The 461,373-nt window shown below is 44.7% G+C and carries 382 protein-coding genes, 5 tRNA genes and 1 pseudogene (1 of these 388 cut by a window edge); 228 read left to right on the top strand and 160 right to left on the bottom strand.

The features are described 5' to 3' along the window. Both tsf and pyrH read left to right on the top strand, forming a co-directional pair. Nucleotides 1-4 carry the final stretch of a translation elongation factor Ts gene (gene tsf / locus F3J22_RS02175; protein ID WP_167013843.1) on the top strand. 821 nt of this gene lie to the left of the window's left edge, so the window shows 4 of its 825 coding nt (coding positions 822-825); its start codon lies beyond the left edge, outside the window; its stop codon occupies nucleotides 2-4. Nucleotides 5-173: 169 nt separating this feature from the next. Further along, nucleotides 174-884 (top strand): UMP kinase, encoded by a 711-nt coding sequence (gene pyrH, locus F3J22_RS02170; protein WP_167013841.1) that lies wholly within the window; start codon nucleotides 174-176, stop codon nucleotides 882-884. Nucleotides 885-960: 76 nt separating this feature from the next. Here the strand turns inward: pyrH and F3J22_RS02165 are convergent, their stop codons facing one another. Beyond that, nucleotides 961-2,067: a DUF3298 and DUF4163 domain-containing protein gene (locus tag F3J22_RS02165; RefSeq protein WP_167013839.1), complete on the bottom strand. Its 1,107-nt coding sequence runs from the start codon at nucleotides 2,065-2,067 to the stop codon at nucleotides 961-963. Between the two features lie 74 nt (nucleotides 2,068-2,141). Here F3J22_RS02165 and pdxH point away from each other — a divergent pair, with 74 nt between their 5' ends. Continuing rightward, nucleotides 2,142-2,789 carry a pyridoxamine 5'-phosphate oxidase gene (pdxH, locus tag F3J22_RS02160; RefSeq protein WP_167013837.1) on the top strand — a complete coding sequence of 216 codons (648 nt, stop codon included), beginning with the start codon at nucleotides 2,142-2,144 and terminating at the stop codon, nucleotides 2,787-2,789. Between the two features lie 80 nt (nucleotides 2,790-2,869). Here pdxH and F3J22_RS02155 read toward each other — a convergent pair whose 3' ends face one another. The 6 genes from F3J22_RS02155 to F3J22_RS02130 form a co-directional block, all read right to left on the bottom strand. Then, complete coding sequence (locus F3J22_RS02155; protein ID WP_167013822.1) at nucleotides 2,870-2,986, bottom strand: 30S ribosomal protein THX; 117 nt, start codon at nucleotides 2,984-2,986, stop codon at nucleotides 2,870-2,872. A 150-nt stretch (nucleotides 2,987-3,136) separates the two neighbouring features. After that, the gene (locus tag F3J22_RS02150; protein ID WP_167013820.1) at nucleotides 3,137-3,406 is read right to left on the bottom strand and encodes an HU family DNA-binding protein; all 270 of its coding nucleotides are present in this window, start codon (nucleotides 3,404-3,406) and stop codon (nucleotides 3,137-3,139) included. 316 nt (nucleotides 3,407-3,722) lie between these two features. After that, nucleotides 3,723-4,025: a DUF4286 family protein gene (locus F3J22_RS02145; protein WP_167013818.1), complete on the bottom strand. Its 303-nt coding sequence runs from the start codon at nucleotides 4,023-4,025 to the stop codon at nucleotides 3,723-3,725. A gap of 31 nt (nucleotides 4,026-4,056) precedes the next feature. Next, nucleotides 4,057-4,827 carry an exodeoxyribonuclease III gene (locus F3J22_RS02140; RefSeq protein WP_167013816.1) on the bottom strand — a complete coding sequence of 257 codons (771 nt, stop codon included), beginning with the start codon at nucleotides 4,825-4,827 and terminating at the stop codon, nucleotides 4,057-4,059. A 14-nt stretch (nucleotides 4,828-4,841) separates the two neighbouring features. Beyond that, nucleotides 4,842-7,601 carry a methionine synthase gene (gene metH / locus F3J22_RS02135; RefSeq protein WP_167013814.1) on the bottom strand — a complete coding sequence of 920 codons (2,760 nt, stop codon included), beginning with the start codon at nucleotides 7,599-7,601 and terminating at the stop codon, nucleotides 4,842-4,844. A 30-nt stretch (nucleotides 7,602-7,631) separates the two neighbouring features. Continuing rightward, nucleotides 7,632-8,648, bottom strand: a complete 1,017-nt coding sequence (locus tag F3J22_RS02130; protein ID WP_167013812.1) for a homocysteine S-methyltransferase family protein — start codon at nucleotides 8,646-8,648, stop codon at nucleotides 7,632-7,634. A 401-nt stretch (nucleotides 8,649-9,049) separates the two neighbouring features. Here F3J22_RS02130 and F3J22_RS02125 point away from each other — a divergent pair, with 401 nt between their 5' ends. Next, the gene (locus F3J22_RS02125) at nucleotides 9,050-9,250 is read left to right on the top strand and encodes a hypothetical protein (protein WP_167013810.1); all 201 of its coding nucleotides are present in this window, start codon (nucleotides 9,050-9,052) and stop codon (nucleotides 9,248-9,250) included. A 148-nt stretch (nucleotides 9,251-9,398) separates the two neighbouring features. Here the strand turns inward: F3J22_RS02125 and recR are convergent, their stop codons facing one another. Together recR and F3J22_RS02115 are read right to left on the bottom strand one after the other, a co-directional pair. Further along, the gene (recR, locus tag F3J22_RS02120; protein ID WP_167013808.1) at nucleotides 9,399-10,019 is read right to left on the bottom strand and encodes a recombination mediator RecR; all 621 of its coding nucleotides are present in this window, start codon (nucleotides 10,017-10,019) and stop codon (nucleotides 9,399-9,401) included. Between the two features lie 27 nt (nucleotides 10,020-10,046). Beyond that, the gene (locus F3J22_RS02115) at nucleotides 10,047-11,534 is read right to left on the bottom strand and encodes an Ig-like domain-containing protein (protein ID WP_167013807.1); all 1,488 of its coding nucleotides are present in this window, start codon (nucleotides 11,532-11,534) and stop codon (nucleotides 10,047-10,049) included. Nucleotides 11,535-11,738: 204 nt separating this feature from the next. Here F3J22_RS02115 and F3J22_RS02110 point away from each other — a divergent pair, with 204 nt between their 5' ends. After that, complete coding sequence (locus tag F3J22_RS02110) at nucleotides 11,739-12,206, top strand: SRPBCC family protein (protein ID WP_167013805.1); 468 nt, start codon at nucleotides 11,739-11,741, stop codon at nucleotides 12,204-12,206. A 1-nt stretch (nucleotide 12,207) separates the two neighbouring features. Here F3J22_RS02110 and F3J22_RS02105 read toward each other — a convergent pair whose 3' ends face one another. From F3J22_RS02105 to F3J22_RS02090, 4 genes are all read right to left on the bottom strand, one after another. Next, nucleotides 12,208-12,738, bottom strand: a complete 531-nt coding sequence (locus tag F3J22_RS02105; protein WP_167013803.1) for a hypothetical protein — start codon at nucleotides 12,736-12,738, stop codon at nucleotides 12,208-12,210. 18 nt (nucleotides 12,739-12,756) lie between these two features. Beyond that, on the bottom strand, nucleotides 12,757-13,773 hold the full coding sequence (locus F3J22_RS02100) for a lipid A deacylase LpxR family protein (protein WP_167013800.1): 1,017 nt from the start codon (nucleotides 13,771-13,773) through the stop codon (nucleotides 12,757-12,759). A gap of 127 nt (nucleotides 13,774-13,900) precedes the next feature. Beyond that, nucleotides 13,901-14,920, bottom strand: coding sequence for a lipid A deacylase LpxR family protein (locus tag F3J22_RS02095; protein ID WP_167013798.1), 1,020 nt, complete (start codon nucleotides 14,918-14,920; stop codon nucleotides 13,901-13,903). Between the two features lie 84 nt (nucleotides 14,921-15,004). Next, nucleotides 15,005-16,276 carry an acetyl-CoA hydrolase/transferase family protein gene (locus F3J22_RS02090; RefSeq protein WP_167013796.1) on the bottom strand — a complete coding sequence of 424 codons (1,272 nt, stop codon included), beginning with the start codon at nucleotides 16,274-16,276 and terminating at the stop codon, nucleotides 15,005-15,007. 153 nt (nucleotides 16,277-16,429) lie between these two features. Here F3J22_RS02090 and F3J22_RS02085 point away from each other — a divergent pair, with 153 nt between their 5' ends. The 7 genes from F3J22_RS02085 (at nucleotide 16,430) to F3J22_RS02055 (ending at nucleotide 20,657) form a co-directional block, all read left to right on the top strand. Next, nucleotides 16,430-16,936, top strand: coding sequence for a GNAT family N-acetyltransferase (locus F3J22_RS02085; RefSeq protein ID WP_167013794.1), 507 nt, complete (start codon nucleotides 16,430-16,432; stop codon nucleotides 16,934-16,936). 148 nt (nucleotides 16,937-17,084) lie between these two features. Then, complete coding sequence (locus tag F3J22_RS30780; RefSeq protein WP_167013792.1) at nucleotides 17,085-17,558, top strand: sigma-70 family RNA polymerase sigma factor; 474 nt, start codon at nucleotides 17,085-17,087, stop codon at nucleotides 17,556-17,558. Further along, complete coding sequence (locus F3J22_RS02075) at nucleotides 17,549-18,043, top strand: hypothetical protein (RefSeq protein WP_167013790.1); 495 nt, start codon at nucleotides 17,549-17,551, stop codon at nucleotides 18,041-18,043. The genes F3J22_RS30780 and F3J22_RS02075 overlap by 10 nt, the downstream gene beginning before the upstream one ends. A 128-nt stretch (nucleotides 18,044-18,171) precedes the next feature. Further along, complete coding sequence (locus F3J22_RS02070) at nucleotides 18,172-18,654, top strand: hypothetical protein (RefSeq protein ID WP_167013788.1); 483 nt, start codon at nucleotides 18,172-18,174, stop codon at nucleotides 18,652-18,654. A 131-nt stretch (nucleotides 18,655-18,785) separates the two neighbouring features. Next, nucleotides 18,786-19,277 carry a lipocalin family protein gene (locus tag F3J22_RS02065; protein WP_167013786.1) on the top strand — a complete coding sequence of 164 codons (492 nt, stop codon included), beginning with the start codon at nucleotides 18,786-18,788 and terminating at the stop codon, nucleotides 19,275-19,277. A gap of 90 nt (nucleotides 19,278-19,367) precedes the next feature. Next, a complete protein-coding gene (locus F3J22_RS02060; protein ID WP_167013784.1) occupies nucleotides 19,368-20,117 on the top strand; it encodes a metal-dependent hydrolase in 750 nt (249 codons plus the stop codon). A 24-nt stretch (nucleotides 20,118-20,141) separates the two neighbouring features. Next, nucleotides 20,142-20,657 carry a GNAT family N-acetyltransferase gene (locus tag F3J22_RS02055; protein ID WP_167013782.1) on the top strand — a complete coding sequence of 172 codons (516 nt, stop codon included), beginning with the start codon at nucleotides 20,142-20,144 and terminating at the stop codon, nucleotides 20,655-20,657. 5 nt (nucleotides 20,658-20,662) lie between these two features. Here the strand turns inward: F3J22_RS02055 and F3J22_RS02050 are convergent, their stop codons facing one another. The 3 genes from F3J22_RS02050 to ispG all read right to left on the bottom strand — a co-directional run bounded on the left by F3J22_RS02050 (nucleotide 20,663) and on the right by ispG (nucleotide 24,106). Next, entirely contained in the window at nucleotides 20,663-21,556 is an 894-nt protein-coding gene (locus F3J22_RS02050) for a LysR family transcriptional regulator (RefSeq protein ID WP_167013780.1), read from the bottom strand. A 105-nt stretch (nucleotides 21,557-21,661) separates the two neighbouring features. Beyond that, nucleotides 21,662-22,075, bottom strand: a complete 414-nt coding sequence (locus tag F3J22_RS02045) for a hypothetical protein (protein ID WP_167013778.1) — start codon at nucleotides 22,073-22,075, stop codon at nucleotides 21,662-21,664. A gap of 63 nt (nucleotides 22,076-22,138) precedes the next feature. Then, nucleotides 22,139-24,106 (bottom strand): (E)-4-hydroxy-3-methylbut-2-enyl-diphosphate synthase, encoded by a 1,968-nt coding sequence (gene ispG, locus F3J22_RS02040; protein ID WP_167013776.1) that lies wholly within the window; start codon nucleotides 24,104-24,106, stop codon nucleotides 22,139-22,141. 140 nt (nucleotides 24,107-24,246) lie between these two features. On the opposite strand from ispG, the gene F3J22_RS02035 reads away from it, so the two are divergent. From F3J22_RS02035 to F3J22_RS02020, 4 genes are all read left to right on the top strand, one after another. Further along, the gene (locus F3J22_RS02035) at nucleotides 24,247-25,107 is read left to right on the top strand and encodes a helix-turn-helix domain-containing protein (RefSeq protein ID WP_167013774.1); all 861 of its coding nucleotides are present in this window, start codon (nucleotides 24,247-24,249) and stop codon (nucleotides 25,105-25,107) included. A 101-nt stretch (nucleotides 25,108-25,208) separates the two neighbouring features. Continuing rightward, nucleotides 25,209-26,624, top strand: a complete 1,416-nt coding sequence (locus F3J22_RS02030) for a TolC family protein (protein WP_167013772.1) — start codon at nucleotides 25,209-25,211, stop codon at nucleotides 26,622-26,624. 21 nt (nucleotides 26,625-26,645) lie between these two features. Further along, nucleotides 26,646-29,891 carry an efflux RND transporter permease subunit gene (locus F3J22_RS02025; protein ID WP_167013770.1) on the top strand — a complete coding sequence of 1,082 codons (3,246 nt, stop codon included), beginning with the start codon at nucleotides 26,646-26,648 and terminating at the stop codon, nucleotides 29,889-29,891. Nucleotides 29,892-29,918: 27 nt separating this feature from the next. Then, complete coding sequence (locus tag F3J22_RS02020) at nucleotides 29,919-31,043, top strand: efflux RND transporter periplasmic adaptor subunit (RefSeq protein ID WP_167013768.1); 1,125 nt, start codon at nucleotides 29,919-29,921, stop codon at nucleotides 31,041-31,043. Nucleotides 31,044-31,176: 133 nt separating this feature from the next. On the opposite strand, the gene F3J22_RS02015 is transcribed toward F3J22_RS02020, so the two are convergent. The 4 genes from F3J22_RS02015 to kbl form a co-directional block, all read right to left on the bottom strand. Continuing rightward, the gene (locus F3J22_RS02015; protein ID WP_167013766.1) at nucleotides 31,177-32,001 is read right to left on the bottom strand and encodes a tetratricopeptide repeat protein; all 825 of its coding nucleotides are present in this window, start codon (nucleotides 31,999-32,001) and stop codon (nucleotides 31,177-31,179) included. A 12-nt stretch (nucleotides 32,002-32,013) separates the two neighbouring features. Next, nucleotides 32,014-33,039: a VWA domain-containing protein gene (locus F3J22_RS02010; protein ID WP_167013764.1), complete on the bottom strand. Its 1,026-nt coding sequence runs from the start codon at nucleotides 33,037-33,039 to the stop codon at nucleotides 32,014-32,016. 178 nt (nucleotides 33,040-33,217) lie between these two features. Then, on the bottom strand, nucleotides 33,218-34,024 hold the full coding sequence (gene blaOXA / locus F3J22_RS02005; protein ID WP_240154984.1) for a class D beta-lactamase: 807 nt from the start codon (nucleotides 34,022-34,024) through the stop codon (nucleotides 33,218-33,220). Nucleotides 34,025-34,163: 139 nt separating this feature from the next. Then, nucleotides 34,164-35,351 (bottom strand): glycine C-acetyltransferase, encoded by a 1,188-nt coding sequence (gene kbl, locus F3J22_RS02000; RefSeq protein WP_167013762.1) that lies wholly within the window; start codon nucleotides 35,349-35,351, stop codon nucleotides 34,164-34,166. A 381-nt stretch (nucleotides 35,352-35,732) separates the two neighbouring features. Between kbl and F3J22_RS01995 the strand changes: the two genes are divergently transcribed. The 6 genes from F3J22_RS01995 to F3J22_RS01970 all read left to right on the top strand — a co-directional run bounded on the left by F3J22_RS01995 (nucleotide 35,733) and on the right by F3J22_RS01970 (nucleotide 42,432). Next, nucleotides 35,733-36,218 (top strand): RNA polymerase sigma factor, encoded by a 486-nt coding sequence (locus tag F3J22_RS01995; protein WP_167013760.1) that lies wholly within the window; start codon nucleotides 35,733-35,735, stop codon nucleotides 36,216-36,218. 67 nt (nucleotides 36,219-36,285) lie between these two features. Then, entirely contained in the window at nucleotides 36,286-37,308 is a 1,023-nt protein-coding gene (locus tag F3J22_RS01990) for a hypothetical protein (RefSeq protein ID WP_167013757.1), read from the top strand. 19 nt (nucleotides 37,309-37,327) lie between these two features. Then, nucleotides 37,328-38,272 carry an outer membrane beta-barrel protein gene (locus tag F3J22_RS01985; protein ID WP_167013755.1) on the top strand — a complete coding sequence of 315 codons (945 nt, stop codon included), beginning with the start codon at nucleotides 37,328-37,330 and terminating at the stop codon, nucleotides 38,270-38,272. Between the two features lie 28 nt (nucleotides 38,273-38,300). Then, entirely contained in the window at nucleotides 38,301-38,657 is a 357-nt protein-coding gene (locus F3J22_RS01980) for a hypothetical protein (RefSeq protein WP_167013753.1), read from the top strand. Nucleotides 38,658-38,815: 158 nt separating this feature from the next. Continuing rightward, nucleotides 38,816-41,758, top strand: coding sequence for a pitrilysin family protein (locus F3J22_RS01975; RefSeq protein ID WP_167013749.1), 2,943 nt, complete (start codon nucleotides 38,816-38,818; stop codon nucleotides 41,756-41,758). Nucleotides 41,759-41,868: 110 nt separating this feature from the next. Beyond that, nucleotides 41,869-42,432, top strand: a complete 564-nt coding sequence (locus F3J22_RS01970; protein ID WP_167013747.1) for a murein L,D-transpeptidase family protein — start codon at nucleotides 41,869-41,871, stop codon at nucleotides 42,430-42,432. 194 nt (nucleotides 42,433-42,626) lie between these two features. On the opposite strand, the gene F3J22_RS01965 is transcribed toward F3J22_RS01970, so the two are convergent. The 3 genes from F3J22_RS01965 to F3J22_RS30665 form a co-directional block, all read right to left on the bottom strand. Then, entirely contained in the window at nucleotides 42,627-43,577 is a 951-nt protein-coding gene (locus tag F3J22_RS01965; protein WP_167013744.1) for an alpha/beta hydrolase, read from the bottom strand. Nucleotides 43,578-43,653: 76 nt separating this feature from the next. Continuing rightward, entirely contained in the window at nucleotides 43,654-45,567 is a 1,914-nt protein-coding gene (gene acs / locus F3J22_RS01960; RefSeq protein WP_167013742.1) for an acetate--CoA ligase, read from the bottom strand. Between the two features lie 198 nt (nucleotides 45,568-45,765). Beyond that, entirely contained in the window at nucleotides 45,766-45,891 is a 126-nt protein-coding gene (locus F3J22_RS30665) for a hypothetical protein (protein ID WP_255492026.1), read from the bottom strand. 616 nt (nucleotides 45,892-46,507) lie between these two features. On the opposite strand from F3J22_RS30665, the gene F3J22_RS01955 reads away from it, so the two are divergent. Continuing rightward, complete coding sequence (locus F3J22_RS01955; RefSeq protein WP_167013740.1) at nucleotides 46,508-47,113, top strand: helix-turn-helix transcriptional regulator; 606 nt, start codon at nucleotides 46,508-46,510, stop codon at nucleotides 47,111-47,113. Between the two features lie 304 nt (nucleotides 47,114-47,417). On the opposite strand, the gene F3J22_RS01950 is transcribed toward F3J22_RS01955, so the two are convergent. Beyond that, nucleotides 47,418-47,957 carry a 5'(3')-deoxyribonucleotidase gene (locus F3J22_RS01950; protein ID WP_167013739.1) on the bottom strand — a complete coding sequence of 180 codons (540 nt, stop codon included), beginning with the start codon at nucleotides 47,955-47,957 and terminating at the stop codon, nucleotides 47,418-47,420. 23 nt (nucleotides 47,958-47,980) lie between these two features. Between F3J22_RS01950 and F3J22_RS01945 the strand changes: the two genes are divergently transcribed. Next, the gene (locus F3J22_RS01945; RefSeq protein WP_240154983.1) at nucleotides 47,981-48,787 is read left to right on the top strand and encodes a DeoR/GlpR family DNA-binding transcription regulator; all 807 of its coding nucleotides are present in this window, start codon (nucleotides 47,981-47,983) and stop codon (nucleotides 48,785-48,787) included. 10 nt (nucleotides 48,788-48,797) lie between these two features. Further along, the gene (locus F3J22_RS01940; RefSeq protein WP_240154982.1) at nucleotides 48,798-49,955 is read left to right on the top strand and encodes an MFS transporter; all 1,158 of its coding nucleotides are present in this window, start codon (nucleotides 48,798-48,800) and stop codon (nucleotides 49,953-49,955) included. Nucleotides 49,956-49,960: 5 nt separating this feature from the next. On the opposite strand, the gene F3J22_RS01935 is transcribed toward F3J22_RS01940, so the two are convergent. After that, the gene (locus F3J22_RS01935) at nucleotides 49,961-50,563 is read right to left on the bottom strand and encodes a hypothetical protein (protein ID WP_167013737.1); all 603 of its coding nucleotides are present in this window, start codon (nucleotides 50,561-50,563) and stop codon (nucleotides 49,961-49,963) included. Nucleotides 50,564-50,770: 207 nt separating this feature from the next. Between F3J22_RS01935 and carB the strand changes: the two genes are divergently transcribed. The 5 genes from carB to F3J22_RS01910 all read left to right on the top strand — a co-directional run bounded on the left by carB (nucleotide 50,771) and on the right by F3J22_RS01910 (nucleotide 59,696). Beyond that, nucleotides 50,771-53,587 (top strand): carbamoyl-phosphate synthase large subunit, encoded by a 2,817-nt coding sequence (carB, locus tag F3J22_RS01930; RefSeq protein ID WP_167013735.1) that lies wholly within the window; start codon nucleotides 50,771-50,773, stop codon nucleotides 53,585-53,587. 636 nt (nucleotides 53,588-54,223) lie between these two features. After that, the gene (locus F3J22_RS01925; protein WP_167013733.1) at nucleotides 54,224-56,272 is read left to right on the top strand and encodes a ComEC/Rec2 family competence protein; all 2,049 of its coding nucleotides are present in this window, start codon (nucleotides 54,224-54,226) and stop codon (nucleotides 56,270-56,272) included. Between the two features lie 12 nt (nucleotides 56,273-56,284). After that, the gene (purH, locus tag F3J22_RS01920; RefSeq protein ID WP_167013731.1) at nucleotides 56,285-57,799 is read left to right on the top strand and encodes a bifunctional phosphoribosylaminoimidazolecarboxamide formyltransferase/IMP cyclohydrolase; all 1,515 of its coding nucleotides are present in this window, start codon (nucleotides 56,285-56,287) and stop codon (nucleotides 57,797-57,799) included. A 159-nt stretch (nucleotides 57,800-57,958) separates the two neighbouring features. Next, nucleotides 57,959-58,510 carry an RNA polymerase sigma factor gene (locus tag F3J22_RS01915; protein WP_167013729.1) on the top strand — a complete coding sequence of 184 codons (552 nt, stop codon included), beginning with the start codon at nucleotides 57,959-57,961 and terminating at the stop codon, nucleotides 58,508-58,510. After that, the gene (locus tag F3J22_RS01910; RefSeq protein ID WP_167013727.1) at nucleotides 58,503-59,696 is read left to right on the top strand and encodes an energy transducer TonB; all 1,194 of its coding nucleotides are present in this window, start codon (nucleotides 58,503-58,505) and stop codon (nucleotides 59,694-59,696) included. Before F3J22_RS01915 ends, F3J22_RS01910 begins: the two co-directional genes overlap by 8 nt. Here the strand turns inward: F3J22_RS01910 and F3J22_RS01905 are convergent, their stop codons facing one another. The 6 genes from F3J22_RS01905 to mutY all read right to left on the bottom strand — a co-directional run bounded on the left by F3J22_RS01905 (nucleotide 59,697) and on the right by mutY (nucleotide 65,567). Further along, on the bottom strand, nucleotides 59,697-61,073 hold the full coding sequence (locus F3J22_RS01905) for a LutB/LldF family L-lactate oxidation iron-sulfur protein (RefSeq protein ID WP_167013725.1): 1,377 nt from the start codon (nucleotides 61,071-61,073) through the stop codon (nucleotides 59,697-59,699). A 67-nt stretch (nucleotides 61,074-61,140) separates the two neighbouring features. Then, nucleotides 61,141-61,710 (bottom strand): DUF3109 family protein, encoded by a 570-nt coding sequence (locus F3J22_RS01900; protein WP_167013723.1) that lies wholly within the window; start codon nucleotides 61,708-61,710, stop codon nucleotides 61,141-61,143. A 78-nt stretch (nucleotides 61,711-61,788) separates the two neighbouring features. Continuing rightward, complete coding sequence (gene gldD, locus F3J22_RS01895; RefSeq protein WP_167013721.1) at nucleotides 61,789-62,391, bottom strand: gliding motility lipoprotein GldD; 603 nt, start codon at nucleotides 62,389-62,391, stop codon at nucleotides 61,789-61,791. 25 nt (nucleotides 62,392-62,416) lie between these two features. Then, entirely contained in the window at nucleotides 62,417-63,760 is a 1,344-nt protein-coding gene (gene gldE, locus F3J22_RS01890) for a gliding motility-associated protein GldE (protein ID WP_205195131.1), read from the bottom strand. Between the two features lie 144 nt (nucleotides 63,761-63,904). Continuing rightward, nucleotides 63,905-64,366, bottom strand: a complete 462-nt coding sequence (locus F3J22_RS01885; protein ID WP_167013719.1) for a single-stranded DNA-binding protein — start codon at nucleotides 64,364-64,366, stop codon at nucleotides 63,905-63,907. A 127-nt stretch (nucleotides 64,367-64,493) separates the two neighbouring features. Beyond that, the gene (gene mutY / locus F3J22_RS01880; RefSeq protein ID WP_167013717.1) at nucleotides 64,494-65,567 is read right to left on the bottom strand and encodes an A/G-specific adenine glycosylase; all 1,074 of its coding nucleotides are present in this window, start codon (nucleotides 65,565-65,567) and stop codon (nucleotides 64,494-64,496) included. A 221-nt stretch (nucleotides 65,568-65,788) separates the two neighbouring features. Between mutY and F3J22_RS01875 the strand changes: the two genes are divergently transcribed. The 4 genes from F3J22_RS01875 to F3J22_RS01860 all read left to right on the top strand — a co-directional run bounded on the left by F3J22_RS01875 (nucleotide 65,789) and on the right by F3J22_RS01860 (nucleotide 70,713). Next, a complete protein-coding gene (locus F3J22_RS01875) occupies nucleotides 65,789-66,076 on the top strand; it encodes an HU family DNA-binding protein (protein WP_073084475.1) in 288 nt (95 codons plus the stop codon). A 25-nt stretch (nucleotides 66,077-66,101) separates the two neighbouring features. Further along, nucleotides 66,102-66,944 (top strand): tetratricopeptide repeat protein, encoded by an 843-nt coding sequence (locus F3J22_RS01870; RefSeq protein WP_167013715.1) that lies wholly within the window; start codon nucleotides 66,102-66,104, stop codon nucleotides 66,942-66,944. 457 nt (nucleotides 66,945-67,401) lie between these two features. Then, the gene (locus tag F3J22_RS01865; RefSeq protein ID WP_167013712.1) at nucleotides 67,402-68,952 is read left to right on the top strand and encodes an Rne/Rng family ribonuclease; all 1,551 of its coding nucleotides are present in this window, start codon (nucleotides 67,402-67,404) and stop codon (nucleotides 68,950-68,952) included. A 168-nt stretch (nucleotides 68,953-69,120) separates the two neighbouring features. Beyond that, nucleotides 69,121-70,713 carry a murein L,D-transpeptidase gene (locus F3J22_RS01860; RefSeq protein ID WP_167013710.1) on the top strand — a complete coding sequence of 531 codons (1,593 nt, stop codon included), beginning with the start codon at nucleotides 69,121-69,123 and terminating at the stop codon, nucleotides 70,711-70,713. A gap of 78 nt (nucleotides 70,714-70,791) precedes the next feature. Here F3J22_RS01860 and F3J22_RS01855 read toward each other — a convergent pair whose 3' ends face one another. Further along, nucleotides 70,792-71,172 (bottom strand): RidA family protein, encoded by a 381-nt coding sequence (locus F3J22_RS01855; protein WP_167013708.1) that lies wholly within the window; start codon nucleotides 71,170-71,172, stop codon nucleotides 70,792-70,794. 74 nt (nucleotides 71,173-71,246) lie between these two features. Here F3J22_RS01855 and F3J22_RS01850 point away from each other — a divergent pair, with 74 nt between their 5' ends. From F3J22_RS01850 to F3J22_RS01825, 6 genes are all read left to right on the top strand, one after another. Further along, a complete protein-coding gene (locus F3J22_RS01850) occupies nucleotides 71,247-71,909 on the top strand; it encodes a 3-hydroxyacyl-CoA dehydrogenase family protein (protein ID WP_205195130.1) in 663 nt (220 codons plus the stop codon). A 4-nt stretch (nucleotides 71,910-71,913) separates the two neighbouring features. Then, nucleotides 71,914-72,591, top strand: a complete 678-nt coding sequence (gene tsaB / locus F3J22_RS01845; RefSeq protein WP_167013706.1) for a tRNA (adenosine(37)-N6)-threonylcarbamoyltransferase complex dimerization subunit type 1 TsaB — start codon at nucleotides 71,914-71,916, stop codon at nucleotides 72,589-72,591. 213 nt (nucleotides 72,592-72,804) lie between these two features. Further along, complete coding sequence (locus F3J22_RS01840; RefSeq protein WP_073084462.1) at nucleotides 72,805-73,164, top strand: helix-turn-helix transcriptional regulator; 360 nt, start codon at nucleotides 72,805-72,807, stop codon at nucleotides 73,162-73,164. Between the two features lie 149 nt (nucleotides 73,165-73,313). Then, nucleotides 73,314-74,717, top strand: coding sequence for a rhodanese-like domain-containing protein (locus F3J22_RS01835; protein WP_167013704.1), 1,404 nt, complete (start codon nucleotides 73,314-73,316; stop codon nucleotides 74,715-74,717). Nucleotides 74,718-74,876: 159 nt separating this feature from the next. Then, nucleotides 74,877-75,368 carry a BON domain-containing protein gene (locus F3J22_RS01830; protein ID WP_167013702.1) on the top strand — a complete coding sequence of 164 codons (492 nt, stop codon included), beginning with the start codon at nucleotides 74,877-74,879 and terminating at the stop codon, nucleotides 75,366-75,368. Between the two features lie 20 nt (nucleotides 75,369-75,388). Continuing rightward, entirely contained in the window at nucleotides 75,389-75,763 is a 375-nt protein-coding gene (locus tag F3J22_RS01825) for a LysM peptidoglycan-binding domain-containing protein (RefSeq protein ID WP_167013700.1), read from the top strand. Between the two features lie 37 nt (nucleotides 75,764-75,800). Here the strand turns inward: F3J22_RS01825 and F3J22_RS01820 are convergent, their stop codons facing one another. The 5 genes from F3J22_RS01820 to F3J22_RS01800 are packed head-to-tail and all read right to left on the bottom strand — an operon-like array spanning nucleotide 75,801 to nucleotide 81,792. Beyond that, a complete protein-coding gene (locus F3J22_RS01820; RefSeq protein WP_167013697.1) occupies nucleotides 75,801-76,688 on the bottom strand; it encodes a lysophospholipid acyltransferase family protein in 888 nt (295 codons plus the stop codon). Between the two features lie 51 nt (nucleotides 76,689-76,739). Next, on the bottom strand, nucleotides 76,740-78,338 hold the full coding sequence (gene nadB / locus F3J22_RS01815) for an L-aspartate oxidase (protein ID WP_167013695.1): 1,599 nt from the start codon (nucleotides 78,336-78,338) through the stop codon (nucleotides 76,740-76,742). 57 nt (nucleotides 78,339-78,395) lie between these two features. After that, the gene (locus tag F3J22_RS01810) at nucleotides 78,396-79,079 is read right to left on the bottom strand and encodes a lysoplasmalogenase (protein WP_167013693.1); all 684 of its coding nucleotides are present in this window, start codon (nucleotides 79,077-79,079) and stop codon (nucleotides 78,396-78,398) included. A 14-nt stretch (nucleotides 79,080-79,093) separates the two neighbouring features. Beyond that, on the bottom strand, nucleotides 79,094-80,434 hold the full coding sequence (locus F3J22_RS01805) for a PAS domain-containing sensor histidine kinase (RefSeq protein WP_167013691.1): 1,341 nt from the start codon (nucleotides 80,432-80,434) through the stop codon (nucleotides 79,094-79,096). 2 nt (nucleotides 80,435-80,436) lie between these two features. Beyond that, complete coding sequence (locus tag F3J22_RS01800; protein ID WP_167013689.1) at nucleotides 80,437-81,792, bottom strand: sigma-54 dependent transcriptional regulator; 1,356 nt, start codon at nucleotides 81,790-81,792, stop codon at nucleotides 80,437-80,439. Between the two features lie 210 nt (nucleotides 81,793-82,002). Here F3J22_RS01800 and F3J22_RS01795 point away from each other — a divergent pair, with 210 nt between their 5' ends. The 6 genes from F3J22_RS01795 (at nucleotide 82,003) to F3J22_RS30775 (ending at nucleotide 88,917) form a co-directional block, all read left to right on the top strand. Continuing rightward, entirely contained in the window at nucleotides 82,003-83,250 is a 1,248-nt protein-coding gene (locus tag F3J22_RS01795) for an efflux RND transporter periplasmic adaptor subunit (RefSeq protein ID WP_167013687.1), read from the top strand. Nucleotides 83,251-83,284: 34 nt separating this feature from the next. Beyond that, nucleotides 83,285-83,974, top strand: coding sequence for an ABC transporter ATP-binding protein (locus F3J22_RS01790; RefSeq protein ID WP_167013685.1), 690 nt, complete (start codon nucleotides 83,285-83,287; stop codon nucleotides 83,972-83,974). Between the two features lie 142 nt (nucleotides 83,975-84,116). Then, the gene (locus F3J22_RS01785; protein WP_167013683.1) at nucleotides 84,117-84,782 is read left to right on the top strand and encodes an ABC transporter ATP-binding protein; all 666 of its coding nucleotides are present in this window, start codon (nucleotides 84,117-84,119) and stop codon (nucleotides 84,780-84,782) included. A gap of 40 nt (nucleotides 84,783-84,822) precedes the next feature. Next, a complete protein-coding gene (locus F3J22_RS01780; RefSeq protein WP_370459399.1) occupies nucleotides 84,823-86,382 on the top strand; it encodes a TolC family protein in 1,560 nt (519 codons plus the stop codon). Nucleotides 86,383-86,405: 23 nt separating this feature from the next. Next, nucleotides 86,406-87,785: an efflux RND transporter periplasmic adaptor subunit gene (locus F3J22_RS01775; protein ID WP_167013679.1), complete on the top strand. Its 1,380-nt coding sequence runs from the start codon at nucleotides 86,406-86,408 to the stop codon at nucleotides 87,783-87,785. A 103-nt stretch (nucleotides 87,786-87,888) separates the two neighbouring features. Next, nucleotides 87,889-88,917: an NAD(P)H-dependent glycerol-3-phosphate dehydrogenase gene (locus F3J22_RS30775; RefSeq protein ID WP_167013677.1), complete on the top strand. Its 1,029-nt coding sequence runs from the start codon at nucleotides 87,889-87,891 to the stop codon at nucleotides 88,915-88,917. 247 nt (nucleotides 88,918-89,164) lie between these two features. On the opposite strand, the gene F3J22_RS01765 is transcribed toward F3J22_RS30775, so the two are convergent. Next, nucleotides 89,165-89,443, bottom strand: a complete 279-nt coding sequence (locus F3J22_RS01765; protein WP_167013675.1) for a hypothetical protein — start codon at nucleotides 89,441-89,443, stop codon at nucleotides 89,165-89,167. Between the two features lie 553 nt (nucleotides 89,444-89,996). Here F3J22_RS01765 and F3J22_RS01760 point away from each other — a divergent pair. From F3J22_RS01760 to F3J22_RS01750, 3 genes are all read left to right on the top strand, one after another. Next, entirely contained in the window at nucleotides 89,997-92,270 is a 2,274-nt protein-coding gene (locus F3J22_RS01760; RefSeq protein ID WP_167013673.1) for a glycosyltransferase, read from the top strand. Further along, nucleotides 92,215-92,640: a response regulator transcription factor gene (locus tag F3J22_RS01755; protein ID WP_167013671.1), complete on the top strand. Its 426-nt coding sequence runs from the start codon at nucleotides 92,215-92,217 to the stop codon at nucleotides 92,638-92,640. Before F3J22_RS01760 ends, F3J22_RS01755 begins: the two co-directional genes overlap by 56 nt. A 66-nt stretch (nucleotides 92,641-92,706) precedes the next feature. Beyond that, complete coding sequence (locus F3J22_RS01750; protein WP_167013669.1) at nucleotides 92,707-94,140, top strand: sigma-54 dependent transcriptional regulator; 1,434 nt, start codon at nucleotides 92,707-92,709, stop codon at nucleotides 94,138-94,140. A gap of 103 nt (nucleotides 94,141-94,243) precedes the next feature. Here F3J22_RS01750 and F3J22_RS01745 read toward each other — a convergent pair whose 3' ends face one another. Both F3J22_RS01745 and F3J22_RS01740 read right to left on the bottom strand, forming a co-directional pair. Further along, on the bottom strand, nucleotides 94,244-95,683 hold the full coding sequence (locus F3J22_RS01745) for a hybrid sensor histidine kinase/response regulator (protein ID WP_167013667.1): 1,440 nt from the start codon (nucleotides 95,681-95,683) through the stop codon (nucleotides 94,244-94,246). Nucleotides 95,684-95,749: 66 nt separating this feature from the next. After that, nucleotides 95,750-97,201: an ATP-binding protein gene (locus F3J22_RS01740; protein WP_167013665.1), complete on the bottom strand. Its 1,452-nt coding sequence runs from the start codon at nucleotides 97,199-97,201 to the stop codon at nucleotides 95,750-95,752. Between the two features lie 231 nt (nucleotides 97,202-97,432). Between F3J22_RS01740 and F3J22_RS01735 the strand changes: the two genes are divergently transcribed. From F3J22_RS01735 to F3J22_RS01720, 4 genes are all read left to right on the top strand, one after another. Next, on the top strand, nucleotides 97,433-97,639 hold the full coding sequence (locus F3J22_RS01735; protein ID WP_167013663.1) for a hypothetical protein: 207 nt from the start codon (nucleotides 97,433-97,435) through the stop codon (nucleotides 97,637-97,639). A 163-nt stretch (nucleotides 97,640-97,802) separates the two neighbouring features. Next, complete coding sequence (locus F3J22_RS01730; RefSeq protein WP_167013661.1) at nucleotides 97,803-98,597, top strand: Ku protein; 795 nt, start codon at nucleotides 97,803-97,805, stop codon at nucleotides 98,595-98,597. Beyond that, nucleotides 98,594-99,196, top strand: coding sequence for a DNA polymerase ligase N-terminal domain-containing protein (locus tag F3J22_RS01725; protein WP_167013659.1), 603 nt, complete (start codon nucleotides 98,594-98,596; stop codon nucleotides 99,194-99,196). The genes F3J22_RS01730 and F3J22_RS01725 overlap by 4 nt, the downstream gene beginning before the upstream one ends. 80 nt (nucleotides 99,197-99,276) lie before the next feature. Further along, a complete protein-coding gene (locus tag F3J22_RS01720; RefSeq protein ID WP_167013657.1) occupies nucleotides 99,277-100,620 on the top strand; it encodes a sigma-54 dependent transcriptional regulator in 1,344 nt (447 codons plus the stop codon). On the opposite strand, the gene chrA is transcribed toward F3J22_RS01720, so the two are convergent. The 4 genes from chrA to asnS form a co-directional block, all read right to left on the bottom strand. Further along, nucleotides 100,612-101,772, bottom strand: coding sequence for a chromate efflux transporter (chrA, locus tag F3J22_RS01715; protein WP_370459418.1), 1,161 nt, complete (start codon nucleotides 101,770-101,772; stop codon nucleotides 100,612-100,614). The genes F3J22_RS01720 and chrA overlap by 9 nt on opposite strands. Nucleotides 101,773-102,155: 383 nt before the next feature. After that, nucleotides 102,156-103,112, bottom strand: coding sequence for an isopenicillin N synthase family oxygenase (locus F3J22_RS01710; protein WP_167013652.1), 957 nt, complete (start codon nucleotides 103,110-103,112; stop codon nucleotides 102,156-102,158). 108 nt (nucleotides 103,113-103,220) lie between these two features. Continuing rightward, the gene (locus F3J22_RS01705) at nucleotides 103,221-103,742 is read right to left on the bottom strand and encodes a biopolymer transporter ExbD (RefSeq protein ID WP_167013650.1); all 522 of its coding nucleotides are present in this window, start codon (nucleotides 103,740-103,742) and stop codon (nucleotides 103,221-103,223) included. 238 nt (nucleotides 103,743-103,980) lie between these two features. Further along, a complete protein-coding gene (gene asnS, locus F3J22_RS01700; protein ID WP_205195128.1) occupies nucleotides 103,981-105,420 on the bottom strand; it encodes an asparagine--tRNA ligase in 1,440 nt (479 codons plus the stop codon). A 469-nt stretch (nucleotides 105,421-105,889) separates the two neighbouring features. On the opposite strand from asnS, the gene rho reads away from it, so the two are divergent. Then, nucleotides 105,890-107,608, top strand: a complete 1,719-nt coding sequence (gene rho, locus F3J22_RS01695) for a transcription termination factor Rho (protein ID WP_370459398.1) — start codon at nucleotides 105,890-105,892, stop codon at nucleotides 107,606-107,608. A gap of 234 nt (nucleotides 107,609-107,842) precedes the next feature. On the opposite strand, the gene F3J22_RS01690 is transcribed toward rho, so the two are convergent. The 7 genes from F3J22_RS01690 to trmB form a co-directional block, all read right to left on the bottom strand. Then, nucleotides 107,843-108,448 carry an outer membrane beta-barrel protein gene (locus tag F3J22_RS01690; RefSeq protein WP_167013648.1) on the bottom strand — a complete coding sequence of 202 codons (606 nt, stop codon included), beginning with the start codon at nucleotides 108,446-108,448 and terminating at the stop codon, nucleotides 107,843-107,845. A 285-nt stretch (nucleotides 108,449-108,733) separates the two neighbouring features. Then, nucleotides 108,734-109,480, bottom strand: a complete 747-nt coding sequence (locus tag F3J22_RS01685) for a LytTR family DNA-binding domain-containing protein (RefSeq protein ID WP_167013646.1) — start codon at nucleotides 109,478-109,480, stop codon at nucleotides 108,734-108,736. Between the two features lie 32 nt (nucleotides 109,481-109,512). Then, nucleotides 109,513-111,597 carry a histidine kinase gene (locus F3J22_RS01680; RefSeq protein ID WP_167013644.1) on the bottom strand — a complete coding sequence of 695 codons (2,085 nt, stop codon included), beginning with the start codon at nucleotides 111,595-111,597 and terminating at the stop codon, nucleotides 109,513-109,515. A gap of 19 nt (nucleotides 111,598-111,616) precedes the next feature. After that, complete coding sequence (locus F3J22_RS01675; RefSeq protein WP_167013642.1) at nucleotides 111,617-111,847, bottom strand: 4a-hydroxytetrahydrobiopterin dehydratase; 231 nt, start codon at nucleotides 111,845-111,847, stop codon at nucleotides 111,617-111,619. A gap of 86 nt (nucleotides 111,848-111,933) precedes the next feature. Further along, on the bottom strand, nucleotides 111,934-112,377 hold the full coding sequence (locus tag F3J22_RS01670) for an IPExxxVDY family protein (RefSeq protein WP_167013640.1): 444 nt from the start codon (nucleotides 112,375-112,377) through the stop codon (nucleotides 111,934-111,936). Between the two features lie 208 nt (nucleotides 112,378-112,585). Then, complete coding sequence (locus F3J22_RS01665) at nucleotides 112,586-112,786, bottom strand: DUF5522 domain-containing protein (protein WP_167013638.1); 201 nt, start codon at nucleotides 112,784-112,786, stop codon at nucleotides 112,586-112,588. After that, nucleotides 112,758-113,468: a tRNA (guanosine(46)-N7)-methyltransferase TrmB gene (trmB, locus tag F3J22_RS01660; RefSeq protein ID WP_167013636.1), complete on the bottom strand. Its 711-nt coding sequence runs from the start codon at nucleotides 113,466-113,468 to the stop codon at nucleotides 112,758-112,760. The genes F3J22_RS01665 and trmB overlap by 29 nt, the downstream gene beginning before the upstream one ends. A gap of 550 nt (nucleotides 113,469-114,018) precedes the next feature. Here trmB and F3J22_RS01655 point away from each other — a divergent pair. Further along, nucleotides 114,019-114,486: an Lrp/AsnC ligand binding domain-containing protein gene (locus tag F3J22_RS01655; protein ID WP_029465139.1), complete on the top strand. Its 468-nt coding sequence runs from the start codon at nucleotides 114,019-114,021 to the stop codon at nucleotides 114,484-114,486. A gap of 114 nt (nucleotides 114,487-114,600) precedes the next feature. Further along, nucleotides 114,601-115,476: a tryptophan 2,3-dioxygenase family protein gene (locus tag F3J22_RS01650; RefSeq protein ID WP_240154981.1), complete on the top strand. Its 876-nt coding sequence runs from the start codon at nucleotides 114,601-114,603 to the stop codon at nucleotides 115,474-115,476. Here F3J22_RS01650 and F3J22_RS01645 read toward each other — a convergent pair whose 3' ends face one another. Continuing rightward, entirely contained in the window at nucleotides 115,477-116,184 is a 708-nt protein-coding gene (locus tag F3J22_RS01645; RefSeq protein ID WP_167013632.1) for an alpha/beta fold hydrolase, read from the bottom strand. Nucleotides 116,185-116,550: 366 nt separating this feature from the next. Between F3J22_RS01645 and F3J22_RS01640 the strand changes: the two genes are divergently transcribed. The 15 genes from F3J22_RS01640 to F3J22_RS01570 all read left to right on the top strand — a co-directional run bounded on the left by F3J22_RS01640 (nucleotide 116,551) and on the right by F3J22_RS01570 (nucleotide 133,638). After that, the gene (locus F3J22_RS01640) at nucleotides 116,551-117,273 is read left to right on the top strand and encodes a DUF4290 domain-containing protein (RefSeq protein ID WP_167013630.1); all 723 of its coding nucleotides are present in this window, start codon (nucleotides 116,551-116,553) and stop codon (nucleotides 117,271-117,273) included. Beyond that, nucleotides 117,273-118,580, top strand: coding sequence for a UDP-N-acetylglucosamine 1-carboxyvinyltransferase (gene murA / locus F3J22_RS01635; RefSeq protein ID WP_167013628.1), 1,308 nt, complete (start codon nucleotides 117,273-117,275; stop codon nucleotides 118,578-118,580). The genes F3J22_RS01640 and murA overlap by 1 nt, the downstream gene beginning before the upstream one ends. Nucleotides 118,581-118,673: 93 nt before the next feature. Further along, nucleotides 118,674-119,243: a guanylate kinase gene (gene gmk, locus F3J22_RS01630; protein WP_167013626.1), complete on the top strand. Its 570-nt coding sequence runs from the start codon at nucleotides 118,674-118,676 to the stop codon at nucleotides 119,241-119,243. A gap of 42 nt (nucleotides 119,244-119,285) precedes the next feature. Further along, nucleotides 119,286-120,548, top strand: a complete 1,263-nt coding sequence (locus F3J22_RS01625) for a hemolysin family protein (RefSeq protein WP_167013624.1) — start codon at nucleotides 119,286-119,288, stop codon at nucleotides 120,546-120,548. A 778-nt stretch (nucleotides 120,549-121,326) separates the two neighbouring features. Continuing rightward, entirely contained in the window at nucleotides 121,327-122,193 is an 867-nt protein-coding gene (gene tatC / locus F3J22_RS01620; protein ID WP_167013622.1) for a twin-arginine translocase subunit TatC, read from the top strand. Nucleotides 122,194-122,241: 48 nt separating this feature from the next. Beyond that, a complete protein-coding gene (gene rpiB / locus F3J22_RS01615; protein ID WP_167013620.1) occupies nucleotides 122,242-122,700 on the top strand; it encodes a ribose 5-phosphate isomerase B in 459 nt (152 codons plus the stop codon). 108 nt (nucleotides 122,701-122,808) lie between these two features. Further along, entirely contained in the window at nucleotides 122,809-124,341 is a 1,533-nt protein-coding gene (locus F3J22_RS01610) for a M28 family peptidase (RefSeq protein ID WP_167013618.1), read from the top strand. Between the two features lie 632 nt (nucleotides 124,342-124,973). After that, the gene (locus F3J22_RS01605; protein WP_167013616.1) at nucleotides 124,974-125,504 is read left to right on the top strand and encodes an HdeD family acid-resistance protein; all 531 of its coding nucleotides are present in this window, start codon (nucleotides 124,974-124,976) and stop codon (nucleotides 125,502-125,504) included. A 279-nt stretch (nucleotides 125,505-125,783) separates the two neighbouring features. Further along, nucleotides 125,784-126,284 carry an RNA polymerase sigma factor gene (locus F3J22_RS01600; protein ID WP_111591376.1) on the top strand — a complete coding sequence of 167 codons (501 nt, stop codon included), beginning with the start codon at nucleotides 125,784-125,786 and terminating at the stop codon, nucleotides 126,282-126,284. Nucleotides 126,285-126,685: 401 nt separating this feature from the next. Further along, a complete protein-coding gene (locus F3J22_RS01595) occupies nucleotides 126,686-129,031 on the top strand; it encodes an ATP-dependent helicase (protein ID WP_167013614.1) in 2,346 nt (781 codons plus the stop codon). Between the two features lie 4 nt (nucleotides 129,032-129,035). Next, complete coding sequence (locus F3J22_RS01590; protein ID WP_167013612.1) at nucleotides 129,036-129,500, top strand: regulatory protein RecX; 465 nt, start codon at nucleotides 129,036-129,038, stop codon at nucleotides 129,498-129,500. A gap of 62 nt (nucleotides 129,501-129,562) precedes the next feature. Continuing rightward, nucleotides 129,563-130,360 carry an amidohydrolase gene (locus F3J22_RS01585; protein WP_167013610.1) on the top strand — a complete coding sequence of 266 codons (798 nt, stop codon included), beginning with the start codon at nucleotides 129,563-129,565 and terminating at the stop codon, nucleotides 130,358-130,360. Nucleotides 130,361-130,435: 75 nt separating this feature from the next. Next, nucleotides 130,436-130,834 carry a VOC family protein gene (locus tag F3J22_RS01580; protein ID WP_167013608.1) on the top strand — a complete coding sequence of 133 codons (399 nt, stop codon included), beginning with the start codon at nucleotides 130,436-130,438 and terminating at the stop codon, nucleotides 130,832-130,834. A 4-nt stretch (nucleotides 130,835-130,838) separates the two neighbouring features. After that, a complete protein-coding gene (nagA, locus tag F3J22_RS01575; RefSeq protein ID WP_167013606.1) occupies nucleotides 130,839-131,936 on the top strand; it encodes an N-acetylglucosamine-6-phosphate deacetylase in 1,098 nt (365 codons plus the stop codon). Continuing rightward, nucleotides 131,911-133,638 carry a glycosyltransferase family 39 protein gene (locus F3J22_RS01570; RefSeq protein WP_167013604.1) on the top strand — a complete coding sequence of 576 codons (1,728 nt, stop codon included), beginning with the start codon at nucleotides 131,911-131,913 and terminating at the stop codon, nucleotides 133,636-133,638. The genes nagA and F3J22_RS01570 overlap by 26 nt, the downstream gene beginning before the upstream one ends. Nucleotides 133,639-133,696: 58 nt before the next feature. Here F3J22_RS01570 and thiL read toward each other — a convergent pair whose 3' ends face one another. Together thiL and F3J22_RS01560 are read right to left on the bottom strand one after the other, a co-directional pair. Further along, on the bottom strand, nucleotides 133,697-134,731 hold the full coding sequence (thiL, locus tag F3J22_RS01565; protein WP_167013602.1) for a thiamine-phosphate kinase: 1,035 nt from the start codon (nucleotides 134,729-134,731) through the stop codon (nucleotides 133,697-133,699). A gap of 2 nt (nucleotides 134,732-134,733) precedes the next feature. Beyond that, on the bottom strand, nucleotides 134,734-135,504 hold the full coding sequence (locus tag F3J22_RS01560; RefSeq protein ID WP_167013600.1) for an inositol monophosphatase family protein: 771 nt from the start codon (nucleotides 135,502-135,504) through the stop codon (nucleotides 134,734-134,736). Between the two features lie 110 nt (nucleotides 135,505-135,614). Here F3J22_RS01560 and F3J22_RS01555 point away from each other — a divergent pair, with 110 nt between their 5' ends. Both F3J22_RS01555 and F3J22_RS01550 read left to right on the top strand, forming a co-directional pair. Continuing rightward, complete coding sequence (locus F3J22_RS01555; RefSeq protein ID WP_167013598.1) at nucleotides 135,615-137,153, top strand: GH3 auxin-responsive promoter family protein; 1,539 nt, start codon at nucleotides 135,615-135,617, stop codon at nucleotides 137,151-137,153. 30 nt (nucleotides 137,154-137,183) lie between these two features. After that, nucleotides 137,184-137,822: a LysE family translocator gene (locus F3J22_RS01550; RefSeq protein ID WP_167013596.1), complete on the top strand. Its 639-nt coding sequence runs from the start codon at nucleotides 137,184-137,186 to the stop codon at nucleotides 137,820-137,822. A 77-nt stretch (nucleotides 137,823-137,899) separates the two neighbouring features. Here the strand turns inward: F3J22_RS01550 and F3J22_RS01545 are convergent, their stop codons facing one another. Further along, nucleotides 137,900-138,934, bottom strand: a complete 1,035-nt coding sequence (locus F3J22_RS01545) for a 2-oxoacid:ferredoxin oxidoreductase subunit beta (protein ID WP_167013594.1) — start codon at nucleotides 138,932-138,934, stop codon at nucleotides 137,900-137,902. A gap of 67 nt (nucleotides 138,935-139,001) precedes the next feature. After that, nucleotides 139,002-139,346: a carboxymuconolactone decarboxylase family protein gene (locus tag F3J22_RS01540; protein WP_167013592.1), complete on the bottom strand. Its 345-nt coding sequence runs from the start codon at nucleotides 139,344-139,346 to the stop codon at nucleotides 139,002-139,004. Between the two features lie 233 nt (nucleotides 139,347-139,579). Here F3J22_RS01540 and F3J22_RS01535 point away from each other — a divergent pair, with 233 nt between their 5' ends. Beyond that, a complete protein-coding gene (locus F3J22_RS01535) occupies nucleotides 139,580-141,790 on the top strand; it encodes a transferrin receptor-like dimerization domain-containing protein (RefSeq protein ID WP_167013591.1) in 2,211 nt (736 codons plus the stop codon). 59 nt (nucleotides 141,791-141,849) lie between these two features. On the opposite strand, the gene F3J22_RS01530 is transcribed toward F3J22_RS01535, so the two are convergent. Together F3J22_RS01530 and F3J22_RS01525 are read right to left on the bottom strand one after the other, a co-directional pair. Then, entirely contained in the window at nucleotides 141,850-143,589 is a 1,740-nt protein-coding gene (locus F3J22_RS01530; RefSeq protein WP_167013590.1) for an N-acetylmuramoyl-L-alanine amidase, read from the bottom strand. 115 nt (nucleotides 143,590-143,704) lie between these two features. After that, on the bottom strand, nucleotides 143,705-145,498 hold the full coding sequence (locus F3J22_RS01525) for an acyl-CoA dehydrogenase family protein (protein WP_167013589.1): 1,794 nt from the start codon (nucleotides 145,496-145,498) through the stop codon (nucleotides 143,705-143,707). A gap of 188 nt (nucleotides 145,499-145,686) precedes the next feature. Between F3J22_RS01525 and F3J22_RS01520 the strand changes: the two genes are divergently transcribed. The 23 genes from F3J22_RS01520 (at nucleotide 145,687) to F3J22_RS01410 (ending at nucleotide 166,832) form a co-directional block, all read left to right on the top strand. Beyond that, on the top strand, nucleotides 145,687-146,463 hold the full coding sequence (locus tag F3J22_RS01520) for an alpha/beta fold hydrolase (protein ID WP_167013588.1): 777 nt from the start codon (nucleotides 145,687-145,689) through the stop codon (nucleotides 146,461-146,463). Nucleotides 146,464-146,469: 6 nt separating this feature from the next. Next, nucleotides 146,470-147,612, top strand: a complete 1,143-nt coding sequence (locus tag F3J22_RS01515) for a glycosyltransferase (protein WP_167013587.1) — start codon at nucleotides 146,470-146,472, stop codon at nucleotides 147,610-147,612. Nucleotides 147,613-147,623: 11 nt separating this feature from the next. After that, nucleotides 147,624-148,754 carry an ABC transporter permease gene (locus tag F3J22_RS01510; RefSeq protein WP_167013586.1) on the top strand — a complete coding sequence of 377 codons (1,131 nt, stop codon included), beginning with the start codon at nucleotides 147,624-147,626 and terminating at the stop codon, nucleotides 148,752-148,754. A 54-nt stretch (nucleotides 148,755-148,808) separates the two neighbouring features. After that, nucleotides 148,809-149,243: a hypothetical protein gene (locus F3J22_RS01505; RefSeq protein ID WP_167013585.1), complete on the top strand. Its 435-nt coding sequence runs from the start codon at nucleotides 148,809-148,811 to the stop codon at nucleotides 149,241-149,243. Between the two features lie 92 nt (nucleotides 149,244-149,335). Then, the gene (locus tag F3J22_RS01500) at nucleotides 149,336-150,484 is read left to right on the top strand and encodes a glycosyltransferase (RefSeq protein ID WP_167013584.1); all 1,149 of its coding nucleotides are present in this window, start codon (nucleotides 149,336-149,338) and stop codon (nucleotides 150,482-150,484) included. 30 nt (nucleotides 150,485-150,514) lie between these two features. Further along, entirely contained in the window at nucleotides 150,515-150,871 is a 357-nt protein-coding gene (gldC, locus tag F3J22_RS01495) for a gliding motility protein GldC (protein WP_167013583.1), read from the top strand. 18 nt (nucleotides 150,872-150,889) lie between these two features. After that, nucleotides 150,890-151,339 carry a GatB/YqeY domain-containing protein gene (locus tag F3J22_RS01490; RefSeq protein WP_167013581.1) on the top strand — a complete coding sequence of 150 codons (450 nt, stop codon included), beginning with the start codon at nucleotides 150,890-150,892 and terminating at the stop codon, nucleotides 151,337-151,339. 43 nt (nucleotides 151,340-151,382) lie between these two features. Beyond that, a complete protein-coding gene (locus F3J22_RS01485) occupies nucleotides 151,383-151,925 on the top strand; it encodes a CvpA family protein (protein ID WP_167013579.1) in 543 nt (180 codons plus the stop codon). Nucleotides 151,926-151,997: 72 nt separating this feature from the next. Beyond that, nucleotides 151,998-152,774 carry an alpha/beta fold hydrolase gene (locus F3J22_RS01480; RefSeq protein ID WP_167013577.1) on the top strand — a complete coding sequence of 259 codons (777 nt, stop codon included), beginning with the start codon at nucleotides 151,998-152,000 and terminating at the stop codon, nucleotides 152,772-152,774. Between the two features lie 119 nt (nucleotides 152,775-152,893). Beyond that, nucleotides 152,894-153,556, top strand: coding sequence for a CBS domain-containing protein (locus F3J22_RS01475; protein ID WP_167013575.1), 663 nt, complete (start codon nucleotides 152,894-152,896; stop codon nucleotides 153,554-153,556). 48 nt (nucleotides 153,557-153,604) lie between these two features. Continuing rightward, nucleotides 153,605-155,014: a POTRA domain-containing protein gene (locus F3J22_RS01470; RefSeq protein WP_167013573.1), complete on the top strand. Its 1,410-nt coding sequence runs from the start codon at nucleotides 153,605-153,607 to the stop codon at nucleotides 155,012-155,014. A gap of 12 nt (nucleotides 155,015-155,026) precedes the next feature. Then, entirely contained in the window at nucleotides 155,027-155,923 is an 897-nt protein-coding gene (locus tag F3J22_RS01465; RefSeq protein WP_167013571.1) for an NAD kinase, read from the top strand. A gap of 64 nt (nucleotides 155,924-155,987) precedes the next feature. Further along, nucleotides 155,988-156,854: a DUF6089 family protein gene (locus tag F3J22_RS01460; RefSeq protein WP_167013569.1), complete on the top strand. Its 867-nt coding sequence runs from the start codon at nucleotides 155,988-155,990 to the stop codon at nucleotides 156,852-156,854. Between the two features lie 217 nt (nucleotides 156,855-157,071). Next, nucleotides 157,072-157,833 (top strand): isoprenyl transferase, encoded by a 762-nt coding sequence (locus F3J22_RS01455; RefSeq protein WP_167013567.1) that lies wholly within the window; start codon nucleotides 157,072-157,074, stop codon nucleotides 157,831-157,833. Continuing rightward, entirely contained in the window at nucleotides 157,814-160,573 is a 2,760-nt protein-coding gene (locus F3J22_RS01450) for an outer membrane protein assembly factor (RefSeq protein WP_167013565.1), read from the top strand. Before F3J22_RS01455 ends, F3J22_RS01450 begins: the two co-directional genes overlap by 20 nt. 69 nt (nucleotides 160,574-160,642) lie before the next feature. After that, nucleotides 160,643-161,158: an OmpH family outer membrane protein gene (locus F3J22_RS01445; protein WP_167013563.1), complete on the top strand. Its 516-nt coding sequence runs from the start codon at nucleotides 160,643-160,645 to the stop codon at nucleotides 161,156-161,158. A gap of 55 nt (nucleotides 161,159-161,213) precedes the next feature. Then, a complete protein-coding gene (locus tag F3J22_RS01440) occupies nucleotides 161,214-161,723 on the top strand; it encodes an OmpH family outer membrane protein (protein WP_167013561.1) in 510 nt (169 codons plus the stop codon). A 193-nt stretch (nucleotides 161,724-161,916) separates the two neighbouring features. Next, complete coding sequence (rpmH, locus tag F3J22_RS01435) at nucleotides 161,917-162,072, top strand: 50S ribosomal protein L34 (RefSeq protein ID WP_012788729.1); 156 nt, start codon at nucleotides 161,917-161,919, stop codon at nucleotides 162,070-162,072. An 11-nt stretch (nucleotides 162,073-162,083) separates the two neighbouring features. After that, complete coding sequence (locus F3J22_RS01430; RefSeq protein WP_370459417.1) at nucleotides 162,084-162,515, top strand: ribonuclease P protein component; 432 nt, start codon at nucleotides 162,084-162,086, stop codon at nucleotides 162,513-162,515. 19 nt (nucleotides 162,516-162,534) lie between these two features. Further along, nucleotides 162,535-162,765: a membrane protein insertion efficiency factor YidD gene (gene yidD, locus F3J22_RS01425; protein ID WP_167013559.1), complete on the top strand. Its 231-nt coding sequence runs from the start codon at nucleotides 162,535-162,537 to the stop codon at nucleotides 162,763-162,765. A gap of 42 nt (nucleotides 162,766-162,807) precedes the next feature. Further along, a complete protein-coding gene (locus F3J22_RS01420; protein WP_167013557.1) occupies nucleotides 162,808-164,490 on the top strand; it encodes a S41 family peptidase in 1,683 nt (560 codons plus the stop codon). Between the two features lie 152 nt (nucleotides 164,491-164,642). After that, a complete protein-coding gene (locus F3J22_RS01415; RefSeq protein ID WP_167013555.1) occupies nucleotides 164,643-166,022 on the top strand; it encodes a Gfo/Idh/MocA family protein in 1,380 nt (459 codons plus the stop codon). Between the two features lie 18 nt (nucleotides 166,023-166,040). Continuing rightward, entirely contained in the window at nucleotides 166,041-166,832 is a 792-nt protein-coding gene (locus F3J22_RS01410) for a DUF1080 domain-containing protein (protein WP_167013553.1), read from the top strand. A gap of 68 nt (nucleotides 166,833-166,900) precedes the next feature. Here F3J22_RS01410 and F3J22_RS01405 read toward each other — a convergent pair whose 3' ends face one another. Further along, the gene (locus F3J22_RS01405; RefSeq protein WP_205195127.1) at nucleotides 166,901-167,620 is read right to left on the bottom strand and encodes an FkbM family methyltransferase; all 720 of its coding nucleotides are present in this window, start codon (nucleotides 167,618-167,620) and stop codon (nucleotides 166,901-166,903) included. 75 nt (nucleotides 167,621-167,695) lie between these two features. Next, the gene (locus F3J22_RS01400) at nucleotides 167,696-168,298 is read right to left on the bottom strand and encodes a superoxide dismutase (RefSeq protein WP_167013551.1); all 603 of its coding nucleotides are present in this window, start codon (nucleotides 168,296-168,298) and stop codon (nucleotides 167,696-167,698) included. 264 nt (nucleotides 168,299-168,562) lie between these two features. Between F3J22_RS01400 and F3J22_RS01395 the strand changes: the two genes are divergently transcribed. From F3J22_RS01395 to F3J22_RS01385, 3 genes are all read left to right on the top strand, one after another. Beyond that, nucleotides 168,563-169,267, top strand: a complete 705-nt coding sequence (locus F3J22_RS01395; RefSeq protein WP_167013549.1) for a LuxR C-terminal-related transcriptional regulator — start codon at nucleotides 168,563-168,565, stop codon at nucleotides 169,265-169,267. 295 nt (nucleotides 169,268-169,562) lie between these two features. Continuing rightward, nucleotides 169,563-169,772, top strand: coding sequence for a hypothetical protein (locus F3J22_RS01390; RefSeq protein WP_167013547.1), 210 nt, complete (start codon nucleotides 169,563-169,565; stop codon nucleotides 169,770-169,772). Nucleotides 169,773-169,948: 176 nt separating this feature from the next. Then, nucleotides 169,949-170,884, top strand: a complete 936-nt coding sequence (locus F3J22_RS01385) for an SPFH domain-containing protein (protein ID WP_167013545.1) — start codon at nucleotides 169,949-169,951, stop codon at nucleotides 170,882-170,884. A 71-nt stretch (nucleotides 170,885-170,955) separates the two neighbouring features. On the opposite strand, the gene F3J22_RS01380 is transcribed toward F3J22_RS01385, so the two are convergent. Next, nucleotides 170,956-171,393, bottom strand: coding sequence for a nucleoside deaminase (locus F3J22_RS01380; RefSeq protein ID WP_167013543.1), 438 nt, complete (start codon nucleotides 171,391-171,393; stop codon nucleotides 170,956-170,958). Nucleotides 171,394-171,405: 12 nt separating this feature from the next. Then, complete coding sequence (ligA, locus tag F3J22_RS01375) at nucleotides 171,406-173,511, bottom strand: NAD-dependent DNA ligase LigA (RefSeq protein ID WP_167013541.1); 2,106 nt, start codon at nucleotides 173,509-173,511, stop codon at nucleotides 171,406-171,408. Between the two features lie 178 nt (nucleotides 173,512-173,689). Here ligA and F3J22_RS01370 point away from each other — a divergent pair, with 178 nt between their 5' ends. From F3J22_RS01370 to F3J22_RS01320, 11 genes are all read left to right on the top strand, one after another. Beyond that, nucleotides 173,690-174,400 carry an NUDIX domain-containing protein gene (locus F3J22_RS01370; RefSeq protein ID WP_240154980.1) on the top strand — a complete coding sequence of 237 codons (711 nt, stop codon included), beginning with the start codon at nucleotides 173,690-173,692 and terminating at the stop codon, nucleotides 174,398-174,400. Nucleotides 174,401-175,172: 772 nt separating this feature from the next. Further along, a complete protein-coding gene (locus tag F3J22_RS01365; protein WP_167013539.1) occupies nucleotides 175,173-178,574 on the top strand; it encodes a methylmalonyl-CoA mutase family protein in 3,402 nt (1,133 codons plus the stop codon). Between the two features lie 228 nt (nucleotides 178,575-178,802). Next, nucleotides 178,803-180,236, top strand: a complete 1,434-nt coding sequence (locus tag F3J22_RS01360) for a glycoside hydrolase family 125 protein (RefSeq protein WP_167013537.1) — start codon at nucleotides 178,803-178,805, stop codon at nucleotides 180,234-180,236. Between the two features lie 90 nt (nucleotides 180,237-180,326). Next, on the top strand, nucleotides 180,327-182,108 hold the full coding sequence (locus tag F3J22_RS01355) for a hypothetical protein (protein ID WP_167013535.1): 1,782 nt from the start codon (nucleotides 180,327-180,329) through the stop codon (nucleotides 182,106-182,108). A 73-nt stretch (nucleotides 182,109-182,181) separates the two neighbouring features. Continuing rightward, nucleotides 182,182-183,264 carry a PA0069 family radical SAM protein gene (locus F3J22_RS01350; RefSeq protein WP_167013533.1) on the top strand — a complete coding sequence of 361 codons (1,083 nt, stop codon included), beginning with the start codon at nucleotides 182,182-182,184 and terminating at the stop codon, nucleotides 183,262-183,264. A 576-nt stretch (nucleotides 183,265-183,840) separates the two neighbouring features. Beyond that, complete coding sequence (locus tag F3J22_RS01345) at nucleotides 183,841-184,407, top strand: DinB family protein (protein WP_167013531.1); 567 nt, start codon at nucleotides 183,841-183,843, stop codon at nucleotides 184,405-184,407. Nucleotides 184,408-184,548: 141 nt separating this feature from the next. Then, complete coding sequence (locus F3J22_RS01340) at nucleotides 184,549-186,432, top strand: transglutaminase family protein (protein WP_167013529.1); 1,884 nt, start codon at nucleotides 184,549-184,551, stop codon at nucleotides 186,430-186,432. Between the two features lie 17 nt (nucleotides 186,433-186,449). After that, entirely contained in the window at nucleotides 186,450-188,693 is a 2,244-nt protein-coding gene (locus tag F3J22_RS01335) for a DUF3857 domain-containing protein (RefSeq protein ID WP_167013527.1), read from the top strand. A 705-nt stretch (nucleotides 188,694-189,398) separates the two neighbouring features. Next, nucleotides 189,399-190,475, top strand: a complete 1,077-nt coding sequence (locus F3J22_RS01330; RefSeq protein ID WP_167013525.1) for an AAA family ATPase — start codon at nucleotides 189,399-189,401, stop codon at nucleotides 190,473-190,475. 18 nt (nucleotides 190,476-190,493) lie between these two features. Continuing rightward, entirely contained in the window at nucleotides 190,494-191,912 is a 1,419-nt protein-coding gene (locus F3J22_RS01325; RefSeq protein WP_167013523.1) for an RtcB family protein, read from the top strand. 221 nt (nucleotides 191,913-192,133) lie between these two features. Then, complete coding sequence (locus F3J22_RS01320; protein ID WP_167013521.1) at nucleotides 192,134-193,342, top strand: sterol desaturase family protein; 1,209 nt, start codon at nucleotides 192,134-192,136, stop codon at nucleotides 193,340-193,342. Here the strand turns inward: F3J22_RS01320 and F3J22_RS01315 are convergent, their stop codons facing one another. Then, nucleotides 193,343-194,506, bottom strand: a complete 1,164-nt coding sequence (locus F3J22_RS01315; RefSeq protein ID WP_167013519.1) for an acyltransferase — start codon at nucleotides 194,504-194,506, stop codon at nucleotides 193,343-193,345. It abuts the gene before it with no gap. A gap of 192 nt (nucleotides 194,507-194,698) precedes the next feature. On the opposite strand from F3J22_RS01315, the gene F3J22_RS01310 reads away from it, so the two are divergent. The 4 genes from F3J22_RS01310 (at nucleotide 194,699) to F3J22_RS01295 (ending at nucleotide 199,621) form a co-directional block, all read left to right on the top strand. Continuing rightward, nucleotides 194,699-195,760 (top strand): DUF1972 domain-containing protein, encoded by a 1,062-nt coding sequence (locus F3J22_RS01310; RefSeq protein ID WP_167013517.1) that lies wholly within the window; start codon nucleotides 194,699-194,701, stop codon nucleotides 195,758-195,760. A 97-nt stretch (nucleotides 195,761-195,857) separates the two neighbouring features. Then, nucleotides 195,858-196,976, top strand: coding sequence for a GDP-mannose 4,6-dehydratase (gmd, locus tag F3J22_RS01305; protein ID WP_167013515.1), 1,119 nt, complete (start codon nucleotides 195,858-195,860; stop codon nucleotides 196,974-196,976). Between the two features lie 3 nt (nucleotides 196,977-196,979). Then, nucleotides 196,980-197,912 (top strand): GDP-L-fucose synthase, encoded by a 933-nt coding sequence (locus tag F3J22_RS01300; RefSeq protein WP_167013513.1) that lies wholly within the window; start codon nucleotides 196,980-196,982, stop codon nucleotides 197,910-197,912. 113 nt (nucleotides 197,913-198,025) lie between these two features. Beyond that, the gene (locus F3J22_RS01295; RefSeq protein WP_167013511.1) at nucleotides 198,026-199,621 is read left to right on the top strand and encodes a hypothetical protein; all 1,596 of its coding nucleotides are present in this window, start codon (nucleotides 198,026-198,028) and stop codon (nucleotides 199,619-199,621) included. 92 nt (nucleotides 199,622-199,713) lie between these two features. Here F3J22_RS01295 and F3J22_RS01290 read toward each other — a convergent pair whose 3' ends face one another. Then, nucleotides 199,714-200,214, bottom strand: a complete 501-nt coding sequence (locus tag F3J22_RS01290) for an RNA polymerase sigma factor (RefSeq protein ID WP_167013509.1) — start codon at nucleotides 200,212-200,214, stop codon at nucleotides 199,714-199,716. A 400-nt stretch (nucleotides 200,215-200,614) separates the two neighbouring features. Between F3J22_RS01290 and F3J22_RS01285 the strand changes: the two genes are divergently transcribed. The 15 genes from F3J22_RS01285 to F3J22_RS01215 all read left to right on the top strand — a co-directional run bounded on the left by F3J22_RS01285 (nucleotide 200,615) and on the right by F3J22_RS01215 (nucleotide 217,844). Beyond that, a complete protein-coding gene (locus F3J22_RS01285; protein WP_167013507.1) occupies nucleotides 200,615-203,119 on the top strand; it encodes an SLBB domain-containing protein in 2,505 nt (834 codons plus the stop codon). Nucleotides 203,120-203,154: 35 nt separating this feature from the next. Beyond that, nucleotides 203,155-204,243, top strand: a complete 1,089-nt coding sequence (locus tag F3J22_RS01280) for a lipopolysaccharide biosynthesis protein (RefSeq protein WP_167013505.1) — start codon at nucleotides 203,155-203,157, stop codon at nucleotides 204,241-204,243. A gap of 37 nt (nucleotides 204,244-204,280) precedes the next feature. Beyond that, nucleotides 204,281-205,564, top strand: coding sequence for a nucleotide sugar dehydrogenase (locus F3J22_RS01275; protein WP_167013503.1), 1,284 nt, complete (start codon nucleotides 204,281-204,283; stop codon nucleotides 205,562-205,564). Nucleotides 205,565-205,569: 5 nt separating this feature from the next. Then, nucleotides 205,570-206,700, top strand: a complete 1,131-nt coding sequence (locus F3J22_RS01270) for a DegT/DnrJ/EryC1/StrS aminotransferase family protein (protein ID WP_167013501.1) — start codon at nucleotides 205,570-205,572, stop codon at nucleotides 206,698-206,700. A 6-nt stretch (nucleotides 206,701-206,706) separates the two neighbouring features. Further along, complete coding sequence (locus tag F3J22_RS01265; protein ID WP_167013499.1) at nucleotides 206,707-207,279, top strand: acyltransferase; 573 nt, start codon at nucleotides 206,707-206,709, stop codon at nucleotides 207,277-207,279. 33 nt (nucleotides 207,280-207,312) lie between these two features. Then, on the top strand, nucleotides 207,313-208,335 hold the full coding sequence (locus tag F3J22_RS01260; protein WP_167013497.1) for a Gfo/Idh/MocA family protein: 1,023 nt from the start codon (nucleotides 207,313-207,315) through the stop codon (nucleotides 208,333-208,335). Beyond that, on the top strand, nucleotides 208,332-209,582 hold the full coding sequence (locus F3J22_RS01255) for an oligosaccharide flippase family protein (protein ID WP_370459397.1): 1,251 nt from the start codon (nucleotides 208,332-208,334) through the stop codon (nucleotides 209,580-209,582). The genes F3J22_RS01260 and F3J22_RS01255 overlap by 4 nt, the downstream gene beginning before the upstream one ends. Before the next feature lies 1 nt (nucleotide 209,583). Beyond that, nucleotides 209,584-211,428 carry an asparagine synthase (glutamine-hydrolyzing) gene (gene asnB / locus F3J22_RS01250; RefSeq protein ID WP_255492025.1) on the top strand — a complete coding sequence of 615 codons (1,845 nt, stop codon included), beginning with the start codon at nucleotides 209,584-209,586 and terminating at the stop codon, nucleotides 211,426-211,428. Nucleotides 211,429-211,433: 5 nt separating this feature from the next. Next, nucleotides 211,434-212,075: a PIG-L deacetylase family protein gene (locus tag F3J22_RS01245; protein WP_167013491.1), complete on the top strand. Its 642-nt coding sequence runs from the start codon at nucleotides 211,434-211,436 to the stop codon at nucleotides 212,073-212,075. A gap of 6 nt (nucleotides 212,076-212,081) precedes the next feature. Then, nucleotides 212,082-213,068 carry a UDP-3-O-(3-hydroxymyristoyl)glucosamine N-acyltransferase gene (locus F3J22_RS01240; protein ID WP_167013489.1) on the top strand — a complete coding sequence of 329 codons (987 nt, stop codon included), beginning with the start codon at nucleotides 212,082-212,084 and terminating at the stop codon, nucleotides 213,066-213,068. Between the two features lies 1 nt (nucleotide 213,069). Continuing rightward, the gene (locus F3J22_RS01235; RefSeq protein WP_167013487.1) at nucleotides 213,070-214,359 is read left to right on the top strand and encodes a glycosyltransferase; all 1,290 of its coding nucleotides are present in this window, start codon (nucleotides 213,070-213,072) and stop codon (nucleotides 214,357-214,359) included. Nucleotides 214,360-214,463: 104 nt separating this feature from the next. Then, a complete protein-coding gene (locus F3J22_RS01230) occupies nucleotides 214,464-215,735 on the top strand; it encodes an O-antigen polymerase (RefSeq protein WP_167013485.1) in 1,272 nt (423 codons plus the stop codon). Beyond that, nucleotides 215,704-216,561 (top strand): glycosyltransferase family 2 protein, encoded by an 858-nt coding sequence (locus tag F3J22_RS01225; protein WP_167013484.1) that lies wholly within the window; start codon nucleotides 215,704-215,706, stop codon nucleotides 216,559-216,561. Before F3J22_RS01230 ends, F3J22_RS01225 begins: the two co-directional genes overlap by 32 nt. A gap of 23 nt (nucleotides 216,562-216,584) precedes the next feature. After that, nucleotides 216,585-216,827 (top strand): acyl carrier protein, encoded by a 243-nt coding sequence (locus F3J22_RS01220; RefSeq protein WP_167013482.1) that lies wholly within the window; start codon nucleotides 216,585-216,587, stop codon nucleotides 216,825-216,827. A gap of 15 nt (nucleotides 216,828-216,842) precedes the next feature. Beyond that, entirely contained in the window at nucleotides 216,843-217,844 is a 1,002-nt protein-coding gene (locus F3J22_RS01215; RefSeq protein WP_167013480.1) for a 3-oxoacyl-ACP synthase III family protein, read from the top strand. 114 nt (nucleotides 217,845-217,958) lie between these two features. Here the strand turns inward: F3J22_RS01215 and F3J22_RS01210 are convergent, their stop codons facing one another. Next, nucleotides 217,959-222,623: a T9SS type A sorting domain-containing protein gene (locus tag F3J22_RS01210; protein WP_167013478.1), complete on the bottom strand. Its 4,665-nt coding sequence runs from the start codon at nucleotides 222,621-222,623 to the stop codon at nucleotides 217,959-217,961. A gap of 683 nt (nucleotides 222,624-223,306) precedes the next feature. Between F3J22_RS01210 and F3J22_RS01205 the strand changes: the two genes are divergently transcribed. Next, nucleotides 223,307-224,569 (top strand): hypothetical protein, encoded by a 1,263-nt coding sequence (locus F3J22_RS01205; protein ID WP_167013476.1) that lies wholly within the window; start codon nucleotides 223,307-223,309, stop codon nucleotides 224,567-224,569. Between the two features lie 381 nt (nucleotides 224,570-224,950). Further along, nucleotides 224,951-226,852, top strand: a complete 1,902-nt coding sequence (locus F3J22_RS01200; protein ID WP_167013474.1) for an ABC-F family ATP-binding cassette domain-containing protein — start codon at nucleotides 224,951-224,953, stop codon at nucleotides 226,850-226,852. Nucleotides 226,853-226,896: 44 nt separating this feature from the next. Here the strand turns inward: F3J22_RS01200 and F3J22_RS01195 are convergent. Then, nucleotides 226,897-226,968, bottom strand: a tRNA-Arg gene (locus F3J22_RS01195). A gap of 48 nt (nucleotides 226,969-227,016) precedes the next feature. Then, entirely contained in the window at nucleotides 227,017-227,583 is a 567-nt protein-coding gene (locus F3J22_RS01190; RefSeq protein ID WP_167013472.1) for a MarC family protein, read from the bottom strand. 97 nt (nucleotides 227,584-227,680) lie between these two features. On the opposite strand from F3J22_RS01190, the gene F3J22_RS01185 reads away from it, so the two are divergent. From F3J22_RS01185 to F3J22_RS01170, 4 genes are all read left to right on the top strand, one after another. Continuing rightward, the gene (locus F3J22_RS01185) at nucleotides 227,681-228,265 is read left to right on the top strand and encodes a helix-turn-helix domain-containing protein (RefSeq protein ID WP_167013470.1); all 585 of its coding nucleotides are present in this window, start codon (nucleotides 227,681-227,683) and stop codon (nucleotides 228,263-228,265) included. Between the two features lie 113 nt (nucleotides 228,266-228,378). Further along, nucleotides 228,379-231,594, top strand: coding sequence for a SusC/RagA family TonB-linked outer membrane protein (locus F3J22_RS01180; RefSeq protein WP_167013468.1), 3,216 nt, complete (start codon nucleotides 228,379-228,381; stop codon nucleotides 231,592-231,594). Between the two features lie 10 nt (nucleotides 231,595-231,604). Further along, entirely contained in the window at nucleotides 231,605-233,185 is a 1,581-nt protein-coding gene (locus F3J22_RS01175) for a SusD/RagB family nutrient-binding outer membrane lipoprotein (protein WP_167013466.1), read from the top strand. Nucleotides 233,186-233,477: 292 nt separating this feature from the next. After that, the gene (locus F3J22_RS01170) at nucleotides 233,478-234,803 is read left to right on the top strand and encodes a DUF5690 family protein (protein ID WP_167013464.1); all 1,326 of its coding nucleotides are present in this window, start codon (nucleotides 233,478-233,480) and stop codon (nucleotides 234,801-234,803) included. Nucleotides 234,804-234,889: 86 nt separating this feature from the next. Here F3J22_RS01170 and tatA read toward each other — a convergent pair whose 3' ends face one another. The 13 genes from tatA to F3J22_RS01105 all read right to left on the bottom strand — a co-directional run bounded on the left by tatA (nucleotide 234,890) and on the right by F3J22_RS01105 (nucleotide 246,898). Then, entirely contained in the window at nucleotides 234,890-235,093 is a 204-nt protein-coding gene (gene tatA / locus F3J22_RS01165; protein ID WP_167013462.1) for a twin-arginine translocase TatA/TatE family subunit, read from the bottom strand. A gap of 125 nt (nucleotides 235,094-235,218) precedes the next feature. Continuing rightward, complete coding sequence (gene cobC, locus F3J22_RS01160) at nucleotides 235,219-235,776, bottom strand: alpha-ribazole phosphatase (RefSeq protein ID WP_167013460.1); 558 nt, start codon at nucleotides 235,774-235,776, stop codon at nucleotides 235,219-235,221. After that, nucleotides 235,761-236,537: an adenosylcobinamide-GDP ribazoletransferase gene (locus F3J22_RS01155; protein ID WP_167013458.1), complete on the bottom strand. Its 777-nt coding sequence runs from the start codon at nucleotides 236,535-236,537 to the stop codon at nucleotides 235,761-235,763. The genes cobC and F3J22_RS01155 overlap by 16 nt, the downstream gene beginning before the upstream one ends. Then, on the bottom strand, nucleotides 236,534-237,565 hold the full coding sequence (gene cobT, locus F3J22_RS01150; RefSeq protein ID WP_167013456.1) for a nicotinate-nucleotide--dimethylbenzimidazole phosphoribosyltransferase: 1,032 nt from the start codon (nucleotides 237,563-237,565) through the stop codon (nucleotides 236,534-236,536). The genes F3J22_RS01155 and cobT overlap by 4 nt, the downstream gene beginning before the upstream one ends. Before the next feature lie 41 nt (nucleotides 237,566-237,606). Further along, entirely contained in the window at nucleotides 237,607-238,128 is a 522-nt protein-coding gene (locus tag F3J22_RS01145) for a bifunctional adenosylcobinamide kinase/adenosylcobinamide-phosphate guanylyltransferase (RefSeq protein ID WP_167013453.1), read from the bottom strand. Between the two features lie 8 nt (nucleotides 238,129-238,136). Then, nucleotides 238,137-239,468: a DUF5074 domain-containing protein gene (locus F3J22_RS01140; protein WP_167013451.1), complete on the bottom strand. Its 1,332-nt coding sequence runs from the start codon at nucleotides 239,466-239,468 to the stop codon at nucleotides 238,137-238,139. Nucleotides 239,469-239,676: 208 nt separating this feature from the next. After that, on the bottom strand, nucleotides 239,677-240,273 hold the full coding sequence (locus F3J22_RS01135) for a DUF6580 family putative transport protein (protein ID WP_167013449.1): 597 nt from the start codon (nucleotides 240,271-240,273) through the stop codon (nucleotides 239,677-239,679). Nucleotides 240,274-240,288: 15 nt separating this feature from the next. Next, nucleotides 240,289-242,226 carry a TonB-dependent receptor gene (locus F3J22_RS01130; RefSeq protein ID WP_167013447.1) on the bottom strand — a complete coding sequence of 646 codons (1,938 nt, stop codon included), beginning with the start codon at nucleotides 242,224-242,226 and terminating at the stop codon, nucleotides 240,289-240,291. Between the two features lie 113 nt (nucleotides 242,227-242,339). After that, nucleotides 242,340-242,990: a hypothetical protein gene (locus F3J22_RS01125; protein ID WP_167013445.1), complete on the bottom strand. Its 651-nt coding sequence runs from the start codon at nucleotides 242,988-242,990 to the stop codon at nucleotides 242,340-242,342. A 102-nt stretch (nucleotides 242,991-243,092) separates the two neighbouring features. Further along, complete coding sequence (locus F3J22_RS01120; protein WP_167013443.1) at nucleotides 243,093-244,001, bottom strand: DMT family transporter; 909 nt, start codon at nucleotides 243,999-244,001, stop codon at nucleotides 243,093-243,095. Nucleotides 244,002-244,046: 45 nt separating this feature from the next. Beyond that, complete coding sequence (locus tag F3J22_RS01115) at nucleotides 244,047-245,279, bottom strand: MFS transporter (RefSeq protein ID WP_167013441.1); 1,233 nt, start codon at nucleotides 245,277-245,279, stop codon at nucleotides 244,047-244,049. Nucleotides 245,280-245,354: 75 nt separating this feature from the next. Further along, entirely contained in the window at nucleotides 245,355-246,026 is a 672-nt protein-coding gene (locus F3J22_RS01110; RefSeq protein WP_240154979.1) for a FadR/GntR family transcriptional regulator, read from the bottom strand. 56 nt (nucleotides 246,027-246,082) lie between these two features. Then, nucleotides 246,083-246,898 (bottom strand): hypothetical protein, encoded by an 816-nt coding sequence (locus tag F3J22_RS01105; RefSeq protein WP_167013439.1) that lies wholly within the window; start codon nucleotides 246,896-246,898, stop codon nucleotides 246,083-246,085. A gap of 163 nt (nucleotides 246,899-247,061) precedes the next feature. On the opposite strand from F3J22_RS01105, the gene F3J22_RS01100 reads away from it, so the two are divergent. From F3J22_RS01100 to F3J22_RS01090, 3 genes are all read left to right on the top strand, one after another. Next, a complete protein-coding gene (locus F3J22_RS01100) occupies nucleotides 247,062-249,455 on the top strand; it encodes a prolyl oligopeptidase family serine peptidase (RefSeq protein ID WP_167013437.1) in 2,394 nt (797 codons plus the stop codon). 143 nt (nucleotides 249,456-249,598) lie between these two features. Further along, a complete protein-coding gene (locus F3J22_RS01095; RefSeq protein ID WP_167013435.1) occupies nucleotides 249,599-250,477 on the top strand; it encodes an AraC family transcriptional regulator in 879 nt (292 codons plus the stop codon). A gap of 145 nt (nucleotides 250,478-250,622) precedes the next feature. Next, complete coding sequence (locus F3J22_RS01090) at nucleotides 250,623-250,961, top strand: hypothetical protein (RefSeq protein ID WP_240154978.1); 339 nt, start codon at nucleotides 250,623-250,625, stop codon at nucleotides 250,959-250,961. Nucleotides 250,962-251,070: 109 nt separating this feature from the next. On the opposite strand, the gene F3J22_RS01085 is transcribed toward F3J22_RS01090, so the two are convergent. Together F3J22_RS01085 and F3J22_RS01080 are read right to left on the bottom strand one after the other, a co-directional pair. Beyond that, nucleotides 251,071-251,382 carry a hypothetical protein gene (locus tag F3J22_RS01085; protein WP_167013431.1) on the bottom strand — a complete coding sequence of 104 codons (312 nt, stop codon included), beginning with the start codon at nucleotides 251,380-251,382 and terminating at the stop codon, nucleotides 251,071-251,073. Nucleotides 251,383-251,632: 250 nt separating this feature from the next. Beyond that, a complete protein-coding gene (locus F3J22_RS01080; RefSeq protein WP_167013429.1) occupies nucleotides 251,633-252,220 on the bottom strand; it encodes an SMI1/KNR4 family protein in 588 nt (195 codons plus the stop codon). Nucleotides 252,221-252,372: 152 nt separating this feature from the next. On the opposite strand from F3J22_RS01080, the gene F3J22_RS01075 reads away from it, so the two are divergent. Together F3J22_RS01075 and F3J22_RS01070 are read left to right on the top strand one after the other, a co-directional pair. Further along, nucleotides 252,373-252,654, top strand: a complete 282-nt coding sequence (locus F3J22_RS01075; RefSeq protein ID WP_167013427.1) for a hypothetical protein — start codon at nucleotides 252,373-252,375, stop codon at nucleotides 252,652-252,654. Nucleotides 252,655-252,741: 87 nt separating this feature from the next. Continuing rightward, a complete protein-coding gene (locus F3J22_RS01070) occupies nucleotides 252,742-253,455 on the top strand; it encodes a hypothetical protein (RefSeq protein WP_167013425.1) in 714 nt (237 codons plus the stop codon). Here the strand turns inward: F3J22_RS01070 and F3J22_RS01065 are convergent. Then, nucleotides 253,452-254,747, bottom strand: a complete 1,296-nt coding sequence (locus tag F3J22_RS01065) for an erythromycin esterase family protein (protein ID WP_167013423.1) — start codon at nucleotides 254,745-254,747, stop codon at nucleotides 253,452-253,454. The two genes, F3J22_RS01070 and F3J22_RS01065, sit on opposite strands and share 4 nt — an antisense overlap. 137 nt (nucleotides 254,748-254,884) lie before the next feature. On the opposite strand from F3J22_RS01065, the gene F3J22_RS01060 reads away from it, so the two are divergent. The 6 genes from F3J22_RS01060 to F3J22_RS01035 all read left to right on the top strand — a co-directional run bounded on the left by F3J22_RS01060 (nucleotide 254,885) and on the right by F3J22_RS01035 (nucleotide 264,725). Next, entirely contained in the window at nucleotides 254,885-255,907 is a 1,023-nt protein-coding gene (locus tag F3J22_RS01060) for an aldo/keto reductase (RefSeq protein WP_167013421.1), read from the top strand. 293 nt (nucleotides 255,908-256,200) lie between these two features. Further along, nucleotides 256,201-258,183, top strand: coding sequence for a hypothetical protein (locus tag F3J22_RS01055; protein WP_167013419.1), 1,983 nt, complete (start codon nucleotides 256,201-256,203; stop codon nucleotides 258,181-258,183). Between the two features lie 486 nt (nucleotides 258,184-258,669). Then, nucleotides 258,670-261,774: a TonB-dependent receptor gene (locus tag F3J22_RS01050; protein ID WP_167013417.1), complete on the top strand. Its 3,105-nt coding sequence runs from the start codon at nucleotides 258,670-258,672 to the stop codon at nucleotides 261,772-261,774. Nucleotides 261,775-261,792: 18 nt separating this feature from the next. Next, the gene (locus tag F3J22_RS01045) at nucleotides 261,793-263,280 is read left to right on the top strand and encodes a RagB/SusD family nutrient uptake outer membrane protein (RefSeq protein WP_167013415.1); all 1,488 of its coding nucleotides are present in this window, start codon (nucleotides 261,793-261,795) and stop codon (nucleotides 263,278-263,280) included. A 144-nt stretch (nucleotides 263,281-263,424) separates the two neighbouring features. Then, nucleotides 263,425-263,898, top strand: a complete 474-nt coding sequence (locus F3J22_RS01040) for an SRPBCC domain-containing protein (RefSeq protein ID WP_167013413.1) — start codon at nucleotides 263,425-263,427, stop codon at nucleotides 263,896-263,898. Nucleotides 263,899-263,999: 101 nt separating this feature from the next. Then, entirely contained in the window at nucleotides 264,000-264,725 is a 726-nt protein-coding gene (locus F3J22_RS01035; protein ID WP_167013411.1) for a carboxypeptidase-like regulatory domain-containing protein, read from the top strand. A 96-nt stretch (nucleotides 264,726-264,821) separates the two neighbouring features. Here F3J22_RS01035 and F3J22_RS01030 read toward each other — a convergent pair. The 11 genes from F3J22_RS01030 to F3J22_RS00980 form a co-directional block, all read right to left on the bottom strand. Next, nucleotides 264,822-264,893, bottom strand: a tRNA-Arg gene (locus F3J22_RS01030). 57 nt (nucleotides 264,894-264,950) lie between these two features. Then, entirely contained in the window at nucleotides 264,951-266,765 is a 1,815-nt protein-coding gene (locus tag F3J22_RS01025; RefSeq protein WP_167013409.1) for a long-chain fatty acid--CoA ligase, read from the bottom strand. A 30-nt stretch (nucleotides 266,766-266,795) separates the two neighbouring features. Continuing rightward, nucleotides 266,796-267,068, bottom strand: coding sequence for a 2TM domain-containing protein (locus F3J22_RS01020; protein ID WP_167013407.1), 273 nt, complete (start codon nucleotides 267,066-267,068; stop codon nucleotides 266,796-266,798). Nucleotides 267,069-267,156: 88 nt separating this feature from the next. Next, nucleotides 267,157-267,822, bottom strand: coding sequence for a YceI family protein (locus F3J22_RS01015; RefSeq protein WP_167013405.1), 666 nt, complete (start codon nucleotides 267,820-267,822; stop codon nucleotides 267,157-267,159). A 71-nt stretch (nucleotides 267,823-267,893) separates the two neighbouring features. Then, the gene (gene paaN / locus F3J22_RS01010; protein WP_167013403.1) at nucleotides 267,894-269,549 is read right to left on the bottom strand and encodes a phenylacetic acid degradation protein PaaN; all 1,656 of its coding nucleotides are present in this window, start codon (nucleotides 269,547-269,549) and stop codon (nucleotides 267,894-267,896) included. Between the two features lie 26 nt (nucleotides 269,550-269,575). Next, nucleotides 269,576-270,634, bottom strand: coding sequence for a lipopolysaccharide assembly protein LapB (locus F3J22_RS01005; RefSeq protein WP_167013401.1), 1,059 nt, complete (start codon nucleotides 270,632-270,634; stop codon nucleotides 269,576-269,578). A 293-nt stretch (nucleotides 270,635-270,927) separates the two neighbouring features. Beyond that, complete coding sequence (locus F3J22_RS01000) at nucleotides 270,928-271,797, bottom strand: hypothetical protein (protein ID WP_167013399.1); 870 nt, start codon at nucleotides 271,795-271,797, stop codon at nucleotides 270,928-270,930. Nucleotides 271,798-271,868: 71 nt separating this feature from the next. Then, complete coding sequence (locus tag F3J22_RS00995) at nucleotides 271,869-273,113, bottom strand: DUF1015 domain-containing protein (protein WP_167013397.1); 1,245 nt, start codon at nucleotides 273,111-273,113, stop codon at nucleotides 271,869-271,871. A 125-nt stretch (nucleotides 273,114-273,238) separates the two neighbouring features. Continuing rightward, nucleotides 273,239-274,309, bottom strand: coding sequence for a 3-phosphoserine/phosphohydroxythreonine transaminase (gene serC, locus F3J22_RS00990; protein WP_167013395.1), 1,071 nt, complete (start codon nucleotides 274,307-274,309; stop codon nucleotides 273,239-273,241). Nucleotides 274,310-274,512: 203 nt separating this feature from the next. Further along, nucleotides 274,513-275,481, bottom strand: a complete 969-nt coding sequence (locus F3J22_RS00985) for a zinc dependent phospholipase C family protein (RefSeq protein ID WP_167013393.1) — start codon at nucleotides 275,479-275,481, stop codon at nucleotides 274,513-274,515. 96 nt (nucleotides 275,482-275,577) lie between these two features. Continuing rightward, the gene (locus F3J22_RS00980; RefSeq protein ID WP_167013391.1) at nucleotides 275,578-276,186 is read right to left on the bottom strand and encodes a DUF502 domain-containing protein; all 609 of its coding nucleotides are present in this window, start codon (nucleotides 276,184-276,186) and stop codon (nucleotides 275,578-275,580) included. Between the two features lie 172 nt (nucleotides 276,187-276,358). Between F3J22_RS00980 and F3J22_RS00975 the strand changes: the two genes are divergently transcribed. From F3J22_RS00975 to F3J22_RS30475, 6 genes are all read left to right on the top strand, one after another. Then, nucleotides 276,359-276,970 carry a TetR/AcrR family transcriptional regulator gene (locus F3J22_RS00975; RefSeq protein ID WP_167013389.1) on the top strand — a complete coding sequence of 204 codons (612 nt, stop codon included), beginning with the start codon at nucleotides 276,359-276,361 and terminating at the stop codon, nucleotides 276,968-276,970. Between the two features lie 3 nt (nucleotides 276,971-276,973). Further along, nucleotides 276,974-278,326 (top strand): TolC family protein, encoded by a 1,353-nt coding sequence (locus F3J22_RS00970; protein ID WP_167013387.1) that lies wholly within the window; start codon nucleotides 276,974-276,976, stop codon nucleotides 278,324-278,326. Nucleotides 278,327-278,346: 20 nt separating this feature from the next. Continuing rightward, a complete protein-coding gene (locus F3J22_RS00965) occupies nucleotides 278,347-279,477 on the top strand; it encodes an efflux RND transporter periplasmic adaptor subunit (RefSeq protein WP_167013385.1) in 1,131 nt (376 codons plus the stop codon). A 20-nt stretch (nucleotides 279,478-279,497) separates the two neighbouring features. Continuing rightward, complete coding sequence (locus tag F3J22_RS00960) at nucleotides 279,498-283,046, top strand: efflux RND transporter permease subunit (protein ID WP_167013383.1); 3,549 nt, start codon at nucleotides 279,498-279,500, stop codon at nucleotides 283,044-283,046. Nucleotides 283,047-283,475: 429 nt separating this feature from the next. Further along, entirely contained in the window at nucleotides 283,476-284,744 is a 1,269-nt protein-coding gene (gene kynU / locus F3J22_RS00955; protein WP_167013381.1) for a kynureninase, read from the top strand. A gap of 9 nt (nucleotides 284,745-284,753) precedes the next feature. After that, nucleotides 284,754-286,124, top strand: a complete 1,371-nt coding sequence (locus tag F3J22_RS30475) for a 2'-5' RNA ligase family protein (protein ID WP_240154977.1) — start codon at nucleotides 284,754-284,756, stop codon at nucleotides 286,122-286,124. Between the two features lie 797 nt (nucleotides 286,125-286,921). Here the strand turns inward: F3J22_RS30475 and F3J22_RS00940 are convergent. Then, nucleotides 286,922-287,665: a Bax inhibitor-1/YccA family protein gene (locus tag F3J22_RS00940; RefSeq protein ID WP_167013379.1), complete on the bottom strand. Its 744-nt coding sequence runs from the start codon at nucleotides 287,663-287,665 to the stop codon at nucleotides 286,922-286,924. A gap of 296 nt (nucleotides 287,666-287,961) precedes the next feature. Between F3J22_RS00940 and F3J22_RS00935 the strand changes: the two genes are divergently transcribed. From F3J22_RS00935 to F3J22_RS00925, 3 genes are all read left to right on the top strand, one after another. Further along, complete coding sequence (locus F3J22_RS00935; RefSeq protein ID WP_167013377.1) at nucleotides 287,962-289,812, top strand: 2-oxoacid:acceptor oxidoreductase subunit alpha; 1,851 nt, start codon at nucleotides 287,962-287,964, stop codon at nucleotides 289,810-289,812. A gap of 217 nt (nucleotides 289,813-290,029) precedes the next feature. Further along, complete coding sequence (locus F3J22_RS00930) at nucleotides 290,030-290,572, top strand: DUF6134 family protein (protein WP_167013376.1); 543 nt, start codon at nucleotides 290,030-290,032, stop codon at nucleotides 290,570-290,572. 10 nt (nucleotides 290,573-290,582) lie between these two features. Then, complete coding sequence (locus tag F3J22_RS00925) at nucleotides 290,583-290,969, top strand: hypothetical protein (RefSeq protein ID WP_167013374.1); 387 nt, start codon at nucleotides 290,583-290,585, stop codon at nucleotides 290,967-290,969. Nucleotides 290,970-291,042: 73 nt separating this feature from the next. On the opposite strand, the gene F3J22_RS00920 is transcribed toward F3J22_RS00925, so the two are convergent. The 7 genes from F3J22_RS00920 to gldA form a co-directional block, all read right to left on the bottom strand. Then, nucleotides 291,043-292,233 (bottom strand): Gfo/Idh/MocA family protein, encoded by a 1,191-nt coding sequence (locus F3J22_RS00920; RefSeq protein WP_167013372.1) that lies wholly within the window; start codon nucleotides 292,231-292,233, stop codon nucleotides 291,043-291,045. 5 nt (nucleotides 292,234-292,238) lie between these two features. After that, on the bottom strand, nucleotides 292,239-293,462 hold the full coding sequence (locus tag F3J22_RS00915) for a nucleoside permease (RefSeq protein WP_167013370.1): 1,224 nt from the start codon (nucleotides 293,460-293,462) through the stop codon (nucleotides 292,239-292,241). Between the two features lie 125 nt (nucleotides 293,463-293,587). Beyond that, nucleotides 293,588-294,235 (bottom strand): endonuclease III, encoded by a 648-nt coding sequence (gene nth, locus F3J22_RS00910; protein WP_167013368.1) that lies wholly within the window; start codon nucleotides 294,233-294,235, stop codon nucleotides 293,588-293,590. 82 nt (nucleotides 294,236-294,317) lie between these two features. Continuing rightward, nucleotides 294,318-294,533 carry a hypothetical protein gene (locus F3J22_RS00905; RefSeq protein WP_167013366.1) on the bottom strand — a complete coding sequence of 72 codons (216 nt, stop codon included), beginning with the start codon at nucleotides 294,531-294,533 and terminating at the stop codon, nucleotides 294,318-294,320. A 108-nt stretch (nucleotides 294,534-294,641) separates the two neighbouring features. After that, the gene (locus tag F3J22_RS00900; protein WP_167013364.1) at nucleotides 294,642-294,953 is read right to left on the bottom strand and encodes a septum formation initiator family protein; all 312 of its coding nucleotides are present in this window, start codon (nucleotides 294,951-294,953) and stop codon (nucleotides 294,642-294,644) included. Nucleotides 294,954-295,043: 90 nt separating this feature from the next. Then, a complete protein-coding gene (gene eno, locus F3J22_RS00895) occupies nucleotides 295,044-296,336 on the bottom strand; it encodes a phosphopyruvate hydratase (protein WP_167013362.1) in 1,293 nt (430 codons plus the stop codon). Nucleotides 296,337-296,419: 83 nt separating this feature from the next. Continuing rightward, a complete protein-coding gene (gldA, locus tag F3J22_RS00890) occupies nucleotides 296,420-297,328 on the bottom strand; it encodes a gliding motility-associated ABC transporter ATP-binding subunit GldA (protein WP_167013360.1) in 909 nt (302 codons plus the stop codon). Nucleotides 297,329-297,612: 284 nt separating this feature from the next. Here gldA and F3J22_RS00885 point away from each other — a divergent pair, with 284 nt between their 5' ends. The 7 genes from F3J22_RS00885 (at nucleotide 297,613) to bcp (ending at nucleotide 305,012) form a co-directional block, all read left to right on the top strand. Further along, the gene (locus F3J22_RS00885; RefSeq protein ID WP_167013358.1) at nucleotides 297,613-298,266 is read left to right on the top strand and encodes a hypothetical protein; all 654 of its coding nucleotides are present in this window, start codon (nucleotides 297,613-297,615) and stop codon (nucleotides 298,264-298,266) included. Between the two features lie 4 nt (nucleotides 298,267-298,270). Then, nucleotides 298,271-299,257, top strand: coding sequence for a PspA/IM30 family protein (locus F3J22_RS00880; protein WP_167013356.1), 987 nt, complete (start codon nucleotides 298,271-298,273; stop codon nucleotides 299,255-299,257). Nucleotides 299,258-299,304: 47 nt separating this feature from the next. Next, nucleotides 299,305-301,071, top strand: a complete 1,767-nt coding sequence (locus F3J22_RS00875) for an OmpA family protein (protein WP_167013354.1) — start codon at nucleotides 299,305-299,307, stop codon at nucleotides 301,069-301,071. A 77-nt stretch (nucleotides 301,072-301,148) separates the two neighbouring features. Beyond that, nucleotides 301,149-301,949 carry an ABC transporter permease gene (locus F3J22_RS00870; protein ID WP_167013352.1) on the top strand — a complete coding sequence of 267 codons (801 nt, stop codon included), beginning with the start codon at nucleotides 301,149-301,151 and terminating at the stop codon, nucleotides 301,947-301,949. Further along, the gene (locus tag F3J22_RS00865) at nucleotides 301,949-302,758 is read left to right on the top strand and encodes an ABC transporter ATP-binding protein (RefSeq protein ID WP_167013350.1); all 810 of its coding nucleotides are present in this window, start codon (nucleotides 301,949-301,951) and stop codon (nucleotides 302,756-302,758) included. Before F3J22_RS00870 ends, F3J22_RS00865 begins: the two co-directional genes overlap by 1 nt. Before the next feature lie 83 nt (nucleotides 302,759-302,841). After that, nucleotides 302,842-304,536: a M23 family metallopeptidase gene (locus F3J22_RS00860; RefSeq protein WP_167013348.1), complete on the top strand. Its 1,695-nt coding sequence runs from the start codon at nucleotides 302,842-302,844 to the stop codon at nucleotides 304,534-304,536. Between the two features lie 11 nt (nucleotides 304,537-304,547). After that, nucleotides 304,548-305,012 (top strand): thioredoxin-dependent thiol peroxidase, encoded by a 465-nt coding sequence (gene bcp / locus F3J22_RS00855; RefSeq protein WP_167013345.1) that lies wholly within the window; start codon nucleotides 304,548-304,550, stop codon nucleotides 305,010-305,012. Between the two features lie 118 nt (nucleotides 305,013-305,130). Here bcp and F3J22_RS00850 read toward each other — a convergent pair whose 3' ends face one another. After that, entirely contained in the window at nucleotides 305,131-306,681 is a 1,551-nt protein-coding gene (locus F3J22_RS00850) for an SUMF1/EgtB/PvdO family nonheme iron enzyme (protein ID WP_167013343.1), read from the bottom strand. Nucleotides 306,682-306,906: 225 nt separating this feature from the next. Here F3J22_RS00850 and porU point away from each other — a divergent pair, with 225 nt between their 5' ends. From porU to F3J22_RS00810, 8 genes are all read left to right on the top strand, one after another. Then, nucleotides 306,907-310,299 carry a type IX secretion system sortase PorU gene (gene porU / locus F3J22_RS00845; protein ID WP_255492022.1) on the top strand — a complete coding sequence of 1,131 codons (3,393 nt, stop codon included), beginning with the start codon at nucleotides 306,907-306,909 and terminating at the stop codon, nucleotides 310,297-310,299. Between the two features lie 106 nt (nucleotides 310,300-310,405). Continuing rightward, the gene (gene porV / locus F3J22_RS00840) at nucleotides 310,406-311,584 is read left to right on the top strand and encodes a type IX secretion system outer membrane channel protein PorV (RefSeq protein WP_167013340.1); all 1,179 of its coding nucleotides are present in this window, start codon (nucleotides 310,406-310,408) and stop codon (nucleotides 311,582-311,584) included. A 117-nt stretch (nucleotides 311,585-311,701) separates the two neighbouring features. Beyond that, on the top strand, nucleotides 311,702-312,190 hold the full coding sequence (gene ispF / locus F3J22_RS00835) for a 2-C-methyl-D-erythritol 2,4-cyclodiphosphate synthase (protein ID WP_167013339.1): 489 nt from the start codon (nucleotides 311,702-311,704) through the stop codon (nucleotides 312,188-312,190). Nucleotides 312,191-312,227: 37 nt separating this feature from the next. After that, on the top strand, nucleotides 312,228-312,671 hold the full coding sequence (gene dut, locus F3J22_RS00830) for a dUTP diphosphatase (RefSeq protein WP_167013338.1): 444 nt from the start codon (nucleotides 312,228-312,230) through the stop codon (nucleotides 312,669-312,671). Between the two features lie 3 nt (nucleotides 312,672-312,674). Further along, the gene (locus tag F3J22_RS00825; protein WP_167013337.1) at nucleotides 312,675-314,402 is read left to right on the top strand and encodes a tetratricopeptide repeat protein; all 1,728 of its coding nucleotides are present in this window, start codon (nucleotides 312,675-312,677) and stop codon (nucleotides 314,400-314,402) included. 51 nt (nucleotides 314,403-314,453) lie between these two features. Beyond that, nucleotides 314,454-315,269: a DUF4292 domain-containing protein gene (locus F3J22_RS00820; protein ID WP_167013336.1), complete on the top strand. Its 816-nt coding sequence runs from the start codon at nucleotides 314,454-314,456 to the stop codon at nucleotides 315,267-315,269. A 108-nt stretch (nucleotides 315,270-315,377) separates the two neighbouring features. Continuing rightward, nucleotides 315,378-316,847: a murein hydrolase activator EnvC gene (locus tag F3J22_RS00815; RefSeq protein WP_167013335.1), complete on the top strand. Its 1,470-nt coding sequence runs from the start codon at nucleotides 315,378-315,380 to the stop codon at nucleotides 316,845-316,847. A gap of 50 nt (nucleotides 316,848-316,897) precedes the next feature. Beyond that, nucleotides 316,898-318,280, top strand: a complete 1,383-nt coding sequence (locus F3J22_RS00810; RefSeq protein WP_167013333.1) for a murein hydrolase activator EnvC — start codon at nucleotides 316,898-316,900, stop codon at nucleotides 318,278-318,280. Here the strand turns inward: F3J22_RS00810 and bshA are convergent. Continuing rightward, complete coding sequence (gene bshA / locus F3J22_RS00805; RefSeq protein ID WP_167013331.1) at nucleotides 318,277-319,422, bottom strand: N-acetyl-alpha-D-glucosaminyl L-malate synthase BshA; 1,146 nt, start codon at nucleotides 319,420-319,422, stop codon at nucleotides 318,277-318,279. The genes F3J22_RS00810 and bshA overlap by 4 nt on opposite strands. Before the next feature lie 197 nt (nucleotides 319,423-319,619). On the opposite strand from bshA, the gene F3J22_RS00800 reads away from it, so the two are divergent. Both F3J22_RS00800 and F3J22_RS00795 read left to right on the top strand, forming a co-directional pair. Beyond that, a complete protein-coding gene (locus F3J22_RS00800) occupies nucleotides 319,620-320,999 on the top strand; it encodes a M20/M25/M40 family metallo-hydrolase (RefSeq protein ID WP_167013329.1) in 1,380 nt (459 codons plus the stop codon). Nucleotides 321,000-321,022: 23 nt separating this feature from the next. Further along, complete coding sequence (locus F3J22_RS00795) at nucleotides 321,023-321,418, top strand: hypothetical protein (RefSeq protein ID WP_167013327.1); 396 nt, start codon at nucleotides 321,023-321,025, stop codon at nucleotides 321,416-321,418. Nucleotides 321,419-321,454: 36 nt separating this feature from the next. On the opposite strand, the gene F3J22_RS00790 is transcribed toward F3J22_RS00795, so the two are convergent. From F3J22_RS00790 to F3J22_RS00770, 5 genes are all read right to left on the bottom strand, one after another. Beyond that, nucleotides 321,455-322,162, bottom strand: a complete 708-nt coding sequence (locus F3J22_RS00790; protein WP_167013325.1) for an SAM-dependent methyltransferase — start codon at nucleotides 322,160-322,162, stop codon at nucleotides 321,455-321,457. Further along, nucleotides 322,162-322,926: an EI24 domain-containing protein gene (locus tag F3J22_RS00785; protein WP_167013323.1), complete on the bottom strand. Its 765-nt coding sequence runs from the start codon at nucleotides 322,924-322,926 to the stop codon at nucleotides 322,162-322,164. Before F3J22_RS00785 ends, F3J22_RS00790 begins: the two co-directional genes overlap by 1 nt. Nucleotides 322,927-323,068: 142 nt before the next feature. Continuing rightward, the gene (locus F3J22_RS00780; RefSeq protein ID WP_167013320.1) at nucleotides 323,069-324,082 is read right to left on the bottom strand and encodes a PorP/SprF family type IX secretion system membrane protein; all 1,014 of its coding nucleotides are present in this window, start codon (nucleotides 324,080-324,082) and stop codon (nucleotides 323,069-323,071) included. 166 nt (nucleotides 324,083-324,248) lie between these two features. Further along, on the bottom strand, nucleotides 324,249-324,902 hold the full coding sequence (upp, locus tag F3J22_RS00775) for a uracil phosphoribosyltransferase (RefSeq protein WP_167013318.1): 654 nt from the start codon (nucleotides 324,900-324,902) through the stop codon (nucleotides 324,249-324,251). Between the two features lie 45 nt (nucleotides 324,903-324,947). Then, a complete protein-coding gene (locus F3J22_RS00770) occupies nucleotides 324,948-326,777 on the bottom strand; it encodes a VWA domain-containing protein (protein ID WP_167013316.1) in 1,830 nt (609 codons plus the stop codon). A 107-nt stretch (nucleotides 326,778-326,884) separates the two neighbouring features. On the opposite strand from F3J22_RS00770, the gene F3J22_RS00765 reads away from it, so the two are divergent. Beyond that, nucleotides 326,885-327,979, top strand: a complete 1,095-nt coding sequence (locus tag F3J22_RS00765; protein WP_167013314.1) for an anhydro-N-acetylmuramic acid kinase — start codon at nucleotides 326,885-326,887, stop codon at nucleotides 327,977-327,979. Nucleotides 327,980-328,048: 69 nt separating this feature from the next. On the opposite strand, the gene ade is transcribed toward F3J22_RS00765, so the two are convergent. Further along, complete coding sequence (gene ade / locus F3J22_RS00760; RefSeq protein ID WP_167013313.1) at nucleotides 328,049-329,686, bottom strand: adenine deaminase; 1,638 nt, start codon at nucleotides 329,684-329,686, stop codon at nucleotides 328,049-328,051. Nucleotides 329,687-329,784: 98 nt separating this feature from the next. Between ade and F3J22_RS00755 the strand changes: the two genes are divergently transcribed. Beyond that, the gene (locus tag F3J22_RS00755) at nucleotides 329,785-330,588 is read left to right on the top strand and encodes a hypothetical protein (RefSeq protein WP_167013312.1); all 804 of its coding nucleotides are present in this window, start codon (nucleotides 329,785-329,787) and stop codon (nucleotides 330,586-330,588) included. A gap of 54 nt (nucleotides 330,589-330,642) precedes the next feature. Here F3J22_RS00755 and F3J22_RS00750 read toward each other — a convergent pair whose 3' ends face one another. Then, on the bottom strand, nucleotides 330,643-331,647 hold the full coding sequence (locus tag F3J22_RS00750; RefSeq protein WP_167013311.1) for a WYL domain-containing protein: 1,005 nt from the start codon (nucleotides 331,645-331,647) through the stop codon (nucleotides 330,643-330,645). Nucleotides 331,648-331,785: 138 nt separating this feature from the next. Between F3J22_RS00750 and F3J22_RS00745 the strand changes: the two genes are divergently transcribed. Beyond that, on the top strand, nucleotides 331,786-332,139 hold the full coding sequence (locus tag F3J22_RS00745) for a hypothetical protein (protein WP_167013310.1): 354 nt from the start codon (nucleotides 331,786-331,788) through the stop codon (nucleotides 332,137-332,139). Nucleotides 332,140-332,456: 317 nt separating this feature from the next. Continuing rightward, nucleotides 332,457-333,092, top strand: coding sequence for a peroxiredoxin (locus F3J22_RS00740; RefSeq protein WP_167013309.1), 636 nt, complete (start codon nucleotides 332,457-332,459; stop codon nucleotides 333,090-333,092). A 243-nt stretch (nucleotides 333,093-333,335) separates the two neighbouring features. Here F3J22_RS00740 and F3J22_RS00735 read toward each other — a convergent pair whose 3' ends face one another. The 3 genes from F3J22_RS00735 to rlmN form a co-directional block, all read right to left on the bottom strand. Then, complete coding sequence (locus F3J22_RS00735; RefSeq protein WP_167013308.1) at nucleotides 333,336-334,058, bottom strand: RluA family pseudouridine synthase; 723 nt, start codon at nucleotides 334,056-334,058, stop codon at nucleotides 333,336-333,338. A gap of 16 nt (nucleotides 334,059-334,074) precedes the next feature. Next, nucleotides 334,075-335,679 carry a pseudouridine synthase gene (locus F3J22_RS30470; RefSeq protein ID WP_167013307.1) on the bottom strand — a complete coding sequence of 535 codons (1,605 nt, stop codon included), beginning with the start codon at nucleotides 335,677-335,679 and terminating at the stop codon, nucleotides 334,075-334,077. Between the two features lie 67 nt (nucleotides 335,680-335,746). Then, a complete protein-coding gene (gene rlmN / locus F3J22_RS00725; protein WP_167013306.1) occupies nucleotides 335,747-336,790 on the bottom strand; it encodes a 23S rRNA (adenine(2503)-C(2))-methyltransferase RlmN in 1,044 nt (347 codons plus the stop codon). Between the two features lie 269 nt (nucleotides 336,791-337,059). On the opposite strand from rlmN, the gene F3J22_RS00720 reads away from it, so the two are divergent. Beyond that, entirely contained in the window at nucleotides 337,060-338,259 is a 1,200-nt protein-coding gene (locus tag F3J22_RS00720) for an acetyl-CoA C-acyltransferase (protein WP_167013305.1), read from the top strand. A 207-nt stretch (nucleotides 338,260-338,466) separates the two neighbouring features. Here the strand turns inward: F3J22_RS00720 and F3J22_RS00715 are convergent, their stop codons facing one another. Then, nucleotides 338,467-339,048 carry an RNA polymerase sigma factor gene (locus F3J22_RS00715; RefSeq protein WP_370459396.1) on the bottom strand — a complete coding sequence of 194 codons (582 nt, stop codon included), beginning with the start codon at nucleotides 339,046-339,048 and terminating at the stop codon, nucleotides 338,467-338,469. A gap of 329 nt (nucleotides 339,049-339,377) precedes the next feature. Between F3J22_RS00715 and uvrA the strand changes: the two genes are divergently transcribed. Together uvrA and F3J22_RS00705 are read left to right on the top strand one after the other, a co-directional pair. Further along, complete coding sequence (gene uvrA / locus F3J22_RS00710) at nucleotides 339,378-342,194, top strand: excinuclease ABC subunit UvrA (RefSeq protein WP_167013301.1); 2,817 nt, start codon at nucleotides 339,378-339,380, stop codon at nucleotides 342,192-342,194. A 112-nt stretch (nucleotides 342,195-342,306) separates the two neighbouring features. After that, nucleotides 342,307-342,660, top strand: a complete 354-nt coding sequence (locus F3J22_RS00705; protein ID WP_167013299.1) for a DUF6717 family protein — start codon at nucleotides 342,307-342,309, stop codon at nucleotides 342,658-342,660. Between the two features lie 72 nt (nucleotides 342,661-342,732). Here the strand turns inward: F3J22_RS00705 and F3J22_RS00700 are convergent, their stop codons facing one another. Further along, the gene (locus F3J22_RS00700) at nucleotides 342,733-343,176 is read right to left on the bottom strand and encodes a DUF4293 domain-containing protein (protein WP_167013297.1); all 444 of its coding nucleotides are present in this window, start codon (nucleotides 343,174-343,176) and stop codon (nucleotides 342,733-342,735) included. A gap of 146 nt (nucleotides 343,177-343,322) precedes the next feature. Here F3J22_RS00700 and F3J22_RS30770 point away from each other — a divergent pair. The 7 genes and pseudogenes from F3J22_RS30770 to F3J22_RS00670 all read left to right on the top strand — a co-directional run. Continuing rightward, nucleotides 343,323-344,549, top strand: a pseudogene (locus F3J22_RS30770) (malic enzyme-like NAD(P)-binding protein); the annotation flags it as partial. Further along, nucleotides 344,532-345,641 (top strand): phosphate acyltransferase, encoded by a 1,110-nt coding sequence (locus F3J22_RS30765; RefSeq protein WP_370459416.1) that lies wholly within the window; start codon nucleotides 344,532-344,534, stop codon nucleotides 345,639-345,641. The pseudogene F3J22_RS30770 and the gene F3J22_RS30765, both read left to right, overlap by 18 nt. 117 nt (nucleotides 345,642-345,758) lie before the next feature. Next, nucleotides 345,759-346,790, top strand: coding sequence for a hypothetical protein (locus F3J22_RS00690; protein ID WP_167013292.1), 1,032 nt, complete (start codon nucleotides 345,759-345,761; stop codon nucleotides 346,788-346,790). 50 nt (nucleotides 346,791-346,840) lie between these two features. Further along, complete coding sequence (locus tag F3J22_RS00685; protein ID WP_167013290.1) at nucleotides 346,841-347,584, top strand: ABC transporter permease; 744 nt, start codon at nucleotides 346,841-346,843, stop codon at nucleotides 347,582-347,584. A 16-nt stretch (nucleotides 347,585-347,600) separates the two neighbouring features. Beyond that, nucleotides 347,601-348,410 (top strand): ABC transporter ATP-binding protein, encoded by an 810-nt coding sequence (locus F3J22_RS00680; protein ID WP_167013288.1) that lies wholly within the window; start codon nucleotides 347,601-347,603, stop codon nucleotides 348,408-348,410. A 132-nt stretch (nucleotides 348,411-348,542) separates the two neighbouring features. After that, the gene (sucD, locus tag F3J22_RS00675) at nucleotides 348,543-349,430 is read left to right on the top strand and encodes a succinate--CoA ligase subunit alpha (RefSeq protein ID WP_167013286.1); all 888 of its coding nucleotides are present in this window, start codon (nucleotides 348,543-348,545) and stop codon (nucleotides 349,428-349,430) included. Nucleotides 349,431-349,605: 175 nt separating this feature from the next. Beyond that, on the top strand, nucleotides 349,606-355,611 hold the full coding sequence (locus F3J22_RS00670; protein ID WP_167013284.1) for an alpha-2-macroglobulin: 6,006 nt from the start codon (nucleotides 349,606-349,608) through the stop codon (nucleotides 355,609-355,611). A gap of 78 nt (nucleotides 355,612-355,689) precedes the next feature. On the opposite strand, the gene F3J22_RS00665 is transcribed toward F3J22_RS00670, so the two are convergent. Both F3J22_RS00665 and F3J22_RS00660 read right to left on the bottom strand, forming a co-directional pair. Next, nucleotides 355,690-357,912: a hypothetical protein gene (locus F3J22_RS00665; RefSeq protein ID WP_205195126.1), complete on the bottom strand. Its 2,223-nt coding sequence runs from the start codon at nucleotides 357,910-357,912 to the stop codon at nucleotides 355,690-355,692. Nucleotides 357,913-357,998: 86 nt separating this feature from the next. Next, nucleotides 357,999-358,117 (bottom strand) — tRNA-OTHER (locus F3J22_RS00660). A 249-nt stretch (nucleotides 358,118-358,366) separates the two neighbouring features. On the opposite strand from F3J22_RS00660, the gene F3J22_RS00655 reads away from it, so the two are divergent. The 6 genes from F3J22_RS00655 (at nucleotide 358,367) to F3J22_RS00630 (ending at nucleotide 366,330) form a co-directional block, all read left to right on the top strand. Next, entirely contained in the window at nucleotides 358,367-359,425 is a 1,059-nt protein-coding gene (locus tag F3J22_RS00655; protein WP_167013280.1) for an FAD-binding oxidoreductase, read from the top strand. A 128-nt stretch (nucleotides 359,426-359,553) separates the two neighbouring features. Then, on the top strand, nucleotides 359,554-361,308 hold the full coding sequence (aspS, locus tag F3J22_RS00650) for an aspartate--tRNA ligase (protein WP_167013278.1): 1,755 nt from the start codon (nucleotides 359,554-359,556) through the stop codon (nucleotides 361,306-361,308). Between the two features lie 281 nt (nucleotides 361,309-361,589). Then, entirely contained in the window at nucleotides 361,590-362,126 is a 537-nt protein-coding gene (locus F3J22_RS00645) for a glucosaminidase domain-containing protein (protein ID WP_167013276.1), read from the top strand. A 60-nt stretch (nucleotides 362,127-362,186) separates the two neighbouring features. Next, nucleotides 362,187-363,617, top strand: a complete 1,431-nt coding sequence (locus F3J22_RS00640; RefSeq protein WP_167013274.1) for a hypothetical protein — start codon at nucleotides 362,187-362,189, stop codon at nucleotides 363,615-363,617. Next, nucleotides 363,586-364,839, top strand: coding sequence for a GDSL-type esterase/lipase family protein (locus F3J22_RS00635; RefSeq protein ID WP_167013272.1), 1,254 nt, complete (start codon nucleotides 363,586-363,588; stop codon nucleotides 364,837-364,839). Before F3J22_RS00640 ends, F3J22_RS00635 begins: the two co-directional genes overlap by 32 nt. Nucleotides 364,840-364,845: 6 nt before the next feature. Then, nucleotides 364,846-366,330, top strand: a complete 1,485-nt coding sequence (locus tag F3J22_RS00630) for an MBOAT family protein (RefSeq protein ID WP_167013270.1) — start codon at nucleotides 364,846-364,848, stop codon at nucleotides 366,328-366,330. On the opposite strand, the gene F3J22_RS00625 is transcribed toward F3J22_RS00630, so the two are convergent. Beyond that, nucleotides 366,327-367,256, bottom strand: coding sequence for a helix-turn-helix transcriptional regulator (locus F3J22_RS00625; protein ID WP_167013268.1), 930 nt, complete (start codon nucleotides 367,254-367,256; stop codon nucleotides 366,327-366,329). The genes F3J22_RS00630 and F3J22_RS00625 overlap by 4 nt on opposite strands. A gap of 120 nt (nucleotides 367,257-367,376) precedes the next feature. Here F3J22_RS00625 and F3J22_RS00620 point away from each other — a divergent pair, with 120 nt between their 5' ends. Then, entirely contained in the window at nucleotides 367,377-368,747 is a 1,371-nt protein-coding gene (locus F3J22_RS00620; RefSeq protein WP_240154974.1) for a porin, read from the top strand. A 75-nt stretch (nucleotides 368,748-368,822) separates the two neighbouring features. Here the strand turns inward: F3J22_RS00620 and F3J22_RS00615 are convergent, their stop codons facing one another. The 3 genes from F3J22_RS00615 to F3J22_RS00605 form a co-directional block, all read right to left on the bottom strand. Next, nucleotides 368,823-369,938, bottom strand: coding sequence for a cell wall metabolism sensor histidine kinase WalK (locus tag F3J22_RS00615; RefSeq protein ID WP_240154973.1), 1,116 nt, complete (start codon nucleotides 369,936-369,938; stop codon nucleotides 368,823-368,825). Nucleotides 369,939-370,112: 174 nt separating this feature from the next. Continuing rightward, the gene (locus tag F3J22_RS00610; RefSeq protein WP_167013266.1) at nucleotides 370,113-370,796 is read right to left on the bottom strand and encodes a response regulator transcription factor; all 684 of its coding nucleotides are present in this window, start codon (nucleotides 370,794-370,796) and stop codon (nucleotides 370,113-370,115) included. A gap of 161 nt (nucleotides 370,797-370,957) precedes the next feature. Continuing rightward, nucleotides 370,958-371,701: a DUF1003 domain-containing protein gene (locus tag F3J22_RS00605; protein ID WP_167013264.1), complete on the bottom strand. Its 744-nt coding sequence runs from the start codon at nucleotides 371,699-371,701 to the stop codon at nucleotides 370,958-370,960. A gap of 193 nt (nucleotides 371,702-371,894) precedes the next feature. Here F3J22_RS00605 and F3J22_RS00600 point away from each other — a divergent pair, with 193 nt between their 5' ends. The 10 genes from F3J22_RS00600 to F3J22_RS00555 all read left to right on the top strand — a co-directional run bounded on the left by F3J22_RS00600 (nucleotide 371,895) and on the right by F3J22_RS00555 (nucleotide 396,441). Beyond that, nucleotides 371,895-374,090 carry a hypothetical protein gene (locus F3J22_RS00600; protein ID WP_167013262.1) on the top strand — a complete coding sequence of 732 codons (2,196 nt, stop codon included), beginning with the start codon at nucleotides 371,895-371,897 and terminating at the stop codon, nucleotides 374,088-374,090. A gap of 124 nt (nucleotides 374,091-374,214) precedes the next feature. Then, nucleotides 374,215-375,882, top strand: a complete 1,668-nt coding sequence (locus F3J22_RS00595) for an ABC transporter ATP-binding protein (protein WP_167013260.1) — start codon at nucleotides 374,215-374,217, stop codon at nucleotides 375,880-375,882. Nucleotides 375,883-376,110: 228 nt separating this feature from the next. After that, nucleotides 376,111-377,238 (top strand): F0F1 ATP synthase subunit A, encoded by a 1,128-nt coding sequence (gene atpB, locus F3J22_RS00590; RefSeq protein ID WP_205195125.1) that lies wholly within the window; start codon nucleotides 376,111-376,113, stop codon nucleotides 377,236-377,238. 41 nt (nucleotides 377,239-377,279) lie between these two features. Then, nucleotides 377,280-377,552, top strand: a complete 273-nt coding sequence (atpE, locus tag F3J22_RS00585) for an ATP synthase F0 subunit C (RefSeq protein ID WP_167013256.1) — start codon at nucleotides 377,280-377,282, stop codon at nucleotides 377,550-377,552. Nucleotides 377,553-377,632: 80 nt separating this feature from the next. Then, nucleotides 377,633-378,127: a F0F1 ATP synthase subunit B gene (gene atpF / locus F3J22_RS00580; RefSeq protein ID WP_167013254.1), complete on the top strand. Its 495-nt coding sequence runs from the start codon at nucleotides 377,633-377,635 to the stop codon at nucleotides 378,125-378,127. 58 nt (nucleotides 378,128-378,185) lie between these two features. Next, the gene (gene atpH, locus F3J22_RS00575) at nucleotides 378,186-378,743 is read left to right on the top strand and encodes an ATP synthase F1 subunit delta (protein WP_167013252.1); all 558 of its coding nucleotides are present in this window, start codon (nucleotides 378,186-378,188) and stop codon (nucleotides 378,741-378,743) included. An 81-nt stretch (nucleotides 378,744-378,824) separates the two neighbouring features. Beyond that, a complete protein-coding gene (gene atpA, locus F3J22_RS00570) occupies nucleotides 378,825-380,402 on the top strand; it encodes a F0F1 ATP synthase subunit alpha (protein WP_167013250.1) in 1,578 nt (525 codons plus the stop codon). A 150-nt stretch (nucleotides 380,403-380,552) separates the two neighbouring features. Next, nucleotides 380,553-393,398, top strand: a complete 12,846-nt coding sequence (locus F3J22_RS00565; protein WP_167013248.1) for a gliding motility-associated C-terminal domain-containing protein — start codon at nucleotides 380,553-380,555, stop codon at nucleotides 393,396-393,398. A 210-nt stretch (nucleotides 393,399-393,608) separates the two neighbouring features. Next, the gene (locus F3J22_RS00560) at nucleotides 393,609-395,765 is read left to right on the top strand and encodes a TonB-dependent receptor (RefSeq protein WP_167013246.1); all 2,157 of its coding nucleotides are present in this window, start codon (nucleotides 393,609-393,611) and stop codon (nucleotides 395,763-395,765) included. A gap of 28 nt (nucleotides 395,766-395,793) precedes the next feature. Beyond that, entirely contained in the window at nucleotides 395,794-396,441 is a 648-nt protein-coding gene (locus tag F3J22_RS00555; RefSeq protein WP_167013244.1) for a hypothetical protein, read from the top strand. 87 nt (nucleotides 396,442-396,528) lie between these two features. Here F3J22_RS00555 and pdxA read toward each other — a convergent pair whose 3' ends face one another. After that, on the bottom strand, nucleotides 396,529-397,575 hold the full coding sequence (gene pdxA / locus F3J22_RS00550; RefSeq protein WP_167013242.1) for a 4-hydroxythreonine-4-phosphate dehydrogenase PdxA: 1,047 nt from the start codon (nucleotides 397,573-397,575) through the stop codon (nucleotides 396,529-396,531). 122 nt (nucleotides 397,576-397,697) lie between these two features. On the opposite strand from pdxA, the gene rsmA reads away from it, so the two are divergent. The 4 genes from rsmA (at nucleotide 397,698) to F3J22_RS00530 (ending at nucleotide 400,505) form a co-directional block, all read left to right on the top strand. Next, a complete protein-coding gene (rsmA, locus tag F3J22_RS00545; RefSeq protein ID WP_167013240.1) occupies nucleotides 397,698-398,450 on the top strand; it encodes a 16S rRNA (adenine(1518)-N(6)/adenine(1519)-N(6))-dimethyltransferase RsmA in 753 nt (250 codons plus the stop codon). Continuing rightward, nucleotides 398,447-399,376, top strand: coding sequence for an NAD(P)-dependent oxidoreductase (locus F3J22_RS00540; protein ID WP_167013239.1), 930 nt, complete (start codon nucleotides 398,447-398,449; stop codon nucleotides 399,374-399,376). Before rsmA ends, F3J22_RS00540 begins: the two co-directional genes overlap by 4 nt. Before the next feature lie 183 nt (nucleotides 399,377-399,559). Beyond that, on the top strand, nucleotides 399,560-400,033 hold the full coding sequence (gene greA, locus F3J22_RS00535) for a transcription elongation factor GreA (protein ID WP_167013236.1): 474 nt from the start codon (nucleotides 399,560-399,562) through the stop codon (nucleotides 400,031-400,033). Nucleotides 400,034-400,115: 82 nt separating this feature from the next. Continuing rightward, complete coding sequence (locus F3J22_RS00530) at nucleotides 400,116-400,505, top strand: HIT family protein (protein ID WP_167013234.1); 390 nt, start codon at nucleotides 400,116-400,118, stop codon at nucleotides 400,503-400,505. Here the strand turns inward: F3J22_RS00530 and F3J22_RS00525 are convergent, their stop codons facing one another. After that, the gene (locus F3J22_RS00525; protein ID WP_167013232.1) at nucleotides 400,506-401,201 is read right to left on the bottom strand and encodes a response regulator transcription factor; all 696 of its coding nucleotides are present in this window, start codon (nucleotides 401,199-401,201) and stop codon (nucleotides 400,506-400,508) included. Between the two features lie 179 nt (nucleotides 401,202-401,380). Continuing rightward, nucleotides 401,381-401,941 carry a crossover junction endodeoxyribonuclease RuvC gene (ruvC, locus tag F3J22_RS00520; RefSeq protein WP_167013230.1) on the bottom strand — a complete coding sequence of 187 codons (561 nt, stop codon included), beginning with the start codon at nucleotides 401,939-401,941 and terminating at the stop codon, nucleotides 401,381-401,383. 76 nt (nucleotides 401,942-402,017) lie between these two features. On the opposite strand from ruvC, the gene F3J22_RS00515 reads away from it, so the two are divergent. The 3 genes from F3J22_RS00515 (at nucleotide 402,018) to F3J22_RS00505 (ending at nucleotide 404,610) form a co-directional block, all read left to right on the top strand. Further along, entirely contained in the window at nucleotides 402,018-402,962 is a 945-nt protein-coding gene (locus F3J22_RS00515) for a lysylphosphatidylglycerol synthase domain-containing protein (RefSeq protein WP_167013228.1), read from the top strand. A gap of 9 nt (nucleotides 402,963-402,971) precedes the next feature. Continuing rightward, the gene (locus F3J22_RS00510) at nucleotides 402,972-403,763 is read left to right on the top strand and encodes a DUF3108 domain-containing protein (protein WP_167013226.1); all 792 of its coding nucleotides are present in this window, start codon (nucleotides 402,972-402,974) and stop codon (nucleotides 403,761-403,763) included. Between the two features lie 145 nt (nucleotides 403,764-403,908). Beyond that, nucleotides 403,909-404,610, top strand: a complete 702-nt coding sequence (locus F3J22_RS00505) for a response regulator transcription factor (protein ID WP_167013224.1) — start codon at nucleotides 403,909-403,911, stop codon at nucleotides 404,608-404,610. Nucleotides 404,611-404,704: 94 nt separating this feature from the next. Here F3J22_RS00505 and ruvB read toward each other — a convergent pair whose 3' ends face one another. Beyond that, complete coding sequence (gene ruvB, locus F3J22_RS00500; RefSeq protein ID WP_167013222.1) at nucleotides 404,705-405,733, bottom strand: Holliday junction branch migration DNA helicase RuvB; 1,029 nt, start codon at nucleotides 405,731-405,733, stop codon at nucleotides 404,705-404,707. A 94-nt stretch (nucleotides 405,734-405,827) separates the two neighbouring features. Between ruvB and F3J22_RS00495 the strand changes: the two genes are divergently transcribed. The 3 genes from F3J22_RS00495 (at nucleotide 405,828) to F3J22_RS00485 (ending at nucleotide 410,167) form a co-directional block, all read left to right on the top strand. Next, entirely contained in the window at nucleotides 405,828-407,933 is a 2,106-nt protein-coding gene (locus tag F3J22_RS00495) for a TlpA disulfide reductase family protein (RefSeq protein WP_167013220.1), read from the top strand. Nucleotides 407,934-407,942: 9 nt separating this feature from the next. Then, nucleotides 407,943-409,265 (top strand): M28 family metallopeptidase, encoded by a 1,323-nt coding sequence (locus F3J22_RS00490; protein WP_167013218.1) that lies wholly within the window; start codon nucleotides 407,943-407,945, stop codon nucleotides 409,263-409,265. Nucleotides 409,266-409,411: 146 nt separating this feature from the next. Further along, nucleotides 409,412-410,167 (top strand): hypothetical protein, encoded by a 756-nt coding sequence (locus F3J22_RS00485; RefSeq protein WP_167013216.1) that lies wholly within the window; start codon nucleotides 409,412-409,414, stop codon nucleotides 410,165-410,167. 59 nt (nucleotides 410,168-410,226) lie between these two features. Here F3J22_RS00485 and F3J22_RS00480 read toward each other — a convergent pair whose 3' ends face one another. The 3 genes from F3J22_RS00480 to leuS all read right to left on the bottom strand — a co-directional run bounded on the left by F3J22_RS00480 (nucleotide 410,227) and on the right by leuS (nucleotide 414,776). Beyond that, nucleotides 410,227-411,078: an endonuclease/exonuclease/phosphatase family protein gene (locus F3J22_RS00480; protein ID WP_167013214.1), complete on the bottom strand. Its 852-nt coding sequence runs from the start codon at nucleotides 411,076-411,078 to the stop codon at nucleotides 410,227-410,229. A 62-nt stretch (nucleotides 411,079-411,140) separates the two neighbouring features. After that, nucleotides 411,141-411,827 carry a peptidoglycan DD-metalloendopeptidase family protein gene (locus F3J22_RS00475; protein WP_167013212.1) on the bottom strand — a complete coding sequence of 229 codons (687 nt, stop codon included), beginning with the start codon at nucleotides 411,825-411,827 and terminating at the stop codon, nucleotides 411,141-411,143. A 183-nt stretch (nucleotides 411,828-412,010) separates the two neighbouring features. Beyond that, nucleotides 412,011-414,776, bottom strand: a complete 2,766-nt coding sequence (gene leuS, locus F3J22_RS00470) for a leucine--tRNA ligase (RefSeq protein ID WP_167013211.1) — start codon at nucleotides 414,774-414,776, stop codon at nucleotides 412,011-412,013. A gap of 258 nt (nucleotides 414,777-415,034) precedes the next feature. Here leuS and F3J22_RS00465 point away from each other — a divergent pair, with 258 nt between their 5' ends. The 3 genes from F3J22_RS00465 (at nucleotide 415,035) to F3J22_RS00455 (ending at nucleotide 417,132) form a co-directional block, all read left to right on the top strand. Beyond that, nucleotides 415,035-415,907, top strand: coding sequence for an ABC transporter permease (locus F3J22_RS00465; RefSeq protein ID WP_167013208.1), 873 nt, complete (start codon nucleotides 415,035-415,037; stop codon nucleotides 415,905-415,907). Between the two features lie 33 nt (nucleotides 415,908-415,940). Then, on the top strand, nucleotides 415,941-416,249 hold the full coding sequence (locus F3J22_RS00460) for a DUF3098 domain-containing protein (RefSeq protein ID WP_167013207.1): 309 nt from the start codon (nucleotides 415,941-415,943) through the stop codon (nucleotides 416,247-416,249). Between the two features lie 82 nt (nucleotides 416,250-416,331). Next, nucleotides 416,332-417,132, top strand: coding sequence for an undecaprenyl-diphosphate phosphatase (locus F3J22_RS00455; RefSeq protein WP_167013204.1), 801 nt, complete (start codon nucleotides 416,332-416,334; stop codon nucleotides 417,130-417,132). 98 nt (nucleotides 417,133-417,230) lie between these two features. On the opposite strand, the gene F3J22_RS00450 is transcribed toward F3J22_RS00455, so the two are convergent. Together F3J22_RS00450 and tsaE are read right to left on the bottom strand one after the other, a co-directional pair. After that, nucleotides 417,231-418,448 (bottom strand): alanine dehydrogenase, encoded by a 1,218-nt coding sequence (locus F3J22_RS00450; protein WP_167013202.1) that lies wholly within the window; start codon nucleotides 418,446-418,448, stop codon nucleotides 417,231-417,233. Nucleotides 418,449-418,497: 49 nt separating this feature from the next. Continuing rightward, nucleotides 418,498-418,935, bottom strand: coding sequence for a tRNA (adenosine(37)-N6)-threonylcarbamoyltransferase complex ATPase subunit type 1 TsaE (tsaE, locus tag F3J22_RS00445; RefSeq protein WP_167013200.1), 438 nt, complete (start codon nucleotides 418,933-418,935; stop codon nucleotides 418,498-418,500). Nucleotides 418,936-419,106: 171 nt separating this feature from the next. On the opposite strand from tsaE, the gene F3J22_RS00440 reads away from it, so the two are divergent. Both F3J22_RS00440 and F3J22_RS00435 read left to right on the top strand, forming a co-directional pair. Then, on the top strand, nucleotides 419,107-421,212 hold the full coding sequence (locus F3J22_RS00440; RefSeq protein WP_167013198.1) for a cation-translocating P-type ATPase: 2,106 nt from the start codon (nucleotides 419,107-419,109) through the stop codon (nucleotides 421,210-421,212). Between the two features lie 48 nt (nucleotides 421,213-421,260). Further along, nucleotides 421,261-423,159, top strand: a complete 1,899-nt coding sequence (locus F3J22_RS00435) for an ATP-dependent DNA helicase RecQ (protein WP_205195124.1) — start codon at nucleotides 421,261-421,263, stop codon at nucleotides 423,157-423,159. A gap of 52 nt (nucleotides 423,160-423,211) precedes the next feature. Here F3J22_RS00435 and F3J22_RS00430 read toward each other — a convergent pair whose 3' ends face one another. The 10 genes from F3J22_RS00430 to F3J22_RS00385 all read right to left on the bottom strand — a co-directional run bounded on the left by F3J22_RS00430 (nucleotide 423,212) and on the right by F3J22_RS00385 (nucleotide 433,870). Further along, nucleotides 423,212-424,261: a Gfo/Idh/MocA family oxidoreductase gene (locus tag F3J22_RS00430; RefSeq protein ID WP_167013196.1), complete on the bottom strand. Its 1,050-nt coding sequence runs from the start codon at nucleotides 424,259-424,261 to the stop codon at nucleotides 423,212-423,214. Nucleotides 424,262-424,295: 34 nt separating this feature from the next. After that, nucleotides 424,296-425,843: a helicase HerA-like domain-containing protein gene (locus F3J22_RS00425; protein WP_167013194.1), complete on the bottom strand. Its 1,548-nt coding sequence runs from the start codon at nucleotides 425,841-425,843 to the stop codon at nucleotides 424,296-424,298. A 143-nt stretch (nucleotides 425,844-425,986) separates the two neighbouring features. After that, on the bottom strand, nucleotides 425,987-426,367 hold the full coding sequence (locus tag F3J22_RS00420; RefSeq protein WP_205195123.1) for a co-chaperone GroES family protein: 381 nt from the start codon (nucleotides 426,365-426,367) through the stop codon (nucleotides 425,987-425,989). 83 nt (nucleotides 426,368-426,450) lie between these two features. Continuing rightward, nucleotides 426,451-427,290, bottom strand: coding sequence for an MBL fold metallo-hydrolase (locus F3J22_RS00415; RefSeq protein ID WP_167013192.1), 840 nt, complete (start codon nucleotides 427,288-427,290; stop codon nucleotides 426,451-426,453). Nucleotides 427,291-427,292: 2 nt separating this feature from the next. Further along, entirely contained in the window at nucleotides 427,293-428,588 is a 1,296-nt protein-coding gene (locus tag F3J22_RS00410) for an MFS transporter (RefSeq protein WP_167013190.1), read from the bottom strand. A gap of 43 nt (nucleotides 428,589-428,631) precedes the next feature. Next, entirely contained in the window at nucleotides 428,632-429,252 is a 621-nt protein-coding gene (locus F3J22_RS00405) for an ATP-binding cassette domain-containing protein (protein WP_167013188.1), read from the bottom strand. Further along, nucleotides 429,252-430,046, bottom strand: a complete 795-nt coding sequence (gene lpxA, locus F3J22_RS00400; protein ID WP_167013186.1) for an acyl-ACP--UDP-N-acetylglucosamine O-acyltransferase — start codon at nucleotides 430,044-430,046, stop codon at nucleotides 429,252-429,254. The genes F3J22_RS00405 and lpxA overlap by 1 nt, the downstream gene beginning before the upstream one ends. Before the next feature lie 5 nt (nucleotides 430,047-430,051). After that, on the bottom strand, nucleotides 430,052-431,470 hold the full coding sequence (locus tag F3J22_RS00395) for a bifunctional UDP-3-O-[3-hydroxymyristoyl] N-acetylglucosamine deacetylase/3-hydroxyacyl-ACP dehydratase (protein WP_240154972.1): 1,419 nt from the start codon (nucleotides 431,468-431,470) through the stop codon (nucleotides 430,052-430,054). A gap of 36 nt (nucleotides 431,471-431,506) precedes the next feature. Next, entirely contained in the window at nucleotides 431,507-432,556 is a 1,050-nt protein-coding gene (gene lpxD / locus F3J22_RS00390) for a UDP-3-O-(3-hydroxymyristoyl)glucosamine N-acyltransferase (protein WP_167013184.1), read from the bottom strand. 69 nt (nucleotides 432,557-432,625) lie between these two features. Continuing rightward, a complete protein-coding gene (locus tag F3J22_RS00385) occupies nucleotides 432,626-433,870 on the bottom strand; it encodes an HD domain-containing protein (protein WP_167013182.1) in 1,245 nt (414 codons plus the stop codon). 343 nt (nucleotides 433,871-434,213) lie between these two features. On the opposite strand from F3J22_RS00385, the gene F3J22_RS00380 reads away from it, so the two are divergent. The 5 genes from F3J22_RS00380 to F3J22_RS00360 all read left to right on the top strand — a co-directional run bounded on the left by F3J22_RS00380 (nucleotide 434,214) and on the right by F3J22_RS00360 (nucleotide 439,215). Beyond that, a complete protein-coding gene (locus tag F3J22_RS00380) occupies nucleotides 434,214-435,767 on the top strand; it encodes a response regulator (RefSeq protein WP_167013180.1) in 1,554 nt (517 codons plus the stop codon). Between the two features lie 34 nt (nucleotides 435,768-435,801). Continuing rightward, complete coding sequence (locus tag F3J22_RS00375; RefSeq protein ID WP_167013178.1) at nucleotides 435,802-436,122, top strand: hypothetical protein; 321 nt, start codon at nucleotides 435,802-435,804, stop codon at nucleotides 436,120-436,122. Between the two features lie 22 nt (nucleotides 436,123-436,144). Next, nucleotides 436,145-436,906 carry an MBL fold metallo-hydrolase gene (locus F3J22_RS00370; protein ID WP_167013176.1) on the top strand — a complete coding sequence of 254 codons (762 nt, stop codon included), beginning with the start codon at nucleotides 436,145-436,147 and terminating at the stop codon, nucleotides 436,904-436,906. A gap of 182 nt (nucleotides 436,907-437,088) precedes the next feature. Further along, nucleotides 437,089-438,033 (top strand): helix-hairpin-helix domain-containing protein, encoded by a 945-nt coding sequence (locus F3J22_RS00365; protein ID WP_167013174.1) that lies wholly within the window; start codon nucleotides 437,089-437,091, stop codon nucleotides 438,031-438,033. A 42-nt stretch (nucleotides 438,034-438,075) separates the two neighbouring features. Next, nucleotides 438,076-439,215 carry an acyl-CoA dehydrogenase family protein gene (locus tag F3J22_RS00360; RefSeq protein ID WP_167013172.1) on the top strand — a complete coding sequence of 380 codons (1,140 nt, stop codon included), beginning with the start codon at nucleotides 438,076-438,078 and terminating at the stop codon, nucleotides 439,213-439,215. Nucleotides 439,216-439,719: 504 nt separating this feature from the next. On the opposite strand, the gene F3J22_RS00355 is transcribed toward F3J22_RS00360, so the two are convergent. The 4 genes from F3J22_RS00355 to tig all read right to left on the bottom strand — a co-directional run bounded on the left by F3J22_RS00355 (nucleotide 439,720) and on the right by tig (nucleotide 443,535). After that, complete coding sequence (locus F3J22_RS00355) at nucleotides 439,720-440,013, bottom strand: hypothetical protein (RefSeq protein ID WP_167013170.1); 294 nt, start codon at nucleotides 440,011-440,013, stop codon at nucleotides 439,720-439,722. A gap of 35 nt (nucleotides 440,014-440,048) precedes the next feature. After that, nucleotides 440,049-441,293 (bottom strand): ATP-dependent Clp protease ATP-binding subunit ClpX, encoded by a 1,245-nt coding sequence (clpX, locus tag F3J22_RS00350; RefSeq protein ID WP_167013168.1) that lies wholly within the window; start codon nucleotides 441,291-441,293, stop codon nucleotides 440,049-440,051. Between the two features lie 165 nt (nucleotides 441,294-441,458). Further along, nucleotides 441,459-442,163, bottom strand: a complete 705-nt coding sequence (clpP, locus tag F3J22_RS00345) for an ATP-dependent Clp endopeptidase proteolytic subunit ClpP (RefSeq protein WP_167013166.1) — start codon at nucleotides 442,161-442,163, stop codon at nucleotides 441,459-441,461. Continuing rightward, a complete protein-coding gene (tig, locus tag F3J22_RS00340; protein ID WP_167013164.1) occupies nucleotides 442,153-443,535 on the bottom strand; it encodes a trigger factor in 1,383 nt (460 codons plus the stop codon). Before tig ends, clpP begins: the two co-directional genes overlap by 11 nt. Before the next feature lie 422 nt (nucleotides 443,536-443,957). On the opposite strand from tig, the gene F3J22_RS00335 reads away from it, so the two are divergent. Next, the gene (locus F3J22_RS00335) at nucleotides 443,958-444,533 is read left to right on the top strand and encodes a hypothetical protein (RefSeq protein WP_167013162.1); all 576 of its coding nucleotides are present in this window, start codon (nucleotides 443,958-443,960) and stop codon (nucleotides 444,531-444,533) included. Nucleotides 444,534-444,572: 39 nt separating this feature from the next. Here the strand turns inward: F3J22_RS00335 and F3J22_RS00330 are convergent. From F3J22_RS00330 to F3J22_RS00300, 7 genes are all read right to left on the bottom strand, one after another. Beyond that, nucleotides 444,573-444,654 (bottom strand) — tRNA-Leu (locus F3J22_RS00330). A gap of 145 nt (nucleotides 444,655-444,799) precedes the next feature. After that, the gene (locus F3J22_RS00325) at nucleotides 444,800-445,705 is read right to left on the bottom strand and encodes a DUF1501 domain-containing protein (protein WP_167013160.1); all 906 of its coding nucleotides are present in this window, start codon (nucleotides 445,703-445,705) and stop codon (nucleotides 444,800-444,802) included. Continuing rightward, nucleotides 445,702-446,937 carry a sugar MFS transporter gene (locus F3J22_RS00320; RefSeq protein WP_167013158.1) on the bottom strand — a complete coding sequence of 412 codons (1,236 nt, stop codon included), beginning with the start codon at nucleotides 446,935-446,937 and terminating at the stop codon, nucleotides 445,702-445,704. The genes F3J22_RS00325 and F3J22_RS00320 overlap by 4 nt, the downstream gene beginning before the upstream one ends. 2 nt (nucleotides 446,938-446,939) lie before the next feature. Continuing rightward, the gene (locus F3J22_RS00315; RefSeq protein ID WP_167013156.1) at nucleotides 446,940-448,136 is read right to left on the bottom strand and encodes an AGE family epimerase/isomerase; all 1,197 of its coding nucleotides are present in this window, start codon (nucleotides 448,134-448,136) and stop codon (nucleotides 446,940-446,942) included. A gap of 11 nt (nucleotides 448,137-448,147) precedes the next feature. Beyond that, a complete protein-coding gene (locus F3J22_RS00310) occupies nucleotides 448,148-449,080 on the bottom strand; it encodes a DUF4434 domain-containing protein (protein ID WP_167013154.1) in 933 nt (310 codons plus the stop codon). A gap of 68 nt (nucleotides 449,081-449,148) precedes the next feature. After that, on the bottom strand, nucleotides 449,149-449,841 hold the full coding sequence (locus F3J22_RS00305; RefSeq protein WP_167013152.1) for a GDSL-type esterase/lipase family protein: 693 nt from the start codon (nucleotides 449,839-449,841) through the stop codon (nucleotides 449,149-449,151). 8 nt (nucleotides 449,842-449,849) lie between these two features. Next, a complete protein-coding gene (locus F3J22_RS00300; protein ID WP_167013150.1) occupies nucleotides 449,850-451,718 on the bottom strand; it encodes an FAD-dependent oxidoreductase in 1,869 nt (622 codons plus the stop codon). 203 nt (nucleotides 451,719-451,921) lie between these two features. Between F3J22_RS00300 and F3J22_RS00295 the strand changes: the two genes are divergently transcribed. After that, entirely contained in the window at nucleotides 451,922-453,145 is a 1,224-nt protein-coding gene (locus F3J22_RS00295) for an ROK family protein (protein ID WP_167013148.1), read from the top strand. Between the two features lie 61 nt (nucleotides 453,146-453,206). Further along, nucleotides 453,207-453,620, top strand: a complete 414-nt coding sequence (locus F3J22_RS00290) for a VOC family protein (RefSeq protein WP_167013146.1) — start codon at nucleotides 453,207-453,209, stop codon at nucleotides 453,618-453,620. A gap of 59 nt (nucleotides 453,621-453,679) precedes the next feature. Here the strand turns inward: F3J22_RS00290 and F3J22_RS00285 are convergent, their stop codons facing one another. The 8 genes from F3J22_RS00285 to F3J22_RS00250 form a co-directional block, all read right to left on the bottom strand. Then, nucleotides 453,680-454,270 (bottom strand): YdeI family protein, encoded by a 591-nt coding sequence (locus F3J22_RS00285; RefSeq protein WP_167013144.1) that lies wholly within the window; start codon nucleotides 454,268-454,270, stop codon nucleotides 453,680-453,682. Between the two features lie 109 nt (nucleotides 454,271-454,379). After that, nucleotides 454,380-454,452: transfer RNA gene (locus tag F3J22_RS00280), tRNA-Ala, on the bottom strand. Nucleotides 454,453-454,510: 58 nt separating this feature from the next. Continuing rightward, on the bottom strand, nucleotides 454,511-454,930 hold the full coding sequence (locus F3J22_RS00275) for a two-component system response regulator (protein WP_167013142.1): 420 nt from the start codon (nucleotides 454,928-454,930) through the stop codon (nucleotides 454,511-454,513). Beyond that, complete coding sequence (locus F3J22_RS00270; protein ID WP_167013140.1) at nucleotides 454,914-456,011, bottom strand: ATP-binding protein; 1,098 nt, start codon at nucleotides 456,009-456,011, stop codon at nucleotides 454,914-454,916. The genes F3J22_RS00275 and F3J22_RS00270 overlap by 17 nt, the downstream gene beginning before the upstream one ends. A 22-nt stretch (nucleotides 456,012-456,033) precedes the next feature. Further along, entirely contained in the window at nucleotides 456,034-458,208 is a 2,175-nt protein-coding gene (locus tag F3J22_RS30650; protein ID WP_167013139.1) for a 7TM diverse intracellular signaling domain-containing protein, read from the bottom strand. Nucleotides 458,209-458,221: 13 nt separating this feature from the next. After that, entirely contained in the window at nucleotides 458,222-459,340 is a 1,119-nt protein-coding gene (locus F3J22_RS00260) for a ThiF family adenylyltransferase (protein ID WP_167013137.1), read from the bottom strand. 15 nt (nucleotides 459,341-459,355) lie between these two features. Continuing rightward, a complete protein-coding gene (locus tag F3J22_RS00255) occupies nucleotides 459,356-460,078 on the bottom strand; it encodes a hypothetical protein (protein ID WP_167013135.1) in 723 nt (240 codons plus the stop codon). 58 nt (nucleotides 460,079-460,136) lie between these two features. Further along, entirely contained in the window at nucleotides 460,137-460,301 is a 165-nt protein-coding gene (locus tag F3J22_RS00250; protein WP_167013133.1) for a hypothetical protein, read from the bottom strand. Nucleotides 460,302-460,573: 272 nt separating this feature from the next. Here F3J22_RS00250 and F3J22_RS00245 point away from each other — a divergent pair, with 272 nt between their 5' ends. Beyond that, the gene (locus F3J22_RS00245; RefSeq protein WP_167013131.1) at nucleotides 460,574-461,311 is read left to right on the top strand and encodes a superoxide dismutase; all 738 of its coding nucleotides are present in this window, start codon (nucleotides 460,574-460,576) and stop codon (nucleotides 461,309-461,311) included. Nucleotides 461,312-461,373 lie beyond the last annotated feature (62 nt).

The raw sequence follows: 461,373 nt of genomic DNA, 5'->3' as shown, positions 1-461,373 counted from the left end.
TTAATACTATTATATCTTTAAAAAGGAGAGAATGAAAATTTCTCTCCTTTTTTTTGCGCATGAATTTTCAACACCACCGAAATTTCGGGAAATGCATTTTCTGCGTTTATGTTGTATCTTAGAATACCGTAGTAACAAAAGGAAATCACAATCTTACAATATCTTTAAGCGTCATGTTGCCAAAGTATAAGCGAATTTTGCTCAAATTGAGCGGTGAGGCCCTCATGGGGGAAGGAAATTATGGAATTGATCCAAAGGTGATACAACAATATGCCTATGATATCAAAGCTGTTACCGACCTCGGTGTACAGGTTGCTATCGTAATCGGCGGTGGTAACATCTATCGTGGAATGAACGAAGCCGAAACCGGTATCGAAAGAGCTCAGGGGGATTATATGGGAATGCTGGCCACAGTGATCAATGGAATGGCTATGCAAAGCGGCCTCGAGAAAATCGGGCTCTACACCCGCCTGCAATCGGCTATTAAAATGGAACAAATCGCAGAACCTTACATCCGCCGCCGCGCCATCCGCCACGTGGAAAAAGGTCGCGTAGTAATCTTCGGCGCCGGTACCGGTAACCCGTACTTTACTACTGATACAGCTGCCTCCCTTCGCGCAATCGAAATTCAGGCAGATGTTATCCTCAAAGGAACACGTGTAGATGGTATCTACACCGCAGATCCTGAAAAAGATAAAACCGCTACCAGATACGAAACTATCACCTTCTCTGAAGTTTACCAGAAAAGCCTGAACGTAATGGATATGACAGCTTTCACCCTTTGCCAGGAGAATAAACTGCCAATCATCGTTTTCGACATGAACAGACCAGGTAACCTCCTGAACGTCATCATGGGTAAAAACGTTGGTACCCTCGTTCACTAATTTCTTTATACATATTATTAAAAAGGCCCGTTTCTACAGCGTAGAAACGGGCCTTTTCATTAGCATACTGCCTTAATTATTTAATCCACTGCCTGATAGCGGTAAAAGGCAAATAAAGCGTTACCTGCCCCAAACTATACGGCCCTATCTCATAAGGCACATAACTGAAGGCAACTCCCTTATCTGTAAATATGAAATTATCATTGGGTACAATCGTAGGGGTCAGTAAACTCTGACTCAGTACTTCATCCCCATCAATACTATATTTTTCCCGGAAAGCCTTATCCAGTAAAGGGCTGAAGGCTTCCTTGTAGCCCGGCTTGAATACATCCGCAGGTTTTAATACCTTCTTTTTCGCCGCGTCAATCGTTATAAAAGTACTACCCCAGTTGCCATGCGCACCACCTGTATAGGCATAGCCATATTTTTCCAATACGAGCAATGGCCAGTGGTTATACACCACCTTCATATCATTTTCGGTGGTCCAGGTCCACGAACCTGCACTGGAAGGGTCCAGTAACTCTGCCGTATCTACAGTGCCGCCAGCAGTGGAATAACTGGTGATGAAAGAATCGATCGTCCGCTTCATGAATTGCTTCGGGTCCTGGATATTGCTGCCCGTAATGACCTGTTTCAAAAAGGCAGAAAGTTCAGGCTGTATGTCTTTTGCCGGCCATAAAATACTGGTGGAAGCCAGTCCCAATGGAGATTTAGTATTCCCTGGAATCATATAGGCAGAGTCCGTTGCGTAGTATACAACCAGCGGTACGGCATCTTTAAAATCTGTGTGGAAATTGAAATGATAGGAGGTGCCATTGCCATGCCACACACCGGTGAGGTGCCCGGAATCGTCGAGCATACCACTGAAAAACCGCTCGTTCTCCGGATCTATATTCTCCTCATATAACTTGATATACCCTGAATCTCCTGTTCCCCAGATGGTGATAGGCTGACCGGAAGTATCAAATGAATAGTAGCCACGGTACACACTTGGTGTGGTCTTTAATAATTGCATGGTAACAGGCTTATCGCCCATAGTGCCTTTCAGCAATGTATAGAAATAGGGAGCACTGACTAAGGGAATAATGCCGGCATTTTCGTCCTGCTGCGAACTGCCTGGCTTCTGTTTACAGGAGAAGAGTACGATTCCTGCCAGCAATAGCAATAAGGATATTCTTTTCATAGATGATTTATATCAGGTCGGCCAAAATTACTATTATCCTTCCATACCTTTGTTATTAGTTAAAACCCATGACCATGTTAAATCAGAAAATAGCGGACCTGCGTAAAGACTATATCATGGCTTCCCTGGATGAAAAAGATGTAGCAAAACATCCCCTGGAGCAGTTTGGAAAATGGTGGAAAGAGGCGACCAGCGGTGAGCTGGATGAACCCAATGCCATGACACTGGCTACCAGCACCCCGGATGGACTTCCATCTGCAAGGATTGTATTGTTAAAAAGTTTCGATGAAGATGGGTTCCTTTTTTTTACGAATTATGAAAGCCAGAAAGGACAGGAGCTTGCCTTGAATCACCATGTATGCCTGCTGTTTTTCTGGAAAGAACTGGAGCGTCAGGTGCGGATCACAGGCATCGTGAGCAAGGCAGATAAGGCGACAAGTGATGCATATTACAATAGCCGCCCGCATGGCAGTAAAATAGGTGCTATTGCTTCTCCGCAAAGTAAGGTGATTGCAAACCGTGGATTCCTGGAACAGGCAGTTGCCAAGGTGGAAGAAACTTTTGCCAATCGTGAGCCTGAAAGACCCGATTACTGGGGTGGTTATGTGGTGAAGCCTTCTAAGATAGAATTCTGGCAGGGTAGAAGCAGCCGTTTGCACGACCGGATATTATACGTACTGGAGCCGGATAGCAGCTGGCTGATAGAGCGGCTGGCTCCCTGATAAAGCATATTAAACACAACAAAGGCGCAAAATATCGTGAAGATGATTTGCGCCTTTAATTTTGTATCTCTGCGAGAAAACTAAGCTTTCTTTTCTGCTTTTGGAGCAGCAGTTTTTTTAGTTCTTGCTGGTCTTGCTTTACCGAAAGAAGAATTGAAGATCTTACCTCTTTTGGTTTTTACATCTCCTCTACCCATAACAAATGATTTGTAGTTTGTTTTTTAATATGATGTTATAACAGCCGCAAATTAATTCAAATCGCTGAAATTCTACACTACTGGCGGTTTGATATAAAAAAAAAGCAAGAAACATAATTGTTCCTTGCTTGAATAAGTTGTGCTAACTGATTAGAGCTTGTCAGACAGAGCTTTACCAGCTTTGAATTTAGCAACTTTCTTAGCTTTGATCTTGATGATCTGACCGGTCTGTGGGTTTCTACCGTTACGTGCAGCACGTTTAGATACGGAGAAAGTACCAAAACCAACCAAAGTTACTTTACCACCTTTTTTCAGGGTATCAGCAACAGCTTTGGTGAAAGAGTCTAAAGCATCGTTAGCCTGGGTTTTTGTAACGCCAGCATCTTTGGCAATTTTGTCGATTAATTCGGCTTTGTTCATAGTTAGTAAGATTTAACTAGTGAAGAAATGTTTGATGTGAGCAAATATAGCGCGTTTTATCAGATTACCAAATTTTTTGCAACTTTTTTATACATTTTTTTATCGGCTGAAAAACGCTACAGGTAACGGTTACAGCAGATTGCTGCTTTCCCCGATTTGGTCACGCAAAAATGTGTAATCTTTTGAAACGCCGTGCTGTAGCTTGTTTCAATGGTTTTTTAGCATTGTTCAGCACTTTTCGCAACTTTCGTACCTAACTCCCGACCCCCTGAAAACAGTGGATTTCCTGTGGATAAGTTTACAATTTTATGATGTTTCAGACGCTCTTCATCACCGTTCCAAAGGCAATAAACTGGTCGCCAAAGAGGTCATAACCCCGTTGTCTTAATCCGCCGGAATACTCTGCCATAAAGGTATTATAGTTCTCCATGGTATCTGTGAAGTACTGAATGGCATATGTCGGGCCTTCACTATCATCCTGCTCTAATAGCCGGCACATGCGGTAGTCATGGAAAAGACCTGTCTGCAACATGGCCGGAATCTGCTCGTTACGCATCCAGTGCATCCACTCGGGATGTATGCTGGTGGCTACTTTTACTGTAATATTATAAATGATCATGTATGCTGCTAACTATATAGGTATACTGTAATCAGGCATTGCTGGCCAGTTCCAGGTATACCGGACAATGATCTGAGTGTTTAACGTCCTGGTAGATGGCGGCATGTTTCAGCCTTTCTTTCAGGGGAGATGTTACGTTGATATAATCGATACGCCAACCCTTGTTATTGTTCCGCGCATTCGCCCGGAAGCTCCACCAGCTGTACTGATGCGGGTCCGGATTGAAATGACGGAAGGTATCCACGAAGCCGCTGGCAAATAACTTGTCCATCCAGGCCCTTTCTTCAGGAAGGAAACCGGTGGAATTCTTGTTACTTACGGGATCATGAATATCTATAGGTTTATGGCAAATGTTATAATCGCCGCAAACAATAAGATTAGGGCGGGTTTTACGTAATTCGCTCAGGTAACTGAAAAACTCTTCCAGCCACTGATATTTATACGTCTGACGCTCATCACCGCTGGTTCCGGAAGGAATATAGGTGTTGATGAGTGTCAGGTCCCCGAAATCCAGCCTGATAAAACGACCTTCGGCATCACTTTGTGAGTTGCCATTGCCATATACAACGTTATCCGGCTTGAATTTCGTCAGTACGGCCACTCCGCTGTAACCCTTTTTCTGGGCACTAAACCAGTAGTGATCGTAGCCTAATTCGTCGAACTTACGGAAGTCAACATTATCCTTATTGGCCTTGATCTCCTGCAAACAGATAATGTCAGCAGGATTGTCGGCCAGCCACTCGGTGAAACCTTTAGTCATGGCTGATCTCAGCCCATTCACATTATAGGAAACAATTCGCATGATGTGCTAATCTTTTACATATCATATTCCAGGTTAGGACGAAGCCATTTCTCTGCTTCTTCTATCGTCCAGCCTTTACGGGCGGCATAGTTGTTAACCTGGTCTTTCTCTATCTTACCTAAACCAAAATATTTCGCTTCAGGGTTGGCAAAATACCATCCGCTAACGCTGGAAGCCGGATACATCGCCAGTGATTCTGTGAGTGTAATACCGGTATTTTCTGTGGCATTTAACAGGTCGAAAAGTTTGTACTTCTCTGTGTGCTCCGGACAGGCAGGATAGCCTGGCGCCGGGCGAATACCCATATATGCCTCTTGTATCAGCTGTTCGTTGGAAAGATGTTCTTCGCTTGCATATCCCCAGAACTCCTTACGCACTCTTTCGTGCATCAGCTCTGTAAAGGCCTCTGCAAGCCTGTCTGCCAGCGCCTTCAGCATAATGCTGCTGTAGTCGTCCAGCTCTTCTTTGAACTTATCCAGCCATTTTTCTATACCCGCGCCTGCCGTTACAGCGAAGCCGCCGATATAATCCTGTTTACCGGTTTCCTGTGGCGCGATAAAGTCGGCCAGGGAAAGGTTTGGCTGCCCCGGCGCCTTCTTGATCTGCTGGCGCAGGAATTCAAGATTAACAGGTTCGCTGCCGGATTGTTCAGGAGTTACGCGAATAGTATCGGCTGCTACTGCGTTTGCCGGGAAAATCCCGATAACCGCATTGGCGTCCAACCATTTCTCCTCGATGATCCTTTTCAGCATGGCCTGTGCATCGTGATACAGATGCGTAGCCTGTTCTCCCACTACTTCATCCGTCAGGATTGCAGGGAATTTACCATGCAGTTCCCAGGAGATGAAGAATGGCTGCCAGTCTATATACGCGGCTATCTCTCCCAGATCATAATTTTCAAACTTCTTTATACCGGTAAACTTAGGTTTAACAGGGGAGAAGCCATTCCAGTCAATAGCTGTCTTGTTTTGCTGCGCTGTTTCGAAGGGCAGATATTGCTTTACCGGTTTTTTATTCCGGAAAGATTCATTGAGTTTGTTGTATTCTGTATTGATGGTGCTGAGGAAGTTCTTCTTCAGGGCTTTGTTGAGCAGACTACCGGTAACCGTCACGCTACGGGAGGCATCCAGTACGTGTACTACGCCATGTTCATACTCCGGCGCAATTTTCACGGCGGTATGGGTACGGGATGTAGTAGCGCCACCGATGATCAGCGGTACCTCAAATTGCTGCCTTTTCATTTCGCGGGCTACGTGTACCATTTCATCCAAACTAGGCGTAATCAGCCCGCTAAGGCCGATAATGTCCACCTTTTCCTGTTTAGCTGTCTGCAGAATCTTTTCTGCTGGCACCATAACACCCATATCGATGATTTCGTAGCCATTACAAGCTAATACCACACCCACGATATTTTTACCGATATCGTGTACATCTCCCTTAACGGTAGCGAGTAATATTTTACCGGCAGATTTTATTTCTCCGCCAAACTCCGCCTGCATTCTCAGCTTTTCTTCTTCGATGAACGGCGTAAGAACGGCTACGGATTTTTTCATCACACGGGCACTCTTTACTACCTGCGGCAGGAACATTTTACCACTGCCGAAGAGGTCACCCACGACGTTCATGCCATCCATTAACGGACCTTCAATAACGTCCAGCGGGCGAGGGTATTTCTGGCGGGCTTCTTCTGTATCAGCCTCGATATAATCAGTGATACCGTTCACAAGAGAGTGGCTCAGTCGTTCTTCTACTGTGCCTAATCTCCAGGTTTCATCTTTTTCAATGACCTTGCCTTTAGCCTTTACGGTATCTGCAAAAGCGACCAGTCTTTCCGTTGCATCATCCCGGCGATTCAGGATGGCATCCTCACAAAGTTCTCTCAGCTGTGGTTCTATGTCATCATAGATCTGTAACTGACCTGCGTTAACGATACCCATATCCATACCTGCTTTGATGGCATAGTACAGGAATACGGAGTGCATGGCTTCACGCACAGCTTCATTACCTCTGAAAGAGAAAGACACGTTACTTACACCACCACTTACTTTGGTGAGTGGCATCAGTTCTTTCACACGACGGGTAGCTTCAATGAATTCTACCGCGTAGTTATTATGTTCTTCGATACCGGTGGCGATAGCGAAGATGTTGAGATCGAATATAATATCCTGTGGGTCGAATCCTACCTGTTCAGTAAGGATTTTGTAGGCGCGGTAACTGAATTCAACACGTTTTTCCAGGGTATCTGCCTGGCCGTTTTCGTCGAATGCCATTACCACCACAGCAGCACCGAATGCCTTACAGGTTTGTGCATGTTCGATAAACTTCTCTTCCCCTTCTTTAAGGGAGATGGAGTTTACGATACATTTACCCTGTACGCATTTCAGACCTGCTTCAATTACGCTGAACTTACTGGAGTCGATCATGATAGGGATACGGGAAATATCCGGTTCTGCTGCCAGGAGGTTCAGATAGGTGGTCATTGCCTTTTCACCGTCGAGGAGGGCGTCGTCCATGTTTACGTCCAGGATCTGGGCGCCGTTTTCTACCTGCTGACGCGCTACTGAAAGTGCTTCTTCATACAGGCCTTCACGAACAAGGCGGGCAAATTTTTTGGAACCGGTAACGTTGGTACGTTCGCCGACGTTGATAAAGTTGGCTTCCGGGCGGATAACCAGCGGTTCAAGACCACTCAGCCTCATATAGGGCGGAATAATTCTTTGTTCACGCTCAGCTGCCGCAGATGCCGCTTCATTATTTATTGTAGATACGCTCATTGTTGCTGTAAGTCGGAATAAAATGATAAACTATGCCAGAGTGGTTGTCTGTACAGGTTTAAGACGTGGTGGAATATTTTTCACATGTTCTGCAATGTGTCGGATATGGTCTGGGGTAGTACCGCAGCATCCACCAACTATATTTACGAAACCGGAGCTTGCAAAGTCTTCAATAATGCAGGCGGTATCTTCCGGCTCCTCATCATATTCCCCAAAGGCATTTGGTAAGCCGGCATTCGGATAGCAGCTTACGTAGCAGCTGGCGATGTTGGACAGCTCTTCTACATAAGGACGCATCTGTTGTCCGCCCAATGCACAGTTCAACCCAATAGAAAACGGATTGGCATGCATTACCGAGATATAGAATGCTTCCAGCGTCTGGCCACTCAGGGTACGGCCGGAGGCATCTGTAATCGTACCGGAAATCATGATAGGTAATGGTGGCTTACCTGATTCACGGAAGTATTTTTTGATGGCGTAGATCGCAGCTTTACAGTTTAATGTATCGAAGATGGTCTCAATCAGGAGGATGTCCACACCACCTTCCACAAGGCCATGGATCTGCTCCTGGTAGGCAGCTGCCACTTCGTCGAAGGTGACCGAACGATACCCGGGGTTGTTAACGTCCGGAGATAAGGACAACGTTTTATTCAACGGCCCGATAGCACCAGCCACAAAACGCGGCTTGTCAGGGTTTTTAGCGGTATACTCCACCGCCGCCCTTTTAGCAATGCTGGCAGCAGCGATGTTGAGCTCAAATGCTAATTCCTGCATATCATAATCGGCCATTGCAATAGAAGTACAACTGAAGGAGTTGGTTTCGATAATATCGGCACCAGCTTCCAGGTACTCTTTGTGAATAGCTTCTATAATCTGTGGCTGCGTGAGGTTGAGGAGGTCATTGTTTCCTTTGAGGTCGCTTGGGTAATCCGCAAAACGAGTGCCTCTGTAATCAGCTTCTGTAAGCTTGTATCGTTGAATCATGGTACCCATGGCACCATCGATGATGAGCACGCGCTCATTTGCACAGTCTTGTAAAGATTTCATGTCTGTAAAGGCGTTTATTAGTTTCGGTTTAAACCAGGGTCGAACAATAAACAAATCCACCCTGTATATCCTTGCAAATATACAATATTCCCTAGTATTTATAGCCCTTTTAAGGACACTGTGGTTATTAGTCAGTGGTGATATTATGGGTCTGTGAAATAGATTTTGTTTATATGTTATAAAAAATTTTGGAAGAAGTCTATAAAGTCTACTATATTTGTAGGGTAATAATAAAGCACATGCAATCAGAATATTTAAAGACAATGCAACAATCGGCCTCGGCTCCCCACCAGCCCGGTATTTGCTGTAACCCGGCATCCCGATGTATCTGCCTCTGATATTATCTGTCATTCATTAACGCTATTATCTTATTACATCTTTACAACAAAATTTAACCAGTCATGTCGATATCTCAGCATATCCATACCCTCCGTGAACACCTGGCAAGGTTGGGGCTTCAGCCAGTACCAGATCAGGAATCAGGTAGTCAGGAGGTATTTAAAATCTGTTTCCTGAATAAGGTTGAAATGCAGCGCTGGAAAGAGCTAAAGGAAAAAGAAAAATCAACGACCAACCATAACATCATTGAAGGAGAGCAATAGCAATCCCGATAAAATTTTCATAACGTGGAATTACAGGTTAAACGAAGACGGGTACTATTCAGTACCCGTATTTTTTTGTGTTATACCCTAAACTAAAAAGCCGGCCTCTACTCAGTAGAGACCGGCTTTTTAACTATAAAAAAACTTGTTATCGTTGCTGTACATAGCTTTCCAACGGTAACCTGTTGGAAATAGACCTGGCCAATGTCATCTCATCGGCATACTCCAACTCTCCCCCAAAAGCAATACCACGCGCAATAGTAGTGATCTTTACCGGCGATTCCTTCAGCTTTTTGGAGAGATAATAAATGGTAGTATCTCCTTCAATAGTAGGATTCAGGGCCATAATCACTTCTGTAACCCCTTTCTGCTTTACCCGCTCTACCAGCGAATGTATATTCAGCTGGTCTGGCCCAACACCATCCAATGGAGAGATAATGCCGCCCAATACATGGTACAGGCCATTATACTGTTGGGTGTTCTCGATCGCCATCACATCCCGGATGCTCTCTACCACACAAACGACCTGCCTGTTCCGGGTATGACTGCCACAAATGCTGCAAATCTCTTCGTCGGAAACATTATGGCAATCTTTACAGAATTTAATCTGCTCACGCATTCTTGCAATTACATCACTAAACTGCTGTACCTGGGCCGGCTCCTGTTTCAGCAGGTGCAATACCAGGCGCAGTGCGGTCTTCTTCCCGATACCGGGAAGCCGGGAAAATTCATTTACCGCGTTTTCTATCAGTGCAGAAGAAAATACCATGTTACAAAGGTAGGCAATCCTGTACGCCTAAATTTTCAGTGTTTTTAAGTTGTTCCAGCCCGCTTTCAGGTTGTATTTGTCAGGAAGCAGAATCACGCGCTCCGGTTGACGCTTGGGCTCGGTATAATAGCTCCCGCGGTCCCATTTACCATTACCATTCCTGTCTAAAAGTATGCGTACTTCATATTCTCCCGGTGTGATAAGCTCCTGGGTCCATTTACCATTTACGGTGGTGCCTGAATACTTAATCGTCTTATCCTGAACGAGTTGCACCACATAATGCATCGTGCTATCATCAATCGCCTCCCTGGTACTATCCGTAATAATCAGGTCTGCCTTGAAAATGCTATAATCTACCAGCTTCTTGGACACAAAGTTAACGGTGTCATTCTTGACAAGGGCCTGTCCAAGCGTATCCTTGACCGCTTCTTTAGGAATGATCAGCCGGTAAGGGGTATTCTCTTTCCACTTATAGTAGAAAGAAAGATCCTTTTTGGTAGTGGTGTCCAGCGAAGCATGGAAAGTTACCGGCGAAAATACCGAGTCTTCCAGCAGCTGTATACGGTTGCTGTCCACATACTTTAGCGGCATGGTGAAAGTCAGCAGTAAAGGCAGTGGCAATTCCTGCTTATTATTCTCCAGCTTCGGCTGTGCGGTCAGTTTGGGTAATTTCTTTATTCTCTCTTCTCTCTCTTTCGCCGTTTCTTCTACCTTCTCCGCCTGATCAAGAGAATCTGTACCAAATTCAGAAGGCTTTTTAACAGTACTGTCGTTTTCCATAAACAACAGCATGTTCACATCCGATATATTCTTCTCTTCCAGCACGATTGGCTTGTCCAGAAAGGCGATCAGCTCAGAAGAAGAGGTATATAAGAGGTCTTTGTCTTCTTCCTTGAGCGCAAAAACTTTATAGGTGCCCGGCGCCAGGTTCTTAAAACGATAAGAGCCATCTCCCTTGCTTTTAGCGTAGTACAAAGGCTTTTCCTTCGACACGATGGAGTCTTCAGACGGATAAGGATACAGCATTACAGCAATGTTACTATCCAGTTTGCCGCTTTCAGCATCAATGATACGACCGGTTACCTGCAGACTATCCAGGTAATTACCGGTAGAAAATACATACTGAAAATCAGGGATGGCGTTACGTTCGTTGATGTCGCGCACACCATCTGCAAAGTTGAAAGTATAGGTGGTGTTAGGTTTCAGTGTATCCTTGAAGGTAACGGTCACGGTATGCAGCTTGGCGGTTGCTACCGGCTGACGCTTAAGGGTAGGGGATACGATCAGTTTATCATTGATGTTATCCAGCTCCACATATTCATCAAAAACAAAGGAGATCTTCTGCCCGGTAAAGTGCAGCGACGAATCCTGTGGCCTCGCCTGTAATAATACCGGTGGCAATGTATCCTTAGGACCACCCCCCGGTGGCACTATATTGGCGCAACGTGAAAATGATAATACAGCTACTGTTATAAATATCAGCCAGAAGGCCCAGTTCCGGAAATGTCGAATCATGAATTAAAAATATTTGGCAAACTTACGAAATGCCCGGAAAGCGGCTACTATATTTAAGCTACCTCCCCAGTCAGCTATAAGTAAAAATATAAGACTCTGTAATTCAAATAGTTATTTGATGGTGCGCTGGCCCCATCTCCATATATAAAGTACGAAAATACATTAAGTTGTACGATCTTGCAGTGACTACTTGATCGATACCTTATGTCAAGAATTTATTCTCTCCAACGGATACAGGTAATTCCCGCTTCTCTGCAAGCGGTATGGAATTATTTTTCTTCTCCGGCAAACCTGATCGACCTGACACCAGCGTATATGAATTTCCGTGTTACTTCTCCTCCCCACCAGGGACAGATTTACGCAGGACAAATCATTACCTATAAAGTGAGCCCTGTAGCAGGAATCCCGCTGACATGGGTCACAGAGATAACGCATGTCCACCCACAGCAATATTTTGTGGATGAACAACGCACAGGCCCTTACAGTATGTGGCATCACGAACATCACTTTGAAGTAGTGGCAGGAGGTGTACGAATGACAGACCTGGTGCACTACAGGATGCCACTGGGCATATTGGGAACACTGGCCCATCAGGTATTTGTAAAGAAACAGCTGGAAGATCTTTTTAACTACAGGTCAGGCAAGGTTTCCGGCCATACATTTATGGAATAGGCTACTCTTTTTCTTTCACTTCACTCACCAGCTGTCCGCCGTTATAGAGCTTTATCACCGTTTTGCCATTTTTCGGAATGCTGCCCAGCCACAATGGAACGATGGAACTGGAACTTTTGCTGTCCTGGCCATTGGCCGAAAAATACAGCGAAGCGCTGTTATCGTTTGTATTGACATAGGAAGAATCCAGTGAGATCTGCGTCTGGTAATAAGTTGCCGGCATGGTAGCAGCTATTACTACCTGTGTACCAAGATCTGGATTTGGAATATCATTCTTCATCGTTTTCGCCATTCCAAAAATACTATCAAACTGTTGTTGATTGTCGATTACCCAAAAGGTCAGGCTATCGGAAACGGTGATATTGTTTTTCACAAAATAACCGGGTAGCGGGTTTACATTCAGCTGTGCGATAGGATCTGGTGTGTCTGCAAAGGCAGTGTCCTGGTCGTTGTGTTGTTTTTTGTCCTCAGATTCCTGGCAGGCATAGGCAAATACACAGCAGAAGGCAATAAATAGCAGATACTTCAACATACTATATTTTTTAAAGGTTTACCGAATAGAAGGTGGCGGCACCGGGCGTTTAGACAAGGATATTAACAGGGTAATATTACCAACGCTATGCTTGCCGGTACCACTCATCCAGGCTGTTCTGGATTGTTGTGTATAGATAAACGAACAACGATTTATGCCAAATCCCATACCATAGTCTATACCCCAGGTGAAATGGCGCATATGGGTCAGCTGTTCAGAATTATAATCAACGAATTGCTGATCTCTTGAGCGAAATATACCGCCCTGCAGCAGCGCATTATACATAGTTATGTTAAACATGGGGTTACCAAAAATATACACCTGAAATTTCCTTTTGGTGGCTTTGGCCATATCAGGATCACCAAAGTAGGGGTTGAAAAGACCTACGCGCACGGATGCTTTTGCCTGTAATGCCGTGGTCATGGTGCCTGCCTGGGCAGTTCCCGAACCGCGAATGTCCAGGTAATTCACCGGGTTCCATAACATCCGTTCATAAGTGAAATTATAGTTGAGTAGCGGTGCATTAGGTACCTGATGTCCCCAGCCTTGCGGCGTCTGATAGTGTATGAGTTCATGGAAAAAGGTCTGCGTTTGTTCTGCAAAGGCCCATGGCCCCATTACCCCAAAGAGAATCTCCGAATGAAGACTATATTTTTTCACTGCATTATAAGAGGTTAGCTCATGTCGGGCGAATAATGCACCTGCATAATAGTAATCATTCGCAATAAAGCCGGTATCAGAAATATTGTTGGGGGTGATCATGATCTGCATGATATTCCATTCCCATACGTTAACAGCAATTTTTCCGGCCTTGGGCATCAACCATTTATCTACAAATTTTGAATTTTTTTTCTTCATGTAGAGATAACCGATACTCGTTCCATTACTATACGCCTTGTCTGTTCCACGGCCCCAGACATTGAAGAAATCATCATCTTCATAAATTTTCAGAAGGCTGGTGGCATTCTGAGTAAGCTGTGCCTGTGTGATCAGAGATAATATGCAAAGGATTAAACAAAGTAAAGTTTGCTTCATTGTCAGTATTTATGCTGCCTTTCCTCCTGAAATCTATCCATAAATAACCGGCGACTATCTGGTATTGTTGACCACAGCCTGATTAAAAATGCTTTCAGAGGTCTATTCCGACAGCCCTCCTGATATGCTATTGGCCAGATGATGGTGATGGTACCGGGCGTTTCGACAGGGCAATCAGCACCATGATATTACCAACACTATGTTTGCCGGTACCACTCATCCAGGCAGTAGCTGTTTGCTGGGAATAAATAAAGGAGCACCTGTTGACGACAAACCCCACACCATAGTCATATCCGGCAATAAAAGGGTTCATGCGGGTTACCTGCGCCGCGGATTGTTCACGGAATTGCTGACTTTGGGAGCGAAACAGGCCTCCCTGGAGCAGGGCATTATACATTACGTAACTGGCCGTAGGGTTGAAGAATGCGTAGACTTGAAACTTATGCCTGGTAGCCTTTTGAAGGTCTTCGTCGCCAAAGTAGGGATTGAATAGTCCCACTCTGATAGTGGCCATTGCATTTAAGCCGTCTATCATCGTGCCTCCCTGTGCCGTTGCGGCGCCTACAATTTCCAGGTATTTTTTCGGGTTCCACAGCATGCGCTGAAACGTAAAATTATAGTTGAGCAGTGGCGCATTGGGAAGCTGATTGCCCCAACCTTGTGGCTTCTCATCGCCAAGGGCCGAATGCATCATTTTCTGGAGCTCGCCGCCTAGTGCCCATGGCCCCATAAAGCCAAATACAATTTCAGAATGCAGGCTGTATTTTTTCTGCGGATTATAGGAGGTGAGTCCATGAATAGCAAAAAAAGATCCTGCATAGTAAAAATCATTGGGTATGTAATTACTGTCTTCCAGGTTGTTGGGTGTCATCATCATTTCCATGAGACTCCAATCCCATACGTTAATAGCGGATTTACCGGCTTTTGGCATTACCCATTTATCCAGAAAGCGGTCATCCTTTTTTTTCATGTAGAGATATCCTATACAGCTTCCATTGGTATATGCTCTGTCTGTTCCTCTTCCCCAGAGATTGAAATAATCATCAATCTCATTTAGTTTCAGAATGCTGGTAGCGTTCTGTGTGATCTGTGCCGTTGATGTCAGGGATAATATGCAAAGGATAAAACAAATTAACGAATGCTTCATTGTTAATATTTATGCTGCCTCATTTCTTCTGAAACCTATGCATAAATAACCGAAGGGCATCTGGTATTGTTGACAATATCAAGATTAAAAAACTTTAAAGATTTCGAAGGCATCTTTCGACAGCTGTTCCTGGTGATCGGGGTGTGCGATATCTATCAGTGCCTGTGCTCTTTGTTTCAGGTTTTTCCCGCGTAGATAGGCAATACCGAACTCTGTTACTACATAGTGTACATGCGCTCTGGTAGTAACAACGCTGGCGCCTGGGTGTAGCCTGGATACGATCCGGGAAATGCCCTTTGAAGTGGTGGCAGGAATGGCAATGATGGGCTTGCCCCCTTCTGATAGTGCGGCTCCGCGCATAAAGTCCATTTGTCCGCCTACTCCGCTATATTGCCTGAAACCGATAGAATCAGCACATACCTGGCCGAAGATATCGATCTCTATTGCACTATTTATAGCAGTTACTTTGGGATTTTTACGGATGATGGAAGGGTTATTCACAAATTCCACGTCCAGCAGCCGTAGTATGAGGTTGCTGTCCATGAAATCGTATAGCCGCCGGGAGCCTATCGCAAAACTGGATATCAGGAGTTCCGGCTGAATGGTCTTTTTACGCCCGTTGATGACGCCTTTTTCCACCAGGTCGATAATGCCGTCAGAGAACATTTCTGTATGAATGCCCAGGTTTTTATGATTATGGAGACATTGCAATACTGCATTCGGAATACCGCCAATACCCATCTGCAGAGTGGCGCCATCGTCTATGAGTGAGGCTACATGCTGTCCGATGGCGAGTTCTGTAGCCGTGGGGGCCTTTACTGGCTGTTCATAAATCGGATAATATACCTCCACGCCGGCACTGATACGGGATATGTGAATAACGCCATCTCCCAGTACCCTTGGCATAAAAGGATTTATCTCTGCTATAATCGTTTTTGCCAGGCTGATGGCAGATCTGGAAACATCGCAGGAAACACCTAGCGTACAGTAGCCGTTTTTGTCAGGAGGAGAAACAGAAATCAGCGCAACATCTATCGGATGATCAAGTGAACGGAAATATTTCGGTATCTCTGACAGGAACATCGGAACATAATTGGCCCTGCCTTCATTTACCGCCTTGCGTATATTTTTACCTACGAAAAAAGAATCTACATGAAAAGCGTGAACGTGCTCCGGTTCTGCGTAATCTGCGTCCCACTCGGTATGAATACTTACCAGTCGCACGTTTTGTAACTCATTGCTACGCTCAGACATCGCTTTTACGAGGGTTTTGGGTGTAGCGGCGGCAGTATGGATAAATACGGTATCTCCGGAGCTGATAAGTTTTACGGCATCAGTAGCTGCTAAATAGCGCATATGATCAGGTTTGTTGTATGACTAAGTTATCGTGCGGGAAGATTACAAACTATGAATAATATCATGTTGTACTTTAACACGATAGATATTTAAAAAAAGAGGAACAAGAAAAGAAGGGCATTTGTTGTAAAATCATCCTTATCACTAACGCAGATGGCTATATTAAAATACAGAACAGGTACAGTGGCGGATACTGAAGCGATTTGCAGATTGCTGCTGAAGAGTTATGAACAGTTCAGGTTTCTTTTTCCGGGAGATAATGGCCCGCGTTTGCTGGAAAACCTGGCAGACAGCGATCGTCTGCGGGAGATTATCTTGTCAGGTACTGTTTTTATATGTTTTCAGGAAGATGATAATACATTTGCCGGGGTTGTTTTCCTGGTGCCATCGGGTAATCCGACGGCGATTTATCCGGCAGACTGGAGTTATATCCGTTTGCTGGGGGTGGATCCGTCTTTTCGGGGAGCAGGGATAGGGGAGCAGCTGATGCGGATGGCCATATCGGCGGCGAAGGCCTCCGGAGAAAGGGTACTTGGATTACATACCAGTACGGAAATGCCCACTGCCAGGCGACTTTATGAACGACTCGGCTTCCGGCTGATCAGGGAACTGGACCCGATTTTTGGGGCACAATACTGGCTTTACCGAATGGATTTATGAAAAGTTGTCCATTTTAGTTATTTATGTGCATAAAAAATGATGGGCTTACTTGTTCGCTTTCAGAGACAAATGTTATATTTTAGCAATCTAAACGAGTACACTACAACTTTTGCGTAGAGATCTGTCAAATATTACCGAGGATGGATTGGTGGATCGACTATTAGCAGGGGATCCGCAGGCAAGGGAGTTTTTGTATGATCGTTTTTCAGGGGCCCTGTACGGTGTAGTATTGCAGCTGGTCCCGATTGAAAGAACAGCAAATGATGTGATAGTCCGGGTATATATCTGGGCATTTCAAAATATCGGAACATTCCGCAACTCCGGGTATCATACTCTTTTCGCCTGGATGTTACGTAAAACCAGGGAACTGGCAATCAAAGAAGCGATTCCTGAGACAGCGCTAACCGGCGCAGAGCTTATGAAACAGGAAGAAGGAATGTTACAAAGATTTTATCTCGAGTTACCCATAAAAGAACAACAAGTTTTCCGACTATGTTATTTTAAAGGATTATCCATCACAACGATAGCCCGAATGCTGGCTTTGCCGGATGAACAGGTAAATGAACTGCTCAGCTCAGCCATGAAGGCTTTCAGAAAATACATTAAAGAATCGTGGAACTAAAGTTTTACATAGAAACAGGGATAATTGAATCCTATGTAATGGGTCTGATCTCAGAAGATGAAGCTGAAGAGTTTCAGCTGATGAGAAAGCTCTATCCGGAGCTGGAAACAGAAATCGAGATCGTAGAGCGCCGCATTCACCGTGCCGCTTACGCTGATGCTGTGCTTCCTCCGATGGAGACACGAGAAAGAGTTTTACAGGCATTCAGATGGGATAATGGCAATGGTGGCGGTTCCGCCAATGACGTACCCCCGAACTATACTTTTATCAACATTCAGCCAAAAGATGGCGACCAGATCATGGTTCACAAAAACTGGCGCATCTTTATTTTTATGCTCATCATTCTGGCGAAGATATTTCTCTTCTTCAGTATCTTTTATTATCTCAAATATGCCCAGATGAAGGAAAAAACCGGGCAACTCATCATTACTCCACATTCGATTAGTACTCCTGACACTACGCCATACAATATCAGTCGGAGCTAACACGTTTTGAGGGGAATAAAAAATATTATTTTATCAGGAATCCATTTCCTGCTGTAGAATCGTAAATAGACTTATAGTATATTTTAATAAAATATATTCTCCTTTTATTCCTATTTAATTAGATCAAATTGAATATCAGACATTACATCGATGAAGGCAATATCGAACGTGTGCTGCTCAATTTGGCAACTCCGGATCAGGTAAGGGAATATCATTTTCTCCGAATGATATCTCCAACCGTGGATGTGGAGGCTGCCAATACTGAACTCACGTTTGAGCACCTGTTCCTGGAAGATGCCGTCATGCCACCCGCCAGCGTAAAGCATGAAATCATGCAGCGTATCCGCGATGACGATACCAACAGGCGCCCGCCTCATAACAAAAACGGTTATACGAATTCCGGAAATGGTAACGGTAACGATTATCTGGAAATCAAACAGGGCTGGAAACGTGATATTACTGTCAGCATCTGGTGGCGCTGCGCCTTTATCGCCCTTTGTGTATTAGTAATGGCCCTTGCCGCTTCTACCTGGTATCTCAATAACCAGGTTAATCATCTTCAGGACGCACTCATCCGCCTGAAAGTTCCTTCTTCCTCAACTACCCATTAGAATTTAGGGATTTCATTTGGTACGTTTATTGTAAATGCTGAACTTGCCAGCGATTTATACAGTTGTAAACCTTAGCGGTTAACAGTTGTTGAATACAAAAGAGCATTTAAAATAAACAAACAAAACTTCCCATGAAAAATTTGTCATTTGCTGCTGTTCTGCTTGCAATGATCGCTATTTTCGGATCATCCTGCGCGCCTAAACAAGGAGTAACCACCGACATTAACAAGGCTTCCGTAAAAGGAAACTGGATACTCACCGATATCAAATATGAAGGGATTCCAGACAACGCCAAAGTAACCGTATTCGACCAGGCTGCAGCTAAATGTTTCATCGGAAGCAAATGGGTACTGCCTGACAACGCTGCTATGGGTACTTTCACACTCAACCCAACCGACAATAGCTGCGCTCCTGCAACACAGAAAATAGTATGGTCTATCTTCAAAAATGGTGGCACCACTCAGTTCCAGTTCAAATATCTGTACCCTGGCGAAAAAGCTAAAAACATCACCGAAGGTTACCGCGTTGATATCCTCGGCGCCGGTAGCACCATGACCTGGAGAGCGAACGTTAATTTCGAAGGAAATAACGCCGCCATCATTTATACACTGCAACGCCAGTAATAACTTTCTATAATAACTTATATGAGCCGGCTCTGCTTAGCAGAGCCGGTTTTTTTTATTATATTTAATTACAAAGAAAGCAGCATCATTATGAGCATCCAGCACACCAAAATCCAGTTCCTTGCCCATGCTAGTTTTAAAATAACTACCCCGGAAGGCCGTACCATTCTGATTGATCCATGGTATACTGACAACCCGTTCCTCCCCGCCGGAACAACTTTTCCGGAAAATGTTGACCTGATCCTCCAGAGCCACGGACATGGTGATCATCTCGATAAAAAAATAATCGAATATATACGTACTTACTCGCCTAAAGTCATTGCAAATCCGGCAGTTAGAGCCTATCTGATGAACAACAGCGTGCCCGATCATGTATTCGATGCCATGAATGTAGGTGGTACGGTTTCTCTCATGGATCTCAAGATTACAATGACTAACGCCGTTCACCTGGCTCATGTCAACCAACCAGATGGGAAAATGGGTTACCTGCACGGTACCGTTGGATTCATCATCTGGCTCAGTGATGATGTTTCTATCTACTATTCCGGCGATACTGCCGTGTTCAGCGATATGGGCCTTATCGGAGAAATCTATGAGCCGGATATCGCCATCCTTCCCATTGGCGACAGATTTACCATGGGCCCACTGGAAGCAGCTTTCGCTACCAGACTGCTCAAAGTAAACCACGTAATTCCATGTCACTACGGTTCCATGTCTTATCTCTCCGGAACACCAGAACGATTGAAAGAACTGACACAAGACCTTAATAAACTGGAAATTCACGCACTGAAGCCTGGAGAAGAATTAGATACTTCTTCGCTCAAACTCAAACAGTGGTAAGCTGTTTGTCCTAATATTTATTTCATGTTACCCCTTCAGACTGACCGACTATTCGTATATCCATGTCGTTTACCCTTGCTGACGGAAATATACCTTAGGCATCCGCATGCGACAGAAACACTGGAGGCTGTCATCCCGAATGAATGGCCCCCGGAAGAAATTAAAGAACTGCTACCATATTTTCTGGAAATGCTACAGCATGATCCAAAGTCATTCCCATGGCTGGTTTGGATTATAGTAGCTGCAAAAGAAAGAAAGGTAATCGGCAACGTCGGCTTCAAAGGCCGCCCCGATAAAGATGGAATGGTGGAGATAAGTTATTACCTGATACCAGGTTACAGGAGTCGTGGCTTCATGTCTGAAGCCGCGGCAGCCCTTATTAAATGGACATTCACGGAATCACCCGTACGAAAAATCGTTGCTGAGTGCGATGCTACCAACGTACCATCCCTGAGAGTATTACAGAAACTAGGTATGCGACTGACACACAAATCGGGAGAAATGCTGCACTGGCAAATCAGCAGGCCAGCCAAAATATAGGCCGCCTATTCAGTGAAATTATTGCGTGTAAAACGAATGAACAACTGTGCCAGCTTGTCCTGCTGACCTTGCAGGTACGTAAAATGAAGCTTTCTTACCAACTTGAAATTCTTCACCGGCAGCACAACAAATTCCCCGGCCTCAATTTCCCGGTGAACTGCATGCAGCGAAATAAAGGCTGCACAAGGGGCATGATGCAGGTAGGATTTAATACTTTCTGTGCTGCCCATATACATGGCTATATTAAGGTCGGTGATTTTTAGCTTCAGCCGTTTCAGCTCCTCCGTGATCACTTCCAGGGTACCACTTCCATGCTCACGCATTAATAATGGAATGGTTTTTAATTCAGCAGCAGATAGCGGTTCGCCATTGCCATAGATATGTTTTGGATTTCCTACCAGTACAATTTCATCTTTGGCAAACTCCACATACTTCAACTGTGGGTTCTTGGAACTTCCTTCTATAATACCCAGCTGTATGCTTTTCTCAAATAATGCCTGTTCTATCTGCTCAGTATTACCGGTAGACAGGGATGTTTTTACATCCGGATATCGCTGGTTGAATTTCGCCAGCAGCGGCGGTATCAGGTATTGCGCAATGGTAGTGCTGGCGCCAATGGGCAACATGCCGCCCTGCGTATGCTTCAGTTGATTGATATCGTATTCCAGATTGCGGTAATCAGCAAAGATGATCTCTGTATGATGCATCACCAGCTGGCCTGCGCGGGTAAGTTTAATTCTGTTCCCTATACGCTCAAACACCGCCATGCCCAGTTGCTGCTCCAGCTCGTGGATATGTTTGGTCACCGCAGGTTGAGAAATGTATAATTCTTCTGCAGCCTTCGTAAAGCTCAGTCGCTTGGCAACAGTATGAAATACTTTAAGTCTGAAATCGAACATGCATTAAAAGTAATCAAAATCAGATAAATGTAGTATCAGGCTATATTTCGGGGCATAAAAAAAGGAGCCTCGCCGAGGCTCCTTTTAACTATGTTTACTCACTAATTAGCTTTTCTTCTTTCCTGCATTTGGGTTATTGGCTTTGTAACGCATGTCAGGAGTACCGTCTTTTTTGGTAGGACCTGCTGCTGGCGTGGTGGTAGCACCTTTGGTGTCTTTGTAACGTTTGTCAGGGGTACCATCTTTTTTTACATGCTCAGCAGAAGCGGTTGCAGGTGCTGCTTTAGCTTTAGCTTCAGCTTCAGGTTTTGCGGCCTTTGTTTTAGCATCTGCTTTAGCAGCTTTAGTGTCTGCCTTAGCGGAGGTTTTAGCGTCTGCTTTAGCTTCTTTAGCGTCAGCTTTAGCTTTAGCTTTCGCTTCTTTAGCATCTTTCTTAGACGGAGCAGTTGCAGGTGTTTGCGCCATGGCTACAGTCATACCCAGAAACATAGCCAGAACAGCGGTGAGGAACTTTTTCATAAGAAAATATGTTTTAGAAAAATTAAGACATTTTTCGATTCGTTCCGTCATTTTAAGGGAGATTTAATTTTTCTCTACCCACATGCCATTCTCCCTGATCAGGTTGATGAGTTCGTTAACGGCCACGTCGCTGTTGAGTCCGCGTTTAACGATCTCTTTACCTCTGTAGAGCGTAATTTTACCCACACCACTACCTACATATCCGAAGTCTGCGTCAGCCATTTCACCAGGGCCATTTACGATACAACCCATAATGGCAATTTTAACACCTTTCAGGTGGTGAGTAACTGCCCTGATACGTGCTGTTGTTTCCTGTAAATCGAACAGGGTACGGCCACAGGAAGGACAGGAGATATATTCTGTTTTGGAAATACGTGTACGGGTAGCCTGCAGGATACCAAAGGCAATGTTATTCAGCGTAGTGCGCTGACTGGCAACATCGGCACTGTTGGCAAGCCATAATCCATCACCGAAACCATCCAGGAGCAGGGCGCCTGCTTCGGTAGCGTGGTGGATCAGGTGTTCATCTGCTGTTTCATTTTTGCTGATACTGTGGATGATCACCGGTATGTCGATATTTCTTTCCAGCAGCAGCGTAAAGAAGCGGCGTATGTTAGCCATAGCGGTAGGGCCGCCGGCATAGGTTGCCAGTACGGTCTGCGCCGCAAATGCCTTTTCTGTAGCTGCTTCCAGCAATGCTGTGATAGCAGGTGCATCCAGGTTATCGCAGTTTACCGCTACAAAATTTTCTTTGGCTGTCTGTCCGGCTTTATAAGCTGTCAGATAAGCTGCTGTATCGAAGTAAGGAATGTAATCCGCTTTGTCTGCCAGAGAAGCCCGGTTGCCGGCGTTGGTAACAACGCGCAAAGTGCCTGGTAGTCCGAAAGACGGCAGGTTATCGCCAGTATATATATAATCGGCGGCAGCATCTGCAATATTCCATTTGTCGCTGGGCTCATCGTAGGTATAACCGATGGCTACAAGATCCGTTGGTTGCAGGTTGGTGGCTGCGCTATAGTCTGCCACTACTACCGGTACCTGTTTGGCGCCGATATTTTCTACCTGTTCCGTTTCACGGCGTTTGTAGTTGAAAGGAGAGTAAAGTACCTGGATGAGCGGAGCGGAAGTAGCTTCCGGCGTTGCGGTTCTGTTAGTATAACGTTTAACGATGTCGCGGCAAACAGGTAATTCAAATTCCGGGTCTTCTGTGAGCGACACGCGGATGGTATCGCCGACACCATCTTCGAGGAGTGTACCGATACCGATAGCGGATTTGATACGGCCATCTTCACCGTCGCCGGCTTCTGTAACACCGAGGTGGAGCGGGTAGCAGTGGCCTAATTCCTGTTGCATGGTTTGCACCAGGAGTCGGTAGGCCTGTACCATTACCTGTGGGTTACTGGCTTTCATGCTCAGTATAATATTGCGATAGCTGAGGTCTTCTGCGATACGCAGGAATTCCATAGCGCTTTCCACCATTCCCATTGGGGTGTCGCCGTAGCGGCTCATGATACGATCGCTGAGCGAGCCATGGTTGGTGCCTATACGCATGGCAGTTCCATGATCCTGGCAGATTTTTACCAGCGGTGTAAATCGTTCGCGGATGCGGTCAATCTCTTCCTGGTATTCAGCATCAGTGTAGTCTAAAGTTTCAAATTTCTTTTTATCTACATAATTTCCCGGGTTAATACGAACCTTTTCTACTATACGTGCGGCTATTTCGGCGGCATTAGGCGTAAAGTGAATGTCCGCAACCAGCGGTGTATGATATCCCTGCCGGCGGAGTTCTTTTTTGATCTCCAGCAGGTTTTCTGCTTCTTTTTTACTTGGAGCGGTGATCCTTACCAGTTCAGCACCTGCTTCGATACAACGGATAGTTTGCGCCACTGTGGCCGCTGTGTCCATGGTATCAGTGGTAGTCATCGTCTGAATACGAATAGGGTGGTGGTTGCCAATCAACAGATCCCCAACTTTTACCTCCAGGGTATCCAGGCGTTTGTACGATGTTAATGAATTGCAATAAAGCTGCATGCGATTATGTTTTCCTGCTGATGCAAAGTTAATAAACAGGTGCTCAATTTTAACGGGCTTAAAGCTACATTAAATTCCATGAATGGAATCCTCAGCGTATGCTAAATAAAGGACGAAAGGCGTATTTTTGAATTATTATTATGTTACCGAACAAAAGAGCTGATATTCCGTACCAGGAGCTACCTTTTGATGGACAGTTTTCCATTTTCCCACTGGGGACCTTTTCCCACGAGCTAACCCAGCAGCCACACCGACACGATCATTTCCAGATAATATGGTTCACAAAAGCCGCCGGCCGTCATATGGTAGACTTCGTCTGGTATGAGCTGGAAGATAATATGCTCTTTCTGTTACGCCCCGGTCAGGTACACCAACTGGATTGTGTGAGAGACGGAATTTCTATCATCTTCACAGAAAAATTCTATTTCACCAACAAAAATGATAAGGAGACTTTGTACGATTTCTCCAACCTCTTCGACAGCTGGCATGGTTACGGGCCGGTACGACTAGGAACGTGTGTATCGGAATCTTTTCGCCTTTTGTCTGACCTGATGTCCAGGGAGATGAAAAGCTCCCTTAGCAACAGTAGTATCATTAAGCATTACCTCAATGCCTTCCTGCTGCTGGCGGAAAGAGAGAAGAGACGGAATGCCGCAGAGATCATGATGCCTCATCATCACGACAGCAGGGTAGTTCAGCTTCGTCGTCTGATCGAAAAGCACTTCCAGTGCGAACATCAGGTAACCTTTTATGCCAACGTCTTTGCCCTTACGCCCAAGCGCCTGAACGAAATCACCAAAGAAACCACCGGCCGTACTATCACAGAGCTGCTGCACGACAGGATCGTGCTGGAAGCCAAGCGCAACCTCGCTTTCAGCCATAAGAGCGTGAAAGAGATCTGCTATGAGCTTGGCTTCGAAGATCCGGCCTACTTCTCCCGCTTTTTTAAAAACAATACAGGCATCTCTCCCCAGGACTTCAGAGATATGATGTTCAAATAGTCCAAGTCAATAGCTTAATTGTCCAACGAAGATGATTTTACCTGCATCTACCTTTGCGTGACTTATTTGCCTTGCTATTATTGGACGCTATAGATTAAAGTATGAACATCTGGAAACCGCTTTTCCTGCTGGCTTTTGTCACAGGAAACAGTGCTGCAGTGGTAGTTGCGCAAACCCAGCCGCTCACCCTGCAGGATGCCCTTAAAACAGGATTGACCAATTATCAATCCATCAAAGCCAAAGAGAATTATGCCAGAGCTGCTGGTGAAAACATCAGCGCTACCCGAAGAGAATTTCTTCCTGACCTGAACCTCTCCGCTCAAAACAGTTACGGAACTGTAAACGGCCAAAACGGCCCTATGTGGGGCTACAAAGGATGGACTACCGGTGCTTCCGGCCCAGCCTTACCTTCACAAAACTGGAACTCCGCATTCGGCGGCCTTTACCTGGCAAACATTTCCTGGGATGTTGTCACCTTCGGCAGACGCATTGCTAAAGTAGAACTGGCCAAACAACAGCTCAACAACAGCAACGCCGACTTCGAACAGGAAAAATTTGAACAACAGGTCAGGATTGCCGGCGCCTATCTCAATCTCTTAGCCGCACAACGTCTGCGAAAGTCCATGGAGTCCAACCTCTTCCGGGCTCAGGAACTCCAGCGCATGATCGTTTCACGCGCCCTCAACGGATTGAATGCCGGTGTCGACAGCTCCATCGCCAATGCTGAAGTCTCCAAAGCCAAACTCTCGCTCGTGGATGCTGATACCTACATGCAGCAACAGAGCAACAAGCTGGCTGAAATGATGGACGTGCCACCACAGGACTTTATACTGGATACGACCTTCGTGAGTAAGGTTCCCAACGAACTGCTGGAAACCATTACGCCACAGGATAGTACCACACTCAAATCACAGCCACTGCTGAAATTCTACAATACCCGTATTGATCTCAGCCAGGCAAACCAACAGTTCATTTCGAAGAACGTAATGCCAAAACTGTCGCTGATGGGCGTTTTCCAGACACGTGGTTCCGGTTTTAATTCCGACTATAGTGCCGCTAACCTCAGCAGCTACAGCTCCGGATACTGGGATGGCATCAACCCTACCAGGTCTAACTACCTGCTGGGACTCAATCTCTCCTGGACCATCACGGACCTCTGGCGTACACACTCACAGGTGTCCCGTCAGCATTATACAACGGAAGCCTTAAAGAACGAGTATAACCAGCAATATCACCGCCTTTCGCAACAACTCGTATTGTCTGAGCAGCAGTTATTGAATGCAGTGAAGAAATACAAGGAAGCTCCGATTGGTCTGAAAGCCGCTGGTGACGCATTTCTGCAAAAAAGCACCCTGTACGAGAACGGTTTAAGTAACATCGCTGATCTCTCACAGGCATTATATAATATCAACCGCGCTGAAACAGATCGTGATATCGCCTATAACGGCGTATGGCAGGCATTACTGTATAAAGCCGCCACAGTAGGAGACCTGGAGGTCTTCCTGCATCAACTGTAAAATCATCTAATACTCATTCCCATGAATCTGATCAGAACGGCCTTACGCAAACCAATTGCTATCATGGTGGTGGTAGTTGGACTTGTGTTCTTCGGTATAAACGCCGTGCGGACTATCAAAATTGATATCTTCCCGGACCTCAATCTTCCTGCTATTTACGTATCGCAGCCCTATGGCGGTATGTCGGCCCAGCAGATGGAAGGTTTCATCGCAACAAACTACTCTAACTTATTCCTCTATGTAACAGGGGTAAAAGATATTGAAGCAAAAAATATTCAGGGGCTTACCATGATCAAGATTACCTTCTATGAAGGTACTAACATGGCCCAGGCAGCCGCGGAAGTAACGGCAATGGCTAACCGCGCATTCTCCGCCATGCCCTCGGGTACACAGCCGCCCTTCATTATTCGCTTCGACGCCTCCACACTGCCTATCGGCCAGTTGGCCATGAGTAGCCAGACGCGTACCAACAACCAGTTGCAGGATCTTGCCATGACCATCGTCCGCCCATCGTTTAGCCGCATTGCAGGTCTGACCTCGCCGGCCCCTTTCGGTGGTAACTCCAGAACGATCGTTATTCACGTAGACCCTGCGCTGATGCGTAGCCACAACCTGACGCCCGATCAGATAGTGGCCGCCGTAAAAGATAATAACCAGATCTCTCCCGCAGGTAACGTGCGTATCGGAGATATCACCTATCTGACGCCGGCGAATACGGTCATCCGCACAGTAAAAGAATTTGAAGATATACCACTGGTAGCCGGAAGCGGCCCTACGGTGTTCGTGAAAGACGTTGCCAAAGTGGAAGATGCCGCAGATATCACCAGCAGCTATGCAGTTATCAATGGTAAACGCTCTGTTTATCTCCCTATAATAAAAACCGCAGACGCAAGTACCTGGACGGTCGTAAACAACCTGAAAGCTGCTTTACCGGATATTCAGAAATTATTGCCGGAAGATGTGAAAGTATCTTTTGTATTCGACCAGAGTGTATATGTGGTGAATGCCGTGAAAAGCCTTATCAGTGAAGGGGTTATAGGCGCCATGCTCACTGCCCTTATGGTACTGCTATTCCTTGGCGACAGACGAAGTGCCTATATCGTAATTATCACCATCCCGGTATCCGTGATCATTGGCGTGATGCTCCTGAAACTGTTCGGGCAAACCATCAATATCATGACACTTTCTGGTCTGGCATTGGCAATTGGTATCCTGGTGGATGAATCCACGGTAACGATTGAAAATATTCACCAGCACCTGGAGATGGGGAAATCAAAGGCCCAGGCCATATGGCATGCCTGCCAGGAAATCGCGTTCCCGAAACTGCTGATCCTGCTGTGTATCCTCGCAGTATTTGTGCCTTCCTTTACTATGTCGGGCGTGCCTCGTGCCATGTTCCTGCCTTTGTCGCTGGCCATAGGCTTCTCTATGATCGCCTCTTATCTGCTGTCTCAAACGATGGTGCCTGTGCTGGCAAACTGGATGTTGAAGGCAGAGAAATTCCAGCATCATGGCGGCCATCATCATGTATACAGCAATGATGCCCATAAAACTGCCGGTTATATAGAAACAGAGCTGGCAGATGAAAAACAGCATCAGAAAACCCTCAGCAGGTTTGATAAGTTCAAACTGAAGTTCATGGGCTGGCTGGAAGCCATGATGAAACGTCGGAAATTGGTTATAGCAGCATATTTTATTGGAGTTGGTGGTATCGTGGTTTTATGTATGAGTGTTATCGGTAGAGATATTTTACCCAAACTGAATAACGGACAGTTTCAATTAAGGCTTAAAGAGCCTACCGGAACCCGTATCGAACGTACGGAGGCCATGCTTATTAAGTCTACCGATATCCTGAAAGAAATAGTGGGAGCGAAGAACATCGATATCACCTCCTCTTTTATTGGTACCCATCCATCTTCTTATTCTACCAACCCGATATACCTGTTCATGGCGGGTCCTAATGAGGCCGTATTACAGGTAAATCTGAAAGAAGATTATAAAGTTAACCTGGATAAATTAAAGGAAAAATTACGTAAACGGATACACGCAGAAATGCCGGAAGTGTCGATGGCCTTTGAGCCAATCGACCTGACAGATAAGGTGATGAGCCAGGGTGCTGCTACGCCGATCGAAGTGGCTGTAATGGGTAAGAACCTGGCAGAGAGTAAGCCTTACGCAGATAAAGTGCTGGCGGAAATGAAGAAGATTCCATACCTGCGTGATCTCCACTTCAACCAGGCGCTGGACTATCCTGCCATACGTATTAATATAGACAGGGAAAGAGCTGCCCAGTTAGGATTATCTATAGGAGAGATTTCCCGTTCATTGACTGCAGCAACATCTTCCAGCCGTTTTACAGAAAAAAACGTTTGGCTGGATGAGAAAAACGCGACCTCCTACTTTGTACAGATTGCTGTTCCTGAGAATGAAATGGCATCTATGGACGAGTTGGCGGCCATTCCGATGAGTAAAGACAAGGCAAGGCCTTCACTGGGCGATGTGGCCACCCTTACACCGGATACGGTTGTTGGGCAGTACGATCGCGTTGGTGCGGTACGTGTTATCAGTATCGGCGCCAATATCAACAAGAAAGACCTCGGCGCGGCCACTAAGGCAGTAGAGCAGGCTATCAAAAATGCAGGTGAGCCTCCACGCGGTATGAAGGTAGAGAAGCGCGGCCTGATGAATCTCCTGGACGAGACCCTTGATAGTCTGCAGTCTGGTCTGCTGGTAGCAATTATTGTGATCGTATTATTGCTGGCGGCAAACTTCCAGTCATTCAAAGTGGCTTTTGTTTCCATCGCCACGGTACCGGCGGTATTGGCAGGATCCCTGATTATGTTGCTGGCTACGGGTTCTACACTTAATCTGCAATCTTATATGGGGATCATCATGTCGGTAGGGGTGTCGGTGTCCAACGCTATCTTGTTGATTACCAACGCCGAAAAGCTGCGATTGGAAAATGGAGACGCCACCAGGTCGGCGCTGGAAGGAACTTCTATCCGCCTTCGTCCGATCCTGATGACCAGTATAGCCATGGCGGTAGGTATGATACCAATGGCTTCCGGCCTCGGTGAAGCCGGCGACCAGACAGCGCCGCTGGGAAGGGCCGTTATCGGTGGTCTCCTGGCTAGTACAGTGGCTTCGCTGTTTATCCTGCCACTGGTGTTTTCATGGGCACAGAAAAATACGACTACCAAATCCGTTTCTCTCGATCCGGAAGATGAAGAAAGTCAATTCTATGTACCAGGCCCTAAATACGTATAACCTTAACGAATAAACGATATTAATATCATGACCATAAAAAACTACAGTCCGACCCGTTTAATCCTTGCAGCAGCAGCGTTATTACCTCTGGGATTAATGTTCTCTGCCTGTAATTCCTCAAAAGCTGCTGATGATGAAAGCGCTGAAAACTCCGGAACTGTTGCGGTGAAAGTAATCACCTTGCAGAAAACACAACTGGGGTCTAAACTGAAATTGCCTGGAGAGGTAAAGCCTTACCAGTTTGCGGATCTCTATGCAAAAGTGAACAGCTATGTGAAAATTGTGAATGTTGATATGGGTTCGCAGGTAACAGCAGGTCAGGTACTGGCAACGCTGGAGGCGCCGGAAATGAATACACAGCTGATGGAAGCGCAGTCCAGACTTCATACCAGGGAAGCTATGTTCCGTGCCAGCTCCTCTACCTATAACCGTTTGCTGAAAACAAGCCGTGTTCCTGGTACTATTTCGCCAAATGATCTGGAAATGGCCCTGGAAAAAATGAGTGCCGACAGTGCAGAACTGTTGTCCGCCCGCTCCTCTTACCAGGAGGTACAGCAAATGCTGGGCTATCTGGTAATCCGTGCTCCTTTCAGCGGTATCATCACACAACGTAATATCCACCCGGGCACTTATGTTGGCCCGGCAGGTAAAGGTTCTGATAAGCCACTGTTCAGACTGGAAGAACAACGTAAACTGCGTTTGGCGATTGCCGTACCTGAAGTGTATACTGATGACGTAAGACACGCTACAGATGTGAAGTTTACGGTAAGGTCCATGCCTGGAGATACTTTCACTGCCAAAGTGAATCGTATTGCCGGTAGCCTGGACGTGAGACTGCGCTCAGAACAGCTGGAAATGGACATCAATAATACCGACGGAAAATTACTGCCTGGCATGTATGCAGAAGTGAACGTGCCTTTACCGGGCAAGAAAGATGTATACGTTGTGCCTAAAGGCGCCATCGTGGTTAATTCTGAAAAAGTTTTTGTTATAAAATCTGTGAACGGCAAGGCTGTTTGGGTTCCTGTAGAAAGAGGCAATGAATCAAATGGAATGGTAGAGATATTTGGCGGTCTGTCAGACAATGACATGATTGTACAGAATGCAACAGATGAGATTAAAGAAGGAACTGCTTTACATCCTGCAAAGTAGAAAGTGTGTAAGAGTGATGACCTGTATGCCGGAAACTCCCGTTAATAGCGGGAATCCGGGTATAGGCAAAACAAAAATCCCCGCTGATGTCAGCGGGGATTTTTTATTATATAAAGTTATTCAGGTAGATGATTTACCAGTCTTTTTCTACTGGAACAACCTGGCCTTTCACTTTCTTGTTTTTGTCCTGTAATTTCTTCTCTTCCTGTGAAAGTGCCTGCAGTAAACGGTCCGCTTCCTGTTTGTTTAACTTGCTTGGTTGTGGTTCTGGTTTATCCTGCTGCTGGTTTTGTTTGTCTTTATCTTTATTGTCTTTATTCTGGTCTTTGTTCTGATCTTTGTTTTTATCCTGATCCTTTTTATCCTGGTCTTTCTTGTCCTGGTCTTTCTTATCCTGATCTTTGTTGTCTTTGTTTTTATCCTTGTCTTTGTTCTTGTCCTTATTCTTGTCTTTATTGTCTTTGTTATCCTTATTGTCTTTGTTGTCCTTGTTTTGCTGCTGCTGTTGTTTTTTCAGCATAGCCTGTGCGTAGGCGAGGTTGTAACGGGCATCTTCGTCGTTGGGATTGATTTTGAGTGCCTGTTTGTACGACTTGATACTCTCTTCCCACTTTTTGTTTTCCATGAAGGTATTACCGATGTTGTAGTCGGCATCAGACTTCACATTTTCTTTTTTCGCTTCTTTCAGGCTGTTGGCATATTGCGCGCGTGCCTCGTCGTAGCGTTTTTGCTGGTAGAGGGAGTTTCCGAGGTTGTAGCTACCTATGGCAGATTGGGCATTTTGTTCCAATGCTTTTTTATAGTTGGCTTCAGCGTCGGTATATTGTTGTTTGTTATACAATTCGTTTCCCTTACGGATATACTTATTGCTGCTGCCGCTCTGCTGGGCGCTGGCAGAAATACCTGCCAGCAACAGTGCTGCAACGAATAAACCATATTTTGTTAACTGTATTCTCATGATCCGATTAAGTTATGCCACTGTAGCGGGCAGTTCTTTCTTTTTCCTGGTACTCACTTCGGGTAAAAAGAATTCAATCAGCAACAGCGCCAGTGTTACGCCCAGGAAATACTGGAAGTAACTGTTATAGTCTGTGAACATGTTTTCACCGAATTCTTTCTGCTCCATGCTGTCTATTTTGGTAGCCAGGGAGGTTACAACTTCGTCTGTATTGTTTTCCAGGTGTTCGTAAATACCATGACCGGCATAGGCGATGCCTTTCAGTTCATTTTCGTTCAGCTTTGATATCACCGTATTTCCTTCCCGGTCTTTTTTGTAACCGCCGGTTTCCGGATCGGGGAGCGGGGATCCTGTTACGGAACCTATCCCGATGGTATTGGTAACAACACCGTTATCGAAAGCTGCTTTTGTTTTTTGAATGGCAGTTTCGTCATGGTCTTCACCATCTGAAATGACAATCAATGCTTTATGTTTGCGCTCTTTCTTGTTAAAAGCATCATCAGCTGTCTGGATGGCCTGGCCGATAGCAGTTCCCTGGGTAGGGATCATATCCGGTGAAACGGTGCTCAGGTACATTTTTGCAGCAGAATAATCGATCGTGAGCGGCATTTGCAGGTAAGCATTTCCCGCAAAAACTACCAGGCCTATACGATCATTTTCCAGTTTGTCCATTAGCTTGGTAATCAGCTGTTTGGCGCGGGTAAGCCTGTCGGGCTGTACATCCGATGCCAGCATACTTTTACTCACGTCCAGGGCAATGACTACATCCACTCCTTTACGGGTGATTTTTTCCATTCTGCTGCCTTTCTGGAGATTGGCTAATCCTACTACGCCGAAGAAGAAGGCCAGGAAAATCAGCACAAATTTGAAGATGAAGCGCTTACGGGAATAACCGGTAAACAGTTTCTCCACCAGTGCAGGATCCCCCATCTTCTTAATGGACCTGCGTTTCCACCAGGATACAGCCAGAAAGGCCAGCTGTAATACCAGTAGCAGCGTTAATGCCCACAAATACTCAGTATGTTGAAATCGTAACATATTCTATTTTAAGCTATTCGTTACCGGTAGTTAAACAGGTAAGAACTCAAAAATAATTTTTTTGTAACGTATTGCAAGAGGTGAAGCACGGCTTTAGGTAATTTTTAACGCCCCTTAAACAAAAAAAGAACGCCGGTAATGGCGTTCTTTTTAAATATCAATGACCTGTAAGTCAGTATTACATTTCTCCTTTGAAATAACCAGCCTGGGTCAGAATATTCTTCATGATGTCCATGGTCACGGCTCTCATCTGGATATTCGGGTCTTCAGACTCAATATTCAGTACAAAGAAGGCAGGATGTCTGTTTTCTTCAATCCAGCCTACAATCCAGCCGATATTCTTTTTACCTACTATGCCCCAGCCAGTTTTATATGCTAATTCATATTTAGGTGTTTTTTCCATCATCATCACATCTCTGACAGATTTCATGGTTGTTTTAGAGAATGGCAGCTGATCGAAGTAGAGTTTTTTAACAAATCCAAGTTCTTCGTCCGGAGAGATCTGCAGGGAATTGTCCAGCCAGAATGTATCGATACGGCTGATTTTCATGTTGCCATATTTAACAGAGTCCAGCCAGAGCTGCATCTGTTCTTTGCCGATACGGCGGGCAACTTCCTGGAAATAAGGGACGGCAGAAACTTTGAACGCCTGGTTCATGGTCAGGTCCTGGTTCCATTCAGGGCGGCTGCGTTGAACGCCGTCCCATGGAATAACCATGCCGGTATCTTTAATTACACCTGTCTGAATACCCACCAGCGAGTTGAATATCTTAAATGTAGATGCCGGAAGGAAGCGCTCTTTAGCACGTTCCAGGTTATACACTTTAAATTCTCCCTGGCTATTGCTGAATAACATGAAGGTTCCTTCTACCTTGTACTGGCTAAAATATTTTTCCCAGCTTTTTTCCTCTTTAACGTTATTGGGTGCACATGCCGACAGTGTAATTACTACCGCCACAAGCAACCAGCCGAGTTGTTTCATCATGTTCTTGAGATTTGTAGCTGCAAAAGTAAGTATAAAGCTGAAAGCAAAAAGCCGAATAGCGCAAAGTGAATGCAATATATGCACCACGTTGCGCTACTCAGTGATTTTTTCTTTGATGTATGAGGATGGGAATTCCTGCCTATTTTATTACGCCCAATTCCTTACCCACTTTGGTAAAGGCAGCAATTGCCTTATCCAGGTGTTTCTGCTCATGTGCAGCGCTCAGCTGTACACGGATACGGGCCTGGCCTTTTGGTACCACAGGGAAGAAGAAGCCGATTACGTAGATGCCTTCTTTGAGCAGTTTGTCAGCAAATTGCTGGCTCAATACAGCATCATACAGCATTACCGGCACAATCGGGTGATCGCCTGGCTTAATATCAAAACCTGCTTCCGTCATTTTGGAACGGAAATATTTAGTGTTGTATTCCAGTTTATCACGAAGCTCAGTAGTTTCACTCAGCATATCCAGCACTGCAATAGATGCGCCTACGATGGTAGGAGCCACAGAGTTGGAGAAAAGGTATGGACGGCTGCGCTGGCGCAGGATGTCGATTACCTCTTTAGGACCGGAAGTGAAACCGCCGGATGCACCACCCAAAGCCTTACCCAGGGTGCCGGTGATGATATCCACCCGGCCCATTACTCCACGGTATTCATGGGTACCACGACCCGTTTTACCCAGGAAGCCGGAAGAATGGCTCTCGTCAGACATTACAATTGCATCATATTTATCCGCCAGGTCACAGATTTTGTCCAGCTGGGCAATAGTACCGTCCATGCTGAAAGAACCATCTGTTACAATGATACGGCTGCGGCAGTCTTTAGCTTCCTGCAGTTTGGCTTCCAGATCAGCCATGTTGTTGTGCTCATAGCGGAAACGCTGTGCCTTGCACAAGCGTACCCCGTCAATAATGGAAGCGTGGTTCAGGGCATCAGAGATGATGGCGTCCTGTTCGTTGAACAAAGGCTCAAATACGCCGCCATTGGCATCAAAAGCCGCCACATATAAAATGGTATCTTCAGTTCCGAGGAATTTTGAGATTTTCTGCTCCAGTTCACGGTGAATATCCTGGGTGCCGCAGATGAAGCGGACACTGCTCATGCCGTAACCGTGGGTGTCGATAGCATCTTTGGCTGCCTTGACTACCGCCGGGTGTGAAGACAGGCCCAGGTAATTGTTGGCGCAGAAGTTAATTACAGTTTCGCCACCAACCTGTATTTCAGCACCTTGCTCAGAGGTAATGATTCGCTCTCTCTTGTAAAGACCTGCCTGGTTGATCTCGTCCAGCTCTCCCTTTAAGCGGGTGGTAAACTTGCTATTCATGTGTTTCTATCAGATTTAGACTTGTAATTAATTATTGCGATGCTAAAAATATTACGATTATCAATCCTTTATTGCAGAACAGGGGTTTCCTGTAAAAAGTTTGACTAAGGTGTAACATTTACAAACTGGTCTCCGTCATAGTAATATCATGATTATGGATGCCGCGATATCCAAAACTGGTACTTTGAAGGCATTTTCAGAGAGTTTTTAATTTTCTGAATATATAAAGATAAGAGCATCAGTAATTAATAACTTATCCTACAGCTGATATTAGAGAGAGAATGTGATAGTGTGGTGTGGGAAATTATAGATTGGAGGTAATCCGGGCATTGGCATTAAAGTATTTGTCGGAAATTAGCACTAAAATCCCGCGCCACCTGAATGACGGAAAAGGAGTACAATAAATGCGTGGATCTGTATTCGGATAACCTGTTTCGTTTTATCGTTAAAAATCTGGAAAACGCTGAGGACGCCAGAGACGTAGTACAGAACTCGTTCGAAATATTGTGGAAACACTGCCAGGATGTGCCTTTTGAAAAGGCCAAGTCATACCTGTTCACAGTGGGATACCACAATATGATCGACCATGTCCGTAAGGTTAAGCGCATCACCCTGGTGGAGCAGTTTAAGGAAGAAGAGAAAATATCCGATCATAAAGTGCACAACGCAAAAGAAGTCATTGCCCAGGCACTGGCCAAATTAAGTGAAGTGCAGCGCTCGCTTGTAATGCTGAAGGATTATGAAGGGTACAGCTATGAAGAAATAGGCGAGATTATGGAATTAAATCCATCTCAGGTAAAAGTATATCTCCATAGAGCCAGAATTCATCTGAAGAATTATCTGGTAAAAATGGAAAATGTAATATGATATTATATTATTATAATTGCTAATTGATTTGGCGGTAGATATCAACATATCAAACTACGAATCTTTCTTGTGCAGCTACATTGATGGTGAGCTGACACCGGAAGAACTGACTGCGCTGGAAGCATTCCTGCAACAGTACCCTGCTATCCGGCAGGAACTGGAACTGCTGGATAATGTGCGCCTGCAGCCGGATGAAGAAGTCGTGTTTGAAAACCGGGCGTCGCTGTATAAAGGTATCAAGGTAGATGAGGACATTACTACCATGATGCTGAGTTATATTGATAATGAATTAGATATAACGAAAAAGAAACAGCTGCAGGTTTATCTGGATAGCCATCCTGAGGCGAAAAAGGAACTACAGCAGTTCAAATCGGCCAAATTGGATCCGGCAGAGCGGATTTCCTTTGGTAATAAACAGGTGTTGTATCGTCAGCAGAAACCAGTACGCCGTATAGCCGTTTGGTGGGGAGCTGCTGCGGCAGTGGTTGCCGGGGTATTGGTATGGACTATGCCATTTACCCATCCTGAAACAGCCACTAAACATGCCACCCTGGCCGATAACGTAAAAAGAAATATTCCGGCAAAAACGAGTACAGTACTGCCTGCTCACCAGGAACCCCCTGCTGCTGTTGCCACTGTGCCGGAACCAAATATAACTGCCGGTTATAATCAGCCGGTTAAGAAAACTGTCACCAGTAGTAAGAAACCTACTGAAAATCAAGCATCAGACGTTAAAAAAGATGTGCTGGAAAATGCAAACACATCCTCCGGTGCCAAATCAGAGCCCCAGGCATCTCCTCAATTCCCGCCACCCAGAAATACCAGTCAGGAAATTGTAGAGAGACAGGTTGCTGCCATCCCGCAGCCAGCTGCCACGCTTAGTGCTACTGCCGCGGACAAACCAACTGTTAAAGAACATGTGATCGCTGCTAACGTTCCGGTAACTACAGATGCGCCACCTGCCAATATCAGCCGCCCTGCCGAAGGTATAAAAGGGGAACTGATCATGTCAGTAAGTGGTAGTGACAGCAAGATTCTGGATAAAGTAACTAATGTTGCCAAGTTTTTCTCCCGGAAACGGAATAATTAAAATATTTTACTAATAGCGTATGAAGCATAAAGTTTTACTCTTTTTGTTGCTGTTGATGGTGTGGTCTGGACTAACTAATGCGCAAAAGGCTGTTGATACATATAAAGATCCTGCTGCAACGGCAGATACTATACAGATTAAAGGCCTGATTATCATTAAGTCCAAAAATGAAAAAGGGAGAAGCAGCTATAAAATGTATAACGATACGGCGTATGCCCGTAACAAGCTAAAAAAGAACCTCCAGACGAAATTCTTCGTTATCGACCTTGGTTTCAATAATTATATAGATAGAAGCGATTATACAGGCGCGGCCTATGTAAATTATTTTGACGGAGCCAGTGGCGGAGGTCAATTCGCAACTAACGCAAAATCATATAGTTATTCGGCTGTTGGACTGGCAACCATTGCGCCAAGATCCGCCAGCGAACCTTTAACTCCCTCTGAATTTAAACTTATCACCGGAAAATCGATCAATTTTAACATCTGGCTCATTGAGCAACGTTTAAACATAACAAAACACAAACTAAACTTGTTATATGCTTTAGGTTTGGAAATGAATAATTATAGGTACGCCCGCAATATCACCTACCAGCCGGGTTATCCTACAACTATTGTGCGTGATACGGTAGAATTCTCCAAGAATAAGCTGTTCGCCGAATACATGTCAGTACCGGTGATGCTTAACTTTAATTCTAACCCCGCCAGACCAGGGAGAGCATTCCAGGCTAGTTTTGGTGTTATTGGTGGTTATCTGCTGAAAGCCAGAACCAAACAAGTAAGTGAGGAAAGAGGCAAGGTCAGGAAAACGGACGACTTTAACCTTAATAAATGGCGTTTTGGTTTAGCAAGTGAACTCGGATACGGTCCGGTGAAACTTTACGCAAATTTTGCCCTTACAGCTCTTCATGATTATGGATTGCAACAGTATCCGTTTTCAATCGGCCTTCGATTAAATGGATTCTGAGTTTTTGACCAGATTCTAAATTACGATTATGCGTTCAATTGTTGGCCTCATGGCATGCATCGGCTGCATTGCCTGGGTACATTCCTGTGAAAAGAGAATTCTTGGGGTCCAGATCGGAAGACCTTACGAACAATCAATCCCAACACTGGTAACACCCGGATATAGTGTCGAAAATGCTGCTCCGGTTATTGCCAGGGTAAATAATACTATCCATCCATCTCCCCAGATATCTCAGGTAAAGAAAAAATCCAAACCTGGCAAATCAAACAGTAGTTATTTATCTACCGCAGGTCAAAAATTTCCACATACGCTGTCAGACTCCGCTTTGGCTACTATGATGGTAATAAAACAAACAAATCCATCCGCAATAACACTCACCCCATAAAGGATCTTACTCGATAAGTTATTTATTGAATTTCCCCTATAACGGCAATCGGTTGTATATAGACCGATGTGCCGTTTATATATTTTATATCGTCACTTTACAGGTTTTCTTTCTACTTCCGGCTATATTTGGACTACTTTTTTAAAACCAATCATTTTATGAGAATTCTAAAACAGGTAGTCCTGCTAATGGTGCTTGCCTGCTCTATGCTGTCTGCTGGAGCCCAGAGCAAGTACGAGTGGAAAGAGGCTAACGCTGGTGGATATAGTTATCGCTATGTTACCAACGACCCCATGAAAGCCCGCTTCTACACCCTGAAAAATGGTCTGACAGTTATCCTCAGCGTTAACAAAAAGGATCCCCGTATCCAAACCCTGATAGGTACACGCGCCGGAAGCAACAACGATCCTAAAGATCATACCGGCCTCGCTCACTACCTCGAACACCTCCTCTTTAAAGGTACCCAGGTTTACGGTACCATGGACTGGGCTAAGGAAAAACCTTACCTCGACCAGATCGAAAACCTGTACGATAAGTACAACAAAACCACTGATCCTGCCAAACGTAAAGCTGTTTATCATGAAATCGACAGCGTTTCCGGTATCGCCGCTAAATACGCGATCGCAAACGAATACGATAAAATGATGACCGCTATGGGTGCTCAAGGTACCAACGCGCACACCTGGACAGAAGAAACCGTTTACGAAGAAGATATCCCTTCCAACGCTATCGACAAGTACCTGACCGTACAGGCTGAACGTTTCAGAGATCCGGTATTCCGCCTCTTCCATACAGAACTGGAAGCGGTTTACGAAGAGAAAAACCGTGGCCTCGATAACGACGGTCGTAAGGTGTACGAAACCATGCTGGCTACCCTGTTCCCTACACACAATTACGGACAGCAGTCTACCATCGGTACCGTAGAACATCTTAAGAATCCTAACCTTAAAGCTATCCGCCAGTTCTACAACGAATACTACGTGCCTAACAACATGGCTATCGTTATGGCTGGTGACTTTGATCCGGACTACGTGATCAAAACCATCGATCAGAAATTCAGCTACATGAAGGCTAAGCCGGTAAAAGAATACAATCCTGCACCGGAAAAACCTATCACGGCTCCAATCGAAAAAACAGTTTATGGCCCGGATGCTGAAAGCGTAGAAGTCGCCTTCCGCCTTCCAGGTGCCCTGGATACCAAATCCAGCCTCGTTCTGGGTGTAATCTCCAGCATCCTCCAAAATGGTAAAGCTGGTCTGTTCGATCTGAATATCAACAAACAACAGAAAGTACTCAACGCCGGTGTGCAGGATATTGCCTGGAAAGACTATACCGTGTTTGATCTCTCTGGTAAAGCAAAACCAGGTCAGTCGCTGGAAGATGTAAAAGCAATTTTACTCTCCCAACTCGATATCCTGAAAAAAGGTGACTTCGACGAATCACTGGTGAAAGCTATCGTGAATAACGCAAAATTATCCGAACTCCAGGGCCTGGAAAGCAACAACAACCGTGCTAGCAGCCTGATGGACGGATTTATAAAAAGCCGTGGTAAAAACTGGCAATACGATGTGTCTTATATCAATGATATGGGCACTGTTACCAAAAAACAAATCGTAGATTATGCCAACAAATACTTTGGTAACGACTACGTTGTTATTTACAAACGCAAAGGCGAAGACAAAAACATCGAAAAGGTTGACAAACCTGCTATCACACCAGTGGAAGTTAACAGAGATGCACAGTCTCCATTCATCCAGCAGGTAGCTAATATCCCTGCTACTCCGGTTGCTCCACAGTGGCTGGATTACAACAAAGATATCCAGAAAGGTAAAGTTGGTAATGCTGACTTACTGTATGTACAGAACAAGGATAACGCATTGTTCCGCCTCTACTACCGTTTTGATGTAGGTACCTGGAACAATATCAAACTGAGCCTCGCTGCCAGCTATCTGCAGTTCCTGAGCACAGATAAATATACCGCTGAACAGATCAGCAAAGAGTTCTACGATATCGCTTGTAACTTCAATGTAAGCACCAGCAATGATGTGACTACCATTTCCATCAGTGGCTTACAGGAAAACTTCGATAAAGCAGTTGCTCTCTTCGAACATATCATCTCCAACTGTCAGCCTAACGAAGCAGCACTTACTGCCCTGAAAAGCCGTATGAGCAAAGCAAGAGCAGATAGTAAACTTAACAAAGGCGCTATTTTAAAAGGGCTGAATAACTACGGTATCTACGGTAATAAGAATCCGTTTAACTATACCATGTCTACCGCCGATCTGGAAGCTGTAACGGCTAAAGAACTGGTAGATATCCTGCACAACCTGATGGCATACAAACAAACTGTTATCTATTGGGGACCACAGGCGCTGACTGCCGCGCAAACAGACATTGCGAAGCTGCACAAAGTACCTGCAACCTTTACAGAAGCTCCTGCTGCTGTGAAATTTACCAAAGTTGATCAGCCTGCTAACCAGGTACTGTTCGTTAACTACGACATGGTACAATCTGAAGTTAACTGGGTAAGAAATGATGGCGAATACAATCCTTCCAACACAGCTATCATCAGCCTGTTCAATAACTACTTCGGTGGTGGTATGGGATCTATCGTATTCCAGACTATCCGTGAATCCAAAGCACTGGCTTATTCGACCTATGCATTTTATTCTAGTCCGCAGAAACAGGGTGAGCGATATACAATCCTTGCTTACGTTGGATCTCAGGCAGATAAAATGAATGAAGCCATTAACGGTATGAACGAACTGCTGAATGATATTCCTCAGTCCGACAAATTACTGATGGCTGCAAAACAAAGCATGAAGCAGGATATTGAAACAGAGCGTATCACCAATGATGCGATCATCTTCAGTTACCTGGCAGCGCAGAAACTGGGTCTGAGCACAGATATCCGCAAACAGGTTTATGAATCTATCGATGGCATGAACTTCAGCGATGTTAAAAAATTCCATGACGAGCATCTGGCACACAAGCCATTTACCTATTGCATCGTTGCGAATGATAAAAAAGTTAGTCTGGATGAACTGAAGAAATATGGTGAGGTTAAAACCCTTACCCTGGAACAAATCTTCGGTTATTAACAGTTAATGTTTGATACTATGGAAGCGCCGGCAGTTATGCCGGCGCTTTTTTATTACAATAAATGCTGTTAATTAATCGTTTAGGGAACTTTATCGAATACCCTATGGAAATGCGCCGTCTTTATTGGATTGCATGCCTGCTGTCATTATTCGCACTGACCGGGTTTGCAGTAAACAACAATGATTTATATAATGTGCGAATAACTCCTGCAAATATTAATGCAGATAAAGTATTTCTTTTAATTGATAAGAGTGACTACCGGCTTTATCTATACGAAGATGTAACGTTGAGGAAAATCTACAAAGTGGTGTTTGGAAGCCGCGACCAGACTAACAAGCGGAGGGAGGGCGACAAGCTCACACCTGAAGGAACCTTTCATATTCAGGCAAAACGAATGGACAAACAATGGAGCAGATTCATGTTGCTCGATTATCCAAATGAAGCCAGTATGGAACGGTTTCATGAGATGCAGTCAGAAGGAGTCATCCCCACGGCGGCCACACCTGGCGGTGGTATTGGCATTCACGGGGTACAGTCCGGTACAGGCATCACCGACTATTACGTAGAAAGCCGTATCAACTGGACAGAAGGATGCATCAGTATGAAAAATTCGGATGTAAACGAACTATACGAAATCATTAAAGTTGGCACTCCTGTTGTAATCAGAAAGTAAACCGGCACATTATTACATGGCTCATACCGGCAATGACAGTGATTTCTGATGGCAGGCAAATATTCTATCTTTGAAGTTCAGATCACTGATCGCATGTAATGGTGTTTCCTTAACCGGAAATATCATGAATCCACATATATGGCGGGTATGATCCTGTGAAGGGGCGCGCTCCACTCGTATGGTGCGCGCTTTTTTTATTGGCGCATAAATGCCTGTACCTGCTGCTTCCAGATAGCAGGATCCTTACGGCAGAATGATTCGTGTCCTGCATCTTCCAGTACAACCAGTTTTTTATCGGCTGTAGCCAGATGGCCGTATACTGCTTTCGTTTCTGCTTCCATTACCCTTATGTCCTGCTTTCCCCAGAAATACAGTACCGGAACATGTATACTTTTTGCATAGGCAGCGGGTTGCATGTTAAAGCCCCAGAAGCCTTGTTCCAGTCCGCCCCAGAAAGTAAGCAGCTGTGACAGTGGTGTGGTGGGAAGGTGGACGGACCTCATTCTGCTATCCACCGCATCTTTCAGGGTAGCATAGGGACATTCCAGAATGACTTTCACTGGTTTCAGGTCGGCACCATAGCTGTTCATCGCATGTAAAATGGCTGCAGCGCCCATGCTTACTCCCCATAACGTAACCGGTAGCTTCGATTGCTGCTTTACATAGTTCATAGCCAGTTTCACTTCTTCCTGTTCATAATAGCCTATGCTGCAGGTATTGCCTTCGCTGTTGCCATGTGCCCGGAAATCAATTAATAGCGTGTTGTAGCCCAGACTTCTGAAATACGTTGCTTCCGGCAGTGGGCCTTGTTTGCTGCCGTTATAGCCGTGGAACAGGATGACATTACCGATAGGGTTGGCTACAGGTATCCACCAGCCATCGATCTTAAGGCCATTTTTTGCAGGCAAACTGATTTGCTGGTAGATAGTGTCCGGATAGGTTTTAATGACAGATTTAGATATCCTGACGCCCAAAAACACCATACCCAGTTTCTCCCTGGCAGACATCTGTTCCGGGCGTTTGTTTATATGCTTGGGATCGTCATAGAAATGCGTGAATTTCCAGGCATGAAAGGCTGCAATAACATTGAATATCAGGATGATAATAAGTAGCGAATAAGCTGCACGCTTCAGTATTTTCTTCATATTGGGCAGGCATATAAAAAATAAGAGGCCGTCTGGTAAAGTTAGACAGCCTCTTACATTTATAGGAAGATATTTTTTAGATTTTTCCTCTTTTGATTTCTTCTACAACTCCCGGATCGAGCAGGGTAGAGGTATCGCCCAGGTTATCCATGTCATTCTCAGCAATTTTGCGGAGGATACGACGCATAATTTTTCCGGAGCGTGTTTTTGGCAGCCCGGAAACGAACTGGATTTTATCTGGTTTGGCGATTGGTCCGATGATGCGGGCAACCGTCTGCATGATATCTTTCTTCGTCAGTTCAGGATCATGGGTCATTTTATCCATGGTAACATAAGCATAGATACCCTGTCCTTTGATATCGTGTGGATAGCCTACTACAGCACTTTCCACTACGCCGGCGTGCATGTTGATGGCATTCTCTACTTCAGCAGTACCGATACGGTGACCGCTTACGTTGAGTACATCATCTACGCGGCCGGTAATGCGGTAGTAGCCATCATCGTCGCGGAGACAGCCGTCGCCGGTGAAGTAAAGATTTTCGTAGGTAGAGAAATAGGTATTGCGGAACCTTTCATGATCACCATAGGTTGTACGGAGCATACCAGGCCATGGGAATTTGATACAGAGATTTCCGTTTACGTTATTGCCTTTCACTTCTTTACCGTTTTCATCAACGAGGATAGGCTGTACGCCAGGTAAAGGTAAGGTGGCGTATCCTGGTTTTTCTTTGGTAATTCCGGCGATAGGTGTAATCATGATACCACCGGTTTCTGTTTGCCACCAGGTATCAACGATAGGGCATCTGCCTTTACCGATATTATCTTTAAACCAATGCCATGCTTCTTCGTTGATAGGTTCGCCTACGCTGCCGAGTTTGCGCAGGGAGCTGAGGTCGTTGTGATTAACAGGACCCAGGCCAAATCCCATCAGGCTGCGGATGGCAGTAGGAGCAGTGTACAGGGTATTGACGCGGAATTTGTCAACGATCTGCCACAGGCGGCTGGCATCCGGGTAGGTAGGTACCCCTTCAAACATGAGGGTGGTAGCGCCGGCAGACAGCGGGCCGTAGATAATATAGGAGTGACCAGTGATCCAGCCTACGTCAGCAGTACAGAAGTACACTTCACCAGGTTGGTACTGGAAGGTATTAACGAAGGTGTAGTTAGCATAAACCATATAGCCGCCAGTGGTATGCACAACGCCTTTAGGCTTGCCGGTGGAGCCGGAAGTATAAAGGATGAAGAGCATATCTTCAGCGTCCATTTCTTCAGCAGGGCAGGCAGGGTTGCCCATTGTTTCCACCGCTTTGATTTCATCTTCCCACCAAACGTCTCTTCCTTTGAGCATGCTCACCGGAGTACGGGTGCGGGTGCATACAATTACTTTTTCCACCGTAGGACAGGTCATGAGTGCATCATCGATCACTGACTTCAGCGGAATGTCTTTGTTGCCACGGTATGCGCCATCGCAGGTAATAACGATACTGCAGGAGGCGTCTTTGATCCTGTCTGCAATAGACTGGGCAGAGAAGCCGCCGAATACTACAGAGTGAACGGCACCGATACGGGCACATGCCAGCACGGCGATGGCCAGTTCGGGAATCATTCCCATATATATACAAACGCGGTCACCTTTCTTTACGCCATTGTTTTTCAATACGTTGGCGAACTGACAAACCTTATTATAAAGTTCGCGGTAGGTGAGGATGCGGTGGCGTTCTTCCGGGTCATTAGGTTCCCAGATGATAGCTGGCCTATTTCCAAACGTACCCAGGTGTCTGTCCAGGCAGTTCTCCGTGATATTCAGTTTTCCACCCTGAAACCATTTGATTTCCGGGTCTTTAAAATTCCATTCTAACACTTTGTCCCATTTGCGACGCCACATAAAGTGGTCCGCAATGTTTGCCCAGAAGCCTTCCGGGTCCATTACGCTCTGTTGATAAGCCTGCTGGTATTCTTCAATGTTCTTGATCTGGTATGGGTACGACATAGCACCGTAATTGTTAATTGGTTAAGTACAAGCATTTCCTAACGGGCTTTAAATTTAAGAAAAAATAGATGCTTTGATAGAAAAAATCTAAAAAAACACCTTAAATGTCAGTTAATTTTCAAAAGAGAAATTACCTCGTTTACGACTGTATAACGAGGTAATGTTACTCCCTTGCTCTGGCATCATATCGAAGACGAGTTACGACTTCGGAAGCTGCTGGGTTGTTTCGGTCAGCAGTTCTTTCCAGACAGAGATGATCTTCTCACGCTCAGCATTGCTCAGCGCAGGGATTTCTCTACCCGTTTCCGGATGAACTTTGTCCATCAGTCGCATCTTTCGATAGAACGTCGGGATACTCCAACTGCACTCTTCGCAGACGCGCTCCCTAAACCGGAGCGGCAGGTTGGTGAACCGATCGTGTATTTGCGTTAACACGTTAATCGAAAATTTCCTCATGGCGCACTTGCGAGGTCTTGGGTGTTTGTGTATGGTTAACATAGAAATTGGTTTTCCAATGGATGAATTAATTGCGACCAATCAGTGTCAGCAAATATATTTATAAACATTTCGTTTGTCCTAATTTATTTTTATTTATAGTTTTTGCACACTTTTCATGTAATGCTTTGCTGTACTGTGTTTCAGAGAAAAGTTGAAGTTCAGATTTGTCCGGATTTTTTTTGATTTTTTTTCGCTGAAACAGCAAGATGATAATGACATTATTAGGATGATTTTTGGCGTTTAAAAATGCAAAAATCATTATCATGAATTTCGTATATGCGTTATAGTTAGTTGGGGTGACTAATCTTCTCAGAATCATTTTGAGAAGGAAATTTTCATTTTTTATAATTTAATTCTCAGTATGATCAGGTTTTTTGCTAAATTATACGGCAATAATCCGGCGAAGCTGGAAATAAGGACAGTATTAACAAAAAATATAACAATGCAGACTAGCCTCATACACATGGGCGAAAGGTTAAAACAGATCCTGAAGCAACGTAAGATTAAAGTGATAGACTTTGCCAAGAAGGCTGGATTTACGAACCAGATTGCACATTATCATCTTCGCAAAAGCGAAATGAAACGCGCCAACCTGGATCGGTTCTGTACTATTATCGGGATCACTACGGAAGAATTTATGCGCTGGAACGGTGCCCAGCTTATTTCTCTGGACAAAAACCTACACCATGGCAGACGCCTTCAAACTATTATTCAGGACAAAGGCCTTAACAGGAGCAGGCTGGCCGACAGAATGGAGATGAGCCGGCGAACCATGTATAACCTGTTTGACAAGGAGATCTTTTCCCCTGGTGAACTGGAAAGAACTGCCCGGGCACTCGATATGAGTCTCGACGCTTTCCTGAACCCGGGAACTGTTGCAGAAGCCCGCAATACCGAAACGGAAGAAATAATGCTCCAAAGGGAGAAATACTATAAACTCCTCGAAGATCATAACGAATTACTCCGGCTATATAATCATCTTAAAGATGAAGTAATTCATCTGAGAAGAGAATTACAGGATGTCAGGAAACCAGTCGAAAATAAATAAACCCAGCTGGAATTATTCCTGAATGCTGATAATCAATATCTTAATATGCCTAAGTAAGCATTGTTAATCCAGAAAAACCGGTTCACTGTAGCGTCTATATCTCCTTCTTTTAAATACATGATGCTGATAATCTCCTTAAAAAAACAAAACCCAACCAGACATAATGCCCGATCGGGTTTGTGGTAGATGATTTTTAATGCTGGTGAAGTGTCAGCATTTCTTGCGGGAGAACCCCTGTAATCCGGACATATTACTTCGTTGTGTACAATAAGGATTGTTGCACAGGATGTGGCTTATAGCCCTATTAACCGGCTATTGCTGGTGTCAGCTGAAAATACGCTGCTACTTCTTTCCAGTTGTTTACACGCTTATAATCTGTCAGGTTAATATTATGTGGTGCACTGAACAATATCGGCTCTCCCTTGAAATAGCGCAAATTCTTATCATGATCATCAATCATGTAATCTGCTTCTATGATGGTTTTGGAGCCACATAATACAATGTTCTTCCAGCTGATAAAGGGAAAATGCTCCGCCAGCCAGTCTATTTTCTCTTTCAATGATAACGGGAACTCTGTAGCCGCAGATACTATAAATACCTCATGCTGTTCCATCAAAGCCCTGATTACTTCCTGGCTGTCTTCCATAACCGGCAGGTTCCTGAAAAATCCCGGCTGATGAATGAACTGGTGCGTTTCTCCTTCAATCGGAAAACCTCCGCCATCGGGATGCCCGTTCAATGACTCATATGCTACCCTAACGCCGTGCTTCTGCTCATAAAGATCAATCATTTGTCTTGTCAGATCGGCCATCACATTGTCCATGTCGATTGCAATTCTTGCCATATTTTGCTGTTTTGTGCAAACTTATGCAATTATTTGCAGAATATCGCAATATATTTCATAATATTGCAGAAAATGGCAAGATTATGCTGAAAGAAGAAAGATTGGAGTATATCCTCAAAAAACTGCAGACGGACCACAAAGTATTGCAGACGGAACTGAGTACGGACCTTCAGGTATCTGAAGATACCGTGCGCCGCGACCTCGATGCATTAGCACTCAGTGGCCGGCTGATCAAAGTAAGAGGGGGCGCCATTCCACATTCTCCCAATCCCTATAATTTTAATGACCGCATCGTTTATCACGAAGCAGATAAGAAACAAATTGCCGCCAAAGCATTATCGTTTATCCAGGACGGACAAACAATCATCATGGACGGCGGCACCTCCACGCTGACATTAGCGAAAATGTTGCCTCCAACGTTAAAGGCCACTATCATTACCAACTGCGTACCCATCGCAGCCCAACTGATTGACCATCCCAATGTAGAGCTGATACTCACCGGAGGACGCGTCACAAAAGCTTCCCAGAATGCCGGAGGATTAGATACCATTCGCATGTTGCAAAGGATCAAAGCAGATATCTGTTTCCTGGGTGTTTGCAGTCTGCACGAGGAAACCGGGGTTTCCTGTGTCGATTTTAACGATACAGAAGTAAAATCCGTGATGGTAGAATCTGCGTACAAGACAATTGTGCTGGCAACAAGTGAAAAAATGGGTACGGCAGAACCATTTAAAGTATGTGAGATCACCAATATTGATACTATTATTACAGACAAACCTGAATTGCCCTCACTCAAACCTTATATTGACCTGGGGATTCAGGTGATATAGTTAATCCATTATGATGATACAAGAGCTTTCCATCGAAATGCCAGGTAAAAGAAGTATACGTATTGCCGTTAGCGCCTTGTTTTTTCTGACAGGGTTATGTTTTTCCAGCTGGACATCCCGCATAGCAGATATTCAGCAGTTTATGCATCTGAATAATGCTGGTCTGGGTACCGTACTGCTGGCCCTTCCCATCGGATCTATCATTTCCCTGCCTACAGCCGGGGTACTGGTATCCCGCTATGGCAGCCGCAATGTAGTAGTAAACGCAGGCATAGGCTATGCCGCATTGCTGCCGCTGCTCGGGCTCGCACAACAACCATGGCAGCTAATGGTCATCCTGATGCTGTTTGGCTTTAGCGGTAACCTGGCTAATATTGCTGTCAATACACAGGCGGTGGCGGTAGAAGCCATGTATGGCCGTTCTATTATGGCTTCGTTTCATGGACTGTGGAGTGCAGCAGGTGCTACAGGTATCGGTATTGGCTGGATAATGGTGGCACTGAATATTACCCCGCTATTTCACTTTCTGTTCGTAGCGGTGATGGGGTGGGCAATTGTAGCATTTGCAGCCTCGCGTATTATCCAGCAGGATATGGGTGTTGCTGAAAATCAACCTTTGTTTTCGAAACCTGATAAATTCCTGCTCACTCTGGGTATTATTGCCTTCTGCTCCATGATCTGCGAGGGAACCATGTTTGAATGGAGTATCATCTATTTCCGCAGAGTGATGAAGATCGATCCTTCTTTTGCGGTGGCGTCTTCGTTTGCATTTATGGTTACCATGGCGAGCGGCCGCTTCATTGCTGATGCGATGAGGATAAAATTCGGCGCCAGAACCATGCTGATCCTCAGTGGTGTCCTTACCGCTACAGGTCTGATGATAGCAGTATTGCTGCCTTATTTCCTTACAGCTATTTTTGGCTTTATGCTGGTGGGATTGGGTGTTTGCTCAGTTGTTCCATTGGTATATAGTGCCGCCGGAACAACTAAGTTAATGTCGCCGGGAATGGCGCTGGCAACAGTTTCTACGATAGGTTACCTTGGTTTCCTCTGTGGCCCGCCTTTGATAGGCTATGTGGCACAGATGAGCAGCCTGTCTGTATCCTTTACCATGATAGCTGTGATGGGCGCGTTGATAGCGGTAATGTCGAGTAGAATCAGGATTTAATCTGGTTACATCTTTTTGGCAATAGCAGTTAAGGTATCGAGTAATTTCAGGATTTCTGCTTTATCAATTGGCAGTTCAGTTACCCGGAAATGCAGGTAGAATTTCAGGGTTTCGGCATCTTCGTAATCATTACGGAGGGTGATTTTCTGTTCCGGGTACATATCGCAAAGCAGGGAAAGCTCCTTGTTGATTTCTTGCAGGAAGCTGGCTGGCCTGACATTAATGACCAGACGATCGGAAAATGCTGTATGTGATTTATTTTGAAAGAGACCACGGTACCAGGTTTTGGGCCTGGCAATCAGCCTGACATTTGTCTCGGGAATTTCCACATGGATATCAACAGAACGTGCCCGGATATATTTCATGATGTTATCAATACCCGGTTCTTTTTTCTTATAATATGAGTGGGAAATTTGTCGTAACCGAACCTCATTTTTTCCTTCCATTATACTGACCATTTTTACTTCCCAGGCCAGGCATATTTTTATATGTCTTCCATCCCTGGTATAGTTAAAGGAATAAGAGTAAGGGTCACCTTTGACGCCTTCTACATACAGAATGGTGGAGCTATTATATTTGCTGGCAATGCTACTCCAGACTTCAAGCATAAAATAGATAGTTTAGGAAGACAATCCTGATTATTAATTCTTTCTCTAATATAATAGCATTTTTTGCTGCAATCAGATAGCAGTTCAAAAAAAAATTAAAATTTTATTGTGCAGTAAACTTGAAAGTCCGTAGCTTTGCACGATTTTTTTGTTCCCATCGTTGGCAGAAAGATCAATTTGGTTTTTCATTTTCAATAGATTACACAAATGCCAAAAGACACATCTATCAAATCTGTTCTCATTATCGGTTCTGGTCCTATCGTAATTGGTCAGGCTTGCGAATTTGATTATTCCGGTTCTCAGGCAGCACGTTCGCTGCGAGAAGAAGGAATTAAAGTGATTTTGATTAATTCCAACCCGGCGACCATCATGACAGATCCTATGATGGCCGATAAGGTTTATTTGCTGCCACTGACCGTGGAAAGCATTGAGCAGATCCTGGAAGAAAACCAGATAGATGCCGTATTACCTACTATGGGTGGGCAGACTGCGCTAAATCTTTGTAAAGAGGTAGACGAACTGGGTATCTGGGAAAAATTCAATGTACGCCTGATCGGTGTGGACATCAAAGCGATCGACAAAGCTGAAGATCGTGAACAGTTCCGTCAGTGGATGATTCAACTGGGCATTCCGGTAGCGCCTGCCAGAACTGCTAACTCCTTCCTGGAAGGTAAAGAGTTCGCACAGGAAATCGGTTTCCCGCTGGTTATCCGTCCTTCCTTTACCCTTGGTGGTACAGGTGGTGGTTTTGTACACAGCAAAGACGACCTGGACGAAGCACTGGACCGTGGTCTGAAAGCTTCTCCTATCCACGAAGTACTTGTTGAAAAAGCAGTACTGGGTTGGAAAGAGTATGAGCTGGAGCTGCTGCGTGATAAAAACGACAATGTCGTGATTATCTGTACAGTAGAAAACCTTGACCCAATGGGTATTCACACGGGTGACTCCATCACCGTGGCCCCTGCCATGACCCTGAGCGATACCGCTTTCCAGGACATGCGTAACAAAGCCATGATGATGATGCGCGACCTGGGTAACTTCGCCGGTGGTTGTAACGTTCAGTTCTCCCTCAATCCTGAGAACGAAGAGCTGATCGCCATCGAGATCAACCCTCGCGTAAGCCGTTCTTCTGCACTGGCTTCAAAAGCAACCGGTTATCCTATCGCAAAAATTGCTGCGAAACTGGCTATCGGTTACACCCTGGATGAACTGGAAAACCAGATCACCAGAACAACTTCCGCATTCTTCGAACCAGCACTCGATTACGTAATCGTAAAAATGCCTCGCTGGAACTTTGACAAATTCAAAGGCGCTGACGATACTTTAGGTCTGCAGATGAAATCTGTAGGTGAAGTAATGGCTATCGGCCGTACCTTCCCTGAAGCCCTCCAGAAAGCCTGCCAGAGCCTCGAAAACGATGCACTTGGCCTCGGTTACTATGGTAAGTCAATGATGAAAGGCGAACAACTGCTCGAAAAACTGAAACGCCCAACCTGGGATCGTATCTTCCGTATTAAGGATGCCCTCATGGAAGGTGTTTCTGTAAAACATATCCACCAGCAAACATATATCGACCGCTGGTTCCTTCATCAGATCCAGGATATTGTTACCCTGGAAAAACAACTCGCTGAACACGACCTGGAAAGCGTTCCGGTTGATATGCTCAGAGATGCCAAAAAAATGGGCTTCTCCGATAAACAACTGGCTATCCTGTTCGGTAACTGCGAAGAAGAAGAAGTTTACGCAAAACGTAAATCTGCCAACATCGTACGTACCTATAAAATGGTAGATACCTGCTCTGCAGAGTTCGAAGCAAAAACGCCTTACTTCTACTCCACTTTCGATACTGAAAACGAAAGCAAGGTTACTGATAAGAAGAAAATCATCGTACTCGGTTCTGGACCTAACAGAATCGGTCAGGGTATCGAATTCGACTACTGCTGTACGCACGGTCTGCAAGCTATCCAGGATTGCGGTTACGAAGCCATCATGGTGAACTGTAACCCTGAAACTGTTTCCACCGACTTCGACATGGCAGATAAACTGTACTTCGAGCCGGTATTCTGGGAGCACCTGTGGGAAATCATCGAACTGGAAAAACCAGAAGGTGTAATCGTACAGCTCGGTGGACAAACCGCACTGAAACTGGCTAAACGCCTGGAAGAAAATGGTATCAAAATCATCGGTACATCCTTCGATAACATGGATATTGCTGAAGATCGCGGCCGTTTCTCCGACATGCTGAAAGACCTCAATATTCCTTATCCTAAATATGGTACCGCTTACAATACTGACGACGCTATCGAGGTAGCAAAAGAAGTAGGATACCCTGTACTGGTGCGTCCTTCCTATGTACTCGGTGGTCAGCGTATGCGTATCGTAATTAACGAAGAGGAACTGGAAGAGTCTGTACTCAGCCTGCTGCGTCACCTGCCAGGCAACAAAATCCTGATCGACCACTTCCTGGATCGTTGCCAGGAGGCTGAAATCGACGGTATCTTCGATGGTGAAACCTTCCATGTAATGGGTGTTATGGAACATATTGAGCCTGCCGGTATCCACAGTGGCGATAGCCACGCGTTACTGCCAGCGTTCAACCTGACGCCGATTGAAGTAACTACCATGGAATTCTATGCTGAGAAAATTGCACGCGCACTCAATATCCGCGGTCTGATCAATATCCAGTTTGCAATTAAGGATGGTAATGTATTTGTAATCGAGGCTAACCCTCGCGCATCCCGTACCACACCTTTCATTGCAAAAGCATACCAGGTTCCTTACCTGAACATCGCTACCAAGATCATGATCGGCGCTAATAAACTGACTGATTTCAAAATTGAAAAGAAACTCACCGGCTTCGCAATCAAAGAACCTGTGTTCTCTTTCAATAAATTCCCAGGTGTGAATAAAGAACTCGGACCTGAAATGAAATCTACCGGTGAAGCCATTCGTTTCATTAAAGATCTCCGCGATCCTTACTTCAGAAACCTTTACAAAGAAAAAAGCATGTACCTGAGTAAATAATTTACCAGCTATAGCTTCAGATAAATAAAAAAGCCTTCGCTCATGCGAAGGCTTTTTTATTTATCTGAAATGCTGTGCAGTAAAGACTTTCAGCGTTTATGCCTTGCCGTTTGTACAAAGCATAATACCCTTCTCCACTTAAACAGAAAAATATAAGCAAAGGGTGAAATCCGCCACGGTAAATGGTTTGCAGGGGAATAGTATAGACAAAAAAATAGAGCCTGATAAAAATCAGGCTCCTTCTTTTCCCTCAAAATAACCATTAAAGACACGACTATTGAATCTTGAATCGAATCAAATAGCGTGACCGGTAATGCAGTTTACAAATAATATTATATTTAAAGAAGATGTTAACTAATCAATAACAGATAGATAAATAATTAATATTAAATATATTGATTAATAGTAATTTATAGAAACTTCTTCTCAGGCTTATTACTGCGGTATTTTATCACCTTTCAGGAAATTTTCTAGTAACCATATATTCATATGCAGCGGAAAAAAAGGTCTTTTTGTTAACATCCAATATAGGAATTACACACTTCGGATAACTAACTTTAATTTGTAAAACGTTAACCCACTATGTTGTTTGAGTCATCTTTGCCTGTTAACCACAGTAGCGGACGAAGTCCGTTTTTGCGTATAATCTTTCCCGTTATTGCCGGTGTCAGCTTCCAGATTTATCATGTTAAAAACGTGTGTGCGTTCACGTTAATGCCAGCGTCGTTATTATTGTTACTGGCTTTTCGTTTCCTGCCCCTTACCTGGAAATATAAGTTTCAACAGCTACATGCACTTATCGTAGCATCACTACTATTTGCTACCGGTGCTATCCTTTTGTACGAACAGGATCCGCGAAATAATAAGCAACATTATACACATCACTATGACCCGGGAGACAAGCTCCTGCTTCATTTGCATTCAGCACCGGAACAGAAGGGCCGCTTTGTGAAATACCTTGCTACCATCCAGGCAGTGTATCACCAACAGCAATGGATGTCTTCAACAGGGGAGGTAATGACATATGCAGATACCGGCCTAAACAGGCAACTACAGCGGGGTAGCCGGCTTATCACCGATATAACGTTATTGCCTGTACGTAATATGGGAAACCCCGGTGGCTTCGATTATCAATGGTATTGTATCACCAAAGGCATCTACCATCAGGCTTTTCTAAAACAACAACAGGTATTCCTGTATACCCCTTTACCGGTGAACAAACTTGATATGCTGCTGCAGACAATGCTTGATTACTGCCTGCGCACTTTCAGAACATATATCGGTAACGGGCCGGAAGCTGGTATGGCAGCGGCTTTGCTCATTGGGTACCGGCAGGACCTCGATAAGAATATCGTGCAGGACTATACGAATACTGGCATTGTGCATGTAATCGCAATTTCAGGTATGCACCTCGCATTATTGTACGGGAGCCTGCTCTGGCTCCTGCAATGGCTGCCAGCCAGCCGCTATGCCAATTGGCTCCGGGCATTCCTGATTATCCTGTTTCTCTGGGGATTTACATTGCTGACAGGCTCTTCTGCCTCTGTGCTCCGGGCGGCAGTGATGTTTACTGCCACTACCATAGGCCGTTTTGTATTGCAGCATGCCAGTAACATCTACAATACCCTGGCGGCTTCTGTATTCCTGTTGATTTGCATGAACCCTTATATTATCCTGGATACCGGTTTTCAACTGTCATACCTGGCGGTATTGAGTATCGTACTCTTCTATTCCAGGATTAACCAGCTTTTCGAATTCAAACAACGTTGGAAAGGTTATTTATGGGAGATGATCGCCTTATCTGTAGCAGCCCAGATATTGACGACCCCTGTCTGCCTATATTACTTCCATCAGTTTCCGACCTGGTTTCTGCTGGCTAACCTGCTGGCAGTGCCATTATCCACTATTGTAATTTATGGTGAGATCGTATTGCTGGCAGTAGCCCCGTTTCATACGCCTGCAATGTGGGTGGGAACAGGTGTAAAATACCTGATATGGGGAATGGACACCATTGTACAATACCTTGGAAAACTGCCGGGAGCACTGATTACGGCTATTCCCTGTGACCTGCTGCAGGTCGTATTGCTATACATGATGATTGGTACTTTACTTGGCTATATAGCGCTTCAGTTTAAACCTTTCTGGTGGCTGATGGTTATCAGTACTGCGGTGTATATCATTACGCTGGGCAGGGATACCTGGCAACGAAGTACCCGGCATCTGCTGGTGGTCTATAATTCCAGACAGACAGCCGCAGATTATATTCGCGGTTATCAGTATCAGCCGTTGTTTTATACAGATAGTACCGGGGGAGATGTCATTAGCGGGAGACAATATTTCGGTGCAGACCAGGAGGGAAAAAGGTTGTTTCAATGTCGGGATACACCGGGAGGAAATACCTATTTACAATGTGCCGGAAAAAAAATTGTAATCATTGACAGTAATTACAGGAGGGTAAAAGGGGAGACGTCTCCCATAAAAAAATTCAAGACGGATTATATTTTATTGACACGTAATCCACATGTGGATATCAGGCAGCTGGCTGATTTTTACGAGATTGGAACAGTAATTATAGGTGCCGGAAACCCGGTATGGCGTATACAACGGTGGAAAAATGATTGTTACGTGTTAACTTTGCGCTTCATTTCGGTTCCGGACCAGGGAGCCTATGTTATTAATTTCTAATGTCTTCCATTCATGCAAAAGCAAATTAAATCAGCTCTGATCTCCGTTTTCTATAAAGATAACCTGGAGAACATCGTTAAAAAATTAGGAGAACAGGGTGTTACGATCTATTCTACCGGCGGTACTCAGCAATTTATTGAGGAGCAGGGCGTAAAATGCGTAGCAGTTGAGGATCTCACTGCTTATCCTTCCATTCTGGGAGGCCGTGTTAAAACACTGCACCCTAAAGTATTTGGTGGTATCCTGGCTCGCCGCGAGAACCCACAGGATCTGGAACAACTGAAACAGTACGAAATTCCGGAAATTGACCTGGTAATCGTAGACCTGTATCCATTCGAGGAAACAGTGAAAAGCGCTGCTGCAGAACAAGCTATCATTGAAAAAATCGACATAGGTGGTATCTCCCTCATCCGTGCTGCTGCTAAAAATTTCAAAGATGTTGTTATCGTTGGTTCTAAAGACCAATACGCAGACCTGGAAAAAGTGCTGACAGAAAACAACGGCGCTACCAGCATCGAAGACCGTAAAGGCTTTGCTGCTAAAGCATTTGAAGTATGTGCTAACTATGATGTTGCCATCTCTCAATATTTCCTGAATAACGAACCAGGTGATTACTTCCAGGTTTCCGTTAAAGAAGGTCAGGTAAACCGTTATGGCGAAAACCCTCACCAACGTGGCGTTTTCTACGGCGACCTGAATGAAATCTTCAACAAACTGCATGGTAAGGAGTTGTCTTTCAATAACCTCGTGGATGTTGACGCTGCCTGCCAGCTGATCCAGGAGTTTACTGAAACTACCTTCGCTGTTATCAAACATACCAACGTTTGCGGTATCGCTAGTCGCCCTACGCTGAAAGAAGCCTGGGACGCTGCACTGGCTGGTGATAAGGAAAGCGCTTTCGGCGGTGTACTGGTTACCAACAAACAAATCGACAAACAAACTGCTGAGTCTATCAGTGAAATCTTCTTCGAAATCCTGATCGCTCCGGGCTTCGACGCTGATGCACTGCCAGTACTGCAAAGCAAGAAAAACCGTATCCTGCTGGAACAGAAACAGCCTGTAAAAGCTAAATACGCTTACAAAAACATCTTAAACGGTGTATTGCTGCAGGATGCAGACAATGGCAACTACAAAGAATGGAACGACGTAGGCGCACGCGCTGCAACCGCCGCAGAAAGAGCTGACCTGGAATTTGCCAACATCGTTTGCAAACACCTGAAATCCAACGCTATCGCACTGGTTCGTGATAAACAACTCGTAGGTAAAGGTTGTGGCCAGACTTCCCGTATCGATGCACTGCGTCATGCCATCGAAAAATCCAAACAGTTCAACTTTGACCTCAAAGGTGCTGTGATGGCTTCCGATGCATTCTTCCCATTCAATGATTGCGTAAGCATCGCCCACGACGCCGGTATCACCGCTGTAATTCAGCCTGGTGGTTCTATGCGCGACAACGACTCCATCGAATTCTGCAAAGAACATGGTATGGTAATGGTTATGACTGGTATGAGACATTTCAGACACTAATCATCTGCCATAACTATTTAAAATATATGACAAGGGTCTCTATACCATAGAGGCCCTTTTCTATTGCTTCAGGTCGTTATCTGCCTACTTATCTCAAAAAAATATAATTTAGCATAAATAAAATTACCCGATACTCAGTTGTTTATACATCAAAATATAATGAAAGACGCTACAGACGTCGATTTGATCCAGGAGTACAAGCGCTCCGGCAAATTGGATGTGCTGGCTGCATTATATCAGCGATATATGAACTTAGTATATGGGGTATGCCTTAAATATTTCGATGAAGGAGCCAGTAAAGACGCAGTGATGCAGATATTTGAGGAGCTGATCAGCAAATTGCAGCAGCATGAAGTGCAGAATTTCAAAAGCTGGCTGCACGTATTGACCCGGAACCACTGCCTGATGAAGATCAGGGCCATGAAAAACAAGGAATCCCTGCAAGTAGAGGTAGAAGAATCTAAACTTATGGAAAACGCAGATTCCGGGCATCATGAAAATGGAACAACACTGGAAGACAATCTTCAGGCAATGGAAAAATGTATGGATACCTTACCGGAAGAACAAAAACGTAGTGTTGACCTGTTTTATCTGAAAGAAAAGAGTTACAGAGAGGTGAGCGCTATCACCGGGTATGACATGAACAAGGTGAAAAGTTATATCCAGAACGGTAAGCGGAACCTCAAAATATGTATGGAGCAGCATGACTGATAAAAAACCAAATAAGGAACAGCAGGTTAGTCCTGAGCTCATCCGCCAGTACCTGGCAGGTGAACTGGACGATAAGGCCATGCACGCCCTGGAACGCCAGGCGCTGGATGACCCGTTCCTGGCTGACGCCCTGGAAGGTTTTGAAGCAGTTGCGCCTGATCAGCAACATAATATAGATGATCTTCATGCGAGGTTGAACCAAAGGGTACAGCCTGCCAGAGGAAAAGTGAGGGCCCTGTACTATCGTTTTGCGGCTGCTGCTGCCATTTTATTGGTGATGGTGGTTGGTGGTTATTATCTCGTAAATACGACCGTTAAGCCGCCTGAAGTGGCGATGAAACACGAACCAGATACCACTGTTATACCATCCGGTGATATTAATGCTACCAAACAGCAACCTGCAACACATGAAGACAGTATGCCTGCCGGAAACGCAAAGCCGGCATTAATGCTGGCACAGCGTACGCTACCAGCAAAAAAAGAAAAGAAACCTGTCGTAATCAGTCAGGAAGAAAATGCCCCGGTTGTTAATACATGGTCAGGGAATATGAATGCCGATACAAAGATCAGCGCTACAGATTCCATGCTCGAAAAATCCCACAAAGAACTAAATGATGTGGTGGTGATGGGCTACGGTGTGAAACGGAAATCACTAGAAAGTAGTGTGCCCTCTATTCAGGCGCAGCCATTAGCAATTGATAAATCTGCCAGCCAGCAGAAAGACTCCATGCAGGTGACACCTATGCTGGCAGGAAGGGCACCTGGTATTATGGCTAATAAAAACCGTGTAGATACAATCAACGTCGTTCTTCAACCAGACAACAGGGCATTAAGTGAGGTAGTGGTAATGGGTTATAGCAAAGAGGGTGAAGAGTCAGAAACACCGGCACCAGAAGGCCCAAGACCTTATGGAGGCTATAGCGGGTTCAAAAAATATATCGCTGAAAACAACCGTGTTTCCGATACAGCATTGATCGGCGCTACTGTTCGTATTGCCTTTAAGGTAGATAAAGACGGAGATTTGAGTGATTTCCGTGTAATTAAGGGCAAAAATATAGCCGCCGGTGAGGCAGCTATAAAGATTATTAAGAACGGTCCTTCCTGGAAAGGAGCAGATGATGGTAAAACCAGGACTGTTAAGGTCAGCATTACTTTCCGGCCGATAAAAATTATTGACCGTAAATAATTACTTATTTCTTTCTTTCCACAGCTGGTTGAATGATTTCTTCGCAAAAACAGGTAGTTCCCTGTTATCTCCCCAGCTTTTAGCAAAGAACCTGCGTAACATAAAATTCTTCATTTTACCACTGGCCATATTCATCATACGACGGCTCATGCAACCCTGTTTCCAGGCAAACCAGGCCATTTTTTCGTTGCCACTGGTGAAGTTCTCTTCTACCGCCTTCTGGCGGTTATGCAGCAGTAATTCGTGCAGATTAATACGTACCGGGCATACTTCTGTACAGTTGCCACAAAGGGAAGAGGCAAAGCTCAGGTGCATATAGTCACCGATTCCTTTGAGGTGTGGCGTAATCACGGAGCCTATTGGGCCACTGTAGGTGGTTCCGTAGGTATGGCCGCCGATATTTTTATATACAGGGCAGGCGTTGAGGCAGGAGCCACAACGGATACAGTAGAGGCTTTCCCTTGCAACAGTATCTTCCAGGATGTTGGTACGTCCATTATCCATAAGGATAACGTACATCTCTTCAGGGCCGTCTATTTCGCCTTCCTGGCGGGGACCACTGAATATTGAATTGTACGCAGTGATCTGCTGACCGGTACCATAGGTAGCCAGTAAAGGCCAGAACAGCGCCAGATCAGTAATAGAAGGCAATACCTTTTCTATTCCTACCAGTACAATATGTGTTTTAGGGAAAGCGGTGCTCAGGCGTGCATTACCTTCATTTTCCGTAACACAGATAGAACCTGTATCCGCAATGATGAAGTTGGCGCCGGTAATACCTATTTCTGCCTCTAAATATTTTTGTCGGAGTTTTTCGCGGGCAACCATGGTCAGTTGCTCAGGTGTGAGGCCCGGATCGGTGCCCAGTTTTTCAGCAAAAAGACGGGCTACGTCTTCCTTGCTTTTATGCATGGCGGGAGTCACGATGTGATAAGGTGGTTCTCCATCAAGCTGCTGGATGTACTCACCCAGGTCAGTTTCCACGCATTCTATGCCGTTATTGGCCAGAAAGGAGTTCAGGTGAACCTCTTCTGTAGCCATGGACTTACTTTTTACAATGCTTTTGCATTGTTTGGCTTTACAGATGGCAAGAATTTCCTGCTGTACCTGTTCGGCGGTTTCTGCCCAGATAACCTTGGCGCCACGTCTGGTGATATTCATTTCGAATTCTTCCAGGTGTTTGTCCAGGTGTTCTATGGCTCGCCACTTAATATTTTTAGCTCTTTCACGGGCGCCCATAAGGTCCGTGAATTGGAGTTTACCAGCCTTGACAGCCGTATTATATCTTCCGATGTTGAAATTGATAGTCTGCCGGTGACCAAGATCAGACGCTTTTCTTTCGCTTTCTTCCAGAAAATTGGATGCTATTTCGTGCATAAGCAGATCCGATAAGTGTGCGTATTAAAGATAGTTTATACTGAGGAATAAAGAATCAGTTATTTCCTCATTTGTATTGCTTTGTAGCAATTTTATCCAGCACTTCATAAAATTCCGTGCCGTATTTTCTTATCAGCGCATCTTTAAGAAAGCGGTACACGGGTACACGTAAAGCTTTTCCGTTTTTGCATGCGGGTTTGCAGATATCCCAACGGTCATAGTTTACTGCCTCGAAGCTTTCATATTTAGTAAGGCGGATAGGGTACAGGTGGCAGGAGATAGGTTTTTTGTAATCGATAACCCCGTCTTTGTAGGCTTTCTCGATGCCACAGCCAACAACTCCATGTTCATCTATGGATGCATACGCACAGATGCCTTTATTAACAGTAGGAGTTACATATCCATATTCCGGATCTGTGGTGTTGGTGCCTGTTTTTTCTATTTCCTGAATACCTTCTTCGCGCAGATAGGATTTGATTTTCGGGTAAATCTTTTTGAGGATTTTAGTTTCCTCTTTATCGAGCGGGGCACCACAGTCGCCCGCAACACAGCAAGCGCCTTTACAGGCGGAGAGGTTGCAAACGAATTGTTCTTCAATAACCTCGTCACTAATATACTTATCGTCGATAATAATCATTGGGTATTTCCTGCTGTATTAAGCAGCGTCTTTATTGTTTCAGACAACAAAGTTACGGGAAATATATGTGGATTTATACTATCGCCAGCGGAGGGTTTCCACCATATGCCACATATCTTGCTGCAGGTATTTATTGACTGGGGCAAGGGAATCGGCATTAGGGGCGGCATCGAAGTAAAGGGCGCCACGGAGGAAGTGTTTCACGGAATCAGTGGCAAAGAACTGTTTGGCAGAGGCTGCATTTCCGCCAACCTGATAGAAGGTGCCGTTTACCTGGTTTTCGGTATGAATAACGTTCTCATCAATATAATCAGCCTTGTAGGTGTGCTTATAGGTCATTTTATAGGCATCATCTACCAGTTTACGGAAACTGTTGTTGCCGTCGCCGATGATTTTATAGCTGAGATAGATTTTACCGTTGAGAGAGGGGAAATCTATATTGATCCAGTAAGGGTTTTCGGGTCTGTCGCCAAAGAAGGAGGTGTCTTTGATGATGTTGGCGTATTCCGGGTACTCGAAAGTATAGGGATAGCCAGGCTGGTCAAAGACTTTATATTTCCTTTCTGGGAATTTTATTTCAAAATAGCCTCTGGGTTTGGGGGTAAACCCCTGTTCACAGGCGCTAAAAGTAAGTAGGGAAGCTGCGAGCAGCAGTATAGTAGCAAATTTGTTCTTTGGCATGGCGGAATGGTCATTTGGGTGTCTGTCAGGCGGCTTCAGAAGCGTCGGGCCTTACAGATACCTGTATTTTCTGGATGCGCATTTTATTTACTTCCAGAACGGTGAAATCATAATTACTGAAACTGATAACGCTATTTTCTTCCGGAAATTTTCCGGAGAGTTCCAGGATGAGTCCGCCAAGAGAGTCGCTTTCTCCCCTTACCTGTTCGAAGGTATCGGGGGGGATGTTCATGATACGGCAAACGTCGTTGAGCATGGTTTTGCCTTCAAAAACGTAGGTGAAGTTATCCACCTTGCTGTAATTGAATTCTTCCTCGTCAAATTCGTCTTTGATATCGCCGATGACTTCTTCCATGATATCTTCCAGGGTGACGATACCGGAGGTGCCGCCGAATTCATCTACCACCACGGCAAAGTGCATTCTTCGGTTCTGAAATTCTGTGAGGAGGTCTTCGATCAGTTTATGGCCATGAACAAAGAAAGGCTGGCGCATTACTTCGTGCCAGTCGAAGGTATTGTCTTTATCCAGGTGGGGCAGGAGGTCTTTCGTGTGGATAACACCCACGATATTGTCCAGGTTGCCTTTATATACCGGGAGTCTTGAATAATGGAGATCTGCTACTTTTTTGATAACATCGGAGAAACTGAGGTCGTATTCGACACCGTTCACATCGAGGCGGCCTCTCATGATTTGTTTCACGGTGATGTTGCCGAATTTGAGGATCCCTTTCAGGATATTTTTTTCTTCCTGAGAGGCGGTAGGGTCTACGCTCATTTCGATGGCCTGGTCGATTTCCTGGTAATTGACAACGCCGGCACGGCTATGGAAGAACCGTGCTTCGATGCTGCTGCTCATGGATACGAAGAAATCGCTTACAGGCTCGAGCGTAGCATGTATGATGCTGACGAACCAGGCAAAATAGGTAGCGAAGCGTATATTGTTTTGGGCTGCCCAAACGCGGGGTAGTATCTGTCCGAAGAACAGTAATACGAAGCAGATGGCAGATATGCGCACCACATAGGAGACTACAGGTAGTGTCTGCAGATCTTCCATTTGGGTGATCATATAATTAGATGTCAGAATAAAGGCAATCATGAGCAGGATCTCTGCGATTTGCAGGGATGCCAGCAAAGATTTTGGTTTTTCCAGCAGCTTGGTGATGAGCTTGCCGGATGAGTTTTGCCTTGTTTTAAGCACGTTCAGGTCCTTATAGTTAAGGGAAAAGAACGCGACCTCTGCTCCTGACACGATGAAGGTGAGGAGGAGGAGTACAAATATTACCAGGGAGAACACGACTACGTTTGGCGTAGCGATGACGCTGCTGGCTTGTAAGAGATAGGATACGTTGCTTGCCGGAGTGATATCCAAAGTTTACAGCTTTGATGTAACAAATCAGAATTTCGGAAAATATGCTGGAACTGTGGTAACAATATATTTTCCATGCACGCAAATATAAGTAATGTCCCTATACGGGATTACGCTCACATGAAAACTTAAACTTTTTTAATATTACTAAAAAGGCAGATCGTCTGCAGGTTCGTTCAGTGAAGGCGGGATTTCCATGTTGTTAGGGAAACTATCTCCCGTGGAAGATCCTGTGCTGCTGTGGTGTGGAATGGGGTGATCTTGGTTGTTGAGGTCCATACGTTTATCCAACATAACCAGGTTATCTCCTACAACTTCGGTTGCAAACTTCTTATTGCCTTCTTTGTCTTCCCAGCTACGGGTGCGCAAACGACCTTCTATATACACCAGACTACCTTTGTGTAAATACTTTTGCGCCAGCTCAGCAAGTCCACGCCATAATACGACAGTATGCCATTCGGTCTGAGAAATAAGTTTACCTGCTCTGTCCTTGAATGTTTCTGTGGTAGCTAACGAAAATTTGGCCACGGCAATATTTCCTTCCAAAAACTGTACATCCGGGTCCCTGCCTAAATTGCCAATCAAGATTACTTTATTAACACCTCTCATAGTTGTAGGTTTTTTTAGTCTATTGATAAAGAGTTCTTCTTTTACATAAACAACCTTCTTAAAGTTAATATTTTTTCTCAATCGGCATTCAAAAAAATATTATTCTTCGCAGTGATTGGGTGAAAACCTATAAAAGCAGTCCTGTTTTGGATTGCAGGAAGGTGGTAATCGTTTTGGGGAAAGCAAAGTTATCTAGTGTTGACCGTTCAGTGAGCAGGTAGCCGGGTATTTCTACCGGTTGTTCCATTTCTATGTTAATAAACTGGCTATGAATGGTTTGGTGCGTCAGCTGCTGCTTAAATTGTTTGGAAACCCGGGCCACTTCGAAGGGCTGTTTCCCGAAAATGGATTGAAAGTCAGTGCTGTTGAGGATTTGCGTGCTATCTTCCGCGGCAGGGGTTTCGATGAGAATAAACTCATGCAGGTTCTGCCATATATCATTATTTATTCTTTTGCGGATATATACTTTATCTTCAAAAGAGGCGATGATATAGTTAAAGAATCTTTTTTTGACCTGAAGCTTTTTAGACTTTATGGGTAGCAGGCTCACCAGGTTCTGGTGATAGGCATTACATTTTTTCTGCAAAGGACAGGAGGTGCATTCTGGCAGCTGGGGCTTGCAAACGGTGGCTCCGAAGTCCATAATGCTTTGATTATAAACGGCTGAGGCGTTTTTGGGGAGTAGTTTTTGAGCCAGTTCAGCAAATTCTTTTTTGCCGGCGGTGCTGTCTATCGGTGTTTCGATACCGAAAAAGCGGGACAAAACGCGGAAGACGTTACCGTCGAGTACGGCATAGGGGAGGTTGAACGCAAACGAGGCGATGGCGGCTGCGGTGTATGGGCCAATGCCTTTCAGGGCATTAATTTGCTCATACTTATCAGGAAACCGACCATGATAGGTTTGTGTAATTTCCCTGGCGGCGGCGAGCATATTTTTACAGCGGGCATAATAGCCCAGGCCTTGCCACAGGCGGAACACTTCTTCCTCATTTGCCGCTGCGAGATCCGATACAGTGGGGTAATTTTGGATAAAGCGCTCATAGTAGGGCCAGCCCTGTTCTACACGGGTTTGCTGCAGAATTATCTCAGAAAGCCAGATTTTATAGGGGTCCTTTTCCTGCTTCCAGGGCATGGTCCTGGTATTTGATTCCTGGTTCCATTCCAGTAATTTTTCCGTAAAAAAAATTAGGGCGGCACTCATTTATATATTAGTTTAATAAAATTATTTAGTATATTGATATGGCAAATAGTGGCATGAAAACCCTGGAGAACACACACTGAATTCCCTTTTCAGGGATGCAAATAAATGGAATTAATTGCCAATACATTTATAAGAAAAAATTATTAAATTTATTTGCTTTAAATTCAGCAATTAAAAATTTTAAATTAACTTTGAGAGTAAAGTAATCCTCTCGCTTTTATATGAGAAAAGCTGATTTAATAAACAACATTGCTGAAAAAACCGGCATCCCCAAAGTAGATGTGTTAGTAACACTTGAGGCTATGTTTAAAGAGGTGAAAGAAGCTCTGGCCAATGGAGAGCATATCTACATCAGAGGGTTTGGCAGTTTTATCACAAAGAAAAGAGCCGCTAAGATCGGCCGTAACATCAAGAAGAACGTAGCTGTGGAGATCCCAGAGCACTTTATTCCGGCATTCAAACCTTCGAAAGAATTTGTTGCTGAAGTAAAGAAGCTTAAAAGTTCTTAATTTCGCAGCCTAATTTATTTAGGCCATGCGAAAATCACAATTACTCCTTATTGGTGCTGCTGTAGCGTTATTGGTGGTATTATATGCCTTTGGCCGTACAGTGCCTAAGGTGGACAAGAAAGCTATGTCAACTGCCGCTCCTATGCAGGGCGGTCAGGAGGTGGCCCCTATTGCGTTTTCTGAACTGCTGGAGGCAGCTAAGAAACGTATTCCCGCTGAAAAACTGCTTCAAGTAAACACAATCGAAACGAACGTCGTGCGTGGGGATGTAAAAACCCAGCAGATATCCGCGTACCGTCAACTTTCCAATACCTGGGACAGTCTCAATGAGGCGCCAGTATCAGCTTATTATCTTGGCCAGGCGGCCAAGTTGGAAAATTCCGAAAAAAGCCTCACCTTTGCAGCCAATTTATTTTTAACTCATTTGCAACATGCGGAAGATCCTGCCGTTGCCAAATGGGAAGCCAATCAGGCAAATGAATTGTTTGATGCTGCTATTGCGCTCAATCCAGAGAACGATACTATCAAAATGTCTAAAGCCATGGTACTCATGAATAGTGGAGAACCGATGGCAGGCGTTGGTATTCTTCGCGAAGTAGTAGCCAAACACCCGGATAATGTGGACGCTCAGCTTACTTTAGCTAATCTGGCCATACAATCCGGACAATATGATAAAGCTATCGATAGACTGGAAGGTGTGATGAAAAGTCACCCGGACAATGCAAAAGTTATATTTGTACTGGCCGAAGCCTACAGGAATCATGGAGATAAACAGAGAGCCATTCAATTGTTCGAGCAATCAAAACAATATATGAAGGATCCTGAATTGAAGAAGGAAGTAGATAGCTATATTAAAAGTATTCAATAATATTTATTTTTTCATCATCTAAAAACGTATCAGCGTATGCCTTGCGGTAAGAAAAGAAAAAGACATAAAATTGCCACTCACAAGCGTAAAAAAAGACTGAGAAAGAACAGGCATAAAAAAGGTAAGAAATAATTACTCCAGTTTCCCGCCATTTATATTAACCAGGTATCATTAACCCGGCGCGGCGGTCGGATAAAAATTTTCATATATCCTGCATGATTTTAGCTTTAATTCTTAAATTGCTAAAGTCATGCAGGTTGTTTCCATAGATCCCGCTACGAATTCTCCGGATATTACCTGCAGTGATCGCTAAACCCTTAAGCAATCCATCATCACTGTACGTGACGAAGTTATGCTAACTTTATAGGTGAGCTATAATCTGGTATGCAGTAAGCTGTAGTCTACAGCCGTGTGCATAGCATAAAGGTGAAGTTTTAAAGGTTAAAATTTTGGACGCTTGAATAAGGAACTTATTATAAATGCGGCACCCACAGGGGTGGAAATTGCGTTACTGGAAGATAAAAAGTTAGTAGAATTACATCACGAAAGTGGAAATCCTAACTTCGCAGTAGGCGATTTGTACCTGGGGAAAGTAAAAAAGCTGATCCCCGGCTTAAATGCTGCATTTGTCGACGTAGGCTTCGAAAAAGACGCCTTCTTACACTATACGGATCTAAGCCCCTATATCCGATCCATTCTTAAATTTACGCAAACAGCCATCAGCGATAAAACCCCTGAAGGCTTCGACTTTACGAAATTTAAAAATGAACCGGAAATAGTCAAGACCGGAAAAATTACGGATGTGCTGGGTGGTAAACCCAATATACTCGTTCAGATTCTCAAAGAACCCATTTCCTCGAAAGGCCCGCGCCTCAGCTGTGAAATTTCTCTCCCAGGAAGATTTATCGTGTTAACGCCCTTTAATGATATTGTTGCGGTTTCAAAAAAAATCCACTCTTCCGAAGAAAGAAAACGCCTCCAGAAAATTGTGGAAGCTATCAAACCTCCCAATTTTGGCGTCATAGTTCGTACCGCCGCCGAAGGAAAGAAAACTGCGGAACTGCACGAAGACCTTACCACACTGGTAGAAACCTGGAAAAATATCCAGAACAATCTTAAAGGTGGACAGGCCCCTCAGAAAATACTGAGTGAACAGGCTAAAACTACCAGCATCCTCCGTGATCTCCTCAACGAGAGCTTCAACCGTATCGTCATCAATGACAAAAATATTTACGCCGATACCAAGGCTTATATCGGGAAAATCGCTCCGGAAAAACAAAATATTGTAGACTTCTACAATAACGGATCGCCTATCTTCGATAACTACGGTATTACCCGACAGGTAAAAGCTTCCTTCGGTAAAACCGTCAACCTGGACAGCGGTGTATACCTGATCATTGAGGCTACCGAAGCCCTCCATGTGGTAGATGTTAACAGTGGGTATAAAAGCTCCAGTAACAACCAGGAGCAAAATGCACTCGCCTCCAACCTGGAAGCAGCCGCAGAAATAGCACGACAACTCCGTCTCCGTGACCTCGGTGGTATCATTATCATCGACTTCATTGATATGAAACTGCCTGAAAATAAAAAGACAGTTTTTGAAGCAATGGAGAAATTCATGCAGCAAGACCGTGCTAAACATACCATACTCCCTATCTCCAAATTCGGCCTCATGCAGATTACCCGTCAAAGGGTAAAACCTGAAGTGACCATTTCCGTAGCAGAAGACTGCCCTACCTGTAAAGGAACAGGTAAAATCGGCGCTTCCATGCTCATTATGGATGATATCGAGAAAAACCTGCAATACCTGATCAATCATCAGCACAAAGGACTGACCATCCAGGTTCACCCGATTCTGTATGCCTATCTGACCAAAGGATTCCTTACTTCCAAACAATGGAAATGGTATTTCCAGTTTAAGAAATGGGTCAAGGTAAAAGCCGACTCCAACTACCATCTGACTGAATACCGCTTCTTCGACGCCAATGAAGAAGAAATCAAACTCTAAACAAAGAGCTGCACCTATAAGTTATTAAAAGGGAGATACTTACCAGTATCTCCCTTTTAACTATATATATTTCATACATTTATCTAAATTTTATCCCCGGACAACAGGTATCTCATCTCCCTGTTATCCCCATCCATAGCTTATATGAATATCCGTTTCTACACCTCAATGTCTCTGTTACTGTTGTTCGTTCTTACAGCATGTTCACAGTCGGCTTCCCAGCGGAAACGCCTCAGAGCAAGAGATTCCAGCCACTATTCCAAACAGGAGTATATTGAGAAAACACTCGATAGCAATCAGCTGAATACCTTCCTGGCCAGTCACCCCAACTACCAGCCCTACGCCCAGTTCATCAAGGACTTTTATAGCCAGCGGGATTACCATTATGCCTGGATCAACAAGGAAGGACTTACTGAACAGGCCGGTAACTTCATCAATATGATGAAAAATGATGCGGCTTATGGTATCCAGGATAGTTCCGTCTGGACCCCGGAGCTGAAAATGCTTACAGATACGCTGGAACTGACCGATTCCACCCTGACAGTCAATGCTGCCGATATTCCAAGGATAGAAATGATGCTGACTTCCCAGTTCTTCAGCTATGGCAATAAGGTATGGGGCGGCCTCACCAACGACAATGCCAAAGACCTGGAATGGTTTATCCCCCGTAAAAAACTGGATATGACCAGTCTGCTCGATTCCATCACCCAGAAAGGAGCAGGTAGTATCGAAGAAGATGCGCCGGTTAATCCGCAATATAAAATGTTGAGAGAGAAGCTGAAACAGCTGGCGTTGCTGAATGAAAGTGTCAAGTGGGATACGCTGCACGCGCCAGGGAAAAGCCCGAAAAAAGGGGATTCCTCCGCACTGATTGCCGCCGTTAAATTGAGGCTGGAAGGTTACGGCGATTTACCCGGACATGACAGTAGCGGCCGCTTTGACGAAGCCATGGACACTGCTTTACGCAGTTACCAGGTACGTATGGGGTTAAAAGATGACGGACTGATTACCCCCGCTGTTATTAAAACCCTGAATGTGCCTATTTCGCAGCGTATGCGCCAGATATTACTGAATATGGAACGCCTGCGCTGGGCTGCTGTGGTACCGCCTAAAAACTATATCCTTGTCAATATCCCCGAATTTAAACTGCATGTATACCAGGATGGTGCACTGGCATGGAGCTGTAATGTGGTAGTAGGCACGCCCGGAACACATACGGTGATATTCAGCAATGAATTAAAATATATCGTGTTTAGTCCTTACTGGAACGTACCGCCGAGCATTCTTAATAAAGAAGTATTGCCAGGTATTAAGCGAGGCGGGAAAAGTTATCTTGCCCGTCAGAATATGGAGATGATAAACAATGGTGGTCATATCAGTGTACGTCAGCGACCTGGTGGTAAGAACGCCCTGGGTAAGGTGAAATTCCTTTTCCCGAATGAGTATAACATCTACCTGCATGATACACCGGCAAAATATTTATTCGGAAGAGATAAACGCTCTTTTAGTCATGGCTGTATCCGTATTGAAGAGCCCAAAAAACTGGCGATGTGGTTGCTGAGAAATGATTCCAGCTGGACAGAGCAGAAAATTGATGATGCCATGAATGCCGGTAAGGAAAGGTATGTAACGTTGAAAGACCGGGTGCCTGTATTTATCGGGTATTTCACCGCCTTCGTTGACAGTGATGGCCGGTTGAATTTCAGGGATGATGTATATGGCCACGATGAGAAGCTGGCCCGTACTTTATTTGGTAAATAACAGCATCGCATAAACGAAAAAAGTCATCTCTACCAGGCAGAGATGACTTTTTTCGTTTATGCGAAACAGTTAATAGACTTATTTTACTGCAATTACAGAGATTTCAACATTAACACCTCTTGGTAAAGCAGCAACCTGAACAGTTTCACGGGCTGGATAGTTGCCGGTGAAATAGCTGCCATATACTTCGTTTACCTGCGCAAATGTGTTCATGTCTGTAAGGAAAATTGTTGTCTTAACAACATCTGCGAAAGACATACCTGCTTCCGTGAGGATAGCCTGTAAGTTTTTCATCACCATGTCGGCTGCATCCTTTATACCAGATGTCACGAGTTCGCCGGTAGCAGGATCAAAAGGGATCTGTCCGGAAACGTAGAGGGTATTGCCAGCTTTTACAGCCTGGTTATATGGCCCGATAGGAGCAGGGGCATTATTGGTATTAAAAATTTGCTTTTCCATAGCAACGAAAGTAATTAATAATTGAGAACCGTTATAATTAATGATTCTTAATTATGTTTGCTGAAATTTAGCGCATGAATATCCTGGTTATAGCAGATGCACAGCGGTATGAAGAGCTGCAGCAGAAAGGATTTGGTAAACATAAAGTACAGTGGAAAACCCACCTGGAAGATGTTTTGTCACTGAAAGCATTTGATCTTGTAATTGATACACTTTTCGACGACAGAATTTCCAATGCGGTAATTTATGCCCGTAATCCGGAAGTGCCTGTGCTGGCTTGTATGGTAAAGGTATCCCTGTCAGAAGTGATGCACCATGCAGCGTTTGAGCAGGGTTTCAACCTGATGGGATGCAATTTGCTGCCAGGCTTTATTAACATGCAGGTGATGGAAGTAACGGTGAAGGATAATGATCAATACCAGACGCTGGACAATATCATGTATCAGCTTGGCTGGGAATATGCGGTGGTGGCTGATTCTGTGGGGCTGGTAACAGCGAGGATCGTTTGTATGATCATCAATGAAGCTTATCTGACAGCAGAGGAAGGTACTGCCAGCAGAGCCGACATAGATATTTCGATGAAGCTCGGAACAAATTATCCTTACGGACCGTTTGAATGGTGCGAGCGCATTGGCGTGAAAAATGTATATGAAGTATTGAAAGCCGTGCAGGAAAGCAGCAATGACGGCCGTTTTGAAGTAGCTGCATTATTAGAAACAGAATACGAAGCAATATAGTAACATGGCACTAATCATAAATATTGATACTGCAACAGTGAGAGGATCTGTAACCCTTGCCCGTGATGGTAAGATTATCCAGACGATGGCAAGTGAAGAGCAGCGGGATCATGCAGCCACTATACCGCTTTTCATACAGCAGATTTTAAATGAGCATGGTATTCATCCTGATGCACTGGATGCCATTGCGGTAAGTGCGGGACCGGGTTCTTATACAGGCCTTAGGGTAGGAGTGGCCACCGCAAAGGGTTTGTGCTATGCCTGGAACAAACCTTTGATAGCGGTATCTACTTTGAAGATGATGGCGCAGGGAATGTTACTGCAGCAGGGTGACAGTAATATATTGTATGCACCGATGCTGGATGCAAGAAGGGCTGAAGTATTTACGGCTGTCTACAATGCAAGCCTGGAGGAGGTTTTAGCGCCTCAGGCCATGATCCTGGAAGGGGATTCTTTTAAAGATTTATTACAACAACACAAGATAATTTTCTTCGGTGATGGTAGTCCGAAATGGCGGGAGATGCTGGTTTCTACCGACAATGCGATTTTTGCAGGTTACGAGATAAATGCGGGGGATATGGCCCCGTTATCTGAGCTTGCGTTCGCTAAAAAGGACTTTGCCGACCTCGCATATTTTAGCCCTTTTTACTTAAAACCCTTCTTTTTCCCCAAAAAGGGATAATACAAAATTCGTATACTGTCATAATTCAGTCAAATTACATCTTTTTTGCACGTATCTACGGGATATATATGAAAAAATAAGGTATAGAAATTTTTTTTATTGTGACAGATATTATATTTTTGTATAAATCGATAACCACAATTGTTCTCTAACTTTTTGTGAGTACTGTCCGTTGATCCCTTTCATTTCATCATTTTTTAAAACTATTATGCGATGGAAAAAACATTATTAACTACCTCTTCTAATACTCTTATTATTTCTAGAGGTAACAATGAAAAAGACCAGATCAAATTGGATTACATTGCCGTTAAAAAGGCTGCTATGGTATTGCGTGCTATCAACCATAAGCTGCGCCAGCAGATGATCAAGCTGTTGGAAGATCACAAGAAAATGACTGTGACTGAGATTTACGTGAAACTGCGTCTGGAACAATCGGTAGCATCACAGCATCTCGCGATATTAAGGCGAGCGGGCATAGTAATTACTGAAAGAGATGGCAAGTTCATTCACTATACCATCAACAAGCAGCGTATTGCTGAGGTGGCGAAGTTTGTGGAAGAACTCGTAGGTTAATAATCGCAAAGTAAAGTATGGCTGACAGCAGCTATACAAGGAAGTTTTATATAAAAAAGTAGCCAAACGGCTACTTTTTTATTTTGGTATAGATATTATCCATAAGTACAGCCGCCATTTAATTAGTAAATTTGTGAAAATCAAAAACCATGTTCGTAAAGCAATTATACACCAATTGCCTCTCAGAGGCTGCCTACTTTATTGAGTCTAAAGGTGTGGCTGTTGTTATCGACCCATTGCGCGACATAGAGGTATATCTCGACCTGGCCAAAGAACGCAACGCAACCATTAAGTACATCTTTGAAACGCATTTCCATGCTGACTTTGTTTCCGGTCACCTGGAGCTGGCAAAAGCCACCGGCGCTAAAATCGTTTTTGGCCCCGATGCGGTTACTAACTTCGAAGCATATATTGCAAAAAACAACGAAACATTTGCAATAGGAGATCTCACACTGAAAGTATTACACACACCTGGTCATACACTGGAATCTTCCTGTTATCTGCTGTTGGATGAACAACAACAACCATATGCAGTATTTACAGGTGATACGCTGTTTGTTGGTGATGTAGGACGCCCTGATCTCTTCAGTGGTAATTTGTCCAAAGAGGACCTGGCAGGTATGCTGTTCGATTCTCTCAACAATGTAATCAAGGCATTACCTGATAACGTGATTGTATATCCTGCTCACGGTCCGGGTTCTGCATGTGGCAAAAATCTGGGTCCGAATACCTACAGTTCTATCGGTGATGAGAAAGCAACTAACTATGCATTGTTAGCAACCGATAAGCAGAAATTTATTGAAGAAGTGACTTCCGGATTAAGTACTCCTCCTTCTTACTTCCCGATTAACGCGAAGATCAACAAGGAAGGCTACGATGCATTACAGGCGGTGATGGATAAAGCCATGCAGCCATTAACGCCGGCAGCTTTCAAAGCGAAGGCGGCAGCAGGTGCCTTAATCCTCGATACACGTAATGCTTCCGAATTCGGTAATGGCTTCGTGCCTGGCGCTATCAGCATTGGCCTGGAAGGCCGCTTCGCTGAATGGGCCGGCAGTCTCCTGCCATTCGATCAGGATATCATCCTGGTAGCTGATGCAGGCAGAGAAGAAGAGACTATCGTCAGAATGGCGCGTGTGGGCTTTGAAAACGTTGTTGGTTATCTTGATGGGGGTTGGGCTGCCTGGGAAGCTTCGGGGCTCCAGAAAGACCTTATAATCACCGTAGAACCGGATGAACTGGCAATGGATCTTCCTCATGACGAAAATCTGGTGATCGTAGACGTGCGCAAACCGGCTGAATTTGCCAGTGGCCACATCAAAAACGCTATTAACCTTTCTCTCGGCGATATGACCGATCCAGGTAAACTGGGCGACTTCGAAGATAACCACAACCTGTACGTACACTGTCAGGGCGGTTACCGTAGCATCATCGCCTGCTCTATCCTGAAAAGAGAAGGTATCCACAACCTGCGTAACGTAGATGGTGGCTTCGCTAAAATGAAAGATGAAAAAGGTCTGGATGTAGTACAGGAAAAAGCTGTATTAAACTAAACCTCCTGCCATACTGATTTAAAGCCTTCTCTCATGAGAAGGCTTTTTTTAATATGTCTGTTTTTGTTGATGTGTTTCATTGATTTACAATAAGTTAAAACAGAAATAATTGTCTGTTCCCCCGTTATTCCTTAACTTCTTGCACTAAACTTCTTAGTCATGAAGAGAAAATCCTTACTTGTTGCCCTGACACTCTTTATGGGGCTATTTTTGTTCGCATGCAAACCTTCAGACAGTAAAATTCAGCAATCAGTGAATGAGAAGCTTAGTGCCATCCCCGGCATTACAGCAGATGTGAAAAACGGTGTAGTAACCCTAAATGGCGAAGTCGCTGATGAAACAGCACGTACTTCTGCTGAAGATGCCCTGAAAGATATTAAAGGGATTAAGTCTGTAGACAACAAAATCATGGTGAAAGCACCAGAACCAGAAGCTGCTCCGGCTCCGGTAGTCATCAATCCTGATGATGTACTGCGTAAATCATTAGACTCCACTTATGCTGCTGCGGGATTTACCAACGTAACCGTTTCGGTAGACAGCGGCGTGGTTACACTTAGCGGTGAAGCTACCAAGGCAGATCTCAAAAAAATCGTTCAGAAAGCACAGGAATCAAAACCAAAGAAAGTAGTAAACAACATCAAAGTGAAATAACCCTCTAAAATTATTTTGTCATGAGCTTACAGGATAAGTACAAAGACCTGATCAGTCAGGCTCAATCGGCCAACGTGGCCAATCTTCAGGTAAGAGAACAGGATAATGTATTGTATATAGATGGCAGCACTACTTCACAGGTGAAAGACCAGCTATGGGATACCTACGAAAAGCTGGACCCTGAAATGCGCGCTGCTGATGTAGTGATGAACATCACTGCCACCGATGCGTTACAGGAAGAACGTGACTACGTGGTGAAAGCAGGTGATAATCTCAGTAAAATCGCAAAAAACTATCCGGGTATTTCCTGGAAAGATATCTATGAGGCAAATAAGGATCAGATCAAAGACCCGAACCTTATCCATCCCGGACAGAAACTTAAAATACCAGGCTGATAAAAAAAGCGTCTCTACTCAGTAGAGACGCTTTTTTTTATGAAATTTCTTTAGGCTGATCTTTTACCCAGTCTTCATACCGGTGTTTCCACCTGCGATGGCTCCATACCCATACTTCCGGCTGCTCGTGGATATTCTTCTCCAGGTACCTCACAAAAGTTTCGGTAATCTTTCCTACTGGTTCTTTTCCTGGTTCTTCAAACATCAGCTTTAATTCTGCGTGATAATAACCGCGCTTAGGTTTTCTGATATCAACAAAAACAACAGGGATATCATGACGTCTGGCACTCATTTCCGGGCCTTTATAAAACGGCGTCATCTTATTCAGGAATGGGTACCAGAAGCAGCTGCGCGGGTTTCCTGGGTTCTGGTCTGCCACGAGCGCGATCAGGTATTGTTTATCTAACCATGGTTTGATGCTGTTGCCCATATCATTTGCCGGCAGCAATATAGAACCTGCCTTTTCACGAAAATGGCGGAAAAGCCTGTCTGCGGCCTTATTGGTCAGCGGCATATACACTACGAGGAAAGGAAACGCGACGCCCTGCATGCAGTACAGATTAGCCCATTCCCAGTTGAAGTTATGGCCGAGGTGCATCTGGCAGCTTTTGCCACGGTCATAGAGGTCTTGTAGTACAGATAAATCGCAGATAAAGCGTTTTTTTAACGATGCCTTACTCATCGTCAGTAGTTTGATGGTTTCCACCATCATATCGGTAAGGTTGCGGTAATATTTGCGGGCTATGCTGCTGATCTCCGCTGCAGTCTTGTCAGGAAAGGCCTGACGAAGATTTTCAAACACCACTTTCTTGCGATAACCAACTACGTAATATACTACCAGGTAAAGAAAATCACTCAGCAGATATAATACACGTAATGGCAGCAATGAAATACCATAACAAAAGACTAGCAATATATAATACATCCTTGCACAAATTGAATTGATGGCACAAAGGTACGAAACCTTGAGATTGCCTTACAAAACGATGTTCTGGATTAACTCGCACTTGAACGGATAATCTGTGTTGAAGTGCAGTCCACGGCTCTCGCGGCGGAATGATGCTCCTTTAACAATCAGATAGGCTGCCGTGATCATATTTCTGAGTTCACAAAGCTGTGGAGAAACTTCCGTCTGTTCGTACAGGTTTTCGGTTTCTTCATGAAGCATGTCCAGTCTGCGCATGGCACGTTTCAAACGTACGTCTGTTCTCACTATACCTACATAATCACTCATGATCTGTTTCAGCTCTTTCAGACTCTGTGTGATCAGGATCATTTCTTTTGGCGCCTGTGTACCTCTGGCATCCCAGTCAGGCACATTATCTTTAAAATTGATGGTATCTATCTTGCTGGTGGCGTCCATGAAGCAACGGTGTGCGAATACCATAGCTTCGAGCAGGGAGTTGGAGGCCAGGCGGTTGGCGCCATGAAGGCCGGTGCTGGCGCATTCGCCGCAGGCATATAAGTTACGGATGGAGGTTAAGCCCCATTCATTCGTTTTAATACCTCCACAGCTGTAATGAGCGGCAGGGGCTACTGGTATCATCTGCGTCTGTACGTCTATGCCAGCTTCTTTACAGGTCTCGTAAATATTAGGAAAATGATGAATGAATTTCTCCAGGTCCATATGCCTGCAGTCCAGATACACATACTCTGTACCGGTGATCTTCATCTCACTGTCTATTGCTCTGGCTACGATATCACGTGGGGCCAGCGACAGGCGCGGATCATACTTATGCATGAAATCTTCCCCATGGATATTACGGAGGATACCGCCATCGCCTCTTACGGCTTCCGTGATCAGGAAGCTGGGACTAACACCGGGCTGGTATAAAGCAGTTGGATGGAACTGGATAAACTCCATGTTTTCAATCCTTCCCTTGGCCCTGTATACCATGGCAATACCGTCGCCGGTAGCGATGGTAGGGTTGGTGGTACTACGGTAAACCTGTCCGTTTCCGCCCGTGGCCAGTAAAGTGATTTTGGAAAGAATTTTTTCTATTTCGTTGGTTTTACGATTGAGCACGTAAACACCATAGCATTCAATATCGGGAGTAGACTTGGTAACGAGATATCCCAGGTGGTGCTGGGTGATGAGATCTACAACAAAACAGTGGGTTACCAGTTCTATGTTCGGGCGCTGGTGGATGGCTTCGAGCAATGCTCTTTCTATTTCCTTGCCGGTAACGTCTTTGTGGTGTATTACCCTGAAAACGGAGTGCCCGCCTTCACGGCCAAGGGAGAAGTCGCCGTTCGAATTTTTGTCAAAATTGGCGCCCCATTCGATGATTTCGTTTACCCGCTCCGGGCCTTCCGTGACTACGATTTCCACCACCTTGGGGTTACATAACCCATCTCCGGCAATCAATGTATCATCGATATGTTTTTCGAAACTATCGTTTTCCAGATCGTTTACTACTGCCACACCACCCTGCGCATACTTCGTATTGGTTTCATCCTCTCTGCTCTTGGTAATGACCATAATCTTTTTGTCAGGACACTGCTGTGATACTTTCAGCGCATATGTCAGTCCTGCTATACCTGATCCGATAACAAGAAAATCTGTTTGTTGCATAAGACAACAAAAGTACGAATAACTACGAAAGCTAATAGTGCTAAATAAAGGAACGTTTTAGCGCCGGTGTGCTGCAAAAAACTTTACGGCACCATATACCAGACCAAGCTGGGCCAGGCCATAGGTAAGCATTACCCATACGCCGTTTGCCGGTAGGGGATGATAAAACTTGCCTACCGCGATGAGGCTGTCCGAAATCATGAAAAGCACAGCGCCAGTGATGCAATACCATCCTTCAGGCTGCCATTTGAAATGAAAGGCATGCAAGACGCTTTGTACCGTTATGGAAATAGTCAGGGCATAGATGATTACCGGTATACGTAGTGCACCAAGGTATGGGAACAGGAAGAGGATAAACCAGATAAGAAAAGCCGCATGTAAAAATATGAAAGGATACTTGCAATAGGGTGCCGGCAGATTGCTATACCTGATCTTCAGGAAAAAAGTGATGTACATGACATGGGCGAGCAGAAAACTTCCCAGTCCCAGCATAAAATACAATGGATTTACATGGTCAAACATCAGTAAAACATCTCCCCCGAAAGAAAATAATAACGCCAGCAGTAAAAAAGCCCTGAAGCTGCCCCTGATATTGTGTCCTTCGCTCACTGCATAGATGGCTAAGATAATGGTTAACAGTGGTTTGCTAACGTACCTGTAGGTTTCCAGGTGTAACCCGGTAAATACTACATCTGCTACTAATACTATCAGAAAAAGGATCAGCCATCTGGATTTGAGCATAAGTATTGTTTTGGTCAGATATTTAAAGAGATAGAAAACGTAGTGCCGTTACCGTTATTACCCGGACTACTCACCTTTAGTTGTCCGCCATGCAGCTGAACGATTTGTTGCGACAGGCTGAGGCCAATACCGGATCCCTTTTTCTTGGTAGTAAAGAACGGTATGAAAATCTTTTCCATGGCGCCTTCGTCGATGCCTGGACCATTATCTGTGACTTCAATAAGTACCTGGCCGCTGGCAGGCTGAAATACCTTCATTTCAATGGCAGGATTGGCAGTGTGTTCCAGCGCATCCATGGCATTTTTTATCAGGTTGATCAGCACCATTTGCAGCTGCGATACATCTGCATGTAATTCTGCCTGGTCTGCATCTACCATTAACGAAAACTGAATGCCTGCCTGTTTCATATCCGGCTGGAATAAACTGCTGATACCGGTTACCAGCGTCCGCACATTGATATTCGTAAACTGTGGCTGAGGTAAAGTGGTATAGTCACGGTAAGCGTTCACGAAGTTCATAATGCCTTTGCTCCTGCTTTCCACTGTTTCCAGCGCTTCGCGCAGATCAGCAATACCTTCCGGGTTATCGGAGCCGGGAGCAATGTCCTGATCAACGATCTCACGCATGGTGCCTATCAGTGAAACAATCGGTGTCACTGAATTCATGATCTCATGACGTAGTATCTTGGTCAGGTTCTGCCACGCTTCCAACTCTTTTTTCTGCAACTCAGCATGAATATTCTGCAACGAGATCAATTTAATCAACCTGCCCTGCAGCCTGACAGCAGTAGCGTGTATAGACAGCTGCTGCTGTTGTTTGGTGGCATATAATGCTTTGTTGTTAGATGGAAGTTCCAGCAGCAGCTCAAACAACCCGGGATGAACATTTTTCAGTTCATTGAGGTTGCGCAGCCGGTAAAGTCCCAACAACCTGAAAGCTGCGGGGTTGATCAGTTCAATTTTCCCTTCTGCATCAAAAGAAAGAACGCCGATGCTGATGTGTTGAACAATGGTGTCGATATATTTTAGATTGGCTTCCTTCTCGGCCCTGGTCTGACGGAATGCTTCCAGTACTTCATTGAATTGCTGGTTAAGCATTTTGAAACTTTTACCGAGTTTATTATCTGCACTGAATCTGATTGAAAAATCTTCATACCTGATAGACTCCAGGAACAGCGTGAGTTTACGGTTGATCCTGTTCAGGTAATAGTAGATGCCGTATAACTGTATCAATACCAGTGGCAGAAACAGGTATGCCAGGGACGTGTTGATATCCAGGTATACCCATACGCCTGCTGTAATGGTGATAGTAAGGAGTACTATCCTTAAAAGGATATTGATACTAAATCCGTTCATGCTTAGATGTTATATTTTTCCAGACGTCTGTAAAGTGCGGCCCTGCTGAGTCCCAGCTCTTTCGCGGCTTCAGTGATGTTTCCGTTACACTTCTTCATGGCCTGTGTGATTACATTTCTTTCCATGTCTTCCAGGTTGTAGCCGGTATCCGCGGGTTGATCTGTAACACTGTTACTTTTTGTAAAAACATCTTTCGGTTGTAATGTTTTTCCGGGAGAGAGGATCACCGCTCTTTCAATAGCATGTTGTAATTCACGGATATTACCAGGCCATTCGTATTTCTGTAACTGGTTGATCAGCGCATCGCTGAAGCTGTTGACAGGTCTTTTATATTTGTCTCTGTAGATCGTCAGGAAATGTTCTGCCAGCGGCACAATATCCTCTATGCGCTCACGTAATGGAGGCAGATGTATCTCAATTGTATTGATACGGAAAAGTAAGTCCTGGCGGAAAAGGTGCTGCGCTGCCAGCTGTGGCAGATTGCGGTTGGTGGCGCATATCAGCCTTACATCTATATTGATGTTTTTATTGGAGCCAACTTTGGTAACATTCCTGTTTTGCAGTACTGTCAATAGTTTTGCCTGCAATGGAATGGTAACGTTGCCTATTTCATCGAGAAATATAGTGCCGCCGTTTGCTTCTTCGAACCGACCGGCCCTGTCTTCCCTGGCATCAGTGAAGGCGCCTTTAACGTGGCCAAACAATTCACTTTCAAACAGGCTTTCTGCTATAGCGCCAAGATCCACGCTGACAAAGGGTTTGGTGTTGCGGTGAGAGAGCTGGTGAATATGGCGTGCCAGCATGTCTTTACCGGTCCCGTTTTCTCCGAGTATCAGTACATTGGCATCGGTGCCGGCTACACGCTCTACGGTATCGAAAACTTCCTGCATGGCAGGGCTTTTACCTATCAGCAGATTGTTATTTTTTGCCGGGGTCGCAGCAGTATTCGGTTTGCTGCCACCAGCCTGGTGCTTGTTGTACGCCGCCTGTATGGTAGCTAACAGTTTATCGTTTTCCCATGGCTTCAGCACGAAGTCTGTGGCTCCTGCTTTAATAGCTCTGACGGCCATTTCCACATCGCCATAGGCAGTAAAAAGCACTACTGTCGATTCAGGCTTGATATCCAGGATACGGTCCAGCCATTCGAAACCTTCCTTACCGCTGTTCAGGTCGCGGGTGAAGTTCATGTCCAGTAAGATGACATCATAGTCGAAGTTGGTAACCAGGTATGGGATCTTCTGCGGATTCTTTTCAAAATCTACCTGTTCAAAATGACGTTTGAGTAATAATCGGGCTGCTCTTAAAACATCAGCATCATCATCTATTATAAGGATTTTCCCCTGTTGCAATGTGGTCATAGCGGTAATTGTGTTGGGTATTTCACACAATAATAAAGAAATTTTTTCCGGAGAATTACAAAGATTTAAAAGTGTCCGAATGTGAACGAAGGTTGTCCGGCACAGGACATCGATGCCAGTCTAAGTATGGTGTAAATAATTGATTTACAATAATTTATTATTCTGGCATATCGGTTGACTTATACCGGTCAGCAAATTATCTGTAAAATCATGGACAGAAAAATAGAAAAGAAGTTCTGGTCAAAAAAACGCATCCTGATGATAGGGGGTGGAAGCCTGGTAGTATTACTACTTGCCTATAATCTCATTTTTGCCGACCATCGTTCCACCCTGAATGTGGAAAAAGATAAAATAACCATTTCTCCCGTTACCAAAGGAACTTTTGACGTGTACATCGCCGTAACAGCTGTGGTGATGCCATTAAAAACAATCCGCCTGGATGCCATCGAAGGCGGGTATGTAAGCCATAAATACCTGGAAGGAGGTAGCATGGTAAAAGCCGGTGATTCTATATTACGGCTTGATAACCAGCGACTCATGATGGACTTCGTCAATCATGAAACAGAGATATATCGTTTACAGAATGAATTGCAGAATACCCGGTTAAGCATTCGTCAGCAGAAATTTACCATGCAGCAAACGATCTATGATATGGATGCGCGAATCGCCGAAGCACAGGATGTCTATGATAGGAACAAGCAGCTGGTAGAAGAGAAGATCGTTGCCCGCCAGGAGTTTAACAAGAATAAGTTTGAACTGGAAGGCCTGTTGAAACAACGGGATATCCAGATACAGTCGCAGAAATACCAGGATGAAAATGCCGTACGCCAGATCGCACAGCTGGAGGGCACCCTGGTGCGTACACAACGTAACCTGGCCCTCATGAAGGAGAACCTTAACAGCCTCATTGTAAGGGCTCCTGTTTCCGGTCAGCTGTCTTCCATAGATGTAGAAGTTGGGTCCAGCATCACCGCCGGCCAGAATATCGGTCAGATCGATGATCTGAATGGGTTTAAGCTCAGGGCTGATATAGACGAGCATTATGTTTCACAGGTATTTGCCGGACTGAAAGCTTCTTTTGAATTTGATGGCAAAAACTACGACATGATCGTTACCAAAGTATATCCCGAAGTGAAAAACGGTCGTTTCCAGGCCGACCTTAACTTTGAAAAGAGCACTCCGGAAGGTATTCGCCGCGGACAATCCAGCCCTATACGCCTGGTATTGGGGAAATCCGCAGAAGCAATACTGCTGCCACTGGGAGGGTTCTTCTCTGATACCGGCGGAAACTGGGTATATGTGGTAGATAAAGCGGGTGGCCGTGCTGTAAAACGTAACATCACCCTGGGCCGCAAAAACCCACTGTTCTTTGAAGTATTGGATGGTCTCCGTCCTGGCGACCAGGTCATCACTTCTTCTTATGAAAGTTTTGGTAACAAAGATGTCTTAGCCTTTTAGTAATATTATATTTCAAATCCCTTAAATAGAAATTATGATACGCACCGTTAACTTACAAAAACTGTTTACTACTGAAGAAGTAGAAACCACAGCATTGAACGGTATCAATATGGAAATTCAGGACGGAGAGTTTGTAGCAATTATGGGCCCTTCTGGTTGTGGTAAGTCCACCTTACTGAATATCCTGGGATTGCTGGACAATCCTTCTGATGGAGAATATCATTTCTGGGGCAAAGAAGTGGCCAGAATGAGTGAGCGCCAACGTGCGCAATTGCGTAAAGGAGCCATTGGATTCGTTTTCCAGAGTTTCAACCTGATAGATGAACTCACCGTATATGAAAATGTAGAATTGCCTTTGCTGTACCTGAAAGTGCCGGGCCCGGAAAGAAAGCAAAAGGTAGAAGAAGTGCTGGAGCGCATGAATATCATGCACCGCCGGAATCACTTTCCGCAGCAGCTGTCCGGTGGTCAGCAGCAACGCGTAGCCATTGCCCGTGCGGTGGTAGCCAAACCTAATCTGATACTGGCGGATGAGCCTACCGGTAACCTGGATTCCTCCAATGGGGAAGAAGTAATGAAACTGTTACAGGAGCTGAACAACGCAGGTACTACCCTGATCATGGTTACGCACTCACCTTACGACGCCGGCTTCGCACATCGTGTAATCAACTTATTCGATGGCCGTGTGGTAACAGAGAATATCCGTGAGCAGTTTCACGTATAGGGAATAGGGGAGCGTTCATAATTTCTGCGTACAACCTTTAACGTTAAGATTTTATCAGTAATACGAGTAGAATAACAAGAAACAGCAAATCAGCGGGTGTGTCAACACACGCTGTCACTTTTTATCTCTAAAAAATATTATAATGATACAATTGCAGCATATATCCAAACATTATCCCGTAGGATTTGGGAAGAATGAAATTTTGAAAGATATCAATCTGGAAATCAGGGAAGGAGAGTTTGTTTCCATTATGGGGCCTTCCGGTTCCGGTAAATCTACCTTACTTCATATTATGGGCTTACTGGAAGAGCCATCAGCCGGCCAGTACTTTTTCCAGAATGAGCAGGTAGATAAACTGAGTGAGAAGAAACGTACCCTTTTGCACCGCGGAGCGATAGGTTTTGTATTCCAGGCCTATCACCTGATCGATGAACTGACGGTATACGAAAATATCGAAACGCCATTATTATATAAGAACGTTCCTTCTTCAGAGCGTAAGAGTAAGGTGGCCGATATCCTGGACCGCTTTAATATTGTTGCTAAAAAAGACCTGTTCCCGAACCAGCTTTCCGGCGGCCAGCAGCAGCTGGTAGGTATTGCACGTGCACTGGTAGCGGAACCAAGGGTTATTCTTGCCGACGAGCCAACCGGTAACCTGCATTCAGACCAGGCAAAAGTTATTATGCAATTATTTAAGGAACTTAACCAGCAAGATAAAATCACCATTGTTCAGGTTACCCACTCCGACCTTAATGCAACCTATGGCAACCGTATCATCCAGCTTCGCGATGGACAAATACAGGCATAATATTTCTGGTTGCTTTTATCAAATCTGATAAAAATAGATTATGTTGTACACTCAAAATTCGAGGTATGATGCCATACCTACGAAAATTTTGCCTTCTGTCATTATGAAGATGAAAGTATCATCACAATTATTATATTTTTGTAATGCTATGAGATTATCCCGATACGCAGGCTGGTGCCTGCTTTTGTTCATGTTTGCTAACATCTCAACGGCAGTTGCGCAGGATACGTGGAGTTTGCAACGTTGCGTGGATTATGCATTACAACATAATATTCAGGTTAAACAGCAAGACATACAAAAACGTATGGCTGAGTTAACCCTTAAACAAAGCCAGCTTAACAGGATACCTTCCTTAAGTGGTTCCCTCGGTGGAGCATTTAACGAAGGTCGTAACCCCAGCCCGGCGACTAACACTTATATTCAGCAATCATTCTACTCAGCTAATGGAGGATTGACGACTTCAGTCAATATATTTAACTGGTTTTCAATGCAAAATCAGGTTAAAGCAAACCTGATGGATCTTAAATCCAACATCTTCCTGATGGACAAAGCCCGTAATGATCTTGCATTTAATGTTGCAACGGCTTTTCTGCAGATATTGTTAAATATTGAACAGGTTAAGGTAAATGAAGTTCAGGTAAAGCTCACCAATTCCAATCTTGGAAACACCAGAAAACTCGTTATCGCAGGATCTGTACCGGAAAGCAACCAGGCAGACCTGGAAGCACAGCTGGCCTCCGACAGCGTGAATCTGGTTACCGCTCAAAATAATGTAACGCTCTCCATCCTTCAGATGAAGGCTTACCTAAACCTGGATTTCGAAATCCCATTCCAGCCAGAAGTACCTGAAAATATCTTTGATTTGCAGATGGCACGCCTGGATGAAATGGCGCCAGAAATGGTATACAGTACCGCCACTACTACTTATCCATTGCTGAAATCTGATGAAATGAAAATCAAATCAGCAGAGTTTAATTATAAATCGGTAAAAGCCCAACAGTATCCTAATCTTAGCCTAACCGCAGGTCTGGGATCCAGCTTTGCCAATAATATCAAAACGACAGACCTGTCAAAGGCAGTACCCAAAGTAGACACGATTGGTTTTTTAGCCAGTAACCCAAGTGCCTATGTATTACAGCCAGGTTATACCATCCCGCCAGGCGCCATTACAATGTCGCCTTTCTGGGACCAGGTTAGCAATAACTTCCAGCAATATATACAAGTGAGTCTACGCATTCCTATCTTTAACGGATGGCAGGCGAAAGCCAATTCCAAAAAAGCGGCACTGAATGTTGAAAATGTAAAGTTGAACCGTGACCTGGATGTTCAGAAGCTCAGACAGGATATTTATACTGCTCATGCCAATGCTGTAGCAGCATTACAGAAATTCAACGCATCTACAAAAGGAGTAGATGCCGCACAGAAGGCTTATGATTTCGCTACCAAGCGTTTTAACCTTGGTCTGATGAATACCATTGATTATATTACTACACAGAGTAAACTGTTCAGAGCCCAGATAGACAAGGTCTCTGCGCAGTATGATTATATATTTAAAATGAAATTGCTGGAATTCTACAGAGATCAGAAAATTTCCCTGTAGCTTGTCCAGGAAATAACTGCTTTATGAAGAAAAAGACACTTTATTGGCTCATAGGCATTCTTGGTTCACTCGTTATTCTATTTCTGGTATTAAAAGCAGCCGGAATTGTTGGAAAGGAAGAAGGAATTAAAGTTGCGACAGACAAGGCGGAAAAGAAAAATATTATCGAGGTAGTTACTGCCAGCGGTAAAATTTATCCCGAAATTGAAGTAAAAGTAAGCTCCGACGTTTCCGGTGAAATCACCGACCTGCTCGTACAGGAAGGAGATTCCGTAAAAAGAGGGCAGGTAGTAGCCAGGATCTACGCTGATATTTACGGTTCCATGGTAGACAAAGCTGCTGCCTCCGTAAGCCAGTCACAGGCCCAGCTGGCCAACACCAATGCCGCATTGAGTTCTTATAAAGCCCGTCTCGACCAGAATAAAGCGGCATACGACCGTAATAAATCTCTCCTCGAACAGAAAGTGATTTCCCGTTCCGAGTTTGAGACCGCAGAAGCGACCTATCTCGCCTCCCAGGCTGATTATAACGCCGCTGTACAATCTATCAACAGTAATAAATTTGCTGTTGCCAGTGCGCAGGCCAACCTCACAGAAGCTAATAAAAATCTGGGCAGAACCACTATCGCTGCACCAATGGGTGGTATCATCTCCCTGTTGAATGTAAAGAAAGGAGAGCGTGTAGTTGGTACCGCACAGATGACCGGTACTGAAATGCTTCGTATCGCTGATATGAACGCCATGGAAGTACAGGTGGATGTAGGAGAGAATGATATCCCTAAAGTAAAATATGGCGATACCGCCATCATTGAAGTAGATGCCTACAACAACCGTAAATTCAAAGGCATCGTAACTCAGATCGCCAGCTCCAGCAAAAACGCTGCTTCGCTGACATCTACTTCTACCAGCTCCGCAGAACAGGTTACCAACTATATTGTACATATCCGTATCCTGCCCAGCAGTTATAGCGACCTCGTTGTAACCTCCAACGGCCAGAAAAGAGTATACCCTTTCCGTCCGGGAATGAGTGCCAGCGTGGATATTCAGACAAGACACGTAAACAATATACTGGCCATTCCTATCAACGCAGTTACCACCCGTGACCTCGACAGTGTAAAAGGAGATAAGAAACCAGTACAGGATAATACTACACCTGGTTCTTCCGCAGCCACCAAAACGGATGTGAATGAAGTGGTATTTGTACTGGAAAAAGACAATACCGTTAAAATGGTTACTGTAACAACCGGCGTACAGGACGATACAAATATTGAAATCCTCAGCGGCCTGAAAGAAGGAGATACCGTTATCAGTGCTCCTTACAGTGCTGTAAGTAAAACACTTTCCAACGGGAAAAAAGTGAAAGTAGTGCCGAAAACACAACTCTTTGAAGGCAACCAGAAATAATCCGTTATAACAACAGATAAGAGAAAGCCGTCTCTATACAATAGAGACGGCTTTCTCATTTCCAATAGAGGCAATTTCGTTACATTGCGTAAAAATTCGCACTGTGAGTAAGGATACCAGTATAGGAATTATTGGCGGAGGAAGCTGGGCAACCGCACTCGCCAAGATCCTGACAGATAACGGACATCGCATTTACTGGTGGATTCGTAATGAAGATACCATCAGATATATGCAGTTGCGTCATCACAATAAGCATTATCTGACTTCTGTTCAATTCAATACCAACCTGCTCGAGCTGAGCAGCGACCTGGAATATATTGTTGGTGCAGCTGATCAGATTGTACTTTCTGTACCATCCGCCTTTTTGGAAGAAGTACTGGTAGACCTGCCAGAAAATGCTTTCGAAAATAAATATGTGATCTCGGCCATCAAAGGACTGGTGCCCAGCACGAATACGCTGATAAATGAATATCTGGCACATCGCTTTAAGCTGCCGTTAGACAGGTATTTCACCATCACAGGACCTTGTCATGCGGAAGAGGTGGCCAATGAAAAACTTTCTTACCTGACTTTTTCCGGTCTGATTCCTGAAAGAACACAGGCTATTGCAGATAAATTCTCTAACAGTTACCTGCAAACCATCGTTAATACAGATGTGATCGGCGTGCAGCTCGCTGCCGTGCTGAAGAATATATATGCGTTGGGCGCTGGTATTGCACATGGGCTGGAGTATGGCGACAACTTCCTGAGCGTATTTATTACAAATTGTTTTAGGGAGATGCAGACCTTTCTCGAGAAATATGAAAATGCAAAAGCCGAGGAAGAAGGTGTGGAGTGCGCTGTGCATAACTATAGTGCCAGTGCATATCTCGGCGATTTACTGGTGACCTGCTATTCACTACATAGCCGTAACCGTACTTTCGGTAATATGATCGGTAAGGGGTATTCTGTAAAGGCGGCGCAGCTGGAGCTCAACATGATTGCGGAAGGGTATTATGCCAGCAAGTGTATGCATGAAATGAACCGTAATATTGGTGCTTTTATGCCGGTTGCACAGGCTGTTTTTGCCATTCTCTGGCAGCAGGTACATCCTACAGAAGCATTCCTGGCCCTGGAAAAAGGATTTATCTAAATAATTAAATCATCTCCATAACATATTAAAAAGAAGAACGGCATTACCCGTTCTTCTTTTTTTTGCCTGGTAAAATACTAAACATCACATTTTAGTTCCTTTTCGGAATAGAGAATATCGATAAAACAGAAAAAAAGGGTACATTTTCTTCTGTTATAAATTTCTTCATTTAATATCTGAGGAGAATATTATGACATGACAATCTATGAAAAGGGAGCTATAATCAAGGCAGAATATCCTTTATCTGCTAGTAATCATCATAATCTTCATAATCATCTTCACCGGCTTTTACAATGGCGCGGACATTAGGGAAGTATTGTCTGATAAGCCATACGACCCGGCTGAAGAAATAGTCGTTTAATACCGGACCGTCAAAGTATTCGATTTCATTGGTTTCGTCTGAGATCACGTATTCGGTAGATACGCCATCTAATGATACCAGGAATCTTCTTTCTTTGGGGACTTTTCTGAGGATGACCTTGGTAGGCACACCATCTACATTGAATGTGCAGGAAATATTACGCATGAGGGCAAGTTTAGAGGTTCTACAAATAGTTTATCCTTTCTGATTTTGGAAAGCTTCATCATTTTATTAAGGTTTTCCTTGGGTGCTCTGTTATTCCGTGTGAACGAAATTATATGTTAATAGACAAGAGTCCTCGGATGTAAAATTTATATAGCTGTTATCGTTATAGTTGTATAAATCCCGAATTGATAATCTGAGTAGTCCAAAATGATATAATTCTGTAACAGTATTGAATTCACAAATGAAGAACAATCGCTTGCCTGTTAGGAGGAATACAATACAATTAGTTTAATTCTGTATAGCGAAGTAAAAAATAATGTTTATATCAAACCTTTATCAGATGTTAACGAAAGGATCGATTAACTAAAAATTTGCAAAAAAAATTATCAAAATGGAAAAGAAACGGGCTTCCTCAGTGTAGACCAGAAAGTGTGGAAAAAATTCTTCAAATACCCCTGCTCAATCCGCTTAATTCCACATAAATCCAGTGGATTGAAATTTGAACTCCGCAAAGGGTACGGCTGTATTCTATAAACGAAAAAAAATGTGGATTATGACCAGAACCTTGCTTTTTGTTACTTCTTATCCTCCTCGTGAATGCGGAATAGCCACTTTTGCCCAGGATTTGATCAACTCCCTCCGTAAAAGCTTTGACGGCAAATTAGAGATCCAGGTTTGTGCCTTACAGGAGGCCGGAAAGCCGATCTTACAAAAACAGCCCGAAGTAGCCTACACCCTCAATCCTTTCGATATTGACGACTGTATCGCATTTGCACAAAGGGTGAACGGAGATAAAAAAATTGACCTCATATGTATTGAACACGAATTCGGCCTCTGGGGAGGAGAATATGGACATAACCTGCTGGGTATGCTCTCCATGCTGGATAAACCCTTTATTATCCGATTCCATACTGTCCTGCCTTTCCCTGACCCCAAATGCACCAAAGTGGTTAGCCTCATCAGTGCCTTGGCCGCAAAAGTAATGGTGATGACAAATTCATCTGCCAGACTGCTGGAAGATGTTTACCAGGTGCCCAAATCTAAAATTGTGCACATACCACATGGTACCCATGCGCATATTGTAGATGATCCGGAAGCGCTCAAACAACAATACGGCGTGCAGAACAAATTGGTTCTCAGTACCTTCGGGTTGTTGAGTGAAAACAAAGGAATCGAAACGGGTATTAAAGCGATGAGAGAAATCGTACAACATTATCCCAATGCCATTTATCTTATTCTGGGTAAAACCCATCCAGTGGTATCCAGCCACCAGGGCGAGAAATACAGGGAGTATCTTGAGCAGCTAGTAGCAGAATACCAGCTGGAGAATAATGTACGTTTTGTTAATTCTTATCTCTCTTTAAATACCTTACTGGACTACCTGGCTTTAACGGATATATACCTGTTCACCTCCAAAGACCCGCACCAGGCGGTAAGTGGCACTTTTGTATATGCCATGAGCGCGGGATGTGCCATCATTTCCACCTCCTTTGTGCAGGCAATGGAAATGCTGGATGGCGAATGCGGGCGACTGATAGACTTTAACAATGATAAGCAACTGGCTGATGAGGCCATACGGCTACTCGGTGATCCTGCGCTCAGAGAAAGAATGAGTACCCTCGCCATTGAGAAAACACGCAGCTCTATCTGGGAAAATGTCGCCATAGCCCATATGAGCGTCATCAGCCAGGTATTTGCGGAGGACAAGCCGCTCCTCCCTAATTTGCCCGCTCCCTATCTGGATCATATCGACAGAATGACCACAGAGTTCGGCATGCTCCAGTTCTCCAAATATGATGTCCCTGATCCGGAGTCGGGCTATACATTGGACGATAATGCACGTGCATTGATTGCTATGTGCATGTATATGAAGGAGTTACAGCCTACTTCCTTCATCTATTCGCTTTGCCGCAGGTACATTCATGTGATAGAATATTGCCAGAAACCTTCCGGTAAATTCCTTAACTATGTGAATGTAGATGGCTCTTTTTCCGAAATGAATGAGGAGGTAAACCTGGAAGATGCTAATGGCCGTGCTATCTGGGCCCTCGGATATGCGCTGTATACCTTCAACAAACTACCATTTGACCTGCTACAGCAGATAAACAGCATATTCAGGCTTTGCCTGAAATGGATGGAGCAGCTGACCTCACCAAGGGCAATGGCTTTTGCCATAAAAGGACTTTTTTATTACCGCCAGTACCGAAAATCTGATGTTGCAGAAGATATTGTTAAAACATTGGCCTATAGATTGCAGCAGTGTTATGACCGGGAAGCGGATGATACCTGGAAATGGTACGAACCATATCTGACATACGGAAATGCCGTCTTACCGGAAGCCATGATGATGGCTGGGGCCATCACAGGTGAAGAGGCCTATAGACGTACTGCCGAAGAAAGTTTGGCTTTTCTGTGGGAGAAAACCTATAACCATAATCACATGAAGGTGATCAGTAATAAGTCCTGGTATCACCGCAAAGATGCAATTGTTGCAGAAGGCGGGGAACAACCAATAGAGGTGGCTTATACCATGCTGGCGCTTCATACTTTTTATAATTTCACAAAAAATCGTTCCTACCTTGAGCGGTTACGTTTAGCTTTTAGCTGGTTCCTGGGTAATAATCATCTGAAGCAACTGGTGTATAATCCACTTACTTACGGATGTTTCGATGGCCTTGAAAAGAACAATGTCAACCAGAATCAGGGCGCAGAATCAACCGTCTGCTACCTGATGTCCAGACTGCTAATGGAGGAATGGAACAAGCATAAATATGTTACATCGCGACAAGACAACAGCATGGAACCGGTCAGAATCGGTACCAACTGATAATCGAACGGCAGGACCCAACATCCTGATCATTGATGATGAACCGGATATCTGCAGATTATTGCAGCTTAACCTGGTAAGGCATGGATATGCTGTGAGGTATGTCCATGCCCTACACGACGGACTGCAGTTTCTGAAAAGCCATAAACCTGATTTACTTTTCCTGGATATCCATCTGCCGGATGGGTCCGGATTGGAAGCCCTGCCTGTGATCAAGGCATTAGATCCTTCCTTACCTATTATTACTATAAGTGCGTATGACAATGAATCCGAAAAGCAGCAGGCACTGACAACCGGCGCCTCCTTTTTTCTGGCTAAACCCTTCAATGTCAGAAGTGTTGATGAACTGCTGAACCGTATCAAAAGTTAGCAGTCCGCATGATTGATTAGTATTTAGTAATTTTAAGTAAGCTGTTCCCTAAATCACCAAATCCAGATGAGAAATATTTTAATTATAGATGATGAAATTAATATCTGCACCCTGCTAAGTAAGTTTCTTACCAAGCATGGTTTTGCTGTGGAAACCACCATGACCGGCACAGCCGCCCTCAAAATGATGAAGGAAAAGCCTTTTGACCTGGTATTGTGTGATTACAGGTTAAAAGATACTGATGGTGCACAGCTATTGCAGGATATTCGTCAGATAAACCCTAATACCATCGTTATTATCATCACCGGCTACACCGATGTCAGGGTAGCAGTGGAGATGGTGAAAAATGGTGCATATGATTATCTTTCCAAACCGCTGTATCCGGACGAAATTCTTAATCTCGTACATAAAGCCTTTGCACATAAGGAAGCAGAACAGGAAAGACGCGCCAGTCAGCCGGTAGAATCCGCTGATGAAACCATTGCCAGGGAAACCTTACTGCAACGAAATCAACAGGAGAAAAACGATAAGTACGTATATGGCCAGAGTGCCAACTCCATAGAATTGATTCGCCAGATCAAACTGGTAGCTCCTACGGATTACAGCGTGATTATCTTCGGAGAAACTGGTACCGGTAAAGAATCGGTGGCACACCTCATTCATTTTCACAGCAAACGTAATGATCAGCCATTTGTGGCGCTGGACTGTGGTTCGCTGTCAAAAGAACTGGCAGCCAGCGAGCTTTTCGGTCATGAAAAAGGATCTTTTACCGGCGCGATCAATACCAAAATTGGCGCTTTCGAACAGGCGCAGGGCGGAACGCTCTTCCTGGACGAAATTTCCAATCTTTCCTATGATATCCAGGTAGCCCTGTTACGCGTTTTACAGGAAAAGGTGATCCGCAGAGTAGGTAGCCTCAAAGAGATACCTGTGGATGTGCGTATCATCGTTGCTTCCAACGAAAAGCTCTCTGAGTCTGTACAGAAAGGTAAGTTCAGAGAAGATTTGTTCCATCGTATCAATGAATTCACGATTTATATCCCGCCTTTGCGCGAACGCCAGGAAGATCTTCCACTTTTCATAGAGGCTTTTGTGAAACAGGTAGAGAGAGAATTAGACAAGAATTGTGGAAAAATATCCAATGAAGTCTGGGAATGTTTCCGTCAGTATAGCTGGCCTGGAAATATCCGTGAGCTGAAGAACGTTATCAGGCGCGCCTGCCTGCTGACGCCGGAAAAAGAAGATATCACCATGGCGGCGTTACCGCTGGAAATGAAGGAATCTTTTGCACAGCCGCAGGAAGAAATGCCAATGAATCCTGAACTGGCTATTCTTACCAATGAAAACGACCTTAAAAGCGTTGCATTGCAGGCGGAATACAATAAGATTGTGAATGTGCTGAAAGAAGTAAAATACAATAAAACGAAAGCAGCTCAACTGCTCAATATCGATAGAAAAACACTGTACAATAAACTACGTTTGCTGAACATAAATTATTAATATCCATAGATTTATAGCAGTGAACGATAAAGAAAATCTCCTGGGATAATCCTTTACAGGGTTAATCTCCAGGAGATTTTAATTTATAGTGATAGTGGAATTGCTAGTGAGCAAGCGGAAGCGTGATACTGAAAGAAGTGCCTATTCCCATTTCACTTTCAACATGAATCGTGCCTTTGTGGTTCAACAGTATATTCTGTGTACTGGTCAGCCCGAGGCCGGTACCTTTGGGTTTGCTGGTATAGAACGGATCAAACAGCCTTGCCTGTATTTCCTGTGGAATGCCGGGACCGTTATCCGCAATTTTGATTACCGCTTTATCATGAAGGCGGCGGGTAGTAATGGTTAGGATGCCCTTACCCGGCGTCATGGCTTCAATGGCGTTTATGACGATATTCAGAATAGCGATTACTACTTTTTCTTCATCTACCAATACCTGCAGATTATCATCAGCGAGTTTAAGGTCCAGGCGGATTTCATTCAGCTTGATACGATCTTCCGAAAGTTGTAAAGTGCTGTTGAGCAACTTGTCGAGGAATACGGCATTGGCGTGCAGTTCCATCATACGGGTGCTATGGAGCAGCTCTGTGATCAGCTGGTTGATGCGCGTGCAGTTACGTTCAATGATATCTGTATACAACATGGCATCTTCACTGACAGCCACAGCAGTTTCGTCTTTAAACTGGCTTACTGCCAGCAATATATTGGTAAGCGGGTTTCTGACTTCATGCGCGATCACCCTGGCGATACGGCCGGTGATAACGAATTTCTCCTGGTGTTGTTTTTCCTGCTCTTCTCTTTTTCTATCTGTAATATCCTGGATAACACAGAGGAATATCTGGGCTGCTTCATCGAGCATGACCGCATTTATCTGTACTACCAGTTTCTGATCATCTTTTGTCCTGAAATCGAACTCTTTTTGTGCTTCGCTATCTTCACAGATATTGTTGATAAACAACATACCCTGTTCTTTATTGATAAAGAGGTCGCTGAGGCGTTTACGAAGTAATTCTTCTTTCGGGTATTTCAGGGTGCGAAGTGCCGCCGGATTGGCGTCTATGATATTTTTGTCGCTATCGGCAAGGATGATAAGGTCATGTGCTTTTTCGAAGATGCCGAAGTATTTTTTTTCGCTTTCTTCAATGGTGCGGAGGTGACTATATTCATCGAGGGCATATCTGATGGATCGTTCCAGCAGATCGGCGGTAATATCTCCTTTAACGAGATAATCGTAAGCGCCCGCCTGCATTGCTTCCTGGTCGATGGCATAGTCGCCTTTACCAGTAAGCATAATTACAGGTGCCTGATATTTCAACATCTGGAAATAATGCAGGATATCCAACCCCGTAAATGGCCCTAGCCGGTAATCTACGAGGTATACATCATGCTGCATTGTATTGATGGCCTGTTTGCCTTTTTCGAAAGTAGGGGCCCATTCCAGTTTGTATTGTCCCGGAGAAATATCGTGCAGCAATTCGTTGACAAGAAAGAAATCATCTTCGTCGTCATCTATCATCAGAATATTAACAGGTAACTCACTCATCGTTGTAACTGGAATTAACGTCTGTCCTTATTTGTATTAACAGGAAAATTCACAGCAATAACGGTGCTAACCTTTGGTTGTAGTTTCATATTCTTCATTTTTTAAAGATTGAAGCAGTGGAAGAATGACAGTAAATGTGGCGCCCTGATCAGGTACTCCGTTGGCTGTAATGTAGCCATGGTGACTGTCTACAATTTTCTTACAGATAGCCAGCCCTATCCCGGTGCCGCTATATTCGCTGATACCGTGGAGACGTTGGAAGATGAGAAAAATTCTATCCGCATATACCTGATCAAAACCAATACCATTATCTTCCAGTGCGATCCTGCAGAACATATCATTCCACCTGGCTTCCTTCACAAATCCAAGCTGCTGGCCAGTTACGACTTCATGATGAATATTTATCTGTAGTTGCCGATGTGGAGAAGCGAACTTAATCGCATTGGCGATGAGGTTCTGAAACAATTGATGAAAGGAGGTAGGATTACCTTCGATAACCGGCAGGTCATCTGCAACAACCATAGCATTCTTCTCTTCCAGCGTGATTTCCAGGTCACTGATCACTTCCTGTAATAATTCATTCATGTTTACAGGGACAATGCTTTCAGGAACAATTCTGCCTGCACGGGAGAAGACCAGCAGGTCATTGATTAGCACACGCATTCTGGCTACAGCGGCCACCATGCGATCTATCAGCTGGGATGCATCTGCAGGGAGTTGTTCTTTGTATTTCACTTGCAACCTGTCCGAGAATGTGGATATTTTGCGCAGTGGTTCCTGCAAATCGTGGGATGCTACGTACGCAAATTGTTCGAGCTCCTGATTGGTTTTATTTAAGAGTGATATATTCTGTTGGAGATCTCTCTGGTAAGACTTCAATTTGGCCTCAATATGTTGTTGCAGCCGTACTTCCTTGGTGAGTGTAATGTAAGAATATATACCGATGATAATGGCTGCCAGAGAGGATATGAAGATCATTGGTACCCATAGTCCGGAGAAGAAATTGAACAGCTCTGACTTCTCATGTACCTGACTTTCTTCTATCCTGGTCATTTCCTGAACGGTTTTGTCTATTCGGTCCATCACCTGTTCGCTGGAAATAACAATAGCTTTATCTGTGGCGGGGTCCTGCGCTACATTGCTTTGCAGTAGCTGCTCATATTTCACTGCCAGCAGCTGTCTGAGTGTATCGAGGTGTAACTGCTGAATACGGCTGTCGGAAGTGACTCTGCGCAATACCTGGTATTCCTTTTCGATATGCAGGCTTCTGTCTTTCATGGAAGGGTCCAGGAAGGTGCTGTCTTGCGTAAGCTTATAGCCACGGATGGCGGCTTCGGCTTCTTTTACCTGCTTGTTTATTACCTCCAGTCTTTTTGATACCTCAATGGCGTGATTCAACCTGGCAGCGTTATCCAGCAGATTTTTTGCTACAAGATAGGAGAAAATAGACGCCATAATAATGACGGTAAAAGCGATGACGAAACCGATCTGAATTTTCTTGTGTACTGAGAAATGCATGTTGTCCTTGCTGGTTACTGCGAAAGCATTTGAAGTTAATTATTATTGGGGAAAATAAGGAATAATATAGTATTGGTTTCCCCGGGTATATTGGCTGCGCAAGTATTTCCACAATATGCAGATATATTCTACAGCTGATAACCTTTTTAAATCCACTACAGAACGGTAGGTAACTGGAATGAACTTTGATTTTTTTCTACGTGTAATTGTTCATTATTAAAAATTGAGATTATGCCAGGAAACCCAGAAAGAAACAGGGAGCCGATTCCAACGATTCCTCCTGAGAAACCTGCACCAGGTAAGCCACTGCCAGGAAGTCCGGATCCGGTTCCTCCTTTGCAACCACCTCCGCAGCACCCTGAGAATGAACCGATTCCGCCGGAAATTCCTGAAAGACAGGTACCTCATGTGCCCGCAGACCCACAAACCGGTCATTAAATAGCGCGACTAAACGCAGGTTCATCCGCAAAGGATATACCTGCATTTGCTGATTTTAGTACAGGTAGATGAAATTTTTGATAAATCTGCCGGTCATCTGCCTGTAAAACCCGCAACCGGCGGTATTATTTGTGTGTTATCCAACAATACAAAATCATACATTATGAGAGCGATTTGGTCAGGTGCTATAGGTTTTGGACTGGTGAATATCCCGGTAAAACTTTACAGCGCTACGCAAGACAGCCATCTGAACCTTGACATGCTGGACAGTAAGAACCTCGGACATATCCGGTATAAACGTGTAAACGAAGATACAGGCAAAGAAGTACCCTGGGAACAGATCGTGAAAGGATATCTCTATAATGATGAATATGTGGTATTGGAAGATGAAGATTTTGAAGCCGCCAGCCCGAAGAAAAGTAAGATTATTGAGATAACTTCCTTTGTGGTAGAGAATGAGATCGATGATATCTATTTTGAATCTCCTTACTTCCTGGAACCTGCCAAAGGCGGGGAAAAGGCGTATGAGTTATTGCGTCAGACGCTGGAGAAAACCGGGAAAGCAGGACTCAGCAGTTTTGTATTGCGGACCTCAGAACATCTGGCGGTAATCCGGCCAAGGGAAAATTACCTGCTGCTACAGCAGTTGCGCTTCCAGGAAGAGTTGCGTTCCCCGCAGGATCTGAACCTGCCTAAAGGCGTCAGGCTGGATAAAAAGGAAATAGATATGGCCGCAGCACTCGTAAAGGAATACACCGAAAAATTTGACATTGCTGCATATAAAGATGAATACACAAACGAACTGATGAAGATCATCAAGGCAAAGGCAAGTGGTAAAAAGCCCGTGGTTAAAAAACTTCGGGTGGTGCATACCAAGAGTACCGACCTGTTTGAACAGCTGAAAGCTAGTCTGGGTAACAAACCTGCAGCAACAACCCGTAAAAAACGTGCGTCATGAGTCTGGTTAAATATAAATCCAAAAGAAACTTCAGTGAAACGACTGAGCCGGAAGCAGGAAAATCTGTTCAGGGCAAACATGTATTTGTGGTACAAAGACACCATGCCACACAGCTACATTACGATTTCCGACTCGAAATTGATGGTGTACTGAAGAGCTGGGCAATTCCCAAGGGCCCTTCCCTGAACCCCGGGGATAAAAGACTGGCTATGCAGGTTGAAGATCATCCATATGACTATAAAGATTTTCAGGGTACCATTCCACAGGGGAATTATGGCGCCGGTACCGTGTATATCTGGGATAAAGGCACCTTTGAGCTAATACACCCGGGAAATAAAACCTTTGATAAAGAAGCCTTACAGGAGATAAAAGACGGCGATCTGAAGGTAATTCTGAAAGGCAGAAAATTGAAGGGTGAATTTGCATTGGTGCATATGAAAGGCAGGGGCGAAAATGCCTGGCTGTTAATCAAGCATAAAGACAAGTACGCCACCGATGAATATAACAGTGAAGACTACACGCCTCAACGTGTGAAAGACGCCGGTATCCGTTACAAGGCAGCAGAAAAGAAGGTTGCTGCAAAAGGAGGAAAGCATTAACAGCTGCATAACTAATATCCCCATATAGTTCGCCGATGATTTAATCGGCGCATGTGCCTTTCTGTTATCTTTGCAAAGCTATGGCTAAAGGTCACATTCTCATTATCGACGATGAAGAGCAGCTCAGGAAGCTGATGGGTCGTCTGTTATCTCTTGAAGGATATATTATCCAGGAGGCTTCCAATGTTCGGAATGCCATGAAAATTCTGGAGAAGGAAGAAATTCAGGTAGTGCTTTCCGACGTGAAGCTACCTGATGGCAACGGCGTAGAGCTGGTACATACCATCAGAGAAAAATACCCGCAAACAGAAATCATTGTACTGACGGCTTTCGGCAACATCGCCGATGGTGTTCAGGCTATTAAAAACGGCGCATTCGATTATATTACCAAAGGAGATGATAATAACCGTATCCTGCCACTGGTAAGTAAAGCGATGGACAAAGCCGTGTTGCAGTTCCGTATCCGTGACCTGGAAAAGAAGCTGGGTGGAAAATATAGCTTTGATAGCATACTGGGGGCATCTCCCGAGATTACCCAGGCCATTGAAATGGCCAGAAAAGTGGCCGCTTCGGATATGACCGTGCTGTTATTAGGGGAAACCGGATCTGGTAAAGAAGTCTTTGCACAGGCTATTCATTCCGCCAGCAGCAGGCATCAGCAGCCATTTGTGGCCGTAAACTGCAGCGCCTTCGGAAAAGATATCCTGGAAAGTGAACTCTTTGGACATATAGCAGGTTCATTTACCGGTGCGGTGAAAGATAAAAAAGGCTTTTTTGAAGAAGCTAAAGGAGGTACCATCTTCCTGGATGAAGTAGGCGAGATGCCGGTGGAATTACAGGCAAAACTACTACGTGTACTTGAAGCGCAGGAGTTTTACAAAGTAGGGGAATCCAAACCAACGAAAGCAGATGTGCGAATTATAGCCGCTACTAACAGAAACCTGGAATTTGAAAGCTACAACGGGCAATTTCGCTCCGATTTATTTTACAGGCTGTCGGCTTTCCAGATTAATCTGCCCTCGCTGAACAGGCGTAAAAAGGATATCCCTGTATTGGCGGAGTGGTTCATCCAGCAGGTAGGTCCAAAGCTGAACAAGCGTATTAAGGGAATGACCCCGGCTTTCCAGCAGGCCTTGCAGCGTCATTCCTGGAAGGGGAATATCCGTGAGTTGAAAAATATCATTGAAAGGGCTGCTATTCTTACAGATGAGGATGTACTGGACGTTACCGCATTACCCTTCGATTTTCAGCAGGGAGTATCCGGAGATCCATCCTCGCTGAAATTAAGTGAAGTAGAAAAGCTTCACATTGCCAAAGTACTGGTAGAAGTAAAAGGCAATAAAACCAGGGCCGCAGAGCTGCTGGGCATCGGACTTACCACACTTTACAGTAAAATCAAGGAATATAATATCACGCTAGAGTAGCCATCCCAGTAACACGCAGGCCAGCACTATGAATGGCGAAGGCATTTTGCTGAACAGCAGCAAAAGCAACGTGCATACCATGATAGCGAGATTGACAGGATTAGTCGGAATGGCAAAGAAGAGGATGAACGTTGCCGCCCACATAATGCCTACTACCACCGCATTGATTCCTTCCAGGGCTCTGTAGATGACCACATATTTTTTCAGGTTATGCCAGATAGGGAAGAAGAACAGGACCAGGAGGAGACTGGGCAGGAAAATGGCCACAGGTGCCAGCACACATCCCAGGAACTGATAGCCCATGCCCAGGTTGCGCATGGCCATGCCGCCCACATAGGCAGAAATGGAAAAGGTTGGCCCTGGTAGCGCCCGCATGATGCCGGCGCCTGTCAGCAATTCTTCAGCCGACAAGAAGGCCGATTTGGGCCTGGTTACATACTGTTCCAGCATCATGGCGATCAGGATATCGCCGCCACCAAATACAAGGCTGCCGAAACGGTAGAAGTTCTCAAATAAGTTAAAAGGTCGTCTGGTGATCCAGTTGTGCGTACGCGCCAGCTCGGAGAAGAACCCTGCCAGTACGAATATCAATACAAACAGCCAGATGTTTCCCCACTGGATTTTCTTCGGTTTGTCGGGGATATCCGGAATACGTTTATTACTGAAATTGGAAACGATACCGCCCAATATGATAAGGGCGGGGAAGGTCCATGGTGATTTGAATTTAATGGCCATGACCATGGATACGCCCATGATGATAAACGTGGCCAGGTTACTGATGCTGATCTTGAACGCCTTGATGCCGCCATAGGCAAGGAATCCCACGGCCATCGGCTGAACGTATTTGAATATATCTGTATGTAATGCAGATTTATCGAAATACTGTAACAGGAAGCTGAGAGAGCCCATGAGGAGGCAGGCAGGGGTTATCCAGATCAGGAGGGTGAGTATGGCCAGTGGCACACCGCCTCGTTTATATCCGATGAGCGTAAGTGTCTGGGAAGAGGAGGCGCCGGGTAATAGCTGGCAGAAGGCGTTATATTCCATTAATTCCTGTTCGGTAACATCTTTGCGTTGCTGAACGAAGGTTTTCATCATCATTGCCAGATGTCCCTGCGGACCTCCGTAGGCGGTGATGCTGTGAAAAAGCACTGCTTTCAAAAATGGAATATGACGTAGAAACACAGTTTATTGCCGGGTGGTTAAGCTTTTGTGGTTTTCAATTAATTATCTCCTAAAGTAGGCGCAAAATACAACAGTGTTGCTAATAAAGCTAGTATTCAGCATTAATACAGGCACGGTACTTGTAATATCCGCTCCTGAAATACCGAATAATGGCCTTTTATCCGTTGTATTCTGCCTGAAATTGGATGTCGTGTAGCCTCGAGACTAAAAGTGCGTAAGCACCTTAATATAGCCATATTGAACTGGAAACCATTAAAGAATAGATGCTACCTACTGTAGTATAAACTTAAAGTCCCGGAAGGTTAACACTTTCCGGGACTTTAAGTTTTATAAATTTTCCTTCCGGAGATTTATTTTTTCAGACCGATTTCGCGGAGGCGTTCATCGAGGTATTCACCGGCAGTGATTGGTTCGTATGCCAGTGGATTATCTGCGGTGATGCAACTTTCCAGGCTATCCAGTTTCATGTTTGATTTAGGATGCAGGAAGAAAGGAATGGAGAAACGGGAGGAGCTCCATTTTTCACGCGGAGGGTTTACTACGCGGTGTGTGGTAGATTTCAGCCTGTTGTTGGTAAGACGTTGCAGCATATCGCCTACGTTTACCACGATTTGTTCAGGCAGAGAAGTTACTGGTACCCAGTTGTCCTGTTTGTCCAGGATCTGGAGGCCATCAGCAGAAGCGCCTACCAGCAGGGTAATCAGGTTGATATCTTCGTGTTGTTCAGCTCTGATAGCAGATTTAGGCTCCTGGGTGATAGGAGGGTAGTGAATTGCTCTCAGAATTGAGTTACCGTTGTGGATTTTGTCGTCGAAGTAGTTTTCGTCGAGGCCAAGGTACAGTGCAATAGCCTGCAGCAATGCGCGGCCGGATTGCTCGAAGCCACGGTAAGCCTTGAAGAAAGTAGGTGTGAAAGCCGGAACTTCATCCACCTGAATATTGTCAGGATATTCAGCCGCAATAGGATCTTTATCTTCTACTGTCTGGCCGAACTGGAAAAATTCTTTCAGATCTGGTGCTTCGTAACCTTTTGCGTGTTCTTTACCGAAAGAGGTATAACCACGTTGGCCGGCCAGTTCTGGTTTTTCGTATTTATGCTTGATGTCGAATGGCAGTGCAAAGAATTCCTGTACATAATTGTAGAGGTCAGCAATCAGCTCATCAGAGATGCCATGATTCTTAACTGCTACAAAACCAACTTCTTCATAAGCCTTACCAAGTTGCTGCACAAACGCAGCTTTGCGACTGGCGTCACCTGACGTAAAATCCGCGAGATCCACGGATGGGATGGAGTGAGTAATTGCCATAATAACTATTGTTTTGGAAGGCCAAAGGTATGAAATCATATCCACATGGCTGGCAGACACCCCATCCCGGATCTATATATGACGTTAAATTCTAACTATATCTGGTAATTAGTTGAAATAAGCCTGTTCTTCAGGTGTGATATCCACAACCGCATACCGATCGATTTTATTGATCAGCATTTCGTCCATTACATCAATCAGGTTTTTGTAGTTGGCAGACTTATCAGCCTTGATTAGTACCATCAGGTCATTTTTATGAAATTGCTGTTGTACCTGGTCTTTTTTGCTGATGATGACATCGCGCAGGCCTTTATTGCCATAGCTGGTATAATGAAGCTCAGGCTGGGTATTGGATGCTGGTGGTGTACCTTCGTACCAGGCAATTTTATTGTCAGGCCCGAGTACAACGGTCAGCGCTTTACTTTCCGGTAAGGGAGAAGGTTCGCCATCGGTGCGGGGCATAATCAGGTCCATTGTTTTAGGCTGGGCCATGGTAGTGGTGAGCATGAAGAAGGTAATTAAGAGGAAGCCAAGATCTACCATGGGTGTCATGTCTACGCGGGTAGATTTCTTTATACTTCTTCTTTTGCCTTGATGCTTGTTGTTGCCGGATGTATTTATTTCAGCCATGATCTAACGGTTTAGAATATACGAAAATGGTTGAAAGCGCTTTCAATAGTATAGATGTGGGACTGTTATAATTTCCATAAATTCCTCAACAAGACTATAAGTCCGATGCCTGCGGCATCGGACTTATAGTCTTGTTGAGGATCGGCCGGAGGCCGATCCTCAACAAGACAGCAGGAACGGAAAAGGGCCGTCTCTACTCAGTAGAGACGGCCCTTTTCCTATTGAAAAATTAATTGAATTAGAATTCAGCGTTTTTCGGTGTTCTAGGGAACGGAATAACGTCTCTGATGTTGGTCATGCCGGTAACGAAGAGCACGAGGCGTTCGAAGCCCAGGCCGAATCCGGAGTGCGGCGCGGTACCATAGCGGCGGGTATCGAGGAACCAGCTCAGTTCTTCAACAGGAACACCCATTTCCTGCATACGGCCTACCAGTTTTTCGTAATCTTCTTCACGCTGGGATCCGCCAACGATTTCACCGATACCAGGGAAGAGGATATCCATTGCCCTTACGGTTTTACCATCCGCATTCAGCTTCATGTAGAAGGATTTGATTTCTTTTGGATAGTCTGTAAGGATAACAGGTTTTTTGAAATGTTTTTCTACCAGGTAGCGTTCATGTTCGCTCTGCAGGTCAGCGCCCCAGCCTTCGATGAGGTACTGGAATTTCTTGTTTTTGTTAGGCTTGCTGTCTTTCAGGATGGCGATTGCTTCTGTGTAGGTGAGTCGCATAAACTCGTTGTTGGCTACGAACTCGAGTTTTTCGATCAGGCCCATTTCGCTGCGTTCCTGCTGTGGTTTTTGTTTTTCTTCTTCTACCAGTCTGGCAGCGAGGAATTCGAGGTCTTCGCGGTTGTGTTCCAGTGCGTAGGCGATAACATACTTGATAAATTCTTCAGCAAGGTTCATGTTATCTTCCAGTTCATAGAAAGCCATTTCCGGTTCGATCATCCAGAATTCTGCCAGGTGACGGGCGGTATTGGAGTTTTCAGCACGGAAGGTAGGTCCGAAGGTATAGATATCGCTCAGGGCCATGGCGCCGAGTTCACCTTCCAGCTGGCCGGATACGGTGAGGTTGGTGCTACGACCGAAGAAGTCTTCTTTAAAGTCGATGTCGCCGTTTTCGTTACGGGGAGGGTTGTTGAGGTCCAGCGTGGTTACGCGGAACATTTCGCCGGCACCTTCCGCGTCGGAAGCGGTAACGATAGGGGTGTGCAGGTATACGAATCCTTTTTCGTTGAAGAATTTGTGTACTGCAAACGCCAGGGAGTTGCGCAGGCGGAAAATAGCGCCAAAGGTATTTGTACGGAAACGCAGGTGAGCGATTTCACGCAGGTATTCCAGGCTAGGCTTGTTTTTCAGCTGCAGCGGGTATTTTTCGGGATCACAATCACCCAGTATTTCCAGTGTTGCGGCTTTCAGCTCTACTTTCTGACCTTTACCTAATGAAGGAATAATTTCGCCTGTAGCACTGAGGGAAGCACCGGTAGTGATGCGTTTCAGTAAAGCAGGGTCCGTATTTTCAGTATTTATAACGATCTGGAGATTATTATTAGTGGAGCCGTCATTCAAAGCGATAAATTGATTGTTGCGGAAAGAACGCACCCAACCCTTTACTGTAACTTCGTAGTTTGCCCTGTCGTCCGACAGGATTTGTTTGACTTTTACCCTTTGGCTCATAATAAATTAATTTTAGGACTGCAAAAATAAGTGGAAAAATTCATAGTGCATAGTTCCCGCGAAACTGCTTTCCCAGCAAGATTTGCAAGCCCTGAATGTAAATGAAATGTTAAAAATCCCTATAATATTATCGTGAATTAATGGAAAAATAATGACAGCGGCACACTCTTAAAGCCGGATTTGGGGGCTAAAATAGGTGCTTTACTCAAGCTGGAAAAGGGATGGACGGGCTGTGGGGGCCGCTAATTTTTTTTGGAGAATAAAGAAAGTTGTATTAATCTTGCGTTACAATCTGTCTGATCAAGCCTAATTACCACCTTCATCAGCAGTTCCTGAACTCAGCATTCCCTATCAAATTTAATTTCAAATTAAATTTATTGACTCAAAACAATTATTTGTAATTGGTGTATGTTGGTATGCAGCAGTGGTACCCGCCTTACAACACTACTTCTAAAATTTGACAACTCAGATGATGTACGACATCTTACAATTGAACGACATGCTCGTTCCAGAGCTTCTTGATATTGCAGAAAAACTGGACGTTCCCAACGCGAAGAAACTGAACAAACAAGACCTTATCTACAAGATCCTGGATAAACAAGCTGTAATGGCTTCCGCAGATAACCCGGCAAACGGAGAAGAAAAGAAATCACGCAAACGTAAACCCGTAAAGAAAGAAGAAGAAAATCACATAGCTGAAGAACCAGCACATTCAGAAGAGAAACCAGCTAAGAAAGCAACCTCCAAAAAAGCCACCGGAAGCAAATCTAAAGAGACCGAAGAACATTCTGAACCAGCTCCAAAATCCAAAATAAAAAATTTCGATATAGATCTCGACAGCATTCCTTCTCTTACTTTCGATGATGATGATGATATTATCATTCCTTCCTTCACAGAAGATCAACAGGAAGAAGAAGAAGAGGAAGAAACTGTAGAATCAGCACCTGTAGCTATTGCAGATGAGGACGAAGATGATGATTTTGTGATGCCTGAAGAACAGGAAACAGCGGCTCCTGCAGCACAGAAAAACAAGTTCCAGAACAATAAAAAAGAACCGGTATTCAACATCGAATTTGATGGTGTAATCGTAAGTGAAGGCGTTCTCGAAATGATGCCTGATGGTTACGGATTCCTGCGTTCTTCTGATTATAACTATCTGAGCTCTCCGGATGATATCTATGTATCTCCTTCTCAGATTAAATTATTCGGACTGAAAACCGGTGACACCGTTAAAGGTGCGGTACGTCCTCCGAAAGAAGGTGAAAAATACTTCGCCTTACTGAAAGTTGAAACAATCAATGGTAAGTCTCCCGAAGAAGTACGCGACCGCGTTCCATTCGATTATCTGACACCACTGTTTCCTTTCGAAAAACTGCGTCTGACAACAACTTCCAATAACTACTCTACCCGTATCATGGATATGTTTACACCTATCGGTAAGGGTCAGCGTGGATTGATCGTGGCTCAGCCTAAAGTAGGTAAAACCATGCTCCTGAAAGAAGTTGCAAACGCTATCGCTACTAATCACCCTGAAATTTACCTGATGGTAGTGCTCATCGATGAGCGTCCGGAAGAGGTAACTGATATGGAACGTAGCGTCAAAGCAGAAGTAATCGCTTCTACTTTCGATGAACCTGCAGAGAAACACGTAAAAGTGTCTGCTATAGCTTTACAAAAAGCAAAACGCCTGGTAGAATGTGGCCATGATGTGGTGATCCTGCTGGATTCCATTACCCGTCTGGCACGTGCTCACAATACCGTTGCACCTGCATCCGGTAAAGTATTGAGTGGTGGTGTGGAAGCTAACGCTATGCAGAAACCTAAACAATTCTTTGGTGCTGCCCGTAAAATCGAAAATGGTGGTTCTCTCACCATCCTCGCTACAGCATTGATCGATACCGGTTCTAAAATGGATGAGGTTATCTTTGAAGAGTTCAAAGGTACCGGTAACATGGAGTTGCTCCTGGATCGTAAACTGGCTAACAAACGTATCTTCCCGGCTATCGATGTATCTGCATCCTCTACCCGCCGCGATGACCTGTTGCTGGATAAAGATTCACTGAAACGTATCCACATCCTCCGCAATCACCTCGCTGATATGAATACAGATGAGTCTATGCACTTCATGCTGCAACATATGCGTGGTACTAAAAACAACGAAGAGTTCCTGATTTCTATGAACGGATAATCAGTAAACATACTTTTTATAGCAGCCGTCTCTATCATTAGAGACGGCTGCTTTTTTTCGGGTAATTCCGTCCCGCCGCAGGCGGGACGGAATTACCCGAAGTACCCTGGGGCCGATGGCCCCAGGGTACTTCGGGTAGAATTATTATTATAACAAAACAGCCCTGGTGCATTGCACCAGGGCTGTTCCTATTTTACCATAAAATTTTTCACATAAGTCACACAGACGAAACTACTAGAATAAGAAGTTTACGCCCAGAGCGAACTGGTTGGTGAAGTTGAAACCGAAGTCACTGTTGTTAGTTTTAACTTTGGTAGCTTCATCTTTAGTTTGTTTCCAGTTGTAACCGATACCACCGAACATACCTTCAACCATGAAGTGTTTAGTTACGAAGTAAGAGATACCTGGTTGAACGTTAACGTTGAACTGGTTGTAGCTATCTTGTTTGGTGCCGTCAACTTTGGTATTACCGAAGCCATAAGATGCATTACCTTCAGCGAAGAACGCGAATTTAGACTGACCCAGCATGTGGTAGTTACGTACGAAGATACCAGGGTTGATATCCAGTCCTTTAGTTTTAACACCTGCTTTGTCTTTGTCGAAACTGAAGTTGGTATTTGCGAACACACCTACTACCCAGTTAGAGTTCAGTGCATAACCTACTTTAGGGCTGATACCGAAAGAAGTGCTGGTATTTTTACCGTCAGCATCTTTTACTTTGTCGGAGTGAGTTAACACGTTTACGTTACCACCTAATAAAATATCGCCTTTCTGAATCTGAGCCTTTGCTACTTGTGTGCCGAACAGTGCTACTGCGGCCATTACAATCAACTTTTTCATCTTTCGTTAATTTAAATATTCATTAAAACTGTGCTTCCTTTCTTTTATTCTTCTACATACTTGTCGTGCCGTTCCTGGTTGATCGAAGTCAAGTTTCATTTCTGACCTTTTGACTTTTTGGTTTCGCGGGTCAAATGTACGAGCAAATCCTTTTCCACCAAATTTTTTTGTTAAGAAATTGTTACGTATCCTTCGCGCACTTGTATTATTTAGATTATTTACAGGGGTGTTTTCTGGCCTGAAATAGCCATAGCGCTGAATTTGGGTATATTTTAACAGGAATTATTACCCTCCGTGGAGCCTTAAAAGGAGGTCTTTTTTTCTTCTTTCTGTCGTTTCAAGCACTTTTCCGCTACGTAAAATTACTTTTCCACTATCGCCGGCAACCTGTCCAACATTCGATAATTGTACCATCTGTGTGTTGTTGATCTGATAAAAACGCAGCGCAGTAAAGAGTTCCAGGTAATATCTGAAAGGTTTCTGAGAAATATGATCTATACCTCCCTCCATCCGGAACACACAATGTTCCTGCTCTGCTTCAAAAAACTCAATGTTAGATAGATTTATTACATGCTCACCTACCGTTGTTGGCAATATCATCTTCCAGTTTTGCGTCCGGGTATTATTGAAATTATCCATCAATACCTGGTACCTGGCAGTAGCTGAATGCTGGTCTATCCTTTCTGCAACCGCATTAACAGCCTGCAATAAACTCTCTTTGTCAATAGGCTTTAAAATAAGCTCTACTTCACTAAACCGGATAATATGCAAAAACTTCTTTTCAAAGGCAGTTACAAATACGGCCTCAAATGCAATATCCTGTGTGCCCGACAAAATATCAAATCCTATGCCATCAGGCATTTCTAAGTCCAGGAACACTAATTGAGGCCTATGTTTCCTGATTTTCTCAATGCCATCGGCGCAATCTGACGCCATGTCAGCAATCGTAACAAAAGGGCAGTATTTCTCCAGCATCAGGGCAATAATATCCCGGCTGTTTCTTTCGTCATCTATTATAATCGCCTTAATCATACACATGATTGCTTACTAACGTTAATGAATATTCACAGTTGGGGTATAAGTATCTTAACAACAGTACCACTGTCGCTTTCGTCTGTGGCAGATTTATCTATGATCTCAATATGGATCTCCGTATTATACATTTTGTTCAATAACTCCGCACGGTTCTGACTTATCTCCATACCAGACGACTGATGATGCTTAGGTAATGTACGTAAGGCTTTGGACCGGCTGATGCCAATGCCGTTATCTTCTATAATACATTCCAGCATGTCGGAGGCGCTTTGAATAAATCGTACGGAAAGCTTTCCAGTGGCATGTTTGGTGTTGGTCATTCCATGTTTTACTGCATTTTCTACATAAGGTTGTAATAACATGGCAGGGATCTCCAGTTCGGCGGTAGCAATTTCAGGGTCAACATTTATTTCATACTCCATCCTGTTCTCAAAACGCATTCTTTCTAATCCCAGATAGGTATTTAAATAGGTAATTTCATCTGATAATGATATAAAATTACGTCGGGAGAAGTCTAGTGTTTTACGTATCAGGTAAGAAAAGTCGGAGAGATATTTTTGCGCAAACTCAAAGTCACGCTGCATTACAAACAATTGAATCGAATTAAGGCAATTGAAAATAAAATGCGGATTTATCTGTGCACGGATCGCTTTTAATTCTATCTCTGTCAATTTTTTCACATACTCTGTTTCCAGCTGAATCTTACGCTGCTCCTCCAGTTCCTGCTTCTTTCGCAGGATTTCGGTGGTCTGCTCTTTTACCAGTTCTTCCAGTTGCTCATTCAGTTTGCGCTGTAATTCTTTGTTCTTGTTTAATTGTTTAATTAACATTTCCTGTGTGCGGGTACGCTCCATGTGTACCAGTTTATTCCGGTAACTAAGTCCTGCTAAAACAAATAAAGCCTGCAAAAGAATGCCTCCGATCAGCAATATGGTAGGGGCGGAAAGCTCACCTATCGCACCTACTAACCCTAACGGACGTACGTGAATCAGGAATGATCCCAGACTCGCGAGGTACAGACAAATACTTCCCAACAGGTAAAACCTTACCAGCGGATGATGCTGCGAACGTCTTGCCAGCGCTACATATATTACCAGTAGAGGTACAAGTGTTCCAAAGTATACATAACTATATATAATGGTAGGGAGATGATATTGTTCTTCTGCTATACAATAGATACAGATAATAATAAGACCGCCAACCACGGCCGCTACCCAGGTGAAAACCCTTTCCATCAAAGGATAGCGCTCTTTTAAATTAAGAAAGGTATTGCCAAACAGCAGGTACATCATGTAAAAGCAGAACAGCAATCCCGGAATATCCCAATAGTATTTCAGCATGGGCCATCTATGGAAGAAAGAAAGCTGATAGGGCTTGCTTTCCAGGCGTAGCGCGAAAAAGAGCACCAGCCCCAGCATATAAATGGCAAAGTAGAGGTAGGAGCGATCCGGTAGTTGTATATAGTTAATAATAGAGATACTGAGAAATACTACCAGCATACCTAGCAAAACCAGTATGACAACAGATTCCCGCCGGAAGCTTTCCAGCTGTATTGTCTGAAATTTCGCATAGGCGGGAGCGTTATATAATATAGGAATAAATGAATGTTCGTTAAAGGATTTATTAACTATATGGAGATAGAATGTTCGGGTACTGTGTGCGGGAACATCGGCAATAAATCCATAGTTATTCCATCGCTCTACACCGCCTTTGTCGAGCATTAGCCCTGTTTGCATCAATAGCCTGGGGGTACTGCCAGGTATCTGTTCGTACCAGTACATGAAGTCGTGCCATCCGGTAAACAATAACCAGGGTGCTGCTACGTCGCTGGTATTATGGATACTGAATTTCAGCCAGCAGTTATTGGCGCGGCTGTTGTTGCGTGGTGCGCTGTGAAACAGGGCGGGATTGGTGCTAAAGACTTTATGGGTTACGTCCTGTATAGTCAGTTGCCCCGTACTGTCTGTCAGACTGCCGGCAAATGGGCGTAAATCTATAGAGACAGGAGCCGCGGAGGGTTCTATCGTAAGTGTATCAGGTGGATTAACCCGATTGTTGGCAAGGGTGGCTGCTGTAACAAAAAGTAACAGCAGCAATAGCATAGAGCGCTTCACAAAGTGGCGTATATTATAATTATAACAATTGGTCGATAGTGGCAGCTAGCTTTCTGTCTTTATCGGTAACAATATTACCGGCATCATGTGTAGACAGATATATTTCCACCTTATTATAAACATTTGTCCAATAAGGATGGTGGTCAGCTTTTTCGGCTGCTAATGCTACTTTGGTCATAAAGGCAAAGGCTTCTTTGAAGTCTTTGAAGGTAAAAGCCTTATAGAGCTGATTATTCTTTTCTTCCCACATGTTGAGGAAAATTTATGGATAATTCTTTACTGGCAGGGCTTTTCGTGAGGATTCGGTTAAACTGTGCTGATGATTATGTCCCGGCATTAGAATATGAGGTTCATCTTATTCTTTATTTCCCTGGTATCCAGTAAAGATACTAATTGTACCTGCGGAACGTGCCGTAATTGCTCTACTATTTTTTTTACATCTTCTGTCTGGTAATAATCTCCCTTGATCATCCACAAATAATCGATCTGTTTGAGTTCCGGCAGGAGGAATTCGGCCTGACAGTGGTTATTATAACAGTAGTGTACTACGGCATTGGTGGCTTCATGAAATTCAAATACAGGGAAGTGGTAGGACCTGCTCTTTTTGGAAAGTGTTATTTCCAGTGAGTTATTCACCCTGAAGTTGGTATGCAGATTTTTATTGATCTGCCAGCAGAGCTGGTAGTCGCGGGCCGTAGCGGCAATACCGATAAGATGGGCGCTTTCGAAGAAATCCTCTACTAATTGATCCTGATCCAGCTTCAGTTTGAGTATTGTCATACGTAAAGATATTGGGGAAAAAAGAGCATCTGACTGCAATTAAGATGAATTTTAAGATATTTTTTCATCTTTTTGGGTTTTCAGATTTTCAGGGGGAACGGGCAGGTGCCATAGAAAGCTTTACTGCCGTCGATTTTAGGGCTTTTAAACAGACAGGCATTGCTGCCTGCCTGTTTTGAAAGTATGTTTGTCGGGGATATCCGGACTTTTACTTTTCTTCTTCTCTTCTTTGGCGGTTTGCCAGCAGTAATGTTCGTTTCGGTTCCGGTACTTTTTCGAAATCGTAAGGGCAGTGTCTGCAGCCATTTCCGCAGCAATGGCCCCTGTCGAGGTGAAATTTTTCGGTAAAGACCATATATCCCTGTTCGTTATAGTAGAAATCAATCTTCTCCACCAACGGCTGCTTCATCGGAAGGTAATTTAACGTTGCGCCAGTTAGGCAAAGCAGCTTCTGGCAATTTGAATTTAATATACCTGATGGTGCGGTTATCTGCCAGGTGCATTCTTTCGTAGTGCGTCGTGATACGCAACAGGTTAGGAATTTCCGGCATGGCGTATATGTCCGCAATATCTTCAACTACTTCACAACCAAGCACTTCAATAACTTCTTTGGTAAAAGCGTAGAGTTCAGCAGAGTCTGTTTTCAGGTTAATGGTAGCTCCTTTAGCCAGTAATGGCTGGTATAGCTCGAGAAACCTTGGAGAAGTCAGTCTTTTTTTGGATTTAGACGCGCGCAGGAATGGGTCCGGGAAGGTGATCCAGATTTCTGATACTTCGCCGGGGTTGAAATAATTGTTGAGTTTATCGATCTGGGTGCGGAGGAAGGCTGCGTTATTGAGTTTTTCATCTATAGCAGTTTTAGCGCCTCTCCAGATGCGGTTACCCTTCAGGTCTACCCCGATTACGTTTTTATCCGGGAAAATACGGGCCATGCCAACGGTATAGTCACCTTTACCACAGGCTAGTTCCAGTACTACCGGATTGTTATTATGAAAGAATTCATGCCATTTTCCCTGCATCCCTTCCGGGTATATCAATACATTAGGAAAAGTTTCTATTTCAGCGAAGCGTTGTAATTTTTTTTGTCCCATTTGGCTGCGAAATTACGAGGTTTTTATTTCTTTTCTAGCGATGGGTGGGGATTGAAGGGGAGTGACTCAGCGTCGGTGAGATATCTCTTTTCTCTTTTTCCGCCGATATCTTTGGTGTTGGCGGAAACAGAGCGTCTTATGTATAATAAAAAAGGCGCCATAGGCGCCTGAGATTCTCATAAAATAAAAAGCCCGCGAGCGAAACCCACGGACTCTTTAAACCAATTCAGCTGTAGGAGGAGGAGTCGAACCTCCACGGGGCAGTTAGCCTTGGTACAAGTAAGATTAGTGGTCAACCCAATTATACCATGTTTGTCCTGTGATCCCCACCCCCGAGACAAGAGGGCATGTCTGCCAGTTTCATCATCCCACAAAGTTTTGATAATCAATACTTGCTGTCACTTTTTGTCGGCTGTTTTTGTAATGATTATGATGCAAATCTAAATAGAGTGCTTATTTTTTGCAAATTTTTTAAGAAAAATTTTTGAATTTTCGATATTTTTTAAATATTTGCATATAACTTTAAAACATTCAAAAACAAATTGTAAAAATGAGCCACAATTTGAATATTGACAAACTCGATTTGCAGATTATCAGTGAGATGATGAATAATGCTGAGATCTCCTATGCGGATCTGGGGAAGAAACTTTTCGTTTCGGGAGGCACTATCCACGTTAGAATGAAGAAATTGCAAGAACTAGGTATAGTTAAAGGTACAAAATTACATGTAGATTTAAAAATGATCGGATATGATGTGATTGCCTTTATTGGTATTTACCTGGAAAAAAGCTCCATGTATGATACGGTAGCCAAAGAATTACGCAAGATTCCTGAGATGGTACGCCTCAATTATACTACCGGTAGTTATAGTATGTTCGCGGAAATCATTTGTAAAGATATCACCCAGCTTCGTCGTATCCTGCACGATGAGTTACAGAAAATCAAGGGAATAGAAAGAACGGAGACCCTGATATCCCTGGAAGAAAGTTTTTACCGTACTATTAATGTGGTGGAATAGCATCATCGGGAGTGATGGGCGGCAGCGTCTTTTCATTCTTAATGATTAAATTCCGTCATGGTTACAACAGAAATTGCCGAAAGAATAAAACGGCTCGAAGAAAAATATGCCGCGATGGGTCAAGATCTGTCCTCCTACCTGGACGGACTGCTGTACGCGGATTACCTTACTTACTGGGATTATATACAACTGGATGTACTGCTTAACCTGCAGCATCCCCGCACGCCGTTTCCGGATGAGAATATTTTCATAATGTACCATCAGATAACGGAACTGTATTTTAAACTGTCGCTGCAGGCAATCGAGCAGATTTGCCATGCCCCTGTACTGTCGGCGGACATCTTTAAAACACAGTTAAAACGCATCAATAACTATTTCAAAGCCCTGATCAGTTCTTTTGAGATCATGGTGGATGGAATGGATAAGGAGCAGTTTCTCAAATTCCGTATGGCGCTGTTGCCTGCCAGCGGATTTCAGAGCGGCCAGTTCCGGCTCATTGAAATATGTTCAACCAATTTACCCAACCTGGTATATGAGCGGCAACGGGAAAGTTTGCAGGGGAAGGATTTAAAAGATATTCTGGAAAAAATTTACTGGAGAAGTGGAGCTACTGAACTGGCTACCGGAAAGAAAACCCTTACGTTACGCCAGTTCGAACTGAAATATATGGAAACCTTCCTTCATACTGCTGAAAGGTATAGGTTGCACAATATTCAGTTCCGTTATCAACAACTTTCTCCCGAAGAACAGGCGGAAATTGCGCCTATGCTTCGGGATTATGATCTCAACATCAATGTACGATGGCCACTGATGCACTATAAGTCTGCGGTAAGATATCTCCACAAAAAACCGGAAGATATAGCAGCAACAGGGGGTACCAACTGGCAGCAATACCTGCCGCCAAAGAATAAACGTATTGTATTCTTCCCCGGATTATGGTCGGAAGAAGAGCTGAACAACTGGGGACGTATTGCTATGGGAGAGGAGTAATTAAATCTTCTGTGTAGTAAATCGTCTGATATGATATGCCAGCAATGGTGCGTCTGCTTTTTCCAGTGGATGCACCGTATCTGGTAAAACGGCAAACTGGGCCTCCGGTAAGGCTTTGAATGCCTCAATCGTTTCCTGGAAAGAAACCATGTTATCGCTGTCTCCCATCATCAGTAAGCAGGGAGATGCTATCTGCGCATAATCGTTGGCCCTTAACAGTGACTGATGCCCCAGATCTTCGATCAGAATAGCAGTCATGTTTACCACCTCTTTCCAGTCTGATGCAGTATGACGTTCTTCCAGCACTTTGGCGTAGGCGGGTACCTTTTCGGCGATCAGTTCGGGGTTGAGCTGCTTTACTTCTCTGCCGGCAGTGGCTTCGTTCCAGTTATATTTGGTGGCCAGTGTGATAATATGCCCGATCCGCTCCGGCTGGTGCCTGGCAAGGTATAGTGCTACATAGCCGCCCATGCTGTAACCAAAAATATGGATGAAGTCCAGTCCATTCTCTTCCAGGTAGCGCAGCACTTCTCCTGCAAAAACAGGTATACTGAAGCCTTCTGCAGAAAATGGTTGCTGCCCGTGGCCACTGAATTCCAGGACATGGACATCGTAATGTGGTTCCAGTAATGATTTCAGGGTGTCGAACTGTGGGGCCGCCCCTAAGGCGCCATGTAACAGAAGAATGGGGATTTTTGTATGCTGCATAGTTAAAACTAAGAAAAAAATAACCAAATTACCTGGCCATCAACCATTTTTTAAATGGTTAGTAACACCGGTCGCGATCAGGTGAAGCAATGGAAAACAGGATAATATCACTACACCTTCCGGCTTGCCTGACCGGGTCCATGGAAAGGAGTACCTGATCCATCGATGGCACGGGTAACTGGTCCTAATATCTGCCGGCAGTGATTGTATATTTTGCTTTTATAAACAAAGGATGTGTCTTAAATGTTCCTCACATTTTTTTATTATGTTTGCAATGATGTTGCCGAATAACTTCTTCTCTGAGCGTACTGACTTACGCAGATTTTTAGATGTCCCATCATCAAATAATACTTATAAACAATAGTAATGGAATACAATACCACGCGTAATCACCTGATAATGAAAGAGTACGGCAGAAATATCCAGAAAATGGTGGAATTCCTGCTTACCATTGAGGACGATATGGATCGCCAGCGTAATTCTATGGCTGTAATTGAACTGATGGGTACGCTAAATCCGCATTTAAAGAATGTGGAGGATTTCAGACATAAACTGTGGGATCACATCTTCAATATCTCCGGTTTTGCACTGAAGGTGGAATCGCCTTATCCAATCCCAACAAAAGAAACTTTAAAAGCCAGACCAGAAAGACTGGAGTATCCTAAAAAATACCCAAGAAACCGTCACTTCGGTAAAAACCTGGAAATGGTGATAGATAAAGCTATCTCGGAAGAAAACCCTGAGAAAAAAGAAGGCTTTACCCAAACCGTGGCCAACTACATGAAGCTGGCCTATGGCAACTGGCACAAAGAAAGCGTTCATGATGATGCTATCCGCGCAGAATTACTGTCTATTACAGGTAACCAGCTGGAGTATCATCCTGGTGCAGCTCCTGTCAGCAGCGCTAATTCTACCCAGAACTTCTCACAGGGTAACTCCAATGTTGGTAACAGCAACAATGATCCGTTCCGTACCAGCAGCGGTAAACGCAAAAATTTCCAGCAGAACAACAAGTTCAAAAGCAATAATAGCGGCAAGGGAAATAATAACAAGCATAATAACAAGTTCAATAAAAACAGGAATAAGTAGTGAGCAGTGCTTTTGAAGTAAGAGGTGGCAACCGTCTGCAAGGGGAAATTACCCCTCAGGGTGCCAAAAATGAAGCTTTACAGATCATCAGTGCAGTAATGCTTACCCCTGAAAAGGTAACCATATCTAACATCCCCGACATTGTGGATGTTAACCTCCTGATCGAATTGCTGGGAGAAGCTGGCGTAAAAATCAATCGTATCAGCAGAGATGTCTGTGAGTTTCAGGCCGACAATATCGACCTGGAATATTTACAGAGCCCGGAATTTAAAAAGAAATCCGGTCGCTTACGTGGCTCCGTTATGATCGCCGGCCCATTGCTGGCAAGATTCGGAAAAGCGTTCATCCCTAAACCAGGAGGTGATAAAATTGGCCGTCGCAGACTGGATACCCATATTATCGGTTTCGAGAAACTGGGAGCCAGATTCATTTATGACTCCGACGACAACTTCTTCCGCCTGGAAACTACCGGCCTGAAAGGAACTTATATGTTGCTGGACGAGCCTAGCGTTACCGGTACTGCCAATATCGTAATGGCGGCAGTAATGGCAGAAGGTACTACCACCATCTACAACGCAGCCTGCGAACCTTACCTGCAACAGCTCTGCAAAATGCTGACCCGCATGGGCGCACGCATCCAGGGCATCGGCTCCAATCTCCTCACCATCGAAGGTGTTAAGTATCTGGGTGGCTGCGAACATAGCATGCTGCCGGATATGATCGAAATAGGCTCTTTCATCGGCCTCGCCGCCATGACACAGAGCGAAATCACCATCAAGAACGCCGGCGTGGAACACCTGGGTATTATCCCGGAGAAATTCCGCCAGCTGGGTATCAACCTCGAAATCCGTGGAAATGATATCTATATCCCGAGTCAGGATGCCTACGAAATCCAGACTTTCCTTGATGGATCTATTCTTACCATCTCAGATCACCCATGGCCAGGTTTTACCCCTGACCTGCTGAGTATAGTACTGGTAGTAGCTACACAGGCAAAAGGCAGTGTGATGATACACCAGAAAATGTTTGAAAGCCGTTTGTTCTTTGTCGACAAATTAATTGATATGGGCGCGCAGATCGTTCTCTGCGACCCGCACCGTGCAGTAGTGATCGGCCTCGGCCGCCAGCACAAACTGCGTGGTATCACCATGTCTTCTCCGGATATCCGTGCCGGTGTTTCCCTGCTGATCGCTGCACTCAGCGCTGAAGGTAAGAGCACCATACAGAATATCGACCAGATAGACCGTGGTTACCAATATATTGATGAGCGTCTCAGAAAGCTGGGTGCAGACATCAAACGCGTTTAATTTTACAAATAGTTCATACCACCAACTCAGAGCCCAAATGCCAGTACCATACTGGTTTTTGGGTTTTGTATTTGGGGTAACTGTCAAAAAAATATGGAAAAAAAGATCATCATTATTACTGCTCCTTCCGGTGCAGGGAAAACTACCATCACCCGCAGACTGCTGGCAGAAATGCCGCAGCTGGCATTTTCTATTTCTGCTGCCACCCGTGAAGCACGTGCTAATGAAGTCAATGGAAAAGATTATTATTTCATGTCCACAGATGAATTTCATCAGAAAATAGATGAAAATGCGTTTGCTGAATATGAAATGGTATATGCCGGTAAATATTATGGTACCCTGAAAAGCGAACTGGAAAGGATCTGGAACAATGAGCAGATACCAATGGTAGATATTGATGTAAAAGGTGCCTTGTCTATCAAGGAAAAATATCACCAGGAAGCACTGACGATCTTTATTGAACCACCGAGTATAGATGCACTGCGCGAGCGCCTCAGTGAGCGTGGTACGGAAACGCAGGCCTCTATGGACGAGCGGCTGGCAAAGGCCCGCTATGAACTTTCGTTTTCACATGAATTTGATACAATTGTTGTTAATGATGTGCTGGAGAGAGCCTATCACGAAGTAAAAAAACTGGTAACAGAATTTTTACATATAAAATAGTGCTGTGATTGTTGGTTTTCCTAATTTGTTATTTTTGTTGAGATGGACGGATACACAATTATCATTTTAGTCTTTCTGGTGCTCTTAGCCGGCTTCTTCTCCGGTATTGAAGCTGCGTTTGCGAACGTAAACAAACTTAGCATCGAACTCAGAAAGAAGCAGGGTAGGACAACCGGCAAGATCCTGGCCTCATTCAATGAGAATCCCAGCAGATTCCTGGCAACCAGCCTGGTAGGCTTCACGATTACTATCGTGATCTATGCCATTATGATGGCAGGGGCCATTCAGCCACTGGGCGCAGTAGCCGCGCCGGAAATAGCCAACATGCAACCACTGGTCATCTTCCTGGAGATACTGCTGGCTTCGCTTGTGATCTTATTCCTGGGCTTTTTTATCCCGCGGGCTATCTTCCGGTCAAGGCCGGAAGGATTACTCAGCTTTTTTGCACTGCCGATTTCCATGATCGCGAAGCCTTTGTATATCATTGGCAACGTAATGGTGTCTGTGGCAGAATGGATGCTGAAATATCTCTTTAACGTACGACTGCTGGAGAACCGCGAATCATTTACCCGCGTAGATGTGGAAAACTTCATCCGACAGTCGCAGCAGCATGTTTCTGAGAACCAGGAACTCAATACCGAATTATTCGAAAATGCCCTTTCGCTGGCGCATGTTAAAATCAGAGGCTGTCTTATTCCCCGCAAGGAAATAGAAGCCCTTGAAATAGGCAGCCCTATTGAAGATGCACGGAATAAATTCATGGAAACCAAACTGTCGAAGATTATTATCTATGAAGAAAGCATTGATAATATCCTTGGTTATATTCATCAGCTGGACCTTTTTAAATCACCTAAGGAGATCAGGCACATGATCCATCCGATTCTGGCAGTGCCGGAAACGATGAGTGCCATCGATCTGCTGAGTAAGTTTAATAAGGAGAGAAAAAGCATTGCCTGGGTAGTAGATGAATTTGGAGGAACTGCAGGTATTGTGACCATAGAAGATGTTTTGGAAGAGATATTCGGGGAGATAAAAGATGAGCACGATGTAGAAGAGTTTGTAGAGAAGCAGATAGCAGAGAAAGAATATATTTTCTCTGGCCGCCTCGAACTTGATTATTTGAATGAAAAATACGGATTGGATTTTCCTGAGGACGAAAGTGAAACTTTATCTGGGTATATCATCAATCATCATGAGACAATTCCTAAAATCAAGGAACGTATCATTATAGATGATTATGAATTTGATATCTTAAATGTGACCGATACAAGGATAGAAATGGTGAAGATGAAGATCCTGGGATAGGAAAATCGCAGTTTTTGCACTAATTTTAACCGTTCATAATAAAAAATGCAATTATTTAAATATTTTTATAATATTTGTATTAACGGAAGGATAACATAAATTGCAAAAACGTTTTTTGAAAAAGTAGTAGGAATTTAACACGGAATGTATACATTTGCTATGGTTGATGTAACACTATGATTTGATTTTTGTTAAAAGGTTGTAAAAAAAGTGTTCCAACATTGATAATAAAATATTTCTCGTTATTTTTGTACTACAATATAAAAGCAACCAGAGATTCTTACTTATTCTGAACGCTTGCCATCAATTAGGTAAGTAGTTGATCTGGAAGCCAAAGACATTCTCGAATTCAACTTTTTTGGGGTTAACAAACAATGGATGAAAGGCCGGCTCTTGATTCTTCTCGGGCTGGCTCTTTTTTTGTACCTATACCAACCTTCTCAGGCCCGCTACAGCGGCAACTTTCCAAATAATTTGCAAATACATTTTACGCGCTATACAGCTTAATCACCGCTGATATATTTTAAGCAAATATTAATCGCCGCTATGGTGCTGGTTTTGATGTGCCGTTTGACAGGCAACCTTCCTGCAGGATGCAAGCCTGCCGGGCAGTTACCCGCATTGCAAACACTGCGGGAAAATCGATATAGCAAGGCATTTCAGCAGTTGAAATTGTACGAAAACTTTCCTCATAAAACAGTTCTGGAAATTCTACCTTTCAACCGCTATATTTGTGATCCTTATTAGAACAGTTTTCAACTCAGTTTGGGATTAGCACATGTTTAAGAAATTTTTCGCGAAAAATAACGATAAGGCAGAGATGTCTTTCTTCGATCACCTGGAAGACCTCCGCTGGCATATCGTTAGGTCAGTGTTGGCGATAGTAGCATTCAGCATATTTGGTTTTCTGTACACACAGGAAATCCTGGATGGTGTAATTTTCGGGCCTACCAATGCCACCTTTCCTACCTATAGGGTACTGTGCCATATCGGTCATGCCGTGGGTCTCGGAGATGCGTTGTGTATTACTCCGGTGAAGGTGCAGTTCATGAATACGCAGATGGTCGGACAGATCATGCTGCAATTCAAACTGGCATTCGTTATCGGCTTTGTGTGTGCATTCCCTTATATCTTCTGGGAATTCTGGCGTTTCGTAAAACCTGCGCTGAAAGAAAAAGAGCTGAGAGGTGCAAGAGGTGTGATCTTCTGGGTATCTTTCCAGTTCTTCCTCGGGATATTCTTTGCCTACTTCCTGATGGCACCTTTTACCATCAACTTCCTGGCATCATATAAAGTGACAGATAAAGCAGTCAATCAGTTCCTCATTGATAATTATTTCGACCTGATGACGCAGATAGTACTCGGTATGGGTATCTTATTTGAGTTACCGGTGCTGGTATTCTTCCTGACGAAATTCGGCCTTATCACCCCTAAATTCCTTCGTTCCTATCGCAGGCATGCAATTGTGGTGATCCTGATCCTGGCAGCCATTATCACGCCGCCAGACGTTATTGATCAGCTGATCGTGTTTACGCCGCTATACCTCCTGTACGAAATCAGTATCTTTATTTCCGGAAAAGCGTTACGCGATCGTGAAGCTAAAAAAGGCAAAAAAGAAGAAGAAGAAATTCAGGAATGGTCCTAACAGATCAGTAAATGAGTAGCCAGCTTTAACACACAAAATTTTCTTGTTATGGAAAAAAATACCTTTAATCCTGTTCTGCCGGTAGCCATAGGTTCTGATCATGCGGGGTTTGAATATAAAGAAGAAGTAATTTCATTCCTGGAAGCAAAAGGTCTCAAAGTAAAAGACTTCGGGACCCATTCAAAAGATTCTGTAGACTACCCGGATTATGCACATCCGGTGTCTACGGCCGTAGAACGTGAAGAGGCCTCCTTTGGTATCCTCATCTGCGGAAGTGCAAACGGGGTGGCTATCACCGCCAATAAACACCAGGGTATCCGTGCCGCCATCTGCTGGGGCGAAGAGCTTGCCAGGCTGGCCCGCTCACATAACAATGCTAATGTGTTATGTATTCCTGCCCGTTTTGTAGATATACCAGTGGCAACCCAGATGGTGGAAGTATTTATTAATACGCCATTTGAAGGTGGCCGTCATGGCGACAGAGTAAGGAAAATGGCCTGCCTCTGACAGAAGCAGGAGAATTTTATAAATTTTTGTATTTTGAAAGAGCCGGGGAACATCCCGGCTCTTTTTCGTGTTATGATAAGCGGATACCATTGCAAAACCTTACACTTCATGAAATTTGTCCGTGTTGTTGCCATGAATGTTTTTTGTCTGATCATTGCTGCATCCTGCAATGGTCAGCAGGCAGATTCCACTCTTCTTAAGCAGGCAATTCCTTATGCAGCCGGTATAACGCCTGCGGCTATCCGTAGTAAGCTGGAAGTAATTGCAGGGCCACAGATGGAAGGACGTGAAACCGCTACACGTGGTCAGCAGAAGGCCGCAGATTATATTGTCAGGCAGTTCCGGGAGGCAGGATTGCAGCCGGGAGCCAATGGACAGTGGGAGCAGTTTTATGAAATGTATGCAGATACACTGCTTGCAGGAATCATTCGTGTCAGAGATAAAAATTATTATTTCGGACAGGATTTTATTACTGATTTATATGATAGTCAGGCTGAAACTATTGATGCAGACCATATTCAGTACGTTGGCTATGGCTTACACAGCGGGCGTTTCAATGATTACGCCGGACTGGATGTTAAAGGCAAAGTAGTGCTGGTTAGAGAGGGTGTGCCTGGTGGCGTACCACGCGAATGGGGCAACTCCTATAATAAGCTGGCTGCAGCCAGAGAGGCTGGCGTAAAGGCGCTGCTGGTCATCTCTCCACATGCAAAAAATTATAGCTTATTAAGTAAGGAACGTATTCGTCGTACGGGAATATACATGCCGGGAGAAAAGAGTACAGCACCGAATATGTACTTTATCACACCCGCCATGGCAGCTGATTTGCTTGGGAAGCCATACGATGATAGTTTGTTTGACAACAGGAATAAAAATTTACGTATACCTGTTCACGTTAGAGTGCCGATTCATATTCAGCTTGATAAGAAAAGTAATGTTTATCGTCCTTCCAATATTCTCGGATATTTAGCAGGAACAGATAAGAAAGAGGAAGTTGTTTTTGTTACGGCACATTATGATCATCTGGGTATTTCAGATGGTCAGTTATATCCGGGAGCAGATGATGATGGGTCTGGTACATCGGCTGTAATAGAGATTGCTACTGCTTTTGCGAAGGCGAAGGCTGCGGGTCACGGGCCACGGAGGAGTATGGTATTTATGCTGTTTTCGGGAGAGGAAAAAGGATTGCTGGGTTCCGGATATTATATTAGTCATCCTGTATATCCGCTATCGAATTCAGTGGCTGATCTGAATATTGACATGATTGGCAGAATAGATCCGGCACATGAACGGGATACTAACTATATTTACATCATTGGTGATAATAAGTTAAGTTCCGAACTCAGGCCATTGAATGAGATGGCAAACGGACTGACCCGATTCAAACTGGATTATAAGTACAACGACCCCAATGATCCGGAAGATTTTTACCGAAGGTCAGACCATTACAAATTTGCGCAGCGTGGAATCCCAGTGATTTTTTATTTTAACGGCACACATGCCGATTATCATCAGCCCGGCGACACGGTAGACAAAATAAATTTTTCTTTGTTGGCCAGGAGGGCGCAACTGGTATATTATACCGCCTGGTTAATAGCTAACAGAGATGACCGGTTAAGCGTTGACCGGGATGAGAGATAATCAGGATAAGTAACATCATATAACCATTACATGCAAAATTAGTTTTCGTATGCCCGTTTCAGTTAGTGTCAGTTATAAAATGATAAAGGTCAGGCATGTTAGGATGCAGCTGGCCCCAAAAGGTTTTGTTTATTTTAACAAAATTTTATAAATTTATAATAGAGTCCTAGTCTTAAAGAAACAACATATATGTTGTTATTAGTATGTGAATCTATTAGATGAATTTTGCTGTCAGTTGTGTGAAATACGGCAATTTATTTTTTCGAGAGTCAAGCACCTGTTAAACATTTTTGATTAACCTGTTGTTGTTCAATTGGTATTTAACTGTTTCAGGAGGGGCTAAGCATGTTGGAATGGCAAATTTCGATACCCCACTCCCCGGTTATACACGTCTGAATATCCAAATGAAAACACCTGTTGATGTGCTTATGTACAAAATGGGGTGAAAACTCCATACTGTGATGCATGAAAAGCCTATTTGCGCACAACGAAGAAGTGAATGTAAGAACTGGTAGTAACATTCTGATTTTCAGGAGATTGTTATATGTTTTTCGAAAAAAATCTGATTACATTGTAACCGCATACCCTACCGATAAACAGATCGGATTGTGAAACCATAAACCAAGGAATGCATGCCTAATTTTTATAGCGCTTATTGGTGGATTTTTTTGCTAAGGGGAATCTTTGCCCTGATATTGGGTGTATTGGCTATTTTCTGGCCTGGTGCCACTTTCACAACTTTGGTAGTATTCCTGGGTGCCTATCTGTTCTTCGCCGGTATCTTCGCTATAGTGGGTGCATTCGCTGCCCGAAAATCATCTGAAAACTGGGGTGTGTTTTTGCTGTCCGGAATTATTGGTTTGATATTAGGAGTCCTGACTATTATTAATCCTTTCGCCACTGGAGCAGCACTTATTTATCTGGTTGCTTTCTGGGCAATAGTGGCTGGTTTATTCGAAATTGTAATTGCTATCAGACTGAGAAAAATAATCACAGGTGAAGGCTGGTACATTCTTGGTGGAGTCATAACTATCTTATTTGGCATACTGCTAATTTCCAAGCCAGTGGCCGCTGCCATTACCCTGACCTGGATTTTTGGTTTTTATGCGATTGTTTCGGGAATCATGTTGATCTCTTTATCACTACGGCTCCGAAAAGGATGAGCCTCGGATTATACCCTAATTTTTTCGATTGCCCCATATGCAAGCATATTTTCTAACTAAAACGCATCACTATGAAACTTAAAACACCAGATTAAAAAGCACGCAATGGCTGATTGAACAGGGTGCTGATACCTCCCGCCTCATGAAGCCTCCCACAGACGGGCAGATGCACCGATCTGGAGTCCCGGTGATTACCATCTCTGCCAGTCTACCATTTCTCCCTGCTCCCTGAGGAGCTGCTTACTGTAGTGTATTTCGAAAAATTAAAAGTTAACCGTTATGTCATCCACCGAATTCAACAATTTGTTACTAGGAAACGCTGATTTTCTGCGTCCATACGCAGTTACACTAACCAAAGACTCTGAATCGGCTAAGGACCTTTACCAGGAAACCCTGTTCAGAGCGCTCTCTAACCGCGATAAATACCTCGCCGGCACTAATATCAGGGCCTGGCTGTATACTATCATGCGTAACATCTTTATCAATAACTACAGAAGAGGTAACCGCCAGTACAGGTTACTGGATAGCGCCGTTGGCGACTACCTCCTGAGTCATCAGCCCTCTGCTGTAGGTAACTTCGCAGAATCGGAGCTCCGGGTCAAAGATGTCCAGATGGCCGTTTATAATCTGCCTATCATTTTCAAACAACCTTTCCTCCTCTATTTCGAAGGGTACAAATACTATGAAATCGCAGCTATCTTAAACGAACCGTTAGGCACCGTTAAAAGCCGTATCCATTTTGCCCGTAAAATGCTGAAAACAAGAATAACCAGACATTAAACTGTTGTAATTGTTTAAACGAGATTTACCTTAAGCGACACTCTATTAAAGAAGTTATATATAAGGCTTTTTGATAACGGAGGCCTGCAAACCCTCGGCAATACCTAAAGTATCAAGCCGCTACAATCTATGATTACCCTGTAGTGAGCAAAAAAGTGTAGGAAAGCCATGCTGATTATCTGTTTCAACCGTAAAACAGATAACCGGAACGTCATTATTGTTCTGTTGTTTGCGGGCTTCAGTTATCTGAAGTAGCTATGCCTCATATTATATCCCCCGATACCTGTTACTTTTCTACCATATCCTCCCGCTCCGGAACTTTTCTTCCGAAGGTTTTTTGTACTTTTACACCCTTCGAATATCTACAACTAACAAAATATTTATAAACACCATTTTTCGTGATGAAGGCAAATTATTTAGATGAGCTGAACGAACGGCAGCGCGAAGCAGTTATTCATATCAATGGCCCCCTGATGATCGTAGCTGGTGCAGGCTCCGGTAAAACGAAAGTGCTTACCACACGTATTGCCCATCTGATGCAAAACGGCGTGGATGCCTTCAATATTCTCTCACTAACCTTCACCAACAAGGCCGCAAAGGAAATGAAAGAGCGTGTGGAACGAATCCTCGGCAGTAACGAAGCCCGTAACCTCTATATCGGTACCTTCCACTCCGTATTCGCCCGCTTACTCCGTGCTGAAGCTCACCGCCTCGGTTATCCGAACGATTTTACCATCTACGATACCGACGACGCCAAGAGTGTACTCAAAACAATTATCAACGAGCTGAATCTCGACGATAAACACTATAAACCCAACTTCGTATACAACCGCATCTCGGCTGCCAAAAACAACCTGATGGGTCCCGAAGAATATCAGCACGATTACTATGTACAGCAGGAAGATATGCGCGCCAACCGCCCGCTGATCGGAAAAATCTACGATATGTATGCCAAACGCTGCTTCAAAAACGGCGCTATGGACTTCGATGACCTGCTCTTCAAAATGTATGTGCTCCTGAAAAGTTTTCCGGAAACATTGCATAAATACCAGCACAAATTCAAGTATATCATGATCGATGAGTACCAGGATACCAACCCTGCTCAGTACGAAATCATCAAATTACTGGGTGCTGTACACGAAAATATTTGTGTGGTAGGTGATGATGCACAAAGTATCTACTCTTTCCGCGGCGCTACCATTCAGAATATCCTCCAGTTTGAAAAGGATTATGATGATGCCCGCGTCGTGAAACTGGAACAGAACTATCGCAGTACCAAATCTATCCTCAACGTTGCCAATGAAGTTATCGCGCATAATAAAGGCCAGATAGAAAAAAATCTCTGGACAGATAACAGCGACGGTGATACGATTAAACTGGTGCGTACCAATACAGACAATGAAGAAGGTAAATTCATAGCGGATACCATCGCAGAACAAAAACTGCGCAACCACTACGAAAACCGTGATTTCGTTATTCTCTACCGTACCAACGCACAAAGCCGTTCCTTCGAGGAAAGCCTGCGCAGAAAAGCAATTCCTTACCGTATTTATGGTGGTGTATCCTTCTATCAGCGTAAGGAAATCAAAGACTTTGTGGCCTACCTCCGTATCGTGATGAATACACGTGATGAGGAAAGCCTTAAACGTATCATCAACTACCCGGTGCGTGGTATCGGTAAAACAACGATTGAAAAAACAGTTGTTTTCAGCAACGAACATAACATCACGATGTGGGAAGTGCTGGAACGTGCGAAGGAGTTCGGCTTCAAAGGTGGTACCCTCGAAGCGATCGATGGTTTTGTTACCATGATCCGCAGCTTCCAGGCAATGCAGGGTAAACATAATGCCTATGATATTGCAGTGAATGTGGGTAAATCTACCAACATCGTAAAAGAACTCTTTAACGATAAAACTACGGAGGGGCTTGCCCGTTATGAAAACGTGCAGGAATTGCTGAACTCCATCAAAGAATTCACAGAGACGCCGGATGAAGAAGGGGAGCTGCTGGACAAGAGCCTGGGTTCTTATCTGCAACAGATTACCCTGCTCACTGATGCCGATAACGAAGGCAAGGAAGACAGCGATGTAGTGAAGCTGATGACGATCCACGCAGCAAAAGGACTGGAGTTCCCGGTGGTATTTACCGTGGGATTGGAAGAAACACTGTTCCCTAGCGGTATGTCTATCAACACCAGGGAAGAACTGGAAGAGGAAAGACGTTTGTTCTATGTAGCGATTACCCGTGCCAAGGCGCGCCTGTGGCTTACTTATGCCAACAGCCGTTATCGTTTTGGTAACCTGGTTCAAAATGAACCGAGCCGTTTCCTTGAAGAAATGCCTGAGAAATATATCGACCGCAGCTATGCCGGCGGTGGCGCCATCCGCAATGCTTTTGGCAGCACCAATGGTGGTGGCTGGGGCGCTGGCGGAGGTTCCAATATGTTCGACAGAATGCAGAAAAAAGCACCAGCCGGTGCGCAGCCACAGCAGCCTGCCGGACCGCGTCCTGCTCCTAAACCAGCCGCTGGCCCTGCGTCTACGCATGTGCCTACCCCTGGTTTTGCTCCGGATGATCCGGCTACCATGGAGCCAGGCATGCAGGTAGAACACCAGAAATTCGGCTTCGGCACCATTATGGCCATGGAAGGGGCACCTAATAACCGCATCGCCACCGTGGTATTCCCTAAAGGCGGTGGCGAAAAGAAAATTATGCTTAACTACGCTAAACTGCGCATTGTAAGATAGTCCGATGTCTGAGGTATTACTGGAAAAACTGCGACAGTACTGCGCCTACCAGGAAAGATGCCATTCTGAAGTAAAGTATAAGGCATTGGAACTGGGAATACGGGGTCCTGAAGTAGAAGAATGCATTGCTGCACTGATCGCGGAGAATTTTCTGAGCGAGGAAAGATTTGCCAAAGCCTATGCCGGCGGTAAATTCAGGATGAAGCAATGGGGAAAGAAGAAAATCCGGCAATCGCTGAAACAGAAACAGGTATCTGATTACTGTATCAGAAAGGGAATGGAGGAGATAGACGCGGATGATTACTGGAAAGTACTGCAGCAGTTGACGGAGAAGAAATATCAGTCGCTCAGCAGGGAAATCCCTTTGAAAAGGAAATATAAAACGATGCAATATCTTTTGCAAAGAGGCTTTGAACAGGAACTTATCAGCGAGGCGCTTGAACAAATCGCAAATAATGCCGAAATGTAAAGGCATAATTTAAAAAGTTTCTAATCAGTCTCATTGTAAATTTGCTGATATAATTTTTAAAGATGTCAGATTTAAAAGTAACACTTATCCAGTCCAGCCTGTATTGGGAAGATATTGATGCCAACCTTCGCATGTTTGATGAGAAGATCGACAGCATAGGAGAGCGGACGGAAGTAGTTTTTTTACCGGAGATGTTTAGCACCGGCTTCAGCATGGCGCCGGAGCGCCTTGCGCAAACCATGGATGGCAGTGCATTTCAGTGGATGAAGAAGAAGGCAGCGGAAAAGAACATCATCATTACCGGCAGTCTGATCATCGAAGAAAATGGTCAATACCTGAACCGTCTTATCTGGATGCTGCCAAACGGCACCTATGGCACCTATGATAAACGCCATCTCTTCGGTTACGCCGGCGAGCATGAGCACTACGAAGCCGGAAGCAAACGACTGATCGCTTCAGTAAAAGGTTGGAAAATCAACCTGAACATCTGTTATGATCTGCGTTTCCCGGTATGGGCAAGGAATACATTACAGCCTGAAACCGGCGCTCCTGCTTATGATGTGCTGGTATATGTGGCCAACTGGCCGGAACGTCGTAATACCGCCTGGAAATCGTTGCTGCGTGCACGTGCCATCGAGAACCAGAGCTATGTTATCGGGGTGAACCGTGTTGGCAACGATGGCCATGATATCTACCATAGTGGTGATTCCAGCCTGATCGACCCGATGGGAGAGATCATCTATGAAAAAGCACACGATCAGGATATCTTTACGTATACCCTTAAACGTGAGCACCTGGATGAGGTGAGAACAAAAATTCCTTTCCTGAAAGACGCGGATGTTTTTACCATTCTCGACTAACACCAGATCTTTTTAAACATATCAAAGGGCTGATCAGGACTATTTCCCGGGTCGGCCCTTTTAAATTCTTAGCGTATGCTCCTGAAAGGTATACATCATATAGCCATTATCTGTGCTGATTATCAGCGTAGTAAAAAATTTTATACCGAAGTACTGGGATTAAATATTATCCGGGAAGTGTACCGGGAAGAACGGGATTCCTATAAGCTGGACCTGGCGATTGGGGACCATTATGTGATTGAGCTTTTCTCTTTTCCTGATCCGCCTGCACGTGTAAGCCGGCCTGAGGCACAAGGGCTGCGTCATCTGGCCTTTGCTGTGTCAGACATAGAGTTGGCGGTAAAAGAACTGACAGAAAAAGGTGTGAACACCGAGCCAATCAGAATTGATCCGCACACAAATCAGCGTTTTACTTTTTTTGCTGATCCCGATGGGTTACCTTTAGAGTTATACGAAATAATCGCTAAAAGCTGACGATATGCCCACCTCTTATATTAATGCCACGATCTTTACTGGTGAGGTCCTACTGAAGAACCACGCTGTTAATGTTGATAATGGTCTGATTACCAGTATTGTACCTACGGAAGAAGTAAAAGAGAACCACGAGATCATTGATTTGAAAGGTGCCTATATGGCGCCGGCTTTAATAGATCTGCAGGTTTATGGTGGCAACGGGCAGGTATTTTCGCTCTATCCAAGTGTGAAATCCCTGAAGGCAACGTATGAGGCATGTAAAAAAGGGGGTGCGGCTTATTTCATGCCTACAGTGGCTACTATTTCTGATGACATTGTCCTGGACGCCATCAGGGCAGTGAGGGCTTACTGGGAGAAAGGCGGCAAAGGGGTCCTGGGCCTTCACCTGGAAGGGCCGTTCATTAATCCCGCTAAAAAAGGGGCACATCGTCCTGAATATATTCGCCAGCCTACACAGGAAGATATAGATATGATCCTGGAGAATGAGGATGTGGTGAAGATGATCACACTGGCACCGGAATGCTGCGACCCTGCGCTGGTAAAGCAATTACAGGATGCTGGCATCATCGTTTATGCAGGTCATAGTAATGCTACTTACGCGGAAGCCTATACGGCGTTCAATAATGGTATACATCATGCTACACATCTTTTCAATGCGATGTCGCCATTGGAAAGCAGGGCTCCTGGCCTGGTGGGCGCTATCTATGATCATCCGGAGGTATACGCCAGTATTGTGGCAGATGGTATCCACGTTGATTTTGCGGCTGTTCGTATCAGCAAAAAAATTATGGGCAACCGGCTTTATCTCATCACAGATGCTGTAGAAGAGAATAAAGAAGGCGATTTTTATATTTATCTGAAAGAAAAAGACCGTTTTGTGAATGATGCCGGCGTACTGGCAGGCAGTCGCCTGACCATGCTGCAGGCAGTACGTAACTGTGCAAAACATAAAATTTGCAGTATGCGGGAGGCTATCAGAATGGCGTCTTTATATCCTGCACAGGCGTTAGGCCTGGAAAACCGCATCGGTCGCATCGCGCCGGGCTGTGAGGCCTCCTTCCTCGTAATACCGGAGAATGGAGAAACAGTGGTTTACTGTTAATAACTATCTTCGCACTAAACATATACATTTAGCGCGCATGGGTATTCCTCATTTCTTCTCTAAAAATCAATACCGAAACCTGTTTTTACTGGGCTGGCTGCTGCTGGGTCTTTTTCAGGCCTGCTTTTCTGAGCTCTGGGATGATGAGGCCTACTACTGGGTATATTCCCGCCATCTCGATTGGGGATATTTCGATCATCCGCCTATGATCGCACTGCTGATCAAAATCGGCTACGGTATTTTTCATAATGAACTGGGGGTACGTTTGCTGGTAGTGGTAATCAATACGCTTACGCTATGGGTGACGGCCAAGCTGCTATCGCAGGAAGATAACCGTTTGTACTACCTGATACTTGGTTCCATGGGAGCGATGCAGGTGGGCGGTATGCTGGCAGTACCCGATGTACCGCTGGTGTTCTTTGCGGCCCTTTATTTCTGGGCATATAAGGTATTTATTGATGAGCAAAGCTGGAAGAATACCTTACTGCTGGCGATTTCCATGGTACTGATGTTTTACAGTAAATACCATGGCGTATTACTGGTGTTTTTCACGGTGTTGTCCAACCTGAACCTGCTGAGGGTATGGAAGTTTTATGTCGCCTGTATTATTACCACACTGCTGTTCATGCCCCATATCGTATGGCAGTACACACATGATTTTCCTTCTCTCCAATATCATCTGATAGAAAGAAATGCCAGCAGCTATGATAGCAGCTATACGCTGGATTATCTGGGCGGACAGCTCCTGCTGTTCGGGCCGCTGTTAGGCTGGCTGCTATTATACTACGCGATCATCTGCCCGATACAGCATACTTTTGAACGCGCATTGAAATACTCACTGATTGGCGTGCTGGTATTTTTCATGATCAGTACGTTCAAAGGCAGGGTAGAAGCCAACTGGACAGTAATGTTGTTTGCACCGGCGGTGATCCTGGCCCATCAGACGATCAAGCGCAAAGGATGGAAGGGTCGTATTTTCGTATATACGTTACCGGTATCTCTGTTGCTGGTGTTGCTGGTAAGAGTATATATGATCTGGGATTTCGCACCTGGACTGGATATCCGCCCGGAGATCCACAATAACAGGGAGTGGACCTCCAAAGTGGCCGCGGTAGCCGGAGATAAGCCAGTGGTGTTTCTCAACAGTTACCAACTGCCTTCCAAGTATATGTTTTATACCGGTCATCTTTCCTATAGCCTGAATTCGCGCTATTCAAGAAGAAGCCAGTATAATTACTGGGATACCGAAACCGAGTTGTGGGGCAAGCCTGTACTGGTATTTGGCAACGATCTGCCGATTACCGACAGCATTAAAACCAGCTATGGTACCTGGGATTATTATCTTGATTCGGCCTATTACTCTTATAACCTGATCCAGTTTAAGCCTGCCATGAAAAAGATCAGGGCCAGAAAAGGAGAGCATGTTAGTCTGGTAATTCAGCCAGAGAACAACTATCACCGTTCGGTGCCGATCAACTGGAAGAATGAAGCTGTGATTGGATATGGGTTTACAACGAAGGATTCTGCGTATGCACCGGTAAAAACTGATCTTACTTTAGCTAACGCTATCACCCGCAGACTCAGCACGATTAATATTGTGATGCCGCAGGAAGCGGGTAATTATCAGCTGAAATGCAGTGTGTTTCAGTGGCCGTTGCCACCCACACATAATAGCCAGGTAATCCAGGTTACTGTGGAATAAAACAAAAAGGGCTGACTAAAATAACTTTTAGTCAGCCCTTAGAATTTATGTGCAGGTGTTATTGCTCAAAGGCGTTCCAGCCCTGGGCTACCAGTTTGAATTTGTTGCCTCCTTTGGTAAGAATATGCGCGCCTTCGCTGATGTCGGTCATATAGCCGATCACGCTGATTTGTTCATTGAGCACGATTTTATCATAATCTTCCTGTTTCATGGTAAACAGGAGTTCATAGTCTTCACCGCCGCTTAATGCGCATGCCGTAGGGTCCAGGCCGAACTTCAGGGCTATTTCCTTACTTTCCTGGGCTATCGGGATTTTCTCTTCATACAGTACCACGCCCAGATTGCTTTGTTTGCAGATATGAAGAATTTCAGAGCTCAGGCCATCACTGACGTCCATCATGGCTGTTGGTTTGATATCACTTTCCTGCAGGAATTCGATGATATCTTTTCTGGCTTCAGGTTTTAATTGTCTGCCGATGATATAGGTCTGATCTTCCAGATCTGGCGCCAGTTGTGGACTTTCGAGATATATTTTCTTTTCTCTTTCCAGGAGGGTAAGGCCGAGGTAGGCAGCGCCGAGGTCGCCGGTAACGCAGAGGAGGTCTCTGTTTTGTGCGGTGGACCTTTTCACGAATTGATCAGGGGTTACTTCGCCGATAGCTGTAACGCTGATAACCAATCCTTTCTGAGAGTTGCTGGTATCTCCGCCGATCAGGTCTACCCCATATTTTTCGCAGGCAGCATAAACGCCTTCATAGAATTCGTTTAAGGCTTCCAGGGAAAATCGGTTGGAGAACGCCAGGCTCATGGTGATATGAGTAGGGGTGGCGTTCATGGCGTAGATATCGGAGAGGTTTACCACCACTGATTTGTAGCCCAGGTGTTTCATGGGTACGTACATCAGGTCGAAGTGGATGCCTTCTACCAGCATATCTGTGCTGATAACGGTTTGTTTGCCGAAGTGGTCGATAACAGCCGCATCGTCGCCAACGCCGAGTACGGTGCTGGCATTCTGTATTTCTATATTTCTGGTGAGGTAGTCGATGAGACCAAATTCACCGAGATCACTGATTTCTGTTCTTTCCTGTTCCATAATTATTTGCCGTTTACAAGGTCTTGCAGGGCCTGGTGAATATGGCCGTTGGTGGCCAGAATTGTTTTTTGATATGGAGAATAATAGTTTCCGCTGAAGTCGGTTACTTTACCACCGGCTTCTTCCACGATGAGGAATCCTGCTGCGGAGTCCCATGCCTGGAGGGAATGTTCGTAGAACCCGTCGAAGCGGCCGCAGGCGACCCAGCAGAGGTCTATGGCTGCGGAGCCGAGTCGGCGAACCGGGAGGCCTTTTTTGACGAGTCTTTCCAGTACCACCATCGGGTTATTGGCTGACTCTTCCCAATTATAGGGGAAACCGGTTACCAGCAGGCATTGGTCAAAGTTGCCGTTTTTGGAAACATGGATGGGTTTGTCGTTGAGGGTAGCGCCTTTTCCTTTTTCTGCGAAGAAAAATTCGTTCATGAAAGGATTATATACTGCTCCCAGGATCATTTCACCATCTTTTTCCACGCCTATGGACACACAGCAGATGGGTACTCCGTTTGCGAAATTGATGGTACCATCTATCGGGTCAATAATCCATTTAACGTTGGACTGTGAAGGGATGGCGCCCGCTTCCTCACTGAGAATGAAGTGGTCAGGGAAGGCCTGACGGATCACTTCAATGATGGCTTTTTCAGATTTTTTATCTGCCTCGGTGACGAGGTCATTGAGGGAGCTTTTGGAGCTAACCTCGAAGGCGCCATTAAAATATTGTTTCAGTATTTGTGCGCCGGCTTCAGTAGCTTTGAGCAATGTTGCTTTTAACATGAGGCAAAGGTAATTACGAATTACGAAAAAGACGACGGATTTCTACCACGAAAGCGGTACACGCAAGTGGTGATATAATTCGATATTTTTGCAGTTTAATAGACATTTTAATGGCCATTATAGGAAATCTTATTTCCAGGTCGCTCAGGATCAGGAAAAAGTTCACATTTAAATTAGGAACACCGCGCCAGTACCAGCTGCAGGTGTTACACCGGTTGCTGGAGAAGGCCAAGGACACTGAATTTGGACGCCACTATCAGTTCCAGGAGGTCCTGGACAACCCTAACTTTATCGGCGCCTACAAGGATAAAGTACCTGTGCACAACTACACCAAGATGCATAAAGAATGGTGGTACCGTTGCCTGGAAGGCGAAGAAAACGTTAGCTGGCCCGAAAAAATCAAATATTTTGCGCTGAGCTCAGGAACCTCTGAGTCGGCCAGTAAACATATTCCGGTAACCCGTGATATGTTAAAGACAGTGAAGAAGGTAGGTGTGAAGCAGCTGTACTCAATGGCAAACTTTAACATTCCGGCAAAATCCTACGAAAAGGGGATCCTGATGCTGGGAGGAACAACTTCTCTGTTTGAAAAAGGCGACTATTACGAGGGTGATATGAGTGGCATTCAGGCCAAAAATATTCCCCGCTGGTTCCGCCGTTTCTATAAGCCTGGTGGCAAAATCTCCCGCAAACCCAATTGGGAACAGCGTATCAAGCTGATTGTACGCAAGGCCCCTCAATGGGATGTGGGTACCGTTTGTGGTGTGCCTGCCTGGGTACAGATCGTTTTTGAAGAAATTATCAAGTACCATGGTGTTAAGCACATCCATGAAATCTGGCCGAATCTGGCAATTTATATTCATGGTGGTGTCTCTTTCGAGCCATACCGTGAAAGCTTCCAGAAACTGCTCGGAAAGCCGATTACGTTCATTGAAACATATATGGCATCAGAAGGTTCTTTCGGTTTCCAGGCCCGTCCGGGAACCAGAGGTATCAAGCTGGTGCTGAATGCAGGTATCTTCTTTGAATTTATTCCTTTCAACGAAGAAAACTTTGATGCAGAAGGAGAGGTAAAACCCAATCCTAAGGCTTACATGATCAATGAGGTCGTGGAAGATGTGGAATATGCGGTGATGCTGTCGACCTGTGCCGGTGCATGGCGCTACCTGATTGGCGACGTGGTGAAATTCTCTTCTGTAAAAGAACATGAAATAGTAATTGTTGGTCGTACCAAGCAATTCCTCAGCCTTTGCGGGGAACATATGAGTATCGACAACATGAATAAAGCGATAGATAGTGTCCAGAAAAAACTGGGTATTACTATCAGAGAGTTTACTGTGGCTGGTTTCCCTTATGGCGGTATGTTCGCACACCGCTGGTATATTGGCACTGACAGTGTTAATGTGGATTCGGCCCGTGTACGTGAAATCATTGATCAAACCCTGGCTGAAGTAAATGACGACTATGCAGTCGAAAGAACTTCTGCGCTTAAAGAAGTGTTTGTAGAAGTATTGCCTAACGATGTATTTATCGACTACCTGCGTTGCAAAGGCAAGGAAGGTGCGATGAATAAGTTCCCTAGAGTAATGAAAGGTGACAAGCTGAAGGATTGGGAGAAATTTCTGGAAGGGAAAACCGTAAAGCAATAATCTACCAACGAAGACCAGGAACATTAAAGCATGATAGCAGCAATTGTAGCGGGACTAGGACTGGGGCTATTTTTATCCTTATCGGTAGGCCCGGTAATATTCGCCATTATAAAATACAGCATCAATAATGGTTTTAAGGCAGGGATCAGTTTTGCGCTGGGCGTGTCTTTTAGTGATATAATGTACGTAACGGTGGGAAATCTCTCCACTGCATTTATATCCCGGCTGGAAGGATATAACCGTATCATTGGCATCTGCGGTGGTATACTGCTGATTGGAATGGGTATATACGGTTTGTTTTTCAAGAAGGTGAGAATCAGTACAGGAGAAGAGAAACCGGAAATGTTCCGGACCCACGATTACCTTAAAATCTGGCTTACAGGTTTTCTGATGAATACGCTGAATCCGGGTGTGATCATCTTCTGGCTGCCGGTATGTATTGCATCTGCAGCCACTGCGGTATCTTACCGGATTATAATGTATGGTACCTGTCTGCTCCTGGTATTATCTGCAGATATTATGAAAGTATTTGTGGCAGACAAGATCAGGCATAAACTCACCCTTACCAACGTTAGCTGGCTCAATAGAATTGCAGGTGCCAGTATGATTGTTTTTGGAATGGGGTTACTATACCAGGTTATATTCAATGTGGGACCATTAAGTCATTAATATCCAATATCTTATTAAATAGAAAAAGGTCCGGTGGATTTCCACCGGACCTTTTTGATATTATGAAAAAAGCATTATTACTTGATTGTCCATGTTTCGTTACCTGCAAACAGTTTATCAAGGTCACCAGCGCCTTTTCTTTCAAGAAGGTCGGATACCTGGAACGCCATGATATCTTCATAAGTAGGACGATGTGCCTGGTAAAATACACCGAAAGGACGTGGTAAATGACCTTCCACACGAGGATCATCGAACATACGGGTAAGCAATTGGGCTTTGTAGAAATCATTCTCATCGTGAATCCAGAGGTCAGACTCACTGTATTCAGTACCAAGTTCCACCACTACTGGTTTCAGGCCATCCAGGCGGACACCTTTGTTTTTCTGTGCACCAAATACAAATGGCTTGCCCTGTTCTACAAAAATAGTTTCGTCGCCTTTGCTGGATTTCTCCGTAAATACTTCGAAAGCGCCATCGTTGAAGATGTTACAGTTCTGGTAGATTTCCAGGAAGGAAGCACCTTTGTGGGCATGGCTGCGTTTCAGCATTTCCTGTAAATGCTTGGGATCACGGTCCATACTGCGGGCAATGAAGGTCGCATCAGCGCCAAGTGCCAGCGCCATCGGATTAAACGGATGATCGATACTGCCGAATGGAGTGGACTTGGTGACTTTATTTTCTTCAGATGTAGGTGAGTATTGACCTTTGGTCAGACCATAAATCTGATTGTTGAACAACATGATGTTCACGTCGAAGTTACGACGCAACAGGTGAATAGTATGGTTACCACCGATAGATAAACCATCGCCATCGCCGGTTACAATCCATACGCTCAGTTCAGGGCGTGCCGCCTTCAGACCTGATGCAATGGCTGTAGCACGACCATGGATCGAGTGCATACCATAGGTATTCATGTAGTAAGGAAAACGTGACGAACATCCAATACCGGATACGATTACAATATTTTCACGGGGTACTCCCAGTGAAGGCATGATTGTCTGAACCTGTTTTAATATAGAGTAGTCGCCGCAGCCAGGGCACCAACGTACTTCCTGGTCAGTTGCAAAATCTTTTGCGGTGAGTGCCTGCGGAGCTATAGTTGCTGTTGACATTTGTATGAGTTAAATATATATATTGATCTATGTTGTAAAGTTACGACAGAAGACTGTAAATCCATTATCACTGCGAGATCAATTCTTCCCAGTACTCGGCAGCCCTGCGGGTATGCGGGATCACGATCGTTCCACCCACAATATTGGCCACAGCAAATATCTCATACATCTCTTCCGTGGTAATTCCCTGCTCATACGACTTCCCAAGATGGTATTTGATACAATCATCACAACGTAATACCATCGAGGCCACCAGGCCAAGCATTTCCTTGGTTTTGGTACTTAATGCACCTTCTGCATAGGTATTGGTGTCCAGGTTGAACAGCCGGTTGATCACCTTGTTCTGCTTACCCAGGATCACCTCATTCATCTTCGCTCTATAATCGTTAAACTCCTCAATTGCTTTTCCCATATATGATCTTTTACTATGTGTTTAAAATTAATTTCAGGCTCTAAGCTATGAAAGGATTCACAAATATAGATTAATCTACTGGTTAAGTAGACTGTTTGCCCTATAACCTGTATTTATGGATCATAACTAAAAGTTATCGCGTAGGGAAACCGTTCAAAAACAGTCCATGGATTTAATAGACTTTTGTATCTTGATAGGATCAAACCCATTTCAACCAACAATATCTGAATCTTATGATGAAAATGCCATTTGTCCGCATAGCAGCAGGGTTCCTGCTATTGAGCGGATATGCCAACGCCCAGCAGAAGCTGACCGGCTTCCCCGACAGCCTTGTCAGTAAACAGGTACAGCTGGAGAAACAATTCGACCAGCAACTCAGCGCCGCCAACATAGGCGCTACCATTAAAGAATTATCGTCACAGCCCCACCACATCAGCTCTGCCAGAGGAAAAGAAGTAGCTGAGGAGATCAGGCGCAGATTTAACAGCTATGGGTGGCAGGCCGATATTGTCACCTACCAGGTACTTTTCCCGATCCCGCAAGACAGGGTATTGGAGATGTCCGGCCCTAAACCTTACAAAGCATTACTGAAAGAACCGGCATTGAAGGAAGATGCTACTTCCGGCCAGTCGGGGCAGCTGCCAACCTATAACTGCTGGAGCCCTGACGGGGATGTTACCGCCAATCTCGTCTTTGTAAATTATGGATTACCAGAAGATTACGATTATCTGGCCAGAATGGGCGTGGATGTAAAAGGTAAGATCGTCATTGCTAAATACGGTCGTTCCTGGCGGGGGATCAAGCCTAAAGTGGCCCAGGAACACGGCGCTATTGGTTGCATTATCTACTCAGACCCTAAAGATGATGGTTATGTAAGCGGCGACGTTTACCCCAAAGGGGCTTTCAAAAATGAATATGGCGTACAACGCGGCTCCATCATGGATATGGTAATTTATCCCGGTGATCCGCTTACGCCAAACGTGGGCGCTACCGCAGACGCTAAACGCCTGGAACGCCAGGAGGCCACCAACCTGCTGAAAATCCCGGTTCTGCCCATCAGCTACCACGATGCCCAGCCGCTACTACAGGCCTTAGGCGGCCCTGTTGCTCCGGACGACTGGAAAGGAGGACTGCCTTTTACCTACCACGTAGGACCTGGCACTTCGCCGGTACATCTAAAAGTTAAATTCGACTGGCAGCTGCGTCCATGCCATGATGTGGTGGCAAAGCTCCAGGGAAGCGAGTTTCCGGATGAATGGGTGATCCGTGGTAACCACCACGATGCCTGGGTAAACGGCGCCGCTGATCCTGTCAGCGGACTCGCAGCCCTGCTGGAAGAAGCCAAAGCTATCGGCGAACTCGCGAAGTCGGGCTACCGCCCCCGCAGAACACTGGTCTATTGCGCCTGGGATGGTGAAGAGCCCGGACTGCTGGGCTCTACGGAATGGGTGGAAGATCACGCTGCAGAGCTGCAACAGAAAGCGGTCGCCTATATTAACTCTGATAACAATGGCCGCGGATTCTTCAATGCCAGCGGCTCACATGCGCTGGAAACCCTCGTGAACGAAGTAAGTCGTGACATTGAAGACCCGCAGACACATATCAGCATTAAGGATCGTAAACTGGCGCTGGAAGCCATTCGGGCAACTACCGCCAAACAGAAAGCAGAGAAACTGGGAAAAACGACACTCAATATTAACGCCATGGGATCAGGAAGTGATTATTCTTCTTTCCTGCAACATCTTGGTGTACCATCGCTGGATTATGGCTTCGGTGGCGAAGATCAGGGCGGTGAATACCATTCTATCTATGATTCTTACGACGACTATCGTCGCTTTAAAGATCCTACCTTCGATTATGGTGTTGCCTTATCGAAAGCTGCCGGACATACCGTATTGCGTATAGCCAACTCCGTTAATCTTCCGTTCGATTTCCGCAAGCTGTATGAAACAGTGAATGGTTATGCCACTGAGCTGGCAGATATGACCAGTTCGCTGAGAGAGGCCACAGCTATAGAAAACAGGCTGATAACAGAGAAAAAATACCTGTATACTACTGATACCGCCAAACACCTGGAAGCTCCGTCACTGAAAGATCCTGTGCCTTTCATTGATTTTTCGCCTTTGCAAAATGCGCTTGCCGGACTGGATACTGTTACCCAGCAGCTTGCCGCAAGGAAAGGAACAATCAATTCGGCTGCTGTCAACAAAGCGTTATATCAGGCAGAACAGCAGCTGTTATATGATCAGGGATTACCTAACAGGGCATGGTACAAGCATACATTGTATGCACCTGGGTTCTATACTGGTTATGGTGTTAAAACTGTTCCTGGTGTGAGGGAAGCGATCGAACAGCGTCGCTGGCATGAAGCGGGAGAGCAGATAAAAGTAGTGGCAGCGGCGATTACGCGGTTGTCGGATTACCTGAAACAGCATATTCATTAATTAGTAGAATTCCTTGTGATTCCGCGCCAAGAGCGGAATCACAAGGAATAAAAAACATATTATCTCTTTACACTTTGTATATAGTCTTTAACCCCTTGTACGATCTTCTGCACCAGCAACTGCTGGAACTCCGGATCCAGTATGGCGGCTTCATCGCCGGGATTACTCAGGAATAATGTTTCTATCAGTGCATCAGGAAATTCTGTAGGATTATTCAGAATAAAATTAAATCCACCATTGTTGCCGAAATCGCTCAAACCCGTTTCCAGCAGGCGTTTATGAATGGCGGCGCAGAACGGCTCACAGAATGGCTGCCTGTAATAGGTAGCAGTGCCAAATACATCTACCGGATTGCTGGAAGAGTTGAAATGTACGCTCATCAATAAGTCCGGATCTACTTGTCTGTAAAAGGAAAGCCTTTCTTCGTTGTTCACAAACTGATCAGAAGTCCTGGTGATAAGCACTTTTGCGCCTTCTTTTTCCAATGCATTTTTGAGCAGTAAAGAGAGTCCCAGGGTGAGATTCTTTTCTATGGCGCCTGTAAGTCCGGTGGCACCAGGATTGCTGCCACCATGGCCTGGATCAACGGCAATTGTCATGTTGCTTAGTGCCAGGTTTTTCGGAATACGTTTAACCCTTACCGTTAACCTGTTTCCCTCGTAATAAATTTTGTACCCCCATACATTATGTTTCAGTGATATCATCATTCTGAAAACATCCGGTGCTGGCTGCCCCCAGGCTATCTGAGCTATTTCCTGCGTATTTTGTAATGCGTTGTTAATGCGCTGCTCCGCATAAGCGCCATGGACATCTACAATTATTTTTCCAGGGTCATTCAACTGTGTGCTGATGTAGGGCATACGATCAGACAACTCTACAGAAATATAATCGTATTTATCGTCTCCCCAGATTTTAGCGTCAGATATAATGCTTACTGGTACGCCTTCCTGAGGTATTTCGGTATCAAGATAGGGGATGGGAATAAATGCATTTTGTTTGGAAGAAAGTCTGACTTTATAGTATTCTCCCTGTTTGCCCACTATTTGCAGTAAAACATTTTTATCCAGATATCCGAGTTTGTTGGGACCAAGACGATCACCTTCTGTTGTGCTGGTGATGTAGGTCATATTATCGATAGTTCTGCCGGTAGTGAGCTTTTCATTGCGGAGAAAGCGATACTTATTCGGACTTGCGAGATAAGCCGTTTCGCCGTTTCTTGAACGGAGGGTCACTGTTATTTTACCGTTCAGCAGGGAATCTTCAGGGCCTATGATATGTGTACCTACATAGTAGCCGGGTACGCCGCCAGACTGCGATGCAGGCAATTCTGTCAGTGTTTCGCCGTTGAACCAGCTGGCGGTGGCGCCAGGGAAGGCTTTTGTTTTTATTTTAAGCGTGTCGCCTTCCAGTAGTTCGAGGTTTCCGGAAGGGCGTATCTCAATAAAATCTATTTTAAAAGTGGTAGTGGCTCGAGGGGCCGGAGCAGGTGTATAGTAGTACGTGATTGTTTTCGTATATCTTTCTCCGGTAGAGTCCTGCGCGGTCACCACAAAAGTATTTTTCCCCTGTGGCAGTTCTTTTTTTACGGCAAAGGTACCGGTGGGATATACGTAGACGCTATCGTTATTGATAGTGACCTTACAGCCAATGCAGGTACGGCCGGCAATAAACTGTTTACTGCTGCTTACGTTGTTCTGATCGCGGGACGGAATAGTTAATCTGACCGATGCCTGGCTATGCGCCAGTAATGGAAATGATAAGATAGTGAATAGTAATAGTAGTTGAGCTAGATGCTTCATGCGCCTTTTTCTTTTGTTCTGGCCAGTTTTTCTGCAAGATGGCAAAGGTATGAAAGGGGCAGGACAAAAAAACCGTCTCTACTCAGTAGAGACGGTTTTGTAAAGGGGAATATGTTTACCAGCTGTATTTGTTATCGGCAATGAGTTTATCGGCGATACGACGGCGGGCATCTTTAGTATTGAATGGTTCGGCTTTGGTGAAGCGTTTGAGGCCCAGGAGCATCATACGTTGTTCATCACCTTCAGCGAATGCGTTGATGGCGTCTTTTCCGGATTTATTGATACGGTCTGCAGCATCATAGATGAAGGTGCGTACCATGTCGGCCTGTAATGCCGAAGCGGCTTCGCCTTGTTTTTCTGCCAGTTTGATGAGGCGGAGTAATGCACTTTCTGCAACAAAAGTTTCGATGGCCATGTCAGCGATATCCATGAGGATTTCCTGTTCGTTTTCCAGTTTGGCCATGAGTTTCTGAGCGGCGGCGCCTGCAGCCATGAGGATAGCTTTTTTGAAATTGGCTATCATCTTTTTCTCTTTGCTGAAAGGAGTTTCATCATCGCTGCCAAAATCAGGGATGCTCATCAGTTCTTTCTGAACATTCATTGCCGGCGTCATGAGGTCGATTTTACCTTTCATGGCGCGTTTGAGTGTCATATCGAGGGTGAGCAGTCTGTTGATTTCGTTGGTACCTTCAAAGATGCGGTTGATACGGGAGTCGCGGTAGGATTTGGAAATGATGTATTCATCAGAGAACCCGTTACCACCGTGTATCTGTACACCTTCATCCACAACGTAATCCAGTACTTCGGAGCCGTTTACTTTGAGGATAGCGCATTCTACTGCGTATTCTTCAGCGGCGCCGAGCAGGGCTTCGTTGAAAGGTTTGCCTGCTGCGAGGAGTTCTTTTTCCTTTTCGTCTATGAGGGAGGCGGTGCGGAAGAGTGCTGATTCGCAGGTCCAGGTGCGGATGGCCATTTCGGCCAGTTTATGTTTGATGGCGCCGAAGTTAGCGATCGGTTGTTTGAACTGTTCGCGGGTAACGGCATATTGAATGGAGGTGGTGATACATTTTTTGGAAGCGCCCAGCGTTGCGGCACAAAGCTTCAGGCGGCCGATGTTGAGGATATTGAAGGCGATCAGGTGACCTTTACCGATTACGCCCAGTAAGTTTTCTGCAGGAATTTTAGCATCCTGGAAATATATCTGGCGGGTAGAAGATCCTTTGATACCCATTTTATGTTCTTCGGGTCCGAGCGTGAAGCCGGGCGTATCTTTTTCTACGATGAAGGCGGTGAATTTATCGCCGTCTATTTTCGCGAAAACGGTGAATACATCTGCGAAGCCGGAGTTGGTGATCCATATTTTCTGGCCGTTGAGGATATAGTGTTTACCGTCTTCTGTGAGTTTGGCGGTGGTTTTGGCACCTAATGCATCGGAGCCGGAACCTGGTTCGGTGAGGGCATAAGCACCTTTCATTTCACCGCTGGCCAGTTTAGGAATGTATTTCTGTTTTTGTTCTTCTGTACCGAAATACAGGATAGGTAAGGAACCGATACCTGTATGTGCAGCCATGGCAACGGAGAAGGAGTGACCGGCACCCAGTCCTTCGTTGATAATAGTGGCAGTAACGAAGTCTTTACCCAAACCGCCCAGTTCTTCCGGAAAAGCAGCACCCAGGAGGCCCTGTTCACCGGCTTTTTCCAGCAACGAAGGCATCAGTCCTTCTTCCAGCTTATCAAGTCTTTCCACTAACGGAGTAACTTCTTTCTCGATAAACTGATCAGCCATTTCTTTGATCATCAACTGCTCTTCTGAAAAATCTTCGGGAGTAAATACATCTTCAGGAGCACTTTCCTTTACCAGGAACTCCGCGCCTTTCAGCGCCTGCTTATTTTCAACTGTTGCGTCCATGATATCTGTTTTTGGTAGTTATGTAATTTAACTAAAAAGTTGCGAATTATAAATGGCAGTTATGTTACGTTTTTACAGTTTTAGAATAACCTTAACGATGTTGGAGGAGGAGCTTAACATTCATAAATCGCCATTATTTGCTTATCATTGTTCCCTTTTAGGTTATGTCTGACTTTTATCTGCCATATATGAACAGCCAAATCCATGGCACCTGTGAAGGTGATGGGAATCAGTTGCTTATATGTTTACATGGCTTCGGAGAGTCGGCGGTCAGTTTCAGGCCACTGGTTGCAGAGCTGGGCAACGACTTCAAAATCATAGGCCTGGATATGCCATTGCATGGCCAGACAGTCTGGAACGAGAACAGGGCATTTGAAAAGACAGACCTCAGTGCCATATTGGAAATGGTATTGCAACAATATGGGTTTCAGCGCTTTTCATTGCTGGGATACTCTATGGGAGGCCGCCTTGCCCTCTGTGCGGTGGAAAAACTCGCAGGCCGTCTTGATAATCTCATCATGGTGGCTGGCGACGGATTAAGAAATAACCCCTGGCATTTGTTTGTTACCCAAACTACTATCGGTAACAAAATATTCAAATACAACGTTTACCATCCGGGATTCTTTTTCTCGCTGGTTAAAATCTCCCGAAAACTAAATTTATTAAATGAAAGCATTTATAAATTCGTCATGGGTAGAATGGACCAGCCGGCAAAAAGAATACAGGTATACGAAATCTGGACTATCCTGCGGAAAATGATGCCGGATAAAAAACTTTGCAAGCAATTATTGGCGCGCTATAACGTTAATACGCTGCTGATCTTCGGTAAATACGACCGGGTTATACCTCCAGAGCTGGGAACACGTTTTATTGATGGTACGTTTCCCTGTAAAATGCTTATTCTGGATAAAGGACATGGTCTTGTATCCACTCAGTTGGGGCTAGTTATCAAATCAAATTTATAAACCCGAATGTATTTTTTTTTAATTCTCATGGTGACGCTGGCCCTGGGCTACGGTGTACTGATGCTACGGTATACGCTCGGCTGGAAACGCCTCAAAAATTATGTTGTTGCTGTACCCCGCATGGGTACGACCCCGGTTACTGTAATTATTCCTGCAAGAGACGAGGAAAATAATATCCCTCCGCTGCTGGAAGCACTGAAGCATCAAACCTATCCGGTAAACCTGCTGGAAGTCATTGTTATAGACGATTTCTCCACTGATAATACAGCTGATCTCGTACGTAATTCGGGCGCACCGAATATTAAGCTGTTGCAGATGAGCCAGTTGCTGGATAAAGCCCAACGATTGAATTCCTATAAAAAGAAGGCAATTGAAATGGCTATCGGCCACGCCAGTGGCTCACTCATCGTAACCACTGATGCGGATTGCATCATGGGGCCCAGGTGGATCGAAACACTGGTACATTTTTACGAAGACCGGCGTCCAAAGTTTATTGCTGCCCCTGTAAGTTTTTTTAAAGAAGATAATTTCTTCAAGAAATTACAATCGCTGGATTTTATGACGATGCAGGGTATCACCGGTGCGGTGGCACAGCTGCAATCCGGCACGATGTGCAACGGTGCCAACCTGGCTTATGAAAAGGAGGCCTTTTATGATGTGGGTGGTTTCTCCGGAATCGATAAGATCGCTTCAGGGGATGATATGCTGCTGATGTATAAAATTTACAATGCCTATCCCGAAGGAGTGATGTACCTGCGCAGCGAAGATGCAATCGTACGTACGTTACCGGTAGATACCCTGAAAGGCTTCATGAATCAGCGTATCCGCTGGTCATCCAAAGCGGATAAGTATGAAGATAAGCGGCTCTTCTGGGTGTTGGTACTGGTGTATATCTTCAATGTAGGCTTGCTGGCGATGGCTGTTACTGCGATTTTCCTGCCTGTGTTATGGCCATGGCTATTGATCCTGCTGCTTTTCAAAGTAACGATGGAACTATATTTCCTGTTACCGGTAGCGCAATTCTTCAATAAAACAGGACTGCTGGTATATTTTATCCCCGGTCAGATTTTCCATATTCCGTATATTGTTCTGGCGGGATGGCTAGGTAAGTTTGGATCTTACCAATGGAAAGGACGTAACGTGAATTAAATTTCGGGGGATTGTCTACACAACAAACAATATTTAAACGATTATTACGCAATAAGGGCGCGCTGGGCGGATTATTGATCATCTGCCTGTCGGTAATCGTTAGTATACTCGCTTATTTCATCTCGCCGGATGGCACGCCCGATGCCAACAGGATGCTACTGGAGGTGGAAGGACAGCGGCCGGGATTTTCTATTGATATGCTTGCTGTTAAAAAAGAGCAGCAGGTCCCGGAGCGGAATTTTTTTAGTAAGATGATATCCGGGCAGCCTTCGGCATATACCTGGGTGCCGGTTCGCAGCTGGGTTTTCAAAGATTCCCTGCTGGAAGTACAGCGTTATATCGACGAAACTACCACCGCCAGAGAAGTATACCGGCTGGATGTAGTGGCAGATGGGAGGCAGTCTCCCGGAAGCCCTGACTGGAAGCAGCTACAGCAAAAGATTGTTGCAGAACAGCTTTTTAAACATACCTACTGGCTGGGTACGGACAAATTTGGCCGGGATATCCTGAGCAGGCTGCTGGTGGGCACGAGGGTGAGTCTGGGCGTAGGTATTATCGCGGTAATCATCTCCCTGACCATTGGTGTATTATTGGGTGCTATTGCCGGTTATTACGGTGGTCGTACCGATGATATTGTTATGTGGCTGGTGAATGTGGTATGGTCAATGCCGACCCTGCTTGTCGTGTTTGCGTTAACGTTAGCCCTTGGCAGAGGTTTCTGGCAGGTGTTTATAGCCGTTGGCCTGACGATGTGGGTGGGAGTAGCCAGAATTATCCGTGGCCAGATATTTTCCCTGAAGCAGCTTGAATTCGTAGAAGCTGCCAGGGCATTGGGTTATAATAATTTCAGGATAATTGTAAAACATATATTGCCCAATATTATGGGGCCGGTGATGGTGGTAGCTGCCGGTAACTTCGCAACTGCTATAGTGGTGGAGGCGGGCCTGAGCTTCCTGGGTGTGGGGGTACAGCCGCCACAACCTTCCTGGGGGCTCATGATAAAAGAAAACTACAACTTCATTATTACCCATAATCCTGTGCTGGCGTTGGCCCCGGGTATCGCCATTATGCTGCTGGTGCTGGCATTCAACCTGTTAGGCAATGGCCTGCGGGATGCGTTGGATGTCAGAAGTAAAATTTGACACACATGATAAAAAAGGCTAATTTTATAACTTACCATATCATTCAATATTAGTATGTCACTGAGAACCCTTATCCCTGTTCTGGCTATGCTATCTTCGGTATTTATTCTTTCCTGCAAGAAGAGTAACAAGACAGACCCGAATCCTGGAAATACACAGGAAGAAGCACTGGCATTTACGTTGACAGGAGTAGAAGAAGGAGCCTTCAACCAGGCGCTGGACAGCACTTTTATTTTCCAGGTAAAGGTGATGTCAAAAATGCCGGCGGCCGGTGTAGCAACAAAGATCAATGTAGTTTCAGACCCTGCGGGTGTTGGCCTGGACCAGGACAGCGTGGCGGGAAGTAAGAGTTCCATCTATGATGTGACCTTAAAGCATCTGAAAGAGCTGAAAACATATAAGGTAACCGTTACTGTTTCCTCCCTGGGGAATACCGCCAATGTAGCGCCGCAGAAAATTTTCTATATCACCAATAAGAAGCCATTATAGCAGGCACAAGTGAATTTGCAGCAATTACCCTATAGTATGAACGGGGAAAATGCTTTAGGTTTGCAAGCTGGCAGATCAAGACATCCTTTTTTATGCAAATTGCTGTTAATGCTGCTTGCCTGCGGAGGGATTTACCCGCCGATACAGGTGCAGTGGCCACTCAAATTATATTTACATTATGCCGGCAGCAGCCGGAGCATAAGTTTACCTTCTTTTTTGATGGAGATATTCCTGCCGGTATGGAATTTCCGCCGAATGTAACTCCTGTGGTATTACCGCTCAGGGGAGAAAAGGCCTGGCATCTGTACTGGTGGCTGGAATGGCAGTTGCCAAGGGCAATGAAAGCCTTCCATCCTGATATCTACCTGGGGCTGGACGGTACTTTGCCACTGCGGAGTAAGATTCCTGCAACCATCCTGTTCAGGGACCTTTCCTTCCTGCTGGATGCCGGATTGCAGCCAGCCAGGCAGCAACGAAACCTGAAGAAGCACCTGATCGATTACCTGTGGAGAGCCCGTAGTGTGGCTGTTTTATCAGAAACCGGCCAGAAAGCGCTGCTGGACTTTGCACCCTCCATTAAGAATAAACTCACGGTACTGGATATAGGGCTCAGTAATGAGTACAAGCCACTGGAGTGGGAGGAGAGAGAAGCCGTGAAGAAAGAGTTTGCCGGTGGGGCCGAGTATTTCCTGGTTCCTGCGGCGATACACCCCCGGAATAATATTATGCCGGTATTTAAGGCATTTTCTGCCCTGAAGAAGCGGCAGCTGTCCAGCATTAAGCTGGTGCTGGCTGGTTCGGCAACGGCAGCGGGGCAGTCCATTATTGATGTCATGCCCGGTTTCAAGTTCCGCAATGATGTGGTATGGATACAGGATGCAGATGATGCCATGCTGGCCAGGCTCACCGGTGGAGCCTACGCCATGATATATCCTTCCAGGTTAGACGGGCTGGCTTTGCCTGTTTATGCCGCGCAGCAGTGTCAGGTGCCGGTGATCGCCATTGACGGCGATGCTGTTCGTGAAGCTGGCGGAGATAGTACGCTGTTTTCCGATCCGTCCAATGTCGATGACCTGTCAGATAAAATGAGCCGGATTTATAAAGATGAGCAGCTGCGTTCCTGGCTGTTGTCGCAGATCCCGCCTCAGAAGGCTTTCAGTAGCTGGGAGAAGGCCGCAGAAGAGCTGTGGGCCGCCATGACAGGGCCTGTTAAGGGAGAAGGGACGAAAATCCCTAAATGATGCCTATTTTTGTGGCCTTAATTGAAAATCATGAGTACTACATCTACTATAAAAATCCAGGTTGGCCTGGACGAAAATAAATGGCCGGAGTCGATTCACTGGAGTGCGACAGATAACAAGGAAGAGAGAATGACCAAAGCGAAAGCGATGATGGTTTCCTTCTGGGACCCGGCGGAGAGAGCAGCATTACGTATCGATTTATGGACAAAAGACATGATGGTAGACGAAATGGCTGACTTTTTCTTCGAAACAATGATGACCATGGCTGATACTTTCGAGAGAGCCACCGGGGAATTCGGCAAAGCACAGGCCAATGAGCTGCGTGCCTATGCAAAAGATTTCCAGGGTAAGCTCCAGGCGAAACTGGCTGAGGAAAATAAAAGATAATCCATTAAACTTAACCATATGTCATTAGAATTGAACATCAACGCAGAGATTAAAGCTGCGATGCTGGGAAAAAAAGAAGCGGATCTGCGTGCACTGCGCTCGATCAAGGCGGCTATCCTGGTGGCCAAAACCGCAGAAGGCGCCAGTGGTGAACTGACAGAAGCGGATGAAACCAAGCTGTTACAGAAGCTCGCCAAGCAACGCAGGGATTCTCTGGAAATCTTCCAGACACAGAATCGTCCTGACCTGGCAACAAAAGAAGAAGAAGAACTGGTCGTAATCGAGCGTTTTCTGCCTAAACAAATGTCAGAAGATGAACTCCGTGTGGCCTTATCCGATATCATTGCAGCAGTGGGAGCAAGCTCCCCGGCTGACATGGGTAAAGTGATGGGAGCAGCTACCAAGCAACTGGCCGGTAAGGCAGATGGTAAGGCTATTTCCGCCATGGTAAAGGAATTATTGAAATAATCCTGATGGCAGGCCCGTTAGTGGCCTGCCTATTCTCTGCAAAATGCCTATAGACGTAGTATTTGCCATCATATTGGTTTTTGCCATCTACAAAGGGTACACCCGAGGCCTCATCGTGGCTGTATTTTCATTGGCGGGCCTTATCCTGGGCATGGCTGTTGCACTAAAACTCAGTTCGGTTACAGCATTATATGTGCAACACCATTGGAAAGTGAACTTTATCTGGCTGCCCGCTCTTTGCTACGTCTGTCTGTTTACCGGTGTGGTGTTATTGGTAAGGCTTGGCGCTACCGCCCTTCAGGGGATGGTAGAGCTTGTATTGCTGGGATGGCTGAATAAATTGGGGGGAATTTTATTGTATACCGCCGTATTTATGATAATTTACAGCGTTGTGCTGTGGATGGCCAACCAACTGTACCTGCTGAGTCCCGAAACCAAAATGCAGTCTGTGGTTTATCCTTATATCGAAAAAACCGGCCCCTGGGTAATTGATCGTGTGGGAAAAGTTATCCCCTTTTTCCATAATATATTTGACCAGCTTCAGGCATTTTTTGATAAGGCAGCTCACCATATTCCGTCTGAATGACTTCGTTGCAAAGATTATTTAGATTAATAAAAAGAATTATTTTAGCGTAAAATTGACTTTCAAGATTTGGCAATGGATTACGAAATCAAAACACAGGGAAAATTTAGTTTTATAGAAGAAGGAGAAGGTGAACCTTTGGTATTGTTACACGGATTATTCGGTGCGTTAAGTAACTTCTCGCATATGATCGAATATTTCAAACAATACAATAAGGTGGTGATCCCGATGCTGCCCCTGTATGATTTAAATATTCTGGAAACCTCTGTTGGGGGCCTGGCTAAATTTGTACATAAGTTTGTAGAAGCCAGAGGCTATACCAATTTCCACCTGCTGGGTAATTCCCTCGGTGGTCACGTAGCGCTGGTATACCTGCTTAAACATCCTGAAGCCCCGGCGAAATCCCTGATCCTTACCGGTAGTTCCGGCCTGTTTGAAAATGGTATGGGTGAAACCTACCCTAAACGTGGCGATTACGAATATATCCGTAAGAAAGCAGAACTGACCTTCTATGATCCGAAAACCGCTACCAAAGAGCTGGTAGACGAAATGTTCGAGATCGTAAACAACAGACTTAAAGTAATTAAAATTATTACCCTCGCTAAATCAGCCATCCGCCATAACCTGGGCGAGGAGCTCCGCGAGATCAAGCAGCCTACAATGCTGATCTGGGGTAAAAACGATACCATCACTCCACCAATGGTGGCGGAAGAGTTCCAGAAACTGATCCCTAATTCCGAACTGGAATTTATCGATAAGTGCGGACACGCCCCAATGATGGAAGTTCCGGACGAATTCAATAAAATCCTCCATAACTTTTTAGAGCGTCTGAAGAACAAAAGTGCCAACTAATTGGTATAGAGTAGTGTAACTGCGCTATGTTAATGCAGTGTCGCTTAACGTGCCTGTTCGTGGAATTTCTTTTTCTGTTGGGAATTTCTTTGTTATTATTGTAGTAAGAATACACGACGATGATTGCCAGAGAACTCATATCCACCACCATACCCGTACTGCATCCTTCGGATACAGGCGCGGAGGCTTTGAGGTTGATGAACGAGTTACATCTTACCCAACTGCCACTGGTAGTGGATAATAAGTACGTAGTCCTCCTTGATGAAGATGATCTCCTGGACCTCAACAATCCGGATATCACCCTTGAAACAGTGGAAAACGACGGCTTTAAACCCGCGGTTCCTGAACAGGCGCATATCTTTGAAGCCCTGAAGCTCTTCAACGAATTCAAATTATCTGTACTGCCCGTAGTATCAAAAGAAAATGACTACCTCGGCGCCGTTACAAAAGAAACCTTAATAGGTGCACTCGCCCAATTCAACAGTGTGAAGGAAGTGGGTGGTCTCCTGGCCCTGGACCTTGATCCAAGGGACTATAGCCTCAGCGAAATCGCCAGGATAGCCGAATCCAATGATATCAGCATCCTTGGCGTACAAACCACCACCGATCCTGCTACCGGCCGCCTGGAAGTACTCCTCAAAACCAATCGTATGGAGCTGCAATCCCTTGTGGCTACCTTCGAAAGATTTAACTACCAGATCAAATATCTTATCTCCGAATCTCCGGAAGAAGATGCCGTTAAAAAGAATTACGACCTGCTGATGAATTATATCAGTATGTAATTTCCATTTCCTTATATTTGGTTTTGTTCATCAATTTTTTGTGCCTACATGCTGAGACGCTGCTTTATGCTGGCTTTACTGTGCCTGCTTGGATATGTGTTGCCCGTGGCAGCTCAGGATGCTACCGGTACAAGCGAAAAAGGCGCCTTTCTGATTGTCAGAAGTATTATTATCACAGGTAATAAAAAGACCCGCACCTCCATAATTCTGCGAGAAGTAAATACGGTGCCCGGAGATACGATATATCTGAAAGATCTTGCCGAAACGCTGGAGAAACACCGTAAACAAATTCTTAATACATCGCTGTTCCTGAATGTTACTGCCAACGTGAAAAACTGGAGCGGCGACGAAGCCGACCTCGTTTTCGATGTCTGGGAACGATGGTATACCATTGCGGTGCCCATCTTCAAGCTGGCAGACAGAAACTTTAACCAATGGTGGGTAGAGCAGGGACATAGTCTGAGCCGCGTGAATATTGGCGTACGCGGTACCCAGGCCAACCTGACCGGCCGCAATGATGCCCTCAACGCCGCCATACAGTTTGGGTATACCCAACGTTTACAACTACAATATAGCGTTCCCTATATAGATAAAAGCTATAAGCATGGCCTGGGGATATTGTTTTCCTACAGCAGGAACCGTGAGGTAAATGACAGTACCTCTTTTAATAAACAGGTGTTTTTTAAGCAGGATGATTATGTAAGACAGATCTATACTGCCGGCCTCAGCTACAGCTTCCGCCCGGGTATCAATACCCGCCACATGGTATTCCTGAACTACAATTACGAGCGTGTAACCGATTCCGTGGCCATCCTGAACCCCAATTACCTGGGTAATGGCCGCACCCACGTGAATTTTATCGATCTCATATATCGTGTAAATTATATACATGCCGACAGCTGGGTATATCCTCTCAGGGGCATTCATATATTGGGAGAAGTGGGCAAGCGTGGGCTACTTGGGGTAAACGACATCAATGATGTGCACATACGGCTGAACGTAGCGAAATACTGGCAGGTATACAAGAAAACCTACTTTGCCCTGGGGCTGCGAAGCCAGGCCAAGTTTGGCGCCGATCAGCCATATATTAATAAACTCGCAATCGGGTATAATGATGATTATCTCCGCGGACTTGAATATTATGTCGTAGACGGGACCAGCTTTGCCATCGTGAAAGCTACTGCCCGCCAGGAAGTATTTTCCACCCGCTTTAAATTACCGATCGTGCCGCAGAAATTTGCCTACGTGCCACTCCGCGTATTCCTGAAAATCTACGGTGATACTGGTTACAGCTACGACAAATTCCCTGGCAATGGCGTACTTAGCAACAGGATGTTATATACCGGCGGATTTGGGATGGACATCGTTTCCTTCTACGATACCTGCCTGCGTATCGAATACAGCTTTAACCAGTTAGGGCAAAAAGGACTATTTTTACACGCGAGTATAGATATGTAAAGCAAAACAGATATGCAGGTAGCACTTTATAGCCGTGGTTTTATTACAGAAGATATTTCTAACATCCGTTTGTTGCTGGATGAACTGGAGCGTGCGGAAATATCTGCCATGATTTACGAGCCCTTCCTGCGTACGCTGGAGCAGCATATCACTTTTGAGCGCCCGCTGGAAGTATTTTCCCGGGCAGAGGATTTACCCGGTAAGATCGACTTTCTGATGAGTTTAGGGGGAGATGGTACCCTGCTGGATACCGTTTGCTACGTGCGCGATACCACTATTCCTGTCATAGGGATCAATTTCGGGCGCCTCGGATTCCTGGCCAGTATTGGCAAGGACGAGATCCACGGGCTGGTACAGGCATTACTGCACCGTACCTATATCGTGGACCAGCGTAGTCTCCTGCACCTGGACTCCAACATGCCTTTGTTCGGCGACATACCGTATGCCCTGAATGAGTTTACTATCCATAAGAAGGATACTTCTGCGATGGTGAAGATCCATACCTATCTTAACGGCGAATTTTTAAATACCTATTGGGCCGACGGCCTGATTGTATCCACCCCGACGGGGTCTACGGGTTATTCCCTTAGCTGTGGCGGCCCTATCGTATTCCCTGATGCCGGCAACTTTGTCATTACCCCGGTAGCACCCCATAACCTGAATGTGCGGCCTATTATTGTTCCGGATAATAACGTGATATCTTTTGAGGTAGAGGGCCGTAGTGATCAGTTTTTGTGTACCCTGGATTCCCGTATGGAAACAATAGGCAGCAATGTGCAGCTGGCTATACGAAAAGAGAGTTTTAAGCTGAGTCTTTTAAGACTGGATGACAGTAATTTCCTTCATACCCTGAGAAATAAGCTGTTGTGGGGGATAGATGCCCGAAATATGATCAAGATAAACAGCTGACAAAAATTTCCACCATCACATATTAAATAAATAGGGCATTATTGCGTTTAAGTATAACTGATTTATGCTGAAAACTTTTTTTTATCCTGGAAAATTCGTGTTTACGTTACTGTTGGCAACAGTCCCTATGCTGGTACAGCGGGCTGCCGCTCAGAGTGAGTTGCAGTATGTTGGGGAGCTGGGGATATCTGCAGGAACAGCACAATATTTCGGGGACCTGAATACCAGAAGGGCATTAAATGCCATGAAACCTGCTGTAGGTATATTCTATCGTAAGTATATGAATGACTACATCGGGTTGCGGGCTCATTTCCGGTATATGCAGCTGGGTTATTCGGATACTTATAATAAGAATGAGTTTGCGCGCAGGCGGAACCTGAGTTTTAATACAGATTTGTTTGAACTGGCTTTACAGGGAGATTTTAATTTTTTCAGATTTGAACCGGGGAGTCTGGACAAGCGGTTTTCGCCATATCTGACCGGCGGGGTGAGTGGGTTTCATTTTAACCCTTACGCCTATCTGGACGGCAAGAAATACTATCTGCAACCATTACATACAGAAGGTCAGGGAACAGCCTTGTATCCCGACCGTAAGCCTTACAGCCTGCTGTCCTATGCGTGGCTGATAGGGGGAGGATTCAAGTATAACATATCAAGAAAAGTTAATGTGGCTATTGAAGCTTTGTACAGGTATACGGAGACGGACTACCTGGACGACGTCAGTACTACTTATGCCGGACCCGCTGCATTTCCGCCAGGGTTGGACGGTCAGCCGACTATAGCTGCTCAATTGCAGGACAGGTCGGGGGCTGTAGGTACTCCGATAGGTGTACAGGGCCGCCAGCGTGGCAATAGCCGGGATAAGGACCAGTACCTGACGATAGAGTTATCAATTAGCATATTATTTACCTCCTATCACTGTAAATTTTAGATACCTTTGCCCGACTTTCTACCGGAGGGCTAACTTTCCCGTTGAACAGACGAACCTCACCGCTTAAATTCCTGAAAAGCGCTATGGTGCTGTATTCGCTGTTAAAACTACGTTAAAACCCCCTGCCGGGCTTTGCCAAAAAAGTCATTACTCTATTTTTGTATCTTTGCACACTTTTAGTAAATCTGTATAATCTGATATAATACGCCTGACACAAATGAGTTTGAAGGATAAATTGGACTTACAACGGCTACCGAAACATATTGCCATCATTATGGATGGTAATGGCCGTTGGGCAAAGGAGAGGGGACAAGACAGGCTGTATGGGCATCACGAAGGAGTGGAGAGTGTGCGGACAATTGTGGAAGCCTGTGCAGATCTTGGACTCGGCTACCTTACCCTATACGCATTTTCAACCGAAAACTGGGACCGTCCGGTTTACGAAGTGAATGGCATCATGGAACTACTGGTAAACACTATCCGAAAAGAAGTGAATACCCTTTCTAAAAATAATATCAGGCTGAATGTGATTGGGGACCTGGGCATGTTACCGCCGCAGGCAAAACAGGAAATGGAGGAAGCCATCGCGCTTACCAGCCATAATACCGGTTTGACCCTTGTCATGGCCCTTAGCTATAGTGCCAGATGGGAAATCGTGAACGCGGCCAAAAAAATTGCAGCTGATGCGCAAAAAGGTATACTGGACCCGGCTTCTATTACAGCGAATGTTTTCGAGAATTATCTCTGTACCGCCGGCATGCCAGATCCTGAATTAATCATCCGTACCAGCGGAGAATGCAGGATCAGTAATTTCCTCTTATACCAACTGGCTTATGCGGAACTGTACTTTACAGAAACCCGCTGGCCGGATTTCCGCAATGAGAATCTTTACGAAGCCATCTTAAATTACCAAACCAGAGAAAGGCGTTTTGGCAAAACAAGCGAACAAATTCAGCAGAATGAAGAAATTATTTCCTAAGGGCCTACTGGCTATAGCTATTTGTTGTGGCGCCGGGATGCGTGTATCCGCTCAACAGAAGGATACCATTCCGCCAGCTCCGACACCTGCTAATCCACAGGTTGAATTTCCCAGCAATGTGGGTACACCGCAACAATATGAGATTGCCGATATCACAATTGCCGGTACACAATACCTCGATAAATCTTTGCTGCTGTCTCTGTCCGGCCTGAGTGTAGGCGACAAAGTAGTATTTCCGGGTGGCGACCAGTTCGCAAAAGCCCTGCAAAGCTTATGGTCTCAGCGCCTGTTTGCCGGTGCTTCCATCAACGTAACCAAAATCGAAGATGGTAAAATCTGGCTGGAAATAGAACTCGTGGAAATGCCACGTATAGGTAGCTTCTCATTCAAAGGCATCAAAAAATCCGAAGCTGATGAAATCGCCAACAAAGCCGGTCTCCGTAAAGGAAACGTGGTGAGCGAAGGCGTTAAACAGAACGTAATCGGTACCGCACATAAATATTACGCTGATAAAGGTTTTGGTAATGCTACCGTCACCGTTTACCAGCGTGTAGACAGTGGTGCTGTCAATACCGCTATTATCGTGTTTGATGTTAATAAGGGCAACAAAACCCGTATTAATAATATCAACATTGTTAATAACTATAATATCTCTGATAACAGGCTGAAAAAACGCATGAAGGGTACCAAAGAGGCCACTCACATTACCCTTTATCCGGATAAAGAAGTCGTGTACAAGGATTCTATCCCTCAGGAAGGTAACTTCTGGACAACCTACGGTTTCCTGCAGCCTACCAGAGCCCTGGAAGAACTGGACCCTTATTTCCGCTTCAAACTGTTCAGCTCTGCCAAATTCAATGAAGGTAAGTACATCGAGGACAAAGGCAAGCTCATAGCCTACTATAACAAAAATGGTTATAGAGATGCGTTGATCGTAAAGGATACTACCTATACATCTGCCAATAAAAACCTGAACATCGACATCGATGTATCTGAAGGTAAAAAATACTATTTCGGTGATATTACCTGGAAAGGTAACGTAAGGTACTCCGACTCTTTGCTCACTAAAATGCTGGGTATTAAGAAAGGGGATATCTATAACCTGGAATTGCTGGAAAAAAGAATCGGTAAGCAAATGTCGCAGGAAGGTGGTGATATCACCGGTGCGTACATGGATTACGGTTATCTCTTCTTCCAGATCGATCCGGTGGAAACCGCCATCCATGGTGATACCATCGATTATGAAATCAGATTGCGTGAAGGTCCGCAGGCTACCATTAAGGAAGTACGTATCGCTGGTAACGAAAAAACCAACGAACACGTTATCCGTCGTGAGCTGCGTACCATTCCAGGTGAGAAATTCTCCCGTCAGGACCTGATCCGTTCTAACCGTGAGATTGCTAACCTTGGTTTCTTCAACCCTGAGAAAATCGGTATGAACCCGGTGCCTAACGTACAGGATGGTACAGTGGATATCGATTATACCGTGGAGGAAAAAGCCAATGACCAGCTGGAACTCTCTGCGGGCTGGGGTGGTTACATCGGTCTGACAGGTACCCTGGGTGTTACCTTCAACAACTTCTCTCTCCGTAACATCTTCAGGAAAGAAACCTGGGATCCGTTACCAAGTGGTGATGGCCAGAAACTTTCCCTGCGTGTATCTTCCAACGGTAAAGCATATCGTTCCTATAACTTCTCCTTTACTGAACCATGGTTGGGCGGTAAAAAGAGAAACCAGTTCTCTGTAAGCTTCTACAGCAGCTACCAGAACCCTTATGCTTACAACGATTATTACAAACAGTTATATAACGATACTACTACTTCTCCGAATGGTAGCTTCCGCGTACTGGGTGCTTCCGTATCACTGGGTAAACAGCTGAAATGGCCGGATGACTATTTCTCCCTGATTTATTCTGTGAACTATCAACAGTACAGACTGAAGAACTATAACTACTTTGGTATCCCTGGATTCTCCAATGGTAATGCCAATAACATCAACCTGAAAATCACCCTGGCACGTTCTTCTGTGGATCAGCAGATCTTCCCGCGCAGTGGTTCCAGCTTCATGTTATCCGGTCAGTTTACGCCTCCATATTCTTTGTTAAATCCGGACAAGGACTACAAAGCAGAGCCGATTGCTGATCAGTTCAAATTTATTGAGTACCAGAAGTATCGTTTCAATGCGGAATGGTATGTGCCTTTGAGCAAGCCAATGGGTAGCGATAACAAGACTTTCGTACTGAAAGTTGCTGCTAAATTCGGTTACATCGGGCGTTACAACAACCGTACTACACTGTCGCCGTTCGGTCGCTTTGAGCTGGGTGGAGATGGTCTGAGTAACTTTGCGATCTACGACCGTGATATCATCTCTCAGAGAGGTTATCCGGTGTATTATACCTCCAATCCTAGTGTGAATCCAGAAACTGGTCAGCCAGCGGGATACGAAGGGTTTACCGTATTTAATAAGTACGTGATGGAGTTACGTTATCCATTAAGTCTGAATCCAAGTTCCACCATCTTTGGTCTGGCCTTCCTGGAAGCAGCGAACGGTTACCGTGATATCCAGGATTACAATCCGTTCAGATTACGTCGTTCAGCGGGTCTGGGTATGCGTTTCTACCTGCCAATGTTTGGATTGCTCGGGTTTGATTATGGTATAGGATTTGACAGACTGCAACCTGGTCAGGGATTGAAGAATGCGGCTAAGTTTACCTTTATGCTCGGCTTCGAACCAGAATAATGTGAAAATAAATTATATATTGCAGGAATTAACCGGACAACTCCGGATGCAGTTAAAATCCATTGTAGCATGAAAAAAATATTTATTACAGCGGCCATTGTACTGGCTGCAGCGTTTGGAGCCAATGCACAGCGCTATTGTGTGATAGATACTAAATATATCCTTGATAATATACCTGAGTACAAGGATTCGCAGAAAAAACTGGATGCTGTTGCAGACCAATGGCAGAAAGAGATTGACGCAAAATTTCAGGAAGTAGATAAGATGTATAAGTCTTATCAGGCGGAGCAGGTAATGCTCACCGAGGAGTTGAAACATAAACGTGAAGACGAGATCGTGGCGAAGGAGAAAGATGCCAAGGACCTGCAGAAGAAGCGTTTCGGTTATGAAGGAGATCTTTTCAAGAAAAGGGAAGAGTTGGTAAAACCAATCCAGGATAGAGTGTACAATGCCGTACAGAAGCTGGCTGCCAGTAGAATGTATGATTTTGTACTTGATAAGTCGGGTGGCGTTACTTTAATTTTCTTTGATCCGAAACTGGATAAAAGTGATGATATTTTGAAATCCCTCGGGGTGAAAAAATAAACTGGCACCTATTATTTTAACTATAAGTATTTAGATTTTAAACACAGACAACATCATGAAGAAGTTCGTTATTATTGCTTTTGTGGCAGTATCTGGTTTGTTTAGCGTAAACGCAATGGCACAGGCTAAAATAGCGCATATCAATGCTCAGGCACTGGTTACGGCTATGCCTGAAACTGCAAAAGCAGAGACTGAATTACAAACTTTCGCTAAAAGTCTCGAAGGAGATGGTAAAGCGATGTACGAAGAGTATCAGAAAAAAATGCAGGAATTCAATGATAAAGCAGCCAGCATGACTGATAACATGAAAGAGATCAAAGCTAAAGATCTGCAGGATATCCAGAAAAGAATCCAGGACTATAGCGATGCTTCTCAGCAGAAAATCCAGGAAAAACAGGCTGCCCTGCTGAAACCTATCTACGATAAAGCACGTAAAGCTATCGAAGATGTGGCTAAAGAAAAAGGTTACGGTTATGTAATCGACAACAGCAATGGTATGTTACTGGTTGCTCCAAACGGCGACGATATCCTGGCTGCCGTTAAAACAAAACTGGGCGTTAAATAATTGAATTTCAATATATTTTAAAAATGGAATGTGGATTTCCACATTCCATTTTTAATTTTGAGGCTTAGGCCAACGGAGATTTTTCGGATTATTTTGCTTTTCAAATAATTTCTGCTACCTTTGCCTTCCGTTTTAAAAACAGCTCCTCCTTTGTTGGAGGTTTTAGTAGTACAGGTAAAAACAAAAAAAAGAAATGAAACGTACTTTTCAACCGCATAACAGACGCAGAAAGAGCGTTCACGGCTTCAGAAAGAGAATGGAAACTGCCAATGGCCGTAAGGTACTGGCATCCCGCAGGGCTAAAGGTCGCAAGAAGCTGACTGTTTCTGACGAGCGTAAGCTGAAATAATTAGTAGATAAATACTATTTGCCATAAAGACTTATTCTTTTAAAAAGGAAGAAAGGCTAAAGAGCAGGAAACTTATTGAAACGCTTTTTCGTGAAGGAAAAGCGTTTTCTATTTTTCCATACCGTGTCGTTTACATGCCGCTGGATCAGCTGCCGGTAAACGGATACCCTGTGCAGGTGGGTTTCTCCGCATCTACCCGCAAATTCCCCCGCGCCACCGACCGCAACCGTATTAAGCGCCTCAGCCGTGAAGCATGGCGCCTGCAAAAACAAACCCTCTACGATCAGCTCAACAGCCAGTCCCGTAAAATGGCCGTATTTCTTGTCTATACCGACAAAAATATCGCGCCCTTTTCCACCATACACAGCAAAATTTCGGTAATTTTAAAGAAACTGGCAGCAACCGGTAATTCTCCTGAAATACCTCCTGCCACCCATTCCTAATCTTTGATAAAAGCTGTTTATGAATCGTGTAGTGCGTTGGCTGGGTTTACCGTTTATTTTCCTCATCAAGTTATATCAATGGCTGATCTCTCCATGGCTGGGAGCTAAATGCCGTTATACCCCATCCTGCTCCCAATATGGACTGGAAGCCTTCAAAAAATATGGTCTCTTTAAAGGAGGCTTTCTTACTATAAAACGTATCTTGTCGTGCCATCCATGGGGTGGTCACGGGTACGACCCGGTGCCGTAACAAGCCAACGATTATTTTTTCATCTTACCACCCGCTATCTATATGCGTAACTTTTTTCGCCAGAAAAGGAAACTCATCGCTGTCCTGAGTGTGCTGCTGATAACTTCCGTGGGCATATTCTCCTTCGACGAAAACAATAAGTACTTCCAGATCGCTAAAAACCTCGATATTTTCGCCGCTTTTTACCATGAGCTGGATACTTACTATGTAGACGATCTGCCGCCTGAGAAAACCATCCAGAAAGGCATTTCCGCTATATTGGACGAAACAGACCCATTTACCGACTTTATCTCCGAAGATAACCTCGACGACCTGAAGTACATGGCCACCGGCAAATACGGCGGCGTAGGGGCCTCTATTTCCACCAATGGAGACTGGACCAATATCACGGATATCTACCCTGGAACACCCATGGACAAAGCCGGCGTTAAACCCGGTGATATCATCATCACGCTCGACGGCCGCTCCATGAAAAATGTGCCACAGGACACCGTTAGTAAATTGCTCAAAGGAACACCGGGTACTGCACTCGATATCCTTTTCAAAAATCCAATCGACGGCACTACAGCGACCAAAAAAATCGTTCGCCAGGAAATTAACGTTAAACCTGTTTCCTACGCAGGTTTCGTTAAGAATGATATCGGCTACATCAAAATGACCCAGTTCACCGAAGCCAGCGGCGAACAGGTACGCAAAGCTTTCGAACAACTCAAACAAACAAAACCTGCGATGAAAGGCGTCATACTCGACCTCAGGGGTAATCCCGGCGGATTACTCGATGAGGCTGTAGTAGTAGCCAACATCTTCGTAGATAAAAATAAACAGATCGTCAGCACCAGGGGAAAAGTGAAAAACTGGGACCGCTCCTATGAAACACAGGGCGCACCGGCAGACATGCATATTCCGTTGGCAGTCCTGACAAGCAGGTCATCGGCATCTGCTTCTGAAATTGTTGCAGGTTCCGTACAGGACCTGGACCGTGGTATTATTGTAGGTCAGCGTTCGTATGGAAAAGGTTTGGTGCAAACTACGCGTCAGCTGCCTTACAACACCAAGCTGAAAGTGACCACAGCAAAGTATTACACACCTAGCGGCCGTTGTATCCAGGCCATCGACTATTCCCGCCGTAATGATGATGGCAGCGTAGATTATGTGCCGGATTCTCTCCGTAAAACATTTAAAACAGTCAGTGGCCGTACCGTGAAAGATGGCGGTGGCATTGAGCCGGATGCAAAGGTAGACCCGATGTACCTTAGCCAGGTGGCAGTGACGCTCTTGCGTAAACAGTATATCTTCGATTATGCTACACAGTATTACTACAAGCATAAACAGATCGCACCTGCATCAACCTTTAAGCTGACAGAGCCTGAGTTTGATGAATTCGAACACTTCCTGGACAGCAAAGACTACAGCTATAAAACCCGCAGTGAAGAAGCACTGGAAACATTCAAAACAACTGCACAGAAAGAAAAATATTATGATGCAGTATCCAAAGATCTGGAAGAACTGGAACAGAAGCTGAAGCACGATAAAAAACAGGATCTCCTTAAAAATAAAGATGAGATCAAACGCTTGCTGGAAGAGGAAATCGCCAGTCGTTACTACATGATGGAAGGTCGTATTGCAAAAGGCCTTGTCAATGATAATGACGTAAATAAAGCTATCAGCATTTTATCTGATCCTGCTGCATATAAGCAACTGTTAACTGTCAGCACACTGAATTAATATCTCACTAAATAAAAAAAATAAAGGGGAAGGACTACTGGTCTTTCCCCTTTGTTATTTATACCCACCGCTTATCCTTCGTTCTTGCATTATTGCCCGATAGTTTTTATATTAACCAATCATCAATTTATAACCTAAACAAAAGGGTAATCATGCCAGTAAATTCCAACGAAAACTCCCGCCGGAAATTTATCAGCAAATTTGCCAAAGGAGTAGTAGGCGCATCGATGTTGCCAACTATACTAACGGCAGCGGATAAACGGCGAAATATCGAATCACTCTCACGTATGAACGAAAAGTACGGCCCGAATGATCAGATCAACGTAGCATTGATCGGGGCCGGTGGCATGGGTACTGCTGATGCCAACACTGCTATAACTGTACCTGGTGCGAAACTGGTAGCTGCCTGCGACCTGTACGATGGCCGCCTGGCAGATGCAAAAAAGAAATGGGGGAATGACATCTACACCACCCGTAATTACAATGAAATTCTGGACCGCAAGGATATTGATGCGGTCATCATCGCTGTGCCTGACTTCTGGCATAAGGAAATCTCCGTGGCTGCGATGAACAAAGGTAAATCTGTTTACTGCGAAAAGCCAATGGTACATGATATTACCGAAGGTCCTGCAGTAGTAGAGGCGCAACAACGCAATAAAGTGGTTTACCAGGTAGGTAGCCAGGGGATGAGCTCTCTCGGTAATGAGAAAGCAAAAGCCCTGCTGAAAGATGGCGCTATCGGTAAGTTGAACTATGCGGAGGGTTTCTGGGCACGTATGTCGCCAACCGGCGCCTGGCAGTATCCGATCCCTGCAGATGCTTCTCCTAAAACCGTTGACTGGGATACGTACCTGAAACATGCACCTAAGCGCGACTTCGATCCGCTTCGTTTCTTCCGCTGGCGCAACTACCGTGATTATGGTACAGGTGTTTCCGGGGATCTCTTCGTACATCTCTTCTCCAGTCTGCATTTCGTAACAGGGTCTGTTGGGCCGGAAAAAGTGATGGCTACCGGCGGATTGCGTTACTGGAAAGATGGAAGGGAAGTGCCGGATATCATGCTGGGTATGTTCGACTATCCTGAAACAGCGATCCATCCTGCGTTTAACTTATCACTGCGTGTCAACTTCGTAGATGGTACCGGTGGTACCAATTACCTGCGCATGGTAGGTAGCGAAGGCTCTATGACGGTAGAGTGGGATAAGGTAACCTTATACAGAAACCGTAACGAAGTAGATGCCAACGATCCGCTGACAGTCGCTAAGAACGCCAGTGCCGGCAAATCGTATGTGTATGACCGTAAGTCCATGATGGACCCTGATAAGCTGATATATGCCGCTGAAGAAGGCTATAAGGGAGCGCATTTCGATCACTTCTATAATCTTTTCAATGCCATGCGTAATAATGGTAAGGTAGCGGAAGATCCGTTGTTCGGTTTCCGTGCAGCCGCGCCTGCATTGCTTTGTAACGACAGTTATTTTACCAATAAAATCATCCGTTGGGATCCGAATAATCTTAAAGTTATCAGCTAATCAAACAGGAACATTGATATGAAAAAATTAATCGTACCCGTACTTTCCGTATTGACAATCGCCGCCAGCTCTTGCGGCAATGGCAATGCCAATACTGCGAAGGATTCGACCACTGTAAAAACTGATTCGGTAAGTGCCCTGCCAGCTGAAGAAGCCGCCACTACAGATAATGTATTGAGCGATGCAGAAAAAGCAGATGGATGGGTATTGCTTTTTAATGGTAATAGTAAAGACGGCTGGAGGGGATATAAGAATAAGCCTACCGAAACATGGCTAGTAGAGAAAGGTATCCTGCATTGCCTGGGAAGCACTACAGACAAGAGTGACAAGCGTGCTGACCTTACCACAGATAAGGAATACGCCAACTTTGAAATGGATGCAGACTGGAAGCTGTCGCCAAAAGGTAACAGCGGTATTCTGTACCTGGTTACAGAAGATTATGATGCACCTTATCTGAGTGGACCGGAATACCAGATCATTGATGATAATAATTTCCCTGAGAAGCTGGAAGACTGGCAGAAAACAGGCGCTAACTATGCGATGAATCCGCCTTTGGTAGCGGCTTCCAACCCTATTGGTGAATGGAACCATACCAAGATCATTGTAAACAAGGGGCATGTGGAACATTGGCTGAATGGCCAGAAAACGGCGGAATATACCATTGGCAGCGATGAGTGGAAAAAGAACAAGGCAACCGGAAAGTGGAAAGATGCCAAAGGTTATGGCACTGCTAAGAAGGGGCATATCTCTTTACAGGACCATGGCAGTGAGATATGGTTTAAGAATGTTAAGCTGAAAGAGCTGCAATAGCAGCGGCGGCAGGCAATAAAAAAGGGTTGACTAACAAGCTGGTCTTTTTAGTCAGCCCTTTTTAATTTTTATTCAGCAGATCTTTTATCGCGATAGAACGCGGTGTTGAAGGATCTTGCTACCATTTTATAATCTTTTGATTGCAGGTATTTATAGAGCGGGCTATCCAGGGAATCTGAAATATCGCTTCTCAGGTCTTCCACGAGAATGAATTCAGGTCTGTATTTATCCCAGTTGTTGGATTGTAATACCTGTAGGTCGAGGCCTTCGACGTCTACAGAGAGGAAGTCGATTTTTTTACCTTCAGGGAGGTGTTTATCAAGGATTTCGGACAGTGTAACTGTTTCCAGGTCTTTTACATCAACGATTTTATACCTGTTGAGACCATCTTTTAATTTAGCTTCTTTTTCAGAGAAGGTATTGAGGGCGGTTTCGTTGAAGATATAGTATTTGAGTATCTGTTTCTGGTCAGATACAGGTACTTCGAGGTTGGTATCGTGTGGTCGGATTTTGCGGAAGGCTTCCATACTTCCTGGCATGGCGTCTACGTTAATACCGCGCCATCCGTCGAGGTAGAAGCCGTAGGTATTAGAGAAGCGGATAGGGTGGTGGGCGCCAATATCAACGAAGAATCCGTTTTCTCTTCCATGGAAGAACCTGCGAAGGATCATGTCTTCTCCTTCCTGGGCGAAGGAAAAATGGCCATGGCGGAGATTTTCGATGGTGAAGTTTTTAAGGATCCGGCGAAGTTTGCCGATTTTGGTACTGACGGAACTATTACTTTTCATGGAAGAATTTGTCTGGCTACAAGATAAAAAATCCTCCTGGTGTTTTACCAGGAGGATTTATAAGGTAAGATATCATTAAGCTTTTTCGAAGCGCTCGCCGATAGTTTTCCAGTCTACCACGTTCCAGAAGGCAGCCAGGTATTCCGGGCGACGGTTCTGATATTTCAGGTAGTAAGCGTGTTCCCAAACGTCCACACCGAGGATAGGAGTACCTTTTACTTCGGCAACATCCATCAGTGGGTTGTCCTGGTTAGGAGTGGAAGAGATTTCCAGTTTACCATCTTTCACGAGGAGCCATGCCCAACCTGAACCGAAGCGGGTAGCGCCGGCAGCGTTGAATTTTTCTTTGAAGGCGTCGAAAGAACCGAAGGTGCTGTTAATTGCATCAGCCAGTTTACCGGTAGGTTGTCCGCCAGCGTTAGGAGCCAGGCTGGTCCAGAAGAAGCTGTGATTCCAGTGACCGCCGCCGTTATTTCTAACAGCAGGAGAGATCTTACCAGCGTTAGCTACCAGTTCTTCCAGGGATTTGTTTTCGTTGTCTGTACCGGCGATAGCCTTGTTCAGGTTGTCAACATAAGCCTGGTGGTGCTTGCCATGGTGGATTTCCATAGTCAGTTTGTCGATATGTGGTTCTAACGCGTCTGTAGCGTATGGTAAGCTCGGAAGTGTAAATGCCATAACTAAATGTTTTATGGGTTTATAATATAATTTTAGAGATAGTCGCCAAATTTACTGCCTATCTGGCTAAAAATCAATTTAGAATTTCAATAGGCGGATCAATTATATTGATATAATTGTTAATTGTAAAAATGGCAGGGCTTGGTCATATGAAATTTTATTTTAAATTTACATGTACTCGGTTTAACAGGACGTAACAACAGGCAGTTTTTCGTGTATGCCTGACAGTTGTGAGTTACCTATTGTTTGTTTAAAACGTTTAGTATGCAGACAGCCTCTGACTTAGGGCAAAACTTTTCCCTCTCCGCCTTGCAAAAGGAGAACGATCAATTAAAGAAGCGCGTGCAATGGCTGGAAGGTATCCTGCATCATGCGCCTGCCATGCTTTACAGTTATGATAATAACAAGAAAACTATAACCTGGTGTAATCAGGCATTGGCAGAAGCTTTTGGTTATACGCCAGAGGAAATGGCGGGCCTGGGGATGGATTTTTTCAGAAATGTAATGCACCCGGATGATTTTAAGCTGGCCAGTGTAGCGCAGCAATCTTTCCGGAATAATAAGCGACAGTTTGGAGGTGTAGCCCGTATAAAAAAGAAAGGAGATTCGGTATACCGCTGGTTATTGGGTCTGGAAGTTCCTTTTACACATAATGAAAATGGAGAAGTAGTAGAGATTATCTGTGCTTTCCTGGACCTGACCGGTGCTATCGATACCAATGTAGCCCTTGCCGACGCCTTATCAGAGATATTGCGCAGGCAGAATGAGAACCTGTTGAATAAGTTAACCGCACGCGAAAAGGATATCCTTGCTCTTGCCGTTCAGGGACTGAATAATAAAGAAATAGCCACTTCGTTGAACCTTAGCCGTTATACAGTAGAAACCCACCGGAAAAACATCCGGTTAAAGCTTAAAGTAAGGAATAGTACAGAGTTGGTATCCCTGGCCCGGAAAATTGGTTTTCAATAGCACGGTTTTGTTAAAATAATATCGGTTTTTTGACCTTCCTCTTATAGTAATCAAGCAACAAAATTTTCACAACACCTGTTGAAAATTTATAATTTAAATTGTATATTTCTGACTACCAGACACTAAGGAACTCAAAGACGTAGACCGGAGCTGCTAAACTTTGCTAAAAAAGTTCTAAAAATACCCAAGGTTGGGTATTTGCTCGTTTTTGAATCTCCACTAATTTAGTAAAATAATATTATGTATGTTTTTTAAACATATTGATATGATTATTGGCTGAAACACCCCTATCACTATGATAACCGAGGAACGAGCATTCTATATTTTGCAACTGGATCAAACGGCTACTGCTGAAGAAATAGTAGCACGTTATGAAAGTTTGAAAGATCAATATCGTAAAATCAAAGATGAAACAGAAGATCTGAGAACCCGGCTTGCATATCAGTTGAAACAGATTGAACTGGACGACGTATTTATATTCTTCCGAAGAAAACAAAGGATTTAACTAAGCTTACTTGATTTTCATTCATTGTAATTTTTAAGCTCAGTTTTTCATCCATTGTTTGTCTTCGCACAGACACGTCCCCTCATATAACCCCTTATTTTTCTGTCAACCCACGATGGCAGTAGTCTTTTATTGCTTATATTTACCAAAACATACCCTACCCAAAACTATATTTTATGCCATTCGTACCTTATTTTTTAGCATTCCTTATTCTGTTGGTGGTGCTGTCGTGTTTTGTCACGGTGCAGCAGGGAACCATCGCTGTAACCACGATCTTCGGTAAATACAACCGCATCCTTTTTCCTGGCCTTAACTTTAAAGTACCTGTGATTGAAAAAGTTTTCAAGCGTGTTTCCATTCAGAACCGTTCAGTAGAACTGGAATTCCAGGCGATCACCATCGACCAGGCCAACGTATACTTTAAAGCAATGCTGTTGTATTCCGTATGGAACCAGGAAGAAGAAACCATCAAAAATGTGGCCTTCAAATTCATGGACGAAAGAAGCTTCATGCAGGCGCTCGTACGTACCATTGAAGGTTCTATCCGTGGTTTTGTTGCTACTAAAAGACAGTCGGAAGTATTGGGTCTTCGCAGAGATATTACAGAACACGTAAAAGAACAGATCGATAAAACGCTGGAGGACTGGGGATATCACCTGCAGGATCTTCAGATGAACGATATCACTTTTGATGAGGCCATTATGAAATCAATGGCACAGGTGGTAGCTTCCAATAACCTGAAAGCCGCTGCTGAAAACGAAGGTCAGGCCTTACTGATCACCAAAACCAAAGCTGCCGAAGCGGATGGTAATGCCATCAAAATTGCTGCAGAAGCAGAACGTCAGGCGGCGCAGCTGCGCGGTATGGGTGTTGCCCTCTTCCGTGAAGAAGTGGCCAAAGGTATGACCATGGCTGCTAAAGAAATGCAGCAGGCTAACCTGGATACCTCAGTTATCCTCTTCTCTATGTGGACGGAAGCCATCAAGCACTTTGCTGAAAACGGCAAAGGTAACGTGATCTTCCTGGATGGTTCTTCCGAAGGAATGGAGCATTCCATGAAACAGATGATGGGTATGCATTCGCTGATGGAACCGGAACAACCAAAGAAATAGTCATCATTTCAATAGAAAAAGCCCGCCTCTACTTGATAGAGACGGGCTTTTCCGTTTATTGGAAAGTAGTATTACCTCCTGGATTCGAAGAACGTTTTCATCAGGGTAAGGCTCTCTTCTTTACAAGGACCTTGCTCCAGTTTGGTTTTCGGATGAAAGGGAGATTTCTCTCCGGTAGCTCTTCTGTAACTATTTTTATCATCTGCGGCAGCATAAACTATTCTTCCTATCTTACTCCAGTAGAGCGCTCCGGCGCACATCAGGCAAGGTTCTACTGTTACATACAGGGTGGCATCCATCAGGTATTTGCTACCTAAGGTATTGAATGCAGATGTTAGTGCGATCATCTCCGCGTGAGCGGTACAATCATTTAATTTTTCTACGAGATTATATCCTCTGCCTATAACACGGTTATTTAAAACCACCACGGCGCCGATAGGAACTTCGCCTTCATCAAAGGCTTTACGGGCTTCATTCAGCGCCTGTTTCATAAAATGCAGATCATCCATATTGCAGCAGGGTTATTTGATCATCTCCAGAAATTCATCTTCTGTGAGAATCTTAATAGTATTGATTTTTTTAGCCTTTTCGAGTTTGCTGCCGGCATCTTCACCTACGATGAGATAATTGAGTTTGCTACTGACACCACTGACGATCTTGCCACCATGCTGTTCCACCATTTCCTCTGCCTCGCTGCGTTTCAGTTTGGCGAGGGTTCCTGTAAAGAGGAATGTCTGGCCGGCCAGTTCTCCGCTGCCTGCGCTGGCAGTTTTGGTGTTTTCCAGGTTAAGGCCCAGCGATGCGAGCTTTTCCAGCATATGTAAGTTATCCTCATTACTGAAAAACTGCAGGATAGAGCCAGCCACTTTAGGACCGATATCTTCCAGTGCCAGGATCTGTTCTTCTGTGAAGTTTTTCAGGTCCATTACATTGGAAACTGCATTGGCTAAGGTTTTGGCGGTAGTTTCCCCAACATAGCGGATACCTAAACCAAAGATGAGCCGGTGTATCGGTTGTGTCTTGGATTGTTCAATAGCTGTTTGCAGGTTGCTGAGGGATTTCTTCCCAAATCCTTCCAGGGTGCCGATTTTATCAAAGTCCAGCTGGTAGATTCCGGGAATATCTTTCAGCAGGTGCATGGTGAAAAACTTACGCACATTGCTTTCCCCGAAGCTCTTGATATCCATGGCGTCTTTGCTGACGAAGTGGATGATACGTTCTACTACCTGGGCTTCGCAATTGATATTCACACAACGCCAAACGCTTTCCCCTTCGGGTTTGAAGAGTTTGTCGTGGCATACCGGGCAATGCGTAGGGAATACGATTTCCGTTTCGCTGCCATCGCGCATATCTGCATTGGATTTCACGATGTAGGGGATCACATCACCGGCTCTTTCTACCAGGACGGTATCGCCTAGTTTAAGATCTTTCTCGCGGATAACATCTTCATTAAACAGCGAAATAGAAGACACGGTTACGCCGCCGATATGAACGGGATCAATTTTAGCAACAGGCGTAATGGAGCCGGTACGGCCAACCTGGAATTCCACTGCGCGCAATTTGCTGGTAGACTGGCGGGCCTTGAACTTATAGGCAATAGCCCAGCGCGGGTGGTGGGTGGTCATGCCGAGTTTATCCTGCAGCGCGTAGTCATTGACTTTGATCACCATGCCGTCGATTTCGTAAGGGAGGTTGTCTCTTTCGTTTTCGAAATGGAGTACGTAGTCGATGACGGCTTGTACGCCTTTCACCACTTTCTTTTCTTTGGCCGGACTTCTGAAACCGAGTGTATTCAGGAGGTCGAGCGTACCGCTGTGGGTGAGCAGTTGGGCTGGTTCCTGTTTGCCTGTTTCCATGGTATGATAGCTCATGTGATAGAGGAAGGCTTCCAGTCCGCGTTTGGCTACTTCTGCGGTGTCTTTCATGCGCAGCGATCCTGAGGCCGCATTGCGTGGGTTGGCCAGTGGTGGCAGGTTTTCAGCGATTCTTTTTTCGTTGAAAGCCTTGAAGGTATTTTTATTGATCAGTACTTCACCACGTATTTCTATTTGCTGAATGCCATAGTTGGAGAATTTAGCAGAAAGCGGGATGGTGCGTATCTGTTTGATATTATTGGTGATGTCTTCCCCTGCAACGCCATCGCCGCGGGTTGCGCCGCGGGTGAGCATATCATTTTCGTATATCAGGGAGATACTGGCGCCATCGAATTTAGGTTCGATGCAGTAATCAATTTCCTGTAATCCGGCGGCTTCGCGGGCTTTGCGGTCCCAGTCGATCAGGTCATCAGCATTGTAGGAGTTCTCCAGGCTAAGCATGGGAACGAGGTGCTGAACGGTAGGGAAATCTTCTGTGAGGCCGCGTGCTACGCGCTGGGTAGGGCTATCCGGACTAATCAGATCAGGATTTTCCTTTTCCAGTTTTTTGAGCCATGCAAACAGCTGGTCGTATTCATAGTCGCTGAGTACAGGATCACTTTGTACGTAATAACGCCAGTCGTTATACGTAATAACGCGGCGTAAAGCTTCCAGGGTTTCATCAATGGAATCCAACAGCTGCTGTTGCTGGTGATTGGCCAGCAGTTTTTTGGCGAGCTGATCGAGTGTAATTTCTATATCTTTTGTATACATATAAATAGTACTGAGCCGTAAAAATAAACTTATCTTTTCTGACGGCGAAGGCCGGCGACTGCTGTGACAAAAAAAACTCTGTTAATTATTAAAAATGTGATAATTTTTTCTTTAGTTTGACTAAACAATCTATAAAGCAAGAAATTTACTGTAATTCCACGTTTCTATGATGTCTTCCATGTCCACAAAGAACATCAATACGCACCTTATTGAGATAAAGGATTATTTCAAGGTCGCCATTTCTGTCGACTGCGTCATCTTTGGCTTCAACAATGATGAGTTGAAGGTATTACTGATAGAGTCGGATTTAAAGGAGTTCAAGGGGCGATGGTCGTTGCTGGGCGATATCGTGCGTTCTGAAGAGGAGCTGGACGAGGCGGCATACCGTGTTTTAAAGGAGCGTACCGGCCTGGACAATGTGTATATGGAGCAGGTGCAGACGTTTGGTGCGATAGATCGTCATCCGGCGGGCCGGGTTATAACGGTGGCTTATTATTCGCTGGTGAATATTGAGCATGTGGAGTTGAAGAGCAGTAACAATGAATTACACTGGCATAGTGTGAAAGATATTGTGGATATGGCCTTTGACCATAAACAGATTTTAGATACCTGCCATGAGCGGTTAAAGCAGCAGGTGATGGTACAACCTATCGGATTCAATTTGTTGCCCAAGAAGTTTTCCCTGCGGGAATTACAGAATCTTTATGAGGCTATCCTTGATATGGAACTGGATAGACGGAATTTCCGCAAGAAGTTTCTTTCCATGGATTTGCTGATGGACCTGAATGAAGAAGAGGAGGATGTTCCACATCGTCCGGCGAAGCTGTATAAATTCAATTTTGATAAGTACGATCAGCGGAAAAAGCGCTATTTGGGGATCGGTTTTTAATTAGCCCTACCTGATATTTTTTTATCCGATACTTAGCGTAATCTTTACTTTTCCTGTTAAAATAAATTAGCATTGAAATCCTTTACAGTAAAGGGTTAGGGACTATTTGTCCCTATTTTTTCATTTCCGGGGTTTATTTTCAAAAAAGCCCGGCAAAAAGTTTGTTTTTAACAAAAATTTAATTAAGATTGTGTAAGATATACACATCCTAAGAAAATCATCGGTTGATGATTGTGCCAATAGAAAATATTTGAGCAACGATGTAGTGACCAAAATGTAGAAGTTTCCTTGTTATTCAGTAGAGTTTATCTCGCTTAATTCATCTTACAAAACTTAATATTAAAATTTTTCTATAGTTGATTTTATAATTCCACGTTATGAAACGAAAAGGCTGCTTTGCACTTTTGCCAGGTGTCTTTTAATTTTTGATTTCTTTAGTATATCCCCTGTCTGAGCAGACAGGGGATTTTTTTTCGTCCATACTTAGTGTAAAGAGCAATTGAGGCCGAAGGCCTCAATTGCTCAAATCAAGCATATCACATAATAAAATTCTATATTTTGTTTTTTTAAAAAATTCCGGCCCTCTACTTAATCAATCTCACTAAAACCAACACAGGATTAAGCGTCTTTCTACCTACCTGTTAAATTTTAAAAATCTATCCAAAAACATGACCGGTGAAGGTATGGTTCTCCAGTACAGTCATGCATTGTGCGAGAAAACCGGTAAATTGCAGATTGCACCAGCGTGTGCTACATAAATCAGGTTAATTATATGTCGTATACACCAAAAAACAAGGTTCGCATAGTAACGGCCGCCGCGCTATTTGATGGTCATGATGCTGCAATCAACATCATGCGTCGTATAATGCAGGCAAAGGGAGCGGAAGTTATTCATCTCGGCCATAACAGGTCTGCTGCAGAAATTGTGGACTGTGCCATCCAGGAAGATGCACAGGGGATTGCTGTCACCTCTTACCAGGGGGGACACGTGGAGTTCTTTAAGTACATGTATGACTTATTGAAAGAGAAAGGATGTGGCCATATCAAGATCTTTGGCGGTGGAGGAGGAACGATCCTGCCTTCCGAACTGGATGAACTGCATGCCTATGGTATCGCGCGACTTTATTCTCCTGATGATGGCCGCCAGATGGGCCTGGAAGGGATGATCGAAGACCTGATCAATAAGTGTGATGTACCGGTAACACCGCTGCCGGAAGGCAAAGGCGGTGAAGATACCGCCCAGCTCAGAAAAGATAAAAATGCTAAACTTATAGCAAGAGCCATCAGTTTAGCAGAAAACGATATGCCGGTGGCATTGCTCAACGGAAGAAAAGCCCGTACAGCCGTTACCGTTGATAATGAGGGTACTTCCCTTACTACGCAGGCATCTGCCGAAGGCTTACCTGTACTGGGTATCACTGGTACCGGTGGTGCAGGTAAAAGTAGTGTTACCGATGAACTGGTTCGTCGTTTCCTCAATGCCTACACCGATAAAACTATCGCAGTAATTTCTGTGGACCCTTCCAAAAAGAAAACAGGAGGTGCTCTCCTCGGCGATCGTATCCGCATGAACAGCATACACCATCCACGTGCCTACATGCGCTCACTCGCTACCAGAGAAAGTGATAAAGCGATCAGTGAGCATATCCAGGAAGCCATTGATATCTGTAAAACTGCCGCGTTTGACTTTATCATACTGGAAACATCCGGTATCGGCCAAAGCGACACCGCTATCACCGACTACTGCGATGTATCCCTGTATGTGATGACGCCGGAATACGGTGCGGCCTCTCAGCTGGAAAAGATTAACATGCTGGATTATGCAGATGTAATCGCCATCAACAAATTTGATAAAGCCGGCGCACTCGATGCATTGCACGATGTTCGCAAGCAATATAAACGTAACCACAACCTCTGGACAGCCAAAGACGAAGAGCTGCCGGTAGTTGGCAGTATTGCGTCGCAGTTCAATGATGCAGGCATCAACCTGCTGTTTGAGCGCGTAATGGAGAAAGTACAGGAGAAAACAGGTGTTGCCTTTGGTGAAATCAGCCATGAGAGCCTGAAATCTACTACTACCAAATCTCAGATCATTCCGCCGGCACGTGTGCGTTACCTGGCAGAAATTGCCGAAAGCATTGATGATTACAGCAAATGGGTAGATGAACAGTGTAAGCTGGCATCCCAGCTGTATCAGCTGCAGGGCGTCATGAAACTGCAACTGGAACCACAGCAGCTCAATACCCTGAACGATATCAAAGCACACCTGGAAAAGGAAATCAATCCAGAATGCCTTAAACTCATTGAAGGATGGCCTGCTATTGTAAAACAGTATACGGCAGACTTCTACGAATTTAAAGTGCGTGATAAAGTCATCAAGTTGCCTTTGTTCACTGAGAGTCTGAGCCATAGCCGGATTCCTAAGGTTAGTCTGCCTAAATACAGCGACTGGGGCGATATCCTTCGCTGGCAGCTGACAGAAAACTTACCGGGTGAATTCCCTTATGCAGCAGGTGTATTCCCGCTGAAGCGCGAAGGAGAAGATCCTACCCGTATGTTTGCAGGAGAAGGTGGTCCGGAAAGAACGAATAAACGTTTCCACTATGTATCGCTGGACCAGCCGGCAAAACGACTGTCTACCGCGTTCGACAGCGTTACCCTGTATGGGGAAGATCCTGCGGTGCGTCCGGATATCTACGGGAAAATCGGTAACTCCGGTGTGAGCATTGCTACTGTTGATGATGCCAAAAAGCTGTACAGTGGTTTTGATCTCTGTGATCCGAAAACCTCTGTATCCATGACGATCAACGGTCCGGCGCCTATACTGCTGGCCTTCTTCATGAATGCGGCTATCGATCAGCAGTGTGAAAAATATATCAAAGAAAATGGTCTTACTGAAAAGGTACAGGCCATCATAAAAGATAAATTCAAGGACCATCCTCTGCCACATTACAGCGGCGACCTGCCGGCAGGTAATGATGGCCTGGGACTTGCCTTGCTGGGTATTTCCGGTGAAGAAGTGCTGGACAAGGACGTATATGCGAAGATCAAAGCACATGCATTGAGTACGGTGAGAGGCACTGTGCAGGCAGATATCCTGAAAGAAGACCAGGCACAGAATACCTGTATCTTCTCTACAGAATTTGCATTGAAATTGATGGGAGATGTGCAGGAATACTTCATCGATCAGAAGGTGAGAAACTTCTATTCCGTAAGTATTTCCGGTTACCATATTGCGGAAGCGGGCGCTAATCCTATTACACAGCTGGCCTTTACGCTGGCCAACGGTTTCACCTATGTTGAATACTACCTGAGCAGGGGTATGAACATCGATGATTTTGCACCGAACCTGTCGTTCTTCTTCAGCAATGGTATGGACCCTGAATATGCCGTGATTGGCCGTGTTGCCCGCCGTATCTGGGCCAAGGCTATCAAGTACAAATACAAGGGTAACGACCGTTCTCAGAAACTGAAGTATCATATACAGACCAGCGGCCGCAGTTTGCATGCACAGGAGATCGATTTTAACGATATCCGTACCACACTGCAGGCACTGTATGCGATCTATGACAACTGTAACTCCCTGCATACGAACGCTTATGATGAGGCTATTACCACGCCTACAGAAGAAAGCGTGCGCAGGGCAATGGCTATTCAGTTGATTATCAACAGAGAGCTGGGTACTGCTAAAAATGAGAACCCGATTCAGGGTTCCTTCTTTATCGAGGAACTGACAGACCTCGTAGAAGAGGCCGTACTGGCTGAATTCCATCGCATTACAGAGCGCGGTGGCGTATTGGGTGCGATGGAAAGAATGTACCAGCGTAATAAAATCCAGGAAGAAAGCCTGTATTATGAATCACTGAAGCATACCGGCGAATATCCGATCGTTGGTGTGAACACCTTCCTGAATAAGAATGGTTCTCCTACTGTGATTCCTGCGGAGGTAATCCGTTCTACCACAGAGGAAAAGCAATTCCAGATACATACCCTGGAAACCTTCCAGCACCGCCATGCGGCAAAGAGAGCGGCAGCATTACAGCACCTGAAACAGGTAGCAGTAAACAACGGTAACCTGTTTGATGAACTGATGGAAACCGTGAAGCATTGCTCGCTTGGGGAGATCACCCATGCCTTGTATGAGGTAGGAGGGCAGTACAGACGTAATATGTAATTTGAAAGAGGCGCACTTTATGGTGCGCCTTTTTTATTTCACGTATACCAGCGTTTTGTCGTTTCCCTCTTTTGGGAAATGCCTGCGGCATTGCCCAAAAGAGGGTTGGTGGCCCATCTCCGACGGGCCACCAACCCTAAATCCCGAAATAGATAGCCATTTATGTAAATCGATTTAGCAAATCCCGAAAACTTTTTTATTTTACATCTTCATAAACATTAAAACAGTATGGTTGCAAGGAGAGATTTTCTAAAAAACAGTGCCCTGCTGGCAGGAGCTGCAAGTTTAGGATTACCGAAAACAGTGTTTGGATGGGATGGTTATACCGGGCAGCGTCCACCAGTGGCGCAGCGTAAGTTTACCAGCGAAGCGGTAGAAAAAACAATAGTAACAGTAAAGAAACAGATTGCCGACAACAAGCTTGCCTGGATGTTTGAGAACTGTTTTCCAAACACCCTGGACACAACTGTTAACTACAAAGTAATTGACGGAAAACCAGATACATTCGTTATCACCGGGGATATCAACGCTATGTGGCTGCGCGATTCTTCTGCACAGGTATGGCCATACCTGGCGCTGGTGAAAGACGATAAAAAATTACAGCAGCTGATCCAGGGCGTTATTCATCGCCAGGCTAAATGCATCCTGATAGATCCTTATGCCAATGCCTTCAATGACGGTCCTACCGGCAGCGAGTGGGAAAAAGATCTGACAGATATGAAACCTGAACTGCATGAGCGTAAATGGGAAATCGATTCACTTTGCTATCCGGTACGTCTGGCATATCATTACTGGAAAAACTCCGGTGACGATACTGTATTTGACGAGCAATATAAAAAATCAGCGCACCTGATCGTGAGAACGTTTAAGGAGCAGCAACGTAAAGAAGGCAAAGGGCCGTATAAATTCCAGCGTGTTACTGCCTGGCAGTCGGACACCGTTCCTAATGCAGGCTGGGGCTCACCTATGCTGCCTGTTGGACTGATCGTATCCATATTCAGGCCTTCTGATGATGCCACCGTATTTCCATTCCTGATCCCTTCCAATATGTTTGCCGTGGTATCACTGCGTCAGCTGGCTGAGATCAGTGAAGTTGTTTATAAAGATGAGACTTTCGCGAAGGAATGCCGCAGTATGGCTGATGAGGTAGACCGCGCCATTAAAGCCTATGCGATCGTTGAGCATCCGAAATTAGGTAACATGTATGGTTTTGAGGTAGATGGCTACGGAAATCGTTTATTCATTGACGATACCAACGTACCTAGTCTGCTCTCTATTCCATACCTGGGCTACACCACTGCTGAAGACCCGCTGTACCAGGCTTCCCGCCACTTTGTATGGAGTACGTTCCATCCATGGTATTATCAGGGTAAGTTCGGAGACGGTATTGGTAGTCCGCATACCGGAGAAAACTATATCTGGCCAATGAGTATCATCATGAAAGCATTGACCAGTCATGATAAGGAAGAAATTGCAGCCTGTATCAAAACACTGCGTAATACAGATGGTAATACAGGATTTATTCATGAATCTTACCAGAAGGATGATCCTACAAAGTATACCCGTAAATGGTTTGCATGGGCTAATACCCTGTTCGGGGAGCTGATCCTGAAAGTAAGCAATGAATATCCTGAGTTGCTGAAGCGACAGTATTCTATCTGATATTCAGAACGATAGTATTGGGAGTAAAGACCCGGAGATTTAAATATCTTTGGTCTTTGCTCCTTTTTTTATGTGCATAACCCGATACATATGACTTTGGAAGAGACATACCAACAGCGCATCAACACATTGACTGCGACCATCGCAGCAGAAAAGTCACGCCTCAGCAGCCTGGGCTGGCTGCGGTTATTTTCATTCCTGCTGGCAGGCTTGGGTTTTATTCAGTTTTTCAGGACAGAACAGGAATTCTGGTGGCTGCCACTGGGTATCCTTGGATTGATATTATTCGGATGGCTGCTGAAAGCCTATTTGCGCCTACAGGATAAGTTGCAGCTGACAAAGGCCTTGCTATCGCTGAATGAGAAGGAACTGGCCCTGGTGGTGTCCAATATTTCAGGTTTTGATGATGGGGGAAGATATGCAGATGAAAAACATGATTTTACCAGTGATCTGGATGTATTCGGACATGCGTCTGTATATCAGCATATCAATCGTACCGGCAGCATTTCCGGTAGTGATCTGCTGGCAGAGCGTTTACGTAATCCTTTAAAGACCGCAGCAGATATTGTTGCAGTACAGGAATCGCTGAAAGTATTGGCGCCTGAGCTGGAATTCAGGCAGTTATTAGCGGCAACAGCTTCATTATCAGGAGAAGAACAAAGTGATAAAAGGGAGATTAATTTATGGCTGCAGATGCCATTGCAATTTTTGGGTAATAAGTTCTGGGAGATAGTAAGATGGGTAACACCGGTATTGTTTATCGGTGCGATTATCGTATATGCGTTGACGGGAGATTATGCCTGGTCGGTGATTATGTTGTTTGTAAACTATGGGTTGTTACTGAGTGCACAGAAGCATGTGCAGGCGCAGCATAATCTGATGGCGCATAAGGCGCGTATCCTGGGTAAGTTTGATAGTATTCTCCAGGTAATCAGGGGCGCATCTTTTGGCAATGCACAGCTACTGAAAGAGCAACAGGGAATTGCCAATGAGGCCGGTTCAGCCCTGCGGAAGCTGGGTAAGATTGCCGGTGCGTTGGATCAGCGTATGAACCTCCTGGTAGGTTTCGTACTGAACCCTTTGGTGATGTATGATATTCACTGCATCGTCGGACTCGAAAAATGGAAGCGGCAGCATAAAGATGACCTGAATAAATGGTTGGATGTTGTGGCGAAACTGGAGGTATGGAACAGCCTGGCTACTTTCTCTTTCAACCACCAGGAATACTGCTGGCCTGTACCGGGTGATGGCAAGCTGGTATTGGATGCCAAAGCATTGGGGCATCCGTTGATCCCGGCGGCGGAATGTATCGCCAACGATGGCAGCGTGGGTACTAAAGCGGACTTCCTGATTATTACCGGTTCAAATATGTCCGGTAAGTCTACCTTTCTTCGTAGCGTGGGCAGTAACCTGTTGCTGGCCATGGTGGGGGCGCCGGTATGTGCGAAGGCGTTCAGTTTTGTACCGATGGGGATCATGACTTCCATGCGTATCAAGGATTCTATTGCCAGTCATACCAGCTATTTCCAGGCAGAGTTACTGCGGTTGCAGCATATTATATTGGCGTTAAAGACCGGTAAGCGGGTATTTGTGTTGTTGGATGAGATATTGAAGGGAACGAATTCTGAAGATAAATTATCGGGCTCCCGTAGCCTGATAGAGCATTTTATACAGTATGAGTGCCTGGGAATGATTGCCACGCATGACCTGGAGCTGGGACATATGGAAGATACCTATCCAACAAGGATACGGAACTATTGCTTTGAAAGCACGATCCAGGGCGATGACCTGTATTTCGACTATCGTATCCGGGAAGGAATTGCCAGGAACAAGAATGCCACTTTCCTGATGAAACAAATGCAGATCATCTAGCTATATAAAAAATCTCGCTAAAAATATATTTAATAACTAAATATTTTAGTAGTTTTACTAAAATATTTAGTGTATGACATTGCCATTCCAGGAGGGGGAACCTGAAAGCCAATACTACAAAGGACGCGGTGCACAGATCAATCCAAAGAACAGATACCTGACAGATGAATATGTGAAGGAGCATGTGGAGGGGATTGATGAATGGTGGCAGGCAGATGTTCCAACACAGATTTTCGAGGAGCATGCGAAGACGCTGGTCAATAAGGTAGATAGTCCGGACGTAGGGATGTGGTATTCCATGAATCCTTACCAGGGCTGTGAGCATGGCTGTATTTACTGCTATGCGCGTAACTCCCATCAGTATTGGGGGTTAAGTGCCGGGATGGACTTTGAACGCAAGATCATTGTAAAGCATAATGCCCCTGAGTTATTCAGGAAGTTCCTGGATAATAAGAACTGGGTTCCTAAGCCTATTTCCTTGTCGGGGAATACAGACTGCTACCAGCCTGTAGAGCGTAAGATGTGGCTGACCAGGCAATTGCTGGAGATAGCCCTGGAGTATAAACAACCCGTAGGTATCATCACTAAAAATTCGCTGGTATTGCGCGACAGGTATATCCTGCAGAAACTCGCTGCGGAAAACCTGGTTTGTGTATATGTTTCCATCACCACACTGGATGAGGGTTTGCGCCAGAAAATGGAGCCCAGAACTACTACTGCAGCGCAAAGGCTTAAAATAGTAAAAGAATTATCCGATGTAGGAATTCCGGTTGGAGTAATGACAGCCCCCATTATTCCCGGCCTCAATGACCATGAGATTCCCAAATTAATAGAAAGCGCTGCCATGAATGGAGCGAAATTTGCAGGGTACACTGTCGTCAGGTTAAATGATGCCGTGAAAATTATTTTCAATGACTGGCTATATAAAAATTTTCCTGACCGGGCGGATAAAGTGTGGCATCTCATTGAAAGTCTGCACGCTGGAAATGTAAGCGACAGTGAATTCGGCCGGAGAATGAAAGGAGAGGGAAATATTGCAGATCTGATAAGACAACAATTTCGTATACATATAAAGAAGCATGGGTTAAACCAGGAACGTTTCGAATTCAATACCGATGCGTTTCAACGCCCTTCTTCCCAGTTAAGTTTATTTTGATGGTGCAGGAGACAACGTAGGATATCATGAATTAATTGTTATCTCTACAAAAAAAGTAGGATGATTTTTATTATTGATAAAAAATAAAAATTACCTTTGTTTCAATTAAACATAACTGTGCAACTTTTCACAACATATAAGATTCAAGCCGCGTCCTGCAAGAAGCAGGTCAGGACCGGATTGCGGGCATGTTGCACCGATTGTTAACGATAGTAAAGTTATCAAACGATATAAACAAAGGTCCCGCTGAATAAGCGGGACCTTTTTGCTTTTGAAGCAGACAGCGATGACGACATTGAATAGTAAAATTATTCAGAAGATAACTAAACAGTTTTTTTACACCACGGCGAAACAACCATGGTGTAAACAGGATGGTTTTGCCTTGAAAAAACCATACGGACCGCGTACATAATTTTGTAACCTACCCTTACATTATTAGGCCTGGCCCGTAATTGCGGTCAGGCCTTATTGTTTCCCCCTGACCCTCTTAACACCGGGAAATCTCTATTATAAATACGTTATGTGCTTAACCCGTGAAAGCCAGGTATAGTACATAACCCCAAAAACGAAGCACCCATGAGGAATGTAATCCAAGTAGTAAGAGAGGCTTTACTCACCAATTTCAGGGAGTTAGACCAATGGTTTGAAAAAGACCAGGCATTGCTGGACTTCAAACCAGATACAGAACAGTGGAGTATCAGGGAAGTGTTGGAACATATCACACTGACCAATTATTTCCTGTTGCTCATCATCAACAAATCAACCCGTCGTGCCCTGGATCGTAAAAGAACAGGTCATACCGTGATTGTACCGGCAGATTATGAAGATAAGTTTGAACAAATCGATGTGATCGGTAGTAAATCATTCGGATGGGTCAGGCCGGAACATATGGAACCTGAAGGCATGAAAAGCCTTGCCGAAATCAAAGCCACACTGAAGCAACAGTATGCACAATGCATGTACAATGTATCCCTGCTCAAAAACGGAGAAGGTATGCTGGTATTCACCAACATGTCTGTCAACCACCTGGGCAAACTGGATATCTATCAATATATCTATTTCCTTACCAAACATATCGAACGACATATCCGCCAAATGCAAAGAGTGGAAAAACAGTTCGAAGACAGCGCGGTATTAATATAATTTGAGGTCGACCAATATGGTCATCTATTCTTGTTAATTCCCTGGTATGCTGATTACTTAAAGCCGTCTCTACATTGTAGAGACGGCTTTTTAATAAAAATAATTTTATTATGTGTATATTTAATAGTAATCAGTATACTTATGAGTCGATCCCTGCACTACCTATTCCTTTGTATAAGCTTTCTGCTATACACAAAACCTATCTTTGCCGCTGACGATACCGATAAAAATGTAACTATCGCCAATAAGGAAGAACAATACGAATTTGTTTTATCCGGTGAAAAAGACAACCCCGTAAACATTCGCCAGGACCTGAAAGTAGCTTACCTCTGCAATCAATACCGCACCACCATTCCTTTCGCCGAATTCTATGACGATAAAAGCCGGATAGATGAGGTTAAAGTGTATATAGATAACGCCAGACGTAAAGATATCCAACCCATCTACGCCAATTACTCCATAGATGATATCTTCTATTCTGATGCTAAAATCTGTGGTGTAAAACTCGACTTGATAAAAAAAGGTAGCGAGTCAAGGGTTGAATTGCAGAAAACTTTCCTTGACCCACGATACCTTACCAGCATCTATTTCACGGAGTCATTCCCGGTGGCTGCCAAAACAGTGACTATCATTGTGCCTAAATGGATGAAAGTGGAGCTTAAGGAAATGAATTTCAATGGCTTCAATATAAAAAAGGAAGTGACCTATAACAGCCGCAAAGATGCGGATGTATACACCTTTACCGCTACAAACCTGCCGGCAACTTCCAGGGATGAAAAATCTCCCGGCCCGACCTACGTATACCCACACCTGTTAGTACTCAGTCAGTCTGCAAATACTAAAGATGGTGATCAGCAATATTTTAATAAAACTGCTGACCTCTATAACTGGTACCATTCCCTGGTAAAACAAATAGGTGATAAAGATGATGTTATCAAAACGAAAGCTTTGGAAATCACCAAAGGAATCACTGCTGATACCGCCAAAATCGCTGCTGTATACAACTGGGTACAGGACAATATCCGCTATATCGCATTTGAAGACGGTATTGCCGGCTTCAAACCGGAAGCAGCACAATCTGTGCTGCAACATAAATATGGCGACTGTAAAGGCATGGCTAACCTGACCCGTGGCCTGCTGAAAGCCCTCGGCTATGATGCACGCCTGTGCTGGATAGGTACCGACCGTATCGCCTACGATTACTCCATCCCCAGCATGGCGGTAGATAACCACATGATCTGCGCACTCAACTTCAAAGGCAAAAGGATGTTCCTCGACGCCACAGAAACTTACATTGGCGTAAATCAATATGCCCAGCGTATCCAGAACAGGCAGGTAATGATTGAAGATGGAAATTCGTTTATCCTGGACCGTGTGCCGCTATGCTCTTACCTCCAGAATACAGAAACAGAAAAAAGAACCCTGCATGTAGAAGGCAATGCCCTGGTAGGTAAAGTACAACACGAATGGGACGGAGAAAGCAAAGAATTTTTACTCAGCCAGGTAAATGGTATCCGCAAAGAGAAAGTAAGCAATGCTTTGCAGAGATACCTGAATGAAACTAACGATAAATATGTGATTTCCAGCCTTCAGCAGTCTGATATGAACAACTGGAACCAACGCCTGAATATCAACTATGACCTTAAATTTCAGGATGCTGTCAGCGGTTTCGGTGATGATATGTTTATCGAAATGGACTTCCGTAAAGAGTTCTCTGGCTTTAATATCGATACAGCCAAAAGAACATCTGATTATCTGTTTTCCTATAAACATCACCTGATACATGAAACCAGCCTGGATATCCCTGCTGGCTATAAAGCAGAATTGCCGCAGGAGCTGAAGATAGACAGGGACGGTTACGCATTCCATCTGTCCTACAAACTGGCCGGTGCAAAAGTGGTTTACCGTAAAGAATTGATTATCAAAAATAACTGGTTGCCTAAAGCGGCATTTGCACAATGGAACAGCGACATTCAATCATTAGATAAAGCCTATCTGGAACAAGTAACCCTTAGTAAAAAATAATATATCCCTAATTACACATGAGAGTACTGCAACTTGCTGTTATCTGTACTATCCTTACTGTACAAGGATTTGCACAAAGCAAAAGAAATTATGATAAGTACAATGAGCGCGCCACTGTAGTCAGAAATGAAATCTGGAACTGGAACATTCCCGCCTTTCAGCACCCTGACCTGAAGGATGTTGATACAAAGGAATCAGCTGTACTGCTGGCAAAACATATCGATCTCAAATTATGGCGGGTAAAGGATATCGACATGACATCCTTTGGTGCCTACGGTGGGAGAGATATTTATTATTCCAGGACGGTCCGGGAAATGATAAAGATCAATGACAAGGTTGCCCTGGATGAATATTCCCAATTTAGCTTTAAGAAACTGCAGGCCGTTGGTTTCAGACGTCATAGAACCGCTAATGCAGCTACTTTCATTGGCGTACGCATCATTAAGCCAGATGGTGCTGTGAAAGAAGTTAAAGTAGCAGATGAGCTGGTGAACGAGGAAGATGATGACAAACTGCAAAAAAGTAAGCTCGCTATTCCTGATCTGCAGGTAGGTGATGTTATCGATTATTATGTGAAGGTAGAACAGATTCATACACCAGAAACGCCTATCGATGAACAGTTTTTTGTGCTGGGAGAAGATAAGCCGATGAAACAGTTTTCCGTTCACGGAGATATCAGCGATAAATATTCCGTTAGATATCGCCTGATGAATGGTGCGCCAGACCTGAAGATCAGCAGAAAGGAAGATGGAAGCTCCTTCGATTTACTGGTGAAGAACCTCCCGAGCAGACCAACAGATTTGTGGATGGCGCCTATCCGTCAGATTCCGCTGATTAGAATGAAAGTAAGTTTCGGGTTGGGTAGTGCGATAGATGTACATGCTGCACCAGGCACCTTTAAAAAGGATCCTTCATACATGGATGTACGGGATGCGGCAGATGCCTATACAAACGAGGTGCTAAAATACATCGCTGTTGCGGGTGTAGGTAATTATAAGCGTACTGTAAATGATATGCTGAAAACGTATAGCCGTGCTGTTAAGAAAGATATTCCGGATGATAGTATTCCTTACTATGCGTACTATGCGTTCCGCTATATGGCCTTCTATCGTGTTCAGCCAAATGATAAAATCAACGTTGGACTTGAGAGAAACTACCGTACTTCCAATAATCGTATGTTCCTGATGTTGCTGAATGATGTGTTGAAATACCAGGGTATTTACAGTGATATTCTCCTGGTAACTTCCAGGTATGGTGCGCCACAAAAGGAAACTTTCAATGCAGATGATTTTGAGTATGTATTACGTACCAAGACACCAAAGCCAGTATATTTATCAGCTGAAGGTGTGTTTACACAATGCGCTGAAATGCTTGCTGAGTATGAAGGACAAAAAGCCCCTGTTTCTACGGTAGCTGCCGGGAAACCTAAAAGAGGAGAATCCGGATATGAAAAGGCTGTTGAAATTCCTTCCACCAGCGCCGAAGAAAATACGCACATCGAAAAGCTGAACATTTCGATCGACAATGCTATGTCGCAGCTGCTGGTAGACCGCAATACTATCCTGAAAGGCGGACTGAGACTAGATGGACAGAAAGAATTACTGTTGTTCGAAGACTACTATGACGAAGAGAGAAGAGCACTGGGCGTAGAGCAGTCGTTCATGGAAGAATTTGCCGATAGTAAAAGAAACCGGGCACTGGCGGATGAGTATACCAACGCTTTTGCGCAGGCGCGTAAAGACCAGAAGGATGCTTTCAAAGGTGAAATCAAAGGAGAGTTTGATGTAGAGCCGAAAGATATTTCCTATTACAAAGTCAGGAAGATGGGCTTGCGCCATACTGATCCTGATTTGGTATATGATACCAAATTCAGCATGGAGGGCTTTCTGAAGAAAGCGGGTAATAATTATATCTTTGATATTGGCAGAATTATAGGTAAGCAATTACAGGTAAAAGCAGAACAGCGTACCCGTACTGTTGATATTTACGAGCCTTTCGCAAGGAGTTTTGAACATCAGATAACGCTTACTATTCCTGCTGGTTATAAACTGGAAGGAGCAGACAAGCTGACAAGAAAAGTTGACAACGCAACAGGTTCATTTATAGTAGATAGTAAGATAGATGGTGATAAGCTGCATGTCAATATCATAAAGGTTTACAAGCATTCTTTCGAGAAGGCGGAAAGCTGGAATGATCTGTTACAGGTGATTGATGCTGCGAATGATTTTCTTACACAGAAAGTGTTGCTGAAGAAAGCATAAAATCGATATAGCAACCCTGTTTACATCGAGTTAGAAAAAAAACAAAAAAAAGTTTGTCAAAAATTTGCAATATCAAATCTTTAGTATTTATCTTTGCAACGTCAAATTAATAATAACAATATCAAACTTATAAAAATGAAACGCATTTACAACCACATGAACGTCGCAAATCCTGGCTCAGCGCTGGGTGATAGCGGGTTCCGGGCGTTTTACTTTTACAAGTAGATTAATATATTTGTAACGATAAACAGAAGCCCGGATCGCTGATCCGGGCTTTTTTTATTGCTAGTTTTCGATGACGGAACCGCATGTAATTAATCAAAAATCATTAAGCCTGCTGTTGAACACTGCCGCTGAAACGCGCCGTGGTAAATGGTTCGGAGATAGCTTTGCCTTAAACAAAGCTAAACGGAGAAGGTATGTCGTAACGTAGTGTATACGTTAACGTTAGTAGCCCGGTCCGTTTCTGAAACAGGCCGGGTTTTTTTATTTAAAAAGATTTATTGAGGAGGTAAATACACTGTAACGGCAGGATAATCTTGTCCTGCCATATGGTAACTTCCTTTAAAAGATATATTTTTTCGTCTCTGTTTGAGTTTAACCCTAACCCCCGTGGCTGTTATGTTTCGGCCACTAATGATAAGAATGATTTGCCGGAGCAACGGCTCCGGTAAGTCTTTATCTAACAATAACAACTATACGAAAATGGGACAGTTTAAAAATAATCCTGTAAATAATAATATAGACTTAGTCAACGATACTTTCATCAATGCGCAGGCTGCCTATATCAGACAGTTTGGTATACTGCCAAATATCAGCACCATCTACGATGTAGATATTGAGAAAATGGCCGTAAAGATAGAAGCAGAGCTGAAAGATGAAATAACACAGGTATTCCGGGACCTGGAATACAATAGCAAAAAGAAGAAGTACGATTATGATGAGGTAATTTATATGCTGACAAATAATCGTATGATTTTCATGGCAAGCTCCTATATGGAACTTTTCTATGCGGACGATACTGCCTTTATACAGCGATTCACGGAAGTAGCTGCCAAAACCAGGCGCAGAGCCAAAAGACAGCCACACGAGATCAATCTCGTTACTGCTAAGAAAGGTAGCTTTGGCCTGACAAGCATGGAAATCAAACGTACCAAACTCGATCTTGATTTATGTTATGAAGATGATTTTAAAGAGATAGATAACCTGATCCAGGAACGCCTGAAGAAAGATAAAGACAAAGGAATTGTTTTGTTGCATGGACTTCCGGGAACTGGAAAAACGACTTATCTCCGTTACCTGATTGGTAAACTGAAGAAGCGGGTACTTTTTATTTCATCAGAAATGGCAACGAATATTATCGAGCCGGGTTTTATGGAATTACTTATTCAGAATCCCAACTCAATACTGGTGATAGAAGACGCAGAGAATGTAATCCTGGACAGGAAAATTTCCGGCAATGCGGCGGTGGCCAATTTGCTAAACCTTTCTGATGGCTTGCTGAGCGACTGTCTGAATATCCAGCTGGTATGTTCTTTTAACAGCGAATTATCGGCTATTGATAGCGCGCTGTTGCGTAAAGGAAGGCTGATTGCACGCTATGAGTTCGGTAAACTTTCTGTTGAAAAATCACAGCGGCTTTCTGATAGTTTAGGCCATAAACGTGTAATTACTCAACCAATGAGTATTGCGGAAATTACTAATCCTAACGAAATCACCCACCAACCAAAGAAAACTGTTATTGGTTTCAGGAGGGTAATGGAGGAAGATTTAGTAAATTAATAGTATCAAATTCAATTAATGGGAAAATTTAAGATAAATGGAAAATGGTTACTGGCACTGGGATACCCGCAAGGGCCGGTCGTTAGTGTAGCCATGACCGTTATAAATATGCATTTTAAGCACAGCAGCGAAGAGGAAGTAAAGCAAATACTGACTGCTGTGCTTGCGGACCCGGTCGGTTATCTGGAACATGAAACATTGTCTAAGATAGCGGTAAAGCTGGTGCCCGAAGCAATACCTGAACGTGTGGAACACAAGCTCCTGGAAAAGCCGGTGCCTTACGAAGTGTATGGTGAATCTTTCATTGAAGAAGGAGCGCGGTCGCAGATGAACAGTGCCGTATACCTGCCAGTAGCCGTTGCCGGCGCACTAATGCCGGATGCACATCAGGGTTATGGCTTGCCTATAGGCGGCGTACTCGCCACCGAAAATGCCGTCATCCCCTATGGTGTTGGGGTGGACATAGGCTGTAGGATGTGCCTGAGTATTATTGACCTGCCGGAAGTATCGCTGGATGGTCAGTTCGATAAGTATAAAAAAGAGTTAGAAAAAAATACGGTGTTTGGTGCCGGTGGCGCATTGAAAATAGCCAAGGATGATGCGGTGCTGGAACGTTCCGAATTCAATGAAATTCCTTTGCTGAAGCGCCTGAAAGACAAAGCAGTGGATCAACTTGGAACTTCGGGTTCCGGCAACCACTTTGTAGAATGGGGAATTGTTGAACTCACAGATAACAACAACGGCCTGAATATGCCTGCCGGCCGCTATGTGGCCTTGCTGTCGCACTCAGGCTCCAGGGGCCTGGGCGCCCAGGTTGCAGGAGAGTACACTAAGCTGGCGAGGGAATTGTGCCCGTTGCCATCGCAGGTGCAGCACCTGGCCTACCTGGACCTTAACACGGAAGCAGGGCAGGAGTACTGGCTGGCGATGAACCTGGCTGGCGATTACGCATCGGCATGTCATCATTTGATACACAAAAGACTGATCAAAGCGATCGGTGGTAATATATTGGCACGGGTGGAAAACCACCACAATTTTGCCTGGAAGGAAGTCTATAACGGGAGAGAGGTAATTGTGCATCGTAAAGGCGCTACGCCTGCCGGTGAGGGAGTATTAGGCATTATTCCGGGTTCTATGACCGCTCCTGGATATATAGTACGCGGACTTGGCAATGCGGCGTCATTGAATTCCGCCAGTCATGGCGCCGGTCGCCGGATGTCCAGGAGCAAGGCGCTGAAAAGCATTACCGGTCATGATTTACGCACCGTGCTTCGCGACCACAACGTTACCTTGATTGGCGGCGGCCTCGATGAGGCGCCAATGGCCTATAAGGATATCAATACCGTTATGGCTGCACAGAGCGATCTGGTGGATATCGTCGGAAGATTTATGCCGCGTATCGTACGTATGGCAGATCCGGGGCCCTCAGAAGATTAATCCGCGTTGTTTTAGTTATGCAAATATGGAAGTGCACCTGCCTTTTGGCGGTGCACTTTTTTTGTGCTTAAAATATTAGTCTACTTATTTTGTAGGATAATAAATTTTTATTACTATTGTTGAGATTTACCACCACCAGTATTAATCAATATAACTGTATGCCGTGCTGCGCGCGGTATATGGGCTATGCCTTGTATTTCCTGACACAAAAAGCTTTTATAGTGCATTTAAATTATCTGGCATTTGCGGTGCCCTTGTTCCTGACCTTTATGGGGCTGGAGTACCTGGTGGCGAGTAAACAGGGGAAAACCTATTTCCGGTTCAATGATTCCGTCATGAATATCTGCGTAGGTATTGCAGAGCGGTTATCGGACACCTTCACTGTTGGGCTGTTTTATTTCGTATATGCTTACCTGTATGAACACTATGCTATTTTCAATATACAGCCTGGTGTGCTGTTGTGGATTATATTACTCCTATGCACAGATTTTGTATGGTATTGGTATCATCGGCTGGCGCACGAAGTAACATTGTTCTGGTGTGCACACGTGGTGCATCATCAGAGTGAGGAATTTAACTATACCGTATCCGCCAGGATCACCGTATTCCAGGCATTTCTGCGGACGGGCTTCTGGAGTATACTACCAGTGCTGGGCTTTCCGCCGGGAATGATTACCAGTATGCTGCTGGTACATGGCCTGTACCCATTTTTCATACATACCCGTACCATAGGCAAACTGGGGATATTGGAGTATATCCTGGTAACACCATCTCACCACAGGGTACATCATGCCAGCAATCCACAATATCTTGATAAAAATTACGGGGATGTATTTATTATCTGGGATAAGCTATTCGGTACATTCGTAAAGGAAGAGGAACCGCCGGTGTATGGACTGACAAAACCGTTGGAGAGTAACAGTTTTCTATGGCAGCATTTTCATTTTTTACTGGAGATGGTATATTCTGTGCGCCGGGCAAAAGGATTAGGCAACAAGCTAAGGATCATCTTTGGTAAACCTGATAATGTAGATATTGAAGCCAGGCCAGCGCTGGAAGCTCGTTTTCTGATGCCTCCCGGAACAACGCAGGAAACACCACGCCTGAATAATTACGTCGTATGGCAGTTGTCTATTACGTTATTACTGTTGTTTTCTTTTTTGTTATTGCAGCACTATGTGCCATTGTTTATACAGATTTGCGCGAGTCTGATGATTGTGCTGACGCTGATCAACTGCGGCGCTATTCTGGAACAGAAGCGGTGGGTTTTCTATATTGAATATGCACGGTATACCGCGATAGTGGCGGCATTGTTCTATCTGTGGCCGGGTCCGCTGGTATTGAGTGTAGCCGTACTGGTGATGGTGCTGGGTTTCAGTTTCCATAACGCATTGCGAGACCGCTATCTCCGGTTGCTTTATAAAGCCTGATCAGGTCGTGGTTACGGGTTGTGGAGCAGGTGCCGGCTCTTTTATACGGAACCGCTTTCCCTTCTCTATCCATCTGACTTCTACCACCTTATAGGTAAAGCTGGCAACAGCAGCAGTAAATAATACAAATAACAGCAGCGCTAAATTTCCTGTTAACATATTGCTCGTTGGGATAATCCTGACGAGCTCTTTATTTATGACCATATTGGCCGTGATATTGAAATGTGTAATCCTGGCAATAATCAATGTGAGCGCAGTAAAACAGAACCATAGTTTAATATGTATCAGGTAGATGGAGAAGGATAACTTACCCGCAGTTAATAGTGGTTTGATGTTTAACAGGCGGGAGATAATACCGGTTTCACCTGCGAAAGTCCATACAGACAAGGCAAACAGCATAGCCAGTATCGGGCTTTTGAAATTATTTTCAGGAAGATAGGTAACCATGAAATACATGGCCAGTACCAGGCATATCTCAATGATGGAGAATAGTGTTGGGTTTCTTTTCAGGTGCTGAGTGCGGGCATAGACCTGGTAGGTCATGCAACCGGCGAAGAAATAGGCAACGCCGCGGTATACCTCATTTTTCAGGAGATGGTTGCCGGTGCAGAGGAGTGCTACTGGTATGGCGGTAAGTAACATAAATATGATTGTCCTGGTGCTGGTGGATTTGAACAGGAGCAGTCCCATGAATACGTTTACATAAAATTCTATGCTGAGGCTCCATGCTACTATGTTGAAGGCGCCGGAAGGTACATTGTTCATCCATCCCTGGAGCAGCAGGACCGTCGGTATCAGGTAGGCGGGATCGGCTTTGTCAATGAAGCCGGGCGTTTGTACATCGTAGCCTTTGCTGGCGATGTAGAGTTTGAAGAACTCAATCAGGACGGTAACTACCAGCATAACAAAATGAAGCGGATAGAGTCGGAAAAACCGACCGATGAGATAGTTTCTAAACCTGAGTTTATTAAATGGTTTTTGGCTATAGGTATAGTACATCACGAAGCCGCTTAATACGAAGAAGAATTCTACGAAGTAGAATGCATTCCGGATAAACGTTGTTTCGGTGATGCTGTTTAACACGCGTATGTGCAGGCAGAGTACGAGAATGGCGCTTATTCCTCGGAGGCTGTCTAAAGCGGAAAATCTCTTGGCGGCTGACATGTAAAAATCTTTTAGGTATCGGGGATGAATACACTAAAATATGCAAAAACGCCATGTTTTATGGAAGAGAATTTCTGGTATGGTAAAAGGGAGCCGGGCAGTAGCAAATCAGGCCCGATTTCCTGACCTAAACAGGAAATTACTATCTTTAATATTTCTAATAAGATTTCGCATTGGAATAAGTTATTATACATGATAAAGAAAAAGGTGGCTATCATCGGAACTGTTGGCCTTCCATCGAAGTATGGCGGTTTTGAAACATTGGCAGAGCAATTAGTCAGGAACCTGAAGTTTGATTTTAACTTTCTTGTGTTTTGTAGTGCTAAATCCTACCCGAATCGTGAGTTGAAGTTTGAAGAAGCCGATTTGGAGTATATTCCATTGAACGCGAATGGGGTACAGAGTATACCCTACGATATTTTATCTATCCTGAAGGCTATACGAAAAGCTGATACTTTGTTAATTCTGGGTGTTTCAGGTGTTGTAGTGCTTCCTGTTTTACGACTTTTTTCAAAGAAGAAAATGATCGTTCATCTTGACGGACTGGAATGGCGCCGGGATAAGTGGAATTGGCTGGCAAAAAAATACCTGAAATTTTCTGAGTGGATTGGTGTGAAATATGCAGATAATGTAATCGCTGATAATGCAGGTATACGGGATTATCTGACAAAAGAATATAATGCTGAAAGTGTATTAATTACTTATGGGGGTGACCATGCACTTACTGCGTCTAATAGTAGTCAGGAATCGGAGAGGTATGCCTTTACCGTTTGCCGGATTGAACCGGAGAATAATATTCATAAGATCCTGGAGGCTTTCCGTCAGCAAGGCAAGATGAAATTGAAGATAGTGGGGAACTGGACGGTAAGTGAATATGCCGAGAAACTGCGGAAAGACTATGGCAGTTTCGATAACATTGAGCTGATCGATCCGATTTATGACATGGAGAAACTGAATTCCATCCGGGCTAATTGTCATATCTATGTACATGGTCATTCTGCCGGAGGAACCAATCCATCGCTGGTGGAAGCAATGCATTTAGGCTTACCCGTTATAGCCTATGATGTTGTTTACAACAGGGAAAGCACATTGAACGATGCCATCTATTTTAATGATACGGAAGAATTGGTATCCCGGCTGAATGCGGTGGAAGACCAGGTGTTGAACAGCCTGCGTTTGCGCATGAAGGATATTGCAGATACGCATTATACCTGGGCTAAAATTACCAATCAATATAAAGAGTTATTAAAATAATATATGTGTTATTTTAATAATTTAATTTATTTCTGAGGAAATAGCACATTCTATGTGTTGTTAAGTTTCTATCTTTGAGCTCATTATTATAATATATATGGCGAATAAAGTTGCTTTAATTACCGGTATAACTGGTCAGGACGGTGCCTATTTAACAGAATTACTATTATCCAAGGGATATGAGGTCCATGGGATTAAGCGTCGTTCGTCTTTGTTCAATACTGCGAGAATCGATCATATATATCAGGATCCACATGAAAAGGGGATACGTTTAAAGCTCCATTACGGGGATTTGACAGATAGTACGAATCTTATCCGCATCATTCAGCAGGTACAGCCTGATGAAATTTATAATCTTGGCGCGATGAGCCATGTACAGGTGAGTTTTGAAACACCTGAGTATACGGCAGATGTTGACGGAGTAGGTACGTTGAGGTTATTAGAGGCGGTAAGGTTATTGGGGCTGGTTGAAAAGACCAGGATCTACCAGGCATCTACCTCCGAATTATATGGTTTGGTGCAGGAAGTACCTCAGTCTGAGAAAACACCGTTTTATCCACGATCTCCATATGCTGTTGCAAAGCTGTATGGTTACTGGATAACCGTTAATTACCGGGAGGCGTACAATATGTTTGCCTGCAATGGCATCCTGTTTAACCATGAAAGTCCGTTGAGAGGTGAAACCTTTGTGACGAGAAAGATAACCAGGGCTGCTGCGAAGATCAGATTAGGATTACAATCCCAGTTATATATAGGAAACCTGGATGCACAGCGCGACTGGGGTCATGCCAAGGATTATGTGGAGGCGATGTGGTTGATGCTGCAACAGGAAAAACCACAGGATTTCGTTATTGCCACCGGCATTACCACGAGCGTGAGAGAGTTTATCCGGATGGCATTTTCTGAAGCTGGCATTGAACTGGAATTTGAGGGAACTGGCGTAGATGAGATTGGAAGAGTGAAATCCCTTAAAGAGAATTTCCCGCATATTAAGGTAGGTGATGTAGTAGTATGTGTGGATGCCAGGTATTTCAGACCTACAGAGGTAGACCTCCTGATAGGAGACCCTACAAAAGCACAGTCTGTACTTGGCTGGAAGCCGAAATATTCCCTTCCTGAACTGGTAAAGGAGATGGTATTGGCAGATATTCAGTTGTTCCAGCGTGAGAAAGTATTATTGGATGCAGGATATACGGTATTAAATCAATTCGAATAGGCGATGAACAAAAACGATAAAATATATGTGGCTGGTTCAGGAGGCATGGTTGGCTCTGCGATAGTCAGGTTACTGAAAAGTAAAGGATATGAAAATATCGTTACCCGGAAATCTGCTGAGCTTAATTTGACAGACCAACTTGCTGTTGAGGCATTCTTTGCTACCGAAAAGCCGGATTATGTGTTTTTGGCAGCTGCTAAAGTAGGGGGAATCGGTGCAAACAATACTTACAAAGGCCAGTTCATTTATGAGAACCTGATGATTCAATCTAACGTTATTCATCATGCGATGCTGAATAACGTTAAAAAGCTGATGTTTCTGGGCTCATCCTGCATATACCCTAAGCTGGCTCCGCAGCCACTTAAAGAATCCTACCTGCTAACCGGGCCATTGGAACCTACTAATCAGCCTTATGCAGTAGCAAAAATCGCTGGTATTGAAATGTGTGATTCCTACAGAGATCAGTATGGATGCGATTTTATATCAGTAATGCCAACAAATCTGTATGGTCCTAATGATAATTATGATTTAAATAATTCTCATGTATTGCCTGCTATGATCAGGAAAATACATGAAGCAAAGTTGAAAAACGTTGACCATGTTCAATTATGGGGAACAGGCACACCTTTAAGGGAATTCCTGCATGTCGATGACATGGCAGCTGCCTGTCTTTACCTGATGGAGATTTACAGTGAAAAAGGTCCTATAAATATAGGTGTGGGGCATGATATTTCTATTGCTGATCTGGCGCATCTTATAAAAGATATTATTGGATACCAGGGTGAAATTGTTTTTGATTCATCAAAACCAGATGGAACACCAAGAAAGCTCATGGATGTAGCAAAATTAACGAGCCTTGGCTGGTCTGCCCAAATCAAACTCGAAGACGGTATCCGGTCTGTTTATGCCAATTTAGATACGCTTCATTGGAAGTAATGGAGAATGCAATAATCTCTTACTAACATATACGCATATACTTATTTTTCAGCAGATAATTTTGCTGAAGTGCACCTTGTTCTGATTCCATGCTATCAAGAAAAGAACCTAACATGAAAAAGTTTGTAAACTTAACGGTCCTGTGCATTATGCTGCTTAGTATAATAAAAACACAGGCTCAGGAAAAGCAACCCGTCATCCTGCCATATAATCCGCAAAATATCCGGGAACTTTATTTAGACACTGCCAATCATCATACAGCATTTAAACCAATTCTGCATGTAGATACAAGTGCATTATATACCCAGACAGACACTGTAAAACGTTCCTTGTTCCATAGAAAACTGTTTCAGGAGCATCTGCTGGAGTTCAGACACCAGGATTATAACGTATTTATTGACTTCCTGCCGGATTTCCAGGTAGGAAAATCACGGGACGAAAGTAAAACGCTTTATACCAACACCCGTGGCGTCTCATTACAGGCGAATATCGGCCCGAAATTTTATTTTGAATCTACCTTCTTTGAAAACCAGGCCAAATTCCCACATTACCTGGATGACTTTATCCGCCGCAACGACATCATTCCTGGTCAGGGGGGTATCAAGTATATATCCAACGGTCAGGCATTCGATTATAACTATGCAACAGCACTCTTATCCTATACGCCTAATAAATACCTGAATTTAAAAGCAGGATATGGCCAGAATTTCATCGGAGACGGTTACAGATCCATGATCCTGTCTGACATAACCTTTTCCTATCCTTACCTGCAGCTGACGGGTACGCTTGGGAGCGTACAGTATACGGCTATGTGGGCCCAGTTTATGGATAAGCACAGCAAGGATTTTGCCTCAGCATACGAAGACCTTGGCTTTTATAAAAAATGGGGCGTATTTCATTTCCTTGACTGGAATGTCAATAAGAAGCTCACGATCGGTTTATTCGATGCCGTTATCTGGCCGGATGCCGACTCTTCTGGCCGGAAACGTGGATTTGACTGGAGTTATATGAACCCTATCATCTTCCTGCGTTCTGCTGAATTTTCAGAGGGTTCTTCTGATAATGCATTGGTTGGCGCCAATTTTAAATACAAATTGTTTCCTAAAACGACCCTCTATGGTCAGTTGGTACTGGATGAGTTTAAGCTGAAGGAGGTATTTTCAGGTAAAGGATGGTGGGCTAATAAACAAGCCGGACAAATCGGATTCCGCTCCTTTGACTTGTTTAAAGTAAATAAACTGGACCTTCAGGGAGAATTTAATGTTGCCCGCCCATATACTTACTCCTACAAGAGTACGCTCATCAATTATGAACATTACAATCAGTCGCTGGCCCACCCGCTTGGTGCCAATTTCTGGGAAGTATTGGGAATAGCGACCTACAAATACAAAAGATGGTATGGAAGAGGAGAGATTATGTATGCGCAGTATGGTGCGGACCCGAGCCCGGATGTGAATTACGGACACGATATTTCCAAGCCATATACCACCCATGTCAACGAGTATGGCAACTGGATCGGACAAGGTGTTAAGACCAATCTGACTTACGCACAAGGCACTATTGCATATGTGCTTAACCCTAAATATAATTTAAGGGTGGAGGCTTCCCTGGCAGCGAGAAAGCTCAGTAATGACCTGAGTAAATCAACAGACCTGATATTCAGCTTTGGCCTCAGAAGTACCTTCAGGCAATTCTATTACGACTTCTAGGACAATCTTACTTCCAATAATATTTAACCTTCTGCGCTTGCATTCATTAATGTAAGGCAGAAGGTTTTTTATTTGGTCTTCCGTTGCCGGCGTTAGTTCCGATTAATTCTTACCCTGAGATTTTTGCGTGCAAAGTGTATCCTGCTTTTGATCGTGCCCAGCGGTTCCTGAAGGATGGCAGCTATTTCTATGTATTTATAACCATCGAGATATAACTGGAATGGCTGTTTGAAAATTTCAGGTAAGGTCTGGAGCTTGCTGTGAAGATCTTTTGAGACAATTACGGATTCTGCCATATTAGCCACTGAATCTTTGGTGGACTCCTTTTGCAAGTCAGTAATGATCGGGTTATAAATAATTCTGAACTTGGTGTTTTTACGGTAATTGTTAATGAAGATATTTCTCATTATAGTAAATAGCCAGGCCTTGATATTTGTGCCTTCCAGGTATTTTTCCTGATGAACCAATGCCCTTGTTATTGTTTCCTGGAAAAGGTCTTTGGCTGACTCCCGGTCTTTCGTCAGTTGAAATGCAAATGGTTTGAGGAATCCGATGTTTCCGACGAGTAACGCGTTAAATTCAACAGATGACATTTTGTTAAATTTTAAAGGGTAAACTAGCTAAACAAAAATGGGATTAAAATTTAATATGACTTGTATGAAATGGAGTTAAATGGTCGAACATTCACTTTTTATAATAAACGAGAATAAAGTGTGAATAGTTTCTATAAGAAAATAAAAATTTATCAATCCCTTTAAGTAATTATCTGATAATTAGTTGTTTATGATTTTTTACATATTATCTAATGGCAAGCCGGGGGCAAACAATCCATTGTTCAGGTTGTTATTGTCCAGACGAAAAGGATTCTTATTGTCTAATAACATTTAAATGTTATTTTGTATAGATTTGCGCAATATTTTGCAGATATTTGCTGAATATGTCATTTTTTGAGCTAAAGAATTATTCCAGAAGTAATAAGATATACGAAAATTCATGTTTAAGAATTTATTGCTAATCCAGCTGTTCCTATTTTGCTTTTTCAGTATTCAGGCGCAGGTTCCATCTTTTTCAAAAGACCAGGTTAAACAGATAAAAATAGATAACCTTTCAGATGATCAGATCAGACAGATCGTTGCGGAGATGAAAAAGAATAAACTGACGATGCAGGATATTGATAAATATGCTGAGCAGAAAGGAATCCCGGAAGAAGAAGTAGCCAAACTTAAAGACAGGATAATACAGCTAGGTCTGGATAAAGAACTGGATGGCAATGGTAACGGTGAAAATACAGACAGCAGTAGCAGGGATACAGGAGGAAGAAAAGTAGATGGCAGTACTGATACCCTGAAATTTGACCAGAGAGATAGAAGGAAAACCGAATATGAAAGAGCCGAGGAAAAGAAAGAGGAAAGAAAGCGACGAATATTTGGCTTTGATCTCTTTAGTAACAAAAATCTGACCTTTGAACCCAATCTCCGCATTCCAACTCCGCCCAATTATAAGTTAGCAACTGATGATGAAGTTTTAATTGATGTTTATGGATATTCCGAAGTTCAACATCGGTTGAAAGTTACACCTGACGGGTATATCCGTATCCCGAATCTTGGACCGGTATATGTCAACGGGCTGACCATGGAGGAGGCAAAGGCGCGTATTACCAAACAGCTGGGAAGTATTTACGCCGGAATTCGTACTGGCAATACATCTGTACAGATTACCCTTGGAAATATCCGGACCATTCGTGTGACATTGATTGGTGAAGTAGAACGCCCTGGTACCTATAGCGTGCCTTCCCTTGCTACTGTCGCCAATTTGTTATATGTCTCCGGTGGCCCTGACGAAAATGGTTCCCTCAGAAATATACAGGTGATCAGAAATGGTGTTAGCATAAGCACGTTCGACTTATATGATTTCCTGAAAAGTGGCGATCTTAGTAATAATATAGTGCTCCAGGATCAGGACATCGTTAAGGTGAACCCTTATAAAACCAGGGTAGAACTGATAGGACAAGTTAAACATCCTGCGATCTTTGAAGCAAAAGATAATGAACATCTGCAGGACATCCTGGACTATGCAGGCGGATTTACAGATATTGCTTACCGCGATATTATTCATGCCTACAGAATCAATAATAATGAACGCGAGGTATTGAATATTCCTTTGGCATCTGTTTCGACATTGAGCCTGAAATCCGGTGATAAATTTGTAGTTGACTCAATTATCTCCAGATTTACCAACCGTATCAGTATTTCAGGGGCAGTATTCAGACCGGGAGAATATGCTGTTGATGAGCATATGACGGTGTTGGACCTGATTAATAAAGCAGGTGGAACCAAAGAAACAGTAGCATTGTCTCGTGGATTGATCAGGCGTTTACAATCTGATTACACACCGGCTTATTTAAATTTTGATGTCGCTGCCGTATTAAACGGAACACAAGTAATTCCTGTCCAAAGGGAAGATAGTGTCATTATCTTTTCCAAATTCGATTTGCGTGAGAAATACAAAGTTAGAATTGAAGGAGAAGTTAATAATCCCGGTTATTTTAAATATGCAGACAGCATGCACCTGGAAGATCTGATCCTTATTGCGGGTGGATTTAAAGATGCAGCTTCCATTAAAAGAATTGAAATATCCAGAAGAGTAAGATCGGATGACTATGAACCTAGTAATACGGAACGTGCGATAGTTATGCACTTCGATGTAAATGAAGATCTGTCTTCCAACTCAGCGGCGAGAAATTTTGTATTGGAGCCATTTGATGAGGTTATTATCAGAAAAAGCCCGACTTATTCTACCCAGGGAAGTGTGAGTGTTGACGGAGAAGTTGTTTATCCGGGGAATTACGTTATCAGCAAGAGTACAGAGAGAATTTCAGATATCATCAAAAGAACCGGCGGGCTGAGAGCGGATGCATATGCTGCAGGAGCTGTGATGTTAAGAAAGACTTTTGTTAATAAATCTGACAGTACCTTGTTGTCGAATAAACTGGAAGTGTTCTACAGCAAAATGCAGGATACTTCAGATGTGAAGAAGATAAAAACAACCGTATCCAAACAGGAACAATTATTGGGTATCAATCTTGACCAGATATTGAAAAGCCCTGGATCAAAATATGATCTGTTCCTGGAAGAAGGGGATATTATTAAAGTACCGAAGAAAGTACAAACCGTACAGATCTTTGGTGAAGTATACTTCCCTAAAAAAGTACGTTTCGATAATGGAATTACTTTCAAAGACTACATCCGTGGTGCCGGTGGTTTTACCGGTCAGTCACTGAAAAGAAGGAGCTATATTGTTTACTCCAATGGAGAAGTAAAAAATACGAAGAAGGTCTTTTTCTTTAACAGGTATCCAAAAGTACAGCCTGGATCAGAAATATATATTCCGGCGAAGAGAGAGAAGCGAGGCCTTAGCGGGCAGGAAGCGATTGCAATTGGTAGTGGTGTAGCCTCTATAGCGCTGATTCTGGTTACATTATTAGACAGGGTTAAATAAGAAAAGAGGAATGATTTTTAGTAAAAACGACTTAAATGTTTAACACTACAGGCAACACATCTCAGGAAACAATGGCTTCCGGTGAAATTACCCTGAAAGACCTGATTCTTAAAATTAAAGGTTTTGTTAGCTATCTTATTGGAAAATGGTTAATAATAGGATTAGTTGGGATTGCAGGTGCAGGAGCGGGCGTTTTATTTGCATTTTTCAGTAACCCCAAATATACCGGTGAAATGACTTTCATTATGGAGGAGCCCAAAGGTGGAGGGTTAAGTGCGTATGCGGGTATTGCCAGTCAGTTCGGTATTGATCTCGGGGGGATGAGCGGTGGTTCAGGTCTGTTCTCAGGTGATAATATTCTTGGTTTCCTGAAATCAAGGCTGATGGTGGAAAAAGCGTTGCTTTATCCTTTTGATTCGACCCATCCAAAGAAAAGTCTGGCCGACGAATATATTGAGGCATATAAATTGCATGATAAGTGGAGCTCAAAACCAGGACTGAAAGATATTCAGCTACCTGCTAATTCAGACCGGAAAAAATTTACTCCTGTCCAGGATAGTATCATGAATGTTCTTTATAACCAGCTGCTCAAAGAAAACCTTGATATTAGTAAACCGGATAAAAAAGTGAATATCATCAGTGCTAAATGTACTTCCAGAAGTGAATTGTTTTCATTGCTTTTTGTACAAGGCCTGGTTAGAGAAGCAATAGATTTCTATGTAACAACTCGTACGCAAAGGTCTAAAGCAACTGTTGACAGATTACAGGCAAAAGCAGACTCTGTTGAATTTTTATTGAACAGAAAAAGCTATGCAGCCGCTGCCCAGCAGGACTTAAACATGAACCCGGCAAGAAGAGTCGCTTCAGTTCCGACAGAAGTTTTTACCAGAGATAAAATGGTTCTACAAACCATATATGGTGAAGTAGTGAAGAATCTTGAAATGAGTAAAATGGCCATGTCCCAGGAAACTCCTATTATTCAGATTATAGATATTCCAAACCGACCACTTGAAAAAGTAAAAACCGGAAAAGCAAAATCACTGATAATTGGTGGTATAGTAGGCGCAATGCTGGCAATTGCTTTCCTGACTGTAAGGAGAATGTTACAGGAAATTATGAAATAGATTATTGATACCTCGTTTATTGACAAAATCTACAAATATGGAATATAAAATCGCCATAATTGGATTAGGTTATGTAGGCCTGCCCCTGGCAATTGAATTTGCAAAAAAATATGACGTACTTGGTTTCGACATTAATGAAAGTAGAGTAGAAGAACTTTCAGTTGGCAAGGACCATACTTTAGAAGCTGACCTTGATAGTCTTAACCTTGTATTGGAAAAAAGAAAAACTGAAAACAATTGTGGATTAAGATTATCCGCGAAACCGGAAGACCTTAAAGCATATAATATCTTTATTGTAACTGTCCCTACCCCAATTAATCAGTTTAAAACGCCTGATCTTCAACCACTGCTTTCTGCATCAAAAACAATTGGTGGGATCCTTAAAAAAGGTGATATCGTTATCTATGAATCAACTGTATACCCGGGATGTACTGAAGAAGACTGCGTACCGGTTCTGCAAAAAGTGTCAGGCCTGAAATTCAATGAGGATTTCTTCTGTGGTTACTCTCCGGAAAGAATTAATCCAGGGGATAAAGTAAATACGCTTACCAAGATTAAGAAAGTAACATCAGGCTCTACCCCTGAAATAGCAACGATTGTAGACAACCTCTATAAATCCATTATTACAGCAGGTACACACCTGGCTCCCAATATCAAAGTAGCAGAAGCTTCCAAAGCAATTGAGAATGCACAACGTGATATCAATATCAGTTTTGTAAATGAGCTGGCACTCATCTTCGACAGAATAGGTATTGATACTACTGATGTTATTGAAGCCGCAGCTACCAAATGGAATTTTCTGAAATATAAGCCGGGATTGGTAGGTGGACACTGTATCGGTGTAGACCCTTACTATCTTGCCCATAAAGCTGAACATCTGGGATATCATCCACAGGTAATTTTATCCGGCAGACGTGTGAATGACAATATGGGGATGTTTGTTGCCAATAAAGTGGTAAAACTTCTCATCAAGAAAGGACATAAAGTAGATAGTGCCCGTGTACTTATTCTTGGAATTACCTTTAAGGAAAACTGCCCGGATATCAGAAATTCCAGGGTAATTGATATCTATAAAGAATTAAAACAATTCGATATAGAAGTGGATGTGTACGACAGTTATGCCAATGCAGAGGAAGTACATAAAGAATATAATATCAGACTGGTTAAAGATATCGACAATAAATATGATGGTGTGATACTTGCTGTTGCCCATGATGAATTTAAACAGCTGGATTATAAGCATTTGAGAAACGGCCATGATGCCGTAATCTTTGATACCAAAGCATTCCTTGATCGTGAACTCGTAGATGGCAGATTATAACTACTATGAAAAAAATCCAAATGGTAGACCTGCATGGTCAATACCTTAAAATTAAAGACGAGATAGATACGGCAATTCTCAATTGTATCAATTCTACAGCATTTATAAATGGGCCGGAGGTTAAGAACTTTGCTGCAGCATTAGAGACCTATCTGGATGTGCCCCGGGTTATTCCATGCGCAAATGGTACTGATGCATTACAAATCGCCATGATGGCGCTGGATCTTCAACCTGGCGATGAGGTAATCGTTCCTGCATTTACGTATGTCGCAACTGCTGAAGTAATCGGACTTTTAAAACTAACCCCGGTAATGGTCGATGTTGACCCTAATACGTTCTGTGTAACCCCGGAGGAAATTGAAAAAGCCATTTCTCCTAAAACAAAAGCAATTGTACCGGTACACCTTTTTGGCCAATGTGCTGATATGGATGGGATCATGGAAGTTGCAAAACGCCATAACCTATACGTAATTGAAGACACTGCACAGGCTATCGGAGCGGTGTATACCTCTCCAAAGACCGGCAGTCAGAAAATGGCTGGTGCTATCGGTGATTTTGGTTGTACTTCTTTCTTTCCATCGAAAAACCTGGGATGCTATGGTGATGGAGGAGCAATATACTCTAACAACGCAGCATTAGCTGACCAGGCAGCACTAATTGCCAATCATGGTCAGTCAAAAAAATATGTACATAAAGTAATTGGTGTTAACAGCCGCCTCGATACCATACAGGCTGCCATCTTAGGTGTTAAACTCCAATTCCTCGATAAATATTCCGCTGCCCGCCAACAGGTAGCAGCCAGATATGATACCGCTTTTTCTTCCATTGAAGGATTACAAATACCTGTTCGTAATAATGATTCTACACACGTATTTCATCAATATACCCTGCTGGTAAAAGATGGAAGAAGGGATCAACTGAAAGATTACCTGGCAGAAAATGGTATTCCGGCAATGGTCTATTATCCTATTCCATTAAATGAGCAGGAAGCCTTTATGGAAATTGGCAGAATAAGCGGAGAGCTGAAAGTCACCAAAGAGCTGTGTAACAACGTTATCTCTCTGCCTATCCATACAGAAATGGTGGAAGCTGAACAGGATTTCATCATTGACCACGTTAAGAAGTTCTTTAAATAATATTATATGTCTTATTTCGTACATCCAACGGCTGTAGTAGATGATAATTGCAGTATTGGAGACAATACAAAAATCTGGCACTTCTCACATATTATGTCAGGTGCAGTGCTTGGAGAGAACTGTAACATCGGTCAGAATGTGGTAATATCTCCTGATGTTGTACTGGGTAAAAATGTTAAAGTACAGAATAATGTTTCCATTTACACCGGCGTGACCTGTGATGATGACGTGTTTTTGGGACCCTCCTGTGTTTTTACCAATGTCATTAATCCAAGAAGTGCTGTCAACAGGAAGAATAGTTACCTGAAAACTCACGTAGGTAAAGGAGCGACCATTGGTGCAAATGCAACGATTGTTTGTGGAAAGGATATCGCGCCATTTGCATTTATTGGTGCCGGTGCTGTTGTAACCCAGACTATCCCTGCCTATGCCCTCGTAGTTGGTAATCCTGCCAAGCAAATAGGTTGGATGAGCGAGTATGGACACAGATTACACTTCAATGAAGGTAATACAGCTACCTGCCCTGAAAGCGGACAGGTATATAAACTTGAAAATGGCGCTGTTGAAAGAATTAACTAGAATTGTTTGAAAACTACTCAAATAAGCAAAGAAATGATTGATGTTCAAGATAAAGTAAAATTTGCGGTTGTTGGTTTTGGTCACATAGGCAAACGTCATGCTGAAATGGTTCACAGAAATCCTGAATCAGAACTCGTTGCAGTAATCGATGTACAGCCAAAAGAAAAGCTGAATTATCCATACGAAGATGTGCCGCTTTTTAATACGCTGGATGCTTTCCTGGCCTCAGGAATCAAAGCCGATGTGATAAATATAGCCACACCTAATGGTTTCCATGCTGCGCAGGCCTTACAAATCCTGGACGCCAGATGCCACGTAGTAGTTGAAAAACCAATGTCATTAACGAAAGCTGATGGCGAGAAAGTTATCTATAAAGCACTCCAGGTTCATAAGCATGTTTTTGCTGTAATGCAGAACAGGTATTCTCCTCCTTCTGTTTGGATTAAGGAAATGATTGAATCCGGTAAACTGGGTAAAATCTTCATGGTACAGTTAAACTGTTACTGGAATCGTGACAACAGGTACTATAAAAAAGACAGCTGGCATGGTAACAAACAGCTGGATGGCGGTACCCTGTTTACACAGTTCTCCCACTTCATCGATATTCTCTACTGGTTGTTTGGTGATATTGAAAATATCCGCTCCCGCTTTTCAAACTTTAACCATGCCGGCCTCACTGAGTTTGAAGATTCAGGGCTTGTCAGCTTCGATTTTGCTAACGGTGGTGTAGGTTGTATTAACTTCTCTACTTCTGTATGGAACCAGAACCTCGAAAGTAGCATGACGATCATCGCTGAAAACGGATCCGTGAAGATTGGTGGTCAGTACATGAATGAAGTGGAAGTTTGCAATATCAAGGATTATGAAATGCCTGAACTGAAACCTACCAATCCGGGTAATGATTATGGCGCCTACAAAGGATCTGCACAAAATCATCACTACGTAATTGAGAACGTTGTAGATGTATTGAAACAACGGGCATCCATTACTACTAACGCACTCGAAGGGCTCAAAGTAGTAGATATAATCGAACGGATTTATAGAAGCGCATTATGATAATGAGATTGGACAAAATTGCGACCTCGCCTTTTGTGAGAAATTTTTTTATTCTCATTTCTGGTACTGCATTAGCCCAGATTGTCAGCATTTTGTCCTATCCCTTACTTACCAGGATATTTACACCTTCTGAATTTGGAATATACGCAGTATATACAAGTTTAATAAGCATCTTGGGAGCTGTTGTGAGCGGACGGTATGAGATGGCAATTATGCTGCCTAAAGGTTTAAGAGAAGCCCTGCAAGTTTTCTGTGTTGCCGTTACACTCTCTGCCGGGTTGAGCCTGATATTTCCGGTGATACTTTTTTTTGTATCCAGGTATACCAGTTTCAAATCGGTAGAAACCTGGTACGACGTAGTATTAGTTGCAATTTCATTGTTTCTGTTTTCTTACCTCAATACAAGTTCCTACCTGGCCAATCGGTTTGGTAAGTATAAAATTATATCTCAGTCGCGGGTAACACAAAGCGTAGTAACAGTAGCCGTACAGCTGATAAGCGGACTTTTTCTGGCCAAAGCATTAAACCTGGCTACCGGCTATGCAGTGGGGCTGCTGATCGCATGTATACTTGCCACGTTAGCATTGAGACTGCGAAAGGGAATACTTGACCTGAATATAAAAGCTTTAAATAACATCCTCTGGAAATACAGAAAGTTTTTATATATCAATGCCCCATCCAGTCTGCTCGATAATATTTCCATTTTCATACCGATATTCTTTATACGTACCGGATATGGAAATGAAACGTTGGGCTTTTACTCTATAGCAATGAGGATTGCCACGATTCCTGCAACCTTGATAGGGCAAGCAATTGGCCAGATTTTCTTTAAAAAGATTTCAGAAGTAATACACGACAGAAAGGTTGTAATACGGGAACTAAATAGTTCGGTGAAATTACTTTTTGTAATAGGAGTGCCTATTGCAATTGGTATGGCAATATTATCTCCACTGGTATTCAAAATTGCATTCGGCGCCAAATGGGCGCCCGCAGGCCATCTCCTGCAGATAATGACGATTTCTTTCCTGGTACGGTTTATCGTTTCTCCATTGTCTTCTGTGTTTATTGCTACACAACAATTGGGAACACTGGCCAGATGGCAATTAACATATTTTGTACTGCTGGTAACGGTATCAGCCATCGGAGTGAAATATTTATCTGTTGAATCGCTGCTGCTGGCTTACGCCGGCCTTGATGTTATTGTATACTCATATTATTATTATCTGATCAGAAAAATAGTACGCTAAAATGTGTGGTATTGCCGGTATTATATCAGCAAACAATGCTTTGACCAATTATATTGAAGACCTGACAAATATTGTACAACACCGTGGCCCTGATGGTGCAGGTGTTTACAAAGATGAACAAGTAGCATTTGGCCATAGACGTTTGTCAATCCTTGATCTTAGTGAATTGGGAAAACAACCTATGCACTATCTGGACCGATATGTGATTACCTATAACGGGGAAGTCTATAATTATATCGAGATAAGAGAGGTGCTGGAAAAGGGTGGTTACAATTTTGTTTCGCATAGTGATACAGAAGTGATAGTGGCAGCCTATGCTGAATGGGGAGAGAAATGCCTGGAAAAACTGAACGGCATGTTTTCCTTCGCTATTCATGACAGAAAGCTGAATACTGTCTTTTGTGCAAGAGATCGTTTCGGCGTAAAACCTTTTTACTATTACGCCAACAAAGAAGCATTTGTATTTGGTTCAGAAATTAAGCAGTTTACTGTACTCCCATACTGGGAAGCCGTCCTGAATGAAAGGAAGGTTGTAGACTTCCTCGTTAATGACATTATCGATAGGGATGAGGAAACATTCTTCCAGGGCGTAAAACAATTAAGAGGCGGACACTTTCTAAAGTATAACCTTGATGACCATACATTTGAAATTAAGTCCTGGTACCATTTAGAGAAGAAAGATGAATATGCTGGTCTGAATGAAACCGCAGCCATTGAAAAGTTTCGGGAATTGTTTACGGATGCAGTTAAACTTAGACTAAGGTCTGATGTCAAAATTGGCTCTTGTTTATCCGGAGGACTTGATAGCTCTTCAATTGTATCGGTTGTAAATGAATTATTAAAAGAAGAAGGTAAAACAGACTTACAGGAAGTTGTTTCGGCATGTTTTGAAAACAAGAAATATGACGAGCAACAATACATCGATACAATAGTTAAGGAAAAGAGCATTAAGGGGCATAAAATATTCCCGGATGTAGATGATTTGTTTCCGGAATTGGATAAGCTGCTTTGGCACCAGGATGAGCCATTCGGTTCTACCAGCATATTTGCACAATGGAATGTATTCCGTGAATCCAGAAAAGCCGGACTAATTGTGATGCTGGATGGGCAAGGTGCAGATGAAATACTGGGAGGGTATCATACTTACTATGGCCCATATATACTATCTGCCTGGAAAAAAGGAAATATTGCCACTGCTTTCAAACGCATGCGTTGGGTTAACGGCCGCGGCTATGGCTACAAATGGATCATTAAAGAAGTATATAAAAACGCTATCAGTACTGGAAAAAAAGTTAAATTACAAAATATCCGGGAAAAGCGCTTTTCTTACATAAAAGAAGATTTGCAGGAAAAATACCTGGAAAATGTGAGCTATAACTGCTTTAAAGGCATGTCTTACCAGCAGATCAGGCATACAAATCTACCTATGCTACTGCATTTTGAAGACAGAGACTCCATGGCTTTTTCTGTAGAATCCCGCGTCCCATTCCTGGATTACCGGTTAGTTGAACTGTGTTATTCTGTGGATGAGGATATTTTATTGAAACAGGGTACGACCAAACACATCCTGAGAGAAGCAATGAAAGATCTACTACCTCCTGCTATCAAAAACAGGATGGATAAAATGGGTTTTGTAACTCCTGAAAAAGTCTGGTTGAAAACCCACAGGGAAATTTTCCTGCAGGAGCTGAATGAAGCCGTAAAGTCATTGAATGGATTGATCAATGAGAATATAATTTCTTTGTTTAACGATATTGTAGAGGATAAAATCGCATTTGATTTTACTCCATGGAAAGTGGTCGTTTTAGGACGATGGATAAGATTATTTAAAGTGAAAATAATTTAACGATAATGGTAAATACTCAGAATTATAAGCGTTGCCTGGTACTTGCTCCTCATACAGATGATGGCGAATTTGGTTGTGGCGGTACTATCGCCAAACTCATCAGCGAAGGTTGTGAAGTTTATTACGTAGCATTTTCTGCTTGTGAACAATCCGTCTTAAAAGAGTTCCCGAAAGATATTCTGATTTCAGAAGTAAAAGAGGCTACCGCAAGACTTGGCATTAAGCCTGAAAATCTGCGTCTGTTTAAATATAACGTTAGAGAGTTTAATTTTCACAGACAGGAAATACTGGACGATATCATCAAGCTTAAGTCAGAGATAAAACCAGACCTGGTATTTATTCCATCTGTAAATGATATTCACCAGGATCATGCTACCATAGCGAATGAAGCGATCAGGGCATTTAAATTTTCAACGATTTTCTGTTATGAAATGCCTTGGAATAACTTCTCCTTTAATACAACCTGTTTTGTTAAACTGAGTGAAGAAAATATCAGCACTAAAGTACATGCTGTTTCTGCTTACGTATCCCAGGCCCACAGAGTATATGCAAACGAGGCCTTTATCCGGAGTCTCGCAACTGTGAGAGGGGTACAGGTAGGCATCCCTTACGCGGAAGTATTTGAAATCGTACGAATGATAATCTAACCAGATATGCTGACAAAAAATAAATTCAATTTTAAACTTTCTGAAGTCGTTGCGCTGCTGGATAATGCAAATGTCGACCGGGATCTCTCTCTGAATTGCCTGGCAACATTGAATAGCCCAAAATCCAATGGGATCCTTTTTGTAAAAGGATTATCAGATGAAAACCTGGCCAAACTTGAAACAATCAACGATAGTCTGGTTTTCATTAATAGTAAAGACGTCGATTTCCCTGGAATTGAAAGATTAAAGGAAAAGCATGTCCTGATTTTTACACCTGATCCCAGATTATCTTTTGCCAAATTTACCAGCAAGTTGAGTGACTTCGCGGCTGATGATACTACTGCTTATAACCTGGTTAATGGTAGTTATATCTCTGCATCAGCTGTAATTGGTGAGAATGTAGTGATTGAGCCAGGTAGTTTTATCGGGCATGATGTTAAGATCGGCAAAGGTAGTCGTATCAGCTCTGGTGCCAGAATTAGTAATAATGTCACCATCGGTAATAATTGTTATATAGGTTATAATACGGTTGTTGGCGGGCAAGGATTCGGAGGAGAGAGAGATGAGGATAATGTAATTTATATGATTCCTCATCTGGGTGGAGTTGTACTGGATGATTACGTTCAGACCGGCGCCTTTGTAACAATAGTTGCAGGAACAATTGATCCTACTTTCGTAGGTAAACATACAAAAATTGATGACCACGTACATGTTGCACATAACTGTCAGGTAGGCGAAAGCTGCTTTGTGACTGCATGCGCACAGTTTGGTGGAAGTGATCGAATTGGACACAGAGTATGGGTTGGACCTAATGCTTCTTTTATGCAAAATATTAGTATTGGCGATAATACTACCGTTGGATTAGGGGCCGTAGTCACCAAAAGCGTAGAGGCTGACCTGGTGGTTTTGGGAAATCCTGCAGAAGACATTAGGAGTGCCTTTAAGAAAAAGAAATTGCTCGAAAAAATATTGAAGGATTACGAAGAAAAATAAGATGAGAAAAATCAGAGTGGCATACATAGTATGGAATGAAGATCCTTACAAGAATAATATCTTCAATAATCAGGTGGCAGACCAGATCATTCAGATTAAACAACTGCACCCTGAGGAAGTGGATATAACGCTTGTAATCAATTTTCCATTGTCCTCCTTTGTTCGTAATAAAAAAGGAACAAAGCAGGATGTAATCGACTTTAAAAACCAACTTACTGCTTCTCTGGCTGCTCACAACATAAAACTGCAGTTCTATTTTTCTCGTTTTGCATTTAATTTTAATACAAAATTTTATCTCCTTCCTTTTCAATATTTTGAAAACTTCACTAAGGTTAAAAAATTAGTGGAAGATCAGAAAATTGATATCGTTCATTGCAGATCATATCACGCAGGTTTTGTTGGAGCCTCTATCCGGCGACTGTTTAAGAATGTAAAGTTCGTTTTCGATACCAGAGGGCGGTTCCCGGAAGAAGGTATCTTCAGGAAATCATATGAGAAAGATAGTCTTTCTTATAAAATCTGGAAGAAACGTGAAAGGTTTATTATTTCCAATGCGGATGCTGTGGTAAATGTTTCTGAGGCATTTCAGAAAATATTTGAAACTGACTATCCTAAAGAAAGCCAGGGGAAAAATACAACTATTTATACCAGCTCGAATGTACAGGTAATGACACAGCCACGGCAAAATAATATTCCCGTGCTGCAAAATACCAACGCTATGGTGTTTGTGGGGGAGCTGAGTGAAAATGGAGGTTATTCTGTTAAAAAGGTAATGGAGGCTTATCGTATTTATAGAAAAGTTATTGCCTCTCCTCATCTCGTATTTATTAGTACTACCAATCGTGATACTATTCTAAAAGAAATCGGGGATGTAGAATTTAAGGATGAAATAACCATTACCGCTACCACCAGATTTCAGGATACCTATAATATTTTGTCGCAGTGCAAATTCGGCTTCGCGGCGTTAAATGACTGGAATGCTCCACTGATGGAATATCTTGCGCCTACTGTCATTGCCGCAAAAACCGGTGAATATCTGACAGCCGGCTTACCGCTAATCTATGATAATAGAATTGGAGGGGTACTGCCGCTGATACAAAATCATAATATTGGTATGGCCATCTCATACCCATTGTCTGAAGAGGTTGTTGCCAGTCAGTTAATGGCGTTGAATGCATCATACGACGAGATCTCTGATAATTGTAAAAAGTTTGCATGCAGCAATTTTAGCTCCACGAATAACGCTGAACGCTATTTTGAACTATACAGGAAAGTGTTGGGAGCGCAATAAACAGTAGTATGCTATATGTCTTTTTATCCATATTAGTTTTGATTGTATCCGGTTGGTTGTTTAAACAATCAATCGGGTCACTGTCATTTTCTAACCTCAATATGATGTCTTTCATCTATTGGCAGGATCTGACATTCTTTAGCTATTTGGGTACCATTATCATACTCATTGCCAGGGATACCGAATTTAATGACCTGATATCTACACTTGTCGGAGGAGATGAAACGAAAATCAAGGTGTGGCTGGTCGTGTCCTATGTTATGCTCTCCTTCCCGGTAGGGATGTATTTTGCAAAACTTTGTTGGAAGTATAAAGTAAAAGAATTTGAACTTTACAGGGAACGGAAAATAATTCCCATGTTTTCCCCGCAGGACTCTTATATGCGTTATCCGCTTTATGCCTTGTCCGCCTTGTGTTTGCTTGCAGTAGTTTATACCTATCTGACCATAGGTTTTATTCCTATCCTCCGGTCATTCAGCGTAAGTAGTGAAATAGAAGTAATGCAGATGCGTACTGCATTAGACCGTGGTTTTACCGGGAATGTCTATTTCAAAAATATATTTGGCCTGCTGCTTACTCCAATCGTTACATTGATCGCATTCTGTTATTACAGGATGACCTTTTCAAGGAAAGACCTGATTTGGTTCCTCGTGATGATGTTCGCTACTTTCCTGATCCTCACATACGACATGTCTAAAAGTCCTTTCGTTAGGTTTTTACTGGCATTTTTCTTCATGGAAATTCTTATCAGGAAAATCAACTTTAAGGTATTATTGAAATATGCGGGATTAATCCTGGCCGGTTTGGTTGCGTTTTTTATCATGATTGGTAAAAAAGGAGAAGGAGGACTGGGAGGAATTTTCGGAAGTATTACAGCCCGTATTGCTATCAGCCAGATCTCTTCCTTATATAAGCATATGGAAATATTTCCTGCGGAACATGCTTTCATAGGGTTTAACAGTATTTCGCAGGTATTACCGTTTATGACATCCAGCGAACGCTCCGCCAGAATTGTGATGGAAATAGCCAGTCCATCATGGATAGAAATGGATATGGGAGGAGTTTACAATACTTTGTTTATAGGAGAAGCTTATGCAAATTTTGGCTGGATAGGTGTTATCCTCTGTCCTATATGGATAGGATTTCTGATCCAAACGCTTTTTATTGTATTCATACGATTAAAAAAGACACCTATTTTCCTCGGATTATTTGTTTTTTATAGCTTTAATAGCAATATCACCGGTGGTGTAAATGAATATTTTTATAATATCCAAACCACCATACTATCACTAACCATATTGACCGTGCTTATTATAGCCTATTCATTATATTATTCCAAGAATCGTGAAAATCTTAGCTCAGTTGCCATTAGTTGAAGTTTTAATGGCGACATATAATGGAGAAAAATATATATCTGAACAAATTCAATCGATAATAAACCAGGATTACCCGGAATGGCATATCCTGGTTCGTGACGATGGTTCGAAAGATCGCACCGTTGAAATTGTCAGAGGCTTTATTAAAAAGTATCCTGGTAAAATCAGCCTGGTAGAAGATAATGAGAGAGGATTAGGTTCCTCCGGAAACTTTTACAGGTTAATGCAACATGCTAAGGCTCCATATATCATGCTCTCCGATCAGGACGATGTCTGGATGAATGATAAGATCACCGTTACAATGAATAAACTTGCAGAAATGGAACAACATTTTGGGAACAATATCCCTTTATTGGTGTTTACTGATCTGAGCGTAGTTAATAATTCACTGACTGTAATTAATCCGTCGTTCTGGAAGGCGCAGGCACTTGATCCCGAAATCTGCAGAAAGACCTATAAAACAGTTGCACAAAGCACCATTACCGGTTGTACCGTGATGATTAATAAAAAAGCACTGGAGTATATTTTTCCCGTGCCGATACAGTCAATGCAACATGATCATTGGATGGGAATCGTTATCGGGTATCATGGTAAAACAGACTATATCAACAGACCTACCATTTACTACAGACAACACCAGCACAATGATGTAGGAATGAAGGAAATCAATGCAGGATACCTGCTGAGCAAATGGAACAGAGTCTATGGAATGTACAAAGAATGCTACCTCCTGAAATACAGGGCTAAATTGAACTTCTCTCTGATGGCTGCTGTTATTTTCAAATTAGCTTTTAACACTAAAAGAGTGTTTCTCAAAAAGAAATAATTTCAAATATTAAAAACGTGAATATGAACCTGGATCAATTCATTGGTAATTTCAAGTCTGTATATGACAAGGAACCTGCTGTTCTGGAAGGAACATCACAATTCAGAAATATTGATGGCTGGGATTCCATGACTGAACTGGCATTGATTGCAATGTTGGATGATGAATATAATGTAAATCTGGACGTGAAGGACCTTACCGCTGTTAATACCGTGGAAGAGCTATACCAGAGAGTTTTGCAGGAAAAACAGACGATGGCAAAGTAAATTTAGCTAATTATTATGGATGCGTTTTTAAGAGGCATTTCCTACTATCTGCCTGAAATTGCTGTGTCGAACGAAGTACTGGTAGGCGAATTTCCTGAGTGGGATGTAGATAAAATTATGGCCAAAGTAGGTATCAGGAACAGATACGTAACTTCGAAAAAAGAATTTACATCTGATATTGCAACTAAAGCCGGAAGAAAGTTGATGGAAGAATATGATATTTCTCCTGATACATTCGATATGCTAATAGTATGCACACAAAGCCCGGACTACTTTTTGCCGACAACCGCATGTATCGTTCAGGAAAATCTGGGATTACCTACAACGGTGGGGGCATTTGATTATAATCAGGGATGCTCCGGCTACATATATGGATTGGCGATGGCAAAAGGATTTATTGCCAGCGGGACTGCCAAAAACATTTTGCTGATCACGGCAGAAACCTACAGTAAACATATTCACCCACTCGATAAGGGCAATCGTAGCATCTTCGGTGATGCCGCTAGTGCAAGCTGGATTTCTGCTGATAAGGGTTTCGCCAGAATTGATCATTGTGTACTTGGTACAGATGGAAGGGGAGCACAGCATCTCATCGTTAGAAATGGAGGATTGCGTAATCCCAAAAACCATCAGACTGTTACAAATGAAGAGGAGTTGAAAGCTGCCGGTGACTACCTGTTTATGGATGGTCCTGAAATCTTCAATTTCACCCTTAAAGCTGTGCCGGAACTGCTGAATAGAACCCTGGAGAAAAATAATACAGAAATAGCATCAGTAGACTGGGTTATTTTTCACCAAGCCAATAAATTTATGTTGGACCAGCTTAGAAAGAAGATGAAAATTCCTGAAGAGAAATTTTTATTGTTCATGGAAAATTGCGGTAATACGGTGTCTTCCACCATTCCGATTGTATTAAAGGAACAACTAGCTGTCAATAAATTTGAAAGCAACAACAAAGTCGTATTATGTGGCTTTGGTGTTGGGTTTTCATGGGGTGGTACGGTGCTTCAGTTCTAATGGGTCTTAAATAACCTGAAACTTACTGTTATCAGATAAAGTAAAAGGGTGTCTCAGTAATTACTGAGACACCCTTTTACTTTTTAATTGTATTGCCTGTTTACTTTAATCGGGTTATTTTATCAGTATGAATTTCTTCGTAAGAACCGCTCCATTGGCACCTATTACGCTAAAGAAATAACTTCCCTGTTGCAGGTCGGATAATTGCAATGAAAACGTATTAGATGTAATCAATGCTGCTTTTACAATCCTGCCACTGTTATCACTAATGTTATAGCGTAGCGGGAATTGAGCAACTTTGTCGGTCCGAAGAGTGATATTACCGGCGCTTGGATTCGGACTTAAAGTAAAGTCAAAATCGACCGCCGGAGAACTGGCATCATTGTTCATAACGGCCAGCTGATTGGCCAAACCAGGCTGGTTATCAGGAGCCCATTTATTCATAAGTACACTGCTGGATACATTAGGCGTGACATTAATGATCTGTTTCTCCTGCCGAACAACATATCCAAGGTCATTAATGAATGACCTGATGACGTAGGTAAGCCCTGGATTATTACCTATTATATTTCCACTACCATCAGTTTTTACGATAGATGTATCACCAGACTGATAAGACAGATTGTATGTGTTAACAATCGTCGCCGATAGTGCCTGATACGAAGATGCTGCCTTAATCTGTATCGCTGGTGAAACGGTGACATATGTACTTGGTGTACTTAAATTGCCTTGTGCATCTGCGGCCACAATCCTGTAGTAACTATTGTAATTTGCAATAGGCACCTGAAAGGATGTGTCGGAAGTGGTACCTACGACAACTGCCATGCTAGGATAAAAACCTCTTTCACTTGAGCCCATGATATAGTAGGAAACAGGGCTGGTACCCACCGGATTTGCTGACCATGTTAATTGAACCGTTGAACTGGTAAGTACATTATAGTCAATATTTAATACTGTTCCAGGTTTGTTGATAGTAAACTTCCATGACTGACTCCAGCTGCTCCACGCACCACGGGAATCCAGTGATCGCACACGCCAGTAATACTGCTTATTTGGAAGCAGGAAGTCTGTTACCTCTGGTGTATAGTAAGGATTTACCCCCTGATTCTTGGCCGCAATATAGAGGTTGAAGTTAGGTGATAGCGTATGCGTAAATGTTGGATCTTCACTCAGCTGGAACTGATAGTCAGCGATGCTGTCATCGTCGTTAAGTGCCGGAGGAGTCCAGCGGAAAGTAAAGGAGCTGCTGTCTACCGTAGCTCCATCCAGTGGAAATACTGGTGAGGTGATTGCCGGTAACGGATCATTATCGTTGTTTTCCTTCCACTCAACCTTAACCGCCAGATGGCTATCGCTGCCGTATGACTTGACCCTGAGTGAATTGCTGCCCAACTTCAACTGCGGTATAAAGAATTTGCTCACCTGAAAATTACTCTGGACAAAAATATTGGTGATACTATTCAAATTGTCATCTGTAGTTGCATTGCAGGTAAACCTTAAATAGTACAGGTAAGTACCGTCAACAGTAGTAGGATCAATGGCAGCAGCCAGATCAATCGTATCGGTAACAATACCCATTGTATTCTGACGACTGATCAGCGGTGACCAGTTAATACTGTCTTTCGAGAAATCAACTGTCCAGGCATTCGCACCTGCTCTCCAGGTCGGCATTAGCTTGCCTCCCGTCATTACGAAAGATGAGCTCATCCTGATGACAAATTGTGCGGTAGTTTCACTTACAGGTAAAAGTTGCATGACCGAATCCGAAGCCTGCTTAACCTGATTTATATTGGACGAATATGCAAATATATCGGCAAGGTTATTACTCAGTGATGGTGTATAGGTAATAGTGCCATTTGCAATGATATCTGCAACATTGGTGGAGTCTGGTAGTGGTAATGTCACATGATGCCAGGTGGATGCGGTACTGCTGTTATCAAATGTAATCTGTTCGCCTGGTTTTAATTGCATTGGCAGCGTAGCAGTTGGCCGCTGTGTACCATATTGGGTATAAGCAGCGCGATAGTTATCATTTGAGATATAATCATTGTAATAACTATAATTGTTGGAAGAACTATATGCAAGACCAGGTCCAAAATGTTTTGTTCTGATAAAGAGATATTTATCAAACAGGATATCTTCGAAAGATGCCAGCGTTGTGTTGTCAAGCTGGAGGTAAAATGCTTCTCTGTCAGCATCTATTACCCCAAAGTGCCCTGGACTGGTCTTTACCTCTGCCACGCCATGGGCTCCTCCGTTTAATCCCCAGATCCATAATGAATCGCCCGTCATCTGGGTATTGATGAACTTCACTGTATTGGCAATCATAAAGCAGTTGCCATAACCATAAGAAGAAAGCATCCTGATCGGGTCTTCTATCTCCAATGACTTGAATGGAGCAGGAGGGAAGTAATAGAGGTGATTATCCGCTACCAGCTTCATGATGGCTAAAGACTTATTATAAGAATTAGTAACATCAGTTGACTGCGAAATCTGATTTGAAATATCTCCCAGTGAATAGAAGTTGGCCATTTGGTTGGCAACTATACTGATAGAATCAATTCTTTTTGTGCCTCTGTTGGAAAGTGTCAGCTTCTGCAATGGGCCAAAAGCCGGCAGATAATAGTTGTATAAGTTATACTGGTACGACACCTTTTTCATGACATTATTATCTGTAGACAGTTTACCTCCTACAGAAAGTGTGATAGTGGTGTCATTGGAAGAAAATGAATTTGTTTGTGCGAATTCGTCCGGAAGTGTAGTGGAATAAACGATCTGCTTGGCACCACGGACTACATTGCCTGCTTTGTTGAGGTAGCTGGCATACACTACGGCACGTCCTGCTGATTTGTAATACATGATGTTGTTTCTAAGCGTTACGGTAGTATCGCTTGTTGTATAGGAAATCGGATAACCATTTTCAGTTGCGGACCTCATCGCAATCCTTCTCTTATCAACATTATTCATCACTGCAGGCGCGAGTACTTCGATGTAATCAAATGGCGTACTCACATTCCCGTTAACATCCTCTGTGAGCACATTTATGTAAGTAAATGGAAACTGGTTGTAATTGAACGTGAAAGTGGTATCCGTCACACGTGTAAATAATGTCGCGCCAGCGGGATAGAAACCGCGGGTATTACTCACATGGATCTGGTAATTCTTTGGCTGATTTCCTGTTATTGGTTTGCCCCAATGTACAGTAATGGTAGAATCATCCGAAAAATCATAATCCAAAGACGTTATTTTCCCTGGACCTCCAGCCGTAAATGACCATATAGGGCCCCAATTACTCCACCCTCCTCTGCTATCCATGGCACGCACATGCCAGTAATATTTAGTGCCTGGATTCAGGAAATTTGTAATCTCAGGAGAGAAGTTTGGTGCAACTGCAGAATTAAGGGGAGAGATATACCTGTTGAAATTCGAATTCAATGGATAAGACATCAACGAATCATCTGATAGCTGGAAATGATATTCAACTATTGCATCATTGTCTGGATCTGTTGCTGCCGGCCATTGAAACCTGAACCCAGGCGTATACATCTGTTGGCCTACCGCAGGAACGGGAGCTGTTTCATTGCCTATGACCGGAATATTATTGCTGAAATCATCTGACCAGTTATATGAGAAATTAAGATTTTTAGGTGATTGAGATGCACTGGAAATCTTAACTGCATTATTACCCAAGGCTAGTTGAGGAATAAAGTATTTACTTACCTGGAAATTTCTGACAATTGATAGTTGCTGAATGGCAGATGTGTATAAACTCGTTTGATTTGTAAATGAAAAACGAAGATAAAACGTATAGTCTTTACTGTTAGTAGTCAGGGCGCTGTTGAGGGGTATACTATCTGAAGGAGTGCTGGAGCTTTTAGTATACAGCAAGTTCCAGTTAATATTATCCGGAGAATACTCAACTGTAATATTACTGTTGTTAGATACCTGCCAGTTTGCAAGCAGATAGGCATTTGTTATAGCAAATGGTGATCTGCATTCTAACACGAAATAAGAGTTAGACGTATATGCAGGAGCTACCAGCGTCTGCCCCGAAGAGGAGTCGACACGAATATTTGTATAACTTTTAGACAGCTGGTTAAATGGAATATTGCGGAAGTCGCTGACAAAGGTAAAAGTACCACTCCCCAGGTTATTTGGCGCCGCAGCGCCAGTATAATTAGCAGGAATTTTGTTTGAGAAAGATACCTGCTCATGTGGGAGTAGCCGCATATACGAATTATAATTTTCCGATCCTCCTCCGTATTCCGTATATGCAGATCTATAGTTATTTCCAGACGTAATGTATTGAACAAGTGAATAGTTCTTGGCGCCGTCATAGGTGGCTAATGGGCCAAATAACTGTGTTCTTAAAAACAGGTAAGGGTTGAATGACAGGTCGTCGTAAGTGGCGAGTGTGCTGTTATCCAGCTTAAGATAATAGCTATTATAGTCTATGTCTAACAGTGCAGGAGCGGAATTCACTGAAACCTCCGCCATCTGGTGGGCGGTGCTAAAAGACCAGATGCCTTGCTGGTCGCCTGAAGCACCATTGAAATATTTCAGTGCGTTAGAGAAAGAAAATGAGTTGCCGGCTCCATAATTGACTACTGTTTTGAGCGCACTCTGTGTTTCAGAAGAGTTAAAATCTGCAGGCAGTGCGGAACTTACATACATGGAAGAAAGGTAGTTCCATAGCTTCAGCGCGTATTGCTTACTACCTGGTTGTGTTCCGTTAGTAATAGCAGTATTCGCAATGTTTAAGGTTTGTAATTCTGGCAAATTGTTTGTTGTAATCGAAATACTATCTACGGCAGTTGTGCCCGCATTATATATACTTATGAGTTGGGTAGTGTCATATGCGGTAAGATATTTCTTATAAATATTGTTGTAATATGAATATTTACCAGATATTTGATGGATAAAATCAATTGTGCCCTTTCTCTCTAAATTAATTACTGTGTCTGATTGAATAGAACTCGCACTGCTGGAGTTTGGTACCACAGACTGGCCGTTAACACTAATGTTAGGATTCAGAATAAAAATAGAATAAAATAGAAATAGTTTCGCACAAAGTTGTATTGTTCGCTTCATACACTTTGGTTTTGGTTTGTCATGAAATTGGTTACGCATGCCGGAGGTCCGCATTAACATCTATCTGTCGAATAATTAAATAAATGCGCAAAATTATCAGTTTGTAATTGTTAATGACTATTTTTTTATGTGTTAGTTTAATGTGTATAATTAAAAAAAATAATATGTCACTGAAAAAATGCACTATTCATGCGCCAATAGGCCAGCACAAAGGTTTCCCTGAAAGAACTATTTTTTTTTCCTGGTTAATTATCTTGTTCTTGTTTCCGACCCTCAGCAAGGCAGATACGATACCGGAGAACATCGGCAAAACCGCTCTCTTCAATATTGCTGATATATCAAATAATCCGGCCCCCGCTAACGCTGCTCGTATGAGTATGAAAGCAAACTCAGCACAGAGTGTACCGGGTGTTGCCATAACAGAATTCAGCATTATTGCTTTTGATAAACAGAATAATATCCTTGCAATTGATCCAAGAAGATTGGATGCGTATGGAAAATTATTCCGGAAATCTGCTACTACAGGGGCTGTAGAGGCGATGGACTTTACTCCGGCAATTGCACAATTGTTTGGAAAAGCTCCTCAGCCAACTGAGGTTATGAATCATAATCTTGGGTCGCTAACGGTGGATGATAACGGAAGAATCTACATCATTTATATGGCGTACAAGCCGTTTGGAACAGGTCTGAAGAAATGGCTGGCGAGAGAACCGATATTGATATTTTCATCAGACAATGGGAAATCTTTTAAAGCGTATTCGTTGCCAAATGACCCCGAATTGGCATTCCTTGAAACAAAAATGACTACGGCTCCGTTCACCAAAACCCCTTTAATCGGGCTCACTAAATCATACGGCCCGGTAATAAAAAATTCATTTGCCTATAATACATTATGGGTTACGCAAATCAATCTTACTGCAAACGGAACTGATCTTACCCTTTCTCCTCCTATCACCATTACAACTAAAAGCCCGGGTACCTCCAATCACACAGGTGGCTATTCTTCATTCGCAACAGTGGGTGATTATACCTACTTCAGTTATAACCTCGTAAGTGATGATGAAAAAATGAATAACCACTATGTGGCAAGCATTAACCGCAATACTTTTAAGATAGATAAAACCACATTTGTTGGAAGGTTACAGCCAAACCTGCCTGACCCACATGCCACGCCGGTACTGGTTTACGACAAGGGAAAACTGCATATGGTGTCTGGTGGCCAGGGATTTCCATATGGCTACTGGCGTTTTCAGGTATCTAAGGGTAATTTAACGCAGGAGGATTATCAGGTACTTGCAGGCCATAGAGTATATGCCTCATTAATGGCCGATGCAAATGCGACGTTGTATTTGCTCTACATGGATTATGATCCGCTGCCATGCTTGTACCTGCAGCGTTTTAACGAAAAAACAAATACCTGGCAGCTGCCGGAAAAATTAATAGCACCACCAAGTATGCATAAGCAGATGTCCAAAGACAACTACGGTGTGTATTATTTCAGAATCGCTCCGGATAATTTTGGCGTGCCTTACATATCCTATTCCTTCTGGGATACTTACCAAAAACAGCTTTACCCAAGAGAACTGATTAAATTCAACAAATCCAATAGTCAGTGGAACCAGGTTGCTGAATAAATGAAGTGAAATAGAACAATAGTATTTTCCTTATATGGGTGTCCATGAAGCTATGGACACCCTTTTTTTATCCCAGGCGAGTAGTAAATAAACCGTATAGCCTATCGGTAAATACGGTGGCAGCCAGCTAAGGCTACCTGACTACCCGACCTTTTTTAAAGTCAGGATCGGGGCAAGGATAATGGACGCAGGCCGATGAAAATTCTAAACGTAGCAATATATTATTAAGAAAAAACTTAATTAATAGGTGCAGGGTTTAAACAAACGACCAATCTTCACATATCCTTTACGGAATATACGAAAAATATCCGAATAGCAAAATAGGTCCACAGGGGGGATATTCAATCTGGATTTTTGAAATTATCAGTATAACTTCGCCCAATGCATTATGTTACAGTAGAAGGACTTACGAAATCATACGGCGTAAAACCATTATTCCGCAATATTTCTTTCCATATAGAAGAAGGGGATAAAATAGCCCTGGTGGCCTTAAACGGCGCCGGAAAATCCACATTGCTCAAAATCCTGCTGGGGAAAGAAGCTCCCGATGAAGGGAAAGTCTGGATCCATAAGGATGTAACTGTTGTCATGCTGGAGCAACAGGCGGACTTCAATCTCTCTAAATCAGTTATTGAAAATATATTCGATCATTCGCACCCGGTGCTGAATGCAATTAAAGAATACGAACTACTCACCGAAGAAGGCCTGGAGCCGGACCCGGAAAAATTATCTGCCGCAATCACCAAAATGGATGAACTGAATGCATGGCATTTCGATTCCAAAGTGAAGCAGATCCTGGGTAAACTCAATATCCACCACCTTGACCAACCTATCGGTTCCCTGTCTGGTGGCCAGCAAAAAAGAGTGGCTCTGGCTAAAGTGCTGATAGACATTGGGTTTGAACATAAGCATGTACTCCTGATTATGGATGAGCCCACCAACCACCTGGACGTAAGTATGATTGAGTGGTTGGAGAACTACCTCGATCAGGAAAAAGTCACCTTACTGCTGGTAACCCACGACCGCTACTTCCTGGATAGCGTTTGTAATGAAATTATGGAGCTGGACCAGGAACAACTGTTTGTCTATAAGGGCGATTACGAAAATTACCTGGAGAAGAAAGCATCCAGGGAAGAAAGTGATAAAGCAAGCGTGGAAAAGGCCCGGAATATCTATCGTAAGGAGCTGGAATGGATGCGCAAGCAGCCGAAGGCCCGTACAACCAAGTCTAAATCCCGACAAGATAACTTCTATGAAGTAAAGGAGAAGGCCACTACACGCATTCAGGACCAACAGCTGGAACTGAATGTGAAAATGACCCGCCTGGGTGGAAAAATCCTGGAGCTTAAAAAGGTCTATAAAGCTTACGGGGAACTCATCATCCTGAAAGGGTTTGACTATACTTTCAAGAAAGGGGAGCGTGTAGGCGTAGTTGGTAAAAATGGGGTGGGGAAATCTACCTTTATCAACATGTTACTGGGTAAGGAACAACCTGATTCCGGGAAGATTAACGTAGGAGAAACCATTGTTTTTGGTGACTACTCACAATCTGGCCTGGAAATTAAGGAAGATATGCGTGTGATTGAGTATGTGAAGAATATTGCCGAGAACTTCCCGCTCGCTGACGGCACAAAAGTAAGTGCAGCGCAGTTCCTGGAGCTATTCCTGTTTCCGGCAGAAAAGCAATATACCTTTATCTCTAAACTGAGTGGCGGTGAAAAGCGTCGTTTGCACCTGCTGAGTATACTTTTCCGTAACCCCAACTTCCTGGTGCTGGATGAGCCGACCAACGACCTTGACCTTCCAACACTGAGTATCCTGGAGTCTTTCCTGCAGGAATTCCAGGGATGTGTAATTATTGTGAGCCATGACCGCTATTTTATGGATAAACTGGTAGACCACCTGTTTGTTTTTGAAGGAGAAGGGAACATAAGAGATTACCCGGGTAATTACACCCAATACAGGGAAGCAGAGCGGGAAGAAGATAGACGTAAACTGGCAGATGCGAAAAAAGAACCTGAAAAGCAGGTTGTTACGCAGGCAGCTCCAGCTGTGGAGAATAAAGCCAGAAAGATGTCTTTCAAGGAAAAACGTGAACTCGAGCTGCTGGAGAAAGAAATTGAAGCGCTGGAAGCAGAGAAGAAACAGATTGATGAACAATTATCTTCCGGAGCATTGCCATATGAGCAGATAGCGCCACTTTCACATCGTATCGGAGAAGTTATTGCGCTCCTGGATGAAAAAGGAATGCGCTGGCTGGAATTAAGCGAAATGGCAGGATAAGACATAAATAAAAAGCCCGGTTTCATTGAAACCGGGCTTTTTTGTAGCCTCGCCAAGAATCGAACTTGGATCTGGAGCTTCGGAAACTCTTATACTATCCATTGTACTACGAGGCCGTAGTGGATCGCAAAACTACATTTTCTACCCAATAATCCCAAATTACATTAAAGATTGATATTTGCTTTGAAAATCCTCACTGCGATCGCCAGCAAAATCACCCCGAAAAATTTTCGTATAACCATCAGTCCCGCCTTGCCCAAAAGACGCTCTATGTAACTGAGGCTCCTGAGTACAAGGTAGACCAGTACAAGGTTTACGACAATTCCCGCCAGGATATTATAAGTGTCAAAGTTTGCTTTCAACGACATGATAGTGGTGAGTGTACCTGATCCCGCTACCAGTGGAAAGGCAATCGGGACCACGCTGCCGGCCTTGGCATCCTTTTCACTCTTGAAAAGTTCAATGCCCAGTATCATCTCCAGCCCAATGATGAAAATTACAATAGAACCTGCCAGTGCAAAGGAGTTCACATCTACACTCATCAACCGCAGAAATGGCTCACCCGCCAGCAGAAACAATATCATCAGCACCCCCGATGCCAGAGTAGCCTTGCCGGCATCTATATGCCCCAGCTTTTCCTTTAAGGAAACCAGGATCGGAATAGACCCCAGAATATCGATTACCGCAAATAACGTAAAGGTAATAGTCAGAATTTGGCCGATATTAAACATCGAGGTTAATTTAGTTTTAGTAAATATATACAGAACAACCAGAAATCATAGAGATCAGTCCCATTTCTGGCTATATTTGTTTAATATAAGTGTGAATATGACAGAGGATATTATTATTCAGATCAGCAATAAAATCAAAGAGAAAAGAAAATCTAAAGGCATTACCATACAGGAACTGGCTGATAAAGCCGAGGTAAGTAAAGGATTGATCTCCCAGATCGAAAATAACCGCACCGTGCCTTCATTGCTGGTGTTAATTAATATTATCCGCGCGCTTAACCTGGATATGAACGAGTTCTTCAATGAAATTGACCAGCAGGGACAAGGCGCAAAAGTCATCGTAAAACAGAAAGCCTCCTATCAGCCATTTGAAAAAGAACCCGCAAAAGGCTTCCAGTACAAACGCGTTCTCACTAAAAACATAAAGAATTTCCCCGTCGATATCGTATTGCTGGAACTTAAAAAAGGCGCCAGAAGATCACAACTGGTTAAAACCGACGCCTACGAGTACAAATATATCATCAAAGGACAGGTGGAATACCTCATCGATAACGAAAAATATATCCTGGAAGAAGGCGACTCCCTCTTCTTCGATGGCCGCCTGGGCCACAAACCAGCCAATACCGGTGACGCTGATGCACTTATCCTCGTCGTGTATTTCTTCCTCGACAATGAAAAATAAGGACAATCGGATATTTATAAATACTTAACATTAATTTTAGTATAGGTTAACATTTTGGTCATATTCGACCCTAACCTTTGCATGGTAAATTTTACCCCCTAATCTAAATTGCCATGCATCCAAATCTACAACGAGCCGTACCACGGCTATGCGCCTTTCTGTTGCTGTTACTGTCCGTAGCATCATCAAACGCCCAGACAACTATCAGCGGAAAAGTGCTTAGTAAGGAAGATAAACAAGCCATCATTGGCGCTTCCATCAAGGTAATAGGCACCTCCAAAGGAACTGTTAGTGACGTCAACGGAAACTTTATCATTAATGCCAGCCCCGATGCAACCCTCCTGGTTAGCTTCATCGGCTTCAACGCCGAACAGTACAAACTCAATGGCCAGAATAATGTAACTATTGAACTCCAGGGAGATAAAAAAGCCCTCGACGAAGTAGTAGTAACGGCACTGGGTATACGTAAAGAAGTAAAACGTGTAGGCTATGCCGTTCAGGAAGTGAAAGGCGCCGACCTCATCAAAGCCCGCGAACCAAACCCTGTCAACGGCCTCGTAGGTAAAGTTGCCGGCCTCACCGTAGGCGCTTCTGCTGAACTGTTAGGCCCCCCGCTGGTACTCCTCCGCGGTAATAACATCAACCTCTATGTGGTGGATGGTGTGCCTATCAACTCCGATACCTGGAATATCTCCCCGGATGATATCGAAAGCTATACGGTACTGAAAGGTGTTACCGCCTCTGCATTGTACGGCTCCCGTGGCTTAAATGGTGCGATCATGATCACCACCAAAAGAGGCTCGAAGGATAAACGTGGTTTCTCCATCGACTTCAACTCCAGCACCATGTTCAATAAAGGCTTTATCGCCATTCCTAAAGTACAGGATGAATACGGCCCCGGCGACCACGGTAAATATGCCTTCGGTGATGGTAAAGGTGGTGGTATCAATGATGCGGACTATGATATCTGGGGACCAAAATTCGAAGGACAGCTGATACCGCAGTACGACAGTCCTGTAGACCCGACTACTGGTAAAAGAACCGGTACTCCATGGATCGCACGTGGTAAAAATAACCTGCAGCGCTTCCTGCAAACAGGTTTGCTCAGCACCAATAACCTCGCAGTGTCCAGCCACACCGATAAGGCTGATCTCCGCTTCTCCCTGTCGCATTCCTACCAGAAAGGACTGGTACCCAATACACAGCTGAATATCACCAACTTCAACATCTCCGCAGGTTATAACTTCAACCCACGCCTCCGACTGGATGCATACCTGAACTATAACCGCCAGTATACCGATAACTTCCCGGATGTTACCTATGGCCCTAACAGTATTATCTACAATACACTGATCTGGGCAGGCGCCGACTGGAGCATGGACGACATGCGCAACTACTGGCAGCCTGGTAAAGAAGGGATTCAGTCTATCTATGCTGAATACCAGCGTTACCACAACCCATGGTTCATGACCTACGAATGGCTGCGCGGTCACTATAAAACTGACCTGAACGGCTATGTGAAACTGAACTATAAAATTACCGACAAGTTGGAAGCACTGGTACGTACACAGGTTACCGGCTACGACCTGATGCGTAACGAGAAAATGCCTTATTCTGCCCACCCTTACGGCCGTGAAGAAGGTAAAGGCGACTACAGAGAAGATAAACGTACCCTGTTTGAAAACAACACGGATGCATTGATCAGCTATACCAACATCTTCCCGCATAAAATAGGCGTACATGCCTCCCTGGGTGGTAATATCCGCAGTTATAAATACAATTCCAGCTTTACTTCTACCAATTATCTCAATGCGCCGGGATGGTATAACTTCGCTAACTCCCGCGATCCGTTATATGCTACCAACTATATAGCAAAGATGCTCGTATTGAGTACCTATGGTTTTGTAGATATTGATTTAGGTAAATATGCCACACTCTCGCTGACGGATCGTCTGGACAAAAACTCCAGCATGCTGCCAGGTAACAATACCAGTTACTGGTACCCTTCTGTAGCGTTGAGCACCGTGGTTTCCGACTATGTAAATCTGCCTGAATTTATCTCTTTCCTCAAGTTCAGAGGTTCTTATGCGAATGTAAAAGGTGGTATGACGCAACCAACTATTGGTGCTACGCCGCTGGCTACCTATCCTTTAGGCTATGGTACTGAATATCAGTCAGCTTACGATGGCCCTACCTTCCAGAATACGGCGAACTATTCCGTAACACCTATTTACCAGACGCAGGCAGGTGCATACTATACACAGGTAATCACCAATCCTAATCTGCAGTCATTTACCAGTAAGGTATATGAAGGTGGTATGGACCTGAGATTTTTGAAAAATCGTTTAGGGGTTGACGTTACTTATTACAACAATACCAACGGCCCTAGAATTTATACCCTGCCGATGGCAGTATCAACCGGCTTTTCCGGTGCCCTGATCAATGGTGTGACTACCCGCCAGAAAGGATGGGAAATCTCCCTGAATGGTTCTCCGATCCGTTCCGAAAAGGGACTCTCATGGGATGTAACCGCTAACTGGTCTACATTTAAAGAGAATTATGTGAGCTTCTATGGAGATAAACAATTGCTTACCCGATATATCGGTATTGGCGATAGAGTAGATGCATTCTTCGGTACCAAATTCGTACGTACTCCTGATGGTCAGATTATTAATGGCAACGATGGTCGTCCTATCGTAAATCCTACAAACCAGAAACTCGGATACGCAAATCCAGACTGGGTTTGGGGTGTTAATAATACCTTCCGTTATAAAGGCGTTTCCCTAAGCTTCCAGTTTGATGGCCGTGTTGGTGGCAGCATGATCGATTATATCCAGCAACAGACATTCCGCGGTGGCCGCAACATCCAGACAGTTCAGGGTGCGATGGGTGATGCCCGCTACCAGGACTATAAAGGCGTTAAATCCTGGCTGGGAAGCGGTGTCGTAATTGCTAACGGCGTACCTATCCAGTATGATAACAACGGTAACGTAACCAACGCCGATAAAATGCAGTTTGCACCAAATACTACCAAAACCTTCCTGCAGGACTATATCAGCGTATACTACAAAACCAATGAAGCCAACCTTATCAGCAAAACTTTTGCAAAACTCCGTGAGGTAACCATCGGTTATGCACTGCCACAATCCTTGCTGAAAGGCACTTTCATTCACAATGCCAATGTTTCTTTCGTAGGTCGTAACCTCCTGTATTTTGCCAAAAATAAGGATGTGGATCTGGACCAGTACCCAGGTGCTGATCAGGGTACTTCTACACTGCAAACGCCCACCACCCGTAGCTATGGCTTTAATGTAAACCTCACCTTCTAATCATCTGACAATGAAATCTCTTAAAATATTATCACTCGCAGTACTTGCCGGTATTACATTTAGCAGCTGTAACAAAAAGTTTGATGAATACGGTGTAAACCAGAACCGTCCGGCTGCTGTCCCGCCCAGTATGGTTATCGGCGGGGTGCTGGCAGATATGAATGCCGACAAACCATGGAGCAGCGTAATGCGCTGGAATCAGTTCGACTGCTGTAACTATAACTATTATGGCGACCAGCGTTACGACTGGGGTGGTGCTGACCTGGGGAACTTCTTTTCCCTTACCAACGTGCTGCAAATGGAAAAGGAAGCGACCCGTCTTGGGGGCAAAACAGTGAATCCATATAGTGCTTTGGGTAAATTTTTCCGCGCTTATTTTTATTACAGGATGACCAATCTGGTAGGGGATCTTCCACTGAACGATGCGTTACAGGGGCTGGCCACTGCTTCTCCCAAATATGCATCTCAGAAAGAAGTATTTGTACAGCTCCTCAAATGGCTGGAAGATGCCAACAGCGACCTCGGCAACCTGATCGCCAATCCGGATAAGAGTAATACGGCAGAAGGCCAGAATCTGAAAGGCGATATCTATTTCGGTAACGACCTTACCAAGTGGCAGCGTGCAGTAAACAGCTTCCATCTCCGCGTGCTGATTGCATTAAGCAAGAAAACCGCCGACACTGATTTACAGGTGGCTGCCCAGTTTAAAAATATCTTTACCAATCCAACCAAATACCCGCTGATCGAAAGTATGGATGGTAACCTGCAGTTCATCTATAACGGTATTAATAAATACCCGTCTAACCCGGATAACCTGGGTAATGATGCAACACGTTATAATATGTCTGCCACCTATCTGAATACACTGGTATCCTTAAACGATCCCCGTGCATATATCACCGCTGAACCTGCTACCCAGCAGCTGAACGTAAACCATAAAACGCCGGCAGATATTACGGCTTATGTAGGAGCACCTTCCGGCCAGAGCCAGGAAGATATGTCGTCGGCGATGTCCAGCGTAGATACTGCCGCTTATTCTGTGCGTAGCAGGGCGCGTTATTACAGCAGCTATGCAGGTGAGCCAGGTGTGCTGGTAGGTTATCCGGAAGTATGCTTCAATATTGCAGAAGCGATCAATCGCGGCTGGATTACAGGAGATGCGGAATCTTACTATAAAAACGGTATTAAAGCCTCTCTGGGCTTCTACAGCATCCCACTGAAGGGAAGTGTTACTAAAACATATGCAGGCGCTAATTACACCATTCCTTTCGATTTTGACGGTACTTACTATGTGCAGGCATCTGTGAAGTATGCCGGTAATAATGCGGCAGGTCTTACCCAGATATTACAGCAGAAATACCTGGCATTCTTTGAGAACTCAGGCTGGGAGGCATATTTCAACTATCGTCGTACAGGAGTGCCTGTGTTTAGTGTAGGTACTGGTACTGGTAACAGCGGCGCGATCCCAGTTCGTTGGAAATACCCTGACAGTGAGCGTTCCTCCAATACCGTTAACTGGACAGCTTCGTTGCAAAGCCAGTTCGGTAGCGGAACAGATGATATCAACGCCGCCATGTGGCTTATTAAATAAGCAGACAATATTTGAGCATCACTAAACAAAATTGCTATTGCGAAAGCATACCGCGCGAAGCGCGGAACAAAACAAAATGACATCGAAGATGTCATTTTAAATAATTCGCTTTAATAATAAAATTGATTTGTTTGTAGACGGTAGCTTCGCTACCGTCTTTTTATTTCCGCCCCGAAGCACTTCACGGATAATAACATAAATATTTGTTTAATAATACTTAACAATTAGTTTAGCCAGGGTTAACATTAAGTTTACATTGGAGCGGCACCTTTGACCCAAACAGTGAATATTAATGATGAAAATTCCTTGGATTGAACAGCGGCTGCAAAAGGCCGGCAATCTGACCTTCTCGTTATATGCCGCCCTGGTGGCATTTGGAACTTATTCCTGCATGTATGCGTTCAGGAAGCCGTTTACCGCTGCCATCTTTGAAGGGATGAGCTTCTGGGGAATAGATTATAAAATCTGGCTGGTAATCAGCCAGACGCTGGGATATGCGGCGAGTAAATTTTACGGGATCAGGTTCATTGCAGAGATGAAAGGACAGCGAAGAGCGGCCAGCATCCTGATGCTGATACTGATTTCCTGGACATCGCTGCTGCTGTTTGCGGTAGTGCCGGCACCTTATAATATTCCTTTCCTGTTTATCAACGGGTTTCCGCTGGGCATGATCTGGGGGCTGGTATTCAGCTACCTCGAAGGCCGCCGCAGCACAGAGTTTATGGGCGCCGTACTCTCCATCAGCTTTATCTTTTCATCCGGTTTTGTGAAATCGGTCGGAAAATCGACCATACTTGACTGGGGCGTAAAGGAGAACTGGATGCCCTTTGTAACCGGCCTTATATTCATTGTTCCCATATTGATTTTTGTACTGCTGCTGGAGCAAATTCCGCCACCATCAGCGAAAGATGAGCAGCTACGTACCAAACGTGCACCCATGGACAAAGATGAACGACGCAGGTTTCTCCAGGCCTTCCTGCCAGGACTCATACTGCTGATCGCCAGCTATGTTATGCTGACGGTATTACGCGATATCAGGGATAATTTCTCTGCAGACATCTGGAAAGACCTGGGCTATGGCGCTACTTCCGGCATCTTTACCCAAACAGAAATTCCGGTATCACTGGGTATTATTGTAATCATGAGTATGCTGGTATTTGTGAAAAACAATTATAAAGCGTTTATGCTCAACCACCTCATCGTAATATTAGGATTCGTGATCGCCCTCGTAAGTACTTTACTTTTCAAGGCACACCATATAGGGCCCGTATGGTGGATGACGCTGACCGGACTGGGTTTATATATGGGCTACATACCATTTAACTGTATATTCTTCGAGCGACTGATAGCAGTGTTCAAATACGTTAGTAACGTGGGTTTCATCATGTATGTGGCCGATTCATTCGGGTACCTGGGGAGTGTAATGGTTATGCTGGCAAGAAATTTTTATAATATGAAGATCACGTGGAGTGAGTTTTTTGCTGATGCCTTAATAGGAGTGAGTTTGATGGGGATCGTGCTGATGGTAATATCTTCCCTGTACTTCAGAAACAAATTTATAACAGTGAATAATGATACGCACCCTGTAATGAACGGAGAAGTGCAGATGGCAGCCTGAAAAGAGGGGAATCAGGCTAAATAAAAAAGGTAAATCGTGATTGATTCATGCACGATTTACCTTTTTTTATTGGGAGATTACTGAGATTATTCTTTGTCAGCAGCCTTCTTGGTAGATGGCTCATCTTTCGCGTCTTTAAACTCGCGAATGCCGCTACCCAGGCCACGCATCAATTCAGGAATCTTCTTACCACCAAACAATAACAGAACTACTAAAGCAATAAGCAGTAATTCCTTTACGCCAATTTCCTGCAGAAACAAAAGAGGAATATTCAAGAATGATGTTGTCATTATACCAGGTTTTAGTGTGTTCTTTTACGGTAAATATTTGTATAAAGTTAGTACGAAATCTGGTTTTTTCAGATTTTACCCGAGATATTTACAGTGATATGTATAAAATTTTATATTTCAGATGCTTATGAATTATAAAAATCGATCTCTATGGCACCGTTTACCACTTTCAGGCAGGCAACCCGGCCATACTCCGTGCGGCGCTCAAACGATTTTTCTAAGGGTGTTCCGGAAACATGTGCCAGCAAAGCCCGGATGATACCGCTATGTGTTACCAGTACCGCATCTTTTCCCTTGCTGATGACTTCGTTTAAAACCGCTACAGCCCTGTCCCGCAGGTCTATATAGCTTTCACCGCCAGGCACCCGCACATACACGAAATCATCCATCCATTTCTGGAGCGCATCAGGGCCGAGGTCGTCCCAGCGTTTCATTTCCCATTCACCGAAATTCAGTTCTTTAAGCCGGTCGTCGGTAGTGAAATTGTTGCTGAAAAGGTAGGTTGCCAGTTTCCGGCAGCGTTGAAGCGGGCTGGAATAAACGACCAGCGGTTTATCGGGCAGGAGGCCCTTCACGCGGGCAGCTTCCGTCTCAAAAGTTGGCGCTACGTCTATATCAGCGAAGCCATAACAAATGCCACGTTCTACGGCCGGAGTGGTGTGCCGGATCAGGTATATTTCCATCCCAGAATACAAAAGCACAAATATATAACTGTTTCCGCTACTTGCTGAACAGCGCCCAAACAATCGCCGGTATAGCCACCGATCCATTTGTGCATCAGCCTGGCCATATACATCCTTATCAGCAGGAGGGCCGGAATGGTCAGCAGTAATTCGGGCTTATGCAAGGCATAGGTGGTGGCAAGGAAAGGCGTGATCCCAAAGAAGGCTGCTATCATCAGGTCGGTATTGGTAATCCCTTTGGCGATAGGTTTTGCTTTGCTTAGTTCATCTTCTCTTACATATTGCTGGGTATAGATGATGGTAAGGGCGGTAAACCTGCTTAGTGGCTGTGCCGCAATGATGGCCATCATCAGCACATATGTGGGCAGGCACATCAGCGATACCAGTTTGGTAGCAATAAGGAGGAGGAGGCCCAGCATACCGTAAGTACCGATACGGCTGTCTTTCATGATTTCCAGGATCTTCTCTTTTGTCCAGCCGCCGCCGAAGCCATCGCACATATCTGCGAAGCCGTCTTCGTGGAAGGCGCCGGTAACCCATACGCTGACGCAGATACATAGTAAGGCTATCAGCGCTTTGGGGGCCATATCCTGTAAAGCCCATACTACCAGCAGCATAAATGCGCCGGTGATCCATCCCACCAGTGGCAGATAACGGGTAGCCCTGTTCAATGATTCGGGATCATAGGGTTCGCTGACGGTAACGGGTAAACGGGTATAGAACATGAGTGCTGTCCGGATCAGTTGCCATTGTTCCCTCATATCGATCTGTTTGAAACCTGAGCACTACCAAAACTGGCCATTTCTTCGAGGAATGCCACTGCGCTTTGTATCAGCGGAATGGCTAATGCAGCGCCGGTGCCTTCTCCCAGGCGCATATCGAGCTGTAAAAGCGGATCGGCATGGAGGTATTGCAGCATGGACTGGTGGCCTTTTTCATTGGAGCAATGTGCGAAAACACAGTAATCCAGGACGTCGGGGTACATGGCTGCCGCTGCCAGCAGGGCTGCGGATACAATAAACCCATCTATCACGATTATCATCTTAAATTCTGCTGCCTGTATGATGGCGCCGCAGATCATAGCTATCTCAAACCCACCGAAGGTGGCCATCGCCTGTAAAGGGGAACCGGGTGTAGGGTGGAATGCCTGTACCTGGCGCAGTACGGCCTTTTTTTGTTCGAGCTGCTGCATATTGGAGCCGGTACCAATGCCGACGCATTCGTCTATGGGCATGCCGGTAAAGTGACTCATCAGCAGGGCAGCGGAAGAGGTGTTGCCAATGCCCATCTCTCCGAAGCCAATAATATTACAGCCTTCCTGGTATAATTGATATACTTCTTCTGCGCCCGCATCCATGGCGGCAGCGCATTGTTCCTTGCTCATGGCTGGCTGATGAAGATAGTTCTTCGTGCCCATGCCTATTTTGCGGTCGCGCAGCTGCGGATGTGTTCCAAAGCTGTGATTAACGCCTGCATCTACAATTCGCAGATCCAGTTTATGTTGTCGGGAAAATACATTGATGGCGGCGCCTCCGTTCAGAAAGTTGTAAACCATCTGGGCGGTAACTGCCTGTGGAAAAGGGTTTACGAGTCCATCCTCCGCTATGCCGTGATCGCCGGCAAATACAATGATCGCCGGATGATGAAGGGCTGGTGTAAGCGTTTCCTGGATTAGTCCGGCCTGTAGTGCAATCTTTTCCAGTTTGCCTAAGGAGCCGGGTGGTTTGGTTTTCTGATCAATCTTTTCTTGCAAGGGTTCCTTCAGTAAGGTAGATACGGGTGTAATCATCTTATTTCTCCTCTTTTTATATCAACACAAAAAATAGTTCGCTATCGCTTGCCAGCTTCATCTTTTATTATAACGGGAATTCCGGCAATCATCAGTATTACAGTATCGGCTAAACGGGCGATGTATTGATTGGTCCAGCCCTGCAGGTCTGCAAACTTGCGGGCAGTTACAGTTTGGCCGTGGATACCCATCCCGATTTCATTGGTTACGATGATGTAGGTACCGGCTTTCTGGTGAATGGCATCTATCTCAGCCTTTATGGTTTCCAGGGCTGGTTCTAAACGGTGTGACGAATCTTCAAATAAATTGGTAAGCCAAAGTGTGACGCAGTCTATTAAAACAGTTTGCCCCTCGAGGGGTAGGCGGCTTATATATCGTTCTTCTTCATAATTGATCCAGGCGGCGCTTCGGTCATCTTTGTGCCGCTGTACCCTTTCTGCGAAATCTTCGTCCCAGATGCGGGCGGTGGCAACATAAACCGGACTCGGACTATGGGATAATGCAAGGGTTTGTGCATACCTGCTTTTCCCTGATCTGACACCGCCTGTGATCAAATATATCATGAATGTAGTTAGTTTAATACGGGCATGGCAGGGAAGAAATATCCGGTATAAGGAATACTTTTCTTCAAGGCACCTGTCATGGCATTATATATAAACAATGTGTTCTCCTGAGAGTTCACACCGTAACCTGGTTTCATGCCTGTAATGACCAGGGTGGTATCTGTTGGGTTGTACCTTACACCGGCACCATAGAGTTCTCTGTCTGCCGGCAGTTTTACGATAGGAACAGTAAGGGTACTGTCTATACCTGGTACAAATTTATACACGTTGGAACCGCCGCCGTACTGACCTGTCTGTGCAAAATAAATAGCGTTTTCAGCCGCTGATGCGCAGAAGGAGCCAGCATTCCAGAAGCCCCATGTATCGTAGATGTCGAAGCTGATAGGATAAGTCTGAACAGCCAGGTTACCGCCATCAATGGCATAGAGGTTTTTACCTTCCCCTGCCCAGATACGGCCATCACGGCTTTTGGCAAATCCTACGGATGCTTTAACCACTTTTTTGTTAATGCTGAGGTCTGCTGCATTTAATACAACGACACCATCATTTTTTGTTAATACAAATACAAAATTATCTGATTTGAGCATGCCGCCGGTTTCTCCGGTAATGCCATTCACTTTACCGGTAAGGGTAAGTGTGTTCAGGTCCATTACGTACACACCGTCGGTGGTGCTCACGAGGCCACGGGAGTTATCGATGCCGCAGAAGGCATGACCTTCGGCAGGCAGTGGGGCGGTACGGCCTTTTTCCAGCAGGTTGTAGGCATCTGCCACTACCAGCGGACCACTTTTGGATACGATATATAACTGACCATTGTAGATGGCGCCATATTCAGAAGTAACACCCAGCTTTTTGCCGGCGTTTACTTTACCATAGATGTTCTGGTAAATGCTGTCTGCTCCGTTACGATAGAAGTTCAGCTCGCCTGTAGCAGGATAATTTCCTTCATTCACAATGTAGAAGCCGTTTTCCCATGGGCCCAGTACTTTAATACGGTAATAGTAACCGGAAAGACTGTTGCCTGCATATACTTTAAAGGAAATGGTATAATCACCTCTTTCAGCAGGCTTAAAGGTAAATACGGAATCAGTACTTTTTTCAACACCGTTTACAAGCCACTGATAAGTAGGCGTACCGGAAACATTGCCCAGTTGCGGACGGATAGTTTTGGAATCGCCTATATAGATAGTATCATTTCCATTGCCATTGTTATTTAAACCCGGAGAAACAACTTCAGGTATGACAATACCTGCCTCGTTCTTCTGGCAGGCGGTGATTCCCATCATGGCCAATGCTACAAGTACCAGGGGAAACTGAAGGGAGCGTGAAATTTTACGCATGAGCTATTGATTTTTTATACGATTTTCCGTGCGTATGCCCGCTATCGTTATTCGTGCATACCCGGTGCTATAGACAGAATTCAACTTATGCAAGATAGGAAATCGGGTTTCCCCAAAAAAGATTTAGAGATTCATTACGTGTAAAACCTTTCAAGGTGCTACGCGTAATAAATCTCTAAACTAAATAATATTTATTGCTGACAGGCCATTACTGCGCGGTACGCAGCTTTTTGCCATAAGCCAGTGCCAGTCCGCCGAAGAATACGGCAGAATAGATCAGGGTACCGGCGAGGAAAAATCTCATGTATGGAATTGCCTGTGCATAGCAGCTGATAAAGCCTGCCATGTCTTTGGTGTAAGGCTGCATGGTAGTCATGTCTGTACCACCGGAAATCCAAACGCCAAAGTCAGAAACAATCCAATGTACGATAGCTGCTACGATGGAAGCCGCTACGATATTGCCAACTGCAATTTTCTTAATCATTACCTGGCCAACAACAACAATCAGTACAAAGCTCAGGTATGTCCAGTACCAGCCACTGTAAAGCAGACCCTGTGCATATTGTTTGTTAAACACCTGCATCAGTACAACATCACTCAGAAACAGCGCCAGTAAAGGGAATACAAATGCTTTCCAGCTTTTAGCGAAGGTAGAGCCGCCAAACAGCGCCATCGCTCCTAAAGGTGAAAACATTGCAATCGGCGACATATTAGCATCTGCGCCCAACACAACTCTGATTACTCCTGCTGCCAGAATGAACAGCAAAAGCACACCAAATTGCGGATTAAGATTCTTTAAAGACATATGTTGATTTAGTATTTAAAGGTTAAAGATAACTCCTGTATTGAAATTAAAGCCTCTCGAATTATATCCTGTCACATCGAAATATTTATAATCTGTAATATTTCGGAAACCGGCGAAAATTTTAAGCAAGTTACCAAATTTATACTCACCATAAAGATCTACGGTGTAATAATCTCCCAGCGGGTTACTTACATCATAGCGCAGGCCTACATATTTATAGGATGCGCTCGCATAAAGTGAGGAGGTGATCTGGTACCCCAAAGTAGCATTTCCCATATTCCGGGGAATCCGGTAGAGGTTGTAAAAGGTGTTTTTACTACCGTTCGTTGCCGTCTCTGTTATATGACCATCTGTATAGCTATAGTTGGCCGTAAAATCCAGCCCACGGATAATCTCTACCTCAAATTCTGCTTCTAATCCGGATGCCTGTTGCTTATTGGCATTTCTATACTGTCCGGCATATGTAACGGGGTCTGAATAAAATATGATCAGATCGCGGGTATCTCTCCAAAAACCAGTAACCCTGAAATTAGCACGATGCAGGTACAGCTGGTAACCTGCCTCATAGCTGGTGGTCACTTCCGGGCTAAGGCCGCTGTTGCCATAACCTGGCGCGTATAGTTGATAAAGGGTAGGTGTCTTATAGCCGGATGCAACATTGACATAGAACTTATGCTGGTCGTTCAGCAGATACGAAGGGTTGATGGAATAAGTGAAATTATTACCATACAACTGGTGATGATTGTAGCGACCGCCAACGTCCAGGTTGAATCCACCCATGTTACGCAGCAAAACGGATGCGTAGGCACTTACCTGATTGGCATGTGCGCTGTCTTTGGGGATATTGGTGATATATGGCGTCGCACCCGGATAGTTTCCGATCAGATAATCATCCTGACCGGTACGGGATGCCATAAAAACACCGCCACCTATTACACGTACCTGTCGGGTGAAATCCAGGTTTACATAGCTTTCCACCTGGTGCGTATACGATGAAAAATGTGAATCATCATATTTGGTATAGCCGGTTGGCGCTATATAGCCGCTATCGTTCAGATAGTGCCTTTTATTTTGCTGATAGCTATACAACAGGCGCCATTCTCCCAGTTTGAATTTATAGGTGCTGCTGAAGGTATTGAGCATATACTGGAACTGGCCGTTATAGTCGCGGTCATCAATGAAAGCGCCTTCATCCAGCGCATGGTGATAGTCGCTGAAATTAAAGAGGTATTGCAGGTTCCATCTTTTGCCGGCTTCCAGTCCCAGTTTGGCAAATACGGTATGCTGCCGGAATCCGTCCTTGTCGAAGTTGGCATGTCCGGTGGTATCGGTGGCATCGGAGAAGCCGTCTGTTTTTTCAAATTTATAGCCGAGGATATAGGAGAATTTATCCAGATGCCCATGTAGATTGATTCCAGCCTGTTTATCATTATAGCTGCCGTATCCCAGTGAGGCAGTGGCACCGAATTTCTTATCGCCGGCTTTCCGGGTAATGATATTGATCACACCAGCTACGGCATCGGAGCCGTAAAGCGTAGATTGGGCACCACGGAGGATTTCAATACGCTCTATCTCCTGTGTGGAGATGAAGTTAAGGTCAAAGGCACCGGAAATCTGGGAGGCATCAGAAACGGGCATCCCATCGATAAGAATCAGTGTATTACCGGAGCCGGCGCCACGCATATATACTGTCTGGACGGACCCCGGTGTATTATTGGCGCCGTTAATCACCAGCCCGGGCTGTGTATTCAGTATATCTGCTACCGTTTTGCCATTATTTTTATCGAGATACTGTCGCGTAAGGATGGTCAGCACTTTACCTGTTTCGCTGGCTTTCATTGGCACTTTGGAAGCGGTTACCGTAACTTCCGACAGCTGGCGGCTATGGGTAGTATCCTGCGCCATACCTGGCAGGGATGCAAATAAGATGATGGTTGCTAAAAGTATTTTCATAAAGCATCTAACAAAAAAAAAGAATTACAGATTAATCCGGTAAGAGAAAAAATCTGTAATTCGTAAAAAAAATAAGGGATATCTGTGGAGATATCCCTTTGAATATGGTAAAATCAACCAGGAAGACGGGAGATATGTTTCTCCATTTCTTTGATCTGGCTTACGATCTGGTCGTTGGTAGGTTTTTGTGCTTTTGCTCTGCGGAAGTAATCTTTTGCAGATTTAAACTCGCGGCGGCTCATCGCAATACCGGAGAGGGTCAGCAGGGCAGCAGCTGTATTTTCCTTGTCTGGCAGGCCCATACGAACCGCCTTCTTCAGGTTCTGGTCAGCTGATTTCAGGTCATTTTTCTGGTAAGCGATATTTCCAAGCTGGAAGTACTGCATACCTTCATATTCCTTCATCGGGCTGCCGGATTTGATACTCTGGCGTATAGTAGATTCTGCTTTATCCAGGTCGTTGGTATACATGGCCATGTTAGACTGCATGAAGTAGTATACGGAACGGATAGGTTTATAGAGCAGGTTAGGCCATTTAATCTGATTCATGAGTTTATTGGCTCTTTCGAGGTCACCGGCTTCCACAGCTTCCTGTACCATTCTCATTGGTCCAAACAGCACATGCGTTACCAGACAGATCACTGCAAGCAGCAATACGAGGGAAGCTTCCCACCAGCCAACTGTAAAACCCAGGGCAATACCGCCCAATAACAGCACAATGCCGATCGGGAAACGATATAAAATAAAAAAGTTAAATGCTTTCATGGAAATTCTGTTCGTAATTCACTTTATTCTAATACGAGGCAGCAAAGATAATTAAAAAATACACCGTAGTGTTGCCGGGAGCATATCCGGGTAAATATTAATTTAATGACTATATCCGGCCTCGTTTTCGGCATTCCGGGCCTTCCCGAACCGGAGATTTGCCAGTATAATGGCGCCCAGGATAATACCGATACCGATTATCTGCACCGTGGTGATATGTTCATGTAGGAAGATGGTAGCTGCGATAGTGGCTACCGGAAGCTCGGCAGCACTGAGTATGGCGCCTAATGCCACGCCGGTTTGCGGCATCCCTTTCGAGAAAAGGAAGGGGGGAAGCACTGTCCCGAATAAGGCCAGTGGTATTCCCCACATCCAAAGTCCGGTTTCCGTAAAACGACCATTTACTAAATAAAGTGGCGGAAAGATGAGTGTTATTATGATGAAAGCGCCGGTAACGATCCAGGCACTTTTCAGTACCGGCGTAAGCGCACGGCCTACACGGCCGCTTACCACGATGAATATGGTATAGAAGAAGGCCGCCAGCAGCCCGAATCCGAGGCCTTTTAAGTTTAAGGAAGCCCCGCTGCTGTTCAGTATGCCCCCTGCCAGGAAAGTTCCGGCGAGGATCAGCGCTACCGCCAGCCATTGGCGCCCGGTAGGCTTCTTCTTATAAATTAACCATTCGGCCATCATGCTCATCCAGGTAAACTGCATCAGCAGTATAATGCCCAGACTCGCAGGGATATATTGTACAGCCTGGTAATACGTAATACTCACCAGTCCTGTAGAACTGCCAAGAATAAAGGATGTCCTGGCATCTTTATTTTTAAGTCCGTAGGTGGTAGCACCCGAGATCATATGAATGAACCAGAGTGCTACCATTCCGAAGCCGGCCTGTACGCTGCAAACTTCTCCCAGCGTTAAGCCATGCTGATATCCGAGTTTAACGATTGTTGATAATATTCCAAAGCTACATGCGCCTATTAACACGAGCAATATGCCTTTCCACATGATGATCTAAAATTTGCTGCGAATGTAGCGGAATTCATCGAATCGCTATTTTGTCCGCTTTTCCAGGTTTGGCAGGAATCCTGTTAGCAATCCAATCAATGGCAGATAAGCACATACCTGGTAAACATAGGTGATGTTGGTCTGGTCGGCAAGTCGGCCAAGCAGGGCAGAACCCACACCTCCCATACCGAAGGCCAGTCCGAAGAAAAGGCCTGCAATCATACCTACTTTACCGGGTACTAACTCCTGCGCATATACGAGAATAGCAGAAAAGGCAGAAGAAAGTATTACGCCGATGAAGACGCTTAATATGGCTGTCCAGGCGAGGTTTACATGCGGCAGCAGCAATGAAAACGGTGCTACGCCCAGGATGGAGATCCAGATCACATACTTGCGGCCGATGCGGTCGCCTACTGGCCCGCCAATAAAGGTGCCTGCAGCTACAGAGAAGAGGAATACAAACAGGTATACCTGCGCACTCTGTACACTTACGTTAAATTTATTGATCAGGTAGAAAGTATAATAGCTGGTCATGCTGGCCATATAGAAGTATTTGGAGAAGATGAGTACCAGCAGGATAGCCAGCGAGAAAATCACTTTTCCATTGGATAGCTGTGGTTTATCTGTAAGTACGGCCGCTTTTTTCACTTTTGGTTTTTTAGGCTGTGCCATGTACCATTTGCTGATGCGTAGCATCACAATAATGGCCAGCAGTGCTGCCAGTGAAAACCAGATAACATTGAACTGACCGAAAGGCACGATGATGGCTGCTGCCAGCAATGGGCCCAGGGAGCTGCCGGCATTTCCACCTACCTGGAACAGCGACTGCGCCATGCCATGACGGCCACCGGATGCCATGTGTGCGAGCCTGGAAGCTTCCGGATGGAATATTGCCGAGCCGACGCCGGTCAATGCTACGGATACCAGTACCATTGGGAAACTATGTGCCATGGAAAGACTCACCAGTCCTAATAATGTGAAGCCCATGCCTATTGCCAGGGAATAGGGCTGTGGTTTTTTATCTGTATAAAAACCTACCAGTGGCTGCAAAATGGACGCCGACATCTGGAAGGTAAGTGTAATCAAACCTACCTGTGAATAGGAAAGTTTGAGGGAATCCTTTACCAATGGATAAATGGCCGGTATTAATGATTGTAATGTGTCGTTCAGCAAATGGGTAAAACTCAATGCGATCAATATCGAGAATACCGTCTGTTGGGCGATTTTTTCGGCGGCCTGTTTGGTCTCCTGTTGTTGCTCGGTTAAAGTTGTGGACATTGTTTGTTTTTTGAGATCAGATCATCTGATGTTTAAAGATAAAATTTTAGGCTACTGATTTATCTGTGTTTATGATCATGTTCCGTGTGTCATAATCCTGGTGGCGCAAGACCAGGCTTTTTTGGGATCTTTGTCGATAATAGCCTGCAGCAATGCATCGTGCAGGTGTTGCGTATCCACAAAGGTTTTAGTGGTGCCGTACCGCAGTACGAACGACTTCTTCAGCATATCGGCGACACTGGCATAAAGGTCTATCATCACCTCATTTCTGGCTGCATCGGCAATAGATTTATGGAAGTTGATATCTGCCTGTATACAGGCTTCCAGGTTATTGGCGATCGCATATTCATAGCGCTTTTTCAGGAAGCCTTTCATTTTGTCGATATCCTTCTGGGAACGCAGCATGGCGGCTTTTTCGGCGATCTTCACTTCCAGTATCAGCCGTACTTCATTGAGGTCTTCAAAGTCGGCCCGCTGCAATAAGGTTGTCAGCGGTTCTCCGGAACCGGTCTGCGAAATGATGAAAGTGCCCAGGCCTTGCTGAACTTTCAGAAAGCCCCTGTTCACCAGTATCTTGATGGCCTCCCTGATACTGGACCTTCCCACACCGTATTGCGCCATCAGCTCCGGTTCTGTAGGGAGCTGCTGGTCCACAACGATCTTGCCTGATACGATCAGGTCCTGTATCCTGCCGGCCACTTCTTCGGCCAGCGATAATCTTTTTACTGGTGTAACTGTATTCATCATATCATCTGATGTTTGCAAAAGTATTTATTTTTTTCTGAGAAATGCAAACAAAAAAATCAATGACTGCTTCCGCAACCTGAAGAACAGCCACTACAGCCGGAAGAAGAACATCCGGAAGAGCAACCGTGACTGCTGCAACCATGACCACTGCAACCATGGCCGGAATGGTGGCCGTCTCCGCTGCATCCATTAGTACCACATCCGGAGCCTCCCGCGTTGGAAGGTTGCACTGGTTCATAGGCGTGCGGTGAGAAATGGTTGGCGAGGTAAGAAAGTAGCCAGGGGACAATTGAGAGCGGCAAAATGATAAGCTCACGAAAAATCATGCAAAGAAAAAAGCCAGTTAAGATTGATGCTACCAGCATCTGGTGGGGAAATGCTGTAGCATGGATGCGCCGGGCCAGCCGAAAATGCCGCCTGTTTATCCGCACAAAATCAATGTCTGAAAACCGTTCATCACCTTTAGGCCAGATGTCCGGCGGAGGCAGCGTTCCAAATTTAGCTTCATACTGCTGAAGGGTAAGGTCATAGTAATCTGCATACTTGTCATTTTCCTCCGTACCACCTTTGGTAGGGTTGTGATGGAGCTCCTTTTGTAAAGTTTCCCTGCATAGCTTATTCCAGTAATTATCTGTGTAGGATAAGTGGAGATGCCAGGCCTGATCCACCTGATCGGAAGGAGTAACACCGCTATTGCTGGTAATACAGAGAAACAGGAATCTTCTGTATTCTTCCAGCACCCGTCGGGCAAATTCATCGTTCCAGTAGTTGTCTCGCGCTAAACGTTTTACGAAAGTAAAGGAGGTGTCGGGTTCATCAAATTGGAATGCCTGTAGTTTATTCCACAGTTCATCTTCTGCATTCGTCATCATAAGTGTAGTATAGGTTGTCGAAAATTATTAATTCTTCCTGATATAATCAAATTCGCACTCATCATAAATCATTTTGTATTACTGGCATTATGTCCTATTTTGTCGGGATCGACCTATGCGTACGAAACGTACCTATCTAACTGCTTATTAATAAAACTGCTATATGAGAAAAATTGTATTGTCATTATCCCTATTGGTCACATTCAGGGTATATGGACAGGAGGCACTAAAATATCAGACCCCTCCGCAAAGCATTCTGGAATTAGCTATGGCCGCACCGTCACCTTCCGTTGATTTCAATGGCAAGGGCGATATCATGCTGATTATAGATCGTTCCAGCTATCCAACTATCGAGGAGCTGTCGCAACCGGAATACCGCCTCGCGGGCTCCCGTATCAATCCTGCCAATTTCAGCCTCAGTCGCGCTGCATATGCGACTGCTATCAAAATCAAGCAAATCGCGTCGAAGAAAGAAATTGCAGTAACCGGACTCCCGGCCAATGCACGTATCAGCACCATTACCTGGTCGCCGTCACAGAAAAGTATTGCTTTCCTGGTGAGCGACAACAGCAGCGTAACCTTATGGCAGGCTGATATCAACACGGGTGTTGCAAAACAGGTAAGTGCCCGTAAACTGAACAGCATCGAAGGAAATGCCTATGCATGGCTGGATGAAAACAAATTCATTCTGTCTGCCGTACCTGCTGCTATTGGCAAAGCACCGCAGCAACCACTCACACCAGAAGGGCCTACTGTTCAGCAGACCTCCGGTAAAGCAGCTCCTGCAGCCACTTTCCAGGATATGCTGAAAAACCCCTTCGATGAGCAGCTGTTCGACTACTATTTCCAGTCTGAACTGGTGATCACAGATGGTTCCAAAGAAGAAGTCATCAGCAAGCCTGGTATTTTCGCCAGTGTACAAACTTCTCCCGACAAACAATACCTGCTGGTAGAAGAGCGTCATCGTCCGTATTCCTACCTGGTAGGAGAAGATCGTTTTCCTACCAACACAGCAATCTGGAAACTGAACGGCGAAAAAGTAAAAGTATTATCTGACAAGCCGCTGGACGAAAGCCGTCCTAAAGGCTTTGATGCTACCTCAGATTTCCCGCGTCGTTTCAGCTGGCGTGCAGATGCTCCGGCAACGATTACCTGGGTAAAAGCGCTGGATGGCGGCGATCCTAAAAAATCCGTTCCTTTCAGGGATGCATTGAACACACTGGAAGCGCCTTTCACCGCGGCGCCTGCGGTACTGGTACAAACGCCTGAGCGTTTTGCAGGTATTACCTGGGCAAACAACCAACTGGCACTGATCACCGAAATGAACAGTTCCAAACAACGTGTGAAAGTGAGCAAAATCGACCCTTCTCATCCTGATCAGGCGCCGGTACTGGTGATCGACAGATCTGAGAATGACCGTTACAACGATCCTGGCACCCCTGTAATGGTGAAAAACCAATATGGCAGACAGGTATTGTATGTTTCCCCTTCCGGAGATATCCTGATGCGTGCGCCAGGTGCTTCTCCTGAAGGCGACCGTCCTTTCCTGTCACGTTACAACCTCAACTCGAAAAAACAGGATATCCTCTGGCGTAGCCAGGCGCCTTACTTTGAGCAGGTGGAAGATGTGATCGACCCGGCGAAACTCGTGGTAGTTACTGCGCGCGAGTCCGTATCATCTCCCGTAAACTACTATTTGCAGGACCTGAAAAAGAAATCGGCAGTTGCCTTAACGGCTTTCCCTCATCCACAGCCTTCGCTGCTGGGCGTTCAGAAACAACTGTTGAAGTACAAGCGTAAAGATGGTGTAGACCTGACGGCTATGCTGTACCTGCCTAAAGGCTACGATCCTAAAAAAGATGGCCGTCTGCCGGTGCTGATGTGGGCTTACCCGCGTGAGTATAAGTCTGCCAGCGATGCTGCACAGGTTAGAGGTTCTGAATACAAATTTACCCGTGTTACCTATGGATCTCCGATCTTCTGGGTGACCCGTGGTTTTGCAGTAATGGATGCTACCGAAATGCCTATCGTTGGTGAAGGCGATAAAGAGCCAAACGATAATTTCCTCGATCAGCTGGTATCCAATGCAGAAGCAGCGATCGATAAAATTTCCGATATGGGCGTTGGTGACAGAAACCGTGTAGCGGTAGGTGGTCACTCTTATGGTGCGTTTATGACGGCTAACCTGCTGGCACACACGAACCTGTTCAAGGCTGGTATCGCCCGCAGCGGTGCTTACAACCGTACGCTGACACCTTTCGGCTTCCAGAACGAACAGCGTTCTTACTGGCAGGCTCCTGATGTTTATTACAAAATGGCGCCATTCTCTTATGCCGACAAGCTGAAAACGCCTATCCTGCTGATCCACGGTGAAGCAGATAACAATAGCGGTACTTTCCCTATCCAGAGTGAGCGTTTCTACAATGCGATCAAAGGTAATGGCGGTACTGCCAGACTGGTATTCCTGCCACAGGAAAGCCATGGTTATGCCGGTAAAGAAAGCATTCTCCACATGCTGTGGGAAATGGACGAATGGCTGACTAAATATGTTAAATAAATAAAATAAGATATAATGGCCGTCTCTACTCTGTAGAGGCGGCTTTTTTTATACCCCAAATGTCCAGTATAGGTAAAAAGTACCATTAAAGCCCCTAATTTCACAACAGCCGTTACCCTGCTGCGTAGTACCTTTGTAACATCATGGCAAAGGCAGCGATTCCTACATATGATATCTGTTCTCTGGTAATGGGAAAGCCCAATCAGGAGGATGTAGTGGTAGCAAGGTTTTCAGATTATCTGGCCACACACAGGGATATTCATTTTCCACATCGTCATTCCTTTTATCATCTGGCACTTTTTACCAGTGGCAAAGGAACGCATACCATCGACTTCGAGCGGTTTTCTGTGGAACCGGGGCAGCTGTACTTTATGGTGCCGGGCCAGGTGCACGGCTGGTATTTTGAAGGCCAGCTGGAAGGTTATGTGATCAATGTTTCCCCGGGATTTTTCAATGTTTTTCTGAAAGATGCTGACTATATCGAGCGGTTTCCCTTCCTGAGCGGAGTGGCTACCGAAGGCGTTGTGCAGTTATCTCCCGGGCATGTGCCGGAGATTGCCCATCTGTTCGAAAACATGCTGAAAGAAGTATGTACCGATCAGCCTTACAACCTCGATATGCTTCGGCTGCTTTTGCTGGAACTGTTTATCAAGGTAGGCAGATTTACGCATCATGACCAGGTGAAGCAGGAAATGCTCCACAATAACCTGTTGCTGCGCAACTTCCGCAAGCTGGTCGAGCAACATTACATGCAACAGCGATTGCCGAAAGACTATGCCGCCATGTTATACGTAACGCCTAATTATCTGAATGCATTCTGCCAGCATATGCTGGGGAAATCAGCAGGAGAAGTTATCCGCGACAGGGTACTGCTGGAAGCGAAGCGATTGCTGGTGATGGCCGATACAAGTATCTCTTCGATCGCCTACCAGCTTAACTTTGCCGACAATTCCTACTTCACGAAGTTCTTCAGAAAATATGCCGGCGTAACTCCGGAAGAATTTAGAAAGAATATCATTTGATTATATAAAACATTTACCAATGTGTGCAGATAAAAGTCACGACAAAAAACCTAATTTCTTTAAAGCTTTATTGGGAAATAAATGTGCCCGTTGCCGCCGTGGAGATATATATGAAACCAAAAATCCCTATGACTTAAAGAATTTTATGAAGATGCCTGAAGTTTGCCCGGTATGCGGACAAAAGGTAGAAGTAGAGGTGGGATTTTATTATGGTACCGGATATGTAAGCTATGCCTTATCCATCGCGATATGTGTAGCCAGTTTAATCGCCTGGTGGCTGTTCATCGGGTTTTCTATCAATGATAACAGCATATACTGGTGGTTAGGCTTCAATGGCTTGCTGCTGTTGGCATTGCAGCCAATAATCATGCGACTGAGCCGCACTATCTGGATGGCATTCTTTGTTTATTATGATGAAGATTGGGCGAAGGGTGCTCCGGAAGGAAGCGGAAGAACAAATACCACCTTTAAAGGGGCAATTTAAGAAGGTAGAAATCTGCCTGGTTCAATAATGGAAAAAGCCGTCTCTACTATGTAGAGGCGGCTTTTTATATTCGACTAAAACTGGCGATGGCTAGAGAGCACCTACTTATCTATTTGTCTTTCTTCGGTTTATCATGAATCTGATTAGGTTTCAGATAAACTTTCTTTCCTTTATCATCTACAATAAACTTGCGGTCCTTCTTGTCAATGTAAACTACCTGACCGTTTGGACCTTCCTTTCCTTTGTACGTTTTGTCTGTAATTGTTGAGGTGCCTTTTACTGCGACGGAAGCGGTAGTGTTACCGACTTTCTTCGCGGCTTTTTCAATTCCCTGTCCGAAGGCGCGCTGACCTACTAATGATGTAACTAAGCCGACAGCTGCAGCCATCAGAAACAATGGTAAATGCTTTGGAGTGTGCATAAACTTTGGTTTTAGCTACTCTAATAGATTCAACAATAATGCCAGAAGGGTAAAATTGTTGATTATCAATATATTGTGATAAATGTCGATGAGTGGCAAATGTTGATCATCTACCCGAAAAAGCATCTATATAAAATAAAATATATATTGCTTTTGCCGCTTTTGTTGGCAAAAAAGAAGAGTACCTGCAGGAGAAAGGTTGGTTTTCGTATAATCAATATCGTTATACGCGGCAGCGTTGGATACTGGGTTAATCCTTGAAATTATACCGGCTGTCTTTTCTGACGATTCCCCATTTTTTCTGGTATACATACATGCCATTTTCGAGGGCATTTACATACTTATCTACCCAGGCTTCAAAGGAAGGCGCGATGATTTCGCGGTGGTTATCATCGTGCCAGAAAGCAATTACCTGGCCGGGTTGTCCACCGGGGGCCGGGTCAAAATCCAGGCAGAGGTGATTGCCAAGGCCATCGTAAGTAAATGGTATCCATAGGGGATTCCACCAGTTATCTTTGATACCGGTATCGGGTTCTGCCTTTAACGGCTCGTCGTTGTGGGAGAAGGCGCCGTTGTCCAGCATTTCTTTCCAGGTGATCCATTCATCTGTTATTTCGGTGATACTCAGCAGTTTGTCTCCATTGACGAGGCCTGCCCTGGAAACCTGCTGTCCGTCGTGGATGGCGTAGAAAGTCTTGAAAGCTGCCGGCATGTCAATACCGGTAAGTGTTTCCAATTCAGCTATATCGTCGTACGAAGCGCCTGGATTAAGGATACCAACCAGTTTGGGGGCATGCTGGTGCATCCAGGCTTCCCATCTTGTCCAATATTCCTGCATTTGGTGAGGGTTTAATGCGGAGATAAAGATGTAAAAAAATTAGCAGAAATTTTTGACATAGTTATATTCTCCTGCCGTTTTTGTAATTATTTAATCGATATTTTTGTGCGACAATACCAACGTTGATTATTGTAAAAAGTAAATAACTAATTATGGCACAGTTACCTAAATTTTTGATAGCAGATGATCCTGTAAACGATCCGGAGAATGAATATATTTTCCATACTCAGACGCCACGTTTCTTTGCTAAGCGCGTAGAAGAAGACGAGGAAACTGCCTACATCGATATCGTACATGAGTATGATAATGTAGAAGAGTTTTTCAAGGATGCTCCTGAGAAAAAAATTGAATTACTGGAACAACTGGAAGAATGGTATTATTCTTACATGGAATGGCTGGAAGATGACGGCGATGATGAAGAAGACGAAGAATAGCAGGTAATGTCGACTTTACTATAAAAAATCCCGGAGAGTAGTAATACCCTCCGGGATTTTTTTATTTTAGAAGAAATATTTAGCCGGATGTCTGTTTACAAGATAAGTAGCGAAGGAATTAAAGCGCAGCGGTGGACGCAGATCAGGACCCTGGTGCTGATCGGAATTATAGTAATGGCCATTCTCTGGTATATGGGAGAGCATACCGGTTTTGTATCCGGAAGCGGGCTGATAGTTCCTGTTGTGGTGATGATCGCTTATATCAGTGTATCTTCCTATTTAAGGATGCGTAAGGTAAATGAGGCCTTGCGGACATTTGAAATTGAGATTACGGACCAGACGATCATCCGGCGGCAGCGTTATGCACAGGAAATGAGTTTTTCCAGGTTTGAAATCACTAATATGGCGGAAACCGCTAATGGCATTATTGTACGGGGTGAGGGCCAGGGGGCTGCCATGCTCATTCCTAATACAATTGAAGACTATGATCAGCTGGTGGAGGAATTGAAGCGTATTCACCCGTTTGATGAGGAGGACACCAAAACTTTCCAGGAGAAATTCAGGTATCTGGGAATTGTGTTGCTCTTTGGTGGTATTGCCGGCTATGCCTATTTTGAGAACAAGTACCTTTCTATACTATCTATATGCCTGCTGCTGGCCTTTTTATGGCTGTTTGCCAAGCCAGCCTATCAGAGCAGGCTCTTTTCCGAGGAACGTCGGAAAAGAGCCGCCTGGGTTATTTATATCATTACTATCGTATTGACAGGCGCCATTGTCCTGAAACTACTCAGCTACATTTAGTCCCTTACTACTGGTACGGAGGTTTTGATGAAGAAAAGTCCGTCGAAAATATTTGTCCATATAGCCGGTAATGGATGATAATCTGCGAGGCAGCCGGTTTGGACCTGTTTCATTGCTTTAGGGCCTTTGCGGAGATCGAGTAAGGCGTTGTCATAACCGGTAGCATTGAATTGCGCTTCTATGCTGCCTGGGGCCATTACAGGCACCTCTTCCATTTGCATACTTACATAATTGATGTATTTGCCGGCACCACCGGTAAACCCTAACGCATATACGTTGTTACCGAAGTAGTGGCTTAAGGTAGCGCCCATTGGCGTGAAAGTATTAAAGAAGGCGATGAAAGGGTCTTTGGTATTGTCGCTGGCAATTTTGGTAGATTTTGAGATGTGATTGTTATGTGCCCAAACAATGATTTTCTTTCCCGGATAGGCATGCTCTGCCAGCCAGATAATATTATCCGCCATCTGTTTATCTCTTACAGAAATTTCATTGCCGCTAACCATACCCCAATATCTGGTGACCTGTGATTGGATACTACTTACTACCTGGCACCAGAAGCCTTTGCTGTCCAGGAAGTTGTTGACAGGTTGGTTGTCATTGGCCAGTGCAGTTCTCAGCTGCTCTAATTTTTTAAGGAAGATTGTTTTTTCTTCGGCAGTTGGTTTGAAGTCCCATTTTGCAAAGGTTGTTTCTGCAATACGCTGTACCAGTCTGAAGTTGGAGTCTAGCAGCTCCGGATTATTTTTAGAGAGATATGCAGCGAAATCGGGAAAGAGGTTATGTTGGGATTTAGCGCCACTATGCTGACTTTCAAAACCTGCTACCAGCAATGGATTAGTGGTAGCTGACTGTGATTGTATATAATCGAACAGCGGATACATTTGTTGAGTGGTAGCGTACATGTAGAAAAGACTTCCGGGTACTTCGGCCTTGAAACTGGCGCCATGGATAGTGTTTTGCCAGATACGGGCTACATCGTAGAGGCCACTTTCAAATGCCAGCACTTCGAACCCCAGCTTTTCGTGGAGGTAACGGATGATCCTGGTTTTAGCCAGAAACGTTGAGCCTTCACCGTGTGTCTGTTCGCCGAGCATAACGATGCGGCTATTGCCGATGGCGGATTTAAGAGGCTCCAGGTCACTATAGCTGGTATCGTTGGGATCTATGCTGCGTATGCTGGCAGCTAACCTGGTAATATCTGATTGCTGGGCAGTTGCTATGGTTGATGATAACAATACTGCCACCAAAAATGCGATTACATGTTTGCCTGACAGTAAGAATGACTTTTTCATATCGTGTAGATTTATTCAGGAGTCGATCCAGATTGTAAAAAGTACCAGCATGCTGCTCCTTTAGTGTATTAAATTTACGATTTCAGGTATAAGAACGAAGCTGATGTATTATATTTATAAGCATATTTATTATCCATATGAACTACGCTAAGCTAGGCGATACAGGCCTCATTGTTTCCCGATTATCTTTTGGCGCTATGACTTTCGGTAGTGATCCATCTATTCCCAGCATATATAAGGTGTCTATGGCTGATGCTGAAAATATGGTGAATAAAGCCATTGATAATGGTATTAATTTTTTTGATACTGCCGATGGCTATGCCGGTGGTCAATCTGAGGAAATGCTCGGTAAATTGCTGGCCCCAAAAAGGAAGGACGTCGTGCTTGCCACGAAAGTCGGTTTTCGTACGGGGGCTCCCGTTACACAGGCCGGATTAAGCCGTCGTCACATTCTTTATTCCTGTGAGCAAAGCCTGAAACGGCTTGGGACGGACTATATAGACCTTTATATTCTTCATAAGGAAGATCCGTTTACACCGCTTGAAGAAACATTGTCAGCACTTCAGTCGCTGGTAGCCGCCGGGAAAGTAAGGTATGTAGGATTCTCCAATTGGTCAGCCTGGAAGGCGGCATTGGCTTATCAGCTGCAGAAAGACAATGGCTGGGCTACTTTCTGTAATGGCCAGATGAACTATTCCCTGGTAGGACGAGACGTAGAACAGGATGTGGTTCCGTTTATGCAACATGCCGGCATTGGTATGACCGTATGGAGCCCGCTGGCGAGTGGCTTTCTGAGTGGCAAATATACCCGTGAAAATCTGAAAGATGAGAATAATCGTCTTTCTGGTTTTGATCTTTTACCATTTGACAAGGAACAAGGGTTTAAAATTGTAGAGAAGATGAGGGAGGTAGCGGCTGGTTATAACGCCTCAGTTGCGCAGGTGGCATTAGCCTGGTTGCTTCGTAAACCGGTTGTGTCCAGTATCATCGTTGGTGCCAGCAAAATCCATCAGCTGGAGGATAACCTGAAAGCTATTGATGTACATCTTTCTGATAGCGATGTTGCACTGTTGGATGAATTATCGAAAACGGCACCTATGTACCCGCACTGGTTTAATCAGCAATTGGTGGATCCGGTGCATAGAGATATTTTAAGATAAACGCTTTATTATGCTAAAATAAAAGGTTGTAGAAATTTATTGTTTCTACAACCTTTTGTTTTTATATAGAAGACAGAATCGATATTTTACCTGGTACTCCTTTCTTTTCATCTTGATAAAATAATTCAGCCTACATTCTTATCCTGACAAAATATAAAGTCTATAACCTGCACTAATAGAATATTTTAAAAACGATAGTAACTGGATTGCAGTTAATATTAAGAGTTTGCTTTTATTATCTTAATGAGGTAGAAATATTCCTGTACAGAATTTTATCCCTTAATATCATCGTTATGAACAGAGTAATGGTATTTTTTTTATTACTACTGCCAGGCATAAGCAGGGTTGCGGCCCAGGTACAGCATCCTGTATACACATTTAAAAGTTCTGCCAGAACCCTGAATGTTGCAACGAATGGTAGTATGCTAATTACTACAAAAGCGGGTGAACTCGCCTATGCTGATTCCATAGCCGGACTATGGAGTAACAGATCACCACAGGGCGATGATAAAAAAGACTATGGATGGCTACTGGAACGTACTAACATATTTAATAGGGATACCGCTTTTACCTCTGGCTTTATTAATAATAATTCGAAGTACGATGTTATTTACAGAACGGAAAATGGAGGAAAGAGCTGGACTGTAGTATATTTCGGAGCAGACGGATGGATAGATGGTGCGGCAAGTCTATCAGATGGAAGAGCGTTAATGAGCATTGCCGGAAAAGGAGTGGCTCATAGCTCAGATTACGGAAAAACCTGGGAAATAGTTCCTGCTCCGTACAAGCAGCAGCGTTATAGTGAAATGTTCTATAACAGCAGGGGGGAAGGGATAATGGCTTCTGTATGGAACTCCATTGCCTTTACTGCTGATGATGGGAGAACCTGGAAAGCGCTTCCTACACCACTGGACCAGAAAAAATACAATAAAACCAATCCGAATGGCCGGCCCAATATTGATGCGGTGGCAATTTTCAGGAACTATTTCCTGGTGAAAGAAGAAGGAATGGTTTTCGTTAGTGAAAAGGATTCGTTGTCATGGAAGTATGAAAAGGATATTCAAAGCTTTTATTCAGATCCTGAACATGATGGCTTGTTTCTGCAATTGAAAGATCAATCTGTATTACATATAAATGAGCGGATGGATACTGCCAAAGTCGGCAAAATAAACAGCAATGTTTATTCTGCTGCCTGTTCAAATGACCGCCTGTTTTTGCTGGTTGATGGTGCGATTGTGCGTATGTCTGCTAATGAGTCGGCGAAGGTTTTTCCTGTGTGGATGGATGGTGAGGTAACAAAAGATCCTGTAGCTTTTGCTGTAAGAGCAGGTGGTGGTTATTACGGCCTCTCCGGGAAAAATATTTACAGTTCAACGGCTCCATCCGGACAATGGAAGTTGGTTAGGGAACTGCCTGTAGCTCCTGATGTTAATACTGTTTCATTCGATCAAAGCAGGAATGAGGTTGCTTTCCAAACCTCCAATGATTCTATCTATCACGTAAATTTAGATAATGGGAATACCAGGACTGAGTTGCTTGGCGGTTACCTGGTTAATTTTCAAAAACATTCTGTTAAGCGTGTAGTCATTTCCGTAGGTAGTCAGGGATGTTTTCATTCTTTTAGCGACAACCTGGAGTATGAGAAAGACGGCAATGATTTTGTGTTAGCAGATAATGTTTCCAAAGGAACACGCCATACCAATGACCAGAAAACAGATGTTGAGATAATAAATGCAAACGATGTGGACAGGCTGGTAAAAGCTATCTGTAATGATAATGGTGCTATGCCTGGTATAGCTGATATTAAATTTACACAGAAAGAATATGCACAATGTAAAAAGGATATCAGTGAATTTAACCGCAAAAGAGATTATAGTGAGAAGAGAGGGGCTGCAACTTTTTATATGGAGGAGAATAATCTTGACTTTGCTAAACTGATTTCTTTGGTTGATTCGATTGCTACACTTGATGATGCTACGTTAGGAAAGACAATTATGCGTGGAGCCGAAGGTTGGAGTACTACCACCAACTGGACGGCAATAACTTTAGTTAATGATGCCGGGGAGATGATAACGATCCAACATGCTTATTACGAAGCCCCTAATGCAATGTTTTTGCCGTGTCGTTTGTCTTTTAATGGAGAAGGGATCGTTAGCACTACTCCTGAAATTGCGCGTTTCCTTTACCAAAATTGTCCGTCTTTGATAAAAGAGAAGAGCAGGATGCAACTAATGCATAATATAGTGAAGGACTTATATAATCGTAAAACAGAATAAATATTGGAATTCGTAATAGCAGAGGCATCCGTGGTAAGTGCGGGTGCCTTTTTTATTTAGTCTTATTACCATACCGGGTTACCATACTATCAGAAATTAATCAACTATTTACAATTATTGCTCTCCTCTATAATTTCAAAAAAACGTGCATTAGATTGTGAGCAGAAGTTGCCTGTATTTCACAATGATAGAATTGAAACGTAGAATGAAACCAGCAGGCTTTTTATCAATCAAAATATAATTAAACCGTTAGAAGACTCTTTTAGTTCACCTGTAATGCTTATCTGTATTGCATTTCAGCCGTATTAGTTGCTATTTGCCGTTTGCTTATCTGACAGAAGTGCCAACATTTCTGAACGGGCTTATAATGCCGACGCCTTAAGAAATTATCGATCATGTTATACAATGATGCTGCATCAAAAATGCGGCACAGAAAGTTTTTGCTATTAATTATCAACCAGAATCCATTTACCTAAATAACGAGTCATGAAAACAAGACTTTTATTGGCATGCATGCTATTATGCTGCTTGCAATTGCTTGCGCAACAGCGAGCGATCAAAGGCGTTGTTACCGATGAAAAAGGTGTGCCACTTATAGGTGCTACCATTGTACCCACCGGACAGAAAGGAGGCGTTACAACTCAGTCCGACGGCAGTTTTAACCTGATGGTAAACGCAGAGACCAAGCAACTCACTGTATCCTTCGTTTCTTACATTACCCGTGAAATTATTCTCAGTAATCAAAGTGTTTACCAGATAAGGTTAACAGAAGATACCAGGAAACTGGATGAAGTAGTGATTACTGCTTATGGTTCCACACAGAAGAAAAGCTTTACCGGTAGTGCTGCCGTTATAAAAGCTGATCAGATCAAAGACCTGCAGGTCTCTAACGTAACCAGCGTACTGCAGGGTACAGCCAGCGGTGTGATGGCTATTGGGAGTACCGGACAGCCAGGTGAAGATATGACGATTCGTATCCGTGGTATCGGCTCCTACAATGCTTCTGCATCACCCATTTATGTAGTGGATGGTGCCATCTTTGGCGGAAGTTTAAGCAATATTAACCCGAATGATATTGAAAGTATCACTGTACTGAAAGATGCGTCATCAGCTGCAATGTACGGTAGTACCGCTGCCAATGGTGTGATCCTTATCACTACCAAGATGGGTAAGGGTAAAGCGAAATTTAATTTCACCAATGTTTCTGGTTTCTCCAACAGGGCAGTTAAGGAATATAAATTGCTGAACCAGCAACAGTTCATGGAACTGACCTGGGAAGCATTAAAGAACGATGCCATTGCTGCCGGAAATGCGGACCCAGCGCAGTATGCAACTGATATGTTGGTAGGCCGGATCGATGAGTATAACCCTTACAACGATCCTAAGCCCGTTGGTACAGATGGTAAACTGAAAGCTGGACTTACGCCACGATGGGATGATAACTGGATGAATGCATTAACGAGAACGGGTAAACGAAATGAGAGCACTTTGTCCGTTAGTGGTGGTAATCCGGATGGTATCCGGTATTTCCTCTCTGGTGGCTACTTATCAGATCAGGGTAGGGTAATAGAATCGAACTTCAAACGCTACAGTACCAGGTTAAAGGTCGATAGCAAGATCAATAAATGGCTGAGTGCAGGTGGAAACATCAGCCTGTCTTACTCTACACAGAATTATCCTTATCAGGGTGATGCTTCTGCATCCAATGCACTGGCTTTCGCCAGAACCGTAGCACCTATCTATCCGATTTACTTACGTGATGAGAATACCGGTGAAATTGCGCTGGATGCTTCCGGTAACAAAGTATTTGACTATGGCTTGAACGGGCCATGGAAAAGGAGTTACAACCCCGGACAGAACCCTGCCGCTACCGTAGCACAGAACCCTATCACCAATGACGTTTTCACCACTTCCGGAAACTTCTTCGGTGAGGCGATACTTTTGCCTGGACTGAAATTCAGAACACAGTATGCAGTAGACTACTACAACTATGTAGGAGATGTTTTCTGGAATCCTTTTTATGGAGATGGCTCTACCACTAATGGCCTGAGCTACAGGGGACTTACCACTTCATTTACTACCACCTTTACCAATACACTTACCTACGATAAATTATTTGGTAAAGATCATCACATCAATTTGCTTGCAGGTACGGAGGCCAGAGGTTACAATTCGTCACAAACATGGGCGCAAAGTACTGGTTTTACCTTCGATAAGCCTACGCAAATCAACTATGGATCTACCTTTACAGCAGGTGGCTACAAAGATGCGAATAGGGTTGTCAGCTATATGGGCAGAGCGATGTATGATTTCAGGGACAAATATCACCTGAGCTTATCTATCAGAAATGATGCTGACAGCCGATTTGCAGAAAAAGTAAGAAATGGTGTGTTTTATTCAGCGGGTGTGGCCTGGAATATCAATAAAGAATTTTTCCTGGCAGGTGCTGACTACCTGAGTGAGCTGAAGCTAAAAGCCAGCTACGGAACTACAGGTAACTCCAATATACTTATTAACGGTAGTCCAAGTTATTTCCCTTATCTGCCTACTTATACCTCCGGCGCCAATATGGGACCAGATGCAGGTTCCACAATAAAGAGCGTGGGCAACGATCAGCTGACCTGGGAAAAACAGGAACAGCTGGACCTGGGTATCGAATATGGTTTCTTTGATAACCGCTTATATGGAAGCATCGTTTACTACAACAGGAAATCAAGAAGTCTCATTTTCAACAGGCCATTACCTAATTCTACCGGTAATTCCTCTGTAATATCCAATATTGGTAAAGTCAGCAACGCAGGTATTGAATTTGAAATTTCTTCCGTAAATATTAAACGTAAAGATTTCGAATGGACTACATCGCTGAACATCTCGAGGAATAAAAACAAAGTACTGGATGTGCCGCTGGGAACAACTTTTATTGTAGGAAAGAGCTTGTATGAATTTCGTCTGAAAGAGTATGCTGGAGTAAACCCTGAAAATGGTACGCCAATGTGGTATAAGCTGACCACTGATGCAAATGGTAAAACTACCAAAGATACTACCAGTAAATATGCGGATGCGACGTTACAATATGTTGGTGGCAAATTACCGGATTACACCGGTGGCTTGACAAATACCATTCGTTATAAATCATTTGATTTATCGGTATTAGTGTATTTCGTTGGCGGTGGCCATATGTATGCTACGGATTATGCCAGTCTGATGCACTCTTTCTATAGTGCCGGTACCAATGCTTCCGCTGAATTGTTATCTAAGAGATGGCAGAGTAAGACTAATCCTGGTGATGGTCTTACACCTAAGCTGATGGCTACAACAGACCTGAATACATCTTCCAGCAGCACAAGATTCATGTATGATGCTACGTATATGCGTGTGCGTAACATTACATTGGGATATCGTGTGCCAGCAAATATTCTTCAGCGTACATTCATAGGTGGGGCGCGGGTTTATGCGGATGTCCAGAATCCATTTACCTGGTTTGGTGGTCCGAAAGGAACAGATCCTGAAGCCGGTATCTCTGCTGTAGCTTCCGGCCATAACTCTACTGCATTAAGAACAGTTTCTGTGGGTGTAAATCTTGATTTCTAATCGGCAAACTTACTTACGATGAAAAAGTATCTCTTTAAAATATCTATACTGGCAGCTATGCTGATAATGACAGAAAGCTGTTCAAAAAATTATCTGAATGATATTAAAGCGGAAAACGGAGATCTTACCTCCTCCATTCTCTTTACTACTAAAGCGGGAGCAGTAAATGCTTTAACCGGTATTTACTATATCCTCCGTTCAGAAAACTACAATGGCTATGGTGGAGATCCGAATAACTCGGGCAATCTCACGAACCGTGGACTCAAAACAGATCAGTTCTTCTTTGATGTACGTGGAAATGATATTATTCCAACAACCAGCTGGTGGGGAAATGAGTACAATTGGGCAGAGAATAGTTACGGCAGAATCGCTACGGGTAGCAGGACTTTGCAGGTATGGGATATGTTTTACAAAGTGATCAACAATGCAAATGCTATCATCAAAAATATTGGTGGGGTATCTGATGCAAGCGATGCAGATAAGGCAGCGTTAAGCGCAGAGGCAGCGGCATTGCGTGCTTATTCCTACTTCTGGCTGGCGCGTGTATATCAGTTTACCTATGCTAAAGATGCAAATGCTAAAGCGGTACCTATTTATACAACGCCAGGTATTAGCGGTAATCCGCGTGCTACTATGAAGGAAGTGTATACGCTGATTGTTTCTGATCTCGAAAATGCAGTGGCAAAGCTGCCGGCAGACAGAGATAAGAAGTACAGAATTAATAAGAATGTAGCTGCTGGTATTTTAGCAGAAGTATACCAGGAGCTGGCTATGGCAGATCCATCACTATGGCAGAAAGCAATCGATAATGCTAAAATCGCTTACGATGGTTTCCCTATGATGAGCAACGCTACTTATCTGGCGGGATTTAATGATCTGAGTAATGGGGAGTGGATCTGGGGCTTCCCGGTACCGGTTGATCAGACGCTGAGTTATTACTCACTATTCAGCTTTATTGATCCTGTTGGAGGCTATTACCGTAATATTTACATCAATGATGGGTTCGTGAATCTGTTTAGTGCTACAGATGCCCGTAAGGCTACTTTTGTGGCCTTAGCACCTAATGCAAACTATCCGTATCGTAAATATCAGACACATAAATACCAGGCGAAAGAATCTATGTCTGGCGATATACTGGTGATGCGTGCTGCAGAGATGTATCTGATAGAAGCAGAGGCTTTGGCGCAACAGGGTAAGGTCAGTGAAGGAACGGATGCATTATATGCTATTCAGTCGCTGAGAGATCCGGCATATGTGAAGCCTGCCGGTTTGACAAAAGACCAGCTGATTGCGGCGGTATTATTAGAGCGTCGTAAGGAGTTATATGCAGAGATTGGAGCGGAGTTTTTTGATTTGAAGCGTTATCAGCGACCATTAAAGCGTACAGGAACGCATTGGAGCGTGGTGCTGGATGTTCCTGCTGAAGATGAGCGCTGGCTGTTCCAGGTGCCACAGCCGGAAATGGACGCCAATCCCAGCATACCTGCCAGCGACCAGAACAAATAATTATTACTTGTCTAAAACATAACAACCCAAAACAATCGGCCAGGCAATTCTTTGCCTGGCTTTTTTGTGGCTGTATTTTGTCGCTATTACCCCTTATATATCTCGCTGGAAGAGAATAAATTAGTAGTATAAAATATTGCTGCCATGAAAAGCCGTACCACCACGAATGAACGTATTTTCAAAGCCACACCACATGCCATATACGAAGCCTTTACACATGCTGCGTCGTTGGAGCAATTTATGGCACCGGGAGATATGACGGCCAAAGTACATGCTTTCAGTTTAGGGGAAGGAGGTGGGTATGAGATGTCGTTATATTACCCTGCATCCAGTGAGGGCATTGGTAAAACGGCGGGTAAGGAAGATCGTTTTCATTCCACTTTTCTTGAACTGGTTCCTGATCAGCTTATAAGGACAGCTACTACCTTTGAAACCGCTGATAATGCTTTCAAAGGGGAGATGCATATGACGATAACCATCATCCCTATTGATGATCTCAGTACCATGGTGAAAATAAGGTTCGATAATATCCCTGAAGGAATCCATCCGGAGGATAATGAGAAAGGAACAGCGCTGACATTACTGAAACTGGATAAGTGGCTGGCAGGGGAGCGATGAGAGGAACAAAAATTTAATTCCCTTCAAGATAAAATTAAGCAAAACTGTAATGTAGTCACAAGGGAAAAGCATTACCTTAAATGTGTAGCAAATGCTTGCCTATGAAATTATCTATTCCTAAACCTTGTGAGCAAAGCTGGGACGGTATGCTACCAATTGATGGTGGCAGGTTCTGTGAAGCATGTAATAAGCAGGTGTTGGATTTTACCCACATGACAGACGCTGAAATTGTACGACTGCTTAAAAAAACGAAAGGAGAGATCTGCGGGAGAGTGCATATACAACAAATTGACAGAGAGCTACGTGAAAGAGAGTGGCAGGCACTTCTGCCTACTTTAGTATTAACTGCTGTTTTATCCACCATCATTCCTGGTACCAGCCACGGTCAATCAATAACGAAGAATGCTTCAAAAGCAACTCAGATAAAAACCAAACATATTCAATTACAAGGGATTATTACAGATTTACATTCTGGAGTAGCGATACCAGGTGTTACCATCATGCTGAAAGAGGATAGTAAGATTGGTACTACATCTGGTAATGATGGTAGTTTTAAAATCGATATTCCCATAACCGGTGGCCAGGATTCAGTTAATTTAACGTTTAGTAGTATGGGGTATGATGGCAAGGAGCTCGCTATCGGGGTTGATGAAATGAATCAAAAATTGGAGCTGGCAATGTGTAACAAGATGTCGGAACTGAAGGAAGTTACGGTGGTTGGTTATAGTATGCGCACAATGACCAGCATCACCGGAGGAATAATCGCAGTAAAACGGAGAACGTGGTGGCAGCGGTTTTGGGATTTGTTCAGAAGACACCATCACTAAGGATTTGTATTCAAAAATACTGACCACAAAAGTGACAACAGGTCAAAAATAAAAAGGCGAAAATTCAGTACAGTACTGAATTTTCGCCTTTTTTCGTAGCCCGGACAAGAATCGAACTTGTATCTAAAGTTTAGGAAACTTCTATTCTATCCATTGAACTACCGGGCCGGTTCCAATCCATTTTTGGTGGATTGGGTGGCAAAAGTAAGGGAATTAAATTAAATTTTAAATACTTTCTATATCCACTTTTCCGGCGGCGGGGGTATAAATTCCTTCGATTTCTTTTTTGTAGCGTTCCAGGACCACTTTACGCTTCACTTTCAGTGTAGGGGTGAGTTCTCCGGCATCTACAGTCCATTCGTTGGGCAGCAGCGCGAACTTCTTCACCTGTTCGATGTGGTTAAAGAATTGGTTATACTTATCTACTGCCTGTTTGAACAGGTCTTTTACTTCCGGATTTTTGACCATTTCTTCGTTGGTAGTCCAGGCGATGCTACGTTTTTCGGCCCATTTTTTCAGGTTGCTGAAGGATGGAACGATAACGGCGCCGGTAAACTTACGGTCTTCCCCAACGACCATGATCTGCTCTATATAGGGAGATTCCTTGAATTTATTTTCGATAGGCTGTGGCGCCACGAATTTACCACCGGACGTTTTGAAGAGTTCTTTCTTCCTGTCGGTGATTTTCAGGAACTTATTATCGATGATGACGCCAATGTCGCCGGTATGGAACCAGCCGTCTTTGATGGCGTCTGCGGTGAGGTCTGGGCGTTTATAGTAGCCAATGGTCACATTAGGGCCTTTACAGAGGATTTCTCCATCTTCGGCCATCCTGACATCCACACCGTCTATAATAGGGCCTACAGTGCCAAACATGCGATCTTCTACGGTATATCTGTTTACGCTGATTACCGGAGAGGTTTCTGTCAGGCCATAACCTTCCATGATAGGGATACCGGCAGAGGTGAATATCTTCAGCAGGCGCACCTGGCAGGCAGCGGCGCCGCATACGATACACTGGATATTACCACCGAGCGCAGCCCTCCACTTGCTGAATACCAGCTTGTTAGCGATTTTCAGCTTGAGATTATACCAGAAGCCCTGGTTTTTATTGATTTCGTATTGTTTGCCCAGTTCTACCGACCAGAAGAAAAGTGCACGCTTGATGCCCTTTAATTCAAGGCCTGTAGCCATGATACGCTCGTATACTTTTTCCAGCAGACGAGGTACTGTAGTGAATATGGTAGGCTTCACCTCTTTGAGGTTGTCACCGATTTTATCCATGTTTTCGGCATAGTAAATAGGTACACCCGCTGATAAAAACAGGTAGGTCACCATGCGTTCAAATATATGGTTCAGTGGCAGGAAACTCAATGCCCTGGCTTCCGGGTTTACCGGCAGATAAGGCTTACAGGTAAGTACATTACTCATGATGTTATGGTGACTCAACATTACACCTTTAGGTGTACCGGTGGTTCCGGAGGTGTAGATGATCGTTACCAGTTCTTCCGGTGAGATGTTGTTTTTTATCATCTCAATCTGCTCATAATCTTCCTGCTGACCTAATGCCAGCACTTCTTCCCAGTGACGGGCACCTTCTACCTTCTCAAAGGTGAAGATCTCCCGGATGGTCGGAAATTTATCTCTGGCCTCCAAAACCTTCTCCAGTAACTCTTTATCATTGACAAAAAGTATCCTGGCTTCGGCATTGTTCAGCACAAATTCAAGCTCATTCTGACTAATGGTAGGATAAATAGGAGTAAGCACTGCTCCCAGCTGCTGACAGGCAAGGTCTGTCAGTATCCATTCAGGACGGTTAGGGGCGATAATGGCAATTTTATCTTTCTCCTCATTTTCCTTAATACCCGCTTTAATACCAAGTCGAAGCAATCCGGAACTGAACTTCATTGCTATCTCACCTACTTCCTTTGTACTTAGTGGCTTCCATTGACCATTAACTTTCTGGACCAGCATATCCTGTTTGGGATAGTGTTCCAATTGGTAGTTAATGACGTCAAAAAGTCGTTGCGGCTGGTCCATTATGCTATAAATTTTGTTTTGGCTAAAATCTTAATAACGTGTTTGTTGCTGCTTCCCGATCTTCCCGAACTTTGCCGGAAAGTATTTATAATAGCCTTTGAAATATTGGAATACCAGGATAATTCCCCACGTTACCTCCGGCCATACCGGCCAGGGTATCCCATGGAATTTACTATCTGTCAGAAACCAAACGACCCATAAGGCTGTACTTATCAGCACATACAGGACCAGATGGGTTTTGAAGGCGGTTTTGGCTTTTGTAATATTCCAAAGTCGCGCTTCCCTTTCGTGACTAGTCTCCATATAAATCACAGCTTTTATCTGTAGCGGCTGTTGTATCTAATTTAATGTATTTTCTCCGCTTCTCCCAGAAAAATGGTAAAAAATAACACTATCTTACAGCTACCACACTCAAGCTTATATTTACCTGAGATTTAATGAGTTTATCCTGCAAAGATTTGTTGGTACGGTAATTCATCCCCCACAGGGTTCGGTCTATATTAAAGCTGGCTAATGCAGTGACTTTCTGGTCAGAAACTTTAATAACAGCAGGAAAAGAAATATTCTTGGTAATGCCTTTGGCAGTAAAATTCCCTTCGATGGTATGGGTTGCGTCTCTTAGTGTAATATCATCATCCAGCGAGGGGATATAACGCTTGATAGATGTCATTTCGAAGATGGCAGTAGGATATTCGGATACATCAAAAAACAACGGGCTCTTTAGCTCCCGCTCCAGCTTGTTTTTCATGGCAGTGTCGGCAGCGAGGTCTATATTGGCCATGGTTTTCATATCGATAATAAAGCGGGCAGCCGTAATACTGGTATCCTCTATATAAATTACCCCGCTTAACAATTTCACCGTTCCATGATGCTTTCCAGTGGGCTTGGTACCAATCCATCCAATAACACTGATGGCTGTGTCTGCCTGGTACGCATTCCCATGCGCAGGCTTCACGGCCTGTATTTCGCCTACCTTCGCCTTGTCGGCTTTGGGTGCTTCCTGGCACGCAGCCAGTAAAGCCAGCAACAGTAGAGAAATGGTTATCTGTCTGGTCATATATAAATATAACATATTTTGGGGAAAATCCGGCAAAACCAGTGGCAGAGCCGGACTCCCTCAAAAAAAAGTTATTCTGCCAGCTCTCGGTTGCCTACCCATACAAAGCGTCTGAGGATGAACTCCTGGTTGGTAAAGCTTGCATTACCAGCCGGATTACCACCGGTGACGTGGAAATCTGAAAAGGCCGCATGCTGGTTCACCCAGATAAACCCTGTCAGGTTAAAGGATACAGGCGTAAATACACTATTCATTTCCTCTGTAATCTGCTCCTTAACTTTTGGATCCGTCGTATAGGCGGCACAGGTAATCGCCCCGTGCTTTTCAGCCATATGCTTGGCCAGCTGCACAGAATGCGCAGTATCCCTGGTTTTTACAACAAGTACTACCGGCCCGAACAGCTCATTTTCATAAATATTGTTATCAGCACTGGTCACCTCCAAAATGGTAGGGGTAAACATACGTGCTTTGGTAAATTCTTCATTGGCAATTGCCTGGCCCTGTAAAACGATTTTACCTCCCAGTGCACCTGCATTTTTTGCACGCTCAAGGGTTTGTTCATTTTGTACGGCACCAAGGGTTCCTGCACCCATTTTGGGGTTGTTTACCAGGGCATCAACGGCATCCCTGAATTTAGTAACGACCTCGTTGAAGCTTACTTTGCCATGGCTGGTTTCAATGCCATGCTCCGGTATGAAGAAGTTCTGCGGTGCAGTACACATCTGACCGGAATATAAACTCACGGAAAATGCCAGGTTCTGAATAACGGCATCCAGATCTTTTACGCTGTCGAGGATAACGGAATTCACGCCAGCCTTTTCGGTAAATACCGTTTTGCCCTTGAGTGACTCCACATAATCACCGAATGCACTTCCGCCGGTATAGTCTATCAGCTTTACTGCAGGGTTTTCGCAGAGTTCCTTGGTGATCAGGTGATCTGAACTGTCTACGGCCAGCTGGCAGATATTAGGCTCATAGCCTGCTTCTTCCAGCACCTGCTGAATACAGCTAACGGCGATGGCTATAGGAAGAATAGCTTTAGGGTGAGGCTTTACGATAACGGTATTGCCGGCAATCAGATCGGCGTATATGCCTGGGAGTGAGTTCCATACCGGGAAGGTGGAGCAGCCTATTACCAGGCCGATACCTTTAGGAACAGCCTTGAAGGATTTGTTCAGCTTCACGCTTGCTTTGCCCATTGGCTTTTCCCAGAGGATGTTGTCCGGATAACGTTGTAATTCCTGGAACCCGGCTGCTATGGCTTCCAGTGCCCTGTCATTCGCATGGGGGCCACTTGCCTGGAAGCTCATCATATAGCTCTGACCGGTGGTATGCATGGTCGCATTGGCAATATCAAAGAAATGCTCTTTGATACGGTCCAGGGTTTCTGTAAGAACGGCGGCGCGCTCTGGCACCGGTACTTTAGCCCAGGATTTACCGGCTGTTGCTGCTTTGCTGATCAGGTCATTAACGGCAAATACAGGATAGGTGATGCCTAAAACTTCTCCTGAATAGGGCGAAATTTCTTCGCCGGTCCATCCGGTTTCACCTTTCTGGATCAGTTGCATAAAGGGTTTCCCCAGCATCTGCTGATAGCTCTGTGCGCCAATGGCATGGGCCTCATCGCCATATGCTTTAGGATGTTCCGGGTAATGCGAGAAAAAAGTCCTTTCCTGGTTGGCTTTTACTGCATTGTCAATTGTGTTTTGGTGTTTAGCAACAAGCATATTTAGATTTTGTGGTTTTCGGAAAATTAATATCCCGGATTCACCAACGAAAACTTCCCATCATTATAATACTCGTCCGGTCTTGGTTTGAATTGATTATTGCGCTGAAACTTAGTAAACGAATCGTACTCCTGTTTGTGAAGGTTAGTCCAGGCTTTGTAGCCGGCCTGACTTACTGCCGGGCCAAACAGCCACTGGTTATATGATTCAAACATTCCTTCCCGCAGCATTCTGCGCTGGAAATCGAATAATGCAAATGGGTACTTCTCCGAATTGTTTTTATCCCAGTCGAGGATAAACCTGGTGCGTGCCATAATGAGGCCATCCAGGTCTACACCACCGGTAACAACGCTCAGTTGCTTGCCCAGCGACTCCTTATAAGCCTGTGCAAAGCCATTGCTGCCTTTACTTCTTTTCCTTTTGTCGTCGTCCGGAATAATGGTGCTGATAAGAGACGGATCGTTGAACAGTCGCTTATAGGATTCCAGTACGATCATCCTGATCTCAGCGGTGCGGGTGCTGTAGCTCTCCATATTCATGAATTCTTCTCCATAAATAATACACCACATCGGATCATTGCTATAATAGTAAGTCTTAGTCGCATTGTAGTAGTTGCCCGGGAAGGTAGGGTCTTTTTCAATGCCTTTCAACCAGCTGCTAAGCGCAGCATCATACATTTTGAAGTTCATCTGCAGGTTACCATTGTCGTTGTACAATTCACCGGCATCCGGAAACTTCCTGATAGCACGCTCATACACCTTCTGCGCTGTTTTCCACTCTTCTCTTCCTACATATATATTCCCGGCTATCTGGTATACCTGTACATCTGCTTCTTTGCTGTTCAGCAAAGGCTCCACGATGGTTTTGGCCTTATTCAGGTCACCTTTCAGGTACCAGGTATACCCCAGTTGCTTTTTATACTCAAAATTGTCAGGGTCCAGCTGTAAGGCCTGGTTAAAAACGAGTATGGCGTTAGAGTAGTCTCCCGTGCGCTGAAACCCGGATGCTGTGTTGAAAAGCTCCTTGGCATCCTGCCCGAATACGGTCTGAGAAAATAATACTCCCGCTATAAAAATTGTTTTCAATAAAGAGGACCTAATATGCATTCCTGTCTGTCGTTTGTTGTAAAAGTAAGGAAAATGGGGTAATGTCCCGCTGATCCATCGACGGGTATAACTTTTTATTCTTACAGTATATCAATTAATTATTATATGAAGATACCTGTGCTGTTTTTTGATTATAGATTTTTTTAATATTATGCAGATGATTATCCCTGGAATGTAGTAAGGATTATCGGTTTAATATTCGGATATGACATCCTTAGGTTCCGAAAGAATACCGTTATATCTATAACGGATATACGAAAATGTTTATCGTATCAATTGCTGCTACTCTGTTGCTTCCTCCTGGCAATAATGTCACGTACAATTGGATAGAAGGAAAGCACAAACAATAGCAGGCAAAGACCCAACGCTAATGGATTCGGAGACCCCAGCATCTGAAATTTAGGGTATTGCCGTTGTATCTCCGGTAACAACATAGGTACTGCATAAGTTGCTATCCCAAAAACGATTACATAAGACAGACTTTCCATGTAGTAATAAATCATGGCACTACCTGCAGTCCAAACAAAAGACGTGATAATGTTGGATGGATTAATCATACCCAGACTAAGAAAAAGTGAACCCAGCAGAATGGCTTTCCCTGGTTTGTAGTTCTTTAATAATCCATCCATGAATATTCCGGTCTGTATAAATACAACACAGGCAATATCTACCAGGGCATTCATCAGCATTCCCCAAAGATGTATATCGGGATTAAAAAGATCGTAATAACTTTCAAAACTACTTCTGATTCCCAATAGATCTAAGGTGCCATATAATATACAGGTCAGATAAACAGTGCTGGCAAAAACAGCGACTGTGAGTTTATAGGTGACTTTTGTGAATCCGAATTTCCGGGAGGTATGATTAGACCGTTTATATCGCCAGTAAATGTAGGAGCCAAACAGTATATTAAACACTATATTTTGGGGCCACATATAGGTTTCTACTATCTGAGGAAGTTCCTGAATGGTTCTGCCTTCGATTATCATTGGGATGATGTATATCATATTAGAGAGTAGGTAAATACCTACAAAGACCAATAATATGATCCATAATTCTTTAATCCTGGGAAACTGTGCAGGCCCTCTGCTGCCATATTCCACGGCATTATCGAAGATAGTTTGCTCCGTAAATTGTTCCATAGTACTGTAATAGGGATAAAAAAGTCCGCCACAATGTAGCGGACATAAAAATATAATTCTTTTTCAAAATATTATATCAGGTGCGTGATCAGGCCGTCCCTTAGCTTGGGCTCGAACCAGGTGCTCTTGGGAGGCATCACATTACCGCTATCGGCAATATCGAATAATTGCTGAATGGTAACAGGGTAAAGGGCGAAGGCAACTTTCATTTCGCCGCTGTCTACGCGCTTTACCAGTTCTTTCAGTCCACGGATACCGCCTACAAAGTCGATGCGTTTATCGGTGCGCTGGTCTTTGATTCCCAGTAGTTTGTCCAGGATATTATTGGAGAGGATAGTGACGTCCAGGATGCCGATCGGGTCTGTGGTAAAGGTACCTTCTTCCGCTACGAGCCTGTACCATTTTCCACCGAGGTACATGGTGAATTCGTGGAGCGTGCTGGGCTGCTGCGGCTGATGGCCTATTTCTTCCACATTGAATTCATAATCCAGGTTGGAGAGGAAGGCTGCATCGCTAAGGCCGTTGAGGTCTTTAACTACGCGGTTATAGTCCATGATAGCCAGCTGACTTGCGGGGAAGATGGTAGTCAGGAAATAGTTGACCGGATCATCTGTAGATTTTATTTTACCTGCTTCCTGGTATTCTTTCTGGACCAGACTGGCAGAAGCGGCACGGTGGTGGCCATCTGCGATGTAGGTGGCCGGCACTTTTTCTGCGAACAGGGTGGTGATATCCCTGACGGCAGCCGGAGTGTTAATCACCCAGATGCTGTGCTGAATTCCGTCTTCGGCGGTGAAATCATATACCGGCGCATGGTGTTCCTGCCATTGGTCGATGATGGCGTTTACTTCCGGAACATCGGTGTAGGCCAGGAAAACATTGCCTGTTTGCGCTTCGGTGGTTTTAATATGATTGATTCTGTCAAGTTCTTTGTCGGGGCGGGTAAATTCATGTTTTTTGATGATGCCCGCGTTATAGTCGGTAACGGAGGAAACACATACCAGTCCTGTTTGTGATCTTCCGTTCATGATAAGCCGGTAAATATAGTAGCAGGGTTCATTGTCCTGGAACAGTGTACCGTCTTTAATGAGCTGGCGCAGGTTTTCGGCTGCTTTTTCGTATACCTGCGGGCTATGGGTATCGATAATGTCGGGGAGGTCTATTTCTGATTTAGACACATGGTAATAGGAGTGCGGGTTGCCAGCTGCTTCTTGTTTTGCTTCAGCGGAGCTGAGTACGTCATAAGGCCTTGCAGCCACCTGGGCTGCCAAATCTGTTTTTGGCCTTAATCCTTTGAAGGGTTTGATAATAGCCATAAGAAAAACTGTGTATGATTACTAAATATAGTAATAAATAGTCAGTGGAAATTAAAATAAAACAGCCGTCTCTACTCAGTAGAGACGGCTGTTGCTTTGCCTTTCAGCAGGCCTTGCGGTTTAGTTTAGGCTTTCTTCAGGCTGAAATATTTCATGGCTTCCACCATTACTTCTACGCTTTCATAAGGAAGCGCGTTGTACATGGATACACGGAAACCACCGGAAAGGCGGTGTCCTTTGATGCCAACGATATCTTCTTTCTTACAGAATTTCAGGAACTCTTCTTCCATTTCTGGTTTGTCCATGATGAAGCAGGCATTCATTTTACTGCGGTCTTCTTTCACTACGGTACCGCGGAATAACGGGTTGTGGTCGATTTCGTCGTAAAGTAATGCTGCTTTTTTATCGTTTATTTTTTCGATGGCAGGTACGCCGCCTTGCTCTTTGAGCCAGCGGAGTGTCAGCATGGAGATATAAACGGCAAATACCGGAGGGGTGTTTAACATGGATCCATTCTCGATATGATTTTTGTAGTCGAGGATGGAAGGGATGTTACGGGTAACTTTTCCGAGCATGCTTTTGCGTATGGCAACCATGGTAGCACCTGCGGCGCCCATGTTTTTCTGTACGCCTGCATAGATCAGGGAAAACTTGTTAAAGTCCATACTACGGCTGAGGATATCAGAGCTCATGTCAGCCACGATTGGAACATCAGTTACAGGGGTCATCTGCCACTGGGTACCATAGATGGTATTGTTAGTGGTGATGTGCAGGTAGCTTGCCTGCGATGGAATTGTAAACTGTTTGGGGATGTAGTTATAGTTGCTTTCTTTGGAGCTGGCAATAACGTCGGCATATCCGAATAATTTGGCTTCTTTGATTGCCTTATTGGACCAAACGCCGGTATCTACATAGGCAGCAGTATTACCATTTTCCAACAGGTTCATTGGTACCTGCATGAATTGGGTGGTAGCGCCTCCTTGTAAAAACAGCACTTCAAAGTCGTCATCTAGTTGCATCAGTTCCTTTACCAGGTTACGGGCTTCGTCCATCACCGCCATAAACGGTGCTGTTCTGTGACCAATCTCCAGTATAGACATTCCCGAACCTTCGAAATCGATTAGGGCTTTGCTGGCTTTGTACAATACCTCGTTAGGTAATACAGAAGGACCTGCGTTAAAATTGTGCACCTTCATGTTGCGATCTAGATTAAATTCATTTTTTGATCTTTCCACTTTGTTTTGGTTTTTCTAAGGAAACGGAAAAAAACGGCACGGGTGTTAAAACCTTAAGGTGCGTGGTGTAGGATATGCTATAATAGCTGCGCGACAAAGATAAAATATCTTTTTATATTTTTTGGCGCTATTTATTTCTGCTTTTTTGCTGACAGACCGGCTAATTACTCCGGTCTGCCTTGCATTTGCCCGTGCTGCCATTGCAGTTGCAGGTTGCTGAATTCCGTTAATCCGATCGTTGTCAGGTTAGTATGTGTAAGAGAATCCAGTGATGGTTGTCCGGCATTGACCCATGCGGTATACCAGCAGTTGGCCACCGCATGTATAGCCTGTTTCATCCGGCGCTCTACCATTCCATTCAGCTTGTCGTTGTAAGCTTTTGCATATCCGGAGGCATAATTCCTGGTAAGTTTGCCTTTGCGGTCCTCAAAGGCATAACGCCGTGAAGGAGCAGTCTGAAGGGATAACTGTTTCTCCAGGTGAAGGACAGTATCTGCGGCCATACCGCTCTCTGTTACTATCTGCCAGAAATAAGGCTGCAGCCGGGAAACATAAGTAGCGGTGCCTGCCCAGTAATCAAAAGATTTATCTGCCAGCAGCTCCGGAATCCTCGACTCCCAGAGGCCATGGATGCCCTGCTGCTGTGTCAGCTGACCGTTATGATTGGAGCAGGCATGTAAGGGAACATGACCATCTGCAATGTAGTGGCCTATCTCCGCAGATCTCCGCAAGATCAGGTACTGATCCTTTTCCCGGAAAGCCTTTGTCAGCATGGCCATCATCTTCTCCAAATGCCAGGGTAAAATGCCTGTTCGTTGCAACGAATCAAAGGAATACTGCGCCAGTGCGGCCTTCCAGTCCCTGGGTATGTGCTCGTAAGGAGGCCTGTCTAATACGTCAATGTCTATAAAATGCCGCGGCCCCTCTGCAGCCACCATATACCGCCGCTTGTCAGGATCAGTGGCATGCTGCGTAATGAAATCAATATTGGCCTTATAAAGCTTCATCATCGCCGGTGGCAAACAAAATACAGCCAGCCTGTTGATGCGCTCATGAGCAAAAAAGCCCCAGGCAAATATTTTACAAAAAGGTAATAGTAATACAAGCGTAAGTAACAAACTACGTGTAGACATATGGGTTAACATTTAACGGGTTATTTGGGCTAACTAAGTTAAATGTTTACAGCATACAAAAACAAAGGCCGGGAAAATTTTTCCCGGCCCAAAAACTTAAATGTTGGTAACACCCCCGCTCACAGCAAACTTCATCGCATCGCCGGCAGATATATTCGTCAGCTGCTTCACCTTTCGCTTAGGTACCATAAATACCTTACCTGTAATGGCATAGGCATGAGGTACATACACCGCCATATAATCCTCCAGCCCGAAACTACTCACGTCCGGCTGCGTAATAAATCCCATCTCCCAGACATCTTCCCCATATATCTGTACCAGCACAGGATGGTCAAACTTCTTCTTCTCACCTACAAATGCATCAAACACATCTTTAATAGAAGTATAAATGTATTTGATAAATGGCGTGCGCTCCAGCAAATGACTGAATAAATCGAATATACGGCCAATGATAAACGAAGAACTCAGATAGCCTACTATTATAATCAACAGCAATACCACCACAAATCCAACCCCCTTAAAACGGAGAAAGTTATATGGCGCATCCCCGGGAATTAAATCCCTGGGTAACAGGTTGTCTATCGTCATGAAGGCCCAATAAATCGTAAGGGCTGTAATACCAATCGGCGCCAGGATCAGTAATCCCTGAAAGAAATATCGCAGTATACGCGATGCAAATACTTTTAATCTAAGCTTTGGCGACATGGTCAATAATTAAGTACGCAAATTACTCAATAATGATGAATGCTGCCGCTTTTTACAATCCCTTAATATATGTTATAACATGTTAAAAAATATTACTGGAAACTTTGGTAGTTTAAAAAGTTTCCATAGTTTTGATATGCATTCACTATCCGGTTAGCACCAAAAAACTCATATGGAAGTACATGAACGCATCATGGAAACAGCCTTCAACCTGTTCCGCCAATTCGGTACAAGGTCCATTACCATGGACGATATCGCAGAAAAAATGGGCATCTCAAAGAAAACACTCTACGCTCATTTTACCGATAAAGACGACCTGGTATATCAGACGATCTCCGGATTCATCATGCAAATCCATAAAGAGTGTCACGCAGATAAACAACGGTCCGCTGATGCTATAGAGGAAATGTTCCTGGTAATGGAAATGGTAGATAACAGACTTAGAAATATCAACCCGGTTATTATCCACGATCTCCAGAAATTTCACGCCAGAGCATACCAGGTTTTCATTGACTATCAGCAGAATGATCTCATGGCAATGGTGCGCCAAAACCTTGAAAGAGGCATTGAGGACGGATTGTACCGCCCCGACCTTGATATCCGTATCCTGACGAATTACCGCGTGCATGCCTGTATGCTGTGCTTTCAGCCGGCATCATTCCCAGGTGAACACGACATGAATAAAGTGCAGAGAGTATTGCTGGAGAATTTTTTATACGGAGTGGCTTCCCTTAAAGGATATAAGCTGATCGAAAAGTATAAACTAGTATCGCAAAACATATAAACTATGCTACTCTTTTACAGGCTCACCTGCTTATCGCTGGTGTGGCTGATTCCTTTCGCAACGGCCCATGCGCAACAACAGCCTTCCCCGGAACCCATCCGGTTATCAGCCAGAGAAGCTGTTGATTATGCACTGGCCAACCAGGCTTCTATTAAAACAGCCAAACTGGATGAACTCATCCAGCTGGCAAAAAATAAAGAAGTCAGCGGTATGGCACTACCCACCGTCAACGGTACCGGCCAATACCAATACAACCCGTACATTCAGAAACAACAGTTTAACCTGAAAAACTTAGGACAGCCAAAAGATTCCTTTATTAATGCCTCCTTCCAGCTGCCACAAAACCTCATGGGAGAAGTAAGGCTCACGCAGACACTGTTCGATCCCAGCGTACTCGTTGCCCTACAGGCTCGTAAAACATTGGAATCCCTGGTAATGAAGAATGTTACCAAATCTGAAATCGACGTAAGAGAAAATGTCTACAAGTCTTACTACAACGTACTCTCCGCCAATAAAGCCCTGACAATTCTCTCCGGTACTATCCATACCATGGAGAAATTACTCAACGAAACCAGCGAGATATATAAGAACGGATTAGTAGAAAAACTGGATGTAGACAGACTCCGTGTACAATATACGAACCTGCAGACAGAACAAACCAAACTCGTCAACCTCCTGGAACTCGGCACGGCAGCACTCAAATATCAGATGGGTATGCCACTCAGACAGGCTATAACGTTAACGGATACACTATCGACTGAACAGATCGTAGCGGATGTTGCCAACCTGGATAAATTCGATTACGAACAGCGCATCGAATATCAGGTGCTGGAAACACAGAAGCACGCGCTCGAATATGATCTTAAAAGATATAAACTCAAAGGCCTGCCGTCCTTACAGCTGTTCGCTGCCACCGGCGCCATGAGAGGTAGTGACAAGTTCGATTATTTCCAGGGACAGATGTGGTACGGGTACCTTAATACCGGCCTCAATCTCTCTGTTCCCATCTTCACAGGTTTACAACGCCGCCGCCAGGTAGATCAGGCACAGCTGGCAGTTAAAAAGGCCGATGTACAGATGGATAACCTGAAACTGGCCATAGACCTGGAAAGAGAACAATCCAACTCTACTTTCAAAAATAACGTACTCACCCTGCAGGCACAGGAAAAAAATATGGCACTGGCAGAAGACGTATATGCTACCACACGTACCAAATACAAAGAGGGCGTAGGTTCCAGCCTGGAAATGAGTACCGCTGAAAGCGATCTCCTCACTGCTCAAAACAATTATTTCACCGCGCTTTTTAATGCTATCGTTGCTAAGATAGAACTCATGAAAGCATACGGTAAACTATAAATCTTTTCATCTCCATCTATATGAATACCAAGCATTATTTTCTGTTGCCGCTGATCACTGTTACCATAGCTGCCTGCGGCGGACATTCGGATTCCAAAGCCGAAAAGGAAAAAGCATTACAACAGCTGAAAGTAGATAAGGTGAAATACCTGGAGGATGTGAATAAGAAAATCGCTGCACTGGAAAAAGACCTGGGCGTCAGCGACAGTGCCAGAGTGAAAGATGTTGTGATAGCACCTGTAGAAGCTTCTCTCTTTGAACATTATATCGATGTTCAGGGAAGCGTGGATGCACGTGAAAATGTAAACGTTTCTTCCAGGACAATGGGTATCATCACAGCAATCTATGTAAAAGAAGGACAATCCGTTGCAAAAGGTCAGGTACTGGCACAGGTGGATGATCAGCTGCTGAAAGCCAGCATCGCTGAACTCCACACCCAGCTGGATCTTGCGAATACATTATTTTCCAAACAACAGAACCTCTGGAACCAGAAAATCGGCTCTGAACTGCAATACCTGAATGCAAAAAATAATAAGGAATCACTGGAGAAAAAACTGGCTACCATGCAGGACCAGCTGGCACAGGCACGTATCATCGCGCCTATCAGCGGTTCTGTTGATGCTGTTATCGCCAAAGTTGGTGATAACGCTGCTCCAGGTTCTCCGGCCTTCCGCGTAGTAAATGCCAATAACCTGAAAGTGAAAGCCAGCGTGGCAGAAGCCTATGCAGGGATGGTAAGGACCGGCGGCCCCGTAATTCTCAACTTCCCGGATATTCAGAAGGAAATCCGCACCAATATCGGGTTTGCCAGTCGTACTATTGACCCGCTGAGCCGTACCATCAATGTGGAAGTAGCATTGAAACCTGATCCTGCATTGCGTCCTAACATGATCGCACGACTCAGGATCATCGACTACACCGCCAATGCGGCGATCGTTATCCCGGTAGGGGTAATCCAGTATTCCAGCGGAAAGCCTTATGTGATTACCGCACAGAATGAAAACGGCAAAACAGTTGCCAAACGCAGGGATATTGAACTGGGAAGAACTTATAACGATAAGGCAGAAGTGAAAGGCGGTCTCCAGGCGGGCGATAAAATCGTTACCACCGGGTACCAGGGACTCAACGATAATGATCTGATTAAATCCTAGGCCACTGCTAATTCAAGTTTATGAAAGACAATCTCATTAAGGAATTTAAGCCTACCAGCTGGGCCATAGACAATAAGGTAAGCATATACGTTGCTACCTTGTTCATTGCCCTGGCAGGTATCCTGTCCTATATAAATCTGCCCAAAGAGCAGTTCCCGGAAGTAGTGTTCCCACAATTTATCATCACTACTGTAAATGCCGGTACGTCGCCGGAAGATATTGAAACACTGATTACCAAACCTATTGAGAAACAACTCAATGGTATCTCCGGTGTGAAAAAAATCAAGAGTACATCCATGCAGGATTTCTCTATGATCAACATCGAATTTAATGCAAATGAAGATATTGAATCGGCCCGGCAACAGGTAAGAGAAAAGGTAGATGATGCCAAGAAAGACCTGCCCAAAGCACTTACACAGGAACCGCAGATTACCAAAATCGATGTTTCACAGATCCCGATCATGAACGTCAACCTGTCCGGTGATTATGACCTGCAAACACTGAAGCGTTATGCAGATGATATGAAAGACAGGATTGAAGCGCTGAATGAAATTACCCGTGTAGATGTAGTAGGAGCGCTGGAAAGAGAAATTCAGATCAACCTGGACAAATATAAAATGGATGCTGCCAGGATCAGTATCGGTGACGTTTCACAGGCGATCGCCGGCGAGAACGTTACTGTTTCCGGCGGCCTCGTAAGCATGGATGGGCAAAAACGTACGCTCAGTGTAAAAGGTGAATATAAAGACCCTTCACTGATTGGTAATATTATTGTCCGTGGCCAGTCTGGCGCCACTGTATACCTCCGTGATATTGCAGACGTAGTAGATGGTTTCGAGGAACAGGAGAGCTATGCACGCCTGCGTGGTAAGAACGTAATTACCCTGAACGTCATCAAACAGAGTGGTAAAAACCTGATCGATGCATCTGATAAAATCAGGGCCATCAAGGATGATATGGTGAAAAACAATTTCCCTAAAAACCTGGATGTTACCATTACTGCCGATCAGTCTACAAAAACACGTGTTACGTTACATGACCTGATCAACACGATCATCATCGGCTTCGTACTGGTAACCATTATCCTGATGTTTTTCATGGGTGCGGTAAACGCCATCTTTGTGGCGTTGTCAGTACCGATTTCCATGTTCATCGCCTTCCTGCTGATGCCCGTATATGGGTTCACGTTAAACATGATGGTGCTGTTCTCTTTCCTGCTGGCATTGGGAATAGTGGTGGATGATGCGATCGTGGTGATTGAAAACGTGCACCGTATTTTCTACGAACATAAATCACTGGGTATCGTCAAGGCAGCCAAACTTGCAGCAGGAGAGGTTTTCCTGCCGGTATTGTCCGGTACACTGACGGTACTTGCTCCATTTGTGCCATTGCTGTTCTGGCCTGGCGTAATTGGTAAATTCATGTATTTCCTGCCGGTAACGCTGATCACTACACTGGGCGCATCCCTTGTTGTAGCATACCTGATCAACCCTGTATTTGCGGTGGATTTCATGAACAGACATGAAGGAGAAAATCATCCTAAGCCAACTTTCAATAAACGATTGAAAATTCTCACGGCAATATTTGCAGTAATTGCATTGCTCGCCTACGTAAACCACAGTCCTGGTGTAGGTAATTTTGTAATATTCGCTTACGCGATGATTATGCTGGAGCATTTCTGGCTGGGTGGAGTAGCCCGTCATTTCCAGCATACCGCCTGGCCAAAGGTACAGGAGCGTTACAAACGTATTCTGAAGTGGTGCCTGGTGGGCTGGAGGCCTGTATGGATCCTCACCGGTACATTCGGTTTGCTGATATTCAGTATAATGGTAACGGCTATACGTAGTCCCAGAGTGGTGTTCTTCCCACAGGCTGACCCTAACTTCATTTACGCCTATATCCAGTTGCCAAACGGAACCGACCAGAAATATACCGATTCCATCACACATGTGGTTGAAGACAGGATCACCAAAGTAGTTGGTGCCAACAACCCGATCGTTGAATCTATTATTTCCAATGTGGCCAAAGGAGCAGGAGATGCGAACGAAATGGACCTTAGTACCCAGCCGCAGAAAGGTAAGGTGACAGTAGCTTTTGTTGAGTTCGGCGCAAGGCATGGTGTTTCTACTGTTCAGTATCTGGATAAGATCAGAAGTGCGGTACGTGGAATTCCTGGCGCTAATATCACCGTAGAGCAGGAGCAGGGCGGTCCGCCAACAGGTAAACCTGTTAATATAGAAGTATCGGGAGATGATTTTGGCGATCTGACGCTGACTTCGTTTAGGCTTAAACGTTATCTGGACTCATTACATATAGATGGAGTAGAAGAGTTAAAGAGTGATTTTGAAGATAATAAGCCGGAGGTGATTGTTTCGGTAGACAGGCAGCGGGCGAATAGGGAAGGTATTTCCACTGGTGTTGTCGGTAAGGCACTCCGTGACGCCTTGTTTGGCGATGAAGCATCCAAGATCAGGGATGCCAAGGATGAGTTTAAGATTATGGTGAGATTGAGAGAAGATCAGCGTAATAATATTAATAACCTGATGAACCTCAATATCGTTTACCGTGATATGAATATGGGCGGGGCTGTAAGACAGGTGCCACTGTCCGCCGTTGCCGATGTGAAATATTCCAATACCTATGCAGGTATCAAGCGTATCGATCAGAAGCGTGTGATCACCATTTATTCCAACGTCCTGACCGGCTACAATGCCAATCAGGTAGTGCAGGATATCCAGACGGCGCTGAAAGACTTCTCTCATCCGGGCAATGTGTCCATTAAGATGACAGGGGAGCAGGAAGACCAGATGGAAACCATGAACTTCCTGATGCTGGCGATGGTAGGTGCCTTTGGCCTGATGCTGATGATCATGGTGACCCAGTTTAACTCTATTGGTCGTCCGGCCATTATTATGCTGGAGATCCTGTTTAGTATCATTGGGGTATTCCTGGGCTTCTCCATCTTCGGTATGGATATCTCCATTGTAATGACCGGTGTGGGTATTATGGCGCTGGCAGGTATAGTGGTAAGAAATGGTATTGTACTGGTAGAATTTACCGATTTGCTGATCCAGCAGGATGGTAAAGTGTATGATTCAGTAGTGGAAGCGGGCGGAACCCGTATGACGCCGGTGTTGCTGACAGCCATTGCGGCTATTCTGGGGCTGATACCCCTTGCGGTAGGGTTCAATATTGACTTTGAAGGGCTTTTTGCACATTTCCAGCCTAACATTTACTTCGGGGGTGATAACGTGGCCTTCTGGGGGCCGCTGGCCTGGACGATGGTGTTTGGGTTGATTTTTGCGACCTTCCTGACTTTGGTGCTGGTACCGGTGATGTATGCCATGAACAAACGTTCCATAGACGTGCTGGATAGGTATAACCTGCCCCGTGCCCTGAAATATGTGCCTTTCCTGGTGCTGATCCTGAAGTTGTTTATGTCGAAGAAAACCGTCCGTGAGCTGCATGATCCGGCATATGAGAGCCCGAAGCCTTATCATTTCTTCGGTAAACAGGAAGAAGGAGTGCAGGCGCACCCCCCGAAGCTCGATAAAGTGACCATGAATTAGTAAAAATCGAAATTTTTATATACAGTGTAACAGTTGTAGGTTAACAGTCGCCGTCCTGATTCTTCGGGACGGTTTTTTTATTACATTTGGGATAAGGAAATTAAATTTAATCTCATTAACAAATTTTAACATTTGGAATAGCCCTGAATTGGACAGCCTTTATTACTTTTGATTCTTCAGATAGTTTTTCACGTTACTAGCCTTTTATATCCTTACCGTGTAACCACGTAAATAAGTGATTACCAATGAAAACATTCTGATTTTAAACAGTTATACCTGTTCGCCTGTTTACGAGATAAGAAATAGAGATATAATAAGAGTTAAGAAATAAGTGTTAATAATAAAGATTTAAGAAAGTTTAGATTTTAGCGGGTAAGAGAAATTAGCCTAATAAGCAGCCATTAAGCCATTAAAAGAGATTGGAAGACCATGGAGTACGTAGCATCGATAGCATATGCTAAAGAGCAGGACCAGCAGGATCCGTTAAACAGATTCAGAGAGCAGTTTTATTTTCCTCAGCGAAATGGAAAGGACGCGATATATTTATGTGGTAACTCCCTCGGTTTACAGCCAAAACGGGTTAAAGCAGCAATAGATCAGGAATTGTCGGACTGGCAGGAATTTGCGGTAGAGGGTTACTGGCGTGCAAAAAATCCATGGTTATATTATCAGCAATACTGCAGTGGGCCGCTGGCTTCGATCCTTGGAGCGAGTCAGAAGGAGCTAACAGTAATGAATACACTGACTGTTAACTTACATTTCATGATGTTAAGTTTTTACAGGCCAACCAAACAGCGGTTTAAAGTGTTAATGGAAGCAGGAGCTTTTCCGAGTGACCAATATGCGGTAGAAACCCAGGTTAGATTTCACGGATTTGAACCGGCAGATGCGATTATAGAAGTTTCCCCAAGGCCCGGAGAGAATTTAATCAGAATTGAAGATATTTTAGATATTATTAACAGGGAAAGTGATAGTTTAGCATTAGTTTTATTTGGTGGAATAAATTATTATACCGGACAATTTTTTGATATATCCGCTATAACGGCCGCTGCACATGCAGTTGGAGCCTATGCAGGTTTTGACCTGGCGCACGTAGCAGGAAATATTCCGGTAGCATTGCACGATTGGGACGTAGATTTTGCCGTATGGTGCTCTTATAAGTACCTGAACGGAGGCCCTGGCGCTGTAGGAGGCGCATTTGTGCACGAAAAACATTCCGGCAACCGCGGATTCCTCCGCTTAGGTGGCTGGTGGGGCAACGAAGAGAGCGTACGTTTTAAAATGGAGAAAGGTTTTGTGCCTAAAGATTCAGCTGAGGGATGGCAACAAAGCACCGCCCAGGTGTTTAACATGGTAAGCTTAAAAGCCTCCCTGGAATTATTCGAAGAAGCCGGTATCGGCGCTTTAAGATCCAAAAGTATAGGAATGACCAACTACCTGGAGTTCCTGCTACAGCAACTCAAAGGCATAAATTTCGAAATAATTACACCTAATAATTGTAATGAACGTGGCGCACAACTATCTTTGTTGTTCAAGGATAAAGGTAAAGAGATACATCAACGCCTAACGGATGCCGGTATTATTATAGACTGGCGAGAGCCCGGAGTTATCAGGGTATCCCCGGCTCCCATGTACAACTCTTATCAGGATGTGTTTCATTTTTATGAAATCATAGCAAATATTGCTTCAAACGCTTAATTAAGTAAGATGAATTTTGAGAGAAACGAACGCCCCCGCAGGCCCTACTCTTCTGATACCAACAAAGAGAATGATCCCAATAAGGAGAGAGGTGACTTCAAACCCAACTTAAACAGTGAGCGGGAGGGTGGAAAACCCGACTACAACAGCGGGGACCGCGAAGGCCGTCCACCGTACAATGGAGACCGTGATGGCGGGTATCGCCAGCGCGACTACAACAATCGTGACAGCTATAACCGCGAAGGCGGCGGAAGCTACGACCGTGGAAACGGTGGTTACGACAGAGGAAACAATTACAACCGTGAAGGTGGTGGAGGCTATAACCGCGATAACAGCGGTGGCGGCTACAACCGCGAAGGCGGCGGTGGTTACAACCGTGACAACGGTGGTGGCTACAACCGTGAAGGCGGTGGTGGTGGCTACAACCGCGGTGGCGGTGGTGGCTACGATCGCGGCGGTGGTGGTGGTTACAACCGCGGTGGCGGTGGTGGCTACGATCGCGGCGGCAATGGCGGCGGTGGCTATGATCGCGGCGGCGGTGGTGGTGGTTACAACCGCGGTGGCGGTGGTGGCTATGATCGCGGCGGCGGCGGCGGTGGTTACAACCGTGGCGGCGGCGGCGGTGGCTATGATCGCGGCGGCGGTGGTGGTGGTTACAACCGCGGTGGCGGTGGTGGCTACGATCGCGGCGGCGGTGGTGGTGGTTATAACCGCGGTGGCGGTGGTGGTGGTTACAACCGCGGTGGCGGCGGTGGCTACGATCGCGGCGGCGGCGGCGGACGCCCTATGCAGGGAAGAAGACCGTTCAACCGTGAACCTAAACCTGATAACAAAATATACTTTATCGCACTCCTGCCAACTGCAGAAGTAGGTAAAGAAATCATAAAAATCAAACAGGAATTTGCAGAACAATATGGCCCGCTGTACGCACTCAAAGTACTGCCACATATTACCCTGCAGGTACCTTTCACCGCTGATCCGGCACTCGAAAAAGCATTCTGTGATGAACTGACTGAGTTCGCTAAAACACAGGCGCCTTTCGAAGTTTCACTCAACGGCTTCGGTACATTCCCGAACAAACAAAACCGCGTTCTCTTCATCAACGTGGAAAAAAGCGAAACTATGTCTGCAATGCACCGTCAACTGATCAACTTCCTGCGTAAGGAATTTGGATTCAGTACCATGCTCGCACGTACCGGTTTCACTCCACACGTTACCGTGGCCTTCAAAGACCTCGACGATGACCAGTTCAACAAAGCATGGCCAGAATACGAAAACAAAGAGTATACTGCCAGCTTTAAGGTGAATAACCTGTACTTCCTCCGCCACAACGGCAAATCATGGGAAGTACTGCAGAAATGCAAACTCGGTGGTGCATGATAATTGCCCGTCTTAAATAATAAAAAAATGGTCTCTACCCGGTAGAGACCATTTTTGTTTTTAACAGCGTAACAGATGGAGGATATACAATGCTGCATTTGTTGATGCCACGATAAATAAAAGCCTGTCCATTAATCCCTTAATAAGCCGGGTAACCTTATAAAACCCGGACCGTACATGTCCTTCCCTGACAACAAGCGGAGTTTACAGCCAAACCGCCTGCTATACAAGAATACAATTGAAAATTACTGACATCATCAAAAGCCATCCGATACCCAATCCCGCATAGGTTATGATTGCTACCCTGTTCATGCGTGTAGGTTTGGTAATTGTCATATGCTTTCTTAAATGACGGCTCATTTTCCATTTACCCCTATCCCCCGGGAGAGATTAATCAGCTTTTAACAATTGGATCGGAAAATTAAATACCTGTATAAGTGAAGTTATTTGTAAGGATAGCTAATCATATATGCGAAGAAAAAAATAAGCCGGCCGTGCAGAAGTACGGAACCGGCTTTTTGATTAACCCCTATGAAAACCAACTATTGCTCTTTGGCTATAATTGTACTAATTGCTTTCTGATGATAATTTTGCAATTACGGTGCCATAAAGGATTGATATTTTGTGCTTTAACAATTCTTTTGGAAGATATTAACAGATTTGTGAATGAATTACAGCCGGTAAACCAGGAGGCTGGCTACCCGGTATTTCACACCTATACTGACTTTTAGCGTTGTAACAGGCATAAAAAAAGCCTCCCGGTCAGGAGGCTTTTTGCAATATTCTTTCTAAAAATATTAACGTCTGTTCAACTTGCTTAACAGGCGGAGGATTTCCAGGTATAACCATACCAGGGTTACCATCATACCAAAGGATGCATACCACTCAAAGTATTTAGGAGCTCCCTGTGCCACACCCTGTTCTACCATGTCAAAGTCCATGATCAGGTTCAGTGCAGCTATCGCTACAACGATCAGTGAAAAACCGATACCAACGATACCACCACCATTGATCAATGGAATATCTACATGGAAAAGACGCAGCACCATTGCCACCAGGTAAAAGATTGCAATACCGGCTGTAGCTGTAAATATGATTGATTTAAAGCGCTCAGTTGCACGGATAACACCTGTTTTGTACAGGATCAGCATCGCGGCAAAAGTACCGAAGGTCAGACCAATTGCCTGTACCACGATACCATTGTAAGCCTGACTGAACATTGCAGAAATACCACCCAGGAACAGACCTTCTGCCAGGGCATATGCAGGAGCCAGGTAGCCTGACCATTCTTTCTTAAAAATGATAATCATTGCCAGGACAAAACCGCCAACACCACCGCCAATCATATAGCCACTGACCATACTTACACCACCGAGCATGAACTTGCCCCAGGAAAATACTGCCGCTGCCACTAACAGCAACAACATAAATGACATCTTGTTAACGGTACCACGGATGCTCATGGCCTCTCCCTGCTGTTGCGCAGCTCTATCGAAAATGCTTTGTTTCAGTACAGGGTTGTTCGATTGAAATAGTGCCATAGAAATATAGTTTAAATTTAATTGATGCCAATTTACTAATTCCCATTGATAGATAACCAGCAGATATATAATTTTTGTGGAAATATTAGCATTTTATGATAAATAACTTCTGGTTATCACCCATAACAAGAAGTAATAGCATGGCACGTTTCTGATGTGAATAGTCTACTCGTTTTGTGTACTTTTGTGTGCTGGGCAGGGGCAGATTCACAGAATAGCCTGATATAAATGGGTTTAGAAACTGCCGATTACCTAAATTTACACTCTTAATATAGAATACCTAAAAAGATCAATAGATGCCAAATACTTCGATTCAACAGCTGGAGGACGTAGTGATCAAATTTGCGGGAGACAGTGGTGATGGTATGCAGCTTACAGGTAGCCAGTTTTCAAATAATACCGCATTAATAGGAAACGACCTGAGTACTTTCCCTGATTTCCCTGCTGAAATCCGCGCCCCGCAAGGTACCTTGGCGGGTGTGAGTGGTTTCCAGCTCCATTTTTCTTCTAACCGTATATTCACCCCCGGCGATGCCTGCGACGTACTCGTAGCCATGAACGCCGCCGCACTGAAGGCCAATCTGAAAGGCCTCAAAAAAGGCGGTATCATCATAGCCAATACCGATGGTTTCGATTCTAAAAACCTCCGTCTGGCAAACTACCCGGAAGGGATTAACCCATTGGAAGATGGCTCCCTGGTTGATTACCAGCTCCATACAATGGATGTTACCAAAATGACCCGTGAAGCCCTCAAGGAAAGTTCCCTGGGTATGAAAGAGAAAGACCGCGCGAAGAATATGTTCGTACTCGGCTTCCTCTACTGGCTCTACGACCGTAACATGGAAAATACCGAGAATTTCCTCCGTGATAAATTCGGTAAAAAGCCGGAAATCCTCGAAAGTAACCTGAAAGTACTGCACGCAGGCTACAATTTCGCGGAAACAGTGGAAGCATTCAGCACCCGCTACCGCGTCGAAAAAGCGCGCATGGAACCAGGTACCTACCGCAGTATCACCGGTAATACCGCCCTGTCTTACGGCCTCGTTGCCGCTGCACAGAAAGCCGGTCTGCCGCTCTTCCTCGGTACTTACCCGATTACACCGGCTTCTGATATCCTCCATGAACTGAGCCGACTCAAAAATTTCGGTATCCGCACCTTCCAGGCGGAAGATGAAATCGCTGGTATTACTTCTGCCATCGGTGCTTCCTATGGCGGTCATCTGGGTGTAACCACTACCTCCGGCCCCGGTGTTGCCCTCAAAGGTGAAGCAATGGGTCTGGCCGTAATGCTCGAAATTCCTTTACTGATTATTGATATTCAACGTGGTGGCCCTTCTACTGGTCTGCCTACCAAAACAGAACAGTCCGACCTGCTCCAGGCTTACTACGGCCGTAATGGTGAATGTCCGATGCCTGTAATCTCTGCTTCCACACCTGCCGATTGCTTCGAAGCTATATTTGAAGCTACCCGCATCTCCCTGCAGCACATGACACCGGTTATCTTCCTCAGTGACGGTTATATCGCCAATGGTGCTGAACCTTGGCGCTTCCCTAAAGCTGCTGACCTTCCGGGAATTGAAGTGAAATTCAAAACCGAACTGGCAGAAGGAGAAGAAACCTACCTGCCTTACCAGCGCGACGAAAATCTCGTTCGCCCATGGGCAGTTCCAGGTACGCCAGGACTCGAACACCGCATCGGTGGCCTGGAAAAACAGAATATCACCGGTAACGTTAGCTATGATCCTGAAAACCACCAGCAGATGGTTAAAATCCGTCAGGAAAAAGTAGACAGGATCGCTGATCATATTCCTTTGCAAACAATCGAAATCGGCCCTGAAAAAGGTAAAGTACTGGTACTGGGCTGGGGTTCTACCTACGGTGCTATCAAAAGCGCTGTACTCGACCTCCTCGCAGAAGGCCATGAAGTGGCACACGCACACCTCCGCCACCTGCGTCCTTTCCCTAAAAACCTGGCCGAAATCCTGCATAGCTACGATAAAGTGCTGATACCGGAAATCAACAACGGACAGCTGATCAAAATTATCCGCGATCAATACCTGATCGATGCACAGGGATATAATAAGATCATGGGTGTACCTATCACCAAAAGTGAACTGGTTACCAAAATCAAAGAAATGCTGGCTTAACTGAAACGAACATTATAACACGTTCATATCATTTATGGGCAAAGTGCAGATTTAATGCACTTTGCCCTTTTTTATTATCGCAATTCCTGCTTATTTTTTTGTACATTAACAATACGAAGAATATTACAGCTACTTCTTCGGACCGATTACTCAGTTTAAGTTTTAGTTTATGAACAGCCTTTTTCGCGTATTGCCATGCATAGTTTTTTTAGCTGTAATGTCGTTGCCTTTAACCGCGCAAACGAACACATATGAAGTGAGAGTCGCCAACCATGCCGTAGGCACCATCGAAGCCCGGCGAAATGTTAGCGGCCAGTCGAAAAGCATCTCCATAAAAACACATATTCAGGTGATGCTCTCGAAAGTAAACAGCGATATCAGTAATGAGTATACAAATGATATTCTTACACAGGCAAGGTCGAGCCGTATTACCGGCAAAAACGGGGAGGACAAGCAAACCACTACCCGCCGGGAAGGTAATGCCTACACCATCGTAAGCAACGGAGAACGTCAGGTACTTGGAAATACGGAGATATTACATTGTGTGGGAGATCTTTATTTCAATGAACCTAAACATGTTACCCGAACATTTTCAGAATCCCTTGGCAAATTTCTGACGATCAAAGCACTGGGCAACGGATCGTATGAACTGCAACTGCCGGAAGGAAAGCGTAACGTCTATAAATACGACAACGGTACGCTGATACAGGTAGAAGTAGACCATACATTCGGCAAAGCCCTCATTGTAAAAAGCAGTTGAGAATTCTCCTATGCTTGATGTAATCCCACGAATCTATAGCACCATCCATGCTTTACTGGATGACTATGTACCGCCGTTATCGCCGCAGGCTAATGGAAAAAACAACAGGTATGATATGTATTATCCCCATAAGGTCACACTTTCCGGGAAAGATTATCCATCCTTGTATTTTGCCGGCGTAGCTGCTTACGAGAAGTATGCTGCCCTGTATTTCTTCCCGATTTATTCCCATCCGGAAGAGTTTACGGACATACCGCCATCTCTCAAAAAACTGCAAAAAGGCAAATCCTGTTTCCATATCAGCAAACCCGATGAAATGCTGATACAAGAGGTGAAGCTCCTGTTACATACTGGTTTTGAATTCTATGTCTCTAAAGGCCTTATCGGACACAAATAAAAAAGCTGAGGAGAACCTCAGCTTTCTGAATGCGGGCAACAATGCTGCCCTTTACATGAAAAACCAGTTATAACTACACAGTTCGCTCAATGATCTGACCTGTGGTCTTATCTTTCAGAATCAGTTTTTTGGCGCCAAAATGTGTCATCTCTTCTTTCACGAGATAATATTGGTCGTCATAATCTGTAGATGTTTTTTCTTTGGAGATGCCTTCCTTTCCTCTCCATATTTCGAGCTGAACAGGCTCCCACTGCTTAGATGCTGCACTCTTGTAGGCGGCATCCAGAATGGCATTCACCACATAGCCATCGTAGAACGTTTCCCTGGCTGCATTACCGGATTCCATGGCGTTGAACATATCCGTAAACATATGGTTGTAGCCCAGTTCGTTGAGTTCATCACCAACCGGAAACAGCCAGCCGGAGTTACTTTCCGCTTTTTCGGCTACATAATCCGCACCCTTGCCGGTGGTAAACATATCAAAACCTGTTCGCAGGAAGCTGTTGAGCCAGATAGTACCTTCTGTACCCATTACTTCATCACGGAGATCGAGCCCGCCGCGGAAGGTCCAACTCACCTCAAACTGGCCAATAGCACCGTTCTCATATTTCACGAGTCCGATGGCATGGTCCTCTGCATCAATAGGTTTTACCTGGGTATCTGCCCAACACATTACTTCTACGGGTTTAATATCTTTCCCGATAAAGCTGCGGGAGATTTCCACACAGTGACAGCCCAGGTCCAGGATACAGCCGCCGCCGGCCTGTTCCTTATCCCAGAACCATTCACTATGAGGGCCAGGATGTGTTTCGCGCGACTTCGCCCAGAGGATACGTCCTAAAGCCCCGTTTTGAACGCTTTCCAGCGCTTTAAGGAATTTTGGGGTATAGACAAGATCTTCCAGGTAACCATGGAAAATACCGGCCTTTTCCACCATTTCCAGCATACGTTTCGCTTCTGCTGCGGTGCGGCCTAAAGGTTTGGTACAGATAACTGCTTTTTTATGCTTGCAGCAAAGATCTACAGCTGTCTCATGCAGGTTGTTAGGTAGGGAGATGCATACCACTTCCACTTCCGGATTGGCCACGGCTTCTTCCATAACAGTAGTCCAGTGTGCTACCTGGTAGTCTGTTGCAAATTTCTGTGCACTTTCTTCCCTCCGGGAATAGATGCTAACAATTTTGTCGCGGCTGCGCTGCCCCTGCAGCGAGTCTGCATAAAAACGTCCGATAAAGCCGGAACCCAGCATTGCTATCTTTGCCATAGTACTTAGTAGTTAATTACCTTGGTTTGAGTTTTGTCTTTGTCTTTAAAAGCGATCATGAAGAACAGGAGTACCGTCACTGCGATAGCTGCCGGTATCATCCAGATAGATTGCCAGTCGTGGGTATCAGGGCCTGTTTTAAAATGTCCGACGATTGGCCCGCTGATCAAAAAGCCGATCAGCATACCAACGCCATAGGTGGCAAGTGTAACAAATCCTTGTGCAGAGCTTTTGAATTTCTCTCCCGCTTTTCTGTCTGTAAAGATCTGGCCGGTAACAAAGAAGAAGTCGTAGCATACGCCATGCAGCAAAAGACCAATTATTAACATCCAGAGTTTTGCATCGATATCTCCATGCGCAAACAGGAAATAGCGTACGCCCCAGGCGGCCATACCTATTGCCAGCATCCATTTAACACCCAGCCGGCGGAAAAGGAATGGAATAATCAACATGAACAATACCTCCGAAACCTGCCCCAGCGACTGCGTCCCGGCTGCCGCTTTCATATGGATCTCATTCAGGAATGGATTCGTGAAGTTATAGTAGAAAGCGAGGGGAATAGAAATCAGGATAGATGATATAAAGAAGATCAGGTATGATTTGTCTTTCAGCATGCCAATGGCATCGAGTCCGAGTATTTCTCTTACATCGATTTTACTGCCTTTTTTCAGTGGTGGCGTTTTAGGCAGACTAAAGCTATAGAGTCCCAATGCCAGTGAGGATATCGCTGCCATTTTAAAGGTTAGTTGCAGCATATTGCTTTGTTCCCATCCGAGGTATCCGATGATATTACCTGCAACGATCCATCCCAGGGTACCGAATACACGGATCAGGGAGAAATCTTTGCTTGGGTCAGACATCTGCCGGAAGGAGATGGCGTTTACCAGCGCCAGCGTAGGCATATACAATACCATGTAGGTTAATACCAGCGGGAAGAACGCCCCGAATTCGGTGGTGCTGCCACAGCACCAGAGCAGTACCGCGCCTACGAGGTGGATAACGCCCAGCATTATTTGTGCAGAGAAGAACCTGTCTGCCAGGATACCAACGATAAATGGTGCGATAACAGCGCCATAGGATTGGGTGAGAAAGGCCGTGCTGATATCACCGTCAGAAGTGCCCTTCAGGTTGTGTAATACGAAAGTGCCTAAAGTAACGAACCATGCGCCCCATGTAAAAAACTCCAGGAACATCATGAAAGATAGTTGCAATCGGGTTGATAACCTCATAACGTTATAATCTTAAAATGTGGTTTAAGATAATAAAATTTGGATACGAGGTACCAATTAAAATGATGAACCGAAAGAAACGCGGTGCGTTTCAAAAGTTTGCATGGTGGCGGGTTCTATGAATGTCAGCTTGCTTTCACCAGTTGATGGTAATACTTGCAGGCAGGTCGCAGTGGACATTCACCACATTTCGGGCTACGGGCGAGGCAGGTATACCGGCCATGTAATATCAGCCAGTGGTGTGCGATATGTATTTTTTCCTTCGGGATATTTTTGATGAGTTGCTGTTCGGCCTGCAGCGGCGTTTTGGCGTTGGTGGTTAAACCTATCCTGGCGGAAACCCTGAATACGTGGGTGTCTACGGCCATGTTAGGCTGCTGGTGCACCACGGAGGTGATGACGTTGGCGGTTTTACGGCCTACGCCCGGGAGTTTCACCAGTTCCGGTACGGTGGAAGGTATTTCGCCGTTGAAGTCATCGATGACCATATTGGCCATGCCGATGAGATGTTTTGTTTTATTGTTAGGATAGCTAATGCTTCTGATGAGCGGGAAGAGCTCATCAAAGGTGGCATGACTGAGCGATTCCACATCCGGGTACTTTTCAAAGATGGCCGGCGTGGTCATATTAACGCGTTTATCGGTGCATTGTGCGGAAAGGATTACGGCTACCAGTAGTTGGTAGGGATTATCGTAAATCAGTTCGGTTTCGGCATTCGGAACGTGGGTCTCGAAATAGTCGAGAACAAATGCGTAGCGCTCTTTTTTGGTCATGGGCGTAAAGATAGAGAAAAATGGGATGCTGTCTTTAGCGATGGCCGCAAAGATTTACTATAACGTTGTGCTATAAATGAAGCTAGTCCTGCTTTTCTTTGTTGGCGGCGTAATCGAAGATTAGCTGCAGGGTGGCTTTTCTGGGTGTGTAGTGAATGCTGTTGAGAGTTGTTTTCACATTTTCCAGGTTTTCTTCCACTTCCTGGCGGAGTTGGGGTTGTTCCTGTGGTATGTGTGAAATGTCGCTGGCAGTAACAAGACACAGGTTAGAAAGTACAGACAGTGTAAAATTACTCATGCAATACAGTTTAGTGGTAAAATAAAGTTAACAGCTTTAATAACGACAGATATACAAAATCTATTGTTAATTTAAGATAAATTTTTATGTTTTGCAATAGCAGAGCAGCTACTGTTGGGGAGCAGGGGTTATAATAAACAGATCTTCATCATCTCTCTTCATAAAATATTTCTCGCGGGCAAACTTTTCCTGTTTCTCAGGGCTGGATAACAGCTCCTGCTGATCTTCCTTGGTTTTCTTTATCTCACTGATAAAGAATTCTTTCTGGGCTTCCAGCTTCTTTTCTTCCGCCCTGAACTGGTATTGGTACATCAGGTTGGTTTTATCCAGGAAGGCAAGCCAGATAACGAATGAGCAGCCTGTAATAAAGAAGAAATTCTTTAAGAATGAAGGTATTTTTATGGATTTCAGGCTGGACATACTGCAAATTACGAATTAGGACTGAATAAAAACAGAAGGGGTACGACAGAAATCGTACCCCTTTTTATTATTTTTCAGGAGATATCCTGATTATTTTTTACCGAAGCGGATGCTTTTACCTGGGTAAATAGCATTGGTGCCCAGTTGTTCTTCGATGCGGAGCAGCTGGTTGTACTTAGCCATACGATCTGTACGGGAAGCAGAACCGGTTTTGATTTGGCCGCAGTTCAGTGCAACAGCGAGGTCAGCGATGGTAACATCTTCAGTTTCGCCGGAACGGTGAGACATGATAGAAGTGTAACCAGCTTTGTGTGCCATGTTAACAGCATCGATCGTTTCAGTAACAGTACCGATCTGGTTAACTTTGATCAGGATGCTGTTAGCAGTGTTGCTATCGATACCTTCTTTCAGACGTTTAACGTTGGTAACGAACAGATCGTCACCTACCAGCTGAACTTTATCACCAACTGCTTCAGTCAGTTTTTTCCAGCCAGCCCAATCGTCCTCAGCCATACCGTCTTCGATAGAAACGATAGGGTATTTAGCGCACCATTCAGCCCAATAAGCTACCATCTCATCGCTGGAGATAACTTTCTGGGAAGATTTGTAGAATTTGTAAGTTTTGTCAGCGTCGTTGAACATTTCGCTGGAAGCAGCATCCAGTGCGATAGCGATTTGCTCACCAGGAACATAACCGGCAGCTTTGATAGCTTCCAGTACAGTTTCGATAGCTTCTTCGTTGCTCTGGATTTCAGGTGCAAAACCACCTTCGTCACCAACGTTAGTGCTGTAACCTTTCTTTTTCAGAACGGATTTCAGGTGGTGGAATACTTCCACGCCCCAACGCAGACCTTCAGAGAAGGTAGCAGCGCCTAAAGGAACGATCATGAATTCCTGGAAGTCGATTTTGTTATCAGCGTGAACGCCACCGTTGATGATGTTCATCAAAGGTACAGGCAGGGTGAACGCGTTCACACCACCGAGGTAGCGGTACAGCTCCTGGTTGCACACTTCAGCACCAGCTTTAGCTACGGCCATACTAACAGCCAGGGTAGCGTTAGCGCCCAGTTTAGCTTTATTTGGAGTGCCATCCAGTTCGATCAGCATTTTATCAATACCAGCCTGGTCAGTAACGTCCCAGCCTACGAGTTCTTCAGCAATGATTTCATTTACATTGGCAATCGCCTGCAGAACGCCTTTACCCATGTAAACACTCTTATCGTTGTCGCGCAGCTCAACTGCTTCGTGTTTACCTGTAGAAGCTCCGGATGGTACCGCTGCACGGCCAAAGTGACCATCTTCAGTTGTTACGTCTACTTCAATAGTAGGATTACCACGGCTATCCAGAATTTGTCTGGCATGGATCTCTGAAATAATACTCATAGTTCGAAAATTAAAAAATTGTTATATGGCTAGTATTGTAAAATATTGATAATCAGCACAATTACGGGCGCAAAAACCAGGGATCACTTTGTAAGGTCCCGGAATATGGTCTCCAGGCTTTGTGAATTGCTCTGCAAAGAAAGTATGCTTTTGTTATTAATCAAAGCAAATTGTAAGAGGTTTTTTCTGAGCTGCTCGATTTCGTTGCCGTAAAGCCGCCAGGAATTGCCTTCCTGGGCTTCTATCCGGGTTACGCCTTCAATGCCAAGTAACTCGTCTGTAGTAACGGCCTCACCAAAACTGATCTGTACATAGCCGTTGTTGCCGCCGGATTGCTGAAGGGCAGAGAGCTTGTCGTCTGCAATGATTTTCCCTTTGTTGATAATCATCACACGGTCGCAAAGCGCTTCTACTTCCTGCATGATATGGGTAGAGAGTACCACTGTCTTATCCTGCCCGAGGGTTTTGATCAGCTGCCTGATCTCCGCCAGCTGGTTAGGGTCAAGACCGGTGGTCGGTTCATCCAAAATTAATACTTCCGGATCATGTAACAGTGCATGTGCCAGGCCTACACGCTGTTTATAACCATTTGATAACGCACCCAGCTTTTTTCTGCTTTCAGGAGTCAATCCTGTAAGCGCTATTACTTCTGCTATTCTTCTGGCAGATGATTTACCCAGATGATGTATGCCGGCCATGAATTCCAGAAATTCCTTTACATACATATCATAGTATAAAGGATTGGATTCAGGAAGATAGCCAACGCGTTTGCGGACTTCCAGTGATTCTTTTACGATATCGAAGCCGCAGACAGTTGCGGAGCCGCTGGTAGGAGGGAGGAAACCGGTAATCATTTTCATCGTGGTGGATTTACCAGCTCCGTTGGGTCCGAGAAACCCGGTAATCTCACCTTTCTTAAGTTCAAAGGAGATGGCATCAACAGCCTTTTGTTCCCCGTAAATTTTTGTTAGTGATGAAACTTTTATTGACATCGGTTTTAATTTCCTCTTTTGCGGCACCTAAAGTACGTAAATCATTCAGGTTTTATTGTGCTATATAAAACTTCTTCTTAAATGTATGTAATTTAATTGATTATATATATGCGTGTTATCTGATAATCATCTTGATAAAAACCAATTTTAACATACTTTTAGTGAATTGGCATACCTCTTGCATTAACAGGCACACCTATACGTTATGCATAACCCGGATAGATAAACAAACAAAAACAACTCTCTAAAACTTCACATCAATGTAAACTTCGATGTCAAACTTTATGAAAAGAGCTTTGGGCCTTTTTGTGGAATTTGAACCCGGTAACGAACCTGCGAACAGCCAGGATCAGTCCCCCCTGTCGCAAAAATTCCCGCTGACCAACATTCAGTCAACAACAAACACTCCTTCCGCCATTTCTGGAGCCGATCTTGACAAATTTGAACAGCATTTCACAGGACTATTTGAAAAAAGTAATCTTCCCGGTCCCGACTATTTTGAGTTCTGGAAAATGATGGAAGCACTGCAAAAACATCTGCCGGACGAAAACGCCCGTATACCTGTAGTTTTTGCCACACTTAGTGTACAAGGCTTAACGAAAGACAGCCTGATCACCTCTGCCGCAAAGTATAAGCAGATTATCGAAGATGATAAAACAGCTTTTGAAAATGCAGCAGCAGTAAAAGAATCTGATGAAGTAGAAAAGCGCCGCAACGACATGCAGGCACTACAACAAAAGATTAGTGACAACAGTACACTGATACAGCAGCTCACACAGGAGATCACCGCAGCGCAACAACAAGCCGCCGAACTGAAAAAAGCTATCGAAGACCAGGAAGAGAAAATCCTCAGCAGCCGCCATGGATATCAGGTCGCCAGCGAGGCAATGATCAGGAAAATCAACAGTGATATCCAGAAATTTGAATCATCCCTGTAATACCATGGAAACACAGTATTTCCCGTCTGAATCGAGCCAGAAGCTCAAATCCTATTGGAACAGACCGGGTGGTAAATTTGGTGTAATCATAGGCCTGGGCCTTATCGCTGCAGCTGCCTATTATGTCATCCCTATCCTTACGAAAATAGTATGGAACACACTGAACTTCGGACTGGCCCTGGTGGCCCTGGGTGTATTCCTTTACTGTATCACACATCGTAAGCTCCGACTCAGCTTCTTCTACCTCTATGAATGGATCATGAAAAAACTGATAGGTATGGTGATAGAACTCGACCCCTTCCTCATCGCAGAAGATTATATCTCTGATATGGAAGAACAACGCGAAAAACTCTATCATCAATCTGTCGAAGTAGATGCACAAAAAGAAAAGATCAATCTGAAAATCTCAGAGAAAGAAAAGGAGATGCAACAACTGATGAGTCGCGCCAAAGCCGCACAGCAAAACAATATGCTGCCGGAATTAGGTAACGCTACCCGCCAGATGGCACGTATCAAGGAGTACATCACACAACTGACTCCAATACGCGATAACCTGGCACGTATCGGCGACTATCTGACCAAAGTGCATAAAAACAGTGGGTACATGATTGAAGATGCACGCAATGAACTGGAGCTGAAAAAAGACCTGTACAAGTCCGTTACATCAGGTAATAAAGCACTGTCCACTGCACTGAAAATCTTCAATGGCGATCCTGAAAAGAAACTCATGGTAGAACAATCCATGGAGTTCCTGAAAGAGGATATTGCGACCAAACTGTCGAGCATGAAAAAAGCCATCAACTATTCTGCAGATTTTATGCGATCTATCGACCTGGATAATGCTACGTTCGAATTACAGGGGCTGAAAATGTTGGAATCATACGATCCGGATAAGACCTATACATTGGACATAAGGAAAAATGAACCATCGCGCCAAACACGCCAGCCTGGCACATTACCGCCCGATAATTACTCCGATTTATTAAGCTAAATCTTTAAGCTCACACAACTTACAACTAACGTTTTAAAAATATTTTTATGTCTGTCAAAGTGAAACCTGGTGGAAAGGTTCTTGGCATCGTATTGCTTCTTGGTGCCATCTATGCAGGTAAAGTTTTATGGTGGGACAAACGTCCGCAGGAAGCTAAATCCGCAACCGAAATTGGTAAGGTTCAATTACCCGATGCTGCACAGGCATCCCTTGGTAACAACGCTGTTAAAATTCCATTGCCTTCAGATGAATCTGTAGTAAACGGAGGCACGAAAGTTTCATGGCGCGTAATGGCCTGGAACTCTCAGTTTGCCCTGATGTATGCTAACGGTGGTGTACATACGACAAAAGGATCACTGATCGATAAAGCCAAACTGGACATTGATCTGGTACGTCAGGACGACTGCAACAAATCCATCGCCGACATGGTGAAATTTGCACAGGAATACAAGGATAATCCTAATACTACCGCTGTATTTGCCTCCTTTATGGGTGATGGTATGCCAGCCTTCTTTGCTGCACTGACAAAGGAATTGCAGCCATTAGGCCCCGACTATCAGCCGATTGCTTTCTACTCTATGGGTAAAAGTTATGGTGAAGATAAACTGATGGGACCAATAGAATGGAAGCATGATCCTAAGAGCGCAATTGGTAAAACGGTTGCCGGTGTTCTCCGCGACGGTGATATCAACATCCTGCTGAAGTGGGCCGGGGATAACGGTCTGCGCGTAAACCCGGATGAAACAACCTATGATCCGGCTGCCATCAATATCATTGCTGCCAACGACTTCCTGGATGCCGGCGCCAAATACATCGCCGGTTACAAAGAAGCGCGCAAGCTGGTCGTGAATGGTAAAAAGATCGCAAAGGATACTACAGTAGGCGTAGACGCTGTGGCCACCTGGACACCCGGCGACGTAAACGTAGCGCATAAAAAAGGTGGGCTGGTAAACATCGCATCTACCCGTGAATATTCTTCACAGATGCCAAACATTACCATCACTATCAAAAAATTCGCTTACGATCACCGTACCGATATCGAAAACCTGATCATGGCATTGGCCCAGGCAGGCGACCAGGTAAGATCGTTCAATGACGCCAAAGCCTTTGCAGGCGCAGTGTCCGCGAAAGTATACAATGAACAGGATGGTACCTATTGGCTGAAATACTATAATGGCCTGGAAGAAAAAGATATACAGGGGCAGACCGTTAGTTTAGGTGGTTCGCTGGCCTTTAACCTGGCCGATGCTGCCAATAACTTTGGTTTAGGTAAAGATAATATCGATAGATACAAAATCGTATATAACACCTTTGGTGATATTATGACGAAGATGTACCCTGAGATTATGCCGGTATACCCTGTGTATACGCAGGTGGTAGATAAGTCTTTCCTGGCCTCCGTGGTAGCTAATCACCCTGAGCTGCTGGAAGGTACTGCCATCAAGGAAAAATACGCAGAAAGTATCACCAGTGAAGTGTCTTCCAAAGCGTATCAGATACAGTTTGAAACGGGTAAATCTGATATTAAAGCCGGATCACACGCCATACTGGATGAAATCCTGAAAAGTGCGGTGGTGGCTGAAGGGCTGAAGCTTGGTGTATATGGTCACACGGATAATGTTGGTAACGAAAGTGCTAACCAGCAATTGTCTGAAGCCCGTGCAGCAGCGGTGAAAGCCTATCTGCTTTCTAAAGGTCTGGATGCAGGTCGTATCGAGTCCAAAGGTTTCGGTTCCTCCAAACCGGTTGCTGATAACAATACCAACGAGGGCCGTGCCCAAAACAGACGTGTACAAGTAGTGCTGGGTCTGTAATATTTATCCCCTTTACCTATACCTATCGCCGGTGAATGCAATCCCGCTTCACCGGCCTCTTTTCAAACGACCATAAGATGTCAAACATTAATAACAGGCAGCTGTTGCGGATATTTACGCCCCTTCAGGTGCTGGGAAGAAAGACTATGCTGGCCCTGGTAATAGCTGAAAGTATGCTCGCTATTGCCTGCTGGCAGCTAAGTGGAGGAGGCCTGATACCTACACCGGCAAAAGTGCTGCATGCCTTGTCAGAAATTGTGCAATCACCTTCGTTTATAGATAACCTCTTCAGCAGTGTAATGCTGACCGTCAAAGGGATGGTGATATCTATTATAATTGCGCTGATAATCAGTTATATGTCGATAGTGCCGTTTTTTAATCCTATCGCCAGATTTGTTATAAAATGCCGTTATCTCACACTTACCGGATTGATATTTCTCTTCACATTGTTAACAAAAGACGGACATGACCTGAAAATGAGCCTGCTCATATTTGGTATCGTTCCTTTCTTTGTTACTTCTTTACTGTCTGTGATTGGAAATATAGATAATCAGGAATTCGAACTATGTACTACACTTCGGATGAGCAACTGGAAAGCATTGTGGGAAGTGATTATTGTAGGTAGATTAGACCAGGTTTTTGAAGTGATGCGTCAGAACTTCGCTATTGCCTGGCTGATGATTACCTCTGTAGAAGGCCTGAGCATGAGTGAAGGTGGCCTTGGAGTAATGCTGATCCGTGCCAACAAATACGTACAGCTGGATATGGTGTTCGGTACGCTGGTCGTCATTTTCCTGCTGGGTATCTTCTTCGATTTCATCCTGGGGAAATTCCGGGAATGGTTATTCCCATATACTAAACTTCAAATCAGAAACTAATGAACGCGCAGGTATATACTAAAAATGAAAGCCTGTTGTGTGCCAATAATATCGGGCTGCAATATGGTGAAAAAGTGATCCTCCGGGATATCAACTTTTGTATTAAAGATATTCACCGGCCTGATATGCAACAGGGACAGGTAGTTTCACTGATCGGGAGAAGTGGTATCGGTAAAACGCAGTTGTTTAAGATACTGGCGGGCCTGAATAAGCCTACCAGCGGTGAAATTCTGATAGATGTAGATCAGCATCCCGTAGTTGCCGGAGAAGTAGGTATTGTGCCGCAAAACTATATACTCTTTAATCATCGTACTATCTACCAAAACCTGAAAATCGGGCTGGATAATGGCACGGTAAAGCTTACCGATGCGGAGAAGAAGATGGTTATTCAAGATTATGCACATACTTTTCAGCTGACAGAACACCTGGAGAAATATCCTGCACAGCTGAGTGGTGGCCAGCGCCAGCGTGTGAGTATCATACAGCAGGTGCTTACCGGCAACAAATTTATTTTACTGGATGAACCCTTTTCCGGGCTGGATATGGTGATGATTAACAAGGTAATCCAGCTGCTGCTGAAGGTTTCCACCATTCAGGAAACCAATACGCTGATCCTGGTGAGCCATGATATTGTCAATGCGGCGGCTATTTCAGATACCGTCTGGGTGCTGGGTACAACACCGGAAAAAGAAGGCGCTACCATTATTAAAGAATATGACCTTTGTGCCATGGGACTGGCCTGGCAGCCAGAAATCCGTAAGGAGCCCGAATTCCATAGCTTAGTACATGATATTCAGGACCTGCTGTAAAAAATGATGCTTATTTTAGTGGTTGATTGTTGGTAAATGCGCTAACTTTCAACCACTAACTGAATTGCTATACATTTGCAGGTATGAAGAAAGTCATTGGTTTATTTTGCTTACTCCCAACATTATTGCAAGCCCAGACCCCTGGTGTTGAAAAGAATTATCCACAGGGATATTTCAGGAACCCCCTGAATATTCCTATTGAACTGGCCGGGAACTTCGGTGAATTAAGGCCAAACCATTTCCACTCAGGGATGGATATCAAAACACAGCAACGGGAGAATCTGCCGGTACATGCTGCCGCAGATGGTTATGTGAGCCGAATAGGTGTTTCTCATACCGGTTTCGGGAATGTGTTGTACATCACTCACCCTAATGGCTATACGACTGTATATGCACACTTAAATAGCTACTTTCCGGCATTACAGCAATATGTAAAACAGCAGCAATACCAGAATGAAAGCTGGGCAACGGACCTGGTCATTCCGCAGGGGAAATTCCCGGTGCGTAAGGGTGACCTGGTAGCTTACAGTGGCAATACCGGCGGTTCTGCCGGTCCGCACCTGCACTTCGAGATTCGTAATACCGCTACCGAAAAGCCGTTAAATCCGCTGCTATTCGGCTTTGATATCCCTGATAGCAAAGCCCCGGAAGTATTCCGGATAGCTGTTTATGACAGGACCAGGAGTATTTATGAGCAGCAACCGGTAATGGTGCCCGTGAAAAAAGCAGGTAATACCTATGTGACCGTTCAGCCAGTGGTAAAGGTAGCCGCTACTAAAACCGGGCTGGCACTCACCGCCATCGACCGTATGAACAATACACCTAACACCTACGGCATATACGAAGCAAAGCTTTTCCATAACGATAAACCGGATATCGACTTTGAGCTGGATAATATCGGGTATGATGAAACCCGTTATCTCAACGCGCATATCGATTACAAAGTGAAGAAAGCTGACGGGCCGTATCTTCAGCTGATGTTCTCGCTGCCAGGTAATGAACTGGATATCTACCACGATTTTGATGGCGATGGCACCATTGATATCTCCGATGGAGAAGTACATAACATGGAACTGGTGGTGAAAGATGCCTATGGCAATACCAGCAACGTGAAATTCGGGCTGCAGCATTCCGGTGTGGAAGCGCCTGAAAAGCCTTGTGCCAATACCATGTACCCGGATTCTAAAAACATCTTTGAGAATAACCAGGTAGAATTTTATCTGGACGAAAGAGCCTTGTACGATAATATCTGCTTCCGTTACCAGGAAACACCGAACAACTCCGCGAAGGCAAAGTCTGACAACTTCATGCTGCATACACCATTGGTGCCGGTGCACGATTTCTTTGATGTAAGGCTGAAAGCCAGCAAACCTGTTCCGGAAGATTTACAGTCGAAAGTAGTGATGGTCAGAGAGGGTATGGGTAGCGGTACGTCGGCTACTGTGCTTGATAACGGCTGGTATAAAGGTAATTTCCGCGATTTCGGCACCTTCCACCTGGAAGTGGACACGATCGCACCAAAAGTGACGCCTATAGGCGTAAAACCTGGTGCTATCCTGAGTAAGGCCGGTAAAATATCATTTGCCATGAGTGATGCCAGCGGTATCAAAAGCTATCGTGCAGAACTGGATGGTAAATGGTTAATGTTTAGTCGCAAGGGTAATGTGCTTACCTATGCATTCGATGAGCATTGTGGCCCGGGCGCACATATGCTGGTGATGAAAGTAACCGATATTGCCGGCAACGAAGGTGTATACAGACTCTCATTTAAAAGATAAATCTTATTCATATGGCAGTAGTATTAAAAGAAGGCGATAAAGCGCCTGTATTCAAGGGAAAAGACCAGCATGGTAAAACCATATCACTGACCGATTATAAAGGCAAAAAAGTGATACTGTATTTCTATCCGAAGGATAATACCCCTGGTTGTACTGCACAGGCCTGCAACCTGAGAGATAATTACACCGAACTTTTGAAAAAAGGCTATGTGGTTGTTGGTGTAAGTACCGACAGTGAGCAGAGCCACCAGAAATTCATTGAGAAATTTGAGCTGCCGTTTACCTTACTGGCAGATGATGACCATAAGGTAGTAAACCAGTATGGTGTCTGGGGAGAGAAAAAGATGATGGGTAAAACCTATGATGGTACACATCGTACTACTTTCCTGATCAATGGTGATGGTGTTATTGAGCATATTATCAAAAAGCCGGATACTAAAAATCATACAGAAGAGATTCTGGAACTCTGGAAGTAATTGATAGTATTGCGCCTGCCCGCAGGGCAGGCGCTTCTCCGGAGATTGATGGATTGGATTAAAATAAAAATGCCCTCTACATCGTAGAGGGCATTTTTTATGAGAAGTTCATGTGTTATTATCTCTTCTGGCGTTGTTTTTTGAACAGGTTACCAGTTTTGAATTTGTTACCTTCAGGACTACCTACACGGTCCATAGCGCAACGGAAACCTACGGTATTGTTGGCCATATCTTCCTGCATGTAACGGCGTGTACCTGGAGAGAGCCAGTAAGCGCGGTCGTTCCAGCTACCACCTTTGATTACGTGAGATTTGTCGTTGATGAGGGTAGTAAGGCCATAACCATATTCCACCATGGAGAGGGAGTCACCATCGAGGTAGTTGATTACATCACCTTTCTGGTAGTTGAGGCGGTTAGCACTTTCTTCATCTGTTACGTCACGCATTTTAACGTGGCCGAGGCTATCTTTTTCCATTTCCTTGTCACCATTCAGGTAAACAGTCTGGAATTTGTTACCACGGAAGTAGTTGAAGTCATCGCCATCGATAGGGCTGAGTGGTCTGTACACGTCAAGTACCCATTCGCTAACGTTACCGGACATATTATAGATACCGAATGTGTTAGGGAAGAAGGAGCGAACCGGTCCGGGAATGGAAGCACGGTCGTTCAAACCTCCGGCCACACCCATGTTATCACCGGATCCGCGTTTGAAGTTGGCGAGGAACATACCCTGGAAGTTACCACGGCGGATATCACGTAAGCCGCTCGTGTTGGTTCCCCAGGAATATACCTGTTTGTTCATGATGAGCTCTTCCCCGTGTTTGCCTTCTTTTTTGGAAGGACCAGGGTTCTGGCCGATATAGCCAAGGGCTGCATATTCCCATTCTGCTTCTGTTGGGAGGCGGTAGTTAGGGAGCATGATACCATCTTCGAACTGGGCATTACGTGGGGTACCATCAGGGTTTTTAAATTCACCTTTGGTGCCTTTGGACATTTTGCCCGGAGTTCCTTCATACAAACCGGCCATATAGGCTTTGGTATCGAAGGTGTTATCGTCTGACTGATTACCAACATCTGCTTTGGAGAGCAGACCTTTGTCCATCAGTAACTTTTCGTTTACACGGTTGGAACGCCATTTACAATAGTCAGTTGCCTGTTTCCAGTTAACACCTACTACAGGATAGTCGTTGTACGCAGGGTGGCGGAAGTAATATTCTACCAGTGGCTCGTTGTAAGCCAGTTCGCTACGCCAAACCAGGGTATCTGGTAATGCCTGGCGGTAGATATCAGGGAAAGACTCCCCGTACATACGGCTCAGCCAGTAAAGGTATTCGCGATAGTGAACGTTTGCTACTTCAGATTCGTCAATGTAAAAGGAGGAAACTGTAATACGACGTGGAATGTTATTCCAGTCGCCCATTACGTCCTGCTCGGTGGCGCCCATGGCAAAAGTACCGCCCTGAACAAATACAAGACCAGGTCCGGTTTGCTGGTTCTTATTCTTAGCCACGCTGAAACCTCCCATTTTAGGGTCGTTGTAGTTCCAGCCAGTAGCAGAAGATGATTCCTTCTTTTTGCCGAAAAGCCCCCCGCCGTCTTTGTGACAGGCAGTCATGGATAGCATTACGCTGGTACCTACGAGCAATGACAAAGAGGTTAATCTACGCATGTGATACAGCTTTAGTCGATTATATTTACAGTAAACGCAAATGTAGTCTTTTTTATTTTATGGCGAAATAATTTAATTTGTAATGAACCGTTATATATCGCAGGTTCATGCACTATTTCTCGCTGCAGACAGCCAAATAAAAAAGATATATTTGATTTTTTTATGTTCTATTTTATGCGTTGAGCCTGGCGCTCAACACTCATTCCCAATGTGCCGGACAAGATAATGAAACTACCCTGTATTTACATACTGTTCCTCCTTATTTTGCTGATTGGTAACAGTTTGGTAATTGCCCAGCCCTACACAAACCATTCTGTACTCTCGTCCGGAAACTGGTATAAATTGGCGGTTGGTCAATCCGGCGTGTACCGCCTGGATGCTGCCTTCCTGAAAAAAATCGGACTCAATCCTGATCAGGTTAAAGCCAGTCAGATACAACTCTATGGAAATCACGGGCGTATGCTACCGGAAAATAACCTTCGCCGCCCTGACGATCTGCAACAAATAGCGCTCTTCATAAACGACGGGGGCGATAATATAATTAACGGAAACGACTATATCTTATTTTATACACCGGGCCCGCATCAGTGGATATATAACAATTCTTCGAGCGCCTGGTTGCACCAGTATAATATATATAGCGACAGCGCCTGGTTTTTTCTGACGGTAGGTCCGGAGGCCACCAGCTTGAGAATACAGCAGGAAACCCAGCTGAAAACGCCGCAACAGCAGGCATATAGCTTTGATTATCACACCTTTTATGAAAATGATAGCCTGAATTTCCTGCGTAGTGGCAAACAATGGTATGCAGAGGAGTTTAGTCTGGACCCCACTGCGGGTAGCCGCCACAGTTATAAATTTTCTTTGCCGGGCATACCGCAGGGACCTGTTACGGTGAACATGCGCGTGGCTGCCAGGGGTGTCAATGGCAGTAATTTCCAGGTTAGTCTGAATAAGCAGGCCGCCGCCACCGCCTACCTGCTGCCTGTCAGTGGTAATGTATTTGAATCCTTTGCCACGGCAGCAACCGGCACTGGGGGCGTGTATATCAGTGATAGTATTATTAAGGCAGATGTAGACTTTTTACAGGGAGATAATAACGCCCGCGGATGGCTGGATTATCTGGAGATCATCGCCAGATGTCCGCTACAGATACCTCCTTCAGGAATGCTGGAATTCAGGAACGACAGAACCCAACTAAACAACAATATCACGGGATATTACCTGTATAACGCCAGCGAACAAACGCAGATATGGGATGTGACCGATTTGTGGAAGCCGGTAATGCTTAGAACCAGGCAGGCAGGAGACTCCATGCTTTGCACCGTAGCGGCGGATATTCCCAGGGAAATGCTGGCCTTTGACCCGGTAAAGGCACCGCAACCTGTGGCTATAGGCAAAATTGCCAACCAGGACCTCCATGCAGTGAGTGCCCGTATGATCATCGCCACCGTGCCGGCTTTATATGGCCCCGCATCGCGGCTGGCCCAGTGGCATACGCAGCAGGGGCTTCCTACGACAGTAATTACCATGGACCAGGTCTATAATGAATTTGCTTCCGGAAGTCCGGACCCTACTGCCCTGCGTGACTTCCTGCGTATGCAGTACGTACGCGGTGAGGCGCCGGCTTACCTGCTGCTGTTTGGCGCCGCTTCCTACGATTATCGGCAGCGGATAAAAAATAATACCAATATGGTCCCGTCGTGGCAGAGTACTGCTTCACTCGATCCGGTAAGCTCTTATGTTTCGGACGATTACTTTGGACTGCTGCAGGAAAATGATGATATAAGCAGAACGGATATACGAAATGAATTGCAGGTGTCTATAGGGCGTATTCCGGCAAGAAATGCGACAGAGGCAGCCACTGTTGTTGATAAAATTATTAATTACAGGGAGAAGGCCAACCAGGGAGATTGGCGTAACAGATTGATTTTTATTGCAGATGATGAAGATAATAACCTTCATTTGGACGATGCGGAATATCTCACCCAACAGGTCGGGAATAATGCCCCATCTTTCAATATCAACAAAATATACCTCGATGCCTACCAGCGCACCACTGCCGGGGGAGCGCCGCAATATCCGGCGGCGGTAAAGGAATTGAACCGGCGAATCAATCTGGGTGCCTTGATGGTCAATTATACAGGGCATGGCAGTAATACCCGTCTGGCAGAGGAAAATGTTGTTGATGCCAATACTATTACCCAATGGAATAATGAAGACCGGTTACCCTTATTGCTGACGGCTACCTGTGATTTTGCGCCTTTTGATAACCCTGCAGTATATTCGCCGGGACAGCAGTTATTATTGCAGCGTCCTTCAGGGGCCATTGCCCTGATGACCACTACGAGAGCAGTTTTTGCAGCTTCCAATAAAATCATGAACAGTAATTACATTACCGCGGCGTTTACACGTACCCGTGATGGTAACTGGAAAAGTTTGGGAGAGGCAGCCAGAGAAGCTAAGAACCTGACGTATGCCGCCGGAAGTGATCTGATTAATAACCGTAAATTCCAGTTGCTGGGCGATCCAGCACTGACATTGGCATATCCACAGTGGAAGGTGGTAATAGATAGTATAGACGGGCAGCAGCCGGGTACTGACGTGATTGCATTGGCAGCATTGCGTCCTGTGAAAATAGCAGGGCATCTGGAAGATGAAGCTGGCAACAGCCTTCCGGATTATAACGGTATCTTATCTGCCACGATCTTTGGGGTACCGGTGAAAACCTTTACACTGGGGAATACAGCTGGAAGTATAGTAGTACCTTTCCTGCAGCAGGATAATGTTATTTTCAGAGGCACGCAAACTATCAGTGCCGGGAAGTTTTCGATGTCGGTGATGATCCCTTCGGACGCCGTGTCTGCAGGGCAGGGGAAGATAAGTTTATATGCCAGCGGAGGTATGGCAGATGCTACAGGATACAATGTTCAGTTTTCTGTAAACAGTATCGCTACGGGAGAAGTGGATCATGAAGGTCCAGTAATCCAGGCCTGGATTAATAACAGGCAGTTTGTGAATGGGGATAAAGTAGGGCCGGATGTGATCTTACTGGCTGATATTCAGGACCCTGGCGGAATAAACATACTTGGCAGGGATACCGCACATAATATTCTTGCATTATTAGACAATACAGAATATATTGCATTAAATGATTATTTTAGCGCATCTTTGGGTAGCTATAGCGAAGGGACTGTGGCATTCCCGTTATTAAACCTTACAGCTGGGCCACATACGGTCGTTATTAAAGCCTGGGATTCGTATAATAATGCATCTGGCAAAACGATTGACTTTGTGGTAACAGAAAAAGGCACTGTGGCGTTGGATGATGTAGCCTGCTATCCAAATCCTTTTCACGATCAGACGAAATTTGTATTTACACATAACCAACAGGGACAAACGGTTATATTAACCATACAGGTATTTGACTTAAGTGGAAAACTGATGAAAACTTTAAGAGACACAATAATTCCGGGAAGCAACCGTTTTGATGGAATGCCCTGGGATGGTACCGGGGATTCGGGAGCGAGATTATCCCCAGGTTTATATCTTTATCGACTAACTATTAGCAGTAACGGTAAGAAAAAGGTCAAGGGCGGAAAAGTTGTATTTTTTTAAACCTATGCAATATGGAATTTTATACCGTCTTCCCTTATCAACCCCTTATCTGATTAATATATTATAAATTAGATTATTTTTACATCCTATCAAATACGAACATTGCATGATCCGAAAGTTAACTTTGAGCCTGGTGTTCATATATAGTACTTTCACAAGTTTAAGAACCTCAGCCCAGCGTATAGACTCTACTGGTCAATTAGATGGTCGTACCAATACTATTAACACAGCTGTTCCTTTCTTGAGAATTACACCTGATGCCCGTAGCGGTGCAATGGGTGATGTGGGACTTGCCATCTCTCCGGATGCATCTTCCATGTATTTCAATCTTTCTAAAATCCCCTTTGCCGACGTTAAATCAAGTGTTGCTGTAACCTATACTCCGTGGCTGAAAGAATTAGTTAATGATGTATTTCTGGCTACAGTCAGCGGTTATACGAAGTTGAACGATAATGAGGCAATTTCAGGATCACTGCGTTATTTTTCTCTTGGTACCATCAACTTCCGTGACATTACCAACACCGACCAGGGTAACTTCCATCCCAGAGAATTTGCACTGGATGCAGGTTATGCCCGTAAACTCAATGAGCATTTCGGTATTGGCCTGACAGGTCGTTATATTTACTCCAACCTGGCTGGTGGCCAGACGATCAACGACCAGACTATCCGTCCGGGAAAAGCATTCGCTGCGGATGTTTCAGGGTTCTATACCAAAGACTTTGAGAAAGACGACGGTACTGTTAATAAGCTGAGCGTAGGTTTGGCTATTACCAATATCGGTACAAAAATTTCCTATACCAGCTCTGCACAGAACAAAGATTTTCTGCCTACCAACTTCGGTCTGGGTGCGGCATATACCTTATCGCTCGATGAAATGAATACCCTTACCTGGGCTCTGGACATCAACAAACTGATGGTACCAACACCAGATACAAGTGGTAACTACAGAAATAAATCTTCCATAGAAGGGATGTTCTCTTCCTTTGGTGATGCGCCTGGTGGCCTGAAAGAAGAGCTACAGGAGCTGATGTATTCACTGGGTATGGAATACTGGTACAACAAGCAGTTTGCTGTAAGAGCCGGTTATTTCAATGAAAACAAAAATAAGGGTAACCGTAAGTATTTCACCGCAGGTGTAGGTATCAAATATGATATCTTCGGTATCAACTTCTCTTACCTGGTGCCTTCCGGCTCCGGTATTCAGCGAAACCCGCTGAGCAATACCCTCCGTTTTACGCTGACTTTCGACCTTGGAACAAAGGATGAAAGCAGAACCGGATGGTAAATCCCATCAGAATTACAAAAATTCAGTTAAAATAATTAAAAGAGTCCCTCCAACTGGAGGGATTCGTTTTTTATACCGTATTTTGCGGATTGGCAAAACGATTAAAAACATTATCTTATGAGCAGTATTCGTATTGGACTGGGAGTAGACTTCCATCAACTGGTAGAAGGCCGTGAATTTTGGTTAGGAGGTGTGCTGATTCCTCATCATAAAGGAGCATTGGGGCATAGCGATGCAGATGTGTTGTTACACGCTATCTGTGATGCGATGCTGGGTGCGCTCGCTTTGGGAGATATCGGTGTACATTTCCCGGATACTGACAATACTTACAAAAACATAGATAGCAAAATTTTGTTATCCCGTTGTGCCCAGCTGATCGGTGAAAGAGGTTACCAGGTGGTAAATGTGGATAGTACTTTATGTCTGGAAGCACCGAAAATCAAGCCTTATGTACCGCAAATGCAGGCTGTAATTGCGGAGCGTCTGCGGATCAGTGTGGATGATGTATCTGTAAAGGCTACCACCACTGAAAAAATGGGTTTTGTTGGCCGTGAGGAAGGTGTGATGGCATATGCCACCGTACTGCTCGAAAAGTACAATAATTAAGATCAAAAGCTACCTTTAAAAAAATATCTTTGCTGATATGGCTGAAGTAATTGTAAAAATCATCAATAAGTCTGATAACGAACTACCTGCTTATGCTACCGCTGATGCGGCAGGAATGGACCTCAGAGCACACCTGGAAACAGCACTGACCTTACAACCGATGGAACGTACCCTCGTTCCTACCGGTCTGTTTATGGAGCTGCCTGCCGGTTATGAGGCACAGATCCGCCCCCGTAGCGGCCTGGCTATCAAGCAGGGACTGACACTCCTCAATACACCTGGCACTATTGATGCAGATTACAGAGGAGAAGTGAAAATTATTATGATCAATTTATCCACCGAACCACAAACCATTCAACCTGGCGACCGTATCGCACAAATGGTGGTAGCACCGTTTGTACAAGCTACCATTGAGCCGGTTGAAATACTCAGTACTACTGATCGTGGAACAGGCGGATTTGGTCATACCGGTAAATCCTGATAAATGCGTTTATACATTACAGTTATAGGGCTGTCGTTTTCATTGTTGACAGTAGCCTGCGGTTCCTCAAAAAAATCTGCAAATACCGTCATCAGAAACCCCGAGTTGTTGAAGCAACGTTCGGACAGTCTTTTCTTTGCTGCCCAGCGTTCCAAAATGAAAGGAGATTACCGTACTGCATTAACACAGTACTCCGATTATTTACGCCTGGACAAAAGCAATGCTGTAGTGTATTATGAAATTGCCCGCCTGCTGATGGACAACCATAATGGCCCCTATGCCATTAACTATGCAAGGCGCGCCGCTACCATGGATACAGCTAATCATTGGTTTCAGCAGCTGCTGGCAGATGCCTACGCGGTTAACGAAAAATTTGACAGCGCTGCCCTGGTATATAAATCATTAAGCCAGAAATACCCTGAAAATGAGGACTACCTCTTCAATCAGGGTATTTTGCTTTCTAAGGCCAATCAGCCCGCTGCAGCGCTGGCAGCCTTTAACCAGCTGGAAAGCAAAACCGGTGTGGTGGAAGAAGTAACCTATCAGAAACAGAAATTGCTGTTGAAGATGGACAAAGCTGATGAAGCTGCTGCAGAAATCAAAAAGCTCATCGCTACCAATCCGGCCGAAATCAGGTACTATTACCTCCTCGCCGAATTATATGATGCCAACGATCAGCTCAAAGATGCAACAGCTGTCTATAACGACATTCTCAGCAAAGATCCGCAGAATGCCAGGGCACTGATCGCATTGGCTACCTACGCGAAAAAATCCGGTAATATGGACGGGTACTGGAGTTACCTGACCCGCGCCTTCGCCAATCCAAACTATAGTATCGACGAAAAGGTCGCTTATGTTTATCCTTATCTTCAGATGCTGGAAACTGATTCCACCAAGTTTGATGAAGGACTACGCCTGACGCACCTGATCATTCAATCACATCCCAACGATGCCAAAGCATATGCTTTACAGGGAGATTTATTTTCCCAGGTAGATATGCTCGACAGCGCACAGGCCGACTACCGGCTGGCCCTGAAGCTGGATAAAACCCGCTTCTCCGTATGGTACCAGCAGATGTGGATATGTTCCCGCAAGGAAGATCCCAAAGCACTACAGGCCATCAGCGATACTGTTACAACATTGTTCCCTAAAGAGTTTATGGGCTTTTACTTCAATGGTCTGGCCCATTATCTGCAGCAACAGTTCCCGGAAGCTATTACCTCCCTGAATACAGGCCTGGCCCTGGGAAATGTAGAAAAGAGATTTGCAGCAGATGCCTATTCCCTGTTGGGAGATGCCTATCATGCTACCGGACAGCATAATATGTCGGACAGCAGCTATGAAAAGGCATTGGCAATCCGTCCAAAAGACGCCTCCGTGCTGAATAACTACAGCTATTACCTGTCACTCAGAGGTGAGAACCTGGAAAAGGCTGCTGAAATGTCCAGGAGATCACTGGAAATTGATCCGGATAGCCCTACTTTCATGGATACCTACGCCTGGATACTATTCCGCCAGGAAAAATATGAGGAAGCGAAAGAGTGGATGGATAAAGCACTGGAAAACCCCGATGCACGCCAGAATCCTAATATGCTGGAGCATTACGGGGATATCCTCTATAATCTGAAAGATGTTACAAAAGCAGTAGAATACTGGCAGATGGCCAAAGATAAAGGAGCTTCTTCTGTGGACCTCACCAGGAAAATCGCTGAGAAAAGATATATTCAATAAGCCTGTTGCCTTTCTGCAGGAAAGATAACGCGCCCAAAGATAAATGCTAGTATGAGATTATTGTTATTAGTGGGATTATTAGGTCTTGTTACTGTGTCCTGCCGCCGGCCCAAGGAACTGGCCCGTAGCTCGTTTCCTATTGCTGACACTACGCATGCCACCGTGATAAAGGATAATGGCAGTGAAGAGCTGAAGAAATTTACTGATTCCATGCTCACCGGCATTCGTAAAAATCATATCGACTTCAACTCCTTCTCCGGCCGTGCAAGGTTTGCCTTCGAAAATGAGTCGGACAGCAAAAGCGGACTTACCGTAACCGTACGCATGAAAAAAGATAGCATCATCTGGATATCTATCTCTGCCCCGGTAATTGATGAAGTAGTAAGAGCCGTCATCACAAAAGACAGCCTGAAATTATATAACCGCCTGAAAAAGCAGTTAGTGCTGCGTGATATTGACAATGCAAAGGAAATGCTGAATATTCCTTTCGATTTCAATACCCTGCAGGACTTGCTGATTGGCAATCCTGTTTATCTGACAGACTCTGTTTACCAGGTGATAAAAACGCCTTCAGTCATCTCTTTCAGCTGTGATAATCCTGAATTTATCAGCTTGTTTAATGTGTATGCAGATGATTACGGTTTGCAGCAGAGTAAGGTGATGGACAAGGATAGCGCGGTGAAACGCAGTTGTGAAATGACGTATGGCGATTACGCAAACATCGGAAGCCGCAGGTTTCCGACTACCCGCAGGATTTTGGTGGAAGAGAAGAGCATAACCAAGGTAGCGCTGGATTTTACGCGCTATGATTTTGATGTGCCGTTGTCGTTTCCATTCAATATGCCTTCCGGCTATAAACGAATTTAAATGAGGAACGGTGAATAGTTCCCTTCATTAAACTAATAAACGTTGTATATTTATCGTTTATATATCTGATATTAATTTTCGCAGTTACTTAATATAGTCATGTTGTATTTGAAGAAGATTATCCCGTTGGTTCTGGTTGTATGGTTGATGCCTGCTCTTGTGGTGGCGCAGCAGAATGCTGCCCAGCAACAGCCGTCGCAATCACGGGAGGAACTGGAGCGCCGTAAAAAAGAACTGCAAAAGGAAATTGATGAGGCAAACGAACAGCTGAAAGAAACTAAAAAGTCTACCAAGGAAAGCCTGGGGCAACTGCGAGCCCTGCGTGATAAAATCACCCTTCGTAGCAGACTTATTAACAGCATCAACGAAGAAATCAATTTCATCAACGGAGACATCAATACTGCTAACCGCGATGTGATCACACTCCGCAGAGACCTGGATACCTTAAAAGCACAGTACGCACAGCTGGTGGTATATGCCTATAAAAACCGGTCTGCGTATGACATGATGAACTTTGTGTTCTCTGCATCCAGCTTCAATGATGCTGTAAAAAGATTCCAATATCTCAAGCAATATCGTGAATATCGCCGCCGTCAGGCAGATAATATCGTTTCTACACAGCAGCTGCTCGCGAAGAAAATTGATAACCTGGAACAGCAACGTACTAAACGTGGTGATGCGCTGAAAACAGAACAGGATGAGCGCGCTACCCTCGAATCAGATAAGAAAGAGAAGGACGAAGTACTGCATAAGCTGAAAGGCCGCGAAAAAGAATTGGTTGCAGATATTAACCAGCGTAATAAAGATGCCCAGAAAGTACAGATAGCTATCAGAAACGTTATCCGTCGTGAGATTGAAGAGGCAAGACGTAAAGCCATGGAAGAAGAGGCGGCACGTAAAAAAGCACTGGAAGAGAAGAGACGCAAAGATGAGGAAGCACGTAAAGCTGCGCTGGCTGCTGCCGCTGCAGAGAAAGCCAAAGCCGCTGCTGCTACCGCAAATAATAATAACGCCGCAGGAACACCGGCACCAACACCGCCAGCTCCTGTGGAAAAACCAGCAGAAAAGCCTGCACCTGTAGCACCGCCACCAACACCGGCTCCATCAACACCTGCACGTAGCGAAAACGTACTGGAAGCATCGCCGGAAGCCCTGGCGCTCTCTGAAAGCTTCGAAGCCAACAGAGGTAAACTGCCATGGCCTGTAGACGCAGGAAATATTATTGAGCATTTTGGTATTCACCAGCACGCAGTAATGGAGCATATCACTGTTCCTTCTGACGGTATCGTTCTTTCTACCACCAAAGGTGGCCCGGTGAGGTCTATCTTCGATGGTGAGGTGAAATCTGTTGTAGTAATGCCTGGTATGGGATATATGATTATTATCCGCCACGGGCAATATTTTACAACTTATGTGCGTTTGCAAACCACCCGTGTGAAGAAAGGAGATATGGTGAAAACTGGTCAGGTAATTGGTACTGCCGGCGTAAACGAAATTGAAAATACAGGTGAAGTGGAACTACAAATCTGGAAAGGTATCAATAAACAGAACCCGGAGCAGTGGATACGTCACCGATAGGCAGGCGGGTATGAACGCAAGCCCTACTTACTAACCTAATGCATTTTTGTTTGAGAAAGTTGATCCCTTTCATTTTGGCGCTATGCCTGTTACCCGCTATGCTCAACGCTCAGCGCAGTAAGCAGTCGCGCGCAGCACTGGAAAAAAGAAAGGAGCAATTGCTAAAAGAAATAGCCGAAGCTACCCGTACTCTCCAGGCTACGAAAAAGTCTACAAAACAAAATCTTACCCTGCAGAAAGAACTGCAGGATAAAATCGTGTCCCGTAATGCGCAGATAGGCACCATCAACACTGAACTTGCCCAGCTGGATGGAGAAATCAGTAATACACACGACAACGTTCAGGGGCTGGAAAAGGAAGTAGATTCCCTGAAAGCCCGGTATGCCCAGCTCATCGTTTACAGCTATAAGTCCAAAACCAGCTTCGATGTGCTCAACTTCCTTTTCAGCGCCAATAGCTTCAACGACGCCATCAGAAGATATGAATACCTGCGAGAATACCGTGAAAGTAAACGCCGGCAGGCAGAAAGTCTGCTCTCTACCAAAGAACTGCTGGGAAAAAAACTGACGGAATTACAACAGCAGCGTGCAGAAAGAGCTGGCGCCCTTCATGTAGAACAACAACAGAAAATAGCCCTGGTGGCAGATCAGAAGGAAACAGAACAGACGATCCGCCAGTTACAGGAAAAAGAGAAAGACCTGCAGCAAAGTATTACAAAGAGTAAAGCAGAGGCCAGACAGGTAGATAACGCCATCCAGGATGCTATCCGACGTGAGATAGAAGCTGCCCGCCGCAAAGCTGCAGCTGAGGCTGCTGAAAGAAAACGTATCGCTGCCGCCAAACGTAAAAAACAGAAGGAAGAGGCTGCCCGTAAAGCATTGGCCGCGCGCAAAGCTGCCGCTAAAAAAGGGGTGAAACCTCCTCCGGCGCCTAAAGTGAAGGAAGAACCTGAAGAAGATGATGACGACGAGCCGGCAACCGCCTCCAAAGACGTGCTGGAAGCCACACCGGAAGCATTATCCCTTTCCAGGAATTTTGAAGCCAACCGCGGGCGCCTCCCGTGGCCTGTCGCCAATGGAAAGGTAGTCGGACATTTCGGTGTAAATAAAGTGGGAAAGGTAGAACAGGAACATAGCGGTACCATTATCGCTACTACAAAAGGGGCGGCGGTGAAAGCTATTTTCGGGGGAGAAGTGATTATGGTGTTTATGATCCAGGGATCGGGGTATATGGTCACCTTACGCCATGGTAAATACTTTACCAATTATGTGCACCTGCTGGATGTAAACGTGAAGAAAGGAATGACGGTAGCCGGTGGACATGTTTTAGGCGCTGCTGCTCCCGCAACCGGAAGCAGCAACGGCCAGATAGAATTGCAGATATACAAGGAGTTCACTAAACAGAACCCTGAGCGCTGGCTCAGAGCACGTTAGAGCAACTGCTCCTGGCGCTGGTTCTGTAAAACCTGCTCATATAAAGCCTCATACTGAGGAATGATATTGTCAATATGGAAACGTTGAGCCTGCTCCCATGCACCTTTACGTACACGTGCGAGCAGCGCTTCGTCTTGGAGTAAGTGGATCGCATGTTTGGCCATGGTATCTACATCTCCTACATCTCCCATATAACCGGTAACACCAGGAATATTGATTTCCGGTAAACCACCGGCATTGGAAGAGATCACCGGAACCTCAGAAGCCATTGCTTCCAGGGCTGCCAGACCAAAGCTCTCATAGTCTGATGGCAGGATGAACAGGTCGCTGATAGACATTACATCTTCCAACTGCTCCTGTTTACCAACAAAACGGATATCATCACACAAACCTAATTCTCTGCACATACACTCAATCGCCGGACGATCCGGACCATCACCTACGAGCAATAACTTCGCCGGCATGGCATCCCGTACCTGCTTGAAGATCTTAATGACATCCGGTACACGCTTCACTTTACGGAAGTTGGATACGTGCAACAGCACTTTTTCGCCATTAGGTGCAATCGCCTGGCGGAAATGTGGCAGATCGCGGCGACTAAAGCGCTGCGTATCCACAAAGTTGTAGATCACGGAGATGTCTTTTTCGATCTGGAAAGACTTGAAGGTCTCTTCACGCAGGTTTTCAGATACTGCGGTGATAGCGTCAGACTCATTGATGGAGAAAGTCACCACTGGCGCATAGGTCTTGTCTTTACCTACCAGGGTAATATCAGTACCATGCAGTGTGGTGATAAAAGGAACCACACGACCCTGTTTAGCCACGATCTGCTTGGCCATATAGGCCGTAGATGCATGTGGGATCGCATAGTGAACATGCAGGAGGTCCAGCTTCTGGTTAATGATAACATCCACCATGGTGCTACTCAGCGCCGATTCATAAGGAGGAAAATCAAAAAGCGGATAAGTGGGAACCTGAACTTCGTGGTAATATATATTCGCGTGAAACGCATTAAGCCTTACCGGCTGCTGATATGTGATGAAGTGGACCATATGGCCTTTATCTGCCAGGGCTTTACCAAGCTCTGTTGCCAATACGCCACTACCACCGTATGTAGGATAACATACTATTCCAATACGCATGATTTAATATTTATAGCGAAAAAGAAAAGCCTATAGTACAAAAAGCAGTAATATGTGCCCTTATCAGCTGCTTTTTTACTGTGCACCTACAAAGGTAAGGCTCAATTTTTAAATCCTTTTACCACACAAACCATTTTATTGTTATTTGTAGGTAAGAGCAGGATTAATTAGTTTTATCGTCAAACAGACCGACTTGTATGAGAAGATACCTTTTGCCAATTTTATTGACCTGCGCGGCGCCGGCAATGACCATGGCGCAACAGCAAGATTCAACTACGATTAAACATATTGCTAACGAAGTACTTACACATAGTACTGCCTACGAAAACCTCCGTGTACTCACCAAGCAGGTAGGTGGCCGTCTGGCAGGATCTCCGGGAATGGTGAAGGCGGAACAATGGGGAGTAGCGGCACTGAAGGCTGCTGGTGCGGATACCGTTTACCTGCAGGCTTGCATGGTGCCTCACTGGGTACGTGGCGCTCATGAAGAAGCCCGGATTATCTCCAAATTCAGGGATGTTACGCCTCCTTTAAACGTGCTGGCATTGGGTAACTCCGTTGGCAGCGGCGAAAACGGGGTAACGGCTCCTGTGCTCGAAGTAAGTTCCTTCGACGACCTGGAAGCTAAAAAAGACCAGGTGAAAGGCAAAATCGTTTTCTATAACTATGCCTTCAACCCAACTTTCATTAAAACATTCTATTCCTACGGGGATGCAGTGAAATATCGCGGACAAGGTGCCAGCCGTGCTGCCAAATATGGCGCACTGGCGGTAATCGTTCGTTCTATGTCGCATGGCGCCAATAACGAACCACATACCGGCTCCATGACTTACGATACGGCATATGCTAAAATTCCGGCAGTAGCGATTGGTTTACAGGATGCTGACCGCCTGAGTTCCAGACTGAAAGACGATCCGACTGCGCAGGTGTTTCTGCGTACCAACTGTGAAATGCTCCAGGATACCATTGGCCATAACGTAGTGGGAGAGCTGAAAGGCAGTAAATACCCTGACCAGTTCCTGACTGTAGGCGGCCACCTGGATTCGTGGGATGTAGCAGAAGGTGCACATGATGATGGTACCGGCTGCGTTCAGTCTATTGAAGTACTGCGTACCTTTAAGGCGCTGGGACTCCGTCCGGAACATACCCTCCGTGTAGTGCTGTTTGCCAATGAAGAAAATGGTACCCGCGGTGGTAAGAAATATGCCCAACTGGCGAAAGAACGTAATGAAAAGCACATTTTTGCACTGGAAAGCGATGCCGGCGGCTTTACGCCAAGAGGCTTCACCATGACAATGGACGCGGAGAAGAAAGCTAAAATCGCCAGCTGGCGCCCGCTTTTTGAGCCTTATGGCATCTACGACTTCGAAGAAGAAGGTGGCGGTGTGGACGTTGGCCAGCTGCACGCAGCTTTAGGTACGCCTATGGCCGAACTTTCACCAGACTCCCAGCGTTATTTCGATATTCATCACGCCCCGAATGATGTGTTTGAAAATGTGAACAAAAGAGAACTGGAACTGGGCGCCTTCGGGATGGCAGCACTGCTGTACATGGTGGATAAATACTTTAATTACTAACGTAAATCCATAAACTTACCCCCATGGGCCGATTTGTATTCATCGTCGTAACAGTCATTATATTGATCCTCGGCGGCATCTTTTTTTATAAATTCTACTTCGTATTTGGAAAGGGTGTAAAGGCAGGAGAGCTGAACTATTTTGTACAGAAGGGATATATCTTCAAAACCTATGAAGGAAAGATCATCCAGTCGGGATATAAAGGCCAGACCTCCGGAACAATTCAGTCCAACGAATTCCAGTTTTCAGTAACAGATGAAAATATCGCCAGCAGGCTGATGACTGCCAGCGGTAAAGTAGTGGAACTGCATTACAAGGAATACCTGGGAGCAATTCCATGGCGTGGATTCAGTCCGTTTATCGTGGATAGTATTATTTCAATTTCAGATCCGAATCAGGGAAGAAACCCGATTCCATAAAAAAAGGCCTCTACTCAGTAGAGGCCTTTTTTATAATCAGCTATTGGCGTCCAGCAGGAATATCGCCGGTTTCTTATGCAGTTCCGGTATGGCTTTGCGCCATTCCTTCACTGTTTTTGTTTTGATGAATTCTTCCGGACCGGTGATATCTGCCGCTATACATACACGTGTATAGTCTTTGCAGTTATCCAGGATATCTTTCAGCAGTTGGTTATTCCGGTAAGGCGTTTCTATAAACAACTGTGTCTGTTTCTTTTTGATGGATTGTAATTCCAGGTCTTTGATGGCGCTGGTGCGCTCGTGCGGTTTGATAGGAAGATATCCTACGAACTGGAAGTTCTGACCGTTCATGCCGGAGGCCATCAGGGCCAGCAGCATAGAGTTGGGGCCTACCATCGGCACCACAGGAGCATCAATGCTGTGCGCGGCCTGTACAATGAGATGGCCGGGATCTGCTACCGCAGGGCAGCCGGCTTCACTGATTACACCTATATCTGTTCCTTCTTTTAAATATTTGATGGCCAGCGCTGTATCCGGCAACTGGTTTTCGTGCATGGGCAGTAACTGCAATGCATCTATGTTGATCTGCCTGTCCAGCGCCTTCAGGTACCGGCGGGCAGTCCGCTCATTTTCTACATAAAAAACCCTTAGCTGCTGTACCAGTGGTGTTACGTACGCCGGAATACTATAGAGGGCATCGGCACTCAGCACGGTAGGAATCAGGTACACTTTGCCGATAGACATTATCTCAGTTTTTTGTTTTGTAAATCAATAGTAGCCGCTATTACAGCGTAAGAAGGCGCCAGCACCCAGCCAACAACCGGTATCAGCATAAAGAAACAAAATACCAGGCCATTACCTAATGCCATCCCTCTATGCTGACGTATAAACGTAATACTTTGCGACATGTTCAGTCGGTGACGTTCACAGCTGTAATCCATCATCGAAAACCCATAGAAATAGCATTCTATAAAGAACCCTATCATCGGCGTAATCCAGCCTACAACAGGAATAAAGGACACAATCAGCAATATGAGTATGGCGCCTGTCTGGTACACCATATTCCGGCACGACATCTTAATCCCTCTCAGCATATCTGAAAACAGCTGTTTCCAGCTGAATGGAAAATCGCGGTGCTCCAGTATAGCTTCTGTTTTTTCTGATAACCAGGAAAAAATAGGAGAGCCCAGTATGAGAAATAAATATTTGAATATAGAGAGATACCAGAATAGAAAAATGATGGTGATGGCCCATTCCACCAGGATATACAAGAAGCTTACCCAGCTGCTTTCCAGGTCAGCGATCCATTCCCTGATATGGAAAAATACGGTGAGGTATTCCACGAAATCCCGGGAATAGTTAAATACAAAATATAACCCTGTCAGAAATAAAATAGCATAGATAACACCAGGAATGATAATCCACTTCCACAAATTGTGCTGCTTGATGAATTGATGCGCTTTTCCGTAGGACTGAATAGCAGACAGCACTTCTCTGAATGAAAACAAAGTATGAACAGTTTTATCGTAAACAGATTGGGTTTGGCCCTCTAAAGTTAAGGATCACGAAACTAGCGAAAATCCTCCATAATAATAAACCCGGTCTTGCGGACCGGGTTTATTATTTATGATGTCTTGATAAATATTTTTATTAGAACCTGGGACAGAGTGTTTTATACTTGTTCATCTGGTTTTTGGTGTGGATGTATATCAGGGAGAGTTCAAGACCTCCGCGATAGTTGGACGCAGGTTTCAGTGTAGAAACGTTGGTGTCGTATGTGAGACCTATCTGGAAACCTTTGATCTCCATGCCTACGTAAGGGATCACCGCATCTTTCCAGCGATACCAGCTACCAACGTAGAATACGGTAGGGTTATCGTCTACTTCATCCAGTGTAAAGCCATAGGCGCCACCAAAGGTGAATTCTGATGCAGTGCTCTGTTTCATATACAGTATGCTTCCGTGAATCCTGTCTTTCCCATTTACCGGAGCAGAACCCCCGCCATGGATAGTCCAGCGGTAGCTCAACCTGTTATTGGTCATGTTCATGAAAGATTCAGTAGGCTGTGTAATATGATAGTAAGATACGCCTGCGTAGATATTGGTAGATTCTCCGATTAACCCGTTATAAAGTATACCAACGTTAGGGTCGAAATAGGAGATCTTAGGATTGATCAGTGTTTCGCCGCTTGGTATTGATGGGTTATATCCGTTGTTGTCAATCTGATTTTCAAAGCGGAGTTTGTCGTTGTCCACACGTTTCTGCACCAGGGTACCTTGTAAACCGATTGCCAGTGTATGGTTACCTTCCGGATCGAGGCCTTTATGGTAGGCCGTGCTGGCCGACAGGTAAGAGGAGGTCAGTGCACCGCCGCCAGTGCGGTCGTACATGGCCATCAAACCTACGCCCCAGATATCTGTGTAGGAAATCACATTTTTCAATATCCCAAAGTCAATTGCTGCGGTACCGGTCACAAATGGAGTAGAAATACTTCTCCATTGAGAACGATAGTTACCAGACAGACGATAATCGCCTGAAAATAAACCTGTAAAAGCCGGGTTAAGGGTAAGTGGCGAAGCAAAAAACTGTGAGAAGTGCGGATCTTGCGCCCGCAATGAATTTAAACTGAAGAATATGGTCAGGAATAGTAAAGCTCTTTTCATAAGGTTTAAGCTTATGCATAGGGTTTATGCGTTGTGGTGAAGGTACATCTTTTTAGTCATATCTCAAATTAAATAAATGTATAAAAAGTATTATACCGACAAAAAAACGGATATACGAAGCCGTGACATGCACAACTCCGTATATCCGTTAAACGTTAAAGTATGACTATTGTTGTATTTTATTTCCGAATGCCAGATCTCCGGCATCACCGAGTCCTGGAACGATATAGCCTTTTGCAGTCAGCTCATCATCAATATCTCCAGCCCAGATGGTAAGGTTGGATTTGGTGTTTCTTAATACATATTCGATACCAACGGTGCAGGCAATAGCTACTACCAGGTGAATATGAGAAGGTTTACCGATCTCTTCCAGGTGTTCGATCGTTTTAACCAGGGAAGCTCCGGTAGCCAGCATCGGGTCGGACACGATCAGCACCTGACCTTCGATGGATGGACTGCTCACATATTCCAGGTTAATATCAAAAGAACCATCATGATTATGTTTGCGATAAGCAGAAATAAAAGCGTGGTCTGCCTTATCGAAGTAATGCAGTAAACCCTGATGCAGTGCGAGTCCTGCACGCAGGATAGTTGCCAATACCGGCTGTTCTTTCAGCACGCGGCACTTTGCAATACCCAGCGGAGTAGTGATATCTTTCTCTACATATTCCAGTGTTTTACTGATTTCATACGCTGCCACTTCACCTACACGCTCCATATTACGTCTGAAACGCATGCGGTCATGCTGCACATCAACGTTTCTGATTTCACTGAGCCATTCACCTACCAGCGAATTAGTTTCACTTAAATTAATTACCATTTGTTTGCACTTTGAGGCGGCAAATTACCGAAAATTGTTGATTGCTCATTTTTTAAGCAGCCGCGCTTTTTTGACCAGTTGCAGAAACTCGCTCCTGTAGCCCTCAGGATCATCTCCCTTGGCACTGGTAGCCCAGGCCAGTATATCATCATAGGTAGCCTTACCCTTAAAGCTGGATTCCCGGAGCAACTGCCCGAAGGTGGCCACAGCAGCTGCCATTCTGAAATCGGCATCCATATTATTTATGGCCGCAGCCCTGTTGCCAAGGGAAACCTGCAATAGCTTGCTTTTCGTAGAGGAGGGCTCTTTATAACGAACTTTTACAGTCAGTAATTCTTTGCTGGTACCGGTTACAGATTGCTGATACTTCAATGGATCTACCCAGTTGACAGGCTTTTCTTTACTTCCCGCCGGGATAATTTCATATAAAGCTGTTACAGTATGGCCGGCGCCCATATCTCCGGCGTCTTTTTTATCATTATTAAAATCCTCTGTGTTCAATAACCTGTTTTCATAACCCACCAGTCTGTAAGACTGTACCGTAGCAGGATTGAACTCTACCTGCAGCTTTACATCCTTGGCAATGGTGAATAGCGTTCCGCCAAATTCTGTTTCAAAAATTCTTCTGGCTTCTTCGTAGCTGTCGATATATGCATAGTTGCCATTACCTTTATCGGCAAGGGTTTCCATTTTGTCATCCTTGATATTGCCCATCCCAAAACCTAATACAGACAAGGATATACCTCTTTCCCTTTCTTTTTCAATAAGACGTTCCAGTTCACCGTTGCCGCTTACACCTACGTTGAAATCTCCGTCAGTGGCGAGTATTACCCGGTTGTTTCCTTTGGGAAGAAAGTTTTTTGCAGCAATATCATAGGCCAGCTGAATGCCCTGGCCTCCGTTTGTGGAGCCACCGGCCTCCAATTTGTTTAATGCGGCGAGAATTTTCTCTTTGTGGGCACCACTGGTGGCCGGTAGTACTACTCCGGCTGCGCCTGCGTATACAACGATTGATACTTTATCCTGTGGTCTTAATTGTTTTACCAGGATTTCCATGGCACGCTTTACCAGCGGCAGCTTGTTGGGTTCATCCATAGAACCGGAAACATCTAGCAGGAATACCAGGTTGCTGGAAGGTAAGTTTTTGGTTTCCACTGTTTTACCCTGAATGCCAATGCGTACCAGCTGATGGTCCTTATTCCAGGGACATACCGCCATATCTGCTACAATGGCCACCGGCGCCTCTCCTGTGGGTTGTGGATAATGGTAATCAAAATAATTGATCATCTCTTCCACCCTTATTGCATCGGCAGGAGGAAGCTGGCCATTGTTCAGAAAACGCCTGATATTACTGTAGGATGCCCTGTCTACATCTGCACTGAAAGTACTCAAAGGCTGATCTATGGCATTATGGAAGGTATTTTCATTGATCGTGCCGTAGGCTTCCGTATTGGCATCCTGCCCCTGCATGGAGGAATAGTATCCTGCAAAGGGGGTGGACTTAACAGATTCATAGGAAGATGCTACCTTTCTTCTGACAGGAGCATAGCCGGTTACAGCTATCTCCTTCAATGTCCTGTTATCCTGTTGCAGCGCTATAACTGTATCAGCGCCAGCGTTCAGCGTTAACTCCTGGTTCAGGTATCCTACGAATGAAACCTGTACTACCGCGCTTGCGGTTTTGATTTTCAGCTTCCATCGTCCTTTGATATCGGTCGCCACAGCTGTTTTGGTGTTTTTGACCTGAACGGTAACACCCGGTAGCAGATCACCGGTCTGGCTATCTTTTACTGTGCCGGATATTTCTCCGGATTGGGCCTTCAGGGCCATTGCAGATATCATCATACAGATGACCATTGCGAGTATTTTTTTCATGGCGTAGCTGTTTTGTAGGCACATGATGCCGGCGGATATATCAATTCCATAAATCCTTAAAAAAATTCTTTAGGTAGATGATTTACCTTTGCTGAAATTTTTTTCAGATGGTATATAATGTGATAGGCACCATGTCGGGCAGCTCACTGGATGGACTGGATATTGTGTTTGCGGAGCTGACAGAGATACGTGGACAATGGACATACATCATCAAGGCATCGGAAAGTTTGCCTTATGAGCAGGAATGGGTAGATAAGCTGGCTAATGCTACCAGCTTGTCGGCGCGTGATTACCTGCTGCTGCATAGCGAATACGGTCATTACAACGGCCATCGTATCAATAAATTTATTGAGGCTAATCAACTGGACCATAAAGTCCACTTTATTGCCTCTCATGGTCATACTACTTTTCATATGCCTGCGGGTAAGATGACGGCCCAGCTGGGTGATGGCGCCGCTATAGCGGCGGTTACCAAGCTGCCGGTTATCAGTGATTTACGTGCTATGGACGTGGCTTTGGGTGGTCAGGGTGCACCAATTGTACCTATTGGAGAAAAATATCTCTTCCCTGGTTACCAGTATTACCTGAACCTGGGTGGTATCGCCAATATCTCTGCTGTATTGCCGGATGGCTTTACTGCATTTGATGTTTGTCCGGCAAACCGTGTCCTGAACGGCCTTGTAGCAGCATTGAACCGTGCATATGATGCTGGTGGCGAATTAGCTGCCGGCGGGGTTACCGACCATGATCTGCTGGATAAACTAAATGCACTGGCATATTATAATGAACCATGGCCTAAGTCGCTGGCGAATGATTTCGGCACGGCTACCATCCTGCCAATGTTTGATGCATTGCGTATTTCTGTGCAGGGTAAACTGAATACCTATGTAGAGCATATCGCTATTCAGATTGCCAATGCAGTGGCTTCGCTGAAATTAAAAATGGACGATCCGGCAGCACCGGCTAAAATGCTGATTACTGGCGGAGGTACACTGAATACCTATCTTATCAGCCGTATCCGCGTACATCTTCAATCACTGGATGTAGAAGTGGCAGTACCTGATGAAGGAACAATTAATTATAAAGAAGCGCTGATTATGGCGTTGATCGGCACGTTACGCTGGAGACAGGAAGAAAATGTATTGTCTTCCGTAACAGGCGCTGAAAGAGATAGTATCGGCGGTGCCTTGTGGGTACAATAGTATTTTTTATAAATATAAAACCTGCGTTCAATATTTAAATGAACGCAGGTTTTTTTATTTAAATAAGATTTATTTTAATTCCTGGTCTACAAACGTAAAGGTATCTCCGTCGAAAAGCCCTTTATCACTCAGTTTCAGATGAGGAATTACCAGGAGTGCCATAAACGACAGTGTCATATATGGAGAGGCAAGTGTTGATCCTATTCCTTTGGCAGCACGGTCCATAGCACTGTATTTGGAAGATATCGTATATCCGTCAAGGTTAGACATCAGGCCTGCTACCGGTAGTGCCAGTACATCCATGCCAGACTTGCTGACTACACTGATTCCACCTTTGGCTGCAATGACTGCGTTGATAGCAGTACATAAACTTTGATCATCTGCCCCAACAGCAATAATATTATGACTGTCGTGCGCCACAGACGAAGCGATAGCGCCTTCTTTCAGTCCAAATCCTTTAATAAAGGACATTGCCACGGGGGCGTTGGTATATCTGTTTACCACAGCGAGTTTCAGCACATCCTGTTTGGTGTCGCTCTGAACGTTACCATTTACAGGGTGTAATACTGCACTGAGTTTATCGGTGATCAGTTCTCCTTCAATAGCGCCAATTACAGGAACGGTAACACTTTCGCTGGTACATGGCATAAAGAAATCAACTACATTTTTCGGATCGCAGTCGAAATTGTTTATTGGAGCAACTTCTACTGAATTTATAAGCGTACGGCCATTTTCAGCAACTTTAACCCCATTGATCCAGGTGCCAAGTACGTTGAAGTTTTTCAGGTCATCTACCAGGATAAAATCTGCGGCATCGTCTACGCGGAGTAATCCGTTATCCAGCTGGTAATGTAATACGGGGTTTACACAGGCGGCGCGCAGTACTTTGAAGAGGTCGTTACCCTTTGCCAGTGCGCGTTTTACAAGCAGATTGATATGGCCTTCCTCGAGATTGTCCGGGTGCTTGTCGTCACTGCAGAACATGATTTTCTCGTAATAATCCGGCAGGAGGGGGATGAGTGCTTCGAAATTTTTGGCGGCACTACCTTCTCTGATGAGGATATGCATGCCATAGGAGAGCTTTTCACGGGCTTCTTCAATGGTAAAGCATTCGTGGTCAGTGCTGATACCTGCCTGAATATAATTGCGGGCATCTTCGCCACGGAGGCCTGGCGCATGGCCATCCACGGGCTTATTCATGGATTTGGCAGCGGCTATTTTGGCCATTACTTCCGGGTCTTTATGTAATACTCCCGGAAAATTCATCATTTCCGTGAGGTATTTGATATCGTTTCTGAGGAGCAGACTGGCAACAGCGGCAGCGTCAATGGTGGCGCCGGCAGTTTCGAATACTGTTGCCGGAACGCAGGAAGGGGCGCCGAAATTGAATTTAAAGGGGACTTGTTTCCCATTTTCGAGCATATATTCCACACCGGGAACACCTAATACGTTCGCTATTTCGTGAGGATCACTGATCGTTGCTACGGTGCCATGTACTACTGCGAGCCGGGCAAATTCCGAAGGAATCAGCATGGAGCTTTCTACGTGTACATGCGCATCCGTGAAGCCCGGCATAATATAGCCCTCGCAGGGCTCATGGAGGCGGGTGATCTGCCGGATGTGACCGTCTTGTATTTGTACCCTGGCCGGGTATATTTCCTGTTGCAGTACATCCACCAGGTTTGCAGTAATTTCAAAGCTATTCATTCCGTAAATCTAAGTAATAGCACGGAGTTTGACAGAAAGGAATAAGAAGAATTTGGTGGAACCCTTTTTTGGTTATCTTTAATCGATAAATTGCTTGTATGAAAGTAACTAAATATTTAAGTTTTGCAGTGCTGCTACTGATAGCATTGACTAATACTGCATTCGGACAAACACTCACAGATATTCTGAATAAACACTATGCGGCCCTTGGCGGAATTGCAAAAATTTCCAGTGTCAAAACCCAATATATGGAAGGTACTACCAGTGCCGACGGTAAGAATATTGACTATAAAAGGTGGGGCCTCAATGATAAGGCGATGCGCCTGCAGTTTGAAGTGATGGGTACTACCAATGTACAGGTAGTAACGGACAAAAGCGGCTGGGTGTTGATGCCGGTGATGATGCAGACATCCCCACAGGATATGGACGCAGCCACGCTGAATGCCATGAAACCTATGCTGGACCTCACCGGTAGCGAATTATATAATTATACCGCTAAAGGAAAGACACTGAGCCTGATAGGTAAGGATACTGTTAATGCAAAACCTGCCTACAAAATTAAAGTAGTAACCAAAGAGGGTAATGTCGGATATGTGTTTTTAGATGCTGAATCTTATTACATTGTAAGAGCAGAAAATACCCTGAAACTGGGTGGTCAGGAGCAAAAGATGGTTTCTGATTTCTCTGATTTCAGAAAGACACCGGATGGATACGTTTATCCTGCAAAAAGTACACAGGGAGCGCAGGGTGGCATGATTACCATGACTATCGACAAGATGGAAATAAACAAGCCAATTGATGAAAGCATGTTTGCCAAACCGGCTGCCGCGCCAGGTGAGGTTCCGCCTCCACCGGCTGCACCATTGGTAGTGCCTTCACAGCCTAAAAGCGCCAAGAACTAATTTGATTTTATATGTTGAAAAATCCCGTCTCTACTGAGTGGAGACGGGATTTTTTTATTTGTAGTTGGCCAGCATATTGCCGGCTTCCTCTTTCATTTTGTCGGTGAGCGATGCCGGTTTGAGGACTTTCACGTTACTGCCGTAGGAGAGCAGTGTCATGATAAGTTCATGATTGATAACTACGTTGAGTGCAATCTGGCATTCTTTCTCGCTATCCTTTATTACTTTCTGGGAAGCATGGATAGGCTGTGATTTGATGTATTTCGCCTGTCGTGGTGTGAAGGCGAGGAGTACCTGTTCCGGTTCGCCGTCATGCACGGTGATGCCGATCGCATGTTGAAAGTAGCTGGCGTCATCAAAATTTTTCTCATCGAAATTTTGCATGGTGGGCCATAATTTGACGATACGGTCGAGGGCGAAGGTACGGAGGCCATCACCGGTGTTTTGCAGGCTTTTACCTATAAGATAGAAGCGGTGCTGGTATTCCCGGAGGTGATAAGGTTCTACGCGGTATTCTTTTGGTTCGTCTCTGTCGAAAGACTGATAGGCGATACGAATGACTTCCAGTTTTTTGATGGCGTCTACGATTTCCGGAATATGTTCGGCGCCTTTGTACTGAGAGGTACGGGCAAATTTGATAAGACCTTGATGTTGAAGGTTTTCCCTGTTTATTTTCAGGCTGGCGGCTATTTTCAGGATAGCATCTTCAAATTGCTGTACAACAGGCAGGCTACGGAACTGTTCGAGGATACCGATGGCAATTTCGAGTCCCTGCAGGTCAGCTTCTTCAATAGGAAGCTGGCTGATGGAGTAATTATCATCAGCATACCGATAGGTTTTGGACGCGCGATCATAAATGATGGGCGCCATATAGTTCAGCTCCGGATCCTGCCGCATGTCCTGGATATCTTTCTGGATGGTGCGGGTAGATACTTCGACGCCCATTTTGTCGGAAACATAGGCAATAAGTGCTTCCAGGGTGGGTTTCGCTGATCGTTTATTGCGTAATCGTTCGTCGAGCCAGCGATAACGCGAGAGTGCATCTTTATTTTTTGGCACAAACAAAAAATTTAGGTTTTAAAAATACACAATTCCGCCATAGGAGCGGCCGTTTAAAAAAAATTAAAGGAGATTTCACTACGCATATCCCTTGCGTAACGGCGGCGTAAATTTGTATTGTAATTAAAACCTACGGTGATGGAAACAGCACAAACTACAAACAGGAACCGGCAGCCAATACATATCGGAGCTATCCTGCAGCGTGTGAACTGGCTGGAGATGGACGAGGCTGCGGAAGAGAAGGGAAAAGTTATCACAATGCCTGTCAGAACGTTGGAACCGGATACACCGGTACCTCCACCAGCAGCCAGAAAAGATATTAACCGGAAAATCCGCCAGTGTGTAAAAAACCTGGAACGCAATTACGACTTATACCTCGGATACCTCGAATTAGAGCTGGAAGATGAAGCTGCCCGTCAGGAAGCTGATTTGACGGACGATATGAAGTTCAGTCTTGCCTATTATGCCTGGCAGCTGCATCGCACAGCCTGATTTTTTATAGTACGATTACCTGACCAGAAATAGAGAAATAATTAAACGCGGGCCATTTTCTTCCATGGCAGACATTTACACAAACCAAACTGCTGGTTTGAATGGCTGCAGGACTATTGTTAACCCCCATAATGGCCTGTTCTGTATATCGTTTATCCAGATGAATTAACCCTAATCTATCCTTTTTAAGGACCATTGTTTGTTAACCCCTTATTTTCCTTTAATCATAATTTAATGGGAAAAAAAGAAAAAAGTTACTTTAAAGTCTATAACTTTTGTAGGAAAATACTATTTTTGGTCAAGTAAATCGTAAAACTATGAGTTTAAGACTGGGCGACACTGCTCCCAACTTTACAGCAAAAACGACATTAGGAGAAATAAATTTTTACGATTACCTTGGTGATTCCTGGGGCGTATTGTTCTCGCATCCTGCAGACTTTACACCTGTGTGTACTACCGAGTTGGGTAAAACAGCGCTGCTCAGCAATGAGTTTGCTAAACGCAATGTAAAAGTGCTGGCCCTCAGCGTTGACCCGCTGGATAAACATCAAAGCTGGATCGGTGATATTAACGAAACTCAACACTGCGACGTTAACTTCCCTATCATTGCTGATGAAGACAAAACAGTGGCCAACCTGTATGGCATGATTCATCCTAATGCCTCAGAAACCTTTACTGTCAGATCCCTGTTCATCATCGGACCTGATAAAAAGGTAAAACTCATGATCACTTACCCGGCTTCAACCGGCAGAAACTTCTTCGAAGTACTGCGTGTGATCGACTCACTCCAGCTCACTGCTCAGTATAGCGTTGCTACACCTGCAGACTGGAAAGATGGTGAAGATGTTATCGTTACGGCTGCTGTGCCTACCGCCGACATCCCTGAACGTTTTCCGAAAGGCCACAAAATCATTAAGCCTTACCTGAGAACAACACCACAACCTAACAAATAATTCTACCGGAACATTTGCTCCACCACCAGGCAAATCGTTTTTTCCGATAAAGATTTTTTAATGGTTGGTTTTTGATTTTTACGAAACGGGGATTTCTCCCCGTTTTTTTTATGCCTATAACTAATTGTACGCAGGTTTATCTGGGAAGAAAGCAAAACACAATCATCTCCTCCATCATCTCCCGGAAAACAAAAAAAGACCGCATAAAGCGGTCTCTCTTAAAAAATATCTCTGCAGGAAAAATTACCCTTTATGCTTTCTCAACTGATTCAGCACCGCCGCCATATCCTTCGGCAAAGGCGCTTCCACAGTATGTTCCACACCCTGCTGGTCTTTAAATACCAACATAGCGGCATGCAACGCCAGTCTGCTCAATAAAGGTCTTTCTTCTTCCGTATGTTTACCCAGCTTGAATTTCTTCTTGATGGTACTCAGTTTCACCGGTTCTCCATTGCCATACAGCTCATCTACTGCAATGGGATGGCCCAGGAACTTCATATGTACCCTGATCTGGTGCGTGCGACCCGTATGGATCTGCATTCTGACCAGGCTAAACAGTCCAAACTCTTCCTGCACCTCATAGTCCGTGAGTGAAGCCTTTCCTTTACGGTTGGTAACCATCTTGCCCTTCTGAACAGGATGTTCCATAATGCCTTCGTTTACACTGCCTTTCTTCGGAATTATCTGGCCACTAACGATACCGAGATAAAACTTCTTCACATCCCTGCTTTCAAACAGCTGGGAATAGTATTTATGGGCAGCTTCGTTCCGGGCAAAAAGGATAATACCACTGGTATCACGGTCGAGCCTGTGAACAGTGAATATTTCACCAAAGGCCTTCTTCATCACTGCATTCAGTGACGTAAGCTCATTATCATGACGATCAGGTAATGTTAGCATTCCTGATGGTTTGTTGACAATGACAAAGTCTGGTGTTTCTAATATAATATGCTCTTCTATACGCATTACGAACAGGCAATTATTACTTAAAATGTTTCAGGAGGATTACTTCTTTTTCGCTGAGGAAGCGCCACTGGCCACGGTTCAGCGTCTTTTTGGTAAGTCCTGCATACATTACACGGTCCAGTTTTTCCACACTGTATTCGAGGTGTTCGAAAATACGACGAACGATACGGTTCTTACCGCTGTGGATTTCAATACCAACCTGTTTTTTATCTTTTGGATCTAAATAACCCAGTGCATCTACAGTTGCAAGACCATCTTCCAGGGTCAGACCGGCAACGATTTTTTCAGCATCGCTTTTGGTCAGTGGCTTATCCAGCTCTACCTGGTAGATTTTCTTGATGTTATGGCTTGGGTGCGCCAGTTTCTGTGCCAGTTCGCCATCATTAGTGAGCAGCAACAGGCCGGAGGTGTTACGATCCAGGCGACCTACAGGGTAAACGCGTTCGTTTTCCACTGCATCTTCGATCAGCTCCATCACAGTTTTACGTCCTTCCGGATCATCGGTAGTGGTGATATATCCTTTTGGTTTATTCAGGAGGATGTACACCAGGTTTTTCTGTAAGCTCAGTTTTTTATTCGCCAGTACGATGGTGTCTTTGGCTGTTACTTTGGTAGCAGGCTCAGTGACAGTCATGCCGTTAACGGTAACTTTTCCTTCACGGATATAGTCTACCGCTTTTCTGCGGGAGCAGAGGCCGGAATGGGCGATATATTTATTCAAAGGCATTTCACCAGGGCCGAAACCGCCGGCTTTATTTTCCTTTGCTTCTTTTCTAATCTGTTGTAATTCAGCTGATTCCTCTCTTGGTTGGATAGGTTTTCTACGACGTTCGTGCTTGTCGGTACGGCGTTCGTGTTTATCAGCGAAACGATCGTTGGTACGATCAAAGAATTTTTTGCGGTTGAATCCGCTAGGGGTTTCTCTCGCAGATTTATCGGATTTGAAATCGCCATGGAAGGAGCTTTCATCATCCTTTTTATAGTTATCTGATTTACGGCCGCCTTTGAATGCTGGCTTCTCATCTCTGTCAGCGCGTTTACCAAAAGCAGGTTTCTCGCTTTTATCGAAGCGTTTGCCAAAAGCTGGCTTTTCGTCTCTGTCACGTTTGCCGAATGCAGGTTTCTCGCTTTTATCGAAGCGTTTACCAAAAGCAGGTTTTTCGTCTCTGTCACGTTTGCCGAATGCAGGTTTCTCGCTTTTATCGAAGCGTTTGCCAAAGGCAGGTTTTTCGTCTCTGTCAGTACGTTTACCGAATGCTGGTTTTTCGCTTCTGTCGAAGCGTTTGAAAGCAGGTTTTTCGTCTGCGTTTCTGTCGCTGCGTTTGCCAAACCTTGGTTTATCTTCAGGTTTGTCGGCATTGAATTCGCGTTTACGGAAAGGTGCTTTGCCTTCGTCGTTTTTCTCAAAACGTTTACGTTCAGGTTTGGCGTCTCCGTCTTTTGCGTCGAAGCTACGTTTACGGAAAGAGGAAGTATTTTCGTCTTTTGCGGATGCTCTTCCAGGCCTTTCACCATCGAAGGAAGAGCGGTTGCGGTTGCCTGCTGCCGGCTTTTCTGATTTACCGGATTTATTTTCTTTGAAAGGAGAAAAACCTTTACTAGCAGGTAATTTTTTCTTCATAAATTTTTATTGATTGAGGACCATCGGGTAGATGGTCAGCGTATTTGCAAATATTGAATCTCTGAGATTAACCTTTGTTGGCGAGCTGGCCACAGGCGGCGTCGATGTCTTTACCCCGGCTGCGTCTCAACCTTGCATTCACACGGTTTTTCGCGAGATATTCCATGAACTGTTCTGCTTTGAGGGCATCTGGTTTCTGGAACTTTGCATTATCGATCGGATTGTATTCGATGATATTTACGAGGTCGGCAGGAACCTGACGATAAATTTTAATCAGTTCGTCAGCGTCCTCTTTGCTATCGTTGAAGTTATCGAAGAGGATATATTCGAATGAAATTTCGTTGCCGGTAGCTTTATAGAAATAGTTCAGCGCGTCTATCAGCTCTTGCAGACTGTTGGAGTCGTTGATAGGCATGATTTCGCTGCGTTTTTTATCATTTGCTGCGTGCAGGCTCAGGGCCAGATTGAATCTTACTTTATCGTCTCCCAGCTGACGGATCATTTTGGCCACGCCGGCAGTTGAAACGGTGATACGTTTCGGCGACATGCCCATTCCTTCAGGGGAAGTGATTTTTTCGATAGCCTGGAGTACGTTTTTGTAGTTCAGCAGCGGTTCGCCCATACCCATGAATACGATATTCGTGAGTTTTTTGCCATAGGCATCCATTGCCTGCTGGTTAATCAGGGCTACTTCATCGTAGATCTCGTCAAAGTCGAGGTTACGTTTACGTGCCATATAACCGGTGGCGCAGAACTTACAGCTGAGGCTGCAACCTACCTGTGAAGATACGCAGGCTGTCTGGCGGCTGTCTGTAGGAATAAGTACCCCTTCTACGAGGTGACTGTCATGCAGGCGGAAGCGGCTTTTAATAGTACCGTCGTTACTGTGCTGGGTAGCATCAACGGCTACGGCAGGCAGCGTAAAGTTTTCTTCCAGTTTACTCCGCAGGTCTTTGGAGAGGTTGGTCATTGCTTCAAAGCTGGCGGCATGGCGAAGCCATAGCCATTCGTACACTTGCTTGGCACGAAATGCTTTTTCCCCAATGGATCCAAAATATTCTTGTAGTTGTGGCAGACTAAAATGCCGGATATTTTTCTTGTCAGACTTCATTATTGACCTTTAAATAAGCAATTGGCTGCCTTACGGCAGTCGGAAATTAGCTGCAAAGGTACTGAAATTCATTGATAATAAGCGTTGTGGCCCCTAAGTGGACTATATGTGTAGAAGGCTGAAACCCAGTTAAATAGGAAAAATATAAGGAAGAGCTTGTTTTTGAAAGGGAAAGGATCGGATGGATATATTATTGGCAGAGTTAATAGAAATAGTTTACTTGCGGAAAGAGGTTACCTTTTACTTACCAAAACAACTGTTTTATCAACATGCAATCTGCCTATATCGTTGATGCGGTTCGGACCCCCATAGGTCGTCATGGTGGCGCATTAAGCAGTATCCGCCCGGATGATATGCTGGCCCATCTGATTAAGAAAATCCTGGAGAGAAATTCCACTGTAGATCCCGCTGTTATTGAAGACGTTATTGCCGGTGCTGCCAACCAGGCCGGGGAAGACAACCGTAATGTGGCGCGTATGGCGGCATTGCTGGCCGGGCTGCCTGTTACCGTGGGAGGCAATACGGTCAACCGTCTGTGCGCATCTGGTTTACAGGCTATTATGGATGCTTCCAGGGCCATCATGTGTGGTGAAGGGGATATTTATCTGGCTGGTGGCACAGAAAGTATGACCCGTGCTCCTTTTGTGATGCCTAAAGCGGAAACGCCTTTCCAGCGTGCCGCGGAGATTTATGATACCACATTGGGCTGGCGTTTTACCAATAAAGCCCTGTCGGCCCTGTATTATCCATATTCGATGGGAGAAACTGCGGAGAATGTGGCCCGGCAGTGGAAGATCAGCCGGGAGGACCAGGATATTTTTGCCCTGGGGAGTCAGCGTAGATATGCTGCTGCTGCACAGGCGGGCAAGTGGGGAGATGAGATCATCCCTATTGCGGCACCGGTGGCTAAAGGAGATCCTGTTATAGTGAGTAAGGATGAGCATCCGAGGGAGACCACACTGGATAAGCTTTTTTCCTTGAAGCCAGCCTTTGCCAAAGATGGCACTGTGACGGCGGGGAATTCATCCGGTATAAACGATGGGGCAGCGTTGTTGCTGATTGTATCAGAAAAGGCCTTGAAGACCTTCAATCTGAAACCTATGGCCAGAGTGGTGTCTATGGGTGTGGCGGGCGTAGATCCTTCCATTATGGGGATTGGCCCGGTGCCGGCTACACGAAAAGCCTTGCAGCGTGCAGGTTTGACCGTTAATGACCTGAGTCTTGCCGAGTTGAATGAGGCTTTCGCTTCGCAGACGCTGGCGTGTATGCGTGACCTTCACCTGAACGACGAGCTGGTAAATGTGAATGGCGGATCTATTGCGATTGGTCATCCGCTGGGAGCCAGTGGCGCGCGTATTACAACCACTTTGCTGCATGAAATGAAGCGCAGGCCGGAAACCCGGTATGGGCTGGCAACCATGTGTATTGGGGTGGGGCAGGGCGCTGCTATTATTTATGAACGATTGTAATTAGAGATATTTGGGTAGATACCCATTTATTGTTTGTTTTAGGATGGATGCCTTCGGCATCCATCCTAAAACCTTGATAGTGCTCCGCCTCCGGCGGAGCACTATCAAGGCAATGCAGGTATCTACCTGAAAAAGCATAAAAAAACGAGCGGTCGGACATGACGTCCGGCCGCCCGCTGATGGCAAGCAAAAAAGGGTCTATTAATATTACAGACAGATTTGTTTCTCCGTCATCATTTTACGGAGGTTTATCAGACCATACCGCATACGACCCAACGCCGTATTGATACTTACCTGGGTAAGGTCTGCAATTTCCTTGAAGCTCAGTTCTGCATAATGACGCAGGATGATTACTTCCCTTTGTTCTTCAGGAAGCAGGTCCAGCATACGTCTTACACGATCATGGCTTTGTCTGGTGATGATTTTTTCTTCAGCACAGCTGTCGCTGAAGCCGAGTACATCGAAGATATCTTTATCGTCGCCGGTTTTGATCATCGGCGTACGTTTGATTTTGCGGAAATGATCTACACAGAGATTGTGAGCAATACGCATTGCCCAGGGCAGGAATTTTCCTTTTTCAGTGTAACGCTCGGCACGGATGGTGTCGATGATTTTGATGAAGGTATCCTGGAAGATATCCTCTGCCAGATAAGCATCTTTTACCAGTAGCAGAATAGAGGTATACACCTTGTCTTTATGACGGTGTACCAGTTCTTCTAATGCCGATGTGTGGCCTTTCTTAAAAAGGGTAATTAATTGCTCATCGCACAATTTGTACATTATTTGCATAAACTTCTACAACTAGACGGGTTAGTAAATGAGTGTACAGACTTTACAGCCTCTTCTTGGTTGTTTATTTTTTTTAGAGTAGAGTTTATGCGATAGTGTGCAGTTTTAGAGTGTTCAGGAATTTTCAGAGGTACCAGAATATATCAATACCAACACAAATATAATAGAATAGTTCAATAAAACAAATAATTAAAAATTCTTCCTATTGCCCGTGAATATTACGTTACAGCAGATTCCTTCCCAATAGATTGACTATCGGATTTGCTAATGGAAATCATTAAAAATGCTAATTACTTTAGTAACATCTTTTACCTTAAATTTGTTGCAGAATGGGTACAAAAGTTAAAAAACAGGGAACCGCTGTTAATCCTCAGGAAGTTAGCCCTCAGGACAGCATTTTCATAAAAGGCGCCAGGGTACACAATCTAAAGAATGTGAGTGTCTCGATCCCCCGCAGCAAATTGGTAGTGGTTACCGGTGTTTCAGGCTCCGGTAAATCTTCACTGACAATGGATACGCTATATGCGGAGGGCCAACGCCGTTATGCAGAGAGTCTGAGCGCATACGCCAGGCAATTTCTCATGCGTATGAACAAGCCGGATGTAGACTACATCAAGGGAATCTGCCCGGCAATAGCTATCGAACAAAAGGTAATTACCCGAACACCACGATCTACTGTCGGGTCTATGACCGAAATATATGATTATCTCCGCCTCCTCTACGGACGTGTGGGCAGAACCTATTCTCCCGTCTCCGGAAGAGAAGTGAAGAAAAATGAAGTCAGCGACGTGGTCGACTTCATCATAAAACTTCCTGCCGGCGCTAAAGTATTGCTGCTGGCTCCTTTCCGCCGTCATGCGAAGCGCGACGTAAAAGAGGAACTCAATATCCTCATGCAGAAAGGTTTCTCCCGCTTATACCAGCCCGGTGAAGATGGTAAAGGCCTGCTACGTATCGAAGAGCTCCTGGAACAGAAAAAAATATCGGTGCCCAAAGATGCCTGGGTGCTGATAGACAGACTGGTTGTCAAGGATTTTGACGACGACGACAAACATCGTATCGCCGACTCCGTGCAAACCTGCTTTTACGAAAGTGAAGGAGAATGTTATGTAGAAGTAGACGGGGGAGAGATGAAACATTTCTCTAACCGGTTCGAGCTGGATGGTATGCAGTTCGAAGAACCGGTACCTAACCTGTTTTCTTTCAACAATCCATATGGTGCCTGCCCAACCTGCGAAGGCTTCGGACAGGTGTTAGGCATCGATGCCGACCTGGTTATTCCTGACAAACGCCTGAGCGTATACGAAGGTGCCATAGCGCCGTGGAGAGGGGAAAAAATGGGTGAATACAAGGAAGCGCTCATCAAAGCGGCCCGCAAATTCAATTTCCCGGTACATAAACCTATCGTTGACCTGACGGATGAACAATATAACCTGCTGTGGACAGGGAACGAATTCTTCTACGGACTGAATGAGTTCTTCAAAATGGTAGAACAGAACCTCTACAAAGTACAATACCGTGTATTGCAGTCGAGGTACAGAGGTCGTACTACCTGCCCTACCTGTAATGGTGGCCGTCTTCGCCAGGAAGCACTGTACATCAGGATTGGCGGTAAGAATATCGCTGACCTGGTAGATATGCCGGTATCTGATCTTTATGGATGGTTTACAGGACTGGAGCTGAATGAATTTGACCAGGCAATTGCAAAACGTATACTCATTGAGGTGGATCACCGCCTGAAAACATTGCTGGACGTAGGGTTAGGATACCTTACCCTCAATCGTGTGGCCAATACATTATCCGGCGGTGAAAGTCAGCGTATCCAGCTGACCCGCTCCCTGGGAAGTAACCTGACCAATTCCATGTATATTCTTGATGAGCCCAGCATTGGGCTGCATGCACGCGATACCGCACGACTGATCGGGGTATTGAAAGAATTGCGTGATCTGGGAAATACTGTAGTGGTGGTAGAACATGATGAAATGATGATGGAAGAAGCCGACTATATCATCGATATGGGGCCACTGGCAAGTCATCTGGGAGGTGAAGTGATTTTTGCAGGTACATATAAAGAGATCCTGGAAGATCCTAAAAGTCTGACAGGTAAATATCTCAACGGAAATTATACGATTGATCCTCCTGCCAAGCTGCGTAAATGGAAGAAAGCCATTACCATTGAAGGAGCGAAGCAACATAACCTGAAGAATATCACTGTAGATTTTCCTTTGAATGTATTCACCGTGGTAAGTGGTGTTTCCGGTTCCGGCAAAACCACGCTGGTAAAGCAGATCCTTTACCCTGCACTGATGAAGCTCAAAGGCGAATTTGCTGATAAGGTAGGTAGTCATCGTGCACTGTCAGGTGCGGTAGATGATATCACACAGATTGAAATGATCGATCAGAATCCGATTGGTAAGTCGTCCCGTTCCAACCCGGTGACTTATATCAAGGCCTATGACGAGATCCGTGACCTGTATTCGAAGCAGCCGTTAAGTAAGATGCGTGGTTTTCAACCGAAACATTTCTCATTCAACGTTGATGGTGGCCGTTGTGATGCATGTAAAGGAGAAGGGGAAGTAATTGTAGAAATGCAGTTTCTGGCAGATGTACACCTTACCTGCGAGAGCTGTAACGGAAAGCGTTTCAAAGATGAAGTGCTGGAAGTAACCTACAAGGGCAAGAATATCTACGAAGTGCTGGAAATGGGTGTGGACGAGGCGTTGGAGTTCTTTAAAGATGAAAAGGATGTGGTAAATAAAATCCGTCCGTTGAGTGATGTAGGGCTGGGATATGTGAAGCTGGGTCAAAGCAGTGATACCTTATCGGGTGGTGAAGCACAGCGTGTGAAACTGGCCTCCTTCCTTGGAAAAGGAAAAGCGCAGGGACATATCCTGTTTATCTTCGATGAGCCTACCACTGGTCTGCATTTCCATGATATCAAAAAGCTGCTGGCCTCCTTTAATGCACTGATTGATCAGGGGCATACCGTGCTGGTGATTGAGCACAACCTGGATGTAATCAAGAGTGCCGACTGGGTAATAGATTTAGGCCCTGAAGGTGGTGCTGGTGGCGGAAACCTGCTGTATGCAGGGCAGCCGGAAGGATTAAAAAAAGTAAAAGGAAGTTATACAGGACAATATCTGTAAATCATCTTGCAAAAATAGTAAAGACAAAGGCTGCACCTGCGGGTAGTAGCCTTTGTTGTTATATAAATTAAACAATAGCAGTCATTTTTCCCCACCCCCTAAAAACCTATATATGACAGGTAATTACAGATTTTACAAAACCCCTGAAGACAAATGGTTTATTGATATCCCCGAATGGACCAAAGATATTGCCGAGCTGCAAATGGTTTTAGGTGCAGACGATATGCTGGATGTGGCCAGTGGTAATACTTCCGAATGTTTCCTGAAAATCAGTGACGAACCATTTGAAGGTGCTGATGAAGCTACGCTGATAGAGAATCTGCAGGATTCTATTGGTGGCGGCAACTATCTGATGGAAAATTTCAGAGGAACAACCGTGAACCAGCAGATGTGGCTTTGTGAGGTAACCGAATATGTTTTTGGTTATCTGCCGAAGGCGATTTATGTGGCAATAACAGCTGCTTAATACATTGATAATTAAAAAGATAAAGCCGGCTTTACAGGGTAGAGCCGGCTTTACTTTTATAATGAGTTATAATTATCTCAGGCGATCGAGTGATTTGATCAGTTTCTCATCTTTATAAATGCCTCTGGCAGCGAGAAACAGCAGTACAACCATGAGGATAGGGAGGAAGGAAGCGATCTGGTAAGATGCGCTGGCGATTGTTTTACCGCTTTTTCTCAGGAATTCGGCCTCTTTTCCTACCAGATAGTATTGATAACCAATGCCTACGCAGGTTAAAAGGATGTCTACTACTGTCAGGCGAAATTGCAGTTTCCTCTTTTTAAATAAAAAAATAGAAGCGAACGCTATCAGCACGATGATGATATAGAGCACATACATCAAATAATTATTAGATGCATTTACGACAGAGACCTCTGTAGAACCAGCTATGGTGGCTTTCCACAGGTTACTGCATAGTACGCCTACGCCTGCTCCGGCGGCTAATAACAAATAAAGACTCTGGATGCGTTGTATCATGATATTTGCGAATGTTTAACGGTGTAAAAGTAAGTAAATTTAACTGTTATTTAAGAGGAGATCTAAAGGGGTAACAGCTATTTATCAATGGTCGTAGTGCAATACTTCGTATATTTGACGCCCAACAACAACAATCTAAACTTGATATGGCTAAAAAACTGAACAAGCAGGATGCATTAGACTATCATGCAAAAGGCAGGCCGGGCAAAATTGAAGTAGTACCTACGAAGAATACGAAATCACAATGGGATCTCTCCCTCGCATACTCTCCAGGTGTAGCTGAACCTTGTAAGGAGATTTACAACGATGTAGAAAACGCATACAAATACACTGCAAAAGGTAATCTGGTTGGTGTTATCAGTAATGGTACCGCCGTACTGGGATTGGGTGATATTGGGCCGGAAGCGAGTAAGCCGGTGATGGAAGGTAAAGGTGTATTATTCAAAATCTTTGCTGACATTGATGTTTTTGATATTGAATTAAATGCGAAAGATCCGGACAGTTTTGTAGCTGCCGTAAAAGCGCTGGAACCAACCTTCGGTGGTATTAACCTGGAAGATATTAAGAGTCCTGAGTGCTTTGAGATTGAAGAAAGACTGCGTAAAGAGCTGAAGATACCTGTAATGCACGACGACCAGCATGGTACGGCGATCATTTCAAGTGCTGCATTGCTCAATGGTCTTGAACTCGTTAAAAAGAAAATTGAGAAAGTTAAGATCGTAGTTAACGGTGCTGGCGCCGCTGCTATGGCCTGCGTTCGCCTCTATTTAGCATTGGGTGCGAAGCTGGAAAACTTCATCTTATTTGATAAAGACGGTGTGCTGAATACAGAGCGTAAAGATCTGGGCCCGATGCACATGCAGTTTGCTACCAAATCAAAAGTAAAAACACTGGCAGAAGCGATGAAGGATGCGGATGTATTCCTGGGTCTTTCTGTTGGTAACGTGGTGACGCCAGAGATGATCAAGAGCATGGGTAAAAACCCTATCGTGATGGCTATGGCAAACCCTGATCCTGAAATTGCCTATGATACCGCTGTGGCAGCACGTCCGGACGTAATCATGGCAACAGGCCGTTCCGATTATCCTAACCAGGTTAACAACGTATTGGGCTTCCCTTATATCTTCCGTGGCGCCCTGGACGTAAGAGCTACTGAAATCAACGAGGAAATGAAACTCGCTGCCGTAAGAGCCCTGGCTGAACTGGCAAAAACACCGGTACCGGATATCGTAAACCTCGCCTATAACGAGAAAAATATCTTCTTCGGTCCTAAATATATCATTCCGAAACCACTGGACCCACGTTTGCTGAGCACAGTAGCGCCTGCAGTGGCAAAAGCGGCTATGGACAGCGGTGTGGCACATCACCATATTACTGACTGGGAAGCATATAAAGTAGAGCTGAATGGCCGGCTGGGACTCGACAACCAGCTGTTCCGTGTAATCGGTACCAAAGCGCGTCGTGATCCAAGGAAAGTTGTATTTGCAGAAGCAGACAACATTAAAGTACTGAAAGCTGCACAGGTTGTAAATGACGAAGGAATTGCCTTCCCTATCCTGTTGGGTAATGAAGCGAAAATCCGTAGTCTGGCTAAGGAACATGCCATCGAAATTGACGATATCCAGATCATCGATCCTAAGAGCGATGAGATGCAGGAAAAACGTCATCAGTTTGGTGAGCTGTTCTTCGAAAAGCGCAAGCGTAAAGGCTTTAACATGTACGAAGCGAAGAAAGTTATGCGTGAACGTAACTACTTCGGTTGTATGATGGTGGAAACCGGCGAAGCAGATGCGCTGATTTCTGGTCTGACCCGTAAATATCCTGATACCATCCGTCCTGCATTACAGGTGATCGGAATGGAAGAAGGTGTGAATAAAGTAGCAGGTATGTATATCATCCAGACCAAGCGTGGACCGCTGTTCCTGGCTGATACAACCGTAAACTTCAATCCTACCGCGGAAGAACTGGCTGATATTACGGAAATGGTGGCTAAAGAAGTACAACACTTCAACATCACCCCACGTATCGCTATGCTTTCTTACTCTAACTTTGGTTCCAGCCCTACCCCTGAGGCGCAGCTGGTGGCTAAAGCCCGCGATATCGTTAAGAAGCGTAATCCTTCGCTGATTGTAGATGGTGAAATCCAGGCTGCAATGGCATTTAACAAAGAAATCCTCCAGGATAACTATCCATTTACCGAGCTGTTGGAAGGAGAAGTGAACACACTCATCTTCCCTAACCTGACTGCTGGTAACGTGGCTTATAACCTGTTACAGGAAGTTGCCGGCTTCGACGCTATCGGTCCGGTATTGTTAGGTATGAAAAAACCTGTACACATTCTGCAACTGGGTAGTACCGTTCGTCAGATCGTGAACATGGTAAACATCGCCGTAGTGGACGCACAGGAAAAATGCTGCCGCGAAAGCATGGCTGCCGACAAGTCTAAAGACAAAAAGAAGAAATAGTCTACGCCACTATTAATAGCTGCCATCAGCGTGAAGGTATCGGCCTCGGGGTCCTTATCTTCGCGCTGATGGCTTTTTAGCGTATGCCGTCCCGCTATTTTGTGCTATATTTAGCACATGCAAGAGATTTCCAGGAAGAAGATATTTTTCCCGATAAACCAGGCCTTCCGCAATTACCTGAAGTTGTATGAGCGGGAGATCAAACTGCCTATCTCTTATCAGGAGCTGTTGTATTATGAATCTTCTATTCCGGTGTATGACAAGGAGGGGAGAGATTCGTTGTGGGAAACGGTGTTGTACCCGCAAAGCATGGTAGGATCTATACATGCGGGGCTGAAAAGGATATATTCCATATTAAAAGCCGGCGGTGACCAGGCAGCCGAAGAACATTTGCATATAGAGCGTATAGATTTTTGCACATTCGGTAATTCCCATCCTTTCAGGGTAAAGATTGTCAACAATTACAACGAGGTATACGATTATTTTTATATCAAGATAGCCGATGCTTCCCGTATCTATGGCCTTGAGCTGGAACATATTCTTTCTCCCTACTGGATGAATTTCCTGATAGATGGCAATACGTTGGTAGAAGAACATATTGCCGGTGTTCCGGGAGATCAGTTTATCCTGCATTACCTGAACAGACCAGAGTTTAACCCGAAGCGTATCGCCAAGGAGTTTGTAAAATTCAACGAGCGTTGTTTTGTGCGACTACTGGGAGATATGCGTTCCTATAATTTTGTATTTGATATTACCCCTGATTTTGATGATGTACAGTTTCGTATCCGGGCGATAGACTTCGACCAGCAGTTTTATGAAGGCAAGCGAACCCTTTATATGCCGCAGTTTTTTAAGGAGAACCGTGTGTTTGTTGATCTGGCTATCAAGCACTTGAACGCAGAAGTGGTGAAGCAGTACCAGCAGGAAGAGCGGGCTTTGATGGCCAGGCGTATTGTAGTACAACGGCACCGGATAAAAGACCTCCGCGATGTTATCATGACAGACAGGGTATCTTTTCCTGAAAAAATTCATCAGCTGGGTGAGGAACTGGCGCAGTATTATCATGACCCTGTTTTTGCCAGATGTAAGTCCATGGGGGAAATTGTGGAGCGTAGCCTGAAAAGACTATTGGTGAGCAGCCTGAAATAGGCAGGAATTTCAGGTGTCATTGTTAAAATCCTTCCTATCTTTGGCCGGTTATGGAGTTCAAATTCTTCTATCATTTCGGAAACTATCTATTGATGCTGAAAGGCTGTTTCTCCCGTCCGGAGAACATGCGGATGTACTGGAAGCAGTTTATGCAGCAATGTGTAGATATTGGCGTAGGGTCGTTGGGGATAGTATTTATCATTTCATTATTTATTGGGGGCGTGGCTACGCTCCAAACGGCTTATCAGCTGGTAAGTCCGATCATTCCTAAAAGCACGATTGCACAGGTAGTACGGGATACGATTATCCTGGAATTTGCCCCAACGCTTACCAGTATTGTACTGGCGGGTGTGGTAGGTTCCAAGATTGCCTCGGAGCTGGGTAATATGAGGGTTTCCGAGCAGATTGATGCCCTGGAAATCATGGGTATTAATACCAAAGGCTACCTGATTTTGCCTAAAATCCTTGCTGCCGTATTGATGGTGCCGGTATTGGTGGCCATTTCCGGTTTCCTGGGTGTATGGGGAGGTAAGGAAGCGGGTGTATTATCCGGTATTATTTCCGCAGAACAGTTTATGCAGGGGCTGAGACAGGAATTCAAGGCCTACAACGTATTTTTTGCGTTGGCGAAGTCATATACCTTCGGATTTATTATTGCCAGTGTATCCGCTTACTATGGGTATAATGTGCGTGGTGGGGCGCTGGAGATCGGTAAAGCCAGTACTACGGCCGTAGTGGTGAGCTGTGTGTTGGTATTGTTCATGGACTATGCCCTCACGGCGATATTACTGTAAGCTATTTCGAGAAATCATGATTCAACTGCAAGACATAAAAAAGAGCTTTGGCGACAAGGAGATATTGAAAGGCGTTTCGGCTACAATGGAATCCGGTAAGGTTAACCTTATTATCGGGTCCAGTGGTAGCGGTAAGACGGTGATGATGAAGTGCATGGTAGGGTTGATAGAAGTTGATCAGGGCAGGATAATGTATGGCGACAAGGACTTTACCAACATGGATATCCATGAGCGTAAGATCATACGTCAGGAGATAGGCATGCTGTTTCAGGGGTCTGCTTTGTTTGACAGTATGACAGTAGAACAGAATGTAATGTTTCCCCTGGAGATGTTCGGAACAGGTAGTTACAGAGATAAGAAAAAGCGTGTAGCAGAGTGTCTGGAGCGTGTGGCGCTGAAAGATGCCGCTAAAAAATTCCCGGCGGAGATCTCCGGAGGGATGAAAAAAAGGGTAGGGATTGCCCGCGCCATTGTGCTGAACCCGAAATACCTTTTCTGTGATGAGCCTAACTCAGGGCTCGATCCACAGACTTCCCTGGTGATAGACCAGCTGATCAAGGAGCTGACGGCTGAATACAATATTACCACCGTTATCAACACCCATGACATGAATACCGTAATGGAAAGTGGGGATAACATTGTATATATGTACCAGGGGAAAAAGCAGTGGGAAGGCTCGAATAAAGATATTGTATTCAGCAAGGACCAGCTGTTGAATGATTTTATATTTGCGTCCGACTTCCTCCGGGAGGCGAAGGAAATGCGTCAGAAAGACCTTATCGATCGGGGAGAATGGAAGGACAAGGGGCAGGAGCCGAAAAAATAGCTGGTAATTAACAGTGTTTAGTTCTCAGCTTTATCCGAAAGGTGCTAAATTGCAGAATTGTTCAAATCAGCTTATTTTTGCGTCACCAGACGAAATAAGATATTAAAATAATAAACCAATAAAACAAGCGCGATGAGTGTTTTAGTTAATAAGGATAGCAAGGTGATTGTGCAAGGGTTTACCGGTACAGAAGGTACATTCCATGCCACACAGATGATTGAATACGGAACCAATGTAGTTGGTGGTGTTACCCCTAACAAAGGCGGTACTACCCACCTGGAGCGCCCGGTATTTAATACCGTAGCGGATGCTGTTAAAGCAACCGGCGCCAATGTATCTATCATTTTTGTGCCACCGGCTTTTGCTGCTGATGCAATCATGGAAGCTACCGAAGCTGGTATTGCCCTGGTGGTATGTATCACAGAAGGTATTCCGGTTCAGGACATGGTGAAAGCTAAAAACTTCCTGCAGGGAACCAACACCCGCCTCATCGGCCCTAACTGCCCTGGCGTTATCACCGCTGAAGAAGCTAAAGTAGGTATCATGCCTGGCTTTATCTTCAAAAAAGGTAAAATCGGTATCGTTTCTAAATCCGGTACCCTGACTTACGAAGCTGCTGATCAGGTTGTTAAAGCTGGTCTGGGTGTTTCTACAGCTATCGGTATCGGTGGCGACCCAATCATCGGTACCCCAACCAAAGATGCGGTTGAGCTGCTGATGAACGATCCTGAAACTGAAGGTATCATCATGATCGGTGAAATCGGTGGTAGCATGGAAGCTGAAGCTGCACGCTGGATCGCAGAACACGGTACTAAACCAGTAGTTGGTTTCATCGCTGGCCAGACTGCTCCTCCGGGCCGTCGTATGGGTCACGCAGGTGCTATCATCGGTGGTGCTGAAGATACTGCTGCTGCTAAAATGAAAATTATGGCTGAATGTGGCGTTCACGTAGTGGAAAGCCCGGCTAATATCGGTAAAACGATGGCTGAAGTCCTGAGCAAAAAAGGCGCTCTGGCTTAATTTTTTTCAGTCTGACAATACTTTAGAAAGGTGGAAAGTGAATGGGGCATACCCTTTGCTTTTCACCTTTCGCTTTTAATACCCCGGCCCCAGCTGGACCTAATCTGAAAATCTTTTTTTCATGAAACCCATGTCTCGTTTTCTAGTAGCATTTTGTTTATTAATCTTTAGCTGTATGTCTATGACGGCCCAAAACTATTATGATAATGCCTGGAAGCAGGTAGATCAATCTGAATCAAAAGCCCTGGCTACCACCGCCCTCAAACAGGTAGATGCCATTTACCAGAAGGCTGTTGCTGATAAAAATGATCAGCAACAGATCAAAGCACTCATCTATAAACTGAGGTATAACGCTATTCTGAATGATAGCAGCCTGACCACCGGCATGGCCCTGTTGGATAACCATATTAAGGCAGCTATAGGCCCTAAGAAAGCAATTTTGTATAGCATGAAAGGAGAAATCCTTCATACTTACCTGCAAAATCATCAATATGGGATGCGGGACAGGACAAGTATTGCTGATGATAAAAACACAGATATCCGTACCTGGTCAATTGATAAGCTGAATGAGGAAATTACCTCGGCCTATGAAGCATCCCTGGCAGATCCCACCGCTTTGAAGAAGGCCACACTGGATAACTACCAGGTGATCATCTCCCAGGGAGAAAATGCAAAACATCTCCGACCTACCTTATATGACCTGCTAATTTCACGGGCATTGGCGTACTTTGATTCAGGTGAATCTTCTCTGACCAAACCCACCAATGCATTTGAACTGACAGATCCTACGGCTTTTGCACCAGCTGCAACCTTTGCGCAACACAAATTTACCAGCACAGACAGCAGCTCTCATTTCTTTAAAGCATTGCTGCTGCGTCAGCAGCTAATTGCTTTTCATCTTAATGATGGAAGTAAAAACGCACTGGCAGATGCAGATATAGATCGGATATCAGCGGTTAACAACGTTTCTGTAGCCGATAATAAGGCAGATTTATATCGCAAAGCATTGGAAACAGCCATGAAAGCCTATGAACAAGTGCCGGAAGGTACTAAAGCTATCATGTTGCTGGCGAATACCTACCTGGAAGGGACACCATTATACCTGGGTAACAATGAAGGATATTCGAAAACACAAAAGGAAGGTGTAGCCACTGCATTATCACTTTGCGATCTGGCAATTAAAACCTTCGGAGATTCTTTCGGCGGTGTTGAATGTTACAATATCAGAGAACGTATCCTTGATACCGAAATGAGTTTTCAGCTGGAACAGGTAAACATTCCCGGTCAGCCATTTCGTGTATTTACTCAATTCAGGAATCTTAAGACAGTATACTTCAGAATTTTTAGTGTTTCAGATGCCATCCTGAAGACAGGACAGTTGGAAGTACAGGCTTATGAAGAGGAGAAAAACCAGCTTAATAAAGTGTTGGCACAAACGCCAGTAAAGGAATGGAGCCAGCAGTTACCTGATCCCGGAGATCACTTACCGCATAGCACAGAAGTAAAAGCAGACGGCTTGCCATCAGGGAGTTACCTGGTGGTTGCCAGCACTGATAAAGCTTTTGATAAGAAAAAAAATATCATGATTGGCTGTCTGACGGCCGTTTCTAACATCGCTTTCATCACCAGGGGATCACTGGTTTATGCCTTGGACAGAACTACCGGTGAGCCACTGGCAGGAGCAAAGCTGGAAGTTCGTACCCAGCCTAATAATTATGATAAACTGCCTCTGACGACGTTCTTCACAGGGGTTACAGATGCTGACGGCAAACTGGATGTCAAATATAAAAACAGCAATGATTATAACACCAGGCAACTGAAGTGGAATTATAAAGATGATTCCCTGCTGGTAAGAGGCTATAGCGATTATTCCTTCCGTATCTATGGGAAAGAAGCAAAAGAGAATGCTGCACCAGAGACAGTACAGCGGACTTACATGTTTACTGACCGGGGCATTTACAGGCCCGGACAGATCGCTTATTTCAAAGGTATTGTCCTGGAAGAAACAAGCGGCAAACTGGGGAAACATGTAAAGGCTGGACTGGATGTAAGAGTACAGTTGTTGGACGTTAACCAGCAGGTGGTAGATAGTATCCGGTTAAAATCCAACGACTTTGGTTCATTTGCCGGCAAGTTTGTGCTGCCGTCGGATCGCCTGCCTGGAAATTATTCTATCAAAGAAACTGTTACCAATGGCTTTGCTATCATCAAAGTAGAGGAATATAAGCGCCCTAAATTTGAAGTGACATTTGATGATGTGAAACAGGAAGTGCGTTTAGGCGATACCGTTAATATTACCGGTAAGGCTATTGCCTATGCTGGTAACAATATCAACAATGCGCAGGTTTCTTACACGGTGAAACGTGGTACCCGCTTTCCTTATCCATGGATGTCTGATAAAATTTTCCCCATGGGAGCAAGCCAGGAAATAAGCCATGGTACTACCACTACAGCAGCAGATGGTAGCTTTAAGATCAACTTCGATGCAATTCCGGATAGAAAAATTGACCCTGCAGGAAAGCCGGTATTTTCTTACGAAGTGTTTGCAAGTGTAACGGATATTAATGGAGAGACACGTAGTCAAACCATGCATGTAAGTGCCGGATACGTTAGCATCCTCGCCACCGTTAGCATACCCGAAGCTACTACACAAAAAGGATTGGAAGAGATCAATGTGAAAACTACCAACCTGAATGATCAGTACGCAAAAACGTCGCTAACCCTGAAGCTCTCACCGCTTCAGCCGGAACAGCGCCTGCTGCGTGGCCGCTACTGGTCGCAGCCGGATACTTTCGTTTACAGTAAAGAGGAATATGTGAAACTATTCCCGACAGATATCTACAAAAACGAGGATAAACCTGAGAGCTGGCCGGTGAAAACAGCTGTTTACGAGAAAACATTAACCAGCCAGGAAAATGGTAAACTCAAACCGGCATTCCCACAGCTGGCGCCAGGATATTACAAGCTGGAAGTATCTGCCACCTCTGAAAAAGGGGAAACCGTAAAACAGCAGGTCATTTTCAGCGTACAGGACGAAGCTAAACCTCAAATGTTGTATCCACAGTATAACTGGGTATACCAGGAGAAAGCAAATCTGAAGGCCGGAGATAAAGGAAAGGTACAACTGGCGTCAGCAAAGAGTGCTTATGTTTTACAGCAATATCAGTCTGTACAGGAAAATGATAAAATGTCTTTTTTCAAGCTGAACGGAACTGCAACAAAGGAATACCCGGTTACTGCTAACGATGAAGGAGCTGTTTACCTGGTATACAGCTGGGTGCGTGATAACAGATTTTTAACCAGGCAGGTAAGTTTTAACGTAAGCCAGGATAAAGACTTGAAGATTGAACTGGCAGCACATCGGGACAAATTGCAGCCGGGAGAAAAGGAAAAATGGACCGTAAAGATCAAAGGTGCTGATGCTGATAAGGCGGGTGCAGAATTGCTCGCAGGTATGTACGATGCATCGCTGGATGCCTTATATCCTTTTACCTGGAGTGTTCCGGCAGGACGCCAGAATTATGGCTATCCATCTATGTTTAGCATGAGCAGCAATAGTGGTACCTTCTCAGGGAACGAAATATCCAGTGATTATAATGAGCTGGCCCGGGCCTATTCACAGGAATATCCATCCATAAATTGGTTTAACTGGGACCTCAGTCTTGATCGTGATATGGATACCATGAGATATGCGCCAAGAATGATGGTAGGAGGAAGCCGCCAGAAAACACTGGGAGAACCTAATGCTGTTGAAGCTCAATTGATGGATGCTGCGCCGGCGCCGGCTATGGCAAAATTGAAAGATACTGTTGAATCCGAAAAATCGCAAGGAAGTGCTGCCGGAGTTCAGGCCCGCAAAGACTTCCGTGAAACAGCTTTCTTCCTGCCAGACTTACGCACAGATAAAGATGGTAATATCGCATTTGAGTTCACCATGCCGGAAGCCCTTACGAAATGGAAGTTCCAGGGATTAGCACATACTCCTGATGCAGCCTTTGGTAAAAAAGAAGCAGAAATAGTAACACAGAAACCATTGATGGTACAAACCTTTGCACCAAGGTTCCTGCGTGAAGGTGATAAAATTGATTTCTCTGCTAAAATCAGTAATCTGTCTGACTCACAGGTAATTGGTCAGGCAAGACTGGAACTGCTGGATGCTGCTACTATGCAGCCTGTTGACGGCTGGTTCCAGAATATCTTCCCGGTACAGCATTTTACTGCTAATGCAGGACAGAGTGCAGCAGTGGTATTCCCGATGCAGATACCTAACGCCTACGGTAGTACGCTGATTTATCGTGTAACTGCCACTGCTGGCAGTTTCACTGATGGAGAAGAAAATGCATTGCCGGTACTCACCAACAGTATGCTGGTAACAGAAACATTACCGGTATGGATGCAGGGTGATGGTACTAAAAATCTCACCTTCCAGAAATTAAAGGATAGTGAATCATCATCCACATTACAACAGCATGGTTTAACAGTAGAATACACCAGCAATCCTGCCTGGTATGCTGTACAGGCATTACCTTACCTGATGGAGTATCCACATGATTGTGCGGAGCAGGTATTTAACCGCTACTATGCTAATTCACTGGCTGCATGGATCGTTAAACAGCAGCCTGCTATTGCAGATATCTTCGCCAAATGGAAAAATGAAGATAGCAGTGCACTGGTCAGCAACCTGGAGAAAAATGAAGAGCTGAAATCCATCTTACTGCAACAAACGCCATGGGTGCTGGATGCTAAGAGTGAATCCGCACAGAAACGCCAGATTGCTACTTTATTTGATACCAAAACTATCAACAGTGGTGCGAGGAAAGCTATAAGCCAGCTGGCAGATAAACAGGCCAGCAACGGTGCTTTTCCTTGGTTTACCGGTATGTCGGATGATCGCTATATCACACAGTATATCGTTGCGGGTATCGGCAGACTCACCGCACTAACCGGCATCAAAGATGATCAGCTTAAGAATATGGCAAATAAAGCATTGAATTATATGGACCAGCGTATTGTCGCTGACTATAAAAATCTGCTGAAAACAAAAGCTGATCTGAAGAAGCAGCATATTGATGGTATTGCTTTACAGTATTTGTATGCCAGAAGCTTCTTTGGTGCGCCAAAGTCGGTAGAGCTGACTACCGCCTGGAACTATTACCTGGGCCTGGCAAAGAAAGACTGGACAAGTCTGGGATTATACCAGCAGGCAATGGCAGCGTTATTGTTTAATCGTTTAAACGATCAGCCTACTGCAACAGCTATTGTAAAATCTCTGAAAGAAAATGCAGTCGTTTCTCCTGAAATGGGCATGTACTGGAAAGCTAACAACGGTGGGTATTACTGGTACCAGGCACCGGTAGAAACCCAGTCATTGCTGATAGAAGCATTTAGCAATGTTACGCATGATCAGACAGCTGTTAACCAGATGAAAACATGGTTGCTGAAAAACAAGCAGACTAACAACTGGAAAACGACGAAAGCCACAGCAGACGCATGTTACGCCATGCTTATCGGTGGTAGCAACTGGCTGAGTGCGACGCCTGAGGTAAATATTAAATTGGGTAATGTAGATATCAACTCCAATAATACCAAAGCAGAAGCCGGTACAGGATATCTGAAAGAACAAGTATCTGCCAAAACAGTAAAACCAGATATGGGCAACATCACAGTTACTGTTAAAGGCAGTAAAGGACAACCATCATGGGGTGCAGTGTACTGGCAGTACTTTGAGCAGCTGGATAAAATTACATCCGCAGGCTCACCATTATCTATTCAGAAAGAACTGTATAAAGAAGTAAATACAGACAAAGGTCCGGTATTGACAAAGCTGACGGATAACAACGAACTGAAAGTGGGAGATAAGCTGAAAGTACGTATCATACTGCGTTCCGACAGAAACATGGAGTACATTCACCTCATGGATATGCGGGCAGCCGCATTTGAACCGCAGAATGTACTGAGCGGTGCCAAATGGCAAAATGGTCTTAGCTACTATGAAAGCACCAAAGATGTTTCTACAGATTTCTTCTTCAGTTATCTGCCTAAAGGAACCTATGTGTTTGAATATGCGATGAATGTTACGCATAACGGTACTTTCTCCAATGGTATCAGCACCGTACAATGCATGTATGCGCCTGAGTTTAACGCGCATAGCGAAGGTGTGATATTGAAAGTGCGGGAATAGTAATACATAGCCTTAATTATAAAACAAAAAAAGCGTGTTCATGTATTTGAACACGCTTTTTTCGTTTATAGTATACCGTTAGTCAACCAGTAATTTTGTGACAGCGGCGCTATCCCTGGCCCATTTGAAGGTGTAGGATTCGTCTGCATCTTCCGTATCAGTAACTGTTAACTGCTGGGCTTCCGCCTTTATCTGCAACAGTGCACCGATACTCATTTTGCTGTTCAGCTTAGCGAGCAAAGCCTGTACACCGCCGCTATGCAGCTGCTGTGCAATCTGTCCGTTAAAGGCCATTTCCAGCCAGATAATTTCCCGTGCGGCTACATCCAGTACCCCGAATACAAGTCCTTTCGACAGGTTAGAGGTAATTCGTACCGAGTGCTGCACACAGGACGGATCATAGGCTACACCACCTCTGGCTGTAATCCGCATTGGATATGCACTATCCATCCACCCTACCACCATATTTGGCGATAATGCGCCAGCGGTATAGGCATTGGAAGTAAACACCACATGCCGGGCACCTGCCTTTTGCAGGGCTGTTATATCCAGGTTGATGTATTCAGCGGTTCCAATCTGATCAGGAATATGACGTATATCTCCGCTATGCTGGCACCCAACAGTAGTCAGGCGGGAGAAGGAACAAGTATCCACCTTTGATGGATAATATACCATACAGCTAAGGTCCATGTCCAGGTGCTGTGCACGTAAACCCGCTCCCCACTGCATGAACAGGCGTACCTGGTCACCTTTTAACGGGAACTTTGTTCCCATTAATGCAGAAGGCAGGTCCTGTACAGATTCCGCACGATCTCCTATGGCCAAAGGCATATGGAATAATGCCGGATCTATATAGATCGTTTTGTTTGCTGATGGGATAGCTGCGAAGCGCTGTCTCATTGCCTGAAAACAAAGATCTGTAACGGCATCTATCATGGATATACGTTGTTCATAGGTATGAGCATGCAGCAGTTTATTGGCAGCGATAAATTTATTCACTCCTCCCAAAGGCTTAACAGCTCTGTTTGTTCCATGAAAATAATTAGCTGCATACATCTGTAATGATAATACCAAACGCGCCGGTACTTTATCAATCACCTTTGAAAAGGCTGCTGTGGCTGGTTTTTCACCAAACCAAAGCATATTGGCAAACAGTGATCTTGCAAAAAGTCCTGGCCGCTGCTGCAATAAATAGAAGGTGCTGTCCGGGTCCAGTTTTAAACGGAAATGATTCAAACGGCCTTGCCATACTTCATATTGTTCATTGTAGAACATATCCAGTAATGCACGCAACTGGTCAAATCCTGTACGTTTGGCGTATTCCGCGAGTCGTAAGGCCCTGATAAAACGTACCCACATGTTGCGTTTAGGGTGCATGGTTTCACACATCTTAATAATGTCCATCTGCATGTTGTTCAGCCACGTAGCTGCTATCAGACATGTAGCCCGATTGTATTTCAGGTCAAGAGACGGTATTTTTTGTGTATGTGCACCCGCACCGGCAAAGTGTTTCCGGTTGTTGCGTTTCATACGGTTCAGTATCACCTTTGGCTCCAGGAGCTGAAGATGCCCGGTATGTTTGTACCAGAGATAACGCAGGATATCCGTAGGAGATGCCAGCAGTGGCTGCACTTTTGCCGGGTCAATAGCTATTAGCGTATCGATGGCCAGCATCAGCGTTTCCTTCATAGCAATTTTTACAGCCGGCAATGGTAGCTCCTGCAATAATATTTTAAGACTATCCACTTGTGATGCGTCCAGCGCGGTTTTGGAGGTTAACAAACTTTCCATATGCTGTAGCAGGTCGGCGGTTGTCCATAACTCCAATACTTTCAACGTACAACCGTTACCGTAGTTTTCCAGTACTTCATGATCAAACGTTGTTCCACATAACGGACAGCCGTTGTAACGATCCAGGGGAAAGGTATTTGGTAAGATAGTATGACCGCAAGGCAGCTGCGTTCTTTCTCCTTTGTTGCCGGAGAAAGTGTTGTAGAACCAGTTGGTAATATGGTCAATGATGGTTTCATTGGTAGGTGTTCCCCAGTCTTTTACCAGCGGTGTCCAGTTTTTATCGCAGTTGGTAATCTCTCTGAACAGATTGATTATCTGCTGTTGTTCCTGGTCTGATAGACGGTTGATCGCACGGAGCAGATCTTCAGTAACACCGAATCCTAATTTGGACAGGTTGGCTGCCAGCAAGCCTTTGATGGGTACAAACAATGTTGGGGTTAATGGGGTTGTAGCTTCAGGAATGTATAATGCCTGCTGGCGGATCGCTACTTTTAAAAGGTTGTTCATCATTTTTGGGTTTAAGAATGAGATAATTTTGTTGCTGTTTTTACCAAAAAAATAGAAGTAAGCAACAATTGACCTTCATCACTTTGCAAAGCAGGTTGGACTCGAACCAACGACCTATGGGTTATAAGCTGGAAGTAAATTTTAATTGACCTGATGGTAATTTTAAAATTTTTGTCCATTGCTCTACCAACTGAGCTACTGCTTTGTCGACCTTCTGCGGTAATCAGGAAAGTATTTCATTAACAGTGAAGTTGAAGTAACTTTTCTTTGACCGCTTCCGATAATACAAAGATGTCCACCTATGTGCGCAGTCTTTTTGCGCATATAAATTTTTCTAAAAAATATTTTAGTTAGATAGATGGAAACCTTTACCAGTATTGTGTTGTAAGAGATATTTTTTTAGAGAGAAGAACAGTGCATAAAAACAATTATTAGTATTAATACCTTCGTGAAGATGAAGCAGGTAGATTATATAATTATCGGGCAAGGCATTGCAGGCACTATGTTGAGTTGGTTCCTGCGGCAGCGTGGCTATAAAGTACTGGTGATAGATGATGCAAAATTCAACAGTGCGTCGAGGGTAGCAGCGGGCATCATTAATCCGGTGTCGGGGAGAAGATTTGAACCGGCCTGGTTATATGACGAGATATTTCCGTTTGCCAAATCGACATATGCCGAATTGTCTGCATTACTGAATATAAATATATTAACCGAAAGGCAATTGTGGAACGTATTTCCGTCACTTCAGCTGAAAGAAGCCTTCGATGCCAAGGTGAGCAAGGGTTTAACGGATAAATACACCGCTGTTCCCGAATCGCTACAATATGAGGCGTATTTGCAACAACCTTTTGGGGCCGCTATCATTTTTGGCGCTACTGTCAATCTGAGAGCTTTTCTGCCGGCATACAGGGCACTTTTAGCCGCTGAGGGCGCCTTACTGGAAGAAACCTTTGATCTTAATAAACTGGTAATCAATCCATCTGGTGTACAGTACGGGGAAATATCTGCCCAAAAGATTATTTTTTGTGATGGGATGGCTACCGCACGAAATCCTTATTTTGAGAAGATTAAGTTTCTGCCTAATAAAGGAGAAGTGCTACAAATAAAAGTACCCGGACTTGAAACCTCAGACATTATTAAAAAAAGCATTACGTTAGTTCCTCAGGAAGATGGAACTTTCTGGGCTGGGTCTTCGTTTGTCTGGGACTATGTAGATGAGCAGCCGACCTGGGTACAGCGGGACCATTTAGAAGAAAAGCTGCGTCAGTTATTAAAGGTGCCATATGATGTAGTGGGACACCTGGCAGCGGTTCGCCCTTCGGGCAACGACAGGCGTCCGATGATAGGATTTCATCCCGAATTTCCGGTAATCGGCATCTTTAACGGGCTGGGAACCAAAGGTTGCTCATTGGCGCCCTTTATGGCGGCTCATTTTACGGATGTGCTTGCCGGAGAGGTCAAATTGATGCCGGAAGTGGATGTAAACAGATATTTTAACATGGGCCGGGGCTAAAATCCAGCGATCAAAGTGTATATTTGCTACCCTTGTTGGTATGGCTGAGGCGCTGGAAAAGTGGTCAGAAACAGTGAACGGCTATCCCGGCTTTCTACCATAAAACTATTAAAATCAATTTTTTACGCATGTACAGGACGCACACTTGCGGTGAGCTAAGAATGGAACAGGTAGGTCAGGAAGTTACACTGGCCGGATGGGTACAAACAGTCAGGAAATTTGGTAAAGGCATGTCTTTCGTGGACCTGCGCGACCGTTATGGCATTACCCAGCTGTTATTTGGTGAAGACCTAATTGCTCAGCTGGAGGACCAACCTCTTGGCCGTGAATTCGTTATCCAGGTTACGGGTAATGTTTCCGAGCGTTCCAGTAAAAATCCGAATCTCCCTACCGGAGATATCGAAATCGCCGTTAAATCGTTCAAAATCCTGAACGAATCTAAAACCCCGCCTTTCACCTTAACGGATGATACGGACGGAGGCGATGAGCTGCGTATGAAATACCGCTACCTGGACCTGCGTAGAAATGCCGTTAAACAGAACCTCGAACTGCGCTATAATGTAGGCCGTGCTGCACGCAACTACCTTCATACGCAAGGTTTTATGGATATAGAAACTCCTTTCCTGATCAAATCAACGCCGGAAGGAGCCCGCGATTTCGTGGTGCCTAGCCGTATGAACCCTAACGAGTTCTACGCTTTGCCACAATCTCCGCAAACCTTCAAGCAACTGCTGATGGTGAGTGGTTATGACCGCTACTACCAGATCGTTAAATGTTTCCGCGATGAGGACTTACGTGCTGACCGTCAGCCGGAGTTTACACAGATTGACTGTGAAATGAGCTTCGTGGAGCAGGAAGATATCCTCTTTACTTTTGAAAATATGGTGAAGTATATCTTCAAAGAAATCAAAGGTATAGATCTGGATTACGCCTTCCCTCGCATGACCTGGGACGATGCCATGGAATATTATGGTAACGATAAACCGGATATCCGTTTCGAAATGAAACTGGCTACCCTGAACGATACCGTTAAAAATAAAGGCTTTAAGGTATTTGATGACGCAGAGCTCGTGGTAGCGATCGCTGCCAAAGGCTGTGCTGAATATACCCGTAAGCAACTGGATGAACTGACCGACTGGGTAAAACGCCCGCAGATCGGTATGAGCGGGCTCATCTATGTTAAATATGGTGCAGATGGCAGTCTGAAAAGCTCAGTAGATAAGTTCTTCAACGAAGATGAACTGAAAAAATGGGTAGAAGTTACCAAGGCTGAGCCTGGCGACCTGATCCTGGTACTGGCCGGTAAAGAAAGCCGTACCCGTCAGGCAATGAGTACTTTACGCCTGGAAATGGGTGAACGCCTCGGCTTTAGAGATAAAAACGTGTTTGCGCCACTCTGGGTGATCGACTTCCCATTATTTGAATATGCAGAAGAAGAAAACCGCTGGGTAGCCCGTCACCATCCGTTCACTTCGCCTAAACCGGAGCAGATCGCCCTGATGGATGATATGTCTCAGTACGCTAAGATCAAAGCAAATGCTTACGATATCGTACTGAACGGTACCGAAATCGGTGGTGGTTCTATCCGTATCTTCCAACGCGACCTGCAGGAGAAAATGTTTGCTGCTTTAGGTATGACTAAGGAAGAGGCTGCTCATAAATTCGGCTTCCTGCTGGGAGCATTTGAATATGGAGCACCTCCACACGGAGGTATTGCCCTCGGATTTGACCGCTTGTGCTCGCTTTTGGGTGGCAGTGAAAGCATCCGCGATTTTATCGCATTCCCTAAAAATAATTCTGGCCGCGATGTCATGCTGGACGCGCCTTCAGCTATCGATCAGCACCAGCTGGACGAGCTTCGCATCAGCCTGATAAAGGAATAACTGGCATAGTAATTGCAAATTACCGCCTGTCAAACAGAAAAATCCCCTTTGGTATAGTTTCTAAAAACTGCATCAAAGGGGATTACTGCAATTAATGGTACAATATTATTAACAAGACATTAACGGAAACTTTAGAGAGACTTTAGAGAAGAGAGAAGACGTATTATTTAATTTTTTAAAGTAATATTGCGATGTGTGATCATCGTTGATATGTGAGGTAAGAAATGATGCTGAAAACAAACAAGAAATCATCACCTGTAACAACCACTAACACTAAGCTAATGAGAATGATAAAATTCTACAAGAGCAAAGCAGGAGCCTGGATATGTGCGGTGTTATTATTGACAATGCTCAGCAATGTTGGGTTTGCGCAACAGTCCACAGACAATTATTTGAAGAAATTTAAACCTGTTTCTATTGAATTGATGCAGGAAACAGGGATACCTGCCAGCGTAATTCTTGGAATTGCAATGCTGGAATCAGGTACTGGTACGAGTAAAAGTGCTAAATTGCTGCATAATCACTTTGGCATTGTAGGTAAAAATAACCTGTCTCAGACTAACCCTGGACATCGTTCTGTTTACAAACAGTACCTGTCTGATGTGGCATCTTATGAGCATTTCGTTCAACTCCTGACCCAGAAAAAATGGTTCAGTCAGATGAAAGGTAGCACAGAGTACAGCACATGGCTTCAGAAAATGAACCATAGCGGATACTCTTCTGCAGGCCAGGAATGGATCAGACGTGTGACATCTATTATTAATCGTTACAAACTTTACAAGCTGGACGCAGCCATGGATGTGGCAAGAGGATCCTGATTCGGAAGCCACTTGTCTGTCAGGATGTAGTCGAGAGTATGCTAACCGTTCATGAATAATATGCCTGGCAAGAATAAGGCAGCCTATCCGTTCTTAATTATAGCAGGATCATTGGCTTGCTTAGTGGCTTTATCCCAGCTGAACTACAGCTTTTCATTTAAGGATTTTCAATTCAGAAAACTGGATATGTTGTCCGATATCAGGACTTCACCAGTTGAAGATAAAAACAGGCCTGCCCTAGCCGGTAATACCGGAGATGGCAGGCCTGCTGCTGCAACTGACTCTGTTGTCAAAGTAAAAGACAGCACAGGTGCAGTAACGACGTTGCCAAATCCGGATGCACACCACGACTATATGTCGTATACCGGTATTATGCAGTATGCTGCTGCACAATACGGGGAAGATGGCGCCGGTATGCACGCTTTCCTCCAGGCCCTCGCCGACCTGAAAGCAGGCAAACGTAAAAAAGTTCGTATCGCCTATTTCGGCGATTCCATGATCGAAGGTGACCTCATCACAGGTGACCTGAGAGACAGTCTCCAGCTATTCTTTGGCGGACAGGGAGTAGGATTCGTTCCTATCACCTCCGTTGTGGCGTCGTTCAGAACAACGATCACGCATACTTTCTCCAAAGACTGGACAGACTACAGTTATAAGAAAGATCCACCAGCAAATATTGCCCTCGGCCTGTCGGGACACACCTTCGTGCCGTCTTCCAGCAGCTGGGCAAAATATTCACCCGTAAAGAAACCACGCCTCGATAAATTCGATGAAGTGGAAGTACTCTACGGACCATCCGCCGGTACAGGCATCACCGTTAACGACAAAGCCTACACGCTTGCCGGTAACGATGCTGTAAACAAATTAGACCTGCGCCTCGATACAGGTCAGCAGGGAATGACCATCAAATATGCCAGCGGCACACAAAGCCCTCTTTACGGCGTGTGCTTCGAAAGTGATAACGGTATCTATGTCGACAACTACTCCTTCAGAGGAATCAGCGGCGTTGAATTAGGACACCTTTCCGCTGATATGGTCAAAAAAATGCAGGAAGAACGCCCGTACGACCTCGTAGTACTGCACTATGGCGCCAATGTACTTTGGAAGCCGGAACTGACAGACTATAGCTGGTACGAACGCCCGATGACCAAAGTAATGGACAACCTCCGAAACGACTTCCCGGGAACTTCCTTCCTGATCATCGGTACCGCCGATAAGTCGTACAGAAAAGGTGATCATTACGTTACGGCTCCCGGTGTAGAAGCGCTGTTATCTGTGCAACACGAGCTGGCGGCACAACATGGTACCGCCTACTGGAACTTGTATGCAGCAATGGGTGGTGAAGGATCAATGGTGAAGTGGGTAGAAAGTGATACCCCTGGTGCGAACAAGGATTACACACATTTTAACAGACTGGGAGCGTCTAAAGTAGCGGCGCTGCTGTATAAAGCTATTATGAATGAGTACGGTCAGAAAAACAATATTCAGTAGTATCGCCCTGGTGATGCTGCTCGCAGGATCTAAAGCCGGCGCGCAGAACACCTTCAACGGCGATAATACTATCCAGCAGGATTCAGCCTTATATCGTGTTTTCAAATTATTACAGCATGCAGATACCAGCGTAGTATCCATACTCCACCTGGGCGATTCCCATGTGCAGGCAGGTTACTTCCCGCAAACAAATGGTGGTATGATGCAGCAGCAATTTGGAAACGCAGGCAGAGGCTTCGTATTTCCCTACAATCTTGCAGGAACCAATGGCCCCGAAGATTACCGCTGGAGCAGTCCCGTAAAATGGAACAGCGAAAGGGTAGTTGACCGCTATAAATCACCGGTACTGGGCCCTGGCGCTATTGTTATCAATACCAACACCAACTCCCCTTCATTAAGCTTTTTAGGCCGCCAGGATTCTTTTATCGAGAACTCCTTCAATGAGGCCGATATCTTCTACGATCCGGGAAATGATTCTTCAAACGTCATCTCCAACGGGGCTGATATCGTTGTCACCCCCATGCCCTTTACTGGTTCTCCTACCATTCAAAGAGCAGCCCTTTCCTACCAGGAACTCCAACAGACATTCTCCGTAAAATTTGAAAATACTTCCAAAGGACCATTCCGCTTCTATGGCGCTTACCTGCGCAATGGCGAACATGGCCTGATCTATTCCAGCGTGGGCATCAATGGCGCCATGTACCAGCATTACAACGATTTCAGTAATATCCTGCTGGCACAAACCGCTGTCATGAAACCACACCTGGTGATCATCTCCCTGGGTACCAATGAAGCCTATGGCAGATTTGATGCGTTGACGTTCAGAAATGAAATCGACAAAATGGTCACCCTGTTCAGAGAACAGAATCCCGCCGTATGTATCCTCCTGACCACCCCGCCCGATTGTATGCGTGTAACCCATAGCAGCTATCGCAAAAAGGTACATGGTAAATGGAGAAAATACGCCAAAACCACTGTCACTCCCAACCCGTATATCGCCATGGCATCTGCGCAAATCGAGGGCTACGCCCGCGAACACGGACTTGCCTGCTGGAACTTTAATGCTGTCAACAAAATACAACGTGCCCGGTTCAGTCAACTCTGGGCCCCGGATCATGTGCATTTCAGCGTAAAAGGCTACCAGCTGCAAGGACAGCTGCTCAACGAAGCTATACAGGGAGCGTATAGAAAATATCTGGCTGAAACAAAGAAAACATACTAACATCCAATGATTGACATCAACAAGCTGTTGAATCTGCTGCGTTATGACCCGAATGATCCGGTGCTTTTCAATAGCGCTTTCTTCTTCTATTTCTTTGCTGTTTTCCTGATGTGCTACCTGGCGGTACACAAAAGCAAAGCAGGAAGAGTCTGGGTTTATACACTCTTCTCCCTGTTCTTCTTCTATAAAGCCTGCGGATACTATGTAGGCCTGGTAATACTTTCCGCCATCGTAGACTTTAACCTTTCCAAGGCCATACATCGATCGAAGGATAAGTCTTTCCGGAAAACACTACTGATATTCAGTATCGTCCTCAATCTCGGACTGCTGTTCTATTTCAAGTACACCAACTTCTTTATCGGTATGATCAATGATATGACCGCCGGTCATATCCCTTTACTGAAGCTGATCTTACCAATCGGTATCTCTTTCTATACCTTCGAAAATCTTAGCTATACCATCGATGTTTACAGAGATGAAATCGAGCCCGTGGATAATTTCATGGATTACCTCTTCTTCCTCTCGTTTTTCCCTAAACTGATGATGGGCCCTATCGTTCGTGCTGCTGATTTTATCCCGCAGATCTCTAAACCCTATTTCATAGAATCTAATGATATAGGTAAGGGTATGTATTTGATTATCAGTGGATTGTTTAAGAAGATAGTAATATCGGATTTCATCTACCAGAACTTTGTACAATACATCTTCGACGACCCAAGCAAGCATACCGGCCTGGAATGCCTCCTGGGAGTTTATGGCTATGCCCTGGTGATTTATTGCGACTTCTCCGGTTACTCGGATATGGCGCTGGGTATTGCCCGCTGGACAGGTTTCAAGATCCCGCCAAACTTCGATTCTCCTTACCAGAGCAGTTCAATTACTGAGTTCTGGCGTCGCTGGCATATTTCTTTGTCCAGCTGGCTGCGTGATTACCTCTATATTCCATTAGGTGGTAACCGTAAAGGAAAGGTACGTCAGTACATCAACCTCGGACTGACCATGCTTATCGGGGGCTTCTGGCATGGCGCCAGCTGGAACTTCATTTTCTGGGGTGGTATGCACGGAAGTATGCTGGCCATCGATAAGGTAAGAATAGACTACCTGAGAAAGAAACAGATCAAATTCAGCGGCTGGTCGGGCAACTTACTGAAAGTACTGGGTGTCCTGTTTACTTTCCATTTTGTATGTTTCTGCTGGATTTTCTTTAAAGCATCCACCTTCCATGATGCATGGTCGTTGATACACCAGATAGCATACGACTTCCAGCCAGAAATCTGGCCAGAGCTCTATACCGGTTATACGGCAGTATTCTGGGTGATGATCCTGGGCTTTATCCTGCATTTCATGCCGGCGAAAGCGGAGCTTTCACTGGAAGGGTTCTATGCAAAGATCCCTGTTGCTGGCAGCGTTGCTGTAATGGTAGCCTTTATCTGGCTGCTGGTACAGGTGAAGAGCACCCAGCCAATGATACCGATCTACTTCCAGTTCTAACAACCGAATCTTCTTTCCCATGGAATGAATACCTCACAGGTACTTCTTCCGGTAAGAGAAATAAAAAACTGATTGCTGTTCATCTTGAAATTTCCGACACGGCAATTATGGTTAATGAAATTGTACATGGGCAAGCCGGCATCGGCGAAGCCCATGTTTACTTTTAGGTGCTTATAACTGTTGGCTGCTATCTGTTTGGTATGTAGCTGACATTCATAATGGCCAAGAAATGGCATCTGCCGGTGTACTTTCTCATATCCCGGCCCGTTAGGCACCAGCAATCCCACATACATCATCATTTTATGGTAAACGGTTACCGGTACGGCATCTAACGTACCCGTGATGATTTTGGCATCCTTCAGAAATACCGTCGACTTGATAATCGTAAATTCCTGGATGTAGTGCTCCATCACCGCCACCATGTTCCTGATCGGATCATTCTGGCTGGGAAGCATGGCATAGTACAATGTCGCATCCGGCATTTTTATCTCTACGGTATTATCCAGCGAGAAGATGTCAGGCATCATTTCATGCGCTGCAGAAGTGATGATTTTGGTCCGGTACAATGTTTCATCTTCATTATCCAGGTATGGCTGGTCGCGGTAGGCTGTGGGAGAGATGTGAAGGTCCTGGGAGAATGCTTTGCTAAGGGCTGAATTAGTATAACCACATAATTCAGCAATTTGGGAGATAGAGAATGATGAGTGTCGGAGTAAACCACCAGCGTTTTCGATTTTCCTTCTTCTGGTAAACTGTTTAAAAGACTCCTGTTTCAAATCCTCAAAGCGGCGTCCTAATGTCTGGGCGTCAACAGAGAGCTGGGTGGCAACGTCTGTAATAGATAGATCCAGAGACATGTTATTGTCAGTGATAGCAATTGCGCTCTCCACCAGCCCCCTCCAATGTAGTAGGGTACTTGCTTTCATGTCGAGTAGTGTAGTTTTCGAAGATAGAAGTTCCGCTAAATGGCCGTAAAAAACCTTACCTGGAACTGTTCTGTTAAATGATTAACTAACGATTAACGAAAAGCGCTGAGCAATCCGGCCATGAAATTTGTTCTCCTGATTCCATACTTTTGCGCCCAAATCATCAATCTCGAAATGCGTGCAGCCAAAATCTTAGTCTTGTCGTGTGTATTGCTGTGTTCTTCTATCGTTACGCGCGCCCAGTTTCTCATGGATATGATAGACACGACCTCTGAAATGGGAAAAGGAATGCTGTCCATGTACCATAAATACGATGCCCTCCGCTTCAGCGGCTATATCCAGCCACAGTTCCAGGTAATTTCACAACGTGGTGCCAAAAGTTACGCCGGTGGCGACTTCCTCCCGCAGTCTGATAACCGCTGGACCCTCCGCAGGGGCCGTATCCGTGTCGACTATGAACGCTACAACAAAGAGGATATGCCCGTGGTGCAGTTTGCCTTTCAGTTCGACGGTACGGAAAGGGGCGTATTTATCCGTGACTTCTACGGCCGTTTCTTCGAAACAAAATTTAATGTATTGAGTCTGGCTACAGGGATGTTTGCCCGCCCGTTCGGTTATGAGGTAAACCTCTCTTCCGCAGATCGTGAAACGCCCGAAAGAGGCCGTATGTCCCAGATACTGATGAAAACTGAGCGAGACCTGGGTGGAATGGTGTCTTTTGAACCAAGAAGAAAAGATCATCCATTATACTTCCTGAAGATAGATGCAGGTATGTTTAACGGGCAGGGACTAACAGGACCCGGTGATTTCGATAGCCACAAAGACTTTATAGGCCGCATCGGTTTTAAGCCGGTAGTCCTGAATAAGCGTAAATGGCTGCTATCCGGTGGGGCTTCTGTGCTCTACGGCGGCATGCAGCAGTTTACCAATTACATCTATAAAATGGAAGGAACGTCTTTCAAGGTAGATTCTTCCCTTACCAATGCCGGTGAGATTGCACCCCGCCACTATTATGGTGCAGACATGCAGCTGAAAATCCCTAACGGACCTAATAAAGGCTGGACGCAATTCAGGGCGGAATATATTCGTGGAAAGCAGACAGCTACACAGTTTACAACAGAAACGCCCGGCATTATTCCGTTGGATCCTGCCGGTAAATATGCACCTTTATACATCCGTAATTTTGATGGTGCCTACCTGTATTTTATCCAGAACCTTGGAAGTCTGAAACACCAGGTGGTGGTACGTTACGACTGGTATGACCCCAATAAGGACGTGAAAGGCAAGCAGATTGGTGCGCCAGGTTCCGGTACTACGGAAGCGGATATACGCTATAACACACTTGGTGTGGGATACCTGTATTATGCTGATGAGCACCTGAAGTTTACGGTGTACTACGACTGGGTGAAAAACGAATCAACCTCTTTGCCTGGTTATACAAAAGATATCAGGGATAATGTGCTGACCTGTCGGATACAGTATAGGTTCTAAAGTACTGGTAATACAGTAAAAGGGCCGGCTATAGCATTGCTTTGGCCGGCCCTTTTACTGTATATTTTTCTAAAATCAGAATTCTCCTTTCCCGGCTTCCAGTGTAAAGCCGAAGGTGCTGCCAATTTCAGGTTTACTTCTTACGGTGATAGACTGATCGTGCGCTTCCACGATATGTTTTACGATGGCCAGGCCCAAACCGGTACCGCCGATATCGCGGCTACGGGCGCGGTCTGTACGATAGAAGCGTTCAAACACGCGTGGGAGGTGTTCTTCTGACATACCGATACCATCATCGGAGATCTCTATCAGTACACGTTTGCCATCCATGTTGTAGATGCTGGCGATGGTATGACCATCCTGTTTACCGTATTTGATAGAGTTATCCACCAGGTTAATCAGTACCTGACGGATTTTTTCTTTATCTGCCAGTACATGCATCGGCTGTTCGCAGCCTTTCTTGATACTGAATTTGATGCCTTTGGTATTCGCTTTCAGCGACAGGGTGTCGAAAACATCTTTCAACAGGTCCTGGATCACGAAATCTTCCGTATTAACGGTCATTTCGCCGCTTTCCAGTTTGGATATCTCGTCCAGGTCGTCCAGGAGACGGCAAAGACGATCGATATTCTTGGTAGCGTTTTTCAGAAACAGCCTGTTTACACCTGGATCTTCCAGGGCGCCGTCGAGCAGGGTGTGGATATAACCCTGTACGGCAAAGATGGGCGTTTTCAGTTCATGGGAGAGGTTCAGCAGGAATTCTTTCCTGAATTCCTCATTTCTGCGCAGGTTGTCCAATTCTTCTTTTTTCTGGCTGGCCCACTTTTCTACGTCTTCGCTTACCTCTTCAATGGTTTTTAAAGGGAGAATGTTCTTGTTAAAAAATTCTTCTCTTTTAGACGCTTTTGTCTGGTAGATGAATTTGTAGATGAGCTTTATTTTTCTGTAGATAAAATTCTGAAGTGTGTACAGGTAGAGATAATATGATACCAGGAAAGTGAGCAGGAATGCGCCTGCCGCTATTTTCCAATCATTGCTGACCAGTAGGCTACCCAGAGCTATTACTATCGAAACAACTAGAGCTGTAAATCCCGCCAGCTTTTGCGGGGAAAGGTTCTTCGTTTTAAACATACTCCAAAGTGAGTAATTATTGTAATAGTGGGAAATTACATTAAATTTCTTTCTTGCCATAAAATTGTCTGGTAATGAAGCCCGGAATAACCGGTTCCGGGGTTTTGCCCGGCCCGAAGGTCCGGGCAAAACCCCGGAGAAGAGGGGGCGCCGAAGGAGCCCCCTCTTCTCCGGGGAATAAAACTATATGAAAAAGGAAAGCCGCCAGAGGCGGCCAATATTGCAGGAAAAAAATTACATTTCAAATTTGTAACCCACACCTTTCACGGTAGTGATGAGGTCAATCCCTATCTTCTGACGGATCTTACGAATGTGTACATCAATGGTACGGTCGCCAACGATTACTTCAGTACCCCAAACCTGGTTCAGGATTTCATTGCGAAGGAATACGCGGCCTGGTTTGGATGCCAGCAATTGCAACAGCTCAAACTCTTTTTTGGCAAGGATGATCTCCTGACCTTTGTAGGTCACGGTGAATTTCTCACGATCGATGATAAGATCTCCTAACTGTACCTGCATTTCTTCCGGTTTGTGTAAACGGCGGAATAAAGCATTGATGCGGCTTACCAGTAATTTCGGTTTGATAGGTTTGGCAATGTAATCATCTGCTCCCATGTTGAGTCCGTCGATCTCCGACTTCTCATCATTCAGGGCAGTTAAAAACAATACCATGGTATCTTTAAACTCAGGGAATTTTCTGATCTCGCGACAGGTATCGATTCCGTTCTTATTCGGCATCATGATATCCAGCATAATCAGATCTGGTCTGAATATTTTTGCTTTCTGGATAGCCTCGTTGCCGTCTTTTGCAGTTACAGTATCATATCCCGCAGATTTGAGATTGTAACTGATGATTTCAAGTATATCCAACTCATCATCTACTACCAGGATTTTTCCAGCTACGGCTTGGTCTATCATAAACTTTGTGCTTTAATAAAGACGGCACAAAATTATATTCTGTGCCCTGTGATTAATGGAAAAATAACATTATGAAATTGTTAATTCACTATGCTGGCCCATTTTCACGGTCAATTCAAAATTAATACAAAATTTGCGGAGCAAGTATTTTTACTATTATCTTATGAAGATTTTATATTAGTATCTTTCTGATTATTACTGGTATTTCCGTTTTTTATGGCTGTCATAATCTGGTTCATTAATTCCAGCTGTGCCTGCTGTAGCTCCAGCATATCCTGCTGCTGGGTGATGATCAGGTGATCGATCTTTTCGTGCAGAATTCTTACTTCAAGCTCTGATTTCAGGTTAATCATATAGTCGTTTCTTGCCCGCTGCCGGTCTTTTTCTTCCTGTCTGTTCTGGCTCATCATAATGACAGGCGCCTGTAAAGCCGCTATGCAAGAGAGGATCAGGTTCAGCAGAATGAATGGATAGGGGTCAAATCCCTTGTTGAGCAGGAAATATACGTTCATGCCCATCCACACCAGGATGAAAAGCATGAATAGGATGATAAACCGCCAGCTGCCGCCGAATTCCGCGATTTTATCCGCCAGTCTGTCGCCAAGGGTAAGATGAACGTTGGCAGCGTCTTCTTCCAGCTTATCTGTCAGTACCTTATTGTTTTTCAGGTTCTCCAGTACTTCCCGTTCTACCTGGGTCAGCTCGCCCATCTCCTGCGAAAACAGCGACTCATAGAACCGGTGCCGGTAATGTGTGAGTTCAGATAAAGCAATATGGCACTTATGATTGAAACGGGGATGATCAGATTTTATCATCTGCATCAAGCTGGGGCGAATAAGTTTAGCACTTACTTTTTCGGTTTCCGGGAACGATTTTCCTGAGATGTCACTCACGAATGTATTCATAATGACCTGCTTTTTAACAGTTAATGGACTTCGTATGTTACTATTAATGAGCTTTTTCTGGTTAACGTATATAAAGATATAGAAAAAACATATTTATTTGTACTTCAAAGCTAGACACTAACAGCGCCAGTCATGTTTACAGGCAAATTGGTTGTAAATTTGCTATTTGGTTGGCTGAAAAGGAGATTAAATAATGAGGAAAATTTTAGTCATGTTGTTGTTGGTTGCCTGTCAAGGCGGCCTGACGTATGCGCAAAGCAGTCATTTGCAAATCCCTATCTCCAGACAGGGATTCCATGATAACATTGATAAAGAACAATTGATGGCAGATAAGTTCGACGGCAAAGCCGACGAACTGGTACGCGTTTCAGACGATCAGACCAGCAATCTGCAGGCCACCAATGCCCTTATCAAGGAAGTGGATAACATGCAGGTAGAAATCGAAAGGGACAGTACGCTGGATCATCGCCTGAAAGTAAAGTACCTCACCGGTCTTTACTCCATGCTGAAGGATTACAACTTCAAACGGGCACACCATCTGATCGAAGCGGAAGAAGCTCCCGCTATTGTACAGGCTTATCATAACATGATGCGCGCTGATATCAAACATCAGAGCATTGCGCCGTACATCCAGGGCCTCTCTTTCGGCGGCTCTGAAAAACTGATCGAAATCTTTAATGATAATCCAGGTTACAAACAGGCCAAAGGCATGGTATTCACCAAATATGCTATGGATAACCTGGAAACCGTAATGCCCAAACTGAGCAACTACCTGGATTACCCTGGTACGGACTCCATCGTGGCAGCCGTAGCACGCAAGTACCCTAACCAGGTGCTTACCTACGCTACTTCCTATACGCCAATGGCCAACGCCATCAAACGTAATCCTGACCCGATCGTGCAAACGATCGTCAGCATCGGTAAATCTCCCCAGAGCACCCGTATCCTGCCTTTCATCGATGAAATCCTGGCCGGTACTACCTCTGTGGAAAAACTGGAAAAAATTGCCGATAACGACCGCCAGTATTATCGCCAGATGGTGAAATCCATGATCAACCTCCAGCGAATGAAAAGCGAAGGCCAGCACCCGATTGGTATGAAAGCCATGATGGAGAATATGCAGGCAAAATCGCTGATCTATATCCGTTCCGTGAACGACCTTCATGAGGAACCGGCCCCGGTAAGATTCAAAATAGTAAATGATTTCAGTCCGGAAGAGCTGTATTACCTGATCATCAACGGACAGGAAGAATTATTTACCTCCAGCTATACCAACCACAACAATGCAGGCCTTTACGACCAGATGATGGCTCGTATGAAACCTCCACGTGGCGATAGTTTGCTGATGACGGTAAATTTTGACCGCTTCAAGAAATTTATTGCCATGGCGGCAGGCTTCAATACCCTGGACAACTTCCTGAAATCAATGGCGCCTGAAAACTCCAACTACCTGATGCAGAAGTATGTACAGAACCTGGAGAAAACAGAAGACCTGGAAGACGCCGTGGATGTAGCCAACTCATTCGGTAGTATCCGCGATCCCAAGCTGCTGGACTTCCTCCGTGCAGAGGTACGTAACAACCTGGCTTATGTTAAGAAACATAACGACCACCGTGGTACCGTGATCTATCAGCTGCTGAGTAGTTTGTTCGAGTCCGAATCCAAATCAGAAGGCGATTCTGCCAAGGCTACCGACATGGCAGCCCAATTGCAGCTGCCTCCGATTAACTTCGTTACACATAATGCACTGGAAAGCGATAGCGGCCGGGTTTATCAACAGGTATTTTTCTATGGAGATAAAGATGGTCAGGAATCCTTTGCCAGCTTCATGACCAACTTCCCTAAAGGTGAGTGGTCTGTAAGAAAAGAAAAATACTGGGCGGTAATTACTTCGTTGAAAGGAAAGCCAACCACTATCTTTGCAAATCTTCCGCTGGACGAACCTGCAGATAAAGATGCCATTTCTAAACTGTCAGACTACATGGATGAACAGGATATTCATCCTACGGTAGTTATCCACCGTGGTCACAGTTACCACGTAAATACAACCCTGGACAACCTGCAGAGCTCTGCAAAAATTGTGATCCTGGGTTCCTGTGGTGGTTATCATAACCTGGCAGTGGTATTGCAGAAAGCGCCGGATGCACATATTATTTCTTCCAAACAGGTAGGTACCCGTTTTGTGAACGAGCCAATTATTCGTAGCTTGGAAGATGTAATCCTGAGTGGAAAAAATATCGACTGGGTGCAGATGTGGGCAGGTTTAGCGAAGAAATTTGCAGGAGATGCACGTAATAAAGAGCTGTTCAGCGATTACGTTCCTCCGCACAAAAACCTGGGAGCTATATTCATTAAAGCTTACAGGCAGATCATGAAAGACGATAAGTAATCATAGACTAACTAATAGATCAACGACCGTGAGTAACGTGGCAGCAAAAAGAGTATTTGATTTCAGCCTGCTTAGACGGATTTTTTCCTTTGCGAAACCCTATAAGCGCTCATTTTATGTTTCCATGGTACTCACTGTGGTATTGGCGGTAATCTCACCGTTGCGGCCATACCTCATCCAGGTAACCGTTGATAAATATATTGCGAACCAGCTCGTACGTATGTTAGTGCTGGTGACCGTATTACAGATAGCCTTACTGCTGTTGGAAACAGTAGTAAGGTTTTTCTTTTCCTACCTGACCAACTGGCTGGGACAATCCGTCGTAAAAGATATGCGGGTAACAGTCTTTAGGAAGATCATCCACCTGAACCTGGCCTTTTTCGACAAAACCCCGATTGGTACCCTGACCACCCGTACCATCAATGATATAGAAGCTATCAATGATGTGTTTTCTGAAGGTATAATCAGTATAGTAGCTGATTTGCTGATGATCATCGCCATTCTGACGGTGATGTTTATTGAAGACTGGCGCCTTACGCTGGTTAGTTTGTCGCCCTTCCCAATCCTGATTATCGCGACCTATATTTTTAAAGAGAGTGTAAATAAGTCATTTTACCGGGTGCGCAACGCGGTTTCGGCCCTGAATGCCTTTGTACAGGAACATATTACCGGAATGGTAGTAGTACAGGCATTTACCGGCGAAAAGCGTGAATTTGCCCGATTTAAGCAGATTAATAAAGACCATAGAGACGCCAATATCGATGCGATATTCGCTTATTCTGTGTTTTTCCCTGTAGTAGAGATTATCCTGGCCATTTCGCTGGGATTGATGGTTTGGTGGGGATCCAATAAGGTATTGAATTACGAAGTAACCCAGGGGGTGATGATTGCCTTTATCATGTACCTGAATATGCTGTTCAGGCCGCTTCGTATGCTGGCGGATAAGTTCAATACCCTGCAAATGGGTATGGTGGCCAGCGAAAGGGTATTTAAGATTTTAGACAATGAGGATTATATCCCGGATCATGGGAAACAGGATGGCAGGGATATGAAAGGAGCCATCAGCTTCGATCATGTATCCTTTGCCTATGTAGAGGACCGGTATGTATTGAAAGACATTGATTTTGAAGCAAAGCAGGGCGATACCGTGGCGATAGTAGGGCATACCGGATCTGGTAAAACCACTATTATCAGCATATTGAATCGCCTGTATGAGATCCAGAAGGGTAGTATAAAGATAGATGGCATTCCGTTGCCGGAGTACTCGCTGCATGCTTTACGTAGCAGGATAGGAGTGGTGTTGCAGGATGTATTCCTTTTCAGTGGCTCCATTTATGATAATATCACCTTGCATAACGAGGCTATCAGCCGGGAAGAGGTGGAGTCAGCCTCAAAACTCATTGGTATTCATGATTTTATCATGCAGTTGCCGGGTGGGTATGATTACCAGGTGATGGAAAGGGGTAGTACTTTATCGCTGGGACAGCGTCAGCTGATATCGTTCGTGCGGGCGTTATTATATAATCCGGCTATCCTGATATTGGATGAGGCTACTTCTTCCGTGGATACGGAATCGGAGGCCTTGATACAGCATGCGATTGACAAGTTGATAGCGGACAGGACGGCGATTATTATAGCCCACAGGTTATCAACGATTAGTAAAGCAGATAAGATTATTGTGTTGGATAAGGGAGAGATTAAGGAGATGGGAAGCCATGAAGAGTTATTGAAGCTGGAAGGTTTTTATTACAAGCTCCACAGCATGCAGTTTAGCAGTTCGGCGGCAAGTTAATATATTAGTAAAAATTATATATAAATTTTCCCGCATTTGACTGGTAAAAAAACGGGAAAATTCTCTAAAAAAATTGGTGTATTTTTAAGTTATAAGTTGTTGACCCTCAATTGTCTTATATAAAGGCCTCCTTTTTTTTCATTATCGCTGAATTTTTGAGATAAAAACGTTTATCTTTGCGCAAAATTTCAGAAAACGGTGATATCTTTCAAGCAGTTTAAACATAGTATGGTAGCACTTGTGATGGCGTTAGGCCTTCACGGTTTTGGTAATTCGGCTTTTGCTGCGGAAAGCCACGAGGGTGGTGAGTCTGCACCAGTTGCAGCTGAGCACAAAGAGAAATTTGATGCTAAGGAGGAAATCCTTGGTCACGTAAAAGACCAGCATGACTGGCATTTTATGGACTTCGGAGAAACCAAGGTAACTATTCCTTTACCAATTATCATCTACAATCCTGCTCGTGGAACATCTGCGTTTATGTCTTCTGCTTTTGAGCATGGTCATGCTTCACATGATGGTTATCGTCTGGTAACCAAGCATTATGTAGAAGAAAAGGGTTTGAATCCTGCACAGTATGTAACCGGAACTATCATTGCGGTAGACGGTCAGGATAACCCAACTGGTGAGAAGATCTACGATTTTTCTATTACCAAGAACATCACTTCCATGATTATCGGCGCTATTCTGCTGATCTGGATGATGTTATCAGTAGCGAAGGCTTACAAAACCCGTGGTAGCAAACAAGCGCCTAAAGGTTTCCAGAGTGTGATGGAACCGGTGATCATCTTCATGAGAGATGAGGTGGTAAAGCCAAACATTCCTGGTAAAGCAGCTGAGAAGTACACTCCATTTATTCTGACTATCTTCTTCTTTATCCTGATAAACAATCTGTTGGGTCTGTTACCTGGTTCTGCCAACGTAACCGGTAACATTGCAGTAACTGCTGCGCTGGCGATCGTAAGTTTCATTGCGATCCTGATTAGCTCCAACAAGCATTTCTGGGGTCACATTTTCAATCCTCCGGTTCCTGGTGGTGTTAAAATCATCCTGGCGCCAGTAGAGCTGATTGGTGTGTTCACCAAACCTGTGTCACTGGCCATCCGACTTTTCGCCAACATTCTGGCAGGTCACATTATCATTCTGAGCATTATCTCCCTGGTATTTATATTTGGTGGTCTGAGCAAGGTAGCTGGTTATGGCTTCCTGCCAATCACTATCTTCTTCAACATCGTAATGATGATGCTGGAGTTGCTGGTAGCATTTATCCAGGCGTTTATCTTCGCTACACTGACAGCGGTATTTATCGGTCAGGCGATGGAAGGTGGACATGATGATGCACATGGTGCACACCACTAATAATAGGTTCGTTTAATTTTAAATTCAAATACATATTCATTATGGCACTTTTGACTGTTTTATTGCAGGCTGCTAACGAAGCTGCTGCATCTGCTTCAGGTTTAGCAAAAGCTGGTGGTGCGATCGGTGCTGGTATCGCAGCAATCGCTGCTGGTATCGGTGTAGGTAACATCGGTAAGAGCGCTCTGGAATCTATCGCTCGTCAACCAGAAGCTGCAAATGACATCCGTGCAAACATGATCCTGGCAGCTGCGCTGGTAGAGGGTGTTGCCCTGTTCGGTGTAATCGCTGGTCTGTTGGCGGTAGTTATGTAAGCCAAACTCTTTACTGCATCCTGCGCACAGGGCAAGGGATGCAGTAATCTTTACAATTAAAAAAATTAAATCCTCGTAATATGGATCTGTTGATACCAGCGGTCGGCTTATTTATTATCTCTTTTGTAATCTTCGTTATTGTATTCCTCGTTCTGAAGAAATTTGCCTGGACTCCGATCCTCGCGGTTCTGAAAGAAAGGGAAGGATCTATTGCTGATTCTATCGCTTCTGCAGAAAGAGTGAAAGAAGAGATGGCACAGATGAAAGCTGAACACGAACACGTGCTGGCTGAAGCAAAAGCTGAAAGAAGCAAAATCCTGAAAGAAGCTAAAGACGCAAAAGATCTGATCATCAGCGAAGCCAAAACTCAGGCGCAGGCTGAAGCTAAAAAGATCATCTCTGAAGCTTATTCCGCTATCGAAAACCAGAAAATGGCTGCGTTAACGGAAGTGAAAAACCAGGTGGGTTCCCTCGTGATTGAAGTGGCTGAAAAAGTTCTGAGAAAAGAACTGTCAGACAAATCAGCTCAGGAAGGTTATGTAAAACAACTGGCACAGGAAATCAAATTGAACTAAGAAAAATCGGCTTTTGACTGTTAGCGATAACAGTTGAAGGTTTAAAGCAATAAGCGATATGCAGAATCCCCGTTTAGCATCCCGGTATGCAAAATCATTAATCGATCTGGTTCAGGAAAAGGGCCAGTTGGAAGAAGTGCATAACGATATGCTGTTTTTACAACAGGTGATCAAATCTAACCGCGAACTGGTGCTGTTGCTCAAAAGCCCTATCGTTAAGGCTGATGCGAAACAGAAAATCCTGGACGCGATCCTGACTGGCCGTGTGAGTGGTACCACTCAGCAGTTTATCAAATTACTGGTAACTAAAGGTCGCGAAAGCAACCTGGCAGAAATTGCAACTGAATTCGGTCATCAGTATAATGTTATCAAAAACATTGCTACTGTAAAAGTAACTACCGCTGTTCCTCTGGAGCAGGCTACACTGGACCTGATCAAACAGAAAGTAGCTACCGGTAGCCAGACAATCAACCTGGAAGCGAAGGTAAATCCTGAGCTGATCGGTGGTTTTGTACTGGAAGCTGCAGATCAGTTGTATGATGCGTCTGTGCTCAATGAGCTGAAAACGCTGAAACAACAATTCACTAAGAATATTTACGTATCTGATATACGTTAATCATACAGCAGCCGCTGCGTACACGCAAAGCTGTTGTCGTTACACAACTTATTCTAACGACTCTTTTTAAAAAGCATAATTATGGTTGATATTAAACCTGATGAAATTTCGGCGATATTACGCCAGCAGTTAAGCAACTTCAATGCTGACGCCAACCTGGAAGAAGTTGGTACAGTATTGCAGGTGGGTGATGGTATTGCCCGCATTTACGGTTTGGGTAACGTTGGTTACGGTGAACTGGTTGAGTTCAACAATGGTGTTAGAGCAATTGCACTGAACCTGGAGGAAGATAACGTAGGTGTGGTATTGATGGGTGAATCAACAGGCATTAAAGAAGGTGATAAAGTACGTCGTACCAAAAAGATCGCATCTATTAAAGTAGGTGAAGGTATGGTTGGTCGCGTAGTAAATACTCTGGGTGAACCAATCGATGGTAAAGGCCCTATCGCTGGTGAACTGTACGAAATGCCACTGGAGCGTAAAGCACCGGGCGTTCTGTTCCGTGAACCAGTAAAAGAACCACTGCAAACAGGTGTTAAAGCAATCGATGCGATGATCCCTGTAGGTCGTGGTCAGCGTGAGCTGGTAATTGGTGACCGTCAGACAGGTAAAACTGCTATCTGTATTGATACTATCATCAACCAGAAAGAGTTCTACGAAGCTGGTAAACCAGTTTATTGTATCTACGTTGCTGTAGGTCAGAAAGCATCTACCGTTGCGAGCGTAATGAAAACATTACAGGAAGCAGGTGCTATGGCTTACACTACCATCGTAGCTGCAAACGCTGCTGATCCTGCTCCGCTGCAGTTCTACGCTCCATTTGCTGGTGCTGCTATCGGTGAGTTCTTCCGTGATAGCGGTCGTCCTGCACTGATCGTTTATGATGATCTGTCTAAACAGGCGGTTGCTTACCGTGAGGTGTCCCTGCTGCTGAAACGTCCTCCAGGCCGTGAAGCTTACCCAGGTGACGTATTCTACCTGCATAGCCGTCTGCTGGAACGTGCTGCTAAAATCATCAACAAAGATGAGATCGCACGCCAGATGAACGACTTACCTGAGTCTATCAAACACCTGGTTAAAGGTGGTGGTTCCCTGACTGCATTGCCAATCATCGAAACACAGGCATCTGACGTATCTGCATATATCCCTACCAACGTAATCTCCATCACCGATGGTCAGATCTTCCTGGAAGGTAACCTGTTCAACGCCGGTATCCGTCCTGCGATCAACGTAGGTATCTCCGTATCCCGTGTAGGTGGTAACGCGCAGATCAAATCCATGAAAACTGTATCTGGTACCCTGAAACTGGACCAGGCACAATATCGTGAGCTGGAAGCCTTCTCCAAATTCGGTGGTGATCTCGATGCTGCTACCAAAGCGGTTATCGACAAAGGTCAGCGTAACGTGGAAATCCTGAAACAGGCTCAGTTCAGCCCACTTCCTGTAGAAAAGCAAGTTGCTATCATCTACCTGGGTACTAAAGGTCTGTTGCGCGAAATCCCTGTTAAACAGGTGAAAGCATTCGAAGAAGCATTCCTGAATGAAATGGATGTTCGTCTGCCAGACGTTCTCCTCGAATTCAAGAGCGGTAAACTGCCAGAAGAAAGCATCAAGAAAATGGTTACCCTGGCTAATGAGCTGAAAACAAGATTCGCATAATCGAATTCTTATATAATTGAGAAGCCCCCTCTACATCGTAGAGGGGGCTTTTTATTTTAAAGTCCTTTTGAACCCATCCGCCCCTAAATTGGTTGTTAATGCTGCTGACCTGTTACATCCCTGTACGCTGATTACTCCAATCTCCTGTTTATGGGTATTTCTACATTGCGTTACGTCCTACTGTTATTTGTATCTGTGCTGTTGTCTGGCCTCCATGTTATGGCCCAGAATCCGGACCTTACCATTACCAAGACCAATAGTGGTAATCTGAGAAAAAGCCTCAGTGGCTCCTTTACCCTGACTGTTCTCAACCAGGGTGCCGCCAAGCCTGATGGCAACATCGTAACGGTGACGGATGTACTTCCCACCGGCCTTACACCAGGTACTCCTACCGGCAACGGGTGGTCGATTACTGTTATTGGCAATACCATCACGGCTACACGTACCGATGTACTCCCTGCCAATGGTATTTATCCGGTGATCAATATCCCGGTAACTGTGGCATCCAATGCGCCCAATACCATTACCAATACGGCTACAGTAGCCACAGCTAACGATACTAACCCCGCCAATAATTCAGCCTCCAATGTGGTAGATACACGCCGGCTGATGGATTTACAGGTTGTATCCATCAACATCCCGGCAAATGCCTGCGTGAATTCGGCTTATACCGCCGTCGTAACTGTCCGTAATAACGGACCTGATTCCGCCGTGAACGGGAAATTCCAATTCAGTGTACCCACTGCTGTTAATACATTGACCGTTACAGGAAGACAAATAATCGCCGGCGGCGGGTCGTTTGGGACCGGCGCAGTAGTAAATAGTATTTATATAGATTCTGTTACGCTGGTTGCGGGTGGAGTAGCTGTCTTTACTTTTAATGTACTGGTTACATTACCTGCTCCTGCTAACCTGGGAATTGCCGAAGCTTCCCTGACCCGCTCCGGTACCGACCTGGATATTGATGCCTCTAACATCAATAATCAGGTGCCTGGAACGCCCCAGCAGGAGTGCGATGGACCACCTTCCGGCGGTGGCTGTAATAATATACTGCGTGATACCACGCTGGTAGGCAACGGCGTTCAGGCGAACGCCGGCCCTGACCAGAATCTTTGCGAAAACTCCGGTGCTTCTCTCCAGGGAAATAATGTTACCGGTATCTGGACCCAGGCTTCCGGCCCCACCACCGCTACTATCAACAATCCTACATCTCCCAATACCAATGTGAATAACTTACAGTATGGTACCTACGCTTTTGTGTGGACAGTTACCAGCGGGGGATGTGGAAAAGTATCAGATACGGTGCTGATCACTAACTGGCAGCAACCAACGCCTTCCCGCCCCGGTGGTGATGCGACCGTCTGTGGTAGTTCATATACGTTGCAGGCGCAGGCCCCGACAGCCGGTACCGGCGTCTGGACACAATCCAGCGGCCCCAACACCGCTACGTTTGCCAATCCTGCTAATCCCAATACCACCGTATCAGGCCTGATAGCAGGTGCTTATGTTTTTGTATGGACAACTTCCAACGGACCTGTTTGCCCTCCTAACTCGCAGCAGGTAACCATTCGCGTGAATGCCGGCCCTACACAAGCCAACGCCGGCCCGGACCAGCAGCTGTGTAACGCGACCTCCACCACCATGGCGGCGAATAGCCCGGGACAGAATGAAAATGGTACCTGGAACCAGGTTACAGGCCCTAACCAGGCCAATATCCTGAACAGAGGGTCCGCCACCACAGGGATTCAGGGCCTTACTGTAGGTACCTATACCTTCACCTGGAGTATTCAGGGGGGGAATTGTCCGAATACGATTGATACGGTATTAATTACGGTGCAATCTGGCGGAACCCAGGCCAATGCTGGCCCGGACCAGACAAAATATAACACCGGCGTATTTACGATGAGTGCCAATAATCCGCCTACCGGAACCGGCACCTGGGCTGTCATCTCCGGATCAGCAGTTATCACCAGCACTACCGACCCGAACACACAGGTGACACTGCAGCCGAATACTACCGCCACTTTAACCTGGACGATCAACAATGGTGTCTGCGGTAATTCAGTGGATACAGTTGTGTTGAAATATCTTACTTCAGCAGATCTTCAGATAACCAAAACAGTATTGTCGGGCAATTTTGCTACCGGCAGCACCGTACAATATAGCCTGCTGGTAGTGAATCTCGGCAGCTCCGATGCTACCGGCTTTACAATCTCGGATAACGTACCTGCCCAGCTGACCAATGTTACCTGGACAGCCGCTACCAACGGGAATAATGTAAGCATCTCCCCAATGTCTGGTACTGGCAATAACATCAGTGCTACTGCGAACATTCCTTTTGCTACAGGAAACAGTATAACCATTACCGTTACCGGAAAAGTGGCTGCTACAGCCATTGGCGGTACTGTTATTACCAATACAGCCACGGTTACGCCTAATAGTAGTATGCCTGATCCTAACCTGAACAATAACACCAGCACCGTTACTAACACCGTACCTAATAATCCGCCGGTGGCTGTAGATGATAATTATACAACCTATCGGGATGTAGCTGTTTCCGGTAATGTAACTACCAATGACTATGACCCTGATGGCGATGCTCTGACAGTGAATACAACACCTGTTTCAGGGCCGGCCAACGGAACTGTGCAGCTGAATGCCAATGGTACATTCACGTATACGCCTGCAGCAGGGTTTACCGGTACAGATAAATTCGTATATACCGTATGCGATACACATGGCGCATGTGTTAACGCCAACGTATATATTACCGTATTGCCGGCGGTAATAGATCTGGATGTGAAGAAGACGGCGAGTCCGGCTACAGTAACCGCCGGTGGTACTTTGACCTATACCATCACCGTTACCAACAAAGGAGTATCTACGATACATTCCAATGAAACCTTCACGGTGAAGGATACGCTGCCGACAGGATTTATATTCAGCAGTGTTACCACCAGTGCAGGTACCCTGTATGTTGCCAGTGGCAACTGGACAGGCGTAACACTGGCGCCTGGCCAGTCTGTAACTGCCACCATTACGGGTACGGTGTCTTCAGGCTATACCGGCACCAGTATTACGAATAAGGTAACCGCGATTCCTCCGCCAGGAACAACAGATAGTACGCTTGCGATGGATAGTGTGACTACACCGGTAACGAAAGCCGTTGAAGTCGTTGTTACAAAATCTGATTTTAAAACAACCTATGTTCCCGGTACAGACAATACCTATACTATTACCGTAAAAAATCAGGGCCCTTCCGACCTGGTAGGCGCCACCTTTACAGACCTGTTGCCAACCGGTATCACAGCTGGTTCCTGGACGGTAACAACGGTGAGTGCACAGCCAGTGGTAACTACCGGCACAGGATCTATCAATCAGCAATTTAATTTACCGGCAGGAGGGAGTGCAATTATATCTTTCACGATTTCCATTCCATCTTCCTATACCGGACAATTAACCAATACAGCAAGTGTATCTATCCCGAACGGATATACGAATATCAATCCTGATAAAAATTCAGCAACAGATATTGATGATCAGAGTAGTACTTCTGCTATTACTGTACAGAAAAGCGGGCCTGTATCTGCAAACGCCGGAGATCCGCTTTCCTATACCATAGTGGTGACCAATGCAGGGCCATCTGACCTGATTAATGCAAGTATACAGGATGTCCTGCCTCCTCAATTGTTGTCGCCTTCCTGGACGGTGACTACCGCAGGCAGTGCTACTGCTGCTCCGGCAAGTGGTACAGGTAATGTCAGCTTATCTGCCAATATCCCCGCAGGTACTGCCAATACGGTTACTATCCTGGTATCGGGCATTATTTCTCCGGATGCTTCCGGCTCCATCGTCAACTTTGCGACGGTTACGCCTGCGGGCAAAACGCCAGTCATCTCCAATACGGTAACAACAACTATTACCAATAAAACCGGTATTACCATTCTGAAGGCTGGTCCTTCTTCCGGTCATGTGATTGCAGGAAATGCGATCGGATATGATATCACGGTTACTAACTCAGGGCCATCAAATTCAGCAAACCTGGTTATAAAAGATACTGTGCCTGCCAATATCACCAATGTAACATGGAGAGTGACGCCTATTGGCCTCGCTGGTGTTGCAAGTGGAGCTGCATCAAGTGGCAGTGGAAATATTGTAAATACTACTGTCAATATCCCGGCAGGAACAGGCAACCAGGTATTAATTCATATAGACGGCACCGTTAATCCAAATGCCAGTGGAACACTGAGTAATACTGCGTATACTTTTGCTACCGACGGGTCATCTAAACAGGCTAATAACCAGACACTGATAGATAATTCGGCACAGATGGCCATTGTAAAAGCAGGTCCTGCTACAGTGGATGCAGGTAGCACGATTACGTACACTTTGCAGGTGACCAACAATGGACCGTCTAATGCAATGGGAGCAGTTATCACTGATCAGATACCGGTGTCCATTACGAATGTGACATGGACGGCCAGTGCTGTAGGAGCTGCTGTTGTTACATCAGGAGCTAGCGGCACCGGAAATGGTATATTGGTCAATGCTGATATTCCTGTAGGTACCAACAACATTGTAACGGTTACCATCACCGGTACCGTTGCACCTGATGTTACTGGTGTAATCACGAATAGTGGCAGTGTCAGCGGTAACAATAAAACGGTGAATTCAAATGTGGTTAATACACAGGTAAATGTAAATGCGCGACTGGCCATTGTTAAAACGGGTCCGGCAACAGCGGAAGCAGGAAGTAATATCAGTTATGGATTTTCTATTTATAACTATGGACCATCAGACGCCACTAATATTACGCTGCGCGATACATTACCTATACCATTGAGTGGTGCTGTTGTGAAGCCTACTATCAACGGCAATGCCGCTGTTTCAAATATCACAGTGAATGGAAATATCATCATAGTGACCGGTAGCATTAAGGCTAGCGCCGGTAACTCCATTACATTAAATGCAACAGCTACCATTGATCCATCATTCGCAGGCCAGATTCAGAATACCGGCTATGTTACCAACGATGGTATTAATATCTATCCATCCAATGTGGTGACAACTACTGTAGCCAGCAATCCTAAACTGGGTATACAGAAAAATGGTCCAGACTCTGTATCTGCCGGACAAACGATCAATTATACCTTACTGATCAGTAATGCAGGCTTGTCAAATGCGCAAAATGTAAAAGTGAATGATGTGGTGCCTGCTGCCATTACCAATGTGAAATGGACAACTTCAACAGTAGGCTCAGCTACTGTTACATCCGGTGCAACCGGCACTGGTAATACTATTAGTATCACTGGTAATATTCCTGGAAATCGTACAAACTTAATTACCGTTTTAGTGTCGGGAACTGTAAATGCTGCGTACACCGGCACCCTGCAAAACTTTGCAACGGTAGCCGCCGATGGCGTAAGTACTATCAACTCAGATACCGTAAATACAGTAGTAGTGAACAGCCCGAATATGGTTATTCACAAATCTGGCCCGGCTACTGTTGGTGCGGGTGATAAAGTAGTATATACCATCGACGTAAGTAATACTGGTCCGTCAGATGCATTAAAGGTAGATATATCCGATATACTGCCCAAGGAGATGATCAACAGTAGTTATACCGTTACTACCACTGGCGGCGCTACTATTTTCTCCCGTTCACTTACCGCTGTGCAGATGCTGGCAAATATCCCTGCCGGTACGGGACATGTTATCGTAACTGTAAATGCAACGGCAGATCCTTCTGCTGCCGGAACAGTGGTGAATGTGGCGTCTGAAACCCTGAACCAGCAGGATTCCATGAAAGCAAGGGTGCTGACACAAATACTGAATCAGCCGGTGCTGGTGTTAGATAAGACCGGCCCTGCCCAAATCAATGCGGGACAGGCTATCAGCTATACACTGATCGCCACCAATACTTCCAGGAGTGATGCGAAAGCAGTAACGCTTCAGGACGTAATTCCGGTAGCTATCACTAATGTCACCTGGACGGCCACTGTCAGCGGAACGGCGACACTCAGCAGCGGACAGACGGGCACCAGTAACAACCTCCTGATTACCGGAGATATGCCGGCAGGTACAGGTAATCATATATTCGTTAACGTGAATGGTATCGTTAAGCCTGATTATACAGGCAGCTTCACTAACTTCGCAACGATATATCCTAAAGATCATGATACGACTTATAGCGATACGGTACAAACCATTGTGACCAACAGCGCTGCATTGCATGTGGTGAAGGGTGGTCCTGATTCTGTAGCCGCAGGAGGAAAAGTGACCTATACGTTATTGGTATACAACAGCGGTCCTTCTGATGCAAGAAATATCAATATCACAGATGCTGTGCCTGTGGCTATTCAGAATGTAACCTGGACAACAGGTAGTTCTGGTGCAGCTTCCATTGTATCTGGCAGCGGCACCGGCAATAATGTGCTGGTGACAGGAAATATCCCTGCAGGTGTCCGCAACTTCTTGCAGATAACAATTATGGGTACGGTAGATCCATCATTCACCGGTGTGATTCCGAATATAGCCCAGGCAATTATTACCGGTAATCCACCTGTACCATCTAACCAGATACAAACAGTAGTATATCGCAAAACAGGTATCGGCATTGCTAAGAATGCGCCTGCAAAAGTTAATATCGGAGGAAATATCACCTATCAGCTGGTAGTATCCAACAGCGGGCCTTCCAATGCCACAGGTATAAGTATTGCAGATGCAGTACCTGCAGATATCACCAACGTTAGCTGGACAGCCACCACCACAGGAACGGCACAGGTAACATCTGCCACATCAGGCACAGGTAATAACATCAGTCTGACGGGTAATATTAATGCTGGTACCGGCAATACCATTGTGGTGAATGTGAGCGGTACTGTCCGTGCTGATGCCGCAGCCGGTACATTGACTAATATCGCCACCGCAACGCCTTCCGGCGAACAACCTGTTGCCGATACTGTAAATACACAGAAGATTTACAGTCCTGGTATACAAATACAAAAGACAGGCCCGGCTACTATTAATCCAGGTAACGCTGTCACCTATACGATTGTAGTGGGTAACGCAGGCCCATCGGATGTAACGAATCTTGCTATTACAGATCCATTGGATGCAGGCATCTTAAATGCACAATGGACGGCAACTACAGCAGGCAGTGCTACTGTCAGTGCGGCAAGCGGCGCTGGTAATATTAACCTGACAGGTAATATCCCTGCCGGGAACGCCAATCACATTATGATTACCGTCACCGGTACACTGGATCCGGCATTCAGTGCGGCGACGCTGGTAAACACTGCTACAGCGCAGCTTACAGGTATGACCCCGGTTGTATCAACCGTTACATCTACAGTGACACCGGCGGTGGCCCTGCACCTGACGAAGAGTGGCCCTGCAACAGCTTCTCCAGGCGAGCATATTACCTATACATTGACCCTTAATAACAATGGGCCAAGTAATGTGACAGGGCTGGACTTCCTGGATATCGTTCCTGCGAGTCTTACCAATGTTACCTGGACAGCCACCGCAAATGGCGCCGGGGCAACGGTTTCCGCAGGTAGTGGTACTGGAAATGTCTCCTTCCTGGCGAACCTTCCTGCAGGCAGTGCGAATATCCAGATTATCGTAAATGCAACCATCGACCCTGCTACTACAGCAGGAACAATACTGAATGTAGCTACTGCCGCCAAACCAGGGTCAGGAATAACCCCGGCCACGGCCACTTTCGTGACAGAGCTGATGCCGGTTGCTGACCTGGCTATCATCAAAAGCGGCCCTGCTACTGCTGTAGCAGGCGAAACTATCACCTATACATTACGCATCACCAACAGAGGATATGCAAATGTAATAGGGGCGGCTATCAGTGATCAGCTACCTGCCGACTTCAATATTGCCAGTGCCACCGCAACATCCGGCGGCAACGCCAGCGCCACAGCGCCGGTAGTCAACGGACAACAGGTAAGTACTGTCGCCAATATTACCGCGGGAATCGGCAATTATATATTGGTTACCATCACCGGAACAGTGGCTCCTGCTGCAACAGGTACGCTGACCAACACCGCTATTGTTACTCCGCCTGCTGGCGTTACAGATGATAATCTCCTGAATAACAGCAGCACCATTACCACTGAAATCAGTACTAAAACAGGGCTGGGCATTTCCAAATATGGCCCTGCCACGGTGAGTGTGGGTGATACGATCCATTATCAGCTGGTGGTGGGTAACAACGGGCCTTCCGATGCCAATGGCGTGTCCATTACAGATAATGTACCTGCAGTGATAGGATCAGTGCAGTGGACAGCTACAGCTACCGGTAATGCATCCGTTACGCCGTTAAATGGCACTGGTAATAACATCGCCCTTACCGGGAATGTGGGAGCAGCTATGTCTGGCGTTATTACCGTGAATATCACCGGTGTGGTATTGCCTGCTGCCGGTACTACGATCGTCAACAGTGCAACAGCTACAATCGGCGATGATCGTACCAGTACGGTTACGACTGCGGTTGATAAAACAGTAAACCTGCGTATTAAGAAAACAGCACCATATACATTAGGTGCAGGTCAACCAATCACCTATACAATCAGTGTTACCAACGATGGCCCTTCCGATGTTACGGACGCAGTAATTGCAGATGCTTTAAATGCAGCGGTTACCAATGCAACATGGACGGCTGTTGGTAGCGGCGGCGCCTCAGTAGGAACAGCATCAGGAACTGGTAATGTCAACCTGCTGGCGTCAATTCCTGCCAATACAGGCAATGTGCTGGTGACTGTTACTGGTATTGTAGATCCGAACTTCACCGGAGTGTTACCGAATACGGCTACGGCTACACTGCCTGCTGGTGCATCGGGTACATCACCTGTTTCATCAACCGTAAATACAATTATTACCGGTAGTGATAACCTACAGATAAATAAAGCTGGTCCTGCGGTGGCTATCCCTGGAAGTACCATCACGTATATTCTGGCAGTCACTAATCCGGGCCCGGCCAGTGCCAGCGGCATTACCATTACAGATACGATCCCTACGGATATCACGAACGTAACATGGACCAGTGCTGCCATTAATGGAACGGTTACTGCAAATCAAACCGGTACCGGTAATAATATCAACGTACAAGGAAATCTGTCAGCAGCGGGCGTTATGCGTGTAGTTGTTGTGGGTACCGTTAACCCCTCATTCACCGGAACGTTGCTGAATACCGGCTATGCAAAACTGGGTGCAAATACCTTTAATAGCAACCTGGTAACGACAACCGTTACAGCCAAAGCAGGTATTAATATCCAGAAAACCGGTCCTGCCAAAGCAATCGCAGGCCAGCCGGTTAACTATAACATCGTAGTAGGTAATGCAGGTCCTTCAGATGCGCCTGGTACCATCGTCGGTGATCTGATTCCTGCGGAAATCATCAATCCGGTATGGACAGCTACCACAACAGGTACGGCTGTGATTACCAGCGGTGCAGCTGTTAATAAGCCTGGTAACGTAATACTGGCCGCAAATATCCCGGCAGGCAGCGGCAATACGGTGGTTGTGAATGTTACGGGTACCATCGATCCTACATTCACCGGAACCATTACCAATGTGGGTCAGGCAGGTGTACCAAATCAATTGCGTGTAACCGACACCGTTAATACGGTTGTTACCAACTACGCCGGTATGCAGCTGATGAAGACAGGCCCGGATACCGTTAGCGCGGGTGCGGTAGTGGCTTATTCTGTCATCCTGCAGAATAACGGACCATCAGAAGGGCTTGGCATCCACTTTATGGATACCGTGCCTGCACAGTTGAGTAATGTAAGATGGAGCGCCGTAGCGCAGGGAGGCTCTGTTATCCAGGGTGGAGATATCAATAACCAGACAGGTAACCCTGATTTTGTAGTAAACATCCCTGCCGGCGCAGATAATAATATCCTTGTCACTATCTCCGGTACGGTAGATCCTTCCTTTGCGGGTACTATCAGTAATCATGCGGCGGTAGTAGTCAACAATGTAAGGGTGCCATCAAATACAGTCAATACGGTGGTGGTCAATAAACCTGGATTACATATCAGTAAAACAGGCGCCGCCAATCTCATGGCAGGAGGGAAGATTACCTATAATCTCCTGGTAACGAATACAGGTCCTTCTGATGCAGCTAATGTAGCTGTCAACGATCAGCTGCCGGCTCCTGTTATCAATGCGACCTGGGTAGCTACTGCCAATGGCAATGCAACCATAGGTGGTGCCAAAACCCTCAGCGGTACAGGTAACGTGGTATTGAATGCGAGCATCCCGGCAGGTACCGGAAATAATATATCCGTAGACGTTATAGGTTCACTCGAGCCTACCTTTACAGGTAATATTTCCAATACGGCTATTTATACTGCAGGTACATCTACCGACAGCAGTACTGTTCAGTCAACAATAACTGCAGATGAAAAAGTAAGTATAAGGAAGTCCGGCCCTGATACATTATCAGCCGGTAGTAATATCACCTACACGCTGGTTGTCCAGAATACTGGCCTGGTGTCGCTGAATAACCTGTCTGTCAGAGACAGTGTGCCGGCAAACATACAGCAGGTTACCTGGACGGCCACCACCAACGGAGGTACCATCACCGGCGGGGCTACAGGTAGCGGCAACCTGGTAATAGTGAATGGTACATTACCGGTAGGAGATACCAACAGCATCATTGTAACGATCAATGGTTATGTGGGCCCATCAGCAACCGGCAGTATCTCCAATCTCTGCCATGTGGCCAATGGCAACAACATCCTGGCGAGAGACCATAAGGTGACGGCTATCACCAACAATCCTTCTGTACTGCTTACCAAAACAGGGCCGGCAACGGCGTCCAGCGGCGGCAATATCACCTACCTGATTGACGCCACCAACTTCGGGCCTTCCGACCTGCTAAGTGCAGTGCTCACAGATAATGTACCTCCGCAGATTCTTAATGTCACCTGGACGGTTACCACTTATGGCAGAACCGTGATGACATCCCCTGCCACAAATACCGGCACGGGTAACCATATCAGTATCGCCGGATTCCTGCCGGCAGGAGATTCCAACAAGGTACATATAGAAGTGAAAGGCACGATCGATCCTTCCTTTACCGGCACGCTGGTGAATACCGCCACAGGGGTAGATGATATCGGAAGAAGCAAAACAGCCAGTGTAACGACAGTGGTTACCAACATACCTGTATTGGGTATCAGCAAAACAGGGCCGGCATCAGTTATTGCGGGCGATGCAGTGAGTTACCATATCGCTGTTACGAATGAAGGTACCTCGGATATCGCCGGTGCACTGATCACGGATGCTGTTCCAGCTACGTTGACCAATGTTACCTGGACGGCCAGCACCACAGGAAATGCAGTGGTATTCGGTGCCGCCACAGGAAGTGGTAATAATGTTTCTCTTACCGGCGCTATTCCGCTGGGAACAGGAAATGGCATCAATATTACCGTAAGCGGACAAGTGCCTTCCGGTACCAGGGCCACCAGCATCACCAATAGCGCTGCCGCAAAAGGGGCTGACAGTGTTGTGGTAAATTCCAATGTAGTAACAACAACGATCAATCAGCATCCTGGCCTTCAGGTGGTGAAAACCGGCCCTGCACTGGCGAGTGCAGGTGACAGTATTACCTGGATAGTGACCCTTACAAACAATGGACCTTCCGACGCATATGAGGCCACACTTACCGATAATGTACCTAATAACGGAATCACAGGCTATACCTGGTTTGCGAAAGCTACCGGTAATGCGAGTCTTACCAGGGTTGGCCAGGGAACAAATACACCGGTGAATGTATCCGCCAATATTCCGGTAGGCACCAATAATAGTGTTGTCCTGACTATCTCTGCAAAAATTGGTAACACATTCAGTGGCACGCTGAGCAACAGCGCGGTGGCAGCAGTAAATGGTCTGGTTACCAACTCTAATGTGGTAAACACACTGGTAAGCAGGGTAGCTGATGTGTCTATTGAAAAAACCGGCGATCTGCAACTGGCAGAACTGGATTCTGTTACCTACCTGCTCATCGCAAGGAATAACGGACCTGCCGCAGCAGATGGCGCTGTAGTGGTGGATCAGCTGACAGCCGAAATCGGTGGGGCAGTGGTAAGCATCGCCAGTACTACATTAGGAGCGGGTAATATCACCATCAATAATACCGGCAATCTCCTGAGACTTACCATCGGCACATTCCCTGCGGGTAGCGCCGTGACATTCGTGGTAAAAGGACTGGTTACAACAGGAACGCTGCTGACCAATGAGGCCATTATCAGGGTGCCTGATGGTGTAACAGATCCTTATCTGCTCAACAATACAAGTACGATGGTTAATACATTTATTGTTAAACGTATGAGAGCAGATTTACAGCTGACCAAATCCGTACAGGCTGCAAATCCACTCCACGTAGGCGATAAGGCGACATATAGTATTGTTGTTACCAATAATGGCCCGTTGCGCGCCGAAGATGTACAGGTCAGCGATACGCTGAAACCTAACCTGGAACTGATCGGCCAGCCGGTAGTCAGCGGAGGTAATGCTACCTACAATCCGAATACCCGTATTATCTTATGGACAAAGGATTCTATGGCAACAGGCACTACGCAGACCATCACCTACACCGTCAGAATTACCAATACTGGGGTGGCCGTGAATAGCGCGCTGGTTACTGCCATGACACCTGATCCTGACTTCTCCAATAACTATGATGTTACAACGTCAATTCCAATTACGGGAGATGATATCTTCATACCAAATACTATCTCACCAAATGGTGATGGTAAAAATGATTACTTCGTCATTCCGGGATTAGACAGGTATCCGAACTCCACGCTGCTGATCTACAACAGATGGGGCAACATGGTATATCAAAGCAAAAATTATGATAACACCTGGAATGGTAAAGACCTGAACGAAGGCACTTATTTCTATATTCTTAAACTGAATACAGGCACCGGAGAACGGCAGTACAAAGGCTGGATTGAGCTGGTGAGATAGTTCAGCGCGATTTTTACCGGAGATCAGCCCATATTTCCGGCTGTTTTTACCGGAGAGAATTTGAGCGATTTTTAGGCTGAAACCATTGGTGGTATTGGGCTTATCGGTTAAACGCCTCAAATACTCGGTCAATTTGACCGAGTATTTGAGGCGTTCTTTTGCAGTCGTTTTCCGGGCACCTAATTTTGAGGAAAATCATCCCCTATAAACATGTTACTATTTAGCCGATTGCTGTTATTGATCACACTTTCACCTGTACTGCTCTTTGCCCAGGCAAAAATCAGCGGTAGGGTTACAGATACGAAGAAGCATCCCCTGGCTGGAGTAAACATCGCTGTGAAAGATTCATATGACGGTGCCACCACCAATGCAGAAGGAACATTTTCATTCGTCACTACCAATAAAGGCGTAATCACCATTACTGCAACATTACCAGGTTATCAGCCACTGGAAATGAAAGTTCCTGCTGATTCTGCAGGACAACTGAACATCATCATGAAAACAGGTTCCAATACACTGAAAGTGGTAACCATTTCCAGTGGCAGCTTTGAAGCCAGTGATGAGAAAAAGAATACCGTACTCAAACCGCTCGATATCGCCATGACGGCGGGTGCCGGAGCTGATATCGTTACTGCCATGAAAACATTGCCAGGTACGCAGCAAACCAATGATAAAGAAGGACTCTTTGTGCGTGGTGGTACCGGTTATGAAACTCAAACCCTCATCGATGGTATGCTGGTACGCAACCCGTTTTATAGCGGATTGCCGGATATGCCCGGCCGTGGCAGGTTTTCACCATTCCTCTTTAAAGGAACAACGTTTAGTAGTGGCGGTTATTCCGCGCAGTACGGACAAGGACTTTCCTCCGCGCTCATCCTCGAATCACAGGACCTGCCTACAAGGTCATCTTCCTCAGTGGGGGTATCTGTAATCGGTGTAAGTGCAGGGCTGGACAATCTCACTAAAGACAAAAAAACTTCCTACGGAGTAGAAGCTGATTATACTAATCTGGCTCCTTACTTTAACGTAGTGAAACCTAAACAGGAAGTGAATCTCGGCCCGGAGATCATCGGTACTTCGGCTAACTTCCGCCATAAAACTTCTAAAACCGGTATGCTCAAATTCTATGGCTACGCCAACTGGAGTAATATGGGCTTTACCAACAACAGTATTGAATATCCAGGTAGTAAAGAATCGTACCAGCTAAGAAACAACAACGCCTATACGAACATGACCTACACGGACAAACTGGGCCACGGCTGGAAACTCTACGCCGGCGCATCCTGGAGTACCAATAATGATCGTATCCAGACAGACACCTTACCTAAAATACCTTATCCTACCGGTATCAAAGTAAAGTCTGATCTCACCCAAACAAAACTGATGCTGACAAAAGGACTCGGACAGTTCAGCGCTTTACGCTTTGGTGGCGAATATCAGTACGCACAGGAGTCTGGTACATTCAATAATAATAAACTGACCTACGTAGATAATTATACCGCAGCTTTTGCAGAGGCAGATGTTTACTTCACACCTAGTCTGGCAGCGCGTTTAGGCGGCCGTGCAGAATATACTTCCGTGCTGGCAAAAGCTAATATCGCACCTCGTGTTTCGCTGTCTTACAAAGTAAGTGGTAATGGTCAGTTCACGCTTGCCTATGGCGACTATTACCAAAAACCTGAGCCGCAGTATATCCGCTTCGACAGGGGCCTCGACTATATGAAAGCAACGCATTATATCGCCAGCTACCAGTATGTGAGCGAGTTCCGCACCTTCCGTACAGAATTGTTCTACAAGAAATACCATCAGCTGGTGAAAACAGTGCCTGATTACAATAACAACGGTACCGGTTATGCACAGGGTATTGAGGTGTTCTGGAGAGATAAAAAAACAGTACGTAACCTGGATTACTGGGTGTCTTATTCTTATCTAGATACAAAAAGAGATTACCTGAATTATCCTTACCAGGTGCAGCCCGACTTTGCCGCTAATCATACTGCCAGCGTTGTATCCAAATACTTTGTAGAAAAGATCAGTACTAACTTCGGACTGACTTACAGCTTTGCCAGTGGCCGCCCGTACTACAATCCGAATTTGCCGGTGAGTAAGTTTATGTCTGAAAAAACAATAGACTACAACTCAGTAGCTGCCAGCGTAAGCTACCTGACATCTATCCGCAAAGCCTTTACAGTCATCGTTTTCCAGGTGACCAATGTGCTGGGTAACAAGCAGGTGTATGGCTATCATTATTCTACCGATGGTATGCGCAGAAGTGAAGTAGTGCCGAATGTGCCACGATTCCTTTACCTGGGGCTGTTTATGAACTTCGGCATCGACAGACGTCAGGATGTACTCAACAATTTATAATCAATAACTCCCATAAAACACAATTTATATGAAACGTATCTTCTTATCCTTGTTAATGATTGCCGGTGTTACCACCGCTACTATGGCTCAAAGCGCGCAGTACCAGGATGCTATGACCAAAAATATCAGTGATCTGGACAGCACATCTACCTTTAAGCCAGATGTTTTACAACAGAAAGCAAATGTATTCGAGCGTATCGCCAATGCAGAGAAAACCCAGTGGCAGCCTTATTATTATGCTGCATACTGCAACATCATGAGTGCTTTGATGCAACAGGATAAATCCAAAGTAGATGCTATGGCTGACCAGGCTGAAACAGACCTGACCCTGGCAGATCAGCTGAGTCCCAAGAACTCAGAAATCAGCTGTATCAAATCGTTGATTGCCACTGCCAGACTCACCGTGAACCCAATGGACCGCGCGCAGAAATACGGCCCTATGGCTGCCCAGCTGCTGGAAGAAGGTAAAACTTTCAACCCTGAAAACCCACGTGTATACTTATTACAAGGCCAGTCGCTGATTTATACACCAGAGCAGTTTGGTGGCAGCAAAGAAGGTGGTAAAAAATTACTGGAACTGGCGTTACAAAAATATAGCAGCTTCAAACCAGCCACTACACTGGATCCTACCTGGGGAGAAGGTTATGCAAAAGGACTCTTGAGCAATACAAAATAAGACTAGCAGACAGGTATGATGAATCAATAAAAAAAGACCGGGATTACCGGTCTTTTTTTGTTTTTATAAGAAGATGATCAACAGCAGCTATTCTGAAGCCAGTTCTGTTTTCTTGAGTGGATTTCTGGTGTTGTCAGCGTAGCGTTCGCGCTGCTCGATGATATCGAGGCAGGTGAAGATCGCTTGTCTGAAAGAAGATGGATCTGCCACGTTTTTACCTGCAATGTCGAAGGCTGTACCGTGGTCAGGGGAGGTACGCACGATAGAAAGGCCTGCGGTATAGTTGATACCTTCACCGTTTGCCAGGGATTTGAATGGAATCAGGCCCTGGTCGTGGTACATGGCCAGTACGCCGTCGAACTGGGCATACATTTCACGGGCAAAGAAAGCGTCGGCGCTGTATGGGCCAAAGGCCATGATACCGCTGTTTTTCGCCTGTTTGATGGCAGGGATGATCTGTTCGATTTCTTCGCTGCCGATCAGGCCATCATCGCCGGCATGTGGGTTGAGTCCAAGAACGGCAATGCGTGGTTTGTCTACGCCAAAATCCTTGATCAGGCTGCTGGTCATTAACTGCAGTTTGGCTATGATATTTTCTTTTGTAACAAAGCTGGCTACCTGTGCCAGTGGAACGTGCTCTGTGAGCAGGCCAACCCGCATGTTGTCGGCAGTCATGAACATCAGTACATCTTTGGCGCCAAAGGCGTCTCTGAGGTATGGCGTATGGCCGGTATAGTTAAAGTTCTCGCTTTGGATATTGTTTTTGTGGATAGGAGCGGTTACCAGTCCGGAGATATAACCATCCTTCAGGCATTGGATCGCTACTTCAAGTGCACGGGCAGCGTATTTGCCGCCGGCTTCGTTCAGTACGCCAGGGGTGATCTGTACTTCTTCCTCCCAGCAGTTATAAACATTCACCTGTTTGTGGTTCAGACGGGTGAAGTCTTTGATTGACTGATAGTTAAAATTATTTTCATTCATCAGCTTACGGTAGAAGTTGATGGTCTTATTGGACGCGAAGATCACCGGAGTACAGAATTCCATCATTCTGTTGTCCAGAAAGGTTTTGATAATAATTTCTGCGCCAATACTGTTTATATCACCTACGGTGATGCCTATTACCGGTTTGTTCATGTTGGGAGTACTCTTGCTTTATAACGCGTCAATAATGGACAAAGATAAGAGAAAGCTGACAGGTTTCAGCAAACCTGTTTTGACCATGGTTATTTAGCTTTTAGCTATCTTTGCGGCCAGTCATGTATACACTAAAGAAATCATTGGGTCAGCATTTCCTGACAGATGAAAATATCTGCCGGAAAATAGTTGAGTCGCTACCTGTAACAGAAGGCCAGCAAGTGCTGGAAGTGGGCCCTGGTGGGGGTGCCATTACAAAATACCTGTTGGAAATTCCGGGCATTCAATTCAAGGCGATAGAGCTGGATACCGAAAAGGTACAATACCTGGAGAAGACCTATCCTGCTATCAGGGGTAAGCTGATCAACGTCAGTATTCTGGATGCTGAGCTGCCTTTTGAAGGGCAATTCAGGTTAATCGGGAACTTTCCTTACAATATCTCCACACAGATCATGTTTAAAGTGCTGGATTGGCGCGAACAGGTAGATGTAGTGGTGGGTATGTTCCAGAAGGAAGTGGCTGTGCGCCTCGCCGCCGGCCATGGCAACAAGGATTATGGTATCCTGAGTGTGCTGTTGCAGGCATACTACAAGATCGAGTACCTGTTTGATGTCCACGAAAACTGCTTTAATCCTCCCCCTAAAGTAAAATCCGGGGTTATCAGGCTGACCAGGCTGGAACAACCAGCCAATGTGGTATCAGAGAGGAAGTTCCGGGTATTGGTGAAAACAGCTTTCGGGCAGCGCCGCAAGCAGCTCAGAAACCCGCTAAAACCACTATTTACAAAAGAAACACTGCAGGACCCTATTTTCAGCAAGAGAGCAGAAGAGCTCACTGTGGAGGATTTTGCAGCATTGACACATAAGATGATATGAGCAGGAAAGTATTAATAACCGCTAAAGTACATCCGTACCTGACAGACCAGCTGCAGTCTAAAGGATTTGAAGTGATATATGAGCCGAATATCAGCTATGAAGAAGTATATGCTGCTATTGGTGATTGTGTGGGCCTGATCGTAACCACCCGTATCAGGGTGGATAAGCATATTATAGACCATGCGCGTCAGCTGGAATGGATTGGCCGGCTGGGCTCAGGAATGGAGCTGATAGACGTACCATATGCAGAAAGCAAGGGTATCCACTGCGTAAGCAGTCCGGAAGGCAACCGCGACCCGGTAGGAGAGCAGGCTGTAGGTATGTTGCTGACACTCATGCATAATGTACTGAAAAGCAACCTGGAGCTCCGTAGGGGCATCTGGGAGCGTGATGGTAACAGGGCATGGGAACTTGGTGGAAAAACCGTCGCAATCATTGGATTTGGCCATACAGGTAGTACATTTGCCAATAAGCTGAAAGGCTTTGATGTGAACATCATTGCACACGATAAATATAAAAAAGGATTTGGTACAGCTGCTATCCGTGAAGTGAGTATGGAAGAAGTGTACCAGCATGCAGATATTGTGAGTTTACATTTGCCGCTGACACCGGAAACGATGCACCTGGCGAATGCTTCCTTTTTTGAATCCTTCGCACATCCGATCTGGTTTATGAATACTGCCAGGGGTAAGCTCGTAAATAACCGTGATCTGATTGCAGCACTGGAAAACGGACAGGTACGTGGTGCCTGCCTGGATGTACTGGAAAACGAAAAATTGAATACCTATTCAGCAGAAGATAAAGAGCAGTTACAGTATTTTCTGGATGCGCAGAACGTAGTGCTGACACCGCATATTGCCGGTTACAGCCATGAGGCAAGCATCAGGATGCCACGTGTTGTTTTGGAGAAGCTGAATATCATATAGACCCTTCCCGGGAGTAGTATATCCGCTATTTAAATTGTTGATTTTCAGCATATTTAAATATCGGAAAGTAAATTTTTTTCTCCCAGAAAATTCATTATATTTGCTATAGTACCAGAAAACAACGCTTCCATGCAAGTGGGGGCGTTGATTTTTTTTTCTTATAACCATAAAAAACAGCAGGTTATGTCTGGCATAAACTATGTTACGAAAGAAACCCTTGATCAGATGATGAATGATCTGAACGTCCTGAAAACAAAGGGACGTGCAGAAATCGCCAGGGCCATTGCAGAAGCAAGGGAAAAGGGTGACTTGAAGGAGAATGCCGAATATGATGCCGCCAAAGAAGCACAAGGTTTGCATGAAGCAAAGATTGCTACGCTGGAAAGTGCGATTGCAACATCACGCATTGTGGAGGCTGATTCCATTGACACTTCAAAGGTCTCAATTTTATGTAAGGTGACAATCACCAATATCGCGAATAAAAAAACAGTGACTTATCAGCTGGTTTCAGAGACCGAAGCGGACCTGAAAGCCGGCAAAATTTCCGTGACATCACCAATCGGTAAAGGTTTACTGGGTAAAACTGTTGGAGATGTAGCGGAAGTAACAGCTCCTACCGGGAAAATTAACTTTAAAATCGAAAGCATCAGTGCATAATGCACCTGCTTTTTAACGATATTTACAGGGCTTTGCGACAGCAAAGCCCTTTTTTATTTGTTTAAGAAAAATCAGTTAGACTATGACCATCTTCTCCAAAATCATTCGTGGTGAAATCCCCAGCTATAAAATTGCCGAGAATGACCGTTTCTATGCATTCCTGGATATCTTCCCGTTGGTGAAAGGGCATACGTTGGTTATTCCTAAGGTGGAGACAGATAAATTCTTTGATGTATCAGATGATTTGCTGCAGGAATGGTTAGTGTTTGCAAAGCCTATCGCACACGCCATTGAGGCCGTGATTCCATGTAATCGTATCGGTGTGAGTGTGGTAGGACTGGAAGTCCCTCATGCGCATATGCACCTGATCCCGATTAACTCGGCAGATGATATGAATTTTTCCCGCAGCAAATTGAAGTTGTCTGTTGAAGAATTTGAAGAAATACGTCAGGCGATTATAGCGCGCTTATAATTATTTCATTGGCACATTGAAGCGGAAACCTACGCCATGCAGTGTTTCGAGCTTAATATGTGGATCTGATTTGAAATGTTTCCTGAGTTTGGTAATGAATACATCCATGCTACGGCCCAGGAAATAATCGTCCTTACCCCATACATTGGCAAGGATATCTTCTCTTTTCAATGTTTTGTTGGGATTATTGCAGAGATAGAGTAGTAGTTCCGCTTCTTTTTGTGTTAATGAGATAGAAATTTCCCCTGATTCATTATAGAGACGTAAATCTTCATAATCAAATGTCAGGCGGCCAATATGGAAGATATTAACCTTATCAGGATTGGTGCCACGGGTTCTTTTCAGGAACACTTCGATACGGAGGATAAGTTCCTGCATACTGAAAGGTTTGCTGATATAATCATCTGCGCCGGTACGTAACCCTTTGATACGGTCTTCTTTTTCGTTTTTGGACGTGAGAAATAAAATAGGTACGTGATCATTCACTCTGCGAATCTGTTCAGCAAGGGCGAGGCCGTCTTTTTTAGGCATTACGACATCCAGAAGGCAAATATCGAAAGTGCGTAACTGGAACTGTTCCCAGGCGGCTTGTCCGTCTATACTATGCACTACATCGTAGCCTGCTTCTTCTAATCTTTTCTTCGTTGCTGCACCAATATACTGATCATCTTCCACCAATAAGATTCTTGCTTTCATATCTGCTTGATGCTGATTAAAATAAAAATATAGTTATGCAAATGCGGCATAACAGGTGATGGTCATTTTTCATAGTGAAGCTATTTTGCAGAGAAATGGCCTGTTAGCTTCTAATTTAGGATGATTTCGAATTTCAACAAAGTAACTACAATTTCCCAATTTATGAAATAATGCTTTTCTTACCGCACTATTCTGTCGGGGTTTTGTTTGAGGAACTCGTCCCATCCCTTTGATTTTGTGAGACCTGCGAGGGGATTGTTTTCCTGGTAGTAATGACAAACGGCTACTGCCAGCGCATCGGTCGCATCAAAGTAATCAGGACGGCTGTTGATTTTCAGTATGCGTTGCAACATCAGCCATACCTGTTCTTTATCGGCATTACCGTTGCCGGTAACAGATTGTTTAACTTTCTTCGGGGAATATTCACTTACCGGCAAACCGGCCTGCATCGCGGCAGCAATCGCCACTCCCTGTGCCCTGCCAAGCTTCAGCATACTTTGTACGTTCTTTCCAAAGAAAGGTGCTTCAATGGCAAAACAGTGTGGTTTGTGTTGCTGGATAATAGCGTGAACACTGCTATGTATCATTTCCAATCGTTCGTAATGGTCTTTATGTTTGGATAGTTTTACTATGTCCATTTCAATGAGACTGGCCTTTTTACCTTCTGTTAATATAAGACCATATCCCATTACCAACGTACCGGGATCTATTCCCAGAATTATTTTTGCCTTGTTTGCCAACCACAGGTTATTTTTGCGAAAACTTTGATATCTGAACAAAAGTACCAAAATAATTCTCAATTACGTAGTAGGCGGTGTGCTTTTCATCTGGCTGGCATGGTCGCTGTATACGCAGGTAATACACCGTGAAAACCTCCGTGAATCTATAGAACAGATGCGGGCGTCCCTGGACAAAAAAGGCTGGGCAGGTATTGTGCTTGTACTCATCCTGATGTTGTTTAACTGGGGATTTGAAGCACGCAAATGGCAGATCCTGGTGAAACCACTGGAACGCGTTTCGTTTATCCGGGCGTTTAGTGCCATCCTCTCCGGCGTTTCTGTATCTATCAATACCCCAAATCGTATAGGCGAGTATGGCGGGCGGGTACTCTATCTCCAGGACGAAAACAAACTGAAAGCCATTGCAGCCACTATTGTAGGAAGCTTTAGCCAGCTGATTGTGACTGTTATTTTTGGGTTAACTGGACTCTTCTATTATATCCATAGTCTCGCCCCCACAGGAGGTTCCCGATGGTTAGCCCCCGATTTTCTCGGAAATCTGGTCCTCGCTGCGATCGTAGTTATTTGCTCACTGACGATATTGTTATATTTTAGGCTGCAAATTATTCTGACTGTATTTGAGCGCCTGAAATTCCTGCATAAATTGAAGAAATATGTGCAGATAATCGGCAATTACAAATCGGCCGAACTCCGTTATCTGTTGCTGCTTTCCGCACTCCGGTACATGGTCTTCTCGGCACAGTATTTGATTTTGCTCGACGCATTGGGGATGGAATTTTTATGGTGGCAGGGGTTTCTGCTCAACAGCGTAATTTACCTGGTAATGGCCGTTGTACCCACCATTGCCATAGCAGAACTTGGAGTTCGCGGAAAAGTAAGTATCTTTTTCCTCGGTTTGCTTAGTTCCAACGATGTAGCCATACTGGCCGCTACCGGTGGAATCTGGTTAGTTAACCTGGTTCTGCCAGCATTGGCAGGTACCGTGCTCCTGCTCGGGGTAAAATTTATAAAGGAAAAATAGATTCTTGCAATGAGGTATCTGTTACTTATCTTATTAGGCCTGACCTGTATATGCCCCGCTAAAGCGCAGACCGACTTCTGCTCTATCCGAAACACCAGCTTTAAGGTGGGTGAAACTATCACCCTCAAAGTGTACTATAATCTGGGTAAAATGTTCATAGGCGCCGGAGAAGCCACTTTTAATGTTGGCCTCGAAAGGTATGCCAACAGAGATGTATACCATATCGTAGGAGAAGGTAAAACCTATAAAGCCTACGACTGGTTCTTCAAAGTACGTGACCGCTACGAAACCTACCTGGATACAGCCACCATGCAACCCCTGAAGTTTGTCCGCAACGTTAGTGAAGGTGGCTACAAAATCCTGAATAACGTTGTTTTCAATCAGGCCGGACACCAGGCAATCAGTACCAATGGCACTTTCACCGTTCCGCCTTGTATCCAGGATATTATCAGCTCTATCTATTACATGCGGAACATCGATTTCTCCAAATACAACGAAGGAGACAAAATCCCCTTCAACATGTTCCTCGATGATCAGGTCTATAATGTCTATATCCGTTATCAGGGTAAGGAAGATATAAAAACCAAATTCGGAACCTTCAGGGCCATCAAATTCAAGCCCCTGCTGATTAAAGGCACCGTGTTTGAAGGTGGCGAAAAGATGACCGTATGGGTCAGCGACGACGCCAATAAGGTGCCCCTGCGTATAGAAAGCCCTATTTCTGTAGGTAGCGTAGTAGTAGACATGGTCAACTACGGCAACCTGAGATACCCTTTCACCTCTCTCATTAAAGAACGATAATGACACAACCTTCGTGTATAGGTTTGCGTTATTAGCTAATACTACAGCAGTTTTAACAATTTTTTGGGCCGGCATGCCCGGGATTTTTACGACCTTCCATGCCGCAGAAAAAATTTATATTTGTTATAATCAACCCTTTATGATTATGGAAGAACGTAAACCGAAAATATTACTGGCAGAGGATGATACCAACCTCGGTATGGTACTGAAAAATTACCTGGAGTTAAATGATTATGACGTAGAGCTCTGCAGAGACGGTATCCTTGCGCTGGCGGCCTTCCGTCGTGAAAAATTCGACATCTGCCTGCTGGACATCATGATGCCTAACATGGACGGGTTCAAACTGGCAGAAGAAATCCGTGACGTAGATCCGGATATTCCCCTGTTCTTCCTGTCTGCCAAAACCATGAAGGAAGACATCATCCAGGGCTATAAACTGGGTGCGGATGATTATATCTCCAAACCTTTCGATTCTGAACTCCTCCTCCTCAAAATCAAAGCTATCCTGAAACGTAACCAGGAACTGCACAACAAAGAGGAAGAACAACACGAGTTCATCATCGCTTCCTACGAGTTCAACTCCCGCCTGCGTACGCTTACCCGTAACGGCGAAACACATACCCTGTCTCCAAAAGAGAACGAGCTCCTGCATATGCTTTGCGAGCACAAGAATGACCTGCTCCCCCGTGAGCTGGCACTCAAAAAGATCTGGGGCAGCGACACCTACTTCAATGGCCGCAGTATGGACGTATACATTGCCAAACTGCGCCGCTACCTCAAAGATGACAGCAACATCGAAATCGTGAACATCCACGGTAACGGGTTCCGTCTGGTAGTAAAAGAATAACTATCAACGAAGTCGCTGCTACCGGCAGCGGCCATATAACGAAAAAGGCGTCTCTACCTTGGTAGAGACGCCTTTTTCGTTATAAATAATATTGTTAGAAAAGCAGATTACTTCCTCCTTTAAACGGCGTCTTCCCTAAATGGGTATAAGCCTTCTCAGTCACTTCCCTGCCGCGCGGTGTACGCTTGATAAAGCCTTCCTGGATCAGGAACGGCTCGTAAACCTCTTCCAGGGTACCGGGTTCTTCTCCCACCGCAGTAGCAATGGTAGTAATGCCCACAGGGCCGCCCTTGAAGTTTTCGATGATTACCTGCAAAATGCGGTTATCCATCTCATCGAGGCCGTATTCGTCCACATTCAGGGCTTTCAGACTGAATTGTGCTATTTCCAGGTCGATGGTGCCATTACCCATTACCTGCGCGAAATCACGCACTCTGCGTAGCAATCCGTTGGCAATACGTGGTGTTCCCCTCGAACGGCGGGCAATCTCGCCGGCGGCATCAGAGGTAATCTTACTACCCAATAACCCGGCAGCACGCCAGATAATCTTCTGTAAGGTAACCGCATTATAATACTCCAGGCGGCTCTTGATGCCAAAGCGCGACAATAAAGGCGCCGTCAGTAAGCCACTGCGCGTAGTAGCGCCTACCAGCGTAAATGGTAGCAGGTTTAACTGTATAGAACGGGCACTCGGGCCTGATTCTATCATGATATCAATACGGAAGTCTTCCATGGCTGAATACAAATATTCCTCCACTACGGTACTTAACCGATGTATCTCATCAATAAACAATACGTCTTTCTCTTCCAGATTAGTCAGCAAACCTGCCAGGTCGCCCGGCTTTTCTATCACCGGACCCGAAGTTTCCTTGATATTCACACCCAGCTCATTGGCCACGATCCTGGACAGGGTCGTTTTACCCAGCCCCGGAGGTCCATGAAAAAGCACATGGTCCAACGCTTCCCCACGCATCTTGGCAGCTTTAATGAAAATTTTCAAATTTTCGATAATCTGGTCCTGACCCGAAAAATCAATGATTTCCCGGGGACGTATACTGTTCTCAAACTCAGTCTCAGCGGAACTGAGCTTCGTTTCATCTGGTCTTAAAGGTTGATCAGCCATATTTATTGTTCCCAAAAGTACGCAAATATTCACTGGCAGCTGCTACAATGTAATAGGCAAAAAATTATATTTATTATAATTAAACAGTGTAACAATGAAGTATCTCATCCAGTGCTGTTGCATGCTCTTTTTGTCAACAGTCGCATTTGCCCAAAAAGCCCCACGAACGCTCATCTACAAGGTCACCAGCGATTATTCTACTGATAGTAGAATCGACCAGCGTACCCTTTATTTTAAAGCTGAATACATAGAGCAGACGAAACAACGTACTGTAGTAGACTTTACCTTGTTAAGATTCAAAATAAAGTCTGCCTATGCCGATGAAAGCTATGTACCGGAAATATTTGATACAGACAGCCTGGATGCAAGTGCTTTTTATGGCTATAGCTTCTACTATTATGCACCGCTGATTGGTAAGAAATGCACCGTTGTAAGTAAAGATAGCACAGTGGCCTATTTGGGACAAAATGCGGATAGCCTGCGTATCGCTTTAACACGTGCGAAGAAACTCAATGATAATACGCGCGATTACCTGCTGCAAAATGATAGCGGCTTTTTAGGAACGGTAAAGTTCATCCTGCACCCCAAACCAGGTCCGGAAGTAAAGCTGGAAGAATTACCACTGACAAGCGTCTCCGGTCATTTTGATCAGGCATATGCATTTATGCTCTGGGATATGATGGAACAGGAGAAGGTGGCCAGAGAAGATAGCATAGGCACACGGGCTTTCCTGAATGCCAATAATCCAATCTATGGTAAGCGTGACTCCTATAGGATATTACGACTTCGCATGTTGCAGCATATCAGTTGGAAGGAATATCACCATGAACTGACTGCTATGCCCATTTACCTGCTTGAAGGACAAAGCTCAGACCTGTTTAACAAGATCAGCGGAATGGATGATCGTTTATTGATACCCACAGATTCAGTTGTAAAAATCATCGGCCTGATGAATAATTATTTCAGAAATTCTTTTTTTAAAGATGTCTTTCCGCAATCTATATTCTATGGTCTTCATCCCAAAGAGGATATATATAAAAAGGCATACGCTGCTGATACGCTGGTGACCAATAAATTGCTGGTATCAGCTATTCCACATATTAAAAACCTGGTAGGACCTATGTTGCTGATGCGTAAAGCGCTTGCTTCCACTGATACAGCAATGATCAGCAAATATGCGCAGGAGCTGGATAACTGTACTACAGATGATATCATCTATGGTAGTTTACCAAGATACAGGATCATGGTAGAAAATCATATGCAGAAAAATGGGCTGAAATCTGCTGCTGTAGCCTATAGAGATCATACCATACAGTTGGTGAAAGCCTTCAATGATAGTATAGCAGCTACTGGTACGAAAAATGAATACCAGAAACAGGTCAGTATTAATAAGGCAATGCTGGCCGATTGCTGGTACAGAAAATACCAGGATACCTATGCAACAGATTCATCAAAAGCATTTGAGTATTTGTTGAAAACCATTACAGACGGACCTTCCTCGAAAACAGAGGTGCAGCGTAGTTTTTACGATATATTCATGACGGAAGGAAAAGGCGAGTACATGGAAGAAGTAATATCATTGGCTGAAAAAACCGGCAGGAAAGATGTTGCCCTGGGTATGCTGGTAAAGCAACTGGGTATGGACAATAATAAGCTGGAGGTGTTACAGCAGTTCTACGAAAAGAACTATCCCGGGCAATTATTCAGTGAATTCATTACCAAAGAGCTGGTAGCCAGGTGGAAAACCGCGCCTGATTTCGATTTGCAAGGTACTGGGAATAAATATTATAAATTATCTGACTATAAAGGGAAATGGTTGCTACTCGATTTCTGGGGTAGCTGGTGCCAGCCATGTTGTGCAGATTTACCACATCTGAATGCGCTGGCGCTGCAGTTGGAACAGGACAATAACGGCGCAGCTGTTTTAGCCATTGCCTGTCATGAATCAGCTGTCACCAGTGAAAAGTACCTGCAATCTAAAGGTTATGGGCTGTCATCGGCATTTTCGGGAGATGGAACCGCTATCGGATTCGGGGTTACCGGATATCCGTTTAAAGTGCTAATTTCACCGGATGGGAAAATGCTGCCACTGCAATATGGGGAAGATTATGCTTCCATCCTGAAAAAATATATGGCAGCAGGAACCGGACAAGCCAACAAAACTTCCCCGGATCTGCAAACCAAATCTGTCCGGGACTAACATCTGATTATGAAAAAAAAATTGCTGCTGTTTATCGCCTCTGCCCTGACGGTAGGTAATACCTACGCACAGAAGGTCATTAAAGAAAAAGATGTAACACGTATTGTTTCCACACTGGCCAGCGATGATATGATGGGCCGTAAACCCGGTACCCCCGGTGCTTTGAAGGCAGCCCAGTTTATCAATGATGAGTTTAAAAAACTCAATCTTCAGCCGCTTCCCGGTACAATGTCCTACAAACAGGAGTTTACCAAATCAAGACTGATACAGCAATCAGCTGCTGTTGAAGTAAACGGTAAACCGCTGGACGCAAGTGTTTATGTATTAGGCAAAGCAAGAAATATAGATTGGAAGAAAGATACTGCGACCTATACTGAAGTATATATCCAGCAACCGAAAGACTTACGTAAATGGCTATACGCAAATAGCAAACTGCAGCATAATGTGGTGGTGTTTATGACGCCTGATATGCTGGAAGAGCACATGGCGGAAAGACTGCAATATATTTCGCAGAAATATTACGATACGCCCCAACAGATTGAGAATATAGAAGCGATGGAAACACCTTACAGTGTAACCGTTATTGTTAGTAGTCAACCGGTTTCTGCAGCTGATAACTGGACATTAAAAGCAGTACGTCAGATTGAATCTGTTCCTTTCACTAACGTGGCTGCCATGATACAGGGTAGCAGCAAGCCTGATGAATACGTGGTGTTCTCTTCTCACTACGATCACCTGGGTATACTGCCTGCGGTAGCTGGCGACAGCATTGCAAACGGTGCAGATGATGATGCATCAGGTACCACTGCAGTCATTGAACTGGCAAACTATTTTAAAGGTACAAAGCCGCAGCGCTCGCTGATATTTGTTGCATTCACCGCAGAAGAAATGGGTGGCTACGGTTCACAGTATTTCTCCCGGAAGCTTGATCCAAACAAGGTTGTAGCGATGTTTAATATTGAGATGATTGGTAAGGAATCCAAGTTTGGAAAGAACAGTGCCTTTATTACAGGATTTGAACGTTCTGATTTTGGAACCATTCTGCAACGTAACCTCAATGGCTCTACGTTCCATTTCTATCCTGATCCATATCCTGATCAGAATTTATTCTATCGCTCAGATAACGCTACCCTGGCTCGTTTGGGAGTACCGGCACATACGATCTCTACCACACAAATTGATAAGGATACTTTTTATCATACTGTAAAAGATGAAATCAGTACTTTAGACATGTCGAATATTACTTCCATTATTCAGGCGATAGCGACCAGTTCCGCTACAATCGTTAATGGTACGGACACGCCTACACGAATCAAGCAAACTCAGGAGTAGTCTACATTTCATATGAGTATCCGATAGCGCCTAACGTTATCGGATATTTCTTTTTAAAATAATCTCTGCGCGCACTTTATTCAAAAATTCTTCTTTATTTTTACCCCCGTTGACCCTATTACGTTTTTTATTAAAACCATATCAAGATGAGAACCAGAATCCTTCAATTCTGCGCTGCAGCGGGCATTTCAGCCCTCATGCTCGCATCATGCAACACCTCCGACATGGCACAGCCGGAGCAACAACCGATCGATGAAAAAAATGCTGCTGCAGTGAACTATGAACTCGAGTCTATCGGTTCCACAACATCACTTTCGGCGGATGCAACCGGCCGTCTGGCCACTATCACAGGAGATGCTTCCATGGCTAAAGCCAGCGGTGGTTTCGATATCACCTGGGATACTGCAACCGCACGTCTGAAAGAAATCAGCTTCGATGCTAAACGTGGAAAAGATCAGGTAGAGTTTAAGTTAACCACAGACAGATATGTCGATCTGCTGGCCATCCCAAGCAAACTCGGAGCAATTAAAATTCCTTTAGGTACTTACCAGCAGGTGAAAGTGACTGCCAAAGTACAAGGCGACAAAAAAACACCTGCAGTTATTCTTAAAGGCCGCCTGACATGGCAAGGCAAAGATATCCCTATGGATATCCAACTGTCTGGCTCCATTGACCTGAAAGCAACAGGAAAAGATGTTGTTGTTTCTGATAGCAGCATTGCCTGGAAAGGTAAATTACAGATCTCTATGGACCTGGTTATCAGCAAGCTTCAGGTGGGAGACTTTACAGGATCTTTCGACGGATCTAAAATCACTATTAACGTGGATGTAAACACAAGCGTTCACGACAAGCTGGAAGGCGCACTTGAAAACAGTATGTCAGTTGAACATACGCATGACTAATAAAAAGGAGCAATAAGTCCATAACCCGCATGGGTTATGGACTTGCGCTTATCAATTATTTATTGCAGCTGTAATTCCGCCAACACAGAAAAATGGTCAGATGCATATCTGCCACCCCAGGTTTCAGAAATGGTTGCATGCTTCAGTACAGCGATCTTATTCTTCAGGAAAATATAATCAATCGGTGCAGCTTCCACCTCCCCGGTATGCCATCCGTTGAAAGTGCCCACAGGACCAAAGTGTGGCGTCTTGCTCCTTTCTTTACTATCTGTTAAATGTAAGCGGTCACTAACGTCAGTGATGATACGAATAGGTTCATCATCCGGTGTAGCGTTGAAATCGCCGGTGATAATAGCAGGCGTAGTACCCGCAATTTTATTCACCTGCGCCAACAACAACTTCGCACTTTCCCTTCTGGCAATTTTTCCCATATGGTCGAAGTGTGTATTGAAGTGATAAAACAGCTTTCCACTCTTTTTATCCTTGAATTTTGCCCAGGTTACTACACGGTTACAGGCGGCATCCCAGCCCTTTTTACCGGCTACATCCGGCGTTTCCGACAGCCAGAATGTTTGCTGCTCCAATGCCTGCAAACGCGTGGTGTCATAGAATATAGCAGAGAACTCACCACCATTTTTTCCATCATCACGACCTACACCAATGGATTTAAATCCTGGCAGCAACTGACGAAGATCCTGCATCTGATCATACAATGCTTCCTGTACGCCCAGGGTGGTGACATCATAAAACTTAACGGTAGCGGCTACTTTGTCTTTACGGTAAGGCCATGCATTCAGACTGTCGTCAGGTGTGTTCATGCGGATGTTGAACGTCATGACATGTAAGGGCTGCTGCGCAAATACGCTGCCCGTAAATAATGTCAGCAGACAGCCGATTATTGCTTTCTTCATTGCTATAACGATTTAGCTGGTAAAAATACAGGTTGGCGGGAAATGATTACTGTTAAGTTTGATTAACGGATATGTTTATTGAGTTGCATCAGCAGGTCGGGGTCGGGGCAGTTACGCAGGTATTTTTCTTTCTCACTGAAACGGCAAACGCCGGGATAATCTCCCCGGTAATTTCCCATATCTTCTATTACCTGAAAGTGCAAATGAGGCGGCCATCCTCCGTTTTCGGCAGGAACGCCAAAAAAAGCCAGCTGCTGACCGGCGGTAACAGGCATATTCTCGTATAGCCCCTGGAGGTTAGTAATGCTGAGATGCCCGTATAGTGTGTGAAAAGTATAGCCATCCAGCTGATGTTGCAGGATAATGGTGGCGCCATAATCCCCGAAATGATCATTGAACCGGAAACTATGTATGTGACCATTTAAAGGCGCAAAAACGGGCGTTCCGGCCAGGCCCCATACATCTATGCCCAGGTGCAGTCTGCGGGGCTCTTCTCCGGCATCAAAATGCGGACTCACCGCATAGATCGTGCGGTGCTCTGCATAACCACCGATGCCCAGCCTGTAACCGTTGTCTGTAAGAGTGGTATCAATATACCTGCAAAATCGGTCCAGGTCTTCCAGTACCGACATCGTCAGACTGGTATTGTTCCTGGTGAAGTCCATAGCCATCAAGGATTCCGCGGGGTCCAGCAACTGGATTACCGGTTGAAAGGCAGACTGGTATTGAAGTAAAACATCCTGTAGCATAATAGGGATGCCGTAAAGGGCTTAATAAATATAGGTCTTTTCTCTTAAACAGGAACGGATAGGCTTGCCCGTGAGTAAGCTAACTTCTTTTCACGCAGTGCACACCACCGCCCGGAGGGCGGAATAAAAAAACCGGTCTCTACTTAGTAGAGACCGGTTTTAAAATCTATATAATCTCAATAATTACACTACCAGGTTGATCATCTTGCCTTTAACAATAACAAAACGCTTAACAGGCTTACCATCCAGGTATTTCTGAACATTCTCGTCAGCCAGCACTGCTGCCTGAATTGCGGCATCGTCGAGATCAAGACTCAGCTTCAGTTCTGCCTTGGTTTTACCGTTCATGGCAACAGGGTAGTTGAAGCTGCTTTCTTTCGTATATGCTTCATTGTAAACCGGATATGGTGCATCCAGGATACTATCAGCATTACCGACCATATGCCACAGTTCTTCTGCCACATGCGGTGCGTATGGCGTCAGCAATATCAGCAATGACTCAAGAATGCTGCGTTTATTGCATTTCAGCGTCTGGAGATCGTTTACACAGATCATGAAGGCACTTACCGCCGTATTGAATGAGAAACTGCTGGTAGCGCTGTCGATCTTATTGATAGCGGTATGCAGCACTTTCAGCTCTTCCGGTGTAGCGTTATCGTTCGTAACGATCAGGCCTTTCTGTTCGTCAATAAACAGGCGCCAGAATTTCTTCAGGAAGCGGTGAACACCTTCAATACCTTTGGTATCCCATGGTTTGGACTGCTCTACAGGCCCCAGGAACATTTCGTACATACGGAAGGTATCAGCACCATATTTCTCAACGAGATCGTTAGGGTTTACGGTGTTGAACAAACGCTTACTCATCTTCTCTACTTCCTGGCCGCAGATATACTGGTCGTTTTCGAGAATAAAGGTAGCATCCGCATATTCACTTCTCCAGGCCTTAAATCTCTCTGTATCCAGTACTACACCATCTACGATGTTAACATCTACGTGGATAGGATCTGTATCATAGCTGTCTTTCAGACCCAGCGAAACAAATTCATTGGTACCGCGTACACGGTATACGAAACGGGAAGAACCCTGTATCATACCCTGGTTTACCAGGCGTTTGAAAGGCTCATGGAAACCGATCAGGCCCAGGTCGAAGAGTACTTTTGTCCACATACGGGAGTACAGCAGGTGACCTACGGCATGTTCTGTACCACCCACATAAAGATCTACCTGGTTCCAGTAGTCGGTGATGGAGCGGTCAGCGAATGTTTTATCATTGTGCGGGTCCATATAACGCAGGAAATACCAGCTGCTGCCTGCATAGCCAGGCATGGTGTTGGTTTCGCGTTTAACGCCCGGCGCAATGTTTACCCAGTCGGTGATGTTGGCCAGCGGCCCTTCACCTTCAGGTCCCGGCTTATAATGGTCTACATGTGGCAGTTGTACTGGCAAATCCTTCGCGTCCATGGCATACGGGATACCATCTTTGTAAACGATCGGGAATGGTTCACCCCAGTAGCGCTGGCGACTGAAGCCGGCATCACGCATTTTGAAATTTACCTGTCTGCGGCCGATACCCATTTCTTCCAGTTTATCGATCACGATATCAGCAGCTTTGCGCATATCGGTACCGTTGAGGAAGCCACTGTTCTGCAGGATGGCATCTTTGGTCGGGTTGGCTTCTTCACCGTTGAAGGCATCACCAATGATATTGGTGATGGGCAGGTTGAAGTGTTTGGCGAAGCCGAAGTCGCGCTGGTCGCCACATGGTACGGCCATGATGGCACCGGTACCATAACCCGCCAGTACGTATTCTGCGATCCATACAGGTATTTCACGACCATCAAAAGGATTGATGGCATAGGCGCCTGTGAAGCAGCCGGTTACCTGTTTAACATCCGCCATACGCTCACGTTCCGAGCGACTCTGCACATATTCCAGGTAGCTGTTGATCGCATCCTGTTGCTCCGGTGTAGTGATTTTGGCTACCAGCTCATGTTCAGGAGCGATCACCATAAAGTCCACACCAAAGATGGTATCCGGACGGGTGGTATATACTTCTACTTTTTCGGTAGAATTTTTAAGATTGAATTTAATTTCGGCGCCCTGGCTCTTACCGATCCAGTTGCGTTGCATTTCCTTCATGGCGTCGCTGTATTCAACTGTTTCCAGTCCTTCCAGGAGGCGGTTGGCGTATTCGGTGATACGCAGGAACCACTGACGCATTTTCTTTTTCACTACAGGATAGCCACCACGCTCACTTACGCCGTTGATAACCTCGTCGTTGGCGAGAACGGTACCCAGTTCGGCACACCAGTTAACTTCTGCATAGGCCAGGAAGGCGAGGCGGTACTGCATGAGGACTTCACGCTGTTCGGTCTCTGAATAGCCTTTCCACTGTGCTGCGGTGAACTGGATGCTGCGGTCGCCCGGACATACATGCTGCGCATTCCCTTCTTTCTCAAAAATCTCTGCCAGTCCGCTGATAGCTTCCGCTTTCTGGGTGGTGCGGTTATACCAGCTTTCGAAGAGTTGCAGGAAAATCCACTGTGTCCATTTATAATAGGCTGGGTCACTGGTGTTGATTTCTCTGGACCAGTCGTAGGAAAACCCGATATTATCCAGCTGTTCGCGGAAGGTATCGATGTTTTTTGCGGTGGTAACAGCAGGATGCTGGCCGGTTTCGATGGCATATTGTTCAGCAGGTAAGCCGAAAGCATCGTAACCCATTGCATGTAGGACGTTAAATCCTTTTAGTCTTTTATAGCGAGAATAGATATCCGTAGAGATATACCCGAGTGGATGACCAACGTGTAGGCCTGCACCGGAAGGGTATGGGAACATGTCCAGCACATAACATTTGGGCTTCGTGCTGTCGTTGCTTACGCGGTAGGCGTGGGAATTGACCCACTGCTCCTGCCATTTTTTTTCAATTGCCCTGAAATTGTATTCCATATTGGTTGCAGATGAGTGATTAATTAAAGGATATATGCAATACATCCTGCATTAACCACGTTATCAAAGAAATTTTAATATTATATCGGCGAAGGCCAGTTTAGCAAAATAATGTTAAATTCATTAATACAGCAATGACAAACACGAACAACTTTTTATATTGCCGTTCAGAATGCTGCCTTTCCGATTGTATTGAAGGGCAAAATTAAACACATAACTACTAATTTTTATTATTTTCGCCGGATAAACTACAGATTAATGGCGCAATCAGGAAGATCATCAGCAAAAAAGTCTAAACCATCTTACCTGTACTCTATCGTCGGAGTGGCCCTGGTACTATTCCTCCTGGGAACCCTTGGATTGGTGGTGATACACGCAAATAAACTGAGCAAATACTTTAAGGAAAGTATTGAGGTACAGGTTATTTTAAGAGATAATGTTAAAGAAAGTCAGGCGATTGCCCTCCGCGATTCCATCGCTTCAAAACCATATATCAAAACTATTGAATATGTTTCGAAAGATATGGCGGCGGAGCGTTTCAAAAAGGAATTCGGGGAAGATTTCATCAATCTGCTTCAGTATAATCCATTATATGCCAGCATTAACATAAAAGCGAATGCCAATTATGTAAATGCAGATAGTCTTAATGTAATCGAAAAGGCACTGTCACAGCAGCCTATCGTTCGTGAGATGTCTTACCAGCGTGTGCTGGTAAGCAAACTGAATGAAAACGTACAGCGTATCGGTATGATCATCCTGATTATCTGCGGGGTACTTTGCCTGGCAGTCATTTTCCTGATCGATAATACCATCCGTCTGGCAATGTTCAGCAACCGCTTCCTTATAAAAACCATGCAGATGGTAGGAGCAACCCGTTGGTTTATTGCCAAGCCATTCGATCTGCGCAGCATTATCAATGGTGCTATTGCCGCGCTGGTGGCTATCGCCGGATTACTCGCGCTCATGTCGCTGGCCGATAAAATGCTCCCGGAACTGACCGGTATGCGTGATAATCTTATGATCGCCATGCTTTTCCTGGGAATAATCGTCATCGGTATCGCAATTTCACTCCTGAGCACGCACCGTTCAGTAATGAAATATCTGCGCCTGAAGCTGGATGATCTGTATTAATAGTTTATTTTTGAAGATATTAATCATAAAAACATGGCTAAACTTAGCATAAAACCTAACGCAGCGCAAACGAAACCGCTTAATCCTACAGCCGTTACGAATGAAACTGTTGCTGAACGCCCTATTTTCCCGGCGGCGAATTACCGCCTGATGGCAGTAGGTCTCGTGATCGTAATTATCGGCTTCCTGCTTATGATGGGTGGAAAAAATGATGATCCAACTGTTTTCAAACCAGAAGACGTATATAGCTTCCGCCGTATCACCCTGGCACCAATTGTAATCCTGCTGGGCCTGGTGTTTGAAATATACGCCATCATGCGCCGTCCTAAACAGGAGGCCTAATCCAACATTAACACTGTAATTCTATATAGCGATGACCTAACACTCATCGCTTTTTTTTTCACTTTTAACCATATTGTTTTCCATGACTTTTTTTCAGGCTATTATCATTGCGATAGTAGAAGGTTTAACGGAGTTTCTGCCAATTTCCTCCACCGGTCATATGATTATTGTGAGCTCTATCCTTGGCATCAGTAAAGACGAATTCACCAAACTTTTTGAGGTATGTATCCAGCTGGGCGCTATCCTGGCGGTAGTGGTACTGTACTGGAAAAAATTCTTCGTTTTCGATAAGAACCGCCTTAATTTCTATATTAAGCTGGCGGTAGCCGTTATCCCGGCGCTTATCATGGGATATCTCTTCAGCGATAAAATTGATCAGCTGCTGGAAAGTCCGCTTACCGTGGGTATCACGTTGTTTCTGGGTGGTATTATCCTGTTATTTGTGGATAAATGGTTCCAGGGTGGTACTATCACGTCTGAAAATGACGTAAATATTTTCACAGCCCTGCGTATCGGTTTCTATCAGTGCCTGGCGCTGATTCCAGGTGTTAGTCGCAGTGCGGCCTCTATTATCGGTGGTATGCAGCAGAAGCTGACCCGCAACGCCGCTGCTGAATTCAGTTTCTTCCTGGCAGTGCCTACTATGGCGGCGGCTACCGGTTATAAACTGCTGAAAGGCCATAAATTGCTCCTTGAGCATCCTGAAAGTATGAAACTCCTGCTGGTAGGTAACCTGGTAGCGTTTGTCGTGGCTATGCTGGCGATCAAATTCTTCATCGGCGCCCTGAAAAAGTATGGGTTTAAAATGTGGGGTTATTATAGAATCGTAGTAGGTGCTGTTATTATTGCAGCGCTGCTGATGGGTTATTCTTTGGAAATATAGTTGTTTCGATATTTATGGGTCACCACAGGTGGTCCATAAAAAAACTCCCGATCATCTGCCGAAGGCGGATAATCGGGAGTTTTTCTTTATAATCCTGCTTAACCCTTTACTGCTAATAACAGCTCCAGGTCAGTATATTTCAGTTTAAATTTCTCACTCAGGTGGTAGTTGGTCAATGCACCTTTATAGAGATAGATACCATTACGTACCCCGCGTTTTATCCACACCAGGTTCTCAAATCCGCCATCATCCGCAGCTTCTACGAGTAATGGCATCAGTACGTTACTGATGGCTTCTGAGGCTGTTCTCGCAAATCCTGACGGAATATTAGGGACGCAATAATGCACCACATCATATTTCTTGAATACCGGATTTTCATGCGTAGTAATTTCGGATGTCTCAAAGCACCCACCACGGTCGATACTTACATCCACGATAACGGAACCGGCTTTCATATTGCTTACCATGGATTCGGTAACCACAATAGGTGTACGGCCGCTCTGGCTGGAAAGGGCGCCTACAGCCACATCGGCATTACGCAATTGTTCAGCCAGCACTTTGGGTTGTATAACGCTGGTGAATACACGAACCCCGATATTATTCTGTAAACGTTTCAGTTTATAGATGTTATTGTCAAATACCTTTACGGATGCGCCGAGTGCCATAGCAGTACGGGCAGCAAATTCCCCAACGATACCAGCCCCGATAATCACCACCTTGGTAGGAGGGATACCGGTAATACCGCCCAGCAGTATACCTTTTCCTTTATTGTCGTTGCTCAGGTATTGTCCGGCAATCAGCATGACGGCGCCGCCGGCAATTTCACTCATCGCACGTACAATAGGGTAGGTGCCTGAATCATCTTTCAGGTTCTCGAAAGATAACAGGGTGATACGTTTGTCCATCATTCGCTGTACCTGGTAGGCTTTCAGTGCAGCCAGATGTATAGGGGAAATGATGATCTGGTGAGGGTGCAGCAGCTCGATTTCATCATCGGTCAGCGGGGCCGACTTCACAATAATCTCTGCTTTAAATACTTCTTTACGGTCGTAAAGGATTTCTGCGCCGGCTTCAGAGTAGTCGGTATCATAAAAGTGAGAGGCGTCTCCCGCTTTATGCTCCACCACAATATGGTGGCCGTGGGCAGCTAGTATGCTGACAGCATCGGGCGTGAGGGCAATACGGTTTTCCTGGAAAGAGGATTCTTTGGGAATACCGATAAATAAACGGGAATTCTTGGTGGGTATATCCAGCGTTTCTTCCAGTGGCGAATAACTGAACCCAGCACTCACTACAGGTTTAGGCCTTTGCTCCATATACTGTCAGTATTGATCTGTGTTTGAAAAGGTAACTATCAAAGATAAGTTATTTGTTTCTTGGGTCCGCTTCACGCAGCTCCCTTTTTTGATCAGGTAATACACTGATCTGAAGGTGAACGGTGTCGTCGGGAAGCAATGCTGCTATTACGTCCGGCCATTCTATAAAACTAATGGCATCCTGATAGATTGTGTCTTCGACACCTGCTGTAATCGCCTCATCTTCATCCCTTAATCTATAGAGATCCAGATGATATATCCGGCGGATTTTACCGGTGTCATCTTTGTAATTATATTCATTAATAATCGAGAAGGTGGGACTGGCAGTGGTATCTGATACGCCGGCTGCTGCACATAATGCTTTTACCAACGTTGTTTTGCCGGCACCCATAGGGCCTTCTAATGTAAATACTCTTCTGTTTCCATACTCCTTCCAGAAATCACGGGCAATTACCGGTAATTCTTCCTGTGAAAATGTCCAACGCATCAACAAATTTATTGCATTTTTCTCCTATTTACACTATGTTAAATTCTTCTAATGTATTGATGATTATGTTATTTATAATTTATTATTATACAGATAATTATATAGATTTTGCTGCTACGTTGCATTAATATTCAACGGCCGGGAAATATGGTTGGGTATCTTTGTATCAAGATGACACCAATCAGTTGCAAGGTAGAAGGAATGCACTGCACCAACTGTGCAATGAACGTTTCCAAATACCTGGAGAAAAAAGGAATGCAGGAGGTAAACGTCAGCTTTGCCACAGAGGAAGTAAGCTTCAACCTGCCTGAAGGCGGAAATTCTGCCGAGATATTGGAAGGAATCAATCAGATGGGTTACCGGGTCGTATTGGATGACGCGCCCCCGACCGTCGTTTCTCCCTATAGTACCCTCACTTTTAAATTCTTTTTCTGCCTCATATTTACGCTTCCGTTGCTAATGCATATGTGGGTAAGCTGGCCATGGCTGCATAATCCATGGGTACAGTTTGCACTGACGCTACCTGTATATATTGTTGGTATGCTTCATTTCGGGAAAAGTGCCATCCGCTCCATCATCAATGGCATCGCCAACATGGATGTACTGGTGACGCTGGGCGCCACGGCAGCCTTTATCTACAGCTTCGTAGGTACCATCATCTACGGCGATCATAACTACCTCTTCTACGAAACCACAGCAGCCATCCTCACACTGGTTTTCCTGGGTAACCTGCTGGAAGAAAGGTCCGTAAAACAAACCACTTCTGCCATCACCGACCTGGCCAAAATGCAGATCACCACTGCCAGATTGATCCACCAGGAAAATGGCCATGAACATATTCACGAAGTAGACAACCGTACCCTGAAAACCGGTGACTGTGTGCTGGTAAATACCGGCGACAAAATCCCGATGGATGGAACGGTTTACTGGGGCAGCGGACATGCCAACGAATCTATGATCACCGGTGAAAGTATGCCTGTGGCCAAAAGAGAAAAAGATAAAGTAATTGGTGGTACCATCCTGGAAGATGGCAGCATCAAAATATTTATTACCGCCACTGGTAAAGACACGGTACTGTCCTATATCATAGAGCTGGTAAAACAGGCGCAGCAGGATAAGCCTCCCATGCAACGCCTCGCCGACAGGATCAGCGCCATATTTGTGCCGCTGGTACTCGGCATTGCGGCCATCACCTTCCTGGGATGGTATTTCATTGGGCATACTACCTTCGCCACTGCCATGATGCGCAGCGTAGCAGTACTGGTAATTGCCTGTCCATGTGCCATGGGCCTGGCCACGCCGGCTGCCGTAATGGTCGGACTCGGACGCGCCGCCAAAAATGGTATCCTCATCAAAGGTGGTCATACGCTGGAGATGTTTAAAAACATCCGCCAGATCGTATTCGATAAAACAGGTACACTCACCACAGGTAAACTGCAAATAGGTAATTATCATTATGAGCAGATGACCGAAGCGGAGTTTAAACAGATTGTTTATTCGCTCGAAAAATACTCCTCTCACCCCATTGCCAGATCTATTGTAAGCCATTGGAAATCCACAGAAACCACCCCTTTACAACAGGTAAGGGAACATAAGGGATTAGGTATGCGTGCAAACGATAAAGCCGGTAATGAATGGCAATTGGGTTCCTTTCGTATGGCCGGCGACGTTACCACCGATGATAGCCATAACCTGTACCTCCTGAAAAACGGGGAACTGGCAGGCTGGATCGACTTTATCGATGAACTTCGGCCAGAAGCGGTGATCGTTATAACAGAACTGAAACAGATGGGCATTACGCCCATACTGCTTTCCGGTGATACCAAACGAAAATGCGATGAACTGGCCCAGCTGATAGGTATCACGGAAGTATATGCAGAACAATCCCCTGAACAGAAACTGCAAAAGATAGAAGCGCTGATGAAAACGGCGCCTACGGCTATGGTCGGCGACGGTATCAACGACGCACCCGCACTCTCCAAAGCTACTATCGGTATCTCTCTCAGCGATGCCACACAGGTAGCGATGCAAAGTGCCAATGTGGTATTGCTCAACAACAACCTGGAAGCACTCCCGCTGGCCCTGGGCCTCGGAAAACATACTTATCTCACTATAAAACAAAATCTCTTCTGGGCCTTTGCTTACAATGTGGTCGCTATTCCGGTGGCAGCCCTCGGATTCCTGAACCCTATCGTAGGGGCAGGCGTAATGGGCTTGTCGGACGTGGTGCTGGCCATTAATTCAGTAAGACTACGCTACAAAAGAGTCACCAATTAATGGTAAATTGCGGATGTACAACAACGCATAACGAATACCATACTCATTTTGGAGCCTGTAGACATACTTAAACAATATTGGGGATATGATCAGTTCAGACCTTTACAGGAAGACATTGTAAAGGCTGTATTGAGTGGAAATGATACATTGGCATTGTTGCCTACCGGCGGTGGTAAATCCATCTGTTTCCAGGTGCCGGCAATGATGAAGCCAGGAGTATGTCTGGTTGTTACGCCACTGATCGCGCTGATGAAAGATCAGGTGGCCAATCTGAAAAAACGCGGTATCAGCGCTTATTGTATTTACTCCGGTATGCACTATAAAGAGGTGGAAGTAGCCATGGAGGCTGCCCGCCGCGGAAGGTGCAAATTCCTCTACGTTTCTCCTGAAAGATTACAAAGTAAGCTGTTTCAAACCTATTGCGACGGACTACAGGTAAACCTGATCGCGGTAGATGAGGCACACTGTATTTCGCAATGGGGCTATGATTTCCGGCCTGCCTACCTGCAGATTGCCGATATTCGCAGCTTCTTCCCAAATACACCTATACTGGCGCTTACAGCGTCTGCTACGCCTAAAGTACAAACGGATATCTGCGATAAGCTCCTCATGAAGGATGCTAAGGTATTCCGTAAAAGCTTTGCCAGGGCTAATCTTTCCTATAGCGTACTGGAAGAAACCACTAAAGTTGATAAAATTCAGCATATCCTGGACCGTGTGCCTGGTTGTGGAATTATCTATTGCCGCAACAGGAAACGTACCCGCGAAATAGCCACCCTGCTTCAATTACAGGGTATCCCCGCCAGTTTCTACCATGCCGGACTGCCTCAGCAGGAGCGTGCAGCCCGGCAGGAAGCATGGATCAATAACGAGACGAGGGTAATGGTATGCACCAATGCCTTCGGAATGGGGATCGACAAGCCTGATGTGCAGATTGTCGTGCATTATGACCTTCCTGATAGCCTGGAAGCCTACTACCAGGAAGCTGGTCGTGCCGGCCGTGATGAGGAAAAGGCCTATGCAGTGCTACTCTACAACGAAGAGGAACTAACGGATATGTATGCACGCATAGCCATGCAATTCCCTTCACTGGAGCAGATCCGCGAGGTGTATCAATGCATTGTAAACTTTCTGCAGGTGCCGGTAGGCTCCGCAGAAGGGGTGTACTTCGATTTCGATATCAACGAATTCGCCCGGGTATTCCAGCTGAACCTGACCATAGCCTACAGTGCCATCCGGCTGATGGAACAGGAGGGCATATTACAGGTGAGTGAAAGCGTATTGCTGCCTTCCCGCGCGGAATTTGTTACCAATAAAGAAACGCTGTACCAGTTCGAAGATGCATATCCGGCGCTGGCAGAGCTTATCCAGACATTACTCCGTACCTATGAAGGTATCTTCGATAACCCGGTACCTATCTACGAAAGGCAGATCAGCCGTATTTTGTTGATTGAGGAAGATGAGATCTCTTCCATGCTGCACCAGTTGCATCAATATGGTATCCTGAAATACGCACCCCGCCGTGATGAGCCACAGCTGTGCTTTATGCAGGAACGGGTGTCTGCCCCTAATCTCCGCCTCAACATGGCCAGGATAGAGGTGAGGCGTAAAGTGTATACGGATAGGTTGGAAGCTGTTTTCGCATATGTGAGAAATAGCGCGACATGCCGTACACAGTTGCTGGTGAAGTATTTTGGCGAATCGGGAACACCGCCTTGCGGCGTATGTGATACCTGCCTGAAGAAAAAGGCCACGGCACTGGATGCGGCTGCATTTAAGCGTATAACCGATACCGTTATGAACCTGTTGCAGGAACCGGTAGAGCTGGATGTAATAGAGCAATCCTGCAGAGATGTCAGTAAGAATAACCTGCTGGAGGTATTGCGATTCCTCGAAAATGAAGGATTGATAAAGCGGGATATCTCCGGTAAGATATTGAAGAAATAAAAAATGGCATCATTGCTGATGCCATTTTCAATTCTTTTATAGCGGTATGGTATTACGCGAAGTTCACCACCTTACCCCCATTGCTACTCTCAAAAGCCGCTTCAATTACACGTACTACATTGGCACCATCCTGCGGATTTACCGGATTAGGTGCTCCATTGGCGATGGCTTCATAAATTCCATTGTAATAGTCCATATAGTTACCGCTACCTCCTGGTACAAATTCTTTCACTGTTTTACCATTGATAGTAGTGTGGAGCAGTCCCCATTCATGCGGCGCTTCAGCACCCCAGTCCGGGCTATCAGGCATCAGGCCACGTTGCAGTTGTGCTTCCTGGATGTCTGATTTGGATTTAATGAAGGACCCGATGCGGCCATGAACCTGATAGGCTGCCAGTGGCTCTTTGACGAGGTAGCTGGATTTCAGCCTTACGCGCAGGGTGTCGTAGAATAATACCAGTTCAAAATAATCATCTACAACAGAATCTTTACGGATAATGCGGATATCTGCCCATACCTTCCTTGGCAAGCCAAATATGGTCAGTGCCTGATCAATCAGGTGAGAGCCCAGGTCATAGAGTCCGCCGGTACCGGGTAAGGCCTCTTCTTTATGTTTCTTATAGCTTAATTCTTCCTTGAAGCGGTCGTAGTGTACTTCAAACTCAATGACATCGCCCAGTACGCCCGATTCGATGGTTTTTTTCACCACTTTATAATCGCTGTCGAAGCGGCGGTTGTGGTAGACGCTCAGCAGCAAACCTTTGCTGGCAGCGAGCTCGATCAGTTCCTGAGCTTCCTGGTGATGTACGGTGAAAGGTTTTTCAACGATTACATGTTTACCTGCTTCCAGGGCTGTTCTGGTGTAATCGTAGTGGGTATAGTTAGGAGTATTAACCACGATCAGGTCCAGCTCAGGGTCTTTTACCATATCGTCGATGTTCGTGTATACTTTAACGTTAGGGTATTTAGTTTTAGCCAGGTTTTTACTTCTTTCTACAACTGCAGTGAATTCGAAATTAGGATTCACGTGAATAAAAGGAGCGTGGAATATCTGTCCTGACATACCAAAGGAACAAATGCCTGTCTTAATAACTTTACTCATAGTTAGCTATCTGTTTATAATGAATATCAATGTTTTAAAACCAACTGCTTTTCTTATTGCTGCGTCCTCCGAGGCCTAATACACCGAGTACACTCCTGGTTATCATATTAGTAGCAGTACGGATAGCCTGTTTACCGGCAGAGCTGTCCAAAACCTTTTCCAAAGTACTTTTTTCTTCTTTAGGTTTGGCAGTTTTTTCGGTTGTATTAGCCGCAGGCGTATTGGCAGCTTCCTGGAGTTTGGCGGTAAGGATTTCGTAGGCGCTTTCGTTGTCGATTGTTTCGGCGTATTTCTTAACCAGTTTGGAATTATTGACCAGTGCATCAATTTCAGCATCGGTGAGTACATCCATGCGGGAGCGCGGAGACACCAGCATGGTGGCTGCAAGGGGAGTAGGTATGCCTTTTTCGTCCAGGCAGGTGATCAGTGCCTCTCCAATACCGATCTGGGTCAGCAATTCATCTGTTTTATAGAAATCAGAGAGCGGATAGTTTTCTGCTGTCTGTTTGATTGTTTTGCGGTCGTTGGCGGTGAAGGCACGTAGTGCATGCTGTACTTTCAGACCCAGTTGTCCCAGTACTGAAGCCGGTACATCCATGGGGTTTTGTGTACAGAAGAAGATGCCTACACCTTTGGAGCGGATCAGTTTTACGATGGTATCGATTTGTTTGAGGAGCGCGTCGCTGGCTTCATTGAAGATCAGGTGTGCCTCATCGATAAACATGACGAGCTTGGGTTTGTCCAGGTCGCCTTCTTCGGGCATGGTGGAATATAATTCTGCCAGCAGGCTAAGCATGAAGGTGGAAAAGAGTTTTGGCCTGTCCTGGATATCGCTTACGCGGAGTATGGAAATCATGCCACGGCCATCATCACTGATGCGCATGAGGTCGTCTACTTCAAAGGATTTCTCGCCGAAGAACTGAGTGGCGCCTTGTTGCTCCAGTTCTATCACTTTTCTGAGAATAGTACCGGTGGAGGTGGTAGATATCTTCCCATATTCTTTTTCCAGTTCTGCCTTGCCTTCATCACTGGAATATTGCAGTACTTTTTTGAAGTCTTTCAGGTCCAGCAGCGGCAGTTTGTTATCGTCGCAGTATTTAAATAGCATGGCCACCACGCCGGCCTGTGTATCGTTTAGTTCTAATATTTTAGAGAGAAGGACAGGGCCGAATTCAGAGACGGTGGCACGCAGGTGAACGCCTTTCTCCTGGCTGAGGGAAAGCAATTCTGCCGGATAGGCCGCAGGGCTCCAGCTACCGCCGATTTTCTGGTATCGTTCCTGTATTTTGGGATTGTCTGTACCGGCGGCTGCGATGCCGCTCAGGTCTCCTTTGATGTCCATCAGCAATACCGGTACACTGGCATCACTGAGGCCTTCCGCAATGATCTGGAGGGTCTTGGTTTTTCCCGTACCTGTGGCGCCGGCAATGAGTCCGTGCCTGTTCATTGTTTTTAAAGGAAGAAATACATCCGCGCCTTTCACTACTTCACCATCCAGCATTGCACAACCCAGTCTGAAATGCTCACCTTTGAAGGTATATCCTTTTGTTATGCTTTCGAGAAATGCATCTTTATTGGACATGGTGTTTTGTTTTGTATGAAGATAACGAAAAGCAGTCATTATACCTGCTCCTCAGGGGGTTACGTGGATGGCTGTCATCCCCGTAAACCAGAAATCCCCGTATGCCGCAGGCATACGGGGATTTCTGGAAATAAATATCATTCTTACAATTCTTCTTCTCTTTCTAACATCAATATCGCTCCCTGTGGCACGATATAATACTTTTCATCCTGGTACACTACTTCAGTAGAGCCACTGAGCAGGAATATGGCGAGGTCACCTTCTTTGGCCTGTAAAGGGATATATTTGATTTTATCCTCTTCCGGCTTCCAGGAATCATCTTCATCAACAGGAACGGGAATTGCATACCCCGGGCCGGTTTTGATGACATATCCCTGTTGTACCTTTTCTTTTTCCTGCACACCGGGAGGCAGGTATAAACCGCTGGTAGTACGATCGTGCGGAGTAGTCAGTTTAATCAGTACGCGGTCGCCCACGACGATCAGCTTTTTCAACTTATTATCCGGTGTGATATGTATTGCCATGTTTTTAAATTTCTCCTGTGGTATATCATCAAAATTAGTGCTGTAAAAGCCCTGGATGACATACTGACAGGCCCTTTACATTATCAGATACTGCTGAGTTTGAAAGCATCGCCGGCACGGATGCCTTTCTCTGTCTGTTGCAGGATACAGCATTCATTCACGGGGTCGTGTTCAAAGAACAGGATGTATTTGTTTTCTGCGGCCTCCTGCAGGAAGCTTTTCTTTTCGTTGAGCGTTATCAGCGGGCGCGTATCATAGGCCATTACATATGGCAATGGAATATGTGCGATAGAAGGCAGTAAATCGGCCATATAGATCAGGGTCTGATCTTTATAGCTGATCTGAGGGAGCATCATGGCATCGGTATGGCCATTGGCAAAGCGGATGCGCACATGATCAGTGAAAGCGATGCCTTCTTTGTTTTCTACGAATCTGAGCTGTCCGCTTTCCTGTATAGGAAGGATATTTTCCTTCAGGAAGGAGGCCTTTTCTCTGTCGTTGGGTACAGTAGCCCATTGCCAGTGGTCGGCATTGCTCCAGTAGGTAGCGTTTTTAAAGGCAGGTACCAGTTTATCTCCCGCTCTTACTATACTTCCGCCACAATGGTCGAAATGCAGGTGTGTGAGAAATACATCGGTGATATCATCTCTATGAAAACCATGTGCAGCCAGTGATTTATCCAGCGTATCTGTACCATGGAGATAGTAATGACCGAAGAATTTCGCATCCTGTTTATCACCGATACCATTGTCGACCAGGATCAGCCTTTTACCATCTTCAATGAGGAGGCAACGCATGGCCCAGGTGCAGAGATTGTTTTCATCTGCCGGATTGAGTTTATTCCACATCGTTTTAGGAACAACGCCAAACATGGCGCCGCCATCTAACTTGAAAAATCCGGTTTCTATGGTGTATAATTTCATTATTAAGCTTTTACCGAAGTTAAGGTTTCTGCTTCTAATTGCTTCTGTTTCAACAGTGCTGTGATGACCCATACCAGTCCTATTACGAAGAACACCACCAATGCGAGTACGGAATAGCGGAGGTTGTTGGTAAGGTCATCTATATAAGCAAAGGAGAACATACCGATCACGATGGAGAGCTTTTCAGTTACGTCATAATAGCTGAAGAAAGAAGCCGTATCCCTGGTTTCAGGCATTAGTTTCGCGTAGGTAGATCGGCTGAGCGACTGAATACCTCCCATAACCAGGCCAACAGCAGTTGCCAACAGATAGAAGTGCATGGCCGTCTGCATTTTATAACCGGCAATGCAAATGAAGATCCACATAATAACAACGGCAATGATTACACGCAGGTTGCCATATACACCGGAAAGTTTAGCCATCCCCCAGGCACCCAGAATAGCTACCACCTGGATGATTACCACAGTTGCAATCAGGTTGGTATCCGGGAGGTGCAATACTTTGCTGCCGAAAATGGTAGCGGCCAGCATTACAGTTTGTACACCCATGCTGTAAAAGAAGAAACCACGAAGGAAGCATTTCAGTACTGGCATGAGTTTCACCTGTGCGTATACTTTTTTCAATTCAGTAAAGCCTTCTGTGAGGGCGCTGCCGGTATGTTTGGCCGCACTCCTGGTTGCTGGTAACGCACGGAAGGTAATCTGTGCAAATCCCAGCCACCAAATGCCTACCAGCAGGAAGGTAAGCTGTACGGGTTTGGCGTCTGTCATGCCAAATGGCTTGATGATCACCAGCGCAAATCCTATCAGTTGCAGGATCACACTACCGATATAACCCATGGCAAATCCTTTTGCACTTACGTTGTCCTGATCTTCAGGAGCGGCAATTTCAGGCAGATAAGAGTTGTAGAATACCAGTCCGCCGCAATAACCCATTGTGGCCAGCATAAAGAAGGTGACGCCCCAATAGAGGTTGCTGCTGTCGAAGAAATACAGGGCGCTGCAGGAGATGGACCCCAGCAGTGTAAAGAATACCAGGAAGTTCTTTTTGTTTCCCCTGGTATCTGCTATGGAAGACAGGATGGGAGAGGCAATGGCTACCAGCAGGAAAGCCGCTGCCATAGTGTAATTGTAAAGTGCTGAGTTGACAAAGTTCATTCCCAGGAAGGAAACTTTCTCTTTGGTGACAGCGAGGAAATAGATAGGGAAGAAGGTAGTGGTGATAACCAGGTTATAAACGGAGTTGGCCCAATCGTACATGGCCCAGCCGTTAATGACTTTCTTATTGGCAGTTTGCATGCTTGTTCAGCTTTTAGTAGCAGCGAAGATATAATAACGCCCTCTACTTTTTATAATCGCTGATATGTATAAAGTGCTTGCACATAAAATATTCGCGTTCATCGTTGGAGCTAACGATGATCAGGCGGTTGCCGCCATATTCGCTGATAAGCTGCTGGTAAAGGGTTGTACCTGCATTGTCGAGGTTGGTGCAGGGTTCGTCCAGGAAGAGCACCGGCACATCGGAAAAGATAGCCAGGGCCAGTTTGGTACGCTGTTTCATACCGGAAGAAAAGTGCCTGATCTGTTTGTTGGCAGCTTTTTCCAGTCCTACCAGTTCCATCGCCTTTTGGGGCGTTATTCCCGGCAGGAAGTTTTTGAACTGTAAATGAAATTCGATGCTTTCGCGGAGGGTGAGTTCCTCGATCAGTTCGAGGTATGGGGCCGCAATAGCACAATACCGGAAGAATTCATCTACGGGGATGGACCCTTCCGGTGTGCTGTATGAAACGGTGCCTTCATTTTGCTGAATGGCACCGCTGATTACTTGTAGTAGTGTGGATTTGCCTGATCCGTTCGGACCGAGTATAGCATATCTTTCACCATCCTGAAAGGAGTAGTCAACCCGACGGAATATCCAGTCGTAGTTATAACGCTTTCCAGTCTGATTCAGTGATATCGTCATCAGTCGTCGTTAGATCTGGAAGTATAACCTTTCATAATACCGCGGCCGGACTCACGGATGAAGTTGAGTACTTCATCTCTTTCGTCAGTAGCAGGGAATTCAGCTTCGATCATACTGATAGCCTTGGAGAGCTTGTAGCCTTTTACGAAGATGACACGGTAAATGTCGAGGATGTGGTTAATTTTTTCAACGGAGAAGCCTCTTCTTTTGAGGCCTACAGAGTTGACACCAACATAAGAGAGTGGTTCACGGGCGGCTTTTACGAAAGGAGGAACATCTTTACGTACGAGGGAACCGCCGGTAACGAATGCGTGGTCACCGATTTTGCAGAACTGTTGTACTGCCACCATTCCGGCTAATACTACGTGATCACCAACGGTGATGTGGCCTGCCAGGGTGGTGTTGTTGGAGAATACGCAGTAGTTACCTACTTCGCAATCGTGAGCAATATGGCTGTAAGCCATAATCAGACAGTTGTTACCGATAGTGGTTTTCCATTTGTCTTTGGTACCGCGGTTGATGGTAACATATTCACGAATTGTGGTGTTGTTACCGATTTCCACGGTAGTTTCTTCACCCGCATATTTTAAATCCTGAGGGATAGCAGAAATAACTGCACCTGGGAATATACGACAGTTGCTGCCGATACGGGCTCCTTCCATGATGGTTACGTTGGAGCCGATCCAGGTACCTTCACCTATTTCAACGTTTTTGTGAATTACAGTAAACGGATCAATTTTTACATTTGGCGCAACTTTGGCGTCCGGATGTATGTAAGTAAGCGGGTGGATCATTGCTGTTATTTGCTCTCTCTTGTTTTAATAATTTGTGCTATCATATCAGCTTCGGTAGCTACCTTATTGCCGATAAATACGGTGCCGCGCATCTCAACTATTCCCCTTCTGATCGGACTCAGCAACTCCATTTTAAGAATCATGGTATCTCCCGGAAAAACTTTCTGTTTGAATTTACAGTTGTCGATTTTCAGGAAATAAGTATCGTAGTTTTCAGGATCCGCTACCCTGTTCAGCGCCAGGATACCACCAACCTGTGCCAGTGCTTCCAGCTGGAGAACTCCAGGCATTACAGGATTGCCAGGGAAGTGGCCCTGGAAGAAGTTTTCGTTGAAGGTAACATTCTTGATACCTACTACGCGTTCTTCCTGCAGTTCGATGATTTTATCCACCAGCAGCATAGGGTATCTGTGCGGCAGGGTTCTTTCGATACGTGGGGTATCGAAGATTGGTGGCTGCATCGGATCATAAACAGGAACGCCCTGGTTATGCTTGTTCTTTTTGATATACGCTTTGATCTTACGTGCAAATTCCACGTTGGAAGCGTGACCCGGGCGGTTGGCGATGATATGCGCCTTGATAGGATATCCGATCAGGGCGAGGTCACCTACAACGTCCAGGAGTTTGTGACGTGCCGGTTCGTTAGGGAAACGCAGCTCAATATTGTTGAGGATACCTTCACGCTGTACAGACATGGTTTCGCGGTTGAAGGCTTTAGCCAGACGGGCCATATCGTCTTCATTTACCGCGCGGTCTACCACTACGATCGCGTTATTGATATCACCACCTTTGATCAGGTTGTTGTTCAGCAGGTATTCCAGCTCATGCAGGAAGCAGAACGTGCGGGATGATGCGATATCATCACGGAACTGTTCCAGTCCTTTCATTTTGGCATGCTGTGTACCCAGTACAGGGCTATTGAAGTCTATCAGACAGGTAATACTATAGTTCAACGCAGGGAGCGCTACCATTTCCACTTTCTTCTGCTCATCGTAATAAGTGATGTTAGTGTCGATGGTATAGTAGATTTTCTTAGCGTCCTGGTCCTGGATACCGATTTTCTCGATTGCTTCTATGAATGGCAGGGAACTACCATCCATGATAGGAATTTCAGGACCATCCAGTTCAATCAGCACGTTGTCCACACCAGTGCCAACCAATGCTGCCAGCAGATGCTCTACTGTGCTCACACGGGCGCCGTTATGTTCCAGGGTGGTTCCTCTTGCGGTATCAACCACATAGTCCACGTCTGCTTTTACAACTGGCTGATTAGGCAGGTCTACACGTTGAAATTTAATCCCAAATCCTGGAGAGGCCGGCTTCAAAGTCATATTCACACTGGCCCCAGTGTGTAAACCAACACCAGAAATGTGAATGTCACCTTTCAATGTATGCTGGTTTTCCAACTGTTGATTTTCCATCATAATTATCTAATGTATAACTGTTTCGGCTTTAAAGTATTACACCCCTGCTTTTTCAGCCAGGAGTTGTCTTACCATTTCTTCCAATTCTTTTACCCTTTTTTCAAGATCGGGCAAATTTCTAAAAATTGCCTGACTTTTCAGCGAACTTTTATAATCGTACGCCGGAGAGCCGGTCAGGGAAGAGTTAGGTATGGTAATGGATTTTGACAATCCGCTCTGGGCGTTGATTTTGGTACCATCGGCGATGTGGATATGTCCTACCATGCCTACCTGACCACCGATCACACAGTTCTGGCCTACTTTGGTACTACCGGAAACACCGGTTTGTGCCGCGATAACGGTATTCTGTCCGATATCCACGTTATGGGCTACCTGAATCAGGTTGTCCAGCTTAACGCCTTTCTGAATAACGGTAGATCCCATGGTGGCTCTGTCGATGGTGGTATTGGAACCAATTTCCACATCATCCTGGATCACCACATTACCGATCTGAGGTACTTTTTTATAGGCACCGTCCGGCTGCGGAGCAAATCCGAAGCCATCGCCACCGATTACACAACCTGCATGCAGCACCACTCTGTTGCCAACAACACAGTTTTCGTATACTTTCACGCCAGGGTAAAGTACGGAGTCGTCCATTACAATGACGTTATCACCGAGGTATACCCCCGGATAAATCTTTACATTTTTTCCCAACACCACATTTTCACCCAGATATGCAAATGCACCTATAAATACATTTTCGCCGAGTTTAACGGATTGGGGTACATAGGATGGTTGCTGGATACCGGTTTTGTTGCCGGTCATATAATGATACTTTTCCAGCAGGAGCGCCATGCTGCTATACGCATCCTTTACCCGGATGAGTGTAGCATCGATAGGACGTTCTATTACCAGGCTCTCGTTAACGAGCAGTATGGACGCTTTAGTGGTATACAGGAACTCTTCATATTTTGGGTTCGCTATGAAGCTGAGCATGCCCTCACCGGCTTCTTCAATCTTGCCGATGTTGCTCACTTTCACATCCGGATTCCCCTCCAGCTTCCCATCCAGCATGGTAGCTAATTGTAATGCGCTAAACTGCATAGTTTAAAATTGATATGTTTTTCAGGCTATATCAGTTTATATAAACTGTTTTTATTATGTTTTAGTGCCTTATAAAACACCATTCACCTGAATTTTTGGATGACAAATGTAGAATTTTTTTACCGGTATAGCCAGTGTATGGCTAATCAGTGCATTGTCAATCGATGAAATGTCTTTCACAGTTCCATCTTTGAACAGGATATTGATTTTTTCGTCGTTTATATTATATGCCCGCAATGTGGCCGCGTCTGAGAATACAAAATAATCTAAATCAGGATCAGAAATATTCCATTTTTCTTTAACCTGTTGTCTGAACAACTGTAGCGACTCCTCATCAAATGGCTCATGACTTAATACAACCTTAAATAACTGCCTGTTTATTAGCCATTTGCATAAAAGGGACAGCACCTGGTCCTTATGCGTAGTCCATACTTTTATAGCGCCCAGTATATCATAATCGTCCAGCATGCAGAACATCTGCAGGCATTCCGGATCCTTTTCGAAATTGTCTTTGGTTATATGGTTATACAGGAAATACTCCAAAGCCGGTGAACAGAAAAGCTTTTCCCCCGCCTGTGCAAGCTTTCTCGCCCTCACCAGGATCTTTACCAGCATATTCTCCGCACTCAGCACCGTCTTATGCAGGTATACCTGCCAGTACATCAGCCTCCTGGCAATAATAAATTTCTCTATAGAATAAATACCCTTCTCTTCTACCATCAACTCACCCTTATGTACCGTCAACATCTTTATAATGCGGTCATAACCAATCACTCCCTCAGAAACACCCGTGAAAAAGCTGTCCCTGTTCAGGTAATCCATTCTATCTACGTCCAGCTGACTTGACACCAGCTGATGAAGAAATTTTTTATGGTAACGTCCGTTGAAAATATCCAATGTGAGCGTCAGCGCCCCGTTCATCTCTTTATTCAGTGCCTCCATCAGCCAATGGGAAATGGCTTCATGGGAAACGCCTTCAATAATACCATGCTCTAAAGCATGAGAATATGGCCCATGGCCGATATCATGCAATAATATGGCCATTTTTGAAGCAACCTCTTCCTCAGGAGTAATTTCCACTCCCTTGCCCTTCAGCTCCTGCAATGCCCCACACATCAGGTGGTAAGCCCCTAAAGAATGATGAAAACGGGTATGAACCGCACCGGGATAAACCAAATGAGCCAGCGCCATCTGATGAATGCGCCTTAAACGCTGGTAATATGGATGGGATATGAGGTTAAGTATCAACGGGTGATCTATGGTAATAAAGCCATACACCGGATCATTAACAATTTTTCGCTTGCTTTCGGTCATTGCATTTAGTTATTCAATCCAAACGGTTTTTCCACACCCAGTATTTATCCTGTATCCGCTGCAAAGCTACACCAGGAATTAATTATATGTAATATTTTTACTTATAATGACGTCTTTGGAGCCACTTACCCCTATTTTTCATATTTCTGGAGACGAATCACAGGTATGAAAAATTGTATTTGCAAAGGTAAATAACTTTATGACCCACCCCTATTTTTAAGCAGGTCATTTTAATTTAAGGTTATGTTTTTAACGAATAATTTCAGTTCGATGACACTACCCACACGATTATTGCCAAAAAAATGGGTTAATTTCCTGTTTTAAAGACTTTTTAATACTAACTATGAGCCAGATAAATATACTATGGGTAGATGATGAAATCGATTCCCTGAAATCGCAGATCATCTTTTTAGAGAATAAAGGTTACAAGGTATCTGCCCTCACCAACGGCTACGATGCCCTGGAGTTCCTGAAAGAACAGGTAGTAGACGTCGTTCTCCTCGACGAATCCATGCCCGGCATCACCGGCCTGGAAACCCTGGGGAAAATAAAAGAAATTGACCAGCAGATTCCGGTGGTCATGATCACCAAAAATGAAGCGGAAAACGTGATGGATGACGCCATTGGCTCCCAGATCACGGATTACCTCATCAAACCTGTAAATCCTAATCAGGTATTACTATCTCTCAAAAAAATAATTGATAATAAACGACTTATAGCCGAAAAGACGACCAGCGCCTACCAGCAGCAATTCAGGACCCTCTTTATGGCACTCAATTCCAACCCTGACCACGCCGAATGGATGGATATCTACAAAAAACTGGTTTACTGGGAAATGGAAATGTCCAAAACTGACAGCCCTGAAATGCTGGAAGTGTTCAATGCCCAGAAAGCGGAAGCCAATACAGAATTCGCGAAGTTTATCAGCAGAAATTACAGCGATTGGCTACATCCCAAAGCACAGGATGCCCCGGTGATGTCGCACACCCTTTTCAGAGATAAAATCGTTCCTGCACTGGATCCCAACGTTCCCAACGTATTCCTGCTGATAGACAACCTCCGCCTCGACCAGTGGAAGGCTATCCTGCCGATTTTCCTGGAATCTTTCCGCCTGGTGGAAGAAGATACTTTCTACAGTATCCTGCCTACCAGTACACAATACAGTCGTAACGCCATTTTCGCCGGCCTGCTGCCGATAGATATCGAGCATAAATTCCCGGAAGAATGGAAAAACGATGATGAAGAAGGTGGCAAAAACCTCTACGAAGAGCAGTTTTTTGCGGCCCAGCTCCAGCGCCTCCGTATGGACACCCGCTTCTCCTATACCAAAGTGGTAAACCATACAGATGCTCAGCAAATGTTGGCCAATATCCATAATATCATGGATTATCACCTGTCTATCATCGTCTACAACTTCGTGGATATGCTGAGCCACGCACGCACGGAAATGGAAGTGCTGAAAGAACTGGCGGGCGACGAAACGTCGTACCGTTCCATTACCGCCAGCTGGTTCGAGCATTCGCCGCTACACCAGGCCCTGAAACGCCTGGGCGACAAAAAAATCAACCTGATCGTGGCCACAGACCATGGCAGTGTAAGGGTGAAAACACCGGTGAAGGTGATCGGGGATAAGCAAACGACCACCAACCTGCGCTATAAACATGGGCGTAACCTGAACTATGATCCTAAAGAGGTGCTCGCCTTCAGAGACCCCAGGGAAGCAGGTTTGCCAAAGCCTAATGTGAATTCTTCCTACATATTTGCCAGGGAAGACGGGTATCTTTGCTACCCGAATAACTACAATTATTTTGTGAATTATTACCGGAATACCTTCCAGCACGGCGGTATTTCGCTGGAAGAAATGATTGTGCCGGTAGCCCGGTTGGTTTCTAAATAGCCCATCGCTATCTGCTTTTAATTATTTTTGCAGCATGAATTTAAAAGTCACGCCCAATAACCTTAGCAAGCTGGAAAAGATTTTCGATGATGCCAAATATGTACTGCGCTTCGAAAAAGGAACTTTTACTTCCGGCTACTGCATTCTGGAACACAAGAAAGTAGTGGTTATTAACAAGTTTCTTAACCTGGAAGGACGTATCAATACACTGTTGGATATTCTGACCACCTTGCCACTCGATGAGGATTTACTCACCGCCGAGTCGCATAAGTTATACAAACAGATTCTCAGCAGTAAGCCTGTTGCGGACGATACAGCGGCCGAACCAGGTAAGGATGCCGATGTAACTGAATAGTCAAAAGACAAAAGCAATAGGAATGAAAGTAACTTTTCTAGGGACCGGAACATCGCAGGGAGTACCTGTAATCGCCTGTGGCTGTGAGGTGTGCAGTTCTGCCAATCACAAAGACAAACGGTTGCGCAGCAGTATTATGATCTCTTCACCTGCCGGTAATATTGTGGTAGATACTACACCGGATTTCCGATACCAGATGCTGCGGGAAAAGGTCCAGCACCTGGAAGCCGTCTTAATTACGCATTCTCATAAAGATCATATCGCCGGCATGGATGATATCCGTGCCTTCAATTATTTTCAGCAAAGTCCGATAGATATCTACGCGACAGATTTCTCCCAAAATGTGATCATGCGCGAGTTTGCCTATGCCTTTGCCGATTATAAATATCCTGGTATCCCCGAAATCAACCTGCGCGCCATTGATGATGAACCATTTGAAGTGAATGGCCTGAAAATCATTCCCATACAGGTGATGCACTACAAGATGCCGGTTACCGGTTTCCGTATCCACGACTTCACTTACATCACGGATGCCAATTCCATCGCACCGGAGGAGAAAGACAAGATCCGTGGCTCTAAAGTGATGGTAGTGAATGCACTACGCAGGGAAAAGCATATTTCGCATTTTACCCTCGATGAAGCCGTGGCTTTAGGGCAGGAGCTGGAGATTCCACAGGTATTTTTTACGCATATCAGCCACCAGCTGGGTTTGCATGATGAAGTAATGAAGGAATTGCCTGCAGGTATGGCGTTGGCCTATGATGGCCTGTCTATTGAGATTTAAGCGAATTTATTATTAGTTTTTTAGATAGAAATGACATCTGCGGATGTCATTTTTTTTTGCCCTTCGGGAGATGACCAAGGCGGTTGCCTGCTTTCTTGTAAGATTTTTTTCAGTGTTAACATCTGGTAAAGGAATGACATTTTGGGATGCGGTAACATTGTGCTTCCAAAATTTGTTAACCCATGTGGAATCGGCTGAAAGCAGCTGTAATGCACGTTTCTGTAAAAGAACGTATAGGCATTATGGTATTAAGTTGTATGGTAGTTGTTTGTTGTCTGGTTCACAGGATTGCCTCCTGTTACCTTGCGCCGGAAGAAACAGATAGTCTCCGGCTAAAAGCGGCTGTAGCGGCCTTTGAATCGCAGTTGAAAGCTTATGAAAAGGATAGTAATGCCTGGCCGGCAAGGAAGGTATATGCCGAACATGCTGACAAACAACACTTTAATGCTGCTATCAGTATACCATCCGCATTGTTTTATTTTGATCCGAACAAGATGAGTATAGACAAATGGCAACAGCTGGGGCTCAGTAACAGAACGGCCACCGGTATTATGCACTATGTTGAAAAAGGGGGCCGGTTCCGGCAGCCGGACGATCTGCGAAAGATATATGGTCTGCATGCAGATTTACTGGCCCGTATCTTACCTTATGTAAGGATTCCGCATGAAATAACGGAGACGTATAAACGTAGTGACAGTGCCAGGCCTGTTTACAGGCGTAAGTCTTTCCAGGTGATAGATATTAATACGGCAGATACGCTGGTCTGGCAGGGGCTGCCGGGGATAGGTCCGGGGTATGCAGGGCGCATTGTTCTTTTCAGAGAGCGGCTGGGTGGTTTTTATAGCGTGGAGCAGGTAGCCGAAACATACGGACTTGCGGACAGTGTATTCAAAAAAATCCAACCATTCCTGAAGATCGGTGATAGTTCTCTAAAAAAAATGGACCTCAACCTCTCAGATGAGAAGACTTTGGCAAATCATCCCTACATACGTTCGAAACTGGCAGGGATGATAATTGCGTATCGTAGTGCCCATGCGGGTTTCAAGCGGGTGGGTGAGTTGAAAAGCTTACCGTTGGTGGATGACATTATTTATCGTAAAATTGAACATTACATTGAAATGCCGTGATTGGACCTCATTTCGCATAATACCAAAACAAATATACCCGTTATGAATTTTGAGCCCACTGAAGAACAACAACAGATCGCACAGACTATCAGGGATTTCGGAAAGAAAGCCATACAGCCCTATGTGCTGGAATGGGATGAAAGCCAGGAATTTCCGGTAGCATTATTCAAAGAGCTTGGTAAACTGGGCCTGATGGGCGTATTAGTACCAGAGCAGTATGGAGGTAGCGGCTTAGGCTACCTGGAATATGTAACCGTAGTAAGTGAGATAGCCCGTTTTTGCGGTGCTATTGGTTTAAGTGTGGCGGCACATAATTCATTGTGTACCGGCCATATCCTGCAATTTGCCAACGAATCACAAAAGCAGCGCTGGCTGCCTAAACTGGCCACCGCCGAATGGATCGGTGCATGGGGACTAACAGAGCCCAACACAGGCTCCGATGCCATGAACATGAAATGCGTAGCTAAACAGGATGGCAGCGATTGGATTATCGATGGTACAAAATGCTGGATTACGCACGGTAAAAGCTGCGATATTGCCGTGGTGATAGCCAGAACAGGCTCGGTAAGAGATAGCCACGGGATGACCGCCTTTGTAGTCGAAAAAGGTACGCCGGGTTTCAGCGGAGGAAAGAAAGAAAACAAACTGGGCATGAGAGCCTCAGAAACTGCTGAAATGGTATTCACCAACTGCCGGATTCCTGCGGAGAATGTACTCGGCGAAGTAGGAGAGGGCTTTATCCAATCTATGAAAGTGCTGGACGGTGGCCGTATCTCTATTGCCGCGTTATCATTGGGTATTGCCAAAGGAGCCAGGGATGCTGCGCTGAAGTATGCAAAAGAACGTTATCAGTTTGATCAGCCAATTGCAAATTTCCAGGGTATTTCCTTTAAGCTGGCAGACATGGCTACCGAAATTGAGGCCGCTGAGCTGCTTACCTTACAGGCCGCCGATATGAAAAACAGGAAAGTGAAGATGACGCAGCAGGCTGCCATGGCTAAATACTACGCTTCAGAAGTGGCGGTAAGGGTAGCTAACGATGCCGTACAGATTTTTGGTGGTTACGGCTATACAAAGGACTTTCCCGTAGAGAAATTTTACCGCGATGCTAAACTTTGTACAATCGGTGAAGGAACCTCAGAGATTCAGAAAATAGTGATCGCAAGGGAAGCTTTGCGATAAGTATAGGAAAAAAGGTTGCTGATAACGATGTGTTTTAAGAGTGAAAATATTTTTTAATGTAAAAAAATATTAACTACAAACCATTCATCTTTTTTGACAAATAAATGAAATATTACCCCTTTTGTGTTATAGAATATTGCAAAAGGAACGTTAAATTTGGGTTAATTCATCACTCTTTACCGTTTATCAACCTTAAACAAAATCAAACTAAGATTTGAAACACTTTTACGCAAACAAAGGCACCCTCTGATCAGGGTGCTTTTTATTGGGAAACTGATCAAATCACATGTAGAAGTTTGAAAAGAAATTATAGCCTGTAATCCACGTTATTTATTACTGATAAGTTATTTATTCTTACTCGTAGAAAAAGACCGGTTTTAGCCGGTCTTTTTTATTGACTATAATTTATCCGCAAAGTTTATTTGCCTCCATTTATGGGCCTTATATAACGCAAAGAGGGGTCTCTACTCAGTAGAGACCCCTCTTTGAATTTATTTCAATGAATTAGTGCTGGTCTTTTTCTTTATTGAAGAAGTCAGTCACTTTATTTTTAGCTGCTTCGGCCCAGTCTTCAGCGGTGTCTTTAGCGTGATCGAGAAAGTCACCTGCTTTGTCCATGATGCTGTCACCTTTTTCTTCGGTTTTACCGGACATACCGGCAAACCAGCTGTCTACGGTACCAGCAATAAAAGGAGGCAGTTTGCCTTTTACATATTCCTTTATTACGTCGATGGACTGAGTGGCCTGTTCTGCGGTAAGACCTACTTTTTCCTGTAACTGTTGAATAAGTTCCTGCATGATTGTGGGTTTTAAAGGGTTCGAAATCGTTATTGTTAAGCCACTTTCAATTTAACCAGTGTGGATTTTTCCAGTTTATTTTCTGCGTATTCCCTGGTTAAGGTGAAGGTTGTTTCGTTGGCAGAAGGCAGTTCGAACATAGCATCGCTGAGTACAACTTCGCAGATGGAGCGGAGGCCACGTGCGCCCAGCTTGTATTCCATTGCTTTGTCAACGATATAGTCAACCGCATCTTCTTCCACGATCAGATCGATGTTTTCTACCTTGAAGAGCTTTTTGTACTGTTTTACCAGTGCATTCCTAGGTTGGGTAAGAATAGCTTTCAGGGTATCTCTGTCGAGCGAATTCAGATAAGTCACCACCGGCAGACGGCCCAGTAATTCAGGGATCAGACCAAATGATTTGAGGTCCTGGGAGTTGATGTAACGGAGGATCTGTTTTCTGCTTTCTTCTTCTTTCTCTTTATTCACATTGAAGCCGATAGAGTGTGTTTGTACTCTTCTGCTGATGATTCTTTCTACGCCGTCGAATGCGCCGCCGCAGATAAAGAGGATATTCTGGGTGTTCAGTTTGATCAGTTTCTGTTCAGGGTGTTTACGGCCGCCCTGAGGAGGAACCAGTACTTCGGTACCTTCCAGCAGTTTGAGGAGGCCTTGTTGCACGCCTTCACCGCTTACATCACGGGTGATGGAAGGGTTATCGTTTTTACGGGCGATTTTATCGATCTCATCGATGTAAACGATACCGCGTTCTGCTGCTTCTACGTCATAGTTACATACCTGCAGCAAACGGCTGAGGATACTTTCTACGTCTTCTCCTACGTAACCTGCTTCGGTGAATACGGTAGCATCTACGATGGTGAAAGGAACGTTGAGCAGTTTGGCTATGGATTTAGCGAGGAGGGTTTTACCTGTACCGGTTTCACCCACCATGATGATGTTTGATTTTTCGATTTCCACTTCATCCTCATCAACTTGCTGATTGAGGCGTTTGTAGTGGTTGTATACCGCTACGGCGAGGATTTTTTTGGCATCATCCTGACCGATCACATATTCATCCAGGAATTTTTTGATTTCCATAGGTTTGGAAACCTTAGGGGCGAATTGTGAAGCAGGAGTAGCCACGGGTTTTTTGCCTGGAGCGAACAGCTCCTGGTCAATAATTTCCTGTGCATTGGCTACACAGTTTTCACAGATGTGTCCCTCTGCGCCTGCAATCAGTATCTGTACTTCTTCTTTGGAGCGGTTGCAGAAGGAACAACGAATTTTCGATTCTTTCATTTGAATAAATTAATTTTCGACGAATCTGGGCGTTGCCTGCTATTAAAACACAGGGCTACAAATTTACACTAAAAATCCGGGCCCCGGTTAAATAAAAACAGTCTCTACTAAGTAGAGACTGTTAAAATAATCTAAATCAGGGAAACCCCGATCTGATATTAAGATTTACTGTGGAGTATCCAGCTGTTTTTTCGGATTTTTCTGCAGTACGTCGTCGATGATGCCATATTCTTTAGCTTCATCAGCGGTCATCCAGAAGTCACGATCGCCGTCTTTTTCCACTTTTTTCACCGGTTGACCTGCGTGGCCAGCGATGATTTCATTGAGTTCTTTTTTCAGTTTCACGAACTCACGGGCAGTGATTTCGATGTCAGAAGTCTGACCCTCAGCGCCGCCGTGTGGCTGGTGAATCATTACGCGTGCGTGTTTCAGGGCAGTACGTTTACCTTTTGTACCAGCTACCAGCAATACAGCGCCGAAAGAGGCGGCCATACCGGTACAGATAGTTGCTACATCCGGGCTAATGATCTGCATGGTATCATAAATACCCAGGCCGGCGTAAACGCTACCACCAGGGCTATTGATGTACATCTGAATATCACGGTTGCGGTCTGAAGATTCCAGGAACAGGAGCTGCGCAGTGATAACGTTCGCTACGTAGTCGTTTACCGGATCTCCGAGGAAAATAATACGATCAGCCATCAATCTTGAAAAAACGTCCATCTGTGTCATGTTCATCTGGCGTTCCTCTAAGATATACGGAGTCAGACTGTTCACCTGGTGGCTCTTAGCGTAGCTGTCTACTACCAGGCTGCTGATCCCGTGATGCTTAATCGCATACTTTCTGAATTCGTTATTATTAATGTTCATGATGGTGATGTTTATTATGAGGTAAATTAACAAAATCCTCTGCTTTGATTTCCTCTTCTTTAATAGTCACCTTTGCTTCAGCCCAGTCAAACACTTTCTGAGTGATCATTTCGCGGTAAGTCTGGTCTACGAATTTCTCGTCCTGTAACAGGCGGTCCAGATAGCTATCCAGCCACTCAGCACCGTCAGCAGCAGCGCCACCGTAGTAACCTAAAACTTTTTGTTTAGCGTTTTCTTTCAGTTCGTCGAAAGAAACTTCCAGTTTATTATCGCGAATCAGTTTGTCACTGATCAGTGTCCAGCGCAGTTGATGGTCGAAGCCAGGGAATTCTTTTTCAGCTTCTTCTGCAGTTTTAGGTTTTTCACCACCTACCTGCAACCAGCGTTTCAGGAAATCTTTTGGTAATTCAATTGGTGTTTCGTGAACCAGTACTTCGAACAGATCGTTGTGCATGTGGTTCTTAGCCTCAGAATTCCAGTACTTTTCGATTTCTTCTTTCAGTTTAGCACGGAATGCCTCTTCTGTAGTGATGTTATCCGCAGGATAAACTTCTTTGAAGAACTCTTCGTTCAGTTCTCTTTTTTCAATCAGACCAACTTTAGTGATAGCCAGTTTGAAGAATTTCTGTGCAGCTTCTTTATCATCTACAGCAAAGCCGAGGTCTCTCAGTACCCAGCCCAGACGCTGTTCGTCGAAAGAAGTAGCCAGTTGGAATACGATAGAATCGCCGGCTTTTTTGCCTTTCAGCTGTTCCTGGATAGCAGGTGTGAAGTATTTCACCAGCAGGGCGTTTTCTTTGTTGATACCACCTTCTACTACATTACCGGCAGCATCAGACTCTTCGAATGTAACGTTTATTACGTTATCTTCAGAATCAATTGTTTCCGGCTCAGTCATTTTACCGCCTTTCAGCTGTAAACGCTCAACCTCGTCCTGTACCATTTCTTCGGTAACAGCAACTTTATATTTAGTAAGGGTAGTTTTGTTGTTCTCCAGTGGAGTAACTTCAAAAGAAGGTTTAACACCTACTTCGAAATCAAAAGAATAATCAGCTGGCTGATTGAAGTCCAGGTTTTTAGCTTCTTTCTCCAGTGACAGTGGCTGACCGAACAGTTCCAGTTTCTCAGTCTGGATATAGCCCATCAGTTCTTTTTCTACAGATTTCAACACTTCGTCGCTGAAAATAGCAGCACCGTGCATCTTCTTAACCATTCCTGCAGGAACCATTCCTTTACGGAAGCCTGGGATGTTAGCATTCTTAGTGAATTGCTTTACTGCCTTGTCAAAATTAGGAAGGTAATCTTCCGCGCTCACTTTCACAGTGATCTTATCGTTCAATAAACCAATGTTTTCTCTGGTAACGGTTGCCATAATTGAATTGTATAAAATGTTCTTTAAGAAGCAATAATAATTCCTGTTTTATTTTTCTGCCATGACGTCATTTCAAAAATACCGGCGGTTTCCTGGAAAATTCCTGAAAGGTAAGCGGAGACTTATGTTTTACCCAAACATCCTGACGCTGGAAGATACAGACCTGATAACTTGATGGTGTTGTCATATTGGCATAAACCCTGCCTTTTTCTCTTCCCTTATTCCCTGATTTTCTATGCTTTTTTGTCCTATATTATAGATTAAGCACTTGATTTCCAAAAAATTATGAAAATATGCCCAATCTAGCAGAGCGCGAAGATAGTACGTTTTATCGAAGTAAAAGGGTAAAAGCGGGTTAAAATTTACGCGTTTAGCTTGGAAATCGCAGGCATTCGCAATATTTTTTATGTAAATGTTTCTCCATGCCCAGACTTTACCTATTTCTGCTTTTGCTGATAATGCTATATTCCTGTAACCATAAACCCGGTCATACCCCTGAAGATTCCACGCACGCTGCAACACACCGGCAAAACGAAGCAACCGACACGGTCAGTAAGCGGCTCGCTGATTATCATATTCTCACCAATGAGAAAGGATCTGGTGTTCAGATACAGGTACTGGATTCTCCGCCATCTTTCTTGCATAGCGTTATAAGAATTAAAGAATACAAGGTTTTGGTAGATGCGCGTCTATCCTCTTTAGATACAACAGCGGATGCCGCACTTTATGAAAAATGTAAAAAATGGAAACTGGACAGCGCGACCATGGTGCGGCTAATCCGCCATGCAGAAGCTGCTGATGCCAGATTTATTGACGAAAGATGCGATGTAATGCCGGCACAGATCGTAGGGTTTGTACTTATCGATGGCGTTGAGCACCAGTTTTTCATTAATGCCGGATCTAATATGATAATTTTCAGAGGGCATATCCGCGGGAATTATGTCTGGACAGTCCCTCAATACCAAAAATACTTTGTACTACCCGTCCCTGCTGAGTAGGAAAGAAAACAAAAAAGCCAGCATTGCTGCTGGCTTCAGTGCGGATGAAGGGACTCGAACCCCCATGCCTCGCGGCACCAGATCCTAAGTCTGGCGTGTCTACCAATTTCACCACATCCGCAGGTGGATTTACAATTGATAACTACTGCCAAAATTACCGGCAGCAGGCAAAGGATTGCAAAGGTATTCTTTTTTAGGAATTAACAAAATCAATTATAACTGAAATCCCTTCTATACGATGCGGTGTACAGAAGGGATATTTCAAATCAGGCCCAGGATTGCCTCCTGAAGCCATTTTCCGGGGTCAGGTGATGACGTGTTCCCAGCCAGTCCCCGATGGTGGCGTATACCTCGCGGAAATCGGTTTTGGCCGTTTCCCGCTCCAGCATCCCCGCCACACTGCAATCTTCAATACCGGCACGCTTCAGCTGACTGCCAAATACATACAGCTGCCCGCTTGCCCCGTGGTCAGTGCCTTTACGGATGTTTTCCTTTACACTGCGTCCAAACTCCGTCCAGGCAATTACCAGCGTATTGTTAATATGTCCACTGTGCTTTAACCTAATCATGAAACTGCTGATACCCGCACTGAAAGCACCCAGCAGCAGATCATGCTGCACCCGCTGAAACTGATGGGTATCAAATCCATCCAGGGCTACATGGTAAATATGACCTGCCATTCCGGTATTTATCTCCCCAAAAATCTTATCCAGTCCCTGATCATACTCCATTTCGCTAAAATCTCTGACAGACTGTGTAGCCGGAATCCAGCTGTTGTCTGCCAGGCCTTGCAGGCAGCCTGTTTGCCAGATCTGCGCTGCATGATAATGCGACTGCTCTGTATGATCAAAGCCCACCTGTTGCATCACCAGCATCTGGCCTGCTTCGTATAGGGGTACCAGTGGTGCCAGCGCAGGATGAAATCCCCACTTATCATCTACTTTAATCATCTCCTCCTTACTAACGGCAATAGTAGGCCGCATAGCCCTGTACATAGGATCCGCATGGGGAATGACGGTATTTAATCCGTCGTTGCCGCCTTTCAGATGTACAAAAACAAGGTTCCTGTTGTGGAGGTTTACGGAAGAGGTACCTGCCGCCTTTAATACGGAAGGCATCATGGCTACACCGGCAGCCAGACTACCTTGTTTTAGAAAGTCGCGTCTTTTCATGCTGTCCTGGGTTTATGACCATTCAGTCCGTAAAATAATATGTAGAGATAGCAAACTACCGGTATCATAAACGCCACCTGCCAGGTGTAATGGTCTTTCATAAACCCTTGCAGGTAGGAGATTACAGCACCTCCGCAAATAGCGGTAGATAATAACCCTGATGCAGCCGTCGTGTGTTTGCCAACGCCGTGTACAGACAAAGAGAATATTGTAGCGAACATAATGGCATTGCACAAGCCTACGCCTATCATGCTGTAAACCGCCACCAGGCCAGTACTGCTTACTGATATGGCAATCAGTGCAATGGCTGCCGTAGCGCAGGTAGATAATACCATGGCTGGTTTCAATATTCTTAGTAATCCCGCGCCGATCAATCTGCCTACCAGCATAGATCCCCAGTAGATAGCGACGTAGTTATTCGCTTCCTGCTCCGGAATATGCAACAGGTCTACGATATAGTTGGTGAGAAATGTACCTACGGATACTTCTGCACCCACATACATGAAGATGCCTATAATGCCGAAATTCAGCTGCCTGAAAGAGAATAAACCCTTATTGCTGCTGTCAGTGGCAGTATCAGTAGTTGATATAACGGGAAGGGATAAACGAGAAACAATAATGGCGATCACCAGCAATAGTGCGGCAATACCGAGATAGGGATATCTTACTGCTTCGCTGGAAGCATTCGATTCCGCTAATCTTGATAAAATAAAATGTGCACCAAACAATGGAGCTACTGTTGTTCCGGCAGAGCCTACACCCTGTATCAGCGCCAGTCGGGCAGAAGCTGTATTTGACGGTCCCAGCACCGTGATATACGGATTGGCAGCCACCTGCAGCAATACGATGCCGATAGCCACAACAAACAAAGCAGCGAGGAACAGCGTATACTGATGAAATACGGATGCCGGGTAAAACAATAGCCCGCCAAATGCAGCTATCGCAAAACCCAGTACCATACCCTTTTTATAACCGGTACGCGTCACTATTTTTCCTGCCGGTATCGACATGATGCCGTAGGTCAGAAAAAAATAAAACTGGACCAGCGACGACTGGGAATAGGTGAGGGTAAAGCCTTTCTTGAAAAATGGCACCAGCGTGTCGTTCAGGCAGGTGATAAAACCCATCATGAAATACAGTACCGCCAGTGATATCAGGGCAGGCGTGTAAGATTGCCCGGAATCATTTACAGGAGCGGTTTTTAGATCATTGGTTGATGAAACTACTGGCATAGTTATTTTGCTTGTGTTGATAAAACTTCATATTTGGCACTGATCTCTTCCAGTGTTTTCCAGCATTGGTATAACCCGCGAGGAACGTGGAAACAGCCTTTCCATTTGCCACCCTTCAGCGTCAGCAATGGCTTGCCCTCACGGTTGAGGTAACCAAACCATTCGCCATTGGAGGGGTCCGGGAACCTGGCCCAGGCATAATTGTGCACTTTCTGGAACCATTGCCAGCAGCGCTCATCGCCGGTATGCAGGTAGCCTTTCAGCAAACTGATCATAGTTTCGATATGTACCCACCAGAGTTTCTGGTCCCACTCCAGTTGCTGAGGCGGCGCACCTTTCACATCCAGGAAATAGAAAATACCGCCGTGTTCCTTATCCCATCCATATTCCAGGAGACTCAATGTAATATCGGTCGCTTTTCTGATGAGTGCAGTATCGTTGTTACGAGTGGCAAGGTCCATGATAAACCACATGGCTTCCAGTCCATGGCCGGGATTGATCAGCCTGCCCTCAAAGGAATCGCTGAAACTACCATCAGGAGTGATATTCTCCAGGATCAGACCTGTATCTTCCTGGTAAAATATATCCATTACCGTATGAACGCCATGCTGGATAGTGCTTTCTACAAGATCTTTATCCAGCAACGGTTCCATCTCCAGCACCAGGTTGCAGAGGATCATCGGCAAAGCGAAATTCTGCAATGGTCTTGTACCCGGAAATGCTTTACTGTATTTACCTTTAGGGTTATCCTGTCTTTTCAGAATATTGTAAAAGGTATCTGTTGCGATCTTTCCATATGCTTCATTGCCGGTGGCCTGGTAAAGCTGGCCAAATGCCATGGCAGCAAAGCAATCAGAGAAAATATTATAAGGTTGGATCAGTGGTTCACCGCTGCGGGTTAAGGAAAAGTACCAGCTGCCTGCGGCATCGCGGCCGTATTGCTGAAGGAATTCAGCGCCCTGAACAGCCATATCCAGCCATTCCTGCTTTTGCTCCACTTTGTTATATAACATGCTGAAACACCATACCTCACGGCATTGCAGCCAGATGAATTTATCTGTATCGAATACATTTCCAGATCTGTCCAGACAGGTGAAGTATCCACCGAATTCTTTATCAGGAGAGTTTTTCATCCAGAATGGTACTACATCTTCCAGCAGATTTTTCCGGTATAATGCAGCATATTCTTTATAGCCCATAGTTATTTTGATTAGAGGGTTTTGATATATTCTTTATAGCGATTGTATAAATGCCCGGCTTGCAGGTATGCAGACTGCGGACTCATAAAGTGGGAAAATTCAAACGTGATGGCTTTGTCGTAACCTGCTTTGCGGGCGGCTTCCAGCTTCATGCGGAGTTTCTCGAATTTGATCGGCAGGAATTTGATCGGCATGTCGCGGTCAAAGGATTCGGCGTTGGTCCAGCATTGAATACCGTATTTATCAGCAATACTTTTGTTCACGGCGAAGAAGTCTGGCAGTTCATAGAACTCGATGTGCCCATCCTGGAAGGCGCAGGCATCTACCACACCTTTGATGCCATCAAATATCTCAGACCATTCTGCCTCATGTTGTTTCAGGGAAACGGCATCTTCTTTGGAGAGTGTGCCGGAGGCAGCCATCACGGCCTTTTTGCCATCTATCCATGGTGAAATAAGTGTTGGCAGGCCACCGGAAATATCTTTACAATGCTTGCCCAGTTTTGCATAGAGGTCAATTACTTTTCCTGTACGGCGACTCACTTCCTGGGTGAGGTACCAGCCCTGGAAAGACTTGTAGTGACCGTAGGTTTTCCACACTTCATCAATTACTTTCAGGTTGATATCTACTTCTTTCTGGAAATCGCCTTTCCACCAGTAGTTACCAGAATCATAGAGGCCAAAATAGAATTTCATTTTGTGCTTATCGGCGAGTTCCAGGAACATTTTAACCAGGTCTACCGGAGGTTCGTAGCAGTTTTCTTCCTTCATCAATACTTTGGACGGATAGGTTAACCAGCGTTGGAAACCGCTACGGATAAGGAATACAGTGTCTATTCCGATAGCCTTCATATGTGAGAAGTCGGCATCCCATTCGGCGCGACCCCAGTTTTGATGTGGAATATCATGGCTGATTTCATCAAGAAAAGTACCTGTGATTTTCATTGTTATTTTTTTAAGATGGCACGGTAGGTTATCAGTAGCTATCGTGTGAAATGATTTTGGGTGATGTATTACAGAAAATGTTTGTCCCTTAGAAAGCTTGTCCAGCGTATATATGCAGCAGCGGTAAGATGAATGCCGTCGTAAGTATAAGCTGCCGGCATCTGTCCGTCTTTGTCGGCCAGGAGGTGGTAAAGGTCAATGAATGGAATATTATTATCGTTGGCAAAAGCTTGCAGGGCCTTATTCATCCGTTGTATTTCCGGAATAGTGCCGGTGTAATATTGCCTGTTGATAATGGTTTCATTGATTGGTAATACGCTTTGTATATAAACTTTTGTTTTGGGAGACGCCTGTTTTATTTTATCAAGAATACGGCGATAGTTGAGCAGCGTATTTTCCAGCGGAATCTTTCTGCCGATGTCGTTGACGCCTATCATGATAAAAAGTTTGTCAGGTAGGGAAGACAGCACTTCATCCATTCTTGCCAGTACGCCATAGCTGATATCCCCGGCTATGCCTCGATTCCGTACATGTGGGTTGTTGAGCAGTTCTGCCCAGTCGCCCCAATGTGTGATGCTGTTGCCCAAAAAAATGATCTCATGTTTTGTATCGGGCAATCCTTTGAAATAGGCCAGTCTTGAATCGTACAGGTAGTTGTGATAGGTAGAATCGTACCTGGCTTTGGCTGTATCATGCTGTTGCGCACTGCACAGCGTGGAGGCTGTGAGTGCGCATATCAGCATGGGTGTATATTTCCACATGGTTACCATTATTTCACCAGATATCCGTTAAAGTCTACCTGCAGGTCGAATGGGTGCAGGAGATAGTCTGTAATAACAGCAGCAGCTTCCCTGTTGAGAGATGCATTTTTATTGAAAGCTATATCCAGCTGTAGTTTGGACCATGCACCAGCAAGATTTTCCAGTGAGATACTTTTGGTGCTGGCAGTAGATAGGGCTTTCACGATGTAGGCTGGTGTTAAGTCTTCACCGGTTGGTTGTAATGTTTTCGCAGCAGGGTAGTATGACGACAGGCCTTCTACAAACTCATATTCACTGATAGGTCTGTTAGGGTAGAACCAGGTCTGATTTGCCCAGGTATAGGCAACTCCTGATCCACGAAGGACACCGGTAGCGCCTATACGCTGTATAGCTGCAAAATGTTTGTTTTCAGGTTTTACATCGATATAAGGCATGAGATAAACGCCGGATTTCAACAAAGAATCCTGTACCTCACGTACCTGTACCTGCCGTGGTTGAATGTTGTGTTTTATAGAGATGGCAGCGAGTGCACCGGCAGCCTGCCCGAGTTGTAATACCACAGGTTGCAGGCGGGTGGCTCCGTTTACGATATTGGTAACGCTAATGCTTTTTTCTGCAACGATAAAATCTTCTGTAGTGGCAGGTATCAGCGATCCCAGCGGAATATTGTAGGACGGAACTTTCGCTTTTTCGAAGTTGATTTTAGGAACGTTGGGATCTTTGCTCTGGTGGTGATCGATAGGGTAGTCACCAACGGCAATGCCTGTACGATAAAATGCTTCCGGCTGATCAAAAGGTTTGGCTACATGATTGAGCGTAAGCGTGGTAATGCCGTGTAGCCTTCTGGCTTCGCGGTAATACGGGATCATAGGTAACTTATCAGTTGTAGGATATTCATCGGCGATGCCAAGATGTTTATATCCCAATGCGGTTTGCAGGTAGTAGAGGTAGTGGAGGGTGTGGAGTTTTGCCTTCTTCAATGCTTCATTTCTTTCTTCACGGCTCATTTCGATCACGTTGAGCGGGTAGTCGTTACCGCAGCCAGGCCAGTTGATCATATATTTATGGTTAGGCAGTTTGCCGTATTCCATCATTTTATCACAGTCTATAATACCGTTGTTCGTATTGCCGTAAGGGTTAGAGGCGCTGCAGCTGCAGAGGAACGGTGTAGGGTCGTAGCCGGCGGGTTTGGGAATTGTTTTATCTGCGCCGGTGCCGAAGTCTTTCAGCGTAACCACGTAGGTAAGTGCCTGTATATAATGATTAGCTTCGAGTGGCGCTACTTCTTCATGGGTTACCTTTCTGCTGTCCATGCCGATGCTGTAGGGCGTGTTGGTTGCGGCCATTACGTCGCCGAGTTCGGTGGCGTCGATGAGGATGGCCGCTTGAATAGATTGTGTCTTTTTCCCTTTCTGAAAGGTGACAATCCATTTATTATTTTCTTTCTTTACAGTTTTCCACTGGACGCTATAGCGTATATTAAGGTCTTTTTCGGCGCCTGCCATACTTTTAAGTATGCTGTCGCCGATGGAAGGTTCGAAAAGGGTGTTGCTTACCCAGCCGGTGGAAACATTGGCAGGGCCGCCGTAATATTTAAACAGGCGGCTTCTGAATTCGCCCCATAGTCCGGAGGGGAGCTGATCGTTGCCGTCGATGGCGGATACGCCGGCGCTGGTGAGCATGCCGCCGAGCCAGGTACTTTCTTCCAGGATGGTTGTTTTGGCGCCCATTCTGGCAGCCTGGATACCGGCTGTGGTGCCGGAGGCGCCGCCGCCGATGATTAATACGTCTGTTTGTAGCTGTTGGGCATAGGCGGTAGTGGAATATAGGCACACCGCGAGCATGGTTCCGCGAATGAAGGTTGATAAATGTTTCATAATACGTCTAAAGTAAAAAAATAATTTTAAAAACAATAGACACTAATTAATTTATTTTATTTAATGCCGATAATTAAGAAAATAATTTTTAAGAATTAAATATTATGATTAAATAATCGAATTTTGTCTTATATTTTTTAATAAAAATTAAAATTCAGCGGCTTAAATTGGAGAATCAAAATCGCAAAAGCATAAAACCGGTTATGGCTAAAACATTTTTTGAAGAACTCAACAGCGAAAATGTTACCGGGGTGGCATACAAGAATATCAACTTGAAAAAGGCTGCCCTGGCCTATTTTGCCAACATCGGCAACGCTACTATTGCAGATATGTGCAAGGAGTTAAACCTTAGCGCCCCCAAGGTAACCACCCTACTGAATGACCTCATCCAGGACGGACTTGTTAAAGATTATGGAAAAGTAGAATCCACCGGAGGCAGAAAACCCAATTTATATGGCCTCGTTCCTGATTCTGCATTCTTTATCGGTGTCGACATCAAACAAAACCATCTGAACCTGGGCCTGTCCGACCTGCAGAAAAACCTCATTAAAACAGTTGAGAGTCTCCCTTATCAGCTGGATAATAATAAGGAGTCGCTGGAACAGCTATGTCACCATATTAATCAGTTCATAGAAGAGCTACCGGTGCCCCGCGAGAAGATACTTGGAATAGGCATTAACTTATCCGGCCGTATCAACTACGCAACCGGTTATAGCTACAGCTTCTTTTACTTCGATGAAGAGCCGCTGTCCAAAATAATTGAATCGAAAGTGGGCATCCGCGTATTCCTGGAAAACGACTCCCGCGCAATGGCCTATGGTGAATTCTGCTCCGATTCTGTCCATGGCGAAAGGAATGTCTTATTCCTTAACCTGGATTACGGTATCGGTATGGGAGTGCTGATAGATGGAAAGCTCTACTACGGTAAATCCGGCTACTCCGGCGAGTTTGGGCATATCCCCCTGTTTGATAACGAAATCATTTGCCATTGCGGTAAAAAGGGCTGCCTGGAAACAGAAGCCTCCGGATGGGCGCTCACACGTATGTTCCGTCAGAAGATGGAGGAAGGCAGCTCATCACTGCTCTCCAGGAAGAATATTCCGCCGGCAGATATCCAGCTACAGGACATTATCAATGCTGCCAACCACGACGATGTACTGGCGATTGAACTGATTGCCAAAATCGGAGAGAACCTGGGCCGCGGTATTGCCTTATTGATCAATATCTTCAACCCTGAACTGGTTATACTGGGTGGTAGCCTCGCCGCTACGGAAGACTATATCCGCCTACCCATAAAAAGCGCTATCAATAAGTATTCACTCAGTCTTGTCAATAACGATACCCGCCTGAAAATTTCCCGCTTGGGTGAACGTGCCGGTATTATCGGCGCCTGCCTCCTGGTGAGAAATAAGGTATTGATCAGCTAGCATCGGTGACGGTAGAATTGCAGTAACTTTATAGTTATCCTGTAATCCTAAATTCATTGTTATGGCAACACTAGAACCTTATCTCTCCTTTAATGGCAACTGTGCAGATGCTATGAGTTTCTACAAAAGTGCACTTGGCGGACAACTGATGATAATGCTGGTGAAAGATTCTCCTGCCAAAGACCAGATTCCGGAGGAATATCATAACCAGGTCATGCATGCCATTCTTAAAGGAAGTGGCTTTAACCTGATGGCCAGCGATAATATGAGTGCTGATAAGACGGTGACCGGTACAAATGTCAGTCTGACGTTTAATTTGGAAGATATTGAAGATGCAGAAACTATTTTTAAGAGTCTTTCTAATGGTGGTAAGGTTACCATGCCGCTGGCTGAAACATTCTGGGCAAAACGTTTTGGAATGTTGGTAGATAAATATGGTTTTAACTGGATGATCAATGTGACCAAGCCCATGTAAATAAAAAAAGAGCTAACGTATATTCATTAACGTTAGCTCTTTTTTCTTTATAAAGATGATTATTTTTTCTTGTGATATTTTATAAACCGCTCCACCTTCTCCTCCCTGGCTGAGAACTCAATGGCTTCCTGTAGCCGCTTTTCACGGGTAGCCTCCTGCTTGGCGCTTTGTATGTACCACGTTACCTGGTGTTGATATCCTGCTGCCTGGGAAGTGAAAAATTTCCAGGCAACCTTATTGGCTTTGAAAGCCTTTTCATGTGCTGGTGTCAGCTTCACGTTTTCCTTATCCTGCTCAAAGGAATATTTCTTTGTATTATCTGTTTTTCGCTTTTCGAAGATCGCGATGCCTGCCGGGAACATGAGCCCTTTTTCCTGTAAGCTGGCCACCTTAGCGATATTTATGGCGCTCCATATGCTGCCGGCCTTACGTGGTGTAAAACGGATGGTATAGCTATGTTCATCGATCGTTTTTCTCACACCATCAATCCAGCCGAAACAGATCGCCTGGTCTACAGATTCAGGCCAGGTAATACTGGGTTTACCACTACCTGTTTTGAAAAATCCCACGAGTAGTTCTGTTTCTTTGAGATGATTTTTGTGCAGCCAGTCACGAAAATCCTTTGGTGTAGCGAAAAATGTAGGTTTCATATTATCAGGAGTGAATGTATGATCTAAGTTACTGGAAAGTTGGGGAGAAAATAAGGCAGGTATAAAAAGAAAAAGCTGCTTCGATTGAAGCAGCTTTTTCTTTACTGGGTGGAGGATAGCGGGCTCGAACCGCTCACCTCAAACATGCCATGCTTGCGCTCTACCAGATGAGCTAATCCCCCATGTTCTTTTGCCCTTGCGGGATGCAAAAATATATTTTTTCTTTGAAAACCAAACATTTTATACAAAATCTTTGAAAATTCCTTCTACTGTTTCCTTAAGTTCCTTCAGCAGTAAGGGTTTGCGGAGTAATTTTGTTACGAGCGGATTGGCATTGGTACGGGTAATATCGCTATAATCCAGTGTAGAAGATACCATAATGATATGGCACTGTGACTTTATCTTTTGTGGATAACTATCGAATGCCTGCAAAAATTCAAATCCATCCATTTCCGGCATCTGAATATCCAGCAGGATGACAGTAGGAGGGATACGCGGCAGGGAAATATTGCTGGACAGGAATTCCAGCGCTTTATTCGGATTCAGAAACGAGAGCACGGTTCTGCTGATCTGTTGCAAAGTGATTAATTTCTCATGCAGCAACAGATCAATTTCATTGTCGTCGATCAATATGACTCTCAGATCAGGTATCGAATTCATTTCTGTTTGGAATAGTAATTTCAAATTGAGTGCCTTCTCCGTATTTGGACTCGACGTTAATGGTACCGCCAATTTTGGTCAATGCCTCCTTAACGATATATAACCCGATTCCACTACCAGGCTTGTTGTTATTCTTCGACCGGAAGAACATTTTGAAGATATTATTCAAATGCTCGCTCAAGATGCCTATGCCATTATCCCTTATCCAGATGGTAGCTTTGTGTGGTTCTACCTTTACAGAAAGATGTACCATCGGATTGGCCTCATCTGGTTTTTGGTATTTAACAGCATTGGAAATCAGATTGTTCAGTATAACGCTGATACGGAAGGTATCTCCCCGGAAATCCATATGCTGCTCCACCTGCGTCTGAAAACGTATATCCGTGTTCTGCGGTTGAAAAACAGTGATACAGTCGCTGAGCAGGTTAGTAAATTCTATCTTTTCATGCTCTACTTCCAGCCGTGAATTCCTGTAATATTCGATTATTTTCTGGATAAAACCATCGAGTTTCAATACACAGGTTTCTACCATGTTCAGGTATCCGTTAGGATCGGTCACACTGTTATCCAGTCTGGAAAGATTAATAATACCCAGTACAGACATCAGCGGAGAACGGAGGTCATGGGAAGTGGAATAGATAAACCTGTTCAGTTCATCATTCGTTTTTTCCAGTTCTGCTATCTTTTCTTTCAACTGCCTTCTGGTAGCATAGATCTCATAGGCATTGTTGATCGTGCGATGCAGCTCATGCTCATCCCATGGTTTTTTTATGTAGGAGAAGATATGTCCTTTGTTGATCGCATCGATGATATCATCGACATCTGTATACCCTGTAAGCAGGATACGCATCGGGTCGGGCAATACGTCCTTTATCTCATTAAAAAACTCTACCCCTGTAGATACGGGCATCTTCTGATCGGCGATAATGATATGCACCATTATCTCCTTCAACAGCAGCTTGCCTTCCTGGGCAGACGTAGCCGTATAGATCTCATAACTTCTTCGGAAAGCAGCCTTAAAAGCGTTCAGGTTATGGATCTCATCATCGATGTATAAAATTCTGATTCGGTTCTCTTTCATCAATGGCAGTTATGGTTAAATACTACAGGTGACTTGAAAGGTCCAGCGGTAAATATATAATAAATTCTGCACCCTCTCCAGGGGCTGAATTCACGATAATTTTACCCCTGTGCTTCTCAATGATGCTAAATACAATGGAAAGTCCTAAGCCCGTTCCTTCGCCGACATCCTTAGTAGTAAAAAACGGATCAAATATTTTTTCTTTTACCTCTGCAGACATACCAATACCGGTATCTTTAATTGTAATAACAACAAATTCACCTTCCTGTTTGGTAGAGATGGTGATCGATTCGTGATCTGTCTGCTCTTTTTTGGTTTTAATGGCATTGAGTGAGTTCGACAGGATATTCATAAATACCTGGTTCACCTTTCCTGCATAGCACTCTATCTTGGGTAACTCACTGTAGTGTTTGATGATGTTGACATTGGAAGGTATGCCGTTACGCAGCAATACCAACGTGGAATCCAAACCTTCGTGAATATCAATTGATTTCACATCACTCTCGTCCAGTCTGCTAAAGGTACGTAGCCCTTTCACAATTTCAGCTGTTCTGGCAGCCCCGTCCTCAATCCCTTTTATCAGGGAAGAAATCTCCTCGTGAATATAATCAATATCAATTTCCCGTTTGAACTTTTCAATACTGCTGAGTTCCTGTTGAATATCCGGACTGGTTTTCAGGTCGTCGTAGCGGTTCAGCAGGCTTCTGAGGTCTGCTATATCCATCTTTAATGGCTTGATATTGGAAGTAACGAAATTGATAGGGTTATTGATTTCATGGGCAATACCGGCGGTCAGCTGACCGAGGGATGCCATCTTTTCCTTTTCTACCAGCCTTGTCTGGGTATCTTTCAGGTTGGTGAGGGCAATATTCAGGTCCTTGTTACTGTTCTGCAACTCTTCCGTACGCTCCTGTACCTTCGCTTCCAGGATAATATTCTGCTCTCTTACCAGTTGCTCATTTTCCTTGGAAATCTGCAGTGCGAGCGCCTGAGAGGCCTCTTTCTCTGCTTTAAAAGTATTGATTTTATCTGCCAGTGCAAACGACAGTAATACGACTTCCATACCTGATCCGATCACCAGGATATGGCTCGTGAAAATGTTATAGGGGATAATGCCGATATCTTTCAATACAAATACAATCACCGCCAGAATGAAGATGGTCCAGGCCAGTACAAAGATTCTTGCCGGCTTGGAATGTCGGAAGGCCTGTGATACGGCAAACAGCAGAATAAAGCTGACGCCGGTAATTGCCAGGAAATCTATAACGGCATAGGCTATACTGAAATAACCCAGTAAGCTCATCACTATAGTACTGGAATAGACGATGATGAACAGGGTAAATATCCGATAGGCCCATGGCGCTTTTTCCTTTACATGCAGGAAGTTTTGTACGAATACCAACACGGAGATACCCGATAAAGCCCCCGCCCACAGCACACTTTGCTCGGTAATGAAGATATTGTTGTTCCAGAAAAACCGGTAGCCAAAGCCTTGCAGACATACCTGTGCCAGACCAACAAAGAAGATATATATGATATAGTAGAAATAGCTCCAGTCGCGTACAGAGAAGAAGATAAAGGTATTATAGAAGATCATGACGAGAATAATACCGATGTAGATAGACAACAGCAGATCGTCATTATATAGCTTGTTATAGATTTCTCTGGCGGTACCGATGTAGATGGGCACCAGTACTGCTTCCCGGCTTTGTATGCGCAGGTAAAATGTTTGTGCAGTGCCCTGCGGGATTTTAATATTATAAACGAAATTCTGGTGATTAACAGGTCTTTTGTTGTAGGGTCTTAATTCACCACCGGGAATCATCTGGAAATGCCCGTTCTTATCAGGATAGTAAAGGTCGATGAGATCGAGAATAGGGTAGGTGACGTCAAACATCAGTTCTCCTTCAGAGGTGGTGTTCTGTACGGTGAACCGCAACCATATGGCGTCTTTGGTGATGCCGAAGTTGGGAATCTGTTTCTGTAATTTCAGGAACTTGCCGTCATGAAGGATATCCTTGAATTCCAGTTTCCCGGGAGGATCTAATAAATATTCCAGCTGGCCGTATTCAGCCAGCTGGATGGGATAATTATTTGAAATATTAATGGTATCTGCCCAAGCTGGTAAAGAGAAAGATGTTACTAACAGTAACAGGCATACGAATTTATAATATACCGGTTGGATCAGATGTCGCATTTTTATAAGGTAATCACTTTGATGTTTTGAAAATTTGTTCCAGGTCTACATAATATCGGCCGGAATGAATGTCGCTACCCAGGGAAATTTCTCTGCAGACATGTGCGATGGCTGCTCCTCCCAGCATAACAGCTGACGCCAGCTGTGGCCAGGTGGTGATGGTTTTCCCGATTTCCTGCAATGACAATTGCATTTTAGGGGATAACGCGCTAAAATTGACGATACTATCTACCAGTGCCATGCGGGCAGGTCCCTCCATGCTACGTACTTCTGCAGGGGTCAGTGTTGCAGGCACTCTTCCATGCAAGATAGGTAAATCAGGATGGACATCAAACCTTTCCACATCAACCATGCCTCTGTCGCTGGTATCCATTAACACCGGGATACCCTGTGCTCTGGCTTTCAGGCGGGCGAGGATCTTTACATCCAGGCCATCGCATTCTTCTACCAGTATGTCCAGTTTACCGTTTTCAGTAAGGAATCCATCAATGTTATCGTCAGTAATACCTTCATCATAACAACGAACAACGATGAAAGGATCTATTTCTGCAATTTCTCTGGCTACCAGTACCGTTTTACGTGTACCAACATTATGTACGCCCGTACGGATACGGTTCATATTGCTGAGGTCGAGGGTATCAAAGTCAGCAATACGTAACTCGCCACAGAGCCGCTCCATGGCCAGTGCCAATGCCACGCTCTGCCCAACGGATAATCCTATCACGCCAATTTTCTTACCTGCCAGTTTATTCCTTTCTGCGGTAGTTATTTTCTGCTGATTTCTGCTGGTACGGAGTTCGATAAATTCAGCCTCATCCAATATGTGCACCAGTCGGTAAGACCAGGGATAATACACCCAAACGCCAAGTTGCGCGGCTGGTGTGCTGCCAAGATATTCCCTGATATGTTCCTGGATTTGCTGATCGGTGAGTCGTTGGGTAGGGTTGCGGAGTTTGATCAGTTCCGCGAGCTGTGCCGTAAAGGCGTCGTAAACACAGATGTGGGGGTGCTGTTTTAGCAGTGCTTCTAATGCAGCTTTTTGTGCTGGCTGCTGCAGGTGATAAAAAACTACCTTTCTTTCGTTATTATCCTTGTTGCCTGCTGCTAAAGCCTCTTCTAGTATTATGCTCATTTCAGAAATTTGTTGCTATTTAACCAATGGCAGCTCGGAAGTTGCTGCTGACATTATTCTAAGGTCATAGTCTACCTGCATTTCTCCCTTGGGTCCTTTTTCAATGATAGTCTGTACGGGGTTATTACGCAAACTCAGCATTCTCTCCCTGTCCTCGGGATGGGCGCTTTTTAGTTCCAGCGGATCCTGGAGGATAAGGGCGGTAGCGATCAGGTCTTCCTTCGGGTAGTAGAATGTTCCCTGGTTACCTATATTTGTCATGATCTGATAACCGGTACGGATACTGTTCCTGAAGGTTGTCTGGGCGCAAAATCCAAGAAATGTTGTTACCGGCAACTGGTTCAATACCGCATTTACTACACGGAACAGCACGATGCTGCCGATTCCCCAGCCTGCTACTTCCCTGGAATTCCAGAGGCCGCAAAATTCGCCGGTACCACCGCCATCTGCCAGGTCCTTGACAATACCAAAAATACGAGGGTCCATGGTATTGATGGCACTTTCGATGGGTAAAGGAACGCTGCCACCTGCCAGCTGAATACGACAGCCACCATACATTTTCGTATAGTCGTCGTTGCTAACGGTGATGATATAGGTATAAGGCTCGTACATCCAGTCCACGTTCGCAGACGTAACTTTTGTTACACCGTATGCTTCTAACACTTTACGATGCCCTGCAATATACTGCAAACATTCTTCAGGATACTCTATCGCCTTGAATACTCTAACCTTAAGCATGTAACTGGGATGCTTTTATATTAATTTATAACCAGGTTTACGATTGCTTCCATGCTGCTTAAACAATGCTGGAACTGATGCGCTTTAATCTGATCAACTCGGTCATACTAACAACGGAATAAGCCAGCAGAAGAAATTGCTGATAATGATTTTTGTTGGCCATAGCAGCAAGGGTTGCATTTCTATCTCCGAAGTTAGCGGCGCCCGGGATAAATAGTCTCATTAGTCGAAAAAGATTAAAATCGATTGATCTTCACATGAAGGTAATGGTAAAATAGTATTATTTCCAGAATTATCCATATTGTCACGTTCAATTTTTGTGGAAATGACGGGGTGAAATCACCTGGTATACTGGTTCTCAATACTATAGATATCCTGAAATATTTTGTAGAAATTTTAAAGTCATCTGATTGGTGTAAAATTTGATAAAATTTTTATCCTGCTAACCAGTAGATTTGTGAATACCATCAGTTTAAACAAATTCAATCTTTTCATATGAACAAAAGAGAATTTATCAAGCTTACCGGCCTCGCCGGCGCCGCTGTACTGAGCGGTCCGCTCAGTAGTCTGGCGACTACCGCAGCTCCTGTGAAAACTAATGCTGCTGATCCTAAAGCCCCATTCGTTTTACCTCCACTGACTTATGGCTATGACGCCCTGGAGCCTAACATCGACAAACTCACCATGGAAATCCATCATGATAAACACCATGGCGCCTATGTCAAAAATCTTAATGATGCAGTGAATAATACACCTTATGCATCGCTTACCCTCGAACAGATCCTGAACAAAGTTACCACCAATCCTGCCGACAAAGCAATCCGTAACAACGGTGGCGGTCACTACAATCACTCCCTTTTCTGGACACTCCTGTCGCCAGAGAAAACAACCCCTTCCGATAAACTGAAAGCCGCTATCAATAAAGATTTTGGATCATGGGAAGCCTTCCAGACCAAATTCAACGACGCAGCAAAAACAGTATTCGGTTCAGGCTGGGCATGGGTAATCGTTACAAAAGATAAAAAACTGGCAATAACAAGCACCCCTAACCAGGATAACCCGTTGATGACTAATATCGTAACGGATAAAGGAGCACCAATACTGGCCCTGGATGTATGGGAACATGCCTATTATCTCCATTACCAGAATAAACGTCCTGACTATATCAACGCATTCTGGAATGTTATCAACTGGAATGAAGTGGACAAAAGATACAAAGCTGCTATCGGCTGATAGCAGCTTTAATATTTAAGGGCTGGCCATCAGGTGAAAACCGATGGCCAGCCCTTTTTATG

It is taken from the genome of Chitinophaga sp. Cy-1792, assembly GCF_011752935.1.
In the GTDB taxonomy this organism is placed as follows: Bacteria; Bacteroidota; Bacteroidia; order Chitinophagales; family Chitinophagaceae; genus Chitinophaga.
The sequence above is the reverse complement of the archived record's forward strand: the minus strand, read 5'-3'. Positions and strand labels throughout refer to the sequence as shown.

Excerpts from the sequence above, each read along its gene's own strand:
- pyrH (WP_167013841.1), top strand. The coding sequence starts at position 174 with ATGTTGCCAAAGTATAAGCGAATTTTGCTCAAATTGAGCGGTGAGGCC.
- F3J22_RS02165 (WP_167013839.1), bottom strand. The coding sequence starts at position 2,067 with ATGAAAAGAATATCCTTATTGCTATTGCTGGCAGGAATCGTACTCTTC.
- pdxH (WP_167013837.1), top strand. The coding sequence starts at position 2,142 with ATGTTAAATCAGAAAATAGCGGACCTGCGTAAAGACTATATCATGGCT.
- F3J22_RS02155 (WP_167013822.1), bottom strand. The coding sequence starts at position 2,986 with ATGGGTAGAGGAGATGTAAAAACCAAAAGAGGTAAGATCTTCAATTCT.
- F3J22_RS02150 (WP_167013820.1), bottom strand. The coding sequence starts at position 3,406 with ATGAACAAAGCCGAATTAATCGACAAAATTGCCAAAGATGCTGGCGTT.
- F3J22_RS02145 (WP_167013818.1), bottom strand. The coding sequence starts at position 4,025 with ATGATCATTTATAATATTACAGTAAAAGTAGCCACCAGCATACATCCC.
- F3J22_RS02140 (WP_167013816.1), bottom strand. The coding sequence starts at position 4,827 with ATGCGAATTGTTTCCTATAATGTGAATGGGCTGAGATCAGCCATGACT.
- metH (WP_167013814.1), bottom strand. The coding sequence starts at position 7,601 with ATGAGCGTATCTACAATAAATAATGAAGCGGCATCTGCGGCAGCTGAG.
- F3J22_RS02130 (WP_167013812.1), bottom strand. The coding sequence starts at position 8,648 with ATGAAATCTTTACAAGACTGTGCAAATGAGCGCGTGCTCATCATCGAT.
- F3J22_RS02125 (WP_167013810.1), top strand. The coding sequence starts at position 9,050 with ATGTCGATATCTCAGCATATCCATACCCTCCGTGAACACCTGGCAAGG.
- recR (WP_167013808.1), bottom strand. The coding sequence starts at position 10,019 with ATGGTATTTTCTTCTGCACTGATAGAAAACGCGGTAAATGAATTTTCC.
- F3J22_RS02115 (WP_167013807.1), bottom strand. The coding sequence starts at position 11,534 with ATGATTCGACATTTCCGGAACTGGGCCTTCTGGCTGATATTTATAACA.
- F3J22_RS02110 (WP_167013805.1), top strand. The coding sequence starts at position 11,739 with ATGTCAAGAATTTATTCTCTCCAACGGATACAGGTAATTCCCGCTTCT.
- F3J22_RS02105 (WP_167013803.1), bottom strand. The coding sequence starts at position 12,738 with ATGTTGAAGTATCTGCTATTTATTGCCTTCTGCTGTGTATTTGCCTAT.
- F3J22_RS02100 (WP_167013800.1), bottom strand. The coding sequence starts at position 13,773 with ATGAAGCAAACTTTACTTTGTTTAATCCTTTGCATATTATCTCTGATC.
- F3J22_RS02095 (WP_167013798.1), bottom strand. The coding sequence starts at position 14,920 with ATGAAGCATTCGTTAATTTGTTTTATCCTTTGCATATTATCCCTGACA.
- F3J22_RS02090 (WP_167013796.1), bottom strand. The coding sequence starts at position 16,276 with ATGCGCTATTTAGCAGCTACTGATGCCGTAAAACTTATCAGCTCCGGA.
- F3J22_RS02085 (WP_167013794.1), top strand. The coding sequence starts at position 16,430 with ATGGCTATATTAAAATACAGAACAGGTACAGTGGCGGATACTGAAGCG.
- F3J22_RS02065 (WP_167013786.1), top strand. The coding sequence starts at position 18,786 with ATGAAAAATTTGTCATTTGCTGCTGTTCTGCTTGCAATGATCGCTATT.
- F3J22_RS02060 (WP_167013784.1), top strand. The coding sequence starts at position 19,368 with ATGAGCATCCAGCACACCAAAATCCAGTTCCTTGCCCATGCTAGTTTT.
- F3J22_RS02055 (WP_167013782.1), top strand. The coding sequence starts at position 20,142 with ATGTTACCCCTTCAGACTGACCGACTATTCGTATATCCATGTCGTTTA.
- F3J22_RS02050 (WP_167013780.1), bottom strand. The coding sequence starts at position 21,556 with ATGTTCGATTTCAGACTTAAAGTATTTCATACTGTTGCCAAGCGACTG.
- F3J22_RS02045 (WP_167013778.1), bottom strand. The coding sequence starts at position 22,075 with ATGAAAAAGTTCCTCACCGCTGTTCTGGCTATGTTTCTGGGTATGACT.
- ispG (WP_167013776.1), bottom strand. The coding sequence starts at position 24,106 with ATGCAGCTTTATTGCAATTCATTAACATCGTACAAACGCCTGGATACC.
- F3J22_RS02035 (WP_167013774.1), top strand. The coding sequence starts at position 24,247 with ATGTTACCGAACAAAAGAGCTGATATTCCGTACCAGGAGCTACCTTTT.
- F3J22_RS02030 (WP_167013772.1), top strand. The coding sequence starts at position 25,209 with ATGAACATCTGGAAACCGCTTTTCCTGCTGGCTTTTGTCACAGGAAAC.
- F3J22_RS02025 (WP_167013770.1), top strand. The coding sequence starts at position 26,646 with ATGAATCTGATCAGAACGGCCTTACGCAAACCAATTGCTATCATGGTG.
- F3J22_RS02020 (WP_167013768.1), top strand. The coding sequence starts at position 29,919 with ATGACCATAAAAAACTACAGTCCGACCCGTTTAATCCTTGCAGCAGCA.
- F3J22_RS02015 (WP_167013766.1), bottom strand. The coding sequence starts at position 32,001 with ATGAGAATACAGTTAACAAAATATGGTTTATTCGTTGCAGCACTGTTG.
- F3J22_RS02010 (WP_167013764.1), bottom strand. The coding sequence starts at position 33,039 with ATGTTACGATTTCAACATACTGAGTATTTGTGGGCATTAACGCTGCTA.
- blaOXA (WP_240154984.1), bottom strand. The coding sequence starts at position 34,024 with ATGATGAAACAACTCGGCTGGTTGCTTGTGGCGGTAGTAATTACACTG.
- kbl (WP_167013762.1), bottom strand. The coding sequence starts at position 35,351 with ATGAATAGCAAGTTTACCACCCGCTTAAAGGGAGAGCTGGACGAGATC.
- F3J22_RS01995 (WP_167013760.1), top strand. The coding sequence starts at position 35,733 with ATGACGGAAAAGGAGTACAATAAATGCGTGGATCTGTATTCGGATAAC.
- F3J22_RS01985 (WP_167013755.1), top strand. The coding sequence starts at position 37,328 with ATGAAGCATAAAGTTTTACTCTTTTTGTTGCTGTTGATGGTGTGGTCT.
- F3J22_RS01980 (WP_167013753.1), top strand. The coding sequence starts at position 38,301 with ATGCGTTCAATTGTTGGCCTCATGGCATGCATCGGCTGCATTGCCTGG.
- F3J22_RS01975 (WP_167013749.1), top strand. The coding sequence starts at position 38,816 with ATGAGAATTCTAAAACAGGTAGTCCTGCTAATGGTGCTTGCCTGCTCT.
- F3J22_RS01970 (WP_167013747.1), top strand. The coding sequence starts at position 41,869 with ATGCGCCGTCTTTATTGGATTGCATGCCTGCTGTCATTATTCGCACTG.
- F3J22_RS01965 (WP_167013744.1), bottom strand. The coding sequence starts at position 43,577 with ATGAAGAAAATACTGAAGCGTGCAGCTTATTCGCTACTTATTATCATC.
- acs (WP_167013742.1), bottom strand. The coding sequence starts at position 45,567 with ATGTCGTACCCATACCAGATCAAGAACATTGAAGAATACCAGCAGGCT.
- F3J22_RS30665 (WP_255492026.1), bottom strand. The coding sequence starts at position 45,891 with ATGGACAAAGTTCATCCGGAAACGGGTAGAGAAATCCCTGCGCTGAGC.
- F3J22_RS01955 (WP_167013740.1), top strand. The coding sequence starts at position 46,508 with ATGCAGACTAGCCTCATACACATGGGCGAAAGGTTAAAACAGATCCTG.
- F3J22_RS01950 (WP_167013739.1), bottom strand. The coding sequence starts at position 47,957 with ATGGCAAGAATTGCAATCGACATGGACAATGTGATGGCCGATCTGACA.
- F3J22_RS01945 (WP_240154983.1), top strand. The coding sequence starts at position 47,981 with ATGCAATTATTTGCAGAATATCGCAATATATTTCATAATATTGCAGAA.
- F3J22_RS01940 (WP_240154982.1), top strand. The coding sequence starts at position 48,798 with ATGATGATACAAGAGCTTTCCATCGAAATGCCAGGTAAAAGAAGTATA.
- F3J22_RS01935 (WP_167013737.1), bottom strand. The coding sequence starts at position 50,563 with ATGCTTGAAGTCTGGAGTAGCATTGCCAGCAAATATAATAGCTCCACC.
- carB (WP_167013735.1), top strand. The coding sequence starts at position 50,771 with ATGCCAAAAGACACATCTATCAAATCTGTTCTCATTATCGGTTCTGGT.
- purH (WP_167013731.1), top strand. The coding sequence starts at position 56,285 with ATGCAAAAGCAAATTAAATCAGCTCTGATCTCCGTTTTCTATAAAGAT.
- F3J22_RS01915 (WP_167013729.1), top strand. The coding sequence starts at position 57,959 with ATGAAAGACGCTACAGACGTCGATTTGATCCAGGAGTACAAGCGCTCC.
- F3J22_RS01910 (WP_167013727.1), top strand. The coding sequence starts at position 58,503 with ATGACTGATAAAAAACCAAATAAGGAACAGCAGGTTAGTCCTGAGCTC.
- F3J22_RS01905 (WP_167013725.1), bottom strand. The coding sequence starts at position 61,073 with ATGCACGAAATAGCATCCAATTTTCTGGAAGAAAGCGAAAGAAAAGCG.
- F3J22_RS01900 (WP_167013723.1), bottom strand. The coding sequence starts at position 61,710 with ATGATTATTATCGACGATAAGTATATTAGTGACGAGGTTATTGAAGAA.
- gldD (WP_167013721.1), bottom strand. The coding sequence starts at position 62,391 with ATGCCAAAGAACAAATTTGCTACTATACTGCTGCTCGCAGCTTCCCTA.
- F3J22_RS01885 (WP_167013719.1), bottom strand. The coding sequence starts at position 64,366 with ATGAGAGGTGTTAATAAAGTAATCTTGATTGGCAATTTAGGCAGGGAC.
- mutY (WP_167013717.1), bottom strand. The coding sequence starts at position 65,567 with ATGAGTGCCGCCCTAATTTTTTTTACGGAAAAATTACTGGAATGGAAC.
- F3J22_RS01875 (WP_073084475.1), top strand. The coding sequence starts at position 65,789 with ATGAGAAAAGCTGATTTAATAAACAACATTGCTGAAAAAACCGGCATC.
- F3J22_RS01870 (WP_167013715.1), top strand. The coding sequence starts at position 66,102 with ATGCGAAAATCACAATTACTCCTTATTGGTGCTGCTGTAGCGTTATTG.
- F3J22_RS01860 (WP_167013710.1), top strand. The coding sequence starts at position 69,121 with ATGTCTCTGTTACTGTTGTTCGTTCTTACAGCATGTTCACAGTCGGCT.
- F3J22_RS01855 (WP_167013708.1), bottom strand. The coding sequence starts at position 71,172 with ATGGAAAAGCAAATTTTTAATACCAATAATGCCCCTGCTCCTATCGGG.
- F3J22_RS01850 (WP_205195130.1), top strand. The coding sequence starts at position 71,247 with ATGAATATCCTGGTTATAGCAGATGCACAGCGGTATGAAGAGCTGCAG.
- tsaB (WP_167013706.1), top strand. The coding sequence starts at position 71,914 with ATGGCACTAATCATAAATATTGATACTGCAACAGTGAGAGGATCTGTA.
- F3J22_RS01840 (WP_073084462.1), top strand. The coding sequence starts at position 72,805 with ATGGAAAAAACATTATTAACTACCTCTTCTAATACTCTTATTATTTCT.
- F3J22_RS01835 (WP_167013704.1), top strand. The coding sequence starts at position 73,314 with ATGTTCGTAAAGCAATTATACACCAATTGCCTCTCAGAGGCTGCCTAC.
- F3J22_RS01830 (WP_167013702.1), top strand. The coding sequence starts at position 74,877 with ATGAAGAGAAAATCCTTACTTGTTGCCCTGACACTCTTTATGGGGCTA.
- F3J22_RS01825 (WP_167013700.1), top strand. The coding sequence starts at position 75,389 with ATGAGCTTACAGGATAAGTACAAAGACCTGATCAGTCAGGCTCAATCG.
- F3J22_RS01820 (WP_167013697.1), bottom strand. The coding sequence starts at position 76,688 with ATGTATTATATATTGCTAGTCTTTTGTTATGGTATTTCATTGCTGCCA.
- nadB (WP_167013695.1), bottom strand. The coding sequence starts at position 78,338 with ATGCAACAAACAGATTTTCTTGTTATCGGATCAGGTATAGCAGGACTG.
- F3J22_RS01810 (WP_167013693.1), bottom strand. The coding sequence starts at position 79,079 with ATGCTCAAATCCAGATGGCTGATCCTTTTTCTGATAGTATTAGTAGCA.
- F3J22_RS01805 (WP_167013691.1), bottom strand. The coding sequence starts at position 80,434 with ATGAACGGATTTAGTATCAATATCCTTTTAAGGATAGTACTCCTTACT.
- F3J22_RS01800 (WP_167013689.1), bottom strand. The coding sequence starts at position 81,792 with ATGACCACATTGCAACAGGGGAAAATCCTTATAATAGATGATGATGCT.
- F3J22_RS01795 (WP_167013687.1), top strand. The coding sequence starts at position 82,003 with ATGGACAGAAAAATAGAAAAGAAGTTCTGGTCAAAAAAACGCATCCTG.
- F3J22_RS01790 (WP_167013685.1), top strand. The coding sequence starts at position 83,285 with ATGATACGCACCGTTAACTTACAAAAACTGTTTACTACTGAAGAAGTA.
- F3J22_RS01785 (WP_167013683.1), top strand. The coding sequence starts at position 84,117 with ATGATACAATTGCAGCATATATCCAAACATTATCCCGTAGGATTTGGG.
- F3J22_RS01780 (WP_370459399.1), top strand. The coding sequence starts at position 84,823 with ATGTTGTACACTCAAAATTCGAGGTATGATGCCATACCTACGAAAATT.
- F3J22_RS01775 (WP_167013679.1), top strand. The coding sequence starts at position 86,406 with ATGAAGAAAAAGACACTTTATTGGCTCATAGGCATTCTTGGTTCACTC.
- F3J22_RS01765 (WP_167013675.1), bottom strand. The coding sequence starts at position 89,443 with ATGCGTAATATTTCCTGCACATTCAATGTAGATGGTGTGCCTACCAAG.
- F3J22_RS01760 (WP_167013673.1), top strand. The coding sequence starts at position 89,997 with ATGACCAGAACCTTGCTTTTTGTTACTTCTTATCCTCCTCGTGAATGC.
- F3J22_RS01755 (WP_167013671.1), top strand. The coding sequence starts at position 92,215 with ATGTTACATCGCGACAAGACAACAGCATGGAACCGGTCAGAATCGGTA.
- F3J22_RS01750 (WP_167013669.1), top strand. The coding sequence starts at position 92,707 with ATGAGAAATATTTTAATTATAGATGATGAAATTAATATCTGCACCCTG.
- F3J22_RS01745 (WP_167013667.1), bottom strand. The coding sequence starts at position 95,683 with ATGAGTGAGTTACCTGTTAATATTCTGATGATAGATGACGACGAAGAT.
- F3J22_RS01740 (WP_167013665.1), bottom strand. The coding sequence starts at position 97,201 with ATGCATTTCTCAGTACACAAGAAAATTCAGATCGGTTTCGTCATCGCT.
- F3J22_RS01735 (WP_167013663.1), top strand. The coding sequence starts at position 97,433 with ATGCCAGGAAACCCAGAAAGAAACAGGGAGCCGATTCCAACGATTCCT.
- F3J22_RS01730 (WP_167013661.1), top strand. The coding sequence starts at position 97,803 with ATGAGAGCGATTTGGTCAGGTGCTATAGGTTTTGGACTGGTGAATATC.
- F3J22_RS01725 (WP_167013659.1), top strand. The coding sequence starts at position 98,594 with ATGAGTCTGGTTAAATATAAATCCAAAAGAAACTTCAGTGAAACGACT.
- F3J22_RS01720 (WP_167013657.1), top strand. The coding sequence starts at position 99,277 with ATGGCTAAAGGTCACATTCTCATTATCGACGATGAAGAGCAGCTCAGG.
- F3J22_RS01710 (WP_167013652.1), bottom strand. The coding sequence starts at position 103,112 with ATGGCAATTACTCACTCCATCCCATCCGTGGATCTCGCGGATTTTACG.
- F3J22_RS01705 (WP_167013650.1), bottom strand. The coding sequence starts at position 103,742 with ATGGCTGAAATAAATACATCCGGCAACAACAAGCATCAAGGCAAAAGA.
- asnS (WP_205195128.1), bottom strand. The coding sequence starts at position 105,420 with ATGAGCCAAAGGGTAAAAGTCAAACAAATCCTGTCGGACGACAGGGCA.
- rho (WP_370459398.1), top strand. The coding sequence starts at position 105,890 with ATGATGTACGACATCTTACAATTGAACGACATGCTCGTTCCAGAGCTT.
- F3J22_RS01690 (WP_167013648.1), bottom strand. The coding sequence starts at position 108,448 with ATGAAAAAGTTGATTGTAATGGCCGCAGTAGCACTGTTCGGCACACAA.
- F3J22_RS01685 (WP_167013646.1), bottom strand. The coding sequence starts at position 109,480 with ATGATTAAGGCGATTATAATAGATGACGAAAGAAACAGCCGGGATATT.
- F3J22_RS01675 (WP_167013642.1), bottom strand. The coding sequence starts at position 111,847 with ATGTGGGAAGAAAAGAATAATCAGCTCTATAAGGCTTTTACCTTCAAA.
- F3J22_RS01670 (WP_167013640.1), bottom strand. The coding sequence starts at position 112,377 with ATGACAATACTCAAACTGAAGCTGGATCAGGATCAATTAGTAGAGGAT.
- F3J22_RS01665 (WP_167013638.1), bottom strand. The coding sequence starts at position 112,786 with ATGAAGCAGCCGTTGGTGGAGAAGATTGATTTCTACTATAACGAACAG.
- trmB (WP_167013636.1), bottom strand. The coding sequence starts at position 113,468 with ATGGGACAAAAAAAATTACAACGCTTCGCTGAAATAGAAACTTTTCCT.
- F3J22_RS01655 (WP_029465139.1), top strand. The coding sequence starts at position 114,019 with ATGAGCCACAATTTGAATATTGACAAACTCGATTTGCAGATTATCAGT.
- F3J22_RS01650 (WP_240154981.1), top strand. The coding sequence starts at position 114,601 with ATGGGTCAAGATCTGTCCTCCTACCTGGACGGACTGCTGTACGCGGAT.
- F3J22_RS01645 (WP_167013632.1), bottom strand. The coding sequence starts at position 116,184 with ATGCAGCATACAAAAATCCCCATTCTTCTGTTACATGGCGCCTTAGGG.
- F3J22_RS01640 (WP_167013630.1), top strand. The coding sequence starts at position 116,551 with ATGGAATACAATACCACGCGTAATCACCTGATAATGAAAGAGTACGGC.
- gmk (WP_167013626.1), top strand. The coding sequence starts at position 118,674 with ATGGAAAAAAAGATCATCATTATTACTGCTCCTTCCGGTGCAGGGAAA.
- F3J22_RS01625 (WP_167013624.1), top strand. The coding sequence starts at position 119,286 with ATGGACGGATACACAATTATCATTTTAGTCTTTCTGGTGCTCTTAGCC.
- tatC (WP_167013622.1), top strand. The coding sequence starts at position 121,327 with ATGTTTAAGAAATTTTTCGCGAAAAATAACGATAAGGCAGAGATGTCT.
- rpiB (WP_167013620.1), top strand. The coding sequence starts at position 122,242 with ATGGAAAAAAATACCTTTAATCCTGTTCTGCCGGTAGCCATAGGTTCT.
- F3J22_RS01610 (WP_167013618.1), top strand. The coding sequence starts at position 122,809 with ATGAAATTTGTCCGTGTTGTTGCCATGAATGTTTTTTGTCTGATCATT.
- F3J22_RS01605 (WP_167013616.1), top strand. The coding sequence starts at position 124,974 with ATGCCTAATTTTTATAGCGCTTATTGGTGGATTTTTTTGCTAAGGGGA.
- F3J22_RS01600 (WP_111591376.1), top strand. The coding sequence starts at position 125,784 with ATGTCATCCACCGAATTCAACAATTTGTTACTAGGAAACGCTGATTTT.
- F3J22_RS01595 (WP_167013614.1), top strand. The coding sequence starts at position 126,686 with ATGAAGGCAAATTATTTAGATGAGCTGAACGAACGGCAGCGCGAAGCA.
- F3J22_RS01590 (WP_167013612.1), top strand. The coding sequence starts at position 129,036 with ATGTCTGAGGTATTACTGGAAAAACTGCGACAGTACTGCGCCTACCAG.
- F3J22_RS01585 (WP_167013610.1), top strand. The coding sequence starts at position 129,563 with ATGTCAGATTTAAAAGTAACACTTATCCAGTCCAGCCTGTATTGGGAA.
- F3J22_RS01580 (WP_167013608.1), top strand. The coding sequence starts at position 130,436 with ATGCTCCTGAAAGGTATACATCATATAGCCATTATCTGTGCTGATTAT.
- nagA (WP_167013606.1), top strand. The coding sequence starts at position 130,839 with ATGCCCACCTCTTATATTAATGCCACGATCTTTACTGGTGAGGTCCTA.
- F3J22_RS01570 (WP_167013604.1), top strand. The coding sequence starts at position 131,911 with ATGGAGAAACAGTGGTTTACTGTTAATAACTATCTTCGCACTAAACAT.
- thiL (WP_167013602.1), bottom strand. The coding sequence starts at position 134,731 with ATGGAACAGGAAAGAACAGAAATCAGTGATCTCGGTGAATTTGGTCTC.
- F3J22_RS01560 (WP_167013600.1), bottom strand. The coding sequence starts at position 135,504 with ATGTTAAAAGCAACATTGCTCAAAGCTACTGAAGCCGGCGCACAAATA.
- F3J22_RS01555 (WP_167013598.1), top strand. The coding sequence starts at position 135,615 with ATGGCCATTATAGGAAATCTTATTTCCAGGTCGCTCAGGATCAGGAAA.
- F3J22_RS01550 (WP_167013596.1), top strand. The coding sequence starts at position 137,184 with ATGATAGCAGCAATTGTAGCGGGACTAGGACTGGGGCTATTTTTATCC.
- F3J22_RS01545 (WP_167013594.1), bottom strand. The coding sequence starts at position 138,934 with ATGTCAACAGCAACTATAGCTCCGCAGGCACTCACCGCAAAAGATTTT.
- F3J22_RS01540 (WP_167013592.1), bottom strand. The coding sequence starts at position 139,346 with ATGGGAAAAGCAATTGAGGAGTTTAACGATTATAGAGCGAAGATGAAT.
- F3J22_RS01535 (WP_167013591.1), top strand. The coding sequence starts at position 139,580 with ATGATGAAAATGCCATTTGTCCGCATAGCAGCAGGGTTCCTGCTATTG.
- F3J22_RS01530 (WP_167013590.1), bottom strand. The coding sequence starts at position 143,589 with ATGAAGCATCTAGCTCAACTACTATTACTATTCACTATCTTATCATTT.
- F3J22_RS01525 (WP_167013589.1), bottom strand. The coding sequence starts at position 145,498 with ATGGACGCAACAGTTGAAAATAAGCAGGCGCTGAAAGGCGCGGAGTTC.
- F3J22_RS01520 (WP_167013588.1), top strand. The coding sequence starts at position 145,687 with ATGAACAGCCAAATCCATGGCACCTGTGAAGGTGATGGGAATCAGTTG.
- F3J22_RS01515 (WP_167013587.1), top strand. The coding sequence starts at position 146,470 with ATGTATTTTTTTTTAATTCTCATGGTGACGCTGGCCCTGGGCTACGGT.
- F3J22_RS01505 (WP_167013585.1), top strand. The coding sequence starts at position 148,809 with ATGTCACTGAGAACCCTTATCCCTGTTCTGGCTATGCTATCTTCGGTA.
- F3J22_RS01500 (WP_167013584.1), top strand. The coding sequence starts at position 149,336 with ATGCAAATTGCTGTTAATGCTGCTTGCCTGCGGAGGGATTTACCCGCC.
- gldC (WP_167013583.1), top strand. The coding sequence starts at position 150,515 with ATGAGTACTACATCTACTATAAAAATCCAGGTTGGCCTGGACGAAAAT.
- F3J22_RS01490 (WP_167013581.1), top strand. The coding sequence starts at position 150,890 with ATGTCATTAGAATTGAACATCAACGCAGAGATTAAAGCTGCGATGCTG.
- F3J22_RS01485 (WP_167013579.1), top strand. The coding sequence starts at position 151,383 with ATGCCTATAGACGTAGTATTTGCCATCATATTGGTTTTTGCCATCTAC.
- F3J22_RS01480 (WP_167013577.1), top strand. The coding sequence starts at position 151,998 with ATGGATTACGAAATCAAAACACAGGGAAAATTTAGTTTTATAGAAGAA.
- F3J22_RS01475 (WP_167013575.1), top strand. The coding sequence starts at position 152,894 with ATGATTGCCAGAGAACTCATATCCACCACCATACCCGTACTGCATCCT.
- F3J22_RS01470 (WP_167013573.1), top strand. The coding sequence starts at position 153,605 with ATGCTGAGACGCTGCTTTATGCTGGCTTTACTGTGCCTGCTTGGATAT.
- F3J22_RS01465 (WP_167013571.1), top strand. The coding sequence starts at position 155,027 with ATGCAGGTAGCACTTTATAGCCGTGGTTTTATTACAGAAGATATTTCT.
- F3J22_RS01460 (WP_167013569.1), top strand. The coding sequence starts at position 155,988 with ATGCTGAAAACTTTTTTTTATCCTGGAAAATTCGTGTTTACGTTACTG.
- F3J22_RS01455 (WP_167013567.1), top strand. The coding sequence starts at position 157,072 with ATGAGTTTGAAGGATAAATTGGACTTACAACGGCTACCGAAACATATT.
- F3J22_RS01450 (WP_167013565.1), top strand. The coding sequence starts at position 157,814 with ATGAAGAAATTATTTCCTAAGGGCCTACTGGCTATAGCTATTTGTTGT.
- F3J22_RS01445 (WP_167013563.1), top strand. The coding sequence starts at position 160,643 with ATGAAAAAAATATTTATTACAGCGGCCATTGTACTGGCTGCAGCGTTT.
- F3J22_RS01440 (WP_167013561.1), top strand. The coding sequence starts at position 161,214 with ATGAAGAAGTTCGTTATTATTGCTTTTGTGGCAGTATCTGGTTTGTTT.
- rpmH (WP_012788729.1), top strand. The coding sequence starts at position 161,917 with ATGAAACGTACTTTTCAACCGCATAACAGACGCAGAAAGAGCGTTCAC.
- yidD (WP_167013559.1), top strand. The coding sequence starts at position 162,535 with ATGAATCGTGTAGTGCGTTGGCTGGGTTTACCGTTTATTTTCCTCATC.
- F3J22_RS01420 (WP_167013557.1), top strand. The coding sequence starts at position 162,808 with ATGCGTAACTTTTTTCGCCAGAAAAGGAAACTCATCGCTGTCCTGAGT.
- F3J22_RS01415 (WP_167013555.1), top strand. The coding sequence starts at position 164,643 with ATGCCAGTAAATTCCAACGAAAACTCCCGCCGGAAATTTATCAGCAAA.
- F3J22_RS01410 (WP_167013553.1), top strand. The coding sequence starts at position 166,041 with ATGAAAAAATTAATCGTACCCGTACTTTCCGTATTGACAATCGCCGCC.
- F3J22_RS01405 (WP_205195127.1), bottom strand. The coding sequence starts at position 167,620 with ATGAAAAGTAATAGTTCCGTCAGTACCAAAATCGGCAAACTTCGCCGG.
- F3J22_RS01400 (WP_167013551.1), bottom strand. The coding sequence starts at position 168,298 with ATGGCATTTACACTTCCGAGCTTACCATACGCTACAGACGCGTTAGAA.
- F3J22_RS01395 (WP_167013549.1), top strand. The coding sequence starts at position 168,563 with ATGCAGACAGCCTCTGACTTAGGGCAAAACTTTTCCCTCTCCGCCTTG.
- F3J22_RS01390 (WP_167013547.1), top strand. The coding sequence starts at position 169,563 with ATGATAACCGAGGAACGAGCATTCTATATTTTGCAACTGGATCAAACG.
- F3J22_RS01385 (WP_167013545.1), top strand. The coding sequence starts at position 169,949 with ATGCCATTCGTACCTTATTTTTTAGCATTCCTTATTCTGTTGGTGGTG.
- F3J22_RS01380 (WP_167013543.1), bottom strand. The coding sequence starts at position 171,393 with ATGGATGATCTGCATTTTATGAAACAGGCGCTGAATGAAGCCCGTAAA.
- ligA (WP_167013541.1), bottom strand. The coding sequence starts at position 173,511 with ATGTATACAAAAGATATAGAAATTACACTCGATCAGCTCGCCAAAAAA.
- F3J22_RS01370 (WP_240154980.1), top strand. The coding sequence starts at position 173,690 with ATGTCCACAAAGAACATCAATACGCACCTTATTGAGATAAAGGATTAT.
- F3J22_RS01365 (WP_167013539.1), top strand. The coding sequence starts at position 175,173 with ATGTCGTATACACCAAAAAACAAGGTTCGCATAGTAACGGCCGCCGCG.
- F3J22_RS01360 (WP_167013537.1), top strand. The coding sequence starts at position 178,803 with ATGGTTGCAAGGAGAGATTTTCTAAAAAACAGTGCCCTGCTGGCAGGA.
- F3J22_RS01355 (WP_167013535.1), top strand. The coding sequence starts at position 180,327 with ATGACTTTGGAAGAGACATACCAACAGCGCATCAACACATTGACTGCG.
- F3J22_RS01350 (WP_167013533.1), top strand. The coding sequence starts at position 182,182 with ATGACATTGCCATTCCAGGAGGGGGAACCTGAAAGCCAATACTACAAA.
- F3J22_RS01345 (WP_167013531.1), top strand. The coding sequence starts at position 183,841 with ATGAGGAATGTAATCCAAGTAGTAAGAGAGGCTTTACTCACCAATTTC.
- F3J22_RS01340 (WP_167013529.1), top strand. The coding sequence starts at position 184,549 with ATGAGTCGATCCCTGCACTACCTATTCCTTTGTATAAGCTTTCTGCTA.
- F3J22_RS01335 (WP_167013527.1), top strand. The coding sequence starts at position 186,450 with ATGAGAGTACTGCAACTTGCTGTTATCTGTACTATCCTTACTGTACAA.
- F3J22_RS01330 (WP_167013525.1), top strand. The coding sequence starts at position 189,399 with ATGGGACAGTTTAAAAATAATCCTGTAAATAATAATATAGACTTAGTC.
- F3J22_RS01325 (WP_167013523.1), top strand. The coding sequence starts at position 190,494 with ATGGGAAAATTTAAGATAAATGGAAAATGGTTACTGGCACTGGGATAC.
- F3J22_RS01315 (WP_167013519.1), bottom strand. The coding sequence starts at position 194,506 with ATGTCAGCCGCCAAGAGATTTTCCGCTTTAGACAGCCTCCGAGGAATA.
- F3J22_RS01310 (WP_167013517.1), top strand. The coding sequence starts at position 194,699 with ATGATAAAGAAAAAGGTGGCTATCATCGGAACTGTTGGCCTTCCATCG.
- gmd (WP_167013515.1), top strand. The coding sequence starts at position 195,858 with ATGGCGAATAAAGTTGCTTTAATTACCGGTATAACTGGTCAGGACGGT.
- F3J22_RS01300 (WP_167013513.1), top strand. The coding sequence starts at position 196,980 with ATGAACAAAAACGATAAAATATATGTGGCTGGTTCAGGAGGCATGGTT.
- F3J22_RS01295 (WP_167013511.1), top strand. The coding sequence starts at position 198,026 with ATGAAAAAGTTTGTAAACTTAACGGTCCTGTGCATTATGCTGCTTAGT.
- F3J22_RS01290 (WP_167013509.1), bottom strand. The coding sequence starts at position 200,214 with ATGTCATCTGTTGAATTTAACGCGTTACTCGTCGGAAACATCGGATTC.
- F3J22_RS01285 (WP_167013507.1), top strand. The coding sequence starts at position 200,615 with ATGTTTAAGAATTTATTGCTAATCCAGCTGTTCCTATTTTGCTTTTTC.
- F3J22_RS01280 (WP_167013505.1), top strand. The coding sequence starts at position 203,155 with ATGTTTAACACTACAGGCAACACATCTCAGGAAACAATGGCTTCCGGT.
- F3J22_RS01275 (WP_167013503.1), top strand. The coding sequence starts at position 204,281 with ATGGAATATAAAATCGCCATAATTGGATTAGGTTATGTAGGCCTGCCC.
- F3J22_RS01270 (WP_167013501.1), top strand. The coding sequence starts at position 205,570 with ATGAAAAAAATCCAAATGGTAGACCTGCATGGTCAATACCTTAAAATT.
- F3J22_RS01265 (WP_167013499.1), top strand. The coding sequence starts at position 206,707 with ATGTCTTATTTCGTACATCCAACGGCTGTAGTAGATGATAATTGCAGT.
- F3J22_RS01260 (WP_167013497.1), top strand. The coding sequence starts at position 207,313 with ATGATTGATGTTCAAGATAAAGTAAAATTTGCGGTTGTTGGTTTTGGT.
- F3J22_RS01255 (WP_370459397.1), top strand. The coding sequence starts at position 208,332 with ATGATAATGAGATTGGACAAAATTGCGACCTCGCCTTTTGTGAGAAAT.
- asnB (WP_255492025.1), top strand. The coding sequence starts at position 209,584 with ATGTGTGGTATTGCCGGTATTATATCAGCAAACAATGCTTTGACCAAT.
- F3J22_RS01245 (WP_167013491.1), top strand. The coding sequence starts at position 211,434 with ATGGTAAATACTCAGAATTATAAGCGTTGCCTGGTACTTGCTCCTCAT.
- F3J22_RS01240 (WP_167013489.1), top strand. The coding sequence starts at position 212,082 with ATGCTGACAAAAAATAAATTCAATTTTAAACTTTCTGAAGTCGTTGCG.
- F3J22_RS01235 (WP_167013487.1), top strand. The coding sequence starts at position 213,070 with ATGAGAAAAATCAGAGTGGCATACATAGTATGGAATGAAGATCCTTAC.
- F3J22_RS01230 (WP_167013485.1), top strand. The coding sequence starts at position 214,464 with ATGTCTTTCATCTATTGGCAGGATCTGACATTCTTTAGCTATTTGGGT.
- F3J22_RS01220 (WP_167013482.1), top strand. The coding sequence starts at position 216,585 with ATGAACCTGGATCAATTCATTGGTAATTTCAAGTCTGTATATGACAAG.
- F3J22_RS01215 (WP_167013480.1), top strand. The coding sequence starts at position 216,843 with ATGGATGCGTTTTTAAGAGGCATTTCCTACTATCTGCCTGAAATTGCT.
- F3J22_RS01205 (WP_167013476.1), top strand. The coding sequence starts at position 223,307 with ATGAGTATGAAAGCAAACTCAGCACAGAGTGTACCGGGTGTTGCCATA.
- F3J22_RS01200 (WP_167013474.1), top strand. The coding sequence starts at position 224,951 with ATGCATTATGTTACAGTAGAAGGACTTACGAAATCATACGGCGTAAAA.
- F3J22_RS01190 (WP_167013472.1), bottom strand. The coding sequence starts at position 227,583 with ATGTTTAATATCGGCCAAATTCTGACTATTACCTTTACGTTATTTGCG.
- F3J22_RS01185 (WP_167013470.1), top strand. The coding sequence starts at position 227,681 with ATGACAGAGGATATTATTATTCAGATCAGCAATAAAATCAAAGAGAAA.
- F3J22_RS01180 (WP_167013468.1), top strand. The coding sequence starts at position 228,379 with ATGCATCCAAATCTACAACGAGCCGTACCACGGCTATGCGCCTTTCTG.
- F3J22_RS01175 (WP_167013466.1), top strand. The coding sequence starts at position 231,605 with ATGAAATCTCTTAAAATATTATCACTCGCAGTACTTGCCGGTATTACA.
- F3J22_RS01170 (WP_167013464.1), top strand. The coding sequence starts at position 233,478 with ATGATGAAAATTCCTTGGATTGAACAGCGGCTGCAAAAGGCCGGCAAT.
- tatA (WP_167013462.1), bottom strand. The coding sequence starts at position 235,093 with ATGACAACATCATTCTTGAATATTCCTCTTTTGTTTCTGCAGGAAATT.
- cobC (WP_167013460.1), bottom strand. The coding sequence starts at position 235,776 with ATGGAAATATACCTGATCCGGCACACCACTCCGGCCGTAGAACGTGGC.
- F3J22_RS01155 (WP_167013458.1), bottom strand. The coding sequence starts at position 236,537 with ATGAGGGAACAATGGCAACTGATCCGGACAGCACTCATGTTCTATACC.
- cobT (WP_167013456.1), bottom strand. The coding sequence starts at position 237,565 with ATGATTACACCCGTATCTACCTTACTGAAGGAACCCTTGCAAGAAAAG.
- F3J22_RS01145 (WP_167013453.1), bottom strand. The coding sequence starts at position 238,128 with ATGATATATTTGATCACAGGCGGTGTCAGATCAGGGAAAAGCAGGTAT.
- F3J22_RS01140 (WP_167013451.1), bottom strand. The coding sequence starts at position 239,468 with ATGCGTAAAATTTCACGCTCCCTTCAGTTTCCCCTGGTACTTGTAGCA.
- F3J22_RS01135 (WP_167013449.1), bottom strand. The coding sequence starts at position 240,273 with ATGTCTTTAAAGAATCTTAATCCGCAATTTGGTGTGCTTTTGCTGTTC.
- F3J22_RS01130 (WP_167013447.1), bottom strand. The coding sequence starts at position 242,226 with ATGAAAATACTTTTAGCAACCATCATCTTATTTGCATCCCTGCCAGGT.
- F3J22_RS01125 (WP_167013445.1), bottom strand. The coding sequence starts at position 242,990 with ATGAAAGCATTTAACTTTTTTATTTTATATCGTTTCCCGATCGGCATT.
- F3J22_RS01120 (WP_167013443.1), bottom strand. The coding sequence starts at position 244,001 with ATGTGGAAAGGCATATTGCTCGTGTTAATAGGCGCATGTAGCTTTGGA.
- F3J22_RS01115 (WP_167013441.1), bottom strand. The coding sequence starts at position 245,279 with ATGTCCACAACTTTAACCGAGCAACAACAGGAGACCAAACAGGCCGCC.
- F3J22_RS01110 (WP_240154979.1), bottom strand. The coding sequence starts at position 246,026 with ATGATGAATACAGTTACACCAGTAAAAAGATTATCGCTGGCCGAAGAA.
- F3J22_RS01105 (WP_167013439.1), bottom strand. The coding sequence starts at position 246,898 with ATGATGACGAATGCAGAAGATGAACTGTGGAATAAACTACAGGCATTC.
- F3J22_RS01100 (WP_167013437.1), top strand. The coding sequence starts at position 247,062 with ATGAGAAAAATTGTATTGTCATTATCCCTATTGGTCACATTCAGGGTA.
- F3J22_RS01095 (WP_167013435.1), top strand. The coding sequence starts at position 249,599 with ATGGCAAAGGCAGCGATTCCTACATATGATATCTGTTCTCTGGTAATG.
- F3J22_RS01090 (WP_240154978.1), top strand. The coding sequence starts at position 250,623 with ATGAAGATGCCTGAAGTTTGCCCGGTATGCGGACAAAAGGTAGAAGTA.
- F3J22_RS01085 (WP_167013431.1), bottom strand. The coding sequence starts at position 251,382 with ATGCACACTCCAAAGCATTTACCATTGTTTCTGATGGCTGCAGCTGTC.
- F3J22_RS01080 (WP_167013429.1), bottom strand. The coding sequence starts at position 252,220 with ATGCAGGAATATTGGACAAGATGGGAAGCCTGGATGCACCAGCATGCC.
- F3J22_RS01075 (WP_167013427.1), top strand. The coding sequence starts at position 252,373 with ATGGCACAGTTACCTAAATTTTTGATAGCAGATGATCCTGTAAACGAT.
- F3J22_RS01070 (WP_167013425.1), top strand. The coding sequence starts at position 252,742 with ATGTCTGTTTACAAGATAAGTAGCGAAGGAATTAAAGCGCAGCGGTGG.
- F3J22_RS01065 (WP_167013423.1), bottom strand. The coding sequence starts at position 254,747 with ATGAAAAAGTCATTCTTACTGTCAGGCAAACATGTAATCGCATTTTTG.
- F3J22_RS01060 (WP_167013421.1), top strand. The coding sequence starts at position 254,885 with ATGAACTACGCTAAGCTAGGCGATACAGGCCTCATTGTTTCCCGATTA.
- F3J22_RS01055 (WP_167013419.1), top strand. The coding sequence starts at position 256,201 with ATGAACAGAGTAATGGTATTTTTTTTATTACTACTGCCAGGCATAAGC.
- F3J22_RS01050 (WP_167013417.1), top strand. The coding sequence starts at position 258,670 with ATGAAAACAAGACTTTTATTGGCATGCATGCTATTATGCTGCTTGCAA.
- F3J22_RS01045 (WP_167013415.1), top strand. The coding sequence starts at position 261,793 with ATGAAAAAGTATCTCTTTAAAATATCTATACTGGCAGCTATGCTGATA.
- F3J22_RS01040 (WP_167013413.1), top strand. The coding sequence starts at position 263,425 with ATGAAAAGCCGTACCACCACGAATGAACGTATTTTCAAAGCCACACCA.
- F3J22_RS01035 (WP_167013411.1), top strand. The coding sequence starts at position 264,000 with ATGAAATTATCTATTCCTAAACCTTGTGAGCAAAGCTGGGACGGTATG.
- F3J22_RS01025 (WP_167013409.1), bottom strand. The coding sequence starts at position 266,765 with ATGGACCAGCCGCAACGACTTTTTGACGTCATTAACTACCAATTGGAA.
- F3J22_RS01020 (WP_167013407.1), bottom strand. The coding sequence starts at position 267,068 with ATGGAGACTAGTCACGAAAGGGAAGCGCGACTTTGGAATATTACAAAA.
- F3J22_RS01015 (WP_167013405.1), bottom strand. The coding sequence starts at position 267,822 with ATGACCAGACAGATAACCATTTCTCTACTGTTGCTGGCTTTACTGGCT.
- paaN (WP_167013403.1), bottom strand. The coding sequence starts at position 269,549 with ATGCTTGTTGCTAAACACCAAAACACAATTGACAATGCAGTAAAAGCC.
- F3J22_RS01000 (WP_167013399.1), bottom strand. The coding sequence starts at position 271,797 with ATGGAACAATTTACGGAGCAAACTATCTTCGATAATGCCGTGGAATAT.
- F3J22_RS00995 (WP_167013397.1), bottom strand. The coding sequence starts at position 273,113 with ATGGCTATTATCAAACCCTTCAAAGGATTAAGGCCAAAAACAGATTTG.
- serC (WP_167013395.1), bottom strand. The coding sequence starts at position 274,309 with ATGAAGGTGCACAATTTTAACGCAGGTCCTTCTGTATTACCTAACGAG.
- F3J22_RS00985 (WP_167013393.1), bottom strand. The coding sequence starts at position 275,481 with ATGTCTACACGTAGTTTGTTACTTACGCTTGTATTACTATTACCTTTT.
- F3J22_RS00980 (WP_167013391.1), bottom strand. The coding sequence starts at position 276,186 with ATGTCGCCAAAGCTTAGATTAAAAGTATTTGCATCGCGTATACTGCGA.
- F3J22_RS00975 (WP_167013389.1), top strand. The coding sequence starts at position 276,359 with ATGGAAGTACATGAACGCATCATGGAAACAGCCTTCAACCTGTTCCGC.
- F3J22_RS00970 (WP_167013387.1), top strand. The coding sequence starts at position 276,974 with ATGCTACTCTTTTACAGGCTCACCTGCTTATCGCTGGTGTGGCTGATT.
- F3J22_RS00965 (WP_167013385.1), top strand. The coding sequence starts at position 278,347 with ATGAATACCAAGCATTATTTTCTGTTGCCGCTGATCACTGTTACCATA.
- F3J22_RS00960 (WP_167013383.1), top strand. The coding sequence starts at position 279,498 with ATGAAAGACAATCTCATTAAGGAATTTAAGCCTACCAGCTGGGCCATA.
- kynU (WP_167013381.1), top strand. The coding sequence starts at position 283,476 with ATGGAGTACGTAGCATCGATAGCATATGCTAAAGAGCAGGACCAGCAG.
- F3J22_RS30475 (WP_240154977.1), top strand. The coding sequence starts at position 284,754 with ATGAATTTTGAGAGAAACGAACGCCCCCGCAGGCCCTACTCTTCTGAT.
- F3J22_RS00940 (WP_167013379.1), bottom strand. The coding sequence starts at position 287,665 with ATGGCACTATTTCAATCGAACAACCCTGTACTGAAACAAAGCATTTTC.
- F3J22_RS00935 (WP_167013377.1), top strand. The coding sequence starts at position 287,962 with ATGCCAAATACTTCGATTCAACAGCTGGAGGACGTAGTGATCAAATTT.
- F3J22_RS00930 (WP_167013376.1), top strand. The coding sequence starts at position 290,030 with ATGTCGTTGCCTTTAACCGCGCAAACGAACACATATGAAGTGAGAGTC.
- F3J22_RS00925 (WP_167013374.1), top strand. The coding sequence starts at position 290,583 with ATGCTTGATGTAATCCCACGAATCTATAGCACCATCCATGCTTTACTG.
- F3J22_RS00920 (WP_167013372.1), bottom strand. The coding sequence starts at position 292,233 with ATGGCAAAGATAGCAATGCTGGGTTCCGGCTTTATCGGACGTTTTTAT.
- F3J22_RS00915 (WP_167013370.1), bottom strand. The coding sequence starts at position 293,462 with ATGAGGTTATCAACCCGATTGCAACTATCTTTCATGATGTTCCTGGAG.
- nth (WP_167013368.1), bottom strand. The coding sequence starts at position 294,235 with ATGACCAAAAAAGAGCGCTACGCATTTGTTCTCGACTATTTCGAGACC.
- F3J22_RS00905 (WP_167013366.1), bottom strand. The coding sequence starts at position 294,533 with ATGAGTAATTTTACACTGTCTGTACTTTCTAACCTGTGTCTTGTTACT.
- F3J22_RS00900 (WP_167013364.1), bottom strand. The coding sequence starts at position 294,953 with ATGTCCAGCCTGAAATCCATAAAAATACCTTCATTCTTAAAGAATTTC.
- eno (WP_167013362.1), bottom strand. The coding sequence starts at position 296,336 with ATGAGTATTATTTCAGAGATCCATGCCAGACAAATTCTGGATAGCCGT.
- gldA (WP_167013360.1), bottom strand. The coding sequence starts at position 297,328 with ATGTCAATAAAAGTTTCATCACTAACAAAAATTTACGGGGAACAAAAG.
- F3J22_RS00885 (WP_167013358.1), top strand. The coding sequence starts at position 297,613 with ATGAAAAGAGCTTTGGGCCTTTTTGTGGAATTTGAACCCGGTAACGAA.
- F3J22_RS00880 (WP_167013356.1), top strand. The coding sequence starts at position 298,271 with ATGGAAACACAGTATTTCCCGTCTGAATCGAGCCAGAAGCTCAAATCC.
- F3J22_RS00875 (WP_167013354.1), top strand. The coding sequence starts at position 299,305 with ATGTCTGTCAAAGTGAAACCTGGTGGAAAGGTTCTTGGCATCGTATTG.
- F3J22_RS00870 (WP_167013352.1), top strand. The coding sequence starts at position 301,149 with ATGTCAAACATTAATAACAGGCAGCTGTTGCGGATATTTACGCCCCTT.
- F3J22_RS00865 (WP_167013350.1), top strand. The coding sequence starts at position 301,949 with ATGAACGCGCAGGTATATACTAAAAATGAAAGCCTGTTGTGTGCCAAT.
- F3J22_RS00860 (WP_167013348.1), top strand. The coding sequence starts at position 302,842 with ATGAAGAAAGTCATTGGTTTATTTTGCTTACTCCCAACATTATTGCAA.
- bcp (WP_167013345.1), top strand. The coding sequence starts at position 304,548 with ATGGCAGTAGTATTAAAAGAAGGCGATAAAGCGCCTGTATTCAAGGGA.
- F3J22_RS00850 (WP_167013343.1), bottom strand. The coding sequence starts at position 306,681 with ATGCGTAGATTAACCTCTTTGTCATTGCTCGTAGGTACCAGCGTAATG.
- porU (WP_255492022.1), top strand. The coding sequence starts at position 306,907 with ATGAAACTACCCTGTATTTACATACTGTTCCTCCTTATTTTGCTGATT.
- porV (WP_167013340.1), top strand. The coding sequence starts at position 310,406 with ATGATCCGAAAGTTAACTTTGAGCCTGGTGTTCATATATAGTACTTTC.
- ispF (WP_167013339.1), top strand. The coding sequence starts at position 311,702 with ATGAGCAGTATTCGTATTGGACTGGGAGTAGACTTCCATCAACTGGTA.
- dut (WP_167013338.1), top strand. The coding sequence starts at position 312,228 with ATGGCTGAAGTAATTGTAAAAATCATCAATAAGTCTGATAACGAACTA.
- F3J22_RS00825 (WP_167013337.1), top strand. The coding sequence starts at position 312,675 with ATGCGTTTATACATTACAGTTATAGGGCTGTCGTTTTCATTGTTGACA.
- F3J22_RS00820 (WP_167013336.1), top strand. The coding sequence starts at position 314,454 with ATGAGATTATTGTTATTAGTGGGATTATTAGGTCTTGTTACTGTGTCC.
- bshA (WP_167013331.1), bottom strand. The coding sequence starts at position 319,422 with ATGCGTATTGGAATAGTATGTTATCCTACATACGGTGGTAGTGGCGTA.
- F3J22_RS00800 (WP_167013329.1), top strand. The coding sequence starts at position 319,620 with ATGAGAAGATACCTTTTGCCAATTTTATTGACCTGCGCGGCGCCGGCA.
- F3J22_RS00795 (WP_167013327.1), top strand. The coding sequence starts at position 321,023 with ATGGGCCGATTTGTATTCATCGTCGTAACAGTCATTATATTGATCCTC.
- F3J22_RS00790 (WP_167013325.1), bottom strand. The coding sequence starts at position 322,162 with ATGTCTATCGGCAAAGTGTACCTGATTCCTACCGTGCTGAGTGCCGAT.
- F3J22_RS00780 (WP_167013320.1), bottom strand. The coding sequence starts at position 324,082 with ATGAAAAGAGCTTTACTATTCCTGACCATATTCTTCAGTTTAAATTCA.
- upp (WP_167013318.1), bottom strand. The coding sequence starts at position 324,902 with ATGGTAATTAATTTAAGTGAAACTAATTCGCTGGTAGGTGAATGGCTC.
- F3J22_RS00770 (WP_167013316.1), bottom strand. The coding sequence starts at position 326,777 with ATGAAAAAAATACTCGCAATGGTCATCTGTATGATGATATCTGCAATG.
- F3J22_RS00765 (WP_167013314.1), top strand. The coding sequence starts at position 326,885 with ATGGTATATAATGTGATAGGCACCATGTCGGGCAGCTCACTGGATGGA.
- ade (WP_167013313.1), bottom strand. The coding sequence starts at position 329,686 with ATGAATAGCTTTGAAATTACTGCAAACCTGGTGGATGTACTGCAACAG.
- F3J22_RS00755 (WP_167013312.1), top strand. The coding sequence starts at position 329,785 with ATGAAAGTAACTAAATATTTAAGTTTTGCAGTGCTGCTACTGATAGCA.
- F3J22_RS00745 (WP_167013310.1), top strand. The coding sequence starts at position 331,786 with ATGGAAACAGCACAAACTACAAACAGGAACCGGCAGCCAATACATATC.
- F3J22_RS00740 (WP_167013309.1), top strand. The coding sequence starts at position 332,457 with ATGAGTTTAAGACTGGGCGACACTGCTCCCAACTTTACAGCAAAAACG.
- F3J22_RS00735 (WP_167013308.1), bottom strand. The coding sequence starts at position 334,058 with ATGCGTATAGAAGAGCATATTATATTAGAAACACCAGACTTTGTCATT.
- F3J22_RS30470 (WP_167013307.1), bottom strand. The coding sequence starts at position 335,679 with ATGAAGAAAAAATTACCTGCTAGTAAAGGTTTTTCTCCTTTCAAAGAA.
- rlmN (WP_167013306.1), bottom strand. The coding sequence starts at position 336,790 with ATGAAGTCTGACAAGAAAAATATCCGGCATTTTAGTCTGCCACAACTA.
- F3J22_RS00720 (WP_167013305.1), top strand. The coding sequence starts at position 337,060 with ATGCAATCTGCCTATATCGTTGATGCGGTTCGGACCCCCATAGGTCGT.
- F3J22_RS00715 (WP_370459396.1), bottom strand. The coding sequence starts at position 339,048 with ATGCAAATAATGTACAAATTGTGCGATGAGCAATTAATTACCCTTTTT.
- uvrA (WP_167013301.1), top strand. The coding sequence starts at position 339,378 with ATGGGTACAAAAGTTAAAAAACAGGGAACCGCTGTTAATCCTCAGGAA.
- F3J22_RS00705 (WP_167013299.1), top strand. The coding sequence starts at position 342,307 with ATGACAGGTAATTACAGATTTTACAAAACCCCTGAAGACAAATGGTTT.
- F3J22_RS00700 (WP_167013297.1), bottom strand. The coding sequence starts at position 343,176 with ATGATACAACGCATCCAGAGTCTTTATTTGTTATTAGCCGCCGGAGCA.
- F3J22_RS00690 (WP_167013292.1), top strand. The coding sequence starts at position 345,759 with ATGCAAGAGATTTCCAGGAAGAAGATATTTTTCCCGATAAACCAGGCC.
- F3J22_RS00685 (WP_167013290.1), top strand. The coding sequence starts at position 346,841 with ATGGAGTTCAAATTCTTCTATCATTTCGGAAACTATCTATTGATGCTG.
- F3J22_RS00680 (WP_167013288.1), top strand. The coding sequence starts at position 347,601 with ATGATTCAACTGCAAGACATAAAAAAGAGCTTTGGCGACAAGGAGATA.
- sucD (WP_167013286.1), top strand. The coding sequence starts at position 348,543 with ATGAGTGTTTTAGTTAATAAGGATAGCAAGGTGATTGTGCAAGGGTTT.
- F3J22_RS00670 (WP_167013284.1), top strand. The coding sequence starts at position 349,606 with ATGTCTATGACGGCCCAAAACTATTATGATAATGCCTGGAAGCAGGTA.
- F3J22_RS00665 (WP_205195126.1), bottom strand. The coding sequence starts at position 357,912 with ATGAACAACCTTTTAAAAGTAGCGATCCGCCAGCAGGCATTATACATT.
- F3J22_RS00655 (WP_167013280.1), top strand. The coding sequence starts at position 358,367 with ATGAAGCAGGTAGATTATATAATTATCGGGCAAGGCATTGCAGGCACT.
- aspS (WP_167013278.1), top strand. The coding sequence starts at position 359,554 with ATGTACAGGACGCACACTTGCGGTGAGCTAAGAATGGAACAGGTAGGT.
- F3J22_RS00645 (WP_167013276.1), top strand. The coding sequence starts at position 361,590 with ATGAGAATGATAAAATTCTACAAGAGCAAAGCAGGAGCCTGGATATGT.
- F3J22_RS00640 (WP_167013274.1), top strand. The coding sequence starts at position 362,187 with ATGCCTGGCAAGAATAAGGCAGCCTATCCGTTCTTAATTATAGCAGGA.
- F3J22_RS00635 (WP_167013272.1), top strand. The coding sequence starts at position 363,586 with ATGAGTACGGTCAGAAAAACAATATTCAGTAGTATCGCCCTGGTGATG.
- F3J22_RS00630 (WP_167013270.1), top strand. The coding sequence starts at position 364,846 with ATGATTGACATCAACAAGCTGTTGAATCTGCTGCGTTATGACCCGAAT.
- F3J22_RS00625 (WP_167013268.1), bottom strand. The coding sequence starts at position 367,256 with ATGAAAGCAAGTACCCTACTACATTGGAGGGGGCTGGTGGAGAGCGCA.
- F3J22_RS00620 (WP_240154974.1), top strand. The coding sequence starts at position 367,377 with ATGAAATTTGTTCTCCTGATTCCATACTTTTGCGCCCAAATCATCAAT.
- F3J22_RS00615 (WP_240154973.1), bottom strand. The coding sequence starts at position 369,938 with ATGGCAAGAAAGAAATTTAATGTAATTTCCCACTATTACAATAATTAC.
- F3J22_RS00610 (WP_167013266.1), bottom strand. The coding sequence starts at position 370,796 with ATGATAGACCAAGCCGTAGCTGGAAAAATCCTGGTAGTAGATGATGAG.
- F3J22_RS00605 (WP_167013264.1), bottom strand. The coding sequence starts at position 371,701 with ATGAATACATTCGTGAGTGACATCTCAGGAAAATCGTTCCCGGAAACC.
- F3J22_RS00600 (WP_167013262.1), top strand. The coding sequence starts at position 371,895 with ATGAGGAAAATTTTAGTCATGTTGTTGTTGGTTGCCTGTCAAGGCGGC.
- F3J22_RS00595 (WP_167013260.1), top strand. The coding sequence starts at position 374,215 with ATGGTACTCACTGTGGTATTGGCGGTAATCTCACCGTTGCGGCCATAC.
- atpB (WP_205195125.1), top strand. The coding sequence starts at position 376,111 with ATGGTAGCACTTGTGATGGCGTTAGGCCTTCACGGTTTTGGTAATTCG.
- atpE (WP_167013256.1), top strand. The coding sequence starts at position 377,280 with ATGGCACTTTTGACTGTTTTATTGCAGGCTGCTAACGAAGCTGCTGCA.
- atpF (WP_167013254.1), top strand. The coding sequence starts at position 377,633 with ATGGATCTGTTGATACCAGCGGTCGGCTTATTTATTATCTCTTTTGTA.
- atpH (WP_167013252.1), top strand. The coding sequence starts at position 378,186 with ATGCAGAATCCCCGTTTAGCATCCCGGTATGCAAAATCATTAATCGAT.
- atpA (WP_167013250.1), top strand. The coding sequence starts at position 378,825 with ATGGTTGATATTAAACCTGATGAAATTTCGGCGATATTACGCCAGCAG.
- F3J22_RS00565 (WP_167013248.1), top strand. The coding sequence starts at position 380,553 with ATGGGTATTTCTACATTGCGTTACGTCCTACTGTTATTTGTATCTGTG.
- F3J22_RS00560 (WP_167013246.1), top strand. The coding sequence starts at position 393,609 with ATGTTACTATTTAGCCGATTGCTGTTATTGATCACACTTTCACCTGTA.
- F3J22_RS00555 (WP_167013244.1), top strand. The coding sequence starts at position 395,794 with ATGAAACGTATCTTCTTATCCTTGTTAATGATTGCCGGTGTTACCACC.
- pdxA (WP_167013242.1), bottom strand. The coding sequence starts at position 397,575 with ATGAACAAACCGGTAATAGGCATCACCGTAGGTGATATAAACAGTATT.
- rsmA (WP_167013240.1), top strand. The coding sequence starts at position 397,698 with ATGTATACACTAAAGAAATCATTGGGTCAGCATTTCCTGACAGATGAA.
- F3J22_RS00540 (WP_167013239.1), top strand. The coding sequence starts at position 398,447 with ATGAGCAGGAAAGTATTAATAACCGCTAAAGTACATCCGTACCTGACA.
- greA (WP_167013236.1), top strand. The coding sequence starts at position 399,560 with ATGTCTGGCATAAACTATGTTACGAAAGAAACCCTTGATCAGATGATG.
- F3J22_RS00530 (WP_167013234.1), top strand. The coding sequence starts at position 400,116 with ATGACCATCTTCTCCAAAATCATTCGTGGTGAAATCCCCAGCTATAAA.
- F3J22_RS00525 (WP_167013232.1), bottom strand. The coding sequence starts at position 401,201 with ATGAAAGCAAGAATCTTATTGGTGGAAGATGATCAGTATATTGGTGCA.
- F3J22_RS00510 (WP_167013226.1), top strand. The coding sequence starts at position 402,972 with ATGAGGTATCTGTTACTTATCTTATTAGGCCTGACCTGTATATGCCCC.
- F3J22_RS00505 (WP_167013224.1), top strand. The coding sequence starts at position 403,909 with ATGGAAGAACGTAAACCGAAAATATTACTGGCAGAGGATGATACCAAC.
- ruvB (WP_167013222.1), bottom strand. The coding sequence starts at position 405,733 with ATGGCTGATCAACCTTTAAGACCAGATGAAACGAAGCTCAGTTCCGCT.
- F3J22_RS00495 (WP_167013220.1), top strand. The coding sequence starts at position 405,828 with ATGAAGTATCTCATCCAGTGCTGTTGCATGCTCTTTTTGTCAACAGTC.
- F3J22_RS00490 (WP_167013218.1), top strand. The coding sequence starts at position 407,943 with ATGAAAAAAAAATTGCTGCTGTTTATCGCCTCTGCCCTGACGGTAGGT.
- F3J22_RS00485 (WP_167013216.1), top strand. The coding sequence starts at position 409,412 with ATGAGAACCAGAATCCTTCAATTCTGCGCTGCAGCGGGCATTTCAGCC.
- F3J22_RS00480 (WP_167013214.1), bottom strand. The coding sequence starts at position 411,078 with ATGAAGAAAGCAATAATCGGCTGTCTGCTGACATTATTTACGGGCAGC.
- F3J22_RS00475 (WP_167013212.1), bottom strand. The coding sequence starts at position 411,827 with ATGCTACAGGATGTTTTACTTCAATACCAGTCTGCCTTTCAACCGGTA.
- leuS (WP_167013211.1), bottom strand. The coding sequence starts at position 414,776 with ATGGAATACAATTTCAGGGCAATTGAAAAAAAATGGCAGGAGCAGTGG.
- F3J22_RS00465 (WP_167013208.1), top strand. The coding sequence starts at position 415,035 with ATGGCGCAATCAGGAAGATCATCAGCAAAAAAGTCTAAACCATCTTAC.
- F3J22_RS00460 (WP_167013207.1), top strand. The coding sequence starts at position 415,941 with ATGGCTAAACTTAGCATAAAACCTAACGCAGCGCAAACGAAACCGCTT.
- F3J22_RS00455 (WP_167013204.1), top strand. The coding sequence starts at position 416,332 with ATGACTTTTTTTCAGGCTATTATCATTGCGATAGTAGAAGGTTTAACG.
- F3J22_RS00450 (WP_167013202.1), bottom strand. The coding sequence starts at position 418,448 with ATGGAGCAAAGGCCTAAACCTGTAGTGAGTGCTGGGTTCAGTTATTCG.
- tsaE (WP_167013200.1), bottom strand. The coding sequence starts at position 418,935 with ATGCGTTGGACATTTTCACAGGAAGAATTACCGGTAATTGCCCGTGAT.
- F3J22_RS00440 (WP_167013198.1), top strand. The coding sequence starts at position 419,107 with ATGACACCAATCAGTTGCAAGGTAGAAGGAATGCACTGCACCAACTGT.
- F3J22_RS00430 (WP_167013196.1), bottom strand. The coding sequence starts at position 424,261 with ATGAGTAAAGTTATTAAGACAGGCATTTGTTCCTTTGGTATGTCAGGA.
- F3J22_RS00425 (WP_167013194.1), bottom strand. The coding sequence starts at position 425,843 with ATGTCCAATAAAGATGCATTTCTCGAAAGCATAACAAAAGGATATACC.
- F3J22_RS00420 (WP_205195123.1), bottom strand. The coding sequence starts at position 426,367 with ATGGCAATACATATCACACCGGATAATAAGTTGAAAAAGCTGATCGTC.
- F3J22_RS00415 (WP_167013192.1), bottom strand. The coding sequence starts at position 427,290 with ATGAAATTATACACCATAGAAACCGGATTTTTCAAGTTAGATGGCGGC.
- F3J22_RS00410 (WP_167013190.1), bottom strand. The coding sequence starts at position 428,588 with ATGCAAACTGCCAATAAGAAAGTCATTAACGGCTGGGCCATGTACGAT.
- F3J22_RS00405 (WP_167013188.1), bottom strand. The coding sequence starts at position 429,252 with ATGACGATATCACTGAATCAGACTGGAAAGCGTTATAACTACGACTGG.
- lpxA (WP_167013186.1), bottom strand. The coding sequence starts at position 430,046 with ATGATCCACCCGCTTACTTACATACATCCGGACGCCAAAGTTGCGCCA.
- F3J22_RS00395 (WP_240154972.1), bottom strand. The coding sequence starts at position 431,470 with ATGATGGAAAATCAACAGTTGGAAAACCAGCATACATTGAAAGGTGAC.
- lpxD (WP_167013184.1), bottom strand. The coding sequence starts at position 432,556 with ATGCAGTTTAGCGCATTACAATTAGCTACCATGCTGGATGGGAAGCTG.
- F3J22_RS00385 (WP_167013182.1), bottom strand. The coding sequence starts at position 433,870 with ATGACCGAAAGCAAGCGAAAAATTGTTAATGATCCGGTGTATGGCTTT.
- F3J22_RS00380 (WP_167013180.1), top strand. The coding sequence starts at position 434,214 with ATGAGCCAGATAAATATACTATGGGTAGATGATGAAATCGATTCCCTG.
- F3J22_RS00375 (WP_167013178.1), top strand. The coding sequence starts at position 435,802 with ATGAATTTAAAAGTCACGCCCAATAACCTTAGCAAGCTGGAAAAGATT.
- F3J22_RS00370 (WP_167013176.1), top strand. The coding sequence starts at position 436,145 with ATGAAAGTAACTTTTCTAGGGACCGGAACATCGCAGGGAGTACCTGTA.
- F3J22_RS00365 (WP_167013174.1), top strand. The coding sequence starts at position 437,089 with ATGTGGAATCGGCTGAAAGCAGCTGTAATGCACGTTTCTGTAAAAGAA.
- F3J22_RS00360 (WP_167013172.1), top strand. The coding sequence starts at position 438,076 with ATGAATTTTGAGCCCACTGAAGAACAACAACAGATCGCACAGACTATC.
- F3J22_RS00355 (WP_167013170.1), bottom strand. The coding sequence starts at position 440,013 with ATGCAGGAACTTATTCAACAGTTACAGGAAAAAGTAGGTCTTACCGCA.
- clpX (WP_167013168.1), bottom strand. The coding sequence starts at position 441,293 with ATGAAAGAATCGAAAATTCGTTGTTCCTTCTGCAACCGCTCCAAAGAA.
- clpP (WP_167013166.1), bottom strand. The coding sequence starts at position 442,163 with ATGAACATTAATAATAACGAATTCAGAAAGTATGCGATTAAGCATCAC.
- tig (WP_167013164.1), bottom strand. The coding sequence starts at position 443,535 with ATGGCAACCGTTACCAGAGAAAACATTGGTTTATTGAACGATAAGATC.
- F3J22_RS00335 (WP_167013162.1), top strand. The coding sequence starts at position 443,958 with ATGCCCAGACTTTACCTATTTCTGCTTTTGCTGATAATGCTATATTCC.
- F3J22_RS00325 (WP_167013160.1), bottom strand. The coding sequence starts at position 445,705 with ATGAAAAGACGCGACTTTCTAAAACAAGGTAGTCTGGCTGCCGGTGTA.
- F3J22_RS00320 (WP_167013158.1), bottom strand. The coding sequence starts at position 446,937 with ATGCCAGTAGTTTCATCAACCAATGATCTAAAAACCGCTCCTGTAAAT.
- F3J22_RS00315 (WP_167013156.1), bottom strand. The coding sequence starts at position 448,136 with ATGGGCTATAAAGAATATGCTGCATTATACCGGAAAAATCTGCTGGAA.
- F3J22_RS00310 (WP_167013154.1), bottom strand. The coding sequence starts at position 449,080 with ATGAAAATCACAGGTACTTTTCTTGATGAAATCAGCCATGATATTCCA.
- F3J22_RS00305 (WP_167013152.1), bottom strand. The coding sequence starts at position 449,841 with ATGTGGAAATATACACCCATGCTGATATGCGCACTCACAGCCTCCACG.
- F3J22_RS00300 (WP_167013150.1), bottom strand. The coding sequence starts at position 451,718 with ATGAAACATTTATCAACCTTCATTCGCGGAACCATGCTCGCGGTGTGC.
- F3J22_RS00295 (WP_167013148.1), top strand. The coding sequence starts at position 451,922 with ATGGCTAAAACATTTTTTGAAGAACTCAACAGCGAAAATGTTACCGGG.
- F3J22_RS00290 (WP_167013146.1), top strand. The coding sequence starts at position 453,207 with ATGGCAACACTAGAACCTTATCTCTCCTTTAATGGCAACTGTGCAGAT.
- F3J22_RS00285 (WP_167013144.1), bottom strand. The coding sequence starts at position 454,270 with ATGAAACCTACATTTTTCGCTACACCAAAGGATTTTCGTGACTGGCTG.
- F3J22_RS00275 (WP_167013142.1), bottom strand. The coding sequence starts at position 454,930 with ATGAATTCGATACCTGATCTGAGAGTCATATTGATCGACGACAATGAA.
- F3J22_RS00270 (WP_167013140.1), bottom strand. The coding sequence starts at position 456,011 with ATGAAAGAGAACCGAATCAGAATTTTATACATCGATGATGAGATCCAT.
- F3J22_RS30650 (WP_167013139.1), bottom strand. The coding sequence starts at position 458,208 with ATGCGACATCTGATCCAACCGGTATATTATAAATTCGTATGCCTGTTA.
- F3J22_RS00260 (WP_167013137.1), bottom strand. The coding sequence starts at position 459,340 with ATGAGCATAATACTAGAAGAGGCTTTAGCAGCAGGCAACAAGGATAAT.
- F3J22_RS00255 (WP_167013135.1), bottom strand. The coding sequence starts at position 460,078 with ATGCTTAAGGTTAGAGTATTCAAGGCGATAGAGTATCCTGAAGAATGT.
- F3J22_RS00250 (WP_167013133.1), bottom strand. The coding sequence starts at position 460,301 with ATGAGACTATTTATCCCGGGCGCCGCTAACTTCGGAGATAGAAATGCA.
- F3J22_RS00245 (WP_167013131.1), top strand. The coding sequence starts at position 460,574 with ATGAACAAAAGAGAATTTATCAAGCTTACCGGCCTCGCCGGCGCCGCT.